401 protein-coding genes, 22 tRNA genes, 7 rRNA genes, 1 other RNA gene, 10 pseudogenes and 5 riboswitches (2 of these 446 running past the window's edge) are annotated in these 461,373 nt (G+C 40.5%); of the genes and pseudogenes, 346 read left to right on the top strand and 95 right to left on the bottom strand.

Annotated elements, in window-relative coordinates; all coding sequences use genetic code 11:
• On the top strand, nt 1-47 hold the 3' portion of the coding sequence (locus tag ACZ5B7_RS16485) for an acetoacetate--CoA ligase (protein WP_464494509.1). The gene continues 1,930 nt to the left of window position 1, outside the view; 47 of the gene's 1,977 nt are visible here — the last part of the coding sequence; its start codon lies off the left edge, out of view; its stop codon occupies nt 45-47.
• A gap of 263 nt (nt 48-310) precedes the next feature.
• Here ACZ5B7_RS16485 and ACZ5B7_RS16480 read toward each other — a convergent pair whose 3' ends face one another.
• On the bottom strand, nt 311-2,080 hold the full coding sequence (locus ACZ5B7_RS16480) for a multicopper oxidase family protein (RefSeq protein WP_464490145.1): 1,770 nt from the start codon (nt 2,078-2,080) through the stop codon (nt 311-313).
• 375 nt (nt 2,081-2,455) lie between these two features.
• Nucleotides 2,456-2,857, bottom strand: a complete 402-nt coding sequence (locus ACZ5B7_RS16475; RefSeq protein WP_464490144.1) for a hypothetical protein — start codon at nt 2,855-2,857, stop codon at nt 2,456-2,458.
• 575 nt (nt 2,858-3,432) lie between these two features.
• On the opposite strand from ACZ5B7_RS16475, the gene ACZ5B7_RS16470 reads away from it, so the two are divergent.
• On the top strand, nt 3,433-4,017 hold the full coding sequence (locus ACZ5B7_RS16470; RefSeq protein WP_464490143.1) for a hypothetical protein: 585 nt from the start codon (nt 3,433-3,435) through the stop codon (nt 4,015-4,017).
• Nucleotides 4,018-4,589: 572 nt separating this feature from the next.
• Here ACZ5B7_RS16470 and ACZ5B7_RS16465 read toward each other — a convergent pair.
• Nucleotides 4,590-5,513: an alpha/beta hydrolase gene (locus ACZ5B7_RS16465; protein WP_464490142.1), complete on the bottom strand. Its 924-nt coding sequence runs from the start codon at nt 5,511-5,513 to the stop codon at nt 4,590-4,592.
• A gap of 232 nt (nt 5,514-5,745) precedes the next feature.
• On the opposite strand from ACZ5B7_RS16465, the gene ACZ5B7_RS16460 reads away from it, so the two are divergent.
• The 15 genes and pseudogenes from ACZ5B7_RS16460 (at nt 5,746) to ACZ5B7_RS16390 (ending at nt 19,368) form a co-directional block, all read left to right on the top strand.
• Nucleotides 5,746-6,270, top strand: coding sequence for an N-acetyltransferase family protein (locus ACZ5B7_RS16460; protein ID WP_464494508.1), 525 nt, complete (start codon nt 5,746-5,748; stop codon nt 6,268-6,270).
• A 343-nt stretch (nt 6,271-6,613) separates the two neighbouring features.
• Entirely contained in the window at nt 6,614-8,677 is a 2,064-nt protein-coding gene (locus tag ACZ5B7_RS16455) for a BglG family transcription antiterminator (RefSeq protein WP_464490141.1), read from the top strand.
• 61 nt (nt 8,678-8,738) lie between these two features.
• Nucleotides 8,739-9,002 carry a phosphocarrier protein HPr gene (locus ACZ5B7_RS16450; RefSeq protein ID WP_464490140.1) on the top strand — a complete coding sequence of 88 codons (264 nt, stop codon included), beginning with the start codon at nt 8,739-8,741 and terminating at the stop codon, nt 9,000-9,002.
• Nucleotides 9,002-10,735: a phosphoenolpyruvate--protein phosphotransferase gene (gene ptsP, locus ACZ5B7_RS16445; protein ID WP_464490139.1), complete on the top strand. Its 1,734-nt coding sequence runs from the start codon at nt 9,002-9,004 to the stop codon at nt 10,733-10,735. The genes ACZ5B7_RS16450 and ptsP overlap by 1 nt, the downstream gene beginning before the upstream one ends.
• 243 nt (nt 10,736-10,978) lie before the next feature.
• Nucleotides 10,979-11,374: a VOC family protein gene (locus ACZ5B7_RS16440; protein WP_464490138.1), complete on the top strand. Its 396-nt coding sequence runs from the start codon at nt 10,979-10,981 to the stop codon at nt 11,372-11,374.
• Between the two features lie 393 nt (nt 11,375-11,767).
• Nucleotides 11,768-12,112 (top strand): PadR family transcriptional regulator, encoded by a 345-nt coding sequence (locus ACZ5B7_RS16435; RefSeq protein WP_464490137.1) that lies wholly within the window; start codon nt 11,768-11,770, stop codon nt 12,110-12,112.
• The gene (locus tag ACZ5B7_RS16430; protein ID WP_464490136.1) at nt 12,109-12,447 is read left to right on the top strand and encodes a DUF1048 domain-containing protein; all 339 of its coding nucleotides are present in this window, start codon (nt 12,109-12,111) and stop codon (nt 12,445-12,447) included. The genes ACZ5B7_RS16435 and ACZ5B7_RS16430 overlap by 4 nt, the downstream gene beginning before the upstream one ends.
• Nucleotides 12,448-12,747: 300 nt before the next feature.
• Nucleotides 12,748-12,870 (top strand): annotated as a pseudogene (locus ACZ5B7_RS16425) (ABC transporter ATP-binding protein); the annotation flags it as partial.
• Nucleotides 12,871-13,454: 584 nt separating this feature from the next.
• Nucleotides 13,455-14,453, top strand: a complete 999-nt coding sequence (locus tag ACZ5B7_RS16420; RefSeq protein WP_464490135.1) for an aldo/keto reductase — start codon at nt 13,455-13,457, stop codon at nt 14,451-14,453.
• 179 nt (nt 14,454-14,632) lie between these two features.
• Nucleotides 14,633-14,833 carry a cold-shock protein gene (locus tag ACZ5B7_RS16415; RefSeq protein WP_289989575.1) on the top strand — a complete coding sequence of 67 codons (201 nt, stop codon included), beginning with the start codon at nt 14,633-14,635 and terminating at the stop codon, nt 14,831-14,833.
• Nucleotides 14,834-15,197: 364 nt separating this feature from the next.
• Nucleotides 15,198-15,658 (top strand): annotated as a pseudogene (locus tag ACZ5B7_RS16410) (DinB family protein).
• Nucleotides 15,659-16,154: 496 nt separating this feature from the next.
• A complete protein-coding gene (locus tag ACZ5B7_RS16405; protein WP_464490134.1) occupies nt 16,155-17,186 on the top strand; it encodes a DUF3231 family protein in 1,032 nt (343 codons plus the stop codon).
• Nucleotides 17,187-17,227: 41 nt separating this feature from the next.
• On the top strand, nt 17,228-17,701 hold the full coding sequence (locus tag ACZ5B7_RS16400) for a hypothetical protein (protein WP_464490133.1): 474 nt from the start codon (nt 17,228-17,230) through the stop codon (nt 17,699-17,701).
• Between the two features lie 264 nt (nt 17,702-17,965).
• Complete coding sequence (locus ACZ5B7_RS16395; RefSeq protein ID WP_464490132.1) at nt 17,966-18,508, top strand: CBO0543 family protein; 543 nt, start codon at nt 17,966-17,968, stop codon at nt 18,506-18,508.
• A 374-nt stretch (nt 18,509-18,882) separates the two neighbouring features.
• Complete coding sequence (locus ACZ5B7_RS16390; protein ID WP_464490131.1) at nt 18,883-19,368, top strand: hypothetical protein; 486 nt, start codon at nt 18,883-18,885, stop codon at nt 19,366-19,368.
• A 363-nt stretch (nt 19,369-19,731) separates the two neighbouring features.
• Here ACZ5B7_RS16390 and ACZ5B7_RS16385 read toward each other — a convergent pair whose 3' ends face one another.
• The 4 genes from ACZ5B7_RS16385 to ACZ5B7_RS16370 form a co-directional block, all read right to left on the bottom strand.
• Nucleotides 19,732-20,862 carry a Ger(x)C family spore germination protein gene (locus ACZ5B7_RS16385; RefSeq protein WP_464490130.1) on the bottom strand — a complete coding sequence of 377 codons (1,131 nt, stop codon included), beginning with the start codon at nt 20,860-20,862 and terminating at the stop codon, nt 19,732-19,734.
• Nucleotides 20,863-20,875: 13 nt separating this feature from the next.
• On the bottom strand, nt 20,876-21,961 hold the full coding sequence (locus tag ACZ5B7_RS16380) for a GerAB/ArcD/ProY family transporter (RefSeq protein ID WP_464490129.1): 1,086 nt from the start codon (nt 21,959-21,961) through the stop codon (nt 20,876-20,878).
• An 8-nt stretch (nt 21,962-21,969) separates the two neighbouring features.
• Nucleotides 21,970-23,463: a spore germination protein gene (locus ACZ5B7_RS16375; protein WP_464490128.1), complete on the bottom strand. Its 1,494-nt coding sequence runs from the start codon at nt 23,461-23,463 to the stop codon at nt 21,970-21,972.
• A gap of 625 nt (nt 23,464-24,088) precedes the next feature.
• Nucleotides 24,089-25,324, bottom strand: a complete 1,236-nt coding sequence (locus ACZ5B7_RS16370; protein ID WP_464490127.1) for an IS110 family RNA-guided transposase — start codon at nt 25,322-25,324, stop codon at nt 24,089-24,091.
• A gap of 409 nt (nt 25,325-25,733) precedes the next feature.
• On the opposite strand from ACZ5B7_RS16370, the gene ACZ5B7_RS16365 reads away from it, so the two are divergent.
• The 3 genes from ACZ5B7_RS16365 to ACZ5B7_RS16355 all read left to right on the top strand — a co-directional run bounded on the left by ACZ5B7_RS16365 (nt 25,734) and on the right by ACZ5B7_RS16355 (nt 27,740).
• Complete coding sequence (locus ACZ5B7_RS16365) at nt 25,734-26,516, top strand: hypothetical protein (RefSeq protein WP_464490126.1); 783 nt, start codon at nt 25,734-25,736, stop codon at nt 26,514-26,516.
• On the top strand, nt 26,517-26,990 hold the full coding sequence (locus ACZ5B7_RS16360; RefSeq protein WP_215006635.1) for a hypothetical protein: 474 nt from the start codon (nt 26,517-26,519) through the stop codon (nt 26,988-26,990). It begins immediately after the preceding gene.
• Nucleotides 26,991-27,314: 324 nt separating this feature from the next.
• Nucleotides 27,315-27,740, top strand: a complete 426-nt coding sequence (locus tag ACZ5B7_RS16355) for a MaoC family dehydratase (protein ID WP_027323056.1) — start codon at nt 27,315-27,317, stop codon at nt 27,738-27,740.
• Nucleotides 27,741-28,027: 287 nt separating this feature from the next.
• Here the strand turns inward: ACZ5B7_RS16355 and ACZ5B7_RS16350 are convergent, their stop codons facing one another.
• Nucleotides 28,028-29,251: an IS110 family RNA-guided transposase gene (locus ACZ5B7_RS16350; RefSeq protein WP_464490125.1), complete on the bottom strand. Its 1,224-nt coding sequence runs from the start codon at nt 29,249-29,251 to the stop codon at nt 28,028-28,030.
• A 417-nt stretch (nt 29,252-29,668) separates the two neighbouring features.
• Between ACZ5B7_RS16350 and ACZ5B7_RS16345 the strand changes: the two genes are divergently transcribed.
• The 10 genes and pseudogenes from ACZ5B7_RS16345 to ACZ5B7_RS16300 all read left to right on the top strand — a co-directional run bounded on the left by ACZ5B7_RS16345 (nt 29,669) and on the right by ACZ5B7_RS16300 (nt 39,973).
• Complete coding sequence (locus ACZ5B7_RS16345) at nt 29,669-31,984, top strand: xanthine dehydrogenase family protein molybdopterin-binding subunit (RefSeq protein ID WP_464490124.1); 2,316 nt, start codon at nt 29,669-29,671, stop codon at nt 31,982-31,984.
• Between the two features lie 516 nt (nt 31,985-32,500).
• Nucleotides 32,501-32,827 carry an antibiotic biosynthesis monooxygenase family protein gene (locus ACZ5B7_RS16340; RefSeq protein ID WP_464490123.1) on the top strand — a complete coding sequence of 109 codons (327 nt, stop codon included), beginning with the start codon at nt 32,501-32,503 and terminating at the stop codon, nt 32,825-32,827.
• 405 nt (nt 32,828-33,232) lie between these two features.
• Nucleotides 33,233-33,439 (top strand): hypothetical protein, encoded by a 207-nt coding sequence (locus ACZ5B7_RS16335; RefSeq protein ID WP_464490122.1) that lies wholly within the window; start codon nt 33,233-33,235, stop codon nt 33,437-33,439.
• A gap of 323 nt (nt 33,440-33,762) precedes the next feature.
• Nucleotides 33,763-34,221 (top strand): nucleotidyltransferase domain-containing protein, encoded by a 459-nt coding sequence (locus tag ACZ5B7_RS16330; protein ID WP_464490121.1) that lies wholly within the window; start codon nt 33,763-33,765, stop codon nt 34,219-34,221.
• 389 nt (nt 34,222-34,610) lie between these two features.
• Nucleotides 34,611-34,808: a hypothetical protein gene (locus ACZ5B7_RS16325; protein ID WP_464490120.1), complete on the top strand. Its 198-nt coding sequence runs from the start codon at nt 34,611-34,613 to the stop codon at nt 34,806-34,808.
• Nucleotides 34,802-35,635, top strand: coding sequence for a hypothetical protein (locus tag ACZ5B7_RS16320; RefSeq protein WP_464490119.1), 834 nt, complete (start codon nt 34,802-34,804; stop codon nt 35,633-35,635). The genes ACZ5B7_RS16325 and ACZ5B7_RS16320 overlap by 7 nt, the downstream gene beginning before the upstream one ends.
• Nucleotides 35,636-35,720: 85 nt before the next feature.
• Nucleotides 35,721-37,397, top strand: coding sequence for a hypothetical protein (locus ACZ5B7_RS16315; protein ID WP_464490118.1), 1,677 nt, complete (start codon nt 35,721-35,723; stop codon nt 37,395-37,397).
• 575 nt (nt 37,398-37,972) lie between these two features.
• Nucleotides 37,973-38,773 (top strand): polysaccharide deacetylase family protein, encoded by an 801-nt coding sequence (locus ACZ5B7_RS16310; protein WP_464490117.1) that lies wholly within the window; start codon nt 37,973-37,975, stop codon nt 38,771-38,773.
• Nucleotides 38,774-39,012: 239 nt separating this feature from the next.
• Nucleotides 39,013-39,357, top strand: a complete 345-nt coding sequence (locus ACZ5B7_RS16305; RefSeq protein ID WP_464490116.1) for a n-acetylglutamate synthase — start codon at nt 39,013-39,015, stop codon at nt 39,355-39,357.
• Nucleotides 39,358-39,534: 177 nt separating this feature from the next.
• Nucleotides 39,535-39,973: pseudogene (locus tag ACZ5B7_RS16300) on the top strand (N-acetyltransferase family protein).
• Nucleotides 39,974-40,393: 420 nt separating this feature from the next.
• Here ACZ5B7_RS16300 and ACZ5B7_RS16295 read toward each other — a convergent pair.
• The gene (locus tag ACZ5B7_RS16295; protein WP_464490115.1) at nt 40,394-40,876 is read right to left on the bottom strand and encodes a sigma-70 family RNA polymerase sigma factor; all 483 of its coding nucleotides are present in this window, start codon (nt 40,874-40,876) and stop codon (nt 40,394-40,396) included.
• Between the two features lie 803 nt (nt 40,877-41,679).
• On the opposite strand from ACZ5B7_RS16295, the gene ACZ5B7_RS16290 reads away from it, so the two are divergent.
• A complete protein-coding gene (locus ACZ5B7_RS16290; protein WP_464490114.1) occupies nt 41,680-42,168 on the top strand; it encodes a hypothetical protein in 489 nt (162 codons plus the stop codon).
• A 182-nt stretch (nt 42,169-42,350) separates the two neighbouring features.
• Here ACZ5B7_RS16290 and ACZ5B7_RS16285 read toward each other — a convergent pair whose 3' ends face one another.
• Nucleotides 42,351-42,974, bottom strand: coding sequence for a hypothetical protein (locus tag ACZ5B7_RS16285; RefSeq protein WP_464490113.1), 624 nt, complete (start codon nt 42,972-42,974; stop codon nt 42,351-42,353).
• A 540-nt stretch (nt 42,975-43,514) separates the two neighbouring features.
• Between ACZ5B7_RS16285 and ACZ5B7_RS16280 the strand changes: the two genes are divergently transcribed.
• Nucleotides 43,515-43,676 carry a hypothetical protein gene (locus tag ACZ5B7_RS16280; RefSeq protein ID WP_464490112.1) on the top strand — a complete coding sequence of 54 codons (162 nt, stop codon included), beginning with the start codon at nt 43,515-43,517 and terminating at the stop codon, nt 43,674-43,676.
• Between the two features lie 206 nt (nt 43,677-43,882).
• Here ACZ5B7_RS16280 and ACZ5B7_RS16275 read toward each other — a convergent pair whose 3' ends face one another.
• Nucleotides 43,883-44,116 carry a hypothetical protein gene (locus ACZ5B7_RS16275; protein WP_464494507.1) on the bottom strand — a complete coding sequence of 78 codons (234 nt, stop codon included), beginning with the start codon at nt 44,114-44,116 and terminating at the stop codon, nt 43,883-43,885.
• 140 nt (nt 44,117-44,256) lie between these two features.
• Nucleotides 44,257-44,341, top strand: a riboswitch (cyclic di-GMP riboswitch).
• A 35-nt stretch (nt 44,342-44,376) separates the two neighbouring features.
• Between ACZ5B7_RS16275 and ACZ5B7_RS16270 the strand changes: the two genes are divergently transcribed.
• Together ACZ5B7_RS16270 and ACZ5B7_RS16265 are read left to right on the top strand one after the other, a co-directional pair.
• Nucleotides 44,377-44,517, top strand: coding sequence for a hypothetical protein (locus tag ACZ5B7_RS16270; protein ID WP_464490111.1), 141 nt, complete (start codon nt 44,377-44,379; stop codon nt 44,515-44,517).
• A 416-nt stretch (nt 44,518-44,933) separates the two neighbouring features.
• Nucleotides 44,934-45,878, top strand: coding sequence for an aldo/keto reductase family protein (locus tag ACZ5B7_RS16265; RefSeq protein WP_464490110.1), 945 nt, complete (start codon nt 44,934-44,936; stop codon nt 45,876-45,878).
• A gap of 304 nt (nt 45,879-46,182) precedes the next feature.
• Here the strand turns inward: ACZ5B7_RS16265 and ACZ5B7_RS16260 are convergent, their stop codons facing one another.
• Nucleotides 46,183-47,172, bottom strand: coding sequence for an aromatic acid exporter family protein (locus ACZ5B7_RS16260; protein ID WP_464490109.1), 990 nt, complete (start codon nt 47,170-47,172; stop codon nt 46,183-46,185).
• Between the two features lie 379 nt (nt 47,173-47,551).
• Between ACZ5B7_RS16260 and ACZ5B7_RS16255 the strand changes: the two genes are divergently transcribed.
• The 3 genes from ACZ5B7_RS16255 to ACZ5B7_RS16245 all read left to right on the top strand — a co-directional run bounded on the left by ACZ5B7_RS16255 (nt 47,552) and on the right by ACZ5B7_RS16245 (nt 49,824).
• On the top strand, nt 47,552-47,746 hold the full coding sequence (locus ACZ5B7_RS16255; protein ID WP_464490108.1) for a hypothetical protein: 195 nt from the start codon (nt 47,552-47,554) through the stop codon (nt 47,744-47,746).
• Nucleotides 47,747-47,850: 104 nt separating this feature from the next.
• Nucleotides 47,851-49,281, top strand: coding sequence for a MocR-like pyridoxine biosynthesis transcription factor PdxR (pdxR, locus tag ACZ5B7_RS16250; RefSeq protein WP_464490107.1), 1,431 nt, complete (start codon nt 47,851-47,853; stop codon nt 49,279-49,281).
• A gap of 99 nt (nt 49,282-49,380) precedes the next feature.
• Complete coding sequence (locus ACZ5B7_RS16245) at nt 49,381-49,824, top strand: YfmQ family protein (protein WP_464490106.1); 444 nt, start codon at nt 49,381-49,383, stop codon at nt 49,822-49,824.
• 269 nt (nt 49,825-50,093) lie between these two features.
• Here the strand turns inward: ACZ5B7_RS16245 and ACZ5B7_RS16240 are convergent, their stop codons facing one another.
• Nucleotides 50,094-51,287 (bottom strand): benzoate/H(+) symporter BenE family transporter, encoded by a 1,194-nt coding sequence (locus ACZ5B7_RS16240; RefSeq protein ID WP_464494506.1) that lies wholly within the window; start codon nt 51,285-51,287, stop codon nt 50,094-50,096.
• Between the two features lie 428 nt (nt 51,288-51,715).
• Here ACZ5B7_RS16240 and ACZ5B7_RS16235 point away from each other — a divergent pair, with 428 nt between their 5' ends.
• The 4 genes from ACZ5B7_RS16235 to ACZ5B7_RS16220 all read left to right on the top strand — a co-directional run bounded on the left by ACZ5B7_RS16235 (nt 51,716) and on the right by ACZ5B7_RS16220 (nt 56,110).
• Nucleotides 51,716-51,985 carry a hypothetical protein gene (locus tag ACZ5B7_RS16235; protein WP_464490105.1) on the top strand — a complete coding sequence of 90 codons (270 nt, stop codon included), beginning with the start codon at nt 51,716-51,718 and terminating at the stop codon, nt 51,983-51,985.
• Nucleotides 51,986-52,083: 98 nt separating this feature from the next.
• Nucleotides 52,084-53,382, top strand: coding sequence for an aminotransferase class I/II-fold pyridoxal phosphate-dependent enzyme (locus ACZ5B7_RS16230; RefSeq protein WP_464490104.1), 1,299 nt, complete (start codon nt 52,084-52,086; stop codon nt 53,380-53,382).
• A 127-nt stretch (nt 53,383-53,509) separates the two neighbouring features.
• Nucleotides 53,510-54,988, top strand: a complete 1,479-nt coding sequence (locus ACZ5B7_RS16225; RefSeq protein ID WP_464490103.1) for an aminotransferase class I/II-fold pyridoxal phosphate-dependent enzyme — start codon at nt 53,510-53,512, stop codon at nt 54,986-54,988.
• Nucleotides 54,989-55,057: 69 nt separating this feature from the next.
• A complete protein-coding gene (locus ACZ5B7_RS16220; protein WP_464490102.1) occupies nt 55,058-56,110 on the top strand; it encodes an acyl-CoA dehydrogenase family protein in 1,053 nt (350 codons plus the stop codon).
• Between the two features lie 115 nt (nt 56,111-56,225).
• On the opposite strand, the gene trmL is transcribed toward ACZ5B7_RS16220, so the two are convergent.
• The gene (gene trmL / locus ACZ5B7_RS16215; RefSeq protein WP_464490101.1) at nt 56,226-56,696 is read right to left on the bottom strand and encodes a tRNA (uridine(34)/cytosine(34)/5-carboxymethylaminomethyluridine(34)-2'-O)-methyltransferase TrmL; all 471 of its coding nucleotides are present in this window, start codon (nt 56,694-56,696) and stop codon (nt 56,226-56,228) included.
• Between the two features lie 310 nt (nt 56,697-57,006).
• On the opposite strand from trmL, the gene ACZ5B7_RS16210 reads away from it, so the two are divergent.
• The 7 genes from ACZ5B7_RS16210 (at nt 57,007) to ACZ5B7_RS16180 (ending at nt 63,147) form a co-directional block, all read left to right on the top strand.
• Entirely contained in the window at nt 57,007-57,996 is a 990-nt protein-coding gene (locus ACZ5B7_RS16210; protein ID WP_464490100.1) for a LacI family DNA-binding transcriptional regulator, read from the top strand.
• Nucleotides 57,989-58,867 carry a ribokinase gene (rbsK, locus tag ACZ5B7_RS16205; RefSeq protein ID WP_464490099.1) on the top strand — a complete coding sequence of 293 codons (879 nt, stop codon included), beginning with the start codon at nt 57,989-57,991 and terminating at the stop codon, nt 58,865-58,867. The genes ACZ5B7_RS16210 and rbsK overlap by 8 nt, the downstream gene beginning before the upstream one ends.
• Entirely contained in the window at nt 58,868-59,263 is a 396-nt protein-coding gene (rbsD, locus tag ACZ5B7_RS16200) for a D-ribose pyranase (RefSeq protein WP_464490098.1), read from the top strand. It abuts the gene before it with no gap.
• A gap of 18 nt (nt 59,264-59,281) precedes the next feature.
• Entirely contained in the window at nt 59,282-60,763 is a 1,482-nt protein-coding gene (locus tag ACZ5B7_RS16195; protein WP_464490097.1) for a sugar ABC transporter ATP-binding protein, read from the top strand.
• Between the two features lies 1 nt (nt 60,764).
• Nucleotides 60,765-61,736 (top strand): ribose ABC transporter permease RbsC, encoded by a 972-nt coding sequence (gene rbsC / locus ACZ5B7_RS16190; RefSeq protein WP_464490096.1) that lies wholly within the window; start codon nt 60,765-60,767, stop codon nt 61,734-61,736.
• A 14-nt stretch (nt 61,737-61,750) separates the two neighbouring features.
• Nucleotides 61,751-62,668: a ribose ABC transporter substrate-binding protein RbsB gene (gene rbsB, locus ACZ5B7_RS16185; RefSeq protein ID WP_464490095.1), complete on the top strand. Its 918-nt coding sequence runs from the start codon at nt 61,751-61,753 to the stop codon at nt 62,666-62,668.
• Nucleotides 62,669-62,910: 242 nt separating this feature from the next.
• A complete protein-coding gene (locus ACZ5B7_RS16180; RefSeq protein WP_464490094.1) occupies nt 62,911-63,147 on the top strand; it encodes a hypothetical protein in 237 nt (78 codons plus the stop codon).
• 174 nt (nt 63,148-63,321) lie between these two features.
• Here ACZ5B7_RS16180 and ACZ5B7_RS16175 read toward each other — a convergent pair whose 3' ends face one another.
• Entirely contained in the window at nt 63,322-63,480 is a 159-nt protein-coding gene (locus ACZ5B7_RS16175; RefSeq protein ID WP_464490093.1) for a hypothetical protein, read from the bottom strand.
• A 312-nt stretch (nt 63,481-63,792) separates the two neighbouring features.
• Between ACZ5B7_RS16175 and ACZ5B7_RS16170 the strand changes: the two genes are divergently transcribed.
• The 3 genes from ACZ5B7_RS16170 to ACZ5B7_RS16160 all read left to right on the top strand — a co-directional run bounded on the left by ACZ5B7_RS16170 (nt 63,793) and on the right by ACZ5B7_RS16160 (nt 66,006).
• The gene (locus tag ACZ5B7_RS16170) at nt 63,793-64,362 is read left to right on the top strand and encodes a dihydrofolate reductase family protein (RefSeq protein ID WP_464490092.1); all 570 of its coding nucleotides are present in this window, start codon (nt 63,793-63,795) and stop codon (nt 64,360-64,362) included.
• A gap of 359 nt (nt 64,363-64,721) precedes the next feature.
• On the top strand, nt 64,722-65,168 hold the full coding sequence (locus ACZ5B7_RS16165) for a MarR family winged helix-turn-helix transcriptional regulator (protein WP_464490091.1): 447 nt from the start codon (nt 64,722-64,724) through the stop codon (nt 65,166-65,168).
• 103 nt (nt 65,169-65,271) lie between these two features.
• On the top strand, nt 65,272-66,006 hold the full coding sequence (locus tag ACZ5B7_RS16160) for a glucose 1-dehydrogenase (RefSeq protein ID WP_464490090.1): 735 nt from the start codon (nt 65,272-65,274) through the stop codon (nt 66,004-66,006).
• A 109-nt stretch (nt 66,007-66,115) separates the two neighbouring features.
• Here the strand turns inward: ACZ5B7_RS16160 and ACZ5B7_RS16155 are convergent.
• The 4 genes and pseudogenes from ACZ5B7_RS16155 to ACZ5B7_RS16140 all read right to left on the bottom strand — a co-directional run.
• Nucleotides 66,116-66,229 (bottom strand): annotated as a pseudogene (locus tag ACZ5B7_RS16155) (GNAT family N-acetyltransferase); the annotation flags it as partial.
• Nucleotides 66,230-66,511: 282 nt separating this feature from the next.
• Nucleotides 66,512-66,634: an anti-repressor SinI family protein gene (locus ACZ5B7_RS16150; protein WP_464490089.1), complete on the bottom strand. Its 123-nt coding sequence runs from the start codon at nt 66,632-66,634 to the stop codon at nt 66,512-66,514.
• A 224-nt stretch (nt 66,635-66,858) separates the two neighbouring features.
• On the bottom strand, nt 66,859-66,996 hold the full coding sequence (locus ACZ5B7_RS16145) for an anti-repressor SinI family protein (RefSeq protein ID WP_464490088.1): 138 nt from the start codon (nt 66,994-66,996) through the stop codon (nt 66,859-66,861).
• Between the two features lie 239 nt (nt 66,997-67,235).
• Nucleotides 67,236-67,460 carry a hypothetical protein gene (locus tag ACZ5B7_RS16140; protein WP_464490087.1) on the bottom strand — a complete coding sequence of 75 codons (225 nt, stop codon included), beginning with the start codon at nt 67,458-67,460 and terminating at the stop codon, nt 67,236-67,238.
• Nucleotides 67,461-67,637: 177 nt separating this feature from the next.
• Between ACZ5B7_RS16140 and ACZ5B7_RS16135 the strand changes: the two genes are divergently transcribed.
• Nucleotides 67,638-67,820, top strand: coding sequence for a DUF2187 family protein (locus ACZ5B7_RS16135; RefSeq protein WP_464490086.1), 183 nt, complete (start codon nt 67,638-67,640; stop codon nt 67,818-67,820).
• 291 nt (nt 67,821-68,111) lie between these two features.
• The gene (locus tag ACZ5B7_RS16130; protein ID WP_464490085.1) at nt 68,112-69,074 is read left to right on the top strand and encodes an aldo/keto reductase; all 963 of its coding nucleotides are present in this window, start codon (nt 68,112-68,114) and stop codon (nt 69,072-69,074) included.
• A 114-nt stretch (nt 69,075-69,188) separates the two neighbouring features.
• On the opposite strand, the gene ACZ5B7_RS16125 is transcribed toward ACZ5B7_RS16130, so the two are convergent.
• Entirely contained in the window at nt 69,189-70,313 is a 1,125-nt protein-coding gene (locus tag ACZ5B7_RS16125) for an NADH:flavin oxidoreductase (RefSeq protein WP_464490084.1), read from the bottom strand.
• A gap of 223 nt (nt 70,314-70,536) precedes the next feature.
• Here ACZ5B7_RS16125 and ACZ5B7_RS16120 point away from each other — a divergent pair, with 223 nt between their 5' ends.
• Nucleotides 70,537-71,811, top strand: coding sequence for an IS110 family RNA-guided transposase (locus tag ACZ5B7_RS16120; protein WP_464490083.1), 1,275 nt, complete (start codon nt 70,537-70,539; stop codon nt 71,809-71,811).
• 861 nt (nt 71,812-72,672) lie between these two features.
• On the opposite strand, the pseudogene ACZ5B7_RS16115 reads toward ACZ5B7_RS16120, so the two are convergent.
• A pseudogene (locus tag ACZ5B7_RS16115) lies at nt 72,673-73,563 on the bottom strand (LysR family transcriptional regulator).
• A gap of 132 nt (nt 73,564-73,695) precedes the next feature.
• On the opposite strand from ACZ5B7_RS16115, the gene ACZ5B7_RS16110 reads away from it, so the two are divergent.
• The 4 genes and pseudogenes from ACZ5B7_RS16110 to ACZ5B7_RS16095 all read left to right on the top strand — a co-directional run bounded on the left by ACZ5B7_RS16110 (nt 73,696) and on the right by ACZ5B7_RS16095 (nt 76,531).
• Nucleotides 73,696-74,139, top strand: coding sequence for a lipocalin-like domain-containing protein (locus ACZ5B7_RS16110; protein ID WP_464490082.1), 444 nt, complete (start codon nt 73,696-73,698; stop codon nt 74,137-74,139).
• A 53-nt stretch (nt 74,140-74,192) separates the two neighbouring features.
• A pseudogene (locus ACZ5B7_RS16105) lies at nt 74,193-74,953 on the top strand (3-hydroxybutyrate dehydrogenase).
• Between the two features lie 364 nt (nt 74,954-75,317).
• Nucleotides 75,318-75,632, top strand: coding sequence for an ester cyclase (locus ACZ5B7_RS16100; RefSeq protein ID WP_464490081.1), 315 nt, complete (start codon nt 75,318-75,320; stop codon nt 75,630-75,632).
• Between the two features lie 209 nt (nt 75,633-75,841).
• The gene (locus tag ACZ5B7_RS16095; RefSeq protein WP_464490080.1) at nt 75,842-76,531 is read left to right on the top strand and encodes an aspartate/glutamate racemase family protein; all 690 of its coding nucleotides are present in this window, start codon (nt 75,842-75,844) and stop codon (nt 76,529-76,531) included.
• Nucleotides 76,532-76,605: 74 nt separating this feature from the next.
• On the opposite strand, the gene ACZ5B7_RS16090 is transcribed toward ACZ5B7_RS16095, so the two are convergent.
• On the bottom strand, nt 76,606-77,538 hold the full coding sequence (locus ACZ5B7_RS16090) for a DsbA family protein (protein ID WP_464490079.1): 933 nt from the start codon (nt 77,536-77,538) through the stop codon (nt 76,606-76,608).
• A gap of 175 nt (nt 77,539-77,713) precedes the next feature.
• Here ACZ5B7_RS16090 and ACZ5B7_RS16085 point away from each other — a divergent pair, with 175 nt between their 5' ends.
• Entirely contained in the window at nt 77,714-78,283 is a 570-nt protein-coding gene (locus tag ACZ5B7_RS16085; RefSeq protein ID WP_464490078.1) for a TetR/AcrR family transcriptional regulator, read from the top strand.
• A gap of 82 nt (nt 78,284-78,365) precedes the next feature.
• On the opposite strand, the gene ACZ5B7_RS16080 is transcribed toward ACZ5B7_RS16085, so the two are convergent.
• Nucleotides 78,366-79,178, bottom strand: coding sequence for an IclR family transcriptional regulator (locus ACZ5B7_RS16080; RefSeq protein WP_464490077.1), 813 nt, complete (start codon nt 79,176-79,178; stop codon nt 78,366-78,368).
• A gap of 450 nt (nt 79,179-79,628) precedes the next feature.
• Between ACZ5B7_RS16080 and ACZ5B7_RS16075 the strand changes: the two genes are divergently transcribed.
• The 3 genes from ACZ5B7_RS16075 to ACZ5B7_RS16065 are packed head-to-tail and all read left to right on the top strand — an operon-like array spanning nt 79,629 to nt 83,284.
• Nucleotides 79,629-80,777: an acyl-CoA dehydrogenase family protein gene (locus tag ACZ5B7_RS16075; protein WP_423798050.1), complete on the top strand. Its 1,149-nt coding sequence runs from the start codon at nt 79,629-79,631 to the stop codon at nt 80,775-80,777.
• Nucleotides 80,778-80,800: 23 nt separating this feature from the next.
• Nucleotides 80,801-82,078, top strand: coding sequence for an MFS transporter (locus ACZ5B7_RS16070; protein ID WP_464490076.1), 1,278 nt, complete (start codon nt 80,801-80,803; stop codon nt 82,076-82,078).
• 21 nt (nt 82,079-82,099) lie between these two features.
• Complete coding sequence (locus ACZ5B7_RS16065; protein WP_464490075.1) at nt 82,100-83,284, top strand: thiolase family protein; 1,185 nt, start codon at nt 82,100-82,102, stop codon at nt 83,282-83,284.
• A 309-nt stretch (nt 83,285-83,593) separates the two neighbouring features.
• On the opposite strand, the gene ACZ5B7_RS16060 is transcribed toward ACZ5B7_RS16065, so the two are convergent.
• Nucleotides 83,594-83,980 carry an ABC transporter ATP-binding protein gene (locus ACZ5B7_RS16060; protein ID WP_423802629.1) on the bottom strand — a complete coding sequence of 129 codons (387 nt, stop codon included), beginning with the start codon at nt 83,978-83,980 and terminating at the stop codon, nt 83,594-83,596.
• 248 nt (nt 83,981-84,228) lie between these two features.
• Here ACZ5B7_RS16060 and ACZ5B7_RS16055 point away from each other — a divergent pair, with 248 nt between their 5' ends.
• On the top strand, nt 84,229-86,136 hold the full coding sequence (locus ACZ5B7_RS16055; protein ID WP_464490074.1) for a 3'-5' exonuclease: 1,908 nt from the start codon (nt 84,229-84,231) through the stop codon (nt 86,134-86,136).
• A gap of 117 nt (nt 86,137-86,253) precedes the next feature.
• Here ACZ5B7_RS16055 and cls read toward each other — a convergent pair whose 3' ends face one another.
• A complete protein-coding gene (gene cls / locus ACZ5B7_RS16050; protein WP_464490073.1) occupies nt 86,254-87,708 on the bottom strand; it encodes a cardiolipin synthase in 1,455 nt (484 codons plus the stop codon).
• 138 nt (nt 87,709-87,846) lie between these two features.
• Nucleotides 87,847-88,104 (bottom strand): hypothetical protein, encoded by a 258-nt coding sequence (locus ACZ5B7_RS16045; RefSeq protein ID WP_464490072.1) that lies wholly within the window; start codon nt 88,102-88,104, stop codon nt 87,847-87,849.
• 153 nt (nt 88,105-88,257) lie between these two features.
• Between ACZ5B7_RS16045 and ACZ5B7_RS16040 the strand changes: the two genes are divergently transcribed.
• The 6 genes from ACZ5B7_RS16040 to ACZ5B7_RS16015 all read left to right on the top strand — a co-directional run bounded on the left by ACZ5B7_RS16040 (nt 88,258) and on the right by ACZ5B7_RS16015 (nt 99,033).
• Nucleotides 88,258-88,749 (top strand): GNAT family N-acetyltransferase, encoded by a 492-nt coding sequence (locus tag ACZ5B7_RS16040; protein ID WP_464490071.1) that lies wholly within the window; start codon nt 88,258-88,260, stop codon nt 88,747-88,749.
• A gap of 118 nt (nt 88,750-88,867) precedes the next feature.
• The gene (locus tag ACZ5B7_RS16035; protein WP_464490070.1) at nt 88,868-90,046 is read left to right on the top strand and encodes a macrolide family glycosyltransferase; all 1,179 of its coding nucleotides are present in this window, start codon (nt 88,868-88,870) and stop codon (nt 90,044-90,046) included.
• A gap of 89 nt (nt 90,047-90,135) precedes the next feature.
• Nucleotides 90,136-92,439: an RNA polymerase recycling motor HelD gene (gene helD, locus ACZ5B7_RS16030; RefSeq protein WP_464490069.1), complete on the top strand. Its 2,304-nt coding sequence runs from the start codon at nt 90,136-90,138 to the stop codon at nt 92,437-92,439.
• 642 nt (nt 92,440-93,081) lie between these two features.
• On the top strand, nt 93,082-94,107 hold the full coding sequence (locus tag ACZ5B7_RS16025) for an alpha/beta hydrolase (protein ID WP_464490068.1): 1,026 nt from the start codon (nt 93,082-93,084) through the stop codon (nt 94,105-94,107).
• Between the two features lie 51 nt (nt 94,108-94,158).
• Nucleotides 94,159-94,623, top strand: coding sequence for a DinB family protein (locus ACZ5B7_RS16020; RefSeq protein ID WP_464490067.1), 465 nt, complete (start codon nt 94,159-94,161; stop codon nt 94,621-94,623).
• 288 nt (nt 94,624-94,911) lie between these two features.
• Nucleotides 94,912-99,033 carry a tetratricopeptide repeat protein gene (locus ACZ5B7_RS16015; RefSeq protein WP_464490066.1) on the top strand — a complete coding sequence of 1,374 codons (4,122 nt, stop codon included), beginning with the start codon at nt 94,912-94,914 and terminating at the stop codon, nt 99,031-99,033.
• A 612-nt stretch (nt 99,034-99,645) separates the two neighbouring features.
• Here ACZ5B7_RS16015 and ACZ5B7_RS16010 read toward each other — a convergent pair.
• Nucleotides 99,646-100,530 carry a LysR substrate-binding domain-containing protein gene (locus tag ACZ5B7_RS16010; protein ID WP_464490065.1) on the bottom strand — a complete coding sequence of 295 codons (885 nt, stop codon included), beginning with the start codon at nt 100,528-100,530 and terminating at the stop codon, nt 99,646-99,648.
• A 168-nt stretch (nt 100,531-100,698) separates the two neighbouring features.
• Between ACZ5B7_RS16010 and ACZ5B7_RS16005 the strand changes: the two genes are divergently transcribed.
• The 8 genes from ACZ5B7_RS16005 to ACZ5B7_RS15970 all read left to right on the top strand — a co-directional run bounded on the left by ACZ5B7_RS16005 (nt 100,699) and on the right by ACZ5B7_RS15970 (nt 110,754).
• Nucleotides 100,699-102,237: an acyl-CoA carboxylase subunit beta gene (locus tag ACZ5B7_RS16005; RefSeq protein ID WP_464490063.1), complete on the top strand. Its 1,539-nt coding sequence runs from the start codon at nt 100,699-100,701 to the stop codon at nt 102,235-102,237.
• A gap of 20 nt (nt 102,238-102,257) precedes the next feature.
• A complete protein-coding gene (locus ACZ5B7_RS16000) occupies nt 102,258-103,970 on the top strand; it encodes an AMP-binding protein (RefSeq protein WP_464490062.1) in 1,713 nt (570 codons plus the stop codon).
• Between the two features lie 366 nt (nt 103,971-104,336).
• Entirely contained in the window at nt 104,337-104,783 is a 447-nt protein-coding gene (locus tag ACZ5B7_RS15995; protein ID WP_464490061.1) for a hypothetical protein, read from the top strand.
• A gap of 2 nt (nt 104,784-104,785) precedes the next feature.
• A complete protein-coding gene (locus ACZ5B7_RS15990) occupies nt 104,786-105,010 on the top strand; it encodes a helix-turn-helix transcriptional regulator (protein ID WP_464490060.1) in 225 nt (74 codons plus the stop codon).
• Nucleotides 105,011-105,070: 60 nt separating this feature from the next.
• Nucleotides 105,071-105,814, top strand: coding sequence for a DUF4386 domain-containing protein (locus ACZ5B7_RS15985; protein ID WP_464490059.1), 744 nt, complete (start codon nt 105,071-105,073; stop codon nt 105,812-105,814).
• Between the two features lie 27 nt (nt 105,815-105,841).
• Complete coding sequence (locus tag ACZ5B7_RS15980; RefSeq protein WP_464490058.1) at nt 105,842-106,810, top strand: NAD(P)-dependent alcohol dehydrogenase; 969 nt, start codon at nt 105,842-105,844, stop codon at nt 106,808-106,810.
• A 181-nt stretch (nt 106,811-106,991) separates the two neighbouring features.
• Nucleotides 106,992-108,665, top strand: coding sequence for a thiamine pyrophosphate-binding protein (locus ACZ5B7_RS15975; RefSeq protein ID WP_464490057.1), 1,674 nt, complete (start codon nt 106,992-106,994; stop codon nt 108,663-108,665).
• A gap of 214 nt (nt 108,666-108,879) precedes the next feature.
• Nucleotides 108,880-110,754: an alkyl/aryl-sulfatase gene (locus ACZ5B7_RS15970; protein WP_464490056.1), complete on the top strand. Its 1,875-nt coding sequence runs from the start codon at nt 108,880-108,882 to the stop codon at nt 110,752-110,754.
• 72 nt (nt 110,755-110,826) lie between these two features.
• Here the strand turns inward: ACZ5B7_RS15970 and ACZ5B7_RS15965 are convergent, their stop codons facing one another.
• Nucleotides 110,827-111,453, bottom strand: a complete 627-nt coding sequence (locus ACZ5B7_RS15965; protein WP_464490055.1) for a DUF2238 domain-containing protein — start codon at nt 111,451-111,453, stop codon at nt 110,827-110,829.
• A gap of 70 nt (nt 111,454-111,523) precedes the next feature.
• Nucleotides 111,524-111,802 (bottom strand): hypothetical protein, encoded by a 279-nt coding sequence (locus ACZ5B7_RS15960; protein WP_464490054.1) that lies wholly within the window; start codon nt 111,800-111,802, stop codon nt 111,524-111,526.
• 191 nt (nt 111,803-111,993) lie between these two features.
• Here ACZ5B7_RS15960 and ACZ5B7_RS15955 point away from each other — a divergent pair, with 191 nt between their 5' ends.
• Nucleotides 111,994-112,263, top strand: a complete 270-nt coding sequence (locus ACZ5B7_RS15955) for a hypothetical protein (protein WP_464490053.1) — start codon at nt 111,994-111,996, stop codon at nt 112,261-112,263.
• A gap of 118 nt (nt 112,264-112,381) precedes the next feature.
• On the opposite strand, the gene ACZ5B7_RS15950 is transcribed toward ACZ5B7_RS15955, so the two are convergent.
• A complete protein-coding gene (locus ACZ5B7_RS15950; protein WP_464490052.1) occupies nt 112,382-112,693 on the bottom strand; it encodes a hypothetical protein in 312 nt (103 codons plus the stop codon).
• Between the two features lie 185 nt (nt 112,694-112,878).
• Here ACZ5B7_RS15950 and ACZ5B7_RS15945 point away from each other — a divergent pair, with 185 nt between their 5' ends.
• From ACZ5B7_RS15945 to ACZ5B7_RS15865, 17 genes are all read left to right on the top strand, one after another.
• The gene (locus tag ACZ5B7_RS15945) at nt 112,879-113,382 is read left to right on the top strand and encodes a VOC family protein (protein ID WP_464490051.1); all 504 of its coding nucleotides are present in this window, start codon (nt 112,879-112,881) and stop codon (nt 113,380-113,382) included.
• A gap of 179 nt (nt 113,383-113,561) precedes the next feature.
• The gene (locus tag ACZ5B7_RS15940; RefSeq protein ID WP_464490050.1) at nt 113,562-114,206 is read left to right on the top strand and encodes a TetR/AcrR family transcriptional regulator; all 645 of its coding nucleotides are present in this window, start codon (nt 113,562-113,564) and stop codon (nt 114,204-114,206) included.
• Nucleotides 114,207-114,409: 203 nt separating this feature from the next.
• Nucleotides 114,410-115,330 (top strand): NAD(P)H-dependent flavin oxidoreductase, encoded by a 921-nt coding sequence (locus ACZ5B7_RS15935; RefSeq protein ID WP_464490049.1) that lies wholly within the window; start codon nt 114,410-114,412, stop codon nt 115,328-115,330.
• Nucleotides 115,331-115,391: 61 nt separating this feature from the next.
• Entirely contained in the window at nt 115,392-116,987 is a 1,596-nt protein-coding gene (locus ACZ5B7_RS15930) for an acyl-CoA carboxylase subunit beta (RefSeq protein ID WP_464490048.1), read from the top strand.
• 141 nt (nt 116,988-117,128) lie between these two features.
• On the top strand, nt 117,129-118,682 hold the full coding sequence (locus tag ACZ5B7_RS15925; RefSeq protein WP_464490047.1) for a class I adenylate-forming enzyme family protein: 1,554 nt from the start codon (nt 117,129-117,131) through the stop codon (nt 118,680-118,682).
• A gap of 33 nt (nt 118,683-118,715) precedes the next feature.
• Nucleotides 118,716-118,946 carry a hypothetical protein gene (locus ACZ5B7_RS15920; RefSeq protein WP_464490046.1) on the top strand — a complete coding sequence of 77 codons (231 nt, stop codon included), beginning with the start codon at nt 118,716-118,718 and terminating at the stop codon, nt 118,944-118,946.
• An 11-nt stretch (nt 118,947-118,957) separates the two neighbouring features.
• Nucleotides 118,958-120,448, top strand: a complete 1,491-nt coding sequence (locus tag ACZ5B7_RS15915; protein ID WP_464490045.1) for a sodium:solute symporter family protein — start codon at nt 118,958-118,960, stop codon at nt 120,446-120,448.
• Nucleotides 120,449-120,537: 89 nt separating this feature from the next.
• Nucleotides 120,538-120,996 (top strand): hypothetical protein, encoded by a 459-nt coding sequence (locus ACZ5B7_RS15910; RefSeq protein WP_464490044.1) that lies wholly within the window; start codon nt 120,538-120,540, stop codon nt 120,994-120,996.
• A 25-nt stretch (nt 120,997-121,021) separates the two neighbouring features.
• Nucleotides 121,022-122,578: a class I adenylate-forming enzyme family protein gene (locus ACZ5B7_RS15905; RefSeq protein WP_464490043.1), complete on the top strand. Its 1,557-nt coding sequence runs from the start codon at nt 121,022-121,024 to the stop codon at nt 122,576-122,578.
• Between the two features lie 40 nt (nt 122,579-122,618).
• Entirely contained in the window at nt 122,619-124,175 is a 1,557-nt protein-coding gene (locus tag ACZ5B7_RS15900) for a long-chain-fatty-acid--CoA ligase (RefSeq protein WP_464490042.1), read from the top strand.
• 40 nt (nt 124,176-124,215) lie between these two features.
• The gene (locus ACZ5B7_RS15895) at nt 124,216-125,385 is read left to right on the top strand and encodes a CaiB/BaiF CoA transferase family protein (RefSeq protein ID WP_464490041.1); all 1,170 of its coding nucleotides are present in this window, start codon (nt 124,216-124,218) and stop codon (nt 125,383-125,385) included.
• Nucleotides 125,386-125,577: 192 nt separating this feature from the next.
• Nucleotides 125,578-126,750, top strand: a complete 1,173-nt coding sequence (locus ACZ5B7_RS15890) for a DUF2515 family protein (protein ID WP_464490040.1) — start codon at nt 125,578-125,580, stop codon at nt 126,748-126,750.
• Nucleotides 126,751-126,791: 41 nt separating this feature from the next.
• Complete coding sequence (locus tag ACZ5B7_RS15885) at nt 126,792-130,286, top strand: DUF6603 domain-containing protein (RefSeq protein ID WP_464490039.1); 3,495 nt, start codon at nt 126,792-126,794, stop codon at nt 130,284-130,286.
• Entirely contained in the window at nt 130,283-133,018 is a 2,736-nt protein-coding gene (locus ACZ5B7_RS15880) for a hypothetical protein (RefSeq protein WP_464490038.1), read from the top strand. Before ACZ5B7_RS15885 ends, ACZ5B7_RS15880 begins: the two co-directional genes overlap by 4 nt.
• A gap of 112 nt (nt 133,019-133,130) precedes the next feature.
• The gene (locus ACZ5B7_RS15875) at nt 133,131-138,962 is read left to right on the top strand and encodes an FG-GAP repeat domain-containing protein (protein WP_464490037.1); all 5,832 of its coding nucleotides are present in this window, start codon (nt 133,131-133,133) and stop codon (nt 138,960-138,962) included.
• A 36-nt stretch (nt 138,963-138,998) separates the two neighbouring features.
• Nucleotides 138,999-140,819: a hypothetical protein gene (locus tag ACZ5B7_RS15870; protein WP_464490036.1), complete on the top strand. Its 1,821-nt coding sequence runs from the start codon at nt 138,999-139,001 to the stop codon at nt 140,817-140,819.
• A 252-nt stretch (nt 140,820-141,071) separates the two neighbouring features.
• Nucleotides 141,072-141,836 carry an SDR family NAD(P)-dependent oxidoreductase gene (locus ACZ5B7_RS15865; RefSeq protein ID WP_464490035.1) on the top strand — a complete coding sequence of 255 codons (765 nt, stop codon included), beginning with the start codon at nt 141,072-141,074 and terminating at the stop codon, nt 141,834-141,836.
• A 215-nt stretch (nt 141,837-142,051) separates the two neighbouring features.
• Here ACZ5B7_RS15865 and ACZ5B7_RS15860 read toward each other — a convergent pair whose 3' ends face one another.
• A complete protein-coding gene (locus tag ACZ5B7_RS15860; protein WP_464490034.1) occupies nt 142,052-142,975 on the bottom strand; it encodes a LysR family transcriptional regulator in 924 nt (307 codons plus the stop codon).
• A gap of 152 nt (nt 142,976-143,127) precedes the next feature.
• Here ACZ5B7_RS15860 and ACZ5B7_RS15855 point away from each other — a divergent pair, with 152 nt between their 5' ends.
• From ACZ5B7_RS15855 to ACZ5B7_RS15750, 22 genes are all read left to right on the top strand, one after another.
• Nucleotides 143,128-144,693: a class I adenylate-forming enzyme family protein gene (locus ACZ5B7_RS15855; RefSeq protein ID WP_464490033.1), complete on the top strand. Its 1,566-nt coding sequence runs from the start codon at nt 143,128-143,130 to the stop codon at nt 144,691-144,693.
• A gap of 20 nt (nt 144,694-144,713) precedes the next feature.
• Nucleotides 144,714-145,496, top strand: a complete 783-nt coding sequence (locus tag ACZ5B7_RS15850; protein WP_464490032.1) for an enoyl-CoA hydratase/isomerase family protein — start codon at nt 144,714-144,716, stop codon at nt 145,494-145,496.
• A gap of 37 nt (nt 145,497-145,533) precedes the next feature.
• Nucleotides 145,534-146,190, top strand: coding sequence for a carboxymuconolactone decarboxylase family protein (locus tag ACZ5B7_RS15845; protein WP_464490031.1), 657 nt, complete (start codon nt 145,534-145,536; stop codon nt 146,188-146,190).
• A 72-nt stretch (nt 146,191-146,262) separates the two neighbouring features.
• Nucleotides 146,263-147,345 carry a TRAP transporter substrate-binding protein DctP gene (gene dctP / locus ACZ5B7_RS15840; protein ID WP_464490030.1) on the top strand — a complete coding sequence of 361 codons (1,083 nt, stop codon included), beginning with the start codon at nt 146,263-146,265 and terminating at the stop codon, nt 147,343-147,345.
• A 126-nt stretch (nt 147,346-147,471) separates the two neighbouring features.
• Entirely contained in the window at nt 147,472-147,939 is a 468-nt protein-coding gene (locus ACZ5B7_RS15835) for a TRAP transporter small permease (RefSeq protein WP_464490029.1), read from the top strand.
• 11 nt (nt 147,940-147,950) lie between these two features.
• Nucleotides 147,951-149,261 (top strand): TRAP transporter large permease, encoded by a 1,311-nt coding sequence (locus tag ACZ5B7_RS15830; protein WP_464490028.1) that lies wholly within the window; start codon nt 147,951-147,953, stop codon nt 149,259-149,261.
• A 406-nt stretch (nt 149,262-149,667) separates the two neighbouring features.
• Complete coding sequence (gene ortA / locus ACZ5B7_RS15825; RefSeq protein ID WP_464490027.1) at nt 149,668-149,967, top strand: 2-amino-4-oxopentanoate thiolase subunit OrtA; 300 nt, start codon at nt 149,668-149,670, stop codon at nt 149,965-149,967.
• Nucleotides 149,968-150,016: 49 nt separating this feature from the next.
• Nucleotides 150,017-151,432 (top strand): 2-amino-4-oxopentanoate thiolase subunit OrtB, encoded by a 1,416-nt coding sequence (gene ortB / locus ACZ5B7_RS15820; protein WP_464490026.1) that lies wholly within the window; start codon nt 150,017-150,019, stop codon nt 151,430-151,432.
• Nucleotides 151,433-151,456: 24 nt separating this feature from the next.
• A complete protein-coding gene (locus ACZ5B7_RS15815) occupies nt 151,457-152,788 on the top strand; it encodes an aminotransferase class III-fold pyridoxal phosphate-dependent enzyme (protein ID WP_464494505.1) in 1,332 nt (443 codons plus the stop codon).
• 177 nt (nt 152,789-152,965) lie between these two features.
• A complete protein-coding gene (locus tag ACZ5B7_RS15810; RefSeq protein WP_464490025.1) occupies nt 152,966-153,685 on the top strand; it encodes a GntR family transcriptional regulator in 720 nt (239 codons plus the stop codon).
• A 198-nt stretch (nt 153,686-153,883) separates the two neighbouring features.
• Complete coding sequence (locus ACZ5B7_RS15805; RefSeq protein ID WP_464490024.1) at nt 153,884-154,990, top strand: ABC transporter substrate-binding protein; 1,107 nt, start codon at nt 153,884-153,886, stop codon at nt 154,988-154,990.
• 14 nt (nt 154,991-155,004) lie between these two features.
• Complete coding sequence (locus ACZ5B7_RS15800; protein WP_464490023.1) at nt 155,005-156,066, top strand: ABC transporter ATP-binding protein; 1,062 nt, start codon at nt 155,005-155,007, stop codon at nt 156,064-156,066.
• 15 nt (nt 156,067-156,081) lie between these two features.
• Nucleotides 156,082-157,002, top strand: coding sequence for an ABC transporter permease (locus tag ACZ5B7_RS15795; RefSeq protein WP_464490022.1), 921 nt, complete (start codon nt 156,082-156,084; stop codon nt 157,000-157,002).
• Nucleotides 156,999-157,802, top strand: a complete 804-nt coding sequence (locus tag ACZ5B7_RS15790; RefSeq protein ID WP_464490021.1) for an ABC transporter permease — start codon at nt 156,999-157,001, stop codon at nt 157,800-157,802. Before ACZ5B7_RS15795 ends, ACZ5B7_RS15790 begins: the two co-directional genes overlap by 4 nt.
• 12 nt (nt 157,803-157,814) lie before the next feature.
• Nucleotides 157,815-158,138 (top strand): (2Fe-2S)-binding protein, encoded by a 324-nt coding sequence (locus ACZ5B7_RS15785; RefSeq protein ID WP_464490020.1) that lies wholly within the window; start codon nt 157,815-157,817, stop codon nt 158,136-158,138.
• The gene (locus ACZ5B7_RS15780) at nt 158,128-159,216 is read left to right on the top strand and encodes an NAD(P)/FAD-dependent oxidoreductase (RefSeq protein ID WP_464490019.1); all 1,089 of its coding nucleotides are present in this window, start codon (nt 158,128-158,130) and stop codon (nt 159,214-159,216) included. The genes ACZ5B7_RS15785 and ACZ5B7_RS15780 overlap by 11 nt, the downstream gene beginning before the upstream one ends.
• Nucleotides 159,217-159,241: 25 nt before the next feature.
• Nucleotides 159,242-159,580 carry a (2Fe-2S)-binding protein gene (locus ACZ5B7_RS15775; RefSeq protein ID WP_464490018.1) on the top strand — a complete coding sequence of 113 codons (339 nt, stop codon included), beginning with the start codon at nt 159,242-159,244 and terminating at the stop codon, nt 159,578-159,580.
• Complete coding sequence (locus tag ACZ5B7_RS15770; RefSeq protein WP_464490017.1) at nt 159,581-160,666, top strand: NAD(P)/FAD-dependent oxidoreductase; 1,086 nt, start codon at nt 159,581-159,583, stop codon at nt 160,664-160,666. It begins immediately after the preceding gene.
• 33 nt (nt 160,667-160,699) lie between these two features.
• Complete coding sequence (locus ACZ5B7_RS15765; protein WP_464490016.1) at nt 160,700-161,035, top strand: DUF1904 family protein; 336 nt, start codon at nt 160,700-160,702, stop codon at nt 161,033-161,035.
• A gap of 70 nt (nt 161,036-161,105) precedes the next feature.
• Nucleotides 161,106-161,966 (top strand): D-amino-acid transaminase, encoded by an 861-nt coding sequence (gene dat, locus ACZ5B7_RS15760; RefSeq protein WP_464490015.1) that lies wholly within the window; start codon nt 161,106-161,108, stop codon nt 161,964-161,966.
• A complete protein-coding gene (locus tag ACZ5B7_RS15755) occupies nt 161,967-163,103 on the top strand; it encodes an NAD(P)/FAD-dependent oxidoreductase (RefSeq protein ID WP_464490014.1) in 1,137 nt (378 codons plus the stop codon). It begins immediately after the preceding gene.
• A 17-nt stretch (nt 163,104-163,120) separates the two neighbouring features.
• Nucleotides 163,121-163,378 carry a fumarylacetoacetate hydrolase family protein gene (locus ACZ5B7_RS15750; RefSeq protein WP_464490013.1) on the top strand — a complete coding sequence of 86 codons (258 nt, stop codon included), beginning with the start codon at nt 163,121-163,123 and terminating at the stop codon, nt 163,376-163,378.
• A 396-nt stretch (nt 163,379-163,774) separates the two neighbouring features.
• Here ACZ5B7_RS15750 and ACZ5B7_RS15745 read toward each other — a convergent pair whose 3' ends face one another.
• A complete protein-coding gene (locus tag ACZ5B7_RS15745; protein ID WP_464490012.1) occupies nt 163,775-164,215 on the bottom strand; it encodes a GNAT family N-acetyltransferase in 441 nt (146 codons plus the stop codon).
• A gap of 335 nt (nt 164,216-164,550) precedes the next feature.
• Here ACZ5B7_RS15745 and ACZ5B7_RS15740 point away from each other — a divergent pair, with 335 nt between their 5' ends.
• Nucleotides 164,551-165,477 carry an alpha/beta hydrolase family protein gene (locus tag ACZ5B7_RS15740; RefSeq protein WP_464490011.1) on the top strand — a complete coding sequence of 309 codons (927 nt, stop codon included), beginning with the start codon at nt 164,551-164,553 and terminating at the stop codon, nt 165,475-165,477.
• A gap of 565 nt (nt 165,478-166,042) precedes the next feature.
• On the opposite strand, the gene ACZ5B7_RS15735 is transcribed toward ACZ5B7_RS15740, so the two are convergent.
• A complete protein-coding gene (locus ACZ5B7_RS15735; protein WP_464490010.1) occupies nt 166,043-166,222 on the bottom strand; it encodes a small, acid-soluble spore protein, H family in 180 nt (59 codons plus the stop codon).
• Nucleotides 166,223-166,480: 258 nt separating this feature from the next.
• Here ACZ5B7_RS15735 and ACZ5B7_RS15730 point away from each other — a divergent pair, with 258 nt between their 5' ends.
• Nucleotides 166,481-168,043, top strand: a complete 1,563-nt coding sequence (locus ACZ5B7_RS15730; RefSeq protein ID WP_464490009.1) for an ATP-binding protein — start codon at nt 166,481-166,483, stop codon at nt 168,041-168,043.
• Between the two features lie 32 nt (nt 168,044-168,075).
• Here ACZ5B7_RS15730 and ACZ5B7_RS15725 read toward each other — a convergent pair whose 3' ends face one another.
• The gene (locus ACZ5B7_RS15725) at nt 168,076-168,840 is read right to left on the bottom strand and encodes a DUF3891 family protein (protein ID WP_464490008.1); all 765 of its coding nucleotides are present in this window, start codon (nt 168,838-168,840) and stop codon (nt 168,076-168,078) included.
• Nucleotides 168,841-168,967: 127 nt separating this feature from the next.
• Between ACZ5B7_RS15725 and ACZ5B7_RS15720 the strand changes: the two genes are divergently transcribed.
• Nucleotides 168,968-169,693, top strand: a complete 726-nt coding sequence (locus tag ACZ5B7_RS15720; protein ID WP_464490007.1) for a hypothetical protein — start codon at nt 168,968-168,970, stop codon at nt 169,691-169,693.
• Between the two features lie 40 nt (nt 169,694-169,733).
• Here the strand turns inward: ACZ5B7_RS15720 and ACZ5B7_RS15715 are convergent, their stop codons facing one another.
• Both ACZ5B7_RS15715 and ACZ5B7_RS15710 read right to left on the bottom strand, forming a co-directional pair.
• On the bottom strand, nt 169,734-170,537 hold the full coding sequence (locus tag ACZ5B7_RS15715) for a metallophosphoesterase (protein ID WP_464490006.1): 804 nt from the start codon (nt 170,535-170,537) through the stop codon (nt 169,734-169,736).
• Between the two features lie 127 nt (nt 170,538-170,664).
• Complete coding sequence (locus tag ACZ5B7_RS15710; RefSeq protein ID WP_464490005.1) at nt 170,665-171,468, bottom strand: alpha/beta hydrolase; 804 nt, start codon at nt 171,466-171,468, stop codon at nt 170,665-170,667.
• 198 nt (nt 171,469-171,666) lie between these two features.
• Between ACZ5B7_RS15710 and ACZ5B7_RS15705 the strand changes: the two genes are divergently transcribed.
• The gene (locus ACZ5B7_RS15705) at nt 171,667-172,077 is read left to right on the top strand and encodes a hypothetical protein (protein ID WP_464490004.1); all 411 of its coding nucleotides are present in this window, start codon (nt 171,667-171,669) and stop codon (nt 172,075-172,077) included.
• A 152-nt stretch (nt 172,078-172,229) separates the two neighbouring features.
• On the opposite strand, the gene ACZ5B7_RS15700 is transcribed toward ACZ5B7_RS15705, so the two are convergent.
• Entirely contained in the window at nt 172,230-172,535 is a 306-nt protein-coding gene (locus ACZ5B7_RS15700; RefSeq protein ID WP_213145988.1) for a DUF4257 domain-containing protein, read from the bottom strand.
• 182 nt (nt 172,536-172,717) lie between these two features.
• On the opposite strand from ACZ5B7_RS15700, the pseudogene ACZ5B7_RS15695 reads away from it, so the two are divergent.
• Together ACZ5B7_RS15695 and ACZ5B7_RS15690 are read left to right on the top strand one after the other, a co-directional pair.
• Nucleotides 172,718-173,095, top strand: a pseudogene (locus ACZ5B7_RS15695) (2-hydroxycarboxylate transporter family protein); the annotation flags it as partial.
• A gap of 213 nt (nt 173,096-173,308) precedes the next feature.
• Nucleotides 173,309-175,012, top strand: a complete 1,704-nt coding sequence (locus ACZ5B7_RS15690) for an NAD-dependent malic enzyme (protein ID WP_464490003.1) — start codon at nt 173,309-173,311, stop codon at nt 175,010-175,012.
• A gap of 160 nt (nt 175,013-175,172) precedes the next feature.
• On the opposite strand, the gene ACZ5B7_RS15685 is transcribed toward ACZ5B7_RS15690, so the two are convergent.
• A complete protein-coding gene (locus tag ACZ5B7_RS15685; RefSeq protein ID WP_464490002.1) occupies nt 175,173-175,952 on the bottom strand; it encodes an alpha/beta fold hydrolase in 780 nt (259 codons plus the stop codon).
• Nucleotides 175,953-176,309: 357 nt separating this feature from the next.
• Here ACZ5B7_RS15685 and ACZ5B7_RS15680 point away from each other — a divergent pair.
• The 4 genes and pseudogenes from ACZ5B7_RS15680 to ACZ5B7_RS15665 form a co-directional block, all read left to right on the top strand.
• Nucleotides 176,310-176,984 (top strand): annotated as a pseudogene (locus tag ACZ5B7_RS15680) (flavin-containing monooxygenase); the annotation flags it as partial.
• Nucleotides 176,985-178,076: 1,092 nt separating this feature from the next.
• Nucleotides 178,077-178,952 (top strand): alpha/beta hydrolase, encoded by an 876-nt coding sequence (locus ACZ5B7_RS15675; protein ID WP_464494504.1) that lies wholly within the window; start codon nt 178,077-178,079, stop codon nt 178,950-178,952.
• A 341-nt stretch (nt 178,953-179,293) separates the two neighbouring features.
• Nucleotides 179,294-180,517: a metallophosphoesterase family protein gene (locus ACZ5B7_RS15670; protein WP_464490001.1), complete on the top strand. Its 1,224-nt coding sequence runs from the start codon at nt 179,294-179,296 to the stop codon at nt 180,515-180,517.
• Nucleotides 180,518-180,651: 134 nt separating this feature from the next.
• A riboswitch (cyclic di-GMP riboswitch) is annotated at nt 180,652-180,739 on the top strand.
• Nucleotides 180,740-180,767: 28 nt separating this feature from the next.
• On the top strand, nt 180,768-180,983 hold the full coding sequence (locus ACZ5B7_RS15665; RefSeq protein ID WP_423797994.1) for a hypothetical protein: 216 nt from the start codon (nt 180,768-180,770) through the stop codon (nt 180,981-180,983).
• Nucleotides 180,984-181,052: 69 nt separating this feature from the next.
• On the opposite strand, the gene ACZ5B7_RS15660 is transcribed toward ACZ5B7_RS15665, so the two are convergent.
• Both ACZ5B7_RS15660 and ACZ5B7_RS15655 read right to left on the bottom strand, forming a co-directional pair.
• Nucleotides 181,053-181,919, bottom strand: coding sequence for a TIGR03943 family putative permease subunit (locus ACZ5B7_RS15660; protein WP_464490000.1), 867 nt, complete (start codon nt 181,917-181,919; stop codon nt 181,053-181,055).
• Nucleotides 181,920-181,935: 16 nt separating this feature from the next.
• Nucleotides 181,936-182,829 (bottom strand): permease, encoded by an 894-nt coding sequence (locus ACZ5B7_RS15655; protein ID WP_423802625.1) that lies wholly within the window; start codon nt 182,827-182,829, stop codon nt 181,936-181,938.
• Nucleotides 182,830-183,032: 203 nt separating this feature from the next.
• On the opposite strand from ACZ5B7_RS15655, the gene ACZ5B7_RS15650 reads away from it, so the two are divergent.
• The 7 genes from ACZ5B7_RS15650 (at nt 183,033) to ACZ5B7_RS15620 (ending at nt 193,996) form a co-directional block, all read left to right on the top strand.
• Nucleotides 183,033-184,214 carry a methyltransferase domain-containing protein gene (locus ACZ5B7_RS15650; protein ID WP_464489999.1) on the top strand — a complete coding sequence of 394 codons (1,182 nt, stop codon included), beginning with the start codon at nt 183,033-183,035 and terminating at the stop codon, nt 184,212-184,214.
• A gap of 32 nt (nt 184,215-184,246) precedes the next feature.
• On the top strand, nt 184,247-185,026 hold the full coding sequence (locus ACZ5B7_RS15645; protein WP_464489998.1) for a hypothetical protein: 780 nt from the start codon (nt 184,247-184,249) through the stop codon (nt 185,024-185,026).
• Nucleotides 185,027-185,200: 174 nt separating this feature from the next.
• A riboswitch (glycine riboswitch) is annotated at nt 185,201-185,301 on the top strand.
• A gap of 2 nt (nt 185,302-185,303) precedes the next feature.
• A riboswitch (glycine riboswitch) is annotated at nt 185,304-185,364 on the top strand.
• A gap of 169 nt (nt 185,365-185,533) precedes the next feature.
• Nucleotides 185,534-186,922, top strand: coding sequence for an amino acid permease (locus tag ACZ5B7_RS15640; RefSeq protein ID WP_464489997.1), 1,389 nt, complete (start codon nt 185,534-185,536; stop codon nt 186,920-186,922).
• Between the two features lie 496 nt (nt 186,923-187,418).
• Nucleotides 187,419-188,968, top strand: a 16S ribosomal RNA gene (locus tag ACZ5B7_RS15635).
• A gap of 202 nt (nt 188,969-189,170) precedes the next feature.
• Nucleotides 189,171-192,109 (top strand): 23S ribosomal RNA (locus ACZ5B7_RS15630).
• 237 nt (nt 192,110-192,346) lie between these two features.
• Nucleotides 192,347-192,463 (top strand): 5S ribosomal RNA (rrf, locus tag ACZ5B7_RS15625).
• Together the 16S, 23S and 5S rRNA genes form the textbook arrangement of a ribosomal RNA operon.
• Before the next feature lie 264 nt (nt 192,464-192,727).
• Nucleotides 192,728-193,996: an MFS transporter gene (locus ACZ5B7_RS15620; RefSeq protein ID WP_464489996.1), complete on the top strand. Its 1,269-nt coding sequence runs from the start codon at nt 192,728-192,730 to the stop codon at nt 193,994-193,996.
• Between the two features lie 398 nt (nt 193,997-194,394).
• Here ACZ5B7_RS15620 and ACZ5B7_RS15615 read toward each other — a convergent pair whose 3' ends face one another.
• Nucleotides 194,395-194,652 (bottom strand): HPr family phosphocarrier protein, encoded by a 258-nt coding sequence (locus tag ACZ5B7_RS15615; protein WP_464489995.1) that lies wholly within the window; start codon nt 194,650-194,652, stop codon nt 194,395-194,397.
• A gap of 173 nt (nt 194,653-194,825) precedes the next feature.
• Between ACZ5B7_RS15615 and ACZ5B7_RS15610 the strand changes: the two genes are divergently transcribed.
• Nucleotides 194,826-195,485: a DUF429 domain-containing protein gene (locus tag ACZ5B7_RS15610; protein WP_464489994.1), complete on the top strand. Its 660-nt coding sequence runs from the start codon at nt 194,826-194,828 to the stop codon at nt 195,483-195,485.
• A 73-nt stretch (nt 195,486-195,558) separates the two neighbouring features.
• Here the strand turns inward: ACZ5B7_RS15610 and ACZ5B7_RS15605 are convergent, their stop codons facing one another.
• On the bottom strand, nt 195,559-196,179 hold the full coding sequence (locus ACZ5B7_RS15605) for a DUF3298 and DUF4163 domain-containing protein (protein WP_464489993.1): 621 nt from the start codon (nt 196,177-196,179) through the stop codon (nt 195,559-195,561).
• Between the two features lie 147 nt (nt 196,180-196,326).
• Here ACZ5B7_RS15605 and ACZ5B7_RS15600 point away from each other — a divergent pair, with 147 nt between their 5' ends.
• The 7 genes from ACZ5B7_RS15600 to ffs all read left to right on the top strand — a co-directional run bounded on the left by ACZ5B7_RS15600 (nt 196,327) and on the right by ffs (nt 199,471).
• Nucleotides 196,327-196,656, top strand: coding sequence for a DUF1904 family protein (locus ACZ5B7_RS15600; protein WP_464489992.1), 330 nt, complete (start codon nt 196,327-196,329; stop codon nt 196,654-196,656).
• A gap of 52 nt (nt 196,657-196,708) precedes the next feature.
• Nucleotides 196,709-197,872 carry a YecA family protein gene (locus tag ACZ5B7_RS15595; RefSeq protein ID WP_464489991.1) on the top strand — a complete coding sequence of 388 codons (1,164 nt, stop codon included), beginning with the start codon at nt 196,709-196,711 and terminating at the stop codon, nt 197,870-197,872.
• Between the two features lie 167 nt (nt 197,873-198,039).
• A complete protein-coding gene (locus tag ACZ5B7_RS15590; protein WP_464489990.1) occupies nt 198,040-198,867 on the top strand; it encodes an alpha/beta fold hydrolase in 828 nt (275 codons plus the stop codon).
• 214 nt (nt 198,868-199,081) lie between these two features.
• Nucleotides 199,082-199,172, top strand: a tRNA-Ser gene (locus ACZ5B7_RS15585).
• Nucleotides 199,173-199,220: 48 nt separating this feature from the next.
• A tRNA-Leu gene (locus ACZ5B7_RS15580) sits at nt 199,221-199,305 on the top strand.
• A gap of 10 nt (nt 199,306-199,315) precedes the next feature.
• Nucleotides 199,316-199,387: transfer RNA gene (locus ACZ5B7_RS15575), tRNA-Asn, on the top strand.
• Nucleotides 199,387-199,471: signal recognition particle sRNA small type (gene ffs, locus ACZ5B7_RS15570), an RNA gene on the top strand. The genes ACZ5B7_RS15575 and ffs overlap by 1 nt, the downstream gene beginning before the upstream one ends.
• 31 nt (nt 199,472-199,502) lie before the next feature.
• On the opposite strand, the gene ACZ5B7_RS15565 is transcribed toward ffs, so the two are convergent.
• The 3 genes from ACZ5B7_RS15565 to ACZ5B7_RS15555 form a co-directional block, all read right to left on the bottom strand.
• Nucleotides 199,503-200,081 (bottom strand): MerR family transcriptional regulator, encoded by a 579-nt coding sequence (locus tag ACZ5B7_RS15565; protein WP_464489989.1) that lies wholly within the window; start codon nt 200,079-200,081, stop codon nt 199,503-199,505.
• Between the two features lie 374 nt (nt 200,082-200,455).
• Complete coding sequence (locus tag ACZ5B7_RS15560; RefSeq protein WP_464489988.1) at nt 200,456-201,145, bottom strand: cell wall hydrolase; 690 nt, start codon at nt 201,143-201,145, stop codon at nt 200,456-200,458.
• Nucleotides 201,146-201,479: 334 nt separating this feature from the next.
• Nucleotides 201,480-203,309, bottom strand: coding sequence for a glycosyl hydrolase family 28 protein (locus ACZ5B7_RS15555; RefSeq protein ID WP_464489987.1), 1,830 nt, complete (start codon nt 203,307-203,309; stop codon nt 201,480-201,482).
• A 494-nt stretch (nt 203,310-203,803) separates the two neighbouring features.
• Here ACZ5B7_RS15555 and ACZ5B7_RS15550 point away from each other — a divergent pair, with 494 nt between their 5' ends.
• The 8 genes from ACZ5B7_RS15550 (at nt 203,804) to ACZ5B7_RS15515 (ending at nt 209,604) form a co-directional block, all read left to right on the top strand.
• A complete protein-coding gene (locus ACZ5B7_RS15550; protein WP_464489986.1) occupies nt 203,804-204,568 on the top strand; it encodes an NAD-dependent protein deacylase in 765 nt (254 codons plus the stop codon).
• 34 nt (nt 204,569-204,602) lie between these two features.
• Nucleotides 204,603-205,373, top strand: coding sequence for a TatD family hydrolase (locus tag ACZ5B7_RS15545; protein ID WP_464489985.1), 771 nt, complete (start codon nt 204,603-204,605; stop codon nt 205,371-205,373).
• A gap of 198 nt (nt 205,374-205,571) precedes the next feature.
• Complete coding sequence (gene spxA, locus ACZ5B7_RS15540; RefSeq protein WP_213146009.1) at nt 205,572-205,970, top strand: transcriptional regulator SpxA; 399 nt, start codon at nt 205,572-205,574, stop codon at nt 205,968-205,970.
• Between the two features lie 17 nt (nt 205,971-205,987).
• Nucleotides 205,988-206,122 carry a BA3454 family stress response protein gene (locus ACZ5B7_RS15535; protein WP_378581904.1) on the top strand — a complete coding sequence of 45 codons (135 nt, stop codon included), beginning with the start codon at nt 205,988-205,990 and terminating at the stop codon, nt 206,120-206,122.
• Nucleotides 206,123-206,224: 102 nt separating this feature from the next.
• On the top strand, nt 206,225-206,650 hold the full coding sequence (locus ACZ5B7_RS15530) for an Rrf2 family transcriptional regulator (RefSeq protein WP_464489984.1): 426 nt from the start codon (nt 206,225-206,227) through the stop codon (nt 206,648-206,650).
• Nucleotides 206,651-206,762: 112 nt separating this feature from the next.
• The gene (locus ACZ5B7_RS15525; protein ID WP_464489983.1) at nt 206,763-207,095 is read left to right on the top strand and encodes an IDEAL domain-containing protein; all 333 of its coding nucleotides are present in this window, start codon (nt 206,763-206,765) and stop codon (nt 207,093-207,095) included.
• A 223-nt stretch (nt 207,096-207,318) separates the two neighbouring features.
• The gene (locus ACZ5B7_RS15520) at nt 207,319-208,353 is read left to right on the top strand and encodes an ROK family transcriptional regulator (RefSeq protein ID WP_464489982.1); all 1,035 of its coding nucleotides are present in this window, start codon (nt 207,319-207,321) and stop codon (nt 208,351-208,353) included.
• 33 nt (nt 208,354-208,386) lie between these two features.
• The gene (locus ACZ5B7_RS15515) at nt 208,387-209,604 is read left to right on the top strand and encodes an MFS transporter (protein ID WP_464489981.1); all 1,218 of its coding nucleotides are present in this window, start codon (nt 208,387-208,389) and stop codon (nt 209,602-209,604) included.
• A gap of 89 nt (nt 209,605-209,693) precedes the next feature.
• Here ACZ5B7_RS15515 and ACZ5B7_RS15510 read toward each other — a convergent pair whose 3' ends face one another.
• Nucleotides 209,694-211,355, bottom strand: a complete 1,662-nt coding sequence (locus ACZ5B7_RS15510; protein WP_464489980.1) for a long-chain fatty acid--CoA ligase — start codon at nt 211,353-211,355, stop codon at nt 209,694-209,696.
• Between the two features lie 380 nt (nt 211,356-211,735).
• Between ACZ5B7_RS15510 and ACZ5B7_RS15505 the strand changes: the two genes are divergently transcribed.
• Complete coding sequence (locus ACZ5B7_RS15505; RefSeq protein ID WP_464489979.1) at nt 211,736-212,680, top strand: phosphotriesterase family protein; 945 nt, start codon at nt 211,736-211,738, stop codon at nt 212,678-212,680.
• 284 nt (nt 212,681-212,964) lie between these two features.
• Here the strand turns inward: ACZ5B7_RS15505 and ACZ5B7_RS15500 are convergent, their stop codons facing one another.
• Entirely contained in the window at nt 212,965-214,227 is a 1,263-nt protein-coding gene (locus tag ACZ5B7_RS15500; RefSeq protein ID WP_464489978.1) for a multidrug effflux MFS transporter, read from the bottom strand.
• Nucleotides 214,228-215,071: 844 nt separating this feature from the next.
• Nucleotides 215,072-216,199, bottom strand: coding sequence for a 5-methyltetrahydropteroyltriglutamate--homocysteine S-methyltransferase (locus ACZ5B7_RS15495; protein WP_464489977.1), 1,128 nt, complete (start codon nt 216,197-216,199; stop codon nt 215,072-215,074).
• A gap of 80 nt (nt 216,200-216,279) precedes the next feature.
• Nucleotides 216,280-216,378: riboswitch (SAM riboswitch) on the bottom strand.
• Nucleotides 216,379-216,590: 212 nt separating this feature from the next.
• On the opposite strand from ACZ5B7_RS15495, the gene ACZ5B7_RS15490 reads away from it, so the two are divergent.
• The 5 genes from ACZ5B7_RS15490 (at nt 216,591) to ACZ5B7_RS15470 (ending at nt 220,566) form a co-directional block, all read left to right on the top strand.
• Complete coding sequence (locus ACZ5B7_RS15490; RefSeq protein WP_378581897.1) at nt 216,591-217,208, top strand: peroxiredoxin; 618 nt, start codon at nt 216,591-216,593, stop codon at nt 217,206-217,208.
• Nucleotides 217,209-217,429: 221 nt separating this feature from the next.
• Entirely contained in the window at nt 217,430-217,633 is a 204-nt protein-coding gene (locus ACZ5B7_RS15485) for a hypothetical protein (protein ID WP_423797967.1), read from the top strand.
• Between the two features lie 154 nt (nt 217,634-217,787).
• Entirely contained in the window at nt 217,788-218,747 is a 960-nt protein-coding gene (locus ACZ5B7_RS15480) for an aldolase catalytic domain-containing protein (RefSeq protein ID WP_423797966.1), read from the top strand.
• 135 nt (nt 218,748-218,882) lie between these two features.
• Nucleotides 218,883-219,077: an SE1832 family protein gene (locus ACZ5B7_RS15475; RefSeq protein ID WP_213146023.1), complete on the top strand. Its 195-nt coding sequence runs from the start codon at nt 218,883-218,885 to the stop codon at nt 219,075-219,077.
• A 127-nt stretch (nt 219,078-219,204) separates the two neighbouring features.
• Entirely contained in the window at nt 219,205-220,566 is a 1,362-nt protein-coding gene (locus tag ACZ5B7_RS15470) for an IS1182 family transposase (RefSeq protein ID WP_464489976.1), read from the top strand.
• A gap of 164 nt (nt 220,567-220,730) precedes the next feature.
• Here ACZ5B7_RS15470 and ACZ5B7_RS15465 read toward each other — a convergent pair whose 3' ends face one another.
• On the bottom strand, nt 220,731-221,726 hold the full coding sequence (locus tag ACZ5B7_RS15465; protein ID WP_464489975.1) for an LLM class flavin-dependent oxidoreductase: 996 nt from the start codon (nt 221,724-221,726) through the stop codon (nt 220,731-220,733).
• Between the two features lie 18 nt (nt 221,727-221,744).
• Nucleotides 221,745-222,029 (bottom strand): DUF3219 family protein, encoded by a 285-nt coding sequence (locus ACZ5B7_RS15460; protein WP_464489974.1) that lies wholly within the window; start codon nt 222,027-222,029, stop codon nt 221,745-221,747.
• Nucleotides 222,030-222,570: 541 nt separating this feature from the next.
• Here ACZ5B7_RS15460 and ACZ5B7_RS15455 point away from each other — a divergent pair.
• From ACZ5B7_RS15455 to ACZ5B7_RS15330, 26 genes are all read left to right on the top strand, one after another.
• Nucleotides 222,571-224,120: ribosomal RNA gene (locus ACZ5B7_RS15455) — 16S ribosomal RNA — on the top strand.
• A 206-nt stretch (nt 224,121-224,326) separates the two neighbouring features.
• Nucleotides 224,327-227,265: ribosomal RNA gene (locus tag ACZ5B7_RS15450) — 23S ribosomal RNA — on the top strand.
• Between the two features lie 237 nt (nt 227,266-227,502).
• Nucleotides 227,503-227,619 (top strand): 5S ribosomal RNA (rrf, locus tag ACZ5B7_RS15445).
• A gap of 121 nt (nt 227,620-227,740) precedes the next feature.
• Nucleotides 227,741-227,831 (top strand) — tRNA-Ser (locus tag ACZ5B7_RS15440).
• 20 nt (nt 227,832-227,851) lie between these two features.
• Nucleotides 227,852-227,926 (top strand) — tRNA-Glu (locus tag ACZ5B7_RS15435).
• A 7-nt stretch (nt 227,927-227,933) separates the two neighbouring features.
• Nucleotides 227,934-228,009 (top strand) — tRNA-Val (locus ACZ5B7_RS15430).
• Between the two features lie 5 nt (nt 228,010-228,014).
• Nucleotides 228,015-228,090, top strand: a tRNA-Thr gene (locus ACZ5B7_RS15425).
• Between the two features lie 21 nt (nt 228,091-228,111).
• A tRNA-Leu gene (locus ACZ5B7_RS15420) sits at nt 228,112-228,196 on the top strand.
• Between the two features lie 56 nt (nt 228,197-228,252).
• Nucleotides 228,253-228,329: transfer RNA gene (locus ACZ5B7_RS15415), tRNA-Arg, on the top strand.
• A 15-nt stretch (nt 228,330-228,344) separates the two neighbouring features.
• A tRNA-Pro gene (locus ACZ5B7_RS15410) sits at nt 228,345-228,421 on the top strand.
• 16 nt (nt 228,422-228,437) lie between these two features.
• Nucleotides 228,438-228,513 (top strand) — tRNA-Ala (locus ACZ5B7_RS15405).
• A gap of 22 nt (nt 228,514-228,535) precedes the next feature.
• A tRNA-Met gene (locus ACZ5B7_RS15400) sits at nt 228,536-228,612 on the top strand.
• A 12-nt stretch (nt 228,613-228,624) separates the two neighbouring features.
• A tRNA-Ser gene (locus ACZ5B7_RS15395) sits at nt 228,625-228,717 on the top strand.
• A gap of 259 nt (nt 228,718-228,976) precedes the next feature.
• Nucleotides 228,977-229,050 (top strand) — tRNA-Met (locus ACZ5B7_RS15390).
• A 3-nt stretch (nt 229,051-229,053) separates the two neighbouring features.
• A tRNA-Asp gene (locus ACZ5B7_RS15385) sits at nt 229,054-229,130 on the top strand.
• A gap of 7 nt (nt 229,131-229,137) precedes the next feature.
• Nucleotides 229,138-229,210, top strand: a tRNA-Phe gene (locus ACZ5B7_RS15380).
• 22 nt (nt 229,211-229,232) lie between these two features.
• A tRNA-His gene (locus tag ACZ5B7_RS15375) sits at nt 229,233-229,308 on the top strand.
• A 6-nt stretch (nt 229,309-229,314) separates the two neighbouring features.
• Nucleotides 229,315-229,388 (top strand) — tRNA-Gly (locus ACZ5B7_RS15370).
• Nucleotides 229,389-229,392: 4 nt separating this feature from the next.
• Nucleotides 229,393-229,467, top strand: a tRNA-Gln gene (locus tag ACZ5B7_RS15365).
• 4 nt (nt 229,468-229,471) lie between these two features.
• Nucleotides 229,472-229,546, top strand: a tRNA-Gly gene (locus ACZ5B7_RS15360).
• A gap of 7 nt (nt 229,547-229,553) precedes the next feature.
• A tRNA-Cys gene (locus tag ACZ5B7_RS15355) sits at nt 229,554-229,627 on the top strand.
• Between the two features lie 6 nt (nt 229,628-229,633).
• Nucleotides 229,634-229,715 (top strand) — tRNA-Leu (locus ACZ5B7_RS15350).
• Between the two features lie 188 nt (nt 229,716-229,903).
• A complete protein-coding gene (locus ACZ5B7_RS15345; RefSeq protein ID WP_464489973.1) occupies nt 229,904-230,890 on the top strand; it encodes a tyrosine-type recombinase/integrase in 987 nt (328 codons plus the stop codon).
• 354 nt (nt 230,891-231,244) lie between these two features.
• On the top strand, nt 231,245-231,373 hold the full coding sequence (locus ACZ5B7_RS15340) for a hypothetical protein (protein WP_464489972.1): 129 nt from the start codon (nt 231,245-231,247) through the stop codon (nt 231,371-231,373).
• A 126-nt stretch (nt 231,374-231,499) separates the two neighbouring features.
• Nucleotides 231,500-232,129 carry a helix-turn-helix domain-containing protein gene (locus tag ACZ5B7_RS15335; RefSeq protein WP_464489971.1) on the top strand — a complete coding sequence of 210 codons (630 nt, stop codon included), beginning with the start codon at nt 231,500-231,502 and terminating at the stop codon, nt 232,127-232,129.
• Nucleotides 232,130-232,443: 314 nt separating this feature from the next.
• Entirely contained in the window at nt 232,444-233,106 is a 663-nt protein-coding gene (locus ACZ5B7_RS15330; RefSeq protein WP_464489970.1) for a hypothetical protein, read from the top strand.
• A gap of 226 nt (nt 233,107-233,332) precedes the next feature.
• Here ACZ5B7_RS15330 and ACZ5B7_RS15325 read toward each other — a convergent pair whose 3' ends face one another.
• Nucleotides 233,333-233,896, bottom strand: a complete 564-nt coding sequence (locus tag ACZ5B7_RS15325; protein WP_464489969.1) for a recombinase family protein — start codon at nt 233,894-233,896, stop codon at nt 233,333-233,335.
• Nucleotides 233,897-234,753: 857 nt separating this feature from the next.
• On the opposite strand from ACZ5B7_RS15325, the gene ACZ5B7_RS15320 reads away from it, so the two are divergent.
• The 4 genes from ACZ5B7_RS15320 (at nt 234,754) to ACZ5B7_RS15305 (ending at nt 238,065) form a co-directional block, all read left to right on the top strand.
• Nucleotides 234,754-235,200, top strand: coding sequence for a hypothetical protein (locus tag ACZ5B7_RS15320; RefSeq protein ID WP_464489968.1), 447 nt, complete (start codon nt 234,754-234,756; stop codon nt 235,198-235,200).
• Nucleotides 235,201-235,431: 231 nt separating this feature from the next.
• A complete protein-coding gene (locus tag ACZ5B7_RS15315) occupies nt 235,432-236,238 on the top strand; it encodes a hypothetical protein (protein WP_464489967.1) in 807 nt (268 codons plus the stop codon).
• 329 nt (nt 236,239-236,567) lie between these two features.
• Nucleotides 236,568-237,185, top strand: coding sequence for a hypothetical protein (locus ACZ5B7_RS15310; RefSeq protein WP_464489966.1), 618 nt, complete (start codon nt 236,568-236,570; stop codon nt 237,183-237,185).
• 157 nt (nt 237,186-237,342) lie between these two features.
• On the top strand, nt 237,343-238,065 hold the full coding sequence (locus ACZ5B7_RS15305) for a BA5345 family protein (RefSeq protein WP_464489965.1): 723 nt from the start codon (nt 237,343-237,345) through the stop codon (nt 238,063-238,065).
• A gap of 112 nt (nt 238,066-238,177) precedes the next feature.
• On the opposite strand, the gene ACZ5B7_RS15300 is transcribed toward ACZ5B7_RS15305, so the two are convergent.
• Entirely contained in the window at nt 238,178-238,687 is a 510-nt protein-coding gene (locus tag ACZ5B7_RS15300; protein WP_464489964.1) for a hypothetical protein, read from the bottom strand.
• A gap of 120 nt (nt 238,688-238,807) precedes the next feature.
• Between ACZ5B7_RS15300 and ACZ5B7_RS15295 the strand changes: the two genes are divergently transcribed.
• Genes ACZ5B7_RS15295 through ACZ5B7_RS15285 form a run of 3 tightly spaced genes read left to right on the top strand, consistent with a single transcriptional unit; the run spans nt 238,808 to nt 241,592 of the window.
• On the top strand, nt 238,808-239,569 hold the full coding sequence (locus tag ACZ5B7_RS15295; protein WP_464489963.1) for an HNH endonuclease: 762 nt from the start codon (nt 238,808-238,810) through the stop codon (nt 239,567-239,569).
• Nucleotides 239,566-240,534, top strand: a complete 969-nt coding sequence (locus ACZ5B7_RS15290) for a hypothetical protein (RefSeq protein WP_464489962.1) — start codon at nt 239,566-239,568, stop codon at nt 240,532-240,534. Before ACZ5B7_RS15295 ends, ACZ5B7_RS15290 begins: the two co-directional genes overlap by 4 nt.
• Nucleotides 240,535-240,581: 47 nt before the next feature.
• Nucleotides 240,582-241,592 (top strand): hypothetical protein, encoded by a 1,011-nt coding sequence (locus ACZ5B7_RS15285; protein WP_464489961.1) that lies wholly within the window; start codon nt 240,582-240,584, stop codon nt 241,590-241,592.
• A gap of 52 nt (nt 241,593-241,644) precedes the next feature.
• Here the strand turns inward: ACZ5B7_RS15285 and ACZ5B7_RS15280 are convergent, their stop codons facing one another.
• Nucleotides 241,645-241,878, bottom strand: a complete 234-nt coding sequence (locus tag ACZ5B7_RS15280) for an HNH endonuclease (RefSeq protein ID WP_464494503.1) — start codon at nt 241,876-241,878, stop codon at nt 241,645-241,647.
• 94 nt (nt 241,879-241,972) lie between these two features.
• Between ACZ5B7_RS15280 and ACZ5B7_RS15275 the strand changes: the two genes are divergently transcribed.
• Nucleotides 241,973-242,242 (top strand): hypothetical protein, encoded by a 270-nt coding sequence (locus ACZ5B7_RS15275; protein ID WP_464489960.1) that lies wholly within the window; start codon nt 241,973-241,975, stop codon nt 242,240-242,242.
• A 50-nt stretch (nt 242,243-242,292) separates the two neighbouring features.
• The gene (locus ACZ5B7_RS15270) at nt 242,293-242,769 is read left to right on the top strand and encodes a hypothetical protein (RefSeq protein ID WP_464489959.1); all 477 of its coding nucleotides are present in this window, start codon (nt 242,293-242,295) and stop codon (nt 242,767-242,769) included.
• A gap of 463 nt (nt 242,770-243,232) precedes the next feature.
• On the opposite strand, the gene ACZ5B7_RS15265 is transcribed toward ACZ5B7_RS15270, so the two are convergent.
• Genes ACZ5B7_RS15265 through ACZ5B7_RS15250 form a run of 4 tightly spaced genes read right to left on the bottom strand, consistent with a single transcriptional unit; the run spans nt 243,233 to nt 244,625 of the window.
• Complete coding sequence (locus ACZ5B7_RS15265; protein WP_464489958.1) at nt 243,233-243,616, bottom strand: HTH domain-containing protein; 384 nt, start codon at nt 243,614-243,616, stop codon at nt 243,233-243,235.
• A gap of 52 nt (nt 243,617-243,668) precedes the next feature.
• Nucleotides 243,669-243,998: a hypothetical protein gene (locus ACZ5B7_RS15260; RefSeq protein WP_464489957.1), complete on the bottom strand. Its 330-nt coding sequence runs from the start codon at nt 243,996-243,998 to the stop codon at nt 243,669-243,671.
• Between the two features lie 3 nt (nt 243,999-244,001).
• Nucleotides 244,002-244,340, bottom strand: a complete 339-nt coding sequence (locus ACZ5B7_RS15255) for a hypothetical protein (RefSeq protein WP_464489956.1) — start codon at nt 244,338-244,340, stop codon at nt 244,002-244,004.
• Nucleotides 244,341-244,358: 18 nt separating this feature from the next.
• The gene (locus tag ACZ5B7_RS15250; RefSeq protein ID WP_464489955.1) at nt 244,359-244,625 is read right to left on the bottom strand and encodes a helix-turn-helix domain-containing protein; all 267 of its coding nucleotides are present in this window, start codon (nt 244,623-244,625) and stop codon (nt 244,359-244,361) included.
• A gap of 241 nt (nt 244,626-244,866) precedes the next feature.
• Between ACZ5B7_RS15250 and ACZ5B7_RS15245 the strand changes: the two genes are divergently transcribed.
• From ACZ5B7_RS15245 to ACZ5B7_RS15165, 17 genes are all read left to right on the top strand, one after another.
• Nucleotides 244,867-245,163 carry a hypothetical protein gene (locus ACZ5B7_RS15245; protein WP_464489954.1) on the top strand — a complete coding sequence of 99 codons (297 nt, stop codon included), beginning with the start codon at nt 244,867-244,869 and terminating at the stop codon, nt 245,161-245,163.
• A 245-nt stretch (nt 245,164-245,408) separates the two neighbouring features.
• Nucleotides 245,409-245,525 (top strand): 5S ribosomal RNA (gene rrf, locus ACZ5B7_RS15240).
• A 213-nt stretch (nt 245,526-245,738) separates the two neighbouring features.
• Complete coding sequence (locus ACZ5B7_RS15235) at nt 245,739-246,428, top strand: FadR/GntR family transcriptional regulator (RefSeq protein ID WP_464489953.1); 690 nt, start codon at nt 245,739-245,741, stop codon at nt 246,426-246,428.
• Between the two features lie 85 nt (nt 246,429-246,513).
• Nucleotides 246,514-247,824, top strand: coding sequence for an FAD-binding oxidoreductase (locus tag ACZ5B7_RS15230; protein ID WP_464489952.1), 1,311 nt, complete (start codon nt 246,514-246,516; stop codon nt 247,822-247,824).
• Nucleotides 247,825-247,826: 2 nt separating this feature from the next.
• Entirely contained in the window at nt 247,827-249,179 is a 1,353-nt protein-coding gene (locus ACZ5B7_RS15225) for a (Fe-S)-binding protein (RefSeq protein WP_423797961.1), read from the top strand.
• Nucleotides 249,179-250,645 (top strand): FAD-linked oxidase C-terminal domain-containing protein, encoded by a 1,467-nt coding sequence (locus tag ACZ5B7_RS15220; RefSeq protein WP_464489951.1) that lies wholly within the window; start codon nt 249,179-249,181, stop codon nt 250,643-250,645. The genes ACZ5B7_RS15225 and ACZ5B7_RS15220 overlap by 1 nt, the downstream gene beginning before the upstream one ends.
• 86 nt (nt 250,646-250,731) lie before the next feature.
• Nucleotides 250,732-252,912 carry a malate synthase G gene (locus ACZ5B7_RS15215; RefSeq protein WP_464489950.1) on the top strand — a complete coding sequence of 727 codons (2,181 nt, stop codon included), beginning with the start codon at nt 250,732-250,734 and terminating at the stop codon, nt 252,910-252,912.
• A 165-nt stretch (nt 252,913-253,077) separates the two neighbouring features.
• Nucleotides 253,078-254,280 (top strand): NADP-dependent malic enzyme, encoded by a 1,203-nt coding sequence (ystJ, locus tag ACZ5B7_RS15210; protein WP_464489949.1) that lies wholly within the window; start codon nt 253,078-253,080, stop codon nt 254,278-254,280.
• A gap of 14 nt (nt 254,281-254,294) precedes the next feature.
• Complete coding sequence (locus ACZ5B7_RS15205; protein WP_464489948.1) at nt 254,295-255,074, top strand: fumarylacetoacetate hydrolase family protein; 780 nt, start codon at nt 254,295-254,297, stop codon at nt 255,072-255,074.
• A 75-nt stretch (nt 255,075-255,149) separates the two neighbouring features.
• Nucleotides 255,150-255,926: an IclR family transcriptional regulator gene (locus tag ACZ5B7_RS15200; protein WP_464489947.1), complete on the top strand. Its 777-nt coding sequence runs from the start codon at nt 255,150-255,152 to the stop codon at nt 255,924-255,926.
• A 390-nt stretch (nt 255,927-256,316) separates the two neighbouring features.
• Nucleotides 256,317-258,011, top strand: a complete 1,695-nt coding sequence (locus ACZ5B7_RS15195) for an L-lactate permease (RefSeq protein WP_464489946.1) — start codon at nt 256,317-256,319, stop codon at nt 258,009-258,011.
• A 357-nt stretch (nt 258,012-258,368) separates the two neighbouring features.
• A complete protein-coding gene (locus ACZ5B7_RS15190) occupies nt 258,369-261,092 on the top strand; it encodes a response regulator (RefSeq protein WP_464489945.1) in 2,724 nt (907 codons plus the stop codon).
• 17 nt (nt 261,093-261,109) lie between these two features.
• Nucleotides 261,110-261,955 carry a CheR family methyltransferase gene (locus ACZ5B7_RS15185; protein ID WP_464489944.1) on the top strand — a complete coding sequence of 282 codons (846 nt, stop codon included), beginning with the start codon at nt 261,110-261,112 and terminating at the stop codon, nt 261,953-261,955.
• Entirely contained in the window at nt 261,924-263,900 is a 1,977-nt protein-coding gene (locus ACZ5B7_RS15180; RefSeq protein WP_464489943.1) for a PAS domain S-box protein, read from the top strand. Before ACZ5B7_RS15185 ends, ACZ5B7_RS15180 begins: the two co-directional genes overlap by 32 nt.
• A 90-nt stretch (nt 263,901-263,990) precedes the next feature.
• On the top strand, nt 263,991-264,908 hold the full coding sequence (locus tag ACZ5B7_RS15175) for a VOC family protein (protein WP_464489942.1): 918 nt from the start codon (nt 263,991-263,993) through the stop codon (nt 264,906-264,908).
• Nucleotides 264,909-265,089: 181 nt separating this feature from the next.
• Complete coding sequence (locus ACZ5B7_RS15170; protein WP_464489941.1) at nt 265,090-266,214, top strand: NADH-dependent flavin oxidoreductase; 1,125 nt, start codon at nt 265,090-265,092, stop codon at nt 266,212-266,214.
• A gap of 147 nt (nt 266,215-266,361) precedes the next feature.
• A complete protein-coding gene (locus ACZ5B7_RS15165; protein ID WP_464489940.1) occupies nt 266,362-266,832 on the top strand; it encodes a ParB N-terminal domain-containing protein in 471 nt (156 codons plus the stop codon).
• A gap of 64 nt (nt 266,833-266,896) precedes the next feature.
• Here the strand turns inward: ACZ5B7_RS15165 and ACZ5B7_RS15160 are convergent, their stop codons facing one another.
• On the bottom strand, nt 266,897-267,355 hold the full coding sequence (locus tag ACZ5B7_RS15160) for a low molecular weight protein-tyrosine-phosphatase (RefSeq protein WP_464489939.1): 459 nt from the start codon (nt 267,353-267,355) through the stop codon (nt 266,897-266,899).
• A 385-nt stretch (nt 267,356-267,740) separates the two neighbouring features.
• Between ACZ5B7_RS15160 and ACZ5B7_RS15155 the strand changes: the two genes are divergently transcribed.
• Nucleotides 267,741-268,535, top strand: a complete 795-nt coding sequence (locus ACZ5B7_RS15155; RefSeq protein WP_464489938.1) for a hypothetical protein — start codon at nt 267,741-267,743, stop codon at nt 268,533-268,535.
• Nucleotides 268,536-268,570: 35 nt separating this feature from the next.
• On the opposite strand, the gene ACZ5B7_RS15150 is transcribed toward ACZ5B7_RS15155, so the two are convergent.
• Nucleotides 268,571-269,167: a TetR/AcrR family transcriptional regulator gene (locus ACZ5B7_RS15150; RefSeq protein WP_464489937.1), complete on the bottom strand. Its 597-nt coding sequence runs from the start codon at nt 269,165-269,167 to the stop codon at nt 268,571-268,573.
• Between the two features lie 299 nt (nt 269,168-269,466).
• On the opposite strand from ACZ5B7_RS15150, the gene menE reads away from it, so the two are divergent.
• The 10 genes from menE to budC all read left to right on the top strand — a co-directional run bounded on the left by menE (nt 269,467) and on the right by budC (nt 279,662).
• Nucleotides 269,467-271,017, top strand: coding sequence for an o-succinylbenzoate--CoA ligase (gene menE, locus ACZ5B7_RS15145; protein WP_464489936.1), 1,551 nt, complete (start codon nt 269,467-269,469; stop codon nt 271,015-271,017).
• A 92-nt stretch (nt 271,018-271,109) separates the two neighbouring features.
• A complete protein-coding gene (locus tag ACZ5B7_RS15140; RefSeq protein ID WP_464489935.1) occupies nt 271,110-272,129 on the top strand; it encodes a zinc-binding dehydrogenase in 1,020 nt (339 codons plus the stop codon).
• 19 nt (nt 272,130-272,148) lie between these two features.
• The gene (locus ACZ5B7_RS15135) at nt 272,149-273,294 is read left to right on the top strand and encodes an acyl-CoA dehydrogenase family protein (protein ID WP_464489934.1); all 1,146 of its coding nucleotides are present in this window, start codon (nt 272,149-272,151) and stop codon (nt 273,292-273,294) included.
• 90 nt (nt 273,295-273,384) lie between these two features.
• On the top strand, nt 273,385-274,563 hold the full coding sequence (locus ACZ5B7_RS15130; RefSeq protein WP_464489933.1) for an ABC transporter substrate-binding protein: 1,179 nt from the start codon (nt 273,385-273,387) through the stop codon (nt 274,561-274,563).
• A gap of 56 nt (nt 274,564-274,619) precedes the next feature.
• The gene (locus ACZ5B7_RS15125) at nt 274,620-275,489 is read left to right on the top strand and encodes a branched-chain amino acid ABC transporter permease (RefSeq protein ID WP_464489932.1); all 870 of its coding nucleotides are present in this window, start codon (nt 274,620-274,622) and stop codon (nt 275,487-275,489) included.
• Nucleotides 275,486-276,496, top strand: a complete 1,011-nt coding sequence (locus ACZ5B7_RS15120) for a branched-chain amino acid ABC transporter permease (protein WP_378582601.1) — start codon at nt 275,486-275,488, stop codon at nt 276,494-276,496. The genes ACZ5B7_RS15125 and ACZ5B7_RS15120 overlap by 4 nt, the downstream gene beginning before the upstream one ends.
• Nucleotides 276,483-277,208: an ABC transporter ATP-binding protein gene (locus tag ACZ5B7_RS15115; RefSeq protein ID WP_464494502.1), complete on the top strand. Its 726-nt coding sequence runs from the start codon at nt 276,483-276,485 to the stop codon at nt 277,206-277,208. Before ACZ5B7_RS15120 ends, ACZ5B7_RS15115 begins: the two co-directional genes overlap by 14 nt.
• Nucleotides 277,201-277,908 (top strand): ABC transporter ATP-binding protein, encoded by a 708-nt coding sequence (locus ACZ5B7_RS15110; RefSeq protein WP_423797931.1) that lies wholly within the window; start codon nt 277,201-277,203, stop codon nt 277,906-277,908. The genes ACZ5B7_RS15115 and ACZ5B7_RS15110 overlap by 8 nt, the downstream gene beginning before the upstream one ends.
• A gap of 21 nt (nt 277,909-277,929) precedes the next feature.
• Nucleotides 277,930-278,742, top strand: coding sequence for an enoyl-CoA hydratase (locus ACZ5B7_RS15105; RefSeq protein WP_464489931.1), 813 nt, complete (start codon nt 277,930-277,932; stop codon nt 278,740-278,742).
• A gap of 182 nt (nt 278,743-278,924) precedes the next feature.
• The gene (gene budC / locus ACZ5B7_RS15100) at nt 278,925-279,662 is read left to right on the top strand and encodes a meso-2,3-butanediol dehydrogenase (protein WP_464494404.1); all 738 of its coding nucleotides are present in this window, start codon (nt 278,925-278,927) and stop codon (nt 279,660-279,662) included.
• A gap of 242 nt (nt 279,663-279,904) precedes the next feature.
• On the opposite strand, the gene ACZ5B7_RS15095 is transcribed toward budC, so the two are convergent.
• A complete protein-coding gene (locus ACZ5B7_RS15095; protein ID WP_464494403.1) occupies nt 279,905-280,666 on the bottom strand; it encodes an SDR family NAD(P)-dependent oxidoreductase in 762 nt (253 codons plus the stop codon).
• A 443-nt stretch (nt 280,667-281,109) separates the two neighbouring features.
• Between ACZ5B7_RS15095 and ACZ5B7_RS15090 the strand changes: the two genes are divergently transcribed.
• From ACZ5B7_RS15090 to ACZ5B7_RS14960, 27 genes are all read left to right on the top strand, one after another.
• The gene (locus ACZ5B7_RS15090; RefSeq protein ID WP_464494402.1) at nt 281,110-282,165 is read left to right on the top strand and encodes a zinc-dependent alcohol dehydrogenase; all 1,056 of its coding nucleotides are present in this window, start codon (nt 281,110-281,112) and stop codon (nt 282,163-282,165) included.
• 95 nt (nt 282,166-282,260) lie between these two features.
• Nucleotides 282,261-282,998, top strand: a complete 738-nt coding sequence (locus tag ACZ5B7_RS15085) for an SDR family oxidoreductase (RefSeq protein ID WP_464494401.1) — start codon at nt 282,261-282,263, stop codon at nt 282,996-282,998.
• 92 nt (nt 282,999-283,090) lie between these two features.
• Complete coding sequence (locus tag ACZ5B7_RS15080; RefSeq protein ID WP_464494400.1) at nt 283,091-284,446, top strand: MFS transporter; 1,356 nt, start codon at nt 283,091-283,093, stop codon at nt 284,444-284,446.
• A gap of 254 nt (nt 284,447-284,700) precedes the next feature.
• The gene (locus ACZ5B7_RS15075) at nt 284,701-285,462 is read left to right on the top strand and encodes an SDR family NAD(P)-dependent oxidoreductase (RefSeq protein ID WP_464494399.1); all 762 of its coding nucleotides are present in this window, start codon (nt 284,701-284,703) and stop codon (nt 285,460-285,462) included.
• Nucleotides 285,463-285,680: 218 nt separating this feature from the next.
• A complete protein-coding gene (locus ACZ5B7_RS15070) occupies nt 285,681-286,322 on the top strand; it encodes an MBL fold metallo-hydrolase (RefSeq protein WP_464494398.1) in 642 nt (213 codons plus the stop codon).
• 103 nt (nt 286,323-286,425) lie between these two features.
• Entirely contained in the window at nt 286,426-287,430 is a 1,005-nt protein-coding gene (locus tag ACZ5B7_RS15065) for a thiamine pyrophosphate-dependent dehydrogenase E1 component subunit alpha (protein ID WP_464494397.1), read from the top strand.
• Nucleotides 287,431-287,445: 15 nt separating this feature from the next.
• Nucleotides 287,446-288,441, top strand: a complete 996-nt coding sequence (locus ACZ5B7_RS15060; RefSeq protein ID WP_464494396.1) for an alpha-ketoacid dehydrogenase subunit beta — start codon at nt 287,446-287,448, stop codon at nt 288,439-288,441.
• Between the two features lie 116 nt (nt 288,442-288,557).
• Nucleotides 288,558-289,724, top strand: coding sequence for a dihydrolipoamide acetyltransferase family protein (locus ACZ5B7_RS15055; protein WP_464494395.1), 1,167 nt, complete (start codon nt 288,558-288,560; stop codon nt 289,722-289,724).
• 25 nt (nt 289,725-289,749) lie between these two features.
• Nucleotides 289,750-290,520 carry an SDR family NAD(P)-dependent oxidoreductase gene (locus ACZ5B7_RS15050; RefSeq protein ID WP_464494394.1) on the top strand — a complete coding sequence of 257 codons (771 nt, stop codon included), beginning with the start codon at nt 289,750-289,752 and terminating at the stop codon, nt 290,518-290,520.
• A gap of 107 nt (nt 290,521-290,627) precedes the next feature.
• Nucleotides 290,628-292,610 (top strand): sigma-54-dependent Fis family transcriptional regulator, encoded by a 1,983-nt coding sequence (locus tag ACZ5B7_RS15045; protein WP_464494393.1) that lies wholly within the window; start codon nt 290,628-290,630, stop codon nt 292,608-292,610.
• 214 nt (nt 292,611-292,824) lie between these two features.
• Nucleotides 292,825-294,039 (top strand): acyl-CoA dehydrogenase family protein, encoded by a 1,215-nt coding sequence (locus ACZ5B7_RS15040; protein WP_464494392.1) that lies wholly within the window; start codon nt 292,825-292,827, stop codon nt 294,037-294,039.
• The gene (locus ACZ5B7_RS15035) at nt 294,014-295,066 is read left to right on the top strand and encodes a phosphotransferase family protein (RefSeq protein ID WP_464494391.1); all 1,053 of its coding nucleotides are present in this window, start codon (nt 294,014-294,016) and stop codon (nt 295,064-295,066) included. Before ACZ5B7_RS15040 ends, ACZ5B7_RS15035 begins: the two co-directional genes overlap by 26 nt.
• 179 nt (nt 295,067-295,245) lie before the next feature.
• Nucleotides 295,246-296,388 (top strand): acyl-CoA dehydrogenase family protein, encoded by a 1,143-nt coding sequence (locus ACZ5B7_RS15030; protein WP_464494390.1) that lies wholly within the window; start codon nt 295,246-295,248, stop codon nt 296,386-296,388.
• A gap of 189 nt (nt 296,389-296,577) precedes the next feature.
• Entirely contained in the window at nt 296,578-298,137 is a 1,560-nt protein-coding gene (locus ACZ5B7_RS15025) for a class I adenylate-forming enzyme family protein (protein WP_464494389.1), read from the top strand.
• Between the two features lie 3 nt (nt 298,138-298,140).
• Nucleotides 298,141-299,079, top strand: a complete 939-nt coding sequence (locus tag ACZ5B7_RS15020; RefSeq protein ID WP_464494388.1) for an MBL fold metallo-hydrolase — start codon at nt 298,141-298,143, stop codon at nt 299,077-299,079.
• Between the two features lie 138 nt (nt 299,080-299,217).
• Nucleotides 299,218-299,859 (top strand): DUF421 domain-containing protein, encoded by a 642-nt coding sequence (locus ACZ5B7_RS15015; RefSeq protein ID WP_464494387.1) that lies wholly within the window; start codon nt 299,218-299,220, stop codon nt 299,857-299,859.
• 155 nt (nt 299,860-300,014) lie between these two features.
• Entirely contained in the window at nt 300,015-301,679 is a 1,665-nt protein-coding gene (locus ACZ5B7_RS15010; protein ID WP_464494386.1) for a sigma-54 interaction domain-containing protein, read from the top strand.
• Nucleotides 301,680-301,905: 226 nt separating this feature from the next.
• Nucleotides 301,906-303,054, top strand: coding sequence for an acyl-CoA dehydrogenase family protein (locus ACZ5B7_RS15005; protein WP_213139862.1), 1,149 nt, complete (start codon nt 301,906-301,908; stop codon nt 303,052-303,054).
• A gap of 14 nt (nt 303,055-303,068) precedes the next feature.
• Entirely contained in the window at nt 303,069-303,839 is a 771-nt protein-coding gene (locus ACZ5B7_RS15000; protein WP_213139863.1) for an SDR family oxidoreductase, read from the top strand.
• A gap of 247 nt (nt 303,840-304,086) precedes the next feature.
• A complete protein-coding gene (locus ACZ5B7_RS14995; RefSeq protein WP_464494385.1) occupies nt 304,087-305,706 on the top strand; it encodes a long-chain-fatty-acid--CoA ligase in 1,620 nt (539 codons plus the stop codon).
• Nucleotides 305,703-306,581, top strand: coding sequence for a 3-hydroxyacyl-CoA dehydrogenase family protein (locus ACZ5B7_RS14990; RefSeq protein WP_464494384.1), 879 nt, complete (start codon nt 305,703-305,705; stop codon nt 306,579-306,581). Before ACZ5B7_RS14995 ends, ACZ5B7_RS14990 begins: the two co-directional genes overlap by 4 nt.
• Before the next feature lie 16 nt (nt 306,582-306,597).
• Nucleotides 306,598-307,371: an electron transfer flavoprotein subunit beta/FixA family protein gene (locus tag ACZ5B7_RS14985; protein WP_464494383.1), complete on the top strand. Its 774-nt coding sequence runs from the start codon at nt 306,598-306,600 to the stop codon at nt 307,369-307,371.
• Between the two features lie 13 nt (nt 307,372-307,384).
• The gene (locus ACZ5B7_RS14980) at nt 307,385-308,362 is read left to right on the top strand and encodes an electron transfer flavoprotein subunit alpha/FixB family protein (protein WP_464494382.1); all 978 of its coding nucleotides are present in this window, start codon (nt 307,385-307,387) and stop codon (nt 308,360-308,362) included.
• 71 nt (nt 308,363-308,433) lie between these two features.
• Nucleotides 308,434-309,279, top strand: a complete 846-nt coding sequence (locus tag ACZ5B7_RS14975; RefSeq protein WP_464494381.1) for a 3-hydroxyacyl-CoA dehydrogenase family protein — start codon at nt 308,434-308,436, stop codon at nt 309,277-309,279.
• A 15-nt stretch (nt 309,280-309,294) separates the two neighbouring features.
• Complete coding sequence (locus tag ACZ5B7_RS14970; protein ID WP_464494380.1) at nt 309,295-310,077, top strand: enoyl-CoA hydratase/isomerase family protein; 783 nt, start codon at nt 309,295-309,297, stop codon at nt 310,075-310,077.
• Between the two features lie 149 nt (nt 310,078-310,226).
• Entirely contained in the window at nt 310,227-311,000 is a 774-nt protein-coding gene (locus ACZ5B7_RS14965) for a hydroxypyruvate isomerase family protein (RefSeq protein ID WP_464494379.1), read from the top strand.
• A 2-nt stretch (nt 311,001-311,002) separates the two neighbouring features.
• The gene (locus ACZ5B7_RS14960) at nt 311,003-311,896 is read left to right on the top strand and encodes an NAD(P)-dependent oxidoreductase (RefSeq protein WP_464494378.1); all 894 of its coding nucleotides are present in this window, start codon (nt 311,003-311,005) and stop codon (nt 311,894-311,896) included.
• A gap of 855 nt (nt 311,897-312,751) precedes the next feature.
• Here ACZ5B7_RS14960 and ACZ5B7_RS14955 read toward each other — a convergent pair.
• On the bottom strand, nt 312,752-313,180 hold the full coding sequence (locus tag ACZ5B7_RS14955; protein WP_464494377.1) for a PH domain-containing protein: 429 nt from the start codon (nt 313,178-313,180) through the stop codon (nt 312,752-312,754).
• A gap of 139 nt (nt 313,181-313,319) precedes the next feature.
• Nucleotides 313,320-314,147: a GNAT family N-acetyltransferase gene (locus tag ACZ5B7_RS14950; RefSeq protein ID WP_464494376.1), complete on the bottom strand. Its 828-nt coding sequence runs from the start codon at nt 314,145-314,147 to the stop codon at nt 313,320-313,322.
• Nucleotides 314,148-314,288: 141 nt separating this feature from the next.
• Between ACZ5B7_RS14950 and ACZ5B7_RS14945 the strand changes: the two genes are divergently transcribed.
• The 6 genes from ACZ5B7_RS14945 (at nt 314,289) to ACZ5B7_RS14920 (ending at nt 320,722) form a co-directional block, all read left to right on the top strand.
• Nucleotides 314,289-315,737 (top strand): sigma-54 interaction domain-containing protein, encoded by a 1,449-nt coding sequence (locus ACZ5B7_RS14945; protein WP_464494375.1) that lies wholly within the window; start codon nt 314,289-314,291, stop codon nt 315,735-315,737.
• A gap of 179 nt (nt 315,738-315,916) precedes the next feature.
• Nucleotides 315,917-317,482 carry an AMP-binding protein gene (locus ACZ5B7_RS14940; protein WP_464494374.1) on the top strand — a complete coding sequence of 522 codons (1,566 nt, stop codon included), beginning with the start codon at nt 315,917-315,919 and terminating at the stop codon, nt 317,480-317,482.
• Between the two features lies 1 nt (nt 317,483).
• Nucleotides 317,484-318,866: a short-chain fatty acid transporter gene (locus ACZ5B7_RS14935; protein ID WP_464494373.1), complete on the top strand. Its 1,383-nt coding sequence runs from the start codon at nt 317,484-317,486 to the stop codon at nt 318,864-318,866.
• Nucleotides 318,867-318,993: 127 nt separating this feature from the next.
• Nucleotides 318,994-319,353, top strand: a complete 360-nt coding sequence (locus ACZ5B7_RS14930; protein WP_464494372.1) for a hypothetical protein — start codon at nt 318,994-318,996, stop codon at nt 319,351-319,353.
• A gap of 104 nt (nt 319,354-319,457) precedes the next feature.
• Nucleotides 319,458-319,664 (top strand): hypothetical protein, encoded by a 207-nt coding sequence (locus tag ACZ5B7_RS14925; RefSeq protein WP_213139876.1) that lies wholly within the window; start codon nt 319,458-319,460, stop codon nt 319,662-319,664.
• 107 nt (nt 319,665-319,771) lie between these two features.
• Complete coding sequence (locus ACZ5B7_RS14920) at nt 319,772-320,722, top strand: ribose-phosphate diphosphokinase (protein ID WP_423802540.1); 951 nt, start codon at nt 319,772-319,774, stop codon at nt 320,720-320,722.
• A 131-nt stretch (nt 320,723-320,853) separates the two neighbouring features.
• On the opposite strand, the gene ACZ5B7_RS14915 is transcribed toward ACZ5B7_RS14920, so the two are convergent.
• From ACZ5B7_RS14915 to ACZ5B7_RS14900, 4 genes are read right to left on the bottom strand one after another with little or no spacing between them, the layout of a single operon-like run.
• Nucleotides 320,854-321,081 carry a hypothetical protein gene (locus tag ACZ5B7_RS14915; RefSeq protein WP_423802539.1) on the bottom strand — a complete coding sequence of 76 codons (228 nt, stop codon included), beginning with the start codon at nt 321,079-321,081 and terminating at the stop codon, nt 320,854-320,856.
• Between the two features lie 29 nt (nt 321,082-321,110).
• Nucleotides 321,111-322,277: a Ger(x)C family spore germination protein gene (locus tag ACZ5B7_RS14910; protein WP_464494371.1), complete on the bottom strand. Its 1,167-nt coding sequence runs from the start codon at nt 322,275-322,277 to the stop codon at nt 321,111-321,113.
• Nucleotides 322,255-323,382 carry a GerAB/ArcD/ProY family transporter gene (locus ACZ5B7_RS14905; RefSeq protein ID WP_464494370.1) on the bottom strand — a complete coding sequence of 376 codons (1,128 nt, stop codon included), beginning with the start codon at nt 323,380-323,382 and terminating at the stop codon, nt 322,255-322,257. Before ACZ5B7_RS14905 ends, ACZ5B7_RS14910 begins: the two co-directional genes overlap by 23 nt.
• Nucleotides 323,383-323,395: 13 nt before the next feature.
• Nucleotides 323,396-324,970: a spore germination protein gene (locus tag ACZ5B7_RS14900; RefSeq protein ID WP_464494369.1), complete on the bottom strand. Its 1,575-nt coding sequence runs from the start codon at nt 324,968-324,970 to the stop codon at nt 323,396-323,398.
• Nucleotides 324,971-325,468: 498 nt separating this feature from the next.
• On the opposite strand from ACZ5B7_RS14900, the gene sstT reads away from it, so the two are divergent.
• The gene (sstT, locus tag ACZ5B7_RS14895; RefSeq protein WP_464494368.1) at nt 325,469-326,707 is read left to right on the top strand and encodes a serine/threonine transporter SstT; all 1,239 of its coding nucleotides are present in this window, start codon (nt 325,469-325,471) and stop codon (nt 326,705-326,707) included.
• A gap of 117 nt (nt 326,708-326,824) precedes the next feature.
• Nucleotides 326,825-327,301, top strand: a complete 477-nt coding sequence (locus ACZ5B7_RS14890) for a hypothetical protein (protein ID WP_464494367.1) — start codon at nt 326,825-326,827, stop codon at nt 327,299-327,301.
• A 69-nt stretch (nt 327,302-327,370) separates the two neighbouring features.
• On the opposite strand, the gene ACZ5B7_RS14885 is transcribed toward ACZ5B7_RS14890, so the two are convergent.
• A complete protein-coding gene (locus ACZ5B7_RS14885; protein ID WP_464494366.1) occupies nt 327,371-328,567 on the bottom strand; it encodes a CynX/NimT family MFS transporter in 1,197 nt (398 codons plus the stop codon).
• A gap of 253 nt (nt 328,568-328,820) precedes the next feature.
• Here ACZ5B7_RS14885 and ACZ5B7_RS14880 point away from each other — a divergent pair.
• The 3 genes and pseudogenes from ACZ5B7_RS14880 to glnA all read left to right on the top strand — a co-directional run.
• A pseudogene (locus tag ACZ5B7_RS14880) lies at nt 328,821-328,997 on the top strand (S8 family serine peptidase); the annotation flags it as partial.
• A gap of 112 nt (nt 328,998-329,109) precedes the next feature.
• The gene (locus ACZ5B7_RS14875; RefSeq protein ID WP_464494365.1) at nt 329,110-329,610 is read left to right on the top strand and encodes a hypothetical protein; all 501 of its coding nucleotides are present in this window, start codon (nt 329,110-329,112) and stop codon (nt 329,608-329,610) included.
• Nucleotides 329,611-329,870: 260 nt separating this feature from the next.
• The gene (gene glnA, locus ACZ5B7_RS14870; protein WP_464494364.1) at nt 329,871-331,232 is read left to right on the top strand and encodes a type I glutamate--ammonia ligase; all 1,362 of its coding nucleotides are present in this window, start codon (nt 329,871-329,873) and stop codon (nt 331,230-331,232) included.
• A gap of 115 nt (nt 331,233-331,347) precedes the next feature.
• On the opposite strand, the gene ACZ5B7_RS14865 is transcribed toward glnA, so the two are convergent.
• Nucleotides 331,348-331,869 carry a UGSC family (seleno)protein gene (locus ACZ5B7_RS14865; RefSeq protein WP_464494363.1) on the bottom strand — a complete coding sequence of 174 codons (522 nt, stop codon included), beginning with the start codon at nt 331,867-331,869 and terminating at the stop codon, nt 331,348-331,350.
• Nucleotides 331,870-331,938: 69 nt separating this feature from the next.
• On the bottom strand, nt 331,939-332,976 hold the full coding sequence (locus ACZ5B7_RS14860; protein WP_464494362.1) for a hypothetical protein: 1,038 nt from the start codon (nt 332,974-332,976) through the stop codon (nt 331,939-331,941).
• Nucleotides 332,977-333,220: 244 nt separating this feature from the next.
• On the opposite strand from ACZ5B7_RS14860, the gene ACZ5B7_RS14855 reads away from it, so the two are divergent.
• The gene (locus ACZ5B7_RS14855) at nt 333,221-333,958 is read left to right on the top strand and encodes a TerC family protein (protein ID WP_423802524.1); all 738 of its coding nucleotides are present in this window, start codon (nt 333,221-333,223) and stop codon (nt 333,956-333,958) included.
• 126 nt (nt 333,959-334,084) lie between these two features.
• Here the strand turns inward: ACZ5B7_RS14855 and ACZ5B7_RS14850 are convergent, their stop codons facing one another.
• On the bottom strand, nt 334,085-334,864 hold the full coding sequence (locus tag ACZ5B7_RS14850; RefSeq protein ID WP_464494361.1) for an alpha/beta fold hydrolase: 780 nt from the start codon (nt 334,862-334,864) through the stop codon (nt 334,085-334,087).
• Between the two features lie 298 nt (nt 334,865-335,162).
• Between ACZ5B7_RS14850 and ACZ5B7_RS14845 the strand changes: the two genes are divergently transcribed.
• The 6 genes from ACZ5B7_RS14845 (at nt 335,163) to ACZ5B7_RS14820 (ending at nt 342,872) form a co-directional block, all read left to right on the top strand.
• A complete protein-coding gene (locus tag ACZ5B7_RS14845; protein ID WP_464494360.1) occupies nt 335,163-335,510 on the top strand; it encodes a globin domain-containing protein in 348 nt (115 codons plus the stop codon).
• A gap of 133 nt (nt 335,511-335,643) precedes the next feature.
• A complete protein-coding gene (locus ACZ5B7_RS14840) occupies nt 335,644-337,059 on the top strand; it encodes an amidase (protein ID WP_464494359.1) in 1,416 nt (471 codons plus the stop codon).
• Nucleotides 337,060-337,276: 217 nt separating this feature from the next.
• On the top strand, nt 337,277-339,004 hold the full coding sequence (locus ACZ5B7_RS14835; protein WP_464494358.1) for a CocE/NonD family hydrolase: 1,728 nt from the start codon (nt 337,277-337,279) through the stop codon (nt 339,002-339,004).
• A gap of 90 nt (nt 339,005-339,094) precedes the next feature.
• Entirely contained in the window at nt 339,095-340,114 is a 1,020-nt protein-coding gene (locus ACZ5B7_RS14830) for a zinc-dependent alcohol dehydrogenase (RefSeq protein WP_464494357.1), read from the top strand.
• Between the two features lie 22 nt (nt 340,115-340,136).
• Nucleotides 340,137-341,114 (top strand): NAD(P)H-quinone oxidoreductase, encoded by a 978-nt coding sequence (locus ACZ5B7_RS14825; RefSeq protein WP_464494356.1) that lies wholly within the window; start codon nt 340,137-340,139, stop codon nt 341,112-341,114.
• Between the two features lie 15 nt (nt 341,115-341,129).
• Nucleotides 341,130-342,872, top strand: a complete 1,743-nt coding sequence (locus tag ACZ5B7_RS14820) for an acetolactate synthase catalytic subunit (protein WP_464494355.1) — start codon at nt 341,130-341,132, stop codon at nt 342,870-342,872.
• Between the two features lie 105 nt (nt 342,873-342,977).
• Here ACZ5B7_RS14820 and ACZ5B7_RS14815 read toward each other — a convergent pair whose 3' ends face one another.
• Nucleotides 342,978-343,775, bottom strand: a complete 798-nt coding sequence (locus ACZ5B7_RS14815) for a Cof-type HAD-IIB family hydrolase (protein ID WP_464494354.1) — start codon at nt 343,773-343,775, stop codon at nt 342,978-342,980.
• Nucleotides 343,776-343,914: 139 nt separating this feature from the next.
• Here ACZ5B7_RS14815 and ACZ5B7_RS14810 point away from each other — a divergent pair, with 139 nt between their 5' ends.
• The 5 genes from ACZ5B7_RS14810 to ACZ5B7_RS14790 all read left to right on the top strand — a co-directional run bounded on the left by ACZ5B7_RS14810 (nt 343,915) and on the right by ACZ5B7_RS14790 (nt 347,755).
• Nucleotides 343,915-345,114, top strand: a complete 1,200-nt coding sequence (locus tag ACZ5B7_RS14810) for a CaiB/BaiF CoA transferase family protein (RefSeq protein WP_464494353.1) — start codon at nt 343,915-343,917, stop codon at nt 345,112-345,114.
• A gap of 215 nt (nt 345,115-345,329) precedes the next feature.
• A complete protein-coding gene (locus ACZ5B7_RS14805) occupies nt 345,330-345,482 on the top strand; it encodes a hypothetical protein (protein ID WP_464494352.1) in 153 nt (50 codons plus the stop codon).
• Between the two features lie 15 nt (nt 345,483-345,497).
• The gene (locus ACZ5B7_RS14800) at nt 345,498-345,818 is read left to right on the top strand and encodes a carboxymuconolactone decarboxylase family protein (protein WP_464494351.1); all 321 of its coding nucleotides are present in this window, start codon (nt 345,498-345,500) and stop codon (nt 345,816-345,818) included.
• A gap of 16 nt (nt 345,819-345,834) precedes the next feature.
• On the top strand, nt 345,835-346,779 hold the full coding sequence (locus ACZ5B7_RS14795) for a phosphotriesterase family protein (RefSeq protein ID WP_464494350.1): 945 nt from the start codon (nt 345,835-345,837) through the stop codon (nt 346,777-346,779).
• A gap of 40 nt (nt 346,780-346,819) precedes the next feature.
• Complete coding sequence (locus ACZ5B7_RS14790) at nt 346,820-347,755, top strand: aldo/keto reductase (protein WP_464494349.1); 936 nt, start codon at nt 346,820-346,822, stop codon at nt 347,753-347,755.
• A 58-nt stretch (nt 347,756-347,813) separates the two neighbouring features.
• On the opposite strand, the gene ACZ5B7_RS14785 is transcribed toward ACZ5B7_RS14790, so the two are convergent.
• Entirely contained in the window at nt 347,814-348,806 is a 993-nt protein-coding gene (locus tag ACZ5B7_RS14785; protein ID WP_464494348.1) for an NADPH:quinone oxidoreductase family protein, read from the bottom strand.
• A 202-nt stretch (nt 348,807-349,008) separates the two neighbouring features.
• On the opposite strand from ACZ5B7_RS14785, the gene ACZ5B7_RS14780 reads away from it, so the two are divergent.
• The 7 genes from ACZ5B7_RS14780 to ACZ5B7_RS14750 all read left to right on the top strand — a co-directional run bounded on the left by ACZ5B7_RS14780 (nt 349,009) and on the right by ACZ5B7_RS14750 (nt 355,815).
• Entirely contained in the window at nt 349,009-349,839 is an 831-nt protein-coding gene (locus ACZ5B7_RS14780; RefSeq protein WP_464494347.1) for an LPXTG cell wall anchor domain-containing protein, read from the top strand.
• A gap of 57 nt (nt 349,840-349,896) precedes the next feature.
• Entirely contained in the window at nt 349,897-350,556 is a 660-nt protein-coding gene (locus tag ACZ5B7_RS14775; RefSeq protein WP_464494346.1) for a class D sortase, read from the top strand.
• Nucleotides 350,557-350,664: 108 nt separating this feature from the next.
• Nucleotides 350,665-351,225, top strand: a complete 561-nt coding sequence (locus tag ACZ5B7_RS14770) for a class I SAM-dependent methyltransferase (RefSeq protein ID WP_464494345.1) — start codon at nt 350,665-350,667, stop codon at nt 351,223-351,225.
• A gap of 78 nt (nt 351,226-351,303) precedes the next feature.
• Nucleotides 351,304-352,569: an MFS transporter gene (locus ACZ5B7_RS14765; protein WP_464494501.1), complete on the top strand. Its 1,266-nt coding sequence runs from the start codon at nt 351,304-351,306 to the stop codon at nt 352,567-352,569.
• A gap of 160 nt (nt 352,570-352,729) precedes the next feature.
• Nucleotides 352,730-353,200 (top strand): CoxG family protein, encoded by a 471-nt coding sequence (locus tag ACZ5B7_RS14760; RefSeq protein ID WP_464494344.1) that lies wholly within the window; start codon nt 352,730-352,732, stop codon nt 353,198-353,200.
• Nucleotides 353,201-353,413: 213 nt separating this feature from the next.
• Complete coding sequence (locus tag ACZ5B7_RS14755; RefSeq protein ID WP_464494343.1) at nt 353,414-354,601, top strand: amidohydrolase; 1,188 nt, start codon at nt 353,414-353,416, stop codon at nt 354,599-354,601.
• Nucleotides 354,602-354,627: 26 nt separating this feature from the next.
• Complete coding sequence (locus tag ACZ5B7_RS14750) at nt 354,628-355,815, top strand: M20 metallopeptidase family protein (protein ID WP_464494342.1); 1,188 nt, start codon at nt 354,628-354,630, stop codon at nt 355,813-355,815.
• 63 nt (nt 355,816-355,878) lie between these two features.
• Here the strand turns inward: ACZ5B7_RS14750 and ACZ5B7_RS14745 are convergent, their stop codons facing one another.
• On the bottom strand, nt 355,879-357,648 hold the full coding sequence (locus tag ACZ5B7_RS14745) for a sensor histidine kinase (protein WP_464494341.1): 1,770 nt from the start codon (nt 357,646-357,648) through the stop codon (nt 355,879-355,881).
• 13 nt (nt 357,649-357,661) lie between these two features.
• The gene (locus ACZ5B7_RS14740) at nt 357,662-358,399 is read right to left on the bottom strand and encodes a response regulator transcription factor (protein WP_464494340.1); all 738 of its coding nucleotides are present in this window, start codon (nt 358,397-358,399) and stop codon (nt 357,662-357,664) included.
• A 216-nt stretch (nt 358,400-358,615) separates the two neighbouring features.
• On the opposite strand from ACZ5B7_RS14740, the gene ACZ5B7_RS14735 reads away from it, so the two are divergent.
• The 20 genes from ACZ5B7_RS14735 (at nt 358,616) to ACZ5B7_RS14640 (ending at nt 379,076) form a co-directional block, all read left to right on the top strand.
• Complete coding sequence (locus ACZ5B7_RS14735; RefSeq protein ID WP_464494339.1) at nt 358,616-359,632, top strand: ABC transporter ATP-binding protein; 1,017 nt, start codon at nt 358,616-358,618, stop codon at nt 359,630-359,632.
• Complete coding sequence (locus ACZ5B7_RS14730; protein WP_464494338.1) at nt 359,629-360,621, top strand: ABC transporter ATP-binding protein; 993 nt, start codon at nt 359,629-359,631, stop codon at nt 360,619-360,621. Before ACZ5B7_RS14735 ends, ACZ5B7_RS14730 begins: the two co-directional genes overlap by 4 nt.
• A gap of 28 nt (nt 360,622-360,649) precedes the next feature.
• The gene (locus ACZ5B7_RS14725) at nt 360,650-361,600 is read left to right on the top strand and encodes an ABC transporter permease (protein ID WP_423802501.1); all 951 of its coding nucleotides are present in this window, start codon (nt 360,650-360,652) and stop codon (nt 361,598-361,600) included.
• Between the two features lie 17 nt (nt 361,601-361,617).
• A complete protein-coding gene (gene opp4C / locus ACZ5B7_RS14720) occupies nt 361,618-362,532 on the top strand; it encodes an oligopeptide ABC transporter permease (RefSeq protein ID WP_423802500.1) in 915 nt (304 codons plus the stop codon).
• Between the two features lie 127 nt (nt 362,533-362,659).
• Nucleotides 362,660-364,291, top strand: a complete 1,632-nt coding sequence (locus tag ACZ5B7_RS14715; RefSeq protein WP_464494337.1) for an ABC transporter substrate-binding protein — start codon at nt 362,660-362,662, stop codon at nt 364,289-364,291.
• A gap of 125 nt (nt 364,292-364,416) precedes the next feature.
• Nucleotides 364,417-365,736 carry a DUF2254 domain-containing protein gene (locus ACZ5B7_RS14710; protein ID WP_464494336.1) on the top strand — a complete coding sequence of 440 codons (1,320 nt, stop codon included), beginning with the start codon at nt 364,417-364,419 and terminating at the stop codon, nt 365,734-365,736.
• A 223-nt stretch (nt 365,737-365,959) separates the two neighbouring features.
• Nucleotides 365,960-366,718: a 3-oxoacyl-ACP reductase FabG gene (gene fabG, locus ACZ5B7_RS14705; RefSeq protein ID WP_464494335.1), complete on the top strand. Its 759-nt coding sequence runs from the start codon at nt 365,960-365,962 to the stop codon at nt 366,716-366,718.
• A 79-nt stretch (nt 366,719-366,797) separates the two neighbouring features.
• Nucleotides 366,798-367,574 carry a DeoR/GlpR family DNA-binding transcription regulator gene (locus tag ACZ5B7_RS14700; RefSeq protein WP_464494334.1) on the top strand — a complete coding sequence of 259 codons (777 nt, stop codon included), beginning with the start codon at nt 366,798-366,800 and terminating at the stop codon, nt 367,572-367,574.
• A gap of 77 nt (nt 367,575-367,651) precedes the next feature.
• Nucleotides 367,652-368,914 (top strand): class-III pyridoxal-phosphate-dependent aminotransferase, encoded by a 1,263-nt coding sequence (locus tag ACZ5B7_RS14695; RefSeq protein ID WP_464494333.1) that lies wholly within the window; start codon nt 367,652-367,654, stop codon nt 368,912-368,914.
• Nucleotides 368,915-368,936: 22 nt separating this feature from the next.
• Nucleotides 368,937-369,950, top strand: a complete 1,014-nt coding sequence (locus tag ACZ5B7_RS14690; protein ID WP_464494332.1) for a phosphotransferase enzyme family protein — start codon at nt 368,937-368,939, stop codon at nt 369,948-369,950.
• Between the two features lie 31 nt (nt 369,951-369,981).
• A complete protein-coding gene (locus tag ACZ5B7_RS14685) occupies nt 369,982-370,398 on the top strand; it encodes a hypothetical protein (RefSeq protein WP_464494331.1) in 417 nt (138 codons plus the stop codon).
• 23 nt (nt 370,399-370,421) lie between these two features.
• A complete protein-coding gene (locus ACZ5B7_RS14680) occupies nt 370,422-371,939 on the top strand; it encodes an aldehyde dehydrogenase family protein (protein ID WP_464494330.1) in 1,518 nt (505 codons plus the stop codon).
• 21 nt (nt 371,940-371,960) lie between these two features.
• Nucleotides 371,961-372,245, top strand: a complete 285-nt coding sequence (locus tag ACZ5B7_RS14675) for a BMC domain-containing protein (RefSeq protein ID WP_213115508.1) — start codon at nt 371,961-371,963, stop codon at nt 372,243-372,245.
• Nucleotides 372,246-372,283: 38 nt separating this feature from the next.
• Complete coding sequence (locus ACZ5B7_RS14670) at nt 372,284-372,946, top strand: phosphate propanoyltransferase (RefSeq protein WP_464494329.1); 663 nt, start codon at nt 372,284-372,286, stop codon at nt 372,944-372,946.
• A 1-nt stretch (nt 372,947) separates the two neighbouring features.
• Nucleotides 372,948-373,235, top strand: coding sequence for a BMC domain-containing protein (locus tag ACZ5B7_RS14665; RefSeq protein WP_464494328.1), 288 nt, complete (start codon nt 372,948-372,950; stop codon nt 373,233-373,235).
• Between the two features lie 67 nt (nt 373,236-373,302).
• A complete protein-coding gene (gene mdh / locus ACZ5B7_RS14660; RefSeq protein ID WP_464494327.1) occupies nt 373,303-374,241 on the top strand; it encodes a malate dehydrogenase in 939 nt (312 codons plus the stop codon).
• Nucleotides 374,242-374,394: 153 nt separating this feature from the next.
• Nucleotides 374,395-375,996, top strand: coding sequence for an APC family permease (locus ACZ5B7_RS14655; protein ID WP_464494326.1), 1,602 nt, complete (start codon nt 374,395-374,397; stop codon nt 375,994-375,996).
• A 37-nt stretch (nt 375,997-376,033) separates the two neighbouring features.
• The gene (locus tag ACZ5B7_RS14650) at nt 376,034-376,966 is read left to right on the top strand and encodes a metallophosphoesterase family protein (RefSeq protein ID WP_464494325.1); all 933 of its coding nucleotides are present in this window, start codon (nt 376,034-376,036) and stop codon (nt 376,964-376,966) included.
• Between the two features lie 22 nt (nt 376,967-376,988).
• Nucleotides 376,989-377,888, top strand: coding sequence for an acetamidase/formamidase family protein (locus tag ACZ5B7_RS14645; protein ID WP_464494324.1), 900 nt, complete (start codon nt 376,989-376,991; stop codon nt 377,886-377,888).
• 87 nt (nt 377,889-377,975) lie between these two features.
• Nucleotides 377,976-379,076: a DmpA family aminopeptidase gene (locus ACZ5B7_RS14640; protein WP_464494323.1), complete on the top strand. Its 1,101-nt coding sequence runs from the start codon at nt 377,976-377,978 to the stop codon at nt 379,074-379,076.
• Nucleotides 379,077-379,124: 48 nt separating this feature from the next.
• Here the strand turns inward: ACZ5B7_RS14640 and pabB are convergent, their stop codons facing one another.
• Both pabB and ACZ5B7_RS14630 read right to left on the bottom strand, forming a co-directional pair.
• On the bottom strand, nt 379,125-380,867 hold the full coding sequence (gene pabB, locus ACZ5B7_RS14635) for an aminodeoxychorismate synthase component I (RefSeq protein WP_464494322.1): 1,743 nt from the start codon (nt 380,865-380,867) through the stop codon (nt 379,125-379,127).
• The gene (locus ACZ5B7_RS14630; protein ID WP_464494321.1) at nt 380,857-381,438 is read right to left on the bottom strand and encodes an anthranilate synthase component II; all 582 of its coding nucleotides are present in this window, start codon (nt 381,436-381,438) and stop codon (nt 380,857-380,859) included. The genes pabB and ACZ5B7_RS14630 overlap by 11 nt, the downstream gene beginning before the upstream one ends.
• An 844-nt stretch (nt 381,439-382,282) precedes the next feature.
• On the opposite strand from ACZ5B7_RS14630, the gene ACZ5B7_RS14625 reads away from it, so the two are divergent.
• Complete coding sequence (locus tag ACZ5B7_RS14625) at nt 382,283-382,822, top strand: NADPH-dependent FMN reductase (RefSeq protein WP_464494320.1); 540 nt, start codon at nt 382,283-382,285, stop codon at nt 382,820-382,822.
• A gap of 47 nt (nt 382,823-382,869) precedes the next feature.
• On the opposite strand, the gene ACZ5B7_RS14620 is transcribed toward ACZ5B7_RS14625, so the two are convergent.
• The 3 genes from ACZ5B7_RS14620 to ACZ5B7_RS14610 form a co-directional block, all read right to left on the bottom strand.
• Complete coding sequence (locus ACZ5B7_RS14620) at nt 382,870-384,006, bottom strand: SLC13 family permease (RefSeq protein WP_464494500.1); 1,137 nt, start codon at nt 384,004-384,006, stop codon at nt 382,870-382,872.
• A 142-nt stretch (nt 384,007-384,148) separates the two neighbouring features.
• A complete protein-coding gene (locus ACZ5B7_RS14615) occupies nt 384,149-385,492 on the bottom strand; it encodes a TldD/PmbA family protein (RefSeq protein ID WP_464494319.1) in 1,344 nt (447 codons plus the stop codon).
• Between the two features lie 3 nt (nt 385,493-385,495).
• Entirely contained in the window at nt 385,496-386,884 is a 1,389-nt protein-coding gene (locus ACZ5B7_RS14610) for a TldD/PmbA family protein (RefSeq protein ID WP_464494318.1), read from the bottom strand.
• Nucleotides 386,885-387,205: 321 nt separating this feature from the next.
• Here ACZ5B7_RS14610 and ACZ5B7_RS14605 point away from each other — a divergent pair, with 321 nt between their 5' ends.
• The 6 genes from ACZ5B7_RS14605 (at nt 387,206) to ACZ5B7_RS14580 (ending at nt 395,279) form a co-directional block, all read left to right on the top strand.
• Nucleotides 387,206-387,886 (top strand): GntR family transcriptional regulator, encoded by a 681-nt coding sequence (locus ACZ5B7_RS14605; RefSeq protein WP_464494317.1) that lies wholly within the window; start codon nt 387,206-387,208, stop codon nt 387,884-387,886.
• Nucleotides 387,887-388,035: 149 nt separating this feature from the next.
• Complete coding sequence (gene hydA / locus ACZ5B7_RS14600; protein ID WP_464494316.1) at nt 388,036-389,481, top strand: dihydropyrimidinase; 1,446 nt, start codon at nt 388,036-388,038, stop codon at nt 389,479-389,481.
• Nucleotides 389,482-389,624: 143 nt separating this feature from the next.
• Complete coding sequence (locus tag ACZ5B7_RS14595; protein ID WP_423802476.1) at nt 389,625-390,959, top strand: MFS transporter; 1,335 nt, start codon at nt 389,625-389,627, stop codon at nt 390,957-390,959.
• A 20-nt stretch (nt 390,960-390,979) separates the two neighbouring features.
• Nucleotides 390,980-391,720 carry a maleate cis-trans isomerase family protein gene (locus ACZ5B7_RS14590; RefSeq protein ID WP_378581810.1) on the top strand — a complete coding sequence of 247 codons (741 nt, stop codon included), beginning with the start codon at nt 390,980-390,982 and terminating at the stop codon, nt 391,718-391,720.
• Nucleotides 391,721-391,973: 253 nt separating this feature from the next.
• Nucleotides 391,974-392,879 carry a fumarylacetoacetate hydrolase family protein gene (locus tag ACZ5B7_RS14585; RefSeq protein WP_464494315.1) on the top strand — a complete coding sequence of 302 codons (906 nt, stop codon included), beginning with the start codon at nt 391,974-391,976 and terminating at the stop codon, nt 392,877-392,879.
• A gap of 222 nt (nt 392,880-393,101) precedes the next feature.
• Nucleotides 393,102-395,279, top strand: a complete 2,178-nt coding sequence (locus ACZ5B7_RS14580; protein ID WP_464494314.1) for a malate synthase G — start codon at nt 393,102-393,104, stop codon at nt 395,277-395,279.
• Nucleotides 395,280-395,355: 76 nt separating this feature from the next.
• On the opposite strand, the gene ACZ5B7_RS14575 is transcribed toward ACZ5B7_RS14580, so the two are convergent.
• Both ACZ5B7_RS14575 and ACZ5B7_RS14570 read right to left on the bottom strand, forming a co-directional pair.
• The gene (locus ACZ5B7_RS14575; protein ID WP_026576247.1) at nt 395,356-395,550 is read right to left on the bottom strand and encodes an alpha/beta-type small acid-soluble spore protein; all 195 of its coding nucleotides are present in this window, start codon (nt 395,548-395,550) and stop codon (nt 395,356-395,358) included.
• Between the two features lie 175 nt (nt 395,551-395,725).
• Nucleotides 395,726-396,502 carry an acetoacetate decarboxylase gene (locus ACZ5B7_RS14570; RefSeq protein WP_464494313.1) on the bottom strand — a complete coding sequence of 259 codons (777 nt, stop codon included), beginning with the start codon at nt 396,500-396,502 and terminating at the stop codon, nt 395,726-395,728.
• 399 nt (nt 396,503-396,901) lie between these two features.
• On the opposite strand from ACZ5B7_RS14570, the gene ACZ5B7_RS14565 reads away from it, so the two are divergent.
• A complete protein-coding gene (locus tag ACZ5B7_RS14565) occupies nt 396,902-397,588 on the top strand; it encodes a CoA transferase subunit A (RefSeq protein WP_464494312.1) in 687 nt (228 codons plus the stop codon).
• A gap of 1 nt (nt 397,589) precedes the next feature.
• On the top strand, nt 397,590-398,291 hold the full coding sequence (locus tag ACZ5B7_RS14560) for a 3-oxoacid CoA-transferase subunit B (RefSeq protein WP_464494311.1): 702 nt from the start codon (nt 397,590-397,592) through the stop codon (nt 398,289-398,291).
• Nucleotides 398,292-398,849: 558 nt separating this feature from the next.
• Here ACZ5B7_RS14560 and ACZ5B7_RS14555 read toward each other — a convergent pair.
• Nucleotides 398,850-399,974: a CAP domain-containing protein gene (locus ACZ5B7_RS14555; RefSeq protein WP_464494310.1), complete on the bottom strand. Its 1,125-nt coding sequence runs from the start codon at nt 399,972-399,974 to the stop codon at nt 398,850-398,852.
• A gap of 159 nt (nt 399,975-400,133) precedes the next feature.
• On the opposite strand from ACZ5B7_RS14555, the gene ACZ5B7_RS14550 reads away from it, so the two are divergent.
• From ACZ5B7_RS14550 to clpP, 5 genes are all read left to right on the top strand, one after another.
• A complete protein-coding gene (locus ACZ5B7_RS14550; protein WP_464494309.1) occupies nt 400,134-400,703 on the top strand; it encodes a YitT family protein in 570 nt (189 codons plus the stop codon).
• A 141-nt stretch (nt 400,704-400,844) separates the two neighbouring features.
• Nucleotides 400,845-401,549 carry a purine-nucleoside phosphorylase gene (gene deoD, locus ACZ5B7_RS14545; RefSeq protein WP_464494499.1) on the top strand — a complete coding sequence of 235 codons (705 nt, stop codon included), beginning with the start codon at nt 400,845-400,847 and terminating at the stop codon, nt 401,547-401,549.
• Between the two features lie 103 nt (nt 401,550-401,652).
• The gene (locus ACZ5B7_RS14540) at nt 401,653-401,799 is read left to right on the top strand and encodes a hypothetical protein (protein ID WP_464494308.1); all 147 of its coding nucleotides are present in this window, start codon (nt 401,653-401,655) and stop codon (nt 401,797-401,799) included.
• Nucleotides 401,800-401,954: 155 nt separating this feature from the next.
• The gene (locus tag ACZ5B7_RS14535; protein ID WP_464494498.1) at nt 401,955-402,635 is read left to right on the top strand and encodes a sigma factor-like helix-turn-helix DNA-binding protein; all 681 of its coding nucleotides are present in this window, start codon (nt 401,955-401,957) and stop codon (nt 402,633-402,635) included.
• A 28-nt stretch (nt 402,636-402,663) separates the two neighbouring features.
• A complete protein-coding gene (gene clpP, locus ACZ5B7_RS14530; protein WP_464494307.1) occupies nt 402,664-403,248 on the top strand; it encodes an ATP-dependent Clp endopeptidase proteolytic subunit ClpP in 585 nt (194 codons plus the stop codon).
• 802 nt (nt 403,249-404,050) lie between these two features.
• Here the strand turns inward: clpP and ACZ5B7_RS14525 are convergent.
• The gene (locus ACZ5B7_RS14525; RefSeq protein ID WP_464490083.1) at nt 404,051-405,325 is read right to left on the bottom strand and encodes an IS110 family RNA-guided transposase; all 1,275 of its coding nucleotides are present in this window, start codon (nt 405,323-405,325) and stop codon (nt 404,051-404,053) included.
• A 366-nt stretch (nt 405,326-405,691) separates the two neighbouring features.
• Nucleotides 405,692-406,087 (bottom strand): DUF2243 domain-containing protein, encoded by a 396-nt coding sequence (locus ACZ5B7_RS14520; protein WP_423802464.1) that lies wholly within the window; start codon nt 406,085-406,087, stop codon nt 405,692-405,694.
• A 166-nt stretch (nt 406,088-406,253) separates the two neighbouring features.
• On the opposite strand from ACZ5B7_RS14520, the gene ACZ5B7_RS14515 reads away from it, so the two are divergent.
• Nucleotides 406,254-406,757 (top strand): DinB family protein, encoded by a 504-nt coding sequence (locus tag ACZ5B7_RS14515; RefSeq protein WP_213139961.1) that lies wholly within the window; start codon nt 406,254-406,256, stop codon nt 406,755-406,757.
• 121 nt (nt 406,758-406,878) lie between these two features.
• Nucleotides 406,879-407,553, top strand: coding sequence for an NUDIX hydrolase (locus tag ACZ5B7_RS14510; protein ID WP_464494306.1), 675 nt, complete (start codon nt 406,879-406,881; stop codon nt 407,551-407,553).
• Here ACZ5B7_RS14510 and ACZ5B7_RS14505 read toward each other — a convergent pair.
• Nucleotides 407,530-408,375, bottom strand: coding sequence for an MBL fold metallo-hydrolase (locus ACZ5B7_RS14505; RefSeq protein WP_464494305.1), 846 nt, complete (start codon nt 408,373-408,375; stop codon nt 407,530-407,532). The genes ACZ5B7_RS14510 and ACZ5B7_RS14505 overlap by 24 nt on opposite strands.
• Before the next feature lie 102 nt (nt 408,376-408,477).
• Entirely contained in the window at nt 408,478-409,365 is an 888-nt protein-coding gene (locus ACZ5B7_RS14500; protein WP_464494304.1) for a LysR family transcriptional regulator, read from the bottom strand.
• 236 nt (nt 409,366-409,601) lie between these two features.
• On the opposite strand from ACZ5B7_RS14500, the gene ACZ5B7_RS14495 reads away from it, so the two are divergent.
• A complete protein-coding gene (locus ACZ5B7_RS14495) occupies nt 409,602-411,407 on the top strand; it encodes an assimilatory sulfite reductase (NADPH) flavoprotein subunit (protein WP_464494303.1) in 1,806 nt (601 codons plus the stop codon).
• A gap of 27 nt (nt 411,408-411,434) precedes the next feature.
• A complete protein-coding gene (gene cysI, locus ACZ5B7_RS14490) occupies nt 411,435-413,153 on the top strand; it encodes an assimilatory sulfite reductase (NADPH) hemoprotein subunit (protein ID WP_464494302.1) in 1,719 nt (572 codons plus the stop codon).
• A gap of 31 nt (nt 413,154-413,184) precedes the next feature.
• Here the strand turns inward: cysI and ACZ5B7_RS14485 are convergent, their stop codons facing one another.
• The gene (locus ACZ5B7_RS14485) at nt 413,185-414,084 is read right to left on the bottom strand and encodes a DMT family transporter (protein WP_464494301.1); all 900 of its coding nucleotides are present in this window, start codon (nt 414,082-414,084) and stop codon (nt 413,185-413,187) included.
• Nucleotides 414,085-414,323: 239 nt separating this feature from the next.
• On the opposite strand from ACZ5B7_RS14485, the gene ACZ5B7_RS14480 reads away from it, so the two are divergent.
• From ACZ5B7_RS14480 to ACZ5B7_RS14470, 3 genes are all read left to right on the top strand, one after another.
• A complete protein-coding gene (locus tag ACZ5B7_RS14480; RefSeq protein WP_464494300.1) occupies nt 414,324-415,514 on the top strand; it encodes an aminotransferase-like domain-containing protein in 1,191 nt (396 codons plus the stop codon).
• Between the two features lie 169 nt (nt 415,515-415,683).
• Nucleotides 415,684-416,454 (top strand): cyclase family protein, encoded by a 771-nt coding sequence (locus tag ACZ5B7_RS14475; protein WP_464494299.1) that lies wholly within the window; start codon nt 415,684-415,686, stop codon nt 416,452-416,454.
• Between the two features lie 14 nt (nt 416,455-416,468).
• Nucleotides 416,469-417,374 carry a fumarylacetoacetate hydrolase family protein gene (locus ACZ5B7_RS14470; RefSeq protein ID WP_464494298.1) on the top strand — a complete coding sequence of 302 codons (906 nt, stop codon included), beginning with the start codon at nt 416,469-416,471 and terminating at the stop codon, nt 417,372-417,374.
• A gap of 102 nt (nt 417,375-417,476) precedes the next feature.
• Here the strand turns inward: ACZ5B7_RS14470 and ACZ5B7_RS14465 are convergent, their stop codons facing one another.
• Both ACZ5B7_RS14465 and ACZ5B7_RS14460 read right to left on the bottom strand, forming a co-directional pair.
• On the bottom strand, nt 417,477-418,280 hold the full coding sequence (locus ACZ5B7_RS14465; protein WP_464494297.1) for a cytochrome c oxidase assembly protein: 804 nt from the start codon (nt 418,278-418,280) through the stop codon (nt 417,477-417,479).
• Entirely contained in the window at nt 418,267-418,770 is a 504-nt protein-coding gene (locus ACZ5B7_RS14460; protein ID WP_464494296.1) for a DUF2243 domain-containing protein, read from the bottom strand. Before ACZ5B7_RS14460 ends, ACZ5B7_RS14465 begins: the two co-directional genes overlap by 14 nt.
• Before the next feature lie 193 nt (nt 418,771-418,963).
• Here ACZ5B7_RS14460 and ACZ5B7_RS14455 point away from each other — a divergent pair, with 193 nt between their 5' ends.
• From ACZ5B7_RS14455 to ACZ5B7_RS14445, 3 genes are all read left to right on the top strand, one after another.
• Nucleotides 418,964-419,971, top strand: coding sequence for a TAXI family TRAP transporter solute-binding subunit (locus tag ACZ5B7_RS14455; RefSeq protein ID WP_464494295.1), 1,008 nt, complete (start codon nt 418,964-418,966; stop codon nt 419,969-419,971).
• Between the two features lie 79 nt (nt 419,972-420,050).
• Nucleotides 420,051-420,584 (top strand): DUF1850 domain-containing protein, encoded by a 534-nt coding sequence (locus ACZ5B7_RS14450; RefSeq protein WP_464494294.1) that lies wholly within the window; start codon nt 420,051-420,053, stop codon nt 420,582-420,584.
• On the top strand, nt 420,571-422,526 hold the full coding sequence (locus tag ACZ5B7_RS14445; protein WP_464494293.1) for a TRAP transporter permease: 1,956 nt from the start codon (nt 420,571-420,573) through the stop codon (nt 422,524-422,526). The genes ACZ5B7_RS14450 and ACZ5B7_RS14445 overlap by 14 nt, the downstream gene beginning before the upstream one ends.
• A gap of 67 nt (nt 422,527-422,593) precedes the next feature.
• Here the strand turns inward: ACZ5B7_RS14445 and ACZ5B7_RS14440 are convergent, their stop codons facing one another.
• On the bottom strand, nt 422,594-424,174 hold the full coding sequence (locus ACZ5B7_RS14440; protein WP_464494292.1) for an acetolactate synthase large subunit: 1,581 nt from the start codon (nt 424,172-424,174) through the stop codon (nt 422,594-422,596).
• Between the two features lie 149 nt (nt 424,175-424,323).
• On the opposite strand from ACZ5B7_RS14440, the gene ACZ5B7_RS14435 reads away from it, so the two are divergent.
• The 10 genes from ACZ5B7_RS14435 (at nt 424,324) to ACZ5B7_RS14390 (ending at nt 435,493) form a co-directional block, all read left to right on the top strand.
• Complete coding sequence (locus tag ACZ5B7_RS14435) at nt 424,324-424,977, top strand: PIG-L deacetylase family protein (RefSeq protein ID WP_464494291.1); 654 nt, start codon at nt 424,324-424,326, stop codon at nt 424,975-424,977.
• Complete coding sequence (locus tag ACZ5B7_RS14430; RefSeq protein ID WP_464494290.1) at nt 424,977-426,272, top strand: glycosyltransferase family 4 protein; 1,296 nt, start codon at nt 424,977-424,979, stop codon at nt 426,270-426,272. The genes ACZ5B7_RS14435 and ACZ5B7_RS14430 overlap by 1 nt, the downstream gene beginning before the upstream one ends.
• Nucleotides 426,273-426,286: 14 nt before the next feature.
• Nucleotides 426,287-427,465, top strand: coding sequence for a carboxylate--amine ligase (locus tag ACZ5B7_RS14425; RefSeq protein ID WP_464494289.1), 1,179 nt, complete (start codon nt 426,287-426,289; stop codon nt 427,463-427,465).
• A gap of 31 nt (nt 427,466-427,496) precedes the next feature.
• Entirely contained in the window at nt 427,497-428,564 is a 1,068-nt protein-coding gene (locus tag ACZ5B7_RS14420) for a phosphotransferase (RefSeq protein ID WP_464494288.1), read from the top strand.
• Nucleotides 428,565-428,648: 84 nt separating this feature from the next.
• Entirely contained in the window at nt 428,649-429,587 is a 939-nt protein-coding gene (locus ACZ5B7_RS14415; RefSeq protein WP_464494287.1) for an NAD-dependent epimerase/dehydratase family protein, read from the top strand.
• 93 nt (nt 429,588-429,680) lie between these two features.
• Nucleotides 429,681-430,130: a hypothetical protein gene (locus ACZ5B7_RS14410; RefSeq protein ID WP_464494286.1), complete on the top strand. Its 450-nt coding sequence runs from the start codon at nt 429,681-429,683 to the stop codon at nt 430,128-430,130.
• A gap of 96 nt (nt 430,131-430,226) precedes the next feature.
• A complete protein-coding gene (locus tag ACZ5B7_RS14405; RefSeq protein WP_464494285.1) occupies nt 430,227-431,213 on the top strand; it encodes a proline dehydrogenase family protein in 987 nt (328 codons plus the stop codon).
• A 157-nt stretch (nt 431,214-431,370) separates the two neighbouring features.
• Nucleotides 431,371-432,300 (top strand): thermonuclease family protein, encoded by a 930-nt coding sequence (locus ACZ5B7_RS14400; RefSeq protein ID WP_464494284.1) that lies wholly within the window; start codon nt 431,371-431,373, stop codon nt 432,298-432,300.
• Nucleotides 432,301-432,599: 299 nt separating this feature from the next.
• Nucleotides 432,600-433,595, top strand: coding sequence for a VanW family protein (locus tag ACZ5B7_RS14395; RefSeq protein ID WP_464494283.1), 996 nt, complete (start codon nt 432,600-432,602; stop codon nt 433,593-433,595).
• Between the two features lie 146 nt (nt 433,596-433,741).
• Nucleotides 433,742-435,493: a bifunctional metallophosphatase/5'-nucleotidase gene (locus tag ACZ5B7_RS14390; RefSeq protein WP_464494282.1), complete on the top strand. Its 1,752-nt coding sequence runs from the start codon at nt 433,742-433,744 to the stop codon at nt 435,491-435,493.
• Between the two features lie 80 nt (nt 435,494-435,573).
• Here the strand turns inward: ACZ5B7_RS14390 and ACZ5B7_RS14385 are convergent, their stop codons facing one another.
• Nucleotides 435,574-436,716 carry an acyl-CoA dehydrogenase family protein gene (locus ACZ5B7_RS14385; RefSeq protein WP_464494281.1) on the bottom strand — a complete coding sequence of 381 codons (1,143 nt, stop codon included), beginning with the start codon at nt 436,714-436,716 and terminating at the stop codon, nt 435,574-435,576.
• A gap of 148 nt (nt 436,717-436,864) precedes the next feature.
• Between ACZ5B7_RS14385 and ACZ5B7_RS14380 the strand changes: the two genes are divergently transcribed.
• The gene (locus ACZ5B7_RS14380) at nt 436,865-437,929 is read left to right on the top strand and encodes a tellurite resistance/C4-dicarboxylate transporter family protein (protein ID WP_464494280.1); all 1,065 of its coding nucleotides are present in this window, start codon (nt 436,865-436,867) and stop codon (nt 437,927-437,929) included.
• A gap of 1,164 nt (nt 437,930-439,093) precedes the next feature.
• Here the strand turns inward: ACZ5B7_RS14380 and pepF are convergent.
• Entirely contained in the window at nt 439,094-440,911 is a 1,818-nt protein-coding gene (gene pepF, locus ACZ5B7_RS14375; protein WP_464494279.1) for an oligoendopeptidase F, read from the bottom strand.
• Nucleotides 440,912-441,158: 247 nt separating this feature from the next.
• Between pepF and ACZ5B7_RS14370 the strand changes: the two genes are divergently transcribed.
• The 4 genes from ACZ5B7_RS14370 (at nt 441,159) to ACZ5B7_RS14355 (ending at nt 444,068) form a co-directional block, all read left to right on the top strand.
• Complete coding sequence (locus tag ACZ5B7_RS14370; RefSeq protein WP_464494278.1) at nt 441,159-441,536, top strand: CidA/LrgA family protein; 378 nt, start codon at nt 441,159-441,161, stop codon at nt 441,534-441,536.
• On the top strand, nt 441,520-442,209 hold the full coding sequence (locus tag ACZ5B7_RS14365) for an LrgB family protein (RefSeq protein WP_464494277.1): 690 nt from the start codon (nt 441,520-441,522) through the stop codon (nt 442,207-442,209). The genes ACZ5B7_RS14370 and ACZ5B7_RS14365 overlap by 17 nt, the downstream gene beginning before the upstream one ends.
• A 209-nt stretch (nt 442,210-442,418) precedes the next feature.
• On the top strand, nt 442,419-443,570 hold the full coding sequence (locus ACZ5B7_RS14360) for a lactate 2-monooxygenase (RefSeq protein WP_464494276.1): 1,152 nt from the start codon (nt 442,419-442,421) through the stop codon (nt 443,568-443,570).
• A gap of 12 nt (nt 443,571-443,582) precedes the next feature.
• Complete coding sequence (locus tag ACZ5B7_RS14355) at nt 443,583-444,068, top strand: PaaI family thioesterase (RefSeq protein ID WP_423802434.1); 486 nt, start codon at nt 443,583-443,585, stop codon at nt 444,066-444,068.
• Between the two features lie 57 nt (nt 444,069-444,125).
• Here the strand turns inward: ACZ5B7_RS14355 and ACZ5B7_RS14350 are convergent, their stop codons facing one another.
• Nucleotides 444,126-445,028 (bottom strand): TetR/AcrR family transcriptional regulator, encoded by a 903-nt coding sequence (locus ACZ5B7_RS14350; protein WP_464494275.1) that lies wholly within the window; start codon nt 445,026-445,028, stop codon nt 444,126-444,128.
• A gap of 184 nt (nt 445,029-445,212) precedes the next feature.
• Between ACZ5B7_RS14350 and ACZ5B7_RS14345 the strand changes: the two genes are divergently transcribed.
• The 11 genes and pseudogenes from ACZ5B7_RS14345 to ACZ5B7_RS14295 all read left to right on the top strand — a co-directional run bounded on the left by ACZ5B7_RS14345 (nt 445,213) and on the right by ACZ5B7_RS14295 (nt 459,588).
• Nucleotides 445,213-446,793, top strand: a complete 1,581-nt coding sequence (locus tag ACZ5B7_RS14345; RefSeq protein WP_464494274.1) for a DHA2 family efflux MFS transporter permease subunit — start codon at nt 445,213-445,215, stop codon at nt 446,791-446,793.
• Nucleotides 446,794-446,889: 96 nt separating this feature from the next.
• Complete coding sequence (locus ACZ5B7_RS14340; RefSeq protein WP_464494273.1) at nt 446,890-447,657, top strand: cobalamin-binding protein; 768 nt, start codon at nt 446,890-446,892, stop codon at nt 447,655-447,657.
• A gap of 51 nt (nt 447,658-447,708) precedes the next feature.
• Entirely contained in the window at nt 447,709-448,530 is an 822-nt protein-coding gene (locus ACZ5B7_RS14335; protein ID WP_464494272.1) for a uroporphyrinogen-III synthase, read from the top strand.
• Nucleotides 448,531-448,906: 376 nt separating this feature from the next.
• Nucleotides 448,907-450,274: an NAD(P)-dependent oxidoreductase gene (locus tag ACZ5B7_RS14330; RefSeq protein ID WP_464494271.1), complete on the top strand. Its 1,368-nt coding sequence runs from the start codon at nt 448,907-448,909 to the stop codon at nt 450,272-450,274.
• A 44-nt stretch (nt 450,275-450,318) separates the two neighbouring features.
• Nucleotides 450,319-451,605: pseudogene (preA, locus tag ACZ5B7_RS14325) on the top strand (NAD-dependent dihydropyrimidine dehydrogenase subunit PreA).
• A gap of 22 nt (nt 451,606-451,627) precedes the next feature.
• Nucleotides 451,628-453,046, top strand: coding sequence for a dihydropyrimidinase (gene hydA / locus ACZ5B7_RS14320; RefSeq protein ID WP_464494270.1), 1,419 nt, complete (start codon nt 451,628-451,630; stop codon nt 453,044-453,046).
• A gap of 135 nt (nt 453,047-453,181) precedes the next feature.
• Nucleotides 453,182-454,657 carry an NCS1 family transporter gene (locus ACZ5B7_RS14315; RefSeq protein WP_464494269.1) on the top strand — a complete coding sequence of 492 codons (1,476 nt, stop codon included), beginning with the start codon at nt 453,182-453,184 and terminating at the stop codon, nt 454,655-454,657.
• Between the two features lie 12 nt (nt 454,658-454,669).
• A complete protein-coding gene (locus ACZ5B7_RS14310; RefSeq protein WP_464494268.1) occupies nt 454,670-454,888 on the top strand; it encodes a hypothetical protein in 219 nt (72 codons plus the stop codon).
• A gap of 76 nt (nt 454,889-454,964) precedes the next feature.
• Nucleotides 454,965-456,581, top strand: a complete 1,617-nt coding sequence (locus tag ACZ5B7_RS14305; RefSeq protein WP_464494267.1) for a PucR family transcriptional regulator — start codon at nt 454,965-454,967, stop codon at nt 456,579-456,581.
• A gap of 150 nt (nt 456,582-456,731) precedes the next feature.
• The gene (locus tag ACZ5B7_RS14300) at nt 456,732-458,198 is read left to right on the top strand and encodes a CoA-acylating methylmalonate-semialdehyde dehydrogenase (protein WP_464494266.1); all 1,467 of its coding nucleotides are present in this window, start codon (nt 456,732-456,734) and stop codon (nt 458,196-458,198) included.
• Between the two features lie 34 nt (nt 458,199-458,232).
• Nucleotides 458,233-459,588, top strand: coding sequence for an aminotransferase (locus ACZ5B7_RS14295; protein WP_464494265.1), 1,356 nt, complete (start codon nt 458,233-458,235; stop codon nt 459,586-459,588).
• 42 nt (nt 459,589-459,630) lie between these two features.
• On the opposite strand, the gene ACZ5B7_RS14290 is transcribed toward ACZ5B7_RS14295, so the two are convergent.
• Together ACZ5B7_RS14290 and ACZ5B7_RS14285 are read right to left on the bottom strand one after the other, a co-directional pair.
• The gene (locus ACZ5B7_RS14290) at nt 459,631-460,068 is read right to left on the bottom strand and encodes an Rrf2 family transcriptional regulator (RefSeq protein WP_423802422.1); all 438 of its coding nucleotides are present in this window, start codon (nt 460,066-460,068) and stop codon (nt 459,631-459,633) included.
• A gap of 92 nt (nt 460,069-460,160) precedes the next feature.
• Nucleotides 460,161-461,373, bottom strand: partial view of a helix-turn-helix domain-containing protein gene (locus ACZ5B7_RS14285; RefSeq protein ID WP_464494264.1) — the 3' portion only. Its footprint extends 746 nt past the window's final position; 1,213 of the gene's 1,959 nt are visible here — the last part of the coding sequence; the start codon falls outside the window, past its right edge — the gene reads right to left on this strand; it ends in the stop codon at nt 460,161-460,163.

The following is a 461,373-nucleotide window of genomic DNA, read 5'->3' as shown; positions in this document are numbered from 1 at the left end:
CGTTGGATTACTTTGTTGAATTTAAAAGATTGTTAGAGTCTAGGTAATGATGCACGGGGACGGTTCTTCTGCCTCAAAAACTTAGGCAAGGGGTACCGTCTTGTTTTTTAGTTTCATCTGGTAAAAACCTAGATTCTTTTATACAAATAAAAACTATAAAAATTTTTAGCCACTTATTGTGAATTATAAAGAGGGGTCTGGTCGGCAAATTAGAGGGGCAGTACTCCTGTAATCAAGAAATATGAAAAGACTAGCGATTTTTAAGCTAGTCTTTCTTTCTCCTATTTCCTTAATATTATGAACGGTGGTGCTATGAACTGGATTCATCATAGGAACTCGATTCATCATGTGAACTTGACTCATCATGGTCTTCTTTACATCCACAATGTTCGTATTCCTCTCGACAGCATTGAGTAAACGAATCATCCGGACACATTTCTGGAATCGGAATGCACGGGTCGAAATTCGGATTTTGGAGTACTTCATACGGACGCATCATTTCGTGATCCTCGTGTTCAAGGATATGACAATGCCAAGGATAGATTCCAGTAAATGGTCCGAAGCGGGCAATAATACGAGTGACTTCATTAGGATTGGCACGAACGGTATCTTTCCAACCTCTTTCATTAGGGTCTGGCTCACGTGCCGGACCTATAATCGTGACATTTCCATTTTCATCAACTTCAATGGGTTCACGATTCAGAATCTGGAATTGGACAAGATGCAAGTGAATGGGATGAGTATCACCCGTCAGGTTGTACAGCTCCCATACTTCTACAGTACCATTATAAGGGGTTTCAGTAATCGGTAATTCATCCCACTCCATACCGTTCAGTAAAAGTTTCAAGCGGGCAGGAAATTCTGGATCATCAATTTCCATTAAGAAGTTCTGTCTAACCGTCACACCATTTGGTTCGAGTCTTTCTAAGCAGCTTAGTTTTTTAGGGATTTGACTTTTATCTGATTTTGAGCTTTTTTTACGAACACGAAATTCCATAATTTGCGGAAGGGGAGGGGCATCAGGGGAGCCATTAGGGAATGGTGCTGGTGCGTCGTTTGTCAGGATGATTTTTTGACCTTTATGTTTTGAGAAATCGACAATCACATCTGCACGTTCCGCTGGAGCAAGTAAAAGCCCCGTGGCATTGGAAACTTTAACAGGTTTCTTTAGAAATCCGCCATCTGTTCCTATTTGAATAAAATCTTGGCCGGAGCTTAGCCGTAATCGGTAAAACCGGGCATTAGAGCCATTCAGGATACGGAAACGGTATTTTCGCGGTTCGACTTCAAGATAGGGCCATACTTTTCCATTAACTAAAGCGGTATTACCGAAAAACTCAGGAACGACAGATGGATTGGGCAATGCTCTTTCATCAAATGGTGGAGGTGGCTCCGGGGCTGGGAAAAACGGTGGAGGCGGCTGTTGTGCTGGAGGCGGTTGATGGCCTGGCTGTGATGGATAGAATAATTCACCATTAGGATAGAATGACCGATCTTGTATCACTAACGGAATTTCATATTGTCCCCGAGGGAGATTCAGTTTCTCCTCTTTCTGATCCCGAATCAAATAAAAGCCGGCAAGCCCTGCATAAACATTTAATCTGGTAATTCCAACTGCATGGTCGTGATACCAGAGTGTTGTGGGACGCTGACAATTAGGATAGTAGTAAACTTCATGCAAGAATTTAGTACCAAAATTCTTGAAATTTCGCGTAAACCAGGCTTCTGGATATCCGTCGTTTTCCGGTCGTACACGTCCTCCGTGTAAATGTACAACTGTTCTAACAGAGGGTTCGTTGGGTTCTGCGCCATGAACCGTTCTATCCACGGGCAGAAGATGTTCAAAAGGCAAATCGTTTTCCCACTTAACAAAAATAGGCTGATTCCTGAGAACTTCAAATGTAGGACCAGGGTACATTCCGTTATACCCCCAAACTGTAGTAGGCGGTAAGTCTCTGTGCAACTTTTGTCTAACTTGCTTCATCGTTACCTCATAGTAGGGGATCCCGTCTCGATGACCAACAGGTTGTATCACAGAAGGCAGAGGCAAAGCATCAACAAACTTCTTTAAAAACGACAATATTTAGCTGCTCCTTTCAAAAAACAGATTCATTGTTTATCCTATGCATGTCCAATAAATCTGTTTGGATATTCGTATATCTTTAAACAGCTTATTTGATGATGAGGCATGGGGACGGTTCTTTTGCTTCACTTTTTGTCTGCTTGTACGAGTGGAAGGTTGGTTGATTAATAACATGAGTCAGCTTTTAGATCATGAGAACCGTCCCCATGCACCAGAAAATTGTTGGAATGGATATTAACTGGGTTTAACTGTAACCATTCTGTCGTTTAACCGAAAAAAATAATCCACCCTTTAGGTGGATTATTTCGACTCTACTACTAACAACTCTTTAATTAAATTTCCTGGTGTGTTTGAAATATTTATTAGGTATCATCATACCGTCGTTAAAACTGCTGCCTGTTCATAACAACCTGAATGCTCATTCCAAATAAAATAACCATCTCTCAATTCTACACTAGATGGGTAGGGAACATCGTTGTTATCATTTTGAGCTTTGTTTTTCACTTCCAGGTTTAGAAATTCCATCAATTCTGCTTGACTTATCAATCGGCATACATGATGTAGGGCAATCGATTGTTCATTTGCTAACCTATATTCTTTTACAATCGCAGTCTTGAAAGGGGCATTAAAATGTAACATGATCTTTAGATCGCTAAAATAAAGAACACCGAATATACTTTTCAGTTTTAGTGAGCCAACATTAAATTCTCTTTCAGATACCCAATCTTTACAACCAGTTAACGGATTATAAATAAAATAAAGTTTTTCATACATGCTATATTCTCCATTCCTAAGATACAGGATTTTAAATGGGTTTAATGGATTTCATGATTAACTAAAATCCCCACTCCAAAACAATCGACTTATGTTTCTTCAAACCATTATTTTTGGTTTAATCAAACCTTTAGGCTATTAATCTATTGTTCTAAGGTATTATATTTTGTAGAAACCATGTGCAGCATAGGTGACTAATTCAACTATATTAAACATAATCGCTTTTCTCATTATTCTAATTGTCAACCAAGTTCACTAATAATATTTTAAATCGAATAGAACAATATGTCAACTTAGTTGACATTGTTGGCTGGGTTTTATAAATCTTACCATCGATGAATGTTTTAAGTGGCCAAATAATAAGTATATGAAGATAAGGTGTGTTTAAAAGCAAACCTCATAAATTTCTTACTTAAATTCAGTTTATGTCGTTTGATGTCTGCGTTATAATTAAATGTAGGCTGTCATAATTTTTGTAAGATTGTCAGAAATGCTAATACATATTTGTAAAAAAAGAGCCTAACCTTAGGCTTATACATTTAACAAAAATAAACTACTTTGAGGAGATGACGGCATTGTCAATAGAGGTGCTATCGAAAAACACAGCGGACATTTTTGGTGCGATTATTAGGGAGCCCAATTGGGATAAAGTGGAGTTGCAAGAAGGGATTAGGAAGATTTTTTTACAAGCAAGAGACAGTGTGGGTTCTCCTGAAGAGTACCTGGAGTCACTATTGGTAAATGTTACCCTTCAATATGCATATACCAATACTGCCGTATCTTTCTTAATGGAGTGTATTGAAGATGAGAAGTTTCTCTCTCATGAAAGCTTCCAATCGACTTTGGCGAATGTTCCTAATCAAGTGAAAGAATCTAATTTCATCGCCGAAAACATGCCTAGGTTTAAGGAGTTAGTATATCAAGGCTCAACCATTGAAGAGCAAGTACCACATGCCGAAAGTGTTTATTTCCAAACTAAGCTAGTAAACGATTTATTAATTGGATTTATCGGGATCTTCCTGGAACCAAATAATAGAAATTATATGGAGAATTACTTGGAATATTCTTCTCAAGTAGTCGTGGATGCCGTTATGAACTATTGCCAAGCTTATTCTAATCATATTATAGAAGAGATAAACTTGATGAACTCGACTCAATAGAAAGCTCCTGGTCCTGGTAATCTATCCAAGTGGGGAAAAGCGATCCGTTTTTCTCCATTTATTTTATTTAGGGACTTATAGGGCAAGCCCTTTATCGTACAATTCCTTAAATATTGGGGGAAGACGTTTATTTGAATGTTGTTCCTAAAAAGCAGTATTGGATTTAATTTACGATGGATGAACTTCCGAATCCAGATCTCAGTGTCATCTGTGATAAAAGCGGCTTTACAGAATCCAGCCACATATAATGTTTTCTCATCAGGTTGTTTGAAGACAACGCCACACGTGAATTCATAGGCGGAGAATTTCCTGCTAATGTATATAAGGGAGGCTTTAGATGCGGATATAAACGGTGATATTCCGATTAACTGCTCTAAATAAGACAAAATCCTAAGATTTGGATAAAATAAACGGAAAAACGCCCCTTATTTTTAAAGAAATATGGGTATTTCCCAATTTAACCGGAATTTTACCGTTTATTTTTCATTTTAATGTTTTCGACAGTTAACAGAACCCGTTTTAAGTGGATAACATAATTGAATAAATATTTTTAAGTTGTGGGGTTATTTTTACTAAGACCTTAAGTACCTTTCAAGGAACTGGACAACACGGCGCGTATACTCTTTTTTATTCATAGGATAAGAATGAATGTGTTGACCTTCCTCCGTCAGCCATAATTCTTTATAGTTACCAGATGAGACTGAATGGAATAAACTTTTACTTTCGGTATAAGGAATGGCTTTATCTGTTTTACTGTGAATGAATAAGAAAGATTTTCCCTTAGCGTTCTTTACATGATTGATTGGGGAAACCTCATTAGGGTCAATTTTAAGGAGTTTTCGCATGGAGTGATAAATAATTGATGTAAAGGGCTTCTTCGGTAATTTGGACCAATAAGAAAGATTTTCTTTTAAAAACGGTTCTAAATCACTAAAGGGACTATCGGCAATGATGGCAGACACTGCAGAATGTTCGCATCCGGCAATAAGTGCAGTGGAAGCACCCATACTCCAGCCAAGAAGAGCGATGTGTTTCTGATTTTTTTTCTGAATGGCATAATCAATGGCCGCATATAAATCGTGATTTTCAAAGAATCCTAACCCCGTCGTTCTTCCTTTTGATTTACCGGCATTTCGAAAATCAAACATCAATACATTATATCCTTGTTCCGAAAGAACTCTTGCAAGCTTGAGTCCTTCAATCCTTTCCATGGAACGTTCATTCATATAACCGTGTGCAGTAATGACTGTTTTTTTGCTTTGCTTTGAAGTTGAAGGAATCCACCAGCCAGCTAGCTTAACTTTGTCTTTTCTGCTGTGAAATTCGATTTCCTCGAAAACCATACCGTAATCCTTCGGGTTTTTCGTAGTTTTTGCAGGGAAGGGGTGGGTTAGATACAAGCCGATGCTAAGAGGGGGGAGAAAAAATAAAAACGGTGCTGCCAATAACGGTCGCCAGAGGGATTTACTTTTTTTTTCCTTTCTCTCCTCATCCATTCTAACTCCTCCTGTCCATTTTAAGTAATCGGTACTTTATCATATGCCGATGATCAAAAAACGGAAAATCCAAAATTGTTATATTGTGATTTTGGGGATGAAGTTGTTTGCGAAAAAACTTATAAAAGGAGGTAGCTGCGGCACCTCCTTTCTTATTGAACAATGGGTCAGGCTAGCTCAAAAAGGAAGCAGGAGTAAATGGTATAATGTGGTATATGGAGGAGATGAACAAATGGATAACGGGTTTATTAAAATTAGGAAAGCAGATTTAACCGATACGAAAGGAATAGCTAAAGTACACGTCGACAGTTGGAAAACAACATATGCCAATATTGTTCCAGACGAATACTTAAATAATTTAACATATGAAAGTCGGGAACAGATATGGATAAACAATATTCCCAATGGCGGTGTATATGTAGCAGAAAATAATGAAGGGAAAATTGTCGGTTTTTCTTCTGGAGGTAAAGAAAGAAGTGGTAAATATAATGGATTTGATGGGGAGTTATATGCAATTTATATTTTAAAAGAGTATCAAGGACAAGGTATTGGAAAAGCACTTGTTAAACCAATCATAGATGAAATTAAAGGAATGGGTTTAAACTCAATGCTTGTTCTTGTTTTAAAAGACAATAATTCTCGTCTATTTTATGAAGCACTTGGCGGTAAAAAAATTGATGCTGTTGAAGTTCTGATTGCAGGGAAGAAACTTTCCGAACTAGTGGATGGTTGGGAAAATATTGGGGAGATATTTTAATTTTTTTGTTGAACTAAATTGGCCGATATATACTATTATACCCACCTCTCCAAGTAAAGTCCTATCGTTACAAAAAAGGTATAATTCTCTCAGATATTGAGGAATTATACCTTTTTTGCTTAGGGGGGACTTTATCAGTGCACTAGTTTATTGTTTCTACTTTTCCCCGGGTAAAACAAGGACTCTTTTTGACAAATTTTTTTGTATCTTCCATATTAAAATAAGTATTTGTCTTAAATGAGGTTCAGCACAATTTTGTAAGTTGAGCCGTACATCATTTGTTCCCAATCGGTAAACCAAATGAAAGCGGTTGATATTATGATGTTAATAGGAGGACATGCCAATGATGATTGATAAACGTCCTTCGCTTTTATTAGATTATCTTTTAAAAGTGAAGAGTGTCAACATGACTCAGATTATGGATGCAACGCAATTAACGAAACGTCAAATATCCTATGATTTGGATAAAGTGAATCAATGGCTAAAGGAGAAAGACCTCCCCATCATCCAATTCAAAGGTGTTCATTATATTGTAGTGCCTGAGACTGTAGTGGAATATTTTCGCGATCAGGAAATAAATCATCATGAGCGGAATTTTGTTTTTTCCGAAGAAGAACGCTTGGCGGTTATCTACCTTTATATCTTTATGCGAAATGATACTATTTCATCTTTTCATTTAACGCAGCTTTTACAAGTCAGTAAGAACACGGTTATTTCCGATATTAAAAAGGCAAATAAAATGATTGGCTCTTTTTTGGTGGAAATACGCTATTCCCGAAAGTATGGCTATCATCTGGTTGGAACAGAGTTCGATAAAAGAGCACTTGCCATGCACTACATATCCCGCCTGATCCAGGTCCCTTACTTTGAAGAACTGCTGGATTATCTATTAAAGGAAGAAACTAAAAAAATTGGTTTTCGAGAAGTTTTAACCATTCTTAAACAAATTGAAAAGCAGTTTTCTCTTAATTTTGTAGAAGAACGTTTACATCAATTAGCCAATTTTTTGATTTTTTATTATTACCGGCTGCAGAAAAAAAAGTTTGTCCAATTTCACGTGGATGAAGTTGCCCTATTAATAAAAGATCCGATGCATGAAGTGGCTTTAACGTTAAGTCAATTTCTCCATCTCGAGAATGAGGAAGCGGAGTTATGTTTCTTAACGGTCCAATTTCTTGGTTTATCTTTTGGGAAAAGTTCTGCCCCCAAGCGTGAACAGGATTTATTATTTAAACTTTGCGAACAGCTTGTATTTGATTTTGAGACCAAGGCTTGCATTGTTTTTGAAAAAAAGGATGAAGTGGTCCATACGTTGTACCAGCATTTTAAGCCAGCCTTTTTTCGTATGAAGTATCGGATTCCCGTTGAAAATCCACTGCTTCATCAAATTAAGAATGAGCATAAAGAGCTATACATGCTTGTAAAGGAAATACTGCATCCGATTGGAACCTTATTGAAAATCACCATCCCTGAGGAGGAAATAGGTTTTATCACAATCCACTTTGGAGCTTTGTTAGAAAGACCAAAACAGGAGATGCCGGAAAAGAAGAAAGCCATCGTTGTTTGTCCAAGCGGGATTAGTTCGTCATTAATGGTAAAACACCAGCTGGAATCACTTTTCTCAGAGATTGAAGTTGAAAAAACCTTATCATTGCGAGAATTTCAGGAAGGACAATTTGACCATTATGATTTAGTTTTTTCGACAGTAAAGCTAGAGACAAAACTACCTTGTTTTTATGTGAAGCCAATCATGACACCAAATGAAAAGCATCATTTAGTCAAAGAAGTTTATCACTTGCTGTTTGGTACTCAATATCACGATATTTCCTTGAAAGAACTGATTCAAACCATTGGAAAGTTCACTACAATTTACGATGAAGAAGGCTTAAAAAAGGAATTAAGTCGCTTCATATTTTATAAAAAAGAAAATGTTTATAAAGGGAAACAGCAATCATTAGAAGATTTATTGCAAGCTGAAACCATCCAGGTAATGGAAGAGGTTGTTGATTGGAAAGAGGCAATAAAAGCAGTGGCAAATCCTCTTCTGATAAACGGGACAATTGAAACATCCTATGTTGATGCGATGATTGAAAATATTGATACAGTAGGTCCATATGTCGTCATTGGTCCGGAGGTAGCAATCCCGCATGCTCGTCCGGAAAAGGGAGTTAATCGGATTGGGATGAGTTTTTTACAGCTTAAAAAGCCAGTTTACTTTTTAAACAACAATGATTATCCGGTTCGATTGCTGTTTTGCATTGCAGCAACTGATAATACGACCCATCTTAAAGCGCTGTCGCAATTGACAGAACTGCTCAATGAACCGAAAAACCTTGAAATGTTAAAAGAATTAGAGTCGATTGACGACATCACATCATTCTTTAGCCAAAACTCCACAATTGACTGAACAGTCGTTCCTGAGAAATAAGCTAAAGAGTAATTTAAAACTAGAGGAGCTTGATTTTATTATGGTAAGCAAAACGTTCACAATTATAGATGAAACAGGGATCCATGCACGCCCAGCAACAATACTAGTATCAGCAGCAAGCAAATTTAATGCTGAGATCACATTAGAATACAACGGCAAATCAGTAAACCTAAAATCAATTATGGGTGTTATGTCTTTAGGTATTCCAAAAGGTGCAACAATCAAGGTATCGGCTGAAGGTTCTGATGAAAATGAAGCACTTAGTTTATTAGAAGAAACTCTAAAAAGTGGAGGTCTCGTATAATGATAACGGAAGAAGTTTTAACAAAAGAGATTTCAGGCATTGCGGCATCAAGCGGGATTGCGATTGCAAAAGCCTTCCGCTTAGAAAATCCAGACTTGAAAGTAGAGAAAAACGCGATAACAGATGTTAATCTTGAAATAAAACGCCTTGAACAGGCGCTTGAGTTGTCAAAGGGAGAACTCCAGAAAATCAAAGAGCATACCTCTTTGAATCTCGGTGACGATAAGGCTGAAATTTTTGAAGCACACTTGCTAGTTTTAAATGACCCGGAACTTATTAATCAAATCAAAGATAAAATACAAAATGAACATGTTAATGCAGAGTTTGCTTTACAAGAAGTGGTTAACATGTTCGTATCGATGTTTGAAGCATTAGATAATGAATATATGAAAGAACGGGCTGCTGACATTCGCGATGTGGCCAAGCGGATATTGTCACATCTTTTAGGGGTAACAATACCTAATCCAAGCTTGATTTCTGAAGAAGTTATTATGATTGCAGAGGATTTGACACCTTCTGATACTGCTCAATTAAACCGTCAGTATGTTAAAGGTTTTACAACCAATATCGGCGGCCGTACTTCTCATTCGGCTATAATGGCTCGATCCATGGAAATTCCAGCTGTTGTTGGAACCAAAACGGTCATGGAAGACATTAAAAATGGCGATGTTGTTATTCTTGATGGATTAGATGGAAAGGTCATTGTCAATCCAACTGAAAGGGTCATCAAAGAATATAACGGGAAAAAGGCCGCTTACGAAGCACAAAAGGCAGAGTGGGCCAAGCTGGTCAACGAGCCGACCATCACAAAAGATGGCGAGCATGTTGAACTCGCTGCCAATATCGGAAAACCAGAGGATCTTACCGGAGTTCTCGAAAATGGAGGCGAAGGGGTCGGCTTATACCGGACGGAGTTTTTATATATGGGTCGCACTCAGCTTCCAACAGAAGAGGAGCAATTTGCTGCGTTTAAAACGGTATTAGAAGGAATGGAAGGAAAGCCTGTCGTGATTCGCACCCTTGATATCGGCGGCGATAAAGAACTGCCGTATTTAGAACTGCCAAAAGAAATGAATCCGTTCCTTGGATTTAGGGCGATTCGCTTATGCTTAGAAATGCAGGATATGTTCCGAACACAGCTTCGAGCCTTGCTTCGAGCAAGCATTTATGGAAATTTAAAAATCATGTTTCCGATGATTGCTACACTTGATGAGTTCCGGTCGGCAAAGGTACTTCTAGAAGAAGAGAAGCAAAAGCTTTTGGCTGAAGGCCAGCAGGTAGCGGGAAAAATCGAGCTTGGCATCATGGTGGAAATTCCTTCTACTGCTGTTTTGGCTGATCAGTTTGCTAAGGAAGTGGATTTTTTCAGCATAGGTACAAATGATTTAATTCAATATACAATGGCTGCTGATCGTATGAACCAACGTGTTTCCTATCTCTATCAACCTTACAGTCCGTCCATCTTAAGATTGGTTAAAATGGTCATCGATGCTGCTCATGCTGAAGGTAAATGGGCAGGTATGTGCGGTGAAATGGCAGGGGACGAAACAGCCATTCCACTTCTCTTAGGCCTTGGACTCGATGAGTTCTCCATGAGTGCAACATCGATCCTGAAAGCACGTTCGCAAATTCTTCGTCTTTCTAAAGCAGAAATGAAAAACTTAGCAGAAAAAGCCTTGCAAATGAGAACTACAAATGAAGTAATCGAAGCCGTAAAGGAATTTATTAAATAGGGACGACATAAAAAATGGTTTTTAACGAGGACGGTTTTATTTTTTTAAAAAATAAAACTGTCCTCATTAACTATTTTTCATTATTTCTAGTAAAAACATGATGATACATATCGATGACACAAGGGTCATGAACTTGCAGATATTGTTATTGACTTGCTATTAAACCAATCTCGATGCTTTTGTTCAATTATAAAATCAACTATAATATAATCTAGTACATATAATTAGGGGGGGTGGATAAAAATGGAAAATGTAACACCATTTTTAATGTTTCAAGAAGGCAACGCAGAAGAAGCGATGAATTTTTATACATCTATCATTGAGGATTCTCAAATTACAAACATTGTTAGATACGGGGCTAATGAAGCAGGTCCAGAAGGCACCGTCATGCAGGCTACTTTTACCTTAAAAGGCCAAGAATTTATGTGTATTGACAGTTTTGTCAAACATCAATTCTCTTTTACACCTTCTTTCTCAATCTTTCTTACTTGTAATACTGAAGAAGAGCTTGAATTTCTTTATGAGAAACTCCTTGAAGGTGGACAAGCACTTATGCCTTTAAACAATTATGGTTTCAGTAAAAAGTTTGGTTGGGTAAATGACCGTTTCGGCGTTTCGTGGCAAATAAATCTTCCTTAGTGAAACTTTGTAATTAATTAAATAAACCGGTTCTTTCGTTGAAAATTCCCCAATTACCAATAGGCCGAAAAATATGCAAGTCTTTATTCATTTCTTGCATATTTTCGGCTTTTTTTCATTCTAAAATATTAAAATATTGATCGTCTGGTTGGCCGGGAATTATTTTCAAATTATTTACATCTTCTTGAGAATAATCAAGTACCTGGCTGAAGTTTAAGCTGAAAAATTTTAAAAACACCTTTGAAGCCGTAAAAACGGGCTTTTTTTGCGAAAAAGTTTTATTGACAAATGGCGCTATTCGGTAATACTATATACCAGTAATCAGTATCACGATATACCTGTGTTACAGAGTACTGAAAAAAATATAATTAAAATATACATGGAGGTAAAAAATTGGAAAATATCACAGAAATGCTGAAAGGGGTGCTTGAGGGTTGTGTTCTTGAAATCATCAGCCGTGGCGAAACTTACGGCTATGAAATCACGCAACAGCTGCGAAAACTTGGCTTCACTGATGTAGTTGAAGGTACAGTTTATACGATTACAATAAGGCTCGAGAAAAACAATCTGGTGGACATCGAGAAAAAGCCTTCCACTATGGGACCGCCGAGAAAATTTTACACACTCAACGCAGCAGGTCAAGAGCAGCTTAAAATTTTTTGGGAAAAATGGGATTTTGTCTCAAGTAAAATTAACGAACTTAAAACTAAAATAAAATTAAAAGGAGAAGGTATATGAGTATTTTTGAAAAAATAATCGGAAGTCTGGATGAGAAGCGGGAATGGAAGGCGATGGAGGAGCGTGCGCAGGCACTTCCAAGTGAGTACAGCAACGCTTACAATGCTATTAAAAAATATTTATGGACCTCTTGTGGTCTCACCGACTGGAAGGACAGCAGCCGTATCTTTGGCGGCATTCTCGACCTCTTCGAGGAAGGTGCAGCGGAAGGCAAGAAAGTCACTGACCTCACGGGCAAAGACGTTGCCGCTTTCTGCGACGAGCTAGTAAAGGACGCGAAAACTTGGAGAGATAAGTATCGCACGAAGTTGAACGATTCGATTGATCGTGGCTAAAGGCGAAATCCTAGTGGATTTTCGCCTAACACCAACACTAAAGACGTAAACCATCACTGAGGACGACGTGGCTTCCTTTGCCGACGACCTATTGGCAAACGTTAAAACCTATGTCGACAAGTCTCGAGAAGATTTGAATCAGTGTATCATGAAAGCGATTAGGAATAAAGTAAATTCAATAGATAATTCCTACTGAATAGCTGGTACAAATGTAATGTGTCGCATGCTTTATTCAGTTATATTTTTAACCAAGTAGTAAGTAATACAGATTATTGGTCAGACTGAGTAGTGAAGGCTTGAGCATTAACAGGGCAGTTTGCAGCTTTTTACGGCATGCTCAAAGGGCGGGAAAACATGATGATGAACGCGAAGTTGCAAGGAGTTTCCAATCCCGCCCAAGCTGCCAACAATCTGCTTGCAAGAAGTCCCGGTTTAAACTTTTTCCCACAACCCACCACAACTACCAACCCGCCAATCATCCTGCCAACCTACCACTGTCCATGTGAAATATTGTACTTAACCTAACAGGTGCGTTAATTGAATAATAAAATAAATAAAGGACCACACATATTAGACATATCTAAAATGTGTGGTCCTTTTATTAACAACCCTTTTGACTCCTAACCTAAATATAATCATGGCTCTATAAATATATGGACGATCGAGATGGTGATGGCTTAGTAGGTGAATAAATGGGCTTATGCGGCGATTTCTTTTCATCTTATTGAATTAACGGGCAGTTTAGTTGAAGAGTGGTGTTTAACTTGTGTTCTACAATCTGGCCCAATTGGAAAGGTTTGTACTTAAACCAACGTGTGCAGTTTTAACTAACAATAAGTATCATAAAATAAAGGAATTTTGATTTTAGTAAAGAAAGAATTTATTAAGAAAAATGCAAGGGTGGAATAGGGTTTCGGAACGAAACTGGTTACAGATTGGTTGACTTAGAATACGGTGGGGGAAGTTCACATATATTTTTGATTGAAGATGATAGGGGGAATATACCAATGAAAAAGCGTGCAATTGGTCATAACGGTCCACTAGTTTCAGAAATTGGTCTCGGTTGTATGGGGATGTCATGGCTATATGGTAATGCTGACCGAAGGGAAAGCATTGCAACAATCCACGCGGCACTTGAGGAAGGCATTACACTCTTTGATACAGGGGATTTCTATGGCGATGGACACAATGAATTACTTCTACGTGAAGCATTTCAAGGAATCCAACGGGAAAATGCATTCATTTCAGTAAAATTCGATGGCAAGCTACATTCTCAGGGCAAGAGTCATCGAAAGAGTGATAACCACCCTCATACAGTAAAGAATTTCCTTGAGGATACACTACATCGACTAGGTGTTGAATACATCGATCTTTATCAACCAGGCACAGCCTGCATCGATCCAAACGTACCAATTGAAGAAACGGTTGGTACAATTGCCGATTTGGTAAAGAAGGGATATGTACGTTACATTGGTCTTTCTGAAGTAGGAGTGGATACAATTCGGCGCGCACACGCAGTACATTCTATAAGTTGGCTGCAAATGGAATACTCACTATTTAATCGGAGCATCGAATCAAATATTTTGCCCACTTTACGGGAATTAGGCATTTCGCTTTCGGCTTACGGTGTTCTCTCTAGAGGGTTGTTGAGCGGTACATGGTCAAAAGATCGAGAGTTAGGTACGGATGATAAGCGTCGGAAGGCTCCACGGTTTACTAGCGAAAATCTCAAAAAGAATTTAGCCCTTGTTGAGGCTCTGCGTACAATTGCTAAAGAAAAGCAAGTAACTGTTGCGCAGCTTGCTATCGCATGGGTTCTATCTCGGGGTGAAGATGTTATCCCATTGGTTGGAGCAAGAAAGAGATCACAACTTCAGGATTCCTTCGGTGCACTTGAAATGAATTTAAGTTCAGACGATCTTTTACGAATCGAAGAAGCCGTACCTCCAGAACTTGTCGCTGGTGAATACTTCCCTATACCGCGGGAAAAATGGTTTATCAACTAATGGGGTGCTTTAGTAGAATTTGGGTTCCTTGCAAACAATTTCAAAAAAATGCTATCATAAAATGGATTATTTTTGTTCGGTGTAAAGGATAGTATCAGTAATAACTTTTCGTCTTGATGATCACTGAGAGCAAGGATAGTAATACATTGTGTGTGCTAACACACTAGGAGGCAACAAACATGGAAAAAGGTAAAGTAAAATGGTTTAATGGCGAAAAAGGCTTCGGATTCATCGAACGTGAAGGTGGAGAAGACGTATTCGTTCATTTCTCAGCTATTCAAGGCGAAGGGTTCAAAACATTAGAAGAAGGTCAAGAAGTGACTTTTGATCTTGAGCAAGGTCAACGTGGAGCACAAGCCGCTAACGTTCGTAAGGCTTAATTATAACGCCAAACATGGACAGACTCTTTTTTAGATTCTGTTATTTATTTTACTTAGAAAAACAAATAACCCCACTCAAAAATGAGTAGGGTATCTGAAAACAGTAAATCAAATGGTAAACCAAGTGTAGCATATAAATTGTGGATTTCCTAATTTCTTTGAATTTATTACAAATAGAAAAACTTGAATATAAAATTCTCTTGTTAATTTAACGGGGGCAAGAGTTTAAGATCGGAGCTGTCATTTTGGCATCTTTTCTTGTTGAACTAACTGGGCAGGATAGCTCAAGAAGGAAAATATGACGGAACGAGCGAATTATATAATATAAGGGATAAAAATCCAATTATTTGAAAGGAGTAAAAAAATGAAAGAACGCCATATAATTCTCTTCAAACAGTTAGAAACTTACCGAAAAGAAATTTTAGATAGTTTAAACGGAATAAGTGCAGATGCAGCCGAAATAGTCCCGAATAAGTTTAATAATAATATTAGATGGAATATGGGACATATTTATTTGGACCAATACCTATGGATTGAGGCTTTAACAAAGGAGAAGACAGAGGTCCCAGATATTTTTCGTAATTGGTTTAGTTATGGTACAACACCAGTTCATTTCTCAGCGGAAACGCCCTCTTATATAGAACTAAAGAAATTACTGAAAGAACAACGTTCAAGTTGATGGAAAACTATGGACATCGTTTGGAAGAAGAGTATCATCCTTCTGAAATGGGGATGCGAACAATCGAACAAGTGTTAATTCGAACCATCTTCCATGAAGGAATGCATTTACAAGCTATCAATGATATTAAAAAGTGTTTACAATAATATATTTGTCTTAGCTGCCTTTGGTAGCTTTTTTTGCTTTATACTACAAACAGGGCAACAGCATTTCTACAATAATGGAAAATGAACAAGTTTGTGAAAAAATACACTTAAACAAACGAAGCAGTTTAGTTGAATAAGGTAAAAAAAAGTGAACATTTGTTAGCATTTCGGGCTAAGTTAAAATGGCGGAAAGATTGATTTGGCAATTTATAAGAATAATTAAAGCAAGAAAAAGGATGTCATTTGACATCCTTTTCGCCTATTAGTTGAAACATTATCTTTTTATATCAAGTCTTTTCCAACTATTGAACAAGAGTGAAAAGAAATGAGAAATGAAAATATATTAAGTAAGAAGTAAGATTCTGACCAAAATTTAGGTTTCTTAGCATGATGCTAAGAAGATTATGAAAAATTCATATGGATGATAACTCGTATTAATAATGAATTTCTACAAATAATACAAAATAAAGTGTTTATTTGTGGAGGGTTCAAGAACATGGTTGAAAGTAAGATAAACGAGGAAACACCGCATAGCGTAAGGCTTACTGCTCCTGAAATCGCAAACATTTGGGTACAGTATCAAAATGACACAATGGCGATATGTGTTTACAAATACATGATTAAAATTGTAGAAGACGTATCTATTCGTCCAATTTTGGAATTTTCTTTGAGAATAGCTGAAGGGCATATTACAAAAATTAAAGATTATTTCACGCAAGAGAAATTTCCCATTCCTCACGGATTCACCGAGGATGATGTAGATTTGGCGGCTCCTCGATTGTTTTCAGACGAATTGTGCTTAACTTATACCTACATAATGAGTGTCAACGGTTTGGCAGGATATGCTGCTGCTTTATCGACAAATATGCGTCGAGACATACGAGATTATTTCGTTCAATGCCAGAATGAAACAATGGAGCTTTTCAACATATCATTGGATTTACTATTAGAAAAAGGAATTGTATCGAGACCACCATTCATCAACCCTTCAGATAAATATGAGTTTATTGAAAAGAAGAAATTCATGGAAGGACTGCTTGGGGGAAAAAGACCGTTAAGCTGCATTGAGATAAGCAATGTTTTTTGGGATTTAAAAAAAATCCAATTAAGCAAATCCATCACCATAGCATTCGCACAAGCGGCAAAATCCCAAGAGGTTAAGAAATATTTATGGCGTGGTGTAGAAATCTACACCAAACATATTGAGATTTTTGAATCAATATTGTCTCAAGAGCACCTTCCTCAACCAAAATCAGAGGAATCAGAAGTCACGAACTCAACAACCGCCCCTTTTTCTGATCGCCTTATGATGTTTCATAAATCGCTTTTTGGTTCCACATCCATTGGTGTATATGGTTCAGCCATAGGTACATGCGAACGGATTGACTTGGCAATGCATTACTCAAGGCTTTTAGCTGAAATGGGCAAGTACATGGGAGATGGGTTTAACCTTATGGTTGAAAACAAATGGGCTGAACAACCACCATTGGCAGATGATAGAGAGAAATTATCAACGCAACAATTATAATGAATGGTCTTTTAAAAGTTTAATGTAAAGTTGGGAAGTGAATGATAAAAAGCAACCATAAATTTGAAATGCTTTTTTGGAGTATTGCGCTTCCTGGATTTGGACAGTTCCTTAATGGAAAGTATGTAAAAGGAATAGTACTCGTAATATTAGAGTTTGTCATAAATGTACGAGCAAATTTTAATGTTGTAATTATTTTAAGTTTTCAAGGGGAGCTTACAAAAGCTATTCAAGAAACAAATTATCAGTGGCTAATGTTTTACCCATGTTTATATTTTTTTGCGATGTGGGATGCCTGGAAAGATGCAGGAGGGGGGGAAGACCGATTCTCCTTCCTTCCGTTTGTGTTATCGGCATTTTTTGTCACGGTCGGATGTATCTACTCTTCGAATTTAAAGATATTTGGGGTATTATTAGGACCTGTTTGGCTTCCGATTTTGTGTGTAATTCCAGGAGTGATGATAGGAATAGTAGCAAAAAGAGCAATCTATCTTTTTAAAGAAAAATCGATGTAATGTGGTGCCCGTTTATACTACCTAAAATGTAAAACAGAGAATTGAGTAAGATATTGTTTTTTATTGTGCTAATGGAGTGCTTTTGTTTAAGATTTCGTCTGTCATTGTGGCAGCCTTTTTTCTTATTCAACAAAAGGGGCAGGATAGTTTAATAAGAATATTTTTTATTTTGCTCTGTTCTAACCATATTTGCAGACTACTTTTAGAATATATTTAGAATTAATGGATAAATTAACATAGTATTATGAAAACATGGAGTGTTTATTGTCGAAATATCCAACTTATGAAGATGCAAAAGAAGCAAGAGAAACTCTGAGGGATGTTTCCATTAGTCACTGGTACCATCATGACCTATTTACATGGAAATGGTGGTTTTTGGTGGGAGCAACTTTAATACCATGGATTATTTGGGTTAAACTTCGTCATAAGGATAGAACATTCGAAATTCTGAGTTATGGATTATTATGGGCAACTATTGCTTCAGTAACAGATGTAATTGGGGCGGACATGATTTTATGGGGTTATCCAGACAAGTTGTTACCAATGGTGCCTCCTCTATTTCCTGCCGATATTACAGTAATTCCAGTTTTTTTTATGATAATGTATCAGTACACAAAAACTTTAAAAGCCTACTCGGTGTTCTCCTTGGTATTATCTGGGTGTTTTTCTTATATAATAGAACCTCTATTTATAAAAGGGAAGATTTTTGCTTTACATAACTGGACACACACTTACTCATTTATTGGTTTTTTCGTACTCTCTCAAATAGTATATTTTATAATAAAAAGACTTACTCCAATAAAATAGAAATTCTTTTTCAACTATCGGGGGCTTTACTTCAACAAGGAGTAGAGCCTTTTTTCTGTTGTTCCACTAACTGGCAGAATAGTTTAAGTACAAACCTTCACAAACATACACTACGAAAGGGAAATACTTTAAAACTCCGAACATTCATTAATCCTCCACTTGACTTATCTGAAAGGAATAAAAGTTTGGGGGTACGAACCGAATCAAAGATTCGCAGGGTTCCACGATTATAACATCTCAGTATTAATAAAACGGGCATGTATAAAATTACCACTGTTAATAATTATGTATATCCCCAATTTGTATAAAGTTGGCGTTCTTGTAAAAGAATAAGGTAAAATCCGATAAAATACATCTTCTTTATAGGTGGTATTATGAAAAACCAAAAATTATTTTTAATTGCATTGCTGGTTGTTCCTTGGTTAACTGTACCCTTTCTAGGTAAGAAAGCATTTAGAAGATTTCTTCCCACTGCCATATTTATGGCTACTTTTACTAAAGCTTTAGATTTTTATGGTGAAAGGAAAAATTGGTGGAAATTTTATAGCGGTGTCGGACCTTTTAACAGCATGAACTTTATGAATTTAGGTCCATACCTTGTAACTAGTCTATGGGTGTTAAAACTAACTTTTGGGAAATTACCATTATTCATCATTTCAAATACTCTTCTCCATGTTACATTTATCTTTGGAGGATTAAAATTTGTAGAAGGCTTTAAAATATTTTCTTTAGAACAATTAACCAAATTTCAATACTTGGTATTAAGCTTTTTCAGGTGTCTGATTCTATATGCTTTTCAATATATAACGGAGCTGAATCCTCTCAAGAAATCGTTTTTTTATAAAAAGTGGATTCGATAAACCTTCAAACACGAAGGTTTTTTATTTTGCTTAGCAGTGTCATAAAAAAGATTGTGAAAAAATGTACTTAAGCGAACAGGTGCTTGAGTTTAACAACGGAGGTAGCTGCGGCACCTCCTTTTCTTATTGAACAAACTGGCAGGTTAGTTGAAGAGTGTTGTTTATAACTCGTGTTCAACAATCTGGCCCGATTGTTGAACAAGGATTGTAGTTAATGATGGTATTACATATGGTTCTTGAATTATAGTAAGATAAGTTTAATATCAACCTCGTTAAGCCTTATCATAAGTAAATGAAGTTCTTCACAGGTAAATTCGTGAAGGTAATAAACACGGAAGAATAAGACTTTCTCTACTATCTTTACTAATCAACAGCACCTGTTCGTTTTATTTCAACTTTAATACTTGATTTTAACTTTAGTGCAGAATACTTTTTTCTCAAATCTTTATCACTTAAATTGGAATATTTTCTGATGCTTTTTATTTTTCTTCCAATGCCAATTGGATCAGTATTTAATTTTCTTAACTCCTCAAGAAAATCTCCCAATTCTTTGCTTAGTTCTTCCCCAAGCAGTTGCTCCAATTTTTTTATAGATTTCTTATTGTTAAGAGTAATTGTAGGCTGTACTTCTATAGTTGAAACCGAAATGGTTGCGTTTAGCTTAACTTCATCTTCTTTAGATAATTCAATACTTCCGCGGTGCTTTATTGGGCGAATTGTAATATTAAATTTATCTCCTTTTGGCTTTTCGACTAGTTGTATTCCCTTTTTTTCTAAAACCTCTAGAGGAATGTTTAATGTTATATCTCCCAAAGAAGCCCTGCGATTGGTGAATAATTTTATGAACAAGGTTTTTGTCAAAGAAATAGAACCGACCATTTTATCATCCTTTAATAATGCCACCTTTTCAATATAGGGTGCTGCACCATTCTTATTCGATATAATAGGTAAGGTAGGATCGATGCCAATTTCATATAGAGTGGAGAAAAAATCATGCAGGTTGGAGTTTATTAACAATTCCTTCCTTTCTTGCTTATCCAATAATTGATAAATATATGACCCCATCTCAGGGTATTCTTCATAGTTATTATTTTTAATGACTTCTTCAGTATTGTTTGTAATGGCCAAAAATATTAATGATCCAATGCTGCTGTCTCGTTGCATTGTATCTAAAAAAGATGATATTCCTATCATTTCACTTATATTTTTATCAAATAGTATTGTCCTCAATTGTCCAGATGTAATGTCGTGGCTTGTTTGTTGTTCTAACCTTTGTCTTATTTGTTTGCTTGTAGTACCGACGGCAGAAATGGTTTCACTTGTTTTTTCTTCTTTACGGTCGAATTGCAACAAGCTAATAGAGCCTTTATATGTATCTTTATCAAGTAAATCATAACCAATAATAGTTGAAATCCCTTGCCTTTCTAATATTTTTTCAGGGGGCACGCATGCAGTACAGAGAAGACAACAAAATAGAATAAGCCATTTTTTCATCGTTTCAACTCCGTTAAGATTGTGAAAAAATTTTAGATTTAATGATTGAAATGAAATATAACAAGATCGGATAGATAAACCATAGGTAAAAGCCGACATGACCAACTTGATCAAAAAAAAGGTTATTGTCGACTCTTTTGGTGACAAAAAAACTCGTGATAAAAATGATTATTGAGATTACCCATATACCATGTTTTTGTTTTAAATGAAATATTTGTTTTACTCCTTTTGAAGAAATGAACAGGTATAAACATAAATTTGGAAAAATAACCAATATCCATAATGGAACGGCAATAAATTCAAACCGTTCAAGAAATGGAAAATGGACCGCGCTTATCATACTGACCACAGGCCAAATATGTATTTCTAATTCCTTTGGACTAAAAAATAATATCGAAATAACAGTTGTTATAAATACAATAAGTGTAGTAAACCAGATTGCTAATTGACTGAAAAAATGCAGCTTTTTTTTCTCCTTTATAAATGGAAAAATAAAAAATAAAGTTTCAAAACCTAACATTGTAAAACTGGTTTTAAATACTCCTTTCATTATTTGTGCTGGGGTTGCCGACATGACGGGTAAAATTCTAGTGAAGTTTATCGATCCAATTGGTTGATAAAAAACAAATACCAGCCATATAGTCATTAAGAAGGATAAGAAACATGTTCCTGCAATTACTCTGAATCCGCCAGATACGGCATAAATGGTTACTAATAATAGCACTAAAACACCTACCCATTCATCAACTCCTTCATATCCCCATGTCAGGGACAATTCAACATAAGCGATGATGATAGAGTAAAGTGCTGCAATAAAGTAAATAACCATAAAAGTATTGATGATACTGCCTATAAAGCGACCAAATACATTCTCGTGTATTTCATAAAGATTACAGTTTTCATACTTAGCAAGGATGCTAATTATCATCCAAATGATAACACTAATGAATAGTCCAGAGAGTAGAACACTGATCCAGGCATCTTGCTTAGCTTCAAGAAAAACAATTCTAGGGACGCCAAGTATGCCCATCCCGATTTGTGAAGTGTGAATGATAAAGAAAGCAAGATAGGCGTTTACAAAACTAATATTTGATTTCATTATCCACCTCAAAATTCATCTAAATCGTTTTCTGTTTTTTTAAATTTCCATCCTATCCGGAATACGTTTAATGGACGATTGACAACAGGACGTTTCTTATAAAAATGGTGTGGAAGCCGTATGAGGAAGTATTTTAAATCCTTTATCCTTAACGGGTATAGAGGTGCAAGATAAGGTCTATTTAAGGATGTCAACTTTAACAAGTGGACAACCAGTACACAGACACCGATCATAATCCCATTAAAACCCCAAACACCTGCTAGAATAATGAAAGGAAACCTGGCAATTCTTATAGCAGTCCCCATCTCATAAATTGGAGATGAAAAAGCCCCTAATGCACTAAATGCCACGATAATAATTAAAATATTGCTAGTTAAGCCAGCCTCAACAGTTGCTTGACCAATAACAATCCCTCCAACAATCCCCATTGTTTGACCTACTTTTGATGGAAGACGTGCCCCTGCCTCTCTAAGCAATTCAATTAATAATTCCATTAATATTGCTTCTAGTAACGGGGGAAAAGGAACTTGTGAACGTGATTGCCCAATGACAATTAACAATTTAGATGGTATAAGTTCAAAGTGATAAGTAAGGATTGCAACATAGAATGCTGTAAAGAGCAGTGATCCAGCCATAGCCAAAAACCGTATAAATCTTATGAAAGTACTCAAAGTCCAGCGTAAATAAATATCTTCTGTTGATTCAAAAAACGAAAAAAAGTTAGCAGGCCCAATAATAGCCACTGGGCTTCGATCTAAAAGGATACCAACCCGTCCATTTAAAATAGAATAGAGAAATCGATCGGGCAGCTCTGTCATGATAAACTGAGGAAAAAAAGAATAATGATTATCTTCAAGACACTGCGCCAAAACTGAACTGTCACTTATATCATCAGTTGTAATATTTTCAAGCTTCTGCTTAAGTGTTTTTAGTATGTCTTCATCCGTTAAATCTTTAATGTAAATAATTCTTAATTTCTTCTTAACACGTTCTCCTATTTCTAATTCATCCGTACACAAATTAGAATTATTTAGATTTTGTCTAATAATTTTAATATTAGAAGACAATGATTCTGTAAACGAAATTTTAGGGCCGTATACCAAAGATTCAGTTTCTGCTTTCTCGATGGATCTTTCAATTGGATTAGCACAATTTACTAAAAGGGCTTTACTTTCTTTTAATAAGTAAATATAAACGAATCCATTTAAAATTGAAGAAATAACTTCTTGTTCATTAAAGTCAACCTTTACTTCGTCAATAGGGATATTTTTCATTAAATAAGAATAGGTTATATCTTTTTTTGGCAGCTGTTGAATGAATTTAATAACATATTCATTAACTGTTTCAGCCTTAATTAAATTTTTCATAAAGACAACTTCCAGACAATCTCCAGCGACCTCAATTGTCCTGCAAAGTAAATCTGGTGATTGGTTGAGGATATATTTAATTTTTTTATAATTTGGGCAGTTATTTTTATTTGGATGGATTGTCAATTGAAACATATCCTTCAATAGATTTTTTTTTAATATTTGAAGTAAGAATCATTATTATACTTGTTATAACAAAGAAGTAAGGATTGAGAGTATTTTTAGGACCTTTGAATGTTTTTTTATTTTGAACAGAAAGAGATTTCATGGGGATATAAACTGTGTGAAAACAGCATTAGTAGCTGTGTATTTTAAAGTGGATGAATAAAAACCTCACTTAGATACAATACGGAGAACCGTATCATAAATAACGGTAAACTAAAAATCATTTTTGGTGATAAGGATTGTTTTTGATTCTGTATAAAACTAAATGGTGAGCGATAGTTTAAAAACGGGTGTCCAGTTTTGACGCCTATTTTTCATAATTTTGTTATTCAACAATCGGGCGCTTTTCTTGAATAAGAAGGCGTCTTTTTGTATTGTACTGGATTCTGGAACAACCCTTAATAGGGATTGGAGTTATATTAAGGTGTAGAAGAGATTGTGAAGGATTACACTTAAACAAAACCAGCTAATGGTTTGTCAACATTTTTCAATAAAAACTTAAATTACTTCATGCTATACTAATTTTGCGCATACCAAATAGCCTTCCAATATATTGTATTTGGAAAGCGTTGGGCTGTTTGGTTATTTTTTTCGGTTAGGCTAAATCCTGGAAAGTTGTTTTACTTTTTAAAAGCGCATAAATCCAATGTAAGAGTTTATTGGCACATGCTATCACAGCTACTTTAAAGGGTTTACCTTCTTCACGTTTCTTATCATAAAACTCTCGTAATCGCTTGTTACGAGGAATGATTTCATCTGTCGTTTTCTTTTTACGGCAGTCACGAATGGCACATTTCACGGCCATATACAAGGCATGTCTTAATCTACTAGAACCTCTTTTTGTAATTCGATTTTGAGTACCTTTAAAGGTACCAGATTCAAAGACACTTGGATCAATTCCGGCAAACGCAACTAGTTTTTTAGGGTGATTAAACCAATCAATTTCCCCAATTTCAGAAATAATCGTTGCCGCGATTTTTTCTCCGATTCCGGGGATGGATTGGATAATCTCATATTCTTCAATACTTTTGGCTAAAGCATCTATCTCATCTTCAAGCTTGGATAGGTGCTTTTTATATTCAAGAAGCATTTTAATATACATATTTAGACTTAGGATATGACTATGATATAAGGATTTCTGAAATGGGTTTTGAGTTGCCGCAACCTTCAATTTCCCCGCCTGACTGTTTGCCCATTGTTGCGAACGACTTTTACATAATTCTTTTATTTTCTTGGAGATTGTCTCTTCTTTAGCTGCTAAGATTTCCTCTGAAGTAGGGAATGACAGTAAAGTCAGTAAAGAAACATCAGAATACAAATCTCCAAAAACTCCACAGTATTGAGGAAACACTTGGTCCAGAACTGCCTGAAATTGTAGTTTAGTTTGTACAAGCATGCCTGTGATATTTTCATGTTGTCTTGTAAGATTACGAAGGTTTAAGAACTGGATTCCTCGCTGTTTATAAGGCTCTAAATCCTCTTTATAATACATCTCGCAGAGATGATACGCGTCAATAACATCTGTTTTTACCTTGCGTAAACTAGAACTTTTAGCCCGATACGATATGAGAGGGTTCACGATAATCAATAAGTACCCTCTGTCCTCGAAATACTGAACAACCGGTTTATGATAATGTCCAGTAGATTCCAATACTATAGGAGGCCTTTCCCCTGATACTTCTTCAACTTCTCTAATAAAATCTAGAAGACTAGCTAACCCTTCAAGAGTATGTGTTACTTTAAAGCTATTTTTAAATGGCTTCTTTTTATCCAAGAATGCTTGAACCTGACTTTCACCTTTTGCCACATCCAGACCTATGACTGGATTCATCGTTATCTCCTCCTAGAAATACAATTAACCGGTAACCCCTATTCCTCCATGTAGTTTCATAGCTTCGCTTGTTATACGAGATCATTGTCCCAACCAGCCTCAATCATGTTTCTACAAGTAGGGGGCGAACTGTTTAGTTGACGGGATCAGGTCCCACGGGTGCGACGTCCTACCCCGGCTACGGTTATCATATATCGATATAAAAAATGGTCAACCAGAAATATTTTCATTTCTAGTTGACCTTATAATACGAACGGGTGCTTTAGTTTCATAACAAATTGGGCTGTTTTCGGCAGTCCTTTTTCATTATTGTTATTAAATTTTTTGGAGAGATTAAGGAAAAAGGATTATATAACTGAATTTAACCTGTACACAGAAATTACAAACTTGGATCAAAGGAGTATTTTATATGAGTAGGGTTATGAGAAGAGAAAGTCTTCCTAGAAACGTTTTAGGAATTTTTGATACAACCATACTTCATTTAAGAAAACCTTCAATAATTGCCTGGTGGTCAGCAGCTTTCCCTGGACTTGGTCATATTCTACTAGGACATTTTTTTCGTGGTACTGGTCTAATTGTTTGGGAAATTTGTATTAATTCATATTCAAATCTAAACGCTGCTATGGTGTATTCTTTTATAGGCGATATACCATCAGCTAAAGGTATATTAAATACCAGATTATTGCTTTTATATATACCTATATATTTATTCGGTATATGGGACAGTTACCGTGGAGCAGTTGATTTGAACAAAGAGTATAAACTTAGCGAAAGTGCCAACTCTCCCATCAAGAAATATGCTATGAACGCAGCGGGTGTTAATTATCTGGATAAGAGAAATCCTATCCTAGCCCTTATTTGGGCAATTTTCATTCCAAGTCTAGGTCAATTTTATCAACAAAGAATCTTAGCAAGTTTTTTTACACTTTTTTGGGCAGTTATCTTTGTATTTTACTCGCACTTCGCTGAAGCAATAATTTATTTAATACAGGGAGATATACAAAAATCCACACAAGTATTAAATATGCAATGGTTGCTATTTATACCGTCTTTTTATTTCTTCACATTGTATCAATCTTATACAGATACTATTGAACTAAATAAATTGTTTGCAAAAGAACAAGCACGCTTTTTAGAGGAAAATTTCCAGCCTTCGAATTTCCACATTCATAAGGGAGGACTGGTGGAATAAATGCAAATTTTTGCGACCTTTGAACATACAAAGTATCTTGAGCTTGGGATAACAGAGTTACAGGAGAATGGCATAACGGATATTTTTGCAGTTCCATTAAAGAAGGTAAATGTTAGAGCTTCAATCATTGACTCCCTTAATCATTCTGACGGTCGTTCGTTTTTAGATAAGGGTTTTGCATTAGCAGTTGTATTATCAACTATTTTAGCCAGCAAGGGATTTGAATTAGAATGGGGACCTATATACTGGGGACTAATTGGTGCAGCCAGCGGCATTATTATTGGTTTAGTAATCGAAATAATATTGTATAAATGGAAGAATAAAAAAAAGCAAATTAAACTGGTACGGAATGAAAAACATGGAGAAGTTATACTAATTATTAATTGTCAGCTGAAGGATGAAAAATTAGTTTCAGATATACTCACACGGAATTTAGCGTTAGGGTTGGCGAAAGTTATTAATTCTAAAGAATAACAACAAAATTTTTTATTATCGGTGTGATGCTATAAAAAGCATCGCCCATTAAAGAAGGAGATTGTGAAGAATTGTACTTTAAAGTAACGGGTGCAAGAGTTAAACAAGAGGTTGCTACAGCAGCGTCTTGTTTTCTTATTGAACTTACGAAACAGGATAGTTAAATAAGGTATTTACAATTGCAAAGATGAAATATATATATCCCCAAAAAAGTATTCTTTTCTATTGATTTTAGAGGATTTTGAGTATTTTTTTAACTTGATGTGCATTTGATGCTACCTTAATATAAACAAGTGCAAAAGTTTCTAAATAAGAGGTGTAATTATGAAGTTTGATGAGTTTACAGTTGGACAGGTGTTTGAAACTAAGTCCTTCAAAATGACAAAAGCGGATATTATGAGATTTGCAGGAGAATTTGATCCTCAATATATGCATTTAGATGAGGAAAAAGCAAAGCAGGGGAGATTTGATGGAATCATCGCATCCGGACTACATACATTAAGCATTTCAGTAAGGCTTTGGATTGAACAAGGTATCTATGGTGATGATATCATCGCTGGAACAGGGATGAATAATTTGAAATTTATAAAACCGGTGTATCCTGGTGATGAATTGTATACCATCGCCGAGGTTATCGATAAGAAAGAGACGAAGAATGAATCGGGAATCATTACTGTATTGTTATCTACTTACAACGATAAAGAAGATAAAGTATTAGAAGTAGACCTGTCTGGATTGATTAAGCGATGATGTGTTGTAATTTGAAAATAAGTGAAATAATCTACACAAGTCAATTACAGCTTATGGGTTGAGTATTTTCGTAATTACATTTTTGGAAAGGGTCTTATTCCACTAACGGGTAGCTTTAGTTAAAGATGATGATCGCTGTAGCGGTCATTTTTTCTTGTTGAACTACCATGAAAATTAACTTCTGTAATTCACAGAAAAAGGCAATACTAAAGAGGACGCAGCTCATTCGTTTTTTTAAAAGGGGAGAGCGCCAATTTCATGGATTTATGGTAATAAGGTGGACTGGATTAAGAGATTTTAGGTTCTTCCAACGTAACGGTGTATCCTAAGCTTTCGAGTCGTCTCAGAGAATGTCGAACAATTGACTGTTGTCTCTGCTTATCAAAGTAGTCTTCGCCTAAGTCTACATACATTTCTTTTCGAGTTAATAGATAATAAGAGATACGTAACATTGCGTGAGCGACTACAATACCAGCACGTTTCTTACCCTTTCGGGATGCTGTACGCCTATACAGTGCTCCAAGATAGTTTTTGGATCCTCTGACTGAATGAGCTGCTTCGGTTAACGCCGATCTTAAATACTTATTTCCTTTTTTAGTTTTTGCTGATTTTCTTTTTCCTGCACTTTCGTTTTGCCCAGGAACTAATCCTGCCCAAGAACACATATGAGCTGCAGTGGGGAATTGTTTCTTCACATCAGTCCCAATTTCAGATAAGATTTGTTCAGCCATTCTGGTCGCTATACCTGGAATCGAATCTAATCGTGCTATATCTTCTTGATGAGAACTGACTCTGTCCGCAACTTCCTTATCAAGCATCTCGATTTGCTCAGTTAAAAAGTCGATATGACCTAAAATGGTTTTTAACATAAGGCGTTGATGTGAACTTATATAGCCTTTTAGGGCGAGTTCCAATTCTTCTTTCTTCTTTTTCATAGTGCGGCGTGCGAAGTTTGCTAGTTTTTCAGGATCCTCTTCACCGTCGGCAATGGCATCAAGCATATCTCGTGCTGAAACGCCCAACACATCTGAAACAACTGACCCCAACTTAATGTTCGCTCCTTCTAACACTTTTTGGATTCGATTATGTTGTCTGGCACGCTCTTCAATAATACTTCTACGATAGCGAACGAGTTCACGCAATTCACGTTGATTTCGGTCAGGAATATAACTGGCTTTAAGTAGTCCGTGGCGAAGAAGTTTGGCAATCCATTCTGCATCCTTCACATCTGTCTTTCGTCCTGGAACTGCCTTCATATGTTGAGCATTAACCACTAAAAACTCAATATCCTCAGCTTCTAGTAAATTCACAATAGGCTTCCAATAAACACTCGTGCTCTCCATGGCGACATGGGTACAATTATGTTGTTTAATCCAGTCAACCAACTGTAAAAGAAATACAGTTTTAGTAGAGAACGTTTGAATCTCCTTTCCTTCAGGTGTCAAAATACAGGCAGTAATATTGTCCTTATGGACATCCATACCGCATGCTCTTTCAACGACTATATCCATTGAAAACATCCTTTCTACGGCTCACAATAATATTAGAGGCTGGTGCAGCAACCAGAATAGGATTAATCTACCATGTGTGCTTCCCGTAAGGGAGCGACAGTCAGTGGTGCACCGTGGTCGTTGGAGTCAGACTAACGGATGGGCTCTAACGCACCATAGTTCATCGACCTTCCTCTCCCAGCCGTAGAATCAGTATTGACGGTTTAAAACCATTTTCATTCTCTGTGGTGAAGCGCTGATTTTTGCGCTTCATGGATGGCTAACGGGGCAGCATTCCTGTAATGAATAAGCACGATTTTTTTTTGCGGGTAACATTAAATATTTGGGTTATTTCAACGTAGTGTATTTATCTTAATTTACACGAATATTAATTTAATTGGAAAGGTTCATGAAAACCGACGGTTAGGAGGGATTGGCTTGGATGTAATTGGAAAAGGAATTATTCGTAAAGACGCTTGGGATAAAGTGACAGGAGATGCGAAATACACAGATGATTACCAATCAGTCGGGATGCTTTCTTGTACCAAGGTCATCAGTCCATATGGGCACGCTAGGATCACTGCGATTGACACGACAGAAGCACAAAAAATACCGGGAGTTAGGGCAATTATCACAGGAGACCATTTGCCACTCACAGGTGAGGCTATTCGCGACCGCCCGCCGATTGCTGTCGATAAGGTCCGTTATCACGGTGAAGTTGTTGCCTTAGTTGTTGCTGATAATCCTGCTCAGGCTAAGAAAGGCGCTGACCTTGTGAAGGTGCAATATGAATTATTACCTGTGGTAAATTCACCTACACTGGCATTCCAAAGGAATACTCCCCTCGTTCATGAAAGGTTAGGTGAATACAAAAAGGAGGAAGATTCAAGCCCGGTCCCGGGAACTAATATTGCAAACCATATAAAAATTCGCAAGGGCAATATGGAACAAGGGTGGTCTGAGAGTGAAGTAACAGTAGAAGCAAGCTATTCCTTTGCCCCATCAGATCATGCCGCAATGGAAACAAGATGTTCAACTTGTGAGATTTCACGTGATGGAACAATCAATATAATGACCTCATCTCAGGCGCCTTATATGGTCAAAACGCTAATATCTGAATACCTAGGTGAAGATATAGGGAAAATTGTTGTTCACACGCCGTTTGTTGGAGGAGGCTACGGTGGAAAAGCGCCCGTTCAGCTTGAAATACTCGCTTACTTAGCATCGAAGGCTGTTGGTGGCCGACCCGTAAAGGTTTTTAATACGCGTGAAGAAGATATCATTACATCTCCATGTCACATTGGTTTAGATGCAACAGTTAAAATTGGGGCTGACCGTAATGGGAAAATAAAAGTTATGGAAATCCTTTTTTTGTGGGATGGGGGTGCTTATTCGGACAAAGCAATTGATGTAACGAGATCTGGGGCGGTGGATTGCACAGGACCCTACAATGTGGAGAATGTATGGTGTGATTCATACTGTATGTATACCAATCATCCGTATGCCTCCCCTTACAGAGGATTTTCACATGCAGAGCTTACCTTTGTGATTGAAAGAACACTCGACTTACTCTCACAAAAACTGCAGATGGATCCGCTAGAACTTAGGTTTTTAAATGCCATTAGGCCAGGAAATACAACACCTACAAGGGTTCCTTTAAATAAAAGCAATTTAGGGGATTTACCACATTGTATTGAGAAAGTAAAACATTTAATGAAATGGGACGAAGGGCCGGTTAAAGAGATAGATGGACGTTTTGTTAGGGTAAAAGGCGTAAGCTGCAGTTGGAAAACGTCAACGATTGATGCCAACGCTCCCTCCGGTGTTACTTTAACCTTTAATCGAGATGGTAGTATCAATTTAATGTCAGGTCTTATCGAAATTGGAACTGGAACTAAGACTGTGCTTGCTCAAATTCTCGCCGAGAGACTCAAAATGGATGTCGATAAAATTCATGTCAGAATGGAAATTGATACCCAGACCATGCCAGAACATTGGAAGACTGTTGCCAGCAGGGGAACATTTATGGCAGGCAGGGCCACCTTAAATGCCGCAGAAGATGTGATTACCCAATTAAAAGAAGTGGCCTCATGTGTGCTAAGAGCACCGAAAGAAGATTTGGAAGTGGCAAATAGCCGGGTGTTTTTGAGGGATGATCCATCCATTGGTCTCGATTTTAAAGAAATTGGTTATGGATATAAGTATCCAAATGGTAACGCTATAGGTGGTCAAATCATTGGCAGAGGAAAATATATTTTACGTCATATAACATCTTTGGATCCCGAAACTGGTGCTGGAAAACCCGGTCCAGAGTGGTCTGTTGCGGCTTATGGTGTAGAGGTAGAATTTGATCGTAAAGATTATACTTATCGATTAGTTAATGCTGCTGCGGTGGTGGATGCCGGCAGGGTGTTGAATGTAAAAACAGCATTAGGCCAGGTTATGGGGGCGATGAGTATGGGGCTCGCATTCGCTGGAAGAGAAACATTTTATTTTGATGATTTAGGGAGGGTTTTAAATCCGCACCTTCGGACGTATCGTCCACTTCGATATGGGGAGAATCCTAACTACTTGGTTGATTTTGTTGAAAATCCACAGATTGATGCACCTTATGGAGCTCGTGGAATAGGAGAATTAGGTTTAATGGGAATGCCTGGGGCACTCGGGAATGCGTTGTCCTTAGCAGCTGGTGTTTCGCTTCATAATCTTCCATTAATTCCGGAATTGATTTGGAAAGCAAAGGAAAAACAATAAAGTTTATCCGATACAGTTCCATTTAAAGGTCGTCATATATGAGGACTGAGCAGGTTAGTTACAGCAAAGTAATTATAGGAATACAATTCAATTCAAATAATAGAACCAACCTGCTGTTTTAGTTTGCCTTAAAAAGCGGCGATATCGGGATCAGAAGTATGAGATTGTTTTGGGAATAGGAATCCTGTGGTGTAAGGTGACGATTGACCTTTTAATCGAAAAGCTTTTTCGATTTCAACCGCCGCACGACGTGCATTTTCTAGGGTCGCTTGTTAGTCACAATGTCGTTCATCAAGATTAAAGCCATGAAATTCGCCGCTTCTTGATCGCATTTAGCCGTAGCTTCACCAGAATACCTTTATTATAATAAAAATTTGGAAAAATACACTTAAAGGGGGCATTCCTTCACCAATGGGGTAATGCCATTTTCTTCTTTAAGTTACAAAGTTTAGTGTAATAAAATGTATAATGAAAAAGGAAGAATGTAAGAAATCAGTGAACTTGGGGGAACGAAATATGAGTGGAATTGCAAAAACTCCTGAACCACCTTATTACGCAGTAATTTTTGCATCACAGCGAACTGAGGGTGACAGAGGTTACGGAAAAATGGCTGACAAAATGGTAGAGTTAGCTTCGCAGCAGAAGGGATACTTAGGGGTAGAAAGTGCTCGTGATGGGGAGTTAGGAATTACAGTTTCATATTGGGACTCTTTAGAATCCATAAAAGATTGGAAGGAAAATTCAGCCCATAGAATGGCACAAGAAAAGGGGAAAACAGAATGGTATAAAAATTTTTCTCTTAGGGTTTGTAAGGTAGAAAGACATAAATTTTTTGAAATGTAATTAATTATTTTACATATTAGAATAAAAGTGGATTTGTTAATGTAAGGCAACCACCAATAATGGCCATCAATTCTTTTAATATGCCAGCTGGAAACAAACCATTATTCGGGATTACTGCCCAAATTTTTGGTTTGGTTGTGAAATAAAGTACTGAAGGTATCAGGGGCAAGAGTTGAAGATCGGGTATGCTGCGGCAATCCCTTTTTTGTTTGCTAAGAAGGGAACTAGAGTAGCAATATTAGTAGATTTTAATGATATAAATGAATATTAGTTTTTAACATAGTTATAAGAATTAAAACTAAAAATCCTAAACACTATTACAATTTTGATGTAGTTTTTTCCATTAATAAAAATAAAATGTAAGGTGATGATATAGAAGTATTCGAAATAAAAGGAGAGATTCTTATGACTCAAATTGATGTAAACCAACTAAATCAAGCAAAAGCAAATGTAACACTCACTCAGGAATTATTAACAAAAGCAATTGAAAAGGCAAATTCCGATCCTATACTCGCCCAGGAAGCGATTAAACAGGCATCAAACGAAATTTCATCTGCTTTAACCGCCGTAACACAAGTACAAAAGTCATCTCAAGTCCAATCGACAGAGTGATTAAATAGTAGTTACCTGATACAATTGAATAAAAAAGCTGCAAATCCCTATGACAATGTCTGGGGATTTTATTATGGGGAATAATTGTTGGTTGTCCTTGTACTAACGTGTTTAGTTGAATAAAATTTGCAAATTGTCACTACTTTAAAACAAAATAGACATAGAATTAGGCGATAAAAGATAATGATGTAGAATCTAACCAGTTCACATCCGATGAGTTTATATAATTATCGAGATTTATAAAAAGGAAATGGAATAACAAGGTTTTGAACAAGGAGAAGGGATTTTAGAATGGAACGAAAGAAAAATAAATGAAGGCAAACATGGGTGTTACTGGGACTAAGTTTGAAATAGGAAGGAAAACTCAAAAATTGGATAAAGCCGACTTACTTTTTGAAAAATTTAAGGAATGGTCAGAACGTCAAAAAAATATAAAAGGTGTAGCAGTTGTTGGTTCATATGCCAGGGGTGATTATCATTCAACATCTGATATCGATTTAGTTATTATTTCAACAAATAAAGACCCTACTATCAGTATGATTAAATCTGATTTTCATTACAGTAGTATTAAGAGTTGTTCACTTGAAGAATGGGGGATTTTGACATCCTTACGAGTTTTCTATGACAGTGGATTAGAGGTTGAATATGGTGTTGTAACAGACCAATGGAATATTGAGCCATTAGATGAAGGAACAAAAAATGTTGTTAAAAATGGTTTTAAGATTATAACTGAAAAAGAAAATACTTTTTACAGTATAAAAAAGTATTTAAATCAACTTTAAACCTTTTATCATTAAATGGATTTACTTCTATAAAATTCTTTCTTCATTTTTTCTTTTTCCTGAGGAAGTCTTTCATATTAAAACTATTAGGCTAGAATTCTTGTTAAATCAAGTATTCTAGCCTTTTGATTTTGGTGACGAGTAATTAATTACGTATTATTTTTCTAGCTTGACTGATGATGCCGTTACACCTTCCTTATAGGCAAATTCCCTGATGGATTGGCCGGAATTTAATGTCTCATGTGTACATGGATAAAGAGCTGCTCACAAGAGTTGTAAATGACTATTATGTTTATCATTCTATTAAATTGAATGAAAAATAGGTGTTGACCATATATTATTTTGGTAAAATGAGTAATGGGAAAATTGATGTAAAGCATGGAGAGAATATGATGGAAAAATTTGAATTCTTTTTATATGAACCGTATCTTTCAGAGGCGAATTTTAGCCATTTGCAAAATTGTGCAATGTCCTTTAGGGAGCAGCAATACTTTGCATCTGCCATCTGGGGTTCGGTATTTTTAGAGGGTTTTTTAGCTGAAATATTTCGGGATTTAGGCGTAGAAAAAAAGATTTTAAAATGTTAAATGACTATATTGAACATCTGCGCAACCTGAAAAAACGTGAAAAAGGCATTGATATTACCGTCCCTCAAGAGATGATTTATCGGTGTAATTTAATAAGAGAGATCAGAAACGGTCTCGTTCATGATACGGGGTACTCTAAGGATTCTCTTAAGAGTGAAGCTCAGACCATTTTAAATAGCATAACCATCCTATTGGATTTGTATCTAAAGCATTTTCCAATAAAAACTGATATTGTTAAAAATAAAAACGAAGAAGAACAAATTAAGGAAGAAGATTTAATACCTGTTTTTATCAGTACCATTAATCCTGATACAGAAATTCAAAATTATTTCATTGAGCTGTTTTATAATCGGCTAAGAAGAATTGGGATAAAGCCCGTACGAGCAGTAATGGATGATTATGATGAGAATAGACCATTGGAAAGAATTGAAGAATTTTTAAACGAATGTGAAGGTATTATTGTTATAGGTCTTGAAAGAAGTCATGCCTATTTCTTGAGAGACCGTGTCGGTGGTGTAAAGCAGGAAGATAAAATGCATACAAAGTATACATCCAGCTGGCTCCACTTGGAAGCTGCTTTAGCACATGGAATGGGTATGGATGTATTTGTAACATGCCAATCTGATATTTATAACGATGGCATATTTGACCGCCAGTGGAATAGCTACAAGGTAATAGAATTTAAATGGTCCAATAATTTTAAAGATGTTGCCTCCCTTTTAAAGATCGGATCAGATAATAAACTCAATAACACGTTTTTCCCTCGACTTGAAAAGTGGGTAAAAGCAAAACAAAAGAACAAACCAGTTAGGAGCGAACAAGCTTAGTTTGACTGTTCGTAATCAATATTTGTACTAAATCAGGCTTGAGAAAGAACGATATCAAAAATATTTTTGCATATAGGAGTTACACATGAGCTGCGAATTTGAGGCCTCCAAAATTAGAACAAAGACAATTACTGATAAAAGTAAAACCATTTTGATCATACCGTTTTCCTACGGAAAGGGTTACCAAGAAGTTAATGAAACGCTAGAGCATGACTGGATCATTGATAATGAGTACGTTGAGAGAAAAAACATATTAGAACATGTTTCAAATTTAATTGCCTCTGATCAAGAAGAAATAACGAATGGTACGATTGGAAGATATTTTGAATTAAAAAAAGAAGCAAGAAAAAAATATTATTTACCTTTGAATTCTTCTCAGAGTTTTTATTTAATGAACGAAAAAAATGAGGAGGTCACGAATTATAAAATTACGAAAGTATCCTTATATCTATTTGAAACACAGATTGGATTTTTGGTTTATGACATTAAACACAACAGTCCTGACCTTGAAAAAATTATTCTTACAAACTACTATCTCAAGCATTTAAACCACCTTTTTCGGTCTCATTTATATAATCAAGCAGAATTCTTTTCATATTTTAAGAAGAACGCAAAGCCAATCGACGAATTAACCAAGAATTTCCGAACGTTATCTGAGATTTCAGGAAACATTCTGAACGGATTACAAATTAATACCTATTTTACCAATTCGCAAAATGGCCCAGAAACAGCTATTGTCTACAACTTTATGCTATTAGATAAAATGTTTACGAGAGAGCCGGAGTGGGAGAACAAACTTAGGCTTGCGTTATACAAGCTTCGGAAGGGATATAAAGATTCCTATCAACCACCTCCATTGGAACTTGATACCGATCATAATCCTCAGATCATCCAGCTGTTTAAGAATAGTTATTGGGGTGTCTCTTTAGAGGGATTGACGAATTTGGTCTATTTAACTGACAATCAAGTAACAAATGATTTCTTCACCAGTAACTATACTGGGAATCTAGAAATATCGTATTTTTACATATATATTCTAGCTCTTCATCAAAGATATGCTTTTTTAGCTCTAAATGTTGAAGCATCAGAAATTTCTAAAGGGGAAAATGAAACAAATATTGATGATAATGCTGCAGAGACCAAAATATTAAAATTACGGAAGGACATTAACTTTCTTATTCTTCGTGGATTTTTTAAGCATGTTTCAAGTGTTACCCATCAGCAAACATTATACGAGGCTATTGCAAAAAATTTAAGTTTAGAAGAATTAAAGCTAGATCTTCACTCCGAAATGGAGGCATTAGCCTCCATTGCTGAAATGCAAGCGGCTAAACGGGAAAGAGAAAAAGAGAGAGAAGATTTAAAGTTTAAGGAAGAAGAGCGTGAAGACAGGAGAGCAAGAGAAGCACTGGAACAGAAACGTCTGGAACAAGAAAGAGAAGAGCGAAGAGCATGGGAGTTGCTAGAACAAAAACGCTTGGAACAAGAGAAGGAGGATAGAAGGGATAGAGAACGAGAAGAAGATGAGAAAAAAGAAAGAAATGCGGATCGTTTTTTGATTGTGTCGACGATTTTCGTTGTCACATCAGCTATCACCGGATCCTGGTCGATTCTTTTGGATTTTTTTGTGAGAAGCAAACTTCCACCCGTACCATTTCCTGCACCATATGCATTGGCCATTCTATCAGCCCTGTTCATAGCTCTTGGAATATTAGGATATAAATATATTCTCGATAAATGGAAATCTAATAGCCGTTCCTAAAAACATAGACATCTATGTACAAAAAGAAATCTATATGTTCTAAATAAGTTATTACTCTTTTAGCACGCAAAACGAAAAGTGCTTTTTGAGAATCGCGTTAGGGAATCACGCCCTAATTCCAGAATGGAAACAGCCGGTCATAGAGGTCTTTCAATTTCTATAAACTTATTCGTTCCCGTAGCATTACACATTTACATTACACGGATCAGGATACCTTCGGATACTCTAGAATGGCTGTTAGCCACGCTGGTAAAACTGTGACACACAAATTGGAGTACGTGGTCCTTTTCTTCCTTACAGGTAAAAAGGACACGTACTCCAATTTTCATTGACTAAATATCTGCTTTTAACAGTACAATTTTATCACGGAAAAAATATTCATTTTTCAAATGGTTGGTAATGGTTCTCCAATTGTTATAGTTGGATTTTTCCTTCATTTATTGAGGGAGTTTACTTCAATAAACACAATAGATCATACTGTGAAACAGGATCCTACAACATTTCATAATCTGACGATAAATATTTTTAATAAAGACTTGACAAAATAAGTTCATCATAAATGAGGAGCTTATCCAATGGAAAAAATTTTGTTCATTAGCGTGCTTTTATTGATTTCTTTTTTCTCCTTTCAAGTAAATTCGGATGCATCCGATAACAGTCGAGAAAAATATGAAAAAACTGGGCGTGTTATTTGGGAAGTAAACACAAAAGAAAAGTTAGTTGCCCTTACTTTCGATGATGGACCTCATCCTGTTTTCACTCCTCAAATACTTAATATATTAGCAAAACATAATGCTAAAGCTACATTTTTTGTAGCTGGGAATAAAGTAGTCAGATTTCCAGATCTTTTAAAAAGAGAAGTTAAAGAAGGACATGAAATTGCCAATCATACATTCCATCATATTTATGGGAATATAACCTCTGCAAAACTATCCTCTGAATTGGATGAAACAGATAAAATTATTAAGAAATTCACTGGTTTAAAACCGTCTCTCTATCGTCCTGTGGGGGGTTTTTATAATGATGTAATTATAAATACCGCTATAAAAAATGGAAAAGAGGTCGTATTATGGTCGTGGAATCAAGATTCTCGTGATTGGGCAGATCCTCCAGCAAGTCAAATATACAGTAATATAAAAAAAGGAGTAAAGCCAGGTAATATCATTATATTTCATGATTGGCATGGTAGTGAATATACTCAAACCTGTTCTACAACAAAAGCCTTAGAAAACATTTTGGAGTTTTTAGACAAGAACGGGTATAAATGTGTAACGGTAACTGAATTGCTCTACCGTTCAACGCAAATATTTCCAGATTCTTTTGGAATCTATCCTTCAAAGAAAGGAAAAACTTCTCACATTAGTATAATGTATTAAATATACATTTGTCGCATCGTTTTTGTGCAATAGTTCTTATTCAAGTAAAGGTGTGCAAGAGTTTAAGATCAAGCTGCCATTTTTGACGGCTTTTTTCTTGTGCTAAAGTGGCAGGGAGTTTAAGAAGGATTTTAAAAATATTTGAAGAATTCCCTTCCATATAGCTATTTTGAGAGGAGTTAATTTAAGCAGGAATAAAAAAGAATGTATTTAGGACAAGTAATAAGGGGAGAAAAAATATGATAAATTATAACAATCGTACATTTGTATCAATTGATAATACTGCTAATGGCGAAGTATCTTCAAAAACAATTTTTAGATATAAGCAAGAAGGGAAAATTATCTCAGCAACGTACAGTGGAGGAGAAATCGTCAAAGGCTTACTAATTGGTATTGTTAATGAAGATGGTTGTTTAGAGTTTAGGTATAACCATATTAATATAAAAAATGAAATTAGAGGAGGAGAATGTGTTTCAACTCCTGAAATCCTGGATAATGGCCGAATTAGGCTATTTGAGAAATGGAAATGGCTTGATGCTGAAAAATCTGAGGGAAATTCAATTATTGAGGAAGTTGAAATATAAATTCAATAGTAATTATTAAACAGACGAGGGCGATTGTTCGATAAGGTGGCAGTCGCTTTTTTTCTAACGGGGCAGGTTAACATAAGAAGAATTCAAGTTAATAATAGCCTTTAGAAGAGAAATATTGGGATATTTTTCTAAACTGAATAAAAGGAAATTAAAGGACTGATTCAATTAATGGATATTAGAAAACCTAACGATTTTGTATTTAAAAAAGGTATTATCTCTTTCTCCACAAGCTGTTTTTGATGGCACATTAGGTGAAGTAGAACCTACGAAAGAAAAAATTGACCAACTTGTTAAACCACTTTTGGAAAAGGGAAGCTATTATTTAATTGCAACAGAAAACGATAAATTAATGGGCTGGATTCTTATAGGGACTAGCAAAGACCAATTTACTGATATGATGAATGGATTTATTTACGAACTATTTGTTGTAGAAGAATTTAGAGGGAATGGGATTTCCAAACTGTTAATGAAAGCAGGTATTGACCATCTAAAACAAGATGGAAATTCAGAAATCCGTCTAAGTGCATTTGCAGGGAATCAAGCAATTAAACTGTATGAAAAATTGGGTTTTAGCATTAGGACAATTACTATGAGTTTGCAGTTATAAGAAACTAGCTTATTTCAATAACTGTGCTTTTGTTAAATATCATCAATTATTAATAAGCCGAAAAATTAATACGCTATCTATTCTGCCCGTGAGTCCAAGAGAAGTAACGAAGCCAAAAATAAAAATCCACTCCTTTCATGGGAGTGGATTAATTTCATATTAATTAGTTATTCTTTGGGATTTATTATTGCTAAAACCTAATGGTCTTCTTATTTACCATTTATTTCTATTTTTGATTCGTTAAGTCTATTTGAAAATCTATCGTGTAATAATCAGAATGGGGCTGTTTTTGGAAGTGAATGGGATTCATTGCAGTTAGCTCTGTAAAGTGCCGATGTTGATAAGAAACACTTATATTTGTTATTTCCTAAAGCGTTTATTATTGCCAAATACAAATTCGCAAACACCAAAGCTTTCGGTTCAGTCCACGATTAAATCTTTCAACCTCCCACGAGCTCCTTCCCGCCATTGCTTGACTGCTGAAACCGTTACACCTTCTTTATTAGCAATTTCCTTGACGGATAGGCCAGAACGGAGAGTGTATTGAAGCCATTTCCGTTGTTTCGGGGTAAGCATTTCCGAATATGATACCAGGAATTCATTTTCTAAGGATGGTTCTTGGTGGCAATCAACTGCCATTTCCCAGAACTCCTGCTCCGGAAAAATATTTTTTTCCTGTACTTTCGCCATTTTTCTGATTTCCATAAGCAAGCTACCTTTAATAAACGTATAAGCATAGTTAGTGAAATTCCCTTTTTCCGGGTCAAATCTCTTGCTGGCCTCCCAAAGTGCGATAAGGCCTTGCTGATAAAACTCCTCCTTATCTGTGTAAATATAAAGAGAATGGATGATCTTGTGGATCATTGGTTTATATTGTTCTGCTAACTGTTCAAAGCTTTCCAACGGTAGATCCTTTCAGGAAAGCGCGCTTTGCCTTTGTATTCCCGGGTATCTCTACCATATCGAGAATTAGCCCATTCAGCGAATCGACTCATTTCTAATTTGGAGCCGAATTACCCCCCGAAAGCTGCAAATTCTACTCTCATATTTCCAATTTGAAGCAGATTTTTGAAAGATTCGACCAATAGTATATAAATTGAGACGTGGGGACGGTTCTTGTGTGTCATTGATTGGCAGGCTGGGATTCTCGACGTGTAAGGAGTTTTTTTAAAAAAAAGTATAGAACCCTTACATGAGAAGCTAGGACTATGAGGTGATTCAATCGACATGGAAAGAAAATGTGTTGAGTTTCCTCCATTGGAAATATTCATACGCTTTAAATTTCACAGTGAAATGGGATGCAAGCGAAAAGTTTCGTACAGAGTAAATGAATGATTCTCAGAGTAACTTTTTGTCCCTTATAACGTCTTAAAATTTAGGCTCTGTTATTATTCATTGTTGATTTTCGTGTAGGTATGAAAATTCATAGGCGGAGAATTTCCGGCTAATGTATAAAGAGGAAGCATAAAAAGCAGAGATAAGCGGAGATATTCCGATTAACTGCTCTAAATAACACAAAATTCAAAGATTTAGAAGATATAGCCGGAAAAACTTCCTTTATTTTTAAGAAAATATTAGTATTTTCCAAAGTAAACGGAATTCTTCCGTTTATTTTTCAAACTCAGTAAAATCAACATTCAGTTATAACAGAGCCAAAATGTAAAGTGAAAATAGGTGAGACTAATTCAGCCATGGAGGTGGGGAAATTGAGTAAAAAAATTTCTTTTGACACATTTTTTGTATTAGTTATGGTTATTGCTGGAGTTGTTGGAAAGCAATATGATTATCTAAATCTAGCAAATAAGATAAATGTAAACGGATTAGAATTATTTATGAAAGAAAAGGAAGTTATTGAGTTATTTGGAGAAGAGGATAGTGAAGTCTCTTATTGTATGGGATGTGGACCTGATATGTACTATCAGAATTTGGGTTTATTTGCTCGGCTATCAGAGACCAAACATTATGTAAAAGATATAAAAATTACAAATCCGAATTATGACATATTAGGCATTAAACCAAATCAAAAGATAACTAAAGCTCAAAACCTTTTAGAGGATATGGGATTTAAATTAATAGATAGAGACCCTATCAGGCAATCATATCAATATCAAAAAAAGAAATTAACTTTCCAATTGATTATAGACAAACAAGAGGTTATAAAAAGCGTTCAAGTAATATCAAGTAAAAAAAGATAACAATATTATTTATTGACTAGAAATCCATGTACAAGGATTCCGGTAATGACCGCTACTATTTAATAAATGAGATGCAGCACATTTTAAAGATTTAATGCATTAGATTAAAAGGAGGAACGCAAGTGATTTTCACTTGCGTTTTTGATGTGAAATTATTGGTATTTGTGTTGTGAATTCCCTCGCTAAAGACTTGTAAAGTATCCCTGGATCGTTACAAAATTAATTTGACCACCCAAATTGAGATCGCTTCTTATTGAGAAGTTTGACTGCTGTGTAATGACAAGACCGTTTGTAAATGATAAGCTTCCTCCACCAAATCCTGAACTGCTTGATTGTGAAATACTAATAGCTACATCATTAGGAGAAGGTACATTTTGGGGTCCAAATGTTGCATAGACGGGTACATTCGAGTTAGCAGGAGCATTAAAATATTGATATTGTATATCTGTCACAATTAAAGCTTGGCCTTGGGGAACGAAAGCGGATATTACATCTAAAGGAGTAGCAGTTCCATCGGGTAATATTCTTCTAAAGAGAGAACCTGAATCAGAAGATAACATGACAAGATTCAAAATTGGCTGTGGACGTCCTAGATGGGTAGGCATAGTGACTGTACCAGATACATTTTGTGTAGCAGGGAAGTTGCTGACGTTCACGTTCGGAGTGTTTCCTACATTTACAGTACCAGAAGTTACTATAACAGGCCATGCCGAAGTACCAGGTGCCCCTTGATTCGCAGTTACTGTTTGATTTGGCGGTCCTGCTGGGGCAGCAGGATTAAAATTTATATTGAACTTATCAGCCAATCCTTTCACCTCCTTATTTTAGGATAGTACATGCTATTCTTTGATTAAGAATAATGATAGGATGCTTGTCCACTTTTCTACTAAAATGTGTTTTAATCCATATTTAATAAATTTTTTATAAGGTTCCATATAATTGAAATCTATAATTTACGGTAAAAAACAGGAATTATTACCTTAATATTTGAAATGGAAATGTTAGAAATTGAACTATCGAAGCAGGTGGGGTGAAGAAGGAGTTTGTTTAAAGACCCTGAGGGTAGATAGGTTGAGCTATGGGAGAAATAACGGGTTGTAATCATTCATATATTGTTGAATAAACGGATGCTTGAGCGAAACAAGGAGTTGTAGTTGCGGCTCCTTGTTCTTGTTCCATTAACGGGAGAGTTTAAAATGTCATTTAATTTCTTAGAATACAAGACAAACACCCAAGAACTTTTACCCAAAAACACATAAACTCTAATGTAAAAATAAATGAGAAGGATAATGTGATGATCCCAAATAATTATGCCTCAAATACAACATATGCAAGGATTGGTTTAGGTGGATCAGGTTCGGGATTTGGTTTTGCACCAGGACTTGGTTTTGGAGCTCCAGGGCTTGGTTTTGGCTATCCACACTACCATCACTACTACCCGTACCATCATCACCACTACTACCCATTCCACCACCACCACTACTACTACCCATATTAAGATTTGCTGATAAAACCGTTCAAATAATATTGAAAAGAAGTTTTGTAAAACAGGCGTGTTTCGACAATTGTTGAAACGCCTGTTTTTATTATAACCTTAGCTGGGATAGGCTCCTTAGAAATTTCTAATCATTACTCAATGTAAAAACTTATTTTGAGGTGCCAAAGGTCTTTTTTACTGTAAGTACATTGTTTCACAATCTTCATTGTAGAAGATTTAATCTTGTTCCCATCTTAGGAAAGCCCAAAATTGTAACATTTCCATTTTTAAAGGGTGTGTACGATTTAAATATTCCTCAATAACATCCTTAATTACGTGGAAATCTGCTACTACTTCAATAGAGGCGACGCTTAATATTTCTTTTTCTACCTCTGTTGGTTCACCATCAAAATAACCTTTCCAGTACAACGTTTCGTTTTCTAACTTTACCGTTGAACTGAAGCTGCCAATGAGGTAGTATTTTTTATTTCACTAAGGGGTTTCAAGAATATGTTGACACGTTGGTTCATAAAATCTAAATAAGGGGAAAATTTAGATTATACGTCAAATTTTGAAACCAATTATTATTATTACTATAAAATATATAAAATCGTACGAAAGGGCAAAATCATTGAAAAATGATGACGCAAAACTATAGGGGCTAAAGTCATTTGACTATGCTTGCCAGTTGCCGAATACAACCTCCGTACGATAACTTTGGAGGGTATAAAATGAATAAAAAAAACATGAGAAAAAATGCACCGAGAAGTAAAGAAGGTTACCTCACTGCAAAGCAACGGATGGTTGTTAAGTGGTATCAGCAAAAACGCTTAGAACAAATGCAAGAAAACTATGTATTAAAGCGGATTTGAAATGAAATTTTTGATACTTATAGCTTGGCATCAATTCCAAATTAAGTACAATAAAATATTGCTTGATGGTTGCATTGATAAAGAAATTCGAAATAAATTGTTCCAAAAGATTGAACAACATAGTATTAAATCAAATGAATTAAGAAGCATGAAATGACTTTGCCTTAAGGAGGTAAGGTCATTTTTTATTGCACAATCGGCTTTCTTGTTGTATAGATGCTGTGCAAATGCGGCAGCTTTCCTTCTTCAACTATCGGGCAGGTTGCTTGAACAATAGAAATGGATTTGGTGTATTGCAAAAAGCCAATTCTTTTTGGTTTTTTCTTTATTTTGGAACAAGTTCAAAATATTGGACATAGAGACAAAATATATAGTATTTTTATTTTGCGTCACGAAATTATTTGGGAGGGATAAACATGGAATACCGTCGTTTAGGAAAAACAGGACTAAAAGTGAGTGAAATAAGTTTAGGCAGCTGGCTTACATATGGTGGGTATGTTGAGGAACAAAATGCTACAGCTTCAATCGATAAAGCCTATGACCTTGGGATAAACTTTTTTGATACTGCCAATGTTTATATGCGCGGGGAAGCAGAAATTGTAGTCGGAAAAGCCCTAAAGAAATTCGTACGTGATTCCTATGTTTTAGCCACAAAGGTATTCTGGCCAATGGGTGATGGGCCGAACGATCGTGGGTTATCCCGAAAACATGTAATGGAACAATGTCATGCGAGTCTAAAACGCCTGAACACCGATTATGTGGATATTTATTATTGTCATCGTTTTGACCAGGAAACGCCACTCGATGAAACATTGCGGGCCTTAGATGACCTTGTACGCCAAGGAAAAGTATTATATATCGGGGTTAGTGAATGGACAGCTGAGCAAATTACAGAAGCGGTTCATCTTGCAGACAAAAAGCTACTTGACCGAATTGTTGTGAATCAGCCACAATACAGCATGCTTCAACGGTATATTGAAAAGGATGTCATCCCAGTATGTGAAAAACATGGCATTGGCCAAGTCGTTTGGTCTCCTCTTGCCCAGGGTGTTTTAACTGGTAAATATCAGAAGGGTTCTCAGGCTCCTGTAGGAAGCCGTGCATCACAAGAAAAATACAGTAATCTTTTTGGATTACTCACTGAGGAGAATCTTGATAAAGTAGAACTACTAAAAGAGGTTGCAAAAGACAATGACATGTCACTAGTTACCCTGGCACTATCGTGGATTTTACGACAACAAAATGTCTCCAGTGCTCTTGTAGGGGCAAGTCGCCCTGAACAGATGGAGGAAAATGTAAAAGCATCAGGCGTAAAGTTAAATGCTGAAACCTTCGCTCGAATTGAGGACATTTTAAGATAAGGCTCCGTTAAGAATTTATTTTTTCTTTGAAAAATTAGGAAGAAACATCGTAGAATTGATGTTTCTTCTTATTCGAATATCAATTAAATCCCTTTTCACTGTGAGTTTTTGTTCAACTAAAGGGTGCAAGAATTGAAGAAAAGCAATACATTTTTTCAGCATTGCTTTTCTTACGGCCCTTTTTAAAAATACTTCCTATACACTTAAAGAATAAATAGAAAAAAATACAGTAACCCTCCTCTGTCTATAAGGGGAGGGTCCTTCCTTAAACAACCTTCCATCATTTCCAGTTCATTTTTCGTTTTTATTTAGCGGTTAATAAGTGGTTGGAAATTACTTTCGATTCCACTTTTAAAGCTTTCTTTATCAGTAGATATTGCTCCATCTCTTTTATCAATTGAAATAATTGAGCCCTGGCCTCAAATTCCTCCCTGGTTTCCGGGAGAGGTTCATTCTTAAATTGGTCTTGTAATTCATATAAGCGAATTAACAACTGCTGTGCCGTGTTCCCTGGGTGAATGGAACTGCTTACTACTTCAAGAAAATCTGCAATCATATACCTTTGTTTGACTAACGGCTCAATGGATGTCACGATTGGTAAAACCCGCTCAATAATTTCAAATTGTTTTTCACGTATTTGAAAATAATGATAATAGTAATTTTCTGAACGTAAAAAATGATTTTCTACATTTCTAAACGCCAAACTTTTAGCTTCTTCCAGCAAGCCTGCCGTCTCCGTAATTTCATTCCCCATCCAACGGCTTTCATTTGTCCGTAAATAGGAAACCATTTCCTCAAAGATTTTGCGGAAGTTTTTCTCGATTTCTACTTGATACTGCTTTAGCTTAGAATCTAGACTAGGCATATACAAGTTGACCAGCAGGGCAGTTCCGATGCCAATCACAATAAGATAGACCTCGTTTAGAACGATTCCCGCCGTCATTTGGTGCCCTGAGTAGATATGGAGAATGATGACAGAACTAGTTACCACACCTTCCGAGACCTTGAAAAGAACAGTAACCGGTATGAAGAGTAATAGTAATAAGCCAATGACCAGTGGATGGTAGGAGATCCCTTCAAAGAATATAAAGGAAAAGCCGATGCCAAGTATACAAGCAACAAAACGGGCATACGCAGTTTTGAGGGATTTTTTCTTGGAGTTTTGTATACATAAAATCGTTATGATGCCGGCAGAAGCAAAAAAATTCAAGCCGAAAAATTGAGCAATGATGATCGCTGCAGCCGTGCCAATGGCTGTCTTTAACGTACGATAACCGATTTTATATCTTCCCATATCCTAACCTCATTTATTCTTATAGTTTTATATAAACGGAGAAACATCCAGTAAACAAAATAGGTCATAAAATTTCAACTTAACTTTTGTATTATACAGCCTTTTTTATCTTTTAGAAAACCAAACCTGGATTTATTAAAACTTTTATTGATTAAACTAACTGTTTAAAAATCACCAGTGGAAGTTTAGTTTTAAATGTAATTATGATTTCGATAAAGTGGATGGTAGAATTTATGGATAATTGGAGGGTCTCTAAACAAACTCCATATATTATAATTTTAAAAGTGATATTACTAATAATTAGACAAATAAAATAAGACTTTAGTGGTCCAACCACAATCATTAATATATCTATATTTTATTTCATAAGAGGTGTTATATGAAGATATTAATTACCTTGGTAATTGTTGTCATCCTAATCGCAATTATTTCCACATTATTTATTGCTGGAAAGGCTGACGAAAATTATAGTAGCTCGACAAAAAGAAACACAACAAATTTGACCTTAATTTATGCGATTTCTATTCCATTAATTTTAATTGCTCTTGGAATATTTATTGTGTTTTTTACCTAATAAAAATGCCTATTGTCGTATGATGATAGGTTTTTATAATGGGATATTTTTCCAAAAAAAGAATAATAAGACCACGAATAATCACTTAATAAGGAATGTTGAATATGGATTGGAAACCAGACCGTAACGCCAAAAAAGCTATCTATAAGCAGCTTGCAGAATTTATCGAAAATGGAATTGCGGATGGTACTTTTCCTCCGGATAAACCACTACCTTCCGAAAGAAAATTAGCTAAGGAACTTAATGTAAATAGAAGTACAGTGGTTGCTGCATATGACGAATTGGAGTCAAATGGACTTATTCAAAGAAATAGGGGAAGCGGGACGACAATAAGTAAAGATATTTGGGGTATTACCAAGAAGCGTATACCGAGCTGGAACAGGTATGTCGAGGCAGGCTCGTTTTTACCAAATCAACCTGTAATACAAAGGATTCGAAAAGAAGCAGTAGAACATAAGTTGATCAATCTTGCAAGCGGGGAACTGTCGGAAGATCTTTTTCCTTTGAAATTCTTACGGGAGATTACCTCAACTAGATCATTTATTGGAAGCTTAGGATACGATCATCCACAGGGGAACGAGGTATTAAGGGGTACCATTACAAAGCATGTCAAGCAGTTTCGTAAAATTGAAACAAATCCTTCATCTATTTTAATTACATCTGGAGCACAACAAGCGTTGCACTTGGTAGTTCAATGTCTGTTAAAACCAGGAGATGCTGTTGCTTTAGAGGATCCCTCTTACAATTACAATCTTCCTATATTTAAATCAGCAGGAATTAAACCGTATTATTTACCAGTAGGCAAGGATGGTATTGAACCGGATGATTTGCTGACATTATATAAAAAACACCGAATCAGAATGATATTTTTGAATCCGGCTTATCAAAACCCGACAGGGACTCTGCTTAGTGAAACTAAGAGGAAAGCTATTTTAGAAATATCTTCTGAATACGGGATTCCCGTTGTCGAGGATGATCCATATAGTTTAACTTCTTTTACAGGAGAAGAAGTCTCAACATTAAAATCGATGGATATCCACGGAAATGTATTATATATTAGCTCTTTATCAAAAATCATCGCTTCTGGGTTAAGAATTGGCTGGATTATTGGACCAAGACCGGTTATTGAAAGATTATCCGATGCGAAACAACAAATTGATTTCGGGCATGCAAGTTATACTCAATGGATTGCCAATGATTTTCTAGAATCGGAAAATTTCAATTCACATATCAAAGGATTGGTAAAGGAATTAGAGAATCGAAGGAATCAAATTGTTACCAGCCTAAATTATTTTTTAGGGGATCAAGTGGAATATTTCATCCCACAAGGAGGAATTCATCTATGGTGCAGGGTGAAAAAAGACTGTAATGAAATGCAATTGCTTGAGGAATCAATCAAAAGAGGAGTCATTTTTGTCCCAGGTTCAACAATGGGATCTAAAAAGGGATTTGTTCGTTTTACTTTTGCAAGGGAAGATGAAGAATCCATACATGAAGGAATCAAAAGGTTTGCAGCTGCGCTTAAATTCCTTTAATAACTACTACTTTGTTGAAAATTTTAAGATTCTTAATCTATTAATTCTTAAAATAAGTACTTGAGGTAAACCAGATATTTATCAAGGAGTTGATATGAAATGACATGGACGGCTGCTGTTATTATAGTGATTGGTGTAACTTTCAAATTATTAATGAGTCCCCCAAGTGCAGTTGTAGGTTGGGTTGTAAGCAAATTTGCACTACATCCACAACTTGATTCAAAAAATATTACTATAAGTTTTAATGGAAAGTACCTAGAAGAGGTGGAAAAAATTAGTTTGATTAATTATTTTAATGAGGCTAACTTTTTAAAAAAATATCCAATATTTCCAGGCAATGAGAAATTGTTTCTACATCCAGAGACTAATGTTATTCCGATTATTATAAACGTAAAAAGGAAGAAAAAAGAGGTAAATCTCTTCTTATATTGTTACAATGATCGCGTTGATGTTGTAAAGCAATGGAAGAAGAAAGTTGCTTCCTATAGTCTTAGTTCTGAGCATCTCCAAAAGTTTACTATTTCAAATAGTATAGATGTATAAAAGAAACGGATTGATATTTCTTTAAATCAATTGTATGATCGCTACCAAACACCGTTATTTATTGTGGAAAACGGTTTTTAATTTCATTTTTTTATACTTTATAAAAGGGCTGCTGAGGTAGCTCTTTTATATTGGTGACGACAGATGTGAAGTGGTTTATAGAAAAACAAATCGGACCACAACATTTTATACAGAACTAAAATGTTGTGGTCCTAGGAAATGGGATTTAATTTAGTTTTTGGTGGTCTTTATTAATACACAGTTCATACTTATGCTGTTTTGTTTACACTTTTTTCGCCTTTTTCTTCTGTAATATTTTCTATATATCGAGCAATGAATGTACCTATAAGTAAGGACCAAACCGGTGCGCTGATACTTAGAATTGTAGTGCCGGATAAACTAATAATAAAGGCAAATACAGTGCTAGTTTTTATTGAATGCTTCGAGAAAGCCTGATATAAACTATTTCCGAACACATTTAGTAAAGAAAATCCAACAATTATGGAAATAAACTCTTTCGGCAAGGTTTGAATAAATGGAACCAATTTCCAGGAGAATAATCCGTAAACTAAAAGCAGAACACCAGCTATTACAGCCCCCATATATCTTTTTTCCTTTGGTCCTGCTTCCTTATCTGAACAGATTGCCGTTGCCATACCTGCGATATTTGCAGATTGACCTCCAAAAAAGCAAGTTATTAATGAAAATAGCCCGCTAAAGGATATAATTTTATTTATAGGAGCCCGATAATCATTTTGTTCCAATGCACCAATAGCAACCGCTATATCATTACTTAGAATTAGAAGAGTAAGAGGGATAGCGATCGAAAGGAAACTAGATGTATTAAAGTCAGGAAACTGAATATTAGGCATAAACGCTGCTGAAGTACCTTCAATGCTATTTAATGGATAGAACATGTTCAAAACAATAAACCCGATAATAATTGCGGAAATAACAGGTGGAAACTTAAGTTTCCATCTCAAAAAAATTAAAAAGGTGATTAAAGAAATAAATCCAACTATAAATAGAGTGTTTATGGAAACAATAAAATTCACCATATAGTGGGTTATCATTCCTGCCAGCATTGCAGAAATAATTTCTTTAGGCACTAACTTAATAAATTTTGAGAAAAAACCAAGAAATCCAATGATGACCATTAGTAATGCTGAAATTAAATATGCCCCAATTAATTCATTAAAGGTAAACTGAGATGTCATAGTTGCTAAAAATGCTACACCTGTAAGTGTATGTCCTCCAACAATTGGTATCTTACTATACAAAGGAAAAATAATTCCGAATAACCCGCCAAAAACGTAAACTGCAAATATCCATAAAATCGACTGTGTTGTATTGAAGTTTCCGTTTGAAGATGCTTCCAATATAAGAGCAGTCGGACCTGTTATGACGAATATTCCCGCAACCATACCTGCCGAAATATTTTTATGGTTTAAGTCTTTAAAGATAATAGATTCCCCCTATTCCATATATAATCTGTGTTTTCCTCTCTTTTGGCTTATACAATATTAACCTTTTGGCATTCTGCACAAAGTAGACCCATTGTATACTAATCTAATTTTATAAAGGGTTATCACTTTTTACATCATCCAATCATCAGTTTTTATTACCATCCATTTGCATTATTACAAAAAGTTCCTATATCAGGAATGAATCTATCTTTTTTTAGAAATGGATGGTTAAAAAAGAGTATAAGTGGATGATTAAAAAAATTTTAATTCCTTTATTATTGAATTGTGTATTTAAAGTAAACAACATGTTCTATTAATATTATCGGTTATTGTGTGAATGTGTTCACAAAATTTTATCTTTACCAGTCTATTTAATTATTCAAATGTTGATAAATTCAATACTAAATAGATTGTGGGGATTGGTTATGAACGAGATCAGTCAAATAAAAAATCGTAAGGCATTGGATAACATAAAGCCTTATATACCAGGTAAACCATTATGGGAAGTGGAAAAAGAATTAGGGCTAAAAAGGGTAATAAAACTAGCATCTAATGAGAACCCTCTCGGACCATCACCTAAAGCCATTAAAGCAATCTCTGGTAGTCTTACAGAGCTTAATCGTTATCCGGATGCACATGCCATTGAGTTAAAGAAGGCGATTGCATCCTGTCTAGAACTGTCCACTGAGAATTAAATTATTACAAACGGTGCGAAGAGAATACAATATTAATAGAAGTACTTAGTTCCATACTTTAAAATTAAGGTTAGTTAACTTTAAGGAGGAGAGATAAAATGAACGAACTCGCCAAGAAGCTAAATGATGATTTAATTAAATTTAATTCCAATGTATATGATTTATTATCTAATTTGGGTAAGAAGCTATACTATCCAAAAGGTATCTTAAGTCAAAGTGCTGAAGCAAGCAAAAAGGCTAATCGTTTTAATGCAACAATAGGAATTGCTACTGAAAAGAATATGCCAATGCATTTTGAACATATACAGGAAACATTACAAGGTTATTCCCCAGAGGATATTTATCCGTACGCCCCGCCTTCCGGAAAATTAGAATTGCGTTTGGGTTGGAAGGAGAAATTACTGCGGGAAAATCCATCCCTAGAGGATAAAAGTTTTGGACTACCTATTGTAACCAATGCCTTGACCCATGGTTTGAGTCTTGCAGCGGACCTATTTGTTGATGAGAATGACACCATTATCCTGCCGGATAAATATTGGGGAAACTATCAAACTATTTTTCATGTTCGGAGGGGAGGCCATCTTAAGATATTTAAGCTTTTTGACGAATACGAAAAATTCAATGTTTCTGCGTTCAGAGAATGTTTAATGGCACAACAGGATGCAGGTAAGGCAATTGTTATCCTGAACTTTCCGAATAACCCTACAGGATACACCCCTGGAGAAGAGGAAGTTAACGGAATTATTTCAGTGGTTAAGGAAGCGGCAGAATCGGGTATTAAAGTAGCTGTTATTCTTGATGATGCCTATTTCGGGCTTTTCTACGAAGGTTCGGTAAAAGAATCTTTATTTGGGAGATTAGCTGGACTGCATCCAAAAATATTGCCTATTAAGGTAGATGGGGCAACAAAAGAAAATTATGTGTGGGGCCTAAGAGTTGGATTTATCACCTTTGCCTCTGAAAGTCCAGAAATTTTAGAGATACTGGAACAGAAAACAAAAGGTCTAATCCGCGGGACGATTTCTAGTAGTTCCCACCTATCTCAGACAATTATTTTACATTCATTGCAATCTAAAGAATTTGAAATAGAAAAACGTGAAAAGTTTGAAGTCATGAAGAAAAGAGCAACAAAGGTAAAAGAAATTGTCAACCAGGAAAGGTACAAGAGAGTTTGGAGATTTTATCCATTTAACTCTGGATATTTTATGTGTTTAAAGCTATTAAATGTTGATGCTGAAAAGCTGAGACTTCATTTGTTGGACGAATATGGAGTAGGAACCATAGCCATTAACACAACTGACTTAAGAATCGCTTTTTCTTGCGTGGAAGAAGAGAATTTAGAAGAACTTTTTGAATTGATCTATACAGGAATAAAGGAACTATTAAAAAGGGAGTAAAAAGGAATGTCTAAAGCTACAAAAACACTTGATGGGTTAGGAAAGAAAGTTTCAAAAGAACACTTTCATCATCTATTACATCTCTGTTTCACTTTACTTTACAAGATGGGAAAGGGTGAGAATAGAATTGGTAAACCAATTTGAAACCCCGTTATTTACAGCTTTAAAAAAACATGCAGAAAAAAATCCAATCCAATTCCACATTCCCGGCCATAAAAAAGGGAATGGAATGGATCCAGAGTTTAGAGAATTTATTGGTGAAAATGCACTTTCAATCGATTTAATCAACATTGGACCTCTTGATGACTTACATCTTCCAAAAGGAATCATCAAACAGTCACAAGGGTTGGCTGCAAAAGCATTCGGTGCGGATTACACTTTTTTCTCTGTTCAGGGAACCAGCGGGGCCATTATGGCCATGATTATGTCCGTTTGCGGACCGGGTGATAAAATTCTAGTACCGCGAAATGTTCACAAATCAATCATGAGTGCGATTGTTTTTTCGGGTGCAGTTCCTATTTTTATTCATCCGGAAGTAGATTCCAAGTTTGGAGTCTCTCATGGGATTACACCAGATTCCATTGAAAGTGCATTAGTTTTACACCCGGATACAAAAGCTGTTCTTGTTATCAATCCAACCTATTATGGTATCTCTGGTGATTTAAGAAGAATTGTCAACATCGCACATTCTAGAAACATTCCGGTTCTTGTAGATGAGGCCCATGGAGCGCATATTCATTTCCATAGGGAACTGCCTTTATCTGCAATGGAGGCAGGGGCTGACATGGCTGCAACAAGTGTGCATAAATTAGGCGGTTCCCTTACCCAGAGCTCCATTCTAAATTTACGTGGAAACCTTGTTTCACCGAAACGGGTACAAGCGGTTCTGAGTATGTTAACGACAACCTCGACTTCTTATTTATTACTGGCGTCATTAGATGTAGCCAGAAAATCATTAGCTACTGAAGGACAAGCACTGTTTACGGACACAATTCGAAAAGCAGAAGAAACACGTTCGAAAATCAATGAAATTCCTCATCTTTATTGTATGGGGCGTGGACTTCTGGAATCAAGTGCAGCCGTCGCGATGGATCCTACCAAGCTTTTAATATCTGTAAAAGAATTAGGGATTACAGGTTTTGATGTTGAAAAATGGCTGCGAAATCGATTTAATATTGAAGTCGAATTGTCCGATCTGTACAACATCTTATGTATTGTAACACCTGGAGACACTCAGGAAGATTTACACACACTTATAAAAGCATTAACTGTATTGTCACAGGAATACAAAGTTCAAGCGGACATGAATATAAACAGTTCGGTGTTGTTACCTGAGATTCCTTCGTTGGCTTTAACACCACGTGATGCTTTTTACGCTGAAACAGAAGTGATTCCATTTGAACAGTCTGCTGGAAGAATTATTGCAGAGTTTGTAATGGTTTACCCGCCTGGAATTCCAATTTTTATACCGGGTGAAATTATAACGGAAGATAATTTAGTATATACCAGAAAAAATATCGAAGCCGGTCTTCCTGTTCAGGGTGCAGAGGATGAACAATTAAACACACTTCGAGTTATCAAAGAATATATACCATTTAATAGTTAACAAAAAGAGAAGCAAGAGAGCATCGAATGGAGTAAATAGAAATATCCTATCAGTGTAAGGGGTGCAAATGTGATCACAAATAAAGATGAGGTAGTTTTAAAACAAATCATTAATGAATTTCTAAAACCATTTATTAGACAAATAGATGAAAATGCATATTTTCCGAAAGAATTTCTGAATGAGGTTGGTAAAGCTGGTTTTTTCCAATTAAACGGTTTACTGAAGGAACATGTCAGCTATAGAGAGATGTATTTAATTGAAGAAACGGCGAAGTATTGCATGACAACAGCTTTTACATTATGGTGTCATTTTGCCGGTCTAGCGTCTGTGAGATTGAGCAACAATCCTTTTATTAATAACAATTTGATACCATTATTAGAATCAGGAGATAAACTGGTAGGGACTGGTTTGTCCAATGCATTAAAATTTTATGCTGGGCTGGAACCTATCAGACTTAAAGCCGAAAGAGTTGATGGGGGATTTATTATAAATGGCAGTTTACCTAGCGTTTCAAATTTGAAGGACGATCACTGGTTTGTTATCTTAGCATCTCTAAATCACCAACAGCGAATAATGTCTATTTTACCTGTAAAAATTGAAGGTTTAGCGTTAGAAAGTAAAACAAATTTTGTAGGTATAAATGGTAGTGCCACTTACTCTTGTTCCTTTCATAATGTGTACGTTCCAGATAATTGGATTATCACCGAAGAAGCAGACTTATTTATACAAAAGGTTCGACCAACATTAGCACTCTACCAAATTCCTTTGGGAATAGGAGTATCTTATGCTTCTCTTAAATCAATGGAAGAGAGTTATTCCAAGGATGTAGAAGCTAATCAACATTTAGAACCGCAGCCAAAGGAATTGATTGAAGAACTACAGTGCATTCGCGAAAAAGCATATAAACATGCAGATAACTTAGATCTATCACTTATTTGGAAGGAAATATTGTTAACACGCTTAGAAATAGCTAAATTGACCTTGAAAGTGGTCCATGCCGACATGCTCTATTCCGGTGGCCAAGCTTATTTACAAGGGAGTGAACCATTTAGAAGGCTGAGAGAAGCTTACTTTTTAGTAAATCTTAGTCCAACAATCAAGCAATTAGAATCATTAAATTAGTTAGATAAAAAGTAAAATAATGTATATGACCCAGTATGGAATAGGGTGGTGAAATACGCGCAGTTTACTTTCTGTTTAGTTAATCGAAAAAATCCTCCAAATAAGGAAGATTTTTTTAATGCAATTTAGGAAATCCTTGCTGGCGCAAAGCCTCATACACTAATATCGCAGCTGTATTCGAAAGGTTCAGTGAGCGAACATGATCATTCATTGGTATCCTCAAAAAGTGATCTTTATGTGTTCTTAGTAAATCTTTTGGTAAACCCGTTGTTTCTTTTCCAAACATAAAATAATGTTCCTTTGAAACATCACTGAAGTCAAAGGAGGAATGTGCTTTTTCACCAAACGTTTCAATATAGTAAAACTCACCTTGATTTTTTGAAAAAAAGTCATCCAACGAGTCATAGTACGTTATGTTTACAGATTGCCAGAAATCTAAACCTGCTTGTTTTATCATTTTTTCATCTGTTGAAAAACCAAGTGGCCGGATTAAATGCAGGGCTGTATCCGTTGCTGCACAAGTACGTGCAATATTTGCCGTATTTGACGGTATTTCTGGTTGATATAGGACAACATGTATTGCCAAGAATGGTCACCTCTGTCTTTATTTTCCCTCCAAATTATAGCATAAAGAATGGGAGGATATGTACTTACGATAAAGGAGACAAGGGTTCAACAATACGGTCGCTTCGGCGACCTGTTGCCATATAGAGTCTTTTGGTCGCAGTTGGACTAATCAAGCTTGTTGTATATAAAAAACGGTGATGATGATAGGACTAATAATATAAATATGCCAAACAAAAAATCGAGACATTTCGACATTATTCTTGTTGCATAATAAAATATGATGTGTTAATCTTTATGTGTAATCGGTTACACATAAGAGGTGAAACTAAATGGCTACAATACGAGATGTTGCCAAAAAAGCTGGAGTATCTGTAGCGACAGTTTCCAGAGCTTTAAATGATAAGGGATATGTTCATGAAGATACTAGGAAACTAATCAATAAAGCGATTCAGGAATTAAATTATAAGCCAAATGAAGTGGCAAGGTCGTTATATAAGAAAAAATCAAGGTTAATCGGTTTATTGCTTCCGGATATTCGAAATCCATTTTTTCCTGAGTTAGCACGTGGGGTTGAAGACACGATGCAGGAGCACGGTTTTCGGCTGATCATTGGAAATGCGGATGAGAACCCAACAAAAGAACTTGATTATATCCATACATTTAAGCAAAATAATGTAATCGGTCTCATCGCAGCAACCAATCAAACTGAAACAAGCTACTATGAGAGTCTTGGCTTCCCAGTCGTCTTTCTTGATCGGACCTCCAATCAGCATCCCTCTGTGTATGCGGATGGATTAACCGGTGGAAAAATGGCGGCAAAAGAAATCATTAGAAGGGGAAGCAAGCGGATTACACTGCTTAAAGGGCCGATGGAATTGAAGACAGCCCAAGATCGATTTAAAGGGGCAATCGATGAGCTATGCAATTCCAATGTCAGTTTTAATGTCATGACCACTGCGTCATTTACTTTTGATGATGCTGAAATAACAGCAAGGGAACTATTTGATAAATTTCCTGCAACAGATGGCGTGATTGCCGGAAATGACCTTGGGGCTGCAGCCATTTTACATGAGGCATTGAGAAGAGGCATTTCCATTCCAGGTGAACTGCAAATCATCGGCTATGATGATATCCCGCTTAGCAGCTTGCTGTTCCCGCCGTTGTCGACGATTCGGCAGCCGGCGTACGATATGGGAAAAGAAGCAGCAAAACTATTAATTGCAATTATTAATAATGAGCTCATTGAGCAAAAAAATATTCAATTGCCCGTTACCTTTATTGACAGGCAAACGACTAGAAAGGTTGAGGACAATGGCTAAAATAACCGTAATCGGAAGTTCATCGATGGACTTAGTAGTGACGGCCCCCAAAAGACCGGGTAAAGGAGAAACTATTTTAGGAGAATCGTTTAAAACGGTTCCTGGCGGAAAAGGAGCCAACCAAGCTGTTGCCGCCGCCAGATTGGGTGCAAAGGTATATATGGTCGGGTGTATCGGGGACGACGCATTCGGAAAAGCAATCCTTGAAAATTTTAAGAAAAATCATGTGTTAACCAATTATGTGGAACCGGTTACAGATATGGAGAGCGGAACTGCCCACATTACCCTAGCAGAAGGTGATAACAGCATCATTGTGGTAAAGGGTGCAAATGATTATGTAACACCAGAATTTGTCGAAAAGGCCCTGGATGTCATCCGCGAATCTGATATTGTCCTTATTCAGCAGGAAATCCCTGAAGAAACAGTGGAATACGTCAGCGAAAAATGCCATGAATTCGGGGTGCGACTATTATTAAACCCAGCGCCGGCACGGCCAGTTCGAAAGGAAGTCATCGAAAAGGCAGCTTACCTTACACCGAATGAGCATGAAGCATCAGTCCTTTTTGGCAATAGAGATCTGCATGAGGCATTACTAGAATATCCAAACAAAGTATTTATCACCGAAGGAAAAAACGGTGTCCGCTTCCATAATGGTAAAACCGAGGTCCTTGTTCCTTCGTATCCGGTTGAGGCTGTTGATACAACAGGTGCTGGAGATACCTTTAACGCTGCCTTTGCTGTTGCCCTTGCAGAGGGAAAAGACTTTGAAGAAAGTATTCGATTTGCCAATCGTGCCGCCTCGCTATCGGTTACAAAGTTTGGGGCGCAGGGCGGGATGCCAACACGTGAAGAAGTAGAGGAGAGTATGTAAATGAAACGCCATGGAATATTAAACAGCCATATTACCAAAGTATTAACTGACCTTGGCCATACCGATTATATTGTCATCGCGGATGCAGGTTTACCGATTCCAGAAGGAGTTACTAGAATTGATTTAGCACTTAAACCGGGCACACCTTCCTTTCAAGAGGTTTTGGACGCAGTTGCAGACGATATGGTCATTGAAAAGTGTATTATTGCCTCTGAAATAGAAGCGGAAAATCCGCAAATAGAAAAATATTTAACAAACAAATTTTCCGAAATTGATGTGGAACGGGTTACACATGAGGATTTTAAGCAGCTAACGAAAAAGGCCAAGGCCGTCATTCGCACTGGTGAAATTACACCATATGCAAACTGTATTTTACAATCAGGTGTGTTTTTTTAATAGAATGAGGTGAAAAATATGCAAGTTTCGATGCAGAATATCCATAAAGCCTTTGGATCCAATCAAGTGTTAACGGGTGTGAATTTTGAATTGCTTGATGGAGAAGTCCACGCCTTAATGGGGGAAAATGGGGCTGGCAAATCGACGATGATGAATGTCCTGACAGGGCTTCATTCTCGTGACGAAGGCACCATCATGATTGATGGAAAAGAGACCTATTTTAAAAACCCGAAAGAAGCCGAGCAAAACGGGATTACCTTTATCCACCAGGAATTAAACATTTGGCCGGATATGACCGTATTAGAAAATTTATTTATCGGGAAAGAACTGAAGAGTCCGCTTGGCCTGCTTAGAACGAAGGAAATGAAGGCGCTTGCCAAGAAACAGTTTGACCGTCTGATGGTTACGATTCCTTTAGATCAAGAGGCTGGCAGCTGCTCTGTTGGGGAACAGCAGATGATTGAGATCGCTAAGGCGTTGATGACCGATGCCAAGGTTATTATCATGGACGAGCCAACAGCAGCGTTGACTGAAAGAGAGATCAGCAAGCTTTTTGAAATCATTTCTTCCTTGAAAAAGGAAGGGGTATCGATTGTATATATTTCACACCGGATGGAAGAAATATTTGCTATCTGTGACCGGATTACCGTCATGCGGGATGGCAAGACGGTAGTTACCAAGGCCATTCGCGATACGAATTTTGATGAGGTTGTAAAGAAAATGGTAGGCCGGGAATTAACGGACCGATTCCCTAAACGGAATTCGAAGCCGGGCGAAACCGTCCTAGAAGTAAAAGGATTAACAAAGCGCGGAGTATTCCAGGATGTGAATTTTTCGGTCCGTTCCGGAGAGATTGTTGGTGTTTCTGGTCTAATGGGAGCTGGAAGAACAGAAATCATGCGTGCCATCTTTGGACTAGATCCATTTGACAGCGGCGAGATTTGGCTGAACGGGAAAAAAATCGTGATAAAAACACCTGATCAGGCCGTAAAAGCTGGAATTGGTTTTATTACAGAAGACCGAAAAGATGAAGGCTTGATTTTGGATTTTTCCATAAAGGACAATATCGTATTGCCATCTTTATACAGCTTTGCGCCTAAAGGCATAATTAATGAAACTAGCGAAAAAGATTTTGTAAATATGCTGATCAAACGCCTGACAGTCAAAACGGAATCTGCAGAACTTGCCGTTGGGAATTTGTCAGGGGGAAATCAACAAAAAGTGGTCATCGCCAAGTGGATTGGCATTAGTCCGAAAGTGCTCATCCTAGATGAACCGACAAGAGGGGTAGACGTCGGGGCAAAAAGAGAAATCTATCAGCTAATGAATGAACTGACGGACCGCGGGGTAGCAATCGTTATGGTTTCATCAGAGTTACCGGAAGTGTTGGGAATGAGCGACCGAATCCTCGTTGTTCATGAAGGAAAAATTACTGGTGAATTGAAAAAAGATGAAGCAACTCAGGAAAATATTATGACATTGGCAACGGGAGGTCAATGAGATGAACGCAATCAATGAAACTGCTAAAGCCGGCAAGGGGAAATTCTTGAATACGGTGACACAAAAGCTTGGGCCGCTGCTCGGACTTATTATCTTATTTGTGATTGTTTCAGTACTAAACCCAAGTTTCCTAGAACCTTTAAATATATTAAATTTACTGCGCCAAGTCGCGATTAATGCGCTGATTGCTTTTGGGATGACATTTGTTATTTTAACAGGGGGCATTGATTTGTCCGTAGGGTCGATTCTTGCGCTGGGAAGTGCTTTAACGGCAGGAATGATTGTCTCTGGTCTTGACCCAATCTTAGCGATTATCATCGGCTGTTTACTCGGCGGCATCATGGGAATCGTGAATGGTCTCTTGATTACAAAAGGAAAAATGGCCCCATTCATTGCCACCTTGGCAACGATGACGGTTTTTAGAGGGTTAACACTTGTTTATACAAAAGGGAATCCAATCACAGGGCTTGGCGATAATTATTTATTCCAGTTATTTGGCCGAGGATATTTCATGGGAATACCTGTTCCAGCTGTAACGATGATTATCATGTTTGTAATATTGTATATTATTCTTCATAAAACACCATTTGGACGAAAAACATATGCAATCGGAGGCAATGAAAAGGCGGCTATTATTTCAGGTATTAAAGTGTCCAATGTTAAGGTAATGATTTACGGTCTGACTGGTTTATTGTCTGCACTGGCAGGGGCCATTTTAACATCACGGTTGAATTCCGCACAGCCAACAGCAGGTACGTCTTATGAATTGGACGCCATTGCGGCGGTCGTATTAGGCGGGACAAGCTTATCAGGCGGTAAGGGAAGAATTTTTGGAACGCTAATTGGTGCTTTAATTATTGGTACGTTAAACAACGGCCTGAATCTTTTAGGTGTATCTTCCTTCTATCAAATGGTAGTAAAAGGGATTGTTATTGCCATCGCTGTCTTACTTGACCGGAAGAAATCAGCATAAGGAGCGGATTTTTCATGAAAAAATTAGCTGTATTACTCATATCACTGTCACTATTGCTTTTGGGCGCCTGTTCGATGCAGCCTCCTGAGTGGGCAAAGCCGGCGAAAAAATCGGATTTAAAAGATATTAAGATTGGTTTGTCTGTTTCAACATTAAATAACCCATTCTTCGTTTCACTAAGGGATGGTGTTCAAAAAGAGGCAAAGGCATTAGGCGTACAAGTAAAAGTAGTCGATGCGCAGAATGACTCTGCCAAACAAATTAATGATGTTGAGGATTTAATTCAGCAGGGTGTTGACCTCTTGTTGATTAACCCAACCGATTCTGCAGCGATCTCCACAGCTGTTCAATCTGCTAACACGATCGGAATTCCGGTGGTTACGCTCGACCGTTCGGCAGAAAAAGGGAAGGTTGCCACATTAGTAGCTTCCGATAATATAAAGGGCGGGGAAATGGCCGCAGATTATATTGTCAAGAAGCTTGGCGAAAATATTCAAGTAGCTGAACTTGAAGGTGTTCCAGGTGCCTCTGCAACACGTGAAAGAGGAAAAGGTTTCCATAATATCGCAGATCAAAAATTAAAGGTAACGGCAAAACAATCTGCTGATTTCGATCGTACCAAGGGATTAACCGTTATGGAAAACCTGCTTCAAGCAAACCCTGATATTAAGGCAGTCTTTGCTCATAATGATGAAATGGCACTCGGTGCTATTGAAGCGATTAATAGTTCTGGTAAAGACATCATGGTCATTGGTTTTGATGGAAATGACGATGCCTTAAACGCGATTAAAGCAGGAAAAATGGAAGCAACCGTTGCGCAGCAGCCAGATTTAATCGGAAAGCTTGCGATTGACGCAGGTATAGATGTACTCAAAGGGAAGAAAGTTCCTAAAAATATCCCTGCTCCACTCAAACTTGTCACAAAAGAATAAACAAAATTGAGGCACGGGGTGGTTCCCGTGCCTTTGAGGCATGGGGACGGTTCTCGTGCTTCAAAGAATGCTAGAAATCTTGGGGACGGTTTGAGACCACCAATTTGGCAAAATAGTGTTGTCAAGAAACGATTATCAAGAAGGGATTTTCTGTACATACAGACAAAAATATGCAATTTTGAATAAATGTATAATGTAAGAAATGGAAAAGTTTGCTAATATATTCTGTAGAGGTGATGGGTATGAATTTAAAGAGTTTCATCATAACTTTTGGGTCGTTCGTTTTAACAACTGCCTTCCTTTACTTAATTGGTTATGTGTTTACTATTCCTATGTTCATGTTTCATTACGAATATACAAATAACGCAAATGGTTTTTTTATGACAACTGGTTCATTGCTGCCAATCATTTTCGGTTTAGTTATTAGTTTTTTTACGGAAAGGGTTTATTTATATAAACAGCGAAAAAAGCTTAGTTAATTTTGCCAAGTTTTATTTCTCAGCGGTAATGAATTATTTAAGTCCTTAAATACCAATTTTCAGTCGGCCGAAAGATAGGCAAGTTCTTACCTATCTTCGGCTTTTTACAAATAAGGGAAACCAAATGAGGAAATATGAGATAAAGTCATGGGCAATAACCAGGCATCGCCAGCATTAAACTTTATCCTCTCGCTCCGTAACTACTTTTTCCTCGCCACATCGGTTACATACAAACCAAGTTGCTATATATCCCCATCCATCAGGTCTCTTATTGTTTTCTTCATAAACATGACCTTTTAATTTACAGGTGATTTTCGCTAAAATACTCACCATAAAAACCTCCTTCAATTAAAAGTTAATTTCTTGTCTTTTTATCTCTATGCTGCAAAGCTTGTCATCGTTGTTTTAAGTTTTCATTACTATCATTACAAAGAATTATTTGATCTGTCTTAAGTTAAGGCTCGCGGGAGATAAAGGGACAGACTAGATAAAGTACATTTCACATAAGTCCTATACCTGTTAATATGAAAATACACATTAGTTATAACTTTATTGGGTCTCCACCGTTACGAGACAAATTGTCCAAGGGTAGGCCGTGGCACAAGGTTTAAAATCCGGTTGCCATTTTAAAGGGAGGAAGAACGGATGTCCATTACCACAGGATCAAGAAAAATACTATTAGATTTAGCCGTTACGTTAGATGGTTTTATTGAAGGAAAAAATGGGGAAATTGACTGGTGCATCATGGATTCTGAGATGGGGTTTGTTGATTTCTTACATCAAATTGATATTATTCTGTATGGAAGAAAAAGCTACGATTTATGGGGACAATTTACTCCAGGCACGGAAGATTCTGATGCCGATAAAGAAATTTGGGAATTAGTTCATAGCAAAGAAAAATACGTGTTTTCCAGAACGCAAAAAGGTACTGATAATAAAGCCATCTTCATCAACGATCATATTCAAGAAGAAGTCAATAAATTAAAGAATAAGCCCGGCAAAGACATCTGGTTATATGGCGGGGCAAGTCTTATTACGACTTTTATCAATTTAGGGCTTGTTGATGAATTTAGATTATCGGTTCACCCTGTTATTTTGGGAGAAGGAAAACCGTTGTTTATTGATATTAAACAGAGATTGAATTTAAAACTGGTTGATACAAGAACGTTCTCCTCTGGCGTTGTACAACTAATCTATCATTTGAATAGGAATTAATCATATTGAATATGTTGACCAGCTGGACAAATCTTTGTGGAACACATTGCTAACAAAGCTGTAATCCAGCTGGTAAACACACCGAGACGGTTCTATTGTCTCAATAATTGGTGCAAAGGTACCAAGTTGAAGGAGCATTTTTAATCAACCATCAAATCCCTAATCGCCACAAAATTACAAGATTACAATGAATTTTAGTTTACATATAAACATTTTGAATTTATAATGTTCACAGATAAACATTCTAATGTTTATTTTATGTATCCTTAGCTTCCAGATTCAAATAAATATAATACAGGTCAAACTTTCATGGATAGATGGGGGGATGATCCAAATACGTTAGCTAGAAGGAGTTTTAAATGGACAGTCATAATAATATTTTCAATCTAACACATATGATTCAACAGATTACCAATGAAAATATTGTTCGATTTACAAACGAATATTCTTACCCAATTGGTATATCAACAATTGTTGTTTTAGCCGAAATAGAAGCCAGGGGACCTTTAAAACAAATTGATTTAACAGAGTCATTGGGATATTCAAAAAGTACGATCACGAATATGGCAGAAAAACTTGTTAAGCTTGATTTGATAGAAAGAACTTACGATATAAGTGATCGAAGGACGGTCTATCTCAAAATCACAGATAAAGGAATAAATGCTTTACAAGAAGCTGAAGCGATCGGAGAAAAAATTCATTCGGAATTATTCAGTATTCTTTCTGAGGAAGAACTTTCAAACTACATTGAAATTCAAAAAAAATTATTAGCTAATATTTCAAGTAATAAAAAGTTATCATTTTAGTCTCATATCGTTATTTAAGGGCTATCAGAAGCCCTAAAAGTATTATGAACTAGACAAATAAATATACGAAGCAAAAATATAGTAATGGAAGAGGAGAATCTCTATGGCTCGTTTAAAAGAAAAAGTTGCAATTATCACTGGTGCTGCACAAGGTATGGGTGCAGCTCACGCTAGACGCTTTGTAGAAGAAGGCGCAAAAGTTGTTTTAACTGATTTAAATGAAGAAAAAGGCAGCGCGTTAGCAAGTGAATTAGGTGAAAACGCTTTGTTTTTAAAACAAAATGTTACGAGTGCGGAAGATTGGGCCAATGTTGTTGCTAAGGCTGAAGAAAAATTTGGACCAGTCAATGTTTTAGTAAACAACGCTGGTATTACAATGGCGAAATCTATACTAGAAACGACAGAGGAAGAATACCGGCGCATCGTGGATATTAACCAAGTTTCTGTATTCTTAGGAATGAAAACGGTAATTCCATCCATGCAAAAATCAGGTGGCGGCTCTATTGTAAACATATCTTCCATCAATGGTATTGTTGGCGGTGCTGTCGGCTATACAGATACAAAATTCGCTGTTCGCGGCATGACAAAAGCTGCTGCAATGGAATGTTCACACTATGGCATCCGCGTCAATTCTGTCCATCCAGGTGTAATTGCAACTCCAATGGTCGTGCAGGAAGATACAAAAGCGGCGGTAGAGGAATTCGCGAAACATATTCCTTTAAAACGAGTTGCGCAGCCAGAAGAAGTAACCAACCTTGTTCTTTACTTAGCATCTGAAGAATCAAGCTACTCAACTGGTGCAGAATTTATCGTGGATGGCGGAATAACTGCAATGTAACGCCTGTACGAACGGGAGAGTTCAATTAGATGGTTGTGCTTTTATTAAAAATATTTTTTATAGCTAAAAAGAGAAATCCACTCCTAATTCCATTGGAGTGGATTACTTTTTATTCCTTAGGATTTATTATGGCTAAAATCTGATGGTCTTCCCATTTACCATTTATTTTACCATTGCTCTTAGAAATCCCTTCTTTTTCAAAACCAGCCTTTTCTTTCACTCTAGGGAGTTTAATTGAACAAGGAATATTTAAAATAGATGAGGTGATAAAAGTGAAGGTATTGAACCTATATAGATATAGAAATCGATATTGAGCTTATAAGTTCTTTGAAAATAAACTAAGTGAAGGCATTTTTGTAAAGTAGATGGGTTTGGAATTCCTTTGCGTTTTCTATTGCGATTTTATAGAGATAACGGGCAGACCTAATAAATAGGGATAAGCTAATAAATGCCCCATTAGACCAAAATTGAGCGATGGAAGCAAAAAAAAGACCTTATTTACAGGTCAAAGGACAATCTTTAGAAAATGTCTAATTTCAACTGCAGTAATTCCTAAATTTAGAGCTTCTAAGATGAGATCTACCCATTCACTATCTAGTTCTTCTTCCGCAGAAAGTGTTGTTTCCATAAAGCCTCCTATAAAATTGGGGTATTAGCTATTAGTCGTTTTAAAGATTAAAACTTTAAAGTCTCATAAGAAAATATTAATACAAAAGCTGTATGTAAAAAATGGTAAAAAAACCAAAAATTTCGACAGCATTATGATGCGATTTTTCTAAGGTACGCTTTAATGTAATAACGCTAACACTGAACTAAATGAATAAAGTAGCGGTAAGGTAACGATAAACTCTACTAATATTTTTGGTTTTTTCTCTTCTCTTTTTCCTTTTCTAAAAAAATCTTAAAATCTTCTTTTGTAATACTAGATTTCATAGCTTCTTTTACTAACTCAATCCATTCTTTAGGAAGATCAGACTCGTTTTTTTTCATAATTAACCCTCCATTTATTGTGAATTAGAATACTACTCTCAATATAATTTTCGTGACACAACAGTTATATCCTGGGGTGCCAAAGCTAATGAAAAATAAATGAAAAATACGTAATAGAAAATTCATGTGGCTCTCATATTATGGAAATAATGTACTTAATTATGCTGCTGCAGGAATGTAGCAAGGCATTCGTTCCTCAAGTCTGGTGTTTGGGGAGATAGCCTTGCGAGGTTTTCTTCCTATTTTGTTTTAGTAAAGATTTTTCCATTATTTAACTCACACCAATCCGATAATTCGTCATAGGTTTCCTTATTCCCGTATTTTTCAACAAAAGCTTCCTTATTTTCGAATACTTCCATTTCACCATTTTCTAGTAATGTGACCATTTGATAAGGATTTAATTGAAAAACCTTGGAAACAGCTATTAATTCACCTATATGTATATTATCCGCGATATTTTCCATTATTTCCGCTCCTTTTACAGATCGAATCTAATTAAAACTTCTTAAAGTATTCTCCAAAAGTGTTTATATTATTTAGCTGCCTTACCTAAAAAGTCATACCGATGGACCAGACTTCTTTTTTAAAAAGATAATGCATTTTTTTATCTTTGCTGAAAATAATAAGTTCAGGGTGATAAAATGGCAACTGCTAAAATAGGGGACAATATTTCATTTAAGCGTGACGGGGAAAGCTATGAAGGAATTGTTAAGGTTGTAAGAGAAAATTCTGTTATTGTTGAGTACGGATACAATAAACAAAAAGACGAACCAATTACAACCATAGTCAATCATAAAAATTATAAAATTTCTAAGTCAACTTAATGAAAATTGCACTTGAATTAACATGTGCTTTTGTTAAAAATGGGATTGCTCTGCGGCTCTCCCATTTTCTTATTGTGTTAACGGTTAGTTTAGGAGTGTGTTATTATATTTACTTAACAAATCTAATTTAATATTGAAAAATACTCACTAGTAAAATTTCGTAGAGACAATATAGGTATTGGCGGGAAGCTTCATTCAGGTACGTAATATTGGAACGAGCAAATCTCTTGTGAAAACGGAAACAATAGCAAATAATTAGAACATTCAAAGCAGGGAATGGAGTGAAACGTAATGAAATTCGTAAAATTGCAAAATGAGAAAATCCCTCCGATCGCCCTTGGTACCTGGTCTTGGGGCACTGGTGCAAATGGCGGGGATGCGGTTTTTGGAAATTTTATTTCAGAAACGGACTTAAAGCCGATATTTGACGCGGCGATGGCTGCCGGATTCAATTTATGGGATACAGCGGCTGTTTATGGGATGAACGCTTCGGAGAATATTTTGGGAAGTTTCATTAAAGGCAGGGAGGATGTGCTAATCTCCACTAAATTTACTCCACGAATGGCCGGAGACAATGACAACGCAGTTGAGGAACACTTGAACGGAAGCCTAAACCGGCTCGGTGTAGATCATGCTGATATTTATTGGATACACAGCCCGGAAGATGTGCAAAGATGGACACCAAAACTTATCCCTTTAATGAAAAGTGGAAAAGTAAAACATGTGGGGGTTTCCAATCATAATCTCGACGAAATTAAATTGGCAGCCAGTATCTTGGCGGAAGCAGGACTAAAAATTTCAGCTGTCCAAAACCATTACAGCTTGCTTTACCGTTCATCGGAAGAAGCCGGTATTATTGATTACTGCAATGAAAATAATATCGTGTTCTTTTCTTATATGGTATTGGAACAAGGTGCATTGACTGACAAATACAATCCGAAAAACCCTTTGCCAAGTGGCACCAGAAGGGGCGATGCATTTAATCCAGACGTACTTGCCAAAATCGAAAGCTTAATGGAAGTAATGAGAGAAATCAGCAGCAAACATAATGCATCAACTGCACAAATTGCCACTGCTTGGTCCATTGCAAAAGGAACAGTACCGATTATTGGTGTAACGAAAATCTCTCATATTGAGGATGCTATAAAAGCGGCCGAGGTCAATTTGACTGCCCAGGAAATCTTTGAACTTGAAAAAGCGGCAAAGGAAACCGGCGTTGAGGTCAAAGGCGCGTGGGAAAAGCCAATGCATTAACATAAAAATGAGCACTCTACTTAGTTTTGAAACAAAGGGGGCCGTAACTGGCCACCCTTTGTTATATTTCTGTATTAGTTGCAGCCTGATAAAACGCACGGTTCTCGATTGTAGTTAAATCAGCTGTTTCTCTGATTCCTTCGTATAATGCACTACTTGATCAAGTTTGCCATTCTTGAGTTTTACTGCCCATTCTGGATCAGCTAGCACAGCACGGCCTACGGCCACATAGTCAAATTCGCCTGCTTTGATTTTTTCATCTATAATTCCGAGATTGTCAACAATTGTTACATTATCATTATCCTGATTGCTCAGATAGGCGCGGTTAATTCCAACAGAACCGACAGCAATCGTTGGCTTTTTAGTAATTCGTTTCGTCCAGCCTGCCAAGCCTAATGATGGATCTTCATCTTTAAATTCAGGTTCCCATATTCGTCTTGTCGAGCAGTGGAAAATATCTACGCCAGCTTCAACCAAAGGGGTGAGCAATTGTTCAAGTTCAGTAGAGTTATTCGCTAATTTAGCTTGATAATCGGTTCCTTTCCATTGTGAAAAACGTAAGACAATCGGAAAATCAGGCCCGACTGCATTCCGGCAAGCACGAACAATATCTGCCGCGAATTTTGTCCGCTCTCCTAGATCCCCGCCATACTCATCTGTCCGCTTGTTCGTTAATTCCCAAAAAAATTGATCAATTAAGTAGCCATGCGCTCCATGCAATTCAATTCCGTCAAAGCCGATACGCTTCGCATTTGCTGCAGCTTCGGCGTATGCATTAATCATTTCCGTGACTTCTTCTTTTGTTAGAGCCTTTATTTTCTCATTTCTTTGGCCTCTTAAAGTATATCCAGACGGGCTCACAGGAGGTGCGTCAATATTTGGTTCACTTCCTGCTTTCCGTGCGGCACCTACATGCCATAATTGTGGAATGATTTTGCCACCTGCTTCATGTACTTCCTTCACTACATTTGCCCAGCCATTTAAGGCGTCCTCACCATAAAAACGGGGGATATCGGGGCTCACTACTGCAGCTGGGTGGTTGATCGCTGTTCCTTCAGTTATGATGAGTCCAATCCCATTCTCTGCACGTTTGCGGTAATATTGTGCAACGTTTTCCCCTGGGATACCTTCTGGTGAAAACATTCTTGTCATTGGGGCCATCACTAACCGGCTTGCTAATATTTCATTTCCAAACTGTACAGATTGAAACAAAGTATGACCTGCGTACTTCTGATCCAAGGCTGGCACTTCCTTCTATTTATTGTTTAATCTTGTTTCCTCTATTCTACCAATTACTCTATATAAATATAAACCTATAAGTCTTATGTTTTTATAATTTTCAAAAAAAGTACTTAGCATTCCTGTAGATCGTTATTTTTCGACTTTGAAAAAAATAGAGCTCCTCAGTAAGATATGAGTATAGAGACCAATCTAACTCAAACCTTAAGGAGGAACCCCTATAATGAAGTTTAAAATGCAAAACAAACAAAATCAACTAATAGAAAGAATTTCAGTTAAACATCTAGTTGTTGGAGTTGATATTGCGCAACAATTTCACGTAGCTAGAGCTGTAAATTTCCGTGGAATTATAGTCGGAGATCCAATTACATTTAAAAATACCGAAGAAGGATTTGCTAGTTTTCTAAAATGGATTAAAAATCTTCAAAGATTAAACAACCTGGATGAAGCTATTGTTGGGATGGAGCCAACTGGACACTACTGGATCAATCTTTCAAAATGGCTTTCTAATCAAGATATTGAAGTAGTAACTGTAAACCCACATTTAGTAAAAAAGAATAAAGAAAATCGTGATAATACTCAATCAAAAAGTGATAAAAAAGATGCCTTAGTTATCGCTGATATGGTAAAGAACGGTTATTATTCTGAAGTTAGGTACACATCGGAAACATTCGAAAAACTTAGGATCCTGATGTCTAACCGTGATGTAGTAGTTAAACGCCTTGTTAGTTCTATTAATCAATTAAACCGTTGGGTAGATATTGTCTTTCCTGAATTCCGACAGGTATTTAAGGATATTACGGCTAAAGGGGCAATCACAACCCTTCGTTTATTCCCGTCCCCTATGGACTTAGAGAATATGCAGCCTCACGAGGTTATTACAGGTTGGAAATCTGTGATGAAGAGGCACCCTGGATTAAAGAAAGCCCTATTACTCCTCCAGTTGGCTAAGAAATCTGTAGGTACTAGACAGGCACTTGATGCCTATAAATTTCATTTAGAGCAGCTATTAGAGGAATATGACTTAGCCGTAAAACAACTCGAAAGAGTGGAACAACAAGTTACCGCTGCACTAAATAAAATACCTTTCGCTAAGATGTTACTTGCCATAAAGGGGATAAGTGAAATTTCTTTAGCTGGGATATTGGGTGAAGCGGGGGACTTAAGTCGTTTTACTCACGGTAATTCCCTTCTTCGCCATGCTGGATTGCATTTAGTCGAAGCAAGTTCAGGGAAATGGAAAGGTCAAATTGTCATTTCCAAGCGAGGACGCTCCAGACTAAGGCGATTCCTTTACTTAGCTACAATTAGTCTTGTAGTGAATAACCCAGAATTTCGGGCATTACATTCTCAAAATGTCAAAGTAAAAAAAATGAAGAAAATAAAATCAATTATGAAGTTAATTGGCAAGTTGGCCAGGATCTTTGTAAGTATATCTAGACGAAACGAATCATATTGTCCTGATAAAATCAAACCATTATCACCGTTGGCAGCTTAATGAAATTTCAGAAATAAAGATTATTTATCGCCCTGAAATAAATAATATTGGACACTCATATTAATCGAATGTTGGCATATTCGCAGGATTTCAAATATGTACGGAGTACCAGATTCTATTTTCGTAAGGGCACAGACCCATTTAATTAGCAAAACTGGCCTCCACCCCTTGGATAGGCATGACGAAGGAATGATAGGGCAGACGACCCGTTGAGACATGGGAGGGAAAGCCTCCAGGGGAGGCGTGGAGATGTACATTATATGGTAAAATATGGGGAACTAATTCGCTCCTCTATTTGACTATGCCTTCACGAAGCCATAATGATTTAAACTTATTTCATTTTATCGTTAACGCTAAATCAAGGGTTATGAAATCCTGCGAATAAGCGAGTATTCGAGAGAAAATCGTATTAAACTGAGGGAGTAAATAGCGCTATATCAACACAAATTATTTTTGAGTGATAGTAAAATAAGCGAAGATTTTTCCGTTAGATGTAGAATAGGGTTCATTCCGGCGTAAATAAGGGAAGGTTTTCCGCTTAAACAAAGCAAAATCCCCAATACTGAAGTTTTTTCAGTCAATAGGGGAAATTTCTTCGCCTATTTAAGTTATTTTTAATTTTATTTACTAACTAAGGGAAATTCCTACGCTTATTTACTTTAGTATCAAATGAACACAACTTACGGTTCTTTAGCCAGATAAAGAAAATTTTAAAAAAGGCTTAGAGAGACATTTTCATCTCAAAGCCTTATGGACTTTGCAATATACTATGATTTGTGTTGTGAAAATTATGTGATTTACTATGTGGTTGGGTTTGTGATTTACCGTTTAGCACCTCACAAGTAAAGCAAAAAGTTCGACTTACCGCTCTAAAGCCATTTTTAAAAACTCTATCCAAGTCCGTGTCGCATAGGATAGATAACTATCTTTTCTCCAAGCTATTCCTAAATGCCAATTTATTTGTGGTTCCATCAGAGGCAACATTTTTAATTGTAAATGCTGGTGATCCATTTCATTAAAATGGCTTTGCGGTAGTATGGTTATTCCTTGATTAAGCGATACCATTTCCATCATAAAATTCCATTGTGAGGGTTAACAGATAATAGAGGGTTCAAAGCCTAGTCTTCTGCATTCCTCTAAAATCGTATCATGGATTGTAAAACCTTCACGATAGATGATAAAGTTTTCATTAATCAAATCCTCCCACTTGATGCTTTCATTTTTAGCCAAAGGATGATTTTGATTAACTAGAATACGTAAGTCTCCTTCTAAAAAAGGGAAGAACTCAAATACATCCAGATCGATGGGGTAGGGCATTACCACCAAATCCAGCTCTCCCTGCATTAATGCTTTTTGTAGATTGGCAGCACCATCCTCCACAAATCGAACACGAATCTCAGGATATAGCTTGTGAAATTCAGCAATCATTTTAGAGAGAAGTTTCGTTCCCAGCATGGGGAAGATCCCAATCTTCACATAACCCTTCTGACTATTCTTTGTATCATCTAATTCCTGATAAAACTGTTTTACTAGTTGGTGCATTTGCTGTCCATATTGGAAAAGAAGCGCACCTGCATCTGTCAGTTCTAGTTTTCGAGTTGTACGGATTAACAGCTTTACGTCTAATTCCTCTTCTAAATCTTTAATCACATTGCTGATATTTGGCTGGGATGTATATAAAGCCTCTGCCGCTTTTGAAAAACTACCGTTCTTCACGACTTCGGAAAAGTATTGTAATTGTTTTAGCTCCATGGTTTCACCCTATTTATAATGATTTCTAATAAATTCTATAATATATATGTATTTAACTTATAAGTATAAACAACTTAAACTATACAAGTAAAGCATACTAAAAAAGACCAATTAGGAGGATTAAATTCACTAATGGAAAAAACATTAAAAGAAATAGTAATAGGGATTTGGAGCCTCGTTTCTTATGAAGTGGAAGATAAAGATGGGAACATTACATACCCAATGGGAAGTGAGTGTACAGGTTTTATTATGTACCACCCAGAAGGGGATATGTCTGCGCAAATGATGAGTCCTGGACGGCCAAAGTATGCATCGGGCGCACTTCATAAAGGGACGCAAGAAGAAATGGCTGCAGCGGCAGAAGGCTATCTTGCTTATGCTGGTCCATTTGAAGTGGATGAAGAAAATAACATTGTCACTCATCATATGTCTGTCAGTATGAATCCAACATGGCTGGGGGATACGCAGCCACGTTATGTCAAGCTGAATGGGGACCTGCTTGAAATTGCTAGCCCGCCGATAATTGTAGATGGAAAAGAGCAAAATACGAAGTTGGTTTGGAAAAAAATAAAGTAGTTATTGAAAACAAGGGGCCAAGGTAGATTTTTAAACATAGGGGGATCAACATCATGTCAAAACAAGCAGAACGAACAGTTATTGTAACTGGTGCCGCACAGGGCATCGGTTATGCGATTGCAGAATCATTCATCAATAATGGCGACTTTGTTGCGATTTTAGATTTAAATTTGGATGCTGCTGAAAACGCAGCTGCTAAATTAGGAAATGCAAAGGGATACAAGGTCGACGTTGCGAATGAAGAAATGGTTAAAAGTGTAGTAGAACAAATCATTTCAGAGCGTGGAACGATTGATGTGTTGGTTAACAATGCAGGACTGCAGCATATAGCTAAAGTGGAGGAATTCCCTTTAGAAAAATGGAATCTTTTACTCGGTGTTATTTTGACGGGGACATTTCTTATGACGAAACATGTCATTCCGACGATGAAAAAGCAACACAAGGGACGAATCATCAATATATCTTCCGCGCATGGCAGAATTCCTGACGCCTATAAATCTGCCTATGTCGCTGCAAAATTTGGGGTAGTTGATTCACCCAAACAGCAGCACTTGAAACGGCTCAGGACGGGATTACTGTCAATGCGATTATGCCTGGACCTGTGCGAACAGAATTAATTGAAAAACAATTACCTAAATTAGCAGCAGAGGATGGGACTTCTGTAGAGGAAGCCCTAAACCATCATATCTTAGGAAAACAATGGATGAAACGCCTGCTAGAACCCTCAGAAATTGGAGCCACCGCTGTTTTTCTAGCCTCAGACGGTGCCGCAGCCATTACAGGTGAGGGCATTGGTGTAACAGGTGGAATGTGATGCATGGGTGATGCATGGGGACGGTTCTCGTGCCTCATTGATTGTGGCTGATTGTGAATGATTACGCTCTGAGTATTAGGAGACTGCTTGCATGTGCCACGCGAAAGGTATGAGCTTGATATGTTTATCATCCCATAAAGAATAAATGCCAACTATCTCAAAGATAGTTGGCTTTATTCGTGATATTGGAAGTAGGTGGCGATTAATTGAACAAAAGGTAAAGATTGGATCGCCACGGCAATTTTTTTCTTGTAGGGCTATAGTGGCAGTTTAAGAAGGAAATTGTTCGATTGGTAACGAAAATAATAGTTTAACGATAAGAGGAAAATTAAGTTATGTTTAAACCTAGAAATGGAGTCAGATTATGATTAGTTCAGAGAAAAAGAAAGTAGTAGAGCGGTGGTTTTTTGAATTTTTTACAAAAGGAGATTTAAGCGTTATAGATGAAGTAACCACAGAAGATTTTATTTATCATGGGTCTAATGGTGATTCTACTCGTCAGAAGCTAAAGGACTTTATGGGGTGGTATCGCACCTGTTTTCAAGACGATCAATGGGAGTTAAACGATTTTATTGAACAAGATAATAGGCTGGTTGTTAGATATACAGGTCACAGCACGTATAAAGGTGGCTGGTTTAATATTCCTTCTACAAACCAAGGGTTAAGGAAACCGGCATAATGATCTATAATTTTGAGGGAAAAAAGGTTAAAGAGCTTTGGTGCGAGTTATCAGATGCAAATGTGCTGTATCAATTAGATGCACTTCCAAAGGGAACTCATGAAACCTTCGAAAATTAAAAGCAAAATAGGACATACCCCAGAAGCTAACGGAATGGAAAGATTTAAGAAAACAATTTATTAATTATCCATTAAATGGAGGAGAAGCAGTTGAAAACTATCGGTTTAATAGGCGGAATGAGTTGGGAGTCTTCCATAGAATATTACCGAATCATCAATGAGGAAGTTAAGCGGCAATTGGGCGGATTACATTCGGCAAAGTGCATTTTATATAGTGTTGATTTTGATGAAATCGAAAGTTACCAGGCTAGTGGAGAATGGGAATCCGCGGGGCTCGCCTTGGCTGAAGCCGCTCTGTCCTTGGAAAAAGCCGGAGCAGATTTCATTGTGATTTGCACCAATACCATGCACAAGGTCATCGATTCTATTAATGAAAAAATACATATACCGATTCTACATATAGCAGACGCAACAGTTAAACAAATACAGACTCTGAAGATTAATACGATTGGGTTACTTGGCACGAAATATACTATGGTAGAAGACTTCTACAAATCTAGAATTGAGGCAAATGGGATAGATGTATTGATCCCCGATAAAGATGAGATCGAGCGAATCAACAGTGTGATTTATGAGGAATTATGTGTAGGCACGATCAAGCAAACCTCGAAAGAATATTATAAAAAAGTGATCGAAAATTTAGTGGACAGGGGAGCCGAAGGGATTATTTTAGGATGTACAGAAATTGGATTACTGGTGAAACCAGAGGATTCTGTAGTTCCACTGTTCGATACAACAGTCATCCATGCTATTGAATCGGTAAATAAAGCGTTAGAATAAGGACGGTTCTCGTGCATCATTTCTTATGGCAAAAGTGATGCACGAGAACCGTCCCCGTGCATCTTTATTCTCCCTTATTTTGTAATAGTGGTAAAATACAGTTCTCCTAGAATTTCCTTCACTTGATAGCTTTTTGGTGAAAGTTCTTTGCCAGCAAAGCTGCTAATCTCCGATTTTTCAACATCATACATCACTTCAATTTCTTTTGAAAACAGAAGTTTCTCTTTTTCAAGCAAGGTCGAAAGAGGTGATTGTTGTTTTGGTTGTAGTTCTTCCAGATTTAGAACTTGCTGTAACCCGGAAGCATAGTTTTCCAATGAGCGGGCACCGACAATTTTTACCCCTTTATTTTCTTCATTGACGATAATAAGCGTTGGGAATCCACGAACACCGAGGTTTCGTGCCAACATGAAATCTTCATTTAATAATTGCTGTCCGGTTTGTTGTTCTGCTTCATTTACAATAGCTTTTCCATCAAGTCCAAGCTTGTTGACAATCTCTATCAAAATGTATTCATCTGAGATATTTTGATTAAAGGCGAAAAGGGCTTCTCTTGCACGTCGCAAATATTCAAAGGCCAATGCGTCGTTATGATTTTTTTGAATCACTTTAAAGACACGAGAAGGGGGATATGATGACTGAACGGGATTGTCAATCATGAGCGATCCATCAATTGGCATGCGGGAAATTTCACCAACTTCTCTCCAGTGACCAGCCACGTCCGCAGGTTTAAAGATTCCATTTGCAGGATCGATAGGTCCATCATGCCATTTTTCAAGCAACCCGCCCATAACCGTATGGAATTTAAAATGCTGTCCATACTGCTCTACAAAACGGCGAAGAACTGGTTCGAGTGCCCAGCAATGAGAGCAGATCGGGTCCGTCACATAATATACATTAACGGTTTTCTTTGGTTGATTGAAATCAATGATTTCCATATTTTCCTCTTCAACTACACCACATACACCTGATTCTAAGTCACAAATCAAGTTATTATTTTCATTCATTTCGAGATTCCTCCTTTGTTTTTGTTAAAAAAGTTGCTTACTTAGAATTGATTTCATATTTGTTGTACAATTGGATTGTAGTACATAATGAAAAACACCAATACCAATAGATAATTGGATTTATCGTATATACAACACATTTGAAAAATTGTCGAAAAAGTGGAGGTTTTTTTGAATGGATCAGGAAAAAACGGACCCCAGAATTCTTCGGACACGTAAATTAATCATGGATTCGTTTATTGAACTTTCAGGAAAAAAGGAATTCAAGGATATTACCATTAAAGATATTACAACAGAGGCCATGGTCAACCGTGCGACATTTTATTATCATTTCGAGGATAAATATGACTTATTAGAAAAGGTCCTATCAGAGGTCCTATTGATCAATTTGAATTCCAATCAGGTTGAGCAAAACGAACTAAATGAAGAAACGATTGTTAGTATTTTCGTAGCCATTACAAATTTTCAAAATTCCTTATCCAATCGCTGCCATAGAGGCTATGAAGACACCATCGCCCGCATCATAAGGGACCAATTAGAAATTATTTTTTACAAAATGTTGTTAAAAAGGCATTCAATGGACGAAAATGAAGCACTAAACAGAACAGCTGTCATGCTAAGCTGGGGAATCTACGGAGCATCTGTAGAGTGGAGAAGAAATAGAGAGGTACCACCGGAAGAATTTATCAAATCGCTTATTCCTTTTATTATGTATGGGTTTGATTTTGAGCCTATAAACCAATAGATATTACCAAAAAAAGGCCGGTTTTGTTCTGATTCCGGCCTCTCCGAAAAAAAGCAGGTAAGTTTAACAAATATGGAATTTATCATCCTTTTAAGATAGGTTCTTTTCCTCCCAGTACTTCTGTAATACTTCTTGCTGCCTTTTTAAGTTTGTCTCCACAAATAGAAACATAATCTTCGTCTAAATTTGTAGCAAAACCGAGACAGGCAATAACCATGGCAACTTGGCCGCTATAATCAAAAATGGGGGCTGCAATACCGAATACCCCTGGTGTATGTTCTTCATAACTTATTGCAAATCCCTTACTACGAACTTCTTTTAAGCTTTCCTTATACGTTTCTAAGTCTGTAATCGTCTTATCGGTAAATTGTTTCAAATTTACTTTTTTAAGAATTTCTTCCATTCTATGTTCCTCCATATAGGCCAGGTAACACTTACCGAAGGAGGCACTCGTTATTGGGAAATGCTGCCCTAATTTAACAGACACATGAACATGGTAATCTGGAACATCCAGCTCTTCCTTTGCGACGTACATTAAGCGATTATCGGAGATGGGTTCAAGTAAAACACTTGTCATCCGCGTTTCCTCACACACCCATTTAAGGTGGGGCTGAGCCAGTTTGAGGTAATCAATAAATTCCGATGCACGAGAACCTAAAATGATAAGATAGGAGCCAAGACTATACTGTTTTGAGTCTGCATCATACGAAACGAATCGATTATGATTTAATAATTTTAAGATTCTATGACATGTACTTTTGTTGATTGATAAATTTTTTGAGATTTGCGACAACGAACGTTCTTTACTCTTATATCTACTTAAATATTCCAAAATCTTAATCGCGGCCTCAAGCGCAGGGACCTCCGATTTTTCTCTTTCATTGGGTGTATCCATTACGTAAACTCCTTTTTAATAATCTCCCGTAAATCAATTATACAGGGTTAAAGGAAAAAGCAAATATGCCGTACAATTATTCCTTATGTATATTTTCAGAAAAAACAAAAAGATATAATGTGTCAAATTATAAATTGTAAACCCTTAATTGTCTAATATTTTATTTTATTAGAAAAATTAAAAATATTATTGACGAATTAATTGAATGAATAGTATTATTGTTCCAATAGTGGTACACAATTCCCTGTGTGAAATTATAATATAAATCTCTTAAAGTAGCTATTAGCCCAACCATTTAGGGAATAGAAATTTTTTTGAGATGTTTGTTCCGTATACGGAACAATTGGTTTATATGCGGAACTTATTCATCTGATTAATCCTCTCCATCGGATGAAATAGTCGAAATCATCAGGGCAAACGATTTTATTATAAGGAAGGAAAGTGAAAAAGATGGATTTTCGATTTTCAGAAGACATTCAATTTTTAAAGCAAAGCATTCGCGATTTTATTGATAGTGAAGTAGATCCATTGGCAATGGAGATAGAAGAGAATAATGAAATTCCTGAAAAAATCATGAACATGTCCAAGGAAATGGGATTGTTTGGATTGAGTATCCCGGAGGAATATGGCGGAATCGGTATTGGTATGGTGGGGAAATGTGCGATTTATGAGGAATTAGGAAGAACCCATAATGGCTATACCACTGTCATTGGTGCTCATACTGGGATTGGGTCTGTAGGGATAGTCGAAATGGGGAATGAAGAACAAAAGCGGAAGTATTTGCCGCCGATGGCAAGGGGAGAAATGATTGGTGCTTTTGCTTTAACGGAACCAAGTGCTGGCTCAAATGCAACAAATTTGAAAACAACTGCCGTAAGAAAAGGCGACAAATACATACTGAATGGGAGCAAACATTATATTACCAATGCTCCGATAGCCGATGTCTTTACCGTCATGGCTGTGACAGATCCTTCTAAAGGTGCAAAAGGCATTACGTCCTTTATTGTTGAAAAGGATTTTCCAGGCTTTACAATTGGAAAAAATGAAAAGAAAATGGGTCTCCGTGGATCCCATTCAGCCGAAATTTTCTTTGAAGATTGTGAAGTCCCAGCAGAAAATGTTCTCGGTGAAGAAGGTCAAGGTTATGTAAACGCTTTAAAAATTCTTGCCAATGGACGGGCAGGACTTGCAGCACGTAATTTAGGTTCTTGCGAAAAGCTGTTGGAAATGTCTATCCAACATGCCAATTCGCGAATCCAATTTGGTAAACCAATTTTTGAACAGCAAATCATTCAACATTATTTGGCTGATATGGCTCTTGATATCGAATCATTACGGAGCATGACTTATCGTGTGGCTTGGATGGTGGATCAAGGGATGAAGGTTATCAAAGAAGCCGCAATGGTAAAACTCCTTGGTTCTGAAGTTTATAATCGCATCGCAGATAAAGCGGTACAAATTCACGGAGGCCTTGGCTATATTGCGGAATTCCCAGTGGAACGTTTTTATCGGGATGCTAGAATAACGAAAATTTATGAAGGAACTTCCGAAATCCAGAAAAATATTATCGCGGCACAGTTGAAAAACGAATACCTTTAATCAAAGAAAAGAGGAGATTGATAATGCGTTGGTTTATTCTTCTGCTATTGTTCTTAGGGGCAGTCGTAAATTTTGCAGATAAATCCATCATTGGACTTGCAGCTGCACCTATCATGAAAGAGTTTAGTCTTAGTCCTGTGGAGTGGGGGCTGGTAGGAAGTAGTTATTACTGGCTTTATCCCGTAACAGGTATCTTTGGAGCAGCACTTGCGGATAAATATGGAACTAAAAAAATACTTGCAGTGGTCATGCTGTCGTGGACAGCTTTACAATTTGGTGTTTTGGCCATTGCAGCATTACCCCTTTTAATCATTTATCGAGTTTTGTTAGGGGCATTCGAAGGACCGTACAGTCCGATTGCCTATAACCATGCCGATAAGTGGTTCCCGCCGAAACTAAAAGGTTTTGCTAATTCCATGATCGTTGGCGGCGGTACTGTTGGGGCCATGATTGCTGCGCCAATCCTCGTTTCTTTAATTACCATTTTTGGATGGAAGATCGCATTTGCGATTCTGGGTGCAGTAAGTTTTGTCTGGTTCTTGTTGTTTCAATTCTTCACAAAAGAAAATCCAGTTGAGGTCTATAAGGAAGTACAAAAGAATAAGAAAGCGAAGATTGAGAAACTCAAATTAAAAGATTTCCTATTACTTTTGGCGTCGCCAACTGCCTTATTTACCACACTTGCCTATTTTTCAACTTATATCCTTGTTGTTTGGTTTTCGGTTTGGCTGCCTATTTATTTAGTAGAATCCATAAAAATGTCTCCGGCGCAAATGGGATATGGCGTAATGGTCATTGGGATTGTTTCTGTGGTCATTTATACAGGTATTTCCATGCTATCAGATTATTTATTTAAGAAAAATCAAAATTGGCGTTCATCTAGGGTATTCGTTGTTGGAGGCTCCATGATCGTGGGTGCATTATTGTTTGCGTCTATAATGATTTTCCAAAATCCATTCTGGGTTATTGCGGCATTGTGTATAGCAAAAGGTCTTGCCTATACCATTTTACCAATCGGGCCAACCATTATGATTAATGAAATGCGTGAACGGGGCGGATTAATGACAAGTATTTTAACATCGTCAGGTAATCTCGCTGGTATTGTTGCCCCGCTTTTAACCGGGTATATTATCAGCTTAGCTGGGGGAGATAAATTGGCTGGTTATAATTTATCTATCCTGTTTATGGCTGGTGCGGTTTTCATATTCGGCATACTGTTTGCCATTTTTGTTAAACCATCTATATTAAAAGGCACGGACAAGGATCAAGGATTGGATTATTTAGAAGCGAAATCTTCGTAATGTGTAGAGGAGAGGAAAAACATGAGTGATAATATTGTAATTGTGAGTGCTGTTCGAACACCAATTGGACGTTATGGCGGTGCATTTAAAGAAATCAGTTCAGGCCATTTGGCGAGTATTGCCATTACGGAAGCCGTTAAAAGAGCAAATATAACGCCTGAACAAGTGGAAGAGGTTATTTTTGGAGAGGTTAGACAAAGCACCGAATCCTCAAATGTAGCAAGGGTTGCAGCCCTTCGTTCAGGTATTCCTGAAACGGCCCCTGCCTTTACTGTTAATAGATTGTGTGCCTCTGGGATGCAGGCAATTGCTTCAGCTGTCCAGCAAATCAGCTCAAACCAGGCTAAAATCGTCGTTGCCGGCGGTACGGAAAATATGAGCAGGGGGCCAATCTATCTCAGAAATGCACGTTTCGGCGGGGATCGTACAATACTAGTAGATTCCAACACAGAAGCAGGGCAGCAGCCTCAAGAATTATATGGAAAAGACTTGGGAATGGGGATTACGGCTGAAAATGTAGCTGAAAGATATCAAATCTCAAGAGAAGATCAGGATGCTTTCGCAGTGGAAAGCCAAAGAAGGGCTGCAAAAGCGATAGCGGATGAAAAGTTTAAGGCAGAAATCGTGCCAGTCGAAGTGAAAGAAAGAAAAGGTACACGAATCATTGATACGGATGAGCACCCTCGTCCTGAAACAACATTGGAAAAACTTTCAAGCCTAAAGCCGGCCTTTAAGGCAAACGGAACCGTTACGGCAGGCAATGCTTGCGGTAGGAATGACGGAGCTTCTGCATTAGTTTTAATGAAAGAAAGCGAGGCTGAACGCTTAGGGTTAAAACCGCTTGCAAGGATAGTAGATTGGTCAGCTGTAGGCGTCTCCCCTGAAGTAATGGGGATTGGTCCGGTTCCGGCTGTTACGAAACTATTAGAACGGACTGGGAAAAAAGTAGAAGATATCGGTCTTTTTGAATTAAATGAAGCTTTTGCTTCTCAGGCACTGGCTGTTATTCGTGAACTAAAGCTAGATGTAAATAAAGTCAATGTGAATGGGGGCGCTATTGCTCTAGGACATCCGGTTGGAGCGACTGGTGCCCGAATTGTGACAACGCTCATTCATGAAATGATTGATCGTCAAGAAAGATACGGAATCGCCACACTTTGTGTTGGAGGCGGCCAAGGCATGGCGATTATGGTTGAAAAGGTGTAAGAAAGGTTTCTTTAGTTTGAAGCTTGATTAATTTAAGAATAAAAGCCGACTGTCCCAAATATAGGGTAGTCGGCTTTATTCATGAGTTAGAAATAACCTTCACACCTTCATCCGTTCAGGCAGATTCTGTATCGATTGCACCACTAAATCCAGCTTCGATTCAATCGATAAAGCAGATAGAGTGTCACAACGATAGGGATCATACTTCTACCAGCAATATTTTAGCCGAGATACATTGTATATTTATTGCGACATGTCTCTTAAATGATTTTCTAGTAAAAGGGATGCGCGAACCGTCCCCGTGTGGCATTATTTTTTCCTTAGTACACCCTTTTTCACCAAATTAATTAGCGTCCCTTTATTCTTATACCTTTGATAAGCAATTAACCTATTCAAATCTTTAACGGTTAATTCAGTCGGGGCTATTGCTAATTGGAATTCGTTCTTTACTTTATCGAGTATAGAAAGAGCATACTCTATTTGTTTGGCGGTTAATTTATAATCATCTTCGCCCGCCGTTTGTTTTTCGCTGACTTTTTCCGCAACGACATTTTCAATTGTCGCTGCATGCTCTTTCAGTTTTGCATTAATTAATGCCTCGACATCCGCTTGGCTGATGGTCGGTTCCTTTGGTTGAGGCGCAGTTTGTGTTGTCTTAAAAAATTTATCAAGAATTCCTTTAATCAATATCTCCACTCCACTTTCATAAGAGTTCTCATATGTATTATATTTTACTAGGATAAATCTTCCACTCTATTATGAAATAAGTCCTATCGAAATGACAATACTTTTGTTGAAACATGGGGACGGTTCTCGTGCCTCATATTCTAGCAAAAGTGAGGCATGAGAACCGTCCCTATGCATCTTTCCATGCATCTTTTATTTAGGTCAAACGCACTATTTGTAGTATAATGGAGAAAATTGCAAATTTTGGAGTGGTTGTTATGGCGATTACGATTCCTGAAACTATTCGATCATCAGCCACGACGGGAGAAAGGTTATTTTTTCGAACTTTGAAAACTTATCTTCCAGATGATTACATAGTGTACTTCGAGCCTGAGATACAAGGCAAAAGGCCTGACTTTGTGATTATTGGTCCTGACCTCGGTATCGTTGTGCTGGAAGTGAAAGATTATACAAAAAATACACTATTCCAACTTAATCACGATGAATGGCATATTGTGACGACTTCCGGCGATCAGGCGGTCATTAAAAGTCCAATGAAACAGGCCAGGGATAATATGTTCCATGTTGTGGATGTCTTGAAAAAAGATAAAAACCTTGTTCAATTGGATGGAAAATATAAATTTCAATTAAAATTCCCATATGGCCATGGTGTTGTATTTACGAGGATGTTTTCCAAGGATTTTGTACAAGAGGGGCTTTACACGGTTATTGAACCTCACCTTTGTTTGACAAGGGATGAAATTGACCCGGAGAAGGAAGGATTTTCAGAAGAGATACTAATGGAAAAGATCCTGAATATGTTTGTCGTCCCGTTTCGCCTAAGGGAACCACTTTCATTAGAGGACATTAATGCTATTCGTTATCATTTATTCCCTGAAGTCCGGATTAGTGCTGAATTTAAAGCGCCTGTCCCTTATCAAGATCAACTATTGTTATCGCTGCATGATATTAAGACAATGGATCTTCACCAAGAGAATTTGGCAAAGCAGATTGGTGATAAGAACCGCCTGATTCGCGGGGTTGCCGGGAGCGGGAAAACGATTATTTTAGCAAGCCGGGCGAAAATGTTGTCAAAACAAAACCCTAATTGGAAAATCCTAATTCTCTGTTACAATATTTCGCTGGCTAATGCCATCCAGCAAATGATTACATACATGTTGAATGAACCGGAGGATCTTTTCGATTTTGATCCAAATGTGAAGACTGTGCAAAATCAAAACATCATCGTTCGTAACTTTCATTCTTGGTTAAAGAATGATTTAAAAATCAAGGAGCAGCAGCTGCCTGAAATTATTGAAAAAATCGAGCGTAAGGAAGCGATTCTTCCAACGTATGATGCGGTTTTGATTGACGAAGGACAGGATTTTGAAGCCGACTGGCTAAGGCTAGTGAGCTTGCTCATCAACGCTGATACTCAATCACTCTTATTAGTAGAAGACAGGGCACAGACCATTTACAAACGCAAACGCTCCTACCTTCAAGACACAGGTTTGAGCTTTCAAGGACGTTCAAAGGTGTTGTCGATCAATTATCGAAACACCCAGCAGATTGTCAAGTTTGCTTGGGATTTCTACTGTGAACATTCCATGTTTAAAAATAAAGTCGTTAATCGGGAATTGGAAGGGGAAATCATTGCGCCGCAAAGCACAAAGAGGAAAGGACCGGAGCCGGGCATCTTAAAGTCGGCCAACTTCTTTAATGAAATGAGACTGGTTGCCCGCCAGATTAAGAAGTTGAATGAAGATCGAAAAGTGCCTTTTGATGAAATGTTAATCCTTTATAGGGTGAAACGAACACATCAGTATCCGATTATTGATATTATTAAGCGTTCTCTATCTGAAACTGGTTTACCGTTTTTCTGGATCACTGAAAATGATGTTTCCAAGCGTTCCTATAAAAAAGATGATGGCAAGGTTAAAATTAGCACTATTGACAGCAGTAAGGGCTTGGATTTTCGTGCGGTCTTTATTGTCAATGTGGATTCGATGCCATTTCCGCTTGAAGACGATAAAGAGAGGGAGGTCTCTCTATTGTATATTGGGATGACAAGGGCGAAGGAGTATTTGTGCTTGTCTTATTCTGCAGAATCAGAGTACACGAAATATTTAGATCAAATCCTCATGATAAGAAACAAGAAGAAAGATGGTATGGAAAGGGTCAATTGAATAATTATTCATAAGTAAGAAACACTGGGACGGTTCTTATGCCTCGTTTTCTACTGAAAATGATGCACGAGAACCGTCCCCGTGCATCACCCAGAACACACTTCTTGTCATCCTGATTCATAAAATCGGTGACAGGAGGCGGGATATGGATTCTTTGAATCGCACAAACCCGGATCGTTCCTGGTATCGTGAAAGGGTTAGTTCGGAACTATGATTGCAATCTTTTACGAATAAGTCATATAAATCATGAGCAATCTTTTCATCATAGATGAGGGCGTTGACTTCAAAGTTTAGCCTGAAGCTGCGCATATCAATGTTAGTGGTCCCAACAGAGGCTACCTCTTGGTCCACCAATATCGTTTTGGCATGTAAAAACCCATTTTCATATAACAAGATCTTCGCACCATATGACAAAAGCTCCCCAGCATAAGCCAAGTTTGCCCAGTACACAAAGGGATGGTCAGGCTTGCTGGGAATCATGATCCGAACATCTACCCCGGAAAGTAAGGCGATTTTGCATGCATCCATAAAGCTGCTATCGGGAATAAAATAGGGTGTTTGGATATAGACACTTTTTTGCGCCGACATGATCAGCTTCAAATACATATTTTTCAAATGTTCGGTCGTGGAGTTCGGGCCGCTGGCGATAATTTGGATGGCACTGTTTCCGTAATGCCGCTCCTGATTCATAGAATAGGCTTCATGGTTGATCGTTTCTTGGTTCGTTGCTTGCTTCCAATCCAGCACAAATCTTCCTTGAACATGATTGACTGCCTCCCCCAGTATTCTTAGATGAGTATCGCGCCAATTTCCGAACTTTTTAACCAGCCCCAAATATTCATTACCAATATTGAATCCGCCAATATAAGCAATCTCGCCATCAATAATACAGATCTTCCTATGGTTTCTTGTATTAATCCGGAAGTTGATTAATTTTAAAAAAGAAGGAAAAAACACTTCCACTTCGCCGCCAGACTCAATCAGTTCCTTGAAAAAGGAACGATTCATCCGCCGTGAACCCACTTCATCGTAGAGAACACGAACCCGAACCCCTTCTTTTGCTTTCTTTGTCAGTTCATCCCGTAACTTTACCGCCAAGGAATCACGCTGAATGATGTAATATTGCAGATTAATCTCGATTTTTGCATTCTGAATATCTTGAAACAACGCATCAAACTTGTCTTTTCCGTGATGAAAAATCTGTACATCATTATCGTTGGATAGTAAGGCATTCGATGACTTCATGTTCATTTTAATAAGATCGCCATACCTTTGAAGCAAAGGATTATGTAAAAAATCAGAACGAGTTAAGTGATTCATCTGCACATTTACAGCTTCATTTAAAAAACGTCTCTCTTCTTCTGAAAGTTTATAGAAATTCTTTTGCTTTAACTGGCGGCCTAAAAAGATATAGACCAAAAACCCTAGAATCGGCAGAAAAAATAAGACCAAAAGCCACGCCCAGGTTGAACTGACATCCCGTCTCTCAACAAAAATCACCACAATGGCAAATAATATATTCAAAACAGTAGTAAGTACGATCAGTATAGTATTAATATTCTGTAAGTCCATTGGTACCTCTCCAACGCCGAGTTCTTTCCTTCAATATATATAATTCTTGCAGCAAAAGCCAAGAAAATGCTAGAGGGACGGTTCCCAATGCTTATTCTTTCTTAAAAAAAAGCTGGATAAACCGTCCCCATGGTCTATTTAAAACTTCCTAGGGAACTGTTTCACAATGGCAAAGGTAATGGTGTCAGCCATTTCCAAAGCTTCCAACTCAATTTTATCAAAAACTGCAATACTGGTTTTAAAATCCCTTTGGAGTATTAATACTGCTTCCCTTTCAGTAAGGGCCAGATGTTTGAAAAACATTTCTTGGAATTCTTTTCTTGATATACATGGGGACGGTTCTTTTGCCTCATTTTCCAGTGAAAGTGATGCACGAGAACCGTCCCCGTGCATCATAAATGTAAAACTTTACTTTTGTTCTGAACAAAAACCTATTATAGTAGTAGTTGGAGATAATTAATTATTTATAAAGTGGAAGTCTTATATATTTTGTAGGGGCAAATGGGAATTAGCACCAAGAAGTTATTGGAATTTGGAGGCAAATTGAAAATGTTGAATATCCGTAATGTTAAAATGGAAGATCTAACTGAGATTACTATCATTGAAAGCCTGTGTTTTCCAATAGAAGAGGCTGCGACGAAAGAAGCATTTGAAAAGCGGATTCGTTTAATACCAGATAGTTTCTTTGTGGCTGAAAGGAAAGGTGCGATTGTAGGTTTTGTTAATGGACCCGTGATCGATACACCATTTATTACAGATGACTTATTTCGTGAAATCAAGGCTAATCCAATGACAGGCGGACATCAAAGTGTCCTTGGAATAGCAGTTACCCCGCATTTTCAAACCCGCGGTGTAGCAGCGGCGTTACTTGCGCATATTGAAGAAGCAGCGGCTGCAAAAAAACGTGAAACCATCACACTTACATGTAAAGAAGACTTAATTGGCTTCTATGAAAAATTTGGATATGTCAACATGGGGGTTTCAAAATCGGAGCTCGGCGGTGTAATCTGGTACAATATGGTTAAAATATTATCATTATGATTTAACTCTATTTAGATGGAGTGAATGAAACATGGGGACGGTTCTTTTGCCTCACTTTTGTCGATAAAGTGAGGCGCGAGAACCGTCCCCATGCCTCATTAGCTAAGGAGTGTTGATTATGGCACGTGTTTTGTTTATTAATGGTGGTTCTGAAGGACATGTTAATCCGACTCTTGGAGTTGTGCAAGAGCTTGTTTCGCGTGGAGAAGAGGTAGTATACTTTACGATAGAGGCTTTTCGAGAACGTGTTGAGAAGACGGGCGCTACCGTAAGAACGTTTGATGGTGAGAAATTTATAAAAGCTTTTATTTCAGGTGGAAGAAATTATTTACTCGAAAGAATCAACGGTCTTTTGCGTACATCAGATATCATGATTCCTAGTGTTCTTGGGCAAATCGAAGGAGAACAGTTTGATTATATCATCCACGATTCCATGTTTGGTTGTGGACGAATACTTGCACAGATCCTGAAGCTCCCGGCCGTTAACTCATGTACTTCTTTTGCACAGACAAAAGCATCATTTGATCAAATGATGGAACATCTTTCACAAAATATCCCAACCGAAATTCATGATGAGTATCAGAAACTCACAAAAAAAATAAAAGAAAAATATGATGTGAAGATCGATTCTCCTTACGAAGTTTTTTGTAACCCTGCACCACTCACAATCGTTTATACAACAAGGGAGTTTCAACCTTTTGGAGAAACATTTGACCAATCGTACAAATTTGTGGGACCATCTATCTCTCAACAATCCACGCAGGAAAACTTCGACCTTACAACGATCAAGGGAAAAAGCCTAATTTATATTTCACTCGGTACTGTCTTTAACCAAGCAATAGATTTCTATAAGCTTTGTTTTAAGGCATTTGGAAACACTGAACATACTGCTGTCATGTCGATTGGAGAAAAGGTTCAACTTTCGGATTTGGGGGACATTCCAAAAAACTTCATGGTAAAAAATTATGTTCCACAAACTGAGGTGCTAAAATACACTAAGGTTTTCATCACCCATGGCGGAATGAACAGTGTCCATGAGGGTCTCTATAACGGGGTTCCGCTCATTGTCATCCCTCAAAGCGCGGATCAGCCAATCATCGCCGGGCAAGTTACCAAACTCGGTGCCGGTATTACATTACAGATGCAAAACCTGACTGCGAATCAACTCAGTGTAGCTGTGGATCAAGTATTAAAACAACCATCATTCCAAAAAACTGCTGCAAAAATGGGAGAATCTTTTCATAAATCCGGTGGATACCACCAAGCTGTGGATGAGATTTTCAAATTTACAAATTGACGCATGGGGACGGTTCTTTTGCCTCATTTTCTAGGGAAAGTGAGGCACGAGAACCGTCCCCGTGTGTCACTTAGTGAGGTGACTATAGGATGGGTACTAAGGATCAAGTGTCTGTGAGTGGCCATAAAGATTATCAAGCAGAACTGGAGCGCTTAGAGTTTACGAAGGAATACATCCGGACCGTATTGGAAATTTCGCAGGGGAATAGAGAATTTTTCGTTGAAAATATGAGGCAATCCTTTGCTGAACTGAATTCTAAGGATAGCAGTACGAGCTATACGGATCTCCTCGCCAATGCCAGTTTTCTTGAATTAGCGGAAAGTGAATTGAAAAGATTAGAGAGTGTGATTGGCAAACCATATTTTTCACGGATTGATTTCACGAGTGACAGTACGAAAAAAGAAGAAATTTTGTACATCGGCAAGGTGTCACTGTTTGACAGGGTCACACAGCAACCTATAATTGTGGATTGGCGGTCGCCGATTGCCAATGTCTACTATGACGGCCGGCTTGGAGAGGTGTCCTATGACGCCTATGGGGAGACCCAAACAGGTTATTTATCTTTAAAGAGGCAATATGACATTGTTGAGGGATACTTAAAAGAAATCAGTGATATCGATTTAACCACACACGATGAACTTTTGCAGAAATCTTTGTCAGGTAAAGCGGACAATCGCTTAACAGAAATTGTCGCGACCATCCAAAATGAGCAAAATGAAGTGATTCGGGCATCATTGAAGCACCCCATCATTGTTCAAGGAGCGGCCGGAAGCGGGAAAACAACGATCGCACTCCATAGAATATCCTATTTTCTCTATTCCTTTGGATTTCAATTTCCTCCAGAAAAATTAATGATACTCGCGCCAAACCGACTGTTTATTGATTATATTTCTGCCGTCTTACCAGAACTCGGTGTCAACAAAATCAATCAAACCACCTATATCGATTTTATGAGAAGCTGTCTAGGCCAGAAAATAAAACTTTTTTCACCTAACTCCAAGCTGATGAAGCTCCTTGAAAATAACGGATCCAATAAATCGATGCAATGGGTTTCTAGTTATAAAGGCTCACTTGAATTTAAAGAACTAATCAATCGATATATCAACGAATTGGAAAGCAATCTTGCCCCAGAAGAGGATTTTGTGATTGAAGTTTCCGTCCTCATGAAAGGGAAAAAGCTTAAAAGACTATTTTTAAAAGAATATACGTACTTACCAATCTACAAAAGGCTTGGAAAAATAAAAAACCTTTTAGAAGATGATCTAAAAAGGAAAAAATCCATTATGTTATCAAAACTTAACAAGAAATATGAAGAAACACTGGAAAAGGTCCTTTATAACTGGAGGCAGGATCCAGAAAAAAGAAAGCAAAAAGTGGTCACCTTAATGGAGAGGAAAGAACAACGAAAAAAGAGGATCGAGCAGGAGGCAAAAGTCGCTGTAAAAAAATATATGGATGCATTTGTCATGAAAGATATTTTTACCTTGTATAAGGAACTAATGACTTCTCCAGATTTGCTTCACAAGCATTCCGCAACTCTGACTGAACAAGAATGTAAGGTTCTCAGTAAATATTGTCAGCGTATCTTTGAACGGAGTGCATACGAACTTGAGGATTTAGCCCCGCTATTTTATATGCAGGCAAAGCTAGAAGGCATCGATGAAAAACATAAAATGCGCAGTATTTTCATTGATGAGGCGCAGGATTACAGCTATTTTCAATTTGCTGCATTAAAGGAAGGCTTTGAAACAGAGTTGTTTACCATCGTGGGGGATTTGGCCCAAGGCATTCATTCCTATCGCGGCTTGAATAGCTGGACACCTGTATTAAAGGAGATTTTCCCAAATGCGAATTATCAAGCCTTGCAAAAAAGCTACCGAACAACCGTTGAAATCATGAACTTGGCAAATGATATCCTAATGTTGATTGATCAGGAATTGCCGAAGGTCGAACCTGTCATTCGTCATGGCCAAAAACCGATCTATAAAAAAATTGATCCTGTGAATCTGGAACAAGCTAGGAAGCTGCTGGAACAGGATATATCCTCACTCAAAGAGGAAGAGCTGCACTCCATTGCGATTATTGGACGTACCGATAAAGAATGCCAGAGGATACAACAACTCTTGGAAAATAGCCAGCTTCCAATTCAGTTATTAGAAGAAAAACAAGAAATGAAGAAGGGGCATATCGTGATTTTGCCATCATATTTATCAAAAGGCCTGGAGTTTGATGCCGTTTTGCTCGTCTGCTTGGAAGAACCATACTCACAAGCAGACCTGGACATCAAATTGTTGTACGTATCGATGACAAGACCGATGCATCGATTGTATCTGTATGGGAGAGACCAGGCGGACTTTTTATTAAATAGGGCGGAATCTATTCATTTTGAGTGAAGCACAGGGACGGTTCAAGACCACTGAAACATGATCCTAAGAAGCTGGAGCGCTTCTTTTCTTGGGCTCATGGGCAGAGTAGAGGCCTTATTTTTACCGGTCCGCTTCTTTTCGTGAGCTCACGGGCAAAATAGATGGCTTATTTTTATCGTTGCGTTTCTTTTCTTGGACTCACGGGCAGAATAGACCGCTTATTTTTACCGTTACACTACTTTTCTAGGGCTCACGGGCAAAATAGACCGCTTATATTTACCGTTGCGCTACTTTTCTAGGGCTCACGGGCAGAATAGATCGCTTATATTTACCGTTGCGCTACTTTTCTAGGGCTCACGGGCAGAATAGACCGCTTATATTTACCGTTGCGAAGCTTTTTTACGCTCATGGGCAAAATAAATGGCTTATTAAAAACATTTTTGCCTTCACCCCAGGCTGTTCTGTTATTCTGCCTCATTTTCACTCCAAAAATGAGGCAAGAGAACCGTCCTTGTGTCTCAAAACTGCTAGAAATATTCTGGCAGTTTTTTTTTGTTCAGGATGTCTATCTTTTATTGGAAAAAGCCGCAATCCAAATAATGTAAATTAGGTTATAATCAGCTTATAAGATTTATATTTTTTATGAATGAAAAAGGGGGGAAGATAGAAATGAAAATATTTAAAAAAAGTGATTATACGATCTCGGCGAACGGAATCAGCCAACTTGAAACCATTCCCGTTGGCGGTATAAAACAAAGCATTCTAATTCAGACGGAAAAACCAGGAAGTCCCGTCTTGCTCTTTATACATGGTGGCCCCAGTATGCCTGTTCCTGGTGTATCAAATCGAGGCACTGATTACACATTGGTCATGACCACCAAAGAATTAATTAAACATTTTACCGTGGTTTTTTGGGACCAACGCGGTACAGGAAAATCTTTTTCCAAAGAAATACCAAAAGAAACCATGAACTTGAAGCAATTTATCGATGATGCCAAAGATGTCACAGATTATTTAAGATCTCGGTTCAAGCAAGACCAACTGCATCTGGCGGCTCATTCCTGGGGAAGTGTAATCGGTTTATACCTTGCGTACAAATATCCGGAAAAATACTATTCTTATACGGGTTTTTCCCAGATTACCAACTGGGTAGAAAACGATAAGTTAAGCTATAAGTGGTTGATTCAGATGGCCACTGAGACAAACAACAAACGTGCGCTATCGGAGCTAGCTGCAGTAGGAGAACCGCCTTATACAAAAGACTTTAAACAGTGGTCTGTTATTAGAAAATGGCAATTTAAATATAATACGATGTTCTACGATGCAGGTGATAAAAAGTCTGCCACCTTTTTTTCAGGTCTAAAAATCATGCTGCGGTCGCCGGATTATTCTCTAATAGATATTTATAATTCTCTTGTGAGAGGTTTTAAGCTTTCGTATACAGATGCAATCATCCACGACATCAATTCATTTGATTTTTTCAGCGAGGTGCCATCCTTAAATTTACCGGTTATGTTTATCCATGGAAGGAAAGAAAAACATGTCATGTCTGAACTCATCACTCGATATTTCGAAGTACTTGATGCCCCCAAAGGAAAATCATTATATTGGTCTGAGAAATCCTCACATGCTTTTCACATTGATGATGCAAGAGAAAATGAGCAAAGACTTTTAAGCCATTTATTAGAGGCGTAAGGTTCATAACGTACCTACCAAGAACATTAGAGTTAAGGAGTTAAAGGAAAAATGAGAAAAGATCAAATTATCAAAGAAAAAATAAGTTTAGTAGAATGGGTTGATTCTTTAAAGGAAATTTCAAATGATCTTTGGTTTAGGCCTTTTAAAGAAGGGGCATGGGGGATTGCAGATGTCATTTCACATTTTATTTCATGGGACAAATTTTTAATAACCAATAGAGTAGCCTGTATTTATCATCATGAGGAATTTCCAGCGTTAAGTATAAATGTAGAAGCTGTAAATAAAAATGCATCACAATACGCAAGATCAGGTATTTCCAAAGAGGAACTTATTACGGAGTTTATCACTGTTCGTAAGGAACTTGTGTCCTTTTTACAAAAGATCCCAGAAGGAACATTCACCGAACCTTACCCTGGAAGAGAACACATGACAATAGGTGAGTACTTTGCAGGAATGATCGAGCATGACTTAAAACATAGAGAACAAATAGAGGAACATATTAAAAAGGAATGAAACACAGGGACGGTTCTTCTGCTTCATTTTCTAGCGAAAATGAGGCATGAGAACCGTCCCCATGCATCTTTCCATGCATCTTTTGAGGAAAATTGTTAAAATTTATGGAATTTTTTGTACCTTATCCACTTAATAAGACCTAAACAAATCATAAAATGTAATTTAAAATAGAGTTAAAAAAGAAAATATTTTAATAGATTCCAAAAATGTAACAAAGAGCAGGTACTAAAGGAATTGAGCATATTATTACTTATTTGGGATTTCAAGATTTAAAAAGGAGTAAATGCCATGCAATTATATCGGGAATTAAAAGCTATAGATAGTAACTACCCTTTTGTTTATGAGATTTATGACGGAGATCGTAAAGAAGGCCTGCCGGAATTTATCCGAGAAGTTAAGAATAAGGAAGAAATCTATATCTCTTTTGATGCTCATGCTGAGCATTCTTTAATTCATGTCATCGTACGTGAATTATACAGTTTTTACCAAGAAGAGGCACCAAACTTAATAGATAATTTAAAGAAAATAGGTTTAGGTACCACAAAAATAAGCTTGTTTCTAAGTGGAAAGCTGCTGACTGGTGGTTTTATTTACTTGATGGCTCCTTGGATAGGTTCTTTAATTACAGTCACGCAATGGACCAATAAAGATGAAGAGAAAGAAGAGAAGCACAAGCTCGCGCTGAAGGCTCTTAAGAAATTTAAGGAAGAGGAAGAACATATCAACCAATTGGATACACTCATTCTGGCTATGACCAGATTACTATTTACATTGAATTATACAAAAAAAATTTTCGTACATATAAAACATCCCGAGAACTTAAATACGATAGATCTTCAATTTTTAATTACTTATTACAGCTTATTCAAAGACCAATTTTCAAGGACTCAGATTGCTCAGGAAACGGGTTTGTTTTCTGTTTACGATAATATTGAAGCGACTAGTCCGCTAGTGACCATTTTAGAGTGGGGGAACTTAAAGCCTCGGGACAGCTTAGCGGATTCCTATTTCGATGATGACATGATAAACCCTCAATTAAAATTGTGGCGCTGGTTTTTAAGAAGATACAAAATGGTTGATGATTTATATATTAAATATATTCCTGATATGCCAAACAGTGAAGACGTCTTTGTTGGTCGGCATGAGCTGATTTCTTCATTAAAAGACACTTTTGCTATTGCCAAAGATATATCTAAACCAATGATTAGGACACTGGCCGGAAATTCTGGCATGGGGAAAAGTACAATCGCCAAGCAATTTAGGGACGAACTGCTTAGCGGGGATGCTGCAAAAATTCATTTTGTTAACACAAATTACAGTTCCGAAATGATTGGGGTAAGTAAAGGTCTAACGGAAATTCGCAATGCCATAAATAAATTAAATGTCAAAATTAATCCCACCTTTACTAGAAGAATTAAAAACGTTTTAGTCGGGAATGAAAAAGTGAAAGAAAAGGTGTCTTCTTTAAGTAGATTATTTAATGTTTCTTCTGATATGGAAAGTTTGCTCTCACCAATACTAAGTGTTAAAGGTGCCAGTTTAGGGGCTATAGGCGAAGTGATTTCCGGCGTTTCAGCAATAAAGGATTCCTTAGAGCTTAAAAACAGTTTCCAGGATACGACCTATAATATAGCTTCATTAAATATATCTAACCAGGAGAACGGAAATTCCATTCAAGAAATTATAAAGGGACTTACCCAAGATGCGTTAAAATTGCTTGAAAAGATTAAAGAAAATAATGAAACTCTTGTTTGGATTGTCGACGACTTCCAATGGATGGACGAAGAATCAGCGATGTTTTTTACCCTTTTGCTTGATAAATTGGATAATATGAGAATGCCGGTTATGTTTTTATTTTTAGAAAGACAGTCAGACAGTATCAGTAGAATAAACTCTTTTGTCCGATTAGAGCACTTTAAAAAACTGCACAAAATGCTTGAACACACCTTGATGAAAATCGAGGGATTCCAAGCAAAAGATATTGAAAAGTACTTAACGGAAATTATGAAAAATGATCAACAAAAGAATTTGACGGAAACAGTAGCAACTGCGCTTGCAGAATGGTTTCAGATTGACAAGGGAAAACAATTAGAACCTCTATTCTTAAAGGAAACCGTGAATTTGTTCCAAGATTCCTTAAATCAGCAATCTTCCCTTTTCGTTTATGATTCCGAATATAAAAGGTGGAAATGGGCTAAAAACCATCCTCAGGAGCTAGCGGCGCTCGTTCGAAAAAACTTGAATGAATGGTATGCTTCCAGTGAGCAAACCGACCGAATGGCCGAAAAATTTACTCCAATGATACAGGCGGTGTTAGAGGAAAGAATCTCACGATTAAGCAAGCATTTCCACAGCAATTTAGGAATAAAGTTGATTCATTTTCTCGAAGCAGGCGCTTTTATTGGGGAACCTATGAGTATAAAATCAGCGTTAAAATATGTAACTGGAAATGAACAGGCAGAGGTAAGTCAAAACGTATTAGATGAAATTGAATTTACATATATGATTTTAGTCCGTTTTTATTCAAAAACTAGTTTATCCTCGTTATTTTATCTATTTGCCCACTCTGTCTATAAAGAATTTTTAGAAATGAGATATTTGCTAAAACGAAAAGACTCCGAGATTAATAATGAACATGTTCAAATGTTTAAGCTTATTGACGAGGAATTAAGTGAAATGCTTGAGGAGGACTTAGAAGAGGAAATAATTGTGCCTCTATTAAAATCTGCCTTTAAGCACGGAAGCTATGCAACAGATGAAACAATGATTGAACGAACTTTGAAATTTTCTCACCAAATAATTCAATACGACTTAGGGAATTTAAAATTTGACAGCGCTCTAAATCAATGTGATTCCACTATTGAATTAAGTATGAAACACTTTGGCGATAAGAATTTACACACGATAGAAGCCTTAAACCAAAAGGCAGCTATTTACTATGAGGCAGGAGACTATAAAGAAGCAATTAAGTTATTAAAAGAAATTTATCCAGTAACAAATGGTTCTGAATGGCAGGAGCTTGATATAGCGGTTAAAAATAACCTTGGAATCAACTACCGTCATCTGGGGGATTATCCCAAGGCTATCAAATACTACAATCAGGTCTTGGAATTTAACGGGCTTGATCAAACATCAAAAATGACAATTATGAACAATCTTGCAGTAGCGTATAAAAATAGTGAAAAGTATACTGATGCTGAGCGAATGTATAAAGACTTATTAAAAATTTGCGATACTAAAGATAATACTGAATATCAAGAAATGAAAGCAGATGTTTTACATAATCTTGGCAGGTTATACGAATCAATTAGAAAGTACGATAAAGCGGCTTCTGCAACTGAAGAAGCCTTTATGAGAAATAAGGAAAAATATGGATTAGAGAATTATAAAACTGTAAAGGTAATGAATTCACTTGGCTCGATATATAAAGAGCTGGAACACCCTGAAGCGGAAAAACTTCTCTATGATTCGATGAGCCTATTTGAAAAGCTACTGCCTCCTTTGCATAAGGATATAGCTTTAGCCTATCAAAGTTATGCTTCGTACTTGTATTCCAAAAACCCGAATGATTTGCGAGCAGAGCAATATATCAGGAAGGCATTGAAAATTTTTATTTATGGTGTCGGGGAAGAAGAAAACATTTACTTTGCTCAAATGTTAGACAGTTTTGGACTTATCAGTTTAGAAACAAAAAAATATCGGAAGGCAGAAAAACTCTTATTAAAATCAATTTCCATTAAGAAAAAGATTCTTGAACCATTAAGTCCAGATCTTGGTCAAAGCATAGCAGCTTTAGGTCATTGCTATTTAGACAGTAAACAAGAGGATAAAGGACTTCCTTTGCTTTGCAGAGCATTGGAAATCATGAAGTTAGATAACTTTGAATATTATGTTGTGGGAATTACCCATACCATTATGAATTACTATTTACAATCAAACGATATTAAGGGGGTTATTTCCTTTCTAGAAAAAGAAGTGGAAGGCTGGTATCCTAAAATTCTTCCAAGTAAGAAATATATTGAATTCGTTGACATACTCATTAAGTTTTACGAGAAAGATAAAGAGTATGAAAAGGCTAAGAAGTATTTGCCATATCTCATAGAAAACACGAAGCGTCATTTTGGACCAAATAGTAAGGCACTTGCTATCTCATATAACTACAGTGGAATGCTTGAAACTTACCTTGGAAAACCCCAAAACCTGAAACTAGCAGAAAATTATTTAAATAATGCTATCAAAATAATGAAAAGTTATCATAAAATGGATAAAAAGAATTTACACACTTGTACCCAAAATATGATGAAACTGCTCTTAGTACTGAATAATCCTCAAAAAACAAATAAATTTATTAAAGAGAATAATTTGGATATGATGGATTTTATTTCGGCAAATCCTCGAAGTTTTCATTGATGGGCAATTTTTAGAAATTTGCTGTTTAGAAGAGGATGAAATCTTTTCATGGATGAGCAAGATAATGGAAGTTTTGACGGTGAATTTGGATGATGCCTGGAAGGAAATTTACGGAAGTTACTGGGGAGGAAATAATCCACCCTTGAGTGGAATACACTTGCCAGATAGCCATCCCATTAAAGAGACCATCCATTGCTGGGCCGAACATGTTACTGCATGTTCGGTCCTTTTATTATAATTAACCGATGATTTTTTTTTAAAACTATTAAATCTGTTTCAAAGATTATTGGGTCCAACATTGGAATTTTAAACCCTGCAACAATCGATTTAATGGAAATGCTGGCCAAAGCCTATCACTTTAATCAATATTGAAGGTTGAGGGAAAGGTAAATGAGACACGAGGACCGTCCGAGACCACTGAAAAAGGTAGATTAAAGACAGTTTCACTCTAAATCGAGGTAGTTTTGTCTTTAATAAGCCGGATTAAAGACATTTTACCCTCAGTCGAGACAGTTTTGTCTTTAATAAGCCGATGTTAGGCGTGTTTTTTTCAGTGATCTCGAACCGTCCCCATGCATAAGATTCCGTCGTAAGTGTAAAGAAAAGCTGCTTTTAGGTGCGATTAATTAAAAATTCCCGTGCGGTTGTAAGAAAATTATTCACAATGGACGACTTTTCATCTTTCCGCCATGCTAGTGAAGTAGCAATTGTTTTCACCGGAATTAGGTCTTTAAACACGATCCCTTGGTTAGGGTGTTCCATTGCCAATTTAGACACAATGGTGATCCCCGTGCCAGCTGCAACAAGGGTGAAAATCGTCGTTAATCCATTTACTTCTTGAACTATATTGGGACTAAAGCCAGCCTGGGTGCACAAGGAAATGATGGTATCATAATAAGGTGTGCCAATTCTTCGAGGGGGGAGAATGAAATTTTCTTCAGCCAATGCTTTAACATCTAACGGAGCTGGTTCAGATGCTAAAGGATGTGACTGGGGTAATGCCACAATAAACGGTGTTTCAATTATCGTATAGAAATTGAAAAGGTCACTGTTATAGGGAGGAAGTATGCCAATTTCAATTTCTCTCTTTTCTAGGGCTTCTCTAACACCTGTTGAACTTAATTCTGTCAGTGCCATATCCACATTTGGAAACTTTCCCCTGTAATGAAAAAGAGTTTGTAATAATAAATTATGCATACTGCCTGAATATCCAATAGACAAATGACCCGTTTCCCCATTTGCCACTCTTCGTGTAGCTGCACACGCCCGTTCAATCCTATCCAAAATTTCATAAGATTGTTTCAGAAATTCTTTGCCGCCTTCCGTCAACTCCACCTTTTGTTTTGTTCGGTCAAGTAATTTCACACCTAATTCCCCTTCGAGCTTGATGATTTGCCTGCTTAGCGGAGGTTGGGAAATGTTAAGTCTCTCAGCGGCACGGCTAAAATTAAGTTCTTCGGCAACAGCAATAAAATAGTGAAGTAGTCGAATTTCCACGTTATCCTCCTTGCAGCGTAATACCTTTAAGGTATAAGAGTGCTCATTATAGATATTAGACTAACTATTCGAAATATTCTAGTATTAAACTATAATTCCATAATTGTAAACAAACAAAATTTACTACAAAAAGCTTACACAACCAGGCTTTTTATGAGGTGAAAGTGGATGAGAGATTTTATCGAAGATCTTGAAGCAAGGAAAGAGAAAGCACGGCTATTAGGCGGCAAAGAAAAGGTAGAAAAGCACCATTCCTTGGGCTTCAACACGGCAAGGGAACGGATTGAAATGTGTGTTGATTCCAATTCTTTTATGGAGTTTGGAATGTTAAATCATTCTGATTATGACGAGTTTAAGGAAAAGAGTCCTGCAGATGGAATGGTTTCTGGCCTTGCAAAAATAGAGGGCCGGCAAGTTGTCATTCACGCTACCGACAAGACTGTCTTTGCAGGTACAGGAGCCACTGTCCAAAGTCGTAAATCACGAAAGTTGTACGAATTGGCAGTGAAACGAGGTCTTCCGATCATTTACCTAGCGGAGGGCGGGGGGCTCCGAATGCCTGATGGGATGGGATCTGATGGAATAAGTGAACATATGATGCCGATGCAGTTCCTAAAGCATGATCGTACCGTACCTGTTATGACGGCTATTTTAGGAGATAGTTATGGCAGCCCAACTTGGAAGGCGGTTACATCGGATTTTACTGTCCAATTAAAAGGAACCTGTATGGCTGTATCCGGTCCTCGTATGCTTGAGGTAGCAACAGGAGAAAAACTTACACCTGAGGAGCTAGGCGGATGGAAACTACACGCAGAAATTACGGGCCAAACGGATGTAAGTGCGGATGACGAAGAAACGTGTATGGATTTGATTAGAAAGTTTCTATCCTACATGCCTTCCCATGCGAACGAAGGGCCCCCTTTTAAAGAAACGGGTGATGATCCGTATCGATTATTAGATAGCGTAATGGATATTGTTCCTACGCAAAGAAATCGAGCCTACAATATGAAAAAACTGATTGATGTCATTGTCGATGAGGGGTCATTTTTTGAACTTAAACCCTATTTCGGAGAAGCACTCATTACAGGATTGGCCAGGCTAAACGGTATGGTTGTAGGGATAATTGCCAATCAACCGATGAAGTTTGCGGGCGCTGCGGGTCCGAATGAATGCGATAAAGCAACTGACTTTATCTGTTTATGTGACTCCTTCCATATTCCGATTATCTTTTTACATGATATCCCAGGGTTTCGAGTCGGCAGTCAAGCGGAAAAAGCAAAGATTCCAACGAAAATTATGGTATGGAATCAAGCATTAGCTCATTCCACCGTTCCGAAAATTTCTGTGATTGTACGAAAAAGTATAGGAGCAGCATATAGCAATATGTGCGGACCTGATATGGGAGCAGATTTTGTGGTGGCTTGGCCTACCGCAGAAATTAACTTCACAGGTCCAGAGGTTGGAATTAACGTTGTGTACGGTCGGCAGTTAGAAGGTGCTGATGACCTGCCAGAAGCAAGAAAAGAACTTTTAGGAAATTGGGAGTTTGATAGCTCACCTTATAAGGCTGCCGCAAAACATCTTATTGATGATGTGATTGACCCGAGAGAAACCCGAAAGTTTCTATGCCAAGCACTGGAATCCGTAATGTTAAATAAAGGGACAAAAAGTCAGAGACTGCTCGCAAACTGGCCGACAGGTTTTTAATAATAAGGGGGAATTGGAATATGGATGAAAGTCAGTACCTAAAAAATTTACAAAGACTCTGGGATAAAAACTGGCCCGGGGAAATACCAAAGGAACCAAAATATCCATTTGGTGAAATACCATTAACGGACTATCTAAGAAAACGAGCAGAAATAACGCCAGATAAAGTTTGTTTTATTTATTATGGCTTGGACATCACGTTTAAACAATTGGATGATTGGAGCAGCCGTTTCGCTGCTTACCTTATTTCTAAAGGGATAAACAAGGGGGACCGGGTAGCCGTTTTCCTGCCTAACTGTCCACAATTTATCATTGCATTTTATGGAATACTAAAAGCTCAATGCGTACATGTCCCGGTTAACCCAATGTTTAAAGAACAAGAACTGCTCTATGAATTAAATGATGCCGGTGCTGAAGTTCTAATTACGCTAGATCATTTTTACTCATTAGTACAAAAAGTCAAAGATAATACGAGCTTAAGAGAAGTGATAACGACAAGCCTGCGAGATTTTTTACCACAAAAACCAACTATACCATTGCATCGTTCCATGCCGCTTGAACCAGTTTTCTGTCCAGGCACGATTTCTTTCCTTTCAATAATAGAAAACTCAAAGTACTCTTGTTCCTTGAAGTTGAATGATAATCTAGATGATTTAGCAGCCCTAAACTATACAGGTGGAACAACGGGAATGCCTAAAGGCTGTCAACATACACAGCGAAATATGTTATATACAGCAGCTTGTATCTCCACTTATTCATATAGTATTCCATCCTTAGAAAATAGGGTTAGCTTGAGCTATTTACCCATATTTTGGATCGCGGGTGAAAATAATAGTCTCATTGCCCCTGTATTTAAGGGTGAGACGCAAGTATTACTTTATCGCTGGGATGTAAAAGCCGTGTTGGAAGCCATTCAACGATATCAGGTGAATGTATTTGGCGGTGTCTTGGACAATGTTTTAGAAGTATTGGATGACCCTGAAATTGAAAAGTATGACCTAAGTTCGATCAAAGCAACTTCCGTAAGCTCTTTTGTTAAGAAGCTGTCAATTGAATACCGTGAACGTTGGAAAAAACTAACTGGGGTTACCATAAAGGAATCCGCTTTTGGTATGACAGAAACCCATACCATGGATACGTTTACCACAGGCTTACAAACAGACGACATGGATCTTAAGACTCAGCCTGTCTTTTGCGGACTGCCAATGCCTGAAACGAAAATTAAAATTGTTGACTTTGATTCGGGGAAGCTCCTTCCATTAGGACAAGAGGGTGAAATAGTTATTCATTCGCCATCTTTACTAAAAGGGTACTGGAATAAACCAGAAGCAACAAAAAATTCGTTTACGAATGGCTGGTTCCACACGGGTGACATTGGTGTCTTGGATGAGGAAGGATTTTTGCATTACTTGGGAAGACGAAAGGAAATGTTAAAGGTCAATGGCATGAGCGTTTTTCCTCCTGAAATTGAAATCATTTTAAGCAAGATGCCAGGCATTGACGGGTGTGGAGTGGTTGGACAGGAAGATTCAGAGAAGGGACAAATCCCGATTGCGTTTGTGCAATTAAAGGACGAATTTAAAGGTACTCTTAATGAGGAGAAGATACACCAGTGGTGTAAGGAAAATATGGCTATATACAAAGTTCCGATAATCAGAATTATCGATCAACTTCCATTAACAGCTACAGGAAAAGTGAGAAAAGTAGATTTACCACACGTGGTGAGAAATTAACTCAAACCATTTGTGTACTGCAGAAGTTTGGCGATTATTCATATTAATAAAAGGACGCATACGAAAAAAATTACCGGTAATTGTCATGTTCACTTTGTACCACACGGTGATTTTGCCACACGTGTGGTTTTTTGTTTTTTCATATGTTCAAAGTGATGATACTTAAAGATTGGACTCGATAATTTAAATGACCTAAGCATTTTTAGAATGAGAGCAAAATTATAAAAGCACATGCCGGTACATTGCCCATTTTGCGATGTCCGGTTTTATTTTTGTAAATTATACTTTACTTCATGTAAAGTTTATATTACATTATGTATAACATATTTTACCAAATTTAGAAGAAAATAAAATAAGGGGGAAACCATGACCTATCAAGAAAAGAAAAGCATCGTATCGTTGAGCAGCGCCATACTCATTTTCGGAGCTTATTGCTTGTACATGTACCCACGGCACCCTGAAGGAGGGCTGGAGTCCTTGGAAACCTTTCGCTATTGGGGTTCATTCGTACTCATCCTGACTTTGCTTTCAATAGTTGCACACATCATTATCAGCATTCTTTTTAACATCATCTTTAGAATAACTACTGGCGAAAAGGAACCAGCGTTTGCGGATGAGCTGGATAAGTTAATTGACTTGAGAGCAAACAGAAATTCTTTTTTTGTCTTTATTTTCGGCTTTCTACTTGCAATGGGATCGCTGGTTATTTATCAGCCGTCACAGTTGATGTTCATGATCCTGATCATATCAGGGTTCATTTCTGATGTGACTGGATCTGTTACGAAACTTTATCACTATCGGAAAGGAGTCTAATAATGGGTAAAAATCTTGTCGGCAATCATATCAGGAGATTACGATTTGACCATAATGAAATGACTCAGCAGCAACTGGCTGACAAGGTGGGCGTTACAAGACAAACCATCGTGGCTCTCGAAAAGGGAAATTACTCCCCATCCCTAGAACTTGCTTTTCGCATTGCTCACGCCTTTAACTTACCGTTGGAAGAGGTATTCTTCTATGGGCAAGACACAAAGAAATAAAAACTATGATTGTTATACGCTTTACCGTTTTTGAATTTATTAAGAGAAGGGGATAACAAAATGAATTCAAATAAAAAAGCGGCAAAAATGGTGGGAGTACTGTTTATACTTGCGGCAGTTACGGCGGTAATTGGTCTAACCTTATATAGTCCTATCCTAAAAGGTCCTGATTACCTGATTAAAGGCTCGGAACATGCTAACCAGGTGATAACGGGAGCGCTTATGGAGCTAATACTTGTCGTTTCCGCTGTTGGTACAGCAACGATTATGTTTCCTATTTTAAGAAAGTACAATGAAACGATTGCACTCTGGCATGTTTGTTTTAGGTTTCTTGAAGCGATGATCATCACGGTTGGTGTAATAAGCGTACTGTCCCTCTTAACCTTAAGCCGGGAATATACAGCAGCGGGTGCTCCAGATATTGCCTCTTTTCATGCTTCAGGCACAGTACTAATAGCAATACATGACTGGACATTTTTGCTTGGTCCCAATTTCATGCTGGGCATTAATACGATGATGTACAGTTATATATTTTTTAAATCGAAGCTCGTACCAAGATTTATTCCCATCTTGGGTATGACAGGGGCAGCCCTTGTTTTTATCGCCGCATTGTTAGAAATGTTTGGAGTCATTCAACAAGTTTCTTTTTGGGGTGTTATACTGGCGCTGCCAGTAGCGGCTAATGAAATGATTTTAGCCGTATGGCTCATCGTTAGGGGATTCAATGAATCTTCACTTGCTGACATGTCTACAAAAATAGCATTTGGAGCTCCACTAGAGATAATGAGTTCCTCAAAAAAATAACAGACAAATGGATACGGAGGGAAAAGAATGAAAGCCATCGTTTATAACAAATATGGTTCACCCGATGTTCTTAATCTGACAGAAGTAGATAAACCTATTCCTGAGGACCATCAGGTACTGGTAAAGATTCATGCAGGATCCTTGAATTATGGTAATCTAGTGCTTTTGAAAGGAGAGCCCTTCTTAGCCCGTTTGGCCTTCGGTCTTCTAAAACCAAAATACTCCATACCCGGAGGTGACATTGCAGGCCGGGTCGAAGCAGTTGGTAAAAATGTTAAACAGTTTCAGCCAGGCCAAGAGGTATTTGGAGATCTTTCCAGAGCTGGCTGGGGTGGTTTTGCTGAATATGTATCTGTTCCTGAAAATGCATTGGCATTAAAACCAGAAAATATCACATTTGAGGAAGCTGCTGCGGTACCAATGGCGGCCGTTACTGCCTTACAGGGTCTAAGGGATAAAGGCAAGATTAAGGCGGGACAGAAGGTTTTGATAAATGGTGCCTCTGGTGGTGTTGGAACTTTTGCGGTACAGCTTGCCAAATCTTTTGGTGCAGAAGTAACAGGTGTTTGCAGTACAAGAAATTTAGAAATCCTTCGTTCCATTGGGGCAGATCATGTCATTGATTATACAAAAGAGGATTTTACCGAAAAAGGACAGAAGTATGACTTGATTCTCGGTGTGAACGGGCACCATACGATTACAGCTTATAAGCGGTCTTTAAATGCTAATGGAACTTTTGTTCACGTCGGAGGTTCGGGTTCACAGCTGTTTCAAACAATGACCTTAGGTCCTTGCTTCTCGCTCACTGGGAGGAATAAAATGTCTAGCCTATTACAAAGGCAAAACCAAAATGATTTAATTTATATAAAAGAACTCCTTGAAGCCGGAAAAGTAAAACCAGTTATTGATAAAACTTTTAAGATGAGTGAAGTGGAAGAAGCTTTCAAGTACTTTGAACAGGGGCACGCTCAAGGAAAAGTTGTCATTACAGTATGACAACTTTTAAGGAATCATAACGGATAGGATGAAGACAGGCGATACTATAAGTTGGTATCGCCTTTTCTAATCAGCCTCTAATTTTCTCTTATTTTTTTAAATATATAAAAATTTCAAAATTTTGTAGTATAATATTTTCTGAAAAGAAAAAAACTCCTAAAATGTGTAAAGGGTGAGAGAGATGCTTGCTAGAGATTTTATTTTAAAGACTTTGCAAAAATATGAAGTAGAGTATTTGTTTGGAAACCCTGGAACAACCGAACTGCCATTGGTAGACGGGCTAGTGAACTATCCGGAACTTAAATATGTTCTTTCCTTACATGAAGATGTGTGTGTTGGAATGGCTGCAGGCTATGCCCAAGCAACCGGTAAACCAGGGGTCGTTAATCTTCATGCTGCTCCCGGCTTGGCTCATGGATTAGGGAACGTCTACAACGCCTATCGTGCCGGGGTACCGCTTATTGTAACCGCCGGCCAGCAGGATACCAGACTCGCTATCCAGGAACCTGCATTATGGGGAGAAATGGTAAGCATGGCCCAAAATTACACAAAATGGAGTTGGGAAGTAAAAAATGCACAGGAATTACCAATTGTTCTGCACCGGGCCTTTAAAGTGGCTATGACAGAACCGATGGGCCCTGTTTTTCTTTCTCTTCCTTCGGATGTGCTATGGCAGGAGATTGAGGCAGAAACAATCCCACTTACCATTGTTTCCTCTAATATTAGGGGAGATCTAGAAGCAGTGCAAAATGCGGCCGATTTGATTCAGCATGCAATCAATCCTGTGTTTATGGTCGGGGATCACTTGGCCAGCTGCCAAGGGGTGAACGAAATGGTTCGGCTCGCGGAGATGATTGGTGCTCCTGTATATGTAGAGCATCAGGCCTCCAGATTAAATTTCCCTTATGGTCACCGTCAATACGCGGGAAGATGCCTGCCAAACGGTCCCTTTATCGAGAAGGCCCTTTCAGAAGCAGATGTTGTGGTTTTCGTGGGAGTCACGAGTCAAGCCCCATTGCTTTACTTTGACAAGCCGATTGTCCAAAAGGGAACCAAGGTAATCGCAATTGATAGTGGTGAATGGGAGCTTGGCAAGAACATGCACGTAGATATTGCCATTTCGGCCAACCCAAGGATCGCCATTAAGGAAATGACAGAATTAATCGAAATCCAATCAAATGTTGAGGATAAGGCCCGATTCGAAAATTTAAAAGAAAAGACTATACAGAAGAAAATACATAGTGATGAACTGCGTTTAAAGGAACTGGAAGAAACTAGAGGCCAATTTCCTTTATCCCCTGCCGAAGTCATGTATGAATTAAATAAAGCACTGCCGGAAAATGTTTTAGTTGTAGACGAATCCGTAACTTCTGGAAGATATACCCACAGTTATTTGGAACTAAACCAGCCTGGAAGCCTGATCGCATTGAAGGGCGGTGGCCTAGGATACGGTATGCCGGCCTCCCTTGGCGCACAGCTGGGGTGTCCTGATCAGAGGGTAGTCAATATAATCGGGGATGGTTCTTCCCTTTACTATATTCAATCATTATGGAATGCTGCCAAGTATCAACTCCCAGTCGTCTTTGTGATTATGAATAACCAAAGCTACATGATTCTGAAAGGCGGAATTCTTAATATCAAAGGGGAGTCCGCTAAGCACAACGTTTTCCCGGGGATGGATTTAAACGAACCGCCAGTAGATTTTGTCAGTGTTGCTAAAGGGTTTGGCATTGATTTTGTCAGAATTGAAAGGTCCGAGGAACTTCAACCGGCTTTTGAAAAAGCCTTTCAGGAGAAAAAGCCGATTTTGCTGGATGTGGCTATTGATTCAACGGTTAAGGTTTATCTTCAGTAAAACTATTATAAATGCTTGAGTTGTACCGGGCAGTTTAAGGTATGAAATAAGAAGCCGATATTCCTGTTTACTGTTGGAAAATCGGCTTATTTATTAATTAGGACGATGGTGCAATTGTGCTTTTTACCTAGTATGGCTCCCAAACTAAAACGGTACTCCGTGTAATGAGTTATAAAAGTATTTTTTAATTTTACTAACCTTGGAGGAATGTAAAATGACCTATCTTACATCAAATCAATCAAAGCCTGCTACTTCTTTTACAAAAGAGGTACAGAAAAGATTCACGGAAATCTTAAATTTTGAAGATAAACAAGATTTTATCGATGCCGATCGAGGCTTGATTGCTTCAACTGAAAATAAAATCCAAGATTTTATTGAATCTGTTGGAAGTGTGCCTGACACTGTCAACCCAAGTTTATGGAGAAACGTACAATTACAAGCAAAAGCTGGATTGTATAAAGTCGTTGATGGAATCTATCAAGTGCGTGGACTTTCCATCGCTACTACTATATTCGTAGAGGGAAAAACCGGAGTGATTGTCATAGACACTTCCAGCGGAATGCCATCTGCGAAACAAGCAATTGAATTATATTTCAGTCATCGGCCAAAAAAAACAGTGACTGCCATCATTATTAGCCAAAGCCATAGCGATCATTACGGAGGTACTAAGGCCATTCTTGAATATGCTGACAATCCTGATATCCCGATCATTGTCCCTGAGCATTTTACTAAAGAGGCGTTCAGTGAAAATGTTTTATTGGGACCCATTATGAATCGGCGTGCATGGTATCAGTTTGGTATCGGTTTGCCAGTGGGAGAGGGCGGGTTTTTATCAACCGGAATTGGATCGGTTTTCGGTACAGGCAATGCCCATCATGGTTTTGAAATGCCTAATGTTGAAATTAAAAATGAAGTGGAAACGCTTGAAGTAGATGGGATTCAGTTCACCTTTTTATTAACCCCGCATACTGAAGCACCTGCTGAAATGCATTTTTATATTGAAGATTACAAAGCTTTATTTGTTTCCGAGAATGCCAATAAAACGCTGCATCAGATTTATGCGATTAGAGGGGCGAAAACTCGGGATTCACTGGAATGGGTGAAGGCACTTGATAGTACGATAGATTTATTTGGTGAAAAAGAAATCGATGCTTTGGTGATGATTCATGCTTGGCCGGTTTGGGGGAAGGAACGAGCCTTAGAGCATTTAAAATATCAACGTGATCTATACAAATATATCCATGACCAAACCGTCCGATTAGCCAATCATGGATATACCATGGATGAGATTGCCGAATTAATTGAACTTCCGGAGTCATTAGGGCAATATTGGGGTAATCGCGGCTATTATGGTACGTTAAAACACAATTCAAAAGCCGTTTATAATTTTTACTTAGGGTATTATAGTGGACATCCCTCTGACTTAGATCCACTTACACAGGTGGAAGCGGGGAAAAAGTATGTCCAATACATGGGCGGTGCAGCCAATATATTAAAACAAGCGAAGGTAGATTTTGAGAATGGAGAATACCGTTGGGTGGCTCAAGTGGTAAGACATGTGGTCATGGCGGACCCGGAAAATGTGGAAGCAAAGGAATTATTAGCGGACGCTTTTGAACAATTAGGATACCAGACGGAGTCGGCTAATTGGCGGAATGCTTATCTTTTAGGGGCATCAGAACTAAGAAATGGAGTCCGTCAAGGGCGAGCCGCATCAAAAGAAATTTCGCGCTTAATCCTTAGGACTTCCTTTGACGAATTCTTTAAGTTGATGGCCGTTAGGTTAAATGGACCAAAAGCAGAAGGTAAGAGGATCGTCGTTAATGTAACTCTAACAGATGTAAATGAACTTTATACGATTTACTTAGAAAATTCTGTTTTGAATAAGAAGGAAAGGCTGGATGCTAATCCGGATGTTTCAATCGTAGCTGACAAGAAAACATTTTTTGAATTTTTACTTGGAGCAATAGACTTAGAACAAACCATTGCTTCAGAAAAATTAAGACTATCAGGTAACACGGACAAGCTAAAAGAATTATTAAACCTGTTGGATGACTTTAATCATACTATTAATATTGTAACTCCTTAAATGTGAAGCACGGGGACGGTTCTTCTGCATCATTTTATAGCGAAAATGAAGCACGAGAACCGTCCCCATGCATCACTTTTCTAACTCTTTTCGCAACAACCTATTATGCAGTTTGGAAAGCAATAGTAAGGATATGATGGTACCAGCTAGGGTTAATACCATATCCCATTGTGCATCCCATATATCACCTTGGTTCCCTAGAAAGTTTTTAGCTGTTTTTCCTCCCTTGCCTATAATAAAACTTATCCATTCAATGATTTCATACATCGCGGAAATGGCAAGAGAAATACTTGTCACAATCCAAAATAACCATTTCCCTTTTTTCAACGGGGTTTTCCTTAATAATATTTCTCTTATCACAATGCCAATCATGCCTTTTAAAAAATGACCAAATCGATCGTAGTGGTTTCTTTTCAAATCAAAAGTATCTTTTATCCAATTGAATAGAGGAACCTTTGAATAGGTGTAATGGCCGCCGACAAACATCAAGATCGCCATAATAGCAATAATGACGTAAGAAAAGGTAGTAAGACGAAACTTTTTGTACGTTAATAGGGCGATCATTAAAACGATGATGGCAGGAGTGGCTTCCAATGTCCATGACTTGTAGCTTGCAGGCTTGATAAGTGACCAAATTAAAACGGCTATTACAACTAGTAATAACAGAACATGAATCGTCTTGACACTTTTTCCTTTCATTTCTAATATCACTCCTATATGGTTTCCCCGCAGCCGTAAAAAGGCTGTTGAACCTATTTTTTCAACAGCCCTAAATAGTTTGATTATTTTGGTCTAAAAGGTTGGAAAGGATAACCGAGTTTTCTTGGTCGGCATCATATTGCACAACATCATCATACTCGAATAAACGAAAGCTATTGGGGAAATGTTCGCGCATGTATTTCACAAAAGCCTGCGGATCATTATTTCCTCCACTCCGAAATTCCATCATAATGGCCCGAAATTTATGCGGTGGCAATTCGGTTTGGATGTGATAAGAGTTTGTAAATCCCAATTGATCCGAACTGTATAGGTTATAGGTATAAAACATCCTAAGACCCTCTTTCTTTAGAATTAGTTATATTATTTTGCCCTAATTATTGATAGTTATCTGTGTATATTTTTGCAAATCAATTAAAAAATATAAGGGTGAAACATGGGGACGGTTCTCGTGCCTCATTTTCGAGCGTTAATGAGACATGAGAACCGTCCCCATGCATCTAAATAGAGGAGCGAGCTTAATTGAACGCTGATAACACGGAAAAATTCAGATTTAGGCTGGAGAATGATGAAGGGGAGGTGGAAGTTGAAGGTGAAATCTATGGGGAAAGCCAAATCCCATTTTTTGATGATATAAAGTTTAAAGCAGTTATTGGGCTGCTTAATTCAATTGATAAAAAGAACTTTAGTGATTCAGGGAATCATCAGGTATTTAAATATTTTGTCCAGGAAATTGAAGAGACGATTCATGAAATGAAAAAAAATGATCAATTTCAAGGAAAACTTAATTAATTCAAATTGTGGTATGGGCAAATTAATAAATCAAAACTACCTAAAAAACACTAAAATAAGAAATAAATACAGCCTAGGAAGGGGAGCGGTTCTTCCCAGGCTGTATTTATTTGTATAACTATTTTCGCATATCATGCCATTTTTGAAATTTACCATGTTCAAAGTGTCCCTTGTGTACCTGGTCAAAGTGATGCTCTGAATGAGTTGCCCTTCCGCCGCCAAAGCCAATCAAAACACCGAGTGCAAAGACACAAACAGAATAAATTATTCGATGCTTTCTTTTCTTGCGAGAATGGCTGAATTTTTCTTTTAATTCATTTCTAATTTCATTTTTAATCTCATCTTTAAGAGTTTTGATGTTTTCTTGATTCCGTTCTAAAGTTTGCTTTTGAGGTTCTTCCTGAGGTAGTTCTCGTGGTTCATCTGACATTCCTGCACACACCTCCTTTTCTCCTAATATATAGAAATCATAATTTATCATTTCTTAACAAATTGTTAAATTTTATGGAAATTTTTTTGCTCTTTTACTGGACTATAATTTGGTGTTCGGGACCTAGTAAATCTTTGATAAAATTACGGTTTGGTTTGAAGACAAAACAGAGGCAAATTTCTATATTGGCATCTGGAAATATTTGTGATATTTTTGAGCTACCGATTGTTAAAAGAGTATTTATATCAGTCATCGATTCAGTATGTTTTGGAATAAAATTAATTGTTTTTAAGAGGGAGAGAGAGATGAATATTAAGGGGCTAGATCATTTAGTTTTAACAGTTAAAGATATTGAAGTTACATGTAAATTTTACTCTTCAGTTATGGGTATGGAGGTTCAAACCTTTGGTGAAGGCAGAAAAGCACTTAAATTTGGAAATCAAAAAATAAATTTGCATCAAAGTGGGAAAGAGTTTGAGCCAAAAGCAATAAGCCCAACACCTGGCTCAGCTGATTTATGTTTTATTACGGATACTCCTATAGAACAAATAATAGAATCCCTAGAAAAGCATAGAATTACCATTATTGAGGGGCCGGTAGAACGAACTGGCGCAGTAGGACGCATTTATTCAGTATATTTCAGGGACCCGGATTTTAACCTTATTGAGGTTTCTAATTATATTAGGTAAAAATATTGAGTAGACATATTCTTATAAAGAAACACGGGGACGGTTCTTCTGCCTCATTTTCTAGCCGAAATGAGACACGAGAACCGTCCCCATGTCTCATTATTGACAATATATTAGTATGCCATTATCATTTTAGTTACTTTATAGTAACAAAATTTTGCATTTGGGAGGTAGTAAGTGTGGAATTCTTAAATGATTATATATATGACGAAAAGCCTGAAAATGTAAGTGAAAAAGTGCATCAAAATAGAATGAATCAAAAAAAAGAAATCATCAAGACTGCTTTTAGGCTTTTTGGCCAAAAAGGTTATTACAAAACAACCTTGGAGGATATCGGCCATGAGATCGGAATTACCAGAGCGGCCCTTTATCGCTATTTTTCATCGAAGGATGAACTATTATTTCAATGTCACAAAGTGGTGTATGAATTTGCCTTGAATAATCTGAAACAGCTGCAAGACATTCAAAGTCCTTCTGAACGCATGTCAAAAATGTTAGAATCTCATATTCTTAGTTATTTTCACGAAGATTTTCCCTTATCGTACCCAACTTTATTGTCGCTTTCCTCATTTCCTGAAGTATATAAAAACCAGATAAAAGAGTATAGAAAAATGGTTGAAGAACCATATTTTAAATGTTTGAAAGATTGGCGGTGTGAGAGCCCCGATCAGCTTAAAGATGTGGATGATAGGATTATCATTAATACTTTTTTCAACGCAGCAAATTCAGTGCCTAGATGGTGGGATGGAAAAAGTGACCCAACCGAAATTGCAAAAAATGTAGTAGCGATTCTGGTAGATGGAATTAAACATGTATCGAATTAATATTAAAAAATGCTTATATTCTGAAAATTCAGTTGACTTTTTGTTACTATGGAGTTACTATATTTTTGTAACTCGATAGTAATTTTTTGTGCAAAAAAGTATATTTATATGTTGTACATAACTTCATCTAAAAGGTTTCAAACTCCATGAGCTTGTAAGGATAGTTTTTAAGAAATAATACATTGAATGGAGGCATTAAATAAATGGACTATAGACCTATTTCCAACCTTAAACTCCCCGTAATTGTCGCACCGATGTTTAGAGTGTCGGGTCCTGATCTTGTCATCGCGGCTTGCCGAAGCGGTGTGATTGGATCCTTTCCAGCAATAAATCCTCGCACGACAGAAGAACTAGACCATTGGCTGACTCAAATTTCAACTGCACTTGAACATACCCATAACCCAGCGCCATATGCAGTAAATATAGTTATCCGCAGTGAAAAATTATCAGAAGAACTAGATGCTGTGAAACGTCACAAAGTTCCGATTGTGATTACGAGTGTTGGGTCTCCAGAAAAAGTTGTACCACATATTCATTCCTATGGTGGATTGGTTTTATCAGATGTTGCAACACTCCGGCATGCACAGAAAGCAGTGGAATTAGGGGTAGATGGTTTAATTTTGCTGTGTGCAGGAGCAGGAGGCAATACCGGTTGGTTAAATCCATTTGCCTTCGTTCGGGCAGTAAGGGAGTTCTTTGATGGAATCGTTGTCGTAGCAGGCTGCATTATGGATGGTACTTCCATTCGTGCAGCCGAAGCCCTAGGAGCAGACATGGTGTATATGGGAACGAGATTTATCAGTGCAAATGAGAGTATGGCAGTTGATGAGTATAAATTAAAGCTTTTGGCATCCAACATAGATGATGTAATGACGACGAAGGAAATCTCCGGCATGCCTGCGAATTTTATTCGCTCCACCATTGAAGCAGCGGGTTTAGACCCTAAAAATCTACCACCCTATGAAGAGTTTAATAAGGGAGATATTCGAAAGCAAAGATGGAAAAACATTTGGTCAGCAGGTCAAGGCGTGGGGGCAGTTAAAGAGGTCCTTCCTGCTGCACAAATAGTTGAACAGCTATATTTAGAATATACCGTTTCCGAAAAACAAAGAAAGACACTCTAATTATCTTGGATTCGACTTTATTTTTCTAATTGAAGAAAATGAAAAGGCGGGAGGATAGCAGATGAATTCAGATGTATATCAACCAATACATGTAAGTGAAAAAAAACAAGGCTATATGGATGATTTGCTTAGGGAGTTATCCGAGAAAAAGAGCTCTAAACTGGATGAGCAAAGAGTAGAGGCCGTACAAAAACAGCACTCCAAAGGAAAATTAACTGCCAGAGAAAGAATCAATCTGCTTTTGGATGAGGGCACATTTATTGAATTTGGTATGTTAGTTCAGCATAAGGGTATGGAAATGATGGAAGGAAAGGATGCCCCAGCGGATGGTGTAATTACGGGGATTGGAGAGGTTGATGGCAGAACGGCTGCCGTATGCGCCATGGATGTTACCGTATTGGGTGGGTCGATGGGGCGTAAGGGAATGCAAAAAATAGAACGTATCATTAAAATGGCTAAGGATTCAGGATATCCAGTCGTTCTTTTAATGGAAGGCGGAGGGCATCGGATACAAGAGGGATTGGATGCACTGGAATTCGCTATAGAAACTCATTTAACTGCATTTGCGGATTTAGCCCTGATGTCAGGTTGGGTTCCATTAGTTTGCGGCATTATGGGACCTGGTTTTGCAGGTCCGGCAAACTTTGCTTCTTTATGTGACTTTGTTCCAATTGTAAAAGATGGAACGATGGGAATCGCTGGCCCCAAATTAGTGAAGGCTGCAATAGGTGAAGATTTATCGAAGGAAGAACTAGGCGGAGCCGTTTTTCAAACACAGCGAACAGGGATGGCCGATTTGGTCGTGGAAAATGAAGAAGAATGTATAAGAGAGATTAGAAGATACTTAAGCTACCTTCCATCAAATGCAAGTCAAAGTCCTCCGAAAGTACCAAATCAGCAGCCGCTAAATCGAGTGAATCCTGAACTGTTATCGGTGATACCTGAATCGTTAAACAGAGGCTATGATATGAAGAAAATTCTAGATTTAATTTTTGACCAAGATAGTCTTTATGAATTAAAACCTCAATATGCCAAGAATATCATCACTGCTTTCGCCCGAATCGACGGCAGAACTGTCGGGATTATTGCGAATCAGCCTCGTTATCTGGGGGGAATTATGGACGCAGAGGCTTGTACAAAGGCAGCAAGATTTGTTAGTTTGTGTGATGCTTTCCACCTTCCCTTACTCACCTTCATAGATGTTGCAGGGTTTTTACCGGGGCAGCAATCTGAATTGGCAGGATTAGTCCGTAAGTCAGGAAAACTTCAATATGAAATTGCCCAAGTGACAGTACCAAAAATTTCGGTTGTTGTTCGAAAAGCATATGGGTTTGCCTATTTGGTTCTGGCCAATCAATCGAATTACCAGATTGCCTGGCCAACTGCGGAAATCTGTGCGATGAGTATCGAAGGTGCAGTAGAGGTCGCATATTCTCGCGAATTAGAAGGTGTAGAAAATAAAGAAGAAAAAAGACAGGAATTAATAAGTAAATTTCGATCACAAACAGGGGCAATACGAGGGGCAGAAGGTTTTGGGGTAGATGATGTTGTGAATCCACTAGATACGAGATATCTGATTGCCAAAACACTCGAACGATTGCCTCAGCAATTACCACTTCAAGTACCACCAAGAAAACACGGAATTAGTCCGATTTAGAAGGAAAATTTCATCCTGAAATATCGGAATATTCAGCAATAACAAGTATTTTCCTATTAATTCAAGGAGGTGGTTCAGAGATATCATCTTCCAGCATGTGAAACAGAATGAAGAAAACTGTTCAATAATGGAGGTAGTCCAATGAATGTAAAACATAATACGTTTACCGTAGGTGAAATTCCTCAATTTTTTGGGGAGAGATATGATACAAAGAATAAACTGGCAGTGAAGTCCAATGACGGATTCTCCATCACGTGGGGCGAGTTAAATGAGAGAAGTAATAAAATAGCTAGATTAATAACGGAAGATTTTAAGTTAAATAAAGGAGATTCCGTTATTACCTTTTTGCATAATTGTGGTCAATACCCGGAAATTATTTATGGAATTGGAAAGGCAGGGTTAATCGTTGCACCCATTAGCTTTCGTTTCGTAGCACGGGAGCTTAAATATGCTATTGATCACTCTGACGCAAGAGCTATCATTTTGTCAGAATCTTTGTACGATGTCTTTAAGGTAATAAAGGACGATATTCAAATTCCACCTGAAAATGTCCTAATCATCGGAAATGGAGAATTTGCAAACTATGAAAATATGATCAGCCAAAAGTCCGGTCAAAATGTTCAGATTACGGCTGAGGAAGACGATTATTTCTGGATGGGGCTTACTGGCGGTACAACGGGATATCCAAAGGCTGCATTAACAACACATCGAAGTATGGTTGAGCATTGGAGAAGAATTACGATTGAATTTACCGTACTGGAAGATGACTATGAATTAATTTGCGGTGCCTTTTATCATGGACTTGGATTTTTATTTGGACTTCAGCAATTAAGTGTTGGGGGTTCACTGTACATTTGCAATACGTTTAATCCTTCGTTGGTATTAGGAATTATTGAAGAAGAAAAGATTACCGCCGCTCCGATGGTTCCAACTATGTACAATGATATCCTGAATTATCCTCAGAAAAAGGATTTCGATGTGACATCGATGCGGGTACTTGTATGTGCCGGTTCGGCATTATTGACAAGGACAAAAAAAGGCACTATCGAATATTTCTCGAATGCAGGTTTATACGAATATTATGGTTCTACCGAACATGGCTTCTTCACGATCATCAAACCAAAGGATCAATTGAGGAAAAATCGATCCTGTGGACTTCCTTTTTACGGGATGCAAATAAAAATTCTCGATGAACATGGGAATCCTGTTCAGCAAGGCCAGGTAGGTGAAATATATAAGAAAGGCTTGCTCCTCGGGAAGGAATATTACAAAAATAAGGAAGCAACGGAACAGAATTATCGGGGAGATTGGGCATCCTCCGGTGATATGGGGTATCTGGATGAAGAAGGCTTCCTCTACATTGTCGATCGGAAGAAAGACATGATTATCAGCGGGGGAGTAAATATCTTTCCTACGGAAATCGAGGAAATCCTTCAATCACACCCTTCAATAAAAGAAGTTTCAGTTGTGGGTCTGCCTGATGAGAAATGGGGAGAAGTTGTAAGCGCTTTTATTGTCAAGAGTGATCAAGATGAATTGACCCAAGTAGATATAGTACGTTATTGCGATGGAAGGTTAGCGAATTATAAAAAACCAAAATACATTGAATTTGTTGATTCACTTCCTAAAAATGCAGCCGGAAAGATCTTGAGGAGAGAATTGCGAGATTTGAAATCTAAATCTGGTATTGTGTAATGATACTCAATGAATCCAAATGGAGGGATTAGTATGTGGTATAAACTTCCAGGCAAAGCGGCATTTCTATTAATCTGGTGTTTTGCAACGATTGTAGTCATTTATGGACCATGGGGTGGAGATCCAGAACCTGGTAAATTCTCTTGGGTTGCTATATCATCTGGAGCTACTTTGATTTTAACACCATTACTCGCTATTTTCTTATCTGGAGGCAGCAAGGAAAAAGAAACGATGATAGATCAAGATAAAAATCAAAATCTATAGGTGGTGTTTAAATGAAAATATTTGAAACCTTGTTAGTATGTGCATTCTTTTTGGCCTATATTTTAATTGGTGTGTATTTTAATAGGAAGGCTTTGGATAACCGTAGTGATTTTTATGTTGCTTCTGGAAATGTAAACCTGCCAATTAATACGTTAGCTACCTTTGCTGCTTTTGCTAGCGGTGGTTCGTTCTTGGGATCAATTGGAGTAGCCTATTCTTTTAGCTTAAGCTATATTTGGTCAGCCATTGTTGGGTCAGTTTCCGGCTTTATCATTGCTTCTGTATTAGTTGCCCCATATCTGAGCTCGATGAAGCTCAATAGTTTGGTAGACTTTTTCAAAGAAAGGTATAACAATTGGAAAGTTCTAAGAATTGTTGGTGGTGCAATTGTTGTAGTGGCATTCACTTTATATCTGGTATCACAGTATAAAGCGGCAGGGATTACCGCAGAGTATTTATTAGGCTGGGACTATGTTTGGACACTTTTACTTGTGACGATTATCTTTGTATTCTATACCTCGATTGGAGGTATGTGGGCCGTTACGATGACAGAAGCCATACAAGCCGTACTTATGTTTATCTTCATGATCATTCTTCCAATATTTGCAGTCATTAACTTAGGCGGACCAGCCAAGATGATTTCTAAAGCAATTGAAATTAGCCCGAATTGGTCCGCATTAGGTGTACCTCTTACCACAGCGATCGGTTTTGCTCTTGTATGGACGTTTACCGTTTCCTGTTTTCCGCACATTTCAATGAGAATTCTCGCCTCTAAATCCAGCAATGTAGCACAAAAGACGATGGGGTATACAGGCCTTCTTTACGGAATCTTTTGTTTGGTAGGCTTTATTGGGGTTAGTGCAGCAGCCCTAAACTTATTTCCGATTGGCACAGAACAGGCATTAAAAGATCCCGATTATGCTTATATTGCTGTAATGGAGCAATATTTCCCTCCCGTTCTTCAAGGTTTTGCGACTGCTGCCATCATCGCTGCGGTATTGTCAACAACTAGTGGATTATTACTGGCTATATCTGTCGCTGTAAGCAATGATATTTGGTCTTCCATCTTTCCAAATACAAAGGAAAAAACAGTACTGCGGATTGGAAAGATATCCATCTTTGTAGCAGGGATTGTCTCAGCACTGTTTGCACTAAATCCTCCTGCACTATTGGTCATTTTGTATTCACAGGCAACAGCGATGATGACATCAGGATTCTTTGGTCCTCTAGTACTTGGAATCTGGTGGAAAAAGGCTACAAGGCAAGGGGCTTTGGCAAATATGATTGTTGGAAGCGGTGGTTTCGCTGTTTTATATGCACTCAATTCGTTAAAAGTTATCACCCTCCCTACCTTTGCAGAGTTTTTAATCGCATTGCCGCTAGGTTTAATTGCCAATGTCATCGTTTCAAATGTTACCTTTAACGCGGCTTCGCGTGAATCACAGGAAATGATTCATAAAATGGATGAAGTTCATAAAAATGCACAATCTGTTGTTGGATAAATAAGAATAACCTTGATATGGAGAAATTGTTCCTTCACGTTTTTTCATATCAAGGTACTTTTTCTTTACGTAAGGAAAGGAAGGGGCGTATGGCAAAATTCAAAAGCATTTGGAAAAACTTTTTAGCTTATGACATAGAAGAGTTTAGAAAAGACATAACTCATTTTTTTGAAGTTAATAGTGTAAAAGGAAATTGGGAAGAAAATTCAGGATCCTATCTTCTTAGCAATAAAAAGGGGCTAACCTTTATAGCTAATTATTCCACTTCATTTAAATTAAGTCTAATCAAAGCGACGGCGAGTCCGGTAGAGAGATTGTTGATAAATTTTACTGGAAATAGCGATAAATTGGAGAATGTTTGTTTTATCATCATCGAAACAGTAGATAAAGAAGACTTCCGTAAGGTAAAACAATTATTATCTCAATTTTTCAATCAATTAGACAAGAAACCTTGGGATCTAAAAAGTCACCCCATGTTTCAATTTGCCTGGATATTAAGGCTGAATGTAAAAAGGCGCTGGAAAAATTTTTTGATTATAGAAAATTAATGGTTTGATTTTGGAGGGAGATTTGATGTCATTGCGACATGACCAATTGACTGTAGGGGAAATCCCATATTATTTTGCCAGCAAGTTTGATACAAAAGATAAGGTCGCGGTTAAAACGAATGAAGGTTTTGTATTGACATTCACACAACTTAATAATAGAAGTAACCAGGTTGCCAGATTGATGATCGAGGATTTTCAGCTTAAACAAGGGGATACCGTCGTCACCTTTTTAACCAATTGCGGACAATATCCAGAAATCATTTTTGGCTTGGCGAAAGCCGGAATCATTATTGCCCCGGTAAGTTTTCGGTTTGTTTCCAGGGAGCTGAAATACGCGATTGAACATTCGGACACTAAAGCCCTCATTTTATCAGAAGAATTATGGGATATATATCGTGAAATTGAACATGAGGTCCAAATTCCAAAAGATAACATACTAATCATTGGAAACGGGGCAATGGCAAACTACGAATCTAGAATAAAAAAGAAAGATGATAAGAATTTTGACGTTAATGTTCATGAAGATGATCATTTCTGGTTAGGTTTAACGGGCGGTACGACTGGTGCCCCTAAAGCAGCTTTAACAACCCACCGATCAATGATTGAACATTGGCAGAGGGTGGCTATTGAATTCACGATGCTGCCAGACGATTATTTATTAATATCCAGCCCTTTTTATCATGGTCTGGGATTTTTGTTTGGGCTTCAGCTGTTAAGTGTTGGCGGCTCCTTGTACATTACAAATACTTTTAGCCCGAAACTGATTCTTAGCATTATTGAAGAAGAAAAAATTACGGTGACGCCGGTGGTACCGACCATGCTAAGTGAGATTTTAAATGATTCTGATAAAGATAACTATGATGTTTCCTCTTTACGTGTATTGGTCTGTGGGGGAGCCGCTCTATTGACCAAGCTTAAGGAGGATACATTACAGTTTTTTCCTAAATGCGGATTATATACCATGTATAGTTCAACTGAACATGGTTTTTATACCTTGCTCAAACCAAAGGATCAGCTTAGAAAAAATAGGTCCAGCGGATTGCCATTTTACGGGGTAAACATAAAAATTCTTGATGAAAATGGAAATGAAGTGAAACAAGGTGAAGTGGGAGAGGTCTATAAAAAAGGGTTATTGTTAGGAGCGGAGTACTACAAAAATTTAGAGGAAACGAATAAGTGTTACAGAGGGGAATGGGCGTCTTCTGGTGACATGGGCTATCTTGATGAAGAAAGCTTTCTTTATATTGTCGATAGAAAGAAAGACATGATTATTAGTGGTGGAGTAAACATTTATCCCACTGAGATTGAGGAAATCATTTTGACCAACCCGTCCGTCAGGGAAGTTTGTGTGGTTGGGCTTCCGAATGAAAAATGGGGTGAAATCGTCAGCGCCTTTATTGTAGGAAAGGATGGTTCGACATTATCTTCCGAAGATATCCTTCGTCATTGTGACGGGAAAATGGGTAATTACAAAAAACCGAAATATATTAGGTTCATTAATGAACTTCCAAAAAATGCAGCGGGAAAAATCCTGCGCAGAAGTTTAAAGGATATTTACGCAGATCCAAACTTGATAGGATAAGTTTTCGTTCCCGCTCAAAACGACGATTGGAGGAATCCTAATGAATATCGGACAGACGTTACTGGTAACAAGTTCTCGTTACCCTGATAAAACTGCTTTAGTAGATACATTTCAAAATATTAAGCTATCATACAAAAATCTCAATAACAGAGTAAACAGATTAGCAAATGCGTTATTATCATTGGGAATTCAAAAAGGTGATCGAATCTCAATTCTATTGGAAAACTGTTTTCAGTACGTTGAAATCACGTATGCAGCGGCCAAACTTGGCGCTATCATGGTACCGTTAAATTACAGGCTAAACGAAAAAGAGATTAAGTTCATCATTCAGGATTGTACTCCAAAGCTATTTATTGTTGGCAATGAATATCGTGAAATTGGCCAAAATTGTTCACTTGAACAGGAAGAACTAGACTTAATCATGGTGAATGGGGACGACTGTGGCAGCCAGTTTCTACATTATGAGAGATTGATTCAAGTCGCCGCGCCTGATGAACCTCAGGAAAAAATTCAGGAAGAGGATATTTTTGGACTTATGTATACGAGTGGAACTACTGGCATGCCAAAGGGGGTTATTCACACCCATAGAAGTTTAATTGAGATAGCTGTCAGATTTATAATAGAGGCCCGTGTCGAAGAGAAGGATCATACATTAATTGTTTCTCCTCTTTTCCATCTTTCAGGATTTGGGACATTACTGCCATCCATAATTCAAGGTGCCCAAATCATCACCATGAAAAATTATGATCCGGAATTGTTTTTAAAAACCATTAGTGATTACAAAATCACCTTTTCACTGCCCGTCCCCACAATGATTACGAAAGCGCTGGAAGTGAAGGACCTACAGCGGTTCGATTATTCCAGTCTACGCTTGCTTATGTATGGTGGAGCATCCATCCCCACGCAGACATTGACCAAGGCGATGGAAGTTTTTAAATGCGATTTTTTGCAAGGGTATGGATTAACGGAAGGGACGCCTTTATTGATATTAACTCCAGAGGATCATCGGTATGCACTGGAACATCAACCAAAGCTTTTGGAGGCAGCGGGCAGGTCGGTTGTCCTTGGTCAAGTGAAAATTGTCGATGATAATGGAAATGAAGTAGGGCCTGGCCAAATGGGGGAAATTGTTGCTCAAACGCCACAACTGATGAATGGATATTGGAAGAGAGAAGAAGAAACTAATAAGACTTTAAAAGAAGGCTGGCTTTATACTGGAGATATCGGAATAAGGGACAAGGAGCATTATATATATATCATGGATCGGAAAAAAGACATGATTATAAGTGGGGGAGAGAATATATACCCCGCTGAAGTTGAAAAGGTCATTGAAAAACTACCTCAGGTGCTTGAAACCACTGTTATTGGCGTTCCGGATAGTGAATGGGGGGAATCGGTTAAAGCGTTCGTTGTTTTCAAGGAAGGTCAGCAATTGTTAGCTTCCGAAATTATTGAATATTGCAAAAACAATATCGCTAGTTATAAAAAACCATCTTCTATTGAAATCTTGCCCACTTTGCCAAGGAATGCCGGCGGAAAGGTCTTAAAGAATATTTTAAGAGAGCCTTATTGGAAAAATCGAGTAAAACAAGTATAGCGGGCAATTAATTTTACATGAAGAAGAGGTTGGTAGAAACATGCCGTTAAAATCATTACGTATTTTGGATTTAAGTCGACTGTTGCCAGGACCATATTGTTCAATGTTTTTTTCGGATTTTGGAGCTGAAGTGATAAAAGTGGAAGAACCAGATTTGGGAGACTATGTCCGGTGGTTTGAACCCAAAGTGGATGATAATAGCGCCATTTTTCATTCCCTTAACCGTAATAAGAAAGGTATTACATTAAATCTCAAATCTGAAAAAGGGAAGGAACTATTCAAGCAACTGGCAAAAACAGCAGACGTAGTGATTGAATCCTTTCGTCCAGGAGTAATGACTAAACTTGGTTTAGGTTATGAAAATCTTAAAAAGATTAATAAGAAACTAATCTATTGTGCTATTACTGGATATGGCCAGGATGGACCTTATTCTCAAATGGCCGGACATGATATTAATTATTTGAGCTATGCAGGGTTATTGGGTTTGCAAGGGGATTTTAATGGCCCGCCAAAGTTATCATCAGTTCAGATAGCGGATATTGGTGGCGGAGCGCAAATGGCCGTCATCGGCATCTTGATAGCGCTGCAGGCTAGAAACGAAACAGGTGAGGGTCAATTTGTCGATATTTCCATGTCTGACGGAGTCCTATCCTGGATGCAAACTATTTTCCCTGATTATTTCACAAATCGGATGCTTCCAGAACGTGGAAAGCTAATGACTGGTGGAGGAAAGGCTTGTTATTATATCTATGAAACGTCTGACCAACGATATTTGTCCGTAGGTGCCTTGGAAGAAAAATTTTGGAAGGTTTTCTGCCATGTAATAGGGGTTCCGCATTTAATCCCGCGTTTAAATGATAATTTTGAAGGTCAGCAGCAAATGATAGAGGAAATTGGATTAGTCATCAAGAAGAGGCCTTTATCAGAGTGGGTGTCTTTATTCGAAGGAAAGGATGCTTGTGTTTCTCCTGTATTGAATTTAGACGAAGTTTTTGAAGATCCTCAAGTTCAATACCGCCAGATGTTTATTGAGCAAAAACTGAATGCAAAACCAATCAGGAACATTGGTGTGCCAATACGATTATCGAACTCGCCAGGGCGAGTAAAAAATAATGCTCCAGGTATAGGAGAGCATAATGAAGAAGTATTTTTGGAATTAGGATATTCGAAAGAAGAAATTGCAGGTTGGAAAAACCAAGGGATTATATAACGTTTCTTTTTTGAATTTTGAATCACGGGGACGGTTCTTTTGTCTCGTTTTCTAGCAAAAACGAGGCACGAGAACCGTCCCTTTGTCTCTTAAGTTTCCAGAAAATTATAAAAATAGGAATTTATTACCTTTCGATTAATACAAAGGCACTATACAATTTGGATTAAAGAGATAGTAAGGAGGGCGGTACCTATGTCATGGCCTGGTATAGAGAAAGTAAAGGCAAAAATCCTCTCCCAGCGCTTGCTGGGGAACTTTAATAATGTTACCCGGACCTGGTATTACCTCAAGGTTTACGAGAAACATCCGGAACTAGCGTGGTCACTGCTTGCACATTTGGTTTCACGAAATGCCGGGTATCAGATGAGCGACTTGAAGCGTTTTGAGTACTGGAAGACATTCATCAACGGGGCAGCACAGCCACCTATATCAGAGCCGTTTCGGACCATTCTGAAGGAAGCGTTGGATCATCTTAGCACAGTTGAAATCCAATCCATCTTTGCCTTTCTAGAAACAGGCAATTTCCTAATTTATCATGACGTGTGCCCGCAGTTGGAAGCATATGATTGGGCCAAGCAATATCCAGATCATGCGGATGAATTGTTCGATATGCTCATCAGTCCTCCATTTGATTGCGATAAGTTTATAAGGGACAAGTGGATGGAGTTCTATCACAATGCAAAGTCTCAAGGTTGGTACCCTGAGTGGTGGTTTGAGCCTGCAGTTGAAGAGCACAGCTTCGCATTGATTATCAATGAACAAAACCAAATCGAAGACCGGTTGGTCCATGATCCTCATAACCGATATTTGGGCAAATTGGGTGCTGTGATCGGCCCACAGCGCATCATTGAATTGATAGGCAGCCTGGGCCAAACGAAACTCCTTTTCCCTGTTGCAAAATCGCTGTCAGATTCCAGCCCTGACCATCTGCTTATTTATACAGTTGATGACTTCAGTACTCTAGGATCAAGAATTGATACTGGCCGCGATTTGTTTGTTGGGTTGTTTAAGCAGACAGAACTACAACGTAATCTTATCGTGAGTTGGGCAATGTCACACCCTTTACATATGGGTACCCGAACCAATTACAACCCATTAAATTACAGCACTGACTTTTCGGCACTGTGGCCAGGGGGACAGACTTTCAGCCCGCCAGTGATCCAAACCTCTACATCTAGTCATGGATGGCCGCGATTTCCCGGAGCAACATTGCGGTATGCCCACCTGCATCTGAAACCAGTTCCGCTGCCCATTTCTGTAATGGACAGATCTGGTGCTGACGTGCTTCGCTGGCTCAGCACACCATCATCACCGAAGCCGCTTGTATCGACCCCGCTTAGTGAACAAGACGAAATTTTTCTTTAAAAAGGGATGAAGATTCTTAAAACAATATTGGGAGGTTAAACATGACCAACCCTTCATTTTTGCTCTCAATGATGGAAGAGCTGAATTTTGTATTGGATCCGCTACGACAAAGTCTGGAAAGTGCAGAGAGCTTCACACTTCTTCTCGAGAAGCACGGCTGGCAATCCGCCCCTGGTGCATTCCTAATCGAGGATGTACGTGACCTTTTTGCCGTGACACAGGATTTTGAAGATGTCCAATTGCTAATGGATCAGGTGCTGACAGGGGATGCAAACTCTCTTGTGGATATGGCTGAGGGGTTTTTTCATCTTCTTCCCGGAATTGTGTCAAAGGTGCGTGCCCTCACTGATCTGAATGTGCAGGATCTAGCTTTTCCTTTTAATCAATCGGAATTCTGGGAAGAGTTTCCCAGGGAACTTATCGAAGATTTGTTTGTCAGTTACCTACATGACTACCGACCCACTTTGTACGCACCACTCTCCTTGCTGGGAATCATTGAATCGCAAATCATTGATGTAGGCATTATCACTGGACGCATCAACTATACAAAGTCAGTCATCCAGTGGGATCGGCTTCAGCTGGCTCTTACTCGCCCCGCAGAGTTAATCCAAGCGGTTTATGGGTGGGGGACGCCGGTGTTTGACGCGGAGCGATTATTGCTGGGCCTCAAAAGATTCTTGGAGGTTTTGGGTTACCCGGCGGACCTTTATGTCCCCAATCAAGCCTTACTTGATGAGTATTATGATACTTCCAACCCCTACCGATCTGCAGTGAAGGAACTTCGCCTGCCTATACTTGGAGGTGCCGATTTTTCCAAGCAGCTGTTTGAATTTGGGTTTTCTTTCCTCCCGATCACGCCTGAGGGTAACCGGGGAGCAGCGCCTGTCGGTTTGGCTGTGGGGCCTGCTATCAGCGGCACTCTTCCCACTTTTGATTTCGGTGAACTTAGTCTTAGCCTTGTTGGGGGTTTCAGTTCGGATCAGGGGATCCGCCTCGAGGTACGCCCTGATAAGGTAAAGGCACGAGCTTCCGGTACCGGAACGCTTGGTGATGCGGAAGCTGCACTAAAGGTTAATCCGGAAAACCCGATTGTCTTGCTTGGGACGGAACAGTCCCACCGCGTTGAGCTCTCTGACTATACACTCCGCCTCTTAGCAAAAGGTTCTGAAGCGAATGCCGATTTTGCCTTTGAAATCGACGTCAAGAACGTTGATCTGATTATTAATCTTTCTAATGCCGATGGCTTTCTATCCAAAATTTTGGGCAATGATCCGCAAAGATTCAAGTTTGGAGGTTCCTTGATATGGTCTTCAAAATCGGGCCTCACCTTTGGCGGGCGTGCCGGTCTGATCCGGACCCTTCCGGTAAACCGGACGATCGGATTGGTAGAAATCCAGGACTTGCTTTATGGAATCGACGCTACTGAAAAAAGCATTGATCTAATCCTGGCAGTCAGCGGAAAGTTCACGTTGGGTCCGTTCGCGGCGAGCATTGCCGAGGTCGGAGCCAAGTTGTCCATGGTTCCTCTTCATGATGATGAGCCGCCGGGCACTTTCGGCAACCTCGATTTGCGGTTTGATTTTAAACCTCCAACCGGAATCGGACTGAAGATTGATGCCAGCATCGTGGCAGGGGGCGGTTATCTCTATTTTGACCATACAAACGAGCAGTACGCTGGCATCCTTCAGTTGGAAATCAAGGGTGGAATCTCCATTAAGGCGATTGGCCTCCTGACCACCCGTTTACCAGATGCTTCCAAGGGCTTCTCGCTGCTTGTCATCATCGCTGCGGAATTTCCGCCTATTCAGCTTGGATTCGGGTTCACCTTAAACGGACTTGGCGGGCTCTTCGGGGCGAACCGGACGATGTCGGTCGATGTATTAAGGGCAGGAATAAAGAACCGTGCGCTCGATTCCATCATGTTTCCGCGTAATCCGGTGGAAAATGCCCCCAAGATTATCAATGATCTTAAGTCAAGCTTTCCACCTGCACAAGGCCGGTTCGTGTTTGGCCCGATGGCGAAGCTTTCCTGGGGGACACCGCCTGTTCTTACAGCTGAATTGGGTATTCTTCTCGAGCTTCCCAACCCGGTACGGCTGGTGCTGCTGGGTCGGATGAAGCTCGTGCTGCCTCAGGAGGAAGCGGCCGTTGCCAAGCTTCAGATGGATGTCATGGGGGCCATTGATTTCGATAAAGGTGACGTCTCTCTTGATGCCACGCTGTTTGATTCTCGTCTTGCTGCCTTTGTGATCACCGGTGACATGGCGATGCGCTTGAACTTTGGCGCCAGTCCATCGTTTGCGCTCGCGGCAGGAGGGTTTAATCCGCGTTTCCAGCCGCCTCCAGGTTTCCCTAAGCTGAACCGGATGACAATCTCGCTAGCCGATTCGGACAATCCGCGCCTCCGGCTTGAAGCCTACATGGCCGTCACCTCCAACACATATCAAGTCGGTGCCCGGTTGGATTTGTATGCCGAAGAAGACACGTTCGCAGGACGGTTTAGTGTCCAGGCGTATCTTGGCTTTGATGCCCTGATCCAATTTGATCCATTCGGTTTCATCGTCGATATCGGAGGGGCAGCTGCCCTGAAGCGAAATGGTGACAGCCTATTCGCTGTACAGCTGGAAATGACACTTTCAGGGCCAAAGCCCATTCATGCTTTCGGAAAGGCCATGTTCGAATTTCTGGGGAAGCGTGAAATTGCCTTTGATGTAAGAATCGGAGATCCAGAACCGTCTACCGCACTGCCTCCGGTTGACGCGCTTGCCTCTTTGCAAACCGCTTTGGCGGACCAGCGTAATTGGAGCGCCCGGCTTCCAGGCGATGGCCGAATGCTCGTGACATTGAGGGAGATTCTTTCTGGGCAGGAGGTGCTGGTGCACCCGCTTGGTGAATTGTCGGTGAGCCAGAAGGTGGTCCCGCTTGGACTAGAGATTACGAAATTTGGTAATGCCAAACCTGCTGGAGGCAGACAAACCTTTACGATTACCATGATGTCTTTTGGAGATTCCGTCGTTAGCCAGTTCACCACTGTCAAGGACGCGTTTGCGCCGGCTATGTTTTTTGAAATGAGCGACACCGAGAAGCTCTCCAGACCTGCATTCGAGCAGCTTCAGTCCGGAGTACGTGCTCCGCTTCAGGATCTTTCATACGGTACGGCAATGACCGCCGATTTTGAATATGAAACAGCTGTCATCGACAAAACGGAAAAGGTAACCCGGAGTTTGGGGCGCCACACACTGGATCCAGGAACTTTCTCGATTCTCACTGAGCTTGGCTCTGCTGCGAACTCGCCAATGAACCATACCGGTGAGAGACGGTTTGCTGGGCCGTCTCGAAAAATCATGATGAAAGAGCAGATGTACAGTGTAGTCAGCGACGATGATCTGAAAGCCCCAAATGGTTCTTTATTAGCAACGGCGAGCAATATCACATATACCGAGGCAGAGGTTGCACGGATCAAATATAATACGACCAGCTCCAGCCAGAGCAGGCGAGTTCAGGTGGTCGGAAGCCATGAGGTGGTGAAATTATGACAGGATATACCTTTTTGCCATGGATGAGGGAAGGCTTGGCAAGTTCAATCCCCAAAGAAGATTCGTTGACCGGTGCGATGGAAAGCCGCGTGCAGGTGCCTGTCAGCCTGCAGGTAAACTCTACAGTGGCGGCGGAAGTTCAAGTCCTACTTTACGGGCCTGGTGATGTCACCGGATTTGACCCGCGCCAGGTACTGCGGACAGACCCTCCGCATCTTGCGCCAGGTTTTGAATCGAATTATTTTGCGTCGATCGAGTTTGACCGTCCCGATTTTCCCTGGATGTTTACACCGGCTGCCGCCAAAGCCGATCGACTGCGGCCGTGGATTGTCCTGATTGTGCTAAGCAAACAAGAAGCGAAGTTGGAAATGGGAGCTTCTCAATCTCTTCCCATTCTTACGATAAAGTCTCCGTATCAGGAAAAACTGCCGGATTTGGGCGAATCCTGGGCCTGGGCGCATACCCAAGTGAATGGTGAGGCGGCAGGGGATCAAGGGCTGAAGGGCATGTTGAAAGGAGATCCGAAGCTGAACCTTTCGCGACTCATCTGCCCGCGTTATCTGCTTCCGAGTACGTCCTATATCGCTTGCGTCGTTCCTGCGTTTGACATTGGAGTGAAAGCGGGACTAGGCGAGCAGGTAGATGAAAACGGCAGCCTTCTGCCGGCGTGGGATGTAAAAAACACTTCAGATACAACTGACCTAAGGCTTCCTGTCTACTATCATTGGGAGTTTGCGACTGGAGAATCCGGTGATTTTGAGTCCCTTGTATGGGCACTTGAGCCGCGCCGGATGGACCCCGATTTGGTTGGGGTAAGACCGATAAATGTCACTGGTCCTGGCTACAATCTTCCTTCCTGTAATGTTCCAGGTCTGGAGGGGGCGCTCCGTGTTTCTGAAGGAACCTCCCCTGGCTTGAATGGTGTACCTGAGAATTTTAGAGGAGCCCTAAAAGATTTGCTGAACAAGCCACAAACACTGACGACCATATCAGACTTGAGCGATTCCGTAATCGTTCCGCCAATTTACGGCAGGTGGCATGCAGCAAAGAAGTCTATCGATTCTACCTCTAGGCCATGGCTGGAACAGCTGAATTTGGATCCGAGATTTCGTGTTACCGCAGGTGTAGGTACCAAGATTGTTCAGGAAAAGCAGGATCAGCTAATGGCTTCAGCCTGGGAACAGATAGGCGAGATAGACCGAGCCAACCAAGCCCTCCGCCAGGCACAGCTTGGCCGTTCGGTCGGCACAGCCATTCTTAAAAGCCACTTGAACAATCTGCCCGCAGAATCGCTGTTCCAGATAACCGGAGCTGTTCATTCGCGGCTTCTTTGGGAGGAGCAAACGATCCTGGCCAAAGAACGGGGGACTACACTTACTGAGGTCCCTGCTTCCGCCGCATTCCGCAGGATTACCCGTCCGAACGGGCCTGTCGCCCGACGGGTAAACGGTGGAGGGAGTAGTCAGAAGCTAGACCTGATTAAGGGAATAAACTCGCTTAAATATAGGCTGAAGCAGCCGCTCAAGAGCCTTCGCGGCGCTGCAGTGCTAGAAGGTATTACCGACAGTCTCGGGGTAAGGCGAAGATTAGAACAGGCCAATAAAGAGGCAATGAGTAAATTGGATGCAAAAAAGACATTAGAAGGGTTTAAGGATGCTGCCATTATCACTCAAGAAGCCATCCTCCGTACAGTGGACCCGCTCCTGAGGGACCCGAAGGATCCGCCAAGATTGCCGATTGAAGAAGGCAAGAAAATTTTATTGGATAGGCTTGACCCAGAGAAGACGGTCACGAATCGGATGCAGGCGTGTATCGTCAATCCGGACCCAATGTGGCGGCCCGAGGATCCCCTCGAGCCGATCATGGCAGCGCCCGAATTTCCTGCTCCGATGTACCGAGCGTTGGCAGATGACTCACAGGACTGGCTTTTACCGGGGCTCGAGCATGTGCCCCCTAATACCCTGACTCTCTTGGAAACAAATCCTCGGTTTATCGAAGCTTTTATGGTTGGACTTAACCATGAGATGAGCCGTGAATTGCTTTGGCGGAGATATCCAACCGATCAGCGCGGTACCTATTTCCGTCAGTTCTGGGATGCAAGAGGGCGCATCCCGCGTCAAGCTTCCACGAAGGATATCCCGCTAATTCACGAGTGGGGCAAGGCGCTCGGTGACCATATGTCAAATACGACGGTCCAGGAGCAAATGGTGCTCTTGATAAGGGGGGATCTGCTTCGCCGTTATCCGAACGCCACCATTTATGCAATCAAAGGGGAGTGGATACCTGTTAACGGAAAAAAGGTACGCCAGCCGAAGTCATCTCCGTTGGTGGATGAACAAAAGTTTCCCCAATTCTCAGGTAAATTGGAACCGGATATTACTTTTCTGGGCTTTGATTTGTCTGCGAGCACAGCCCGAGGAAATGATACAACGGATCCCGGGTGGTTCTTTATCCTGCAGCAGCAGCCGACCGAGCCGCGGTTCGGTTTGGATGTGTCTCAGTCATCAACCGGAATGCCGTTGACATGGCGGGATTTATCCTGGAATGACGTCCATCTATCAGAAGGGCGTTATGTCCAGCTTTCAGGCGGATTGAAGGCTAGTTTTCAAAAGCCAGGAACGCCTGCAAACATTGAATGGAGCTCAGCTTCAAACTCTGCAGCACTGGCTTATATTACACTGCAGCGTCCATTTCGAATTGCGGTACATGCAAGTGACTTACTGCCAATTTAGAAGTACAGAATATTGCCGGGAGGAATCTGACTGTTGATTATTTCCTTTGAGACATAACAGCGGGACGCTGTAAAAATCAACCTATTCCAATGATGTATCACAGGAGGACTTTATGCCGAATAGTGAATTAACAGCCTTACGAGAAGAATTGCTTCTCGCACGAAAATCTGCGGGTGCCGCGGCAGAAGATGCAGTAAAGCTTAAGGAGCAAGTCAAGCTTGCGGAAAAGGAAGCTGCTGTGGCAAAAAAGGACGCTCAGGATAAGCAGTTCCGTCTCGATGATTTGAAAAAACAAACAAGTTTACTGCCTTCCTTGCAAACCCGCTTTCAAGCAGAGCAGGCGGAGTCAGATCGATTGGCTACAGCTGTTAAAGCTGCAAACGCAGAGCTGGCCAATAGAAGGGCGGCGGTCAACAGATTGCCCCCCATTTTTCGCCAACAAATGCTACTGCAGCTTATGGAACTGGAAAGAAAACTGAAGGAACTAGAGGCACAGGCTGCAGCGGCAGCCCAGAGAGCGGCGATTACCAAGAGGCAAATAGATGCGCTCTCGCTGCTTTTGAGGCAGATCCCTGTTGCAGAAGCAGAGGTTGAGGCAGCCCGATTGGCAGAAGCTTCAACTGCACAAAAGCTTAAACAACTCCAGCTCCAGCTTGCTGATGCAGAGGGACGCATTGCAGCTGAGAAGGCTGTCATCCAGCGCTATCATGACAAGTTGGATCAATTGCTGCGGCAATTAAAAACAGATCTGCCAATAGCATTGTTTCCTGTACGGATTGAGACACGATTTGTCACCACCGTAGACGGCACGGATTTGCTCGTCCGTATCTACCCGGATGATATCGGTCAGGACAGCCTTCGCCGCGAATTGACACAAATTGAAATAAACTGGGGTCAAGCGTTTTGGCAAAAGGCAGACGAAGCCGAGAGCGAGGAAGACACAAAGAAAGCATGGTCCGAACTTGCTCAGCGATTTGGAGTTGAGCGGGCGGCTTGGATTAAAGAGAAAACTAGACCAGACGGAAACGGTCCCGGTGAACCGGCATCCTCTGCCTGGGGAAGTGCTGCCAAAGCTGCTTTGTTGCCCGACCGATGGACAGTATTCTTGTACAAGGGAGAAGAGAAAGCGATGGTTGCACAAAGCAGTCCCATTATCGATACCATTGCCACTTCTCCATCCCCGGAATCTAACATGCAGCTTGGAAATAGCGGACTATTTCTGGACGAAGGCATTTTGTGGATGGCAGACTTTGAGCAAGCCGTAAAGATTGGCATGGCGCTGCGTATTCGCCTGAGACCGGAGCTGCTATCAGGAATTGACCGGCTCATAGTGTTGGGTGTTAAGGTTTCTTTGAATGAGAAGGAATCTGCGATCGGTTTGGTAGATCTGATGGATGCCCATCATTACACACACGGTATGGGATTCATTCCGACTGGCACCCCGACGAATAATACGGAAGAGGTTCAGTCTGGTTATGGCGAGCAGGACACCGGACATTGGAATAGTTTTGCGGCGGAATTCAACGCCTCGCTAGTGCCGAAGGCAAATGGTTCGTTAGCGGCTTCCGCTTTTGGCATTCCGGCCGCGACATTTCAGCATGTGCCTCATGCAAACGGGTCGGATCAGAAAGACGCAAAAATCATCAATCATGTGCTGTGGCCGGCTACTTGGGGATATTTTCTGTTCCAGATGATGGATGGAATTGAAATGGAAAATGAACTTGAACAGTGGAGATCCTGGTTTGCCGATTACGTCAGGGCGCGCGGGCCGCTCCCTGCACTCCGAGTAGGGAATCAACCTTATGGACTGCTTCCTGTCACCTCACTCGATCGGTACAGGCCATTATTTGAGCCGGATCTCCTTATGGTTCAAGTGCCTGAGGGGCAGTTGCAGCTATTGTATAGGATCGGATGGAATGTGACGCTGGACCGCGGCGTCAGTCACTGGTCAGATCAGTATAAGATTCCAGTTAATCTGTCTTCCAATTTTCCTCGAACGACCCTTAACAGCATTGTTAGGCCTGTATTGGCACTTACGGCAGCCGATGTGACGGGGAACGGTCTATCCGATCTTATTCTATATGCTTCTGTTCAAACAATTCTAGGACGTACTGAAGCTTATCAGATTGGCTGGCAGGTCAATGAACAGGGGATTGTCAAAAGTTGGAGCAATGCTCTGACAGTGCCGAACGGTCCAGCAGGGGACGTGGTTGCCACTGCCGTAGTATGTGCCGATCTAAATGGAACAGGCCGGCCTGATTTGTTTATCTTGCGGGTAACAGTTTCAAGAGGAATAAGGAGTGCATCATACTGTATTGGCTGGGAAATGGATCAAAGCGGGAAGCCAGCCAGTTGGAGTAACGTGATGCCAATTAAGATACCAATCAAAAGCAATAGCGTTCACATTGCTGCTGCTATCGGTGACCTTGACCAAAATGGTCGGCCGGAGCTGATTATCGTTACCGCTCCGGCCGATGGAAGCGGGCCAGCCGAATGCCTAATCGGTTGGGATTTAACGGTGAATGGGGTAGTTTCTCGTTGGACGAATCAGCAGATCATTCCAGATTGGCCTGCCGGGCAGGTACATGGTCTCAACCTCAACGTCAATAATGGCGGAGACATACCGGAAGTGACGGTCGCTTATTTGGCAGAATCAGATGGGGGCACTGTTGCTTATTTGCATCTTTTAAGCGGGTTTGACAGGGTTAATGGTTCCATAAAGGAATGGGGCCTTCATAGTCTGCCTAACGTGCCGGTCGACCAAAAAGGGGGCAGTCTTGCTTTAGCCCTTGTTGATCTTGGCAGGAGCAGCCGGGTTCATCTTGGAACAGCGAGCGGACGTGTAAACCTTCTGAGTGCACTAAGGAGCATCTGGCGGGGCGCGCTGCCTAACGTGCCATACTATGGACGTACCACAACCGGCAATAAGGATCTGGTCGAGATGCTCGGTATGGACGGTGTTTCTGAGAGTTATATTGTCCGTCCGGTTATGGGTCCTCTCTATACAAAAGAGCTCTGGAATTTTATGCAAAGGCCTCTTGATGATATCTGGTGGAAGAACCAGTTGACAACTGCCGAGGCGGGGTTAAATCTGGTTGGACTAGAGGGCATTCCGAGGCTCGTGGAAATGGTAATCGAAAACGAGGCAGCACAGCTGCAAGCAGCCCTAGTACAAGAAGGGATCCCGGGGGAAGGCGGGGTTCATCCCAATTATATCGCCGAAATAGCCGAACTCGATCCATTGACACTAAATAATTCTAAGCCTCATCGTACCTTGTTATATCTACTATTAAAGCATTCGATGCTTTGGGAGTATGCGTTCGCTGCAATAAGAGCTGGCTTCGTCAAAAAGGAGCAGATGAAGGAACCAGAGCTGATCGACATCCCTGAACGGACCACGATGACTCCGCTTCGCTGGCTTCAAAAACCGGCACCGCCTGAACCGGGCATAAAGATAGCGGACTATTTGCACAAGCTTAGCTACCAAGACCCTGCTCATCAAGATATTGCTGCCATTGTCGAGCAGCGGAAGAAACTTCAATATTTGGCAGTGCAGTCTGTAGATGTGTTGGAAGAGCTTTTGAAGGAAAGTCTCGATCTCAGTTCGCATAGGTTGGATGCCTGGATAACAGCTTGTGCATCTGAACGTCTTAGCGTGCTTCGCAGGAAAAAGCCTCAGGGCATCTATACTGGTGGTTACGGCTGGGTTGAGAACTTGCGCCCATCGCAGGGTACGGCCAGCAATGGCTTTATTCATGCTCCATCGCCGGCACATGCTGTCACAGCGGCCATCCTGCGCAGCGGTTATCTTGCCCACTCTGGCACAGGAAATGGAGATCTGCTGGCAGTAGATCTTTCTTCCGAGCGAGTTCGGCTAGCACTATGGCTTCTTGATGGCATCCGTCAAGGACAGCCAATGGGAGCACTTCTTGGCTACCGCTTTGAACGTGGATTGGAGGAGCGTTCACCAGGCCAGCTGAATAAATACATTAAGGTCTTGCGTGATCTTGCTCCTTTGACAGCTAATAAACTGATTCCCAAAACCGGGGATGTGGAGGTTACTGCTGCAACCAGTGTTGTGGACGGTCTTGCGCTGCTGCGGCGCTGGCAAAAGGGAATGGAAAACGGAAATTGGGGCATGGACACCCTTCCATTTGATGTTCCAGGAACAATCCTGCCCGCCCGCGGAACTTCCGATCATGCTGCGCTGGAGGAAGAGATTAAAAAAATCGCTGATTTAGTAGACGCTTTAAGTGATCTAGCTTTAGCAGAGAGCGTTTACCAAACTGTTCAAGGAAACCCTACTCGTGCCGCTGCCAGCCTTGAGGGGCTATCGAGAGGGGAGCTGCTGCCGCCTGAGCCGGAGGTGGTCCAAAGTGCACGCAGCGGGATTGGTGTTACGCATCGGGTAATGGTGATGTTGGGCGACGTCCATACAGACGATAAGTATCTTCAATGTTGGGATTTTGATGAGGATAGACAGATGCGCGCGAAAGCCGAGCCGGCTTTGAATGCCTGGGCGGCCAGATTATTTGGCGACCCGTCCCAGGTGATTTGCAGGGTACTATTTGAGGATCCAAAAACCGGTACATTTGAGGAAGCTATCATTACGTTGAAACAGTTGCGTTTGTCGCCGCTAGATGTTCTATATACCGCCATTCCTCAGAGGCCTGAACCGGTTTTCGGGTCTCAAGAATACAGAGCCTCTGCATCTGAGATTGAACAACGGACTCTGCTATTGGCAGAACAAATGCGTCCAGGCAGGCTTGTGACGTTATTGCTTGACCGTGACGGCAGTTGGGGAGCAGATAAACTCAGTTTCCCTGAGCTCTTCGAGATAGTTCGTTCAGCACGTACCGTTATTACCGCGGCCCGTGAACTAGAACATAGCGATTTGCTTGAACCTCGTGAAGCGGTTCGTGCAGATGTTGATCTAGCCAATGAAATTGATTTAGCCGATTTAAAGAAAAGAGCGGACCAATCTGTCACCGAATTACAGAATCGCGTGCAGCTGTTGGGAGATTTGACCACGGGTCATCCGCTATTAGTGGATTTGTATCAAGCGCTCATTCAGCTTTCCTATTGCATAGGGGAGGCAGTTCCTATATCTGCAGGTGGAACAGTTGATGAAAAGAGAAATCAGCTTCAACAGCAAGCAACATGGCTCGTAAATGACCTGTCCCAACTGGTCGATCAGTTGACAAACCTGGAGGCTGAATTCGACCGCAATAAGGCCTCGAGGGCCGAAAAGGTAGATCATGACCGGAAGCGGCTGCAAGCCATTTTTGGCGCAGACTTTCGCGTTCTTCCAAAATTAAAGCCGAAAAACACTGCCCTTCTCAAAAAATCATTCGATGACAAATTGGGGATTCAAGAGGTAACCCCATGGTTTCAACGAATCGCCAAGGTACGCAAGGAAGTTGGAAATCTGGAGATGTTGCTGCTTTATGCGGAAGCTGCTAGTGGCGGCAGGGCAGGAATCTCCTTCGATGTAGCTCAGTTACCTTATCAGCCTGGTGATAAATGGGTCGGAGAAAAGAGTGCCCAGGGTGAAAAACTTGGCGGGCAATTGTCCCTTGTCGCTCATCGCCCTGGTGGATTTAACAGAAACGATTGGGTATCAGGTTTGGTGATTGACGAGATAGTTGAAGTGTTTCCTAATAAAATGGAAACAACGGCGGTCGCCTTCCACTATGATGCTCCAGGTGCGGTTGCACCCCAGGCCGTCCTGCTTGCAGTGGCACCGGACGTGAATCGTCATTGGGATGAAAATACGCTCGAAGCCATTCTGCTAGAAACACTTGAGCTTAGCAAGCTGCGGGCTGTAGATTCAACTGCCTTGGGTGATTTAGGACAATATCTGCCGGCACTTTACTTTGCATTTAACTCCGCGAACGAGACGATTGGCATGAATCTGTATGATCTTTCTAAAGAAAAGTCTTGATTTTTTACAAAAATAAGGAAGTGAAAGGAGAATAAGATGCCTTCAATTACAACTTGGACCCGTCTCGAACCGCGTACCCGTAGTGAAGCTATACAGTCAAGTTTGCAGGCCAGAGTTTACGACCCTTTATGGATGCTGGCCCGCCAGTGGCAGTTTGGCGAATTTCAAGGTGAGGATAACGGCTCACCGGTGGCTGTTCAGTTGCAGGCCGAGCAAAGCCAGTTAAGCATGTTTTCTCCAGGAAGACCGCAACGGCTTCCCATTAAAACTGATGGACTGCCTTACGATAGTACGCTGCTGCCACTGGAGACAATGGTGGAGCGAGAGAACATTTCCGCCCCATCCTCTGATAGCTTCCGAAATCAGGTTGAATCAGGACTTCATTTTTTACGTTTGCTTGGCGATACACTGGGTATGAAATACCGAACGAAGTATCTCGATGCATATCCTATCAATCCCTTGACCCCAGAACAGCGGCAGGGAATGGATGCGGACAGCATCCGCTATCATGATGTGTTCACAAGGCGTACGATCAACGGCAGCAGGTTATACACAGATATGAAAAAAGGAATGGATACCAGTACGGGAATCCTGAAGAAGCTTCCTGCTCAGCCGCTTATCGAACCAGCAGACCAACCACAGGTGATAAAACTGGCGACAGAATGGCTTTCTTGGTATGAATCTATAGTCAGCCTGCCAGATCCATCCCAGCCTGCTGATACGTGGAAAGAGGAGAGAATGGAGTACGACTTTGCCACTGCAGCAGCGGTTTCCGCTTCACCAGGGGTTCCGAACGGCCAGCTTGTTATTGTAGCACCGGAATACCAGGGAGGACGCCTTGACTGGTATTCATTCTCCGTTGATCATCAAGCATACTTGTCCGTCCCAGGATGGTCACCATCTGTCAAAACGATCAATAAGTCAGTTCTGCCTACTCAGGTAAGCTTCCCTGGTATGCCGTCTTCCCGTTGGTGGGAATTCGAGAATGCCAATGTTAATATTGGCGCGATTGACAATCCGCCTGATGATCTCGTGCGGATGCTCATGATGGAGTTCATGTTGGTTTATAGTAACGATTTCTTTTTGATCCCGATGGATTTAGACGTTGGCTCCATTTGTCAGATTTCCTCTGTTAGAGTTTGGAATACGTTCGGTGAAGAGGTACTGATCGACCCGGTCAGCAAAACCGAATCTGCTGAGAAGCCCTGGCGCATGTTCCAGCTCTCGCAGGATACTCGCAGCAATTTGTCGGTTCCTAATGACTCTCTTAATCTATTCTTCCTACCTCCAGTGATTGGACCAAGCCTTGAGGGTTCCCCGTTGGAAGAGGTGCATCTGTTAAGGGATGAGACTGCTAACATGGCATGGGGAGTCGAGATGGTCGTTGAAAGTCCTGCAGGTCTGCCGCTTAATCGCCACGAGGATTACCAGGACGTGCTCCGCCGGAAGGAGATGCAAAAGGAGATCAAGTCTTCTGTTGTGACTGCAACTCGTTCCGGTCCGTTGGAGTATCGGGTAAGCACGGTTGTACCAGATCATTGGGTGCCATTCGTTCCAGTTCGGCCGCCAGGATCTGCTGAGGAAGCCAGAACGATTGGGCTTAAGCGCGGTACAGTCCTACATCCCGAAAATGGCCAATTAATCCAGCCAATCGGTAAGATACTTGCTGCGGATCCGCTGATCATCAAGGAGGAAGAGGTTCCACGAGAAGGAATCAAGGTAAGCAGGGCATACCAATATGTCCGATGGATAAACGGCGATCCCTACCTTTGGATTGGACGCCGCAAAACCATTGGGCATGGAGAAGGAGGAATCGGTCTTAGGTTTGATGTGGCAGAGCCAGGGGAACAGTTCTAATGGCTTCGTGTTAGGTCAGGCGGAAGGTTCTGAAGGCTTTTAGAAACGGCGGAAACCTAAATTTTTTTCAAAGTAGTAAAAAATCAAAAAAGGATATTATCATAGCCTTATGTAAAAGGGTTTCTATAACATGCGTCGAATAAAGAATAACATTAATAATAAATCTATGCAGGAACAAACCAGATTTAAAGAATCATTATTTAGAATTAGATTTTACTAGATTAATAAAAAAATCGGAAGTAGGAAATTTACATGTTATTTGATTTAACTGGAAAAGTAAGTATTGTTACAGGGGCTAGTAAAGGGATTGGTAAAAGCATAGCTGTAGGTTTAGCTGAAGCTGGCAGCCACATTGTTCTGTGCAGCCGCACAAAAGTTGAGTTGGATGAAGTTGCGAAAGAAATTGAACAAAAAGGAGTTGAGGCCTTAGTTATTCCGTGTGATGTTTCAAATCCTAATGACATTCAAAATGTAGTAGATGAGGCGGTTAAAAAATTTCATCAAATTGACGTTCTCATAAACAATGCTGGAATAACTGTGAAAAGGCCGGCAGAGGAATACGACCTAAATGATTGGAATAAGGTTATTGGTGTTAATTTAACGGGTGTATTTTTATTCGCCCAGGCAGTCGGCCGTCAAATGATTAAGCAAAAGAAAGGAACCATCATAAATGTTTCCTCCGTTGGAGGGGAAACAGCGCTTACCGGGTCAATAGCTTATTGTGCTAGTAAGGGCGGCGTGAATATGCTGACCAAAGTATTGGCGGTTGAATGGGCTCCTCATGGCATAAGGGTAAATGGGATTGCACCTGCATATATTGAAACCCCTTTGGTAAAGGCCATTAAGGATCAACGAAATGAGTTTGCCCAAAAGGTGGAGGCAAGAACACCACTAAATCGATTAGGATTGCCTGATGAATTAATAGGTTCGGCTATTTTCTTAGCCTCTGATGCTTCATCTTATATTACAGGTGAAACCTTAAAAGCTGACGGAGGTTGGACAGCTTTAGGACTATAATGCATATAGCAAAAGTACACGCCAGGGGACGGTTCTCCTGGCTTTTTTATGCTAGCAGAACCGTCCTCTTGGCTACGCCTGAATACCTTACCGATGACGGGTTTTTATGAATTTGTTAGAATTGTTAAACTATACAATAAATATAGTGTGTCCCTTTAAAAACAGTAGTTTTATTGATATGTCCCCTAGTTAATCCTAAATTGAATACCTCCAAGTTATCCCTGCTGATAGTCAAACTCCACATTTAAATTAGAATTGTTCTTGAACATTTCATCAAATACATCAAGAAAAGTGGTTACTAATGGCGAGTCCTCATTCTTTCTCCATATCAAAGAAAGGTCCATTTTTGCATTGTCATCTAAAATAGGTCTAAAAACAATGCCAGAGTTCCCATATTCGAGTGTTAAATTGGTAACAAGCGATAATCCCATCCCTGTTGAGATAAGGGTTAGAATGGTGAAAATGCCTTCTGCTTCCTGCACAACCTTAGGGCTAAACCCGGCACGATTGCAAATCGAAATGATTGTATCATAATAGCCCGGTTCGTTTTTTCGATGAGCCATGATGAAGGGTTCACTTTCCAATTCTTTCAGACTTAATGGTGATGTATCCCTTGCAAGGGGATGAGTTGAAGGTATGGCCACTACAAATGGTGCATAGCCGACTAATCTTGAATTCAATGTACTGCTTTCAATTGGCGGACAAACAAAACCGAGTTTTATCTTATTTTCGTTTAAAGAGCGAATCTGATTGGCAGAAGACAAATGTTGTAAAACTACCTCAACTTTTGGATATCTTGAACGATAGGTACGAATCAATTGTAATAGTAACTTACTTAGGATTCCTGTGTATCCGATATATAATTGACCTTTTTCACCTTGATATATTTTTCGAACATCCATACTGGTTTTTTCAATTTTATTTAAGATTTCATAAGCTTGTTCTAAAAAATACTTTCCAGCAGGTGTTAATTCAGTATGGCGTTTTGTCCGTTTAAATAATTCAACCTCTAATTCTTTCTCTAATTGTGCAATTTGCTGACTAAGGGGCGGTTGGCTTATATTTAGACGTTGAGCAGCTCTGCCAAAATGAAGTTCTTCTGCGACGGCAATAAAATAATGTAAATGTCTTAACTCCATAAAATCCTCTTTTATTTTCAGAATAATATTTTTTAAATATTAAAACGATTATAACATGTATTAGACCAGTAACTATGTAAAATGGTACCCTTTTACTAAGAATTAAATATTATTCAAATTTTCAAACAATTAAATAAAGGGGGAGGAGTAAATTGGATTTTTCCATTCAAACTGTAAACGATTTATTAAACAATTTGTTTTTAAATCATGCTGATAGAAAAGCGGTACATTTTCATTCACAATCACTCACCTATCGTGAACTACATAATCAAGCCAATAGAGTCGCTCATGGATTGATTAGGTGCGGAGTTAAAAATAACACAAGAGTGGCGCTGCTACTATCTAACACGCCAGAATATCTCGTAAGTGAATTAGGAATCTTTTTTGCTGGAGGAACAAAGGTCCCACTTAACAATATGCTCAGAGAGAATGATATTCTTTATATTTTAAACGACTCGGATTCGGAAGTTCTCATCGTTGAGGAACAATTCTTTCCAATAATCAAGAATATTCAATTGGAATTACCTAACCTTAAAACGATCATAGGAGTTGGCAGTAAGGAAAAATTACCAGATCAATTTATCTCATGGGAATCCTTTCAAGAAAAAGAATCGGAAGCTTTGTTGGAGATTTCAACAAAACCTACTGATCTATCATTAATCCTCTATACCGGTGGTACCACAGGAAAGCCAAAAGGAGTAGTGCACACACATCAGGGAACAGTTCTTACTTTTCTATCCATCATTCTTGAAACAAATATGAGAGAGGATGAAAAAATCCTATTGACCACACCACTTCCTCACGCTGCAGGACTTTATTTGTACGCTGGTTTGGTGAAAGGGGCTCAAATTTATATTGAAAGTAAATTTGATACGGAAAACGTCCTTCAACATATTGAAAAAAATAAGATTACGTTTCTAAGTGCTGTTCCAACAACACTCTATCGGTTATTTGATTTTATGGAAGACAAGGAAATTGACGTTAGTTCCATTCGAACCATTCAATATGGGACTGCACCAATAACTGCCGCCCGATTGAGGCAAGGGTTGGAGATGTTCGGCCAGGTATTTCTTCAAATTTATGGACTAACTGAAACTCAAAGTGCTGCAACTTGGCTGAAAAAGTATGACCATCGCATCGACGGCGAAGATGCAAAAATATTACAAAGCTGCGGTAAATCAACGATCTTGAGCAGAATTAAAATTGTCGATGAAAATGGGCTTGAAGTAAGTCGTGGTGTTGAAGGTGAAATCGTTGTGAAAGCGCTGACAAATATGATTGGATATCACAAATTACCTGAGAAAACAGCTGAAACATTGAAGGATGGCTGGCTGCACACAGGAGACGTTGGAGTTATGGATGAAAAGGGCTACCTTTATCTATTGGATCGGAAAAAAGATATGATCATCAGCGGTGGCATGAATGTATATTCTTCAGAGGTAGAAAATGTCATTCAAAAGCACCCAGATGTCCGTCAGGTAGCTGTTATTGGAGTTCCAGATCAGGATTGGGGAGAAGCGGTTACTGCCTTTATTATCCCTAAAAACAACAAATTTAATGTTGAAAATATAATGCAATATTGCAAAACTAATCTTTCAAAATATAAGGTGCCAAAGTCTATTCAAATTGTAGAGGAATTCCCTTTAACAAATTACGGTAAAGTTGATAAAAAAGTGTTACGTGAACCATACTGGGAATTGGCTGATAGAAGAATTTAAATTTGAAGGGGTTGGATGAATTGAAAGACTATCAAACTATATCGGTAGATTGGAGAAAACCAGTTCTAAAGGTTACTTTCAATCGACCTGATAAAGCGAATGCTATGAATAAACAAATGAACGAAGAACTTGACGACATCATTACCGAGGTTCGCAAAGATACAGATTATAAATTTATCGTATTCACTGGCAATGGTAAGACATTTTCGGCTGGTGCCGATATGAATGAGGTTTTACAAGGAATTGAGAGTAATTCTTTTAGCTCTTCCTTTATAAGGGAAGATCAAATCACAAGACATGAGTTTTTAAGAAAGTTTGATGCACTCGATCAAATTACCATTGCGGCGATAAATGGTCCCATGTATGGCGCTGGTCTAGCTCTTGCCATGGTCTGTGATTTTCGGATTATGGCAGACAATGCAACAGCCTGTCTACCTGAGGTTGAACGCGGATTATTCTTCTCTGGTGGAGGGACACCTCGATTAGTCAATCTGATCGGACCTGCAAAGGCGAAGGAATTTATTATGTTATGTGAGGCAATCGATGCATCCGAAGCTTTAAAAATTGGATTAGTAAATAAAGTAGTTCCCTTACAAGAATTAACGGCTGCAACGGAAGAATTAATAGGCAAGTTGAGCAGAAGTCCATTTTCACCGATTAGATTAACAAAGAAAATCGTGAATGCAGCAACCCCAAGATTTGAAAATCTTCTCTTTTATGAGCCGGAACTTCAAGAACAAATGATGCTATTTGGGGAAGCTCGAGAAGAAATAGATAAATTTGTTTCTAGTAAAAGAAAATAAGTAGATTTTTAATGATAACTTAAGGAGGAAATAAAAAATGAGTAATGATAGTTTATACCAAAAATCATATTTTTCACGTTTAGGAGAATTCGGTGATTTAGTTCCTGATACTTTTAAGGCATTTGTCAGATTTGATTACCTTGCTTTAAAAGGCGGACAGCTAAATTCAAAATTGAAAGAACTGATAGCTATAGCTGTTGCTCATACCACAGGATGTCCCTATTGCATTGATGTACATGTACAAAAAGCGAAATCCCAGGGAACAACAAAAGGGGAAATGGCTGAGTCTATTATGGTAGCAACTGCATTAAAAGCGGGTTCGGCGCTTGCACATGGTGTAAACGCACTAAATAGTTATGACAATTTAGATGATGAAGAGTTGTATAGGAAATCATATTTTAATAGATTAAAAGAGTTTTCCGCTCTTAATGGCGACATTTTTGCTTCATTTGTAGATTTTGATAAAAAAGCATTAAAATCCGGATTGCTCAGTGTAAAGGAAAAGGAACTAATAGCCGTTGCTGTTGCTCATACCACAGGCTGCCCATATTGTATTGATATCCATATTAAAGGAGCAAAAAGGTCGAAAGCCAGTAAGGAAGAAGTGGCTGAAGCTATTATGGTAGCAACAGCATTAAAGGCGGGTTCTGCTTTGGCACATGGTGTAAATGCATTAAATGCGTTTGATGAATAAAACTAGTTTGAAGATTTGTCATCGATTAATAATTTAATTTGCACATGTTCGAATGAAAAGGGAGGAAGCCTCGTGTCCAAAAAATTTAATATTTTGATTACCCTAATACTCATTATTTCAATTGGTTTACTGGGGTGCGGGAAGTCAGCAAATGAAGCAGGTTCAAAAGAAACCTCCGGAGATAAGAAAGTATACAAACTAAGCTTTAACGTGCAAATTCCAGCCACCCATAAATTTCATACGGATGTTGTAAAGCCTTGGGCCGATCTCGTAGAAAAAGAAACAAATGGAAGAGTCAAGATTGAAATTTATAATAGTGGGGCTCTAGGAACTTTGGCCACTGCTTATGATGATATAAAGGGTGGCGTATATGACATTGGCTATGTAAGCCCAGGGCTTCATCTCGACAGTAATCTATACCCATTAACGATTGGAGATTTACCATTTGGGATTACCGATCCAAAGGTAAAGGCAGATGTTTTGGGACAACTTAGTGACAAGTATATGAAAGATGCATTTAAGGAGTCCACTCTTTTGTCCATATCCTCTACGGACTCTTATCAGCTGTATAGTAAGGAACCAGTTAAATCCATTAAAGATGTTAAGGAACAGAAAATTATTGCTCAAGGTGCAGAAAGAATCGAAACTGTGAAAGGCTGGGGGGGCGTACCTGTGTCCCTGGGTCTTGAACAAATTTATGAGTCGTTAGAAAAGAATACCGTTAACCAAACAACTTACACATCAGTTGGTGCGGTGGGCCTTAAATTATATGAGGTAGCTCCTTATTTAACAAAAATTGACTTAGGTGCAACGACGCTCTTGTTTTTAATGAACACGGAATCTCTGAATAAACTCCCGGATGACCTTAAAAAGCAATTTGTTGAAGAATTAGGCCCTAAGTTGGGTGAAATGACTGGGGAAATGTACAAAAGTCAAGCGGATGCAGCCATTAAAGAATATGGTGAAAAAGTAAAAAGTAAGGGCGGTCAGGTAACTACATTAAGCAGTGAGGAATTAAAGGCATTTAAAAAACCTAGTGAGAAAATATGGAATCACTGGGCAGAAGAGGCAGATAAAAAGGGATACCCTGGTGATGAGATATTAAAAGAATTTGAAAAGTTAATCGAAGCAGAGGGCGTTGAACTTCCTTTTTAACTTTTAAGAAAAAACGTACCATTTTGTTGGTCTGAAACATTTAGAATAGGATCTTTTGAATAACGCAATTTTCTATTCAAAAGATCCTTCTTCTTTTCTGAATCTCTAATGAAAGAAGGTAGAGTTATGCAGTTTTTAATGAAGTTTATACAACTCATCACCAACATCAATAAATGGGTATCTTTTTTTACACTTACTTTGATGATGTTAGCAGTAACGTATTTTTCAATCTCTAGAACCTCAGGACACCCTGTTATTGGGGATATTGAGTTAGTACAGTTTACGATGGTCTTACTCATTATGGGATCACTTGCACTAACGGAACAATCTGATTCGCATATTTCAATTGGGCTCATTGTAGATAAACTTCCACCCCGTATCCAAGCTACAGTAAACTTTATTTCCCAATTACTAATGCTCTTGTTTTGTTTCCTAATTTGTTGGGTTTTTATATCAAGAATGAACTTTTTACAGGCTTCCGACCTATTAAAAATCCCATTTTTTCCTTTTAAGATTTTTATCATCATCGGTTTTAGCGGGTGGGGATTAGAAGCCCTCTTAAGGTTAATGAAATCAGTTCGAAGCTTTTCATAAGGAGTGAGAAAATGTCAGTTGAAGTGGTTGGAGTAATCGTTATTATTTCAGTTTTTATTCTAATGTTCATGCGAATCCCGATTGCTATTGCGATGGCAATTCCTGCAACTTTAGCTATCCTTTATCTAAAGGGATGGAATACCCTAATGACATCAATTGATAGTATCGTATGGTATCAGAGTTATAGTTATACTCTTTCGACGATCCCTTTATTTGTATTGATGGGGCAGTTTTTATATACAGCTGGTATAAGTGAAGAATTGTTTGATACATTTCGAAAATGGTTTGGAAAGTTTAAAGGTGGATTGGGACTAGCTACGATTGGTTCTTCGGCTATGTTTGCGGCAGCCTCCGGTTCGAGTGTGGCAAATACAGGAACAATGGGAGTCATTGCTTCCAAGGAAATGTTAAAAGCAGGGTACAGTAAAAGTTTAACCGGTGGTTCCATAGTGGCAGGCGGCGCATTGGGCATTTTAATTCCCCCAAGTACCACTTTCATCATCTATGGGATGATTACAGAACAATCCATTGGCGCGCTACTAACAGCCGGAGTTATTCCAGGTATATTGTTGACCATTTTCTTTATGCTAACTATTGTCATTAGTGTCATCGTGAAGCCTAGTTTGGTATCAAATACTGTGGATGTGAGTGTTAGCTGGAAAGAGCGATTTATTTCATTAAAGTCAAATATTAGTATAATCATAATGTTTTTAATCGTCATTGGCGGCCTGTATCTCGGATTATTTACTGCTACTGAAGCAGCAGGGGTGGGTGCTTTTGGTGCATTTATTATCGGTTTAATAAGGAAAAAACTAACATTTCATAAATTTGCTGAAGCCATTTTTAGTACGATAAAAACAACAGGATTTATGTTTGCTATTTTAATGGGCGCATTTATTTTAAACTATGTTTTGGTTATTACTCGTCTACCTATCTTATTGGCAGATTTTTTATTTGATAAAAATCTTACACCAACCATGATTTTTATTTTGATCGTTATCATGTATATCATATTGGGAGCTCTTATGGATACGTTGGCGATGATGGTAGTTACCATTCCAATACTTATGCCAGTACTGAAAATGGCAGGATTTGATTTAGTCTGGTTTGGCGTTATCATTGTCCTGGTGGTAGAAATGGCCCTAATTTCACCTCCTGTTGGGATGAATTGCTTTGTATTAAAAGGTGTGGCAGATGATTTAGAATTGGGTGATATCTTCAAGGGAGCGTTGATTTTCATGATTCCGATTCTACTTCTGATTATCTTGATATATATTTTCCCTGAAATTGCACTATTCTTGCCTAATTCGATGAAATCATAATAATAAAACTACAGCCTCAAGGTAATGACCTTGGCCTAAATGTTAATCCAATATTGCCGCCCCCTTTATAGGGCCCAGTCGATTGCTGGACCGGACATGTGGCTGCATGTTCGGTCTTTTCTAATTTATGTTTAATTTTTTCCTATGATAAAGTATGGCACCCAAAGAGCCATCGCAGAGCGATTTCGTTCTTCCATGCCTCATTTCTATATCTATTGAGGCATTAGAACCGTCCACATGCATCTCTAAATTTATTTTTCAAATAATTCAAAAAATATTGACAATAGAGGAAAAGCTTAGTAAATTATATATTAACAGTAAATATAGTATAAACTTATAAAGTTATAATATTATAAATTAAGTGAGTTGGAATTCATGAAACCGCTTTATAAGGGGAGGGTTTTAATTGAAAAAAATAAACAAAGGTACATGGGTCGAAGTTCATCGAGTATTGTTACATCCTGAGGAACGATCCAACCGGTTGCCGGAAGACTCCAAAAATGTACCTTATGAGATGAGAGCAAGGGGATTTTTACTAGAAGAAGCGGTGTTAAATGAAGAAGTAAATATTAAAACTCTTAGCGGAAGAGTGATTACTGGCAGACTAATTCAGATTGAGCCCTGTTATGAACACAGCTATGGTCCCCCAGTGTATGAATTGCTGAATATTGGTGAAGAAGAACAACGGCTGCTTTTAAAAAAATGAAAAAATGATTTCAGAATAACCCAAGTTTATTTGGAAATGAGGGGTTCCAATGCTTACCGATGTATCTTTTGAACAAATTATGAACCGTAAAAATGAAATTATGCAACGCTCCTTAAAAATAGATTATGACCAATTTAAACAAGGTTTGGTCGGCTTTGATTATGAAAAAATGATGACACAACTTGGTTATTCCTTGGAGGATGTTGCCCAGATTCAAAAAGACAACCAAGTAGGAAATACACCGTTACTTGAATTAAAGAATCTGACAAAGTTGGTCCGGAGAATTTCTCCCAAAGGTAAAGGTGCTACGATCTTAATGAAGGACGAAGCAGCAAATCCATCGGGCAGTTTTAAAGATAGACGGGCCACTTTAGCCGTTCACGAAGCGAAGAAAAAAGGTTTTTCGGGAGTGATTGCAGCAACCAGTGGAAATTATGGTGCAGCGGTTGCGAGCCAGGCAGCAAAACAAGGGCTAAAGTGCATTGTCCTTCAAGAAACCTATGATAGCCAGGGGTTGGGACAGCCTGAAATTTTAGAAAAGGGAAGAAAATGTGAAGCTCTTGGGGCGGAGGTTATCCAGTTAACGGTCGGCCCGGAGCTGTTCTATACAGCACTATTGTTACTCGATCAGACACAATACTTTAACGCATCGTTATACTCTCCGTACGCAATAGCAGGGGTTGAAACTTTAGGGTATGAAATTGGACAGCAAGTTAAGAATCAATTTGGGAGAGAACCTGCAGCAGTTTGTGTAACACATGCAGGTGGAGGAAATGTTACAGGTACAGCTCGAGGGTTAAAGAAATTTGGGAATCATCAGACCGAAATCGTAGGAGTATCTGTTGATCTTTCAGGGTTGCATATGGCTTCTGACAAGGATTTTAATCGAAAGTCATTTACTACTGGTCATACAGGTTTTAGTTTTCCTTTTTCCATTGATCCTGATCGTTCGGATGTACCAAGGAATGCTGCCCGGCCGTTACGATACTTAGATCGATTTGTGACTGTGACACAAGGCGAAGTATTTTATGCAACCGAATTATTAGCCAAACTAGAGGGACTCGAAAGGGGTCCGGCTGGAAATACCTCTTTGGCAGCGGCTTTAGTTCTTGCTCAACAATTAGATGAAGACGAAATTATTGTCGTCCAGGAGTCTGAATACACCGGAGCAGGAAAACATCCTATTGCTCAATTAAACTTTGCTAAAAAGCAGGGGATAAAGATAAAGAGAGGAGACCCGACTGAGAATATTCCGGGTTCCATTATCGCCATTCCGGAACATATTGAACAATTGAATGTGAAAAATGTTGATTTAGATAGAGTTCGAACCTCATATTTAAGAAATGTGTTAAAAGACATAGATTGTCGGAGATTGAACAATTTGGATAATGCATTTTTAGCTAAAGAGATAAATAGGGATCAAATATATATTGAAAACTACTTGAAGAGTGAGAATAATTTCTGAAAAGGAGCGGCACATGTGAATAAAATGAGCAGCGCCAATTGGTTAGAACGTGAAACGAATGTTCTATCACCAGGAATGAGACTTCCATTTTTTCCACTAGTAATAAAGGAAGCAAAAGGTGAATTTATTAGAGATCATGACAACAACGAATGGATTGATTTTTTATCCAGTGCCTGTGTCACAAACACAGGGCATGGGCATCCATATGTTATTGAGAAAATGAAAACACAGTTAGATCAATTAGTCCATTATAATCCTGCATACGCCAGCCACGAACATATTGTTTCCCTTTCAGAAGAGCTAATCCGTATAACGCCAGGATCGTTTCCAAAACGAGTGACGTTTGGTTTATCAGGAGGGGATGCCAATGATTCTGCCATTAAATTAGCGAGAAGTTATACAAAACGTTCTAAGATTATCGCCTACAGCCGCTCCTATCATGGAAACACATATGGTGCTTTAAGTATTTCGGCTGTCAGTCTCCCGATGAGAAAGAACATGGGTCCATTATTACCGGACGTTTATCATATCCCATTTCCTGATGTCTATCGATCACCACTTGATAGTGAAGAAGAAAGTAAACGTTGTATCTTGGCCATTGAGCAATTATTTGAAACAGTGTGTCCTCCTGAGGAGGTAGCAGCGATTGTTATTGAACCAATTCAAGGAGATTCAGGCGTTTTAGTTCCACCACAAAGTTATATAGACGCTTTAAAACAATTAACCTCTAAACATGGAATATTGATAGTGGTTGATGAGGTTCAAACGGGATTCGGGAGAACGGGAGAATGGTTTGCAAGTTCTCACTTTCAATTAGAGCCGGATCTACTCGTGTTAGGCAAAGCAATCGCATCAGGTATGCCGATAAGTGCAGTGGTAGGCAGAAGCGAAATTATGAATTCTGTTGAACCCCCTTCAGGAGCATTTTCACTTGCAGCGAATCCCGTTAGCTGTGTCGCTTCCTTGGCTACCATTCAAGTGATGGAGAATGAGGATCTTATCAGCCGTACAAACCTGCTTGGAGAATATGTTCAAGGGTACTTTGCTGGATTGAAAGAAAAATTTGAGATGATAGGTGATATTCGAGGGAAAGGATTGATGATTGGCGTTGATCTTGTAGAAAATAGGGATTCAAAAATTGGAAGCGGTTCAATTGCAGCAAAAGTATGTTGGCGCTGCTGGGAAAAAGGATTATTTTTAACTTTCTTTTCGGGATCCGTATTACGGATTGCCCCGCCCCTAACGATTTCGGAAGCGTCTCTAGAAAAAGGTTTGCGTATCATTGAGGAAGCCTTGGAGGATGTGCAACAAGGTCGCGTTTCGGATGCAGTCCTTGATAGAGTTAAAGGATGGTAGAGACCTGCCTGCTGACCAAACTACCTGGTTCTTTTGCTTCTATATTTGTTAAAAATATTATTTGTTAAATAATTCAAAAATTATTGACAGTATAGGAAAATCTTAGTAAATTATATATTAACAGTGAATATAGTATAAACTTATAAAATTATAATATTATAAATTAGGTGAGATGTTATGAAGCTAGATAAAAACAACCATATACCTCTATATCGTCAGGTGCAGGAAGTATTAGAAGAAAAAATCACATCGAAGCAGTGGGATATTGGATATCAGCTGCCGACTGAACAGGAATTGGCTGATCATTTTGATGTAAGTACCATTACAGTTAAACGCGCTGTAATGGAGTTGGTGAGCAAGGGGTACCTTTACCGACAAAGCGGGAAGGGGACTTTTGTAGCAGGAACTACCAATGAAATGGATATAAATAAATTGTTGTTGATAACTTCGGATGATGAAGTAGAGTTTCCACATGAATTACTAAGTTTTTCAATGGAAATTATGGGAGAGGAAGTGGCAGGCAAATTTGGATTACAGCCTGGTGCAAAAGTCTTTAAGATCAAGCGGTTAAAAATGGAAAATGATATCCCAGTTAATCTGGAATATTCCTATTTGCCTTATGATAAATGTCCTAATCTTACGGCCAATGATATCAATAATGAGCTAATTTACAACATTTTAAAGAAAAAATTTAAGATTCCATTGGGAAGGGCCCGGATGTTCGTTAAGCCGTATATTGCTACCAGCGAAATGGCGAAGAAACTTCAAATTGAAGCGGGTACACCCGTGTTTGAGTGGGAGAAGTTTACTTATACCAAGCAGGGAGAGGTAATAGAATACTCAAAGTTCTATGTGCGTCAGGATAAAGTTACCTATTATACAGAGATTAACTTTTAGTCGGTAACCCATTTTTGGATAGTAATAAAATATAATATTATAATCAAAAAGATTATAATATTATATTTTTGCCATTACTTATCTGAAAATTTAAAATATTACTCCAATTAAAAACCAAACAATCAAATTGAAGGAGGAAAGAGGCAGTTCCTTAGGTTTTGTCCACATTAAAATTATTTTTTTTGAGGAGGAGTAAGTGTGAAAAAAAGAAAAGCGTCTTTAATCCTATTCATTTGTCTAGTACTTGGAATCATGACTGCGTGCAGCAGCAAGAGCAGCCAGAGCAGCCAGACGGGAAATTCCTCATCCGAAAAATCAGGGGGCGAGGGCGATAAAACACTAGTATTGGCGGCATATGGTGGAAGCTATGAAAAAGGGCTAAAAGAAAAAGTGATTCCAAAGTTCGAAAAGGAGTTTGGAGTAAAGGTAACCTATATTACCGGAAGCTCTGTTGATACTTTGTCGAAGCTTCAGGCACAAAAGGATAAGCCGCAAATAGATGTCGCTTTCTTGGATGATGGACCGCAAGCGCAGGCTAAAGCTTTTGGATTGCTTGCTCCACTAGATGAAAGCGTTGTCACCAACTTGAAGGACGTTTACGATATCGCTAAAGATAAGGACAATATTGGAGTTGGTACCGGAATTGTAGCAACGGGCTTGGCCTATAACAAAGATACATTTAAACAAAATAAATGGGAGCCGCTTAAATCATGGAATGACCTAGCCGATCCGAAATTTAAGGGTAAATTAGTTTTACCATCCATGGCCACAACGTACGGAGTGCATATGCTTCTTATGGTTGCTGCTTCAAACGGTGGAAGTGATAGAGATATTGAACCAGGATTTGAGAAAATGAAGGAAATTGCTAAAAACGCTGTGACATTTGATAAAACGGCTGATATGTCTAACTTTTTCCTACAGGGTCAAGCTGTTGCAACCTCTTGGGCTAATGGCCGTGTGAATCTTTTAAAAGACACCGGATTCCCAATCGAGTTTGTAACTCCTGAGGAAGGCGCACCTGCTTTACTTGTAACCACTAATGTAATTAAAGGTGCACCGCACCCAGAGCTTGCTCAAAAATTTCTTAATTTTATCTTAGATGAAAAAGTACAAGTAGAAATGGCGCACGCAACATATTCTGGGCCAGTTACGAAAAACACGAAACTTGAAGGAGATATAGCTAAAAAAGTCATTTACGGTGAAGATCAAATTGCCAAGCTTGTAAAAGTGGATTGGGAATATGTCAATACAAAAAGGGCAGAGTGGACAGAACGAGCCAATAAAGAAATTGAAGTAGCCCACTAAAAGAGGTGAAAGAGATGAGCTATTTATGCCTTGAAAATGTTGTAAAGACCTTTAATAAAACAGAAGTCGTGAAAAAGATGAACCTTGAAATCAAACAGGGTGAGCTTGTTTCCTTTCTGGGGCCTTCCGGCTGCGGAAAAACGACAACCCTTAACATGATTGCCGGGTTCCTCGATGTGGACGGAGGCAAAATTGTGGTGGACGGGGAGCCTGTCCACCTGCTTCCCCCGAATAAAAGGGAAATGGGCATGGTTTTTCAAAACTATGCTCTCTTTCCCCATATGACTGTATTTGAGAATGTTGCCTACGGGCTGAAGCTTCGCAAGGTGAGTAAGGATGAAATTAAATCTCGCGTGGCAGAAGCGCTCGAGATGGTTAGACTGACTGGCTATGAAAAGCGATTTCCGAAGGAGCTTTCCGGCGGACAACAGCAGCGTGTGTCCTTAGCCAGAGCACTTGTGATCAAACCGAAAGTGTTATTGCTTGATGAGCCATTGAGCAACTTGGATGCGAAACTGCGTCAAGAAATGCGTGAAGAAATCGTGGACATTCAAAAAAAGGTTGGGATTACGACCATATTTGTTACCCATGATCAGGAAGAGGCACTTGCCATTTCAGACAGAATCGCGGTTATGTATGAAGGAAGAATCGAACAGCTTGATACACCGGTTGAGATTTATAACCACCCTCAGACTGATTTTGTTTCCAGATTTATTGGAGAAGTAAACCAGGTACAAGGCAAGGTTGTCAGGCTACTTAACGAAAAGGAAAGCTTGGTCTCGTTTTATGGGTATGAGCAGGTAGTAACAAGGAATTTAGCGGAAAATAGTGTCATTGATTTTTATATTCGCCCTGAAAAAATCCATATCTCGTTAGAACCAAACGATGGCATCAAAGTGAAGGTTGATAGGAAAATGTTTTTGGGTGCGAAAACGAGATACATCTTACAGAACAAGGAAAATAAGCATATCATTGCAGATATTCCAAATACCGTTCTAAATCCCGATCATGTTCAAGAGGGGAAAGATGTAAGTATTCAGTGGAATCCAGAGGATTTATTAGCAACCAAAAAGTGAGGTGACTTTTCTCCGATGCAGGCTGAAACCGCATATCAAGAACAGGAATTGTTATTCAAGCAGAAAAAGAAGAATTTATCGAAGAAGAGGATTGACTATTTGCTTTTATTACTTCCGACCCTTGGTATCTTTATATTTTTCTTTTTGCTTCCGTTGTTTTTCCTTTTTATCACCGGCTTTAAGACGTTTGACGCGGCAAGTGGAATAGGAAATGAGTGGACGCTCCAGAATTATATAAAATTCCTTTCCGATCCTTTTTATCTTGGGGTGTTATGGCGGACGGTAAAAATTGCATTGCTGACTACTTTAGCTGCCATTGTAATTTCATTCCCGGTTGCCTACCAAATTACGAAAGCAAACAGAAGAATCAAAAATTATTTAACTCTAATCGTTCTGTCACCGTTGTTAATCAGTATGGTAATCCGCTGCTACGGATGGGTTATCTTGTTATCCAATAACGGTGTTGTCAATAATGCGTTATTGAAGTTTGGGTGGATCGATAAGCCGTTAACGTTGCTGTATACGGAATTTAGCGTGGTAATTGGAATGGTGCACGTCCTGTTTCCCTATATGGTGTTAAGTATTATGGGGTCACTGGAAAGAATTGACCCATCTGTTATTCGAGCATCACAAAATCTGGGTGCCAGCCCGCTTCGAACATTCTTTTCTATCGTCTTGCCGCTAACGCTGCCTGGAATCTTTGCGGGTTCCGTAATGGTTTTTAGTTTAGCAATCAGTTCTTTCGTCACTCCGGCGATTCTTGGGGGACCGCAGGTAAAAGTAATGTCGTTCCTTACTTATGAACAGGTAGCTGTGATGTTGAATTGGCCTTACGGATCGGCGATTGGTTTCATATTAATCTTTATTGCAACGATTACGATTATTATTTATAGCAAACTATTAACTGCTTCCAAAAAAGGAGTGGCCATTCAATGAGGAAGGTATTGCCTAAATTTGGATTAAATTTCTTTTGTTTGCTCGTTTACATCTTCTTGGCTGCTCCAATCGTAGTTGTTTTGTTTTCATCGTTAACTAAAACAGAGTATATCGTTTTTCCTCCCAAAGGGTTGACATTAAGGTGGTATACCGAATTAGTCAATCATCCAGAATTTATGCAGTCGTTTATGCTCAGTATTGGCGTTGCCTTTGGAACGGCGATTATTTCAACCGTTATTGGAACGATGTCTTCGATAGCAGTTGTCAGGTATCAGTTCAGAGGGAAAACAGCCATTATGCAGCTAGTCGGATCTCCTCTTCTGATTCCAACCGTTGTCTTTGGGGTAGCCCTATTACAGTTTTATTCCTGGATTGGTTTGGCAACAAGCCCGGCAGCGTTAGTAATTGGCCATATTATTTTAACCATCCCGTTTGTCATGCGCTTGGTGGTCGCCAGTTTAGTAGGCTTTGACCGCACGATTGAACAAGCTGCGATGAATCTGGGAGCGGGAAGCATGAGGGTGTTTTTTCAAATTACGCTTCCCATCATTAAATCAGGTGTTATTGCTGGGGCGATTTTCGCCTTTATTACCTCCTTTGATGACTTAACCGTGGCCCTATTTATTGTCAGTACCGATGTCGTGACACTGCCTGTCCGGATTTTTACCTACATGCAATACCAGTACGACCCAATCATTACCTCCGTTTCTAGTATCGTCATACTTTTGACAGTCGTGTTAATGGTTGTCATTGAAAGGGTACTAGGGATTGGAAAAGTATTTGAGTCGAAAAATGAATAAGAAGGTGTTTTTGTGCACATTAAACAGCACCCCATCCTAGGGGAACAGCTTCAAAAACAAGTAACCATCTATTTTAATGATGAACCATACACTGCTTATGAACAACAGTCTGTTGCGGCTGCCTTGCTGGCCAATGATATAAAACAATTAGGCGTCAGCCGGAATTTAGTTCAACCACGAGGTATGTTTTGCTCGCGAGGAAGATGCTGCAGCTGTTATATGACGGTCAACGGGGAAGATCATGTGCGGACTTGTATGACCAAGGTGGAAGACGGGATGAAGATCTATCCTAATGATGGTGATCCACAAGTTAGGAGTGAATGCCATGGAGACTGATGTTCTTATTATTGGTGCAGGACCAGCAGGGCTTACGGCTGCCGTGGAAACAGCATTAAGAGGGCTGGATGTAACGATTGTGGAAGAATCACTTACAATGGGCGGACAATTAATCCAACAAACCCAGGTCCTCCATTCGTTGCCTGCTGCTTTTGAGCCCATGCGTGGCTTTGAGTTGGCTGAACATTTAAGGAAGCAAGTCAAGGACTCCTCCGTTCACTGCTTGTTGGGTCACCGAGTGATTGGCTTTTACAAGGATGGAAGTGTCGGAATATCGGATGAGGCCAATGTGTTCCCTCTGAAGGCAAAAAAGATTATCGTGGCTACTGGTGCAGCTGAAAAGGCTATCGCCTTTCCAAAATGGACGCTCCCGGGAATCATGACAATTGGAGCAGCCCAAACCTTATTGAATCGTGATTTCGTCCTACCCGGTAAACAGGCGGTCATTGTTGGGTCTAGTGACTTTACCATGGATGTTGCCCTTCAGCTTTCCGAGGTTGAAATACATGTTAAAGCAATTTTGGAAAAAAATCCCTACATCCTTGCACGTGACGTTGAAAAAGTGGAGAAGGTTCGCAAGAAAGGAATTCCAGTTCATGTCAACTCTTCTATTAAAGAGGCAAGGGGAATCGGAAGGGTTGAGGAAATTGATATTAGGCAGGGGGAACAGGTTACGACCATTCCTGTCGATACAGTTCTTCTCGATGGCGGCCGTTCTCCTATCCTTGATGTTTTTTACCAGTTGGAGTGTTCTTTTGGATACCAAAAAGAATTAGGAGGCTGGATCCCGCAATACAACCAATCTTTTCAAACAGACCGGGAGGATGTTTTTATCGCAGGAAACGCTGCCGGTGTTAGCTCACAAGGAGTATTGCTTTTAACAGGAATGATTGCAGGCATTAATGTTTGTCAATCTTTAGGAGTCATACCTAAACAGGAGGCAGATATCCAAACAACGTCTCTATGGAGAGAAATCGAAATTCTTGAGACAAAGCTTTATCTGGAGGCTTGGAAAGCTAGAAATGCGCATGTAGAAGACTATGAGCATCCGGTCCTTACAGATCAATTTATCTCTTAATTAGAAATGAATAAGAGACTAGTAGGTGAATAGATTGGATAAAACCACGATTATATGTCGATGCGAAGAAATCAGTTACGAAGAAATCGAGGATGTTATCTCGGTTGGCGCCAGAAGATTTGATGATATAAAAAGACTTACCCGCTGCGGCATGGGCCCCTGTCAGTCAAAAATTTGCTGTAGCCTGGTCGCTGAAATTATTCATGAAAAAACAGGTCTTTCTTTTCCTGAGATTCCTTTACCGCGGATGAGAATGCCGATTAGCCCCATAAAGATTGATACGCTTACGACCAATAGCACCATATTTTCCTCGGTCAAATCTGTATTGGACGAGGTGGAGTTAGAGGATGGGAAGGTGAAATAGTTGGAAACCAATTATGAAACGATCATTATCGGCGGAGGAGTCCTCGGAAGCAGTATCGCGTATCACCTTTCTGAACGTATGAAGGATAGAATTCTAGTACTGGATCAGAAATTCCCGTTATCCGGTACATCAGGTTCGACACAAGCATGGATATGGGTTCATAATAAAACTCCTTCCTGGTATGCTGAGTTTAATATGTACAGCGCCGAACTTTTTCCCTATTTATCGAAAAAAATTGGCGATGTGGAATATAAACGGACGGGCGGACTTTCTCCATTTTTCAATGAAGCTGATCGCGAAAAAGCCTTGCAGCTTGCTAAAGCCTATAAGGAAATCGGTATTAAAATCAAGGTCTTATCCCGTGAAGAAGCCTTGGAAAAAGAGCCATCACTTAATCCGAATGTTGCAGGTGCTACCTATAGTTCCATAGATGGGAACGTCAATCCTTTTCGATTAGTTGATCGGTATATGAGGGCGGCAAAGAAAAATGGTGTACACTATTCTACTTATAATAAAGTAACTGAAATTCAAAAGCTGCCTGGAGAATTCATTGTCGTTTCACAGAAAGGAACCTTTGTTTGTAAAAATTTAGTTCTCGCAGGAGGCACTTGGTCAAGAGAATTAGGTAAATTAGTTGACATCAACATTCCTGTAAACCAGGTAAGAGGGCAAATTCTCGTTACAGAACCTTTAAAGCCTTTCTTAAATTTTACAATCAGTGGTGTAAGGCAGACGTTTAATGGCGAGGTATTAATCGGCTATTCAATGGAAAAGGAAGGGTTCAACCGGGCAACTACATTGGACCTCATTCAAGAAACGGCTAACATGGCCGTTCATTATATACCGGGGTTAAGGAAGGCCAAAGTAGTTCGTGCCTTTTCCGGTATTCGAGCGATGCCGGAAGACGGTCTTCCGATTCTGGGGGAAATTCCAGGTGTTGATCATCTTTATGTGGCAGCTACTCATAGTGGAATGACACTATCGCCGCTAATTGGAACGCTAATGACCGAATTAATAGTGGAGGGGGAAACATCAATCCCGATTGACCGCTATTCTATTAGCCGGTTTGACTCATTAGTTAGATAATTTTTAAAAAGTAAAGTTCAGGAGGAATTATCAATGCCGCATTTAATCATTAGAGGTGTTTCGGTTGAGCAGGTAAAAACAATCAGTACCACACTAGTACAAGAATTGGCGGATTTATGTGCCTGTGGAACGGACAATTTCACCTTGGAACTTGTCCATTCTACTTATGTATTTGATGGCAATGAAGTGCCTGGATATCCATTGATCGAAGTAAAGTGGTTTGAACGCGGGCAGGAAATTCAAGACCAATTTGCCAGCATTGTATCCAAACAAATTCAAGCACTCGGGATTCCAGAAGCAGAGGTTGCTTTTAGTACATTTTTGGAATCTGCGTATTATTTGAATGGCAAGAGTTTTGCCTCTTCTTAACTTTAAAAATTATAAAGTTATAACATTATAATTTTTGAATGGTATTGAATTATCAAAGGAGTGGTTTAAGGTGAACTATGTTCTTGAAAATGATCAGATTGTTCCGAAAGAACATGTTAAGACAGATTTTTTAGATCGAGCCTATGTATTTGGCGACGGCGTTTATGAAGTTATTGGAGTTTATAATGGAGAGCCTTTTAAACTGGATCGACATTTAGCAAGACTGCAGGACAGCGCTGATCAAATACAACTAACCTTTCCATATAATATAGGGGTATTAAAGGAAAAATTGTTGGAACTGCAGGAAAAGAATCATTTAGTTACTGGCTTTATTTATTTGCAAATGAGCCGAGGAGCAGCACCAAGAACGCATCATTTTCCAAAACCAGAGGTATCGCCTAAACTAATTGCGCATGTAACGGAAACTACGAGACTGCCGGAAGACTTTTATACTAATGGGGTAAAAACAATGCTTGTAGAAGACGTTAGGTGGCTTAGATGTAATATAAAGAGTTTAAATTTGTTACCTAATGTTTTAGCAAAAGAAACTGCCGTTAAAAATAATTGTTTTGAGGCAATCCTGCACAGGGGAGAAACAATTACGGAAGGCAGTTCATCCAATGTATTTGTCGTAAAGGATAATAAACTTTACACACATCCGGCCAATAACTTTATATTGAATGGGATTACTAGATCAACAGTATTAGATATTTGCAAAAAAAATGATATGGAAGTAGTTGAAACGACTTTTAATAAGAAATTTTTATTAAACGTGGATGAAGCATTTCTTACAGTAACATTTTTAGGCATCATACCAATTCGTCAAGTAGACGAGAAAACGGTTGAAATAGGCAGAATTACGAAGAAAATCCAAAATGAATTATACAAACTTACGCATAAAAGCGGGGTTGGCTCAAAGGGAGTGATTTAAATGAAAGTTATTGTAATCGGAACTGGAATTGTAGGTGCAAGCGCCGCCTATCACATGGTCAAAAATAATCTGGAAGTCATCATGATTGATAAAAAACAAGAAGGGAAGGCAACAACTGCAGGGGCTGGGATTGTCTGTCCCTGGATTAGAGACATTGAAAGTGAGACTTGGTATAGCCTTGCCAGGAAAGCTTATACTTCCTATCCTGATTTAATTTCTGCCTTGCAAAAAGACGGAGAAGATGAAGTCGGCTACAAAAAAGTAGGGGCAATGCGTGTCTCGACGGACCCCGAAAAAATGGATGAGGTTGAAAAAAGATTAAAAAATAATCGGGAGCATACACCTGAGATCGGAGATATTCTTCGTTTAAATGGAGCGCAGGCACAGGAGATTTTTCCATCACTAAACAAAGATTTGGAGGCTGTGTATGTATCTGGAGGGGCAAGAGTAGATGGTGCCTTGCTACGTGATGCTCTAATTAGGGCTGCTGTGCGTAACGGGGCTGAGTTTGTAGAAGGTGAAGCAGAATTAATCTATGAAAACAGGAAAGTAAATGGTGTTACTGTTGGAAAAGAAACTATTTTTGCTGATAAAGTCCTAATAACTTCAGGGGCATGGGCTCCAGAATTATTGGAGCCATTTGGTATTCATTTAAATGTCAATCCACAGCGCGGACAAATTGCTCATATAAGATTACAAGAACAGGATACTTCTAATTGGCCAATTATTATACCGGAGTCAGGCCATTATTTGGTCCCGTTTGATGATGGCAGAATAGTAGCAGGGGCAACAAGAGAAACCGGATCAGACTTTGATTATCGATTGACTGCCGGCGGGGTGAATGAGGTACTTACAGAAGCTCTGACGGTTGCGCCTGGTTTAGAAGATGGAACATTGGAAGAGGTTCGGATCGGATTTCGACCAATGGGACCAGATTTATTACCGATTGTAGGAGCAGTAGATACACTTGAAGGAGTGGTACTTGCTACTGGCTTAGGGAAATCCGGGCTTACATTTGGACCATATGTTGGTATTTTGGCAGCTGCAATGATTCAGGATGAAGAGATTGAACTGGATCTTACACCATATCGAACCAGCCGTGCTATTGAGTTGAAAAAGAATGTCCAAGAAATATGAAATAGGGAGCTTAGTTTATGAAATTATTAAACTTTAATGTAAACGGTGAAATACGACAGCCTTCCAATACAAAACATATGATTTTTAGTTGTGCAACAATTGTAAGCTATATTTCAAAACATATGACACTGAAACCTGGGGATCTTATTTTCACTGGAACACCGGAAGGAGTTATTTTAGGTTATCCAGAGACTGAAAGGATCTGGCTAAATTCTGGGGACGAAGTGGAAGTTTCTATTAAAGGAATTGGTACATTAAAGAATGTCTTGGAATAATACTTAATAGATAGCTAAATTTTAAAGACTAGTTAGAAGTAACATAGGATAGAAAACCAACAACAAATAGAAAAAAATCAATGCCACCAGGCCAAAGGTGGCATTGATTTTTCACTATGATGCATGAGAACCGTCCCCATGCATCTACCCATGCATCTACCCATGCATCTAATATTAATTTATATTTTTCCTGAAATTGCGCTTTTCTTGCCTAATACGATGAAATCATAAAAGGAACCTTCTATAGCTGGACCGGACATGTTACTGCAGTTCGGTCCTTTTTGTTTTAATTAACCGATGATATTTTAAAGAAACTATTGAATCTGTTCAAAGATTATTGTGTCCAGCATAGGGTAGAGGGAGAGGTAAATGAGGCATGAGAACCGTCCCCATGTCTCACTTTACATATTCTAACAATATTTCTCCATGTTCCCTACGCCCAGTATCTTGAAAACCAAATGCTTGGTAAAATCGATTGGCGTGTGTATTTTCTTCTTTTACGCCAAGGATGATGGTGTTGCTGCAGTCCTCAAGATTTGCAAGAAAGTTTACAGCTTGTGATAAAGCTGCTCGGCCATATCCCTTTCCCTGAAAGGCCTTATCAATCATAAAGCGAATAATCCAATAGGTTCCATCCTCCGGGTCCTTGCCGTACATTAGAAATCCTATCATTCTATCATCTAAATAAATTCCCATCGGAACAAAGGATTGCTCAAATTTTGACTCTGCCAGCGAATATAAATTTGAGGCAATAAAGGACTGTTGGTGAGGGGCAACCTGTAATAGAATGCAAGCCTCCCAATTTTCGTTAGTTATTGGTCTCAATGAAATAGACATGTGTTTTTTATTCTCCTTTTAGTTTAAAAAATAAATTCCCAAATCTTTTAGGAAAATTATAAATTATTAGGGAAATATTGTATATATTCTTTATATAAGCACACCTTTGAGAAATGGATATAAAAAATTACATATAAAGAAATTTGGCAGCAAATCACAACTCCAGTTCGAATACCGCACATGCCGTACTAGTCATTGTTTATTTCTTCTAACAATCTAACAAATTCTTAATTTTATGGTAAAATAATCCTGTATTATGCGATAGGCCAAACTAACTATCTGTTAAAACAAAAATACCAAGTGATTAAATTGAGATAAATAGGGGTGGACATAAAATGGTTGAAGAAAAAATTGTGGTTGGTGAAGGAACAAAGTATCCGCTTAATGGAATCTTGAGTATTCCTGAAGAGAGGAATGGTAGCATTCCAGCGGTGATCTTGGTTCACGGTTCCGGTCCAAGTAATATGGACGGCAAAGTAGGAAATAATTTTATTTTTAAAGAATTTGCTGAAGGTTTGTCGGAAAGAGGAATTGCCGTCATTCGCTATGACAAGAGAACCTTCGTATACGGTAAAGAAATGAAACACGATACTGGATTGTCGGTTAAAGAAGAAACCATTGAAGATGCCATCCTTGCAGCTGACATGTTGCGAAAGGATCCGCGGATTGATCCAAACAAAATTTTTATTATCGGACATAGTATGGGCGGGATGTTAGCTCCAAGGATTGACGCGGAAGGCGGAAATTTTGCCGGGATTATCATTATGGCTGGTTCACCACGAAAATTTGAAGAAATCATGATGAAGCAAAACGATCTTGCTTTAAACTCGTTGAATAGGGTAGTGAGATTCATTGCTAAGAAGCAGGTAGCAGCTTTAGCGTCTAAGTTAAGCAACGTTTACACCTTAACCGATGAAGAGGCAAAATCTACGCCAATTTTAGGGAAACACGTCAGAGCCTATTATATCAAAGAAATGGGCGAACATCCTGCAATTCAATATCTTAAGGATTTAGATAAACCTATATTAATCATGCAAGGAGAAAAAGACGTCCAAGCAACCGTTGAAGATGATTTTGAAGGTTACAAAAAGCTATTAAATCAAAAACCGAATGTCACATTCAAACTATACCCAAACCTAAATCACCTATTTATGCCAGCTATCTATGCGAATATCCTAAAAGCCCAAAAAGAATACAAAGTTGCCCAAAAGGTAGACAGCCAAGTACTAAATGATATCTCCGATTGGATCCATTCACTTTGAGGCATGGGGACGGTTCTCATGCATCATTTTAAGGTCCTTTATGGAGTCTGCCGAATATCAGACCGACATGTTGCTGCATGTACGGTCTTTTGTTTGATATGGTAAATTATATAAGAAGGGGAGTAATCGGGTTTTATTTTATTGGGAAGATTAATTTTTTGTATGTCATCTAACTCTATTTTAACTTTTTGGGGGTGTGAGTTATTCTTGTTATTGACTTTCTAATAGATATTGCAGGCGAAATTATTGAACATTTAATCCCCAATCCCACCGCCAAGTTTGAAAAGAACATGATCCGGTTAAAAGATGAGGTTTGGTTTTCAGAGTTAGAAAAAGATTATCGATACCAATATATTATTTATAACAACCGAAAAGTGAAGCGCTTTTTAAGCAACGAAACAAATGTTAAAAAAATTACTAGTATGGACTCGGAAAGGGAGCAATTCATTCTACTAATAAAAGAAGAGCATGAAAAATTCGTGGGGCTACGTAAATAGGAAATTCTGTTCTTCCAATAAAAAGGCTGTATCGCCATTACGATACAACCTTTCACTTAACAGTCCTTTTATTTCTCCACCAAACCATCAATTGAAACAAGCCGCTTTTCATCATGCGTCCCTCTTTGGGAAACTAACGCCATACTCGAAGTGTCCTCAATGCTTTCAATCCAAACTGGAATACCATGGTACTGAACCGCTATTTCATTTTCTGCTGCCAATATTTCCTTGACCCTATTTAGATCCATTTCCATCACCTCAATGTTATTTTTCCAAAAAGTCATAACATTATAAGAAAATAAACCAAGAAAAAATAAAACAAGCAATGCCATCACCCCAAAGTGGGGGATGACACATGGGGACGGTTCTTTTGCCTCATTTTCTAGCGAAAATGAAGCATGAGAACCGTCCCTTTGCATCACCCGTCGAATTTTTTCGAAAAAGAGGAATTTAGTAAAATCTTGTCTAATATTAGGTAGTAATATTACTTTTTTATGAGGGATAAGATGAGCAAACATTACGAGTATATTGGTTCAAAGATAAAAGAATTGAGTGGGGATATTTTTCAAAGAATCGATTCACCTATTGGACAAGATAAATTCTTCAACCCCATATTTGAGGAATTGGATTACCCAAGGCATTCAGCGGAATACTTATTCTTTCATATAGGGGAGTTTTTAATTTGCCAGACTGAAGAACACAAAATGAACTTAGTAAAATTTGTGGAAGTCTTTGGTCTTCAATTAATAAAATCTAAAGCTTCTTTGGATCAATCGATCCATTTCTTGTACTTAACTCGTTGTTCAATTATCGATTTGCTAGAACAAGAATTACTTCAAGAGAGGATTCCGGTAAAAACCTACTTTGAAGTGATGAAAATAATTGAATATTTATACCAGCTTATTTCTAAAACTCTTTTGAATATTTACTCTGAGGAATTGTCAGTCATTAAAATAGCCTTGGATGAGTCGAAAGAGGATTTAAAAATGACACTTAGAGAGCATGCAGATTTAGAGAGAGCCTTAAATGAAGCGACCATATTTGCTATATCTGACCAAGAGGATAGAATCTTATACGCAAATGATAAATTTTGCAATTTATATCAATATACTAGAGAAGAATTAATAGGGAAAACACACGATATATTCTCTTCAAACTTTCATCCACCAGATTTCTTCAATGAAATATGGGACACCATTCAAAGTGGAAAGGTATGGAAGGGGGAAATTCTTAATCAAGCGAAGGATGGGAGAAAATATTGGCTAGATACAACGATCATTCCGTTTGTTGATTCAAATGGAGAGCGTTATAAACATATCTCCATTCAATATGATATTACTGAAAAAAGGAATTCAGAAGAAACGTTACGCAATACCGAGAAACTTTCGATGATTGGAGAATTGGCTGCTGGCATAGCCCACGAAATTCGAAACCCCTTAACAACCATTAGGGGATTTGTACAACTCATGAATCAAAATGGAATAGAACCTTACTACTATACGGACACCATTATTGATGAAATTGATCGTATTAATTACATTGTTAGTGAATTGATGATTTTTGCTAAGCCGCACCAGGTTCAATATAATGAATGTAATATTAATAGTATTTTAACCAGTGTGATTAAATTTCTTGAGCCGGAGGCAAACCTTAAAAATGTGGAGATTGAATTCGAACTTCCCATAGAGGATGTCATCATTTCTGGCGAAAGAAATCAATTAAAACAAGTGTTTTTGAATTTACTAAAGAATTCTATCGAAGCTATGCCTTCTGGAGGTAAGATATATATTTTGCTTGAAAGGACAACGCAAAATATAGTAATCACCATAAAGGATGAAGGTATAGGAATGGAGTCAGAACAGATTAAAAAACTCGGAGAGCCCTTTTTTACCACAAAGCAAGACGGGAATGGCTTGGGGCTGATGGTGAGCTATAAAATCATTCAAAACCATAAGGGATCAATTCATGTGAATAGCAACTTGAATCAAGGCACCACTTTTACTATTTCATTTGAAAGTCCTCAAAAAAACAAGATGAAACATGGGGACGGTTCTTTTGCCTCATTTTAGCGCAAATGAGGCATGAGAACCGTCCCCATGCATCAGAATGTGACTATTCTAATGGTTTCCGGTGTATCTGCATAAGCTTTCAGTAAACCGTTTAAGATTATTTCTTCTTTTTTAACTTCTTTAAAAGGTAAATAAACCTGTAATTGCTTGGAGAGGGGAGAATGTGAAAGTTCAACTGTTTCCAGATCAGTCCAGTGTGCGTGGATGGGCTGGTCATTTGCGAATGGAAACGCTTCCGGAAATCCATTTCGGAAAAAGGGGTGCTCATGTGCTTTTTCTACCCCAGGTTCGTTCAGGCAGATATAGAGGGAGAGGTTATCACAAAACTTAAGAATCTTGAGATGATACATGAACAGGTTTTCCATGTCAATATTTCCCTTGATTCCCAAATTATCAAATAAGTACTGGAGCCTCTTTCTTTCATCGGCAACAAATTCCTTAGCAAGTGGATCTACCTCGTTCTGCAGAAATGAAACAAAATGCAAACTGCAAAGAAGGCTGGCGTACTTGCTCATAATTTCTACTTCATCAATTCCTTTTTTATAAATAACAGTCTTTAACTTCATGGGGTGATCAATAAATGAGTATGGTTTGTCTTTTTCGTTATTCCATAAAGGCCATTCATCAGCTTCAATCCAGCCACGATCGTGTTCACTAATCGCTAGAACCACATCATCTTTCAAATCCAATCCGTAAAAATAATCATTTTTCCAAGACTGTACAAATATGCCTGATATCCTGGCGTGGTCATCCTGTTTTATCATAATAAAGCTATCTTCCCGCTCATAAATAATCATTTTCCCTCACTCCTTTCTAGAAATGCTCTTTCTTAATAAATATTTATGGGATTAGGAGAAATGCATAATTTTGTTAACGATTCGGCTATAGTTTTTATATATTTATATCCAATAGGGGGAAGTCATCATGCCAAACTTATCAGAGTTTCGACCTAGCTCAACTGGATTTAAATTCGGAAACAGCTTTCCAAATGTTCCGATAAAGAAATTTGATATTTTGGGTAGGCAGATTACAATAGGTAATGCATCTTACGGCCTTTGCGGCGGAATGGTTTTTGCAGTCATGGACTACTTTGAAGCAAAAATGCCAATCCCGTCAAATCCGGCAGCCCCTTCCGCTGGTCCGTTATTTGACTATATCGTTAACCGGCAGATTAATAGTTTAAATTTGCCCTTAGGTCTTATTAAATATTTGGTTTTGATGAATCCTGTACTCACGGACGATGAAACAATGGCTAGTAAAATAGGGGCTGCACCGCACGGAAGGTCCTGGAGTATGATTAAAAAGGAATGGCAAAGAATAAAAAATGATCTTGATCAAGAAAAGCTATCACCGCTTGGTTTGGTAAGAGTTAAATCCCTCAATCCTTTTGAGTTTGCAAAAAATCATCAAGTTCTTGCCTATGGGTATCACTTGAATGAAAACATTCTGTCCATTAATATATATGATCCGAATTACCCAAACGATGATCATGTCACGATCTCCTTAAATATTGGAAATGCCGCGTCCACAACAACCGTTGTGCATTCAAAATCTTCAGTGCCTATTTATAGTTTCTTTAGGACAGATTACAAATTTAAAAGGCCAGTGGAAGCGTCCGAATCGATAAATAAAATAAGCCGTTTTTTCTAGCTATTGAGAAAAAACGGCTTTTTCTAGTCAACTGGGAAATTCAAATCTCAATAACTTTAATCGTAGAAAAAATCTCTTCTTCCACTGTTTGGTGATGCCATTCATGTGGATAGTATCCTAATGGGTTGCAGATGATTTCAATTCCGTTATAGTGCTCATGGTATCTGGTATGGATATGACCGAAAATATACTTTTTTACGCCATACTTCAATGCCAATTCACCAAAACGTTCGCTGCCCATCATGGCATTGAAAAAGTCCCAAGATGGATCGCCCTTTAATTGTAAATATTTTTTAAAGGGAACGACATGTGTGACCATGATGATTTTTTTTCCGTGGTACTCCTTTAACCAGTTCTCGAGCTTTTCAACGTAACGGTCCGTTTCTTCGCCATCCGAACCCGGCCAATGGACATATTGCTTATCCGGCCAGGTAAAGTCGTTGAACGTGCCGATCCTAAATTGTTCTTCCGTGTACCCTTCGATTTGAAAACTATAATCGTACCAACCGCCATCACCAATTACGACCCAGTCATTATTTAATTCAACCGGGCCATTTCCAAGATTCCCGGGGAATTGAAGCAATTTTTCATTAGCGACCTTAGAATCTTCATCATAGACATCATGGTTGCCGTGCACAAATAAGAATTTAGTCTTCGGAAAATCATTTTGCAGCTTATTCAAAAGAGCAAGGCTTTTATCTGGACCCGCTGTCATATCACCACTGATCATAAACACATCGGGGTGATTGGTTTCCATCCATTTATTCAGAACAGCCATTATTTCGCTCTGAGTCCGTTTTCGATTCAAACCTTCATGAATATCTGATAAAATAGCGATTTTCATTCAAACAAACCTCCCTGCAAAAAAGTCCTAAATACAATTTCTTTAAAACCCATTCAATATCCTTTATTAAAGCAAAAAAGTGCCAGGCACCACTCATTTAAGAGTAGCTCCTGGCACTTATTAAAAATTACCACCATATCTGTGGTGCTTCCGTTTCTTGGAGAGTAGGTATTGTCTGTTCATCATTTTCCCAATTCAATTGCTCCAAAAATTGATACACATCTTCCTCGACGCGATTCCGTTCATCATCGAGTGTAATAATATGGCCCGAATTCTCATACCACTTGATTTCTTTTTTTGCAGATTGAATCCCGTTGTATATGATTTGCGGGCTTTCCATATCAATTACCTCATCATGCCGGCCTTGAACAATGCAGGTAGGTACTGTTATTTTATCCAGCTGAGAGGAAACATCCGACACTAGCCTCACTAACCCTTCGACCGCTGGCATACTGTTATCCTGAAATGAACTCAATTCGCTATTGATCTCTTGCTCTGTCTTCCCTTGTAACTCCTTGTATTGTTTGGCATAGACACGTACCATATTTGGCAGCGTTTCTTTATTTTTAAACCCCATCGGTGTACACATTGGGACAACTCCTACCAGTGGGTACTCAGTTGCCAGCTTTAAGGAAAAAACTCCCCCAAGTGATATACCCGCTGCAGCGATTTTTTCGTAGCCTTTATTTTTTAACAGCTGGTAACCCTCCAATACACTTTTCCACCAATCTTCCGGGGTGGAGTTCATAAGCTCTTCAGGCGGGGCGCTGCCATGCCCTTTATATAGGGGTGCATGGGAGGAGTAGCCTTTCTCTTCTAAAAAGCGGCCTAACATACGTACATCTGCTGTGTTGCCAGTAAAACCATGAAGAAGCAAAACAGCGCGGTCGCCGCTTTCAAACGTAAACGGTTCGGGTGCTTTTAATTGCATGTCCAAACTCCTTTTGCAGATATATGTTATGTTTGTTAGTTTTTGTCTTCCTTGGGTAATTCATTACAAAAATTAATCATTGGTGGTATTGGTTTTGTTTAATGTGAAAAAGAGTAGCGGACTAGGGAAGTTCTAAAGACACTCCTATTTCTGTTTTACATAAAATAATTTAGATTTGAGATTTGGGGGACGGTAATCATGAATGATCCAAAACAAATCCACAAAGTCAGCAAGAGCAGGAACGCTGAAAAAAGTAAAGAGATAAAAAAATTGGAAAAAGAGGTTGCCCTAGGCCTTTGGATTCAAGTAATTGGTCAGCTCATCGAATTAAAAGGTTTAACTGGGCTTTACCATTTGGAGGAAGATCAAAATAAAGTGGGAGAACAACAAATATTGACGGGTGTATGGATTAGGACTATTGGACAACTTCTGGAGGCGATATCTGTCTCAGGTCAAATAAACGAAACAGACCTCATTAAACTTCTGCAGGAGCAAAAGCTTGCCATAACAGGGGATATGCTTGTTTCAATTGGCTCCGCCTATGAAGTTATCGGAGGAATTAATGTGCTTGAAGAGGAGTCCATTAAGCCTACAATTATTGTTCCATAGAAAAAAGCCATGGGGACGGTTCTATTAGAACCTTTTTACTGTTGTTGGAGATGGTTTACAAAAAGGTAGGAGACTCGAAGTTGATTGAATTGCAAAAAACAGCACCAGTAGGTAAGACTGATGCTGTGCCGTTGAAAGCTATTCTATTGCTGTTATTGATTGTTGGATTTTGCTTTCTCTTCATTGTGCTGTCTGATAATTTTATAACTTGTAAGAGCTGCATCACCTGAAATTCCGGCAATTAGCGAGAAGAAGATATTTTCTATAAAGGAATTAGGAGCGGTATAAAAAACGAGAAGAAGCGCAGCAATGGCACCTAGGAGCATTTCCTCAAGAAACCCGAGATAAAGAAATTTTTTTGTTCGGCGCGGCATGACAATTTTGCCATGCTTCCGAACATGTCCAAGAATTCCGACTGTCCCACCAATTACTAAAGAGAAAATAATGTCATCCAACACTTGTTTCTCACTCTCCTTAAGCCTATTTTTTTGACCTAAGGTAAATCTTGGTGTATTACCATTATACTAAACTTGGAAACACAATAAAATTGGGAAAAATTCCAAATTTTTGGAGAAATGAGGCATGGGGACGGTTCTTTTGCATCATTTTCTTTAGTAAATGATGCACGAGAACCGTCCCCATGCATCAAGGCGCTTACCACATGTATAAATTTGTATCGGGAAGCCTGACTTGGCCATTGATGGTCGGCCTCGGAATGCTGTACATTCCACTTAAAGACGTGGTAAAAATCGTAACCCCTTCCTATGTAATCGTATGCATGGCTGTTGTTCTTGCGATGGTGACAACTGGTTACTTTGTCGGTAAGTTGATGAAAATGTATCCTGTCGACTCTGCCATTGTGACAGGCTGCCATAGCGGCCTAAGAGGAACGGGAGACGTTGCCATCCTTTCAGCTTCCGGCCGGATGTCCTTGATGCCTTTCGCACAAGTTTCAACAAGAATTGGCGGTGCGTCTACTGTAATTCTTGCCATCATGCTGCTAAAACTGTTAAGCTAACTTTTTTAAAAAAGGGATTACATGCAGGCGGCCATTTTTGCCTGCTTTATTTAATTACAAAAAAAGCAGAAAAGTTAAATAACCTAGTGAAAAAGAACAAAAATAACTACTATAGATAAATGAAGCATGGGGACGGTTCTTTTGCCTCATTTTCAATCGTTAATGATGCACGAGAACCGTCCCTGTGCCTCAACAAGAAAGAAGGAAATATCCATGAATGTTCCAGAGAATGTCATTATTACTTCGCTGAAAGGAAAAGAAGTTCTTTCCAATCCTTTTTTGAATAAAGGAACGGCTTTTACGAAAGAAGAAAGGGAGGATCTTGGACTCGATGGTTTGCTGCCACCTCGGGTGCTCACGCTTGAGGAACAGGTGAAAAAAGTCTATGAGCAATATTCGATGCGGACCACTAATCTGTTCAAAAACGGGGTGCTTTATGATTTATATAACCGCAATGTCGTTCTGTTTTACCGTCTGTTGAAGGAGCACTTAGCAGAGATGCTTCCAATTATCTACACTCCGACTGTAGGTGAAGCGATTGAGACATACTCCCATACCTACCGTCGACCAGGTGGTTTGTATCTTTCCATTGATGACCCAGACGGCATTGAAACAGCCTTTCATAATCTCGATCTGCCTAAAAATGGGATTGATTTAATCGTTGTTACGGATTCTGAAAGCATTCTCGGAATAGGGGACCAAGGGGTTGGCGGCATTAATATCGCCATTGGTAAACTTGCCGTCTATACAGCAGCAGCTGGTATCGATCCAAGCCGCGTTTTGCCAGTCGTCCTAGATGTTGGCACGAATAACCAGACGTTGATTTCTGATCCTATCTATATCGGAAACAAATTCGCCCGTGTCCGAGGCGAGCGTTATGGGGAGTTCATTGATTTATTTATCCAGACGGCTAGAAAGTTTTTTCCTGAAGTGCTTCTTCACTGGGAGGATCTTGGAAATGTGAACGCACGCAACATCATGGCCAAATATGGTGACAAAATTCTTACCTTCAACGATGACATCCAGGGAACAGGTGCCGTTACCCTTGCTGCGATTATGTCTGCCTTGAAAGTCACTGGCACATCCCTGAAAGATCAGCGGATTGTGATCTTCGGACCAGGTTCTGCGGGTATCGGAAATGCTGACCAACTGGTAGATGCGATGATTCTTGAAGGTCTAACTAAGGAAGAGGCCTATGACCGTTTCTGGGCAATTGATTACCGTGGGTTGTTGACTGATGAATCTGGGGACGTCTTGAATTTCCAGAAACCTTATTTGCGGAAAGCGGATGAAGTGAAGAACTGGGATCGGAATGAGGATGGCATCATTTCATTAATCGAAGTAGTCGGGAGGGTAAAACCAACCATTTTGATCGGTACTTCCGGACAAGCGAGCGCATTTACTGAAGAAATTGTAAAAGAAATGGCCAAGCATGTTGAACGGCCGATTATCATCCCAATGTCTAACCCGACTGCACTGGCGGAAGCAGTCCCAGAAAACCTGATCAAATGGACTGATGGCAAAGCGTTAATTGCAACTGGCAGCCCGTTTGATCCTGTGGTATACAATGGAGTTTCCTACGAAATTGGGCAGGCAAACAATGCATTTGTATTCCCAGGGCTTGGCCTTGGAGCTATTGTGTCAAAAGCTGAAATCATTTCAAAAGGTATGTTCACAGCTGCAGCTAATGCAGTTGCCCAAATGACAGACACTAGCACATCAGGTGCATCTCTCCTGCCACCTATTGAAAAATTGCATGCGGTATCAGTATACGTAGCAGTTGAAGTAGCCAAAGCGGCCATAAACGAAGGAATATCGAGGGCGGACATTCCGAATGTGGAGAAAGCAGTTGCCGAAGCCATGTGGGAACCTGAATATAAAGATATAAAAAGCGTGGGAATTTGGACAAGTATTTAAAAGGGTGATGCATGGGGACGGTTCTCGTGCATCATTCTTGGTGCGAGGATTTTAAGTTAACCCCTAAGATGCAATCAGACCGGACATGTGAATGCATGTTCGGTCTTTCAAATTTTGTTTGATTTTTTTCTATAGCAGTTGGCCCCATCCATTTATTCATTCATGCAGAACCAGCTGTTAAAAAGTGTAATACGACACGATTAAATTCATCTGTCCTTTCAATTTTCCCCACATGGCCCGCTTTTTTGATCGTATAAAACTTGGAGTTCGGTATTAATTTATGCATTCTTTTTTGATTGAAGGGGGGACAAATTCTGTCATTCTGACAGGAAATAATTAAAGTGGGAACGTTCATTTTTTTCAATGTTTGCCGATAATCAATTTTCAAACATTCGCTTACTCCTGGAAGCAATCCGTCAAGATGTTCGGACCAGATAGGCATGACTTTTTGAACGTTCTCTTCATTTTTATCATGCAAACATCTCGAAGTCGCTCCTGTGTGGAATTTTTCAATCGTCAAGTCACTTGTAAATTTTTTGTTTGTCCGCAGTAATAGTTTTTTTAACCACTTTGGCACATAAAACAGAGTGTTTGCAAGGATGAGAGACTTTATTTTTTCCGGACGTATCTTATAAATTTCCTGCGCAACCATTCCTCCCATTGAAAAGCCCAGGATATGCGCTTCGTTCAAGCCTAATTGATCCAATAACTCAACAATGTCTCTTGCAAACGCGTTGATGGTTATTTCTTGACTTTCTGAACACCTGGTTTTCCCAAAGCCCCGTAAATCAGGGATAATTAAATCGAAATGTTCTGCCAGCTCATGTTGAAATTTCCAGCCTTCTTTTCGTTCCCCCAACCCATGAATGAGTACTAGCGGATCGCCGCTGCCTAATCGATCATAATAGAGATTGACTCCGTTTACGGACGCGCAAAGCAAGATAATCCCTCCTGTTTTAAGTTAGTAAAGTATTATTCTTTTATTATAGAACAAAGAATCACGGGTATTGCGTTGTTTTTACTGCCATTAGGACAAAATTCAAAATATGGTGCATGGGGACGGTTCTAATGCATCACTTTTGTCGGTTCGTTCCACGGATAAGAGCAAATGGAACGAACCAAGCCGATATTTTCCCATGCTTATCCCTAATAAATAATTTACAAAAAATAGAAGAAACCAAAAGGAGTTTTAAACATCGAGAAAGAATATTATTTGGGAACGCTTACAATTAGAACACGGGGACGGTTTCTCTTCCATCATTTTGTTTAATGCCGTCAAGGGTAAGGAAAATGAGGCATGAGAACCGTCCCCATGTATCAAAGGAGGCATTTGTTGATGGCTTTGAATCAAGGTAGTGGTCAGGTGTTTGACGCTGTGGTGGTTGGGGCTGGGTTTTCTGGGTTGTATATGCTTCATCGGCTGCGGGAGGCCGGGTATTCGGTACGCGTTTATGAGGCAGCGGATGATGTTGGGGGCACCTGGTATTGGAATCGTTATCCTGGTGCACGATGTGACATCGAAAGTATTTACTACAATTATACTTTTTCAAAAGAGATTTTGGACGAGTGGACGTGGTCAGCCAGATATGCCGAGCAGCCGGAAATCTTAAGCTACATAAATTTTGTGGCAGATAAACTGGACCTAAGGCGCGACATTCAGTTCAACACAAGGATTACAGCCGCCCGCTACAATGAACAAACCCGAAACTGGGAGATCCGGATGGATGATGGCACTTTAGTCGCAGCTGAATACTTTATCACCGCATTAGGCTGTCTTTCTTCTTCTAACATCCCGAAAATTAAGGGTTTGGACAGTTTCAAAGGAGAGATGTACCACACGGGAAGATGGCCGCACAAGAAGGTGGACTTTAGCGGCAAGCGTGTCGGGGTGATCGGAACTGGTTCAAGTGGCATTCAAGCAATCCCGGTTATAGCAAAAGAGGCGGGACACCTCACTGTTTTTCAACGGACACCGCAATATAGCTGCCCGGCGCAAAACCATCCACTTGAGGCAGAGGAAATTCGGAAGACTTGGGAAAGTTATGATGTGATTAAACAGCAAATGCGTTACTCGCAGCACGGTGTACCATATGGTCCTCGGATGCGGTCTGCTCTCGAGGATAGCCCTGAAGAACGGGAACGATTATATGAAAAAGCCTGGCAGGAGGGCGGCCTATTTACACTTACCTACAATTACAATGATATAGCTTTGCTCCCAGAGTCGAATGAAACAGCCGCATCCTTTATCCGCTCCAAGATTAAGCAAATTGTTCATGACCCCGAAGTAGCACAAAAGTTAATGCCGACCTACTACTACGCTACTAAACGACCTATCATAGATACCAACTATTTTGAAACCTACAACCGAGAAAATGTCTCACTTGTTGATATTAAGGCAGCGCCAATTATGGAAATTACAGCAGATGGAATCAAGACGACAGACAACGAGTATGAATTAGATGTCCTTGTGTTTGCGACTGGTTTTGATGCCATGACAGGACCTTTATTTAAAATTGATATTCGTGGAAAAAACGATGTCTCGCTCAAGGATAAGTGGGCAGACGGCGCCGAGTTGAAGACCTATCTTGGACTAGCCACTTCCGGATTCCCGAACATGTTTATGCTAACCGGTCCGCAAAGCCCATCGGTACTAAGCAACATGATGGTTTCGATTGAGCAGCATGTGGATTGGGTTGCCGATTGCATTGATTATCTTCGTGAGCATCATTTGGAAGCATTTGAAGCCACTGAAGAGGCGGAAGTATTTTGGAGCCAGCAATGCCGCGCCATTGCCGACATGTCTCTGCTAACTAAAACAGATTCCTGGTACATGGGTGCGAATATCGACGGTAAGCCGCGCGGATTCCTTGCCTTTGCCGGAGGAGTCGGGCTATATCGATTAATTTGTGATGATGTTGCAGCAAGAGGCTATGAAGGGTTTACCTCCGTGCTAGCACGTGATAACCAAGATGATAGCAAAATAAAGGAGGGTTTTTTTAAGTCAAATATTGATCCGCAAGCGTGGTTTATTTTAAAGCAATTAGAGTCCGCCGGTGCCCCTCCTATGGAGCAGCTTACCCCTGAACAAGCTAGGATGGGTGATTTTAGTCTTTTAGCAGGTGCGCCTGAAGAGGTAGCCAAAGTAGAAAACAGGACCATTCCGGTACAGGGAGGGGAAATCCCTGTCCGCATTTACACGCCGGCGGGTGAAGGGCCATTCCCAGCATTGGTTTACTACCATGGCGGAGGCTGGGTCATCGGCAACCTGGATACTGTTGACGTGCCTTGCCGGATGTTGGCAAACAGGGCGGGTTGTGTCGTCGTTTCTGTCGATTACCGATTGGCACCTGAGAACAAATTCCCGACTGCTGCTGAGGATTCGTATGCTGCAGCTAATTGGGTGGCGGAAAATGCTGCCGAGATTCAAGTAGACGCTGAGCGTATTGCAGTAGGAGGTGACAGTGCGGGCGGAAACCTTGCAGCGGTTGTGGCCTTGATGGCTCGTGAACAGGGAGGCCCTTCATTTGCCTATCAAATGCTCATCTATCCAGTTACCAATCACGCTTATGACACGGACTCTTATCGTGATAATGCAGAGGGTTACTTTTTAACAAAAAATACAATGGTCTGGTTCTGGAATCATTATCTTCCTAATGAAGAGGATGGCCAAAATCCGTATGCTTCGCCATTATTGGCAGAGGATTTAAGCGGACTTCCGCCAGCGCTGGTGATTTCGGCAGGCTTTGATCCGTTGCGCGATGAAGGGGAAGCCTATGCGGAACGGCTGAAAGCAGCAGGTGTACCGGTGGAAGTGACGCGCTATGACGGAATGATTCACGGTTTCTTCTGGATGCCAGGTGTGCTGACGGAAGCGCATAACGCCATCAACCAGGCAGCCAATGCCTTGAAGGATGCATTTAATGCTATAAAAACTAGATAGATATATTGCAGATTTTTTAGGAGGCTAAATCAAAACTGGAAGAACATATATTTAATTAAACCATTGTAAAATTGACCTTAAAATAATCAAATGAAAACAGGGTGGTCCTATCAGTGGCTACTCTGTTTTCTATTAGCACCTGAATTTTGGTGTGATTTTTTTCGATTCTTTTTAATGGATTTTTTCATAATCATTAGGTGAATTATCTTTGTCTAGAATTCTTTACCAATTTATAATCAACAATTTACATAACCTATACAGAGAATTAAAATCTCCTTGCTATGTTAGTAATAGATATATTTTTTAAACTGTGAACTTAAAAAACTAGAGGAGGTTTTGTTATGAGTAATCTGGATTCACAAAAAGAGATGGACAGAAGGAAATTTATCAAAATCGGAGGTATAGGTACACTTGCATTAACATTAGGAGCAGCTGGCCTTCCAAAAGATTTGTTTACTGGGACAGCCTATGCCGAATTAAATGATGATATGAAGCTTCAATTTAATCCAGACGGCAAATTCAAGATTGTTCAGTTTAATGATACACAGGATGATGAAAATATTGACCGCCGTACCATACAGCTGATGGAAAAAGTCCTTGATACAGAGAAACCGGATTTTGTAGTCCTTAACGGAGACAACATCACTGGGGGCTGTGACACTCCTAGCGAAATGGAACAAGCCATCAACAATGTGGCCCAGCCGATGGAGCAAAGAGGGATTAAGTGGGCCATTACATACGGAAATCATGATGAGGATTCCACTCCAAAAAGCGGCCTAAATGAGGAAGATATGCTGGGTATTTATATGTCTTACCGATACAATATGAACACACCTGGGGTAAAAGACATTACAGGTACTGGTAACATGAATCTTCTTATCAAAAATTCAAAAGGGACGGATGCGGCGTTCAACCTCTGGCTGCTTGACAGTGGAAGATATGCTCCTCAAACGATTGCGGGTCAAGATTTTCAAGGATACCCGACATGGGATTGGCTCCGTATGAACCAAGTCAGCTGGTATTATGAGATGTCAAAAAAACTGGAACAGCAATGGGGGCATAAAGTTCCATCGCTAGTATTTATTCATATACCGCTTTGGGAGCACAGATTTATGTGGTTTGGAAGTGTTGACGGAAGAACGGACGCCCATCACGCGAAGGCCTTAATTAAACACAATATTGTGGGCGAAAGAAATGAAGAGGAATGCCCGGGGCCAATCAACAGCGGAATGTTTTCAGCCATGCTGGAAAGAGGGGATGTCAAAGGGGTCTTCTGTGGACACGACCATGTCAATACTTATATGGGTAATTATTATGGAATCTTACTTGGCTATTCCGGCAGCACAGGTTTTGGCGCATACGGCCTACCAGGGGCTGACCGAAATAGATTGCGCGGTGCCAGAGTTTTCAATTTAGATGAAAACACGAAGGACGTTCTTGTGGAAACTCATATGGTGTTTGCTAAAGATTATGGCATCGATTTGACTGCCAATGACCAAAGTACTGCGCCTGCGCCGATAGATGAAAGCAAAAAGAAAGAAAAAGTGATCAAAAGCAAATTTTAAAATGAAGCATAGGGACGGTTCTCACGCCTCAATTTCTAGCAAATATGAGGCATAAGAACCGTCCCCATGCATCTTTCTGATTTTTGGTATGTAATATTTGAAAATAATGTAATATAATTAAAATAATTAGTTTATTTAGATAAAGGCAAACCACTCGAAAGATTGGGACGCAAAGCTACAGGTCTAAGGGTTCGATGAAACTAGGATGGCTGAGCTGCCTAAAATAGTAGATATTTTAGGGGGATTTCATTTGACTACACTTGCTTATGACAACGAACTTGAAATGGATGTGGTGGAACTTAGTGATGAAAATATTATAGAGGGGTACATTACCGCTTTACTAAAAATGGCCGACAAAAATTATAAATTGTTAGAAAATGAATTGTTGAAAAGAAGGTTATTTTTGGTTGCCTTAGAACGCTACGATAGAAGAAAGGCGTTTTTCCACTCCGTCTTTTCTGACTAGAGCACAGAAGCCACTCGAAAAAGAAAGCTCCAAGGACTTTTTAAAGTGCTTGGAGCTTTCTTTTTTATATTAAAAACTATTCCTATAAACATAAGCATCTTTTGGCTGCTCAATGATTTTATAATCCGTCACTTTTAAAATAGGGATTTTCATTTTAAAAGGTTGATAATACATCGTGTCCATCGTTCCCGTTACTTCGTACCACTGATCATTTGGGATGTGGACATTTTCAGGAAATTGAATCATCATTCCGAACACACCAGAGTCAGCAATACAGTGAATAATCCCAAATCGGAATAAAAAGATTTGGTTGCCATTTAACCCCGGACCGTTATATGAAAAACCCTTCATCGTCATGGTTTTCCCAACAAATTCCCCGGAAAAATTGTAGATGACTTCCAGACCTTTTAAATAGTCCTCATCTGTTAAGGTAATATGGTCATTTCCTTTATACGATTTGAATTCCTTTTTGACTAAATCCGTAAATGCATCCTGGCCCATAAATTTACTCATGTCGGGATTTAATATTTGATGCATGCCATAACGGTCGGCCCCGTCCTCTAACGTAGGAAAACTAAATCCTTTGGCATTAACTAATTGTGAATCTAGGGTCGCTACCGGCAAAAACACACCTGTCAAAGCGGGAAGAACAATCATCGTATACGAAACCGTTCTTTTTAACTTTTTTCTAAAAGAAGGCTTTTTATGGTCATGTGAATGATCGTGATGGCATTCATGACATTCCAATTCTATCTCTGATTTTTTCTCTTTAATGTACCATCTGATTCCTTCTACAATAGTCAGGAAGAATAGGGCATAAATCATACTGTAGGAAAGAAAGGAATACTTCATATTAATATACTTCGAAATGTTTCCTGATAAATGCAAATAGAAAAACAAGTTGGTAAACAATAATAAAATCACGACGCGAAACATTTTCTTCCCTCCTCCTTTACAGTAATAGTGAACCGATAAATACGAATGCTGAAATTAACGAAACAAGCAGGATGACGAATTTTGGCTTGAACGTTCCGAACATCATCAGCAGGTTCTTGATATCAACCATTGCACCAAACACCAAGAATGTCACAATTGAACTTTGTGAAAATGTGTTTCTGAAAGACGAAGCAACAAACGCATCCGCTTCAGAACAAATTGATAAAATGAACGCCAGCGCCATCATGACAAGAACACCCGCTACTTTGGAATGTCCAAGTGCCGCTAACGTAGAAGTCGGAATAAATGTTTGCATCGCTGAAGCGATTAACGAACCCATCACCAAGTACTTCCCGACGTGGAAAAATTCATCGATGGTATGAGTGATCACGCTGACCAACTTTTGCTTCGTATTTTGTTTCGAATGGTCATGGACATGAACATGTTCATCCGCATTCAGCCTTAACTGGTTCGTCTTAACCACGAAAGAAAGAACAATCCCAACTAAAATCGAAACCACGATGGCAAACCCGGCACGATACCAAACCATCGTCCAGCTATTGCCAAAGGCGATGTACGTTGAAAAAAGAACGATCGGATTGATAATTGGTCCGGTGAGCATAAACGAAATCGCGGCGGGAAGGGCCACACCTTTTTCGACTAATCTTTTCGTAATGGGAACAATTCCGCATTCACAGCCTGGAAAAATTGCGCCTACGAAACTAGCAGTTATCACCGAAAGAATCTTATTTTTCGGCATGATGCGGACAATCATATTCTCCGAAACAAACACTTCGATCAGTGCCGCAACAAACGCGCCGATCACAATAAAAGGAATTGCTTCTATTATTATACTAATAAATATCGTGTTTAATTGTAACAATTGATTCATAGGAGATCCTCCTGTAATGAAGCCTCAGTTAAAAAACATACAAAATTATAACAGAAATAATGGCAAATGATAATGTTTTTCGTTTCCAGAAGTGGGAAATTTCTTAACCGAATTAATAAATCTTTTGAAAAAATCACAAAAACCTATTATCATAAAACTAAATGTTATTATAACCTGGTCTTAATATTAAGTAATAATTTAGGTAAACTGGAGATTATTGTATGTCAATTGAGACGAAACAAAAGAAACCTAATATTGACGACTATTTTAATTCACTCGGAATCAAAGAATGCAAAAGCAAGCTCGCCTTTTGGAAGCACGTCACTGCTGTAGATTCCGTCTTGGCGGAGGAACTGGAACCGCTTATTTCCCGCAAAAGGAAAGGGAACATATATGATGTGAAGAATCAAACCCTGCCATTTAGTTTAGCGGCAGAATCGTGGACGATGTCCTTTCACAAATCATTGCTCACCTGGGTAAGCCAGCAAAAGCAATTAAAGCCAAAGAGAATTTTGGAAATCGGGTGTGATAATGGATTGTCGGCATGCTGGTATGCACAGCTTTTTCCTGATGCGGAAATCGTCGGAGTCGACCAGTCGGAAAACGGAATCCAGTGTGCCCGGCAGTTGGCCAAGCAATTAGGGCTCTCAAACGTGAGTTTTTATCAAATCGGCTTTATGGAGCTCCTCGACCATTTTTCTAAGCATTCTTTTGATATGATTATTTCGGTACGCAGTTTTCATGAGATTATGGGACCCATTTTCATTCAAAAATATTGGTCACTGCCTGATCACCTGAAGGAAAAACCAACGTTTGGTGACAGCTGGTATTTACAAATAGTTGACTTCTTTTTAACCCCGAACGGAACTTATCTCTCTTGTGAGCGATTGGAGAGCCCGGCAGATGTCGGAAAGTGGGCAAATTTACTGAAAGAAGCCAATCTCCATGTACAATGGAGTGACAGTGAAATCATCGACTATTATGATTTTAGAACAAAAAAGCAATCTCCTGTCATCGTAGCGACAAAAAAAGAAACAAGACTTTCCACTTTGGAAGGGATGGAACACCTATATTCGAAAAATCAGCCGCTTATATTAGAGGCTGGCCAATCCTATACCACGGTGAATGCAGAGTTTGCCTTCCACCGACTAGGAGAGAAAACATTTCAATCTGGACAGTATTTGGCTGTACCCAACCACTGGTTTATGTATCGATTTGAAGTTTGGGAAACGAATGATTTTCTGCTCGTCTATTGCTATGGTAATATGGGGTATCGTCAGTTGGACATTCTTCCTGCCGGGACATACGGAGAGGCAGAGCTGCTAATCGAGCAGGCAGCCGGCCAGTTCTGTCACCTCGGACCGATTGTAAAGTACAACAGCCTGAAAGACCGTCCAGAATAAAAGCTTCATTTATAAGGAAGGGGGAGTCATGGTTGAAATCCAATGCCCTAAAAGGTTATCGGAAATTAAGAGATATCTATGAAAATAATCTGACAGTGGAATTGCTTTCAGAAGAGATCAAGACATGTGTGGCGGATGATGATGCAGTCGCTGTTAAAAAGGAAATGTTTGATTGCGATTTTGATATTTATGGGGTTAAACAGGGCGGAAAACTTATTGGATACGTAAAAAGAGAAGATATAAAAAAAGAAGGAAAAATAAGTGAGTTTGTTGAGGATTTTCATGCCGATAACCTTATTTCAGATTCCACTTCTTTGATTGATTTGCTGGATATTTTTCAGGAGAGAGAATTCACCTTTATCCTTGAAAAGAACAAAGTTACCAGGATCGTCACGGTGGCCGATTTGCAAAAGCAGCCAATAAGGATGTTGGCTTTTAGTTTCGTTTCACTTCTGGAAATGTATATCATTTCAGTGATTAAAGAATTTTATCCGGATGGCAGCTGGGCTGATAAGTTAACAGAATCAAGATTAACCAAAGCAAAAGAGCTTTTGGAAGAGCGGTTAGCAAAAAATGAAGCCCTGACTTTGGTGGACAATTTACAGTTATCCGATAAAGGCACGATCATTCGGAAAACGCCAAAATTAGTCGAGCTGCTAGGCTTTGAATCAAATAGTCAATGCAAGGAATTTTTCAGAAAAATTGAGGAATTACGAAACAATACAGCCCATTCCCAAGAAAAAATTTACCATGACTCAAAGGAATTTATCACTATACTTCTACAATTACAAAAGATACTAAACGTAGATTGATTGGGTTGAACTATAAGCCAGAGCAGAAGTGTTCAATGGAAAAAAACTCCTTATATTTGGGCAATCAATCTTATTTTTATAATAAGGAATTTTTCCTGAATTATATATATTCTGAATATTCGATTGACATTGTTTATTTGATAAACTAATATGAAATTAAATTCATATTAGCGGATGAATATTATGGGAGAGACTAAACGCATCGTTTAGCACCGAAGGAGCAAATTCCAAAAATCAGGTATCAATCTCTCAGGTAAAAGGACCATAATAGGACGCATCTCTGGAGAGAGCCCATGGGGCCGCCAAAGGAGTCAAACTCTCAGGTAAAAGGACAGAGAAAAGTAGGAGAACCCCTATTTTTCTCTGTCCTTTTTTGGTTGAGAGAGATGGGAATAAGTAAATAAAGGGGCTGGATATTTAAAAGAAAAAATGAAAGCGCTTTTTTATGCCGATTTATGAAACCTATTTTGGATATTAAAATTGCAAGCATCAGGAGGGGAAAATGATATGCAGGAACAAAAATTGGCTAGAGGATTAAAAAACAGGCACGTACAGCTAATCGCTATTGGCGGGGCTATCGGTACAGGTTTATTTCTCGGGGCGGGAAAGTCGATCCACTTAGCTGGACCATCGATTTTATTCGCTTATCTGATTACAGGCGTCATTTGCTTTTTAATCATGCGTTCATTAGGAGAACTGCTTTTAAGCAACTTGAACTATCATTCTTTCGTTGATTTTGTTCAAGATTATTTTGGTAATATGGCTGCCTTTATCACCGGATGGACCTACTGGTTTTGCTGGATTACGATTGCAATGGCGGATTTGACAGCAGTTGGAATTTATACTCAATATTGGTTTCCCCATGTGCCACAGTGGATGCCAGGATTAATTGCCCTCGTTTTTTTACTCATGATGAATCTTGCAACCGTAAAACTATTTGGTGAAATGGAATTCTGGTTTGCATTAATTAAAGTCATCGCCATCCTAGCACTCATTGTAATTGGTATTTTTATGATTTTTAAGGGCTTTTCTACAGATTCAGGACCATCGAGTTTTACGAATCTATGGAGCCATGATGGGATGTTCCCGAATGGCATAAATGGTTTTATCCTCTCATTCCAAATGGTCGTCTTTGCGTTCGTAGGCATTGAACTTGTAGGACTTACAGCTGGGGAAACAGAAGACCCGGAAAGAGTGATTCCAAAAGCAATCAATAATATCCCTATTCGTGTTATCATTTTCTACATTGGTGCCCTTTTAGTCATTATGAGCATCTATCCATGGAACGCAATCAAACCAGCCGAAAGTCCATTTGTCCAAGTATTCGTGGCAGTTGGTATCGCAGCAGCAGCAGGTATTGTCAATTTTGTTGTTCTCACATCTGCAGCTTCGGCATGTAATAGTGCCATCTTTAGTACAAGCCGTATGGTATACTCACTTGCAAAAAATAATAATGCACCAAAATCACTTTCTAATCTTACTGTACGTAAAGTACCCTCCAATGCATTGTTCTTCTCAACTGTTGTTATTTTAATTGGCGTTGCTTTAAACTATATAATGCCTGAAGGAGTATTTACACTGATCACTAGTGTTTCTACTGTATGTTTTATCTTTATATGGGGAATTACTGTTATTACCCATTTAAAATATCGTAAAACAAGACCGGATTTAGCGAAAGCAAACAAGTTTAAAATGCCGTTTTTCCCAATTGCCAACTATTTAATCCTTGCTTTCCTTACGTTCGTACTTATCGTACTTGCACTTGCAGAAGATACCCGTATTGCTTTATTTGTCACTCCAGTTTGGTTTATTTTGCTGATTGTGATTTATAAAATGCAAAAAACGAAAATAAATAAAGCGGATGAAGTGAATCGTGGGCCGGTAGTAGGAAATTAATCTGTACTATTGAAATTGTGTGGACTATTTATAGGAAAAAAAACACTAAACTCTTTCTTTTTCGAGTTTAGTGTTTTTTTCCTAACGCTTATTTATTGTCTGGAAATAATTACTTGTTGATAACAATATGAAAAAGAGATATATTATAATTCCTGTCGCCAATCAGGTGACTGAAATACAGTTGATAAGCTTTTAAATGATGATGTATTGGAAAAAACTTTCTGTTGCATCAAAATAACAATGATGTTATGATGTGAAAGTTGCTCTTAAACAGAGTGTTCTGGTCAATCTCAATTGGAAAAAATTGCTGATTGATAGATTGTTAGAAATGCGATATGATAGTCATTGTCGCTTCTGAAAAAGCGAAAGACAAAAGCATTGATAGTTCTTTGAAAACTAAACAAACAAAAACGTCAACAAACAATAATTATCATGTTTCTTCTATTAGATAGAAAACATGAGCCAACGTAACATTTTTGAGCTAATCAACTCAACTTTATTGGAGAGTTTGATCCTGGCTCAGGACGAACGCTGGCGGCGTGCCTAATACATGCAAGTCGAGCGAATCACTGGGGCGCAAGTCCCACTGGTTAGCGGCGGACGGGTGAGTAACACGTGGGCAACCTGCCTGTAAGACTGGGATAACTTCGGGAAACCGGAGCTAATACCGGATAATTTCTTCCCTCACATGAGGGAAGGTTGAAAGTCGGTTTCGGCTGACACTTACAGATGGGCCCGCGGCGCATTAGCTAGTTGGTGAGGTAACGGCTCACCAAGGCGACGATGCGTAGCCGACCTGAGAGGGTGATCGGCCACACTGGGACTGAGACACGGCCCAGACTCCTACGGGAGGCAGCAGTAGGGAATCTTCCACAATGGACGAAAGTCTGATGGAGCAACGCCGCGTGAGCGATGAAGGCCTTCGGGTCGTAAAGCTCTGTTGTCAGGGAAGAACAAGTATCGGAGTAACTGCCGGTACCTTGACGGTACCTGACCAGAAAGCCACGGCTAACTACGTGCCAGCAGCCGCGGTAATACGTAGGTGGCAAGCGTTGTCCGGAATTATTGGGCGTAAAGCGCGCGCAGGCGGTCCTTTAAGTCTGATGTGAAAGCCCACGGCTCAACCGTGGAGGGTCATTGGAAACTGGGGGACTTGAGTGCAGAAGAGGAAAGCGGAATTCCACGTGTAGCGGTGAAATGCGTAGAGATGTGGAGGAACACCAGTGGCGAAGGCGGCTTTCTGGTCTGTAACTGACGCTGAGGCGCGAAAGCGTGGGGAGCAAACAGGATTAGATACCCTGGTAGTCCACGCCGTAAACGATGAGTGCTAAGTGTTAGAGGGTTTCCGCCCTTTAGTGCTGCAGCTAACGCATTAAGCACTCCGCCTGGGGAGTACGGCCGCAAGGCTGAAACTCAAAGGAATTGACGGGGGCCCGCACAAGCGGTGGAGCATGTGGTTTAATTCGAAGCAACGCGAAGAACCTTACCAGGTCTTGACATCCTCTGACACTCCTAGAGATAGGAATTTCCCCTTCGGGGGACAGAGTGACAGGTGGTGCATGGTTGTCGTCAGCTCGTGTCGTGAGATGTTGGGTTAAGTCCCGCAACGAGCGCAACCCTTGATCTTAGTTGCCAGCATTTAGTTGGGCACTCTAAGGTGACTGCCGGTGACAAACCGGAGGAAGGTGGGGATGACGTCAAATCATCATGCCCCTTATGACCTGGGCTACACACGTGCTACAATGGATGGTACAAAGGGCAGCGAAGCCGCGAGGTGGAGCCAATCCCATAAAACCATTCTCAGTTCGGATTGCAGGCTGCAACTCGCCTGCATGAAGCCGGAATCGCTAGTAATCGCGGATCAGCATGCCGCGGTGAATACGTTCCCGGGCCTTGTACACACCGCCCGTCACACCACGAGAGTTTGTAACACCCGAAGTCGGTGGGGTAACCGCAAGGAGCCAGCCGCCTAAGGTGGGACAGATGATTGGGGTGAAGTCGTAACAAGGTAGCCGTATCGGAAGGTGCGGCTGGTTCACCTCCTTTCTAAGGATATAAGCTGGACATATGAGCCAGACAATACATGTTTGTTTGACTGTTTCTTGTTTGTTTAGTTTTGAGAGAACAATCTCTCAAAACTTTCGTTCTTTGAAAACTAGATAATCGTAAAAGAAGAAGTAACCAAGTAAGAACCAAGTAATCGCCATTTTAGTTTTTCTCTCTTATTTTTAAGAGTAAAAACCTTTTAGGTTAAGTTAGAAAGGGCGCACGGTGAATGCCTTGGCACTAGGAGCCGATGAAGGACGGGACTAACACCGATATGCTTCGGGGAGCTGTAAGTAAGCGCCGATCCGGAGATTTCCGAATGGGGAAACCCACTGTTCGTAATGGAGCAGTATCTTTACCTGAATACATAGGGTATTGAAGGCAGACCCGGGGAACTGAAACATCTAAGTACCCGGAGGAAGAGAAAGCAAACGCGATTCCCTGAGTAGCGGCGAGCGAAACGGGAACAGCCCAAACCGAAAGGCTTGCCTTTCGGGGTTGTAGGACACTCAACATGGAGTTACAAAGGAACGGGGTAGATGAAGCGGTCTGGAAAGGCCGGCCATAGAAGGTAAAAGCCCTGTAGTTGAAACTTCGTTCCCTCCTGAGTGGATCCTGAGTACGGCCGGACACGTGAAATCCGGTCGGAAGCAGGGAGGACCATCTCCCAAGGCTAAATACTCCCTAGTGACCGATAGTGAACCAGTACCGTGAGGGAAAGGTGAAAAGCACCCCGGAAGGGGAGTGAAAGAGATCCTGAAACCGTGTGCCTACAAGTAGTCAGAGCCCGTTCATGGGTGATGGCGTGCCTTTTGTAGAATGAACCGGCGAGTTACGATTGCATGCGAGGTTAAGTTGAAGAGACGGAGCCGCAGCGAAAGCGAGTCTGAATAGGGCGAATTAGTATGTAGTCGTAGACCCGAAACCAGGTGATCTACCCATGTCCAGGGTGAAGTCCAGGTAACACTGGATGGAGGCCCGAACCCACGCACGTTGAAAAGTGCGGGGATGAGGTGTGGGTAGCGGAGAAATTCCAATCGAACTTGGAGATAGCTGGTTCTCTCCGAAATAGCTTTAGGGCTAGCCTCACGTAGTTAGAGTCTTGGAGGTAGAGCACTGTTTGGACTAGGGGCCCTCATCGGGTTACCGAATTCAGACAAACTCCGAATGCCAATGACTTATCCGTGGGAGTCAGACTGCGAGTGATAAGATCCGTAGTCAAAAGGGAAACAGCCCAGACCACCAGCTAAGGTCCCAAAGTATACGTTAAGTGGAAAAGGATGTGGAGTTGCTTAGACAACCAGGATGTTGGCTTAGAAGCAGCCACCATTTAAAGAGTGCGTAATAGCTCACTGGTCGAGTGACTCTGCGCCGAAAATGTACCGGGGCTAAACGTATCACCGAAGCTGTGGGTGGACACCTTATGGTGTCCGCGGTAGGAGAGCGTTCTAAGGGCGTTGAAGCTAGACCGTAAGGACTGGTGGAGCGCTTAGAAGTGAGAATGCCGGTATGAGTAGCGAAAGATGAGTGAGAATCTCATCCACCGTATGCCTAAGGTTTCCTGAGGAAGGCTCGTCCGCTCAGGGTTAGTCGGGACCTAAGCCGAGGCCGAAAGGCGTAGGCGATGGACAACAGGTTGATATTCCTGTACCACCTCTTTATCGTTTGAGTGATGGGGGGACGCAGGAGGATAGGGTAAGCGCACTGCTGGATATGTGCGTGCAAGCAGTTAGGCTGGTGAATAGGAAAATCCGTTCACCGAACAGGCTCGAGCTGTGATGCCGAGGGAATTATAGTACCGAAGTTCCTGATTCCACACTGCCAAGAAAAGCCTCTAGCGAGATAAAAGGTGCCCGTACCGCAAACCGACACAGGTAGGCGAGGAGAGAATCCTAAGGTGAGCGAGAGAACTCTCGTTAAGGAACTCGGCAAAATGACCCCGTAACTTCGGGAGAAGGGGTGCTTTTTGGGGTGAATAGCCCCGAAGAGCCGCAGTGAATAGGCCCAGGCGACTGTTTAGCAAAAACACAGGTCTCTGCAAAGCCGCAAGGCGAAGTATAGGGGCTGACGCCTGCCCGGTGCTGGAAGGTTAAGAGGAGGGGTTAGCTGCTAAGCGAAGCTCTGAATCGAAGCCCCAGTAAACGGCGGCCGTAACTATAACGGTCCTAAGGTAGCGAAATTCCTTGTCGGGTAAGTTCCGACCCGCACGAAAGGCGTAACGATCTGGGCACTGTCTCAACGAGAGACTCGGTGAAATTATAGTACCTGTGAAGATGCAGGTTACCCGCGACAGGACGGAAAGACCCCATGGAGCTTTACTGTAGCCTGATATTGAATTTTGGTACAGCTTGTACAGGATAGGTAGGAGCCTGAGAAACCGGAGCGCCAGCTTCGGTGGAGGCGTCGGTGGGATACTACCCTGGCTGTATTGAAATTCTAACCCGCACCCCTCATCGGGGTGGGAGACAGTGTCAGGTGGGCAGTTTGACTGGGGCGGTCGCCTCCTAAAGTGTAACGGAGGCGCCCAAAGGTTCCCTCAGAATGGTTGGAAATCATTCGCAGAGTGTAAAGGCACAAGGGAGCTTGACTGCGAGACCTACAAGTCGAGCAGGGACGAAAGTCGGGCTTAGTGATCCGGTGGTTCCGCATGGAAGGGCCATCGCTCAACGGATAAAAGCTACCCTGGGGATAACAGGCTTATCTCCCCCAAGAGTCCACATCGACGGGGAGGTTTGGCACCTCGATGTCGGCTCATCGCATCCTGGGGCTGTAGTCGGTCCCAAGGGTTGGGCTGTTCGCCCATTAAAGCGGTACGCGAGCTGGGTTCAGAACGTCGTGAGACAGTTCGGTCCCTATCCGTCGTGGGCGCAGGAAATTTGAGAGGAGCTGTCCTTAGTACGAGAGGACCGGGATGGACGCACCGCTGGTGTACCAGTTGTCTTGCCAAAGGCATCGCTGGGTAGCTATGTGCGGACGGGATAAATGCTGAAAGCATCTAAGCATGAAGCCCCCCTCGAGATGAGATTTCCCATAGCGTCAAGCTAGTAAGATCCCTGAAAGATGATCAGGTTGATAGGTCAGAGGTGGAAGCGCGGTGACGTGTGGAGCTGACTGATACTAATCGATCGAGGACTTAACCAAAATCGAAAAGCGGAGGCGGCCGGTTAGCAACGTATGGCCTGGAGAGCTTTGACTGAGATAAAGGAAACACGATGAGCGAAGCGAATCGATGTTGACTTATCGTAGGGAAAAGACCGAAGGACACTAGTTGCTGGACGCTGGAGCTAGACAATCATCAATGTAAAATGGCAACTCGTTCTTATAATACTTCTTCTGCATTATCTAGTTTTGAGGGAATGAACCCCCTAATTCAATAGGTCCGGTAGCAATGGCGAGAAGGTCACACCCGTTCCCATCCCGAACACGGAAGTTAAGCTTCTCAGCGCCGATGGTAGTTGGGACGCAAGTCCCTGTGAGAGTAGGACGCTGCCGGGCAAGCAAAAAAGACAAGCTAAAAATGTTTGTCTTTTTTTATTTGCCCAAAATTTACTCGCTTTAATAGCGTAGAAAATAACATTTAGTGGTTGAGTATGGTTCCTGGTTTTGTAATTTTCGGAATTATTAATTATAATATTTAATTAAAGGGATTTGACATAGAAAAACAATGCCTGTGTAACGTGTGGGACAACTGACGTTTTTAGGTATAGGAGGAAGGATGTTGGATGAAGTTGAGGTACGATTGTAAAGCAGGTGTACAACATGAATAAAGATAAACAACTCTATTTTGGCTGGTATATTGTCATTGCCGCGTCCATTATCGGTTTGCTTACAACAGGTATGAGGATGGGAATCGGGCCGTTTATCCATCCAATCATGGAAGATTTAAAATTGTCGCGAACTGAAATTTCCCTCGTCGTTTCTGTAGGAATGCTTGTTTATGGGATTGGAATGGTGTTAGCAGGTATTCTATTAAAAACTTTTAATACCCGTATTGTTTTGTTGATTGGGCTGGCCATTGTATGTATTTCTACTATATGGACGGTTTATTCCAAAGGGATGCTTTCCTTTTTCCTCTCCTTTGGTGTGTTCCTTTCGATTGGGCTTTCTTTTTTAAGCAATATCACCTTATCGCCGATTGTTAGTAAATGGTTTGTCCGCCAAAGAGGGAAGGTCCTTTTTTATTTGACGACCGGAGGAATGGCGGGTATTGCCATTTTGACTCCCGTTGAAACATGGATGATTGGCCTTGTTGGGTGGAAGAATACACTTTTATTTTTTGGAGTAATTTTTGTTTGTATTATTCTGCCTTCTGCGATCTTTATCATGCGGGAAGATGTTCCGGAAGAGGCTGATAGTCCGGGCAATGCCAGCGGAATCACTAGACAGGAAGCTCCGGCAACCGTCACATTGAAGGATGCTTTAAAGACAACAACCTATTGGAAAATTGTTTTTGTGCTATTTGCTTGTGGATTTGGGATGAATCTATTAGGATCGCACGGGGTTCCTATGTTGATGGATCATCATTTTGGGCCAATGACTGCTTCCTTTGGGGTAGGTTTGATTGGAATTGTCGCGATCTTCGGAACATTGTTTTTGGGACAGCTCGCGGACCGTTTTCCGAGAAGAAATATTTTATTTTTAGTATTTTTTGTCCGTGGACTTGGATTTTTTGGTCTTGTTTTATCAGCCCACACTTGGCAGCTCTTTCTTGTTTCCATTATCGGAGGGTTGGTGTGGGCTGGCTCAGTTGCCATGGCCACAGCAATATTAGGTGATTTATATGGAGTTAGGCTACTAGGAATTTTAAATGGGTTAGCATTTTTTGTCGGGCATCAAATAGGAGCCGCAATCGGTTCTTTCCTAGGCGGATGGGGGTACGAAGTGTTTGGAACGCATCTATTTTCGTTCAGTGCTGCGGGTATCCTTGCGCTTCTAGCCAGCTTGGCATCGATAACTTTACCTCAAAGTCTATCGTTCTCCAAGCCAATCAAGCTTGGAGAAAAGCATAACATAACGACTGGACAATGAGAGTGGTTAACTGGAGTTAACTAAACACATTGACGACCAAATAAGGTTGTCTTTTTGTTTTTAGCTCTGTTATTATTCATTGTTGATTTTCGGTTTGGTATGAGAATTCATAGGCGGAGAATTTCCGGCTAATGTATATAGAGGAAGCTTAAGAGGCTGATATAAGCGGAGATATTCCGATTAACTGCTCTAAATAAGACAAAATCCAAAGATTTGGATCATATAAGCGGAAAAACTCCCCATATTTTTAAAGAAATATCGGTATTTCCCAATTTAAACGGAATTTCTCCGTTTGTTTTTCAAGCACAGTGAAATCAACATTCAGTTATAACAGAGCCTTGATTTTAAAAACGTGAGTTGAAGCGGAGGCATGGGGGAAGAAGAATAGTCCCCATGTGTCAGCTAAACGATTCAAGCTTTTTCAATAAGTGTTCTAGTGCTTCCTTTTCATCATGACCAGAGGTTTCTATGGTTACTTGTTGTTTGTTTCCTAAAATGAGTGTCGTTACACCAAGCAATGATTTCAAATTCACCTTTCGGCCTTTCTGAGTAAGAAAAATTTCGGAATGAAATCGTGAAGCTTCCTGAACTAATTGAGTAATAGGTTTTAGGCCTAGAACATCCTTATTATTAAGCTCAACAGTTTGTTGCATCATAAAAACTCTCCTTTCTAAACTTAATTATTCTTGCCAAAAGAATAATCGCTTCTTTATAAAACTATGGTGATTTACCCCTTATTATTAAGGATTTTAATTGAATACTGGCCTTATTGTCATAAAATTTGTAAGAAGATTTGCCATAATATTTATAGAAAGTGATGGAGCATTTAATGAAAATCATTGGGATTGATTTATCAGGACCGAGCAATCGTAAAGATACTGTCTTGGCTGTATTTGAAAAACAAGCTGGTGCTTTAAAATTTATCAAACAATTAAGTAATATTGGTGATCTGGAAATATTAAATGAAGTTATGCATCAAAGTCAGAATGATGAAGTGGTAATCGGAATCGACGCTCCTTTATCATATCAGGATGGCGGCGGGGACCGGCCGGGTGATAAGGATCTAAGGCAGTACATCGTGTCCTTAGGGATGAAATCCGGTTCCATTATGCCGCCGACTTTTAATCGAATGGTTTATCTTACCTTAAGAGGGATTAAGCTTAGCAGGGAAATCGGAAATTTGAAAACTGAGAATCCCATTTCGATGGTGGAAGTGCACCCGGGTGCCGTTATTGGTTCTCGAATTTCTCAGAGTAATCTTGAGTATGTTCTGAGTTATAAGCAGGATTTGACTGCGAGGACATTCATAAGAAAATGGTTTAAGGAGCAAAAATTGACCGATCTGCCGGTTTGTATAGAGGAAGAAAGTCATTCCATTGATGCCTGCGCTGCGGCATTAGGCGCATGGCATTGGCGGGATAAGCAGTTTCGTCCTAAGTGGATTTTACCTGCAAATCTACCGCTGCATCCGTATGATTATTGTTGTTGATAAACATAACAGATATTGTTCCAACACTGGCCGGCTATAGCAGCTTCGACTGTAATCAGCCGCTTTATTGGTATTAATTATTTTCTGCCATCCGTCCAAGCGGGCCGCTATCATCTAAAATATCCTGAAGCTCATATACCGATATTGGAAACATTGGAAATCCAAAAGCATATGGGGTAATGTCATAAAGCTGGAAGTAGATGACGAGTGCTTTGTCAGCGATGTAAAAGTCCTGATTAGGCTTTATGCTGGTGAAATCACCAAGAAGGAAAATATCCCGTTTTTTGACTTGCTCTTGAATAAGGGTTGTGAGCCTTTTGATATAATTACTTCCAGGTTTGAACAGGTCCTTGAGTTGTACCAGTGTTTCTTTTTGAAGGTCGAAGGTTAAGGATTTAATATAGGTCATTCCATGGGCAGCATGTTCATGATAAGTATAATTGGAGAGGTTAAGGCTCAATACATTGCGCTGGTTGTTTTTCAATTCAAAAGTTCCTAGCATTTCACTGACAGTGGAGGGCATATCCCCAACCTGAGTGTCAATTAGCTTTTGGGTTTGTTGCACAATGCCCTGATTGATGGATCTTTCCAGCCGTTGGTTGCGGTGGTTAACCACTTGTGGATAAATAACCTCCTTTTTGGGACCGCTCCTATATATATACGGTTTGACATCTACGGGTAATATAATTGGCATTTCTCTCCGCCCTTTTTCACTTATCTTATTCGTGAGCGGATGGCAGGTGCGCTTAGAAAAAATCAAATAGGTTCATCGAGGATTTTTTTATGGTAAAATATCGGAAAGATCTTCCGGATATTAACTTTTTTATGGAGGGAATTAAAAGTGCCGCAATTAATTTTTAAAGGAGTAAGTGTAGAGCAAGTCAAAAAAATTAGTACACCTTTGGTAGAGGAATTAGCTGAACTTTGTGAGTGTGAAACAGATAATTTCACTTTTGAAATTGTGGATTCGATTTTTGTTTTTAATGGAGAAGAAGTGCCAGGGTTTCCATTTATTGAAGTGAAGTGGTTCGATCGGGGCCAAAAAGTTCAAGATGAATTTGCTGCCATCACAACCGAGCATTTACATAGTCTGGGAATTCTAGATGTAGAAATCGCCTTTAGAGTGTTTTCTGAGTCAGATTATTATTTAAATGGGAAAAGCTTTGCGTAATTTTCATTTACCAAGTTGTTAGAAAAAAAAACAAACTCAGATGGAGTTTAGCATGACATTTTTAGAAAAAATAAAACCATATTTAACTAGTGACGATATTTTAATTCAGGAAACGGTCGTTTACGCGTTGCACGATTATCCATATGTCCCTGAAGAGTGGACGGTGCAATTACTGCGAGAAGCTTTTCGAAACAAGGAAAAGCAATCCTCGATTTTAATCTATCTAGATAATCAGAGAATTAATGAGGAAGCTGTCAAGCTCTTGATTGAAATTATTCCAACCATGGACAAGTCCATTCTACATTTAGCGATAAACTTACTTTTGAACATTGAACCGGAGCTTGCTCTTAGATTTAGGGAATCCTTGGAAAGATATATTCCCAAGGATATGTGGGCCATATATGAGTTAACTGCAAATGGGACGGAAGAAGCAGTGTATATGGAATATGGAAGCATCTTAAGTGATCTTGACCATGCAAATCCATATCAGAACGATTTATACCTAAAGGGCAAAATATTAGCTGCCTGTATAGTGGAAAACGGCTGGGTGACGGAACAGGAAATCGACATTATAATTCGCGAGGAATTGGAAGAACAATGGTTTTCTTATCATGGAATTCTAACGATTTATATGATTGGCTTGTTAAAAATAGAAAAATATATACCGATGCTGGCAAGCATGTTGGGACGAGATGAAGATGTTTTGCTGGAAGAGGTCTCTGCTGCTTTAATTCAGTTTCAATCAGATGATGTGGTGAAGGAAGTCGCGCCGTATTTATATAGAGAAGATTCGGTTATTTTTGCAGCCTCCGTTGTAGAAAATATTAAAACAGACTTCGCCATTCAGGTCTTAAGAGAGGCCTACGATGCGGCTGAAGAAATTGGTGATCAAGATATCCTTATCGAATCCATTTGTCATCATTTCTCTAGAGAGGCACTGCCCGAAATTAGCCGCCATATGAAAAACGAGTATACTTCAAACATAGTGGATATTGAGCAGACGGTTTATAGTTACTATTCTATTTTGGGGGAGCACCATCCTGAATTGGAATTTTGGAGAAAAGCTGCCCTTGAAAGAGAAATGGACTTTAGAAATGCCGGCAGGGAAGGGACGTTAGGTAAACCCGTACCCGTTCGGAATGAAACGAAAGTTGGCCGAAACGATCCCTGTCCATGCGGAAGCGGGAAAAAATATAAAAAATGCTGTGGGAAATAGATCTGTTGTAATCACATGGAGAGCCAATTATATCTTTGAAGAGAAGGATGTCTAATAAAGTTGAGGCATCCTTCTTTTTTAAATGGAAAAGAAAGGATTTTACCTCTTTTTGTCGAATTATTGTGAGAATATAAAATCCTTACATTAGAAACAATTGGAGGTCCAGAATGAATACGAAAAAAACACTAACCATAAATGATCAAAAGATTTCCTATATTGATGAAGGTGCCAAAACTGCCCCGCCAGTTTTGCTTATTCATGGAGTCCCTGAGTCCAGCATGCTTTGGAAACACATAATCCCTGAAATTGCTGCATTAGGTTTTCGGGCGATTGCGCCGGACCTTCCGGGGTTTGGTCAGAGTGACCGTTTTCCATACGAGTCTACTTGGGAAAACTATGTTACGTTTATCAATGATTTCATGGAAGCTCTAGAATTAGAAAAGATCCATCTTATGGTCCACGACTGGGGTGGTATGATCGGTTTAAGATGGGCGTGTGACAATCCGGATAAAGTGCAAAGCTTGATTATAACCGACACCGTTTTGTTGCCTGGATATACGTGGCACCCACTTGCCCAAAAATGGAGAACGCCTGGTTATGGTGAAAAAGTAATGGAGGCCATGGCCAATAGGGATTCATGGATGGCGGGTATGAAAAAGGAGATTCCGTCTGTAGAAGAAGGGATCTTGGAAGACTTTTTCGCCATTTTTGAGACGGCTGAGAAAAGGAATGTCATTTTAGAATTATACCGTTCTGCCAATCAACAATTAACGGAACCGTATTTGAATCTTTCTGCTATAAAGTCCCCTGTTACGATTCTTTGGGGTGAACATGATCCTTACATTTCAACCGATTTTGCTTATCAGACGCGTGACCAGCAATTCCCGCACGCAGCGGTACATATAATTCCTGGTGCGGGGCATTTTATTCATGTTCAGGTTCCGGAAAAGGTGATTCCACTTGTAAGAGAACATTTTCTAGCTGCTATAGAATAACCAATTTTACAGTGGCCATTTTGCGGGGTCATGAGGACAGGGCAAGTGAATATTTGAGATAATTGTTCTTATGTTGGGGCTTGAGGACTCCCAGAGTGAATTTTACTAGACAAACGTCCTCACACCAGTGGAGCTTGCTGTTTTAGATTGCCAAAATTTACAGCTAGCTCCCAATTTCAAAAGATGTTATATTTGTTTTGTAAGTTACTACTACAGAGAAGTACTCAAGAGGCTGAAGAGGCGCCCCTGCTAAGGGTGTAGGTCGGGTAACCGGCGCGAGGGTTCAAATCCCTTCTTCTCTGCCATAAAAATCTTGCAGGTTTAGCACAAATGGTATAATATATTAACAACATGCGGGTGTGGCGGAATTGGCAGACGCACCAGACTTAGGATCTGGCGCCTTCGGGCGTGGGGGTTCGACTCCCTTCACCCGCACCAGAATTATTATTCCGCAGTAGCTCAGTGGTAGAGCTATCGGCTGTTAACCGATCGGTCGTAGGTTCGAGTCCTACCTGCGGAGTCATAGTCCAACAAGGACACTAAGAAAGGGTCAGGGCGGGAACGCAGCAGCCATCATTAGTGAAATTGTGTGGGCTATTACATACGGACAGAAATAAAAAAGCTAAACCCTATTATTAATTGGGTTTAGCTTTTTTCCATGTAAACCAATTCCACCATTTTTTTTGTTTGGCAGCCGCAATTTGCAATCTCGTTTCTTCTTCTATGCTTCTAATACGTTCATTCTCCAGTTTATCTAAATGTTCTACATGCTTTAGAATTTTACTAATCTTTTCTTCTTGATATGCTTCCCGTACAGCCTTTTCCTTCAAGAGCTTGATTAAATCCAAGTTTATTTGCTCTAAATGCTCCAGTCGTACCATTAATTCACCATGGTTGCAATTATGCTCAACAACAACGTGGTCGCTAGTATTCTGTATGGGTTCAAATTCCGTAACCGGGTCCGTGTTATCTTCTTCAGAAACCCATTTCAATACCTCCTCAGCAGACTGTTCCATTGTCATACCCTCATGCTTGCTGAATTCAATTAATTTGCGGAATGTATGAACATCCTTCTCAAAATAGACTCTATGTCCTCGATTATTTCGATGAACATGATACCCATGCCCTTCGAGGAGAGTAGCGTACTTCCTTAAAGTACTGGCATCTATTTCAAACAATTTCTGTACATCACTAGGTGAATATATTTCCGTCATTCATTTCACCTCTATTAAATACATTTTTAAATTATACTTTAATAGCCCGATGTTATTTTATAAATAGGTTAAAAGCGAATGAAATTAGCCATCCCAGTGCAAGAAAAACTGATAGATATGTACCTAAACCAACTAAAATTTCTGCCATGATTCCTACTCCTTTATTTCGGGCATTGGTTTCAATTTCTTCAATACAATGTCATTATAGCAGGGGATTTTTTAAAATTTGTCGAAACTAGGGAGGTTAATCAATTTGTAAAAAGACTGTTAACTTTTTTTAATAATAGTTGGGTATAAAACAGGTATTATGATGTGAAAAATCCACCATAAAGTTTATTAACGATTAGGTGGATTCAACGACTAGCATTTTTATCTTATTTTGCGAATACATGATGGCCAATTGTCCTCACGACTGAACGAGTACGAATCCATTTATCCGTGGCAATGGCTGGGTTATAAAAATAAATCGAATCACTCAACCGATCTTTTCTCGTCAATGCCTCTTCGACTGCTCTTCTGGACTCATCTGATGCTGGCTTCCTAATCTCGCCATTTTGAACAGGAGAAAAGGCATAGGCATGTCCAACTACCTGATTAATAACGCCTGTCACCGTCTTAGGGAAACGTGGTGATTCCACTCGATTTAATACAACGGTGGCAACGGCTACTTTTCCTTGATAAGGTTCACCTTTTGCTTCGGCCTCTACTAATCTGGCAAATAAGTCTTTTTCGTTATTGGAAATGGAAATGGCCGGTGTTTCCGGTGCTTTTTCAGGTGGCATCTGCCTCGTAATCCCAATTTCCGGTTTTGTTGAGTGAAGGGCTACTTCTACTTGTATTTCCGGCTTTTGCTTGATTTCTTCTGTATTAATCTGATTGTAATTGCTAGGTTTGTCTTGCTGACCATTCTCAGCAATACCACCATATTTTTGCTCAAGGTTTATGGAGCTATTTTCTGTTACGACTCGATCTTCGGAAATAGCCTCGGCACTTTTACTTATTCCAATAAATGAACTTGCTGCTACACAAACTACAATTAATGTTTTTATGTAAGTTTTTTTCATGTGTGCTACCTCCTGAATTTTTGCTTTATATTACTCTACCATTGGATGGTATTTAATTTACAGAACGATAGCGTTACATTTCTTTTTAGTTTGATGAACAAAATGTCAGAAAATAATCAATTGTGACATGATGCCTAGTTTGGTGTCACAATCCAACCAATATTACGAAACATAGGAATATCTATCCAAAAACTATAAGATTCTATACATATACAAGTGGTTATAAACAGGCGGAATGAATTATTCGAAAAAGATAGAAGGGGGGGAGAGAGAGCTGTATCATCAAAAAAAAGCATCAGTAGTTTCTACTGATGCTAGTTTTTTTACATATTCCTTAATTTTTTGGTGGTGTTACTGGCCATTCGGTATCTGGAAGTGTTTCTCCATCAACTGTGAGATTTTGGTATATGCTGTTAGGCTGGAACATAATACCGTTATTGATGTTGACATTTTTCATTGTAATGTTTCTTACATATTGGAAATACAATGGTTTGTCAGCATGCACGGTGACGTTCTCCAATGTTAGGCCATCAACAGGGCTTTCATATAGCCCCTGGAAGAAGGAAGCTTCTTGTGCACCTTCAGCGGTAATATTTTTGATCGTTATATTTTTAATGTAAGGAGTTGTTTCATCGATTACACCAGTGAATGGCAGTGGAGTGCCGTTAGATGTATAGTTAGAGTTAATATTAAATACATCGCCTGCAATATCTTTCATCATGATGTTATCAAATGTTAGATTTTCAATGGTACCGCCACGTCCGCGAAGAGTTTTCATACGAATACCAATGTCGGTTCCATCGAAAATGTCATCTCTTGCTACAACATTTTTAACGCCGCCAGACATTTCACTACCGATTGTAACGCCGCCATGACCATGCTTCATAATGTTGTTGCGGATTTCGATGTTTTGGCTTGGTTTGCCAATTTGACGACCTTCAGCATCTTTACCAGATTTAATCGCGATCGCATCATCACCAACATTAAATGTTGAACCAAAAATCTTTAATCCATCAACGGAGTCTGGGTCAACGCCATCTGTGTTTGGTGCATCAACTGGGACAGCTGGATTTTCAACGTGTACACTATCAATGACCACATTGTTGCTGTATAACGGCTGGATTGTCCAAGATGGTGAATTCTGAATCTTTAGACCTTGAAGAAGGACATTTTCTGAATCCTTGAATTGAACCAATCTTGGGCGAGCAGTTTGAGTTGCAGGATTGGTCGCTTTTGGATTATCCCACCACAATCCCATATTAAAATAAACAGTTTGCTTACCCTCTGCGTTCGGATCATATTTACCATTGTTATAGTCATATGTTCCATCAAGGGTTACTTTTTTGTAAGGATAACCGAATTCATCGGTTCCATTCGAATCCATAGCCTTGATTGGACCTGCATTTCCATCAACTGTACCTTCGCCGATGACTTTAAGATTTTTAGCACCTTGTGATGCAATCAAGCTTTGGTAGGAGTGGAATGTAGTTCCTTCCCATCGGTCTTGGATCACTGGGTAGTCATCTTTGTCGCGACTTCCAAGAAGCGTTGCATCTTTTTGAATCTCAAATGTCATATTGCTTTTTAAACTTAGCGGAGCAGAATAATAGGTTCCTGCAGGGAGGATAACAACACTATTAGGACTTGCGGAAGCTGCATCAATCGCTGCTTGAATGGCTGCGGTATCTTTTGTTACACCGTCACCCTTTGCGCCAAAATCCTTAACATTAAATACTTCGCCTAATACATCGGTTTTAATATTAACGTGAGCGCTTTCGTTTGAATGATTACCTGCCGCATCTTTTGCCACAACTTTGAAACTATACATCTTATTCGGCTTTAAGTCTTTTACGGTAAAGTTTGACATAGCAATTCCATATTCATTTGGTGTTGAACTTCCAGCGAATTTACCATTTACATAGACATCATAAGCTGCGATTCCAGTATTGTCAGTAGACCTATCCCAAATTAGACTTACAGATTTATAGGTTGTTGCATACGCATAAACATTGATAGGGGCTGTTGGTGCATGTTTGTCAACTGAAACTTGAGCATTTGAATTTGCGGGTGTTGTTGCTGCAAATGCACCAAATGGGGCAATCGCGGAACAGCCTAGAGCAAGGCCTAGTGCTCCAGTTAGATAGGTTTTTTTACCGAATTTCATAGATTATACCCTCCTAATTTTTAGTAGTTTGAATGAAACTGCTTACAATTTTAGGTGTTACAAATTCTTTATTTGCTGGGTATTACCGTTCGAAAAAATAAAAACGTTTTCATTCTTTGGTATCCAAAATTTTTAGTTTCCCTGCACCATCCTTTTTTCTTATTTTAACGTTAACATTTCATAACAAGAGGTAATAATAATAGTTTTTAAAATTCCTATAGCAATAAATGTTAACGTTAACATTTATTGCTGGTATTTATTTTACTATTCTGATTAGATTTAAAAAAGTGACCAAATTACTATCTGTGAAAAGTGTTGAAAATAGATAAATAGTCTCGTTTTTCTTCTTTGTTAGTTCGTTTTATAGGGAATTTGATGGATTATTGTTTTTATTTTCAGATAATTGGAAAGGAAGAGATGAAAACTTTGTATTATAATGATAATAATTATAGGAACAACCTTTAATGAACTTCTGAAAGTGAGGTTTATCTGGAATGGAAAGTAACATAGAAACCTGCACCAACCTTCTTAGGGAAGCCCGAAACATTGTTGTCCTGAGCGGCGCGGGCATAAGCACGGAATCAGGTATTAAGGATTTTCGCTCCAAAACCGGCGTTTACCAACTTGCCCCAGAATATATCCTGTCACTTGATTATTTTTACAAAAACCCGAAAGATTTTTATCAGTTTGCTTTTGAAAATCTATATCATCCGGATGCCATCCCAAACAAAGGCCACGAAATACTGGCAAAATGGGAGGGACAAGGCAATGTTCAGCATATTATTACTCAAAACATCGATGGCCTTCACCAGAAAGCCGGCAGCGAAAACGTCATTGAGTTTCACGGAACAATGAAAACCGCATCTTGTTTAAATTGTGGAAAAATCTATCCTTCCTCGGAAATGGAATCTCGTTTTGAGACAATGGAGGATTTTTTTGTATGCAGCGATTGCGAAACAAAGAGTGAAAAAGACCGCTATATCAAGCCTGATGTTGTTTTGTTCGGAGATACAGGTGAATGGTTTACAGTAGAAGGATTTAATGCTGTCATCCAACTTATTGATCAGGCAGATGCCATTTTGGTATTGGGCACAAGTCTTCAAGTGATGCCTTTTTCAACCTTTCCACAGTACAGGAGAAAGGGCGTACCGCTGATTATTATCAATAAAGGCGGAACACCTTATGATCGTGGAGAGGGAGCATATGTCATTCATGATTCGATTGGAAAAACATTGTCCCTAATTGAAGAAAGTTTATGATGAGCCAAATCCTTTCCAGGAAGTGTGATAACGAATGAAATTGATTGATGCCCACCTCCATTTAGATAAATATAAAAATAAAGAAATTGACTCTATTCTTGTTGGAACAGAATGGCTTGAGGCAGTCGTGGCCGTGTCATTTGATCTTGAATCATGCAAGCGAAACCTTCAATTATCAAAAAAGTATCAAAAAGTAAAGCCCACATTTGGTTTTCATCCCGAGCAAGATCTGCCAAGCGAAGCTGACATTAGCAGCCTGATTGACTGGATGACGCTGCATCGGGCGGAAATGATTGCTGTCGGAGAGGTAGGGCTGCCGTACTATTTATGGCAGGAGCAAAAGGTATCCAGTCTACAGTTTGGCCAATATATTGAACTCCTTGAGATGTTCGTGAAGCTGGCCAAAAAATGGGAAAAACCGATTGTTTTGCATGCCGTTTATGATGATGCACCAATTGTTTGTGATCTTTTAGAAAAACATTCAGTCGAAAAGGCACATTTTCATTGGTTCAAAGGGGACGATAAAACGATAACGAGAATGATTGAAAATGGTTATTTTATTTCCGTTACACCCGAGATTGTCTATAAGGAAAAAATTCAAAAGATAGCCCAGATTTACCCGTTAGCGCAAATGATGGTCGAAACAGACGGCCCATGGCCATTCGAAGGTCCATTTTCAGGCAAAATGACTCACCCCGACATGATGAAGGAATCCATCTCCATGTTGGCAAAAATAAAAAAACAATCGGAAACAGAAATATCGGAACGAGTTTTAGAAAACACAAAAGAATTTTACAGTATTTAGAGGCATGGGGACGGTTCTCGTGCCTCAAAAATGAATGAAGCATAAGAAGATTAGCCCTGCATCTTAAAAAAAATGATGCATAAGAACCGTCCCCATGCATCATAATATGGTTGACAAAATCAACTGTAAATATTAATATTACAGTATAAACTGTAAGGATTTTTATTACATTTTTTTATTAAAGGAGTGATTAGTGGTATGGTGACATTGTTTACGACACCGAGTTGTACTTCTTGCCGTAAAGCAAAGGCTTGGTTTGATGAGCATCAGATTGAATATAAAGAAAGAAACGTATTGGCTCAGCCGCTTTCCGTAGATGAAATTAAGTCGATTCTTCGTTTGACTGAAGAGGGGACCAGCGAAATCATTTCAACTAATTCAAAGACATTCCAGGAGTTAAATATAGATCTTGATACGCTTCCGCTCAATGAATTCTATAAATTAATAATTGAAAACCCGAAAATGCTGCGTCGGCCAATTATATTGGATGAAAAACGATTACAGGTTGGATATAACGAGGAAGAAATTCGCAGCTTTCTGCCGCGCAGGGTTCGTTCATTTTTGAGCATGGAATTGCAAAAAGCGGCAAATCAATAGAATGGAGGAAGAATAAGATGATTGAAGTTTTCGTAACAGTTCATTATAAAGATAGAAATTATCATACCAATGTTATTGTGGAAAAAGAAATGAAATGGGACAGAATTAAAAAGTTAGCAGAAGAACAAGTTAAAAAACAGTGGAATGTTTAAATTTGACAAGCTAATCTGTAACGTTTACTATTACAGTACAATAATTTATTTAATATAAGACATAGAAATAGAAAGATTAGCATTTTTTGAGGAGGCCAGGTTATGAACAGCGATTTCACACTTGCCATACACAGTCTAACATATCTCGCACTACAGCCTGACCGAATGTCAACAAGTGAAGCCATTTCAGAAAGTGCCGGTGTCCACCCGGTTCGGATTCGTAAAGTCCTAAGTTTGTTGAAAAAAAATGGATTTATAAAATCAAAAGAGGGAATTGGCGGCGGATTTATTTTTGCACTGGAATTAAGTGAAGTTACTCTCTGGGATATTTATAAAATTACCTCCGAAGGTGCTTTGCAGCCTAAGTGTCCAGATTCCAATGAAAAGTGTATAGTGGGTGCGAATATGCATACAGTCCTGTTTAAAATATTCTTGGGTGCTGAAGAATATCTTGGTGAATATTTAAAGGACTATACTATAAAGGAAGTTGTCGATCTAATTAATCAATGCAAAGGCTGTGATTGTTGATTTCCCCAAGACTTCTTTTTATTTTAAATGTAACAAAAAATATTACAGATTACGTATCCTATATGGCTGCAACTTCATACAATAACACTAAATAATTTGGAGGTGACCAGTTATGGTACCGAACAATCGTTCTAGTTTAAAAACAGGTGATTGGATTAAGGGAACTTCATGGGATGGTGAATTAATCCTTGGTTTTATAGAATCAATGGATATTCTAGAAGGAGTGGTTAAAGTAACGGTCATTAGAAGTGACAATACGGAGACCATTGGAAAAACCATTCCGATTTTAAGCAAACAGGTAAAGAAATTGCCTGTCTCAACAGCCACAAATAAGGAGCAAACTAGATTCCTAATAGACCTGGCATTGTCTACAGGTGATGAAGAGTGGTTTATGGAGCTGTCTGCCAAGTTAAACGAAATGAAACAGCTTGTAAGCAGTGAATAATGATTCAAAACTAGATTCTTATAATAAAATAACATCCGTTTATTAATAAAAACCTTCTCATTTATATTCCGAGAAGGTTTTTTCAATTTGTTAAGGGACAATATTAGCAAAACCTGCACTTATAAATTCCATTGTTTTCAAAAATCTTATATGATATAGTATCCATAACTTATTAAACAACTTTATAAAGTATTTTAAAAAGTAATCTTAGGTGGTGAATTCAATGAATGAATTATTAGCTACTCCGAAATCTATGAAGAAGATCATCCTTCGCGGCATTCGTTCAACTCTTTTGGAGCTTGGTAGTGCAACAAAACTAGAGCTCAGCGATAAATTAGAAATTAGTATCCCGACAATAAGTAAGTTCTTAGCACAGATGGAGAAGGATAGGGAAATTATTTTAGCCGGTTTAGATGATTCTAGTGGTGGGAGAAGAGCAAAAAGATATACATACAACCCTGAGTATATGTTAGGTCTGGCCATATTTTTAGAGCAATCAGAGACTAATTATACAATTTTCAATTGTTTAGGAGAAGTAAAGGAACAAGGAAAAGCACCGAGTGTATTAAAAGATGATGGTTTAAATTTATTGACTGAGTGCATTGAAAACATTATTACTAAATATCCCAAAATCAGTTCTATGGCAATTGGCGTTCCTGGTTCGGTTGATCGTGGACGAATTTTTTACATTCCAGGGTATGAGCAGTTTCAAAATTTTGATTTAAAAGGGTACTATGAAGAACATTTTTCTATTCCTGTTGTAGTAGAGAACGATATGAATGCTGCTGTTCTCGGTTATCACAATACTAGAGGATTGAAGTCCAAGCAATCGCTTATCTATTTGTATTCTGGCCAAAATGGCCCAGGGGCAGGAATTATGATCAATGGAGATGTGGTGCGGGGAAGTACTTTTTTTTCAGGAGAGGTTTCATTCGTTCCGCTGTATGATGACCGAAATTTCGGACAAGCACTGGCAAGTGGCAGTGGGGAAAAGAAACTACCATTCTATGAGAATGAAAAGATTGATGCGGTATGCAGATTAATGGCATCATTTGTAGCTATTATTAACCCCCATACCGTCATTTTTTGCGGTGATGAAATGGAAAAAGAAATAATAAACAAAGTCGCCATCGGGAGCTCAAAATATTTCCCGTCAGAACATCTCCCAGAGCTCACCATAGGTGATTGGAAGCAAGATTATTTATCTGGATTACAGAGTCTTGGACTTGATCTCATGATGAATGGGACAAACAATTAAAGTTCATTTGAACACAATAAAAGAGGTTTAAACATGATAACATTCCTTTTAATTATCATTTATTTGGCTTTTATTAGCTTAGGTTTACCTGACTCATTGTTAGGGGCAGCGTGGCCAGTCATGCAATTAGATTTAGGGGCACGTCTTGATACAGCTGGATTCCTTTTTATGACAATTGCGGGCGGTACGATTATCTCAAGTTTAGTTAGCGGAAAGGTACTGAAACGGTTCGGGACTGGAAAAGTCACATTTGTCAGTGTCTTCATGACAGCTTGTGCTTTGCTGGGTTTTCATTTTGCACCATCTGTTGTTTGGATAGTGGTATGTGCCATACCACTTGGATTAGGGGCAGGAGCTGTTGATGCAGGATTAAACGATTATGTGGCAACACATTATAAAGCACACCATATGAGCTGGCTCCATTGTTTTTGGGGAGTCGGAGCCACTCTTGGCCCAATCATAATGGCTCAGTCAATTTCGGTTCAAAATTCTTGGAGAAACGGATATTTCACTATTTCTGCTATTCAGTTTGCGTTAGTGATCATCCTTTTCCTTACATTGCCTTTATGGAATAAAGTGACAAAAAACAGCAATATTGCAGTAAATGAAAATTACGAAGATACATCTTTTGATGAAGATGGTAAGGATATAAAACCTTTACAAATTAAAGGAGTGAAATTGGCTCTTGCATCCTTTTTGTTTTATTGTGGTGTTGAAGCATCAGTGGGTCTTTGGGGAAGCAGTTACTTGGTAAATGTCAAAGGGATAAGTGCGGCCACTGCTGCCCAATGGGTTTCCCTCTATTACGCAGGAATAACGATTGGTAGATTAATAACAGGCTTTATTACCTTTAAGATTAGTAATCTCACTCTTATTCGGATAGGTCAAATCATCGCATTAGTCGGTGCTGTATTTCTTTTCCTGCCATTGTCAACGAATTTTTCGCTAGTGGGTTTTATATTGATTGGATTGGGATTGGCGCCGATCTTTCCGTGTATGTTACATGAAACACCAACACGTTTTGGGAAGACGCATTCCCAGACGATTATGGGATATCAAATGGCAGTTGCTTATACAGGCAGTACCTTTGTGCCGCCGTTTCTAGGTTTCATAGCATCTCAATCAACAATAGGGATCTTCCCAATTTGCATTGTTATTTTTGTGGCAGTCATGCTTTTTAGTTCAGAAAAATTAAATTCATTACTGAAAGTGAAGGACTTAATAAAAAGGAAAGAAACCAGTTCAATATAACAAGAAAATGACGTATGCCAAATTTTGATCATACGTCATTTCTTATGTCGTTTAGAAAGTAAGCAAATGAAAACGTAATCCTAAACTTATTACACTTTTTCCTCTTCCAGCTCCTGCAGCTTTCTCCACAGGATTTTCCCGCTACCTGACATCGGCAGTTCATCTAAAAACTGAACAATCCTCGGAACTTTATAGGCTGCCATGTGCTCTTTGGACCATGCGATAATTTCCTCTTCCGAAGTTCCTTTTCCTTGTGAGTTCAGCACGATAAACGCCTTTACGGTCTCACCGCGTCTTGGGTCGGGAACACCAATGACACAGGCATTCTGAACAGATGGGTGTTTATACAAAGTATTTTCCACTTCCGCAGGCCAAACTTTGAAACCGGAGGCATTGATCATCCGTTTGACACGGTCGACTAGGAAGAAATAGCCTTCTTCATCATAGCGGCCGATGTCGCCCGTTCTGAAAAATTCCTTCCCTTCAATCGTTACAAAGGAATTCTTGGTTTCCTCAGGTCTGTTCCAGTAGCCTTTTAAGACTTGGGGACCATTGACAATGATTTCCCCCTGTACATTTGGACCCTGCTCCTTTAACGAGACCGGATCAATCACCCTAGCATCCACATCAAACTGCGGCACTCCCAAGCACTGCATCTTCGGCCGGTCGACTGGATTTTGATGCGTTTGTGAAATGGTCTCTGTTAGCCCGTAGCCTTCTACATAGCGAAGCCCTGTCAGCTCTAAAAGCTTTTGGCCGACTGCTTCAGGAAGGGGAGCACCGCCGCCGCTAATCATCTTCAGGGAATCGATTGAATAGTCTTTGAGATTTGGGTGCGCCAATAAATCAACGACCATCGTTGAAATGTTCGTCCATCTTGTGCACCGATAGCGATCGATCAATTTTAAGGCAACATCCCGGTCCCAGCGCGTCATCATCACCATCGTGGAACCAAGATAAATCGGTCCATTCATGTTATGCTGCAGTCCGGTCACATGGAAAAGGGGAAGCGTTGACAAACCAATATCAGCAGGTGTTGACTGCGACCATACAATTCCACCTAGAAGAGTAGATTGCAAGGTTTTATGTGTGTGCATGCAGCCTTTTGGTTTGCCGGTCGTTCCCGAAGTATAAGGGAGGCAGCATAACTCATCGCATGTTGCCTTACTAGGATCAGCTTCTAAGCCTGCTGTTAATGCTTCATTCCAATCAATAATCGCTAATGATTCAAATCTTTCTTTTGGAGCAGCCACGGAAGGAGGGACCGTGTAGTCCAAATCAGTTTGGGCATAGTCCGAATAGGCTGCAACAACAATCTGCTTAAGAGGAGTGAATTTAAAACACGGCTCAATTTCCGGAATTAATTCTTGCCCCACAATCGCCACTTTGGCATCACAATCTGATAAATAAAACGCCACTTCATCCTTCACATTCATTGGATTAATTGGCACTACGACAGCGTCCGCCCGTAATATCGCGTAAAAGGCGATAATATACTGTGGTGAATTTTGCATGTACAGCATTACGCGGTCGCCTTTTGCTACACCAAGCTCTTTCTGCAGATATCCTGCTAGTTTATTAACTTCTGCGTGTAGTTGTTTATAGGTGATTTCTGTTCCGTAAAAAATAATTGCCGTCTTATTCGGATAACGCTTTGTCGTCATTTCCAGATTGTCGTAAATGGTTGATTCAGGGATCGGTAAAGTTTTCGGCAGCCGTTCTGGCCAGAATTCAAAATGACGTGTAAACATTGAACAAATCACCACCAAATAGATTTTTTTAAAACTTCCGTTGAAATCGGTTACAACTATAATAATAATACATTAATAACAGAATATTCTAGTAATTGGGTTAATTTTTTTCACAGAAAAATAATAAGCTACAAGAATTCAAGATTAGTAACGATTCTGGAATTTTTTACAAAAACATAATTGACTTTACAGGAAGAAGCTTGGTAATATATCTATCAGATAATTCATAATCTTTTAAAAGTTACCAAAAGAGATTAGTACCAGATGCATTTTTTTATGCATAAATTTGAAAGCGTTAACATTCTTTGTGCTACAGCCTTAGGTTATGGATTATTTTTTTAAAAAAATTTCAATGGACCGAAGGTGAAAGGGGAGTAATAATGACAATTATTAATTCTGTTACAGGACAAGTTGAATCTTCTGAACTGGGTTTAACGTTAATCCATGAGCACATGCGTATTTGCTCTGAGTCTGTATTCGTGCAATTTCCCCATTTGTATGATGAGGAGAAAGACTTCGCTAGAGCAGTGGTACAAGTGAACAAAGCAAAAGCACTCGGTGTGAAAACCATCTGTGATCCAACCGTCATGGAACTTGGCCGTGATATCCGCTTTATTGAGAGAGTCTCCCGCGAAACGGGTGTTCAAATTATCGCCGCAACAGGAATCTACTCCTATCACTATATCCCACCACATTTCCAAAACCGCGACATCGACTATATGGCAGATTTGTTTGTCCGCGATATTGAAGTCGGAATTCAGAACACATCCATTAAAGCAGGGTTCTTAAAATGTGCCACGGACGCACAAGGGGTCACCCCTGATGTTGAGAAGGTTATCCGCGCCGTTGCCCGTGCTCAAAAGCGGACAGGTGTACCGATTATGACACATTCTCATCCAGGAACAGGCACCGGCTTAAACCAAATTGATATCCTTCTTGAAGAGGGAGTGGATCCAAAGCGGATTCTGATCGGGCATACCGGAGATACCGATAACATGGAGTACATATTGAAGGTACTCGACCATGGAGTATTCATCGGCATGGACCGTTATGGCTTAACCGCTGAGTGTACAACTGAAAATAGAAACACAACCGTTATCGAACTGGCGAAGCAAGGCTATGCAGACCGCATGTTTTTATCACAAGATCACTGCTGCTCGATGGATTGGTATCCTGAAGGACTAATTGAACATGTGCTCCCGAAATGGACGATGACTTTTGTGCTTGAAGAAATTATCCCAGAATTAAAAGCGAGTGGAGTAACGGAAGAACAAATTAACCTAATGATGGTCGATAATGCCCGCCGCTGGTTTGAAGGAAAATAGAAAAAGAACACCTTCCATACAAAATGGAAGGTGTTCTTTTTTAAAAATATGAGGCGAAATTCAATAGAAAGGCCGTCGGAAAGTATGAAAATACCTCTTTTTAGAGGAATTTCCAAGTTCTATTTGGGAATTCAGCACATTTATTAGCGAAACTAACCCTTTTATTTGTGATTTTACGAACTTTTGTGAATCCAGCGCTTTTATTTGCGATTTTACAAGTTTTATTTGCGATTTTACAAGTTTTATTTGCGAAATCAACTCTCTTATTCGCGATTTTACAATTTTTAATTGCGAATCTTATTTTCCAACTCTTTTCGGTTTCTCTTTACTAGAATCCAATACAATAACACCGCTCCACAACCGGCACATAAAATCACTACGCCCATCGGAATGGCCGTCTGCCCGCCGCCTATACCAACGAGGGGAGCGACAAATCCACCAAAGGTAAAGGAAGTAACACCCAGCAAGGCAGAAGCACTTCCCGCATTTTTTCCTTGTGTTTGCATAGCTAAGGAGAATCCTGCTGTATTTACCATTCCTACACTGGATACAACGAAAAACAATGGAATCAAAACCAAAATTAGCTTTGCCTGTAAAAATAAAAGAAGCAGTAAAATGATTCCGCCTGTTGCGGACATTCCCAATCCGAATTGGAACAGTTTAGCTTCAGGGATTCTCCCTGCCAACCTGCCTGTTGTTTGACTCATGATCATAATCCCGATCGCGTTGATCGCAAAGATCATGCTAAACATTTGCGGGGAGGCACCGTAAATATCCTGTACGACAAAGGGAGAACCTGAAATGTACGCGAACATGCCTGCAAAGACTAAGCCCTGCGCTAAAGCATATCCCATAAAGCTTCGATCCATGATTAGTTTTAAAAAAGGTCTAAATGTATTCTTCATGCCCCCAGCCGAACGCTTTTCTTTAGGCAGCGTTTCAGGCAAACCAAAAAGAATGACAAAAAACATTACGATTCCAATGATACTTAAAACAATAAAGACACCTTGCCATGGAAATGCCTTAAGCAGCTGCGCACCAATAATCGGAGCGAGGATTGGGGCCAGCCCGTTCACCAATGCAAGAAGTGCAAAAAACTTGGTTAATTCAGTTCCTGAATATAAATCTCTGACAATCGCCCTTGAAATGACAATTCCTGCTGATCCAGCAAAGCCCTGAATGAGCCGCAATATAATTAATCCCCAAATGGAAGGGCTAAGTACGCATAAAAGGGACACGATAAAGTAAATCATTAAGCCGACTAAAAGTGGTTTTCGGCGACCGGTTACATCACTGATAGGTCCAGTGAGCAGCTGCCCAGATGCTAAACCGATCACGAAAAGCGACAGGCTGAGTTGAACAGATGATGCGTTTGTATGGAAATCTTTTGCGATATTTGGCAGGGCCGGTAAATACATATCAATGGATAAAGGTCCAAATGCTGCAAGTGAACCGAGAACAATCGCCATCCATACTCGTTTAGAACGAGAAAGCACTGCTTGATGATCCTCTGCCTTTTGTATGAAATCCCCCATATAGTAAGTCATTCCTCCAGTTATGTAAATCCAATCTAGTTACCTCAGATTTTATCATTCTATGTTAACAGATTATTCAATATTTGGGAAATCTTTAAAGTAGGAACATAGATATAAATTTAAAAAACAGAAATATCGAGAGTTCATTCCGAGAAGATTGTTGCATTTTATTTTAAAAACTGCTTCAAGAAGGAAAAAATAGCTTATTGTTTGTATGATCGCCTGTTCTGGAAATAATATAATTAGGCGACTAAAAAATAGTATGGGTGACTAAAACCGAAAAAAAATTTGTTAGTACGGTAACCAATAAAGGGTATGGGTGACCGAAACTGAAAAAAAATACGTTGGTACGGTAACCAATAAAGGAGATGGGTGACCGAAACCGAAAAAAATACGTTGGTACGGTAACCAATAAAGGGTATGGGTGACCGAAACTGAAAAAAATACGTTGGTACGGTAACCAATAAAGGAGATGGGTGACCGAAACCGAAAAAAATACGTTGGTACGGTACCAATAAAGGGTATGGGTGACCGAAACTGAAAAAAATACGTTGGTACGGTAACCAATAAAGGGTATGGGTGACCGAAACCGAAAAAAATACGTTGGTACGGTAACCAATAAAGGGTATGGGTGACCGAAACCGAAAAAAATATGATGGTACGGTAACCAATAAAGGGTATGGGTGACCGAAACCGAAAAAGATATGTTCGCAAGGGCAACCAATAGGCACCGAGGTGTTTGGGTAAATTTCCAAATTCAGATGGAATCTTAGAGACACATTGTTTACAAAAACAGCCAATCGAAAAAAAGGCCGCCTTCCATCATACAAATGGAAGGCGGCCTTTCCTAGTGGGTTTAAATGGTTCCCCAAACATCCTTAGCTATAGCCACTACATGTTTAATCTTATTCCACTGCTCTTCTTCCGTTAAAATATTTCCTTCTTCTGTGCTGGCAAAGCCGCATTGAGGGCTTACTGCCAGGTTTTCTAATGGAATAAATTGACTTGCTTCTTTAATTCTTGCCTTAATAGATTCTGGATCCTCGAGTTCTGGGAATTTAGAAGTGAATAATCCTAGTACAACGGTTAGGTTAGGACGCTTGAAGCCTTTTAAAGGTTCGAAGTCACCAGAACGCTGATCATCATACTCTAGGAATAGCCCGTCCACATTTAGCTCAGCGAAAATGGCATCGGAAATTTGATCGTACCCGCCGCTTGTGATGTAGGTGGATCTGAAGTTGCCGCGGCAAATATGCATGGTAATGGTCAAATCTTCCGGCTTATCGGCAATGGTTTCATTGATTGCACTTACTCTTGTTTTGATGATTTCATGTACATCCAAGCCAACTTTTTCAACCACTGCATTGATTCGCTCTTCTGAAACAAAATCAATCCAAGATGTGTCGTCTAATTGCAAGTAACGGCAGCCAGCATCATAGAAAGCCTGGATGGCTTTTTGATAAGCCGCTACGGTATCTTTATAAAGTTGTTCGCTGTTGCCATTGTAATACTCATCGCCTTGAATTCTCGTAAATAACATATTCGGGCTTGGAATGGAGAACTTCGCCACTTGGCTGCCATCTCCATATTTTTCAACTGCCTGCTTTAAAAACTTGAAATGCTCTAGCATATAATGATCATTAAAGTCCACTTTGCCCACTACTTTAATGGCGTTGTTTCTTGTTTGGGCGCCTTTGAAGTTACTGATATATTCATTTTCAAAAAATGCTACACCTTCCAAACCAGCCAAGAAATCCAGATGCCACCATGAACGTCTAAACTCACCATCTGTAATGGATTTTAAGCCTGCTCCAATTTGGTTTTGAACCAATTTCTCAATTTCTTGATCCTCAACCGCCTTCAGGGCATCTGCATCAATTTCCCCATTAGCAAAAGCCTTTCTAGCTTCTTTAACCGGTTCTGTTCGAAGAAAGCTGCCGACATGGTCAGCTTTGAATGGAGTTTTTACTAGTGTTGCTGTCATTAATTATTCCTTCTTTCTCGGTGTAATAAAAAACCCTCTTCTCAAAAATAAGAAGAGGGTAATAGCTATTACTAAATCTCTTCTTATCTTCAAGCACTCGCTTCTGGAATTGGCACAGTACGAACGTGTCTGCTGCCGAGGCTTCAAAGGGCCAGTCCCTCCACCTCTCTTGATAAGAATATTCGAAAATATTTAATTAACAGTAAAGATACACCTGTTCTGATTTTCTGTCAACAAAAATCTACAACACTATTGTTGTGGTTAAATGGAAAAGCTATCCAAAATAGGCTCAATGGGACAAATACCTAAACATATATTATTTGTGGTAACGGTATCAAAAAATGAACTGCAGCAAGGAATTAAGATTCAGGTGATGATCTGAGGTGAAAAAATGGAATTTAACAGGCGAGAGGGTCATTTTGATGGGTCTTTGCAGCCATTTTGTGCACAGACAACGGATATGGCGCCCCTATTTGAAGCAGAAGCTTATGATCATGCAGAAAAGAAAATAAAAAAGCTTCGTCTAGAAAGCTATCGTGGAAGCTGGGTTATTTTATTTTTTTATGCAAGTGATTTTACCTTTGTTTGACCGACAGAATTGGCAGCGGTCGCTGCTATTAAGGATCAACTAAAGACACTTAATACAAATGTCCTTGCTATCAGCACGGACAGTGTATATGCCCATAAAGTATTCGCTGAGGTATCTCCCAATGCCTCTCAGGTATCATTTCCACTTCTTAGTGACCGAACACACCAAATCAGTAAAGCATACAGAGTCCTAAATGAAAAAGTTGGGGCAGCCTTAAGAGCAACCGTCATTATCGATCCAGATGGAATAATTGTATCCAAATTGGTATACCCATTAGAAGTTGGCCGAAATGTTTACGAAATACTAAGGATCATACAAGGGGTACAATACGGAAGAAGCACCGGAGAAGGAGTCCCAGCTAACTGGGTTCCCGGTAACCCAGGAATCATTAGAGACCCAAAGTATATCGGAAGAATTTGATGCATGGGGAGGCATGGGGACGGTTCTCATGCCTCATTTAGGCTTTTAAGATCCTCTACATACATCATTGATTCCTTAATTATGTCGTAATTTGTCGAAAAGTTAATAAAAATGTACGCGTTTTCACCTGATATGATAGTTTCTATACAAATATTCTAAATATTCATCCCTTTGTGACTACCCAGGAAAAATGGATAGATTGGTCTGTCAGGAGGTATAAAATGTGCCAGGAACACAGAAATAAAAATGTAGAAGTAAATTTTGAAATACCAGAAAACATAATCCAAAGTTTTAGAGATGCTGTTGAAAAAAATGGAAAGTCAATGAATGACGTGCTTAGGTTATATATGCAAAAATACATTTGGAAACAAAGTGAATTACAAAGAAATAGACAAATGCGACGTCAAAGTATTGGAGCCAAGTGATAAAATGATAGTAGTATTAATATAGAAATACTTTAACAATTTTATCATATATTTTTAGAACGGCTGACATGTAAGTTTGACACCTTTAAATGATTCATGGTATATATATTCAAATTATGACGAATGAGCATAACCACAGGGGGAATTTAAAATTATGGAACATCGCAGCAAAATTTTAGATTGTACGATCCGTGATGGAGGTTTAGTAAACAATTGGGATTTCAGTATCGAATTTGTCCAGGACTTGTATAATGGACTAAGTGCGGCTGGCGTTGAATATATGGAGATTGGCTATAAAAACTCCGCTAAGCTGCTGAACGCAACTGAGCCTAATCCATGGAGATTTTTAGATGATCATTTTCTGAAAGAAATCATTCCTGAGAAAAAATTCACGAAGCTATCTGCATTAGTAGATATTGGCCGTGTCGATCCCAACGATATCCTGCCTCGCGAGCAAAGTGTGTTGGATATGATTCGGGTAGCCTGCTATATCCGTGAAGTGGACAAGGGCCTGGAGCTTGTCCAAATGTTCCATGATTTAGGATATGAGACATCTCTCAATATTATGGCTTTATCTAGTGTGCCTGAACAGAAGCTTATTGAAGCCATGGAAATGGTCAAAGAAAGTCCAGTCGATGTTGTGTATATCGTTGACTCTTTTGGAAGCTTAGATCCGGCTGATATTGCACATCAAGTGAAAAAGTTTCAAGCGATGCTTCCTAACAAGCAGCTTGGTATTCATACGCATAACAATTTGCAGTTAGCATTTGCTAATACCTTGACAGCACATCAAAATGGAGTTACCTTCCTAGATTCATCTGTTTACGGCATGGGACGGGCGGCAGGGAACTGCAATACAGAGCTTCTTGTCAGCTACATAAAAAAACCAAGCTATGAACTTAAACCGTTACTTGGTGTAATCGAAAAGCATATGTTAGAAATGAGAGAAAAGTGGGAATGGGGCTATATCATTCCTTATATGATCTCTGGTGTCCTTAATGAGCATCCACGGGTGGCAATGGCTTATCGAAATAGTGACGAGCGTGACCAATTCGTTGACTTCTATGACAAGGTAACAACACCTGAAGCAACTTTAGCTACAACTTCAAGGTAGTTTATTACATGTACAGCCGCCTGCGGGCGGTTCTTTTTTTGGGGATGAAAGCAAATGGGCAGAATAGTAGCGAAAACACATCGGATTTGTAATCATAGAAAGAAGATTTAAGACTTATGGAGAGTGAAACCAATAATGGATAAAAAACAGATTGAGTATAAAATTTTAGAGTTGAAAGACGAATACTTACAACTGCAACATAATCTTGAAAAATTAGAGTATGTAAAAGGAAACATAGCCCCGTTGGAAAAACGACTATCTGAAATTGAAGAGGAATTGAATTCTCTTAATCAATTATTACGAAAAATAGCGGGGCAAACACAAAAATAGTAACTTAAGTTCAAGAGACCATCGAAATGATGGTCTCTCAGACTGTCGACAAATTCGAAAAACTTCGGGTTTGCCGGCAGTCTTTTTTGTATAATTAAGGTATTGAGATTTTTAAGGGGTGAATGAAATGCTAACTAAAAATACACAGATGAATCGTGACCAAATAGAAATGATAGCTTTAGAACAACTTGTACCTGTGAACCATCTGGTTCGTAAGATGGAAGCTGCTATCGACTTTTCTTTTATCTATTCACTTGTTCAAGATATGTATTCATCTGAACGAGGACGTCCGAGTATTGATCCTGTTGTATTGATTAAGATGGCTTTCATCCAATATACCTTCGGTATTCGCTCAATGCGTCAAACAATAACTGAAATCGAAACGAATATGGCATATCGCTGGTTTCTGGGCTTTGGTTTTTATGATAAGGTACCTCACTTCTCGACGTTTGGTAAAAACTACGAGCGCCGCTTTAAAGATACAGATTTATTTGAACAGATTTTTTATCGTATTTTGAAGGAAGCCTCAGACAAGAAATTGATTAGTAGCGAGCACGTATTTATTGATTCTACACATGTTAAGGCAAGCGCTAATAAGCATAAATTTGAGAAAAAAGTAGTTCGGAAAGAATCAAAAGCTTATGAAGCACGTCTACAAGACGAGATTAATAAAGACCGCGAAGATCATGGAAAAAAGCCATTTCCTCCAGATAAATTTGATAAAGAGGAAAATAAAGAAATCAAGGAAAGTACTACTGATCCGGAAAGTGGTTATTACGTGAAAGATGAGCGAACAAAACAGTTTGCTTACTCATTCCACGCTACTTCTGATCAAAATGGTTTTGTTTTAGGTGCAATTGTAACTCCAGGTAATATCCATGATAGTGTCATTTTTGAACCACTCCTTGAAAAGGTAATTGAAAAGCATGGAAAACCTGAAGCTGTTGCTGCTGACGCCGGATATAAAACACCTGCTATTGCTCAATACTTATTTGAAAATGATATGATCCCAGCTTTACCTTATACTCGCCCACGTACGAAGGAGGGTTATTTAAGAAAGCATGAATATGTATATGATGAATACTACGATTGTTATATCTGTCCGCAAGGACAAGTATTAAAATATGCAACCACGACGAAGGAAGGTTACCGTCAATACTTCTCTAATCCGATTGAGTGTAAAAATTGCCCATTACTTTCACAGTGCACGCAGAGTAAGGAACATAAAAAGCTAATTCAGCGTTATGTGTGGGAGAACTATTTAGAAGAAGCCGATCATCTTCGTCACACACAAGAAAATAAAATCATTTATGCAAGACGGAAAGAAACGATTGAGCGTGTCTTTGCGGATGCAAAAGAGAAGCATGGTATGCGTTGGACAACCTTAAGGGGCCTAAAAAAATTGTCCATGCAGGCGATGCTTACTTTTGCTGCCATGAATTTAAAAAAGATGGCCAACTGGACATGGAAAGGTCCAGAAATGGCGTAATAATAGGCATAGAATAGGCATAAATTTTGCTCTTACGAGCAAAAATCCGACAAAAAGGCATCCGAATGGGATCATTCGAATGCCTTTTGTCTACAAGCAAAGAGACCATCGAAATGATGGTCTCTTTGCTTGTATCAAAGTTTTAATAGATGCGTATTAAATAGTTATAAAACCACTTTTTCAGCGATGAGTTTATAGGATTCAATGCGATCCTTCGGAGAATATGTAATCGTTAAAATCATAATTTCATCCGCATTATATGAAGCTTGTAACTGCTCAAGTTTCTTTTTTACCTCCAGTGGATTGCCAATGATCATTCTCTTTTTCATCGCTGCTAATTTTTCTAGTTCTTTTTCATTGAGTTTGTATTGCTTGGCTTCCTGGATAGAGGGCACAAATTGGCCTTCGCCTTTTTCCTTCTGTAATGCCCAGATTAGATTACTTAATGCGATTTCTTCAGCTTTTTCGGCCGTATCCGCACAAACCACTGAAACAGTTAACAATACCTGAGGGGATTGCCCGTGTTTGTTAGCTTGAAAGGCATCAAGATATTGTTGGATGATGTCTGCTCCGTCTTTGTCGCTCATGAACTGGCCGAATGCATATGCCAAGCCATGTTCAGCAGCAAGCTGGGCACTTTTTTTACTTGTACCAAGAATCCACGGCATCGGCGGTATTTCCGGCAGGGGAGAGGCCTTTACTTTTGAAAACTCGTGATCTTTAGGAAAATCATTTTTTAAAAAGTGAAGCAGTTCTTTTACTAAGTCAGGCATTTTCCAAACCTGTTGTAAAAAATTATCGGATAAAGCATTCGTTGCTTCCGCTGACCCGCCAGGTGCACGCCCAATGCCGATATCAATCCGATTTGGATATAGGGTAGCCAGCATATTATAAACCTCGGCCACTTTATATGGTTTATAATGCGGTAATAATACAGCCCCAGAACCGAGGCGAATCCGTTTGGTGTTGGCGCCAATATAACTGATCATCACTTCAGGTGCCGAGCAGGCCAGACCTGGCAAATCATGATGTTCGGAAATCCAATACCGTGTGTAACCTAACTCATCTCCCGCTTGGGCTAGCTTCAACGATTCATCCAATGCCTCTTTTGCTGTTTGGGTGGAGGAGATGGGAGATAAATCTAATATGCTTAATTTCACTGCACCATGCCTTCTTTCTTAATTCTTCACTTCGAGCAAAGTCAATGTAAAAATTCCTACTTGCCCTTTTTCATATAAGTTCGTGACAGAAGTGGAATATTGTTGAATGGTACCTTTAAACGCTAAACCAGTTTCAGGAACTTTTACATCAAAGGATCCTTCATACAGCAACACTGCAGTGTCGTGATATTCCTCACTCGTCACTTTAAATTCAATAACAATTTTATGTAAACCGTTCTCAAGCTCTTGTTTATATTTGTCTACACGAATGGAAGTATTATTTAAGATGATTTCATTAACCAATGACACCACACCTTTTTGTTATTATGAAAAAATAATAGCACTGGGCCAATAGGGGAGCAAATGAATTGGACTGTCAGTTTAAAAATAACAATAGTCTTCTTATATAACATAAGCCCATTTCATTTCTAAATTTCTTAGCACATACATCGTTCATTATTTGGTAAAAATTTCAGGTTGTAGATAAATGAAAATCGCGATATATTATAAATCCGTCACTTACACGAGTGACAGAAAACATGATACATTTTTAGATAGTTTCAAGAAATTAAAAACTTTTTCTTGCGATGTTAAAATGTATGTGTTAAAATAATAAATGTCGCTTTTGAAACAAATCATTAACTTCGTAAATTGGAAGAAAATGATGGTTGATAGATTAGGAGAAATGCGATATAATTTAATCCTTGTCGCTTAAACAAGTGACAAAGATAGTTCTTTGAAAACTAAACAAACAAAAACGTCAACAAACAATAATGATCGTGTTTCTTCTATATAAATGAAGAACATGAGCCAACGTAACATTTTTGAGCTAATCAACTCAACTTTATTGGAGAGTTTGATCCTGGCTCAGGACGAACGCTGGCGGCGTGCCTAATACATGCAAGTCGAGCGAATCACTGGGGCGCAAGTCCCGCTGGTTAGCGGCGGACGGGTGAGTAACACGTGGGCAACCTGCCTGTAAGACTGGGATAACTTCGGGAAACCGGAGCTAATACCGGATAATTTCTTCCCTCACATGAGGGAAGGTTGAAAGTCGGTTTCGGCTGACACTTACAGATGGGCCCGCGGCGCATTAGCTAGTTGGTGAGGTAACGGCTCACCAAGGCGACGATGCGTAGCCGACCTGAGAGGGTGATCGGCCACACTGGGACTGAGACACGGCCCAGACTCCTACGGGAGGCAGCAGTAGGGAATCTTCCACAATGGACGAAAGTCTGATGGAGCAACACCGCGTGAGCGATGAAGGCCTTCGGGTCGTAAAGCTCTGTTGTCAGGGAAGAACAAGTATCGGAGTAACTGCCGGTACCTTGACGGTACCTGACCAGAAAGCCACGGCTAACTACGTGCCAGCAGCCGCGGTAATACGTAGGTGGCAAGCGTTGTCCGGAATTATTGGGCGTAAAGCGCGCGCAGGCGGTCCTTTAAGTCTGATGTGAAAGCCCACGGCTCAACCGTGGAGGGTCATTGGAAACTGGGGGACTTGAGTGCAGAAGAGGAAAGCGGAATTCCACGTGTAGCGGTGAAATGCGTAGAGATGTGGAGGAACACCAGTGGCGAAGGCGGCTTTCTGGTCTGTAACTGACGCTGAGGCGCGAAAGCGTGGGGAGCAAACAGGATTAGATACCCTGGTAGTCCACGCCGTAAACGATGAGTGCTAAGTGTTAGAGGGTTTCCGCCCTTTAGTGCTGCAGCTAACGCATTAAGCACTCCGCCTGGGGAGTACGGCCGCAAGGCTGAAACTCAAAGGAATTGACGGGGGCCCGCACAAGCGGTGGAGCATGTGGTTTAATTCGAAGCAACGCGAAGAACCTTACCAGGTCTTGACATCCTCTGACACTCCTAGAGATAGGAATTTCCCCTTCGGGGGACAGAGTGACAGGTGGTGCATGGTTGTCGTCAGCTCGTGTCGTGAGATGTTGGGTTAAGTCCCGCAACGAGCGCAACCCTTGATCTTAGTTGCCAGCATTTAGTTGGGCACTCTAAGGTGACTGCCGGTGACAAACCGGAGGAAGGTGGGGATGACGTCAAATCATCATGCCCCTTATGACCTGGGCTACACACGTGCTACAATGGATGGTACAAAGGGCAGCGAAGCCGCGAGGTGGAGCCAATCCCATAAAACCATTCTCAGTTCGGATTGCAGGCTGCAACTCGCCTGCATGAAGCCGGAATCGCTAGTAATCGCGGATCAGCATGCCGCGGTGAATACGTTCCCGGGCCTTGTACACACCGCCCGTCACACCACGAGAGTTTGTAACACCCGAAGTCGGTGGGGTAACCGCAAGGAGCCAGCCGCCTAAGGTGGGACAGATGATTGGGGTGAAGTCGTAACAAGGTAGCCGTATCGGAAGGTGCGGCTGGATCACCTCCTTTCTAAGGATATAAGCTGGACATATGAGCCAGACAATACATGTTTGTTTGATTGTTTCTTGTTTGTTTAGTTTTGAGGGAATTATCTCTCAAAACTTTTTGTTCCTTGAAAACTAGATAATCGTAAAAGAAGAAGTAACCAAGTAAGAACCGAGTAATCGCCATTTTAGTTTTTCTCTCTTATTTTTAAGAGTAAGTAAAACCTTTTAGGTTAAGTTAGAAAGGGCGCACGGTGAATGCCTTGGCACTAGGAGCCGATGAAGGACGGGACTAACACCGATATGCTTCGGGGAGCTGTAAGTAAGCGCAGATCCGGAGATTTCCGAATGGGGAAACCCACTGTTCGTAATGGAACAGTATCTTTACCTGAATACATAGGGTATTGAAGGCAGACCCGGGGAACTGAAACATCTAAGTACCCGGAGGAAGAGAAAGCAAACGCGATTCCCTGAGTAGCGGCGAGCGAAACGGGAACAGCCCAAACCGAAAGGCTTGCCTTTCGGGGTTGTAGGACACTCAACATGGAGTTACAAAGGAACGGGGTAGATGAAGCGGTCTGGAAAGGCCGGCCATAGAAGGTAAAAGCCCTGTAGTTGAAACTTCGTTCCCTCCTGAGTGGATCCTGAGTACGGCCGGACACGTGAAATCCGGTCGGAAGCAGGGAGGACCATCTCCCAAGGCTAAATACTCCCTAGTGACCGATAGTGAACCAGTACCGTGAGGGAAAGGTGAAAAGCACCCCGGAAGGGGAGTGAAAGAGATCCTGAAACCGTGTGCCTACAAGTAGTCAGAGCCCGTTCATGGGTGATGGCGTGCCTTTTGTAGAATGAACCGGCGAGTTACGATTGCATGCGAGGTTAAGTTGAAGAGACGGAGCCGCAGCGAAAGCGAGTCTGAATAGGGCGAATTAGTATGTAGTCGTAGACCCGAAACCAGGTGATCTACCCATGTCCAGGGTGAAGTCCAGGTAACACTGGATGGAGGCCCGAACCCACGCACGTTGAAAAGTGCGGGGATGAGGTGTGGGTAGCGGAGAAATTCCAATCGAACTTGGAGATAGCTGGTTCTCTCCGAAATAGCTTTAGGGCTAGCCTCACGTAGTTAGAGTCTTGGAGGTAGAGCACTGTTTGGACTAGGGGCCCTCATCGGGTTACCGAATTCAGACAAACTCCGAATGCCAATGACTTATCCGTGGGAGTCAGACTGCGAGTGATAAGATCCGTAGTCAAAAGGGAAACAGCCCAGACCACCAGCTAAGGTCCCAAAGTATACGTTAAGTGGAAAAGGATGTGGAGTTGCTTAGACAACCAGGATGTTGGCTTAGAAGCAGCCACCATTTAAAGAGTGCGTAATAGCTCACTGGTCGAGTGACTCTGCGCCGAAAATGTACCGGGGCTAAACGTATCACCGAAGCTGTGGGTGGACACCTTATGGTGTCCGCGGTAGGAGAGCGTTCTAAGGGCGTTGAAGCTAGACCGTAAGGACTGGTGGAGCGCTTAGAAGTGAGAATGCCGGTATGAGTAGCGAAAGATGAGTGAGAATCTCATCCACCGTATGCCTAAGGTTTCCTGAGGAAGGCTCGTCCGCTCAGGGTTAGTCGGGACCTAAGCCGAGGCCGAAAGGCGTAGGCGATGGACAACAGGTTGATATTCCTGTACCACCTCTTTATCGTTTGAGTGATGGGGGGACGCAGGAGGATAGGGTAAGCGCACTGCTGGATATGTGCGTGCAAGCAGTTAGGCTGGTGAATAGGAAAATCCGTTCACCGAACAGGCTCGAGCTGTGATGCCGAGGGAATTATAGTACCGAAGTTCCTGATTCCACACTGCCAAGAAAAGCCTCTAGCGAGATAAAAGGTGCCCGTACCGCAAACCGACACAGGTAGGCGAGGAGAGAATCCTAAGGTGAGCGAGAGAACTCTCGTTAAGGAACTCGGCAAAATGACCCCGTAACTTCGGGAGAAGGGGTGCTTTTTGGGGTGAATAGCCCCGAAGAGCCGCAGTGAATAGGCCCAGGCGACTGTTTAGCAAAAACACAGGTCTCTGCAAAGCCGCAAGGCGAAGTATAGGGGCTGACGCCTGCCCGGTGCTGGAAGGTTAAGAGGAGGGGTTAGCTGCTAAGCGAAGCTCTGAATCGAAGCCCCAGTAAACGGCGGCCGTAACTATAACGGTCCTAAGGTAGCGAAATTCCTTGTCGGGTAAGTTCCGACCCGCACGAAAGGCGTAACGATCTGGGCACTGTCTCAACGAGAGACTCGGTGAAATTATAGTACCTGTGAAGATGCAGGTTACCCGCGACAGGACGGAAAGACCCCATGGAGCTTTACTGTAGCCTGATATTGAATTTTGGTACAGCTTGTACAGGATAGGTAGGAGCCTGAGAAACCGGAGCGCCAGCTTCGGTGGAGGCGTCGGTGGGATACTACCCTGGCTGTATTGAAATTCTAACCCGCACCCCTGATCGGGGTGGGAGACAGTGTCAGGTGGGCAGTTTGACTGGGGCGGTCGCCTCCTAAAGTGTAACGGAGGCGCCCAAAGGTTCCCTCAGAATGGTTGGAAATCATTCGCAGAGTGTAAAGGCACAAGGGAGCTTGACTGCGAGACCTACAAGTCGAGCAGGGACGAAAGTCGGGCTTAGTGATCCGGTGGTTCCGCATGGAAGGGCCATCGCTCAACGGATAAAAGCTACCCTGGGGATAACAGGCTTATCTCCCCCAAGAGTCCACATCGACGGGGAGGTTTGGCACCTCGATGTCGGCTCATCGCATCCTGGGGCTGTAGTCGGTCCCAAGGGTTGGGCTGTTCGCCCATTAAAGCGGTACGCGAGCTGGGTTCAGAACGTCGTGAGACAGTTCGGTCCCTATCCGTCGTGGGCGCAGGAAATTTGAGAGGAGCTGTCCTTAGTACGAGAGGACCGGGATGGACGCACCGCTGGTGTACCAGTTGTCTTGCCAAAGGCATCGCTGGGTAGCTATGTGCGGACGGGATAAGTGCTGAAAGCATCTAAGCATGAAGCCCCCCTCGAGATGAGATTTCCCATAGCGTCAAGCTAGTAAGATCCCTGAAAGATGATCAGGTTGATAGGTCAGAGGTGGAAGCGCGGTGACGTGTGGAGCTGACTGATACTAATCGATCGAGGACTTAACCAAAATCGAAAAGCGGAAGCGGCCGGTTAGCAACGTATGGCCTGGAGGGCTTTGACTGAGATAAAGGAAACACGATGAGCGAAGCGAATCGATGTTGACTTATCGTAGGGAAAAGACCGAAGGACATTAGTTGCTGGACGCTGGAGCTAGACAATCATCAATGTAAAATGGCAACTCGTTCTTATAAAACTTCTTCTGAGTTATCTAGTTTTGAGGGAATGAAACCTCTGATTCAATAGGTCCGGTAGCAATGGCGAGAAGGTCACACCCGTTCCCATCCCGAACACGGAAGTTAAGCTTCTCAGCGCCGATGGTAGTTGGGGCGAAAGCCCCTGTGAGAGTAGGACGCTGCCGGGCTAAGACAGAAATTTTACTTTCTCGTCTTTTTTCTTCCCCTATAATGAATTTGGAAGAAATTAGTCATTGTTATAAAAGTAGAGATGTGCGAAGATATTCACTGTCGCTTCTTTCATATTATGGAGAGCTGTCCGAGTGGCCGAAGGAGCACGATTGGAAATCGTGTATACGTTAACCGCGTATCAAGGGTTCAAATCCCTTGCTCTCCGCCATAATAAAAATTTTTCTAAATGGCCCCTTGGTCAAGCGGTTAAGACACCGCCCTTTCACGGCGGTAACACGGGTTCGAATCCCGTAGGGGTCACCACATAAATGGAGGATTAGCTCAGCTGGGAGAGCATCTGCCTTACAAGCAGAGGGTCGGCGGTTCGATCCCGTCATCCTCCACCATATATGCCGGCTTAGCTCAATTGGTAGAGCAACTGACTTGTAATCAGTAGGTTGAGGGTTCAAGTCCTTTAGCCGGCACCACTTCAAATAATTACTACTTTTGCGGGTGTGGCGGAATTGGCAGACGCACCAGACTTAGGATCTGGCGCCTTCGGGCGTGGGGGTTCGACTCCCTTCACCCGCACCATTTATTTGCGGAAGTAGTTCAGTGGTAGGCTCCAATTTTTCAAATTAACAAATAATGCGCCCGTAGCTCAATTGGATAGAGCGTCTGACTACGGATCAGAAGGTTATGGGTTCGACTCCTGTCGGGCGCGCCATCAAATTTTATAATTCGGGAAGTAGCTCAGCTTGGTAGAGCACTTGGTTTGGGACCAAGGGGTCGCAGGTTCGAATCCTGTCTTCCCGACCATTCTTTAAAAACTTATGGGGCCTTAGCTCAGCTGGGAGAGCGCCTGCTTTGCACGCAGGAGGTCAGCGGTTCGATCCCGCTAGGCTCCACCATTGAATATTATAAATGAATGTTGGCGGTGTAGCTCAGCTGGCTAGAGCGTACGGTTCATACCCGTAAGGTCGGGGGTTCGATCCCCTCCGCCGCTACCAAATATGTTTTACGGAGGAATACCCAAGTCCGGCTGAAGGGATCGGTCTTGAAAACCGACAGGTGGGTTAAACCGCGCGGGGGTTCGAATCCCTCTTCCTCCGCCATAAGACTGTTATTTATTTTAGAGTGTATCAATTGAACTCTTTTTTGAATATACTTTTGAAGATTGATACAGTCAGACGTAAGCTTTATGTATATCGTTTCTAAATATTTCTTATTATCGCGGGGTGGAGCAACGAGCGTTGCTTCTGTGAATAGTCTGCGAGTTGTATCAATCGAGCTGCTGCTTGAGTAAGCTTTCTGAGATTGATACAGTCCTACGTTAGCTTTTAGCATGGCGTAAACTTAATACTTTTTTATTATCGCGGGGTGGAGCAGTCCGGTAGCTCGTCGGGCTCATAACCCGAAGGTCACAGGTTCAAATCCTGTCCCCGCAATTCGGTCTGGTAGTTCAGTTGGTTAGAATGCCTGCCTGTCACGCAGGAGGTCGCGGGTTCGAGTCCCGTCCAGACCGCCACTAAAGTGGCTCAGTAGCTCAGTCGGTAGAGCAAAGGACTGAAAATCCTTGTGTCGGCGGTTCGATTCCGTCCTGAGCCACCTTTATTTTAAAAACATCACGGCGGTTGTGGCGAAGTGGTTAACGCATCGGATTGTGGTTCCGACATTCGTGGGTTCGATTCCCATCAGCCGCCCCATCTATTGCGGGTGTAGTTTAGTGGTAAAACCACAGCCTTCCAAGCTGTTGTTGTGGGTTCGATTCCCATCACCCGCTCCATTATTGGGCTATAGCCAAGCGGTAAGGCAACGGACTTTGACTCCGTCATTCGTAGGTTCAAATCCTGCTAGCCCAGCCAATATGCGGAAGTAGTTCAGTGGTAGAACACCACCTTGCCAAGGTGGGGGTCGCGGGTTCGAATCCCGTCTTCCGCTCCAAAAATATGGCGGCATAGCCAAGTGGTAAGGCACAGGTCTGCAACACCTTTACCACCGGTTCGAATCCGGTTGCCGCCTCCATATTATGCCGGTGTGGCGGAATTGGCAGACGCGCACGACTCAAAATCGTGTTCCGTAAGGAGTGTCGGTTCGACCCCGACCACCGGTATCTTGTTTATTACTTTTTCTTATCGTCAATTACAGAAGAATTAAGTAATATCAGCGTTAATTAAACGTCTCTACAGTTATTGTAGGGGCGTTTTTTCATTGTTTTTTTCTTTATTTTTCACACGACAAAATATATTAAAATCGTGTGCATACAGTCGTGTGCATAGATAGGGAAAGGATTGTTTAATCATGGCAAGAAGGAAAAATGTTTTAGATGAAAGTGAACTGGCAATTATTGAGAAAAAGAGTAAATCCTATGTTGAATCGTTTAAGGAAGCTATTGAATTTTTTGTTAAGGATTGCGAATTAAGAAACCTCCGACCATTCACTATTAAATATTATTTAAATGAATTTCAGGCATTTCTTAATACATTAACGGAACAGGAAATTGATGTTACTGTTTTAAAGCCGTATAAACTTACTGAGGAACATATAAAGGAAAATGTCATTCTCTTTATGCGGAATCAAAAGGGGCTTAAGGTAGTAACTATAAATACTCGTTTAAGGGCATTACGGGCGTTTTATAACTTTCTTTACAAGTCTAAACATATTCCAAAAAACCCAATGGAGAATATCAAGTTACTAAAGGATAGGAAAACTATCATAGCGACCTTTTCAAAAGAACAGCTAAATACATTATTCAAGCAGCCTGATTTAAAAACCTTTACTGGTGTTCGTGACTATACCATTATGATGTTAATGCTTGAAACTGGAATTCGTGTAAATGAGTTAGTAGGCGTGTCGTTAGCTGATATACGTTGGGAAGATAACCTTTTATGTATCCGCAACGCTAAGAGTTATAGGGAACGTTTAGTGCCTATTCAGAAGGTTATGAAAGACCAGCTAAAGAAATATATTGCTATTCGTGGTTATGTGGAAAGTGACGCTTTATTTGTCACTGTAGACGGTACAAGATTTACTAGAAGGGGAGTTCAGCAAAGGATTACCACTTATGGAAGCATGGCAAAACTAAAGGACGTTCGCTGCAGTTGTCATACGTTTAGACATACTTTCGCTAAGTTGAGTGTCCAGCAGGGTGCCAATATCTTCGAATTACAAGCAATTCTAGGTCATTCAAGTATGGAAATAGTAAAGACATATGTAAATCTTTTCGGTAATGATGTTCGGGATCGACATAAAGAATTTTCACCTTTAAAGGTACTTAAAACAAAATAAATGCTAAAGAAACTGTTTGGGAATAACCCTAGCAGTTTTTTTTTTTCATTTTGTACCTAATTAATATGAATTATTGATGTATTTGATTAAAAATTATTAAAACAAACTACTATTGAATTTAAGTTTAGTTAAATTAATTAAAGGTAATTTAAATTAAGGCAAGTTAGAATCTCTTAAGTTATTTAAATTGAAGAATGTAAATATTTAACTTTATGATTTTAATAAATTTCCGAATTTACTTTTGGTTAATAGGCAAAGTTAATAATCAAAACAGGGGGATAGTAAAAATAAAAAATTGGTCGGAGGGTATCTATGCACAAAATTACATTAGAATTAGATGACGAGTTACTTAGAATGTTAAACGAAATAAATGATCATTACGAAAAGGAAACCAGAATTAAGGTTCCATTAGAACATTTGATTAAGGAATTAATTATCGCACACTACTATATAGAAATTGAATTGAAAAAAGGTACTGATTAGTGGTGCAGAGTCTATTCCAAGATTTCTTTTTTGTCCGGCAGCGTTGTCCTAATTCGTTTCCCTTTTGCTAGTACTTGTTTAGGGGGTAAATATTACCCCATTAAACTACAAAAGGGAGAATAAAGAATGGAAAACAATCAGCAGAAAAGAAAAATCAAACAGACAGTAAACATTATGGGGACCAATAAACGGTATAAAGGGAATGTAGTAGACAACTTTGAACCAGTCAGGGTTGACTTACTAACCAATTACTTAAAGACGGGTATAATTTCTAGTAATGACTTAACCGTTTATCTATACTTACTGAAAAAGGATAACCCTGATTATCACTATGCTTTTCCAAGTATAAAGGTTATTGCCTTAGATACTGGACTAGGTGAAAAGACGGTTAAAAACAGTATAAAGAATTTAGTAAATGCTGGGTTAGTTCGTAAGGATAAATATCCTAATCACCCAAATAAGAATATTTACTTTATCGATCTACCATTAGATGAACAGGCATTGAAAAAACAAGTGCCTGAATTGTTTTCCGAATATGAAAAGCGAAAACAAGATTTACAAAAAGAGGCTACAGCTGATATGGAACGGCTAAACAATCATATCAAACAAAAGGCAGTAACTAAGCCAAAGAATCAAATAGCCCCAAAAAATACCACTGAACTGGACAACTATAAGCAGTTAGAGGAACAGGCAGAAAGAGAGATGTTAGAAAAATTGAATAGAATGAATGTTAAAGTCACAAAGGTCTGTGATTAACATGGGGTAATTTTTACACTTTCATAAGGCATTTTTTACACTTACATGGGGCATATTTTACACTTACATGGGGTAAATATGATACGTTAAATAAACTAATATAAACAAACAAATAATATATAAACAAAGATAAATATATATTTCTATCCTAAAAGAAATTCTAAGATAAAAGATTACTGTCAATGAATAAAGAAGTAAAAGAGGAAAGAGTGTATAAACGTGTAAATATTGCCCTATGCCCTCCCCCCTGTATGTCCATTATTTTCTAATTATGGTACTATAAAGCTATAATGACTTATAGGGGGTAGTACATATTGAGTAAAAAAGAAAAAGTAAAAAAACCATTTTATAAAAAATGGTGGGTGTGGGTTGTTGCTATTATAGTTGTTTTTGCAATTGCTGGCGGTGGAGAAGATGACACAAAAGAAACCTCAGGTAAAGTAAAAGAAGAAACTAATCAATCAAAAGAGAAAAAGGAAGAAGCCTCAAAAACTAAAACTGAGGAGACTGTAGCAACTCAAAAGGCAGTAGATCAAGAATCGTTTAAAGCCTATGCTGAGAATATTAAAGGTTCACCATTTGTTAAAACCATTTCTGTAACAGATAATAAAGGACTTATAGAGTATTACAGTTCTTATGATGAATTTAAACAAGCGAAACCTGATAGTCAATTAAAAGAAGCGGATTACAAAGGCTATTTTGAATCAGGAGACGCTATCGAAAAGATTCTAGTAAGTGAAAATGTTAGGCTTTTACGCCAATTCCCTGATTTAACAGCTACTTCAATGGTTTTGCCTTATAGTGGTAAAGTATACTCTATTAATTTAGACCGTAAAGCAGTTAATGACTACTTAGGATTTAAGGTTGAGGACTTAAAAGTAGATGACGGTTCATGGAATGATAAATTTAATAATCCTATCGTCTATGATGATGGAAAACGAAAAGAATTTTTCAATAAGTTTGTACAGGTAAAATAACGAAACACAATTCAACAAGCGGAAGTTAAGTGAATCTTAATTTCTGCTTTTTTGTGATTTGTTCACACGGTGGATAGGCTATTCTTGGACGTTTTTAATTAAAATGCAGGGAAGGGGCTGTGATAAATAGTGATTTTAAAATCTTTTTTTTCGGCACAAAGCTAGGTACGGCAAGGGCTGGACCGGTGTTAAAGTTTTTTCAAATCACAAAAAAGGCTGATTTTACTCAGCCCTGGCTTGCATCTATTTTCTTTTTAGCCCTAATTAGGGTACTTTTTGAAATTCCTGTCATGTTCTCTACTTCTTTATATGAATGAGTCTCTAACAGCCCTAAAGCGTGTTCTACTTGCTTTTTAGTGAATTTATTCGGTCTGCCCTCTCGGAAGTCCTCACGCTGTTTAGCGATTGCCTTTCCTTCCTGAGTACGTTCTACGATCATATCTCTCTCGAATTCAGCAAATGAAAAGAAAATATTTCTAATTAGTTTACTAGCTGGTGTATTATCTAATATTCCGATATTGAGAATATGAACCCTTACACCCTTCTTAATTAACTCGCAGACTAATTCACTGCCCTGTGTCATTGACCGTGCGAATCTGTCCAGCTTGGTAACTACCAGTGTGTCACCCTCTTTTAAGATTGATAGTAACTCTTGGAACTGTGGGCGGTCAGCCTTAGTCCCTGTGAACTTCTCAGAATAGATTTTATCACAGGCCTCTCTTTCTAATGCCTGTAGCTGTGCCTCTAAATCTTGGTGAACAGTACTTACTCTAGCGTATCCATATTTCATTATGTATGACCCCTTTTTGGCATCTTATTTATGACACTAAGTTGTGACGCCGTATGATACATTGATAATACAGGACATGGTAAATGGTGTCAATACTTAAAAGATATGGCACCGGCGTTTTTTGGAAAAGTGATTCAGTTACCAAAGTTCACCAAATGTACAAACACTAATAAACAAGAACATGATATATTAAAATCGGATTGATAATATAGGATTTTTCCTATGTTGTTTTGGAGTGTTAGGTGTCCCAAGACCCTAACCTCCTTTTTTTATGGGCTTTTTTTAGAAGTGAATCAGCAGCGTGACAAGTTTTTTTAATAAGAGGCTATCCTACAGCGTTTTAAAGAGGGGTTTACTGAGGATTAATTAAGGGGGTAATTACACCTACTATGCCTTATCCTGTGCCCTTTTCAGGGGCTGTATAGAAGGTATAGGGGTAAGACTAACCAAGGGATAAGAACACTGGTGTATAGGATAACAAGGGCATATAGCACCAGCTGTACTAAGGGGAACAGTCACAGCCATGTGTGATACTATCAGATACCATGGGAGACAGTACGACAGCAGGGGAATAGTACCTATAGTGGTGCAGTAGCTGTACATAACAATCAGTATATATCAAGCAATATCCCTATGCTATACCCCTTGTCACTGCCTCCCTCGATCTCAACTTTTTTTGACCAATGGCAAGGGTACCTATGGGGGGCTAGGGGGGTGTCAGCTGTGGTCTTAGCTTCACTATTTATTTGCAACGGTTTGAAAACCTGAAATGGAAAAAACTAACAAAAATAAGGATATTATTTCTTTCTAAATGAAAAAACGGTAAAATATAGTAAAAAAGTCGTGAGGTGTATCTTATGGATGCTATTCAAACCGAGATGAAAGAGTGGATAGCTAATTTATGCGGAAACGATTACGAAAGTGAACAGAAAATAAGGGGTTTAATTCTCCAAAGTAAAGATGTAGTAAGGGAAATAAATAAAGCATACAATGACAGGAATGTCATAAGAATCCAAAAATTGATAAAGGATTATCTTTTAGAAAAAAACATAATTGTACGAACTTGTAAGAAATGTAGTAAAAAGAATGTTGTTAATAGCAGTAAACTAAAAGAAACAAAATGTGAACATTGTAATAAATTACTGTTAGAATCAAAAAGTGTAGAAATTGTAAAGGTGGAAAATAACGAATCTGGACAAGAGAATAGAAGGAAATGTATCTATTGCGATAATCCTGTTTCTCCTATACCAAATAGTTTTACCTGCAATTCGTGTAGAAATGTAACTTTTAATCTTTATGGATAGAAACAGGGTTTAGTAATTCTCTAAGGGCTATTACAAGTAAAATAGCTAAATGAAAATATTAGTCATTTCACCAAGGCTGCACCAAGATATTATGAATAACAATTTATCGAATGTCTAAAAAATTCTTACAGCGGATTTCAAAAAAACTCACATTTTCTATCTATTATTTTATTAATTTAAATCCAACGGCTAAAATAATATGTATAAAATATGGTCCAAGGAGATGCCGAAATGAATACAATTTACATAAACATCATTGATTCTTATTGGAGAATGGATGAAGTAACCTTTTTTGAAACTGGTCGTAAACTTCGATTCTATGTTGCTATTGAAATTGATTCAGATATTCAGGAATTCGTAGATAAACTAAATCGAGTAATTATGGAACATAAACATGATGGTCTTATTACTGAGATTAACTCATTTGGAGATACTCATTATTTGGATGAAATTCTTCTTTTAGGAGAAGAAGAAGAAGAAGAGGAATATAGCATTGATTACATTCTTAATTTTCTAAATACGTTCCCAAGCGGAAAGACTAAATCGAGTGAAAATGCAATTGTAAACTATGATAAGTTAATTTATTCTCAATATGGTGATAAGGAAGATGTAATTAAGTTTCTTGAAGATGAAGGAATTGAATTTAAAGTAATATCCCAAACACAACGTACTTACGAAAGAGGGGCAAGTGATTTTTGGGAAGGACTATTAATCGCTATAGTTCAAAGTGCTACGTGGGATTCACTAAAGTTTTTAGGGGGAAAGCTAAAACATAAATTTAGTAATTCCCACCGTGTTCTTGAAGTTGCTAATTTAGATGCTAAACAGTTACAAAAAAACCTAGCTGAATTAGTGGCTGGTAATGAACAAGATTTGATATTAATTTCCTTTACTGAAACCGCAACGGATGAAGAAAAATACAATGTTGAATTTAGAAACCAATCTGAAAAATTTAAGGTCAAGGCCAATAAAAGTGGTGAGATTTTAGAATTTAAAAGAAGCAATTTAAGAACGGTAACTACAGCTTACAATTATTAAAATAATAATCTTATTAATAATTGTATGGATTGGTCTATTTTTTTGGGGGTTTACTTTAAGAATATAAGGAAGGGCAGGGGTTATTTTAACCCTGCCTTTTTTGTTATTGGATTTTATTGATCATAAAATGATTTTTGATAAACACTTCAAGATTCTTCGAACGTTAATCATGTTTATACAATTTGCATCGTTTTAATTGTTTAATAGTGTAATCTCGTGGAACTCCGTGTAAACTCGTGAAATATACGAGATTAGTATAATTACCCTAGCAAGGGGGATATTAGGGATAGGATGGCCATCCTAAAATGTATTTTAGGAGTGAAAATGGTATGAACAAAGAAACAAAAGAAATGAAAGGCTTTTCTAATGAGGAAACAAATTTAATATTAATGTACTACGCAAAATTTGACGAAACAAAGACTAAAAGGGACATGTTAACAAAATTGATTAAACAGAATGATAAAGAATTTTTGTATTGGAATATTTGGAGAGATGGACGATTACTAAAAGTTAATTCAGGGACTGTAGGGGATATGGGAGAAACAAAAGCTGTACAGTTGCCAAAGTTACTAATATCACCAACAAAACAAATGGCTAAATTACTGAATGAAAAGATTAAGGAGGGTTTTAGTTTTTTAGATAAAGACGACCTAACTGATCTTAAAGTAACATATAGCTATAAACAAAAAGACCTTGAGGCAACTCTTAAGAAAAGACTTAATGTTCAAAATATAATTGATGACCGTTTATTTTGGACTGGTAATGGCTATTGTGATGGTGGAGGAATGGGGATCGGATTTGCTGATATCTTTAATTATGTAATAGATGTAGAAATGGGTGTTAAAGAAATTATTAAGGTATTAAAAAATGAAAGATTGCTTGAGGGTACGGAGATTTCGTACTATAATTCAACAAACAACAAATATATTACTTTGTATCCAATTTGATAATAATTCAAAAACTTTTAGAGTATTGAGTGATTCCTCAATACTCTTTTTTATGTTAATACAACCAACTTTTTGGATAATTAACACGTATTTTGTCGCATGGCATGGTAAAATGTGGTCAAATAACATTTAAATTCTAAAGCAATGGAGGAAAATAATGAACTCGGAGTTTCAAATTTTGCGGTGGGGTATTCCTGGATGGGTATTTTTCATGACAGTTTTTATTTTTAAATTAACTCTTGTTCAGTATAATGTAGTTTCATTGCTAAATTCATTTACGAATCCAGCAGTAGTAGCTGGTTTTGCAGCCTTTTTTGCAGCCTTAGGAGTGCCACTAGGTTATATATTGTATCAAGTTTATTATGGGTTAAAATGGAAGACTATTAAAACGGAAAAAATCGCTTTAGCAATAAAAGGTATTCCAGATATAGACTCACTACTAAGTAAGAAAAGTGGACTGGAACTATGGTATACAATTGAAGGGCATTTTGATTCTCTTATGAGTGTCGAAACTTACGGGAAGAAAATATCTTACAAAGATTTAGTTAGAAGGTATAATTCCTTTAGTAATAGGACTTCTAGGATTCACGGATTAGGTGCTTCATCTCTGGCTATGTTCAGTGGTTTTATTATTTTTCTTGTTACAACAGAAAATCGTGCTGCACTCCTCGATAACAATATATTTTTATTAACCTTAGTTTCCTTTATAGTATGCCTTGGTGCAGTCTGGTTTAATTACCAAGAACAAAATAAATATAGCTTTGTTCAAATAAATAAGATTATGCTAGACATTATAAATACAGAATTGGAGAAGAAGGATAGCGATAGTGAAGATGAGGATGAAGTGGACGAAGGCGGCCAAAACGATGTAAAGCAATAACTTTATGTTCTTTTTGGGGGTAAACAAGGAATCATTGGTATATCAGCAAATGAATCATTAAATAGTGCATAGAGGCGAAAAGACGTCTAAAAGATTTTAGGCGTCTATTTTACTAATATCCAATAATTAAAATTCCGGTTAGTGGGAGTTTTAGCCTTTGACTAGCATATAAGGTGTCTAAGAAGGTTTCAACTTTTTCAAAGTCATGTTGGTTAGTTTTATATATGTTCCTGACAGCTATAATGAGGTATTGAGTATCAATCGTCATACATGCTTGGAATAAGTCCTTTAAGAATTGATAGTTATCAACTGCCCTTCCGGCTTCGACTTCTAAAACTGTTTTCGTATTATAATTATAAGCATCTGCTTCAAATGATTTTTCTAGTTTACCATTTCGTCCAAAAAGAACTGGAATAGAAATTTTATCCTCTGCCTTTTTACTTTTTTCAACAGTAAACCCTATTTTTTCAAGGCCATTACATAAAATTTTTAATACCTCATTACTATGTAATTTATTTTTTGGTGATTCGATTTTTTCCTTATGTAATTCAAATACGTTTACAATCTCGGCTAGGTGGCCAGGTATTATATCTGATTTAGGATAGTATTGCCAATTTATCATAAGTTCTCCATTTCAATTCAATGTGAAATTTTTAAGTTTATACAAAGAATCAATCACTGTTAACTTTATTTTACAATTTATATAATTATTTTGAAAAGATATTTATAGGGGCTGATATTATTGAATAAACAAAACGATGAAAAAAAGAAAAGAAATCCGCCGTGGAAACGCGATGAATTGATCTTAGCACTTGACCTTTATTTCAGTGGTGATAACCCCACAAAGTTGACTAGTGACAATAAGGATGTAATAAAACTTAGTGAAATACTTAACCTCTTACCTATTCATGAAGATAAACCTAATGAAGAGAAATTTAGAAATCCAAATGGGGTCTCTATGAAGATTTCAAACTTTTTGCGTTTTGACCCTGATTATAAAGGTAAGGGGCTTCAAAGGGGTTCAAAGCTTGAAGAAGAAGTGTGGAATGAATTTTATAATGATAGAGAAAGGTTAAAAGATATTTCACAGAGTATAATAGCAAGCGTTACTTATAATAAAGAGGAAGTATCGGTCCCTATCAATCAAGATGAAGAAGAAGAGTTCCCTGAGGGTAAAGTTCTTTACAGAATCCATAAACAGCGTGAACGTAATGGCAGCGTCGTAAAAAAGAAAAAGCAAATGGCAGAAGAAAACAACGAATTACATTGTGAGGTATGTGGATTTGATTTTTATAAAATCTATGGTGAACTTGGTAGTGGATATATTGAGTGTCACCATACTATCCCGGTATCGGAATATAAGGAAGATACTAAGACAAAACTGAATGATTTAATTTTAGTATGTTCTAATTGTCACAGGATGTTACATCGAAAAAGACCATGGTTAAGTAAGGAACAATTGACAACTTTACTAAAAAAAATAGTGGAGAGGGATATTAAATGAAGTTTTATTTTGTAGCAAGTATATATAATCTAAAAGTTCAAAGGGTACTAAATAAAGGTCTTGAAGTTATTGAAGGAATTAGACTTTCAAACAGCAAAGAGAGGTTAAATACTTTTATTGATGATTTTTTTATGACACTAGCTGGTAAACTCGAAGTTGATGAATTATATGATAAACCATTTTTATATTATCAGGGGGATATGGAACAACATGATATAGATATTGACAATGGGGAAGCGAGATTAGACATTTTAGATTATTATCTTAGAATGGCACAAACATTTTCAAATTTTTTGTGGTTAACAAAAGATAATAGTGTGACAGTTCAACAAGGATTTTTATATATAAAAAACTCCGATGGGACACCTCATTCAATGACATCTAATATGAGAACCCCTATTTTCTTTAATTCAAAGGGTAAAAATGAACAGATAATTTTTACATATGAAGAATTAAAGGGGTTAGCTGAATCAATAAAAGGCTTAAACCATGAACATATGATAAAAGAACCAGATGAAATGTCAATGGTAGTAAATACTGTATCAAATAGAATTGAACGGTTTAATTATTTTCTACAATCAACTAGAACACAAACACATTTACCAAGTAAGATTGGTATGTACTGTACATTACTAGAGACTCTTTTATCCACTGATAAAGATGAAATCACTCATAAAATTGCCGAAAGAATGGCAAGGATATTAGGTGAAACTTATGAGGAACGGTTAGAAATATTTACTTTTATTAAAAATGCATATGCAGTAAGGTCATCAACAGTGCATGGTGATAAATTGAATAAAAAATTCAGAGATATTGAAAAATTAGAAGAAATGTCAAGCAAATTTGATGATTATTTAAGATCCCTTTATGTTTATATACTGAGTGAAGAAAAAGTAAGTCAGCTTTATAGAGATGATAATAACGAAAAATTAAATGAATGGTTTAAGGAGTTAATTTTAAAATAATAAATGACTAATGTCTTAACAATCATAAAGGTAAATGTGGAGGGAATATGAGTATTGAATTAAGTTTATTAGTAGATGAATATATTGATAAAGGCCATATAGAACAAATTATTTTTAACTTAGGGTTCAAGAAACATGAAGTCTATGGTGATTACTTTTGGTTTAACGCTGATTATGTTTCAACAAGAGGGTGCTGGTTTGATTTCAGATATGATGAAGAGGTTTTTTTAGATGATGAACCTGAGGTAAATAAGGTATTTAAAACGGTGCTTACCACAAAGACTTATGCAAGTAGAAGTTACGGAGATATTGAAATGCAAATGGAAGTACTGAGAAAGATACAGGAAAAATACGGAGGCGAAATATTTGATCCTGATGAACGTGAATTTGGATTTTTTGAAAATGACTGGCCCAACTTATCAAGAACTGAAATTGCTTGTGGTCTAGCATATTTGCATTTTAAAGAAAATCTACATAAGGCTAAGTCATTGATTGAAAATGTAGACTTAAAGGAAGTAAAAGAAAATATTAAAAATGGTTTTCCGATAACTAATAAACAGTTATTACGAAACAACACTTTATTACCGTTTTTTGTCTCAGTTTTTGAAACGTTTTTAAAACTATTTTTTATGAGATATATAGAGACAAATGATGAAGCTGTAAATAAAATTTTTAGCAAGAAAGAAAAATTACCATACTCTACTGTTAAGGATTTACTTTCGGGGGAAAAAACAATAATAGATATTGAGATTGAAGAGTACTCATTTCAAAACTTTAAATCAGCTAATAGAGGTTATAAACAGTATTTAAATTTTGACTTATATGATGTATTAAGTAAAAAGATTAAATACAACGAAAATGAAGAGACAATAGTTAGTGTGCTACAAGATATGATAGAAATGAGACATGAGATAATACATGAGGCTAGATTAGAATATGAACTAGATAAAACAAAAATGGATAAATATTATTACTTTCTAGAAAAATTTGGTGAAATTTTTATAGCTGACTTTATGAAGAAACATAAACTACGATTGATGATAGATGATGAACTTTAAAATGAGGTATCCTAATGGACTTTATTATTTTCATACAATACCTAGGTTAAAATTATTTTTCTGGTTGAATTAATTTTTCATAAATAATTCTCTTTAATTCTTCAATTCTGTAAGCTGGTATTCTTTTATGTAGCATAGTATGGCAATTAGGACAAATTGGACGCAAGTCTTCAATGGGGTTTACTTTGTATTTCTCTCCAATTTGATGTAATTCTAAAAGGTGATGGACGTGGATAAAGTCTTTTCCAATTTCTACATAAATGCCCCTAAAACTAAACTCACACATAACCAAAGGGAGTCCTCTACCAACAAGAACACCCTTTTTAGTTTTATTTAATAAGGTGAAATATTGACCAAAATTAAATCTATTAGGATAATAAATGCAGAATAAGAAATTTATAGAAATAGAGGGGGGGAGGGACATTTTGAAATGCGTTAAATGTGGTGGTTTTGATTCAATGACTCAATTTTATTATGTTGATCGTAACGGAGAATATTTTAATGAATCAGAACACGAAGCCTTTAGAGTTCTTCATCCATATGCAAAGGTCACCTTTAAAAAAGTAATCCTTTGTGGCTTGTGTGCTTTTGAAATTGAACGCACAGCTAAGATTAAGGAATTTCCGTTTTTAATTAATTGGAATAAATGAAGGGATTAATCAGTTTTTGTCGAATGTTATCAAAGAAGGAGTGGATAACTATGGAAGAAATATTGTTAAATGACGTTGTAGTTTATGGGGAAATTGTACCTGAGGAAAACAATGAATTTAGATTATCCTTTGAGGTACGAGGTGGCAATAACTACCATTTGTTCAGTAATTTAATTGCCCAAAAGATTTTAGACCTTAAGATTCCATCACGAGAAATGGAATTTAAAATCAAACGACTAACCTCATCCTCGACTTATAATGGCCTATTAAATGAGGAAACACTTGTTAAGTTTTCGTTTACATATAGAGAATATAATCCTGATGAAGAAAATGAATGGAATGAAGATAAAGGGTTTGGAATTGTTAATATTATGAACTGGGCACGGACTAGGGCAATAGCTGAATTATTGGAGGAAAAAGGACTACTCTCTTTGCAAGAATATGAGGATAAAATAAATATTGTTTTTGAACGTGACAAAGAAGAAATGGTGAAATTCATTTCTGAAGGATTTGAAAAAGAGGATTAGTATGTAAACTCTAATTAATTATAGGGATAATACGACAAATTGAATCAAAATAGGTATTATCCCTCATAGAGTCCATTTTAATAGATTTTAACGTTGATTTAGTAAAGGCTGCAGAGGCTTATATTGTCGTTCTTTTGCTGTTGTATTTCCTGTGAGTGCTTTTCCTTGCTGAGTGCTTACAAGATTCACTACAGTATTTATTCGCAGGGGAACTAGGTTTAAATTGATTATCACAGTACTTACATGACTTAAAACTGTAGACGGTATTTCTCTCATTTTCCCCTGCTTCAGTACCTAGCACGTATTTATTAAAGTAATTACATTCAGCCTCTTCACAGGGGAATTTATGTCCTCTGTATTTAAAAGCCGCCACCAGTGGGCAGGGAATATCCCTTACTAAACAAAGTCCATTGACATAGTTAGCACATTTCGACTTTACTAATTGCTTACTACTAGTGCCCATTTAGATAGTCCCCTTTAATTTATTCAAATGGTACCGGACAGTATCCCTAGTGACACCTAAAGTTTTTGCGATCTCATAGGTCGAAACTTTTTCGTTATGGAGTCTTAGCATAGTCATTTTCATTTCATTAGTAACCTTAGATTGTTTACGGTGAAACTTGCCTTTGTTCTGTGCCTCAGGGTCTACACAGTAATGGCTTTGTTTCTTTAGGTTAAGCATGAACCCTGGGCGGCCCCAAAATGCCGAATTGCATACTAAACAGTAATGTCTTATTGTAGCTTTGCCGTTAATAAAACGGTCAATGGGAACTATCTTGCCCCCGAATTTACGGTTTAACATTCTTTGATAATAACGGTTCTCTTTAACGTACTTTAATTGAATCATTGTTAATCCTCCAAAAAAAATAGCCCTATCCATAAAGGCAAAGGCTGTTTAGTCAAAATTGTACTGTCACATTTAAATTAGGTTCTTTACCGTCTACAATTAGGGTGTATCTGACGTACTCAGTAAACTTTGCAAATAAAATACCATGGTGAGGGTCAGGGATAGGAAAAGTACCAATCTCCCTAAACTGGCTACCGTCCTTGGATTCCTCAAATTTAATTGACAGCTTAAGATCATCAGTTAAGCCCTCTACATCAACTCTCACATTACACACATAGTCAACAGGCAAATGAATGGTTTTACTGTTGCGATTCGCAGTTACATTAGTTTCCTTGTACTCTTTGCGAATGTCCCTCATAACGTTAAAGATATGGTTCAACATAGATTAATAACCTCGTAGTCCAGCCCTGGCACGTTCCGCAGCTTGCTTTGCCTGTTTCTCAATAAATTCCTGCCGGTTCTTTTCTGCCTCTGCGTCTTTCCGCTTATTTTCCTCCAGCATACGTTTGTAAGCATCAGCTACACCGTTTTCCTCTGCCTCAGCCCTATTCGGCTGCACATAAAGATTTAGCCCATTATCCATAGGAATAATGTTTTCCTTGCGTCTCATTTCATCAACTGCCAAGCCGTAAGCCATTCTCATGCTTACAGGAAGTTTATTAATTCTATCTTGTGTCTCTTGGTCACCATTAGCCAAAGCACGTACTATTTTTTCGTTTAACAAATTCATTACCACCTTTTATTAAGATCGTTTTTTCAATGCAACAAGTTCACGTATTGTAGCTAATTCTTGCCCTGTCATTCTTAGCTGTTTACAGCCCTCACGGACAATAGCCTCATAATGGTCTGTGAACTTTAACTGTCCGTTTTCAAGTCTTGAAATTGTTCCTGGGTCAATGCCAATAACCTCACTAAATTCTTTTAATGTGAGGTTTCTTGTATGTCTAATTAGCCTTATCATTCTATAATCAAGTTCCTGATTGTATGGGAGTCTTGTTTTATTTTCCAACCTGTTCACCCCTTTTTGTGTGGTTTACGGGAAGTACAAACTCCCTTATACCTTTGCTTATGGCAGGGGGGCTAGAACAGGGTAAGAAATACATTTTATTTGAATTAAAACATTAAAAAATACTGTTAAAGCAAGGGATTGAAAATCAAAATTAAATACTAGAGAAGTCAATGTCCTAAAACCTCAATCGGCTGCAAGTACATTATCGATACTACAAAAATAAACTCGGAGGTAGAGGAAAATGACATTAGAAGAATTGTTTGAAAAAGAATTTGGTGGAGACAAGATTGTTTTTGAGGAAGACAATAATAAAAAATGCTTGACAATAGATGGGGAAGAAATTAAAAATCAAGACCCTATAGATTTTGAGAAGGAATTGGAAGAAATTAAAGAACTATTACTAGATACAGAGGTGCAAATGAAGGGTATAGAGGAAATGTTGGAGGATATTGACTCTCAGCTTAAATCTTTAGATAAAAATATGATTGAGTTTGAAAATAATGTTTTACCAAGATTAGCTGGATTTAAAATGCACTAGGACACTTGTGACTAGTAAAAAATATTAGTTGCGGTAGTTCATAAACAATACTATAATCTTAATTGTTAACTAATCGTGTGAATAGGTGAAAAGGCAACATACTACAATTACTGTAGAATTACTTAATATCACTGGTAATTTACGATAATTTATAAAGTAATCAGGAACTAACCGACTCAAAATCGTGTTCCGTAAGGAGTGTCGGTTCGACCCCGACCACCGGTATTATTCCCAAATAAAACATGTCTGGTAGCAATGGCGAGAAGGTCACACCCGTTCCCATCCCGAACACGGAAGTTAAGCTTCTCAGCGCCAATGGTAGTTGGGGCAAAAGCCCCTGTGAGAGTAGGACGCCGCCGGGCAAAAAAAAGACAACCATTTTCTGGTTGTCTTTTTTTGTTAGCAATTCATATATAAATGATGCATGAGAACCGTCCCCATGCATCATTACTGAATTTTATAAAAAAATAATTTATTCAGAAAATTAATTGAACTTTTTTGTTAAAGATGGTTTAATATAGGTAATCGTTGTAACTTGTCAGATATGTGATATCTGAAAGGAAGGGGGGAGATGTTTGCATATCCAAAAGATCTCGACTAAGAAAGTGTCCGATTCTGTTGCTGAGCAAATCGAGGAGATGATTAGATCCGGTACGTTTCAGGTGGGAGAAAAGCTTCCTTCGGTCAGGGAACTATGTGAAATGTTTGGTGTTGGCCGTTCCGCAGTCCGTGATGCTATTACGACCTTAAAAGGAAAAGGTATTGTCGATGTAAAGCAAGGAGAAGGAACTTATATTTTGGAATTTGACTCAACGAGACTCTTCAACAATCATTTGCTGCTTACCCAACCAAGAGATATCAGTCAACTTTATCAAGTTAGAAAGATCTTAGAACCAGGAATTGCTGAGCTTGCCGCTATACATAGAAAAGAAGAAGATTTGCAGTTAATGGCAGAAATCTTCGCCAACCCAACGATGAATGGGTGGGATTCAGATTATCTGTTACATACAGCCATTGCCAAGGCGGCAGGAAATGAAATCATTATTCAACTTTTAGAATTTATCTCAACAACAATGAAGAACGCCATGATTGATTTTCACCACTATATTAAGAAAAACCCAACCACTGCTAAGATGATGGAAATACAACATTTTAAAATCTATGAATCCATTAAGCTAGGAAAACCTGAGAATGCGAAACAGATGATGATGGAACACTTGGATTACGTCGAGAAAGAGCTTTTGAACAGTCTTGTCTTACAGTAGGCTAAGCAGGCCGACAAAGTGATTTCATTTTTTTAAGAAATAGCAGAAACTGAGTTGCTTATTGCGCAACTAGGAGGTGTTGGTAGTGATTACCACAGAACTTTTAACAGAGTTACAGGCCATTTTATCAACAGAGCGAGTCATCGAAGGAGATAAAAACCATCCGCTGGGAAATAGCGGCACAGTCAAGGTGTTTCCGCAAACAGAAGAAGAAATAGCAAGCATTCTTAAATTTGCCAATGATAATGGTAAAAAGGTAAACGTAGAAGGCAATGGAACCAAAAAGGGATTTGGCGGTTTAACCGAATCAGCCGATATTTTACTTTCGTTATCAAACTATAAGGGTATTGTAGAACATGTCGTCGGCGATATGACGTTAACAGTTAAGGCCGGTACCAATTTCAAGGAATTGCAGGAGTATTTGGCACAGTTTAAGCAAAAAATTTCACTCGATCCTTATTGCCCAGAATCTGCAACAATTGGGGGGATTATCGCAGCGAATGATAGCGGTCCCAAAAGATTGGGTTATGGCTCTTCAAGAGATGTTGTCATTGGGCTAAGAATCGTTTATCCAGATGGTAAAGTGATTCGTTCAGGCGGAAGAGTGGTCAAAAACGTCGCCGGTTATGATATGAATAAATTGTTTATCGGTTCGATGGGTACGCTCGGTGTGATATCAGAAGTAACCGTAAAGCTTCGACCGCTCCCTAAATATGAAAGTTTGAATTTAGTATTATTCCCACAAGGAAATATGGAAGAAATCAGGGCGTTTGCTACCAAGCTTCTAGATTCTACGATGGAACCCGTAACGCTGGAATTGCTTAGTCCAGCATTGTCAGAAAGATTGATTGGCCATGACTGTTACACAATCGCGGTTAGTCTTGAGGATGTTGAAACATCGGTACGCTATCAAGAGAGCTTTATCCAAAGCATTCAGCCGGCCCATTCAGAATTGAAAGTTCTTTCTCAACAAGAAGCACAGTCTTTTTGGAACAAATTTTACTCACTTTCACCAAACTCCTCCACAGATTCAACACAGGCTTCTTTGAAAATTGGTGTCATTAACATGGATGTATCGCACGTCGTAAAAGAAAGTCATCTCCTTAATGATTCTCACAACTTAGATGTCGAAGCGCATGGCGGATTAGGCCATGGCTTATGTCAAATTAACCTTAGCGGTTCAAAGGATGATATCATTTCAGCCATTCAGCAAACAAGAGAATTGTCCACAAAACTTGGCGGGTACACCGTCATTAATCATTTACCTTTTGCCTTAAGACCGGAAGTTGACACCTGGGGTAAAAAGCCATCACATTTCTTCCTATTAGAAGGGATCAAATCCAAGGTTGACCCAAATAGAGTTCTTAATCCTAAACGATTTGTGGGAGGGATTTAATGATGAGTCTTATAGAAGCAGATTTAAAGAAAGACCCAGCATGCACAACTAGTTTAAGTAATTATCTGGCGAAGGATCACCCAGATGAAAGCAAATGGGCAGATTGTGTACATTGTGGTATGTGTTTGGAATCATGCCCAACTTATGAAATTACTGGTCAGGAGCAACATTCTCCGCGCGGCCGCGTCCATTTGATTAAATCGGTGGCGGAAGGACGGCTCACTGTCAATGAACAGTTTATGGATCCTGTTTTCGCTTGTCTTGACTGCCGTGCTTGTACAACTGCCTGTCCAGCGGATGTGGAAGTCGGCGGATTGATTGAAGAGGCCCGCGGCCAGATTCGCCAAGCAATGCCGTTAACAGGCGTTAAAGGTGCGGTAAGCAAGGTGTTCCTGCAGGGATTATTCCCGCATCAAAATCGCCTCAATAAACTTGGAAGCCTGCTGCGATTCTATCAAAAGAGCGGTATGCAAAAGGTTGTAAGAAAGTCAAAGCTGATTAATATCATGCCGCAGCATCTTGTCGATATGGAAGCGATCATGCCCGAGGTGAAAGAGCCTGTTCGAAAAAAATACAAAGATGTCAATGTCATTAAGTCCAAAGGGGAAACAAAGCGCGAGGTGGCATTCTTAACAGGCTGTGTGATGGACGTGATGTTCAGTGATATTAATGAAGCAACGATTAACGTTTTAACCCGTAACGGGAATGATGTAACGATTCCAAAGAACCAAACCTGCTGCGGAGCACTGCATGTCCATGCGGGGGACCGTGATATGGGAAGAAAGCTGGCAAAACAAAATATCGAGGCATTTAAGGATTCTGATAAGGTGATTGTCAATGCAGCTGGCTGTGGCTGTGCCTTAAAGGAATATCCTGAGTTATTCCAGGATGATCCTGAATGGCATGAAAAGGCGGAAGAGTTTTCTGCGAAGGTAGAGGACATTTCGAAACACCTTTATGATACAGGCTACGAAATACCAAAAGCAGAATTAAAAACTCGGATTACTTATCACGATGCCTGCCATTTGGCGCATGGACAGGGGATCCGTCAAGAACCGCGCGATCTGTTGATCAATATTCCTGGAGTGGAAATGGTTCATATGCCAAATTCGGACCGTTGCTGCGGCAGTGCGGGAATCTACAATATTACGAATCCGGAAATGGCTTCTGCCGTCCTTGAGAACAAAATGCAAAATGTCCCTGATGATGTCGAAATGATCTCGATGGGGAACCCAGGATGTATGCTCCAGATGGCAATGGGTGTACAAAAGCATGGCAGAAATCAAAAAATTGTCCACACAGTTCAGCTGCTCGATTGGGCTTACCAAAAAGAAGACGGCAAGGGGGAACTCTAATGGCGGTCAAGGGAATCAAATCAACCGATCGGCATATTTTAAATCTTGCAAGGATCGTAGGAGACGCCCGGTCGATTATTTACAATAAGGAAGATCTCATCGCATATGACTGTGATGGCTTCACATTACACAGGCATTTGCCCAAAGCCGTTGTATTCCCGAATAACACTGAGGAAGTGGCTGCCCTAGTGAAATATTGCGCAGAAAATCAACTGCCATTCCTCGCACGTGGGGCAGGAACAGGCTTAAGTGGCGGCGCCATCCCTTTAAATGGTGAGGTCATTATTAGCTTAGTTCGAATGAAAAAGCTGTTAAGTGTTGACTTCGAGAATCGCCGCGCTGTGGTTCAACCAGGCTTCGTCAATTTAAAGCTGACGAACTCCATTTCTGATAAGGGCTACTATTATGCGCCAGATCCATCCAGTCAGTATTGCTGTACAATCGGTGGAAATGTTGCGGAAAATGCCGGAGGTGCTCACTGTTTAAAATATGGGGTAACAACCAACCATATCCTTGGTCTCGAAGTTGTTTTACCAAACGGTGAGATTGTTGAAATTGGAGCCAACGGCATTCCTGATGAGCCGGGCTATGATCTACTCGGGCTATTAACAGGGTCTGAAGGAACATTAGGGATTGTTACCAAAATAACAGTCCGTATCCTAAAAAACCCTGAATCAAAGAAAACGGTGCTGGCTTATTTTGATAAAGTGGAAGACGGCTCACAGGCTGTTTCCGATATTGTTTCTGCAGGGATTGTCCCAGCCGCTCTAGAAATGATGGACAAAACAGCGATTGAAGGGGTTGAGGCAGCCGCCTTCCCAGTCGGGCATCCTAAGGATATCGAAGCCGTGCTTCTGATTGAAGTAGATGGTATTGAAGCTGGTTTGGATGAGCAAATTAATCAAATTCTTGACGTCTGCAAAAAAAGGAACGTACGTGAGGTCAGAGCAGCAAAGGATGAGGCGGAACGCGGCAGATGGTGGGCGAACCGGAAAACAGGTTTCGGTGCTATGGGCGCGATCTCTCCTGATTATTTAGTACAGGATGGCGTTATCCCTCGCAGCAAACTGCCGGAAGTTCTAAATAGAATTAACAAAATTAGTGAAGAATCCGGACTCCGGATTGCGAATATTTTTCATGCGGGAGATGGAAACTTGCACCCGTTAGTTCTTTTTGATGCCAGAATTCCTGGACAAAGTGAAAAGGCTTTGGTAGCCGGAAGTGCCTGTTTGCAGGCTTGTGCAGATGTGGGCGGTACTATCACCGGTGAACACGGCGTCGGAATTGAGAAAAGAGAAGAAATGCGCTTCGTCTTCACTGATGAAGAAATTATCGCGCAAACGGATGTTCGAGAGGTCTTCAATCCTGATAATCTATTAAATGCCGGCAAACTATTCCCGATGCCGGGGCGATGCGTGGAAATTAAGAGGGATCTAAAAGAAAAGGAAACTGCTATTACATCCTAATTTTAACGGCATGGAAGTTCCCATTCAATCCATTAACATATTTTTCGAAACTATTACTTTTACCAAATCAAGGGAGGAACATCATCATGACTAATTATGTAAAAAAGGGAAATCTACAAGTGGCCCAGGAACTCTATGAATTTATTAACTCGGAAGCACTTCCGGAAAGCGGATTGACTGCCGATCAGTTTTGGTCCGGTTTTGAAGCGTTAATCAGCGACTTAACGCCTAAAAACAAGGAGCTGCTGGCAATTCGTGATGATATTCAAAACAAACTGAACACATGGTATCGCGAAAATAATGAAAACTTTGATTTCGAAGCATATAAGTCATTTTTAACCGAAATTGGCTACCTTGAACCGGAGGTAGAAGATTTTGAGATTACAACTGAAAATGTGGACGATGAAATCGCTGTTCAAGCCGGACCGCAGTTAGTTGTACCAGTTAATAATGCCCGCTATGCCATTAATGCTGCCAACGCCCGTTGGGGAAGCCTTTATGATGCACTTTATGGAACGGATGCGATCAGCGAAGAAGCTGGTGCCAGCCGTGAGGGAGGTTACAATCCTGTACGCGGTGCAAAGGTCATCGAATTTGCAAGGAATTTTCTTGACCAAGCGGCTTCATTACAAGGAGCATCGCATAAGGACGCTGTTTCCTATACCGTAGCAGATGGTAAACTACAGGTTGCATTAAATAATGGAACAACGACGGGGTTACAAGATGAAACAAAGTTTGTCGGCTATCAGGGAACGCAGGAAAATCCATCCGCCATTCTTTTAAAAAATAATGGACTTCATTTTGAAATTCAAATCGACCGAAATCATCCGATAGGCAGTACGGATGCGGCTGGCGTGAAGGATGTGATCCTTGAATCGGCGATCACGACCATTATGGACTGCGAAGATTCTGTAGCGGCCGTAGATGCTGAAGACAAAGTGCTCGTCTATCGCAACTGGTTAGGCCTTATGAAAGGTACACTTTCAGCTACTTTTGAAAAAGGCAATAAAACGATGACACGGACACTCAATCCAGATCGCAGCTACCTGTCTCCGGCCGAAGAGGAAATCACTTTAAATGGACGTTCCTTGTTATTTGTCCGCAATGTCGGACATTTAATGACTAATAGTGCCATTCTTGACGCAAATGGTGAGGAAATTCAGGAAGGTATTTTGGATGCCGTTCTAACTAGCCTTATTGCCAAACATACACTCTTAGGCAATGGTCCATTCCAAAACACGGAGAAGGGTTCAGTCTACATTGTAAAGCCAAAAATGCATGGTTCAGAAGAGGTTGCTTTTGCCAATCAGCTATTTGACCGCGTCGAAGATTTGCTTGGACTTGAGCGCAATACGTTAAAAATCGGTGTTATGGATGAAGAACGCAGAACCACTTTGAACTTGAAGGCATGCATCAAACAGGTAAAAGACCGGATTGTGTTTATTAATACCGGGTTCCTTGACAGAACAGGCGATGAAATTCATTCTTCCATGGAAGCTGGTCCAATGGTTCGTAAAAATGATATGAAAGCATCCAAATGGCTCCAGGGCTATGAACAATCCAATGTGATTGCCGGGCTTTCAAGCGGATTCATGGGCCGTGCACAGGTCGGCAAAGGCATGTGGGCTATGCCGGATTTAATGGCGGAAATGCTAAAGCAAAAAATTGGTCATGTAAAAACGGGAGCCACTACAGCTTGGGTGCCATCTCCAACTGCTGCGACATTGCATGCACTGCATTACCATGAAGTAGATGTAAAAGAAGTACAGAATGAAATGCTTCATCAAACTGGAGACTTCCAAGATGATATCTTACAAGTTCCTGTTGCAAAGAACCCATCCTGGACTCCTGAAGAAATCCAGGCAGAGCTTGACAACAACTGCCAAACTCTTTTAGGCTATGTTGTCCGCTGGGTAGATCAGGGGGTTGGCTGTTCAAAAGTACTAGATATCAATGACGTGGGGTTAATGGAAGACAGAGCTACATTGCGAATTTCCAGCCAGCATTTGGCAAACTGGCTTCACCATGGTATTTGTACGAAAGAGCAAATTCTTGAAACATTGCAGCGCATGGCCAAGGTTGTTGATAAGCAAAATGCAGGAGATCAGATGTATCACAACATGGCTCCGAACTATGACGACTCCGTTGCCTTCCAGGCTGCTTGCGACTTGATTTTTGAAGGCTATGACCAGCCAAATGGCTATACCGAGCCAATCCTGCATCGCAGACGGATTGAAGCAAAGGCTAAGTTCGCAGTGAAACAATAATCGATTTGAATAGATGAATTTCGGGGCATTCTTGTAATGAGAATGCCTTGGAAAAAATTCAACAGTTTAAATTATTCGTTGAAATGAGAGACTGCACCGAGCCTAAGACCGCCATTTTCAACATTACTCATATTTTTTGAAAAAATAAATGGAGGTTATGAGGCTATGCAAAACCTAAGGGAGACTTCGCTGGAACTTCACAAGCAGTCAAAAGGGAAAATAAATATCGATGTTAAGGTTCCGGTTGAAAATGCATATGATTTAAGTTTGGCTTATTCACCGGGGGTGGCAGAGCCTTGTAAAGAGATCTATGAAAACCCAGAAAAAATCTATGACTATACGATTAAAGGAAATCTTGTAGCGGTCGTATCGGATGGATCAGCCGTACTTGGCCTTGGGAATATTGGTCCAGCAGCGGCAATGCCCGTTATGGAAGGTAAAGCCGCATTATTTAAGGCTTTCGCTGATGTGGATGCATTTCCAATCTGCTTGAATACGAATGATACGGAGCAAATTATCCAAACGGTAAAATTACTGGAACCAACATTTGGCGGCATCAATTTGGAGGACATCGCTGCACCGAATTGTTTCATTATAGAAGAAAGACTTAAAAAAGAAATGAACATCCCTGTTTTTCATGATGATCAGCATGGAACGGCAATTGTCACGGCAGCTGGATTAATTAACGCTTTAAAGGTAGTTGGCAAACGTCTTGAAGATACGAGAGTAGTAGTCAATGGCGCAGGTGCGGCGGGCATTGCCATTACAAAATTGCTGCTGAGAATGGGAGTATGTGACATCATTTTGTGTGACACAAAAGGCGCTATCTATGAGGGACGCCTAACAGGAATGAATTCGATGAAAGACTCGATTGCTATGCTGACCAATAAGAGCCATATTCATGGAGATTTAAAAGAAGTGATTAAAGGGGTAGATGTGTTCATCGGTGTATCTGCTGCTGGAGCAGTCACACAAGAGATGGTCATGTCCATGAACGAGGATGCGATTATTTTTGCCATGGCAAACCCAATCCCTGAAATCATGCCAGAAGAGGCAATGGAAGCTGGAGCGGCAGTGGTAGGGACAGGACGCTCTGATTTGCCGAATCAGGTGAATAATGTTCTAGCATTCCCTGGTATTTTTAAAGGGGCGCTGAAGGTCCTTGCTTCTGAAATAAATGAAGAAATGAAGCTGGCTGCAGTATATGCCATTGCCAACTTAATCACGCAGGAAGAACTTTCCCGCGAATATGTGATTCCACATCCTTTTGATAAAAGAGTTACAGAAGCAGTAACCGCAGCAGTTGCGGAGGCTGCCATTAAAACAGGAGTCGCACGAAAGAAAATGGAGCAAGAAAAAACTATTTGAGAGGAAGTATCACAATGAAATTCACTAGATTTACACAAGGTTCAACTGTTTATACAGGTGTGATAAAAGATAGCAACATCCAGGAAATTAAAGGTGATATGTTTGGAGAATGGGAGTTTACGGGGAACAGTTTCTCTGTAGCTGACGTAAAATTGCTGGCGCCGCTTGAACCAAACCACATCATAGGAATTGGCGCAAACTATGTTTCTAAGCTTGAAAACCTGCCTTCCGAGCTTCCGGAAATTCCAGTTTTCTTCTTTAAACCAACCTCATCCGTTATTGGTCCCGAGGATGAAATTATCATTCCAGAGGGAATTGAACAGGTAAAGTTCGAATCTGAGTTAGCCATTGTCATTGGTAAAGAGGCTAAAAACGTTCCTGAATCAGAGGTGTTGGATTATGTATTCGGCTATACGGTTGGAAACGACGTAACAGCCCCTCAATTTTTCCATCAGGACGGGCATTGGACAATTGGCAAGTCTTTTGATACCTTCACACCGCTCGGGCCTGTGATCGAAACAGAACTGGACCCATTTGCTGTAAAGGTTGAAGCAAACCTGAACGGTGTGGAGAAACAAAATAGTGCTACGGAATTAATGATTATTCCGATCCGAAAAATGGTATCTTATTTGACAAAAGTGATGACTCTTAAGCCGGGAGATGTGATTTTGACAGGCAGTCCACTTGGAGCTGAGCTGGTTGGTGCCGGAGATACAATTGAATGTGAAATTAAAGAAATTGGGACATTGCGTAATACATTTGTATTGGCAAAAGAATCCGTTAAATCTAATTAAATCCCTAGCAATGGCCGGTAAAAGATTTATGCTTTCATGTAACCTATTAGGGACAGTATTTTGAGGTGAGCGATTATGGATAGAGAGAATATGGTCAAATCTGTAAGCAGGGCGTTGGATATTATTCATTTGGTGAGTTTAAAAAAGGGCGGATTAGGTGTGACAGAGATTGCTAAACAAATAGATATCAACAAAAGCTCTGTTTACCGCATCCTATCAACATTTGTCCAGTATGGTTATATCGAGCAAGATGAAGTTACCGGCCGCTATAAACTGGGTTATAAATTCTTGGATATCAGTTCAAAGCTGCTTGAATCCATTGATCTAAGGGCTGAGGCAAAGCCATTCTTAAAACAATTGGAAAGCGAAAGCAATGAAGTTATCCACCTTGTTGTTTATGATCAAGGGGAAGTCGTTTATATCGAGAAATTAGAAGGTACTGAAACGTTACGAATGCATTCCAAAGTAGGAAAAAGGGCTCCCATGCATTGTACATCCGTTGGTAAAGCCATCCTTGCTTTTCAACCTACTGATGTTGTCCTGGATATTCTTGAGCGAAAAGGCATGCCGATGCACACAGATAAAACCATTACCAATAAAGAAGAGTTTCTCCGGGAACTGGCGAACGTAAAACGGAAGGGTTATGCACTTGATTTAGAAGAAAATGAATATGGAATTACATGCATTGCTGTACCGATCTTTGACTATACGGGCAAAGTTGTTGCGGCAGCCAGCCTCTCTGGACCAACAATACGAATGACGGATGATCGATTAAAACGACTTGAAGCACGAATGCTGCACATAGCAAAACAAATATCAACACGACTGGGTTTTGAAAATAGAGTTAGCTAAGAATATTTGACTAGTATAAATGATATACTGGTCAAATATATTTTTGGATTTTTTTAATTATAATTTTCTAAAAATTGTTGTAATTCAGATAAAAATCCGTATAATAAAAGAGTGATCGAAATGTGTTATATAACATTTGAATTATTGTTGTATAACATGTTTCGTCCTTAGCAACAAATTTAAAGGTTGTTTCTTATTACGAAACGAAAAGGGGTGAAAGTTTAAAAAAAATTTAAAAGTATGAAATCACAGCGTTTCGCAGTCACTTACATATTAATCAGTCATCATAGAAATCTTTTGATTTATCCATCAGAACTATTCATTTCTAGGTCTGAAAAGGTATAAGACCGATACATGAAAATTTTAATTTTTTTATGATGGGGGATTACTATGACATTTACACAAAATTTTACGGCGGTGGGAGATAGTCTCGCCTTATCCGCTTTGGTAGCTCTTATACCAATTTTATATTTTTTCTGGGCTTTAGCCATAAAACGCATGAAAGGCTATTTAGCTGGTTTATCAACACTACTAATTGCTTTAATACTTGCAGTAGTTGCATTTAAAATGCCTGCCGGTATGGCGGTCATGTCTGCCACGCAGGGTGCCGTATATGGAATATTGCCTATAGGCTGGATCATTATCACATCTGTATTCCTCTACAAATTAACCGTCAAGACTGGCCAATTCGATATTATCCGCCATTCAGTCGTTTCACTTACCGAGGACAGACGACTTCAAGCGCTTTTGGTAGCGTTCTCATTTGGAGCATTCCTTGAAGGAGCTGCCGGTTTTGGCGCTCCGGTTGCCATCTCGGCAGCGCTTCTTGTGGGTCTTGGATTTAATCCTCTTTACGCTGCTGGCCTGTGTTTAATAGCCAATACAGCGCCTGTTGCCTTTGGTGCAATCGGAACTCCCATCATTGCCGTCGAAGGACCAACTGGGATATCAGCATTGGAAATTTCCAAAATGGTCGGACGTCAGTTGCCGTTCTTATCATTATTTGTTCCGTTTTATTTAGTTGTTATTATGGCAGGGTTTAAGAAAGCATTGGAAATCTTACCGGCCATTTTCATCACAGGGTTCACTTTTGCAGTAACTCAATACTTAAGCTCCAACTTCCTTGGTCCAGAACTTCCCGATATTTTATCTGCATTAGTGTCATTATTTGCCCTAGCAATCTTCTTGAAATTTTGGAAACCAAAAACTATTTTCCGCTTTTCATCTGAGCAAGAACTGGCTGCATCCGTTGCTGCCAAAGCATCTAATAGTCAGCAAGTAAAATACTCAGGTGGGCAAATTTTTAAAGCTTGGTCACCATTCCTTGTATTGACTGCATTTATTACGATTTGGGGAATCCCAACAGTCAAATTGGCTTTGACAGGTCATTATGAAGGAACAAATGCTATTTTGAAAGCGGTAAATGCTCTTGGGCATGCGTTAACACTGATGCCTGAAGTTCCATTATTAAACAACCAAGTCATTAATTCTGCCGGTGCTCCTGTTGCAGCCATTTATAAGCTGGAAATCTTGGGTGCAGCTGGCACATCAGTCATTATTGCGGCCATTGTCACCAAGTTTATCGTTAAAATTTCTTGGAGAGAATGGGTTGCAACCTTTGGGGAAACTCTCAGTGAACTAAAGTTCCCTATCATTACAATCGCTTCAGTTGTAGGGTATGCCTATGTAACTAACTCATCAGGGATGAGTACGACATTAGGAATGACGCTCGCAAAAACAGGTTCCCTATTTGCCTTTTTCTCTCCAGTCCTTGGATGGTTAGGCGTGTTTATCACTGGATCAGATACATCATCGAACCTTTTGTTTGGTGCAATGCAAAAGGTGACAGCACTGAACCTTGGTATGGATCCGGTATTAGCAGTCGCTGCAAACTCTTCGGGTGGGGTTACTGGAAAAATGATATCACCACAATCGATTGCTGTAGCTTGTGCAGCTGTAGGCCTGGCAGGAAAAGAGGCCGACTTGTTCCGCTTTACGGTTAAACACAGTATTGTTTTGGTCTTTATTGTCTGTATTATGACATTCCTGCAAAATAGCAGTGTATTAGGTTGGATGGTTCCATAAAATAGAATCCAATCCGTTTCGGTTAAGGTCAGCCAAATTTTAGGCTGGCCTTTTTGTGATACCTGGTGAAGGTACAGTGCCTTGGGCGGTGTGTTTTTTAATTTGCTAGAAAAAGGGAAAAAGGGGATTGGATAACCTAAAATTGGTAGGATTTGAACTAGTTATTGGAAGATTTGCGGTTGGCTTTTATCGACAAGTTTCTAAACAGAATGCCATCTCTATTTGTCATAAAAATTATTTTTCGAGCTTTGTCGAAAAAACAAATTTTCTTAAAAAATTTTTGTTAAAATAATTTGAATAAGTCTGATTTTTATTCTAGTTAGTTTCAATAGGTTAATTGTAAACTAGAGTATATAAATGAAATGGTTTTTAGCATTAAACAACACTTGGCAGAGCGGTGAAAAAATAATTATGAAATTTAAAACAAAATTGTATTTAGGGTTTGGCTTATTGATTTTCCTGTTTATTGTTTTTTTATTATTCTTAATGATGCTGATGAATCAGTTGAACACGAATATGAAGAATGCCGTTGACAACTACGAACTGGCAAAGACTGCCTACAAGATTCAAGATTCCCTCAATTGGTATCGCAGTGATTCCAAGGGCATTTTGGCGAATCCGCCGGCTGACCTGTTAAAAGAATTTCAAGACCATAAGGAACAAAGTTACTTGAATGCCAATCAAGCGATTGAGAGTCTCCGTAAGCTCGACAAACGCGAAAAATCTCAGAAAGCCATCGCTGAATTACAAACATTAAGTATTCAACTCCGTGCCATGGAGGCCAAGACCAATAAGTTAATGGAACAAAACAAGGACGAAGAAGCAAGGAACCTATTTTGGTATGATACGTGGGATGTCATTGATAAAATGACAAGTGATGCCACTTATTTACAGACCATTCAGGAGGATGGAGTTCAAAGTGAATTTGAACTGTCGAACGATACCACCTCCACCGCCTACAAATTCATATTTGGCTATGCTGTCGCCGTTCTCATCTTGGGCGGAGCGATCACATTCTTAATCCTAAGGAGTATGTCTAAAAATTTAAATGATGTCATGTCCGTTTTCACAAACGCCGCCTTTGGCAAGGGGGACCATCTGCCGCGGATCAAGGTGAAAACAAAGGATGAAATCGGACAAATCTCAATCGCTTATAATGAAATGGCCCAAGTGCTTGAGAAACATCATAAACAAGAAAAAGAATTAAAAAATGCAGCTGAGGAACAAAGCTGGTTAAATACGAAGATTGCGGAAATTGCCACGATGTACCCCGGCATTAACAACCTCAATGAATTAGCTCAGCTTTTTATTACAAGGTTGGCACCTATTGTCGGGGCAAGCTACGGGCTTATTTATATGAGGGAAGACAGCGTATTTCGAAGGTATGGGTCATATGCCGGCCAGGAGGAGCCTGTTGGGCGGGAAAGTTTCTCTGTGGGTGAAGGGCTAGTCGGTCAATGTGCGCTTGATAGAAGGCCGATATTGCTTGAAGACATACCCGAGAATTATATCAAAATTTCATCCGGCACTGGCGAAGCGTCCCCAAACAGCATCCTTGTCATTCCTGCTGAATATCAGGGAGAAGTGCTTGCTGTCATTGAACTCGCTTCATTTAAACCATTCGCTCGGCTTGAACAGGTACTCCTTGAGGAAGTCGTCAGCCATCTTGGTATCAACATTAAGAGTATCCAAAGGCATATGCGGGTGGAAGAATTGCTCCAGGAATCACAAACCCTAACCGAAGAGCTGCAAAGTCAGTCCGAAGAGCTGCAATTGCAGCAGGAAGAATTACGGACCGTCAATGAACAGCTTGAAGAACAGTTCAAAAGCTCAGAGAAAAAAACGCATGAACTTGAAAAAATTAAAAATATGCTCGAGGAGAAGGCTCAGCAATTAATGATGAGTTCCCAATATAAATCCGAGTTTCTTGCCAATATGTCACACGAGCTGCGGACACCGTTGAACAGCTTGTTGATTCTGGCACAAATGCTTTCAGAAAACAGCGCTCAAAACCTAACCCAAAAGCAGGTTGAATATGCAAAAACAATCCTTTCCTCTGGTCATGACCTGCTGCGGTTAATCAATGATGTCCTTGATATCTCTAAAATTGAGGCTGGTAAGATGGAGATTTACCTAGAGAAAACAGAGATTCAAGAAATAAAGGCATCACTCGAGTTACAATTTTTCCCGCTCGCACGGCAAAAGGGACTCGACTTTTCGATTCAGCTTGACCGTTTTTTACCGGGTCTAATCCATACCGACCCACAGCGGCTCCAGCAAATTCTTATCAATTTGCTATCAAATGCCTTCAAATTTACAGAAAAGGGCCGGATTTTGCTGCAGATTGAGAAAGCAAAGCAAACTGTTTTTTCAGAGGAAAAGGGAAATAATCAAGTCGAAACCATGATTGCTTTTTCAGTGAGGGATACAGGGATTGGCATTTCACTAGAGAATCAGAAGTTAATTTTTGAGGCCTTTCAACAAGCCGATGGAACGACAAGCCGCAAATATGGCGGCACTGGCCTGGGGCTATCGATCAGCCGCGAACTGGCTCAGCTTTTAGGCGGCTATCTGACAGTTGACAGCAAAATCGGCGAAGGCAGCACGTTTACATTATACATTCCTGGTTTGGCATATGAACCAGCACGGCTTGAGGCGGCCGTCACGGTTGAAGAATCAAAGCCGGCTAGTTTTACCGGGGAATCTCTTGAAGGGAAAAAAATCCTGATTGTCGACGATGATATGCGCAATATTTTTGCTTTAACAACCGCACTTGAAAGCTATTTTGTTGAAGTAGTTTTTGCGGAAAATGGCAGAGAAGGCATCGATGTCCTGCAAAAAAATCCGGATATTGACCTCGTGTTGATGGACATTATGATGCCGGAAATGGATGGGTTTGAAGCGATTCGCGCTATCCGCCAGATGCCTGAATACATGAATCTTCCTATCATTGCCCTGACCGCAAAGGCAATGAAAAGTGATCGAAAAAAATGCATCGAAGCCGGGGCATCTGATTATATCAGCAAACCCGTGCATATAGAGCAGCTTATTTCCATTATGCGAGTTTGGCTATATCGATAAGAAAGGTTTAATTATAAATGGAAAAATTAATATCATTCGACAAGAGTGAAATTGAAAAGATTGAAATGAACCTGCTGCTAGAGGGGATTTATCGATTATATGGGGTCGATTTCCGTAATTATTCTGCCCCGTTTGTAAAGCGGCGAATTGAACATCGGATTCGGACAGAGAAGCTCTCAGGAATCTCTGACCTCCAGCAAAAGATTCTCTACGACCCGCTGTTGATGCGTCGCTTCTTTAACGATTTTTCAATAAATGTGACGGAAATGTTCCGGGACCCTTCGTTTTTTCTAGCATTTCGGACAAAGATTGTTCCGCTCTTGCGCAATTTTCCCGCAATTCGGATTTGGCATGTCGGCTGCGCGACTGGTGAAGAGGTCCTTTCGATGGCGATTCTCCTGCATGAGGAAGGCCTTTATAAAAAAACTAGACTTTATGCCACCGATATTAGCGAGGGGGCCCTGGACCAGGCCAGAAAAGCGATGATGCCCTTGAACAAAATGAAAAATTATACGAAAAACTACCTTGAGGCAGGCGGGACAAGTGCTTTTTCCGAATATTATGTTGCCCGGGAGTCATGCGCCGCATTCCATTCTTTTCTTACTGAAAATGTAGTATTTGCGCAGCATAATTTAGCCACCGACCAATCGTTTAATGAATTTCATGTCATCATTTGCCGGAATGTCATGATCTATTTTAATAAATCGCTGCAAAATCGTGTGCTGCACCTGCTGCATGAAAGTCTGTCTTCATCCGGATTCCTTGGTTTGGGAAGTAAGGAGGGAATCCAGTTTACCGATATCGCAAATTATTATGAGGAAGTCGATTCTGATGAGAAACTCTACCGTAAAATCCATTCATAATATCCACCCTGTGGATCCAATCAATATTTTAATGGTCGATGACCGCCCGGAAAACCTGCTCGCTTTAGAGGCCGTTTTAGCATCGCCCCATTATCGTTTAGTGAAGGCAGGCTCGGGTGAGGAAGCGTTGAAATGTGTGCTGAGGCAGAATTTTGCCGTCATTTTGCTGGATGTGCAAATGCCAGGATTGAACGGTTTTGAAACGGCAAAATTGATTAAGGCGCGGGAAAAATCAAAGTTTGTTCCCATTATTTTTATCACGGCTATCAGTCAAACGACCGAGCATGTCCTAAAGGGATATAATTTAGGGGCAGTTGATTATATTTTTAAACCGTTTCATCCGGAGACATTAAAGTTAAAGGTGCAGGAGTTTGTCAAAATCCATCAAAATCAGGGTCGTAAGGAAATCGAGCGGCAGCAAGAGCTTCTTCATGTAAACGCAAAGCTGAACAAGACGACCCTTGATTTGCAAAAAAAAGAAGAATTGGCCCGGGTGATTGAAGAAACACTGATTGACACGATTATTACGTTTGACCAGGAAGGGTCGATAATCTCGGTCAATCCTGCAGCCCAAAAATTATTTGGCTATTCGATGGGGGAGTTTTTGGGACTTAAAATGGAGGACCTTTTTGTAAAAATGTGGGATCGAAATGGACCCTCCATCGGGAAATTGCTTGAGGCTGTTGCCAAGCATAAAAACGAAAATCACTTTCCTGTCGAGCTGCAAATCGGTGAGGCGGTTATCCATAATGAGCATTTCTACGTTTGTTCGCTGCGCGATATTACCGAGCGGAAGCAGCAATACGAGCTGCTCGAGAAGCTGGTGGAAGAGAGGACGAATGAACTTGTCATTGCCAACGAAAAGCTGAGTAAAGAAATAGAGGTACGGATGCAATTTGAAGAAGAGCTACGGAAGGAAATTGAAGTCCGAAAACAATTTGCCGAAGACTTGCGCTTGTCGAAGGAACATTTTTATAAAATTTTTCAATCAAGCCCTTGCTTAATTGAAATTCGTTCGATGACAGACGGCAGATACCTGGACGTGAATGCAAGCTGGCTCAAATTTACTGGTTATTCTGCTGAGGAAGTCATCGACCGGCAGCAGGAGTTTTTACCCGTCAGTTACAAGGACTCCCCGCAAAATGAAAAGATTCAATACCAAACAAAATCAGGTGAGAAGCGGCAGGGCTTGTTGGCAACGGAAATTATTGAAGTGAATGGGGAAAGCTGCATTCTCAGTGTAATTACTGATGTAACCGAGCTTGAACAATTGGGAGCGAAAATTGCGCGCCTCGATCGCCTCAATTTAATTGGCGAAATGGCGGCGGGAATTGCCCATGAAATTAGGAATCCGATGACCACCGTCAAAGGGTTTTTGGAGCTTTCAAAAAAAAGCATCGACAATCTATCCGTTCAATATATTGATTTAATGCTGTCCGAATTGGACCGGGCCAATTCAATTATTTCCGAATTTCTTAATTTAGCGAAAAACAAGCAATCGTATAAAAAATCTCAGTGGTTGAATCCGATTATTGAGGGGCTTTATCCTTTAATCAAAGCCGAAGCGCTGCTGACGGATAAAACGGTCTCCTTGCTGTTATCGGAAGTCCCGCGGCTTTATCTTGATGAAAAAGAAATTAGCCAACTGATTCTTAATCTTTCCCTGAATGGGCTCGAGTCGATGGCAGCCGGCGGGGAATTGACAATTAAAACTTATCTTGACGGGCAGGATGTAGTGCTGGAAATCCAAGACCAAGGCTCCGGTATCGAACCTGAACTGATTGATATGATTGGGACGCCGTTTTTCACTACCAAAGATTCCGGGACTGGCTTGGGCCTGCCCATCTGCTATAGTGTCGCCGAGCGTCATGAAGCCGTTATCGATCTGCAAACAAGCACTGAAGGAACTACCTTTTATGTCCGTTTTCGGGAAAGGGATTTCTAGAAAAAAAACACATATTTTTTGTTTGTCAATAAAATTTCGAGGCAAAAGAACCATCCCCATGCATCCGAAAGAGATAAAGGAGGAAAAGCTTTGACAAAAACAAATCAAAAAATCGTTCCGCATTTATGGTATGACAAGGAGGCAAAAGAAGCAGCCGAGTTTTACGTTAACATATTCCCTGACTCGAAAATTACAGATGTGACAACCATTCACGACACACCCTCAGGCGATTCTGACATAGTCTCATTTGAGCTATGGGGGCAGAAGTTCGCGGCTATCAGCGCAGGACCTTTTTTCAAGATCAATCCGTCGATATCTTTTATGGTAAACTTTGACCCATCACGAGATAAAGACGCGAGAGAAAAAATAGATGAAGTTTGGAACACATTATCCGATGGGGGCACAGCGTTAATGCCGCTTGATAAGTATCCGTTCAGTGAAAGGTATGGTTGGATTCAGGATAAGTTTGGTTTGACATGGCAGTTAATCCTAACCAATCCAGAAGGTGAAGAGCGTCCTCCATTAATTCCATCACTTTTGTTTGTCGGTGATCAATGTGGTAACGCGGAAGAGGCGATAAATTTTTATTTATCAATATTTAAGAATGCGAAGCAGGGACTGATCGCCCGCTATCCTAAAGGAATGGAACCTGATAAAGAAGGAACAGTCATGTTCAGTGAATTCATGCTTGAAGATCAGTGGTTTACCGCAATGGATAGTGCCCACGAGCATAAATTCAGTTTTAACGAGGCAATCTCATTTATGGTTTACTGCGACACACAAGAAGAGATTGATTACTACTGGGAGAAGCTCTCTAAGGTTCCTGAAGCGGAGCAATGCGGCTGGCTGAAAGACCAGTATGGTATATCTTGGCAAGTCGTGCCTAGTGAGATGGACGAAATGATGAGCAAAAGTACACCTGATCAACTTGCACGCGTAACGAAAGCATTTCTAAAAATGAAGAAATTTGATCTTGAGGAATTGCGTAAAGCATACAAGGGATCTTGAGAATAGTGCCTAAGTGATATAAAAAAAATGAAGTAGAATTCGGTATGTTGGTTCGATCCCGACCACCGATATAAATAATATAGCAGTATTATAATGATACACGAGAACCGTCCCCATGCATCACTTGCCTTTGTTAGGGAAAAGTATGGATGAAAAGAATTTCATTTTGGGGGATCTTGCATTGAATTCTAAATTTAAAGCTTTGTTTGAGTCGTTTGCTTTACCATGTGGTGTTGAATTGAAAAACCGGATAGTGATGGCACCGATGACTAATTTTTCATCGAACGAAGATGGGACGGTTTCGGATTCAGAAGTAAAATATTATGCAAGGCGGTCTGGCGGTGTAGGAATGGTGGTCACTGCTTGTACATATGTTACTGCAAATGGTAAGGGGTTTAATGGAGAATTTGGCGCTGATTCTGATGAATTAATCCCCAGTTTACGACAACTGGCCATAGGTATTAAAGAGCAGGGTGCTAAAGCTGTATTGCAAATTTTCCATGGCGGGAGGCAAGTTCCTCCTCAATTAGTGCCAAATGGTGATGTTGTTAGTGCTAGTGCCATTCCGTCTGAAGGGGCAGGGAAGCCTGTTCCTAGAGAACTGCCGGAAGAAGAAATTGAAGCGATTATTAAAGCTTTTGGGGAAACAACCAGAAGGGCCATTGAAGCAGGCTATGATGGTGTTGAAATCCACGGGGCAAACGGCTATCTTATTCAGCAATTCTTTTCTCCGCATTCCAATCGCCGGGATGATCGATGGGGCGGCAGCATTGAAAAGAGATTGACCTTTCCACTGGCAATTGTCGATGAAGTGAAAAGGGTTGTTGCCGAAAATACAAATGAACCTTTCATTGTCGGCTACCGCTTTTCACCAGAAGAACCAGAAACACCTGGGATTACGATGGCAGATACTTTGGTGCTAATCGATGCGCTGGCGGATAAAAACCTTGATTACCTTCATGTTTCATTAAATGATTTCTGGTCAAAGCCAAAAAGAGGCGTGGACGATTCCCGGGCACGAATCGAAATTATACAGGAACGCGTTGGAAGTAAGGTACCTGTAATCGGTGTTGGCTCACTTTATTCTGCAGACGATGTCCTCAGGGCAAAGGAGACGGGGATACCACTTATTGCAATGGGTCGGGAATTAATCATTGATCCAGATTGGGTTCAAAAGGTGGCAGAAGGCAAGGAAGATGAAATTGCAACTAAAATTGACAAAGGAAAGCAGCAGGAATTAATGGTTCCAGACCCATTGTGGCAGGCTATCATCCATACTCCGGGCTGGTTTCCGGGAATTGAATAAAAATAGATAAAGTAAAATGATGCATGGGGACGGTTCTCATGCATCATTTATTTTATGAATGAGGCACAAGAACCGTCCCCATGCTTCTTCTTAGCCCGGTTTATGCATATAATGAGTGGGAATGGACTCATCATTAAACAGGAGGGGATGATGATGAAATTTACGGTTCAATATATTCCGCTTGATAAAATCAAGCCGGACTTTTCGACGAAGATGACGGAGCACATGAAGAGGCTGCAGAGATTTATGTGGGATTGTATGTTTGTGTTGGTGGTAAGAAAAAGCAGGAAAGACGGCAGCTATATCATTGTCAGTGGCCAGGAGCGCTTCGAAAGCCTCAAGAAACATACAAAAAGTATTTACGCGCCGTGTATTGTAGACAAAAGCACTTCCTCTGATATTAAATCGTGGTTTCATCGTTTGCTTAAAAAGCAGCCCCTGGATGATTTTCCTTTCACGCCAAAAAGCTGGTCGATTGTCCGTTTCTTTCTAAAACAAGAACCTCGTTTCAAACACCTAACCCGATCCCAACAAATAAGAGTCCTAATATTGGCTGTAAAGTACAAAAAAACCGTAGTTTACTCAATGAGAACCATGGTAGATGAAATCTTAAAATGATGCATGGGGACGGTTCTCTTGCCTCAATTTTCTTCAAGTGAGGCACAAGAACCGTCCCCACGCTTCACTTTTCCGCAAGGATTTTCTCAAGTAACGCCCGGCATCCTTCTGTTACAAGCTGGTAAGTTTCTTGGAAATCACCTGTGTAGTAAGGGTCCGGGACATCTTTTCTGTGATTAGTTAAGTCGAGTAGACGGATGATTTTGGGATGATTCGGGTTTCCGGTAATTTCGTTAATGTTTCTTGTGTTGGCTTCATCCATGCCGATGATGTAGTCGAATTTTTCAAAGTCGTCTTTTGTTAATTGACGTCCGACAAGGCCCTCCGAGGAAATGTTATATTTCTTTAAGATTCCCAAGGTTCCTTTATGCGGTGGAGAACCAATATGCCATGAACTGGTTGCAGCGGAATCCACAGCAATTTGACCGGACAGATTTTCTTTTTTCAGTAAGTCGCGAAACACAGCCTCAGCCATCGGCGACCGGCAAATGTTCCCCAGACAGACGAATAATACATTGATCATGTTATGAACTCCTTTAGTTAAGACTAGTGGGTCGAAAGGTAATACCGTACCGACAATTCTAAGAATATTATACTTTAGGATTATTGAAAAGCGGAGTGTATATGTTCCCGGAAACAATGCCGAAAAACACCTGCGATAAAAGAGTGAATTAGAGCCACTAGTAAATACTCCTCAAAAACTCTCATAACCAATAAACTACTTGATATAGTGCTTCTTGCATTTCCAATAATGAGGCATAAGAACTGTCCCCATGCCTCATTTAATAGTCTTATTGAGCCATTCACATTCTTTTTTTCCTCCTTTAATATTAAATAGGAAACTATTAAAATATATGGCCATTTGTGTCATTTTCTGTCACCTCAGTTGTTTTTGGAGGAGGATTCTTGTGAATACTGATCAAGCTTTTGAGTTGTTAAAGAGTGCTGGAGTTCCGGATGAGCTTAGCATTCAGACGGTTAGACGGTGGATGCGGGAGCGAAAAATAAGGTTTGAAGGGAAGCAAAGGCTCTCCAAAACAGAGTACATACTGGAAGATACGGATCAAGCCTTTGACCTATTAAAGGATGCAGGTGTTGCTGCAAATATCGGTATTCAACTAGTCAAACGCTGGTATAATGAAGGGAAGATTCATAGACTAGGGAATGTTGACCAAATCAAGGAATACATATCTACCCAGCCCAAATTGCCAGCTTTTGAAGACAAGCCTTCCGATTTGACGATTCGTGAGCTAAAAGTAAAACTTAAAGCACAGGATGAGCAAATCAAAGGGATACAGGAGCTTCATCAAACGTCTTTAAAAGCGATGATCCAGCAACGGGACAAGCTAAATAAAGAAATAGCCAGCCTTCAGCACGAAAAATCGGAATTGCAAATGGAGACAAGAAAAGTGTTAAAGGAAAATATTGACCTTCGTAAGGAGTTGTTAAGACTAAAAGAAGAGCTCTCGAAACAAGGTAAAGGAGAGGATGAAAAGGTTCAATTCCAATCCGGCCCACCATCTAATCCGCAAGATTATCGTCGAAAACTGGGGCTATCCAAAACAGCAGGTCCAAAAGAAGTCATGGTCGGTTTTAAAAAATTATTAATAGAAACGCATCCAGACCATGGCGGCAGCGCTAAGGCCTTCCATTACGTGAAAACAGACTATGATCAATTTAAAAGCAGAATGAAAGGAAACTAAAACTTGGAGAATAACCCGTTACTTTAAAAAGCGGGTTATTTTTTGATGACTATCTTTAGTAGATATTCCGCGAAAGCGCTTGCAATTTCTTCATCGGTTTTTGAACCGTCTTGGACATACCATTGCTGTATCCAATTTAACGCTCCAAGAATGATCAGCCGCACCATTTTAACATCCACTAGAGGGTCGAATACCTTTTGGGCAATGCCTTCATTTATTATACTATCAAAATATTTTGAATAATTTCTCCTTAGCTCTAAAACGTTGTTCAACTTCTCATTAGAGAAATTTTGGTTTGGTTTATCCATAATCATAAACATTGATTTCTCACTTGTAACGAGCAAAATATGGGCACGAATCGCGTTTTGTAATTTCTCGATAGGATTCGAGTCACTAGTTATGACTTCCTCAATTCTTTTCAAACTCATTTCCATAATCATTTGGTGGCAATGATAAAGAAGGTCATCTTTATTTTTAAAATAATTGTACATTGAACCCTTTGTTAGGAGAAGTTTTGCCGCAATTTCTTCCATTGTTGCCCCATGGTAACCTTTCTCAGCAAGAACAGAAGCGGCAGATCGCAAGATTTCCTGTTTCCTCTTGGCAATTTTTTGTGCTCTAAGAGAAGCCATGTAAAACCTCCTTTTAATTCTTGTTACTTTTCCTTTTGGAGTTTTATAGTAAACTATCAGTTATTTTGATGTTTTTTTAAATATATGTTAAATTTTCTGAAAAATCAACCTGAAATTTAAAAATGTAGGAAAAAGTGTTAAATTGTCTTATGTTATGAATAGTTTTTCATAGGTTTAAAATTATCCTATGAAAAATATTAAATTTATATATTGATTTTTCAGAATCTTTGAAATAAAATAAAAAGGTAAACAGTAGGTCAAAAAGTAAATAGTAATTCAGTTGAGATTGGAGTGAAAACATGCTGGAGTATGTCAGAGCAAAACAGTTATTGGTAGATGAAATGCTCAACCGGTCCGCTCGCAGGTTTCCAAATAAAACCGCTATCGTAGATGATAACAAAAGGATTACGTATGTCACTCTGCTAAAACGCGTCAATCAATTAGCAGGCTGGTTTCAGTCGAAGGGAATTAACAAGGGAGAAAAAGTAGCGCTCTTGTTGTACAACTCCATCGAAATCACTGAATGCTTAATAGCTTTAGGCAAAATTGGTGCAGTTGCTGTTCCTGTCAATTTTCGGCTTCAGCAGCTTGAATTTGAATATATTCTCCAAAACTCCGATGCGAAAATGCTGATTGCCCACCAGGATTTTGTTGACATCATTGGAAAAATGAGAGTCAATCTCCCATTGCTGGAAGAAGTGATCGTTGTTGACCAGCAAGAAGCTAAACACCATTCCTATTTTTCGTATGATGACATTTTTGAAACCGCTTTTATTCCTAGTTTGGAAGAATTGAAGGACGATGATGATTTTCTTATCGTATATACCTCAGGAACAACAGGAAAACCAAAAGGTGCTGTCCTCACTCACAAAAATGTCTTTATGAATTCCGTCAATATGTGCCTTGAGTGCAGTTTAACAAAGGACGAAGTACAAGTCATTTCAACCCCCTTGTTTCATATAGGCGGCATATCTGCCTTGACAATGCTATTGCTAGTTGGTGGAACGACCATTTTTCTACGTAAATTTGACCCCGAACATCTTTTGCAAATCTTTGAAAAAGAAAAAGTAACATATTCTTTTATGGTGCCATCGATGTGGAACATACTCCTAGAACTTCCTTCATTCAAAAATTACAATGTGACAAGCATTCAAAAAATATGCTGTGGTGCCGCCACAACACCGTTAGAGCTAAAGAAAAAATTATTGAAGCATTTTCCAAATGCAGGTGTCTTCGATACATTTGGGCATACAGAAATGGCAGCGAGCACATCCACTTTAAAAGCAAGCGATTCGATTCAGAAAACCGGCTCTGTCGGCCTTCCATATTCCAATGTAGAAGTAAGAGTAGTAGATGAAAACATGAATGACTGCGCTCATGGTGAGGTAGGTGAGATTGTATACCGCGGACCAACCACGATGAAAGAGTATTATAAGAACCCTGAGGCTACCGAGGAAACGGTAAAAGGCGGCTGGCTCCATAGCGGGGATTTGGTAAAGCTGGATGATGAAGGATATATCACCGTTGTTGATCGGAAGAAAGATATGATCATCAGCGGCGGCGAAAATATCTATCCAAAGGAAATTGAAGAGGTGTTATATACTCATCCCGATATTCTTGAGGCGGCTGTGGTGGGAATCCCGGATGAAAAATGGGGTGAAACCGTAAAGGCATACATAGTCCTGCGGAATGGGAAAAGCATTACAGCGCAGCAGGTGATTGACTATTGCACGGATAAAATTGCCCGCTATAAAAGGCCGCATTATGTTGAATTTTTAGAGGAACTGCCGAGAAATGGCTCGGGGAAAATTCTCAAAACAAAGCTGAGAGATTATAACTTAAAAGTGTAAGAGAGTGGAGTGGATGGGGACATGGATCAAGTCTATACCCCACTGAAGGGCAGTAATTTGCATGAGAGTTTAAAAGAGTAAAGGAGGAACATATGAAAGCCGTTATTTTAAGAGACCTTGGCGGACCGGAGCAATATCGAATCGAAGATGTTGACATCCCCAGTCCCGGTGAGAATGAGGTTTTAGTACGTGTTAGAGCAGCGGCTTTTAATCGCCGTGACATATTTATTCGAAAAGGCGAATATCCGGGAATCCGTCTTCCATCGATTCCAGGGGCGGATGGGGCAGGTGAGATTGCTGCTGTCGGCAAAGGGGTGAAAGACCTCGCTATCGGAAATAAGGTGGTCATCAATCCGGCATTAAATTGGGGTGATGATGAAAGAATCTATACAAAAGACTTTTCGATTGTCGGAGTCCCTACAGATGGCACTTTTGCTGAGTATATCAAGGTTCCAAGGGAAAATGTTTTTCCTAAACCTGAATATCTCTCGTGGGAAGAAGCTGCAGCCTTGCCATTAGGAGGGCTTACTGCGTATCGTGCATTGTTTACTAAAGGCAAGGTACAAAAGGGTGAAGCTGTTTTAATTCCGGGTATTGGAGGTGGTGTCGCGACATTCCTGCTGCAGATGGCATCTGTCTTGGGTGCCAAGGTGTTTGTTACCTCCAGCAGTGAAGACAAAATTCAAAAAGCAATTTCTTTAGGAGCAACAGCGGGAGTCAATTACAGAGACCCAAATTGGGAAAAGCAATTAAGAAAATGGCTGCCGGAGGGCGCTGATCTGATCATTGACAGCGTGGGCGGTGAAAATTTTGCAAAGCTATTGAATATTGCCAAGCACGGTAGCCGGATTGTTACCTTTGGGGCCACTGCTGGACTTGTTCCACAGCTTGTAATGCCAAAATTATTCTTAAAACAAATCGATATTTTGGGGACCACAATGGGTTCACCAACTGAATTTCAGAAGATGCTTTCCTTCTATGATGAACACAAAATAAAGCCGGTCATTGACTCTGTTTATTCCTTTGCGGATATTCAGGAAGCGCAAACCCGAATGGAAAAAGGGTTAAACTTCGGCAAAGTTGTGGTTACCATACAAAAGCAAGAATCGTAAACGATGGAGGTAAAAACAGATGGCAAGGGCATTCCTCAAGGAAGAGCACGAAATATTTAGACGTTCCCTAAGGAAGTTTTTAGAAAAGCAAGCCATTCCTTTCTATGAACAATGGGAACATGAGAAATTGGTTCCACGGTCCTTCTGGAAGAAGATGGGGGAAAATGGCTTCCTCGCTCCATGGGTTGATGAAAAATATGGCGGTGTGAATGCTGACTTTGGATATTCCGTTGTCATTAACGAAGAACTAGAAAAGGTTGGTAGCGGCTTGGTTGGCATCAATAACCATAATGATATTGTCGTTCCTTATATTAATAGTTTTGGTAACGAAGAACAAAAGGAAAAGTGGCTTCCGGGCTGTTTATCAGGGGAATTCATAACCGCTATTGCGATGACCGAACCAGGCTCAGGCTCTGATCTTGCAGGAATCAAAACTACGGCTAGAAGAGAAGGAGATTACTATATTGTAAACGGTGCCAAAACATTTATTACCAGCGGCATCCATGCCGATCTAGTCGTTCTTGTCTGCAAGACAGATCCGAAAGCGGAACCTGCGTACAAAGGTGTCAGCCTGTTGGTGGTTGAGTCAGGTACCCCAGGTTTTATTAAAGCCAAGCAGCTCAGTAAAGTAGGGCAGCATTGTTCCGATACGGCTGAGCTCGTCTTTGAGGATGCAAAAGTACCAGCGGTCAATCTATTGGGAGAGGAAGGGAAAGGTTTCTATTATTTAATGGAAAAGCTGCAGCAGGAAAGGCTCCTTGTGGCAGTTGGGGCTGTGGCTGTCGCGGAACGAATGTTCGATATAACGAAGGATTATGTGAAACAAAGGACTGCGTTTGGAAAATCTATCAGCCAATTCCAAAATACCCAATTCAAAATGGCGGAAATGGCGACGGAAATCCAGATTGCCCGCGTCTTTGTCGATGATCTTGTGGCCAATCATATCGAGAAAAACGATGTTGTGACACAGGTGTCAATGGCGAAGTGGTGGGTAACAGATCTAGCCAAAAGGATTGCTACTCAATGCATGCAGTTCCACGGCGGCTATGGATACATGGAAGAATATGAGATTGCCAGAAGGTTCAGGGATATTCAGGCTACCTCCATTTATGCAGGAACCAACGAGATTATGAAAAGCATCATTGCGAAAAGGCTTGAATTGTAAGCAACGCAAAAAATAACTGAAAATTTTATTTTTCCAGAGGAGTAAAGGTTTATACCAATCAAATTTTGACCCTAGGAGGGCGTGGTGTTTATGAAAAAAGTAAAGTTGGGCCTAGTAATTTTCGTACTTTCCGTTTTTGCTGCTTTGGCAGGGTGCAGTAAAGGATCAGAAGAGACATCCGGCAAATCGGGCGGTTCTGGAGGAACTGTAGAAATTGGCGTTGTGCTGGCCACCTCCGGACCAATTGCGCAAACCGGAACGTGGGTTTTGGACGGACATAAAGCAGCTGAGAAAGAAATCAATGACAACGGCGGTTTTAAGGTTGGCGACAAAACCTATAAAGTGAAAATCGTTCAATATGACTCCGAGGGAAGAGCTGAATCAGCAACAGCCGCAACAGAAAAGCTGATTAATCAGGACAAAGTGCCTGTCATTCTAGGAACCTCGATTAGTTCCGAGACAGCCGCCATGATTCCAATTGCCCAACGTGCTAAGACACCTCTTATCACTTTTGTTGCCGCTAGTGACATCTTAACAGCTCAAGGAGCCAGCTTCTTCTCACAAGCAGCACCGGCAAACAAAAACTATGTGGAAGCCGGTACAAAAACGATGAAAGACATGGGAATGAAAAATATTGCTTTTATCTATGTTGATGATGCCTGGGGTCAATCATATGGAAAGCTATACCCACCTGCAATGGAAGAAAAAGGTCTTAAAATTGTCGCAACGGAAAAGTTTGCGCCGGAACAAAAAGAATTTATGACCATGTTAAATAAAGTCAAAGCAAAAAATCCTGACGGTGTCGTACTAGCTGCCGAAACCGAATTAGCTGTTCCGTTATTAAAGCAACTGCATGAAGTGATGCCTGATGTGAAAATTATGGAGTCAGGCGGAAGTATACCAGAAGAATTGATTAAATTGGCTCCAGATGCCGTAGACGGCTTGGTTACCTTAAGCCGTGCCGGCGCCATAACACCTGAAATCACAAAATTCCAAGAGCTATTTGCTAAATCCAATAGTTACAAAGCAAACTCCTTCAACTATTCGGGTTATGATGGCATCCACTTTATTGTTGATGCGATGCAGAGAGCGGGAACTGTATCAGATAAGGAAAAAATCAACAAAGCTATCCGTGATGCAAAGTATAAGGGACTCATTGGAACTTACAGCTTCAATGAGAAAGGTGAAAACAGCCTAGTAGGAAATCGGGCAATCATCAAAGACGGTAAAGTGATTTACCAAACAGTAAATGAACCGCTACCGAAATAATTATATAGGGGGCAGAGATCTTGGTCTCTGCCTCTATTTTTAAAAGGGGGTTAATCATGGGAGATCAAATAATTCAATCTATACTGGATGGACTAGTGAGTGGCAGCATTTATGGATTAATGGCGATTGGCTTTACCCTTGTATTTGGCATTATGCATGTTATTAACCTTGCACATGGCGAATTGTATATGCTGGGTGCTTTTACTACGTTTATTATGGTGGGTGTCTATCAGATTAACTTCTTTGTAGCGATTCTTGGGGCCATGTTAATTGTCGGCGGTCTTGGGTTTTTGATTGAGCGCTATATTTTCCGGCCGCTCAGAAATACGGCTATGTTAAATACTTTATTAGCTTCCATTGGGTTATCCATCTTTATCAGCAATCTAGTTTTGAAGATTGCAGGGACAGGAATGAGAAGCATCCCGACGCCTTTTTCTGATAAGAGTTTTACATTCATCGGTGCTTCTATTTCCACCCATCGTTTAATGGTGTTGTTGCTGACGGCATTATTAGTGGCGGTTCTATTTTGGGTCATTAAATTTACGAAGTTTGGAAGGTCACTAAGGGCAACATCACAGGATCAGGATGCATCGGCCCTGATGGGGGTCAACATAAACCTTACATACGGCCTGGTGTTTGCGATTAGTGCCGGTATGGCGGCGATAGCGGGCGGATTAATTGGTTCTCTTTATGTCGTTGACCCGACGATGGGGTTAGGGCCTGGCTTGAAAGCTTTTATTATTGTTATTCTTGGCGGCATGGGGAGTGTCGTGGGTGCGATTGTCGGTGCCTTCGTTATGGGGTACGCCGAAACGTTTACCTCTCTATTCTGGGCTGCTTCCTACCAAGATTTAGTTGGATATATTCTGTTAATTTTGGTTCTTTTACTAAAACCTAATGGCTTGTTTGGGGGGGCGAAAAGATGATCAATAATCGAATGAAAATGGGAACGATTATCGCGGTCTTGGTTGTTCTCTCCGTCTTGCCGTTCCTATTAGACTCGTATTTAATCCATATTCTCAATCAAATTGGTATTTGGGTCATCTTAACTGCCAGCCTTAACCTGATGGTCGGGTATACCGGCCAGCTCTCGTTTGCCCATGTTGGTTTGTTTGCAGTTGGCGCTTACACAAGTGCCATCTTGACAACTTCAGCAGGCTTTTCGTTTTGGGCTTCCTTCCCCATTGCAGCAATCGTTGCGGGGGTGTTGGGGTTTATAATTGGGCTTCCGGTACTGCGCTTTAAAACCCACTTTTTTGCCATCGTTACCTTGGGTTTTGGCGAGATTATCCGCTTAACCATCTATAATTGGCGAGATTTAACCGGCGGACCAAATGGTATTTATAACATTCCGTTTCCAACTAATATTCTCGGGCTTGATTTTGCCCTCCGTGAACACTTTTATTACTTAATATTAATCAGTGCGGTTTTGGTAGTCTTGTTTGTGAAGCTGTTAATTGGCTCGAGAACGGGTAAAGCCATGATCGCCATCCGCGAGAATGAAAACTTTGCGTTGTTTGTCGGGATTAATACTTGGAAAGTAAAGATTTTTGCTTTTACGTTAAGTGCCGCGCTCGCTGGATTTGCGGGCAGTCTTTATGCATCCTATAACTCCTATATATCCCCGTATTCCTTTACCGTTTCAGAGTCTGTCAGTATACTTCTGATGGTCATTATCGGGGGGATGGGAACCATCATCGGACCGATTTTAGGCACAACCTTTCTTATCTTTCTGCCTGAGCTGTTACGCAGTGTATCGGAATGGCGGATGGTGATTTACGGAGGATTGCTTGTTTTAACGATTATGTTTATGCGTGACGGTATTCTTGGTCTCCTTAAGAGTTTATTCCGGAAAAAGAAACACCATAGCGAAAAAAATCTTCTGTCGACAGGAAAGGAGGAGGCAGCCATTGCTGGAAGTGAAAGGAATTAGCCGATTCTTTAAAGGGTTAGTGGCACTTGACAATGTTTCGTTTACGGTTGAGCAAGGGGATATTTTGGGGATTATCGGTCCAAACGGGGCCGGAAAGAGTACGCTTTTTAACTGTATCACCTGCTTTTTCCCGCCTTCACAAGGAGAAGTCTATTTAGAAGGAAAGAAGATTACAGGATTAAATCCTTTTCAAATTACAGAATTGGGTTTAACAAGAACCTTTCAGCATACGCAGGTTTTTCCTAAATTGTCTGTCTATGAAAATATCACAACTGGACAGTACGTAATGAGGAGAAAAGACCCATCAAGAACGAAACGCCAGCTGGAACAAAAGGCATTCGAGATTATGGAGTTCGTCGGTGTCAGCGAATATAAAGATACCACTGCTGAAAACTTGAGTCTGGGCTATCAAACCCGGCTCGCCATTGGCATTGCTTTGGCAACAGAACCAAAGCTGTTTCTCCTCGATGAACCTGCCGCCGGGATGAATCCAGAGGAAACGAAGCAATTGGTGCATTTACTGAGAGAAATCCGGACCAAATTAGGTGTGACCATTATTTTGATTGAACACGATATGAAAGCCGTCATGGGCTTGTGCGACAAAATTGTCGTATTGGAGTATGGCAAGAAAATTGCTGAAGGAACACCACAGGAAATCCAGGAGAATCCTCGTGTGATTGAAGCCTATTTAGGGAGTGAGGCACTTGCTTAAAATCGAGAATCTTCAAGTCCATTATGATAAAGTACAAGTCATCCATGATGTCTCGCTGGAGGTCAATGAGGGCGAAATCGTGACCCTCATCGGCTCAAATGGTGCGGGGAAGACCACGTTATTACGAACCATTTCGGGTATTAAAAGGGCTTCTGGAGGGTCGATTACTTTTATGGGAGAGCCGATCCATCAGATGACCTCCCATAAAATTGTGGAGATGGGAATTGGGCATGTTCCGGAAGGACGACATGTTTTCCCTGACATGTCTGTCTATGAAAACCTGCAGATGGGTGCCTTCCGCCGCAAGGATTCACAGGCTGCTATCAAAAAGGATTTAGAACACATCTTTGACCTTTTTCCCCGGCTGAAGGAACGAAGCCAGCAAATGGCGGGAACGATGAGCGGCGGGGAACAGCAAATGCTGGCAATAGGCCGGGCGATTATGGCAAAGCCTAAGTTGTTTTTGTTTGATGAACCATCGTTAGGCATAGCCCCCATCATTGTTGCCGAAATTTTCAAGATGATTAAAAGGATGAACGAAGAAGGCTCCACCATTCTATTAGTGGAACAAAATGCCAATGCCGCGTTAAAGATTTCCGACCGGGCTTATATTCTTGAAACAGGCAGAATCGGCCTCGAAGGCCAGTCATCTGACTTATTAAATGATGATCGTGTCAGAAAAATTTATCTTGGATTTTAATATGAAATGGAGGTGCAGGTTGTGGCTTATGAAACGATTTTATATAAAGAATCGCCTGGAGAAGGAATTGCTTGGGTGACCATGAACCGTCCGCAAAAACGAAATGCAATCAATAAAAAGATGATTGTCGAGATGGGTCAAGCCTTTCGCCAAGCAGAGAATAACGATGACATTCGAGTCATCATCTTTAATGGGGAAGGTCCTTGTTTTTCGGCTGGACATGATTTGTCAGTCGAGGAGCAATATCCGAATACTTCTGAGCAACGGATTCAATGGGAGCGGAAGTATTACTTTGATGAAATCATGTATTTGCGGAATATCCGTAAACCATTAATCTCTCAGGTTCATAGTTATTGTATCGCCGCAGGGCTGGTATTGGCGTTAATGGCCGATATTGTCATCGTTTCAGAGGATGCCGTGTTTAATGATCCTGTTGTCAGAATGGGTGCCAATAGTCAGGAAGTCATGATCCTGCCATGGGTGGTTGGTGAGAAAAAAGCCAAAGAATTGCTTTTTACAGGTGATAGTTTAACCGCTCAGGAAGCTTTTCGGCTTGGAATGGTCAATAAAGTAGTTCCGCGAGAGGGGCTGGATGATTCGGTTTATGAAATGGCCAAAAGAGTGGCCCTCATGCCGCCGATGGCTGTATCACTTGTGAAGGAGTCAATTAACAATACCCTTGATAATATGGGCTACACCAACTCGATGAAGATGCACTTTGCCTCCCATTTGTTAAGCCACTCTACCGAAGAAGCCAGATATGGAATGGGAAATCATAAACGCGGGGATTTGAGGAAACTTTTCGATGAACGAGATAAAAGTTTTAAATCATGACTTAGTTAAAAGCATTGGTGATTTTTAACCAATTGGAAATAACTTAATTAACTCCAAAGATATAATTAACCTTTGGAGTTTTTTTTCGTATTTCATAGCTTACATAAAGTATTCATTTTAGGAATTATTATTATAGATCAAAGTCTATATTAAGAGAAAATAGAGGGGTGTTGCAAAGAAAAATGAAGCTTAATAATAGAGTGGCAATTGTTACAGGCGGCGCTAGCGGAATTGGAAAATATACGGTTAGCGAAATGGTGAAAGAAGGTGCAAAGGTTATAATTGCCGATCTAGATAGAGAGAAAGGCAATCAACTTTCTCAAAAACTGCATCAAACTAACGTTATTTATTCTTATTGTGATGTAACGGATGAAACGCAAATAGAACAATTAATCAATTTAGCAGTTTCTAAATTTGGGAGAATCGATATTTTGTTTAATAATGCAGGTCTAGGGACTGCTAGCCCTGTTACGGATTTAGCTCTAGAGGATTGGCATAAGGTGCTGGGAGTCAATCTAGATAGTGTTTTTTTAACAGCAAAGCATACCATACCAGTAATGAAAAGAACAGGTGGAGGCAGTATCGTCAATAATGCCTCAATTTTGGGGCATGTAGGGCAACTCAATGCCGCTGCCTATTCTGCATCAAAAGGGGCAGTTGTAAATCTTACGAAAACATTGGCTATCGAGTACGCAGCGGAGAATATTCGAGTAAATACTGTCTGTCCTGGTTATATCGAAACTCCATTCATCTCTCATTTTGATGAACAAAAGAGAGATCAATTAATTTCACTTCATCCGATGGGCAGATTCGGCAGGCCTCATGAAATCGCAAAGGCTGTTGTCTTTTTAGCCTCTGATGATGCAAGTTTTATTACCGGTACCAGTTTGGTCGTTGATGGCGGTTATACTGCTAGATAATATTTTAGATTAATATACAGTTAAGTTATCAACTCAATATTGTATGGAAAATTATTAGTGGCTCTGGAAAATTTCCAGAGCCTTTTTTAGTCATTCATATGGGATATTTGGTCACACCGTCTATCTGTGAATTATTCAGCTAACTAAAAAGCCTTTAAAATGGCTAGTTAATAAAAACGAAGGGAAGATCGTATCATGCACCATGTTACAGATAAATAGCGGTAACGATTTATCCAAAGAAGTTACTTCGCGGTTGCACCGCCATCAATAGCTATTTCAGCACCAGTAATATAACATGCATCGTCAGAAGCTAAAAATAATACCAAATTTGCTACTTCTTCAGGTTGTGCAGCACGGCCTAGTGGAATACTTTGTAATGCTGCTTTTGTTAATTCAGGATTATCTGTCACAACCGAAACCATTGGTGTATCGATAAAACCAGGGTGAACAGAATTAACACGAACATTATCTGGACCTAATTCTACAGCAGCATCCTTGGTTAATAAACGAATGGCACCTTTTGATGCAGTATAATGAATACCAGCTGCACCACCGACAAGACCAGCCATGGAAGAAATGTTCACAATTGATCCTCCGCCATTTTTTCTTAATTCTGGAATCACTGATTTAATTCCCAAGAATTGACTTGTTGCATTTACTGTCATAAATTTATTCCAACCGGCTAAATCAACATCATCTATTAAAGCAAAACCAGCAGCACCGCCAATACCAGCATTATTGACAAGGACGTCAAGTTTTCCATATGTATTGACGGCTTTATTCACTACTTCTTGCCATTGTTCTTCTTTTGTTACATCATGATTAACAGCAACTGCTTCTCCGCCGTTATCTTGAATTTCCTTTACCACTTTTTCCAATAATTCGATTTGAATATCTGTTGCGACTACTTTTGCGCCTTCCCTTGCAAATAAACGCGCTTCTGCTGCTCCCTGACCGCTTGCAGCACCTGTAATTATTGCTACTTTACCTAATAAACGACTCATAGAAATCCCCCATTTTTCAGACTTTTCAAAAAATTATATCGCTTTCATTCTAGCAAAAAAGGAAAAATTAGTCACCTATTTATTTGAAAATTTGTTCAAAGAGTCTAGTAAACATTTGGAAAAACGGATATTTCTGTCAACAACGCCGAGTATCCAACACAAAAATTTGCTCTGGCTTTAGTAAGAACTGCATGAATTTTTTTTGCAAAGACAAGAAAATTTGCAAAAAAATTCTCAAAAAAGGAAAAAGAAAAATACTTTCTTGACTAAAAACCTCGTCTATTCCACATGTTGTGTTTGGCATGAAAGTTGCATCGGGTATAACGAAGTACAAATCAGTCCTAATCGATTGAAAACGCTTACCCTAAGGGGGTGGTCGGATTACATAAAAATTCTATCCGGAGATTCGTAGTTTTTTATTATGTGTAAAGGAGTGTTTTCCAATGGGAAAAATGAAGGCAGCAGTTTATTATGGTCCAAGAGACATTCGAGTTGAAAATGTTGATATTCCAGAAGTTGGGCCAAATGATATTTTGCTCAAGGTAAATGCTTGCGGAATTTGTGGGTCGGATGTTCATAGTTATGGTTCGGGAATGTATATTGAAAAAGGCCAAATCATGGGGCACGAATTTTCAGGTGAAGTAGTCAAGGTTGGTGCCCTTGTAAAAGATATCGAAGTGGGTGAAAGAGGAACAGGGTTTCATTCAGGGGTATGCGGCACCTGTTTTTGGTGCAAAAGAAACGAATTTACACTGTGCCCCAATTTATTTAAGGCATCTACAGGCTACGGTCTCCAGGGAGCGTTTGCGGAATATCTGGTGATCCAAAATGCTATGAATGGAATAAGTTTTCATAAAATCCCTGATCACCTCGATCCTATTACGGCTGCGACAATAGAGCCGGTTTCTGTTGCGGCCTATACGGTAGATCTTTGTCAACCCAAGAAAGGGGATAAGGTTGCCGTTCTTGGTGCAGGGCTAATTGGCAACGCGTGTATGCAAGTGTTTAAATCCTATGAAGTAGCTAAAGTTGCTGTTAGTGAGGTATCAGAAATTAGATTGGATATGGCAAAAACATCAGGCGCTGATGTTGTCATTAACGCAACAAAGGAAAATGTTTTAAATAGAATCAAGGAATTATATGGTGCAGGTCCCTACCATTTTAACGAGGGGGCGATGACGGATATTGTGGTTGAAGCATCTGGGGCACCTTCGGCTGTTGAAGATAGCTTTGAACTTGTCCGAAGCGGCGGTGTCATTGCGTTTGTCGGTCTTCCTGAAAAAAAGGCACTCCTTGACACGACAAAAATTGTCCACAAAGCACCGAAAATTCTCGGCTGCTTGGGAGGCGATTTCCATCGATCGATCGAGTTATTAACAAATCAACAAGTGCAAACCAAGCATTTAATTACCCATGTTTTCCCGATTGATCACGCAAAAGAAGCTTTTGAAACCCAAATGAATCCACATGCTTCAGTAAAGGTCATGATTGAATTTTAATAGGTTTTCCTTAACCGGCGACTGGCTTTTTATAGATTCCAGTGCCTGATAGTTTGGTATTGATTTTACCAAAATCTACAACAAGGGGTTTTGTGATGAATGTATTAATCCTAGGGGGCAGTAAAGGAATCGGAAGAGCTACAGCCTTGCAATTTAGCTCAGAAGGAAATCAAATATTTGTGAATTACGCCCATGATGATGCAGCAGCAGTAGCAACAGCCTCGGAAATTACGGAAAGGGGAGCGGAAGCGCACATAATCAAGGCCGATGTCGGCGACCCATTGGCGATTAAAGAGATGCTGGGACAGATTAAAAGCAAGACTAATAGACTGGACTTGATTGTTCATTGTGCAGTGGCCATTATCCCTGGCGAAGGATTATCCCTTTCCTGGGAACAGTGGCAACGGGCAATTGCAGTTAGTAATCTTTCTCTGATCGAAACCATTCGCGAAGCTATGCCATTGCTGCATTATGGTTCTTCGGTTATTGCCCTTTCAAGCCGTGGTTCCGACCATGTAGGACCATATTATGCCGCTATGGGCTCAACGAAGGCGTTTACCGAGGCAATCGTTCGTTATCTTGTCCTCGAACTGGCTCCAAAGGGTATCCGGATTAATGTTGTTTCCCCGGGAACATTGGATACTGAGGCACTAAGGCAAGTTATTCCGGAAAAAGTTGAAGAGTATCTGGAATATGAAAGAACGATAAACCCTAGTGGGCGCGGTCTTCAATTTGAGGACGTGACTCAGGTCATTGCCTTTTTGGCAAGTCCGGGCGCTCAGATGATCCAAGGCAGAGTCATCCCGATTGATGGGGGCCGGGGATTGCTATAATTCTATAAAATTCTATATGGTAACTTATACCATCATGCTAAGTTAAGTCAGACTTTTATATATTCACCCAAATTTGATGGAGGTGCAAGTGTATGAAGTATGCTGCTGCAGCAGAACTAGAAGTGACGAAAAAAAGGTTTATCGTTTTAGCCATTGTGTTTGCGATTAATTTCGTAGTTTGGATGGATGAAAGCGTCTTTGCAGTCTTGACCCCGCTTTGGAGCGGATCACTTAAATTGACTCCGGAACAAATTGGTTCAGCTTCTGCGGCTTACCTACTAGGCTATTTTCCTGTATTGTTTATTGCTGGTATTTTGTCAGACCGGATAGGAGCTAAAAAGATGCTGCTCATCTGTCTCATCGGAGTATCGGTATTGAGTGCATCAATGGCGTTTGTAGACTCCTATTCTACGCTTTACCTTCGAAACCTTGTTTTTGGAGTATTTTTTGGCTTTTTATGGGCACCATGCAATAAAATGATGGCCATGTGGCTGCCGGGCAGGGAAAGAGCGCGTTACGCTGCCATTTGGATGAGCTTTACGATGGCATCCGGGGCAATCGGAGCTATCGTAGCACTGCCTATTTCAGATGCGATCGGCTGGGAAAAAGTGTTTTTGCTTGTTTCTGTCTTAGCCATTCCATTAATTTTCTTCCTTATTTTTAAAACTACTGATCGTCCCGAAGATTTTAAAGGCATTTCAAAAGAAGAGGTAGCTTATATTTATTCGGATCAGCCTTCAGTTGAAGAACAAAATGCCGAAAAATTTCAATGGTCTCATTTAAGGGATTTGTTTAAACAACGAACTGTTTGGACGATGGCGATTGCTACAGGTTTAGGTACAACACCGACATGGTTGATTGGCACTTGGGGGTCTTATACGTTATTAAATGAGTTTAAAGTTACGCCAGCTACCGCTTCGATGCTGATCTTTTTCGTCACATTTATCCCCATTATATTTGGCTTTGTCAACGGACCAATCATCAATAAGTTCTTTGGCGGAAAATGCCGTCCGGCTTTGGCCTTTGGTCCATTGGTAAGTGGATTAGCCTTTTTTTCCGCTGCCTTACTCAGTCCGAATTATATCGTCTGGGCGATCCTGATTTCCGGGTTTGGATTTTTCTGTAATCCATTCTTTTGGGGGACAGTTAACGCCTATTGGGCGGGGATTGCAAAACCTGAATACTCCGGTACTCTAAATGGATTATCAGCGGCTTTACAGGTCGCATTTGGTTATATTCTTGTAAGTATGAGCGGCAAATGGATCAACCCTTCGGTTAGTGGCCCCGCAGCCCTAAATAAGATCTGGATCATTGGTGGATGTGTCTTTTTAGCCACCATTGTATTGGTCTATCTATCGAAGGAAATTAGCGTCAATGCAACAACAGATGCAAACTCTTCAAATAGTGGCCCCAAACAGGAAGATAAACCAGCGCCTACAATTATCTGAAGAATATGAATATTAGGAATTGGAAAATTGTAAGTTTATGAGACTTCAAGATAAGCATCATAATACACCATATAATAGTGACCCTGAATAATTTGGGGTCACTTTTTTTATGCGAATTGTTATTAAATAATTCCTATCTTTAAGAAAAGAATTAGTTATATTTCCTATTAAAGGTTATTTTTTCAACGACAATAATCTTGGCACAAAAATTGCGAAAAAAGGATTAGAAACTTAAATTTTAGGGAGGAATGAAAATGGCCGATCCATTTTGTCTTGAAAATAAAACAGCCATCATAACCGGTGGAAACAGAGGCCTGGGAAAAACCATCGCGCTTGCCTTGGCAAAAAGAGGAGCAGATATCGTAATTGTCAGCCGAAACGAAGAAAAAAACAAACAGGTTGAAGATGAGATAAAAAATATCGGAAGAAGAGCGATGAGTTTTGCCGTTGACCTGACAAATATTGAAGCAATAAAGCAAATAGCCGGGAAGACTGCGGATGCATTTGGAAAAATTGATATTCTAGTCAATAATGCAGGAACATCACATACAAAATTTGCTCTTGATGTTACTGAAGAAGAGTGGGACAGAGTAATGGATTTAAATGTTAAATCGTTATTTTTCTGTACGCAGGCTGTCGGAAAAATAATGAAGGAGCAAGGCCACGGGAAGATTCTCAATGTTTCTTCCGTCGTTGGAGCAGTGGGGGATGTGGGAATATGTGCATATACAGCGAGCAAAGCTGCAGTGATCAACCTGACCAGATCTCTTGCTCTTGAATGGGCAAGATATGGGATTCAAGTAAATGCGATTGGACCGGCTTATATCGAGACTGATATGAATTATGAAGAGCTTAGTAATGAGAAGGTTCGTAACAAGATTATTAATAAAACACCGATGAAACGGTTGGGATATCCGGAAGAGTTGGAAGGTGCCGCTGTCTTGCTTGCATCGGATGCCAGTAGTTTTATCACAGGTCAAACTATTTTCGTTGATGGCGGGTGGCTGGCTCAATAATTTTGCCAAACAAAGGGAAATTCGATTTTCTCAAGAATAATAAATATAACGGGAAAATTCCTAATGATAAGAAAAATAGCAGATTAATTTCTCAAATAATTGTGATATTTACGTGATTTGTTGGTTGGCACGAAACTTGCATCTATTTTTAATATAAAAAATGCACTTCATCTATTAAAACGCTTTCACGTTTTGCTTATTGGAGGAGGGATCTTCTCATGGAACCTTTAAAAATACACTGTTTTACTTCAGGAAAACTGCAAACCAACAGTTACGTCATTTCAGATCTTGAAGATACCTTTTGTATTGTCATCGATCCGGGGGAAAATCCCGATGAAATGATAGAATTTATCGGCAGCAGGAAAATTGAATACATCCTTTTAACTCACAGCCATTATGATCATATCTCTGGTTTAAACATCCTTAAAAAAATTACAGATGCTTCTGTCATTGTCCATGGCTCGGAAGCGGAATGGCTGTTGAATCCAAGTTTAAACCTTTCCAGTAAGGATCATTCCGTAATAGTTTGTGAGTGGCCCGACATTTTACTTAATGGCGGTGAGACCATCCATTGTCATTCTTTTTCTATCAATGCAATCCACACACCTGGCCATACTCCAGGAAGTGTATGTTATCTCATAAACGGCAGTTATTTGTTTACTGGAGATACATTGCTGGCCGGGGCAGCAGGACCATCAAATCTCCCATACGGCAACCGTGAACTGCTGAAAGCATCTATTGCACAAAGGCTGTTTAGTCTAGCAAATGATATTGTCATATATCCGGGGCATGGAGGCAAGTCATCGATTGGTTTTGAGAAGAGTCATCCAGTGCTGCCGCATATCAAACACATCATTTAAAAAAAGGTACTGAAAGGGGGTGTTTCCACAGTTTCGGGGCGTCTTAATTCTATAGATATTCTTAAACATGATTTCGTTTAATTTTAAGAAGGAGTGAATAAAAGTGGCTGAAATCTATCAAAAAGACATTGATTTAAAGAATTACAGCAAAGAAGAGTTAATTGGGTATTATCGTGAAATGGTGAAAATCAGGAAATTTGATGAAAATTTAATTCGCTTAATGATGGAAGGAAAGGTTTCCGGCTTTTACCATTCTGGAATTGGTTCTGAAAGCGTTTCAGTAGGCTCGATTACTAATATTCTTCGGGACGAAGATTATATTTATTATAATCATCGCGGTTGTAATCAAAAGATTGCTAAAGGCGTGCCGCTTTCGAAAATCTATGGAGACTTTTTAGGAACTGTGGAAGGAACTACCCGGGGACTGGGAGCTGGGATTGTACATAGTGCCGACCCATCACGGGGGGTATTGGGGCAATGCGGGACGATAGGTTCCCAGTTTAATATTGCTGTAGGAACCGCCTATTCTGCAAAACTTCAAGATACCGACCGCGTAACCATTGTTTATTTCGGCGATGGGGCAGCATCTAGAGAACCGCTGCATGGATCTTTAAACTGGGCGGGCCTTTACAAATTACCAGTTATCTATATTTGTGAAAATAACGGATATGCCATCTCCTCTACCACAGAGGAAACACATTCCATAAGGGAACATATTGCAGATTGGGCATGGGGATATGGTATTCCAAACTGTGTTGTCGATGGGAATGATGTTTTGTTGATGCATGAATGCGTTCAAGAAGCAGTGGAAAGGGCTAAACGCGGTGAAGGTCCGACCTTTATCGAGGCAAAAACCTTCCGCCACCGCGGCCATTTTGAAGGAGACACTTACGATTATGTCGATCCGGAAGTGTTGAAATATTGGAAAGAACAGAAAGACCCGATCAAGAATTTCAAAAAACAATTAATTGAAAACGAAATTTGCACAGAAAATGAGCTATTAAATGTGGAAGAGCAGCTTGATCGGGAAATCCTGGAAGCTATCAAAAAAGCGGATGAAGCACCGCTTCCAAACCCAGAAAGAATCTATGAAGGATTATTTGCCTAAGGAGGAGGGGTAACTGTGAGTACATCTGTAAAAGTAAAAACAATCACTATGCGTGAAGCCATTGTCGAAGCATTGCACGAGGAAATGGAACGTGACGAAAAAACGGTATTGTTTGGTGAAGATGTTGGCAAATTCGGTGGTATTAATGCGATTACCAGAGGGTTATATGAAAAATTCGGAGGAAAAAGGGTTTTCGATACTCCGATTGCCGAAACGACCATTGTCGGTGCCGCACTGGGTATGGCGATCACCGGATTGCGCCCTATTCCTGAATTACAATTTGGAGATTTTGTCGGCATCGCTTTTGATGAAGTATTTAACAAACTGGGAAAATGGCGTTTTATGCACGGAGGCCAAATGGAGGTTCCGGTTACCCTAAGGCTGCCTGTAGGAATCGCAGGCGGAGCCGGTCCTGAGCACTCCCAAAGCCCGCAGGCACTGTTCATGCATGCACCTGGTGTGAAAATAGCTATCCCTTCCACGCCATATGACGCAAAGGGAATGTTAAAATCAGCGATTCGTGACAATAATGCCGTCCTATTCTTCGAACATAAGATGCTCTATGCTGTTAAGGGAGAAGTTCCAGAGGAAGAGTATTTAATTCCGCTCGGCAAGGCTGACGTGAAACGGGAGGGCAAAGATGTGACAATCATTGCAACGGCCCTTCAGGTTCAGACCTCATTGAAGGCAGCAGAGAAACTGGCAAAGCTTGGTGTAGAGGCTGAGGTTGTCGACCCTCGTACGCTCGCTCCACTAGATATGGAAACGATTTTAAGTTCTGTTCGCAAAACGGGCCGGGTTCTAATTGTTCATGAAGAACCGAAAACGGGTGGCTGCGGCGCAGAAATTGCCGCTCAAATATCCGAACAAGCGCTGTTTGACCTTCAAGCACCTATCAAACGCCTTGGCAGCCCTGATGTGCCAATCGCTCAAAGTATTTATTTGGAGCAGTTCTACATTCCTAGTGAAGAGCAGATCATCGATGCCGTAAAGGAATTAATGGAATACTAGTATCAATGAGAAACGGTGTTTCCACCCTATTAAATATCGGAAACACCGTTTACTCATAGATTACTATCGACTGCAAATAGAAGTTATTTACTGACATATTTTGGGAGCGTGAAAAAATGATAGAGATTAAAATGCCTCGTCTAGGTGTAACCATGCAAAACGGAACTGTCTCCGAATGGCTGGTGGAAGAAGGAAACTTCGTCGAAAAAGGCGATTTACTATTTGAGTTGGAAACAGAAAAATCAATGCTTCAAATTGAGGCACAAGAGTCCGGATTCTTGAAGAAAATTGTTGTTCCGTCAGGAAAAGAAGTTCCTGTGAATACCGTTATTGCTGTTATTGGCAACGAAAACGAAAAAATTGATTTATCTCTTTATTGTGAAGAAGACAAAGCAAAAGCGGAAACAGCAGCTGCAGTTAAATTGGAAACGAAAGAGGAAACAAGAAGGGCAGAGGGACCTAGTGGGACGAATGCTGGGAAAGTTTCGCCAAGGGCCAGAAGACTTGCTAAAGAGCTCGGAGTATCCATTGAGAATGTAGTTGGAACGGGCAAAGATGGAATCATTACGGAAGTTGACATTCGCAGTTTCGCAAAGTCCGAAAATACAGATATGGTAAAAGAAAGAATTGCTTTAAATAATGTGAAAAGGGCAATGGCTGAAAACATGCTAAACAGTTGGAGAAACATCCCGCAATTTACACAAATGGTCTCCGTCAATATGGAGAACGCCCTAAAAGTGAAGAAAGAGCTTGGCAATGTTTCAATTAATGACATTCTGATCAAATCAGTTGGCAATGCTTTAAAGGATAATTCTATGGTTAATAGCCGCTTTGAGGACCAGCAAATTATTGTATTTAAAGATATCAATATTTCTGTAGCTGTTACCAGTAAAAATGGCTTGGTTGTCCCAGTTGTAAAAAATGTTGAAACCAAATCGGTTTTTGAAATTTCCCAAGAGATTCGCAGTTTGGCAGAGAAGGCTGAAAATAACAAATTAACTGTTGATGATTTTGCAAATGGAACAATTACTGTCTCGAATCTGGGCAGCCTAGGTATTGAAAACGGCACGCCAATCATTAATCCACCGCAATCCTCGTTGGTTTTTGCCGGAGCCATCAAAAAGACTCCTGTTGTCAATGAAGATGGCGACATCGTCGTTGCACCAATCATGACCCTTTCGATTAGCTATGACCATCGGTTTATTGATGGCGTTACCGGAGCCCAATTTACAAATGATGTGAAACATGCACTGGAAAAGCTAGAAATCTCAGATTTATTTTAAAGAAAAATGCCGGGAGGAATCGTTTATGAGATTAAGAGATAGGGTTGCCATTATCACAGGATCCGGAAGCGGACAAGGCAGAGCGGCTGCTAAAATATTTGCCAGAGAAGGCGCTGCTGTCGTTATTGCCGAGTGGAACGAAGAAAATGGCAAACAGGTGGAAAATGAGATTTTGGCTGACGGCGGGCAGGCCATGTTCATAAAAACCGATGTATCCAATGAAGAAAATATTGTTGCACTTGTTGATGAAGTCATGAATCGCTATGGAAAAATTGACGTTGTTTTCAACAATGCCGGCATCGGTTTTTCAGCCAATTCCAAGTATAAAATGGCGTCATTGATTGATACTCCACAAACTGATTGGAACAATATATTAGGGATCAATTTAAACGGTGTTTATTTGTTGTCCAAACATGTTCTGCCTATCATGATCAAGCAAAATGGCGGAAGCATTATCAATAATGCCTCATTGAATGGAATTGCTGGTGTAACGGGAGCAGATGCCTACACCGCGGCCAAAGGGGGAGTTGTCGCGTTAACCCGGGTGATGGCGGTTGATTATGGAAAATATAATATTCGCGTAAATTGCATATGTCCTGGAGCGATTGATACGCCTATGATTGCGGAAGTTCTAAGTATCCCTGAATTTGCCGAAAAATTCGCGGCTGGATGTCCATTAAGGAGAGTAGGTAAACCCGAGGAAATCGCTAATGCCGCCCTCTTCCTTGCATCGGATGAATCCAGCTACGTGACCGGACTCATAATGCCTGTTGATGGCGGAGTATATGCGCTGTAAAATTCAGCGAAAAACTGTAATAAAATTATTAAAAAATTTCGGGGGATTTTTCTCGTGGACTGTCGAATAGTATTAAGTGGAAATCATTGATCGGGATGTGATTGGAATTGGATCATATTTACACATTGAATGACAGTTTTCGAAACTATGCAGCGCCCCGAACGGAAAAAACATTAAAAAATATTTGGACGAATTACTTCATTAAGAAGAAAGAGATTGGAGCAATTCGTCCTGTTATTTTAAGTTCGTGGAAGCGCTCGCAAAAACATCGAGCAAACCCATTTGCTAACGAAGCCCCGGTTTGCGACCTGGCGACATTAAAGAAAATTCAACAAGAAAACAAGAATATTTTGACACTGATTCGTCCCTTTATGGATGATTTATTTGAAATGGTTAAAGGGACTGACAGTTTAATTGCGTTTGCAAATAGGGATGGAATCGTCCTCGATTTATGTGGTGACAGTGAAATCGCCATGAATGCGGCATCCATCAACTTCACGGTTGGGGTTAATATGAAAGAAGAGTCAATTGGGACAAATGCAATTGGGACAGCTTTGGCTACTGAAAAACCTATTCAGGTAATTGGCGCCGAGCATTATTGTGCCGTTTGGCATAGTGCCCATTGTTCAAGTGCCCCGATTATCGACCCCTTTACGAACGAACTGATTGGTGTCATTACGTTAATAGGCTATATCCGCACTGCCAATCCCCATTCTCTTGGACTCGTTAAAACTGCCGCAGATACCATTGTGAAATTAATTGAACAGCAAGGCATTATAAAAGAAAAATACATGATGAGCAATTACTTCAGTGCGGCACTTGACTCAATATCAGACGGCATTCTCATTGTCAATCGCTTTGGGGACATTATTCAGGCAAATAAGATTGCCTCTCACTTATTGAAAATACCATTATTGGACGCTGTCAAATGCAGGCTTAGTGACATTGAACATTTACAGCCTTTTTCGAAATACCTATCCGAAACGATCGATGGCAATGAAGTTATTTTTCAGGATGAACTATGCATTCCCCATGATCAAAAGCATACGTTGATTTTTACAATGAGAAGAATTGATGATGGGAAAGAACATATCGGCTGTATTATCATTCTTAAAAAGAAAGTAAACAAGGAAACCAATAAACTAAAGGCAAAATACTTTTTCTCTTCACTTATTGGTGAGGCACCCCTGTTTAAGCAGGCGATTAAACTGGCGGAAAAGGCGGCCTCTACGGATAAAAGCATCTTGATAACTGGTGAAAGCGGAACAGGTAAAGAGCTTTTTGCTCAGGCGATCCATAATGAGAGCATGCGGCAAAACGAACCATTTCTTGCCATAAATTGTGCGGCCATTCCAAAAGACCTTATAGCAAGTGAATTATTTGGATATGTAGAAGGTGCTTTCACAAATGCCGCGAAGGGAGGCAGGAAGGGGAAATTTGAAGCTGCGAATGGCGGAACGATTTTTCTTGACGAAATAGGGGATATGCCGCTGGAATTACAAGCTCATTTATTAAGGGTGTTGGAGGAAAAGGAAATTACCCCGGTCGGTTCCCATCTATCAAAGCCTATTGATGTTCGTATTATTGCTGCGACCAATAAGGATTTGGTTGAATTGGTTAAGGAAAACAAATTTCGCCTTGATTTGTTTTATCGTCTAAACGTTATTTACATTCAAATACCTCCTTTAAAAAAACGGAAACAAGATATTGAATTGTTTATCAGGCATTTTCTTCCCAATAAAAAGATAAGCAACGATGTTCTGAAATATTTTTTTGAGTACGATTGGCCGGGCAATTTAAGGGAATTCAAAAATGTAATGGAGCAAATCGAAATTTTTTGTGATGAAATGATGGTAACCGAGGAGTATATTCCTGCTTATGTTCGTACGGCCATCCAAAGTGAAAAGGAAGAGTTGAATTTATATCAATCACTGGCAAATGAAACCAGGAAAGACACCTTAATTTCTACTTTGAAAAATAGTGGAAGTGTCTCCCAAGCAGCCACAAAACTGGGAGTATCAGCAAGCACATTATATCGTTGGGCCAGTGAATATCAAATCAATATTAAGGAGTTTATTAAATCGAGTTGAGTATGGTTGTTTGAACCTGAAGCATGTATATCCCCGTTTTAGCTCCACAAGAAATGACAGAAAACCTGCAAATTAAACACCGAGAAATCAAGTGGCGCCAAAATAAGAAAAAAGCATACTAATTTTATTTACAAAATAATACCTTGGCAAAAGAGAGCCATTATTGGTTCTCTTTTGCCTTACTAAATATTTTTTAAAAAGGGAGTGATCAAAAGTGTTTCATTTTACAGAAAGTGAAGAACAACGAAGAATGCTCGATAAGGCTACGGAAATTATGGATAAATATGTATTTCCTAATGAGAAGTACATGGTTCCACATCGTGGGCTGCCGGATGAAATCTTAAAGCCCTTGCAGCAAATAGTAAAAGATAACGGATTATGGGCCGCCCACTTACCGAAGGAATACGGCGGAATGGGAATGGGGTTCGTCTCTTTAGGTTTGCTTTCTGAGGTGATTGGCCAAAGTCCAATTGGACCGTATATCTTTGGTTCAATGGCCCCAGATGCAGGTAACGGTGAAATTCTAGTTCATGCGGCAACAGAAGAACAAAAGAAAAAATATTTAAGGCCGCTCGCAAACTACGATATCCGCTCCTGCTTTGCCATGACAGAGCCGGAAGTTTCTGGTTCTGACCCGAGAACATTACAAGGCACGGCTGTAAAAGATGGTGATGAGTGGGTCATAAACGCCCATAAATGGTACACAACAGGAGCAGAGGGGGCTGCTTTTGCCATTGCTATGGTGGTGACGGATCCCGCTGCAGACCCATACAACAGAACAAGTTTGTTCATTGTTGATACCGATAATCCGGGCTTTGAAATTGTTCGCGAGGTTCCTGTTTTAGGTGACCATTATGTCGGGGGACACTGTGAAGTCCGTTTTTCAAACTGCCGGATTCCGGAGAAAAACATGCTCGGGAGACGCGGCGAAGGCTTTAAGTTGGCCCAGCTGCGCTTAGGTCCCGGCCGGATTACCCATGCCATGCGTTGGATAGGGGTTGCCCGCCGCTCACTAAATGAAATGATCGCTTATTCTTTAACGAAAAAAGACGGTAATAAGACTCTCGCAGACTCGCAAATTATCCAAAATTACATCGCCGATTCAGAAGCAGAAATACAAGCCTCAAGACTCCTTACATTGCATGCAGCTTGGAAAATGGACCAGGGCGATGAAGCCCGCAAAGAAGTATCCCTTATCAAGTTTTACGGAGCCCAAGTACTGAACAATGTGATTGACCGTGCCATTCAAACGCTTGGAATGTACGGTTTAACCCCAAATACACCGCTCGAAGGCCTGTACCGTGAAGCAAGGGCCGCCCGCATTTATGATGGTGCCGACGAGGTCCACCGAATGGTCGTAGCGAGACACGTATTAAAAGAGTATCAAGCAAAGGAGAGGTTGAATGAGCCAGCAGCAGTTCCAAAATAAAGTAACTGAAGTGAATTGGTCAAAGGTTGAAGAGTATCTTAAGCAGGAAATCCCTGTACTAAGTGACGAACCCATTCAGGTCAAAGCGTTTTCTGCTGGGTACTCCAACTTAACTTACTTTATCAAAATAGGAGATTGGCAGGCAGTATTAAGAAGACCACCGTTTGGCGCCATCCCTCCTAAAGCTCATGATATGAAAAGAGAATTTATCATCCTTCAGAAACTAAATCGCGTTTTTCCATTAGCACCTAAACCCTTTCTTTATTGTGAGGATTCAAGGATTATGGAGCGGCACTTTTATGTGATGGAGAAAAAAGAAGGTGTCGTGATTGATGATTCAATTCCTGATGAGTTTCAAACCCAAGAAAATACCGGCTTACTAGTTTCTAATGCCGTTGTGGATACCCTGGCACAGTTGCATGCCGTAGATTATGAAGCAGCCGATCTGCAAGATTTCGGATATCCGGATGGGTACTTAAGCCGGCAGGTGCATGGCTGGATTAAACGATTCCATAACTCGAAAACAGATGATATTCCTTCCGTTGAAAAATTAGAGAAGTGGTTAATTGACAATATCCCATCTTCACCCGCACCATCTATCGTTCATAATGATTTTAAATTAAATAATATGATGTTTTCAGCCAGCAACCCAGGAGAAGTCGTCGGCGTCTTTGATTGGGAATTAAGTACAATAGGTGATCCATTAACAGATCTAGCCTCCGCAATTGCCTACTGGGCGGAACCTGGTGAGGAGGATAGCGGATTGACGTCCGTTACAGCCAATCCCGGTTTTCTCTCGAGAGGAGAAATGTTAGAACGATATGCGAAGAAAAGTGGCCGTGACGTATCCCAAATTGATTATTATCTAACGTTTGCTTTTTATAAAATCGCCGTCATCCTTCAGCAACTTTATTACCGCTGGAAAATTGGTGAAGCACCTGATGAACGCTTTGGCAAACTAGATACGGGCATTAAAAACCTGCTGAAAAAAGCGGCAAAAGCACAGCGGAAGGAACTTTTGCGATAAAAAGCTTTACTTATGCTAAAAAAAAGCTTCTCTATTAGCGGATTTTAGCCGTCTATTAGCTAATTTCCAACTTTTATTAGCGAATTTAGCAGTTTTATTAGCGAATTACCCCCGTTTATTAGCGATTTGGATTGCCACCGATTATTTAGGAGTTAGCCTTTTACAAAGGAGTGAAACACATGCCCAACACAATTGTAGATATTGAGCTCGAAATACTAAAAAAGACTGTCCAGTCCTTTATCAAAAACCATGTTCTGCCCGCAGAACATGCGCCTGAAAAGTATGTAAAAGAGCTTTCCGAAGAAGTTGTCGCCCGTCTCAAAACTGAGGCCAAAAAGGCGGGATTACAGGCATTGCATGCCAAACAGGAATGGGGCGGGACAGGATTGTCTTTATCAGCAAGAGCTGTTTTGCTTGAGGAAGCAGCTAAGCACAGGCTGGGACTCTACCATCCTGCCGGTGATGCATTTGGCGGAGACTTCCCAAGTTTTTTGGACAAATGTTCACAGGAGCAGATTGATAAATATATAAAGCCTGCCATCAGCCTGGGCAAGGGATGTTTTGTTGCTGTATGGGAGGAACAAGAAGATAACCATCTTGACAGTTTGACCACGACAGCGATAAAGGACGGAACGGAGTGGATCATTAATGGCCATAAGGCATTCATTCAAAACATGGCCCAATCTTCCTTTGGAGTCATTCTTGTCAACTGTCAATTAGAAAATGGTGATTATCAGCCAGCCTTATTTTTACTGGAGACCAATCAACTTAGTGTTAAGGAAACCGTGCTGATTGATGTTCAATTAACTCATAGTATTGTATTGGAAAATATCCGCGTCAACGATTGTCAACGAGTCGGGGCAATAGGGGAGGGCATAGCTCTCGTTCAGCACTGGCTTGCAGAGGCACAGGTATTGCTTGGTGCAAAAAGTATTGGCGTAGCTACCAAAGCGCTTGAATTTGGGAAACAATATGCAATGTTACGAATAACTAGAGGGAAACCGCTCTCTGAATTTCCAACCATCCGAACCATGCTGGCAAAATCATATTTGAATTTGCAGGCTGCAAGATTAATGGTAAGCGATGCAGCCAAAAAAATAGAATCAAAGGAACAGAACTGGCAGCTCGCAGCCCAAATGGCAAAACTGCAGGCCACCGAAACTGCTTCAAAAGTCATCGATGATATTGTGCAAATACACGGCGGTTCAGGGTTCGCCGGTGACCTGCCAATCGAGCGATGGTACAAGGAAATTCGGATAGCAAGGGTAAACCTACAAAAAGCTGAAACTATCATGGAAAATATTGCCGATATAATACTTTAGAGTTAAAGAAAATTCTCTTAAGGGGTCTGACCTGTCAAGTTTTGGGATTACAAACTTAGCGGGATCCGGCCCTTTTTGAAAATTATTTTTTTGAAAATTACAATAAATGGAGGGATTTTCGATTATAAATGGAATTTTAATATAGTAACCTTTTAATTTTAAACATTATGTCAGTTAAGGAGCGATATCATGATAGATTTCATTCGATCAAGACAGTTGTTAGTGGACCAAATGCTTGAGCGGTCAACAAGAAGGTTTCCCAATAAGATTGCCTTAGTGAGCAATGAGGTGCGGGTAACTTACGAAGAACTACATAATCGTGTCAACGTCCTGGCTGGATGGCTCCAATTCAAAGGTATTCAAAAGGGTGACAAGGTTGCCTTGTTACTATTCAATCGAATCGAGTATGCAGAGTGTTTGTATGCTTTAGCCAAAATAGGGGCTGTCGCTGTTCCGATTAACTTCCGTTTACAACCGGCTGAAATTGAGTATATTCTCACAAACTCTGAAGCAAAAATGATTGTTGTTGACAACAAACTTGTTTCTACGATAGAAGTTATTAAAAACCATCTTCCGAACCTTGAAGAAATGGTTGTGGTTGATGATAACAGCCTACATAATGATTCCCATTATCCCTATAATCAGATTTTTACCAATCCATATACTCCTAGTTTGGTAGAGCATGAAGATGATGATGATTTCTTAATTTGCTATACATCCGGGACAACTGGCAAACCGAAGGGCGCTGTCCTATCTCATAAAAATGTTTATATGAATGCTATGAACTACTCTCTTGAATTTGGCCTTACAAAGGATGAGGTCCAGTTAATTACGACACCGATGTTCCATATCGGCGGGATTTCTGCCTTCTCCATGGTGGTTCTCATGGGAGGAAGGTCTATTTTTCATGATAAATTTGATCCGGAACGCGTATTGGAAACCTTTGACGCTGAGAAAATTACATACAGCTTCATGGTCCCTTCCATGTGGAATATGTTATTGGAACATCCGAGATTTGAAGAATTTGATGTTTCAAGTTTGCGGGTTCTTTGTACTGCCGCTGCTTCCACACCATTAGAATTGAAAAAACGGCTCATGAAGCATTTCCCAAATGCAGGAGTCTTTGATACTTACGGCCAGACAGAAACTTCACCAGGAACCACGACCTTAAAACCAACCGATTCCTTAAATAAATCTGGCTCGGTGGGATTGTCTTTTACCAATGTCGAGATTCGGGTTGTTGATGAGCGGATGCTCGATGTAGAACCGGGACAGGTTGGCGAAATTATCTTCAGAGGTCCGACCGTTATGAAGGGCTATTATAAAAATCCTGAGGCGACGGCGGAAGCGTTTCGAGGAGGCTGGCTTCACAGCGGCGATTTGGCCGTGACAGATGAAGAAGGGTATATTTCCGTTGTTGACCGCAAAAAGGACATGATTATCAGCGGCGGCGAGAATATTTATCCAAAAGAAATTGAAGAGGTATTATATACCCACCCTAATATTCTTGAAGCAGCAGTCATTGGTGTCCCGGACCCTAAATGGGGAGAAACGGTAAAAGCCTTGATTGTCCTGCGCAATGGGAAAAGTTTAACAGAACAAGAGGTTATCAACTATTGTTCAGGTGCATTAGCAAGCTACAAAAAACCGCGCTATGTAGAATTTTTGGAAGAATTGCCACGGAATGCGGCAGGAAAAATTCTAAAAACTGTTTTAAGAGAATTAGAAAGTACCAGGAAGGAGTCGTAAATTTTGCTTACAGAAATAGGAGTCACACAAGTAACCGTCCCGCTTCCTTTTCGTTTAAATCACGTGAATTGTTTTTTAGCCGAGGGAGCAAATGGATGGGTCATCATCGATGCAGGTTTAAATACAGAGGTTTCAAGGGATATCTGGCGGCCCATTATTGAAAAACATGATGTACAAGATATCATCATTACCCATTATCATCCTGACCATTTTGGCTATGCAGGGACTTTGCAGCAATTAACTAACGCTGAGGTTTGGATGACCGAAGTGGATGCAAAGACAGGACTAGACTGCTGGGAGCCGGAATCGATCGCTGAAATGAAGCAGCATTATGATACCTTTGGCTTTCCCGATGATTTATCCGCGGTACTAACATCAGATGAGAATAGTTTTAATGCTAAGGTAAAACCTTATCCTACAGTAAACCATCACCTCATAGAGGGAATGAAAATCCCTTTCGGTAACTATGAATATGAAGTGATATTTACACCGGGACACTCAGATGGGTTAGTAAGCCTTTTTAACAAGGAAAATAGCATTCTTTTTTCAACAGACCATATTTTGCCGAGAATTTCACCTAATATCTCTTATTGGTTCCGCGGCATCCGCAATCCATTAGAAGCGTTCTTTCAATCTCTTGAAAAAATAAAAGTATTGGATGCTGATTTCGTCATCCCTTCCCATGGCAAACCTTTTCGTGGAGCCAACCAGAGAATCGATGAATTATTGGCCCATCATCAGGAGCGGTTGGAAAAAGTCTGTGAGGTGCTGAAACAACCAAGGACTATCTACGAAGTAAACGGGCATTTGTTTCAAAATCTAAACATCCACGAAACACGCTTTGCCGTTGGTGAAACATTAGCACACTTGGAATACCTTTATTTCAATAATCAATGTTATAAAAATTTGCAGAACGGTACGTGGTATTACGAGATTAAATAAATGTCAAAAAAAATAACCTTACAGCAGCGGCCTTGATAAAGGCTGCTTTTATTATGATATTTTGTGGCGTTGCTAGGATTTTAAATGAAGAATTGGGAAAAATACCTATAATTCTTTCTCAACCGAAGGGTGTTTTTTATGGAATGGAGTTATTTATGGAAAGCGGTCTTGATTGTGATAGCGGGGACCATCCTGTTGAGAATTGCAGGCAGGAAAACCATATCTCAAATGACCTTAGCGGAAACGGTTGTTATGATTGCAATTGGAACTCTTCTTGCTCAACCTGTTGCGGGTAGGGATTTAAGGACCACCTTTATGGTTGGTGCTGTCTTTGTCGCGACACTGTTGGTAATGGAATTTGTCCAAATGAAATCTGACAAAATTGAAAAAGCGATCACAGGAAAGGCAAAGGTGGTAATCGACAACGGCAATTTAAATGAAACCAATTTGCGAAAACTGCGATTATCGGTAGACCAACTTGAAATGAAACTCCGACAAAAAAGTGTAACCAAAATAAGTGACGTAAAATGGGCAACACTCGAGCCGAATGGTCAATTAGGCCTTGAGTTAAAGGAGGAAGCCCAGCCTGTTACAAAAAAAGACTTCGAAGAGTTTAAACAAACAATCGTTAACTTGATCCCTAGTAATACGCAGCTTTCGCATATTAATGAAATTTTGAAGTTGTTAAACAATAAGGTGCAGCCCGAATCCCAAGAGGACATTTTTGCTGAGGTCAAGAACCAGGAACATACATCTCCACCGCCAAAGTATTTACAATAATTAGAGCGCCAGGCACTACTCTTAGAGGGTAGTGCCTGATTATATTTGAAGATATCTTTGCGTTATTATATTATAAAATTAATAATACTCAGTAGAGAATGAATATTTTTAGAATTTTGAACAGTTCCTTTTAAAACTATTGTTGGAGTGATTCCATGACCGCTGTCCTCATCGATAAAATTCCATTTCCGTTTTTTACAGCAGCATCTGACGGTTCCATCCTATATAGCAATGAAATAATTCAACAGCATATTCCGTTTTCTGGGAATAATATCAATGAGGTCTTTGATACTTGGCTTGAACTAAGGGGAGGCCAGTTAATCCATGCATCAACGGGTGATAAAGATTGGATTTTTATCAAAAGTATATTCCCTAATTCTGAGAAAATAGGCTATATCGGAACTTTTTCTACAGAATTGACTTCATTAATCGCGGAATTAAAGGAAGCCAGGAAAATCAACCGAGAGCTTAATGCCGTTATCGAGAATATGTATGACGGGATTTATATTACCAATAAAGAAGGCATTACCGTTAAAACAAATTCAGCGATTGAAAGGCTGACCGGGATTCCAAAGGAATATTATATTGGCAAAAAAGTCGATGATTTGATGAAAAGGGGTATTTTAAAAAACTCCGTTACCCACCAGGTCCTTGAGAAAAAGCGAAGCGTGTCTTTAGTCCAGCAAAATTTCAAAGGCAGGGAAGTGCTGTTAACCGGCAGCCCTGTTCTTGATGAAAATGGTGAAATTGAAAGTATTGTCACCAATATCCGCGACCTATCGGAGCTAAATGACCTACAGGCCGCACTGACAAAGGCAAATCAGTTGAATCATAGTTATAAAGAAGAAATTGAGCGTCTGAAAGGCAAATCATTTACAAAAAGTGGCGTGGTCATCCGGAGTGAGCAGCTGCAGAAAATTTATGAGACAGCAGAGCGCATCGCCAATGTCGATGCGACCGTGCTTATTCTTGGTGAAACAGGAACAGGGAAAGATGTTCTGGCCCGCTATATATTTGACAATTGTGAACGAAGCCGGAGAGGTCAAATGATTAAAATCAATTGTGGTGCCATTCCCCCGGATTTGCTCGAATCGGAATTGTTTGGCTATGAGGCCGGTGCCTTCACTGGAGCGAGTAGCAAAGGAAAGCCGGGTATGTTTGAGCTTGCCAATGATGGCGTCCTTTTCCTTGATGAAGTGGGGGAGCTTCCGCTTCACTTACAGGTTAAACTCTTACGGGTCATCCAGGAGCGAGAAGTGCAGCGGATCGGCGGAACGGTCCCTAAGAAAGTGGATGTTCGCACCATTGCTGCCACGAACAGAAATTTAAAGGAAATGGTAGCGGACGGGAAGTTTCGCGAGGACTTATTTTATCGTTTGAATGTGATTCCCATTTCCATTCCACCGCTCAGCGATCGGAAGGCCGATATTCTGCCGCTCGTCGATTATTTCCTGGAGGTAATGAATAGCAAATATTCCTTGGACAAACAACTCTCCTCGGGTCTCAAAGAGTTCTTCTATAATTATGACTGGCCGGGGAACGTCCGCGAATTGTCCAATTTGATTGAGAGAATGTGCCTTGTTACAGAAGAATCAACCTTAACCGTTGATCATTTGCCAGTCGATTATCGAAAAACGGGAATGCAGGACATTCCGATCAATGAGATGATGACTTTGAAGCAGGCAACTGAAATAGCGGAAGAGAAGCTACTTAAACTGGCACTGAAAAAATATCGGACGACCTATGAATTAGCGGAAGCACTAGATAGCAGCCAGCCAACCATCGTAAGGAAATTAAAGAAATACAACTTGAAATTTTGATTGACCAAACCACCTTCAAAGGTGGTTTTTATTTTTGATTCATTAATGATTTTTTAATTCAAAAATGAATCACAGGAATTAACCATACTTTTGCCGTTTCTTTAATTCAAAAATGAATCATTCGAATTATAGAAAAGTTCGAAATACTTATTTTTTAAGCGTTTCCAATGTTGGCACGGTTCTTGCATCTATTTTAAGCAGAAACAAAAAAGAGGAGGAAATACATATGTTAGTGACACTTCCGCAAGAAATTGAACAAATGAAACAAATGGTACGTAACTTCGTTGAAAAAGAAGTTGAACCTTACGCTCAGATCATCGAGGACGAGGATCGCATTCCGCAGCACCTGATTGACCAGGCAAAAGACTTAGGATTATTCGGCATCAGCATTCCTGAAGAATACGGCGGCATCGGGCTAAATACGGTTGGCAAAGCTGTTGTTCTTGAACAGCTTGGCCGCACGCATAACGGTTTCGTCAGCTTAATCAGTGCCCATACTGGAATCGGTTCTACTGGGCTTGTAAAGCTAGCCTCTGATTACCTGAAGCAAAAATACCTTCCAGACATGGCCGCAGGCAAAAAAATTGCCGCCTTCGCACTTTCTGAACCAGGTGCCGGCTCAGATGCAACTAATCTAGCGACACGTGCAGAAAAAGTGGGCAACAACTGGATTCTAAATGGGACAAAGCATTTCATTACCAATGCACCGGTTGCCGATGTGTTTACCGTATTTGCCTTAACAGATCCTGAAAAAGGTGCCAAGGGCGGCATTACGGCGTTCCTCGTTGAAAAGAATTTCCCTGGCTTCACCGTCGGCAAGAAGGATAAAAAAATGGGCTTACGTGGTTCCTATACTGCCCAGTTAATTTTTGAAGACTGTGTGGTTCCTGAAGAAAATGTGATCGGCGAAGTCGGCATGGGCTACATGTCAGCGTTAAAAATCTTGGGCGAAGGCCGCGTGGGCTTGGCCGCACGGTCCGTCGGTTCATGTGACAAATTAATTGAGCTTTCTGCTTCCTATTCTAAGCAAAGAGTCCAATTTAAAAAACCAATTGCGGCAAATCAAGCGATTCAATGGATGCTGGCCGATATGGCAACTGAAACAGAGGCGGCAAGAGCCCTTACCTTAAAAGCAGCAATGATGATTGATGAAGGAAAAGTAGTCATCAAGGAAGCATCGATGGCGAAATTATTCGCTTCCGAAGTGTTTAACCGAGTGGCTGATAAAGCCGTTCAAATCCATGGCGGTATGGGGTATGTATCTGATTATCCGGTTGAGCGCTTCTACCGTGACGCCAGGATTACCAAGATCTATGAAGGAACAAACGAAATCCAGCGCCTGATTATTGCAAGAAGAATCTTAGAAGAGAATTAAGATGGGGGACGGACATGCAAAAAGAACTGTTTAATATCGAAAATAAGGTTGCTTTTATTACAGGCGGAGGCAGAGGGCTTGGCCGGCAAATCGCTGAGGCATATGCTTCCTCCGGTTGCCACATCGCCGTTTGTTCGCGGCATTTAGACCAGTGTGAGGAAACGGCACAGTATTTATCTGAAACGTTTGGTGTGAAAGCGAAAGGGTATTCCTGCAATATTCAAAATGAAAACGACGTCAACGAGCTGGTAAGCCAGATTCTCTCTGATTTCGGACAAATTGACATTCTTGTTAACAACAGCGGCGCCACCTGGGGAGCACCGGTTGAAGAAATGCCTTTGGAAGCCTGGGAAAAAGTCATGAACGTTAACCTGACCGGGATGTTTCTAGTGACAAAAGCAGTCGGCAAACAGATGATTGAACGAAAATCCGGCAAGATTATCAACATTGGTTCAGTGGCGGGCATCAAGGCGGAACCGCCTGAAGTGCTAAATGCCATTGGCTACAGCACTAGCAAAGCGGCCGTTCATCATTTTACAAAAGACCTTGCTAGAAAATGGGCCCGTCATCAAATTTATGTCAATGCCATTGCACCGGGATTCTTCCCATCCAAAATGACGAAACATGTGCTAGCAGAACGCGGAGAGGAAATTAAAAAGCACAATCCGCTTGGCAGAATTGGCGATGACCACGCTCTAATGGGAGCCGCGCTTTACTTTGCCAGCCCGGCGAGTGACTTTGTGACTGGGCAGGTTTTGGCTGTGGATGGTGGAAGTACGCTTTAGGGCTCGTCTCTGCCTTGAAGGCATCTTGGGAGAGAAAATCGGGTTTATCCGAGAGTAAGTGGAGCTTATGCGAGAGTATTTCTTGCCTATCCGAGAGTAAAGGCGTCTTGCGAGAGAAAATTGGGTTTATCCGAGAGTAAACCAGGCCTAAGCGATAGTATTTCCTATCTATCCGAGAGAAAAACCAATTTATCCGTGAGTAGTGCCCGAAACCATATTTAATAAAACGCTTTAAAAAGGAGGTGCGATGTACTTGCAAAATTTAAAGAACCGGCCCTGGTATCAATTTTACAAGCAGGATGAGAGTATTGAAATTCCGGAAATTCCGCTTTACCGTATGCTGGAAGAATCCGTCCAAAAATATAGCGATAAAACTGCCATTATTTTCGAGGATGAACATGTCACTTTTCAGGAACTGAAGGATCAGGTCGACAGGCTGGCAGGCGCTTGGCGGGAGCTGGGCTTCCAAAAAGGCGAGCGGATTGGCTTAATGCTCGCCAATCATCCAGATTATATTATTTGTTATTATGCTGCACAAGCACTCGGACTAACGGTGGTCCAAATCAATCCATTGTATACGCCACGAGAGCTATTGCAAATCGTTAATGACTCGCAGGTCTCCTATATTGTAGGGGATCCAAAGTCAAGAAAAACCATTCTCGATGTAAACGAACTCTATCCGTTTCGGTACATTATTGGCTCACAATTTGAAGATTTGCACTCAGAAGAGTGTAAAACACTGGATTTGCTGATTCCATTTTCAGAACCAATCAATGCACCTGTGGAAATAGACGTCAGGGAAGATATTGCGGTCATTCAATATACCGGGGGCACCTCCGGGAAAATGAAAGGGGCCATGCTCACCCATTACAACCTGGTTGCCAATGTGGTTCAAAGTCTTCATATGTATGGGGAGAACATGGTCCGCGGTGAGGAGACCATTCTCGCTGCAACCCCTTTGTATCACGTGTACGCCATGACAAGTGCTATGAATCTCGGAATCCATATTGGGGCCAAAATTTTGTTGTTCAGAAAATTTGAAATCAATCATGTTCTGGAAAAAATTGAACAATATCAACCTACATTTTTTCCAGGTGTACCAAAAATGTATATTTCTTTCGTGAACCACCCGGCAATCAAAGATTATCGCTTGAACTGCTTGAAATTTTGTTCATCCGGTTCTGCCCCGCTGCCGGTAGAAGTGCTCAAAGGCTTTGAGGGGCTAACAGGTGCAAAAATTTCGGAAGGATTCGGACTGTCGGAAGCATCGCCTACCACACACCGAAATCCGCCATTTGGAATCCGGAAGGTTGGAAGCATTGGGATTCCCCTGCTTGGCACAGATTGCATGATTGTAGATGAACAGAACAACGAAGTGGGTCCGAAAAGTATCGGGGAACTGCTAATCAAAGGCCCGCAGATTATGAAAGGCTACTGGAATAACCAAGAAGAGACTCATGCAGCACTGCAGGACGGATGGCTTCATACCGGAGACCTCGCGATGATGGATGATGACGGTTATTTTTACATCGTCGGCCGAAAAAAAGAAATGATCATTGTTGGCGGATTCAATATCTATCCACAAGAGGTGGAGGGTGTCCTATATGAACACCCGGATATCGAGGAAGCAGCCGTAGTCGGTATTCCCCACGAAATGCACGGGGAAATCGTCAAAGCATTTATCGTCCCAAAAATCGGGAGGGAAATCGATCACGATGAATTAAAGGGATACTGCTATTCAAAGTTAACACCATACAAGGTTCCAAAAATGTTCGAAGTGCGCGAGGCCCTGCCGAGAAATACCGTAGGGAAACTTTTAAAAAGGCTCCTAGTCAAAGAGGAGCTTGAGAAAGGAGAAAAAGAATGACAACAAACATTCAAAAAGTTGGTGTCGTTGGCGCCGGCACCATGGGCGCCCAAATTGCCATGGTGTGTGCGCTCGGCGGTTATAGCGTCACGCTGCAGGATGTAAGTCCAGAAAGCCTTGAAAAAGGAAAACAAATCCTTGATGAACAAATGCAAAAAAGGGTGGCAAAAGGAAGACTGACAGCAGAAACCGTTGAAGCTGCTTTCAATCGAATCAAGTTCACCTCGTCCTTGGAAGAATTAAGCGATGCTGACATTGTTATCGAAGCGATTGTTGAAAAATTGGAGATTAAAAGAGAGCTATTTTCAAAGCTTGATAAAATCACACCGGCCCACGCGATTCTGGCCACTAACAGCTCAACCATCGTTAGTTCGAAAATTGCGGATGCAACCGAACGCCCGGATCAAGTGTGTAATGTCCATTTCTTCAATCCTGCCCTTGTGATGGAGCTTGTCGAGGTCGTCCGCGGGCCGCACACTTCTGCTGAAACGGCCGAAACGGCGATGGAGTTTGTGAAATCCATCAATAAGCTTCCAGTCCTGCTCAACAAAGAAATATCCGGTTTTGTCGCCAACAGAATTTTAGGAAAGTTGATGGACGAAGCGTTGTTCCTTCTCGAAAATGGGATTGCAAGCCACGAGGACATCGACCTAGTTGTCAAAAAAGCGCTCAACCATCCCATTGGCCCATTTGCCCTGATGGATTTAACCGGACTCGATGTCAATTACCTCGTCCGCATGCAGCGTTACCAGGAGAGCGGCGACGAGCGGGACAAACCTTCAAAGATTGTCCAAGAAAAAGTTGAAAAAGGCGAGTTAGGAAGAAAGACAGGTAAAGGGTTTTATACGTATGATGCCGCACCGGCAAAAGTTTAAATAGGAGGGTTATAAAATGAATATTTATGTGTTGTTAAAAAGAACGTTTGATACTGAAGAAAAAATTGTCGTTTCAAAAGGAGCCATCCAAGAGGACGGTGCTGAATTTATTATCAATCCATATGATGAGTACGGTGTAGAAGAAGCGATCCAAATCCGCGACAATCAAGGCGGGGAAGTAACCGTCGTGTCCGTTGGCGGGGAAGATGCAGAAAAGCAGCTGCGTACCGCGCTGGCAATGGGAGCAGATAAGGCAGTCCTAATCAATACAGAGGACGACCTTGAAGCAGGCGACGAATTTACGACTGCAAAAATTTTGGCTGAATACCTTAAGGATAAAGATGTGGATCTGATTTTTGCAGGAAACGTCGCGATTGACGGAGGAAGCGGACAAGTCGGACCACGTGTCGCCGACCTCTTAGATATCCCTTATGTCACCACCATTACAAAAATCGAAGTAGACGGCCAGAACGTAAACATCGTTAGAGATGTGGAAGGAAGCTCTGAAACGATTGAAACATCACTGCCGCTTTTGGTAACCGCACAACAAGGCTTAAATGAACCGCGCTATCCATCTTTGCCAGGAATCATGAAAGCGAAGAAAAAGCCGCTCGAAGAATTAGAGCTAGATGACCTTGATTTAGAGGAAGACGATGTTGAAGCAAAAACGAAAACAATCGAAATTTACCTGCCTCCGAAAAAAGAAGCCGGCCGCGTTCTTGAAGGAGAGCTTCAAGATCAAGTAAAAGAACTCGTAAATCTGCTTCATTCAGAAGCAAAGGTAATTTAAGGAGGGAAATGACATGACTAGAAAAGTTATTGTACTTGGAGAAATCCGTGATGGGGAACTAAGAAATGTATCATTTGAAGGGATTGCCGCAGCAAAAACTGTTGCCGAAGGTGGAGAAGTAGTTGCTGTCCTGCTTGGTGAATCGGTTGGAAATCTGGCACAAGAGTTGATTCAGTATGGTGCTGACCGGACTGTCGTGGTGGAAAACCCTAAGCTTGCCAGCTACACGCCAGATGGCTTTTCCCAGGCAATCCTTGCTGTTGTGGAGCAGGAACAGCCTGAAGCGATTATCTTTGGCCACACAGCACTTGGTAAAGACTTATCACCTAAGGTTGCCAGCAAGCTTGGTTCCGGGTTGATTTCCGATGCTGTGGCGATTGAAGCAGCAGGGGGAAATGTTGTTTTTACCCGACCAATCTATTCCGGTAAAGCATTTGAAAAGAAAATTGTCACGGACGGCCTAATTTTTGCCTCCATCCGACCAAATAATATTGCACCGCTTGAAAAAGATGCATCCCGCACTGGTGAGGTGTCCTCTGTTTCTGTGGAAATCAAAGATTTGCGTACTATTATTCGCGAAGTAGCGAAAAAGGCAATCCAAGGTGTTGACCTAACAGAAGCAAAAGTGATCATTTCCGGTGGACGCGGCGTGAAAAGTGAAGAAGGCTTCAAGCCGCTTCAAGAGCTTGCAGATGTACTTGGCGGCGCGGTTGGCGCTTCACGCGGTGCGTGTGATGCGGAGTACTGCGATTATTCCCTGCAGATTGGACAAACAGGTAAGGTTGTGACGCCTGATCTTTATATCGCTTGCGGAATTTCTGGGGCCATCCAGCACCTTGCGGGAATGTCCAACTCCAAAGTGGTCGTTGCTATCAATAAGGATCCGGAGGCCAATATTTTTAAAGTGGCCGATTACGGAATTGTCGGAGATTTATTTGAAGTGGTGCCAATGCTTACCGAAGAAATTAAAAATTTGCTTGTAAAAGCTTAGGTTTAGGAGATTAACAGAAAAGCAGCCCCCTTCTTAAGGAGGGCTCTTTCTGCATGAAAGGGGAAAGTAGCATGGAAATAGTTAGTGTTATCGGTTCCGGCACGATGGGACGTGGAATTGCTTATACAAGTGCAGCGGCGGGTTTTATAACCTATGTCCAAGATATCAGTGAAACTGCCCTAGGAACCTGCCGATCCTACATCGAAAAGCAATTTAATCGTGCTGTTGAAAAAGGCGAACTTGATAGAGAAACGGCAGATGCTGCCATAAACAGAATCCGCTATACCACCCAGCTTGAAGAAGCTGCGAAGGATGCCGATATAGTCATTGAAGCTGTTTTGGAAATCATGGATTTAAAAATAGAAATCTTTAAGCAGCTGGATAAAATCGTTAAGCCTTCTGTGATTTTGGCTACCAATACATCGACGATGAGCCCAACGGAAATTGCGGCGCAAACATCGAGACCGGAACGCTGTCTTGCTCTTCATTTCTTCAACCCAGTACCGAGAATGAAGCTGATTGAAGTGGTTTGTGGACTGGAAACTTCCGAGGAGACGATCGAAAAAAGCTTTGAATTTGGAAAAGCGCTCGGAAAGGAATGTGTCAAAATCAATGAGTTCCCCGGCTTTGCCACCAGCCGGATGAACTGCCTGATTGGGAATGAAGCCATGAATATGGTCATGGAAGGTGTGGGGACGGTCGAGGACATCGATAAGGCTATTAAACTGGGACTCAACCATCCAATGGGTCCGCTTCAACTCGCCGACCTTGTTGGTCTTGATACAAGGCTCCGCAATATGGAATATCTCCATAAAACACTTGGAGAGAAATACCGTCCATGTCCTATTCTCGTAAAATATGTAAAAGCAGGCCGGCTGGGGAAAAAAAGCGGTAAAGGGTTTTATAACTATAATTAATAGGGGGAGTTATTGATGCAAAACTATCAAAATCTTGAAATTAATCGAAAAGGGCGCCTTGCCTATATCGTCATTAATCGTCCTGAGCTTCGCAATGCTTTGAACTTTGAGACTTTGCAGGAGATTGCTGCCGCGCTTAATGAGTTAAGGGGAGACGATTCAGTCGGCGTTGTTGTTTTTACCGGAAAAGGTGAAAAATCCTTCGCTGCCGGAGCGGATATTAGCCAGTTAAAAAAGAAGACTGCTCTTGATGTTTTCAAACCGGGCGGGATGCAAGAGGTATATGACCTCATTGAAATGTATGATAAACCAACCATTGCGATGGTAAACGGCTTTGCCTTAGGCGGGGGCTGCGAGCTTGCGCTTGCTTGTGATATTAGGGTTGCGTCCGCGAATGCCAAGTTTGGCCTGCCGGAACTGAATCTTGCTATCATTCCTTCTGCTGGCGGGACCCAGCGCCTGGCTCGCGTGGTTGGCAAAGGGAAAGCGCTTGAGATGATTCTAACTGGAAAAATGATTGACGGGGAAGAAGCGTACCGGATTGGATTAGTATCTGAAGTAGTAGCACCTGAAGATCTGGTAGCAAAAACCGAGGAAGTAGCCGATAAAATCCTTGCAAAAGGACCGCTTGCTGTTAAGTTGGCAAAGCTTGCCGTTTTAACCGGATTTGAAACAGACCAAAGAACAGGCCTGCTTATTGAAAAACTTGCCCAAGCTGTCCTGTTTTCTACAGAAGACAAAAACGAAGGTACATCTGCCTTTTTAGAAAAAAGAAAGCCGGAATTCGCATCTAAATAAAGTAATAAGTGCCTGGTATCATCCGATTTATGACGGTACCAGGCATTTTGTTTGTCGATTTTTTGAAAAAATGCAAAAGGAAAAATTAAAATTATAGTCGAATCTTTTACTTAGTGCTTTTCTAAAAATTTTTATTGATGGAGTTTAAGATGAACAAATTTGCAGTTAACCTTACAACTATTTTTACTGAAGTTCCTTTTTTGGAACGATTTAAGAAAGCCCGGGAGAGTGGATTTTCCTATGTGGAGTGTCAATTTCCTTATGCTTATTCGATAGAAGAGATTCAGATGGAACTTGTCCGGAATGAATTATCGATGGTGCTCTTGAATTTGCCGCCAGGTAATTGGTCAAAGGGTGACCGTGGCCTTGCGGTAGACCCTAATCGGGTGGATGAATTTAGAAGTTCAGTTATGGAAGGAATAAAGTATGCCACAGCCATGAACGTTCCGAGAATTCACTGTATGGCCGGTATCGTTTCCGAAGATGATAAGAAAATCGCTAATGAAGTCTTTCTTAAGAACCTTTTCTTTGCCGGAACGGAAATGGCGAAGCATGGCATCACAGTTTTAATAGAACCGATTAACCAAAACGATATGCCGGATTATTTTTTGAGTGATATTCATCAGGCAAAGGACATTCTCGATACGTTGAGGCTGCCGAATGTGAAGCTTCAATTTGATTTTTACCATATTCAAAGAATCCATGGGAATCCGCTCACACTTTTTCAACAATATGCAGACGTGGTGGGCCATATTCAAATTGCCGATGTTCCGGGGCGGAATCAGCCTGGCATAGGGGAAATGGATTATCAAAGTATTTTTCAATATTTACATGATACATATGAAGGGTATATTGGGCTGGAATATATCCCTTTAGGGAAAAGCCAAGATAGCTTCGAATGGCTTAGGGGAGGAGGAAAATAAACATGAAAATAGGATTTGTTGGGATTGGAGTAATGGGTTCAAGGATGGTAAAAAGGCTCTTGCATCACGGGTATCAAGTAAGTATCTATAACCGGACGAAGGAAAAAGTAAAAGCGTTGGTGGAGCATGGGGCAGGACAAGAAGAAGCTATCTCATCGCTGGCACAAAGCAGTGATGTTATTTGCACCTGTTTATCTATGCCAGGGGACGTTCTAGAAGTGTATCAAGGAAACGGTGGAATCCTTGAAAATGCCCGGCCCGGTACCATTTGTATCGATTTTACTTCTGTCGGTGCAGATACGAGCAAGACCATCCACGCTCGCGCCAATGAAAAAGGATTAAGTTATCTCGACTGCCCGGTAAGCGGCGGGCCAGAGGGTGCGGAAAGTGGATCTTTGACGATAATGGTGGGGGGCGAACAGGCTGCGTTTGAAAAAGTTTTTCCGATACTAGGCGTTGTCGGGGGAACAATTGAACATCTCGGTCAATCAGGTGCTGGCAGCATTGCCAAACTCATGAACCAATATCTTGTTGCGGTTCATTCCTTGGCAGTTTCTGAAGTGATGGTAACCGGGTCTAAATTTGGCCTTGCCCCAGAGCAACTTTACAAAATTCTCTCTGCGAGCTATGGGGACAGTCGAATTTTGCGGAGACATATGAAGGAGTATGTATTCGACCGCAAATTTGAGCCTGGCGGCGCCGTGAAATATGTTCACAAAGATGTCCGCTTGGCCAATCAGCTATTACAAGAGGCAGGGTTGAGGGAATTTACGGGTCAATTGGCAGAGGAGGCCTATCGCTTGTCAACCGAGCAAGGTTTAGGCGATTTGGATATGTCGGCGGTTATTCTGCCGTTGGAGGAACAATGCGGGGTCGTGGTGAAGAAAAACAGTTAGTGTAATGAACGTAGTAAAACAGAAATTAGTTTGGTAGTATTTTACCCGTTGGGATGCCCGGATAGTTTTGACGGTAAAAATATTAGGTTCTATATTACCGTGTGATGGCTGGAAACCTGTGAGATGTAAAAATATTGGTTCTATTTTACCCACGTGATACCCGTAAACTCGGGAACGGCAAAATTAAGGGATCCTATTTTACCCGAGTGAGCCCCGGAAATCTTTGGACGGTAAAAATAGAGGTTCTATTTTACCCATTTGATACCCGTAAACTCGGGAACGGTAAAAATAGAGGTTCTATTTTACCCTCGTGGTGCTCGGAAACTAGCGAAGGGTAAAAATAAAGAATCCTATTTTACCCGCGTGATGCCAGGAAACCTGTGAACGGTAAAAATAGAGGTCTTATTTTACCCGTGTGGTACCCGAAAACTCGGGAACGGTAAAAATAAGGGATGCTATTTTACCCGTGTGATGCCAGGAAACCTGTAAAACGATAAAAATAGGGTGCTTATTTTACCCGCGTGGTGCCCGGAAACTCACGAACGGTAAAAATAAGGGATCCTATTTTACGGGCGTGGTACCCGGAAACCGATGAACGGTAAAAATAGAGGTCTTATTTTACCCGTGTAGTTCCCGTAAACTATCGAGCGGTAAAAATAAGGGATTTTATTTTACCCTCGTGAGTCCCAGAAACCTGTGGAGGGTTAAAATAGAGGCCCTATTTGCCCGAACAGGTGTCTGGTAACCCACGAATGGTAAAAATAGTCCTCCTATATTATCCGTGTGTTTTTAGAAACGATAATATCAGTCAAAAAATGTGCCAGATACCACCATTTAGTGAACATCTGGCACTTACTACGACTTTATTATCTTTGCGTGCGGACAGTGTTTTGCGAGAACGTCCATAAACTCGTCCCTGTCCTTGGGTGAAATGAGAACAGTATCATATTGACCGTAGGTAATCTCAAGTCTTTTTAAAGACAACGCCGGGCTAGATAAGGGATTCATGGTTTTCTTGACGGATTTTATGGAATAAAACGGAATAATTTTCTTAAACGGCCCATACCTAACAATTAACTTTTTATCATCAATAACATAGTAAGTAGTGAGCCACAGCCACAATATAAAAATGGATAATAGAATCGGGACTAGGAGCGCAACTATTGTTTCTCCAACATTCGGAGTGTCTTCAAAAACCGCCAATCCACTGCTTCCAATTGCAAATATCATGCCCCCGAAAACAATAACTGTTAGCCACCAATCCTTCTTTGATGAATATTTCATAATATCACCACCAAAAAGGTTCTTTATATTTAATACGATTAACTTTATAAAAAGGTTTCCTAATAAAATGATAAACCTGCAATGAATAATTCATTAAAAACAGCCAGGATACCTAAACATAACCTGGCTGTTTGTGATTCTAATTCTGATATAGATAATAATCCTGCGAATGATAACTCCTAAATCCGCAAGATTCATAGAGCTTCAGGGCATGGGCATTTTGGGCCTCAACCTCCAGAAAAATAGGCAAGCCCTTTTCATGTTCCGTTTTGACGACGTTTGACAAGGCCCTGCGGCCAATCCCTTTCCCCTGCAGTTCAGGGAAAACTGCGAAACCATAGATCCATGCTTCGCCATTAGAATCGGAAACTCGCATTTTTCCAGCTGTTTTTCCATCTGCCTCAATAATCAGCCTTTGATCGCTATTACTTTCTGAGAGTGTCTGTTGAAATTCCCGTGCTTCTTTTTCACTAAATCCAAAGCAAGAGATTTCCAACTGTATTTCTGCTTCCCAATCTTCCTTAGAAAAAGATGGTCTCACCGTTACAGAAGGATCGTCGGATAATTCGGTGAACTGCCATTTCATCTGATACTCCGCCACTGCAAAGGTACACGGAATATTTTTTAAAAATTCCTTTGCTGATTGAGAGTCTGTTGGAGCATTTAATAAAATTGTGCTCGCACCGTGTTTCTTTGCCTCGATAAGTCCCATTTCCAGCAGTTCCGAAAAAATCCCTCTTCTTCGGTAATCGGGGTGCACCATCCCGCAAAGCTCCACTTTATTTCCAAACCCATAGCTTCCTAAAAAACCAACAAGCTTGCCGTCTTCGTAACGAAAGAAATCTTCCTGCCGGTTTGCGCTACGGTTTTCGAGCATATCATCATTAAGCTTTAGGTGGAAACCACCTTCTTTTTCACAAGTCTCTTGTAGAGCTTTAATTTCCTTTAATTGTTCCTGTTTTAACATCTTTGTCACCTCAGTTCATAATCCACTATATTTATTCTTGTTCAAGTTGAAGTATTCCTTCTTCAAGGACAAGTTTCCACTATTAAGTGATGAAAAAAGTAATCAGATAATTTATAATAAACTGACAAGGGGTGGAAATAGATGAATAATTTGGGAACAAATCTTCAAGAACAAATTCACAAACTTACTGACGAATTAAACCGTACCAGCAAATTGGCCAAGATTTTTGAAGATTTTATCGACTCCAGCTACGATCCAATTTTTATTACCGATAAAAACGGATATGGTTTTAAAATGAACAAGGCTTATACAAGAGTCACGGGTGCCACAAAAGAACAGCTAATTGGAAAACATATGAACGATTTAAAAGAGAATGGCATCATTTCCGATTCCATCTCCATGCATGTTTTAGAAAAAAAAGAAAGACTCACGATGGTCCAAAAAGTAAATGGGAAAGAACTCTTGGTTACAGGTAACCCCATCTTTGATGAGAATGGGGAAATTTTGTATGTTGTCACCAACCTAAGGGACATTTCCTCTTTAAATCAATTGAAGATCGAACTAAAACAGACCAAGGCGCTTGCGGACCAGTATTTGCAAGAATTAGAGTTCTATCAAAAAAAGGAACATATCATCTCACACCAAGGCATTATCGCCAACAGTGACAAAATGTTAAAAGTCATCGATTTAGTGGAAAAAATTGCCCCGGTTCATTCGACGGTTTTACTGCTTGGGGAATCAGGGGTCGGGAAGGAAATAATCGCTAATTTAATTCAAAAATTAAGCTCCCGTGCCAATCAACCTTTCATCAAAGTGAATTGTGCCGCCATTCCCAAGGATTTGCTTGAATCTGAGTTATTTGGCTATGAAAAAGGGGCTTTTACAGGTGCTGACAGCAGGGGCAGGGCAGGACTATTTGAACAGGCCGACAAAGGCACCATTTTCCTTGATGAAATTGGGGAAATGCCGCTCCATCTTCAGGTCAAGCTTTTAAGGGTCATTCAAGAATTAGAAGTCAGACGGATTGGCGGAGGTCAACCGAAGAAAATTGATATTCGGATTATCTCAGCTACCAATAAAGACCTGGAATCAATGGTAGTCAGAGGGGAGTTTCGCCAAGACTTATACTACCGCTTAAATGTTGTTCCTATTAAAATCCCTTCCTTACGCGAACGGAAAGAGGACATCCCGCTCCTCGCTTTTTATTTTTTAAAGAAATTGAACCAAAAATATAACATGAATAAGCAATTGTCGGATGCGGCTATTACCCAAATGAAGACCTATTCCTGGCCGGGGAACATTCGCGAGATGCAGAATTTGATAGAACGGCTTGTGGTAACTGTCGAGTCAGAAATGATAGATACCCGCCATTTTTCTTTCAATCATCAGTATTTGTCCCAATCCTTAACAACTGAAAAGACATTAAAAGAAGTTGTCCAAGACCTTGAAAGAACGATGATCATGGAAGCGATGGTTCAATACCGTTCCACCAGGAAAGCGGCAAAGGCCCTCGGTATCAGCCAATCGACATTAGTGAAAAAAATGCAGAGGCTTGGATTTCAGCAAACCGATTACGTTCTTCATCAGTGATTCTGAATAGAATCACTTTTATTGTGCTTTTAGACTATAAAAATAACAATTTTGTGAACATGACAATGTTTGTGGTTTTGGCATGGAAATTGCATATTAGATAAACGTGCAGAACTATTAAAAATAATAGGGAGGAATTCATTAAAAATGAAACGATGGTTGGCAGGAGGGAACAACCCATGACAGATATTATCGGAAATAGAACAATTCCAAAGCTTTTAGAAGAAATGACTGCTCTTTTTCCCAAAAAGACCTTTATCGTATTTGAAGACAAGGATGAACAGACACTTTCTCGTACATATGAAGAATTTAGCAGCCGGGTCAGAAGGCTTGCATCTGCTTTACATGCTTACGGTATTAGAAAAGGTGATAAAGTCCTGCTGCACCTGCCTAACAGCATGGACTTTATGATTTCCTGGTTCGCCATTACATCCATTGGCGCAGTTATGGTGCCAACTAATATTCTTTCCACAGTAGATGAAATTGCCTACCTATTGGAACATTCGGAAACAAGGCTTGTCATTACCGAAGATGAATATGTAGAAAAGTTTACTAGTTTCCAACCTCAATTAAATGGTTTGATTTTGTCAAGAAGCAAGGGCAGCCAAGAGTATGGGGTAAGTCTTGATGAAGTTATCATGCAGCACGAACCAATGAAGGCCTTTCCTAAGCTCTCAAGTGATGATATTGCAGCGATATTGTATACATCAGGGACGACATCCAAGCCAAAAGGGGTTCTAATCACTCACGCCAACTATGTGTTTGTCGGAGAAATCATGTCGAGGTCGTTAAGGTTAACTCCTGAAGACCGAGTGATGATTGTACTGCCGATTTTCCATGGAAACGGTCAATATTATTTGTCGATGCCAGCCCTCACGGTAGGCGCAAGTATTGCGATAACAGAAGCCTTCAGTGCTTCCAGATATTTCAAGCAGGCGAAACGTCTCGAGGCCACGGTCGGTTCCTTGTTTGCCGCACCAATCAAAATGATTTTGAAAAAAGAATATGATTCGGAAGACGCCAATAATAACCTGCGTTTAATTGTTTTTGCCCAATCAGTTACGAGCGAACAGCTGCGAACCTTTGAGGAAAGGTACCAGGTTCCATTATGCCAGTTGTATGGCATGACCGAAACCGTCGGAACGCCGCTGATCAATCCAATAAATGGCGTACGTGATAATTTAAGTATCGGCCGTCCGAATATTGCCTATAACGTCAAACTGGTGGATGAAAATGGCTGTGAAGTAGAGGACGGTGAAGAAGGGCAAATTGTCGTTTCCGGTATTCCGGGCAGAACGATTATGAAGGGGTATTTTAACAATGAGACAGCCACAAACGAGACATTGCAGGATGGCTGGCTTTATACAGGGGATATGGCCCGTAAGGATCCGGATGCGGATTTTTTCTATTTTGTTGACCGGAAGAAGGATATGATCAAACGGGCTGGAGAGAATGTGGCAGCAAGTGAAGTCGAGTCTGTTTTGAATCAGCATCATGCTGTATTTGAAAGCGCTGTCACTGGAATGCCGGACGAAATGAGGGACGAATCCATTCACGCCTTCGTCATCTTGAAGGACGGCTATGATACTCCTCCACAGGAATTAATCGATTTCTGTACGAATAAACTAGCCAAATTTAAGGTTCCGGAATCCATTCAGATTTTAACCGAGTTTCCGAGAACGTCTGTTGGAAAAATTCAAAAGCATTTATTGAAGAATTATATCTTAGAAAAAGGGAGGAAATGAAATGAAAACGAATCTGCAAAATGAATCACCAAAATCTTCGTTAAATAACCAAAATAATATTGTAGCAAAGGTTGGACTTTTCTTTGCTAAGATTGCCGAAAGATGGCTGCCGGATGCCTTCGTTTTTGCTGTGTTGCTGACGGTGATTACGTTTCTTGGCGGAATGTTCATCACGGATAAATCACCGGTGGACATGGCCATTTATTGGGGAGACGGCTTTTGGGGACTGTTAACCTTTACCGCGCAAATTATTACTACGTTCATCATGAGTTACGCTTTAGCTTTAACAAAACCAGTTTCTAAAACACTTGAATCAATCGCCGGAATTTGTAAAACACCAACTTCTGCTATTTTACTAGTGACCTTTACGTCGCTTTTTGCCTCACTAATCAGCTGGGCATTTGGACTTGTGGTCGCCGGCATTATCGCGAAGCTAGTGGCGAAAAAGGTACGGGATGTGGATTACCGAGTCCTAGTTGCCGCTGGATATTCAGGATTTGTCATCTGGGAGGGCGGCCTTTCTTCCTCACCGGCTTTGTTCGTAGCGACAAAAGATCATGTTTTTCAAGATAAAATTGGCATCATTCCAACATCTGAGACGCTTTTCTCACCTTTAAATTTGGCCATCGTCATCATCACCTTCTTCACTTTGCCATTCATCATGAAACTAGTCCATCCAAAAAGAAAAGAAGACCGCTTTATTATTGATCAAAAACTGTTGGAAGACAAAATTGAAGTGGATACAAAAGATTCTGAGACCAATTACCTCAATGATAAATTAGAAAAAAGCAGACTTATCACCGTTTTCGGAGGGCTTTTAGGATTATCTTACTTAATCAATCACTTTGTGAAAAATGGATTTTCACTGGATTTAAATACGGTCAACCTCATCTTCTTAACGTTTGCTCTTTTATTATATGGAAACGTCCGCGACCTTGGAAAAGGGATTTTGAAGGCGTCCGGCAGCGTCGGCCAATTTGCCTTACAATACCCGTTCTACGCAGGGATCATGGGGATGATGGGTGCTTCAGGCTTGGCGTTATGGATTTCCGATTTATTCACGGATATTTCTACAAGCAATACATTGCCGTTATTTACATTTTGGGCGGCGGGATTACTCAATATGTTTATTCCTTCTGGAGGCGGCCAATGGGCCGTTCAGGCACCAATGATTATTCCGGCTGCTCTTGAAATGGGGGTAGAACCGGCAAAAGTGGTGATGGCCGTTGCTTGGGGCGATGCCTGGACCAACATGATTCAGCCATTCTGGGCCATCCCGCTTTTAGCTATCGCAGGCCTCAAAATCCGCGACATCATGGGCTTCACCGTTATCACACTTGTTTATACGGGAATCATTATCTCAGTTTGTATGTATATTTTTTAAAAAGTAAAGTAAGTGCCGGGCATCATTCATTGACAGGTGCCTGGCACTTTTCGTTTTGTAATATAATAAAAGTTCTAAACATACACTTTTCCTAGGAAAACATTATGTTTTCAGGGGTGATGGAAACATGCAATTCGAAATGCAAAAAGCGATCATGCTCGCTGAAAATATAAATAACTTTATTAAATTTGTCCATAAGACCCACGCAAATAAAAATAGTGTTTATGTAAATGTGGATAAGGTGTATCAAATGAAACTAATCATGGAGGAGTTTCAGTATCAAATCATCGCAGATGAACTTATTAGGATAAATCGATTTTCCTGGGATGGAAAATACACTTATTATTTAGTGAATCGGTTTCAAGAAGGGCACGACATTATTGAAGAGTATGTAAAAAATAACTACGATGATTTATTTATTTTCTCGGGAAGACTCTATACGCTAAAAAATCTCGTCTTATCATTCAGCAAAAAGAAACGTTATTAACAGTTATTCTTAATAATTTCAAAAATTGAATGGCTTTTCAAAAGGATTTTCACCCTCCAACATCGAATAATGAATAGTAACAACATAAGTTAGGAGTGGGGGAAATGAAAATTAAGGTCGTCATGGATTCTGGGAAGGAATATGTCATTAGCGAAAAGGATTATTCATTAAAAGACTTCACTCGAACGTTTTATACTGATTCAGCAAATGGTGAAAAAACCTTGCATAACACGCTGGTATATTTAGACAGAGACGAGAAAATTGTCATCAATCCAACACGGATTTCCTCTGTGGAGGTAATTGAAAAATAACAATGGGTGCATCCTTTCGAGGGTGCTTTTTTATTTTTAAGCAAAATTTTATCCTTGTCCCAATTGAATGTTATAATAATAGAAAAAGTATTTTTGGAGGAAACAAGGTGCCTTATCAATTAAATAAAGACTTCAAAATGTTTACCTTAAATTCAAACCGCAAGCTGGCAGAAGAAATGGCTGAACTTTTAGGCTGTACGTTAGGCCGAAGCTCCGTGAAGCAATTTAGCGATGGTGAAATTCAAATTAGCATAGAAGAAAGTGTTCGCGGAAGTGAAGTCTTCTTAGTCCAATCTACTTCACATCCAACAAATGTACATATTATGGAGCTTCTTATCATGATTGATGCCTTGAAACGAGCTTCTGCAAAAGTGATTAACATTGTTGTGCCATATTACAGCTATGCCCGCCAAGACAGGAAAGCAAGATCGCGGGAACCGATTACAGCAAAACTTGTCGCGAATCTTTTGGTTTCAGCTGGTGCCAGCAGGATTATTACGATGGATTTCCATTCCCCGCAGGTACAAGGTTTTTTTGATATACCTGTAGAACATTTAACCGGGATTCCGATTCTTTCTAAGTATTTTGAAGAAAAAGGATTAGAAGATATCGTTGTGGTTGCACCGCATAACGGCGGGGTGGTCAGAGCAAGAAAAATGGCCAGCCTGTTAAATGCCCCGATTGCCTTGATTGACCGGCGCCGCCCTGAGCACGATACATCTGATATTATGAACATTATTGGAAACATTCAAGGAAAGAATGCAATTATTGTGGATGATCTCATTGATACAGCAGGGACCATTACAACCGGAGCAAATGCCATGATGGAAAAAGGGGCAAAGGCTGTCTATGCCTGCAGCACACACCCGCTACTTTCTGGACCGGCTGTCAGCAGAATCGAATCATCCTCGATTAAAGAATTGGTGGTTACCAATACGATTTCCATTCCAGAAGAAAAGAGGAGCGGTAAAATGACAATATTATCCGTCGCTCCACTGCTTGTCGAAGCCATCGACCGTGTTCATAATAAAAAAGCCGTCAGTCCTTTATTTGAATAAGGTTTTACGAAACAATCCACCCTTGGCATATGGCTAGGGTGGATTGCTCATTTCTGGGGCTTATAAAAGAGTTACTGTCGGAACGGACCCTCTAGCTGTCGGATAACCCATTTCAACTGTCACAAAAGGTTTTATTTTTCGATCAGCTTTCCAAATGGCTTGTAAATCCAGTCAATCAATTGAGTGGGGCCAGGCATTTCTGGATATAAAATAAGTAAAACGGCGAGAAGCAATCCAAGACAGGTTAGCGAGAGGAACGCTGCTTTTTCCTTTTTTTGCTGCTTTTTCAGTTTTGGCCATTGATAAAGAAACATGATGATGGCAATGAAAATGCTAACAATCACCAGACCCCATTTCATGATTTCACCTCTTTTTTTCTGCAATTGTGTTAAGAAGTTAGGCCCTGCCTGCGAATATGGCATTCTGTATCGAATTTTAATTCCACATCGGGAAAGATTTCATCCCATCGGTACTTTTCTTTATTCCATATATTTGGGTATTTACGATGGAAGGCTTCAGCATATCCAAAGATATCTGCTTTCATCTCCTCTTGCACTTGATTCCTTGCCTTCTTAATTCTTTTTTCAATCTCTCTCGCTAACAGCGGTTCAAGAGATTTTGCTACAACTGGATTCGATACATCTAAATTTGTTTCATTTTGGACGATATCACTGGCGGATACTGATTTAAGGGTCATTGTCCATTTGCCATTCTGTATTTTTGGTATAAGCTTTGCTTGTGCTTGCAGGACATTTACTGAAATATAACCGTCCGTTTTGGGCGGCTTAATCGTGATTACTCCTAACAGGATCTCATTTCTTAGCCAAAGCACCCCTCTTGTAACGGAATCGTCAATAATTCCAATCATTTTATCCCTTTTGAAAATCGCGGTTCCGGTACTATAAGCAATCGTCCGATTAGGATTTTTCTTACTTTCGGGGGGAAGGATTGTAATCCACGGAAGAGCACAATCACCTGAATCACCAACCAGCATTTGTGCCAATTTTTTGGTGGTAATGTTCAACCCCAATTTATGCTGGCTTAATTCCTTTAAAACCTCAGACAAATCCCGTTCGAGAGGGGGCATAAGTTTTAATACCTTTTTCGCCTTTTGGCTGCTGACAAAAATTTGCCCGCGTTCCCGAAGCGTTGGATGTCGCATGATAAAGTCAATGTGTTTGGCAATACCCTGTTTAGCAAGCTCCTCATGAAAAATAAATACATCAGTGTGGCCCCAAAAGATTTTCCGCGGCAGTTTCTCTTGAAGTTTGGCCATCGCATCAGCAACGGTTTTCCCCGCTGCCGATCTTACCAGTGTTTCACTCGCTCCGCTGTTGCTGCTCTCCATCGTTTGGGTGTTGCTGCCGCCTCCTTTCGGTATAAAGACAAGAACAGTTAGCTCAATCTTATCATCTGCAAATTTGTCAAAACCAGCAGCCGTAATTAAGGCCAAATCATTTACTTCGTTCCGGTCCCAGCACCCAGAAAGTAGAATGACTAAACAAATTAGGAGAAAATAGAGCAGCCCTTTTTCACTGATTGACCGGAGTTTCATTCTGTTTATTTCCTTTCCGCTGCCCGAGCTTTTTTCGAATGGAGGCAGTTATCAGTAGGATAACAGGAATCACAACTTGTATGGATAAAATATAAACAGCCCCTGATGTTGCTAGAAAATGGGATAATTCCTGAAGGTCTCGTGCTGCCCAAAGCCCCTGTAAGAGAATTAAGAAACCAATCGGCAGTGCGATTGGGCGGTAATCTGAGAGCTTAAGCCATTGCGCAGTACCAAGAGTAAGTGCATAATAAAAGACCGTTATTTTGATAAATGTCCCGGCAATCCAAATCGCCATAACAATCGATTCCAAATGTTCCAAGAAATCAGCGATACTAATGTAACGGGCTGCCACCATCACAGGGTAGGTAAGGGAAGCGGTCAAATTTCCAAATAATAAGAGAGTCATGATGTTGGTAAGAACCATTAGAAACAAGACAATGAATACCGCTATCAATCCCCATTTAAACCCTTTTTTCTGATTTGTCACATACGGCAATAAAAAAGAGACCAGGATGAACTCACTGTACCAGCTTTGCGGGACAATTGCCCCCATTAATGAAGGCATAATCCCTTTTTCCATAATGGGAAACAGATTTTTCACTTCCAAATCTTTTATGAGCAGAATGAAAAGCAAGATGTAGAGAAGAACCACGACGGGAACGATGATTTCGGAGGCTCTACCCATTACTTCCAGGCCGCCAAGAACTGCAAACGAACAAACAACTACCATGGTTCCGATTATAACGCCCATTGGGGTATGGAACAGGGCCGCCCCAGAGACAAACTCGCCGTATTCCCGCACGATAATCCCTGTTATGTGCAAATAAAAAAATAGAAAAATGCCCCCAATCAATTTTCCAAGTATTTTTCCTAGAGCATGTTCGCTATATTCGATAATGGTTTTTCCTGGAAAAAGCTTATTCAATTGATACGATAAAAAAACAACGAAAAAACCTGTTCCGGACGCCCATATTGGGGACAGCCATAAATCATGATGGGCATGTTTGGCTGTGATCGACGGCACCAACAGAAGCACAGTTGCGATTATGGTCGGGATCATTAGCAAGGCCATTTGAACTGGCGAAATTTTACCTTGTTCCAGCATGGTGAGTCAGCTCCTATTCCTTTCCTTTTAGAGGAGAAGGCTTTTGTCCATTTGGCTGGCGGACCTTATTATAATCATCCGTCCAATGGGGCCGCTTCTTAAAAGACCACCAGGGCGCCCTGAGGATGGAGTCCTTTAACTCTGAATTTCTAATTGGCGCCAAGGGCTGCAGATAGGGAACTCCAAAAGAACGAAGTGTACACATATGAACAATGATCGTAAGAAGTCCGAGCATGATGCCAACTAATCCCAATGTACCAGCCAGAAACATGATGGGGAACCGGAGAATCCTAAGGACAATCGATGCACTGTAACGCGGGATTAAGAAGGAAGCAATCCCAGTAATCGCCACTGCCATGACCATTGGTGCTGAAACCAAACCCGCCGAGACAGCCGCTTGACCAATGACGAGGGCACCGACAATGCTAACCGCTGAACCAATGTTCTTAGGCAAGCGGATGCCGGCCTCTCGAAGTGCCTCGAATGAAACTTCCATGAGTAATGCTTCTACGAGTGCCGGGAAAGGGATTTGTTCCCGCGATTTTGCAACGCTGATTAACAGGGTAGTGGGAATCATTTCCTGATGGTATGTCAGGATGGCAACGTAAACGGAAGGCAGCAACAAGGCCACCAGCAAAAAGACATAACGCAGCCAGCGAATCAATGTTCCAATAATAAACCCCTCATAATAATCCTCTGGTGACTGCAGCAGGGAGTAAAAGGTCGTTGGTGCAATCAGGACGAAGGGAGTCCCATCCGTTAAGATAACCACATTTCCTTCCAGTAAGCTCGCAGCTGCAATATCCGGCCGTTCTGTATCTAACATCAACGGAAAGGGAGAGTATGGATGATCCTTAATAAACTCCTCGATATATCCGCTCTCCAGAATGCCGTCAATATCAATCCGATTTAAACGGTTTTGAACCTCTTCGATTAGCGTTTGATCGGCAATACCTTCAATGTACATGATGACGACTTGTGTTTGGCTATAGCGTCCTATTTGAAGGGATTTCATTTTCAATTTAGGACTTCTGATTTTCCTGCGCAGGAGGACAATATTTGTGCTTAACGTTTCAATAAAGCCATCTCTCGGACCGCGGACGACAGTTTCTGTAGTCGGCTCTTGAAGAGAGCGTTTTTCCCATTGAGGAATTCCGGCCGAAATTCCATTTGATTGATGATCTATTAAAATAATGGGATTTCCTGATGAAACCTCATTAACCACATCGTCATAGGTTTGTATTTCTTTAATGTTAGAAACCGTTAAGGTCCTTTCAATCAGGGCATGGATATCCGGTTCTTTTTCTAGTTCTAAACTCATTAACGGTGTTAAAAGGTTATTATCGATTTCTTCGACGTTTGACATGCCATCAACATAAATAAGAACAGCTTTTGATTCATTCCCGAGTATAAAATACCGGAACTTTATATCGGCACAATCCGTATAGATCGATTCCAATTTTTGGACATTATCGTCTAAATGGATAGATAATCGATCCTTACTCAAAAGCGTTTGTTGTTCATCTAGAACCATTTGACTTTTCTCATTTATAATTTGTGATAATAATTTCCTTTTACGGAATTTCATGTCCCATTTCCCCTGTATATTTAAGTGTCATGATAATATTCCACATTTTCTCAATGTTAGTATGATTTGGTGTCCCGGGTTTTATGCAGACAGGCCAGGCGTATGATGACTTCTAAGGGATCCACACTGGGAAGGGAAAGAAAGGAAAATCTAGTCATTCGAACATAAAAGATAGCTGAGTAACCCACCCTATTGTTGTCTATCAGGTTGGGTTTTGTTTTCTAAAAGCTAACGTCTTAAGGGAACTGTTAATATTATTATACAATTCGCTAATTGCAGAGATTATGATATTATTGAATAAATAATATTTAGAAAAGGGAATAAACTTGATAGATCCCTAAGAATTTATATTTATAGGAATTTTTAAAATATTCTATATATAAACACTTGAAAATAATACTATTGTGAGATATCTAAATATTCTTTATAATAGTGTTAGGCAATAGGGTTTGGTGAAGATGTTTTTTACGTAAGATATAAAAACTAGGGGGAGTTTATTTGAAAAATCTATTGAAAAAGTGGAATCAAGTAAGTCTAGTAAAACAAATCATTGTTGGTTTGATTATTGGTATTATACTAGCTTTAACGGTTCCTGCAGTAGCAAAGCCGCTAGTCATTTTAGGTTCATTATTTGTCGGTGCTTTAAAAGCCATTGCACCTGTATTGGTACTATTCCTGGTTATGTCGGCCATCGCTCAGCATAAGAGCGGTCAACAGACAAATATGAAATCCATTCTCGTCCTATATCTCTTAGGAACATTTCTAGCTGGATTAATCGCCGTTATTGTAAGTTATATTTTCCCAGTAAATCTAACTCTTGCAAAGGGCGCCGAGGATATGACAGCTCCTGGCGGTGTTGTGGAGGTTCTCAAAACCTTACTTCTGAACATTGTTGATAACCCGGTCAAAGCGATTTTTAATGCGAACTACATTGGAATCCTGGCCTGGGCAGTCGTACTTGGCATTGCATTGAAAAATGCTCCTGACACAACAAAAACAATGATTTCTAATTTTTCTGATGCGGTATCGAAAATGGTGACTTGGGTTATCAAGCTGGCACCGCTAGGAATCATGGGTCTTGTTATCGACTCGATAACGACTAATGGGATCGATTCTTTGCTAAGCTATGGAAAATTACTTGTCGTCTTACTAGGCTGTATGTTTTTTGTGGCCCTTGTAGTAAATCCACTTGTTGTATTCGCTGCGACACGTCAGAACCCGTATCCACTTGTATTTACGTGCTTAAGGGAAAGTGGAATTACCGCCTTCTTTACACGTAGTTCGGCTGCCAATATTCCAGTCAATATGAAATTATGTGAAAAACTAGGTTTGGATAAGGATACTTACTCTGTTTCTATTCCATTAGGAGCAACCATCAATATGGCTGGTGCTGCTGTAACAATTTCCGTCTTGACATTGGCTGCAGTTCACACGCTGGGTATTCATGTAGACATCCCGACAGCGATCATCCTAAGCGTTCTGTCGGCAGTATGTGCTTGCGGTGCTTCGGGGGTTGCGGGCGGATCCTTATTATTGATTCCGCTGGCATGTTCCCTATTTGGAATCCCAAATGACGTGGCAATGCAAGTTGTAGGCGTAGGTTTTATCATCGGTGTTTTACAGGATTCCTGTGAAACAGCATTGAACTCCTCAACAGACGTATTGTTCACGGCTACTGCTGAACACCGTAAGAACCGTTTAGAAGGTAAGAAATCTTTCATCCGAAAATCTGCATAAGGCTGTAAGCCCTCTATCTGGGATAGAGGGCTTTTTTAATTAAGTTGGTGATTTAAATGCAAAATATTATAATGTAGGTTAAAATGATATTTTATAGATAGAAATTTGGAGGATATTATGCTAACTTTTGAAGAAAAACTGGCTGTAATCGAATCATTTCCCGAACTTGAGAAGGTAAATGTTTCACTAGGACGAGTAAATTTCCAATATAACGAAAGTGTTTATGAAAAGAAAAATGTGGTGTACCATCTCCATCCAAATGGAAATGGATTCGTATATGCCGGCCGCATATCCCAATATCATACCGATGCTAAAGGGATGGTTAATATACGAGACTTCTCGGAGGAAGAGTTAAAAAAACTGATTAGAGAATCCATTAATAGCTTGTCTGCTGTTGAAAAGCCTATCGAAGAAGAAGCGATTGTTGGGGATAACGATAAGGAACGATGGGTCAATGAGGAGAATCAAGTTCTGTTATTAGTGAACGAGGATGAAACCTGGAATATTTATTTCGGACTCAATCTCGAAGAAACTTTCGGTACACGGGAAGAGGCGGAAATATTTTTAGTTGAAGAAGGCTTTAGAAGAAGATAGTTTTTCTAAAATGAAGAAAAAATGCCGGTTACTCTCATTTACAAAGGAGTACCGGCATTTTTTTAGTTTTTAACTAATTTTTTTCAATGGTTCACGAAAGACATATTGATTTCTTCCCGCACCAATACCTGCAACGGTTAACATGACATTTATAATTGCTAAAACGAATAACGGAATCGTCCATGACTGGGTCTGGTCGAAAAGGAAACCGATCAAACTAGGACCGATTGCTGCCAGCAGATAGCCGATTGATTGAGACATGCCCGATAAACTCGCTGCCTCTCTGGCATTGGTTGTTCGCAGACCGATAAAGGTGAGGGCTAAACTAAAGCTTGCGCTCTGGGCAACTCCAATGCAAATAACGGATGCTATTAATAATATATTATTGCTGGTATAGATAAGGGCAAATAACCCTGCCAGGTGAAGCAGCCCTAAAAAGAGAACGATCCCTCTTTGTTGTACAAAACGTTCGGCTATGACAGGTGTTGCGAAGGTAGCCGGAAGCCCCGCCAATTGCATGATGGAGAGGATCCATCCTGCTAAAGTTAAGCTCATCCCATGACTTTCTAAAATAGCAGGAAGCCAGGCGATTGTACAATAAAACAAAAATGATTGCAGCCCTATAAAAAGGGTAACCTGCCATGCCAACAGGGAAGACCATAGGCCTTTATTTCCGGATGCAGTGCTCTTGATTGGTTTACCTACGCTATTTTCACGCAGCAGCGGGAACCAAATAATCATAGAAATAACGGCTAATACAGCCCAAAAACCGAGTGCATATTTCCAGCCTAATGACATGCCTTGGGCAAGCGAAACACTAATTCCTGACCCCAGTGCGGCGAAGGTGCTCAGTGAAGTCGTATAGGTACTTGTCATGATGCCGACCTTTTGAGGAAATTTCAGCTTTACTATACTCGGCAGGAGGACGTTCCCAACGGAAATGCCAATTCCAATCAAAAAGGTACCAAGAAAAACGGTCGGGATATAGCCCAAAGACCGTACGATGATTCCGATAAATAAGACAAAAAGACCCAAAAATATCGTCCGTTCATTGCCAAAGGAGCGGCTGATCCTTGGGGCAAGTAAAGAAATGACGGCAAATGCCAGTAAGGGAAGGGTAGTAATAAAACCTGCTGTCCCATTTGAAATGCCTAGGTCTGAACGAATAAATCCTATTAGCGGGCCCACAGATGTTAGTGCTGGCCGCAAATTAAATGCTACAAAAATGATCCCAATGACAAGAAGGGTTTTATTTATTTTTTTCATTCTGTTCCTCCGTGTTGAAAAGAAAAAATCTTCCTTTTATTCATAACCATAATGATATCATTTTATAGGGAAAGAATGTATTTTTTAACAATTATATCGATTGAAAAATGCTAAGAACTAAGATGTTTAAATTAAAAATCATAATTATGTTATGTAAACCCCCTGCTTTACAAGACTCTAAAAATTTTCCCAACTCCCAAAGATGTAAAATTTAAAACATTATGATTTAGTTGGAAATGGAGAGCAGTGTAAAGCTCCACATGTTTCAGGGTTAGCAGCGAAAATTTGGTCCTCCAATTTATCCTGGACCAACACTCAGCTCCGCGCAGAACTGCAAAGAAGAGCTAAACTATACGACATTAAAGGCGGTTACGGTGCAGCTACAGGCGATGACTACGCATCAGGATTTGGATTTGCCAGGGTAAAATAGTTAAAGGATTCTGTTCCCCTACCGATTGAACAACTAATAGGTTATGATATAAAATTAAGTTAATAGTTAAAAATAATAGGAATGTTTGAGACAGCTGCATGGGGGAACAGATATGGTTGTTGTAAAATCGGTAAAAATTGATGGAGAGAGTATCCATATTTTTAATAGTGCCATCTATATTTTTGAATCAAGTTCCGGTTTCAGCTTGCAATTGGATCTCATTGTGAGTGAAGTGACGGTGAAAAAATATAGAAAGTTTGAAAACCTGATTATGGAAATAGAATTAGAGGACGGTCGCATCCTTCAGACCATTATGCATGCGAAAATTCTCCCAGGAGGCTTGCCACAGCTAAATTTATTTTCTGAACTTGATGACCTAAATGAATATGAGGATTTCGATAAAATCAACGAAAACGATTCATGGTTTCCTAATATTGAAGAGGGCATCACATTGGAAGAAATAAGAAAAGTGGAAATGCCATTGGAAGAGGTCAGTTTAAAATTAAAACTGCCCATAAACCAGATAGAATGGCTTAAAGCCCAAAAAAAGAGCGGTTTGAATGAAATGTTTAAGGAAGTAATTAATGATATTATGAAAAAACAAAACCTATAAGGTAACGAACATGCTGTTAAAGCCGACATTCTAGGTAGGAATGTCGGCTTTTTTAGTTTATCATACATAATTATGTATATTTATAAATAAAAAACATCTTATAAATTGATAGTAACCTATTATCCATTATCATACTATGAAAACGCTTTCTGAAAAACTAGCATAAATATTCAAAAAAATATGCAGAAAGTACTTGTCTAATGATAGACTTTTAAATATAATGTAAGAAAATATAACATGAATTGGAGAGGTAATGTGACATGACTGAAACACTTATTTCAAATGCAGCTGTAAATTCTACTCTAGAACAAATTAAAAACACAATTAAAGAAAAAAGTGTTGAGCTACTTCACTTACAATTCGTAGACATTGAAGGAATCCTAAAGCACGTTACCGTAACAACGGAGCAGCTGGAAGATGTAGTAGAAGGAAAAATGATGTTTGATGGATCCTCCATTAAAGGTTTTTCCCCAATAAATAAATCCGACCTTTATTTGCAGCCAGACCTAAATACGTTTGCGGTCCTTCCTTGGACAGTGGAAGCGGGATATTCTGAAGCGCGTTTCCTATGCTCTGTTAAGAACCCTGATGGAACATTATTCGAAGGAGACACAAGAAACGTTTTGAAGAAAACAGTGGAACGTGCTGCTGACCAAGGCTATACCATTTCGGTGGGTCCTGAATTGGAATTCTTCCTTTTTAAAACAGATGAAAATGGTTACCCAACTCAGGAGCTCGGCGATAAAGCTGGCTATTTCGAGCCATCTCCATATGATTTAGGTGAACGTGTTCGCCTAGAAATCTACCGTGCGTTGAAGGCAATGGGCTTTACGATTGAAGCCTCTCACCATGAAGTTGCAGAAGGGCAGCATGAAATTAACTTTAAATATGCAGATGTCCTTACTGCTGCGGACTTGGCGACTACTTATAAGTGGGTTGTTAAGACAGTTGCGAAGAAATTTGGTTTGCATGCTACCTTTATGCCAAAGCCGGTTTTCGGTATCAATGGTTCCGGAATGCACGTCAATATGTCATTCTTTGAGGGAAGCGAAAATGCATTCTTCGATCCTTCTGATGAATTACAATTATCGAAAAAAGCCTATCAATTTATTGCAGGTGTATTAGAAAATGTAAAGAACTTTACTGCCATCACGAACCCGCTAGTAAACTCTTACAAGCGTTTGGTTCCTGGCTATGAGGCACCGTGCTATATTGCATGGTCCACATCAAATCGTTCAGCCCTTATTCGTATTCCTGCCAAAAGAGGTCTTGCTACTCGTGTAGAATTACGCTGTCCAGATCCATCATCCAACCCATATTTAACGTTTGCGGTTATTGCTTCGGCAGGCCTGGATGGAATTGAAAAAGAATTAGAAGCGCCGGCGCAAATTCAAGAGGATATTTTCCACATGAATGAAGAAGAAAGAGCATTTCGCGGCATCGACAATCTTCCTGGAAGCTTAGCAGAAGCTTTAAAAGAATTAGAGGCTGGAGAAATTGCTTCTCAAACATTGGGAGAGCACGTTTACACAGAATATGTTTCCCTGAAAAAAGGAGAATGGGACAGCTATCGTACTGCCGTTCACTCTTGGGAAATCGCAAACTATCATTCTAAGTTCTAAAAATTATCGTTGATAATGTAGCATAAATTAAAGCCAGGAATAATCCTGGCTTTTTGATTTGGATTCAAGTCGATGAGGTGAAGGCTAAAGAGTGGTATCTCATGGATTTTTTTAACTATTTAAGTATACCTTCAACGTCACCCACAATCTGTTCTACCCATTGATGAAGAACCTCTTTTTCCGTCGCCGCAATAGGGTGCGGGATGGTAACAAAAGGGTAATCAGGTATTCCGTGTGCGATGGCCATCGCTTTACTTGAAGAAATAAAGGGTTTGGTGCTAATGACGGCTGTGGGGACGCCATGTCTTTCCATTATAATCCCATCGAGCAAACTGCCCGAGCTGCAGGACCCTCAATCTCCAACTCCGGAGATGATAAAGTCACATTTCTCGGCAAGCATGCTAGCCTCTGCATCGGTGAGACCATGTGAAAAAGATAATTTTTTATGGTGGATGACATCCTTCAGATTATATTTTTGCTGAAGACGTTCCGCCAGAAAACGAATGACGGTGTCTGAATTCTTCTTTCCGTTATCGACTAACCCGATGACACTGCCTTCTAAAGATTTCTCTCTTTTCGCCATTCGCAATTCTTTTAAACTAGGACCAGAGGTAGGATTAAACACAATTAAACTCAAATCGCAGCCATCCTTTCTATTGAAAAGTAATTATGAAAACCAATCACCGATTGGTTAAGAGCACTCATGTCAGGTGAATCCTGTTGCGGCTTTAATCGACTTTGTGACGGCTTTAGACTGTTTGTAGCTAAACCATCCCGGCATACAAGCGGAAAATCTTCCCGCTTCCCCGCCGGCTACCATTAAAAGGATTTGTTCCGGGGAAGGAATAGCGTGTTTGAATTTATGCTCATCTCCATCATCAATGGGTGCATCGATGATTCCACCATGTTTCATATCACGGATTGACCTTTTTGCATTCTCGTAGAGAAATTGCTGAACACTTTCCTTAGACCAGCCTTCCTTTTGCAGGTGATGGTAATGTTCAGGGCAAAGGACAACCGCCATTTCCGTTTCACTCGCCATATTCATGGTACCTAAAGCACTCATCCGGTCCGACATCGTTCTGAGAATTCCAACGCTGTTAAGGGAACCATGATTTTGAATTTGATTTGGACCTTCACAGGCAAACACAGTAACTGTGCTGTCATTTTCTTTAAATCCTCTTTGAACATGAAGAGGTGTCCAATCAGTCTTCTTTTCAGCAAAACAAAAGCTGTATTTGGCTGAGGTGCCAAGAGTCGAGCGGTCGAATTCTGGAGAACCGCCGGCATTGATCATCAACAAGCGAATCGCCCGTCCAATCGTGGCGTTTGCTCGATTCCCGGGGCCAAAGGCATTAGCACCAGAATTTAACCCAATTTGCTCGACAATGGGACCATTTACGGCAATCATGATGGCAGCACCATGAGTACTGGCACTTGGTCCGTGCAGTCCAAATTCAGGTTCACAGATGGCTTGTACCGCTGCCATGACGACCGGGAAATATCCTGGCAAACAACCTGCCATGACCGCATTTATGGCTACTATTTCAGCTGTAAAAACTCTTCCTCTTTCAGGAATGGCACCAACGATGGTGTCCGGTTCCATATTGACACTTTGCAACATTTCATAGATTCGCTCTTCCGTCGGCGGAACAATTGGCAGACCATCCGTCCAGCCTTTTTGAAAAAAATGCTCAATTGCCGCTAGACCATCCTTCACTTCCATTTTTTCAGCCCGAAGCATATCCAACAACCACCCCTTTCAGTCTTTTATAATGTATTCTGAAAAACTATCAGATATCCTGCTTTTTATAGGAAAGAAAGGTACAGTAAAAGGAACTTTGTGGACTTTATATATTTTTAGTTCATATATCGCAAAGCAGTTCATAAATTTAGAGAGAAGGGATGGACTGTTGATTTTAAAGTGGACAAACCTATGACCTGTAGATAAAAAGCAGAAAATTCCAGCTTAAGGAAAAGGAGTAAACATGCTGATGGAATTCCTTCAAGAAATTATCCACAATTATAGTACATTTTTTTCATTAAAGGCTTTTGAATCTGTAGCTTTTGATCATGCCAGCTGGGGCATTATTGGTTCATTGATCATTCTTGAAGGATTATTATCTGCGGACAATGCTTTGGTGTTGGCAGTAATGGTGAAGCATCTGCCAAAGGAACAGAGAAAGAAGGCATTATTTTATGGAATATTCGGCGCCTATTTTTTTCGATTATTGGTCATTGGCATAGGTGTTTCCTTAATTCATATTGCATGGATCAAGATTGTCTGCGGCCACTATTTGCTGTTTATTGTCCTGCAGAACTTATTTTTGAAAAAAGAAGAAGAGGATGAGGTTCGGCCTAAAAGAATGGGCTTCTGGAGGACCGTGTTAACGGTGGAGTTAATGGACATTGCCTTTAGCTTTGATAGCATTGTTGCCGCTTTTGGTGTTTCAAATGAAGAATGGGTCTTGTTCATGGGCGGAATATTGGGAATCTTAATGATGCGGGGAGTCGCCCAGTTATTCCTAAAATTGATTAATAAAGTACCGGAATTTGAAACAACCTCTTTTATATTAATCGCCATAATCGGAGTAAAAATGATTATCTCTTCATTTGGAATTCATTTTGATGAAATCATATTCTTCAGCGTTTTAATCACCACCTTCTTCGGAACCTTTATCGTCCATTTGGTCAGGAAAAACTCTGGAAACGAACCTACTATCTAAGCTGGCGATATGGAAGAGTATTGAATGCAATAGGCTTTGGAAGAAATAAAATTGGTAGTATATAAAGAAAGCCCCTCTTGGCTGAGAGGGGCTTTTAATATGGAATTAGTAATAATGGGGGGGAGGCTAACTTGCGGTATTAAGTTTATTTAAAAAGTTACGAAGTTCTTTGTTAAAGGCATCTTTTGCCTCAAGCTTGGCAACATGACCAGTATTTCTGAATATAACAAACTCGGAGTGGGCAATTTGCTTATGCATTAAGTACTGTATCCAAACTGGAGTGACAGAATCATATTGTCCGCCGATTATAAGGGTAGGTACAGTTATGTTTGAAAGTAATCTTAAATAATTCACTTTCAAACATGCTTCCGCCGATTGGATATAGAATTCTTTATTTGGCTGATAATATCGGAAAAACTTTTCGAAGTTTTCCTTTGACCAAGAATATAAACAAGTCTTGGCGGCAGTTTCTTTCATACCTTCCAACGATTTATTCTTTACCAGAGCACGACGGTATTTTAAAAATAATTCCCCAAACTGTTTTGGGGCATAATGGAATGTACTTACTAGCAGCAAGGAGCGGCACATTTCTGGTGCCAGACGATAGATTTCCTGTGCCACCATTCCGCCCATTGATAAACCGCAAATGTGTGCGCTTTCAATTCCAAGGCTTTTTAATAATGCGATCACATCGTAGGCAAAGTTATAAATGGATATTTCACCGGGAAAATGATACTCACCATGTCCACGTAAATCCGGAATAATTAAGTCAAACTGATCAGCTAATTCGAATTGATCAGACCAACCTTCCTTCACTTCACCAAGTCCGTGAATGAAAACTAATGGCTCACCGGCACCGAGACGTAAATAAGGAATTTCGGAGCAACTTTTTTGTACCTCACTCAAAGTTCATTCCTCCTAAGGGTTTGGATAAAACCTTTATTTCCTATATTTTTATGGTTGAAATCTTTATAATGTTTGGGTTTAATTTATTATATCATCATGTTTAATCTTTTAACACACATAAATGTAAATTACACATAGGTATTTTTTAAGGGATACGGCACAAAGGTCCATGCAAGCAGGTAAAGGGGGCATGGTGTGCAAATCATTTATATTGTGATTCATGTCACAGTTTCTCCTTTCGGTTTACACTATAATGGTAGTAGAAATTACTGCTATTATAGTGAAAAGAGGTATTGTCATGTATCAAATATTAGATCAGGAAAAAGTCAACGAGTTCGTGGACCGTTTTTATGATAGGTTGATGAAGGATGATTACTATATCAACATGTTTAAAGAAAGAAACGTGGACATTGAACAGTTAAAGAATCGTCAACGCACATTTATCAATCGATTGGTGTCTGAAGAAACAACTCACGATCATGAGAATCAGGTTAAGGATCGGCATCCCTTCCAAATCGCTCCAGAACGGGCGGAAATGTGGTTTAATAATATGAAGGAAACCATAAATGAAATGGATTGGGATTCTGCCTCAAAAGGGCGTTTAATCGAAAAAGTAGAATTTCTATTGAATAAGATAGTGAAATAAAAGATAAGCGCAAGGAACTAGGTTTCGAGAGTTCCTTGCGCTTTTTTTAAACAAATATTCAGAAAATAATTAAAATTGACGTTGAATTCAAGTATAATAGAAAGGAAGACTAACCCAAAAAGGAGTGAATGGCGTGTCCATTACAGATTTAACCGCAACTGAGTTAGGAAAGTTAATCAAACAAAAGGAACTGTCACCAGTCGATGTTGTCCAAGGATTTTTGAACCGGATCGAAACTCATAACTCCAAATGGAATGCATATGTGACCATCAATGAGCAGGCTCTTGAAGAAGCAAAGAATGCCGAAGAATCAGTGATGAAGGGTGAAAACCTGGGCAAACTTCATGGAATTCCGATTGCCATTAAGGATTTAACCCCGACAAAAGGAATTTTAACTACATATGGATCTCCACTTTTTAAAGATTATGTTCCGGATTACGACCCTATTTTTTTACAAAGAATTAAGGCGGAGGGCGGGATCGTCCTAGGAAAAACAAATACACCGGAATTCGGCCATAAAGGGGTTACAGATAACCCGCTGTTTGGGGTGACGAAAAACCCATGGGATGACAGGTTGACTCCAGGGGGATCAAGCGGCGGTTCTGCTGCAGCTGTGGCAGCTAAACTCGCACCGTTCGCCGAAGGAAGTGATGGAGGCGGATCCATCCGCATTCCGGCAGCACTGACAGGTATTTTTGGGTTAAAGCCAACCTTTGGTCTGGTTCCTCACGAGGATCGTCTCAATTTATTTGGTTCCGAACATCCGTATTTACATAATGGACCAATGGCAAGGACTGCGGAAGATGCTGCGTTGCTGCTTTCGGTTATGGCCGGCTATGATGTGAATAATCCAAATTCTATTCCGGATTCAGGAGAGGATTTCACGGACCTTAACAGGGATTTGAAGGGCCTAAAGATTGCCTATACCCGTAACTTCGGTCTGTATGAAATTTCGGATGATGTTGCCGAAGTTATCGACAAAGCGGTTGGGCATTATGCTGATCTTGGCTGTGAAGTGGAAGAGATTGACCTGGATCTAGGATTAAGCTTAAAGGAACTAGCTCGTGCCTTCTCCGGAATGTGGTGCGTGAAATTTGCTGCCAGCTACGGCGAATATTTCGATAACGATCCCGCAAGCTTCTCGGATGGAATGGCCAAAATGATCGCAATCGGAAGAAAACTTAGTGCGATTGATTATAAAGCGATTGAACTTAAACGAACGATTGTATGGAAAAAAATCCAAGATGTATTAAACAATTATGATTTGTTACTTTCACCTGTTTTGGCAACAACAGCCTTTGAACACCACTTACCGGGTCCGTCCTTGATTAACGGAAAAAGTGTAAACCCTTCCACAGATTGGATGCTTACACAAATTTATAATTTAACAGGACACCCTGCGGCCTCATTGCCAATTGGGTTGACAAGCAGCGGCTTGCCTGTCGGATTGCAAGTGGCAGGAAACAGATTTGCAGATAAGCTTGTCTTGCAGGCTTGTCATGCATATGAAAAAGCATTTCAAACTTATTTGGAACCAGTGAGTGTATAAGGTTAATATTCTCCGGGGGAAATGGCGTTAAGCGCAAGTAAATTGAGGTTATCCGAGAGTAAAATCAGGTTATCCGCGAGCAAACGTGGTGAACGAGAGTAAAGTCAGCTTATGCGAGAGTAAACTGAGGTTATCCGAGAGTAAATTCGGCTCATACGCGAGTAAAATCAAGCTATCCGCGAATAAAGCATTGCGACCATAAAGAGGAGGGATTTTGTTGAGTAAAATCATTCACGAAAAGAATGTCCCAGCTGTTATGAGAGATGGCACCACCTTGTATGCTGAGGTTTTTCGTCCCGATGGAGAAGGAAAATATCCTGTTCTATTACAACGAACCCCTTATAACAAGGAATTTCTTCCCCTGACCACGATGGTATTGGATCCAATCGTTGCCGCCCATAAAGGGTATGTCGTCATCATTCAAGATGTGCGCGGCCGCTTTGAATCAGAGGGCGCTCCTTTTTATATTTATAAAAATGAATATAACGACGGCTACGATTCGGTAGAGTGGGCGGCCTCCTTGCCATACTCGGATGGAAATGTCGGCATGTATGGCCTGTCATATATGGGGATGACTCAATTCCAGGCGGCCTGCATGCAGCCGCCTAGTTTAAAAGCGATTTTTCCCATCACATGGGGAACCGATGTATATATGTATCGCGGCGGTGCGCTGGAACTTGGTTTACTGGTCTCTTGGAGTATGTCGACGATTGGCCCGAATGCAGTTGTAAAGGCTAAACAAGGAAAAGCGGACTTTTTAAAAGAATTTATGACACTTCTCGATTCCATTGACCATATAGAAGAGGCTGCGTATTCGCAATTGCCCATCCGAGACAGTGAATGGCTCAAACTAGGGGAGGGCTACGCCGCGTTCGTTCACGATATTTTGAATCATGATCTAAGAGATGAATACCATCAGGAAATCAGTGTTAGAGAAAAGTCAGATAACATTGATGTGCCTATTTTCGGCATTGCAGGCTGGTATGATCTCCTTCTAGGGCAGGATCTCGAGCACTATGAAAAATTAAAAGAAAAAAAGAATACGAAGCTCATGATTGGCCCTTGGGCTCACGCAGGTTTTGCCCCAATCGTAGGGGATCTCAATTTTGGCATGAGCACATCCAGCCTGCTGCTTGAATTAAAAACCGATTTAACCAGTCTGCAAATAAAATGGTTCGACCATTGGTTAAAGGGAATCGAAAACGGTGTCACGGAAGAGCCGCCAGTCAAACTATTTGTTATGGGCGAAAATAAATGGCGCAGTGAGCAGGAATGGCCGCTGAAACGAACCGTTTATACACCTTACTATTTCCAAAGTAATGGCAAGGCCAATACGAAAGATGGCGATGGTACTCTATCCGCAACTCCGCCGCTGGAGGAAACAAACGATAGTTATGTTTATGACCCAGCCAATCCAGTACCTACGCTTGGCGGTAACCTGTTAATGCCGGCGAATTATCTTCGCGGACCAATTGACCAGCAGCATTTGGAAGCGCGCGAAGATATTTTAGTCTATACGAGTGAGGTTTTAGAGGAAGACATTGAGGTAACCGGTCCGGTAAAAGTGGTCTTATATGGATCAAGCTCCGCGGTAGACACTGACTTTACCGCTAAACTGGTCGATGTCCATCCAGACGGGAAAGCGTTTAACATCGCAGATGGCATTATCCGAGCCAAATACAGAGAGAAAAATCAGCCGCCTTCCCTCATCACGCCAAATGAAGTGTACCGCTATGAAATTGATTTACTGTCAACCAGTAATTTATTTAAAAAAGGGCACCAGCTGAGAGTGGAGATTTCGAGCAGCAATTTCCCGCGTTTTGACCGGAATACGAACACGGGTGAATCTGGAATTGATAGCAAGGAGTTCATAACCGCTTCCCAAAAAGTATTTCATAGTGAAGAATATCCATCCCATATCCTGCTGCCGGTTATTCCTAGGTAGGTTTGTTAATTTGATAGAAACACAGAATATCAGGTGAAAAAGCCCTCAGCTGAGGGTTTTTTCATTAAAAGTAACGGGGGGATATTCGAAATGGAATGCGTTGTGTTAAAGGATGGACAGGTTTCCTTAGAGGATATCGCCATTCCGGAAATTGGAGAATACCAAATATTAGCCAAAGTAAAGCGGGCAGGTATTTGCGGAACAGATTTAAAGCTATATACAGGAAATTATCACCATGATCCTAAAGCACCGCCAGTTGTTCTGGGCCACGAATTTATCGGAGAAGTGGTCGCAGTGGGGGCAAAGGTCACTAAAGCAGTGATCGGGGACCGGATTGTGGCCCATCCTACATACAGCAGCTGTCAAGAATGTACCTACTGCAGCAGTGGAGAATTTAATCTGTGCTCTCATCGTAAGCGGATTGGTTTCGATTATCATGGAGTCTTTGCCCAGTGTGTAAAACTTCATGAACAGCAGGTTTATATTGTCCCTGATACGATTTCAGATGATGCGGGTGCGTTAATTGAACCGCTGTCTGTAGCGGTAAGAGGTGTGTATAAGGCTGATATTACACCAACAGATACTGTTTTAATTATTGGACCGGGCACCATCGGACTATTTACGGCTCTTGTAGCAAAACAATTTGGGGCAACAGTGTTAGTTTGTGGGACGCCAGCAGATGCAGACCGCCTCGAAATCGCTTCGCAAATGGGCGTGGATACCACAGTCATGTCCGAGGATTTGCCAAGTCTGTTAATAGAGAAAAATATGAACATTGGTATCGTTTTCGAATGCTCCGGGAATGAAAACGGTATTAATTTAGGACTTTCCGTCCTGCGTCCAAAAGGACAATTTATCCAGATAGGTACATCCTCGAAACTAACAAATGTATCTTTTATGGACATCGCTTATAAAGAACTAAAAGTGACTGGCAGTATCGCTGCCATTAAAGAAGATTGGCATACAGCCATCAAATTAATGGAAAAATTGCAGACCAAAGCCCTCTTAATTGTAAAAAAACACTTGGAACTTAAGGATTTTAAAGAAGGTTTTGAGGAATGCCTAAACAATGGCGGCCCGAAAGTTTTATTTACCCCCAGAGAAACTTAAATGAAAGAGAGGCAATGATTAGATGAAAGCTGTTCTAGTAAACGAAAAAAATCATGATCTATATATCGGAGAAGTAAATGACCCGATTCTAAGCGAGGGTGACCTACTTGTAAAAGTGAAAGCAACAGCCATAAACCGGGCCGATTTGCTGCAGAGAAAAGGGTTATATCCGCCACCTCCTGGTGAATCAACCATTATTGGTTTGGAGATGGCTGGTGTGGTTGAAAAAGTTGGCCATGGTGTATCAGACTGGAATGAAGGTGACCGGGTTTATGCCCTATTGCCGGGCGGCGGCTATGCAGAGAAGGTGGTCATTCCGGCAGATATGGGGATGAGAATACCGGACGAGATGACGTTTGAAGAAGCTGCTGCAATTCCAGAAGCCTTTCTGACAGCCTACTTAAACATGGTTGTATTAGGAAATTTAAAAGCGGGAGAAAATGTGCTGATTCATGCCGGAGCGAGCGGTGTTGGAACAGCAGCCATCCAGATTGCAAGGGAGTTAGGTGCAATCAGTATCGTGACGGCAGGCTCTGCTGAAAAATTAGACCGCTGTCTATCTCTCGGTGCGAACTATACCGTCAATTATAAGGAAGAAGATTTTTCAGAAAAAGTCCGTGAAATCACGAATGGAAAAGGTGTCCAGCTAATCCTGGACTTCATTGGGGCTTCTTATTGGGAGGCTAATATAAAGTCAATTGGCATCGATGGCAGATGGATATTAATCGGGACCCTGGGCGGACAAGCATTGACCTCAGCGCATTTAGGCCCATTCCTTCAGAAGAGGATCCAATTTATCGGGTCAACGCTTAGGTCCAGGACCAAAGCATTTAAAATTGATTTAACCCGTCAGTTTGAAGAATTTTCGAGAGGAAAATTTAGTGCAGGAAAACTGGCTCCGATTATCGATCAAGTTTTTGATTGGAAAGATGTATCTTCAGCTCATCAGTATATGGCGGAAAATCGAAATACCGGAAAGATTGTTTTAAAGGTAGAGTGAGGAGGGGAATTGTGAATGTCCAATGTTACAGAAACACAAAAGGAAACTGAGATTTCGACTAAGGAATTAACGAATGCGGAGAGATTTGCTTTAGCATTAAAACGCAATGGTGTTAAGTTTATTTTTGGGCAAAGTAATCCACAAACGATTATGCTTGCCTGTTCCGATCTTGGAATTAAACAAATCGGATTCAGGCAGGAAAATGCTGGCTCCTATATGGCGCAAGCGTACGCGATGTGTTCTGGCACAGTAGCGGTTGTAGCGGCACAGAATGGACCCGCTGCCACATTGTTGGTTCCTGGGCTGGCAGAATGCCTAAAGGCCTCCCATCCGGTAGTGGCCCTCGTTGATGAGGTGCCGATTTCTGAGGAGGAAAAAAACTCCTTTCAGGAGCTTGATCATGTAAAGCTTTTCTCAGGTGTAGCCAAATGGGTGAAAAAAGTTCCAGCAGAAGCTAGAATCGAAGATTACGTGGACATGGCTTTTACCGCTGCAGCGAGCGGGCGGCCTGGACCTGCCGTTTTGCTTATTCCAAAAGATATTTCCTTCGATACGAAGAAAAACCCTGTACAAATAGAAAGAAAGGCTTGCCTGTCTGCTTACCCTTTGGACCGGACTATTGCAGACCCCTCCCGAATCGAAGTGGCTGCTGAACTGCTCGCAAATGCAGAACGTCCATTTATTTATGCAGGCGGTGGTGTCATTTCATCGGGGGCTATCGACGAACTTCGCCAAATTCAAGAAGAATGTTCAATCCCTGTCGCGACAACGACGATGGGAAAAGGCTCAGTTGATGAAGAACATCCGTTAACCATCGGACCGATTGGTTACTACATGGGTAAAGGCGGCGCCACAAAATTCTTAAGGCCAGTGGTTGAAGAGGCCGATGTCATTTTATTGGTGGGAAATCGCACTAACCAAAATGGAACCGATTCTTGGAAATTATTTTCTAAAGACGCACGATTTATTCACATCGATATTGACCCATTGGAAATCGGCCGCAACTATGAATCTTTAAGGTTAGCAGGAGATGCAAAATTAACATTGGAAGCATTGAGAAACGCCCTTTTGCGCAAGAATCTCGAAAAAAGAGATAAACAGCGTCCTAGTCTGGTAGAAGCAATTGCCAAAGCAAGAAAAGCTCATACCGAAGAAGCAGAAAAAATCCAAAACACAGACCAATCGCCGATTAGAGTGGAAAGATTTTTAGCCGAACTTGAAAAACAATTAACAGATGATCATATTATTGTGGCGGATGCAAGCTTCTCGTCTGTTTGGCTTGCCAATTATATCAAGGCAAAAGGAAGTCGGAAATTTATTTTTCCACGGGGAATTGCAGGTCTTGGCTGGGGGCTTCCGATGGCAATGGGTGCAAAGGTAGCACAACCAAATCAAAAGGTCTTTTGTTTATCAGGAGATGGCGGCTTTGCTCATGTTTGGAGTGAACTGGAAACATGTAAACGGCACGGAATAGATGTGGTGCTTGCCGTCATAAACAATGAAGTTCTCGCCTATCAAAAATGGGCTGAGCATGCCCGCTGGGGAAGAAATACATCTGCTTGTGACCTGACTGCCGTTGACCATGCCAAAGTGGCGGAAGCATGCGGCGTAAAAGGTATTAGAGTGAGTTCTCCAGAAAAAATTGAAGAAACTTTGAAGGAGGCCTTTGCAACAGAAGGATCAGTGGTTATTGATTTAATAGCAGATCCTGCTTCTTTTCCGCCTCTTCCTTTTTTGAGCGTATTAAATAATATTTAACTAACAAAAAGCTCGCCCTAAAGTTTTGATCAAGAAAATAAGGAGGGGCGTAAAAAGCACGCCCCGAATTTGTTTAGTTTTTGCCATGATGCCTTAGAAGAAATGCTAGATATTTAATAAGTGCCGGACTGCATAGGCAAATCCATCTTCATCATTTGTCTTAGAGATTAAATCTGCTTCCTTTTGAACATATAAGGGGGCATTGGCCATTGCGACGGAAGTAGTTGCTGCTTTAAATTGAGAGATATCATTCCCACCATCACCAAACGCAAAAATTTCATCAAACTGGATATTCATTAATTGTTGGTATCGTCGCAGTGCTTCTCCTTTATTTGCCTCAATAGAGGTAATTTCGACTACGTGAACGTAAGAAGAGGCCATGGAGACTGCAAATTTCCCCTCGATTGCTTGTTTGACTTGGTCAATTTTTTCGAGTTGGTTCCCGGGTGCGACGACCATAATCTTGTAAATTTTAAGATCATCCTGATCTAGAATTTGATCGTAATCATAATGCTGGAAAATCTTCACGATTTCTTCAGGATCTTTATCTTGAAGCGCTGGATATCGACATGGAAAACCACCTTTATTGGTATAAACCATAATCCACATGCCAATTTCTTTTAAAATTTGCATTAGTTCTTTATAGATGGAAACCGATAAAGATGCTTCGTATAGAACATCTCTTTTTTCAGAGTATAGAACAGTCCCATTAATAGTAAAAATGGGAGCTGCAATTTTTTGCACATGATCATATTTAATCACATCATCAAAAGCTCGGCCTGTGTTAAAGATAATCTGATGCCCTTGTTCCCGTAATTCCTTTAGTACCTTGAAACTTTCATCTGATATTTCATGTTTTGAGTTTAATAACGTTCCATCTAGATCGATCGAAAAACATTTCATTTGATATTTCCTCTCTTTTTTTTATGGTTACTATGTTCAATATACCATTTATATAAAACAATTTTTAAAAAAGCAAACATATAAGTGTTGGAAAGTCGCTATTGCCACTAATAAAAAAATATTAAAAGAGGTGACCGCTTTGTCAATTCTATCGGGAATTCGGGTTTTAGATTTTACGCATTACATTTCAGGACCATACAGCAGTCAAATCCTTAGCGACCATGGTGCCGATGTTATAAAAATAGAGCGGATAGAAGGAGAAGTGGGAAGGATGGCAGGCCCTTTCCATGAGGAAACAAGCCTATATTTTGCTGCGCAAAATCGTAATAAACGCGGACTTTCGATCGACTTGAAATCCGATCATGGCAGAGAAATCATTCATAGGCTTGTGAAAACAGCGGACATTTTAATTACTAACTATGGTGCTGGGGTGCCTGAGCGTTTAGGAATAGACTATCAAACTATTTCGGAAATTAACCCCAAAATAAGCATGGTCCATATTACAGGTTTTGGCTTAACAGGGCCTTATAGAGAATATGGAGCATACGATGGAACCATTCAAGCTATGAGTGGATTAGCAGGGCTTACCGGACATTTAGACGGACCTCCTACCAATGTCGGTTTTTATATTGCCGATCATCTTTCCGGTTTACAAGCGGCTATGGGTGCGATGCTGGCATTATTGCATAAAGAACGAACTGGAAGAGGAAAATATGTTGATGTAAGCATGCTTGATGGAATGATTTCCTTGCTTGGTTACCATTTTTCTGAAGTTATGTTAAAGGGAATAGAGCCCCGACGAATAGGCAATCGTGACCCTCTTGCATTTTGTAATACGTATCCGACAAAGGATGGTTATATATTTATTGCACCTGCTGCTCAGCATATGTGGGAAAAGCTTTGCAGAATTATAGGCAAAAATGAATGGCTGAATAGCGATTCTCCCTTTAATAGCAAGGAGGGACGAATGGAGAATCGGGATGTATTGGAAAAGATGGTTTCAGAGTGGACCATCCAGTATACAAAAGAGGAAGTATTTCAGCTTCTTCAAAACGCTGGAATTGCTTCTGGCCCGGTTAACACATTAATGGACATCATTAACGATCCGCAAATAAAGGATAGGAATATGGTCAGGAAAATGAATATGGGTGATCAGGCTGACGCTGTATTTGTTACCGGAGTTCCTATTAAAATCAATGATACCAATGCTCAGAATTTTTCACCTCCACCAGAAATAGGCGAACATACCGATGAAATATTGTTGGAATTAGGTTATTCCATGGAGGAAATAGAAAGCTATTTGACGCTTGGAGTTATTAGCTTGCTAAAAAATAGATAGTTAGAATAAAATTTTCGACTAGTGAGGAACAATAATTACAAGCCGGGAATTACCCTGGCTTTGCAATTATTGTCGGAAAATTATAAACTATCAATAAAGTAGAAATAGAGAGTAGGTAGATAATGGAACGTATTGATTTGATAGAGTATGACCATGCAGGTCCCGAAGTCAAGGATTCTTTAGATTTCATTCAGTATGCGTCCGGGGGACACGTGATGAATGTTTTCAAGGTGCTAGCCAATCAGCCTAAGGTATTAGAGGGTATCTCAGATCTTATTTTTGGTGTGTACCGGTCCGGTGAGGTGGATATTCAGCTCACCGAACTTGCTTATCTTTATACCTCTACTTTATACAAGTGTCATTACTGAGTACCGACCCATATTATGCTCGGTCGGGGCATTGGACTATCTAAAGAAAAAGTGGAACACCTCCGTCACTGGAGGGAAAGTACTGTTTATACCGATATAGAACGGCTTGTACTTGAATATACGGAGAGGCTGGCTACGGAGGTTCGAATTGAAGATGAATTATATGACAGACTCAGAGAACACTTTACCCCAAGGCAAATACTCGTCCTTTGTACTACTGTTGGGGTAGCAGGGATGATCAATCGTATTCATGGTACCTTCAAAACGGAATTGGAAGAATTCACTTCATCAAGACCAAAAGTACAAGAGAGTTTGGATAAATTGCTTGAAAAATAAAGAAGGAGACTAGGCTATGACATTAATAAATTCTGTAACAGGAACAGTTGATTCTACTGAACTTGGCATTACGCTAATACATGAACATATGCGAGTCCGCTCAGAAGCTGTGTTTGTACAATTTCCCCATTTATATGACGAGGAAAAGGAATTTGCCAAAGCGGTAGAACAGGTAAATAAAGTGAAGGAACTTGGTGTTAAAACCATTTGCGACCCAACGGTGATGGAACTTGGCCGGGATATCCGCTTTATTGAGAGAGTGGCCCGAGAAACGGGAGTGCAAATTATCGCGGCAACAGGAATTTATTCTTATCATTACATACCGCCTCACTTCCAAAATCGCAGCATTGACTATATGGCAGAGTTATTTGTTAGAGATATTGAAGTTGGAATTCAAAATACATCGATCAAGGCCGGGTTTTTAAAATGTGCGACAGACGCACAAGGGGTTACCAAGGATGTCGAAAAAGTCATCCGTGCTGTGGCGCGGGCCCATAAAATGACCGGTGTACCGATTATGACTCATTCCCATCCGGCAAGCGGAACGGGCTTAAACCAGCTTGATATTCTTCAAGAAGAGGGAGTCGATCCTAAACGGATATTGATTGGCCATACCGGAGATACCGACAATCAGGAATACATCCTGCAGGTACTGGAGCGGGGGCCATTTATTGGAATGGACCGTTATGGCATAACAAGAGTGTGTTCAAACGAATCGAGAAACGAAACAGTGATAGCGCTGGCAAAACTGGGCTATGCAGACCGCATGTTCCTGTCACAGGATTATTGTTGTTCGTATGATTGGTATCCTGACGGAACATCCGCGAAAGCATTCCCGAGTTGGAGCATGAGTTTTGTGTTAGAAGAAGTGATTCCGGAATTGAAGAAAAACGGTGTAACCGAAGAGCAGGTTACCAATATGATGGTTGATAACGCTCGTCGTTGGTTTGAAGGAAATTAGGAAACTTACAAAATAGTATAAACAAGGAGATGAATGGTACGTGGTTAAGCAAATTCGAATTGGAAAGACAGATTTATATGTGAATCCTATAGGTTTAGGTACCAATGCTGTTGGCGGACATAATCTATTTCCCAACCTGGAAGAGGAAGCAGGAAGAAATTTAGTACGGGCTGGATTAGAACAGGGAATTAACTTTTTGGATACTGCGTTTATCTATGGTCCAAAGCGTTCTGAAGAAATCGTCGGGGAAGTGGTCAAGGAAAGGGGAAATCGTTCAGAGATTGTCATTGCCACAAAAGCCGCCCATAAATTTGTTGGGGGTGAAGTGGTGCTCGATAATTCCCCAAGCTTTTTAAAGCAGGCAGTAGAAGAGAGCCTAACGCGCCTGCAAACGGATTACATAGATTTATTTTATATCCATTTCCCTGATCAAGATACACCTAAGGATGAAGCGGTCGGGGCCTTGAAGCAGCTAAAAGATGAGGGGAAGATCAGGGCGATTGGGGTCTCTAATTTTTCCCTCGAGCAGTTGAAGGAAGCGAATAAAGACGGCTATGTCGACGTCTATCAAGGGGGCTATAACTTATTAAGCAGAGAAGCAGAGAAAGAATTATTCCCATACACGATTGAACATGATATTTCTTTTGTTCCTTTCTACCCGCTTGCCTCCGGGTTTTTGACGGGAAAATATAATATTAATACAGTGATTAGTGAAAAGAATCAAAAACGGCCGCAATTCCAGAAAGAAGTGTATGAGCAAAACTTAGCTAAAATTGAGAAGGTACGGGAAATAGCCGAAGCAAAAGGGGTAGAGGTTGCTCATGTTGTGCTCGCTTGGTATTTAACTCGTGACGGGATTGATGTCATTATACCGGGGGCAAAGAATGCTGACCAAGTACTTCATAATTTAAAAACGCTAGATGTAGAGCTTTCACCACAAGAGATTCAAAGCATTGACCAGATATTCCAATTATAAATCAGAAAAAGGACCCCTTGGAAACTTAATTCCGATGGGTCCTTCAATTTTTTAAAGCTTAAATTCTTACTACGAATCTCCCTTTTGCCTGCCCTTTCAAAATGATAGGCAGGGTTTCAGGCAGGTCGTCTAGCGAAATTTCAACTGCAATGGAATCCAATAGCGTGGACGGCTTTAAGTCTGTGGCCATTCGATTCCACAGCTTTTTGCGTACTTCCATTGGGCAATAGACCGAATCGATCCCCAGCAGGTTTACACCGCGCAAAATAAAAGGAAACACGCTAGTTGGGACGTTTCCGCCTCCAGTTAATCCACTTACAGCTACCGATCCGCCATAGTGAATTTTACTTAATACAGACGCTAAGGATTCACCGCCAACGGGATCAACCGCACCAGCCCAAAGCTGCTTATCCAATACTTTGACTTTTCCATTATAAACCTCTTCACGGGAAATCACTTCAGACGCACCAAGGTTATGTAAATAATCATGTTCAGCAGCTTTTCCAGTACTTGCAACCACCTCGTAGCCCCGTTTAGATAGCATCGAGACAGCAATACTTCCAACACCGCCAGTTGCTCCAGTTACCAAAACCTTTCCCTTTTCAGGAGTAACCCCGTTTTCTTCCAGCCTTTGCACAGAAAGGGCAGCGGTAAAGCCAGCCGTTCCCAAAACCATCGCTTCTTTCAGAGAAAGATTTTCCGGGAGCGGAACAACCCAATTGCCGGGAATCCGTGCATACTCACTGAAGCCTCCATAATGGGAAACCCCAATCTCATAGCTGGTCGCGATAACTTTATCACCTTCTTGGAAGCGCGGGTCCTGAGACGAGACAACAACTCCCGCTAAATCAATACCTGGGATAAACGGATATGACCTGACTATTTTGCCATCTGCGATGCTGGCGAGTCCATCCTTATAATTAATGCTGGAATAAGCAACCTTGATTAGTACTTCCGCTTCAGGAAGGATATCAAAAGAAACTTCTTTAACCTCAACCGAAAAATCGGTCTCCGTCTTATCAACCACTAATGCTTTAAACAATTCACTCAAATTTATTCCCCTCCCTTTTTTACTATTGAAGCCATTTTACATGGAAAAGCCTTTTTTGTAAAACAAATTCAGATTTATCAAAAAATTAATTAAGTTTCTTTACAAAAAGAAATAGGAAAAAGGAATCGTACTTATTGAGGAAAATGTTGAATAGGATAGAACTGCATTCAACTTGTTTTTCAATTAGGAAAGAGGTGGCGCATTGCAGACGGTTAGCCTAAAAAGGATGTTGTTAATGGCATCCATGTATGCACTAATTTTCCTACTAATCATTCCCTCTTCTTATGTTGCCGCAAACGGTCAAGGGAATGGAAATGAAAACGGGAACAATAATGGGGGACAGCAGGGAGGGGATAACGGCAATCCTAATAACGGGAACCAGGGCGACCAGGATCAAAAGGGTAATAAGAGTACGGAAATTCATTTTCATTTAAAAAATGACTGTAAGGAAGACGTAGTAGATGTTTACGTCCTTTGGAAAGGCGTTTGGACTAAGATGGAAGCACCAGGGAATTCCCCGAATTTTAAATTAAAAGATAATGCTGAATACGTAACGGATGATATCACTGCCTTCAAGCTGATAATAAAGGACCGGGAACCTGTCATCATTCCTGTAAGCGACGTAAGAGTCGGTGTCGAAGCAAACGGTACCATCAATTATTGGCAGGAAAAATGTTATCCACCACCACCACCGCCTCCGCCAGGTGACGATGACGATGATCATGGAAATCCAGGGGATAATCCTGGAGATAAGCCAGGAGACAATCCGGGAGATAAGCCGGGAGACAATCCAGGAGATTCAGATAATCCAAATCAACCAGGGTCAAATCCGGGAGGTACGGATAATAATACCCCGCCTCCACAAAATCAAGGAAATCAGAATCCTCCGGCACAAGAAACTATAAAACAAACCACAACAACTGGGGTTCTTCCAAAAACAGGAGAGTCAAGCCCATTTGGCTATTATTTACTCGGACTACTCGTTACCGCTTCCGGTGTGTATTTATTAAGACGAAAAAAGCTAAACAACTAGAATCATAGCTTTGAGGGAGATTAAAATCTCTCTCAATTTTTTTATTGAGGTGCATATATGAAAAAGTTAACTGCTGTCCTTTTAATTCTTTTAGGCATTATGATTATATTTTATCCAAAAATTACAGAGGTTTTTCATAACCATGAACAAAATTTACTGTTAAAGAAATGGGATCAAAAAAAGCATAGAAACAAAAACTCTCTGGAAAATAATTATCAAAGTCTAAATAAGGCATTTGATGAAAGCTTCGAAAGGGAGCCTAAACCTGAGCAAGGAACAATCCAGGAGCCTGCCCTGATAAATAAAAATTTCGAAATGGACGGCATGACTGGTATTATAAAAATACCAAAGATAGACCTAACTCTGCCCATATTAGAAGGAGCAAGTCAAGCAAATTTAAAACTTGGTGCTAGCCATTTGGACGGTACGGCCCTGCCCGGTGAAATCGGAAACGCCGCCATCGCAGCCCATCGCAGCAGAACATATGGAAGGATGTTTAACCGCTTGAATGAACTAAAGCCTGGCGATGAAATTGTGGTAGAGGACAAAAAACAAGCCTATACCTATGATATTTACAATGTTTTAATTGTGGAACCTGATGATTTATCTGTTTTAAATCCCAATGGTCAAGACCGAATCTTGACATTGATCACCTGCGACCCCATCACCACAGGAACCCACCGCCTGATTATCCACGCCAAATTAAAAGGGGCCTGATTCTTTTTTGCGCTATTCAGGCCTCATTTTTCATTTTGCCCCCTTTTTAGTGGGCTTTTTGTATGGTAGAATTTAGGCATTTATACAAGATGGATGTGGGGTTATAAAATGGATATGAAATCTAAATGGAACGCCAAATATAAAGATCGTTTGACTGAGTTAAAGGAGCCTGTTCCAAATCCCCGATTGAAAGATCTTTCAGTACATCTTCACGGCGGGAATGCCCTAGACCTTGCCTGCGGTCTAGGTGGAAACAGTATTTTTCTTGCCCAATTAAACTATCATGTAGAGGCTCTTGATATATCAGAGATTGCCATCCACTTTCTTCAGGAACAAGCTGTCAAACAGCATCTCAATATTAATCCGCGCGTATGTGATTTAACGGATGTCACGCAGCTTAAGAAGGAGCACAGCGCAACCGACCTTATTGTGATTACCTACTACCTAGACCGATCCCTCTTTCCATTTGTCAAAAGCATGGTAAAAAGGAACGGATTTTTCTTTATGGAAACCTATTTTCAGACACCCAAGACAGAATACCAAACGATATCCGATCAATATAAATTGAAGCCAAAAGAGCTTTTAGACGAATTCAGTGAATGGAAAGTGCTCTTTTTTAAAGAGAACGACCAAGAAGGACGGCAAACGGTATTTTGTCAAAAGGTTTAGCTATTTAAAAAATATAAGGGGGGTGAAAAGGTGATTGACCCAAAAGTTGATGATAACGCCAAAGTTTTAGAAATTCCAATGGATGGAATACATCTTTACATCGATTCGCCCGAAAGGCAAAAACGGTTATATAAGCGGACTTTGGGGATAGCGGTCATTTCCCAGATGCTCGGTGGCGCAGGACTTGCAGCTGGTGTAACGGTTGGGGCACTGCTAGCCAAAAATATGCTGGGAACCGACCGGTTTGCCGGACTGCCAGTTGCATTGTTGACTCTTGGTTCCGCAGGTGCAGCACTTCTGATAGGAAGACTGTCGCAGCGATACGGCCGCCGTTTTGGACTGGCAGTGGGTTTTTTGGCCGGAGGTATCGGCGCGATTGGAGTGGTGACGGCAGCTGTCATCAATTCTATTATCCTGCTGTTTGCATCACTATTAATCTATGGTGCAGGAACCGCAGCTAACCTGCAAACCCGTTATGCAGGTACCGATCTCGCCAGTCCTTCAAAGCGGGCAACCGCTATCAGCATCACCATGTTAGCGACGACTTTTGGGGCTGTTGCCGGGCCGAATCTTGTTGATGTAATGGGACGATTTGCATTGTCGATCGGTGTTCCACCTTTGGCCGGCCCGTTTATTTTAGGGGCTACTGCTTTTCTTTTGGCCGGTTCCGTGTTGTTGATATTCCTGCACCCAGATCCTCTCAAGGTTGCAAAGCTTTTGTCGGAAGTTAATAGCAGCAACGGAGAATTTTCTTCAAAACTACCCACCGGCGCATCTCTCAAGAAGAAACGCGAACTCGTAGTCGGTGCTGCCCTGATGGTCCTAACACAGTTAGTGATGGTTGCCATCATGACCATGACACCTGTCCATATGAGAAACCATGGACATGATCTGAGTGATATCGGATTAATTATCAGTATTCATATTGGCGCCATGTATCTTCCATCTTTGGTGACCGGAATGATTGCTGACAAAATTGGCCGTACGGCAATGTCAATTTTAGCGGGTGCCACCTTGCTTATGGCAGGTCTTCTTGCCGCTTTTGCACCAGCTGATTCAATGCTCGTCCTAATGATTGCACTTGCCCTGCTGGGGCTTGGATGGAACTTTGGTTTGATTAGCGGTACAGCGATTATTATCGATGCTACTCACATTTCCACACGTGCTAAGACACAGGGTACAATTGATGTTTTGGTTGCTCTTGCCGGTGCATCTGGCGGAGCCATTTCCGGAATGGTCGTTGCCCAGTCAAGCTACACCATACTCTCGCTGGCGGGAGGCATTTTATCTTTGCTGCTTATCCCTGTTGTCGTTTGGTCCAGGAGAAAACAACCGAATGAATAGCATAAAAGTTCCAGGCCTATATTGGCTTGGAATTTTTTCCTGTTTGGAAAATTTTCATGAATAGCTGAGACACCACAATTCTTCTTTAACATGACTGGTAACCAATGAATACAATGATTGACATAGAGTTCTAATACTGATGCCCAACGGGGGGATAAGGTTGAAGATTGAGTACAATCATGCCTTTGGTTTGCCGAGAAATTTAGTATGGAAATGGCTGAAAGATGAAACAGTCCTAAAAAACTCGATTTCTAACTGCAAGTCGTTTGTTGAAACCTCAAGTGGTGTCTACCGAGGTGAAACTGAAATCCGGATTGGTCCAATCAACGATGTATTTACAATAGACATACGACGTTTGGAAGAGAAAAGTCCATCATTTTACCGCCTGAAAATAAACGCAAAAAGCAAACTTGGAAATATTCAGGCGCAGTCTGATTTATTTCTAAGAGATTGGCAAGGGGCTTGCAAGTTAACTATTAAAGCGGATGTCGTGATAACAGGGACTATGGAAGTGACTCCTGATCGGTTACTAAATGGAGCAGCAATCAAAGTGATCGAAAACCTATTCCAAAACCTGGAGAAGGAAATTAAAAAGGCTGTCTATCAGGCCAGAAAGAAATTTCGAACTTGAGTTCCCATTGATTTAATAACAGCATCCAAGCTTGAAATAAGCCTGGATGTTTTCTTGTTAAAATGATATATAAAGTGGAAGAAAAAGGTTTCTTAGATTCAGAAAATACTCTTATATTGACTGTTATTAGAATATTCTATATTTTTGTTGTATTTCAGTGTACTTTTTCTCTAAAATTATCTTGAATAAAAGAATTTTAGGGAGGCTTAATTTATGGTCGAGAAAACGCTGGATCTTCAGAAATTAGTTGAAGCTGTTGAAAAAGAGGTTGTGGAGTGGCGCAGGCATCTCCATGAAAATCCTGAACTTTCATTTCAAGAGGTAGAAACATCCAAGTACGTATTTGAGAAGCTGGAGTCCTTTGGCAATATTGAGTTATCCCGTCCAACGCCCACAAGTGTGTTAGGTAGGATTATCGGCGCAAAGCCTGGTAAAGTTGTTGCTTTACGTGCTGACATGGACGCGCTTCCAATTCAAGAAGAAACCGGGCTGCCATTTGCCTCCAAAAATGACGGTGTGATGCATGCCTGCGGTCATGATGGACATACTGCCATGCTTTTAGGAGCGGCAAAGGTTCTGTCCCAATTAAAGGATGAAATAGAAGGGGAAATCCGCTTTTTCTTCCAGCATGCTGAGGAATTGTTCCCTGGCGGCGCTTCAGAAATGGTAAAGGCCGGCGTTACAGAAGGGATTGATGGAGTCATCGGCGTTCACCTTGGTTCGCAAATTCCTTCCGGGAAATTTACTGTTTGTTATGGACCAGTTACTGCAGCGACTGATGCATTTGATATTGATATCCAGGGCAAGGGCGGACATGGTTCCGCACCAAATGCAACGATTGATCCAATTGCTATAGGTGTTCAAATTATTAACGGAATCAACCAAATTATTTCACGGAAAGTGGATGCAGCCCAGCGCGCTGTCATTTCTGTTACCAAATTCAATGGCGGAACAGCCAATAATATTATTCCTGACCGTGTAAGCCTAGGCGGGACTGTCCGTACGTTTGATCCGGAAGTACGTAAACAAATTCCTGTCTGGATTGAAAAAATTGCAAAAGGAATCACTGAAGCCCATGACGCTTCCTATGAACTCAATTATATGCTGGGATACTCACCTGTCATAAATGAGGAAAATATCACCAAATTGGTGGAAGAAACCATTGTAGACACATTCGGAGAAAGCAATCGAATTATTGCGAATGGGATTATGGGAGGGGAGGATTTCTCGGCATTTTCAGCGGAAGCTCCTGGATGTTTTGTTTTTCTAGGTGCTGGAAGTGAGAACCCAGCCGAAAATTATCCGCATCATCATCCAAAATTTGATGTGAAGGAAGAGGCATTAATAAAAGGTGTCCATTATTTCGTCCGCTCGGCCTTCAAATTTTTAGGTGAGAAATAAAAGTACCCTAATGTGGAGGAGATTTTGTGATTGAAAGAGTAGTAGATATCCAGAAACTAATAGAGGCAGTTGAAGAAGAAGTAGTCAAATGGCGCAGACATTTTCACGAAAACCCGGAGCTTTCTTTCCAAGAGTTTGAAACCTCTAATTACGTTTATGAAAAACTGCAATCGTTTGGCAATATTGAAGTTTCCAGGGTCACACCAACCAGTGTCATGGGACGCTTATTTGGCAGCCAGCCTGGCAAAGTATTGGGGCTGCGGGCAGATATGGATGCCCTGCCAATCATTGAAGAGACTGGATTGCCATTTGCTTCCAAAACCCAAGGTGTGATGCATGCCTGCGGTCATGACGGACATACTGCGATGCTCCTTGGCGCGGCCAAAGTTCTATCTCAATTACAGGACGAAATCAAAGGGGAAGTTCGCTTCTTCTTCCAGCATGCAGAAGAACTAAATCCTGGCGGTGCCCAGGAAATGGTAAAGGCGGGGGCAGCAGATGGCCTTGAAGGTGTGATCGGACTTCACCTTGGTTCACAAGGTCCGTTGGGCAAATTCTCGCTCTGTTACGGACATGTGACTGCGGCGTGTGATGATTTTGATATTGTCATTCAAGGTAAAGGCGGGCATGGTTCGGCACCGGAGGAAACTGTTGACCCGATTGCCATTGGTGTTCAGTTGGTAAATGGAATCAATCAGTTTATCTCCAGAAAAGTCGATGCCAGCCATCGGGCAGTTATTACGGTTGCCCAGTTTCACGGGGGAACGGCCAACAATATCATTCCAGACAAAGTGACCTTAGGAGGTACTGTCCGAACGTTTGACCCGGAAGTTCGCAAGCAGATTCCAATCTGGATGGAGAAATTAACAAAGGGACTCACCGAAGCACATGGTGCAACTTATCAATTAAACTATGACTTTGGCTACAGTCCAACTATCAATGAAGAACAAATTACCTCTATGGTTGAAAAAGTTATTATTGAAACCTTTGGTGAGGACCATTTTGTCAGAGGTACAGCATTGATGGGTAGTGAAGATTTCTCGGCATTTGCAGAGGTAGCACCGGGATGCTTCGCATTTTTGGGGGCGGGAAGCCACAACCCTGCCGAAAATTATCCGCACCATCATCCAAAATTTGATGTAAAAGAAGAAGCGTTGATTCTTGGCGTCCAGTATTTTGTCAGAAGTGCATTGCAGTACCTAAATGAAAATTAAGATGTGAAAGGGGCCTGAACCCAGGTACGTTAATGGTTAACGCACCGGTGCCAGGCCCCTTATTTATTTGATAGGGATTTGGATTGAAATGCTTGTTCCCCAATCGAGTTTACTGCGGATGGCCAGACCATAGTTGTCCCCGTAGGTTAGTTGCAAGCGTTTATGGGTATTATAAAGGCCGATGTGATCGTTTGCTGTATAATTTGATTTCAGCTTTGAACAGATTTCCCCTAGCCTAGCCTTGCCGATTCCCTTACCATTATCAATGACCGATACATAAAGGTGTGAAGGAAACACTCTTATTTTCACTTTAATCGAAAGGGTTCTTCCCAAGCCCGGCAGGCCATGTTGCAGTGAATTCTCAATCAAAGGCTGTAGGAACAGTTTAACAACATAATAGTTTTCAACACCCTCATCACATTCCCAATGGAACTCAAATTGATCCTTATGCCTAATTTTCTGAATCTCAACATAGCTTTTCGTATGTTTGATTTCATCCTTTAAAACAACTAAGCTATCCTTTGCATTTAAGGAATAGCGGAGGATATTCCCGAGATGATCAATCATTTGGTTAATCTCGTTTGGCCGCTTGGTAAGACTAATCACCTTCCAATTAATCGTTTCTAGTGTATTGTACAAAAAATGCGGATTTAATTGGGATTGGTGCACGGATAACTCCAGCGCCTGCATTTTATACTTTCTCTCCGACAGGAGCACCTTCATATAGGATTGCTCCATAAAATTGGTCAAAATCTTATGAATGATTAGGCTGTGAACATCCTTTACGTCGTTTGGCAAATGGGGGAGAGGTTCACCCTTTTCGGCATTATTTAAGATATTGACAATCGAATCAATTTCGGCAAAATTCTTTTTCGTTAGAAAATAAGCGATAATCCCCCCCACAATAACCGACGAAAGCAGGAGAACTAAAGTAAGCAAGCTTAATTGGTATGGCAGCTTATAAAGAGAACTCCGCGGGATGGTCGAAAAAAACACCCAGCCATATTTTTTTGAGTCCAACTTAAAAACAGTAGAAGGGTCATTTCCAATTTTCAATGTGGTAATTTCATTAGACGAGGAAATCATTTCCTTCGTTTCGAATGACGTTAAATGGACTGGATGATTTTCAAACAGAACTTGGTTATTTTTATCCAAGACTATAATATTTTGACCGCTCATTTTATGCAAGCTGTTTAAATGATCCTTTACATAATCAGTGTTTACATTCAGAACAATGTACCCCAGTTTGCCATTTGCAAGAGTAAAGCTCCGATATAAGGAAATGACCTCAATCTTTTGGTCAGGGAAATCCTCAAGCTTTCGAATCACTGTTCTTCTTTCTGTCCAAATGGTTTCGCCCCTTTTTACCTTATCGAGCCCTTTATACCAAGAGGTGTCATCAAAATGCCCAAGATCCACCAAACCGCCTGTAGTTGATGTTAAAAATCGTTTTTTATCATTTTCAATATAAATATAAATCGAATCAATGTACGGATGAGCAATAGCGGGAGAGTCGATGGTATTTTTTAACGACGCCAGTTTAACAAAATCCTCAGGATCCAGCCATTGTTTCTCGAGCATGTTTTGCAGGTCCAGAAATTCTTTGGCGCTAGCGGCAATGGTTAAGTTAATAGAATTTAGCTCATCGAAAATCATTTCCACGTTCATTTGGATTTGATTTAATAGATTCAAGTTTTCTTGATTTATCTTTTCCTTCAGATATAAATGAATTAACGAAATCGCAAGTGTTCCTAGAATTAACACCGGGATTAGCATTGGAATTAGCAGCTTGCTTAAATTTTTAATAAAAAAGGAACGTTTTAAAGAATCCATTAAGAAGCCGCCCTTAATTTAGCCGATATTCCTTTGGGCTGACCCCAAAATATTTTCGGAACGCACGTGTGAAATTCTTGGCATTGCTATATCCGACCATTTCACTTACCTCATAGGCCTTGTACTTCATTTCTTTAATTAATTTTGCTGCTTCTTCCATTTTGACTTGAAAAAGAAAATCAGAGAAATTGACATCTGTTTTTTGTTTAAAATATTTGCTTACATAATGGGGATTCATATAAACGACTTGGGCAGCCTCATCTAATGTGGCATTTTTAAAATTGTTTTTTACATAATCTTTAATTTTATTAATAATCGGATCATCATCATCGTTTTTTAGTTTTGCGGAAACCGTTTGGGTGGAGGCAGGCATTCTTTGGTCTAGTTCTTTTTTAATTTGCGAAAACGCTTCCGTTATTTCTGAAAAATTTGTGGGTTTTAAAATATAATTTTTGACCCCGTACTTAATGGCAGACTGGGCATAGTGGAACTCCTGGTAACCGCTTAAAAAAACAGTCAAGACAGGGGAGTTCTGCTCATGCATCTCCTTTATGACCTCAATGCCAGTCATGATGGGCATTTGAATATCGCAAAGCAAAACGTCAGCATTTCCCTCTGATACTAGGTCCAGGGCTTCTTTCCCATTTGCTGCTTCCCCAATTACTTCGAACCCAAGTTCATTCCACGGAAAATAGTTTACTAGGCCGTGCCGAATTTCATATTCATCATCTGCAATCACCAGTTGGTACATTTGGCACCCCCTAAAACATTATTTTAATATTCAAAATATACTACACTTTGACACATTCAACAAGCGTAAGCCTATCATTGTTTGTCAAGTAATGATACGAAATGTCAATTCAGGTCCCTTTTTTTCATACTACTATTTTTAATAAAATAATATTAATCGAATGGAATGTTCCGAAAATTTTTAAAATTGATAGTTTTTAGAAAGAGGGGTGAAGGAATGAAACCTTTACTGGAAGTAGACCATGTCCAAATTGCATTTGAAACAGACAAAGAAGAAGTGATTTCAGTAGAAGAGGTGAGTTTTTCAGTCAACCCTGGAGAAACCATTGGCATTGTTGGGGAGTCCGGTTGCGGAAAAAGTGTCACCTCCTTATCGATAATGGGTTTGCTCGGAAAAAACGGAAAAGTAAAAAAGGGCCAAATTCTTTTCGGAGAAGAAGACCTGACAAAAGTATCCAATCAGCGTTTAAGAGATATCAGGGGAAATGAGATATCGATGATCTTTCAGGAACCCATGACCTCATTAAATCCTGTTTTCACCATTGGAAACCAAATGATTGAAGGAATCAAGCTTCACTTAAAGATGAATCCAAAGGCTGCAAAAGAATACGCCATTGAAATGTTAAAAAAGGTTGGAATTCCAAGGGCGAATGAGATTATGAAGGAATACCCGCATGCATTGTCAGGCGGAATGCGGCAGCGGGTGATGATTGCGATGGCGCTTGCGTGCAAGCCGAAGCTGTTAATTGCGGATGAACCGACAACTGCCCTGGATGTAACAATTCAGGCACAAATTCTCCAGTTGATGAAAACCTTGCAAAAGGATTCTAATACAGCCATTATGCTGATTACTCATGATCTTGGGGTGATTGCGGAAACGGCCGACCGAGTTATTGTCATGTATGCCGGTCAGGTTGTCGAGGAAGCAGATGTTTTTACGCTATTTAAAGAGCCAAAGCATCCTTATACCCAAGGATTAATGGCCTCCATTCCACATTTGGAATATGAAAGTGAACAACGCCTTGCTTCAATCCCTGGTTCAGTGCCAAGCATTAAGCATATGCCGGCAGGCTGCCGGTTCCATACCCGCTGCCCATATGCTACGGAACGGTGCGAGCAGGAACAGCCTAGACTTAAAGATGTTCAAGCAGGGCATAAAGTAAGGTGCTGGTTAACCGAGGAAGACGGTTTAAGGACAATCGCCGATCAACCAAAGGAGGAAATATTCACATGACCACCATGATTGAAAAAGAAACGACTCCTTTACTAAAAGTAGAAAAATTAAAAACCTATTACCCTATTAAAAGGGGTGTTTTTTCGAAAACGGTTGGTCACGTGAAGGCGGTAGATGGGGTCGACTTTTATATTAACGAAGGTGAAACACTCGGATTGGTAGGAGAGTCGGGCTGCGGGAAATCAACCATTGGGAAAACGCTTGTAAGGCTGGAAAATGCCTCAGAGGGTAAGGTATATTTTCAGGACAAAGAAATCACCTCTGCTAACAGAGATACGATGAAAGGTCTGCGCCGGGATTTACAAATTATTTTCCAAGACCCATATTCATCTCTGAATCCTAGAAAAAGAATCAAAGATCTCCTCGAAGAACCGATGAGAATTCATCAAGTAGTTGAAAAGGAAAAAATCCATAAACGGGTGGACGAGCTTTTGGAACTGGTCGGGTTGCCGAACAGTTATAAAAACCGCTACCCTCACGAATTTTCCGGCGGCCAGCGGCAGCGGATCGGAATTGCCAGAGCGTTGTCGCTGAATCCAAAACTGATCATTTGCGATGAGCCGGTATCTGCTTTGGATGTATCCATTCAGGCACAAATCCTGAATTTATTGAAGGATCTGCAAAAAGAATTCAACCTTACTTATTTGTTTATTGCCCATGGCTTAGGAGCTGTAAAGTATATCAGCGACCGGATTGCAGTGATGTACTTAGGGAGAATTGTCGAGGTTGCAAAAACGGAAGAAATTTTCAAAAATCCGCAGCATCCTTATACAAAAGCATTGTTAAGCTCTTATCCGATACCAAACCCTGAATTAAGGTCAAAAGAAAGAATCATTATTGCTGGCGATGTACCAAGTCCGGCCAATCCGCCGAGCGGCTGCAGTTTTCATACACGTTGCCCGATTGCAACGGCAATTTGCCGGGAGCAAAGACCTGTTCTTAAGGGGAACGAACATAGCGTTGCTTGCTTTGCAGTTAACGATGCATAAATTCTAGTTTTTGAAAGAGGGTGAAAATATGGTTCCCTATATTATTCGCAGGCTTTTAATTGCCATCCCTGTTTTATTTGGGGTTATGGTTGTCAACTTTATCATTATTAATATGGCACCGGGAAACCCGGTTGATATGTACGTCGACCCCAATTCTTCTCCTGAACTGTTGGCGATGAGGAAGGAACAGCTTGGCTTAAATGATCCGCTTTACATTCAGTTTTTCCATTGGCTCGGTAACCTCGTACAAGGCAATTTGGGTTACTCTTTTTCGACTTATGAACCGGTAAAAGAGATGATTTTTGAAAGGCTTGGCCCGACATTTGAATTAATGGGACTAGCCCTTATAGTCGGGTTAATCATCGCTCTGCCGATCGGTATTTTAAGTGCAGTCAAACAATATAGCAAACTTGACTATTTGGCGACAGGGACTTCTTTTTTCGGAATTTCCATCCCGCATTTTTTCCTAGGATTGGGCCTCATTTATATCTTTGCTGTACAATTGCAGGTCCTGCCGGCTGGGGGCATGTCGACTCTCGGCAGTGAGGACAATTTCTTGGATAAGGTGCAGCATTTAATTCTTCCGGTGATCGTGCTCGCAGTCGGAATTTCTGGACAATATGTCCGCTATGTCAGGGCAAGTCTTTTGGAGGTGCTGGGCCAGGATTATTTACGGACGGCGAGAGCAAAGGGGTTAAAGGAATTTGTTGTTACCAATAAACATGCTTTAAAAAATGCCTTGATTCCGATTATTACGATCATTGGCATGGAGATTCCTTTCTTACTTGGCGGAGCGGTTATCACCGAACAGATATTTCAGTGGCCAGGAATGGGGCAGCTGACCATTCAGTCCATCATGTCAAGAGATTATCCAACACTAATGGCTCTTAATCTATTGACGGCATTTATGGTGCTGTTTGCCAATCTATTAACAGATATTGTCTATTCGTTTGTTGACCCGCGCATTAAGTATAAATAGGGAAGGAGGAACATGGTATGCCAATGCTTGAAACAAATATTAAAAAGGATGTAAAACCTCCCATTTCCCATACAGAGATTGGCGGAGAGGAAACGCCTTTACAACTAATAATTAAACGTTTTATGAAGCATCGCTTGGCCGTAGCAGGCAGTATTTTGATGTTGTTAATCATCCTGATTGCGATTTTTGCACCAGCTATTGCACCCAAGGACCCGTATCAGGTTTATGACGAATTTTCTGCACCGCCATCTGCTGAGCACTGGTTAGGAACCGACCAAGTCGGACGGGATCTTTTTACACGCCTCATCTATGCATCAAGAGTTTCGATGGCAGTCGGACTAGGGGCAGTTCTTATTTACACCGTCATTGGAACCATCCTAGGTGCGGTTTCCGGCTATTTTGGCGGATGGGTCGATATTGTGTTAATGCGATTGACAGACGTCTTCATGTCATTCCCTGGATTGATGTTAATTCTTGTAGTGGTCAGTATTTTAGGGCCTAGCCTATTTAATATCATCTGGATTTTGGGACTCCTCGGCTGGCCGGCCGTTGCCAGATTGGTTCGCGGAACGGTACTTTCGCTGAAACATGTTGATTATGTCAAATCGGGTGTTGTGCTTGGGTTAAGTACACCAAGGATTTTATTCCAGCATATTTTACCGAATGCGATTGCTCCTATACTTGTACAGGCTACATTTGGCATAGCAGCAGCCATTATCGTAGAAGCTTCCCTAAGCTTCCTCGGAATGGGTGTACAGCCGCCAACGGCGAGCTGGGGGAACATGCTGACAGATGCCCAATCTATCACAGTATTAACCGATCAGCCATGGCTATGGGTTCCTCCGGGGGTAATGATTGTCATTGTCGTATTAGCGATCAATTTTATCGGTGATGGCCTGCGGGACGCTTTAGATCCGAAAACATTGAAGTAACATTGAGGTATTTAGCGCATTAACGCAGTGGGGGCCAACTCCTCATCACATTAAAGCGTTAAACGATTGGGGGCCATGCCCCCAATAATATATAGCAATCCAATATAAAACGAAAAGAGGGACGGGAATGAAGAAGCTGAAAGGAAAATTTTTAACGCTTTTATCGATTGCTTTGTTATTATTTTTAAGTGCATGTTCAGGTTCTAATAATGCATCAAGCACACCGAAGGAAAATGGGAAGGGCGGCGGCTCAGCACAATATGGTGATACCATTGTTGTAGGTGTTTCAAACGCAATCGGTGCAATCAATCCGATTAATACCCGTGACTTGGGTGCCATTACATTGGCAAATATTCTATTTGATCCTTTCTTTGAACCAGATGAAAACATGCAATTTCAAAATAAGTTAGCTGAAAGCTTTGAAACAAAAGATAACCAAGCGTTTACGATTAAAATTAATTCAAAGGCAAATTGGACAGATGGGAAGCCTGTTACGTCTGAGGATGTTAAATTTACGTTTGATCTGCTGGCCAATCCTGCCGTTCAAAGTTCCGGCTTGAAAACTCTTAACGTTATTGATGGTCTGGATGAAAATGGCCAGCTGCCAAAAGGAGAAAAGTCTGTTAAGGGGATTGAAGTAGTTGATGACAAAACCTTTGTCATTCACACGAAAAAGCCGACTGACCCAAACTATCTTAAAGGGAGCTTAATCAATTTCCGAGCTGTTCCAAGTCATATCTTAAAGGATAAGGATCCGGCAACGCTTCATCAAGATCCATTTATGTTAAAGCCAACCGTTTCCAATGGTGCCTATTCGCTTGTTAACTTCAGCGGGGAATCAAGTGTAGAACTTAAGGCAAATCCAAATTACTATCGAGGTGCACCAAAAACTGCAAAGCTGTTCTTTAAGGTAGTTCCACAAGCAAACATTACAGCACAGCTGCAAACAGGCGAAATTCATATCAACTACCCATCCACAGGTGCAATTGCGATTCAAGATATTGAAAAAGTGAAAAATATGGCGAATGTCACAACAAATGATCCAAAGGGCTATGATTGGCAGGAAATCTACATGAATACAAAAACCTTTGATCAGAAGATGCGCCAAGCGATTGCTTATGCGATTAACCGTCCGCAACTTGTTGAGAAGTTATTAAAAGGAAAAGCAGAAATCATTGATGGACCATACACAAAGATCCATCCATATTTTGATAAAAACATTAAGAATTACCAATATGATCCAGAGAAAGCTAAGAAGCTCATTGCAGAATCAGGCTGGGATAAGAGCAGGCCAATTCGAGTCAATGTTCCAATCGGCAACCAGGTTCGTGAGCAATCCGCTGTTATTATTGCAGAAAATTTAAAAGCAGTAGGGTTAAACGTTCAGGTTCAAAAGTACGACTTCCCAACTCATATGCAAAAAGGTGCTAAGCATGACTTTGATATTATGTTCCTAGGAATCCCGTACCAAATTGATCCGGATGTAAGTACATTCTATGCTTCTGGTGCAACCTATAATTTTGCTGATTATAGCAATCCTGAGCTTGATAATTTGTTAACACAAGGTAAATCAGAACCAGATCCAGAAAAGCGCAGAGTGATTTATGACAAAGTCCAAGAAATCCTGCATGAAGATCTGCCAACACTTTCACTTTATTCAGACTTCCTAATGGGAGCCGTAAATAAGAAAGTTAAAGTAGGACAACCAAAGCAATTCGGTATGTTTTATAATGTAAATGAATGGCAAATTGAAAAATAACTACAAAAAAACCAGCGGGGGGTAGTTCCCCGCTGGTTTTCTGCGTTTTTACACATTTTATGATGCCAAGCTTTTGGCAAGACTAGTTAAAAAAACTTGTTTTTTAGAAGTAGAGGTAAACACGTATGAAGCTATTAACTCTATGGAGACATATTCGTGGCAGTTTCTGGTATTTACCAGCCCTTTATAGCTTGGTTGCTTTTATATTGGCCATTCTGACGATTCGCTTTGACTTTTTTTTATCGGCCCGTCCTGATATTTTGAAATATGTGCCAAATCTTTTGCTTTCCGATAAGGGATTAGCTCAAACGGTGCTAGGTTCCATTTCCTCGGCACTTCTAACAATGACAACTATTACGTTCTCCTCGATATTAGTTGTTCTGACTACGTTTTTGTCCAACTTCTCACCGCGGACATTGCAAAATTTTATTACCGACCATAGCACGCAGCGTGTATTGGGAAGCTTTGTTGGTGGTTTTGTATATTCTGTCATTCTACTTTTGTTGTTAAGAGAAACAGAGGAAAAGACCACATTCCTGTCACCTTCATTCGCTATACTTGTAACCATAATCTGCTTAGCCGCTTTCATCTTTTTTGTCCATCATACCTCCAATTGGATCCAAGTCGGTCATTTAATTTTTAGAATTTCTTCTGAAACCAAAAAGGTCGTTGAGGAAAAATACTCGATAAACGAAACAGTGGAGGATAAAAGGGAAGAATACGATTTTGAATCTCACGAAAAACATGATCCTATTCTGATAAAAGCCCCGGAAACTGGATATATTGAAGTTATTAATGAAGCTGCCTTATTGGAAGTGGCAGTGCGAAATAATGGTATTATTCGAATCGAAAAAAAACAGGCTGATTTCGTTAACCAGGGTTCACCTTTGTTTTCGGTCTGGAACATGGCAGATGAGGGGCTCGAAAATGAACTGTCCACTTATTTTTCTATCGGTCCCACTCGGTCCCCCTACCATAATGTTGAATTTGGCTTAAAAAAGTTAGTTGAAATCGCTTTACGTGCGATTTCGCCTGCCGTGAATGATCCAAATACAGCTGTTAATTGTATTGAACAGATTGGCAGTATTTTGGAAGGGCTAGGCCAAAAACAACTGCCGAAACCCTTAAAATACGATAAACAAGGCAACTTAAGGCTTATTACTAAGCAGCTTCTTTTTTCAGATTATTTATACTTAAGCTTTTATCAAATACGTCACTATGGCCAAGAAGATATCTCAATCATCCGTGCCATTCTAAAAGCATTAACGGTTATCGCTGAAACCAACGATTCTACTATTAAAAATACTGTATGGGAATTTACCGCCTATATTTTGGAGGGTATTCAAGCTAAAAAATTAATTTCCCTTGATCGCCGCTACCTAAATGACTTGCTTCTTATACTAGCTAAGGCATGTAAACGACAGCATGAATTCAAAGTTCTTTAAATATTTATCCAAATGCCAAAAGCCCAGTCAATGGGCTTTTTTTAATAGAGACAACTATTTTGTATAAACTGAATATTCTGTTCTAGGCTATCATACATATTTACTATCTTGAAATCCACAACATCTCACAGTACATCCCACAACTTCATGCAAATTGGATATTGGAAACTTGTTGTTTTTTAAAAAAGCCCATTCACATTTAAATAGTAGAGGAGCTGTTAAGATGTATAGTACATTGCAGGGTAAGACAGTTATCGTTACGGGTGGCAGTAAAGGAATTGGGAAAGGGATTGCCCGCGTGTTTGCCAAGCACGGTGCCAATGTTGCGGTTGTCGCAAGAAATTTGGAGGCCGCCGAAGCATGTGCAGCAGAATTAGACAGCAAAAATGCAAAAGTTGTGGCATTCCAAGGCGATGTCCAAAATCGTGACTCGATGAAGGCTGTAGTGAAAGAGGTCCATGAAACATTTGGCGGTATTGATGTTTTGTGTGCCAATGCCGGGATTTTTCCATCTGCCTCGCTGGAGACGATGACAAATGAAGATTGGGATACTGTCATGAATACCAACGCGAAGGGCACATTCCACGCTGTACAAGCGTGCATCCCATATCTCAAGCAAGCTGAATACGGACGAATTGTCATTACCTCGTCGATTACTGGTCCTGTTACCGGCTATCCGGGTTGGTCTCATTATGCGGCTAGTAAAGCGGCGCAATTGGGGTTCATGCGAACAGCCGCCTTAGAGCTGGCTGGCGAACAAATTACCGTGAATGCTGTGCTGCCAGGGAATGTCTTAACAGAAGGACTCGAAGGTCTAGGTGATGACTACCTAGAAGAAATGGCTTCGGCCATCCCAATGAAAAAGCTTGGCACCGTTGAAGACATTGGCTATGCAGCCCTGTTCTTGGCCACTAAAGAAGCAGGCTTTATCACTGGACAATCGATTATAGTCGATGGCGGACAAATATTACCTGAAAATTAATTACGAGTTATTTTTTGAAAAACTAACACCTTTACTAGAATAAAGGTTCCAATTCTGTGCTTAGTAGGTGGTACTAGATATGTCTTTATCCTATGAAGAACGAAAAACAACCATTATGGAATCTTTAGAAAAGGAAGAAAAGGTCCAGGTGCGCGTCTTGGCCAACCTTCTCCATGTTTCCGATGAAACGATTCGCCGCGACCTAGACCGGCTTGAAAAGGAAGGATATTTGAAAAAAGTATATGGTGGTGCCATCAAAAATAAGATTCATAGCTGGGAACTGCCTTTCGATGAAAAAACAACGATTAACCAAAAAGAGAAACAAGCCATTTGTAAGGCGGCTGCAGACCTAGTGGAAGACGGTGACATCATTATGATTGGCAACGGAACGACTCCGCTCGACATGATTCCGTTCCTTGCAGATAAGCAGGATATTACTCTGATTACCCATTCTGTTCCAGTCATGCTTGCGGCTATGGACAGTTTTAAGGGCCGAGTCATTTTTATTGGCGGCGAAATTGAAAGAAACCAGAAATATATGAGCGGTCCGCTGTCCGAACGGATGCTTGAAATGCTTCGTGCCGATAAAGCCTTTGTTTGTGCAGGAGGGGTTTCCATTGCCAACGGAATTACCGATTATGATATCAGCGGATCAAGCATCTCCCGAAAAATGATGGAGCGGGCAGAGGAGGTCATAGTTCTCGCCGACCATTCCAAGTTCGGAAAAACGACCTTTGCTTATATGTGCTCGATTTCAGACGCATCCAAGATTATCACAGACCAAAGCTGCCCCAACGAGTGGAAGAAAACAGTAGCGGCCCGTGGCGTTGAATTAATTGTGGCTGATGAGATATAGAGAAATCCTAAATTTCAAAAATTAAAGATGTGATAACCATCATAACTAAACGCTTTGAGAGATAAGGAGAAACGAATATGATTGAATTTGGCAGTAAAAAAGCAATCCTTGACCGCTCTATTAAATGGTGGAACCCGGGAAAAACCAGCCAATGGCAAAAAGACGGCATTGATTTGGTGATGGGGAAACGGGAAGGATATTACTTTTATGATATGGAAGGCAAGAAATTAATGGATGTCCATTTAAATGGAGGAACTTATAATCTCGGTCACCGCAATCCAGAAATTATTGCCACTTTGAAAGAAGCATTGGATGAATTTGATATTGGTAATCACCACTTTCCGGCCATGACGCGTGCACGCCTTTCGGAAAAACTCTCACAATGTACACCTGACAGCCTTCATTATTCCATTTTATCTGCTGGAGGAAGCGAGGCTATTGATGTAGCCTTGAAATGTGCACGCTATGCAACGAAACGGAAGAAAATTGTTTCGATTATAAATGGCTATCACGGTCACACAGGCCTCGCCGTCTCTTTGGGAAATGAACGGTATTCCAGAATGTTTCTAAGTGAGGGTGACCCATCGGAATTTATTCATGTTCCCTTCAATGATTTGGATGCCATGGAACGGGCACTCGGAAATGAAGATGTCGCCTGTGTCATTATCGAAACCATCCCTGCAACCTATGGGTTCCCGCTGCCGGAAAGAGGCTATCTATCCGCTGTAAAAAGGTTGTGTGAAAGATTCGGGACTTTATATATCGCCGATGAAGTGCAAACTGGTTTAATGCGGACTGGTAAGCTTTGGGGTATTGAACATTATGGGGTCGAACCGGATATTCTCGTGACCTCTAAAGGCTTTAGCGGCGGAATTTATCCGATTGCCGCAACCGTCGTCAGCAAACAAGCCGGGAATTGGATGAATGAAGATGGCTTTGCTCATATCTCGACGTTCGGGGGATCAGAATTAGGCTGTATTGTTGCCATGAAGGTTCTTGAAATTTCGCAGCGTAAAGAGGTTCAGCAAAACGTTGATTTTGTGGCCCGATACTTGCGGACAGGATTAGAAACCATCAAGAAGCAGCATCCAAACTTTTTTGTCGGTATCCGCCAACTGGGCGTGGTGATGGGGCTTGAGTTTAATCATCCGCAAGGCGCCATTTATGTCATGCAGGAACTTTATAAAAATGGCGTGTGGGCTATTTACTCGATGCTCGATAATAGGGTACTGCAATTTAAACCTGGTTTGCTTTGCGATAAAGAATATTGTGATGAGTTACTGTCAAAATGCGAGGCAAGCATCAAACAAGCAGATAAATCGGTTTTCAGCTACAGTTAACAATTCGAAAGGAGTAATGAATATGGGCAGCTCCTCAATTGATCCTTTGCAGGAATCCATGGAAAAATTTAATCAAATTGCTAAATCCGCTATTCCTTTTTATCCCTTTTTATCGCAATCTTCTATTCAACTATTAAACTATTCCGAAAATGCTACTTACCTAATTACAGACACTACTACAACGGAAAAATATATTCTGCGTGTGGGACGCCCCGGGTATCACACAAAAATAGAAGTGGAAAGTGAACTGGAGTGGTTAAGGTCGATTGACCAGCATTCGTCTATCCAGGTCTCCTTGCCGGTATCTGGGGGAAATGGGGAATATATTCAAGTCGTTAACTATGATAACACGGACTACCACTGTACACTTTTCACATTTTTGGAGGGCGAGGCACCTAATGAAGATAATCAGCAGGAGCTGATCAGCCAATTTGAAATGCTTGGTGCGATTACAGCCCAGCTGCATGAACACAGTATTGCCAATTGGGAACAACTCCTTCATGTCCGAAGGCTTACTTGGGATTACGATACCATTCTTGGCCAATCTCCAAAGTGGGGCAGATGGCAGGATGGACTGGCGATAACGCCAGAGCGGGCAGAACTGTTCACAAAGGTGTCCGAGAAAATAAAAACGAGATTGGAGCGCTTTGGCAAAGCCCCAACCCGTTACGGCCTCATCCATTCTGATTTACGACTTGCAAATCTTTTAGTTGAAAGGGATCAAATCAAAGTAATTGATTTTGATGATTGTGGTTTTGGCTGGTATTTATATGATCTTGCAACATCCTTAAGCTTTATTGAACATAAGCCATATGTCCCGGAACTCATTGCTTCATGGTTAAAAGGCTATCGAAGTGTCCGCCCGCTTTCGGAGGAAGAAGAACAAGAAATCCCTTCTTTTATACTGATGCGGCGGCTTCAGTTGATTGCCTGGGTTGGCAGCCGGGATAATGAGACAACACGAGAATTGGGGAATGGCTTTACAGAAGATACCGATGAATTAGCAGAAAAGTATTTACGAGATGGAAAAATATAAGAAACCTGTTGCAGTTTTAGGTGGTGATACAATGGATGCCGAATTGGTCGAAAAGATTACCAGATTAGTACTTTCGAAGCTGGAAGAATACGCGGGTCCGTCCCAATCCAACGGTTGGAACACAAGTCCTCATGAAGAAAACAACTGCCCGGAATATCCGCCGTTGTCAGATTATGATTTTAAAAAATGGAAAGAAATTTCTTCAGTTATAGGTTTTTCTAAGGAAAAAACTCACCTCGCTCCCCTGTCAGAGGAGGAAATCAACATCTGGAAGAATATTTCCGCTTCAATTGGCTTTAACAGGAGACCACAGGCAGATGCAGGCGGGCAGTCTGATTATCCTCCACTAACAAAAGAGGAATTATCGAGCTGGAAACGTTTAGGGAATAAGACTGCAAGTTTGGAAGAGGGACAAGGGCAGGTGAAATTTTTCCCGCATCATGATTAACAAGATAGATGAAGGGAGGGAGAATGTTTTTGCAAATGGATACAGATTTGAATTCTATTCAAGAAATGAAGGAAGCTGTCAGCAGGGCAAAGGAAGCGCAAGCAAGGTTTCAGGAATTTTCCCAGGAACAGGTCGACCGCATCGTCAAGCAAACCGCACAAGCAGCCTATCAAGCTTCTGAAAGACTAGCGCAAATGGCTGTTGAGGAAACAGGAATGGGTGTGGTTGAACATAAAAAAATTAAAAACGACTTAGGCTCACTGGGAGTCTATGAATCTATCAAGGATGAAAAAACGGTAGGTATCATCAGAACAGACAAAAAAGAAAAAATCACGGAAATCGCCTACCCGTTCGGTGTTATTGCCGGGATCATCCCAACGACGAACCCAACCTCGACGGCATTTTTTAAAACACTTATTTCATTAAAATCGCAAAATGCGATTGTCGTCAGCCCGCATCCTTCGGCGGTAAAGTGTACGGTGGAGGCGCTTCGGGTATGCCGAGATGCCGCCACTGAGGCAGGCGCACCTGAAGGGTTAATCGGCTGGATCAGCAGACCGACAATGCCGGCAACGACGGAACTGATGCACCATCAAGATATCCAATTAATCCTGGCAACAGGCGGCGGCGGGCTGGTCCGAGCTGCATACAGTTCTGGAAAACCTGCCTACGGTGTCGGACCAGGGAATGTTCCGGTTTATATTGATCGTTCCGCGAATATCAACAAAGCAGTCAAGATGATTGTTGACAGCAAAACGTTTGATAATGGCACGATTTGTGCGACCGAGCAGGCGATTGTCGTCCACAAAAACGTGAAAGAAATGACGATAAGAGAATTAAAAAACAATGGTGCCTACTTTTTAACTGGCTCAGAAAAATCATTGGTCGAAAACGTGATTTCTCCAACACGGGGAAAATTGAATCCAGCGATTGTTGGAAGGTCTGCGGTAAAAATTGCCGCCATGGCCGGCCTAACAGTACCAAGTGGGACACGATTGTTAATTGCCGAGGAAGAATCAATTGGGAAGGAAATCCCTTTTTCAATTGAAAAACTTGCTCCGATTTTTGCCCTATATACAGCTACGGATGTGGAAGAGGCGAAAAGAATCTGTCAGGAATTGTTGAATATTGGCGGAAGGGGCCATAGCCTCGCCCTTCATACCAATGATGAGAATGTTGCCAAAATGTTTGGCCTTGAAATGCCCGTCTCTAGAATTTTAGTAAACACACTGGCATCGATTGGCGCTGCAGGTGCAACGACAGGATTGACCGCCTCGCTTACACTAGGGTGCGGGTCATACGGCGGCAACATTACGGGAGACAACATCACGGCAAGGCATTTGATTAATATTAAACGAATCGCTTACGGAATAAAGGATGTACCCATTCCAAAGCCTGCACAATCGATTGAAAAAATCGGCAGCAGTGAGAAAATCGTCGAACAGGTCTTGGAAAAAGCAAGCAAGAACCGGATGGAAATAGACAAAGAGATGATTACCCAGTTAGTTAAGAGTGTAATAGAACAATATCAAAAGTCTTAGTACTTTTAGGAGGAATATGGTATGGCGATAAATGGTGCTCTTGGCATGATTGAAACTAGAGGTTTGGTAGCTTCATTGGAAGCGGCCGATGCGATGGTAAAAGCAGCGAACGTAAATCTTGTAGGGAAGGTCCATGTTGGCGGCGGAATTGTGACTGTGTTAGTAACGGGTGATGTCGGCGCGGTTAAAGCCGCGACAGAAGCAGGCAGTGAAGCGGCACAGCGGGTGGGCGAACTTCTCTCAGTTCATGTCATTCCAAGGCCGCATACTGAATTGCAGCTCGTATTACCGAAGATTGAGGGATAGACCTTTAATTCCAGAGATGAAAAAATGAGGTTAAGAGGATGAAGGAAGAACTAACAAAACGGATTGTTGAGGAAGTAATAAGGCGGCTGCAGCAGAGTCCTCATGATGAGGCCTGTATTCCTATTGGTGTATCGGCACGGCATTGTCATTTAAAGGAAAAGGATTTAGAATTCCTTTTTGGCAAGGGTTATCAGTTAACCAAAAAGGCTGATTTGTCGCAACCCGGGCAATTCGCTGCAAATGAAACGGTCATCATTGCCGGACCGAAGGGGAGCATTGAAAGAGTTCGGGTTCTTGGGCCATTACGGAAGGAAACACAGGTAGAGGTAAGTCAAACCGACGCGATTAAACTTGGTTTGAAGCCGCCCATCCGAGAATCAGGAGACTTAGAGGGATCTTCGCCGGTAACCATTATCGGCCCGAATGGCAGTCTATTTTTAGAAAAAGGATTAATCATCGCCCAAGCACATATCCATATGCCGCCAGAGCAGGCACTCCAATTTAGTGTGGCGGACGGGGAATATGTTGCCGTGGAAGTTGGTCATCTAATTCGGCCGATCAGATATGAAAGGGTGCAGATTCGAGTTTCACCTAAGTATATTTTGGAAATGCATATCGATACCGATGAAGCGAATGCCGGGTTGATTGTAAGCGGGCAGACAGGAAAACTGGTGAAAAAAGACGTGGAAGAGGTGAGGTGAGTTGGCAAAAGCTTTAGGAATGATTGAAACTAGAGGACTGGCTACCTCCATCGAAGCATTAGATGTGATGGTAAAAACCTCATTTGTCCAGCTTGTCAAACAAAATATGGTCGACCCAGCTCTCGTTACGATCCTAGTAGAAGGGGATGTCAGTGCCGTAAAGGCAGCGGTCGAAGCAGGGGCGGATATGGCCAGAAAAAAAGGTTCTTTAATTGCATTTCATGTCATTCCACATCCTGATGAAAGCCTGCCGCAGTTATTTATGGAGAAGTCTAACGTTAAAAAATAAGAGAAGATTGAAGACAATTCAGAGAAAAAATCTTAAACGTTCTAGATGCAAGAAAGGAGGATGAATTATGTCCTTCAAACGAATAAAGTTTGCCGTCATCGGGGCAGGCCATACCGGGACGACAATCGCTCTGATGCTCGCCCAAAGGGAGTTGGGGGACATTGTCCTGTTGGATATTCCTTCGCAGGAAAATCCGACAAAGGGGAAGGCATTAGATTTACTCCAAGCGGGCCCCGTCCAGAAATATAATTCTATCATAAAAGGCAGCTCCAACTATGAAGATATTAAGGACGCAGACTTGGTCATTATTACTGCAGGAGTCGCCCGTAAGCCCGGGAAGAGCAGGGAAGACTTGGTCTCAATAAATACAAAAATTATTAAGGAAGTATCTGAACATATCGCCTACTATTCTCCCAATAGTTATGTGTTAGTCCTTAGCAATCCGGTTGATGCGATGACCTATGTTTGCTACAAAACGACTAGATTCCCTAAAAACAGGGTGATTGGGCAGTCGGGGGTCCTTGATACGGCTAGGTTTAATACCTTTGTTGCTCAAGAATTAAATGTGTCGATAGAAGATATATCTAGCTTTGTCTTGGGCGGGCACGGCGATACAATGGTGCCGTTGGTCAGGTTTTCGTATGCTGGCGGGATTCCATTGGAAAGGATCCTTTCTAAGGAGAAGATTATTAAAATCGTGGAACGGACGCGCAACGGCGGCGGTGAGATTGTTCAACTTTTAGGTCAGGGCAGTGCCTATTATGCCCCCGCCGCTTCAATCGTAGAAATGGCTGAGGCGATCGTAAAGGACAAAAAGAGAATTCTCCCTTCGATTGCCTATTTAGAAGGGGAATATGGGTATCAGGACATATATTTGGGGGTCCCTGCAGTTCTTGGCGGGAATGGCATTGAGAGTATTATAGAATTGCCGCTCACACCTGAGGAAAAAGAGGGGCTCGATGTTTCTGCTCAAGCCGTAAAATCCTTGCTGAGTTTGTTAGATTAATTTTTTAGATTACTTTTCACAATATTGTTAATTATCTAGAGGGGGTGACTGCCAGAAGGAGCCTCTTTTCGTAGAGAAAGCAAATTGTCTTTGGTGTAGAATGTCTCGTCACTGTGATTTTTCTTTTATTTTTAAAGAAAGAAGGGTGAAAAGATGTCTAAAGCAGGTCTCGCATTATTTGAACAAAAGTCAACAGGTGGAATTGCCCGGCAGATCAGCCCAATTGACACGATGATTTATTCCGCTGCCAACCCAGGTTTAATGTTCGCACTTGTGTATATTATGTGGGCACCATTTTTATATCCGGGTGCCCATATGGTTTGGGCGATTTTGACGGTGGCGCAGATGTTTATTATTGCAGGCCTTTATTGGCTGCTATCGGTCTCAATGCCGCGCTCCGGCGGAGAATATATTTATATAAGTAGGATTCTGCATCCATCGCTTGGACTGATGGCAAGTTTTATGATAACGTTTACATCCATTTCTTGGACTGGAATTCTGTTAAATTGGATTATCAAATGGTCGATCGTTGAATTCTTCTATTCAATAGCACTCATTAACGGAAATGACGCAACATGGCTGGGGCTGGCGGAGTTTTTCAACAGCAATATCATGCATGCGATTATCGGTACCGCCCTGTTGGCGTTCATCTACTTTATCTATTATAAAGGGACAAAGTGGATGGTTAGGCTGGCCTATTTAACGCTCGGTGCAACGCTGGTAGGGGCGGTTGTTTTTATCATTGCAAACCTAATTACCGGGCAGGGAACGTTTGCGGCTAATTTTACTGAGCTGACAGGCTTGGCCTATGGCGATGTCATTAAATTAGCTGAAGCAGATGGCTACACAACAAAGTTCCTTTTTGGAGCAACAGTCATGGCCGGTTCCACTTACATTATTCTAAACACCCTTGGCTCCACCTTTGGGGCAAACCTCGCTGGCGAAGTCCGTAATGTGCAAAAATCTCAGCTTCTGGCCTTATTTGGTTCACTGGCTATTTTAATGGTTGTTTGGGCGATTTTCTATGCGATGTCTTATATTAACTTCGGCGATATCTGGTCCAATAGCTTGTATTATCTGTACAATGCCGGCCATGAGGCCTATCCTTTCAAGGGCTATGATCCATTTATCACGATCATGATTGGAATTATGACGAAGAGCCCTGTATTTGTCTTTTTGATTGCTATCTGTTTCGCGGTGGCCACCTTTGGCTCAGCGGCTGGTCTTGGCTTCGGCCCTTCGCGTAATATTGTCGCTTGGTCGTTTGACCGCTTGATTCCTAGCAAATTTATGGAACTCAACAAGAAAACGAATTCACCAACCTACGCGTTAAGAACGGTCATCATCGGTGCCTGGTTTTTCTTAATGCTCGATATTTTCATGCCTTCTTGGACGGCCAATATCGCATATACGATATTCACTTGGTTCTTAGCTTGGATTTTCCTTGGGATTTCCGGAATTGTTTTCTCCACCCGCAAGAAGATTTTGTTTAACTCCTCACCGCCGATTGTAAAATCAAAATTTTTAGGAATCCATTTAATTACCATTCTTGGCTGGTTAACCCTGGCAATCAGTGTTTCGATTTGTTACTATCTTCTGATTCCGTTTTTGAGAGGCGATTTGCCATTTACAATGATTGTGGTTTCGCTCTGCTTAATGTTAATCCCAATTATCGTCTATTTCGTGATGAAGCGGTCCCATGCGAAGAAGGGTATCGATATCGATATTCAGTTCCAAGAGATACCTTCGGATTAAGTAAACCATTTTTAAAAAATGTAGTGGGGTGAGCTAAGTGAAAATTTTTTATGCAGCAGACCTGCATGGCGGTGAAACAGCCTTCCGAAAATTCACTAATGCCGGGAAATTTTATAAAGCTGACTTAGTTATTTTTGGAGGGGATTTAACCGGGAAAATGGTTGTTCCGATTGTGGAAAAAAACGGCGTTTATACTTGCCGGTATTACGGCTCAACCGTTAAAGTGAAAAAAGAGAGGGAATTGCCAGACCTGGAGCGAAATCTTAGGGATGCCGGATTCTATCCCTTCTTAGTTTCAGAGGATGAATTAAATCGTTTAAACGAAAATGACGCCGAGCTGATCATCAAAGAGAAGCAGATTGAAGTCCTGCAGGAGTGGATTCGGTTAGCAGATGAGCGATTTTCGGCGGCAGGAATTCCCTGCATCTTGATTCCTGGAAGTGTCGATGATTTTTATTTAGATGAACTGATCAACGCGGGAAGTTTTGTCGCAAACGGTGATGGAAAAATTATTGAAGTAAATGGGTTTGAGATTCTCTCTGTGGGTGGCGGAAAGCCTAGTGTGTTTAAGTACCCGCGTGAATTTAGCGAGGAAGAGCTGGCAGAGAAAATCGAACAATTGGCCGCGCAGGTGAAGGACATGAATCGCTGCATTTTTAATATTCATATCCCTCCTTATGATACTGACTTAGATCAAGGGACATTATATGATGATGAGTTAAAGCCTGTACTTGATGGGGATTCCCTGGCAACCGGTCCAGCAGGAAGCAAAGCGGTGCGCGAGGCGATTGAAAAATATCAGCCGCTCCTATCTTTGCACGGGAATGTTCATGAAAGCCGCGGTGTGACGACATTAGGGAAAACCATATGCATTAACGCCGGAACAGACTATGACCAAGGCCTGCTAAGGGGGGCGTTGGTGAATGTCGGTGCTGATGGACAGGTGTCCTATACACTGACAGCGGGGTAATTTTTTTGAGGGAGTTGTAACCATGGAAATCATTCGCAAGGAACAAGGCGTACTGACGATGTCACCGAACAATAAGCCTGTTAAAAAAGTTCAGGCTGGCAGCACGGTGGTGTTCGAAACGTATGACTGCTTTAGCAATCAAATCCAGCGGGAGGATCAGCTGTTCAGCTCGGTCGGCTGGGACCAGATCAACCCCGCCACAGGACCTTTGTATGTAGAAGGGGCGGAGCCGGGGGATATTCTAAAAGTAGAGATATTGGATATAAAAATAGACCAAAAAGGTGTCATGACGACGACACCAAAGCTTGGTGTTTTACGGGATTATGTGTCGGGCGAAACGACAAAAGTTATTCCAATTCGGAAAGGGAAAGCTATTTTCAATGATAAAATTCATATTCCTATTAAACCGATGATTGGTGTTATCGGTACCGCTCCTAGCGGGGAGGAAATTCCGACTGGTACACCAGGCGAACATGGCGGCAATATGGATTGCAAGCAGATCATAAAGGGCTCTACTCTTTATTTACAGGTAAATGTTCCAGGTGCCCTTCTTTCAATGGGAGACCTGCATGCCGTGATGGCTGATGGAGAAATTGTCATTTGCGGATTGGAAATACCTGGAGAAGTAACCGTCAAGGTCGATGTTCTAAAAGGAGAATCGTATCCATTGCCGATGCTTGTCAGCGAAGAAAAGCTAATCACAATTGCATCTGCTGAAACTTTAGATGAGGCGGCCCAACAAGCCACAATCAATATGCATCAATTTCTTGTCCAGCAGCTTGAATTTGATACCGATGAAGCCGGAATGCTATTATCCCTTGTGGGTGACTTGCGAATCTGCCAGATAGTGGATCCGCTCATGACAGCACGGATGGAACTCCCACAATGGATCCTAGATAAATACGAATACAAAATAAAGTAAGAACAAGTTGAGAGGGCCGCTTCACTCTGTAAATCTTGATGGAGTGGGTTGAGCCCTCTTTTGTTCGCAATAAGGAGGAGTTGTAATTTGGGTAAAAAGCGTGCCCGTGATCTCGGTTTGCCATTCCCTGGTATGACAGGAGAAAATAATGCCTTAACCGATGTACCGGGGGTAGAAATTGGTTTTACGACCATTATTGAAGGGGAAGGGCCGGTTCAAATCGGTAAAGGGCCCATCCGTACTGGAGTGACGGCCATCCTGCCAAGAGGAAAAAAGAATACGATGCAGCCAATTTGGGCCGGATTTTACAGTTTAAATGGAAATGGCGAGATGACAGGGGTACATTGGGTGAACGATGCCGGCTACTTTCTTAGCCCCATCTGCATCACCAATACTCACTCGGTAGGAATGGCTCATCATGCCGCCACAAAATGGATGATAAACCATTATGGTGAACAGTTCAGTAATGAACATTTATGGTCAATGCCTGTCATTGCCGAAACCTATGATGGCGTCCTTAATGACATAAACGGTCAGCATATTTCTGAAGAGCATGTGCTTTCGGCGATTAATAATGCAAAAACGGGTCCCGTTGCTGAAGGGAATGTTGGCGGTGGAACGGGAATGATTTGCTACGAGTTTAAAGGCGGGACAGGCACATCATCTCGTGTTGTTACCATCGATGGCCAGACGCATCATATAGGAGTTCTAGTCCAAGCCAATTTTGGATTGCGTGAGTGGCTTACCATTTTAGGTGTACCGGTCGGAAAACATATGATGAAGGAAAAACTTTTAGATAAAGAGCAGGGCTCCATCATTGTCATTATTGGGACTGATATCCCGATGCTTCCACACCAGTTGAAGCGGGTCGCAAAACGTGCAGCTATTGGCATTGGGAGAAGCGGCAGTCCAGGGGGGAATAGCTCAGGTGATATATTTTTAGCATTTTCCACAGCTAATGAAATGGAGATTCCCCAATCAGCACCGGAAAAACTGAAAATGGAGTTTGTAAATGACGAAGTATTTGACCCTATTTATGAAGCCGTATGCCAAGCGGTTGATGAATCTGTCGTGAATGCCCTAATTGCAGCGGAAACGATGACGACCGTTAAACCTTATGGACAAAAGGTGGAAGCGATTGACCAGCAGGAGCTATTGCGGATAATGAAGGACTATAATAGAGTCTAACCAATAAGAAAAAGCAGCGGACGGCATGACCTTCGCTGCTTTAATACTTTATAAAAATTGTACTTCCAGCCATTTTCTTACACTATTGATAAACCAGACCTTTGTGCTTTTTTTAAGGTCAGCAGTGGTTAAAATCTTTTCATGGATTTCACCATTTTTTAGTAGTTCATTTCGATAAGTTCCTGCCAGTAAGCCGCAATTTACAGGAGGAGTATAAAACATTCCGTCCATTTCCATAACAATATTTCCATTCGTAAACTCCGTCAGGTCACCATCTCCATTCCAAAGGAGGACATCAAAAGCTTCAACAGGCTTCCTATTTTGGAATTGGGTATAGATATCGCGATTGGTTGTTTTATGGTATAGGAAAAGATGATCCCGGTTTACTGGTTTATCAGCAAGGACTGCCTTCACAACTGGCCCCATTTGGTTAATAGGATTACCATCAATTATAATCCGCCCGCTCTTATCCAATAGAAGCCGAACCTTCCATTGACCAGTATTATGCCAAATAACAAAATCATCCAAAGCCTTTTGGACGCCATCCCAATCAAACTGGAAATCGAAGTATTCCGCTGAATTTTTCAGACGGGTAAGGTGCTCATCCAACAGAAAATAGCTTCCATCCTCTAATAACAAGCTTTCCAGCAATTGAAACTCCGGACTATCCGCTTCAAGCAGACTTGCTTTAGTGAGAATTTCTTCATATTCACCCGCAGAGGTAGAATCCCATGTGATCCCGCCGCCAACCCCGTAGGTAGCTTCCCCTGTAAGATGATCAATCAAAACGGTTCGAATCGGTACATTAAAAACAGCTTCCTTGTTCGGGGTGAAATATCCAATCGCACCGCAATAAACATCACGCGGTTCCGTTTCCAAGTCGGAAATGATTTTCATCGTGCTAATCTTCGGTGCGCCAGTTATAGACCCGCATGGAAAAAGGGCCTTAAATATATCAACAAGTTTGATATGATCAGCCACCTCTGCCGTTATCGTTGAGGTCATTTGATGTACGGTCGGATAATGTTCAATTTCAAAAAGCTTTGGAACTGAAACCGTGCCAGGTTCAGCGGTCATCCCTAAATCATTTCGTAATAGGTCCACAATCATCAGGTTCTCGGCCCGGTTTTTTTCCGAATCGAAAAGCCAGTTCGAATTTGCTTTATCTTCCTCCAATGTTTTTCCTCTTTTTATCGTACCTTTCATCGGCCGGGTGGTGATATCGCTGCCATTCCAGTGAAAAAACAATTCAGGAGAGGCAGATAAAATACTATGTTCACCTGTATTAATGTACGCACAGTAATTCGAAGACTGGGCTTTTTTGAGTTTTCCATAAAAAGCAAGGTCGTCTCCTTGAAAGTGAGAGTTTAACCGAATGGTATAGTTGGTCTGGTATGTATCACCGCATTCAATGGATTGCTTAATGAAATCAATCGCTTGATAATACTTATCCATCGTAACTGATGCTGCCCACTCCGTATGGGTATAGGAGCCGGTACTGTTGAACTGCTCATTCAAAGGCTCTTGAAATATACCAAACCAAAGCAGGGGGAAGGTACCGCCATCCGCCACTTTGAAAGCCGAATCAAAGGCTGGCGCACTTTCATATGAAAGAAACCCCGCTGCATAATAACCGTTGTCCACCCAATCTTGCAGACGTTGAAAGCATGGTAATACTTCCTCAATTGTACGAGCCGTAATTACTTCAATAGGATTTTGAAAAGTATAAGGCTTAATGTTCCCGGATAAATCGGCAAATTCGAAGACTAATAGAGGTGCTCTATGTTTCATTTATCTTTTCCTTTATAAAAAAATTTCGTAGCATGTCCATTCCGTTTTCTGTCAAAATGGATTCAGGATGGAATTGAACGCCTTCCACTTTATATTCCTTATGGCGAAGGGCCATAATTTCCCCGTCCTCACTTCTGGCGCTAATCTCCACGCAGGAAGGGAGGGAGGACTCTTCGACTATTAATGAATGATATCGTGTGACTTGAAACGGTGAAGGCAGTCCCGTGAAGACACCATGCTTGTCATGCCTGATGGAAGAAATTTTTCCATGCATTGGCTTCGACGCTTTGATAATGTTTCCACCAAATGCTTGGGCAATAATTTGCTGACCAAGGCAGACACCCAATATAGGAATTTCCTGATGAAATCTTTTCACAACCTCTAAACAAATACCTGCTGTATCAGGATTTCCAGGTCCAGGAGAGATCAGAATCGAATCCGGCTGCATATTCTCTATCGATTTCAAGGTCAGCTGGTCATTTCGAATCACCACTACTTCCTCTCCGATATTCCGTATATATTGAACTAAATTGAACGTGAACGAATCATAGTTGTCGATAATTAAAATCACTGTACTGACTGTCACCACCTAGATTTAAATAATAGCTCTTTACTGAAAAATTGTTGCTTTGTCATATAAACACTGCTTCAAGAAGGACCGAGTTACTTATAGGTACTAATAGACGAGAAAAATCCGTCGGTTCGGTAACCAATAAAGAGTATGGGTGACCCTAACCAAGAAAAATCCGTTGGTTCGGTAACCAATAAAGGGTATGGGTGACCCTAACCAAGAAAAATGCGTCCGTTCAGTAACCAATAAAGGGTATGGGTGACCCTAATCAAGAAAAATCCGTCGGTTCGGTAACCAATAAAGAGTATGGGTGATCCTAACCAAGAAAAATCCGTCGGTTCGGTAACCAATAGAGGGTATGGGTGACCCTAACCAAGAAAAATGCGTCCGTTCAGTAACCAAATAGGGTATGGGTGACCCTACCCGAAAAAAATGCGTCCGGTTGGTAACCAATAAAGGAAGGGTGACCCAAACCAAAAAATGCGTCCACTAGGTACCCAAAGCTTTAGAGAAATTACCAACTTGGGAAGCAATCTTAAAGGCACAACGGTTGTGAAAACAGCCTGATAAAAAAATAAAATTCAAATACTAGTATACATTCACATAGAGGAATTAGTAAACTTGTCCTGTTTTTTCAGTTTAACTTTAAGTGATATTTTTCCAAAAAGTGAAAGTTTTTCTTTTAAAATAAAGGTGTTTTCAAATATTAAAATGAGCAATTGGTCCTATTAGTCCCCGAAAAGTGGATTTTGCTGTTAGGCACCTTTGTTGAAAGTTAAATTTTTTATACCTATAATCTTTTAAGTAAACGGTTTTTATTATTACATAAAGAGGTGTGACAAAAATGAAATTAGTAGCAATCGTGGGAAGTTTACGGAAAGATTCTTATAATAGGGGTTTGGTAGAAACGATTAAGGAGAGGTTTGTTCAAAAATTCGAATTAGAGATTCTTGAAATCGGACAACTTCCGCATTATAACCAAGATGATGAATTTAACCCTTCTGAGCTTGTATTGGAATTCAAGAGAAAGGTTAAAGAAGCTGACGGTGTTATTATTATTACGCCTGAATTCAACTGGTCGATTCCTGGCGTGTTAAAAAATGCGCTTGATTGGTTGTCTCGGGTCGATAAAGTATTGATTGGAAAACCGGTTATGACCGGCGGTGCAACTATGGGCATAGCAGGAACATTGCGGGCCCAACTGCATATACGTGAAATCTTAGCATCACTTCAGGCAAAGCTATTGCCGCCGGCAGGAAACGAAATCCTGATCAGCCAGGCACATACGAAATTTGATGAAGAAACAGGCCTTTTGAAAGAAGAAGCAACGTTGAAATTCGTCGATGATGTCGTCGAAAGATTCGTCGCTTTCGTTAAAGAATAAACTCATTTCAACTGTAAAACGCCGGGAGCTAGGCTCCCGGCGCTGGTTCATACACCAATTAAATACTGTATAAGGATAATTGCTGCTAGAAACGAAAAATTATACATGCTGAATTTTATTAAGTATTTCTTATTTTCCTCCGGAAACTCCCTAATGAATAGTTTATAGGAAATGACGCTTGCCAGTGAAGCAATAATGGTGCCAAGTCCCCCAATGTTGACGCCCATTAATAACGGCTGCCAATCTGGCGTAAATTTTGCCAGCAGGAGGGAGGCAGGGACATTGCTGATCAATTGGCTTAAAAGAATCGACGTAAAGAAAACAGAATGTGAACTGTCGAGACGTTCATTTGCAAACGTGTTTACGATGCTGGTATTCGATATATTTCCGATGAAAACAAAAAAGCAAATAAACGTAAACAGCAGGGTATAATCTATTTTCCTCAATAAATGAATATCTAGCAAACAAACTGCCGCTAACGTCAGGAATAAGGCAAGTTTGTCACTAACCACACCAAAGATAGAGGCAATGATGAAGGCGAAGACTACTCCCCAAACAACCACTTTTTTTCTTCCATCTAAAGTAGAAGACGGAAACACCAAAGTTAATTCTTTCCCCTTTAGTCTTATCAAAAGAATTCCAAGTAAAACAATTCCCAAAAAAGCTAATAGAAAAACCGTCCCGAAAAACTGCAAAGGTTTTATTCCGTAATAAGTAAAGATGAACAGGTTCTGCGGATTTCCCATTGGTGTCAAACTGCTGCCTAGATTAGCCGCGATCGTTTGCAGGATTATCGTTTCCATCATGTTGATCTTCATCTTTTTGCTTATAATCAGTGTTAACGGTACAAATGTTATTAAGGCAACGTCGTTGGTGACGAACATTGAGCTAAAGAAGCATAAGAAAACGAGAATCGCGGATACTTTTTTGCTTGAATGGCATTTATTCAAGATTGAAATCGCGAATTTATCTAATAGTTTCAATTCCTCGAAGGCCTTAATGACGAGCATAAGGTTAAATAAACTTATGATAACCTTGAGGTTTATATATTCAAGCTTTGGAGGATGCAGAAAGCAGCTTGCCAATGCTAATATAAGTGAAACCGTGAATACGATGTCTTTTTTTAAAAAAGAAACGGGCAAACTTAGTCTTTTCTGTTTTCGAACAACAACCAATTCTTTCACAATGATCACCAAAAAGGTTAGGATTTTTTCAACAATGATAACATTATGATTAAATTCGATTCCTGTCAATTAAATTTTATAGCTTAAAAGCAACGGGGGCTGACCCCCAAGGTGAGAGACAGCCCCCTATAAAAACACCACTTTATTCTACTGTAACGGATAAGGACTTAATAAGTAGTGACGGCGAACCAACTGGTGAGAGCGGGAAGGTTAGGTCGGATCCTACTTTTTCCACATCAGTCAAAAGCTGATAGAAATTCCCCGCAATCGTCATAAGATTAACTGGAAATTGGATCTTTCCGTCCTTTACATAAAACCCATTCGCAGCAACCGAGAAGTCACCGGATATTTGGTTCGCACCTGAATGTAAGCCGGATAAACCGGTAATCAACACGCCTTCGCCCACCGTAGAGACTAACTCTTCCAAAGATGATGCTGAAGGAACAATATAAAGATTGGAAGGCCCAACCTTAACGGCACCTTTATAGGAATCTTTTTGGGCATGACCGGTTGTGGCTGTTTGGTCCTTTTTAGCTGTTTTTAGATTATGGAGGAAGGAATGCAACACACCTGATTCCACCAAGGTAAGTTTCTTCGTTGCTACTCCCTCACTGTCAAAATTCCTGCTGCCAAGGCCATCTTCAAGGAATGGATCATCGACGATTGTCACCATCGAACTCGCTATTTGCTTACCCAGTTTATCTTTAAGAGAAGATAACCCCGCTTGAGTGTTTTCCGCCGAAAAATTGTCGGCAAAAGTAGCTAGCAGGCTGGCGGCCGCATCGTTACGTAACAGGACAGGGTAATCCTTGCTCGTAATATTTCGCGAACCCAACTGTGATAAGGCTTCCTCAGCTGCTCTTGTAGCAATCTCTTTGGCATCCAGACTTTGAAAGTCCTTTGTTACTTTAAATTCAAAGGATGTCTTGGTTTCCTCTCCATCTTTCACAATCGCTTCCACCATGACATACAAATAATTAGCCTGATCACTCAAGGACAGTCCTTTATTATTGGAAAGGCTTTTGGTTACCGATGTCGTACGTATCAAACAATAATCTGTCGCCACAATCCTCGGGTCCATTGCTAGCAATTCACGTTCCACATCTTTGATAAATTGAATTTTTTCCGGAATGGTTACTTCATTTAAGACTGCGGAATAAAAATTCCGGTTCTCATAAAAGCTGCTGCCCGCAAATATTTCTTCCACATCCTCGTCATTCATGAACTCAGCATTTTCTTTTGCATTTTTTAATAGGAAGGGGATAGAGGCATCATCTAATTTTTCCGTATAGGCGTAGCCCATTTTCCCGTCAATGATACCACGGAAAGAAACACCGCCGTCTTCCGCGATTTCGTATTGGTCAATTTCGCCTTTAAAAATTTGGCAGCCAAAAACTTCTTTCATTTCATAATAAACCTCAACATCTGTAAAACCAGTTGAGGCGGCTTCTTTAAAAAGTTTTACCTGAAAATTCTGTATATTCATTGTTTATTCCCCCTTTGTCCCGCCAACGGTGATTTCACTTACCCGAATCATTGGCTGGCCGACGTTTACCGGGATACTGCCGCTCAAGGAACCGCACATTCCCGCACCATGCCCGAGATTGTTCCCGACCATATCGACAAGCTGTAAGGTTTTCGGGCCGTTCCCAATTAAAGTAGCCCCCTTTAATGGCTTTCCGATTTTTCCGTTTTTTACCTCGTATGCTTCCATGATGGCAAAGTTGTAATCGCCTGTTGCTGGGTTGACCTGGCCGCCGCCCATGTACTTGACATATATTCCATTCTCAGTCGCTGCGATGATTTCTCCCGGTCTTGATTTGCCTGGGGCGATATACGTATTGGTCATTCTTGAGGTAGGGGCAAAGCGGAAGGACTGCCTTCTGCCGGAACCGGTAGATTCCATTCCCATCCGGCGTGAATTAAATTTATCAATTAAATAGCCTGTTAAAATCCCATTTTTGATTAACACATTTTTTCGTGCCTTTTCACCCTCATCGTCGATGTTAATGGATCCCCATTCATTTGAAATTGTGCCATCATCAATGTACGTAACGATTTCCGGAGCAACTCTTTCCCCGATGCGATTAGCGAATACAGAATTGTTTTTCGCGACAGCAGTGGCCTCTAAGCCATGTCCGCAGGCCTCATGAAAAATGACCCCGCCGAACTCATTATCAATAATCACCGGAAATTTGCCGCTCGGGCATGGGCTAGCATCGAGCATGGTTACGGCAATCCTGGCTGCTTCATTTGCATAAAGATCGAGATTTAAGTTTTCGATAAATTCAAAGCCGCTATGGGCACCCGGTCCGTAAAAACCAGTTTCCATTTTATTTCCGCTTACAGCAACGGCTTGTATCGCCAGTCTTGAGCGAACTCGTTTGTCTTCGATATATTTTCCTTCAGAATTGGCAATAAGCACATTCTGCTCCTCATCCATTAAACGGACGGTTACCTGAGAAATACTAGAGTGATAGCTTTTAGCCGTATCTGAAGCATTTTTCATGACGGCAATTTTTCTAGATTTCACTACCTCTTGCGGCAGCAATTGGATCGGATGGAGTGTACTATACGACTCTCGAACAAATGGGGCAGGGGAGATGACACTATTTCCTTTAATGGCTTGTGCCGCATTTTTCGCAGCCTTCACCAGACCGTCCTTACTGAAATCGGTGGTATACGCATAAACACTTTGCAATCCCTTAAATACACGGATTCCAACCCCAAAATCACGTCCGGAGAGAGCGGTTTCAATTTTACTGCTTCTAAGGGTGATATTATTGGTAAACCGATCCTCTACGAAAATCTCAGAAAAATCGCCGCCAGTGGATAAAGCTGCTGTCAATACGTCTTCAATTAATGATTGACTTAGCATGATGACCTCCTATGTATTTTATTTTTCTACGTTATTATCAAACTACAATGTAATAGTCGGAAGAGGATATGTCTTGGTTTCGCATTTAAGAATGTTTTTTTATCGACAATTATTTCAATTTTTTTGTCGACAAAAATCTGTTTACAAAACTAATGGAATTTTGGGAAAATTTTAATAATAGTTATTGGATTTACCAATTAAAAGTGATACTATATTTTTGTGGATTATAACAGTTTGATTAACGAATAAACTATGTTTAGTTAAGTTTGATAGTTTTATGAATTTCAAGGTGTCGACAGACTACAGTAGGTGGTGAATAAAATGGATTCTTTTTCTATCGAAAAACCAGTCCGATATTACGATCAAGTCTATAACACGCTTAGAGAAATGATTGTTCAAGGGGACTTAAAACCTGGTGATAGTATATATGAAGCAAGAATTGCCAGAGATCTAAATATTAGCAGAAGTCCTGTCAGGGAAGCTGTCCGCGCTTTAGAAAAAGAAGGGTTATTAGCCATTGATGAAAAGTCAAGAATCACTGTCTATAAACCAACTTTGAAGGATATCGTGGATATTTACGAGTGCCGGATGGTCTTAGAGTCCTTGGCTGCTAGATTGACAACTAGGCTTGCTACAGCGCAGGAACTGCAGAACATCGAAAAAACAGTCATTGATTCTAAGCAATATTTGGATGCTGAAGGGGAACGGAACAGACAGGCCTTGATTGCCGAAAATGGCCGTTTTCACGAATTAATCATTAAATACAGTCAAAATAGGAGATTAAAGAAACAGCTGAGAGACCTACATTCATTAAGTCACTACTTCAGGACCCTAAACTTCCAAGGTGAGAATAGGGAATGGATTGTGTATAACGAACATCAGGATATTTTAGTGCAAATGAAAAGAAGGGATGAAGACAAGGCTGCTTTTATGATGAACAAACATCTTGAAACTGACTTGGAGCATCTGAAGGAGATATTCTCTAAATACACTAAAGAATAGAAAAAAATGAAGGTCATCAAATGGATAAATGCCTCATATTTTAAACTGTCGACAGACTACAGCTGATTTAGAATCTTATTGCTTTTAGCAACAGAAGATTTTATACAGAACCTTGCCGATTTAAACTGTCGACAGGCGACATATAATAAATGTTTATAAAAAATCCACACGAAAGGATTGAAGACAAGTTGAAAACCATTATTCAAAATGGAACAATTGTTACCGCAACTGACATTTATAAGGCAGATATCCTTATTGAGAACGGGGTGATTTCCGGAATTTCTAACCATTATGCTGAAGCCCCGGATGCCAAGGTTATTGATGCTAGCGGGCAATATGTTTTTCCTGGAGGAATAGATGTACATACACATCTTGCTTGGCCATTCCAAAGCACTGGAACGGCTGACGATTTTGTAAGCGGAACCAGAGCGGCAGCGGCAGGCGGGATTACCAGCATTATTAATTTTACCAATCCTAAAAAAGGCCAGACACTCTTTGATAATTTACAAGAATGGAAGAAAAAGGGGGAATCGTCGCTAATCGACTACAGTTTTCATTCCATTATTAGCGAATACAACGATCATGTTCTCGAGGAACTCCCAATCCTCGCAGATAAAGAAGGTGTTACTTCTATCAAACTATTTATGGCCTACAAGGGCGAGCTGATGGTGAATGACCGTGAAATGTATAAAATTTTGAAAAAAGCGGGGGAAGCAGGGATTATCACAAATGTCCATGCGGAAAACGGCGATATTATTGATGAATTAATTGCGGAGTCTCTTGCAAAAGGAAATACCGAACCAATCTATCATGCCTACACAAGACCACCGATTACTGAATCAGAGGCAACCGGAAGAGCGCTTGCCATCGCAGAAGCAGCCAAGGCTCCTATTTACATCGTCCATGTTAGCTGTGCTGATGCACTTCAAAAAGTAGCAGAGGCAAAAAAACGCGGGGTGCAAGTAACCGCGGAAACATGCCCTCATTACCTTGTTCTTGATGAAAGCTATTTAGAACTGCCAGATTTTGAAAGTGGAAAATATGTCTGTTCTCCGCCTCTTCGTGAAAAATGGAACCAGGAGCATCTTTGGAAGGGGATTGCCTCTGGTTTAATTTCAACGGTGGGGTCGGACCATTGTCCATTCCTTTTTGAAGGACAGAAGACTTTGGGAAGAGAAAATTTTGCAAAGATTCCTAACGGTGTACCTGGACTCGAGGATATTTTCTCCATCGTTTATCACTATGGGGTTAATGAGGGAAGAATATCACTCCAAAAATTTGTTGAGGTCATCTCCACTGGACCGGCCAAAACATTTGGCCTCTATCCGAAAAAAGGAAGTATAGGAATTGGTTTCGATGCTGATCTTGTTCTGTTCAATCCGAATGTTTCAAGAGTCATTACCCATAAAAAACAATATCAAAATGTTGATTACAACCTTTATGAAGGCACCGAAGTCAAGGGAACCATTACTCGGGTGCTGTCTCGTGGCGAGGAAATTGTCCGCGACGGATATGTCATTGGGGAACAAGGCCGTGGAAAGTTTCTGTTCAGAAATAAGGTTTCAAAAGTTCAGTCAACAATATCAGCGATATAAAACTTATTAATTAACCCCCTAAGATGTGTTATCGAATATGAAAGGAGGTGAGGGCTGGCAAGTAATTCGATAATCGCAAAACACATCGTACATTGGTTTCGTTTTTTTGGAAAAACAATGAAATCTATTAAAGGGGGATTTTTATGCAAGGTGGAACTGGTCTTAAAGTTTCAAAAAATCCAAATGCGGCACTCGCTGCAAAACCAACGAATGTGCGTTGGCGCGTATTTATTATGCTTTTAGCCCTTGTTACAATCAACTATGTGGACCGCGCAGTTCTATCGATTGCCATGCCGGCAATTCAAAAGGACCTAGCGCTAGACCCTGCGATCGTCGGAGTCATCTTAAGTTCATTCTTCTGGGGCTATGCCCTCATGCAAATTCCATCTGGCTGGCTGTCTGACAAAATCCGTCCTGATAAAGTCGTGTTCGGGGCAGCACTTGGCTGGGGTATTGTCCAAACATTAACAGGTTTCATCAATGGACCGAAAATGCTGATGACACTCCGTGTGTTATTGGGCATAACGGAAGCACCTGTAATGCCAGGATCATCAAAATTACAGGCGATTTGGCTGAGCAAAAGCGAACGGGGCCGCGGCGCTACCATCATTGATAGTGGTGCACCACTGGGAACAGCTGTAGGCGGACCGATTATTGTTGCCTTTATGGCCTGGTTTGGCGGCTGGCGCGGCGCATTGATTGGCGCCGGTATTTTGACCATCGTGGTTGCCTATCTTGTCTGGAGGGTTATCAAAGGCGGACCGAATGCCAACCCAAAAGTCAATGAAGCAGAGCGCGAATATATCAGAAAAGCACTTGAAGAAGAATATGAAGAACATAAGCGTAATGCCACTGGTTTAAAAATCGGCCCAAAGGACTACTTGACCGCAAGAAATTTCTGGTGCATGTGCCTTGGCTGGTTTTCGTTCAATACTGTTTTCTATGGGCTGATGACATGGGGGCCATCATATCTGGCACAAACACAAAACCTAGACATTAAAGCGATTGGCGGATCGATTTTAATCATTTTTGGTGCCGGGTTTATTGGTGAGATTATTGGCGGATTGATTACGGATAAATGGCGTGAAAAGGGCGGCAATGACAATACCGTTATGCGAACCATGCTGTCTATCGCCGGTATTATGACTGCGATCTCAATTTTCCTTTTATCTAAGTCCACTTCCGTAACCATGGCCATTACGACACTTTCCTTTGCACTATTCTTCCTGCGCTGGGGAGGTTTATATTGGAGTGTACCTGCAGCCATTTCACAGCGCGAGCATGTCGGAACTGTCGGCGGATGTATGAACTTTGCCGGGAATATTGCTGGTGTCATCACACCTATTTATGTAGGTATTATTGTATCAACAACAGGTTCCTATTTCTTAGCCCTTATGGTGTTCGTCTTTGCCGGAATTCTCTTGGCAACCGTATCTAGCTTAATTAACTACAATAAGAAAATTGGCTCAGTCAATTAATGAAGGAGGAAAAAGTAATTATGTCAGAACCAAAGAAAATCGGAATGCTTACACCGTCATCCAATACGGTTTTAGAGCCTATCTGCTCAAGAATGTTATACAATGTACCGGAAGTTACCTGCCATTATGGACGTTTTGAGGTAACAAAAATCTCACTGGAACAGGATGCTCTCAGCCAATTTAATTTTGAACCGATGCTGCAAGCAGCTGAACTGTTGGCCCATGCAGAAGTAGATGTGATTGCCTGGAACGGTACATCTGGCGGATGGCTAGGCTTTGATATGGATTATAAGCTTTGTGAAGAAATTACAAAAAGAACGGGTATCCCGGCTACAACTTCCATGCTGTCACAGGTGAGAGCATTTAAAGAACATAATATTAAATCAATCCACATGGTTACACCATATATCCCGGAAATCAATAAATTAATTGTTGAACAATATAAAAAGCATTGTAATGTAGAGACGGTTAATGTTTCTGGACTTGCCCAAACTGTCAACCGTTCTTTCAGTCAAGTTTCACAGGAAAGAATTGAGGAGCAGATTAAGGAAGTGTGCGTGACACCTGCAGATGCTCTAAGCGTGGTGTGTACAAACTTCCCTGCGGTTGGAAAAGTAGAATACTATGAGGAAAAGTATGAAATCCCAATGTATGACACGATCAACGTGCTAATCTGGGAGTGTTTAAAAATGGTCAATGTCGATCCTGCCAAAGTAAAGGGTTGGGGAAAACTGTTTTCAAGGGTAACAGTAAACAACTAATACTTTTTCATGGGCATTTCAACCTGGCGGGGTTGGAATGCTCTTTTTTTTTTAGAAGCAATTGGGTGCTGCATGGTGTTTTTTCGTCTTCACTGACGACTCCATACATTTTACGGGACAGAAGATTGGCTGACCCAACCCCGATGTATACCATTTTCAATGACAGAACCAATATAAATTATACAACAATAAGGAACGCTTGAAAATTTTTTGGAAAATAAATTCTATTTTTTACAAAAACGGAGGGAAAGCAATGATCTCGTTAAATTTTTATAAAGAAGAACAGCTGTGCCTGGGTATTAAAACAGAAAGAGGAATCTTGGACGTAGAGGCAGCCGTTAATAAACTCCCCCATATTCAATCTGCGCCGAAAACAACGGCTGAACTAATTGCTTTTGGGCCAAAAAAGCTTCGAGAGTTATTAGATTTGTCTAACATGGAGGATTCGCTATTCTTAGAAGAGGAGTCATTGACCTTCGGCCCTTGTGTTACTGAACCGCAAAAAATCATTGGCGTTGGTCTTAATTACAAGGATCATGCAGCAGAGTGCGGGCTCCCATTACCACCTGTCCCAATTATCTTCAGCAAATTTAATACAGCCATCCGGTCCCACGGTGAAGACATCTTGTTGCAAAAAAATACAAAGCAAGTGGATTATGAAGGTGAAATAGCGATTATTATTGGTAAAAAGGCCAAAAATGTGAAGAAGGAAGAAGCCCTTTCCGTTATCTATGGATATTGTATTACCAATGATTTAACGGCCCGCGACCTTCAAAAGGTAACCGGACAGTGGCTGTTAGGCAAATCCTGTGACGGATTTTGCCCGCTTGGTCCGTATCTTGTCAGTAAAGAAGAAGTTGAAAATCCCAATAATTTAAGGATTATTACAAAGCTTAATGGAGAGGTTTGTCAGGATTCCAACACTTCCAATATGATTTTTCCATGTGAGGAACTTATAAGCTATATTTCTGACCATTTTACTCTTCATCCGGGGGACGTCATTTTAACAGGTACACCAGCGGGAGTCATTCTCGGTAAACCTGAAGAACAGCAGGTTTGGCTAAAGGATAGCGATGAAATCTCAATTGAGATAGACAAATTGGGCACATTGAAGAATAAGTTTAAATCTGAAGGATATAGCAGTTCCATAGTAGAATAATAATTATGAAGAAATTGAATTGTTGGAAAATTAATAAATAAATATTGAATATACTATCTGAAAATGCTAATCTTTAATTGTGTAATATAACAGTTTTTATAATTATAGACTGTATTAATAAAGGTTTTCTGTAAATGGTTAATTTCAAATTTATGGTTGTTAATCCAAACATTTATAGTTTAGGATTTTAAATAACTACTAGTTTTAAGGAGGAATTATAGTATGTCCAACTATGTTAAGGCGGGAAATCTACAGGTTGCTGGTATCCTTTATCGATTTATCAATGATGAGGCACTTCCGGGAACCAATCTTGAAGCTGCTGCATTTTGGTCCAATTTTGAAAAAATTATCGAAGAACTGGCACCAAAAAATCGTGAATTACTTGCCAAGCGGGATGTAATCCAAGACAAAATCAATAAATGGCATAAGGAAAACAAAGACTTTGATGCCGAAAGCTACAAACAATTTTTAAAAGAAATTGGCTACATAGAGCCTGAAGTGGAAGATTTTCAGGTCACAACAGAAAACGTTGATGAAGAAGTGGCACTTAAAGCAGGCCCTCAGCTAGTGGTGCCGGTGGATAATGCCAGATACGCCCTTAATGCGGCAAATGCCCGATGGGGAAGCCTGTATGATGCGCTGTACGGAACAGATGCAATTAGCGAAGACGGCGGAGCTACACGTGAAGGAAGTTATAATCCTGTTCGTGGTGAAAAGGTTATTACATTCGCAAGAGAATTCCTTGACAAGTGCGTTCCTTTGAATGGCGGAAGCCACAAAGATGCTGTTCAATATGCAGTTGAATCAGGGAAATTGGCTGTAGCTTTAAGCAATGGAACTACTGTTGGCCTTCAAGATGAAGCTAAATTTGCGGGCTATCAAGGAAACTCTGTTGCGCCATACGCAATCCTTTTGAAAAATAATGGCCTTTATTTTGAAATTCAAGTGGACCGGAGCCATCCGGTCGGTAAAACTGATAAAGCAGGAGTCAAAGATATCCTGTTAGAATCAGCTTTAACCACCATAATGGATTGTGAGGATTCGGTAGCGGCGGTTGATGCAGAAGACAAGGTTGGCGTTTACCGAAACTGGCTTGGGTTGATGAAAGGTGATTTAACAGCAAGTTTTGAAAAGGGTGATAAGACACTCACTCGCAAATTAAACCCTGACAGAGAATATACTTCGCCAGATGGAAAAATTATCTCACTTAAGGGTCGTTCCCTAATGTTTGTAAGGAACGTGGGCCACTTAATGACCAACAATGCAATCTTGGATAAGGACGGCAATGAAGTGCCTGAAGGCATCATAGATGCAGTAGTGACAAGTTTGCTTGCCAAGCATACATTGCTAGGGAACGGAACTTATCAAAATTCCAGCAAAGGTTCCATTTATATTGTAAAGCCCAAGATGCATGGATCCGCAGAGGTAGCATTCGCAAATGAGATTTTTGAGCGTGTAGAAGAAATTCTCGGCCTTAAAAAGAATACCTTAAAAATTGGTGTAATGGACGAAGAGCGCCGCACATCTTTAAACTTAAAGAATTGTATTCATGCGGTAAAAGAAAGAATCGTCTTCATTAATACAGGCTTCCTGGACAGAACAGGTGACGAAATGCATACTTCGATGGAAATCGGTCCGATGATTCGTAAAAATGAGATGAAGTCATCGCTATGGTTGCAAAGCTATGAAAAGTCAAATGTCTATAATGGCTTAGCTACAGGACTGCAAGGTTGCGCGCAAATCGGTAAAGGAATGTGGGCAATGCCAGATTTAATGGCAGAAATGCTGAAACAAAAAATCGGTCATCCGAAAGCAGGCGCCAATACGGCATGGGTTCCGTCGCCAACAGCTGCCACCCTTCATGTGCTGCATTATCACCAAGTAGACGTTACAAGTGTTCAGGAACAATTAAAAAATGAGATTAAAGATTTGCGAGACGATATTTTAGAAATTCCTGTGTCTCCGAGCCGTAATTGGACTGCTGAAGAAATCCAGCAGGAGCTCGACAACAACGCTCAAGGCATCCTGGGATATGTTGTCCGCTGGATTGACCAAGGGGTTGGATGCTCCAAGGTTCCGGATATTAACAATATAGGTTTAATGGAAGACCGTGCGACGCTAAGGATTTCCAGTCAACATATTGCCAACTGGCTTCATCATGGAATTTGTACGAAAGAGCAAGTAGTAGAGACACTTAAGCGGATGGCAAAAGTGGTTGATGCCCAAAATGCTGGTGATGCCAACTACCGTCCGATGGCGCCTGACTATGAGGATTCAGTTGCCTTCCAGGCAGCCTGTGACCTTGTTTTCGAAGGATACGACCAGCCAAACGGTTATACCGAACCAATCCTTCACCGCCGCCGCCTGGAATTAAAAGCAAAATTATCCGTAAAAAATTAATCAGCGGGTGATATCACCTGGTTAAAAAATGAAAAAAGCTGCCCAACGAGGCAGCTTTTTTCGTTGAAATCACAGGTTATTGGCCTTGTTGATTTCGCAGGGATTGTTCAGCATAAGCAACGAGACGTTTGGTCATTTCGCCGCCGACTGAACCATTCGCTCGTGCGGTCGTATCAGCACCAAGCTGCACTCCAAACTCGTTGGCGATTTCTTCCTTCATTTGATCCAGAACATTGCCTGCACCAGGAACCAATAGTTTGTTTCTAGCCATGATACATCACTCCCGACGAAGTTTTTGAGCAATAAAAATATTGCTCGTATATAATGTATCCAATTTGAAAAAGCTAATTCGTGGTGCAAGACGCTTCATACCGTAAAAAGGCCTGACCCTATTCTTTACTGTAGTAAAGTCTTGGGGACAGGCTCCGTTTCTTCTTTTTTATTGTTTATTTTTGGCTGACTAATTCTTTTTGTGTTAGTGATCCCTCTGTGGCAAGGTAGTCATGAACCACTTCTGTACGAGGAAGGCTTAGATCCGTAAGAATATGGGAAGCAGAGACGATTTCTAGCACAGGAAAGTCCGCCAGCGGTGCAAGAGCATGAGCAAATAGCTGCAGGCGGGCAGGGGAAGTCCATGCGCCTTTGATTGTAATGTCCTTAATCTCTCCTCGCACCAACTCACAAATACGAGGCTTTCCATTCTGTCCCCGAATAAGCTTTAGCATATAGTACGGCTTACAAATTTCTTCACGAGCTGCTTCCAAATCGATCTGCTGGTGCTTATAACCCATAGTAGCGGTTGCAACTCGTAATGTTCCATAGTCTAAAGTACCTACCAATGTGTCAGAATCTATGTATAAACTAGGTTTACCCAATTTCTTAGGATACGCCCCAACTTCACGGCCTGCCGCAATTGCAGGATGATTATCCACATACATGCAGTGTACATAGTCACCTTTTTCGCCATTATAATTAACCTGGATAACTTGACCGCACTCCGTGTAAGAGCCCAGACCGGTCACATCCGGCATCCGGATGACCTCAAACTTCACAAGCGGCTCATCGATTTCAAGCGGTTCAGGTACTACCTTTCTTAAAGCCTCGATGTCAGTACGATAGACGATGTTTAAGTATTCGCGATTATTAAATCGATATGGCCCGCGTGGGAAAGCAGGTGCATCCAGCGGCGTGGAGATTTGTTTTGCAACTTCTTCTAATTTCATTTCAAACATCCTTTCAATAGTTTAATAATATGTAAATTATTTAAATAATAAAAACCTATTAAAAAATAAAAATTGAATAACAATACAGTTATTATTGTACATGCTATTATGGCTTTGTCAACAAAATAAGCAGACTAGTCAAAATTTTTAGATTTTTGTCGAAAAAGCACGAAAATATTGTTATGACAATGTTTTGTAATGATTGTATTATTATATTGACACTCTTCAAAGTTAAGTTTTTTTGGAATAACGCGAAAAAAATATTATTCTCAAAAGAAAAAAATATTATTGAAATATCAATTGACAGAAAATTACCTTTTGTCTTATTATTTAACATGATAACATACCAACCGGTTAGTATGAAAGTGAAAAACAGTAAATTCATAAGGAGAATGCAGGATGAACGATACGATTGAACAGATTCAAACGAAGGTGCAATTCTTATCAGCAGACGAGGCTATCGGGAAGATACCCGAAGGTTCCAGTATTATGGTAGGGGGATTCGGTTTCCCTGGTATGCCGCGTCATCTTTCAAGGGCGTTAGTTAGACGGGAAGAGCTAAGTGATCTCACCCTAATTACTAATAGTCTTGGAAGTGTGTCTATTCTAAATGATTTGTTTGAGCAAAATCGCATCAAAAAAGTAGTTGGGAGTTTCTTTTCCACAAATAAGGAACTTGTGAAAGCGAATCGTGAGGGAAGTGTTGAAATCGAGTTATTGCCGCAAGGGACATTTACAGAAGCGATTCGTCTAGGCGGAGCAGGGATTCCAGCATTTTTCACCCCAACAGCTGCGGGAACAGATCTGGCCCGTGGGAAGGAAACACGTACATATAACGGACGCGAGCATGTCCTTGAACAATCACTGACTGCTGATGTGGCAATTATCCGTGCCCATAAGGCTGATAAAGCGGGTAATCTTGTCTATAAAAAGACAGCGCAAAACTTTAACCCAGCCATGGCAACTGCAGCCAAATTAACGATTGTAGAAGTAGACGAAATTGTGGAAATTGGTGAGTTGGATCCGGATAAGATTGTTACACCATTTATCTTTGTTGATATTGTTGTAAAAAGGGAGGAAGTGTAAGATGAGCTACTCTGTTAAGCATTATATAGCATGGCGTTGTGCACAGGAATTATCTTTAGGTTGTGTAAATCTTGGAATTGGAATCCCAACCCTGGTGGCAGATTATTTGCCAAAGGGAGTTGTTACCCTGCATTCTGAAAACGGCATCTTGGGTGCCGGACCAGAACCCGGACCTGATTTTGTTGTTGATCCGGAAAACATGGATTTGGTGAATGCTTCAGGTGTTCAGCCAATTACAGCACTGCCGCATGCTTCCTATTTTGATAGTTCATTATCATTTTGTATCATGCGCGGCGGCCATCTTGATGCTACTGTTATTGGAGCACTGCAGGTTTCCGAAACAGGTGATATTGCTAGTTGGGCAGTACCAGGAAAGGATGTTCTTGGTGTAGGAGGAGCAATGGACCTCGTTGTTGGAGCAAAACGAGTCATTGCCGCGATGACGCACCTATCACCTAAAGGAGAACCGAAAATCCTTCCGGAGTGTACCTATCCTTTAACTGCAAAAAATCGCGTCGACACTATCGTTACGGAGTATGCTGTCTTTAAATTCCGGGAAGGGAAGCTTTATCTGGTAGAAATGGTGGATGAACTTACTTTCGAACAATTGAAGGAAATGACACCTGCTTCCTACGAAATTGCGGGGGATTTCAAATGGGTCAATCGGAATTCCGTTACAGAAGAGCAGCTTGTATTAAAATAGAAATTGCTATCTGAAACGATATCATATTAATAAAATATGAACCTTCAAAGGTTCCTCAGATTGCCGAGAAAGGGTATTTTTCTCGGCAATTTTTCATTTTGTTTAAATCATTAATGATTGTCCCTGCTAACTGGCCTGATGATATTTACGCTCCAGTCACCTTTTTTTTCCTCGAGGAGGTCCAAGTTGTAAAATGGGATGAAGTGTCCGAACTATTGCTACTTTCGGACAAATCGCTTGAAAAAGAGATAAAGTGTCCGAACCAGTGCTATCTTCGGACAAAATCACTTAATAAAGGGAAGGAAGTGTCCGAACCAGTGCTATCTTCGGACAAACCCACTTGAAAAAGAGGAGGAAGTGTCCGAACCCGTACAATCTTCGGACAAAATCACTTGAAAAAGAGGAGGAAGTGTCCGAACCCGGGTTATACGGACGTTCACCCAATCAAGAAAAACAAAAGGCTATCAAAGTTTTTTCGATAGCCTGAAACCCTTTTGGATTCCTTTTTTTATGGTGCCTACTGCTGTCCAAAATGTAATGCTGGGATGGGTATACTGGCTATTTTGCATAAAAGTTTTCTGTATAGTATGGGTGTGACTCGTTATTAAATGCGACCCCTACACCAAGATATCGATATCCTTCACGCAAAATATTTTCCCGATGGCCGAGCGAGTTCATCAGCCCTTCATGCGCAAAAATACTGCTAAACTGTCCGTAGGCAAGATTTTCTCCGGCCAAACGAAAAATAATATCATCTTCTTTCATTCGATCAAACGGGGATTGTCCTTTAAGATTGGTATGGTCAAAATAGTTATTAACAGCCATATCCGAGCTGTGCTTTCGTGCTGTTTCTCTCACGTGCTCATCCCATGTCAGGACAGGAAGCTGATGATTCACTCGAGCAGCATTGGTTAAATCAAACATCTGGTACTCAAAACCCTCTTTTAATTCAGGACTTGCTTTCGTGTAAAAATCAGTTTTCTCATCCTCAATGTCTTTTCTGATTATCTGCATCGCAGTTACCGTATTGCCCTCGTGTTTATCATAAAAAATAGTCACATACGCATTATCCTGCAAATATACATCATAATCCCTGTCTTCCTCAAATTGATAGACATACCGTCCTTTTTGAATTTGCTTTAGAGGATTGCCCAAGATTGTATGAACCTCGTCCTTTGAGCTTCCGCGCTTAATCCCATTTGCAGAAGAGATTAAATCCTGGTCCGTATATACTCCTGAAGCTTTATTGTTTCCATCGTACATCACCATTAAAAAATTATGGTAATTAGTGTGGTAGGCGTTCCAATCGCTCCCATACTCATTAAGGGAAGATCGTTTGGCTGCTCCTACATTCATTTCAATTTGTTCCTTAGTCTGGCCTAATTCAATATTTGATATAGAAAAGAGTTGTTTGTCAGGTGTTTGCAGCTCAATTTTTTCAATCGGTTCTTCTTTTTTTGGTGTCTTTGGAAGTTCTTCCAAGTTTACGTTTAACTGTTTCAGCAGCTGTTCAACTTGGGCAAATATTTGACCAATCGCTGACATGATTTCCGGAATATTTACCTCTGATTGGATCTTATCAATTGCTTGCACCTTATCGGTCTGGGCAAATTTTTGTTCAATTAGCGGGGCTGAATAATTAAATAAAAATAATAATGAAATAATAGCTAATATTCGAGTCAAATTTTTCCACCTCCATAACTAATTTCATTTTCGCCAATCCTACTGTTATCTATAAGTGTCTCTATGGGTTTAGTTACTATTTTAACAGAAAATGTTGCAAATTCGCTTATTCTTAATTTTTTGATGCCTTCATATCATAAAATAAAAAGGTTGGACAAGGTGATTACTATTTTTGAGAAATTTTTTGCTACGATGGTTGGAAGTCTGCTGCTTGGTATCGGGGTTAACGGGTTCTTTATTCCTAACCATTTAATCGATGGCGGGATTTTGGGAATCGCTCTCATTATTTATTATTTTTTTAAATTCCAAACTGGGTTATCAATGATTGTATTAAGTCTCCCAATATGTATACTGGCATTGCTAAAAGAAAAAGCATATTTTTTAAGCAGCATTCAAGGGCTGCTTGTCTCATCATTATTTATTGATTTGCTTGCACCGCTTCGAGACGAATTTTCCGTTTCAAGTTTGACCGGTGCGCTGGTTGGAGGAATCATCATTGGAATCGGTGTGGGACTTATGCTCCGTCATAAAACCAGCACAGGGGGTACGGATTTACTTGCCAAACTTATATCGAGACGCTTTTCAATCAATCTGGCACTAACCATTATTTTCATAGATGGACTGATTGTTTTGGCAGGATTCACCGTACTGGATGTTCATCACTTTCTTTATTCATGTTTGGCTATTGTAACTGTAGGGATTATCACATCCTTAATTGAAGGTTATTAACTTTGTGTTAATTGATTAATGTAAAAATAGAGAATTATTTCTATTAATGGTATCTTTTAATAATATTGAATCAAAAAAGGCAAAAAGCGAGAACTTAATAAAAATTAGCTTTAGCACAAAGGAGAAAACATCATGAACGAGATGAAAGAAACACCGCATATCAAACCGAATGGTGTGGAAATTGCAGAAACCATCCTTTTACCGGGTGACCCATTACGGGCAAAGTTTATTATGGAGACGTATTTAGAAGATGCTCAGCAATTCAATTCCGTTCGGAATATGTTCGGATATACCGGAACGTATAAAGGGAAGAAAATTTCCGTCATGGGGACTGGAATGGGAATGCCAAGCATGAGCCTTTATTCCTGGGAACTGATACATATTTTTGGGGTAAAAAATTTAATAAGGATTGGAACCTGCGGAGCCATTCAGGATCATATGAATTTGTATGATCTTGTACTGGCGATGGGCGCCTCAACCGACTCTCGTTATGTCCACCAATACAATTTACCCGGTGAATTTGCCAATATTGCATCTTTTGAATTATTGGACAAAGCAAAGAAAGCGGCAGATCAAAAAGGGCTCCCAGTACATGTTGGAAATATCCTGACCAGTGATATTTTCTACAATGCTGACCCAACCGCACTGGAAAAGTGGCAGAAGATGGGGATTCTCTCAGTGGAGATGGAGACGGCCGGACTTTATCTGAACGCTGCCTATGCAGGGGTAAATGCCCTTACGATCCTAACAGTAAGCGACCATATTCTTCGCCGCGAACAAACAACCCCAGAGGAAAGACAATCTGCCTTTACAAACATGATGGAGGTTGCGCTGGAGTTGGCATAAATAAATATTGTGGAAATCCATAATTATATTATGTTAACTCGATTCCTTCATAGTGTAATAAATTTTTCCATAATGAAGCACTCTAAAAGTGGAGGTGAAATTTATGGAAAAAGATAATACCCAAATTTCCGAAAACCAAGCAAAAGATACAGATAATGAAGCTATAATGAATAGAGTAAATCAAACCTTCGATAAGATTTCTCAAGATGTTAAAGAGATGATTAATGAAAATAACAACCAATTGTCATAAAAAACGCCATAGATGGCGTTTTTTTGTGTATGTCGTGTTAATACATTCATTATTGAATATGATAAATTAAATTTATAAAAGAATTTTCCAACCCCGTATCTTTTCGTCTCCCAATAAACGTTTATAGTGTAGAGAGTGCAAAAGGAGTGAAAACCATGTTACACAAGCTTAACCCGAAAGTCGATGAACAAGCGGATTTATACTGGCAGGAGCAGTATCCAAAACTAAAGCAGTATTGTCACTTTCTTACTCAAAACATGTGGGATGGGGACGATGTTGCACAAGAAACATATCTAAAAGCATTAAGGTATGAAAATCAACAGCAAAGCGTAACGCCAGCCCTGTTAAATAAAATTGCTTATAACCACTGGGTGGACGTCATTCGCAAAAGAAAAAAAGAAAGCCTTCAAGAGGATACTGAAATTGCCGGCGCTTGCCAAAACGCTAATCGAGATGAACTATTCAATACGGTTGAGATGCTCATCAACCATTTCACACCAAAGCAGTCGATTATTTTTTTATTAAAAGAGGCGTTTCAATATCAGATAAAGGAAATTGCTGAAATTTTAAATACATCCGAGATGGCGGTAAAGGCTAGTTTGCATCGTTCTAAAAACCGTTTGGAAAAGTTAAATGAAGAAGGTCATTTACTAACGATTGAACCACATTGGAATGATGCTGAACGTGAGCAATTATCCGAGCTTTTTTATGAAGCTTTGAAAACAGAAGATCCAACGACCCTTATAGAAGAAATTCACGCTATCATCTCTGAAATTCCAAAAGCAATTACTACAAAAAAATTATCTCCTTCCAGCACTCTCTGCATGGCTGCTTAGCCAAATTGCTTATAAGGAGACGGTAATTATGAGTACAATTCCATACGTAATTGAAAACACGAATCGCGGCGAACGATCCTATGATATATACTCGCGCTTGTTAAAGGATAGAATTATCATTATTGGCGATGAAATCAATGACCATGTGGCCAACAGCGTGGTAGCACAGCTTTTATTTTTAGCAGCAGATAACCCAGAGAAAGAAATTTCCCTTTATATTAACTCTCCGGGAGGATCAACATCAGCTGGATTCGCCATCTTTGATACAATGCAATATATTCAGGCGGATGTCCGCACCATCTGCACCGGAATGGCGGCATCGTTTGGAGCCATGCTGCTCCTGGCTGGTACAAAAGGGAAACGATTTGCCCTGCCAAACAGTGAAATTATGATTCATCAGCCGTTGGGAGGGGCTAGAGGGCAGGCAACGGAAATTGAAATTTCCGCTCGCCGCATTTTAAAACTACGGGAGCACATCAATCAAATTATTGCAGAGCGAACCGGCCAGCCGATTGAAAAAGTAGCGAAGGATACAGACCGCGATTTCTTCATGAGCGCAGAAGAAGCTAAAGAGTATGGGATCATAGATGAGATTTTATATCCGAAGCGTTAACAAAAACCGCCTGGACTACAAATTAACTCGTTTACTTTAGAGGTGCAAACGTTTTAAAACACATAGGAAAACGCACTTGAATTCCCAATATAATTCACAGTGCGTTTTTTATTGATTAATCAAAATTTCGGCAGCCTTTTGTTGCTTATTTTGTCCTAATTCACATTGTAAATCACTCGGTATGAAATAATTATTGTAGGGTGGGTGAGTTATTTGCGAAATAAGCGGAATTTTTTCGGTTAGACTGCAGAATAGACTCGGTTCGTTGTATATAAGCGGAGTTTTTCCGATTAAGTAAAGAAAAATTACCCATTTTCACGTTTTTCGAGCCAATAGTCGGAATCTTTCCGCTTATTTAAGCCATTTTCAGTGCTATTTCCTCCCTCAGTTTAATACGATTTTCTCTCGAATACTCGCTTATTCGCAGGATTTCATAACCCTTGATTTAGCGTTAACGATAAAATGAAATAAGTTTAAATCATTATGGCTTCGTGAAGGCATAGTCAAATAGAGGAGCGAATTAGTTCCCCATATTTTACCATATAATGTACATCTCCACGCCTCCCCTGGAGGCTTTCCCTCCCATGTCTCAACGGGTCGTCTGCCCTATCATTCCTTCGTCATGCCTATCCAAGGGGTGGAGGCCAGTTTTGCTAATTAAATGGGTCTGTGCCCTTACGAAAATAGAATCTGGTACTCCGTACATATTTGAAATCCTGCGAATATGCCAACATTCGATTAATATGAGTGTCCAATATTATTTATTTCAGGGCGATAAATAATCTTTATTTCTGAAATTTCATTAAGCTGCCAACGGTGATAATGGTTTGATTTTATCAGGACAATATGATTCGTTTCGTCTAGATATACTTACAAAGATCCTGGCCAACTTGCCAATTAACTTCATAATTGATTTTATTTTCTTCATTTTTTTTACTTTGACATTTTGAGAATGTAATGCCCGAAATTCTGGGTTATTCACTACAAGACTAATTGTAGCTAAGTAAAGGAATCGCCTTAGTCTGGAGCGTCCTCGCTTGGAAATGACAATTTGACCTTTCCATTTCCCTGAACTTGCTTCGACTAAATGCAATCCAGCATGGCGAAGAAGGGAATTACCGTGAGTAAAACGACTTAAGTCCCCCGCTTCACCCAATATCCCAGCTAAAGAAATTTCACTTATCCCCTTTATGGCAAGTAACATCTTAGCGAAAGGTATTTTATTTAGTGCAGCGGTAACTTGTTGTTCCACTCTTTCGAGTTGTTTTACGGCTAAGTCATATTCCTCTAATAGCTGCTCTAAATGAAATTTATAGGCATCAAGTGCCTGTCTAGTACCTACAGATTTCTTAGCCAACTGGAGGAGTAATAGGGCTTTCTTTAATCCAGGGTGCCTCTTCATCACAGATTTCCAACCTGTAATAACCTCGTGAGGCTGCATATTCTCTAAGTCCATAGGGGACGGGAATAAACGAAGGGTTGTGATTGCCCCTTTAGCCGTAATATCCTTAAATACCTGTCGGAATTCAGGAAAGACAATATCTACCCAACGGTTTAATTGATTAATAGAACTAACAAGGCGTTTAACTACTACATCACGGTTAGACATCAGGATCCTAAGTTTTTCGAATGTTTCCGATGTGTACCTAACTTCAGAATAATAACCGTTCTTTACCATATCAGCGATAACTAAGGCATCTTTTTTATCACTTTTTGATTGAGTATTATCACGATTTTCTTTATTCTTTTTTACTAAATGTGGGTTTACAGTTACTACTTCAATATCTTGATTAGAAAGCCATTTTGAAAGATTGATCCAGTAGTGTCCAGTTGGCTCCATCCCAACAATAGCTTCATCCAGGTTGTTTAATCTTTGAAGATTTTTAATCCATTTTAGAAAACTAGCAAATCCTTCTTCGGTATTTTTAAATGTAATTGGATCTCCGACTATAATTCCACGGAAATTTACAGCTCTAGCTACGTGAAATTGTTGCGCAATATCAACTCCAACAACTAGATGTTTAACTGAAATTCTTTCTATTAGTTGATTTTGTTTGTTTTGCATTTTAAACTTCATTATAGGGGTTCCTCCTTAAGGTTTGAGTTAGATTGGTCTCTATACTCATATCTTACTGAGGAGCTCTATTTTTTTCAAAGTCGAAAAATAACGATCTACAGGAATGCTAATTAATAGAAATTTCTCCGCTTATTAATCAAACTCGCTTTAGCGTCTAATGACTTATACAACATAAGGGGGAGTAAGTGAAAAAAGATAATACAAAAAAGGCTTAGAGATGAAAAAATATCTCTAAGCCTTTTTGACTGTGAAAATATCCTTTGATTTATGTTGTAAAATTTATGTGATTTGCTATCTGATTAGGTCTGTGAATTAGCGTTTTGCACCCCACAAGTAAACCCGTTAACGTCAAATCCAGGCGGTTTTTTATGAAAATGGCATACCATTATGGTTGCTGACTTCAGCAGACCGTTCTTTTTTGATTCCAAACCACACAAAAAAGGATCCAAAGACAACAAACAGCGGCTCCAGCCAATTGGCTTCCGGCCCATTGGTAATTCGATGAAGCTGGAAAATCCAATGAAAGACAACAATATCAAAGCTCAAGAACAAACCAGCGGCGACGGTAAACCCGTTAAAGAATGAACGTGAAAAGAAGCGGTAAAAGACAGCCATCAAGATCAAAAGTACAAGCAATCCTAAAAAGACGGCGCCAATCCGCTGCGCTTGCGTTTCAGCCTTCAAACCCATCGCTAAGGCATCAATTAAATGAAAGAAAAAATCTGTAACAAAGAAAGCCGCAATCGCACCAAGTATCCTCATGATAAATCCCCTTTATTGCAAAATTGAAAACCACTTTAAAAATTATAAGCGATAATAAAAGCTACGTTAATCATTTTTTGCAGATGAAATACCATACATGAACGTCCACATTTTGGTAATAATGATATAGGTAGAAAATCATGACCAACAAAACGGAGGAATTATCATGTATACATCAATCCAAGAATTCGTGCAGGAATGGAACCAAGAGGCGGGGTCTACACAAAAAATCATGGATGCGTTGACTGACGGTTCCCTTCAGCAAATGGTGTCAGCGGATGATCGTTCGCTCGGGAGAATTGCCTGGCATGTCGTCGCCAGTACACCGGGAATGTTAAAGGAATTCGGTATCAATGTAGCCCAGGTTGAAAATGAAGGAACAGTCCCAACTTCAGCCAAAACTATCGCTGATGCATTTCGCAAGGTAAGTGCCGACACCGTGGAAGCAGTCCAGCAGCAGTGGACCGATGACTCTTTAAAAGATATGAAAGATGTTTTTGGGATGACGATGCCAAAGGCAGTTACCCTAAATCTTCTCATCAAGCATGTCATCCATCACCGCGGCCAGATGACCGTGCTAATGCGTCAAGCCGGACTTCAGGTACCTGGTGTATATGGTCCTGCCAGAGAAGAATGGGGCCAAATGGGAATGGAAGCACCAGCCATATAATCGCTTTTCGAGCACACTAAAAAATAGTGTGCTCTTTCTTATGGAAAAAGGAAGGGAAATTTGCTCGGTTGGTTGAATATAGATGTAATTAAACTATAAATAACAGAAAGGTGGTAGAAATATGGAGGTTACACCAAGACCTGCATCCACAGTCGTGTTATTGGATCATCTCGATAGAGTTTACTTGACACAAAGACCGAAAACGATGAAATTTATGGGAGGTATTTATGTATTCCCCGGGGGAGCGGTAGATGATAGCGATGCCATCCATGATGATGAGTATATAAAAAACGAAAAGCGGGATGAATCAATAAGCCAGTCTTACTATATCGCCGCGGCACGTGAATTATTTGAGGAAGCAGGCATTCTTCTTTGTCAAACAGTCGACGGTACCCCAGTTCTTTTGGAAGAAGATACCGCCCTGGAATACCGCCGTCTGTTAATTAAAGGAGAAATTTCTTTTTTACACATGTTAAAAAAGGAAGCGCTTTATCTGAATCTAGAATACTTAACTTATTTTGGCCGAATTGTCACACCTAGTCAGAGCAAAATTCGCTTTGATACAAAATTCTTCCTGGCCAGGCTGCCCGAGGGTCAAACGCCAATACCGGATGAAAATGAAATTGATGATTCTTTATGGATTAATCCCAAAGAAGCTCTAACTCGATATGAAGAGGAAACAATTCCATTAGCACCGCCAACGATTCATACATTGAAAACGATTGTTCATTATGTAAAGAGCGGTCAGCTTTCGATGCCGGAGTTTAATCGATCAGACTACAAGATTGTTTTTTAACATATAGGCTTCTTCATGCTGTGCGACGGATTCCTCGTTTATCAATTTGATTAAATGTGCCTCAGTTGTTCTTTTTGCCACTTCAAACACACTAGGATGAATGGAATCTTGATAAATCAAATTCGTTAAATCGACAGAAGTTAAACACCGATGTTCTTTGAGCAAGTCCTTAATTTGGTTTTCACGATACAATCTTCGGTTCAACACAAACTCAATGTGCTCATACGGCGTTGTAACCCATTCCCCATGGCCAGGACCGATTTTACTGATCTTTAACTGTTGCAGGCGATGGAGGGTTTTAAAATAATCACCCATGTCACCATCCGGAGGGCCAATCCAGGATGTTCCTTCCGCGACGATATTATCCCCTGCGAGGAGAATTTGCTTAGAAGGAATATACAGGTTCAACTGGCCAGCCGTATGGCCAGGGGCATGAAGAATATGTACTTCCTCACCCGCAACACGGAGAACGTCCAAATCATTTAAAAAAGAAATATTGCTCCAAGGCGAAATGACTGATTGAGTTTCCTCTTTTTCAAGGTGATGACAATACACAACCGGATTCCAGTCGATAAGCTGACAAACACCAGGAGCATGGTCAGGATGGGAGTGTGTAAGAATAATCGTTTTTGGGACAGCGATTTCATTTTCAACAAGGGCATTTTCTATTACACTTCGCGTTTCCGGTTGGTCATATCCGGCGTCAACCAAGATACTTTCCTCCCCATTCCCAATCAAATAGCAGTTGGTTGTCATATGGGGAAGCAAAGTAGGGGTCGGAACGGGCACACGTATTATCTTAAAATCGTTTACTTTTTTCATAAAAATACATCCTTTCATCCTTTTTCGGCAGATTTCTATTTATTTTTCTTACATATTCATCGTGTTAATGAAAAAATCCTGCTAAAAAGATGGGAAAGAATATTAACTGAGCCATTTATTGTTTAGGGCATAGATAAACGTCTTCACATTTCGCTTTTCTTCCATGATAGGCGAGTATATATATGAAAGAGTTCGATTAAAAGTTTGATTTTTTATATGAATAATAGATAGCAGCCCTTGCTTGACCTCCCTGTCAATGATACTGCCGGACAGAAGTGACAGCCCCATTCCGTTAATGAGCGTTTCTTTTATTCCTTGGCTGCTGCTGATGGTTAAAAAGGATTTGACCTTCAAACCATTGGAACGAATAACATGATTTAAATACTCACGGGTTCCCGAACCATTTTCCCGTGTTACCCATGTTTGATTCTGCAGGTCAGACATGGTAACTCCTTTTTTTCGAGCGAGTTCATGATTGTTTGACGAAACCACGAAAAGCTCGTCTTCCATAAACGGATGGACTGATAATTCCTTTTCGTTGGTGTGACCCTCAATTAATCCAATATCCACTTTATACAGTTTTACTGATTGTGCAATTTCCTCTGTGTTGCCGATCACTACATGAAGATCCAATTCCGGATAATCTTTCTGCAGGTCAATCAGTAAAGCCGGGAGGATGTATTCCCCAATCGTAAAACTGGCCCCGATGATTAATTCACCTTTTATTGAATCTTGGTGTTCAAGAATGTCCTGCCGAGTTTGTTCATAAATGGTAATCATTTGTTTGGCTCGTTCGTAAAGTATCTCACCCGTCGGAGTGATTTGCAGGAATTTGGGAGAGCGCAGAAATAATTTTGTTTGAAATTCTTTCTCAAGATTTTTGATATGTAAACTCACACTAGGCTGTGACATTAGCAGCAGCTCTGCCGTTTTTGTAAAATTTTTCACCTCTGCAAGGGTGACGAACGTTTTTAATTCTTCGTAATGCATATGAATCCCGCCTTATTATTAAAAAAACTAATAGTTTCGATAATTAATATTTATTTTACTAATGTTTAGATATTAGGTAAAGTGAATATGACATATCGCAAGCATAGTTTTTCTATAATTCCTACTTGACTTATAGGAATAGTAAAACTATTATAATAGTAATCAATTTTTCAATGAAAATGATGTCTTAAAGCAATTTCAAAAATGGCTTATTTTCCTTAGGGGAGTGATATTTTTTGCAACTTCAGGTATTGAACAGTCCATTTACTGAGGAGCAGGCAGAGCTCCTAAATCGTCTTCTGCCAAGCTTAACGGAATCGCAAAAAGTTTGGTTAAGCGGGTACTTTGCTGCCTCTGCGAATTCAATTGTATTGGGAGCACCGGCAGGGCAACCTGTACAATCCCAAAGCGTATCCAAAGAGGTGACGATTCTTTATGGATCGCAAACTGGAAATTCCAAGGGTCTGACGAAAAAAGCAAGTCAGGCACTTGAGGGGATCGGTTTTAAAGCAACCGTTTCGTCGATGAGTGATTTTAAACCAAACAATTTAAAAAAGGTTCAAAACCTGCTCATTATTGCTAGTACACATGGTGAGGGTGAGCCGCCTGATAACGCAAAATCCTTCCATGAGTTTTTGTTTGGAAAACGGGCGCCAAAGCTTGACGGTCTGCAATTTTCCGTTTTGGCACTTGGAGACAGCTCATACGAGTTTTTCTGTCAAACCGGAAAAGATTTTGACAAACGTTTGGAAGAGCTTGGCGGCACTAGACTTTATCCACGCTTTGACTGTGATGTTGACTTTGATGAGCCGGCAGGTGAATGGCTGCAAGGTGTTCTTGGCAGCTTGAATGATGCTCAGAGTGGAAGTGCAGCATCAGCCCCTGTTCCTGTAGGAACAATTCAAACTGCTGAGTCTGTGTACTCAAGAACAAATCCGTTCCGTGCGGAGGTCCTTGAAAATATTAATTTAAACGGCCGCGGTTCGAAAAAAGAAACTCGTCACCTTGAATTATCGCTTGAAGGATCAGGTCTCAGCTTTGAACCGGGTGACAGCCTAGGGATTTATCCAGAGAACGATCCTGCGCTAGTTGAACGGTTGCTTCAGGAATTATCATGGAGTTCGGATGAAGTTGTTACCGTGAAACAAGGGGATGCCCGTCCACTTAAAGATGTGCTTACGTCATATTATGAAATTACCGTGTTGACAAAACCATTGCTTGAAAAAATCGCTCAGATTTCAACAAATGTTGAGTTGAAGGAGCTTGTAGCAGCAGGAAATGAAGATAAATTAAAGGCTTATATCGAGTCCAGAGATTTACTAGATTTAGTCCAAGATTTTGGTGCATGGGGAGAATCGGCTCAAGAGTTTGTATCCGTATTACGTAAAATTCCAGCCCGGCTATATTCCATTGCCAGCAGCCTAACAGCTAATCCGGATGAAGTTCATTTGACTATTGGCGCCGTCCGCTATGAGGCACATGGCCGCGAACGGAAGGGTGTCTGCTCAATTTTAACAGCGGAGCGTCTTGAAGCAGGAGATACCTTGCCTATTTTCATCCAGCATAATGAAAACTTTAAACTGCCTGTTAACCAGGATGCGCCGATTATTATGGTTGGGCCGGGAACAGGGGCTGCGCCATTCCGATCATTCATGCAGGAGCGTGAAGAAAACGGTGCGGAAGGTAAAGCTTGGATGTTCTTTGGCGATCAGCATTTCGTGACCGATTTCCTTTATCAGCTTGAATGGCAAAAATGGCTGAAGGACGGCGTACTCACAAAGATGGATGTAGCGTTTTCTCGCGACCAGGCTGAAAAGGTATATGTGCAGCAGCGCATGTTAGAGCAAAGCAAGGAAATGTTCCAATGGCTTGAGGAAGGTGCTTACTTCTATATTTGTGGTGATGAAAAGCACATGGCACATGATGTCCATAACACTTTAATTGAAATTATTGAAAAAGAAGGCAATATGAGCCGTGAGAAAGCGGAAGAGTATGTAGCCGAAATGCAGCAGCAAAAACGCTATCAGCGTGACGTATATTGATTTGGTTTTGAAAGGAGTCTTTTCAACATGGTGAACTCAATTTTAAAAGCACCGGATGGTAAGCCAAGTGATGTGGAGCGTATTAAAGTAGAAAGCGACTATTTACGCGGCACGCTGAAGGAAGTAATGCAGGACCGGTTGAGCTCAGGTATTCCTGATGATGACAACCGTTTGATGAAGCATCACGGCAGTTATTTACAGGATGACCGCGATCTTCGGAATGAGCGGCAAAAACAGAAACTAGAACCAGCATATCAATTTATGCTCCGTGTCCGTGCACCAGGCGGTGTGGTAACACCGGAACAATGGCTGGTATTGGATGGGCTTGCCGATAAGAACGCCAACGGCACCATCAAACTGACTACTCGTCAATCGTTCCAATTTCATGGCATTTTAAAATGGAACATGAAAAATACGATTCAAGAGATTCATAATTCGCTATTGACGACGCTTGCTGCCTGCGGCGACGTTAACAGAAACGTAATGTGCAACCCGAACCCTTATCAATCGGAGATTCATTCCGAAGTATATGAATGGGCGAAGTATTTGAGCGATTATTTATTGCCGCGTACAAGAGCCTATCATGAAATTTGGCTGGATGAGGAGAAGGTAGCTGGAACTCCAGATGTGGAAGAAGTGGAGCCATTGTATGGCCCAACTTACCTTCCGCGTAAGTTCAAGATTGGGATTGCTGTACCGCCGTCTAATGATATCGATGTCTTTTCCCAAGACCTTGGCTTAATTGCGATTGTTGAAGACGGCAAGCTTACTGGCTTCAACGTAGCAATTGGCGGCGGCATGGGAAGCACACATGGCGACAAAGCGACCTATCCACAGGTTGCGAAAGTCATCGGATTCGTTACTCCTGACAAAATCGTGGAGCTAGCTGAAAAGACCATTTCGATTCAGCGCGATTACGGAAACCGCTCTGCCCGAAAGAATGCCCGTTTCAAGTATACGATTGACCGCCTTGGATTAGATACCGTTAAGGCAGAATTAGAAAACCGCCTAGGCTGGAGCTTGGATGAGGCAAAGCCATACCACTTTGACCATAATGGTGACCGCTACGGCTGGGTGAAAGGCGTTGGCGGCAAGTGGCATTTTACCTTGTTTGTTGAAAATGGACGGGTGAAAGATTATGAAGATTACAAGCTGAAAACAGGCTTAAAGGAACTAGCCAAAATTCATACTGGTGATTTCCGTTTAACACCTAATCAGAATCTTGTGATTGCCAATGTTTCAAGTCAGAAAAAGAAAAAGATTTCCGAATTAATGGAGCAATATGGCTTAACGGATGGTAAGCACCATTCGGCACTGCGCCGTAATTCAATGGCGTGTGTTGCGCTCCCAACATGCGGGTTGGCATTTGCTGAAAGTGAACGCTACCTGCCACAGCTAATTGAAAAGATTGAAGAGATTGTAGATGAGAACGGGCTGCGTGATGAGGAAATTACAATACGCATGACTGGCTGTCCGAATGGTTGTGCCCGCCCGGCGCTGTCAGAAATCGCGCTGATAGGGAAAGCGGTCGGAAAGTACAATTTGTATCTTGGGGGCGCTTTTGACGGCAGCCGTATGAACAAAATGTACCGTGAAAACATTGGTGAAGCAGAAATTCTAAATGAATTGAGCGTCCTTCTTGGCCGTTATGCGAAGGAACGAAATGAAGGAGAGCACTTCGGAGACTACGTTATCCGTGCTGAAATCATTAAAGCCGTTACAGACGGAACTAATTTCCACGACTAATAAATAAGAAGGGGCATGAAGCCGCTGTGCATTAGGCAGTGCGGGTCATGCCCCTTTTCTTACTTTTATTTGGAGTTTGATAGGTTGCAAGAACAGCACCTATAATGGTTATGATGCCTCCTAGCAGGGTTGCCAACGACACGCTCTCTCCTAATAACAATACACCAAATACAACGGTCCAAACGGGCAGCAAATTGATAAATGGCGCCGCTAGTGCCGGTCCAACCATTTCTACTCCTGCGCTCCAGGAGAAGAAGGCAACAACAGAAGCCAACGTGCTAACGTAGACGACTGCAAGCCAGGCGGAACCGGTCATATGGATCATTCCCGTATCGACGGTGCCTATGCAGCTTAACGCGCTCCATAGGGTGCCATAAAAGGATGCGCCGGCCGTCATGGTTAACGGATCCATACTTTTCCCGTAGCGTTTCAAAAGAACGGTATACATTCCCCATGCCAAGCAGGATAACAGAATCTCAATTTCTCCGATTAGGGAGCTGTGGGATGCCCCGCCTTGTTTTCCCTGAATTAAAATCATCACACCAATCACTGAAATGACAGCACCAATCCACGATTTAGCATGAATCTTATCCTTTAAAACAAACGGTGTAAACAGCAAGATGGCAATCGGAATCCCTGCAGATATCATTCCAGCTTGAGAAGCACTTAAGGATCTTAATCCTAAGTAATTTAAGGTTGAAAAAGCAAAGACCCCAAAAAACCCAAGAATCAAAAATTCCTTCCATTTTTTTAGGATAGGGAAATCCTTTTTATTAAAGGCAAGTATTCCCCAAAGAAGGATCGTTGATATACCCCATCGAATCGTGTTTAGCAGCGTTGCCGGCAGAGCCGGTGCCAGAAAACGTCCGCATATGTAATTACCTCCCCAAAGAATGGTGGCTAAGATTAACAGTGCAACACCTTTTTTCATGTAAATTACCCTTTCTAGTTAGTCTGAAACATTCTGTTTATACTATTAAATTATAATACTACTTTAAAATTATTTAGGAAAGCGAATGGTTTCAATTTTTCAAAACATTTTGAAATAAATTCTTGCATCTAAGGATTTTATATTATACTATTTAAAATAATATCAATTTTTAATTATATGCTTTAGTAAAATAGCATTAAATTGAACTATTTATTTTTCAAAAAAGGAAGCGACTAACATTGAATTATCCATTTGCATCTCGTACTCAAAGCTTTGAATCATCAGCTGTCAGGGATATCCTAAAGGTAACGCAGCAGGCTCATGTCATTTCATTTGCCGGAGGTCTGCCTGCCGAGGACATTTTCCCAGTGGAAGCGGTAAGAACTGCCTATGATAAGGTTTTTACCTCAGGAAACAACGCCTTACAATACGGTTTAACTGAAGGCTTTATCCCGCTTCGTGAAATGATTCAAACTAAAATGGAGCGAAAGGGAATTACATCTTCCCCTGAAAATATATTGGTTACAACGGGATCTCAGCAGGTCATTGATTTGTTCTCAAGAATCATGCTAAGCGAAGGGGATGTTGTTCTCACCGAGGACCCTACATATCTATCAGCCTTGCAAGTGTTCCACTCATACGGGGCGGAGGTAATTGCTGTCCATAGTGATCAGGAGGGAATGGACCCTGAGGATTTAAAGGTTAAACTGGAACAATACCAGCCTAAATTTGTTTATGTCATTCCAACTTTCTCCAATCCTGACGGCAAGGTTTGGAGCGCGGAAAGACGCCAGCATTTACTAGATCTTTGCTATCAATATAATATTCTGATATTAGAAGACGATCCATACGGGGATATTCAATTCCATGACGACGAGTATTACCAGCCGCTGGCATCACTTGATGAGAAACGTACCCATGTCGTTTATACGAGTACCTTCTCGAAATCCGTTGTTCCTGCACTGCGCACAGGCTGGGTAACCGGTCCGATCGAAATCATTCAAATGATGGCGAAAGCCAAGCAAATGAACGATTTGCATTCGAGCAGTCTAGACCAGCAGGCACTATATTATCTGCTGCGCGATTTTGACTTGGATTCCCATATCCAAACAATCCGCCGCGAGTATTATCTTCGAATGACGATTATGCGGGATTACCTTGCAAAGCTCGGCACTGACTTATTCAAATGTGCTGAACCGAAAGGCGGCATGTTTATGTGGGTGGAAGCCAATGAAGAGATTAATACCACCGCATTGCTGCATCAGGCAGTTGAAAAGGGTGTAGCCTTCGTGCCAGGAGCTCCATTCTATGTAGGTCAGCCAAAGTATAACACCTTCCGCCTAAACTTCAGCCATTCTTCACCTGAACGGATTCAGGAGGGTATGGACCGGTTGGTAAGTGTCCTGCTGAAGCCGGCACATTCTAAATAAATTTAAATTGAAAAAAGTGTTAAGGATTAATTTCCTTAACACTTTTTTTTGATGAGTCAATACATACTCATTGGTAAATTTCGACAACATTTTTAACCTATATTTGTTATGATTTCAGTCGTAAACGGAAAATGTCCAACCTATACCTTTACGGAAAAGGGGTAAATAAATGAACCGCAGCCAATTGCGTATTATTGATTTAAGTGTTCCATTGGATATTCGAGCGAAGGAGCCTTTCCCGCCTGAAATCATCTATGAATCGCACGAACAGGGGGCCGAGCAGGCCGCCAAAATCCTAGGATTAAAGGGCAGTGATTTTCCGGACAGCGCTGCCTGGGCGGTAGAAACGGTCACGCTGACAACACATACCGGAACACATGTTGACGCGCCGTGGCATTATGCGGCCAAAACAGCAGGAGAACCATCAAGAACAATCGACGAACTGCCTCTCGAATGGTTCTATGGAAATGGTGTTCTCTTTGACTTTAGAGAAAAACAGCCGGGCTATAAAATCCAAATAGAAGATTTAGAAAAACAATTGCAAGAAATGAACTATCAGCTGAAACCTTATGACATTGTCTTGATAAGAACAGATGCCGATAAAAAATACTTCGAAGAAAACTATGCAGCAATGCATGCAGGCGTTTCGGCGGATGCAACACGCTGGTTCATTCAAAAAGGAATAAAAGTCATGGGAACAGACGGCTGGGGCTGGGACATTCCGCTTTATCATCAGGCTGCCGATTATAAGCAAAATCCGCGTGATGGCGTCCTGTGGGCGGCCCATTTTGTCGGCAAGGAAGCAGAATACTGCCAAATTGAAAAACTGGCAAACTTGGAATTACTGCCAAAACGATTCGGCTTCAAAGTAGCGGTTTTCCCTGTCAAAATAACAGGTGCCAGCGCAGGCTGGGCGAGACCAGTTGCCATTTTTGAATAAAGGAGACAATAGGAATGAAATTTATAACATTTATTGATGCAAACGGCCGCCAAAAAGCCGGCTGGATTAAGGATGAGAACGTTTATGATATGAATCTCGTCAGCAACGGTGAGCTGCCTGATAATCTGTTAGAGTTAATTAAGAACTATTTTGGATATTTGCCAATGTTGAAGAGTTTGGAGGGCATTGCGGAGCCCTCTGCTCAGTTAAACGAAGTTTCACTAACAGCTCCACTGCCAAATCCGCCAAGTATAAGGGATTTTATGGCTTTTGAATTGCATGTGTTGAATGCCAGGAAACTAACAGGCCGTAAGGTACCCGAAGAATGGTATGAACTACCTGCCTTTTATTTTACCAACCATTTAGTTTTGTCGGGCCACAATGAAAAAATAGAACGTCCTCCCGGCTGTTTCGCGTTGGATTATGAATTGGAGCTGGGCTGCATCATTGGCAAGGAAGGGAAGAACATCAAGGCAGAGGAAGCTGAAGACTATATTTTCGGCTACACCATATTTAACGATTGGTCGGCCCGTGATCTGCAGCAGAAAGAGATGAAAATCGGGCTAGGGCCGGCGAAGGGTAAGGACTTTGCGACCACCATCGGACCTGTCATCGTCACGAAGGATGAGCTTGAAAAATATCGATTCGGCCGCGGCTTTGATTTAACGATGACAGCCAAAGTAAATGGAGAACTGCTATCAAAAGGAAATGCTAAAGATCTCTATTACTCATTTGGACAAATGATCGAAAGGGCATCGGCTGGAGTCACGCTCTACCCTGGAGATATCCTTGGATCCGGCACTGTCGGAACGGGCTGCCTCCTCGAGCTTGGACCAGAGGTTCACCGATGGTTAGAGCCCGGCGATTCCGTAGAGCTAGAAATCACCGGCATCGGTAAATTGAAGAACCAAATCATTTAATTCTTATTAGAGACATATCCAATTTTTCAAAGTGTTTTGCTTTCTGAAGCCGCCGTCACACGAGGGCGGCTTTCTTTGGCTAATAAGAAATTATAAGTGCAACTACGCCTCTGTCTTCGCCCTTAGGGGCTTGCCAATCGGCGAGTTTTCTTTATACCACTGATAGCAAAAAATAACGACAATAATAAGATCAATTGCATCGCCTCCATAGTACATTAACATACCCCCTAACTCAGCCTGCTCTGCAGATACTCCTGCAGGAGGATGGGCATAGATGTACTTGGAAAGGATTCCGTGTCCGGCAAACGCCGTTACCATCACAATTCCACGGTATATAAAGCTTCTTCGATGCGGTATTGGATCAAAATAAACAAGCGCGGAGGTAAATACATATCCTCCAAGAAAGACATGTAAATGGACTGCCACGTAAACAAGGGGGTGTTCATGCATAGTCATATAAAGGTCACTTGTATAAAGAACCCAAAGTCCTCCCACGTTTATCAGAGATGCAACAACCGGATCACTAAGAAACAGAAAATACCTCTTTTTTAAAAAGGTAACAAGTCTCCGCGCAGCATTCACGTTTAATGTTCGTAAAATTATTGTCATCGGAGCCGCTAATACCATTAATAAGGGAGCCAGCATCCCCAAAAGCAGGTGGCTGAGCATATGTGCTGTAAAATCCTGATGGGCCCGCATAGCTAAGGGTCCGCTAACCGCGGCAACAGCACAACATATAGCAAAAACAAAGAAAAATGTCCGGTTCAACGGCCATGTTTTTTTACGAAATTTTAATAGGGAAACTGCTAACAGATACAAAAACAATACCAGCACGAGCGGCAATAAAAGGACAACCTGTAAAAATGTATCGTCCAAATAATGAGTAACATGATTATTGGATTGCATTTTCTGTCATTTCTCCTGAAGGCAAAGATTTTCTCCGTGCCCGGCGTAGAAGAATGAAGCCTGCGATTATAATCATTATTGCCAGAACGTTCCATACGATGTCATAGGGCAATATTTCAACGTTATAGCGAATCTGGTGAAGCTTCAACAGTTTGTGCTGTACGATGCCATCATATAGATTAAATAAACCTGCACCGAGGCACATACCTGCTAACCATCTTGTTGTCTCCCATGCGTTCCGGCGGCGCAGATCTGCCACCATAAACAATGCCCCTACAGTCGAAATCCAACTAAACGCATGAAAAAGTCCATCAGAAACCAGACCAATTCCAGTAGTGGATTTGTCATAGAAGTGATGCCAGTGGAGAAGCTGATGAAAAAAAGTCTCATCTATAAATGCCACCAATCCAATACCAAACAGGAAGCCCGACCAGACATTTCGAGTAGAATAAACTTCTTGCTTATTTTTTTGTTTTATCGTTCGAGCCATATTACCAACCTCGTTTAATTAACTGTTATTTATAACAGTCCATTTTTTTCTATTATTACTTTATCCGAAATAGAATAGCCATAATCAAGAATTAGGACTAAAGAACTAATTTAACCATAAATGACAAGTTTCCTCCTTCTACTTAATAAAGATAGTTACGACAGACAGAAAATTTTTAAAGGGGGATCTACAATTGAAAAAGAAAACGTTTCTTCTCTCTATGATTTTTGTTGTGGTCATGTCTATGATTCTGGCAGCATGCGGTTCCAGCACGAAGGAGGAGGAAGAGACCACAACCGGGACAAGCGGCGGTGAAAAATCAGAAGAAAAGCCAAAATTCATCAGTATTTTGACCGGTGGAACAGGCGGGACCTATTATCCACTGGGCGGTTCTTTTGCCAAGATTATTAAGGATGCCACAGGAATAGAAGCAAACGTTGAGACTTCAGGAGCTTCCGCAGAAAATATGAACACCTTAAAAAATGGTGACGGAGAAATTGCTTTCACCCAGACCGATATTGCGGCTTATGCTGTTGAAGGTAAGCTGATGTTCAAGGAAAAGGTCGGAAATATTAAGGCTATTGCCACCCTCTATCCGGAAACCATTCAAATTGTCACGACTAAGAAATCAGGTATCAAATCCATAGCAGATTTGAAGGGGAAAAAAGTTTCTGTGGGAGCACCAGGTTCCGGAACAGCAGCAAATGCAGAGCAAATTCTCGAAGTCCATGGCCTTAGCTTCAATGATATTCAAAAGCAGGACCTTTCCTTTGATGAATCTACCCAAGGAATTCAGGACGGGACAATTGATGCAGCATTCGTAACGGCAGGTACGCCAACCGGAGCTGTAGAGAGCCTATCCGCGACAGAAAACGTGGTGATTGTCCCGATTGCCCAGGATAAAATCGACACGCTGATTAAAAAGTATCCATACTATATCAAGGATGAAGTCCCATCCGGAACTTATGGGCTTAGTTCTGTGGTTTCTACTGTAGCTGTCCAGGCCATGCTTGTAGCAAGAAGTGATCTGTCAGAGCAAGTCGTATACGATATCACGAAAGCCATTTTTGAAAATCTCGATAAAGTGACCCATGCCAAAGGGAAGCTCATTAAAGTGGAGAATGCCCTAAATGGGGTAGGGATTGATGTCCATCCGGGAGCAAAAAAATACTTTGATGAGAAAGGCGTCAAGGCCCAATAAAACTATCTTGTTCACAATTATTGACCGGCTCTGGCATACGCTAGCCGGTCTCGTTTTCTTCATTATTTAAGGAGGAAAAATGAAAATTAATAAAATAGCACAAATATTCATCGTGCTAGCTACTTGCTTATCTATCGCTATGCTTGTAATAGCACTCATTCCACTCCGGCAGGCGCTTGTGTTCACACCGGTTCATTCAAGTGCCAAAGCCGCTTTTATTCTAGTAAACAATGAATCCACCTTTCAAATTAAGTACACCCATTCGATCCACCTGTCTGACGTAGTGGAAAGCTACAAAATCACCGCTGATCAGCAAATTCAGCAATATGAATTAGAGTATGAGGATACATCAATCGGAATGCCGGCAAATGCCGATAAGGGAGAACGTTTTGAACAGCTCAACGGAAAGTATTACATCAAGAACATGAAACGAATTTTCCCATCCTTTTATTTGCGAATCGGACAGGTCCGGGCCAATCACCGCGTCATTTTTAATCATAAGGAATATCCTTTAGCGCATACCATTAAACCGGGAACAGTCGTTAATGTAGAAATACGGAAACTGAATATATTTCAAATTTGGAAAGGAGTGAACATCCTTGAGTACTTATGAAGAAGCACTGTCTGAAGAACAACAGCAGGAGCTTTTAGAAAAATACGACCCGGAAGCAGGAGCAAGAAAGCTGAAGGGCAGGATTGGCTGGATTGTGTTTGCCATTCTGTTGGCCTTTTCTTTATTTCATCTCTATACAGGAATTTTCGGAGTGTTAACTGCCCAACTGCAGAGGTCTATTCATTTAGGTTTTGCATTAGCGCTTATTTTTTTACTTTTTCCGGCCAGTAAGAAAAAACGTGGGAAAGAGCATAAGGTTGCTTGGTACGATTATATTTTAGCTGCCATTTCAGTCGTTGTTGGCGCTTATTGGCCGCTCATGATCAATGACTTGGTGTTACGGGCTGGTATGCTTACTGATCTAGACTTTTATGTAGGTTTAGCAGCAATTGTATTGGTGTTGGAAGCAACCCGCAGAGCGGTTGGTCTGCCCATCGCGATTATTGCGATAGTTTTTTTGGTGTACGCACTTTTCGGTCCTTACATGCCCAGCTTTTTAGCGCACCGCGGCTTGGAACTGGACCGACTCGTGCAAACGATGTTTTTTACAACAGAAGGCATATTGGGAACACCGATTGCAGTGTCTGCTACCTACATCTTTTTGTTCTTATTATTTGGTTCTTTTTTAATTAAAACAGGAGTGGGCGAATACTTTAACGATTTGTCGATTGCGATTGCGGGACGAAGTGTCGGCGGGCCGGCCAAGGTGGCGGTTTTCTCAAGTGCCTTGCAGGGAACAATCAGCGGTAGTTCTGTCGCCAATGTAGTAACGTCTGGGGCCTTTACAATCCCGATGATGAAAAACCTTGGTTATAAAAAGGAATTTGCCGGGGCAGTTGAGGCAGCCTCATCAACCGGGGGACAGTTGATGCCGCCGGTAATGGGGGCAGCGGCCTTCCTCATGGTCGAGTTTATCGGAAACGGGATTTCTTACTGGGACATTGCTAAAGCTGCGGCGATCCCAGCTGTCCTGTATTTTACCGGAATTTGGATTATGACTCATTTCGAAGCTAAGAAAATCGGCCTTCGCGGGTTGACAAAGGAAGAGATGCCAAACCGGAAAGAAGTATTCAGCAAGCTTTATTTATTGCTTCCTATTGTTGCCATCGTTCTGTTGTTGATGTCCGGGATGAGTGTAATCCGCGCGGCTCTTTGGTCAATCGTTATTACCGTGGTGGTAAGTGCGATTAAAAAAGAAACCAGAATCGGTTTTAAAGGAATCATCGACGCGTTGGCAGATGGTGCGAGGTCGGCCCTCGGAGTGGCCGCCGCTACAGCAGCCGCCGGTATCATTGTTGGGGTGGTGACGAAGACGGGGCTGGGCTTGAAAATGGCGAATGGCTTGCTCGATTTATCCGGTGGATATTTGTTGCCGACTTTATTTTTGACAATGATCGCTTCTCTGATATTGGGCATGGGTTCTCCAACGACGGCCAACTATGTCATCACCTCCACGATTGCCGCACCAGCCATCATTTTATTAGGGGTCCCAGATTTATCAGCCCATTTATTCGTGTTTTATTTCGGGATTGTCGCCGATATCACACCGCCAGTGGCCTTAGCTGCGATGTCTGCAGCGGCTATATCGGGAGGTGAACCATTCCGGACAGGGGTGGAGTCAACTAAACTGGCGATCAGTGCATTTATCATCCCGTATATGTTTGTGCTTTCACCGGAATTGCTAATGATTAATACAACCTGGACTTATGTGATTTGGGTGGTCTTTACGGCGTTTATCGGGATGATTGCCATCAGTGCAGGTGTAATTGGTTTTTGGATGAGAAAAATGCACTGGTTAGAACGAATTGTCGCCTTGATTGCCGGTTTATGCTTAATTTATCCGGAAAAAATAAGCGACATTGTCGGGCTGGTGGCGTTCGCGCTTTTATTCGGCCTACAGGTAATGCATAAACGAGGAAATGCTGAGAAAACAAGTGCCTAAACATAAGGCGGTTCCACCAAAAAAATCTAAGGTGGAGCCGCCTTTTTATATCCCGTCATGGGTTACTTCAGATGGAAACATCAATCAATACGATTTCCTCTGAGGCAAGTGCCTCTTTAAAAACTTTTTCAAAATACGACAACGTTTCGATCCGGAAACCTTTAATGCCGAAGCTATCGGCCAAATGGACAAAATCAGGATTCCCGAAGGTAAGGCCGTAGTTTTCTCCAAACATTTTGTTCATAGTTTGGACTTCAAGCTTAAGCATTGAGTCGTTTAAGACAATGATGATAAAAGAAAGGCCTAAACGCTTGGCGGTTTCGATTTCGGAAATATTCATTAAAGCTCCGCCGTCTCCGGTAATACAAATAACCTGGTCGGAAGGGGAGGCAAGCTTCGCGCCAATGGAACCCGGGATGGCAATCCCCATTGAAGCCAGCCCATTTGAGATTATCGTTCTATTCGGCTTTTTAGGCTGATAGGTTCGGGCAATTGCAACTTTATGGGCCCCTACATCGGAAATCACAATTGCGTTTTCGTTGGTGCATTTTTCAACTATATGAAGAATGTTTTCGATCGTTAAATTCGAATCGGTTTGCTCTGTTTGATAAGCTGTTTTTATTTTTTCCTGAAGGCCGCCTGATGGGGCCCATGTTTTGTGCGGAAGCTTTTGCTGCACAAGCATTTCAAGTGTTTTCTTGATATTTCCGGCCAATTCAGCTTGGACTGGGTAATACTCATTTACTTCTGCCGGAACTGTATCAATATGGACAACCGGCAGCTTTTTCGGATTCCAGTCCTTTGGCAATTTTTCAACAAAATCAAACCCTATGACAATGAGGAGGTCTGCCTCTTCTAGCCCAGATAAAACTTCGTCCTGCTCATTAAAGCCAAATGTAAAATATTGCTGAGGGTGATCTTTTGGCAGCACCCCTTTGGCCATAAAACTATGTGTGACTGGGGCATCGAGGGCCTCGATAAAGGAGAGCAGTGCGTCCCCAGCATCCTGACGGATGACCCCGTTTCCGACAATGACAAATGGCTTAAGATGATTTTCAATAAGGCGGACGGCATATTTTATCGCCACCATATCAGGAACCATATCTGGAATCGGCGGCACCGGCAGAGGTTTGTTTGGGATCATCTGCGCTGCCAGATTTTCCGGGAGGGTGACCACTACAGAGCCGGGTTTTTCTAATTTTGCCGTTCTAAAAGCTTTTCGGATTGCAGTTGGAAGGGATTGGGACTCCAGAATTTGCGTGCTCCATTTTGTGACCGGTTCAAACAATTTGACGATGTCGACAAATTGATGGGATTCCGGATGCTGCCTATTCAAGCCCGCCTGGCCGACAATGGCCACGACCGGTGAATGGTCGAGCTGGGCACTGGCAATACCAGTTATTAGATTGGCGGCACCGGGTCCAAGAGTGGACGTACAAACACCAGGTTTATTAGCTAACCTCCCATAAACATCTGCCATAAAAGCGGCACTTTGTTCGTGCCGGACATTTACAAACTGGATCTGCTCCGATTTTGACAAGGATTCCGCAAAATCCAGCGTTTCCTTTCCGACGATTCCAAAAATATATTCCACACCTTCGTTCTCCAGGCATTGTACAAGCACATCCGTTACTTTCAAATCATTCATCTCCCCAAAATTTTTTCATACTCTAGTTTTTACCAAATAATGTCCAAAAAATCTGCCCGTTTTCATTGTTCCTGAACGGGTGTCCCTGTCCCTGATACGCTTTTTACATATAATTACAAGAAAGCATTTTTATAAGGTGAGGTGGAACAGTGAATCAGACAGTTCTCGTGGTTGCAGCACATCCCGATGACGAAATCCTCGGAATCGGCGGAACGATAAAAAAATTAATTAATCACGGCTATAAGGTTGTAACCGTTGTTGCTGCAAAAGGGAGGAAGGAAGAGGAGAATCATATCAAGCCCTTTATGCAAAAAGCAAATGAACAACTAGGGGTGGAAGAAACCGTTTTTTTAGAAATGCCGAACCTGTTATTAGAAATGATGCCCTTGCACGAACTTAATAAGGAAGTGGAAAAACTAATCGCCCAATATGACCCATGCATGATTTTTACCCATCATTATGGTGACCTAAACCGAGATCATCAGGTTTTGTTTCAAGCGGTCCTTACGGCAGCCCGGCCGCTGCCCGGCAGGCGACCGATAGAGATTCTCTGCTTCGAAACAGTTTCCTCGAGTGAATGGAGTCAGCACACAAATGACAAGGAATTTAAACCTAATTATTTTGTTGATATTTCCGATACCATTCATGATAAAATCAGTGCCCTAAAGCATTATGATGTAGAAATGCGCCCTTATCCTCATCCACGTTCTTATGAGGGAGTCACTTATTTGGCTCGAGTCCGCGGGATGACGGTCGGTGTCGAATATGCCGAAGCATTTGAAATCATCAGGAGGGTTTGGTAGTGACTAAAGAACAAAAAAATGAACCACCCTCCACACAAATCTTATTCCCGCAGCTCATCACTCAAATGGACAAATATTATGGATTAACAGAACAACTGGAGGATAATGGAAAAAGGTGTCAAACACCTTCTTCCATAAGTTCTCAAAATGATAAATTGCGTATTTTAATGACAACTTTTTGGGAATATCCGTTTGTGGGGGGCTTGCAAAATTATATTGAGGCTTTGAAGAGCGGGCTTGAGGAATTGGGGCACCAGGTCGATGTTTTGAGCCCGAATCAATTTCCAAGGGATGAAGTGAAAAAGCTTCGGTCTGAGATTACTGAGAATGCAAAACAATTTTTCATTAACCGTTATGGGAGTTATAATCAAAAAATTTTAAGAAATTATTGTGATTTATCTGTTTTTGAAGCTTTGGCAAAAAGTGTGGATTTAAAAGAATACGATATTATTCATTCGCAAGACCGGTTTACTGCACTGGTGATGGCAAAATTAAATCAGAAATATAACAAACCACTATTATTCACTCCGCATGGTTTTATGACCCAGCGCCGCTTAAAGTTCAATCTAATTGAAAAGGGATCGTTAGAGGAATTCTACTTTTCTGAAATTGATAGACAAGCCGTAATAAACGCCAGTCATATCGTCATCTTGTGCGAAGTATTCAGGCCTCTTTTGCAAAATCTAGGAGCAGAAGATGAAAAGATGACGACCGTTTATACCGGTATCCAATTTGAAAGAGTGAAAGCGGCGAAACAGCGGGACAGCGTCGTGATTACCTGCGTTTCCCGTCTTCGCCCGCGCAAGGGCCATAAATATTTATTCGAGGCACTTGCCCTTCTTAAGAAAAAACTAGGAAATGTAGAAGTCCGTATTGTCGGTGACGGGGAGATGCGGGAGGAACTCGAGAAGCAGGTTCAGGACCTTCAACTGAAAAATGTTATATTTTTGGGGAAGAGAACCGATATTCCGGATCTTTTAAGCGAATCTGACATCTTTGTGTTACCAACGACAAGTGATACTTTGCCGATTTCAGTCATTGAAGCGATGTTTGCCAAGCAAGCCATTTTAACAACTGATTGCGGCGGCATTCCTGAGATCATCCGTGATGAATATTCCGGACTGATAGCAGAGCCCGCCAATTCTAAACAGCTCGCCAAAAAACTACTTAGGCTCGTAAAGAAACAGACCTTAAGGAAAAAATTGGCGAGGCAGGCACGGAACTATGCGAAAAAACAATTAACTGTGAATTCTATGGCTCTAAAAATAGCTGGAATCTATCAATCTTTATTATGAAAGGAGGGAAACGTGTGCATCACGATATCCCTGCCGTTGTACTTGATATGAGTGCCACCGGAATCGGTATCGTCAGAAGCCTGGCCCAAAAAGGAATTAAGGTTTACGCGTTTGACACTTTAGGAAAATACAAAATTGGCAAAACGCGGCATGCCGTTTGTGGCGCCTGTCCGAATCCGGTGACGGAGGAAGAGGAGCTGCTATATTTTCTCTGCCAAGTTGGACTTAACTTTTCTCAGAAAGCGGTCATGTTAGCAGGCTCAGATGATTATGTTCATTTTATTTCAAAAAATAGATACGTTTTATCGCAATACTATCGTTTTTTATTGCCAGAGCACTCTCTGATCGAAGCCGTCCTCGATAAACGTCTCACCTATGAATTAGCCGTTAAATTCGGAGTTCCCTGTCCAAAGACTTTTATCGTAAACGATGAGCAGCAGCTAGAACAAATTATCGGGCAGCTGATCTTCCCCTGTATTTTAAAGCCTGTTCATTCCTCTCATTTTCGCTCTAATATCGACCACAAGCTTTATAAAAAAGCCATCTTGATTGAAGATGCCGCTCAGCTACAAGAGGAATATCTTTTTTATCGTCAATTTGGAGAGCTAATGATTCAAGAAGCCATACCAGGTGAAGAGAATGCTATTTTCTCCGTTAAAACCTTTTTTGATAAGAAGATGGATTTAAAGGGTCTGTGGATGAATCAAAAGCTCCATCAATTTCCGCCGCACTTTGGCTCTTCGGCATTGGTCGTCAGCAAAAGGGAGGAGGAAGTCATCGAGCTTGCTGTACCCTTTCTAAAGTCAATTGAAATGAAAGGATTGGCCATTGCTGAGTTTAAGAAGGATCCTAGAGACGGAAAGTTTAAATTCATCGAAATTAACCCAAGAATCGGCTTGACTCAAGGCTTATCGATAGCTTGTGGGGTTGATTTAGCCTATTTATATTATTTATCACTTACGAATCAAGATCCGGAGCCGGTCGTAGTGCAGAAGGATGGAATCAAATGGGTTTACTTTGTTCGTGATTTCTTGTCCTTCCGGCAAAAGAAAAAACTTGGCGAGATGACATTTTTCGAGTGGCTGAAGGGTCTTTCCGGGAAAAAAGTCGAGGCGCTGTTCAAGTGGGACGACCCGCTTCCGTTCTTTCGCAGCTTTGTCTCGCATCTTCGAAATTTATGGGGTAGGCACTAAAAAATTTACCAAAAAAGGGGTGATTTTTCCTTTGACCAGTAAGGAAGAAATTCTCAGCCAATGGCAGCACTATCGCTGGGAAGAAAAGTTTGCGGGCGTTCTTCAAAAACCCGTCACCTTAAGTGAAATAGAATGTTTGAAGAATTCACGGGATAAAACAAGCGTTTGGAAACTAACCTTAAATTCGGGATCAAAAACCGTTCCGGTCATCCTGAAAATTTTTCAGCAACCGCTAAAAGAAAACCACCTGGTAGAAATGAATATGTATCGTAAAGCCTATCCTGTCTTTCAGGAAATGATGCCGAAAATGATTTGGCTCGAGTCTGATGTAAAGGACGGTGAATTCTGGCTGTTCACTGAATGTTTGGAGCCCATTCGGGGTCAGATTAAGCTGAGACCTTATCACCTGGAACGGATGATTCCAACGGTGGCAAAATTTCATGCCCTTACTTTCAAAAGCCCTCTTTCGGATAAGCAGGCGACGTTATTTGATTCTTGGCTTCCCCGTTATGAGTCTAAGGAGTTGACTGCGGAGAGAATCGAGCATATTGAAAAAACAAAGGAATACCTGGATTTAGCCATGAAAGATCCAGATTTAAGAAAAGTGGTAGAGCCCGCTTATGATATTATTAAAGTCATTTTGGGAAGAGGGCCATTATTTTTCCCTGAAGTGATTGAAGCGGGTCAGTGCCTCATCCACGGTGATCTTCATATTCACAATATTTGCTGTCAAGACACGAGTGATGAACATAATTGGCCTGTTCAATTAATTGATTGGGAGTCTGCCAAATACGCACCTTGCTGGTATGATCTTGTTGTACTTGTTGAACTGCTTATTGATTTCCGCGCCGATTGGCATAAGAAGGAAGAGGACATTCGCAGCCGCTGTGTAGACATTTACAACAAGGAAATGGCAAAGTACGGAATTGTCTTTCAAGAAGATCCTGTTAAGCTTTTAAAAATGACTTATTTGCAAAGGGTTTTGGAAAAAAGATTGCTTAATCATTTACGAAGGGTGTTAAACGGAGAAAAGAGCCTCCTTTTAAAAAGATACCTTGAGAAAATCGTGGTTTGGGGTAAGGAGCTCGATTTATATTAGGTTTGTTATTGAAAATAAGGGGGATCATTTTCTGATGAGAAAGAAGCAAGACAGTCTCGCTGAACTGGATGGCAGTGAGTATAAATGAAAGTACTGGTAACAGGTGGAGCGGGGTTTATCGGCTCTCATGTTGTGCAAAATTTAGTAAAGTCCGGCCATGATCCGGTTGTGGCCGATAATTTATGTACAGGTAGTCTTGAGTTTGTGGAAAAGGATGTCCCCTTTTATAAGGTAGATATAACCACGCCGCAGATCGAGACAGTTTTTGCAAAGGAACGTCCGGATGCAGTTATTCATCTAGCGGCACAGGTGGATGTGGCCTATTCAATTCAAGATCCGGCGGGGGATTCCAGGCAAAATATCCTCGGAACGATTCAGCTTTTGGCCAATAGCCAGCGATTTGATGTGAAGAAGTTTATTTTTTCCTCTAGCTGTGCTGTTTACGGGAAACAGGATGATGTAAGTATAGAGGAGACATTCCCTGTTCAGCCTTTATCCTATTATGGAATCTCCAAATATTCCTCGGAAATGTATATCAAAGCCTTTAACAGTTTGCATCAACTTCCCTATACGATATTGAGATATGCCAATGTGTACGGACCCCGGCAAAGCACAAAAGGGGAAGGCGGGGTCATTTCGATTTTTGCGCAAAAGGTTCTTCAGGGAATTCCTCCCTTTATTTATGGCGACGGGGAGCAGACAAGAGATTTCGTCTTCGTGAAAGATGTTGCCGAGGCTAATGTGCTTTCGCTTAACAGTGGTACGAATGAAACCTTTAATATTGGCTGCAATACAAAAACTAGCATCAATGAACTCTATCAATCTATCTCCAAGCTTACCTCTAAAAAAATCCAACCAATCTTCTCGCAAGCCCGCAGTGGAGATATCCTCCACAGCTGCCTTAACAACTTCAAAGCAAAGTCACTTTTGGGCTGGGAGCCAAAATATGAACTTCATAGCGGTCTAACCGAAACACTAAATTATTACTTGAACACAAATGAAAAAGGTTCATTTGGTGCCTGAACATCGCCTCCTAAAATGGGGGCTTTTATTTTTTAAAAATAAGTGCAACACTATAGGCAAACAGACTTAAGCTATTTGAGGGCAGGGATGAAAATGATTTTTACGAGCATCATAATCATTATCTTATTAGTATATTTTTTAATTGTACGACCGCTAACCAGCCGAAACCGTCCACAAATCATGGAGCCTCCACACAGAAATTACTACGGACGGCAGGATAATTACCCTTCTGGGGGCGGAGGTTTTGGTCGGTTTGGAACCTTCGCAGGGGGCATGGCGGCAGGCGCTTTATTGACCTATCTTTTTGAGCAAGGCAGAATTGGCTTTGATCAATTTCAAACCATGCAGCATCTTCAAGACCATGAAATCATGCAGCAGTTGATGGACCAAAATATTATCCAAGAAGATGAAATTGAACGACTCCAGGAAGAGCTAGGGGATGACACTAACCAGGATTACGATTATGACAATGCGGACAACGATGACCAGCAGGATGATTATGACCAAGGAGATTATGACAGCGGTGACGATAATTGGGTATAAGCTAGATTCATTTTGAATTTTCGCAAAATAAGTTTTATTGGAAGCGTATGCTATAATATTTTTGTAAATTGAATACAACAGTAAAAGGGAGCAGTCATGATGTTAAAAGATATATTTATGAGTCTATCGCAAAATCAATTCCTTAATAGTACTGCCAAAAAGTACGGCTTGAAGATGGGAGCACAAAGTGTTGTTGCGGGAACAAATATTGAGGAAGCAATAAAGAGTATTAAGGACCTCAACGCCAACGGAATCTCCTGTACTGTTGATAATTTGGGAGAGTTTGTATTCAAAGAAGAAGAGGCAGCAGCTGCTAAGGAACAGATTCTTAAAGTTATCGAAGCAATACATAGTAATAATGCCGACGCACATATCTCTTTAAAACCGACTCAACTTGGGTTAGATATTGATTATAGTCTTTGCTTAAATAATGTCAGAGAGATTGTCGACAAGGCAAATCAATATAACATGTTTGTCAATATCGACATGGAGGATTTCAAGCATCTTCAGCCAACGTTTGATCTATTAGATGATCTTTCTTTAGAGTATGATAATGTCGGTACCGTTATCCAGGCTTACTTCCATCAGGCAATGGATTATCTTGAAAAATATAAAAACTATCGGATTCGCCTTGTAAAAGGAGCCTATAAAGAGCCAGCAGAGATTGCCTATCAGGACAAAAAGGATATTGATGCCAACTATATCAAGTTGATTGAATGGCACCTATTAAACGGCAAATTTACATCAATTGCCACTCATGACCATCGAATTATCAATCATGTGAAGGAATTTGTTAAACTGAACAATATTCCTAACGATAAATTTGAATTCCAAATGCTGTATGGTTTTAGAAAAGAGCTACAGTTAAAGTTGGCAAAAGAAGGCTATAATTTCTGTACGTATGTCCCATTTGGCAACGACTGGTACGGCTATTTCATGCGTCGTCTTGCAGAAAGACCGCAGAATTTAAATCTTGTGGCCAAGCAAGTATTCAATAAGAAAACAAACACGATTCTTGGTGTTGCGGCTGGAGCTTTTATTTTAGGACGTGTGACAAGAGGCAATAACAATAAACGTAAATAATGAACTACAAACTCTCATTTTCAGGAATGAGAGTTTTTTTAGCTAATACACGCATTTACATGGTAAATATAAGTAAATCCAAAGAAATTTTTCATGAAAAATGATATAGTAAACTAGTTGAATAGTTCGGTTTGTTTTTAAAAAGGAGAGAAAAGCTTTGGAAAGATTTAAGTGGAACCCTGGTTGGGTAATTGTCATTTCCGTCATCACTTCATTACTGTTGGGAGCATGTTCTAACGATCCTACATCTAAGGAAACGAACAAAACAAAAGTAGATACGGTTTCAAAGGAAACAACAGAAAAGAAGGCTGATGTTGAAGTAAAAGAGTCGGCGCAACCAGCAGAAGCCGGGAATAATAGCGATCCTGTTACTGAGCCCAAGCAAAGTCAAGAGGAGCTTGCCAAAAGTCTAGGCTTAGAACTTGTTACTGTCGGCAGGGTTGTAGATGGTGATACGATTGTCACTTCAGACGGAAGAAAAGTTCGCTTTGTTGGGGTTAACACTCCGGAATCGACGACTAGACATGAAGTTTACGGTAAAGAAGCCAGCAATTATACGAAATCGAAGCTTGAGGGAAAACAGGTTTGGCTGCAAAAGGATGTATCCTCAACCGACCGCTATGGACGCTATTTACGGATTATCTGGATGGGAGTACCGACAAATGATATGGATGAAGCGGAAATCCGCAGCAAAATGTATAACGCTGATTTGGTCTTAAATGGCTATGCGGAACCCTCCACATATCCTCCGGATGTGAAATACAGTGAGTTTTTTGTAAAATTTGCGCGGGAAGCACGGGAAGCGAATAAGGGTCTTTGGTCATATGGCGCAGATGGAACGACGAAGGGGGATCTGGACGGAAGTTCTACTTCAAAAAGCAGCGGTTCCTATTCAACAGGGAGCAGCACGTCTACAGGTTCTACTTCGAGCGGAACTGATGCAAGCACATCAGCAGGGACTAATTCTGAGATTTTCCAAAATTGCACTGAATTGAGGAAGGTGTATCCAAACGGTGTTCCTGCCGGCCATCCAGCTTATCAAGCGAAAATGGATCGAGATAAAGATAATTATGCGTGTGAGCAATAAGGCGGCAGGGCGGTTATTTTTCCCGGTCAGTTCTAAAAAGTCATCTTTTGATGGCTTTTTTTGTTTTTAAGTCAGACAAACGGACAAAATTCGACATTGCCTTTGTTTTATAATAATAAAGGACTGGATAATAATCCCTGTTTTCTCATTACATATTTTGTCGGTTAATAAGGTCATTTGAAGCAGATTGGGAAATACCTAGTCATGTTGACATGTATTCCGGAATAGGATAGTTCAGTAGGTCTCAAATATGGCGTTGATAAGACAGCTAGATCAAGGATAAGAGGAGAAGTTGCGTAATGGGAAAGTGGAAGTGGGTCGTGCCAATTTGTTTAATTGGTAGTTTTCTAGGATTGGCCGGCTGTGCTGAAAAAATGGTCAAAGAGAACACTGGCCCAAAGGTGACAGAACCGGCCAAACCGCCTGCTAAAACAGGAGAAGAAAAACCTCAGAAGGAAGAACCAAAACCAATTATAGTCAATGTTATTGATCCAAATACTAAGGAAACTATTAGAACGTTTACGCCAAAGGAAATAGGCTTTGAAATAAATAAAGAAGCCTATCAAAAAGAACTTGAAAAATGGGCGAAGGATTTGGCAAGAGGAACTGAAGCGAAACCGGGATATGATCAGAAGATGGTTCTCGATAAAATCGATGCCAATGGTCAATTAATTAAAGGTAAACCGCGGATTATCCTTGAAGAATCTGAATTGGTGGAAAAAATAATGGCGGCATCTGTTGCAGGCGGGGAAGTGGATCTGCCAATTTATGTGACAGAAAGCGGCTACAAGCCTGAAGATATTGCTGGTTTGGGAGAAGTAGTATTGGCATCGTACTCGACATACTTTGATAGTAGCGTGGCGGGGCGCTCCAAGAATATCGAGCTATCAGGAGAAGCCATTGATAATGTGATTGTTGGTACTGGAGATGTTTTTTCCTTTAATACAACTGTCGGGCCAAGTGATGCTGCTCATGGCTATCAGCCCGCAAAGGAAATCGTCAATAAGAAGCTGGTCGATGGAATTGGCGGCGGTATCTGCCAAACGTCTTCAACATTGTTTAATGCCATTGACAAAGTAGGTGTGCAATATATTGAATGGAATCACCATTCACTTTCGGTTGGCTATGTCCCTCCTGGCCGTGATGCCACTGTCTCCTACGGTGGTAAAGACTTTCAATTTCAAAACACTACAGGTGTGCCATTATTAATCAAAACCCTTTACGGTAAAGGAAAATTAACCATTGAAATAAGAACATCCGCAGCCTATCAAACCCTTTATGCACAGGGACATTAGGTGTTTGTGGTGTCATACATCTATATCCTTATTGGATAAAGATATATGACACCACTTTTTTATTTGGTTAATTTTTAAATGCATATTCCTTCTATACGGAGAGAAAAATAGCTTTGGTTTGTTAGAAAAATATAGGAGGAAATGGAATGAAATGGATAAATAAGATGTTCGTTTTTGTTATTGTTCTTTCCTTGATGGGCTGGGCGGGAAACTTACAGGTCTCCGCTCAAGGGACGGAGGGTCACCAGCATCATGAACTAATTTCTGAAACACATAGTGTTGAGACAGTGAGACAGAATCAAGGAGGAAACGGCGACCAAGGTTTGTCTGAAAAGTATCATGGACATATTTCAGACCGTCCGGAAACAAAGCAGAAAAAAACGAAGCCGCCTGCGCCGAGTCAGCGCTATATTCCCATTCAGCTTTTGGGAATCAATGATTTGCATGGCCAGTTAAACGTAACCCGTAAGGTAAACGGGAAACCTGTCGGACGGGCTGATTATTTAGCGGCATATTTAAAGCAGCGTACAGCAGAAAACAAAAACACCCTGCTTGTCCAGGCAGGTGATATGGTCGGAGCAAGCCCGCCCGTTTCCGCGCTTTTGCAGGATGAACCGACAATAGAGTTTTTAAACCGAATGGGATTTGATATTGGAACGGTTGGAAACCACGAATTTGATGAAGGAGTAAATGAACTGCTTCGGCTTATCCATGGCGGCTCCCATCCGAAAACAGGCAATTTCGCAGGATCCCAATTCCCTTGGGTGGTCGCCAATGTCATTAATAAAGAAACAGGCAAAACGATCTTGCCGCCTTACCAAGTAATGAAAGTAAACGGAATGCCAATCGGCTTTATCGGAGTTGTCACAACGGAAACTCCAACCATTGTGGTACCAAGCGGTGTAGCAGGTTTGCAATTTACGGATGAGGTTGAAGCTATTAATAAAAACGTTGCAGAATTGAAAAAGCAAGGTGTCAAAGCCATCGTTGTTTTAGCCCATAATCCGGGTACTTCCGGTCCAAATGGAGAAAACCCAACGGGCCAGCTGGTCGATATCGCCAATCGTGTTGATGACGAAGTGGATGTGATTTTTGGCGGACATAACCATGCCTATATGAATGCCACAATCGATAATAAGTTAATAGTTCAAGCCTACTCTTATGGAACGGCTTTTTCTGATGTCGATATCGAGATTGATCCTAAGACAAAGGATATTGTCACAAAAAGAGGTGAAATTGTGACAACATTCCAGGAGGGAATTGACCCAGATCCTGATATAAAACAAATGATTGAAGGATATGAATCAAAAATTGAACCAATTGTAAACCGTGTTGTTGGTTCCACGTCCGAACCATTAACAGCCAAGCAAAACGAAAATGGTGAATCGGTTCTCGGCGACTTCATTGCCGATGCCCAAAGACAGGCCCTAGGAACGCAAATGGCATTTATGAATCCAGGCGGGATTCGCGCAGATTTTGATCCAGGGGATATCACATGGGGCGAAGTGTATACGGTTCAGCCATTTAATAATGATATGGTGAAAATGGTAATGACAGGTCAGCAAATTCGCAATTTGCTTAACCAGCAGTGGACAGACTCGAAAATGACCATGCTGCAGATTTCCGGGATAACCTATACTTGGGATTCCACGAAACCTGTAGGCCAACGGGTAGGAATTATCAAGCTTGCCGATGGAACGGAACTTGACCCTAATGCTTCCTATACGGTAGCGGCCAACGTCTTCCTTTCTGGCGGGGGAGACGGTTTCACAGAATTCACTAGGGCAACCAATAAAGAGATTGGTCCGGTCGATTTAGATGTTCTGGTGAATTACATTCAGGCTCAGCCAAAACCATTCACCTACAGCAACCAAAATAGGATTCAGAAGGTTAAATAATTAATCGAAGCTTTGCAATAAAAAAGGGCGCTGATTTAGAAAATCAAAGCCCTTTTTTCTATTGACTCTAAAAACCATTCTTAAACCCCAAGAACCATTTTACTTAAATTTGATCTCATCACGTCATTATTGCCAAAATGGATCGTCAATGCACGGGCATCCCGGTAATATTGTTCGAACGGATATTCTTTGGAATAGCCATACATACCGTGTAATTGAATAGCGCTATCAATGATTTTTAATGCCTTTTCCGTGGTATTGATTTTGGCCTGAAACACGGTTGGAATCGGTCCTGGTTTACTTGTATCCTTGTCACGGGCAGCTTGGTATAAAAGGCTTCGGGCTGCTTGAAGCTCAATCAGCATATCAGCAAAGCGCATCTGAACTGCACCCATTTCTCCTAGTTTTTGCCCGAGGATTTGACGCTCCTTGAGATAAGTCTTTGTTTCATCAACGGCAGCCTGGGCTAATCCTAAAGCGATGGCTCCCGCCCCTAAAGCAGCCAATCCGCCTGCCACACCCATTACCTGAAGACCGGATCCAATTGATCCTAGCAGGGCATCACCTGAGAGGCGGCAATTTTCGAAAATTAATTCTCCTGTTGGGAGGGCGAGCATCCCAAGTTTATCCTCCAATTTTCCGAAGGTAAATCCAGGTGTGCCTTTTTCGACTAAAAACATACTTAATCCAGGTTGGCCTGATTCGTTTACCGTTTTCGCCATCACCAAATAAACATCTGCTGAGCCTGCACCACTGATAAAGGTTTTTGTTCCATTTAAAATATAAGAATCCCCGCTTTTAACAGCAGATGTTTGAATTGTAAATGGGTTCGAACCCCCACCTGATTCTGTTCCAGCAAGGGCGCAAATCCATTCTCCCCGTGCCAGCGGCTTTAAGTATTTTTCCTTTTGTGCGGGAGAACCAATAGCAAGAATGGCTAATGAAGCAGCCAGATGTGTGTTGAATAGGAATGCTGTGGAAGGGCAAGCCCTGCCGATGGATTCCATCGTAATAAGGAAACTGTATGTATCTGCACCTGCTCCTTCAAAAACCGGCGGCAGCATTAATCCCATCAACCCTTGTTTTGAAAGAAAGGAGAAAATTTCAGCTGGAAAAGCTCCATTTTGATAAAATTGTTTAGATAAAGGTGCTATTTTTTCAACTGCCAAATCCTTCACCATTTTTTGGAGTTGAGTTTGTTCATCAGAAAGCAATAAATTCATATCTCTAAAACCCCTTTCGGTATCCTGAATTTTCAATCTATTGCCAGTATATAGAAGGGACCGCTATTGTTCTATGAGCTGTATCACAGAGGTCAAAAAAATGTTATTGTTATAGTAGGGATATTTTTGCATCATAGGAGTGGGTAAGATGATAAATTTTATCAAGCAAACAGCGAAAACGCTTTTTCCCGGGTATTTTGCTGTGGTAATGGCTACCGGCGCATTATCGATCGCCGCCTTTTTGCTTGGAATGAAACTAATCTCGATAGCTTTGTTATATGTTAATGTGGTGGCGTATATTATTCTGTGGTTCTTAACATTGATCCGGTTATTTAAATATTTTCCTAGTCTTAGAGCAGACATCTCCAGTCATACAAAAGGACCCGGTTTTTTTACCTTAGTCGCAGGGACCAGCGTCCTCGGAAGCCAGCTTATTATCGTTGAGAAGAATTATTCAATCGCGGTCTTTTTATGGTACCTTTCCATATTTTTGTGGATTTTGGTCATGTATACATTTTTCGCAGCCGTAACCATACGAAATGATAAACCTTCTTTGGCAGATGGGATTAACGGCGGTTGGTTAATTGCGGTTGTGGGGACACAGTCTATTTCTATTCTCGGCACCTTGCTTTCCCCGCATTTAGTGGCAGGGAGGGATATGGTTTTATTTTTTACTCTATGCATGTACTTTTTGGGATGTATGCTATACATAAACATTATAACTCTCATATTTTATCGATTTACTTTTATAGAATTGAAATTCTCTGCTATGACACCGCCTTATTGGATTAATATGGGGGCAGTTGCTATAACAACCTTGGCAGGTGCTACATTGATTCTCAATTCACAAAATTGGTCATTTCTCGTTGAAATAACGCCATTTATTAAGGGATTTACCCTATTCTTTTGGATTACCGGTACTTGGTGGATACCGCTCTTATTCATTTTGATGGTATGGAAGCATTTATATCATCGGGAACCAATAAACTATGACCCGCAATTCTGGGGAATGGCCTTTCCGCTTGCCATGTACACGCTTAGCACATTTCAACTTTCGAAAGCCCTAAAGGTGCCATTTTTAACCGTTATTCCGGACATTATGGTCTATATCGCGATGGGGGCATGGGTGACCGTTTTTATTGGACTTATTCATCATTTGTATCGCCACATTAAAACCAATCATAACAATACGGGTGTTGGGCATGGTGCCTAACACCCTATGGAACTCATAACACCCGAAGGTCCGAAGGAATAGAGCCCCGGGCGTTATGAAGAGCTCATAACTCCCGAATGCCCGAAGGAATCAGAGCTCCGGTCGTTATGAAGAGCTCATAACTCCCGATCGCTCGAAGAAATCAGAGCTCCGGGCGTTATGAAGAGCTCATAACTCCCGAACGTACGAAGAAATCAGAACTCCGGGCGTTATGAAGGCACTTATAACTCCCGATCGACCGATGGAATCAGAGCCCCGGGCGTTATGAAGGGATCATAACTCCCGAAGGCCCGAAGAAATCAGAGCCCCGGGCGTTATGAAGAGCTCATAACTCCCGAACGCACGAAGAAATCAGAACTCCGGGCGTTATGAAGAGCTCATAACTCCCGAACGCACGAAGAAATCAGAGCTCCGGTCGTTATGAAGAGCTCATAACTCCCGAACGCACGAAAGAATCAGAGCTCCGGTCGTTATGAAGGCACTTATAACTCCCGATCGACCGATGGAATCAGAGCCCCGGGCGTTATGAAGAGCTCATAACTCCCGAACGCACGAAGAAATCAGAACTCCCGAACGCACGAAGAAATCAGAACTCCGGGCGTTATGAAGAGCTCATAACGCCCGAAGGCACGAAGAAATCAGAGATCCGGGCGTTATGAAGAGCTCATAACTCCCGAACGCACGAAAGAATCAGAGCTCCGGTCGTTATGAAGGCACTTATAACTCCCGATCGACCGAAGGAATCAGAGCCCCGGGCGTTATAAAGGGATCATAACTCTCGATCGACCGTAAAAATTAGAGCTCCGGTCGTTATGAAGAGCTCATAACTCCCGAAGGCACGAAAGAATCAGAGATCCGGGCGTTATGAAGGCACTTATAACTCCCGATCGACCGATGGAATCAGAGCCCCGGGCGTTATAAAGGGATCATAACTCTCGATCGACCGTAAAAATTAGAGCTCCGGTCGTTATGAAGAGCTCATAACTCCCGAAGGCACGAAAGAATCAGAGATCCGGGCGTTATAAAAGATTCATAACATCCAACGGCTGAAAAAATGGGAACTCCAGTGGTTATGAAATTCAATCATTTACATAAAAGGCAAAATGTCCGCCTCAGGTGGACATTTTGCCTTTTGCCTTTTTGCGGTGCTAAAACCCAATCCTTTTATTCGTAAGACCGTTCCAGTTCCTCGATTAGTGAGCCAACATAAGCTACCGCTTTCTTGATTGGTTCCGGGCTAGACATGTCGATACCAGCGTGTTTAATCAGCTCTAATGGTTTCATGGTTCCGCCAGCGCGAAGGACTTCGAGCCATCTGTCAACTGCAGGCTGTCCTTCTTCCTGGATAATCTGGGCCATGGCCGTGGAAACAGTCAGACCCGCGGAGTAAGTGTACGGATATAAGCCCATATAATAGTGCGGCTGGCGCATCCAGGTCAGGCGGGCACCTTCATCAATCACCACCGTGTCTCCCCAGAACTCGGAAAGAACTGTGCCAGTTACTTCTGTTAATGTTTTCGCAGTCAATGCTTTGCCTTTTTCGGCCAAGGCATACACTCTACGTTGATACTCAGCCTCGAGCAGGTGAGTGACAAAATTATGATAGTAAGTTCCTAATAACTGTAAAATAACCCAGCGGCGCATCTGCTTATCATCTTTGTACTTAGCCAATAAATGATCCCCCAGCAACATTTCATTCATCGTTGAAGGAGCCTCAACAAAGTACATCGAAGGACGGACATTCATGATTCGTTGATTCTTATTCGCCAAATAGAAATGTCCCGCATGGCCGAACTCATGGGCAAGGGTAAAACAGCCGCGCATGTTATCCTGCCAAGTAATCAGGATATATGGATGTGCCCCGTAAGGACTTGAACAGAAGGCCCCGGTTGATTTGCCTATATTGTCCGCACGGTCGACCCATCTTTCATTAAAACCTTTTTCAATTACTTCACAGTATTCAGGTCCCAGGTCTTTCAAAGATTCCAAGATTACCTGGCTGGCTTCTTCAAAGGTGGTACTTGGATTGAAATCCGGATCGAGCGGTGCTTTCAAATCACAGAAAAGCATTTCATCAAGACCCAAGACTTTCTTCTTCAAAAGTGCAAATCTGCGCATGTGCGGAGCCAATTCTTTAAAAATGATATCAATCTGATTGTTATACATTTCAAGCGAAACCTGCTGAGGCTCTAGGAGCATGTGAGTGACAGATTCATAATTGCGTAAGCGGGCAAGTGTAACTTGCTTTTTCACCTCTGTCGAATAAGTAGCTGCCATTGTATTCGTGTACTGTTTAAGCGTCGAAACAAAAGACTTATAGGCTTTACGACGAACACTTATATCTTCCGAAAACTCATAGCGGCTTTCAAAAAGGGCAAAAGAGACTGGCAGTTCCTTTCCGTTTGAATCTTGAATTGTTGCAAAGTCCATATCTGCCAATTTTGTCATTTGATAGATTTGATAGGGGGCACCATGAACATCTCCAAGTGCAGCAAGCGCTTCTTCGGTTTCTGGTGAAAGCCGATGCTTTTTCGTTTCTAAAAGCTCATTTAAACTTTTCCAGAATGGTTCCAAACTAGGCTCTTCTTGAAAAAACTTTTCAAGGGTTCCTTCTTCAAAATCAAGGATTTCCGAATTGATAAACGATAGGGCAGCAATACTCTTTGTCCGTAATAAAGCAAATTTTGCGGAATTGGCTTGGTTTTCCGAATCTGACCCGTCAGCCGATTGCTTTAAGTTCACATATGTCCAAGCTTTGATAATCCGCATCGAATGCTGCTCCTGTGCTGACAGGCAATCCAGCAAGGCTTTAGAACTTGTATGTAAAGTACCCTTAAACTGATCGAAGAAGGCAATCTCTTTATCTATTATGTCTAACTCTGCTTCCCATGCCTCTAAGGATGGGAATAAATCACTGAGATTCCAAGTGAAATCCTCGGGTACTTCGGACCTGCTCAGCCGTTTTTCGATTGTTTTATCCATACATGTATTCCCCCTAAAATATTTAGCTTCCCTAAATTTTATCATATGATTTACCTTAAAATTTAATCAACTTTATTTTATAGAAAAAGTTAGGATATCTCACAAACATCAGCTCTGATTTAAATTTCAGTGTTAGAAAACCTTACAAATTTGCAGAATGTTCCTTCACTATATGCCATACTAGCATTATTAAAACGATTCCTGCTCGTTAAACGATAAAAATGAGCTGACAGGAGGGTGGGAACCGATGGTTAATTATTTTGTTCAATTCATCACAATCCTTTTGATTTATCTGATTGGAAATGGATTGGTGCGCTGGCTTGATCTTCCTGTTCCTGGGAGCATAGTCGGAATGGCCCTTTTATTTCTCGGTTTGACCTTAAAGGTCTGTAAACTTAAATGGGTCGAAGCTATCGCACAGCTCCATATCAAACATATTACACTTCTTTTTATTCCTTTTGCTGTCGGGGTGTGGCACTATACTGGTATCTTTCGGATCGAAGGATTAAAACTGACTGCAATACTCGCAGCCAGCAGCATCGCAGTATTGCTTGTTACGGCGGGAATGGCAGAGTTTTTCGAAATCAAAACAAAGAGGGGGAGGCAAAATGGAAAAAATGATTGAAAGCATCCTTTTATGTACCGCTGTCACGGTAATTAGCTACCTAATCGGATTGAAAGTTTTTAAGAGATATCAAAAGCAGTGGTTAAACCCTTTATATACCGTTACAGTTTTCATCATTTCGATGATTTCGTTGTTCCACTTAAATATGAAGGATTATACTTCTGGTTCTGGGGTGTTCTCCCTGCTTTTGGGAACAGCCACTGTTTCATTGGCTATTCCTTTATACAAACATATCAAGCTAATAAAAAAATACTTTTTGGTCATTCTATGGTCAGTCCTGTCAGGTACAATAACGGGTGTGGCGACGGTTGTGTTTTTGACCAAGTTGCTCCATGTAAATAGGGAAATAATGATTACCCTCATTCCAAAATCAGTTACTGCACCCATTGCACTTTCTATTTCGCAATCGGTTGGAGCAAGCTCTTCACTAACCTTGATGTTTGTTCTGTTTTCCGGTATTTTATCCCTTACTATTGGACCTTCTATGTTAAAGTACGCGCGTATCAAAAGTGGAATTGCCAGAGGCTTGGCATTGGGAACTTCTGCGCAGGCAATTGGGGCCAAGAGGGCATTTGAGTGGGGAGAACTCGAAGGTGCAATGGGAAGCATTGCTATGATTACCGCTGCCATCATTATGTCTGTATTCGCTCCTTTAATCCTTTATATTTACTGAACAAGATTGACATTTTGTAAATTAAAAGAAGGAAGATACTCAACTTCCTTCTTTTTCTATTTCTATTAATAACAAAAATGTTTTTATAATATTTCGTCAACTCGTTGACCAAGCTATTTTTCCAATGATATCATGACATTGTAAACGTTTTCGATAAACATTATTTTAAAAAAGCATTTAATTAAAAATTCATAGGGGAGGAAGTAAAAATGAGTTTCGGTAATCACGTCCAATTCAAGGTTTATCAGCAGTACGAGAAAAATATCATTCCGGTATCTTACGAAGAGCTAGAGGCAAAGGCGAAGGAAAAGCTAGAAAATAAGCCCTATTATTATGTAGCTGCTTCAGCGGGTGCCGAAATCACGGCGAAGCAGAATAACAAGGCATTTGAAAAATGGCAAATTGTCCCTAGAATGCTTTGCGATACATCTTCTAGAGATTTAAGCATTGAGCTATTCGGCAAAAAATTGGCTTACCCAGTTTTGTTGGCACCAGTTGGGGTTCAGTCTATTGTCCACTCTGAAGGTGAACTCGCAACAGCAAGGGCAGCGGCGGCCATGGATGTTCCATTCATTGCAAGTACAGCCTCTACATACAGTTTGGAAAAAATAGCTGGTGAGATGGGAATAACTCCCCGCTGGTATCAATTATATTGGAGTAAAGATAGGGAAATTGCAGCGAGTATGGTGAAAAGGGCGGAAGCTGCTGGTTATGATGCGATCGTCATCACCTTGGATACACCGATGATGGCATGGCGTGAAAAGGATATTGAGAATGCCTATCTGCCTTTCTTGGAAGCACAAGGAATTGGCAATTATTTAGAAGACCCAGTTTTCTGTTCTCGATTAGAAAAATCACCACAAGAGGATTTGCAAGCGGCTATCATGCTGTGGGCAAGGGTTTTCGGCAATCCGACTTTAACTTGGGAGGACTTGGAATTCATTAAAGCGCAAACCTCCTTACCAATTCTACTGAAAGGAATATTACACCCTGAAGATGCAAGGCTTGCAGTAGAACATGGAGTAGATGGAATCATCGTCAGCAATCACGGCGGACGGCAGGTCGACGGTGCCATTGCGGCAATCGAGGCGTTACCGGAAATAGTCGATGCTGTACAGGGAGAAATTCCTGTCCTGATGGATAGCGGGATTCGAAGAGGATCCGATATTTTAAAGGCATTGGCTATAGGAGCAAAGGCAGTTTTGGTCGGACGTCCATATATGTACGGTTTGGCTCTAGCGGGTCAAGACGGGGTTAAACAAGTTTTAAGAAACCTAATCGCCGATTTTGACTTAACACTTGCTTTATCCGGTAAACGCTCTGTGACTGAATTAAATAGAGATTTGTTAAAAAGTGTTTAGGGGGTAAGCAAAATGGAGGAATTAGTGATAAACGCAATTCAGGATGAATATCCGGATGATTTTGCCTGGTGTTATGGCTGCGGCCGCTTAAATGAAGCAGGTCATCACTTTCGGACCGGCTGGGACGGGGAAAAAACCGTTACCACCTATACCCCAAAACCTGAACATCTAGCGCTGCCGGGTTTTGTTTATGGAGGGCTTGTTGCATCCTTAATTGATTGTCATGGTACGGGTTCAGCAGCTCTTGTCCTGCACCGGAAAAATGGCCATGAACCGGGGGAAGGGGCTGAACCGCCTCGTTTTGTCACGGCATCCTTAAATGTCAATTTTATGAAGCCAACTCCACATGGCATACCATTAAAAGCGGTGGGCATAGTGGAGGAGATTCACCCTAAGAAATTTAAGGTGACAACCGAAGTTTTTGCAGATGAAACTCTATGTGCAAAAGGTGAAGTTGTTGCAGTTGTCATGCCTAGCACATTTGTGCAAAAGGGGTAATAAATAAAAAAAGCAGTACCTTTACTCAAACTAGGTAAAAGGACTGCTTTTTTCTATTTATTTATCAGTTTTATCGAGACTGTTAAAAAAAGCTTCAACAATACTTTCCATTTTCTTGAGGTCTTCCTTCAATATGGCCCCTATTTGTGCATTTAAAGAAAAAAGGGCGCTTTCAATTAGGAATTTACGAGGCTTTTTTGTATCGAGCAGCTCTTCTTCAATAAAATCCAATAGGCTAATAGAGGCAGATTGCTCATTTTGGCCCAATTTGTTTTTGAGGGTAAAAATGGCATGATGAATCCTCTTTTGAAAATCATGCTGATTTTTTTTACAATCAGGGAACCAGGATTCCAAAGTCAGCGGACTAATTAATTGCTCATCCTGTACCGCCACTTCATTCACCATATTTACTAACCGATTAACTGTATAGCGTACTACATGGTTGAGATTGGCATTTGAATCATGGGTCAATAGCGAAAACTTTAAGTTCTCTCTAAGCATTCCCATAAACATAATGGCACAATCTAATAAATAGTCTTTCTTTTTTTCGCCAAAAAGATCAATTAACCGCAGGTAAACCCAATGTATGTTCTTTACTTTTCCCCGTTCAATAAATTGCTTTAGGTCGGCATCATTAGAAACCAACACCTCTTCAAAAAGGGTGATTAACTTATTTTTTCGATTCGTCTTTAATTGAAGCTCAATCTGCTTAATAAAGATTTCAATATCTGAACGGTCTTGGCCAATTAATAGTTCATTTCGTAAAGTCGCTAATTCAGAAAAAACAGTTTTAAAAATAGCAATTAATAATTCATTTTTGGAGGAAAAGTAATTATAAAAGGTCCCTTTGGATATGCCACTGTAATCCAATATATCCTGAATCGATGTTGACTGAAACCCTTTATCAATAAATAGCTGATGGGCCATTTTGACAACATGCTTTTTTCGATCATTCATCATTTATCACCTTGATTTTTTTTTGTACCGAGGGTATAAAATCATAGTACCTGAATTTTTGCTAGTTTACAAACCAATAAAACACATAGATTTTTTTATTGCAAAAATTGAACAGCGCGTATATTATTATGTAAGTATGAAACAGGGGTATAAAAAAATGAACAACTAGTTTATAGGGGGAAATAGAATGGATCAAACCATAAATAAGTCCGGCCAGCCGCCATATGGCATTATAGCGGTGTTAATGGTCGGTGCTTTTATAGCGTTTTTAAATAATACATTATTAAATATTGCTTTGCCTTCAATTATGAAGGACTTGGACGTGGAAGCATCAACTGTGCAGTGGCTGACCACCGGCTTTATGCTCGTAAACGGAATTTTAATTCCATCCACCGCTTATTTAATTCAAAAATATTCAGTTCGACGATTGTTCTTATCGGCAATGCTATTATTTTTAGCTGGGACAATTCTCGCAGGTACTGCTCACGTTTTTCCTATATTATTAGGCGGACGGATGCTGCAGGCTTCGGGTTCTGCCATTTTAATGCCGCTCTTGATGAATGTTATGTTAGTAAGCTTCCCAGTTGAAAAAAGGGGAACGGCAATGGGCGTGTTCGGCCTCATCTTAATGTCTGCACCAGCCATTGGGCCTACCCTTTCAGGCTGGATTATTGAACATTATGATTGGAGAATGCTCTTCCACTTTATTACACCAATAGCCTTCGTAGTTGTATTAATCGGCTTTTTCTTACTGAAGGATAAAAAAGAAAAAGTAAATATGCGTATTGATTTAATTTCACTTGCGTTATCTAGTCTTGGCTTTGGCGGAATCCTATATGGATTTAGTTCCGCTGGAAAGCGAAATACTTCAGGAGATACAGGCGGCAGTACATGGGGCCAAGGCGGCTGGGATGACCCGATTGTCTATGGCTCAATTATTATTGGGGTCGTCTGCTTGATCGTGTTTATTGTACGACAATTAAGACAAGAAAATCCTTTACTGAATTTCCGTGTATATAAATACCCAATGTTTGCTTTATCTTCTGCCATCGCGATGATTGTCAATATGGCATTGTTTTCCGGGATGATTTTGCTTCCTATTTACGTTCAGACCATTCGTGGAATTTCTCCTATGGATGCTGGTCTATTGCTGCTTCCAGGAGCGATATTGATGTCCATCATGTCACCAATTACAGGTAAACTGTTTGATAAGTTTGGCGGCCGTATCTTGGCTCTTACAGGCTTAACTATTTTGACCGTAACAACTTATATGTTTAGTAAGCTTGAGCTGCATACTTCCTATACCCACTTGATTATTTTATATTCTGTGCGGATGTTTGGAATGTCGATGGTCATGATGCCGGTATCCACGAATGGCTTGAACCAATTGCCAGCCCGCTTCTATCCACATGGAACAGCGATGAACAATACCTTAAACCAGGTGGCTGGTGCGATTGGGACTGCCTTGTTAGTAACGGTTATGACCAACAGGACTACTGCAAAGGCAGAGGAACTTGGGGCTGCTGCGCAGGCAGCCATGAAAAACGCTACCCAGTCTCCAACACCGGAAGTTATCGCGCAAATGAAACAAGAAATTATGATGAAGGCCATGTTAGATGGAATTAATTACTCCTTCATCTTTGCGACTGCGATCTCTGCGGTTGCACTCGTTCTCGCCTTCTTTATTAAACGAGCAAAACAGGCAGAAGATTCAGGTGAAACAAAGCCAATGGGGGCCAAAGCAACAACAAAATTAGCGGGAAATTAATCTGCACCAAATAAACTTTTTACCAGGTATTCCTTTCGGATGCCTGGTTTTTATATATAATGAAAAAAAGACTTGTTTCGAAGGGGAGAAGATGCTTTGCGAGTAATTTCATTATGTCCGAGTAATACCGAATTGATAGAGTACCTAGGCTTAACAAATTTGTTAGTGGGTGTTGACGATTTTTCTGACTGGCCGGCAGCCGTTTCAGATCTGCCTAAATTAGGTCCTGATTTATCAATAAATATGGACTTAGTTGAAAAGCTGCAGCCAGATATGGTTCTCGCTTCACTTAGTGTACCCGGTATGGAGAAAAATGTAGAGGCCCTAAAGGAGCGCGGGATTCCTCATATTGTTTTAAACCCGCAATCATTAAACGATATTGAGCAGGACCTAATTCTAACCGCTGAAATTCTTGGGATGCCAGAACGGGGGACAACTGCAGCTAAGGAATTCCGTAATAGGCTGGAAGGCATTAAATCCTTAGCCGCCAAAGTAACGAACCGTCCGACATTATATTGGGAATGGTGGCCAAAGCCGATTTTTACACCTGGAAAAATTAATTGGCTAACTGAAATATCGGAGGCAGCAGGTGCTAAAAACGTCTTCGGGGATGTGGAATTGGCGAGCGTCCAAACCGATTGGGAAGATGTGTTAAACCGGAAGCCTGATTTTATATGTCTCGCCTGGGTAGGAGTCCGTAGGGAGAAGGTTCAAAAAAATGTAGTCAAGAAGCGGCCAGGTTTTGAACGATTAAACTATTTGACAGATGATCGAATTCTCATCCTTGAGGAGGAACTATACTGCCGTCCATCACCAAGACTATTAGAAGGATTGGAAAAATTATACAATCTGATACATACATAAGAAGGGGTTAAGTCTGAAATTACGTTTTGTGCCTTGAGCGAAGTGAAAGGAATGGGTATAAATATGAACGAAAAAGGGTTGAGAGGGAAGAAGATTATTATTTGCGGATCAAGAAAAATCGAAGAGATTAGTACGATCATTGATAAACAAGGCGGAATTCCAATCGTACGGCCCCTCCAAGGGACAGTTTTTTTAGCTGAAAAAGAAGTGGAGTCTGACCTAGTTAAATTTGTAAAAAACGGGGCTGATTGGGTAATCCTTACGACCGGAATTGGAACTGAAACACTCGTTAGCTTAGCGGCAAAGCTCGGTTTGGAGGAGCTTTTCTTAAAAAGACTGCGTGAGGCTAAGGTGGCGGTAAGAGGCTATAAAACGATATCGGCGCTAAAAAAATTAGCAGTACAACCTGTTGCCACAGCAGAGGATGGTACTACGAAGGGATTAGCTCTAGCACTTGAGTCCTATGATTTCTCCAACAAAAAAATTATGATACAGCTGCACGGAGAATTGGCACCGACGTTAACGTCGTTTTTTGAAAGCCGAGGCGGGTCGGTCCAAAAAATCCTCCCTTATCAGCATATCGCGCCTGAGCAGGAGATGGTTGAAAAATTGTCTCAAGAATTAATGACTACTGAATGTGATGCTGTATGTTTTACCACGGCAACACAGGTTCACTCGCTTTTTAATTATGCACGGGAGCATAATATTTTTGATCTTATAGTATATTCCTTGAATAAAAACGTAGTGGCTGCAGCAGTGGGAAAAGTTACCGCTGAAGCCTTAAAAGAAGAAGGTGTAAACCGTCTCGTCGTTCCGGAAAATGAAAGAATGGGCGCAATGATTATCGAACTTGGTAAGTATTTCAACGCTTAACAGTATAAAAGTGTTCCTTTTGGAGCACTTTTTTCGTTTTGAAAAAATTGTCGATAAAAAAGTTTGTAAGGATAATTGACAATACGCCATTTTTTTACATTTTTCTCAGGTGAATTGTGTTAAATTGAAAAGGTATTCAGAAAAGAGTACAGCTAATAATATTTGTGTATTTAATAGGATTCTTTTTACATAGTGATTAATGAATAGGGAGAACTATTTAACAGGATGTAAGGTGTAATGCCGATTTACAAACTGTAAAATAAATGGAGTATGCAGAGTTTTTGTAAAATATATATTGAAAAAGGGGGTTAAAAAAACTATATATTAAAGCGCTTTCATTAATGTTGTTTAATGAACAAAAAGGGAGGGCTTTTATTTGGCAATCGAAAAAACACAACGAATTTCCTTAACGAATCTTGAAAAAAACTTTCAAGAGGTTGAGCCGGGACTTACGAATCAAGAAGCGATAGATGAAGCTAATCGCTGCCTCTACTGTTATGATGCCCCATGTATCAAAGCCTGTCCAACGGGCATCAATATTCCTGCCTTTATTAAAAAAATTGCCTCTGGAAACTTGCTGGGATCTGCAAAGACGATTATGTCTGCTAACCCGGTAGGAGCAAGCTGCGCAAGGGTATGCCCGACAGAGGAACTCTGCGAAGGAGCTTGTGTACTGAATCACTCCACTAAACCAATCATGATTGGCAATCTGCAGCGTTATGCGACAGATTGGGCCATCCACAATAACCAAACTCTATTTGAAAAAGGTAAATCAAACGGAAAGAAAATAGCGATCATCGGGGCTGGACCGGCCGGATTATCGGCAGCACGTGAGCTTGCACGGCTGGGCTACAAAGTGACAATTTTTGAAGCTGCCAACAAGGCTGGCGGTTTAAATACCTATGGTATTGTCTCGTTTCGGTTGCCGCAGCGTATTTCTTTTTGGGAAGTCGAGCAGGTGGAAAAATTAAACGTTACGATCCGAACCAATACGATGGTAGGAATAGACATTACGGTTGAAGAATTAATGGAAGGGTTTGACCAGATTGTCCTTGCAGCTGGAATGGGACATGTGCCAGGACTAGGCATTTCAGGCGAGGAGCTGGATGGGGTTTATGATGCCATTGAGTTTGTCAAAGCAACCAAGGGTGGCGAACTGTCAAATGAATTTGTGGGTAAGCGTGTGGTTGTAATTGGTGCTGGGAATACAGCCATAGATGGTGCGACTTGTTCCATTCGGCTAGGGGCTGAAAACGTGAAGATCCTCTATCGAAGAACCATAGATGAAATGACAGCCTACGATTTTGAATATGAGTTTGCCAAGCAGGATGGTGTCGAGTTTCGCTGGCTGACTGCACCGCAAAGGATTATTGGAAACGAGAACGGCAGGGTGACAGGAATTGAGTGTTTAAAGATGAAGCTCGGTGAACCTGAGGCGGATGGACGGCGCCGTCCTGTAGCGGTTGTCGGGTCAGAACATGTGATTCCGGTTGATGTTGTGGTGAAAGCTATCGGACAAACAAGACATCTCTCCTTAATTGAGCAGTTTGGATTGGAGCACGACGGAGGTGTGGTTAAGGTTGACCCGGTTACATTGCAGACATCAAATCCAGACATATTTGCCTGCGGCGATGTGATTTTTGGCAAAGGACAAGGGGAAGCCATGGTTGTGACGGCTGCCCAGCAAGGAAAAGAAGTGGCCTATGCCATTCACAAACAATTTACAACGGTGGGAACTACTTGACTCGAGTCTATTAATCTCATGAAAACTTTAAAGGGGGAATTTTGATGGCTGATTTACGGATTAACCTCGCAGGGATCCATTCGCCAAATCCATTTTGGCTGGCGTCTGCACCACCAACAAATTCAGGCTATCAGGTTCAAAGGGCCTTTGAAGCGGGGTGGGGAGGGGCCGTCTGGAAAACGCTCGGGGATCCCATTCTGAATACAAGCTCCCGCTTTGCTGCCATCAGCTTTAACGGCCAGCGGGTCGCAGGCTTTAACAATATTGAATTGATTACTGACCGTCCGCTCGATGTAAATTTAAAGGAAATCTATGAAACGAAAAAGAAGTTCCCAAACCATGCCATCATCGCCTCTCTGATGGTCGAGCCGAGGCAGGAAAAATGGCATGAAATTGTTAAACGTGTGGAGGCTGTCGGGGTCGATGGACTTGAGCTAAACTTCGGATGTCCGCACGGCATGGCAGAGCGGGGTATGGGTTCGGCCTCTGGTCAGGTGCCGGCCCTTGTAGAAAAACAAACCTTTTGGGTAAAAGAAGTGGCAAAAACACCTGTTATCGTCAAGCTAACTCCGAATATTACCGATATTACAGCAACTGCGGAAGCGGCTTGTAACGGCGGTGCCGATGCTATTAGTATGATTAACACGATAAACAGCCTTATGGGCGTGGACCTTGATACTTGGAATACGATCCCGCATGTCGCCGGGAAGGGTGCCCATGGCGGTTATTGCGGTCCTGCCGTAAAGCCAATTGCCTTAAATATGGTGGCAGAGTGCGCCAGACATCCACAAATCAATGTCCCGATTTCCGGAATCGGCGGCATCTCCAACTGGCGGGATGCGGTTGAATTTATGCTGATGGGGGCAACCGGAGTCCAAATCTGTACCGCCGCAATGCATCACGGCTTCCGGATTGTCGAGGATATGATTGAGGGGCTGAATCATTACCTGGACGGCAAGGGAATCGCTGCTGTTTCCGACATTATCGGCAAATCAGTGCCGAAATACTCAGATTGGGGAAATCTTGATCTGAACTATAATATCGTGGCGAAAATCAATACGGATGTTTGCATTAACTGTAACAAATGTTATATAGCCTGTGAGGATACATCGCACCAATGTATTGAAATGCTTTCTGATGCATCAGGAAAAAGCTATCTGAAGGTGCGGTAAGAGGATTGTGTCGGCTGCAACTTATGCGCAATTGTCTGTCCCGTAGATGGGGCAATTGATATGATTGAAGTCCCAAATGAAATGCCGCCTATGTCTTGGAATGAACGTCAGGCTGCTATTAACACAGCCATAACTTGCAAAGTGGATACAACTAAATGATAGATTAGGAGGGGCTAAACCTATGAAAAAAATCGTTAAAAACGGAACGATTGTTACAGCAGCAGATACGTTTAAAGGAGAAATATTAATTGAAGACGGCAAAATTACACAAATTGGCGCCAATCTTTCGGCTGTTGGAGGAGAAGTGATTGACGCAAAAGGCTGCCTCGTCTTCCCCGGAGGAATTGATCCACACACCCATCTAGACATGCCATTTGGCGGTACTGTAACGAGGGATGATTTTGAATCGGGCACGATTGCCGCTGCCTTCGGTGGCACAACCTCTATCATCGATTTTTGTCTGACCAATAAAGGTGAACCGTTAAAAAATGCGATTCAAACCTGGCATAACAAATCCAAGGATAAAGCGGTCATTGATTATAGCTTCCATCTCATGATTAGCGAAATCAATGATCAAGTACTTAATGAATTGACTCAAGTTATAAATGAGGAAGGAATCACCTCCTTTAAAGTGTTTATGGCGTATAAAAACGTCTTCCAAGCGGATGATGAGACCTTATTTAAGACGCTAGTGACGGCAAAGGACCTAGGCGCGCTGGTCATGGTCCATGCCGAGAACGGGGATGTTATTGATTACTTAACGAAAAAAGCCCTCGCGGAAGGGAACACGGATCCGATTTATCATGCCTTAACAAGACCGCCGGAGTTAGAGGGTGAAGCGACTGGCCGCGCTGCCCGATTTACCGGTCTGGCCAATTCTCAATTATACGTCGTTCATGTTTCCTGTGCGGATGCGGTTGAAAAAATAGCCGAAGCAAGAGCAAAAGGATATGAGGTGTGGGGGGAGACCTGCCCGCAATATCTAGTTCTTGATCAAAGCTATTTGGAAAAACCAAATTTTGAAGGTGCGAAATACGTGTGGTCGCCGCCGCTCCGTGAAAAATGGAATCAGGATGTCCTTTGGAATGCGTTAAAAAGCGGCCAGCTGCAAACATTGGGCTCCGACCAATGTTCATTTGATTTCAAAGGCCAAAAGGACCTGGGACGTGACGATTTTACGAAGATTCCAAATGGCGGACCGATGATAGAAGATCGTCTTACCATTTTATTCTCGGAGGGGGTGAAAAAGGGAAGAATCAGTCTGAATCAGTTTGTTGACATTACCTCGACACGGATTGCCAAGCTTTTTGGCCTTTTCCCGAAAAAGGGAACGATTTCCATTGGTGCTGATGCCGACCTTGTCATCTTTGACCCGAACATCGAGCGGGTGCTTTCAGCGGAAACCCATCATATGGCCGTGGACTACAATGCCTTCGAAGGAATGAAAGTCACCGGAGAGCCAGTTTCTGTTCTAGTTCGCGGCGAATACGTGGTCCGCGACAAGCAGTTCGTCGGCAAGCCAGGCTCTGGTCAATACTTAAAAAGGGAGAAATATAGTTCAACTTCACCGGTAAATCAGAATGAAACACTATCAATCTAGCATACCTATTTTATTCTTGAACCACTCCTGCAATTGCTCGGGCGTGCTCGAGTGATTGCCCCATTAATGAATTATTCATGTCGGTTGTTTTCATTAAATTTTTTTATAAAAATTTAACCGAATTGGAGTGTTCATATGAAAAAAAGCCATTTAAAATCACCCGATTTATTGCCCATCCAGCAAAAGGACCGGAAAATCACCAATTTAGGCTACTCCTTTATGTGGGTGGGGATGGTCGTCGTTCTTGCCACCTTCGCCATTGGCGGAGCGGGGGTCATGTCCCTATCGCTGCCTTGGGTTATTCTTGCAACAATTATCGGAAGCCTTGCCATTGGTTTCTTTATATCTTTGATCGCGGACATTGGGATTGAACATGGGTTATCTTTTCCGGTCTATATGAGGGCGCCGTTCGGAACGATCGGAACGCATATTCCTTCGATTACCCGGGGTGTAACGGCGTCAATGTGGTTTGGGATTAACACCTATTTTGGGGCAACGGCAATGAACGGTATTTTAAATATTTTATTTGGCTTTGATAACTGGTTTATTTGCTTCCTGATTTTTGCGGTTGTTCAGTTGGTCAACACTGCTTTGGGGATTAAATCGATTGAGAGATTTGCGGATTTGGCCGCTCCGATTATTCTTATAATCTCGCTCTGGATGTACGTGTCGTTATCAGACCAGGCTGCTGCAGCCGGAAGGGACGTTTGGAGCTGGGTGGAATCACCTGTTACTGGCGGTGCTGCTTTTACGGCGTTTTTGGTCGTTATTTTTTCCAACATGGGCTTTTGGGCGACATTAAGTGCTGATATTCCAACGATATCTCGGTTTATTAAGGCACCTGCCAACGAAAAGAACTGGTTTAAGCGGAATAAAGGCTCGTTGATTGGTAACCTTGTGGCGATGCCATTAACACAGACTTTTATGATTATTATTGGTGCAGTTTCATATATTGCGGTACTAAATTATGATCCTGTGGTGGCTCTGCAGAAGGCTGCCGGCGGCTTCATTCTTGCCATTTTACTATTAATGATTGTGTTGGCTCAATGGTCAACCAATACAGCAGCCAATGTTGTTCCTGCTGCGACCATTTTTTCAAACGTAGGCGGTCCTAAGTTTCCATTTTGGGCCGGTGTCATTACAGCTGGCATCGTCGGAACGGTCGTTCAGCCGTGGGAGCTGTTTGGTGTTATTATCCCGATTCTTTTATTTGTAGGGGGAATCCTTTCTGCCATCGTTGGTATTTTATTTGCTGATTACTATCTGATTCGAAAAAGAAGGGTCAATGTTCCTGAACTATATGAAGATAATGGGCAATTTAAATACCTTGGCGGAGTAAACGCTGCCGGATTTATTGCTTGGATTATTGGGGCAGCAGCTTCTTACTTTGTCCCGGAATATGGCTTTCTCGTTGGCTTTCTTGTAGGTGCAGCCGTTTATTATGTACTGGCTAAATATTGGTGGTTTAAACTTTACAGCCAGGCTGAGATTGAAGAGCCAAGTGATGAAAAATATTTAGGAATTTCAGTAGGGCGTGACTGGGTTATTGAAGAGGAACGCATCTATGAACCGGCTGCTGAAGAACTTCCGGAAAATCTCGATTTATATTAGAGGAGGCGGGACATGTCTGAGCATCAACAATTTCTTGCGGAAAGGGACAAAATAGACTTTTTCATCCAAAAGGGATATCGAATACATTCTGTAAATGAGCATTTGGATGGGGCTACTGTTGAATTTGTACATCCAAACGGAAACGTTAAAGAAGCTTTGTTGATAAGCAATGCAAATGCGCGAAAATATTTTTCCAGCCTTTTAATCAAACAGAACTCAATGGGCAAATAATGGTTTCGGAAAAGGATTGACTGCAAGCCAGTCCTTTTCCGAAATTCAGCTGACATTTTTAGGGGAGAACTGCGGAATGAAAGAACAATTCCAGCTTAAAGTGTTAGATATTTTAACTAGAAAGCACTTTGACAATACAAGTGTCATTGCCGGACAGGAGGGGCTGACCCGGTTTGTCAAATGGGTGCATGTAGTCGAAGTAACAAGTATTCGGAATCTCTTAAAAGGTCAAGAACTGATTTTATCAACGGGTGTTGCTTGGAAGGATAAGCCCAGTCTGTTTATTTCCATGGTGAAAGAGTTTATTGAAAACCAGGCAGCAGGATTGTGTATTGAAATGGAAACTTATATTTCAGAAATTCCCAAAGAAGTCATTGCAATTGCCAATGAACACCAATTCCCGATAATTATTTTTCAAGAGGAGGTTCCGTTTGTTGAAATCACCCAGGACATTCATTCAGTGATTATCAGCCAGCAGTACCAAAAAATTTCCGATTTAGAAAATTATTCGCAAAGCCTAAATAAACGGCTTCTAACCATCGAAACATATGAGGACATTTTGCAATTTATTTTTTCAGCATTGGATGTTCAAATTATTTTTCGCTTAAAAAATCAAGAATATGAATTTGTTCCGATTATCTCCTCTGCAGAACAAGTCAATATTCTCGAGCAGTTGCTAAGTACCAATGAACAAGGAAGCGACCGCATCGCTTCTGTACCTGTATTCTTATTCGGGCAAGAATATGCGGAATTAGCGATCTATTCTGCAGATATCCCAATCAGTGAATACGATTTATTGATTCTGGACCGAACCGCAACAGCTTTAGCCCAGCATTTATTAAGGGATTTATATGTGGAGGAAAAGAAGAGGGCAGAAGAATTCGAATGGCTGCACGGCTGGCTTGAAGGTGAGCATTCACTCGAAGATATTCAGGAATACCTCGTTGAAAATGGGTTGACAGTAAAAACAAATGAAGCGGTAGTGGTCATTTCGAAGCTTTTCCCGGTAAAAGAAAAATCTAGTCATGACGTAACCTATCTAAAGCTATTATTTCGCTCGGTTTTTGAACAAAACGGCTTTACTGTTTTTATCGTTGAAAAAAGGAATGAGCTTATCTTTATTCTCATCAATAACCGTGCCAAGAGGAATTTGAAGGATCGGGTTAAAAATTCGATTGACTCTATCCGAAATTCCGAATTTTTCCGTAAACAAACATCAGCGCGGTTTACTGCCGCTGCTGGAAAGTTTTCGGATTCATTATGCGAGGTACATAAAAGTTATCAAACTGCCAAGGAAACACTGCGAATTCAAAAAAATATGTCACAGCAGCAAATCTATCATTTTTATGAAGATTTGCATTTATACAGACTAATTTCGCAGCTGAGCAAGCAGACAGATTTACAGGAATTGGCCTCGGAGTATCTTGAGCCAGTTATTCAATACGATCAAAAATATAATGCGAAACTGTTGGAAACCTTGAAGGCTTATTTAGAATGTAACGGTTCGAAACAGGAAACCGCCAATAAGCTGTATATTGTCAGGCAGACCCTTTATCACCGTCTGCAAAAGTTGGAAAACCTTCTTGGCGAGGATTTTATGGAGCGTGAGAAGAGGGTGGCAATTGAATTTATGCTGCTCGTTCATGATTATCTAGCAGCATCACAGCCCAATAAAATTAATCAGGTACGCTAGGGATAACATGATCCGAGTCTTTATAGACATTTAAAGATGTCACAATGTCGATGAATTGCTCTTTGTCGTTTTACGAATTGTCTAATGAATGCTTTTTAAGGATAAGAGATAATAGTTTATAAGCTATATATAAAAGAAGGAGGATGAAGGATGAGCGTGACAAAAAATGATACTGCGGTTTTAAAGAATTTTATTAATGGGGAATGGGTGATTTCGGCAAGCGGACAGACGCTGGATGTACCGAATCCTGCCACAAATGAACTTTTAATCAAGGTGCCTGTTTCATCCAAGGAAGATGTTAATCTGGCAGTGGCTGCCGCAAAGAAAGCGTTTAGGACATGGAAGAATGTCCCGGTCCCGAAAAGAGCCCGTGTTTTCTATAAGTATCACCATCTATTAACAGAAAACCATGAAGAATTAGCCCGCTTAATTGTTCAGGAAAATGGCAAGGCTTACAAGGAAGCTTACGGGGAGGTGCAGCGCGGAATCGAGTGTGTCGAGTTTGCATGCGGAGCACCGACATTAATGATGGGTGAGACGTTGTCTGGTATCGCTGAAGACATTGATTCAGAAATGTTCCGCTATCCGTTGGGTGTTGTCGGGGGAATCACGCCTTTTAACTTTCCAATGATGGTGCCGTTATGGATGTTTCCGCTCGCCATCGCCTGCGGTAATACCTTTGTGTTAAAGCCTTCTGAACGGACGCCAATTCTAGCAAATAGATTAGCAGAGTTGTTTGCGGAGGCGGGGGCACCGAAGGGTGTTTTGAATGTCGTGCATGGAGCGCATGATGTCGTAAACGGTTTGATTGAGCATAAGGACGTAGCCGCCATTTCGTTTGTCGGTTCACAGCCAGTGGCAAAGTACGTTTATGAGCGGGCTGCTAGGGAAGGCAAACGGGTTCAAGCCTTATCCGGTGCGAAAAACCATCATATTGTCATGCCGGATGCGGATATAGAAAAGGCTGTTCAACATGTAATGAGTGCAACCTTTGGCAGCGCCGGACAGCGCTGTATGGCCTGCAGTGCAGTCGTTGTCGTGGGAGATAACGAAGCGTTTGTCGCAGCATTAAAGAGGGAAGCTGACAAGTTAAATATCGGCAGCGGCATGGATGAGGAAGTGTTATTAACCCCGGTCATTCGCAAGGAACACCGTGATAAGGCCCTTGGCTATATTGAAAAAGGCATAGAAGAGGGAGCGGAGTTAATTAGGGATGGCCGAAAGGAAATGAGTGACCTTCCAAATGGCAACTTCCTAGGCCCAACCATCTTTGACCATGTTACTCCAGAGATGACCATTGCGAAGGATGAAATTTTTGCACCGGTTTTGAGCTTGCTGCGTGCCCAGAATTTGGATGAAGGCTTGGATTTTATTCGCAGGTCCCGTTATGGAAATGGAGCCACCATTTATACAAATAACGCTAAAGCGATCCGGAAGTTCCGCGAAGAGGCAGAGGCGGGAATGCTCGGAATCAATGTAGGGGTCCCAGCCACAATGGCCTTTTTCCCGTTTTCAGGCTGGAAGGATTCCTTCTATGGCGATCTTCACGTTAACGGAAAAGACGGACTCAATTTCTACACCCGGAAGAAAATGATCACATCACGATTTGACGCATAAGTATAAATAACTGTTAGAATTGGAGGGAAGTGTGATGGTTCAAACGGACCGTTCGCAGGAATCGTTGGTGAAGAATGATGATAAATATGTTTGGCATGCGATGCGTCCATACAGTCCGGATGCGACGATTGTTGTTGAGAAGGCGGAAGGTTCTTGGATTACAGATGTAGATGGGAAGCGTTATTTGGATGCGATGTCCGGCCTCTGGTGTGTAAATATTGGCTACGGACGAACGGAACTGGCTGATGCCGCTTATGAGCAATTAAAGGAAATGGCCTATTTTCCCCTTACACAAAGCCATGTTCCGGCAATAAAGCTGGCAGAGAAGTTAAACGAAATGCTTGGTGATGATTATGTAATATTCTTCTCAAACAGCGGTTCTGAAGCAAATGAAACTGCTTTTAAAATCGTGCGCCAATACCACCAGCAAAAGGGCGATCACAATCGCTATAAGATTGTCGCCAGGTACCGTGGTTACCATGGAAATTCCTTTGGGGCGCTTGCTGCCACGGGCCAGGCGCAAAGGAAATATAAGTATGAACCGCTTGCATCAGGCTTTATCCATGTATCTCCGCCGGATTCTTACCGCGATGATACGAATGTGTCCGATCCAATGAAATTATCCTCCGTTCAAGAGATTGATAAAACGATGACCTGGGAGTTAAGTGAAACGATTGCTGCGATGATCATGGAGCCAATCATTACGGGAGGCGGCATTCTTGTCCCGCCGGATGGATACATGAAAGCAGCCCAGGAGGTATGCAAAAAACACGGGGCGCTTCTCATTGTCGATGAGGTCATTTGCGGATTTGGCCGTACCGGCAAGTCGTTCGGATTTATGAACTATGGGGTCAAACCTGACATAATAACGATGGCAAAAGGGATAACAAGTGCGTATCTGCCACTATCAGCAACCGCTGTACGCAAGGATATATATGAAGCGTTTAAAGGAACCGAGGAATACGACTATTTCCGTCATGTCAACACATTTGGAGGAAATCCGGCAGCCTGCGCGTTAGCTTTGAAAAACCTCGAAATTATGGAAAAAGAAAAGCTTTTTGACAGGTCCCGGGATCTAGGAGAACAAGTGTTAAATGATTTAAATGACCTTCTCAAAGACCACCCGTACGTCGGCAACGTCCGTGGTAAGGGCCTTTTAATTGGTATCGAGTTAGTAAAGGATAAGGGCACAAAAGAGCCCCTTGACGTCAGCCTTGTTAACCAGGTAATCGCCGGCTGCAAGGAAAAAGGCATTATCATTGGTAAAAACGGAGCAACAGTAGCCGGATATAACAATGTTCTTACCCTTGCCCCGCCATTAAGTATTGAACAAAAGGATTTGAACTTTTTAGTAAAAACGCTGGGAGAGGCACTTGATAAGATTAAATAGGTGAAAAAAGAGCACTCGTGAATGTTCACAAAGTGCTCTTTTTTATTGAGATTGCTTTTCCTTCTCCAAAATTCCTTTTACAACATCCTCAATCGTCACATTAGCCAGAACTTTTTCCATGGCCAATTGCGCTGTTGAGAAAAGGGGCCCGATTGTATCTTGAATATTTCTCCCGACCATGCAGGCCGGATTTGGCTCCTCATGGATGCTAAATAACTCATTATCTGATACAACATTAACTGCCTTATAAACATCCAATAATGTTATTTCCGATAACCCCTTAGCCAATCCTGCGCCGGCGATACCGGGCCTGACATGGACCAAACCGGCGTTCTTCAGCATCCCCATGATTTTTCGAATCACAACAGGATTTGTGTTAACGCTTCTAGCAATAAATTCAGAAGTGTTGATTTCATCTTTATTAACTTCCAACAAGGATAATATATGAATTCCTACAGAAAAACGACTACTGATGGACATACCCTTCGCCTTCCTTTTTCTTCATTCCAATCATCTATCATTCAGTATAACACAATGATAATGATTGCATTGGGAAACAATCTAGCGGACATTTAAAAAAATGACTCCTTTAAATGACAGGCAAGCTGAATTTTCAATCTGTTTTCCGGTTCCTCAAGAGAAACATTTAACAGATCCTCAATTTTTTTCAGCCGTTGATACAAAGTATTGATGTGAACATGAAGGAGCTCGGCCGTTTTCACCGCCGATTGATTCGTTTGAACATAAGTGATTAATGTTTTTTCCAATTCATTATTTCTCAGTTTATTGGAATTTAGAGGCCCAAAGATTTCTTCTAAAAACCTTTCGATTTCCTCTTTGGATTGATTTAAAAAGAGGCGGTTAATGCCGATATCCGAAAATTCCATTAATCCGGAACGGTGTCTGGAGCTTAAATAGGCAATGGCCCTTGCTGCTTCATTATGGGTTTTATAGACAGATTCTACACCCGAATACACTCCGCCAACTCCTGCCCTTAGTGCCACACCTTCATTTTGTTCCCACTCTTTTAATATTTCTTTAATATTATTCAGGACTCTCGGAAAAGCATCTATAGTTTTAAACGTTAATAGAAGCATTACTTTGTTGCTATTTCCGAAAACGATCTTATCTATCCCGGAGAGCTTGGATTTGATCCTTGAAACTAATCGGTGAATACTTGTTTGCAAAACATGATGGTCAATAAAATTGGTTAGTTCGATGATCGTTGTGCAAAGGTAATTATTTAAATTAATTCCAATATCAAGTCCTTGTTTATAGAGAAGACGCGGCGCCTCTTTTCTTAATAGATTTTGATAAAAATCACTTGTTTTTTTAAAGTAGAATTCTGTAAGGGATTGCCGCTTTGCCAATTCTAGTGCCAATACGGATCCGCCACGTTCTATAATCATGTGTTCGAGCTGAGTTATTGAGCGCTTTGCAGAAACAATTAGGCAGCCGGTACAGGTAATGTCAGTAAAAATTGGATAGATAAAAAAAGATTTCTCATCATGGTCATAAAGATCCACATAAATAGGATAGTTTTTTGCGCCGATAATCTGTGCTAATTCCTCCATACTGAAGGTTAAAATAGCTCTGCCGGGGAAATATTCGTTCTTTAAAAGATCGACAAAAATTAAAGACATTCCCAGCATTCCGGTCAACTCTTTAACAATCACATCAATACCTTTATTTTGGATGGATAACTGTGTCAGTGTGGCATGCACTTCATTCTGTTTAATGAGGACTTGATTTTTCCTGTTTATTTCCGTAAATAGGCGGGCATTC

The organism is Neobacillus sp. S1115 (genome assembly GCF_055385565.1).
The sequence above is the reverse complement of the archived record's forward strand: the minus strand, read 5'-3'. Positions and strand labels throughout refer to the sequence as shown.

Bases quoted from the DNA above. Each gene is read 5' to 3' on its own strand.
- helD (WP_464490069.1), top strand. From the start codon at position 90,136: ATGGGTACTAAGGATCAAGTGTCTGTGAGTGGCCATAAAGATTATCAA.
- ACZ5B7_RS14360 (WP_464494276.1), top strand. From the start codon at position 442,419: ATGAGTTTCGGTAATCACGTCCAATTCAAGGTTTATCAGCAGTACGAG.
- ptsP (WP_464490139.1), top strand. From the start codon at position 9,002: ATGATAACGGAAGAAGTTTTAACAAAAGAGATTTCAGGCATTGCGGCA.
- ACZ5B7_RS16270 (WP_464490111.1), top strand. From the start codon at position 44,377: ATGAATAAAAAAAACATGAGAAAAAATGCACCGAGAAGTAAAGAAGGT.
- ACZ5B7_RS14395 (WP_464494283.1), top strand. From the start codon at position 432,600: ATGGGAAAGTGGAAGTGGGTCGTGCCAATTTGTTTAATTGGTAGTTTT.
- ACZ5B7_RS15670 (WP_464490001.1), top strand. From the start codon at position 179,294: ATGAGTAATCTGGATTCACAAAAAGAGATGGACAGAAGGAAATTTATC.
- ACZ5B7_RS14300 (WP_464494266.1), top strand. From the start codon at position 456,732: ATGAGCGTGACAAAAAATGATACTGCGGTTTTAAAGAATTTTATTAAT.
- ACZ5B7_RS14350 (WP_464494275.1), bottom strand. From the start codon at position 445,028: ATGATGAATGATCGAAAAAAGCATGTTGTCAAAATGGCCCATCAGCTA.
- ACZ5B7_RS15140 (WP_464489935.1), top strand. From the start codon at position 271,110: ATGAAAGCCGTTATTTTAAGAGACCTTGGCGGACCGGAGCAATATCGA.
- ACZ5B7_RS15690 (WP_464490003.1), top strand. From the start codon at position 173,309: ATGAATGTTCCAGAGAATGTCATTATTACTTCGCTGAAAGGAAAAGAA.
- ACZ5B7_RS16005 (WP_464490063.1), top strand. From the start codon at position 100,699: ATGAGAGATTTTATCGAAGATCTTGAAGCAAGGAAAGAGAAAGCACGG.
- ACZ5B7_RS15130 (WP_464489933.1), top strand. From the start codon at position 273,385: ATGAAAAAAGTAAAGTTGGGCCTAGTAATTTTCGTACTTTCCGTTTTT.
- ACZ5B7_RS14335 (WP_464494272.1), top strand. From the start codon at position 447,709: ATGGGTATAAATATGAACGAAAAAGGGTTGAGAGGGAAGAAGATTATT.
- ACZ5B7_RS16110 (WP_464490082.1), top strand. From the start codon at position 73,696: ATGGAAAAAACATTAAAAGAAATAGTAATAGGGATTTGGAGCCTCGTT.
- ACZ5B7_RS15160 (WP_464489939.1), bottom strand. From the start codon at position 267,355: ATGATCAATGTATTATTCGTCTGTCTGGGGAACATTTGCCGGTCGCCG.
- ACZ5B7_RS14770 (WP_464494345.1), top strand. From the start codon at position 350,665: ATGGATATGAAATCTAAATGGAACGCCAAATATAAAGATCGTTTGACT.
- ACZ5B7_RS14910 (WP_464494371.1), bottom strand. From the start codon at position 322,277: ATGAAACTCCGGTCAATCAGTGAAAAAGGGCTGCTCTATTTTCTCCTA.
- ACZ5B7_RS14970 (WP_464494380.1), top strand. From the start codon at position 309,295: ATGCAAAACTATCAAAATCTTGAAATTAATCGAAAAGGGCGCCTTGCC.
- ACZ5B7_RS14570 (WP_464494313.1), bottom strand. From the start codon at position 396,502: ATGAAATTAGAAGAAGTTGCAAAACAAATCTCCACGCCGCTGGATGCA.
- ACZ5B7_RS15660 (WP_464490000.1), bottom strand. From the start codon at position 181,919: ATGTTTCGCGTCGTGATTTTATTATTGTTTACCAACTTGTTTTTCTAT.
- ACZ5B7_RS15950 (WP_464490052.1), bottom strand. From the start codon at position 112,693: ATGTCAGATGAACCACGAGAACTACCTCAGGAAGAACCTCAAAAGCAA.
- ACZ5B7_RS15875 (WP_464490037.1), top strand. From the start codon at position 133,131: ATGCCGAATAGTGAATTAACAGCCTTACGAGAAGAATTGCTTCTCGCA.
- ACZ5B7_RS15735 (WP_464490010.1), bottom strand. From the start codon at position 166,222: ATGGATCTAAATAGGGTCAAGGAAATATTGGCAGCAGAAAATGAAATA.
- hydA (WP_464494316.1), top strand. From the start codon at position 388,036: ATGTTTATAAAAAATCCACACGAAAGGATTGAAGACAAGTTGAAAACC.
- ACZ5B7_RS14575 (WP_026576247.1), bottom strand. From the start codon at position 395,550: ATGGCTAGAAACAAACTATTGGTTCCTGGTGCAGGCAATGTTCTGGAT.
- ACZ5B7_RS15650 (WP_464489999.1), top strand. From the start codon at position 183,033: ATGTCAATTGAGACGAAACAAAAGAAACCTAATATTGACGACTATTTT.
- ACZ5B7_RS15565 (WP_464489989.1), bottom strand. From the start codon at position 200,081: ATGACGGAAATATATTCACCTAGTGATGTACAGAAATTGTTTGAAATA.
- ACZ5B7_RS15800 (WP_464490023.1), top strand. From the start codon at position 155,005: ATGAGCTATTTATGCCTTGAAAATGTTGTAAAGACCTTTAATAAAACA.
- ACZ5B7_RS15750 (WP_464490013.1), top strand. From the start codon at position 163,121: ATGAAATTATTAAACTTTAATGTAAACGGTGAAATACGACAGCCTTCC.
- ACZ5B7_RS14680 (WP_464494330.1), top strand. From the start codon at position 370,422: ATGTTTTTGCAAATGGATACAGATTTGAATTCTATTCAAGAAATGAAG.
- ACZ5B7_RS14860 (WP_464494362.1), bottom strand. From the start codon at position 332,976: ATGCTTCGGGCTGAAAAAATGGAAGTGAAGGATGGTCTAGCGGCAATT.
- ACZ5B7_RS16145 (WP_464490088.1), bottom strand. From the start codon at position 66,996: ATGAAAAAAAACGAGTCTGATCTTCCTAAAGAATGGATTGAGTTAGTA.
- ACZ5B7_RS14855 (WP_423802524.1), top strand. From the start codon at position 333,221: ATGCTGATGGAATTCCTTCAAGAAATTATCCACAATTATAGTACATTT.
- ACZ5B7_RS14560 (WP_464494311.1), top strand. From the start codon at position 397,590: ATGAGCTACTCTGTTAAGCATTATATAGCATGGCGTTGTGCACAGGAA.
- ACZ5B7_RS15720 (WP_464490007.1), top strand. From the start codon at position 168,968: ATGCCAAACTTATCAGAGTTTCGACCTAGCTCAACTGGATTTAAATTC.
- ACZ5B7_RS14725 (WP_423802501.1), top strand. From the start codon at position 360,650: ATGGTTCCCTATATTATTCGCAGGCTTTTAATTGCCATCCCTGTTTTA.
- ACZ5B7_RS16355 (WP_027323056.1), top strand. From the start codon at position 27,315: ATGAAGTTTGATGAGTTTACAGTTGGACAGGTGTTTGAAACTAAGTCC.
- ACZ5B7_RS15880 (WP_464490038.1), top strand. From the start codon at position 130,283: ATGACAGGATATACCTTTTTGCCATGGATGAGGGAAGGCTTGGCAAGT.
- ACZ5B7_RS15495 (WP_464489977.1), bottom strand. From the start codon at position 216,199: ATGACAGCAACACTAGTAAAAACTCCATTCAAAGCTGACCATGTCGGC.
- ACZ5B7_RS15860 (WP_464490034.1), bottom strand. From the start codon at position 142,975: ATGGAGTTAAGACATTTACATTATTTTATTGCCGTCGCAGAAGAACTT.
- ACZ5B7_RS14830 (WP_464494357.1), top strand. From the start codon at position 339,095: ATGGAATGCGTTGTGTTAAAGGATGGACAGGTTTCCTTAGAGGATATC.
- ACZ5B7_RS15930 (WP_464490048.1), top strand. From the start codon at position 115,392: ATGAATTCAGATGTATATCAACCAATACATGTAAGTGAAAAAAAACAA.
- ACZ5B7_RS16455 (WP_464490141.1), top strand. From the start codon at position 6,614: ATGATGATTGATAAACGTCCTTCGCTTTTATTAGATTATCTTTTAAAA.
- ACZ5B7_RS14645 (WP_464494324.1), top strand. From the start codon at position 376,989: ATGGAAATCATTCGCAAGGAACAAGGCGTACTGACGATGTCACCGAAC.
- ACZ5B7_RS14670 (WP_464494329.1), top strand. From the start codon at position 372,284: ATGAAGGAAGAACTAACAAAACGGATTGTTGAGGAAGTAATAAGGCGG.
- ACZ5B7_RS14815 (WP_464494354.1), bottom strand. From the start codon at position 343,775: ATGAAATGTTTTTCGATCGATCTAGATGGAACGTTATTAAACTCAAAA.
- ACZ5B7_RS15790 (WP_464490021.1), top strand. From the start codon at position 156,999: ATGAGGAAGGTATTGCCTAAATTTGGATTAAATTTCTTTTGTTTGCTC.
- ACZ5B7_RS15280 (WP_464494503.1), bottom strand. From the start codon at position 241,878: ATGTGTGAGTTTAGTTTTAGGGGCATTTATGTAGAAATTGGAAAAGAC.
- ACZ5B7_RS16305 (WP_464490116.1), top strand. From the start codon at position 39,013: ATGATAAATTATAACAATCGTACATTTGTATCAATTGATAATACTGCT.
- rbsC (WP_464490096.1), top strand. From the start codon at position 60,765: ATGAACGCAATCAATGAAACTGCTAAAGCCGGCAAGGGGAAATTCTTG.
- ACZ5B7_RS15010 (WP_464494386.1), top strand. From the start codon at position 300,015: ATGACCGCTGTCCTCATCGATAAAATTCCATTTCCGTTTTTTACAGCA.
- ACZ5B7_RS14915 (WP_423802539.1), bottom strand. From the start codon at position 321,081: ATGAAATGGGGTCTGGTGATTGTTAGCATTTTCATTGCCATCATCATG.
- ACZ5B7_RS15190 (WP_464489945.1), top strand. From the start codon at position 258,369: ATGAAATGGTTTTTAGCATTAAACAACACTTGGCAGAGCGGTGAAAAA.
- ACZ5B7_RS15215 (WP_464489950.1), top strand. From the start codon at position 250,732: ATGACTAATTATGTAAAAAAGGGAAATCTACAAGTGGCCCAGGAACTC.
- ACZ5B7_RS14315 (WP_464494269.1), top strand. From the start codon at position 453,182: ATGAAAAAAAGCCATTTAAAATCACCCGATTTATTGCCCATCCAGCAA.
- ACZ5B7_RS14735 (WP_464494339.1), top strand. From the start codon at position 358,616: ATGAAACCTTTACTGGAAGTAGACCATGTCCAAATTGCATTTGAAACA.
- ACZ5B7_RS15990 (WP_464490060.1), top strand. From the start codon at position 104,786: ATGGGTAAAAATCTTGTCGGCAATCATATCAGGAGATTACGATTTGAC.
- ACZ5B7_RS15000 (WP_213139863.1), top strand. From the start codon at position 303,069: ATGCAAAAAGAACTGTTTAATATCGAAAATAAGGTTGCTTTTATTACA.
- ACZ5B7_RS14965 (WP_464494379.1), top strand. From the start codon at position 310,227: ATGAACAAATTTGCAGTTAACCTTACAACTATTTTTACTGAAGTTCCT.
- ACZ5B7_RS16230 (WP_464490104.1), top strand. From the start codon at position 52,084: ATGAACGAACTCGCCAAGAAGCTAAATGATGATTTAATTAAATTTAAT.
- ACZ5B7_RS14465 (WP_464494297.1), bottom strand. From the start codon at position 418,280: ATGCAATCCAATAATCATGTTACTCATTATTTGGACGATACATTTTTA.
- ACZ5B7_RS16085 (WP_464490078.1), top strand. From the start codon at position 77,714: ATGGATCAGGAAAAAACGGACCCCAGAATTCTTCGGACACGTAAATTA.
- ACZ5B7_RS15120 (WP_378582601.1), top strand. From the start codon at position 275,486: ATGATCAATAATCGAATGAAAATGGGAACGATTATCGCGGTCTTGGTT.
- rbsD (WP_464490098.1), top strand. From the start codon at position 58,868: ATGAAACGCCATGGAATATTAAACAGCCATATTACCAAAGTATTAACT.
- ACZ5B7_RS15525 (WP_464489983.1), top strand. From the start codon at position 206,763: ATGGTACCGAACAATCGTTCTAGTTTAAAAACAGGTGATTGGATTAAG.
- ACZ5B7_RS14540 (WP_464494308.1), top strand. From the start codon at position 401,653: ATGGAAAAAGATAATACCCAAATTTCCGAAAACCAAGCAAAAGATACA.
- ACZ5B7_RS16390 (WP_464490131.1), top strand. From the start codon at position 18,883: ATGAAAAACCAAAAATTATTTTTAATTGCATTGCTGGTTGTTCCTTGG.
- ACZ5B7_RS14580 (WP_464494314.1), top strand. From the start codon at position 393,102: ATGTCCAACTATGTTAAGGCGGGAAATCTACAGGTTGCTGGTATCCTT.
- ACZ5B7_RS15765 (WP_464490016.1), top strand. From the start codon at position 160,700: ATGCCGCATTTAATCATTAGAGGTGTTTCGGTTGAGCAGGTAAAAACA.
- ACZ5B7_RS15480 (WP_423797966.1), top strand. From the start codon at position 217,788: ATGGAACATCGCAGCAAAATTTTAGATTGTACGATCCGTGATGGAGGT.
- ACZ5B7_RS15925 (WP_464490047.1), top strand. From the start codon at position 117,129: ATGAATGTAAAACATAATACGTTTACCGTAGGTGAAATTCCTCAATTT.
- ACZ5B7_RS15135 (WP_464489934.1), top strand. From the start codon at position 272,149: ATGGCAAGGGCATTCCTCAAGGAAGAGCACGAAATATTTAGACGTTCC.
- ACZ5B7_RS15835 (WP_464490029.1), top strand. From the start codon at position 147,472: ATGCAGTTTTTAATGAAGTTTATACAACTCATCACCAACATCAATAAA.
- ACZ5B7_RS15510 (WP_464489980.1), bottom strand. From the start codon at position 211,355: ATGTTTACACGTCATTTTGAATTCTGGCCAGAACGGCTGCCGAAAACT.
- ACZ5B7_RS14875 (WP_464494365.1), top strand. From the start codon at position 329,110: ATGGTTGTTGTAAAATCGGTAAAAATTGATGGAGAGAGTATCCATATT.
- ACZ5B7_RS16405 (WP_464490134.1), top strand. From the start codon at position 16,155: ATGGTTGAAAGTAAGATAAACGAGGAAACACCGCATAGCGTAAGGCTT.
- ACZ5B7_RS15470 (WP_464489976.1), top strand. From the start codon at position 219,205: ATGCTAACTAAAAATACACAGATGAATCGTGACCAAATAGAAATGATA.
- ACZ5B7_RS15080 (WP_464494400.1), top strand. From the start codon at position 283,091: ATGAAGTATGCTGCTGCAGCAGAACTAGAAGTGACGAAAAAAAGGTTT.
- ACZ5B7_RS15815 (WP_464494505.1), top strand. From the start codon at position 151,457: ATGAGCAGCGCCAATTGGTTAGAACGTGAAACGAATGTTCTATCACCA.
- ACZ5B7_RS14585 (WP_464494315.1), top strand. From the start codon at position 391,974: ATGATCTCGTTAAATTTTTATAAAGAAGAACAGCTGTGCCTGGGTATT.
- ACZ5B7_RS15960 (WP_464490054.1), bottom strand. From the start codon at position 111,802: ATGTTTTATACCTATAACCTATACAGTTCGGATCAATTGGGATTTACA.
- ACZ5B7_RS15970 (WP_464490056.1), top strand. From the start codon at position 108,880: ATGACCTATCTTACATCAAATCAATCAAAGCCTGCTACTTCTTTTACA.
- ACZ5B7_RS16065 (WP_464490075.1), top strand. From the start codon at position 82,100: ATGAGTGATAATATTGTAATTGTGAGTGCTGTTCGAACACCAATTGGA.
- ACZ5B7_RS16180 (WP_464490094.1), top strand. From the start codon at position 62,911: ATGAATTTAAAGAGTTTCATCATAACTTTTGGGTCGTTCGTTTTAACA.
- ACZ5B7_RS15830 (WP_464490028.1), top strand. From the start codon at position 147,951: ATGTCAGTTGAAGTGGTTGGAGTAATCGTTATTATTTCAGTTTTTATT.
- ACZ5B7_RS14290 (WP_423802422.1), bottom strand. From the start codon at position 460,068: ATGTCCATCAGTAGTCGTTTTTCTGTAGGAATTCATATATTATCCTTG.
- ACZ5B7_RS16265 (WP_464490110.1), top strand. From the start codon at position 44,934: ATGGAATACCGTCGTTTAGGAAAAACAGGACTAAAAGTGAGTGAAATA.
- ACZ5B7_RS16325 (WP_464490120.1), top strand. From the start codon at position 34,611: ATGATGGAAAAATTTGAATTCTTTTTATATGAACCGTATCTTTCAGAG.
- ACZ5B7_RS14485 (WP_464494301.1), bottom strand. From the start codon at position 414,084: ATGAAAAAAGGTGTTGCACTGTTAATCTTAGCCACCATTCTTTGGGGA.
- ACZ5B7_RS14805 (WP_464494352.1), top strand. From the start codon at position 345,330: ATGAATGTTTTCAAGGTGCTAGCCAATCAGCCTAAGGTATTAGAGGGT.
- ACZ5B7_RS15885 (WP_464490039.1), top strand. From the start codon at position 126,792: ATGACCAACCCTTCATTTTTGCTCTCAATGATGGAAGAGCTGAATTTT.
- ACZ5B7_RS15675 (WP_464494504.1), top strand. From the start codon at position 178,077: ATGGAGCAGCTTACCCCTGAACAAGCTAGGATGGGTGATTTTAGTCTT.
- spxA (WP_213146009.1), top strand. From the start codon at position 205,572: ATGGTGACATTGTTTACGACACCGAGTTGTACTTCTTGCCGTAAAGCA.
- ACZ5B7_RS15245 (WP_464489954.1), top strand. From the start codon at position 244,867: ATGACATTAGAAGAATTGTTTGAAAAAGAATTTGGTGGAGACAAGATT.
- ACZ5B7_RS14745 (WP_464494341.1), bottom strand. From the start codon at position 357,648: ATGGATTCTTTAAAACGTTCCTTTTTTATTAAAAATTTAAGCAAGCTG.
- ACZ5B7_RS15980 (WP_464490058.1), top strand. From the start codon at position 105,842: ATGAAAGCCATCGTTTATAACAAATATGGTTCACCCGATGTTCTTAAT.
- ACZ5B7_RS15730 (WP_464490009.1), top strand. From the start codon at position 166,481: ATGAGCAAACATTACGAGTATATTGGTTCAAAGATAAAAGAATTGAGT.
- ACZ5B7_RS14975 (WP_464494381.1), top strand. From the start codon at position 308,434: ATGGAAATAGTTAGTGTTATCGGTTCCGGCACGATGGGACGTGGAATT.
- ACZ5B7_RS14520 (WP_423802464.1), bottom strand. From the start codon at position 406,087: ATGAGGATACTTGGTGCGATTGCGGCTTTCTTTGTTACAGATTTTTTC.
- ACZ5B7_RS14410 (WP_464494286.1), top strand. From the start codon at position 429,681: ATGATTTTTACGAGCATCATAATCATTATCTTATTAGTATATTTTTTA.
- ACZ5B7_RS14590 (WP_378581810.1), top strand. From the start codon at position 390,980: ATGTCAGAACCAAAGAAAATCGGAATGCTTACACCGTCATCCAATACG.
- ACZ5B7_RS15590 (WP_464489990.1), top strand. From the start codon at position 198,040: ATGAATACGAAAAAAACACTAACCATAAATGATCAAAAGATTTCCTAT.
- ACZ5B7_RS14695 (WP_464494333.1), top strand. From the start codon at position 367,652: ATGATTGAATTTGGCAGTAAAAAAGCAATCCTTGACCGCTCTATTAAA.
- ACZ5B7_RS14935 (WP_464494373.1), top strand. From the start codon at position 317,484: ATGAAAACGAATCTGCAAAATGAATCACCAAAATCTTCGTTAAATAAC.
- rbsK (WP_464490099.1), top strand. From the start codon at position 57,989: ATGGCTAAAATAACCGTAATCGGAAGTTCATCGATGGACTTAGTAGTG.
- ACZ5B7_RS15780 (WP_464490019.1), top strand. From the start codon at position 158,128: ATGGAGACTGATGTTCTTATTATTGGTGCAGGACCAGCAGGGCTTACG.
- ACZ5B7_RS15895 (WP_464490041.1), top strand. From the start codon at position 124,216: ATGCCGTTAAAATCATTACGTATTTTGGATTTAAGTCGACTGTTGCCA.
- ACZ5B7_RS14310 (WP_464494268.1), top strand. From the start codon at position 454,670: ATGTCTGAGCATCAACAATTTCTTGCGGAAAGGGACAAAATAGACTTT.
- ACZ5B7_RS16020 (WP_464490067.1), top strand. From the start codon at position 94,159: ATGAGAAAAGATCAAATTATCAAAGAAAAAATAAGTTTAGTAGAATGG.
- ACZ5B7_RS14905 (WP_464494370.1), bottom strand. From the start codon at position 323,382: ATGCTGGAACAAGGTAAAATTTCGCCAGTTCAAATGGCCTTGCTAATG.
- ACZ5B7_RS14945 (WP_464494375.1), top strand. From the start codon at position 314,289: ATGAATAATTTGGGAACAAATCTTCAAGAACAAATTCACAAACTTACT.
- ACZ5B7_RS16100 (WP_464490081.1), top strand. From the start codon at position 75,318: ATGATTAGTTCAGAGAAAAAGAAAGTAGTAGAGCGGTGGTTTTTTGAA.
- ACZ5B7_RS14380 (WP_464494280.1), top strand. From the start codon at position 436,865: ATGATAAATTTTATCAAGCAAACAGCGAAAACGCTTTTTCCCGGGTAT.
- ACZ5B7_RS16460 (WP_464494508.1), top strand. From the start codon at position 5,746: ATGGATAACGGGTTTATTAAAATTAGGAAAGCAGATTTAACCGATACG.
- cysI (WP_464494302.1), top strand. From the start codon at position 411,435: ATGGTGAACTCAATTTTAAAAGCACCGGATGGTAAGCCAAGTGATGTG.
- mdh (WP_464494327.1), top strand. From the start codon at position 373,303: ATGTCCTTCAAACGAATAAAGTTTGCCGTCATCGGGGCAGGCCATACC.
- ACZ5B7_RS16370 (WP_464490127.1), bottom strand. From the start codon at position 25,324: ATGAATCCAGTCATAGGTCTGGATGTGGCAAAAGGTGAAAGTCAGGTT.
- ACZ5B7_RS14685 (WP_464494331.1), top strand. From the start codon at position 369,982: ATGGATGCCGAATTGGTCGAAAAGATTACCAGATTAGTACTTTCGAAG.
- ACZ5B7_RS14475 (WP_464494299.1), top strand. From the start codon at position 415,684: ATGAACCGCAGCCAATTGCGTATTATTGATTTAAGTGTTCCATTGGAT.
- ACZ5B7_RS15275 (WP_464489960.1), top strand. From the start codon at position 241,973: ATGCAGAATAAGAAATTTATAGAAATAGAGGGGGGGAGGGACATTTTG.
- ACZ5B7_RS14775 (WP_464494346.1), top strand. From the start codon at position 349,897: ATGAAAAAGTTAACTGCTGTCCTTTTAATTCTTTTAGGCATTATGATT.
- pepF (WP_464494279.1), bottom strand. From the start codon at position 440,911: ATGGATAAAACAATCGAAAAACGGCTGAGCAGGTCCGAAGTACCCGAG.
- ACZ5B7_RS15185 (WP_464489944.1), top strand. From the start codon at position 261,110: ATGGAAAAATTAATATCATTCGACAAGAGTGAAATTGAAAAGATTGAA.
- ACZ5B7_RS15125 (WP_464489932.1), top strand. From the start codon at position 274,620: ATGGGAGATCAAATAATTCAATCTATACTGGATGGACTAGTGAGTGGC.
- ACZ5B7_RS15535 (WP_378581904.1), top strand. From the start codon at position 205,988: ATGATTGAAGTTTTCGTAACAGTTCATTATAAAGATAGAAATTATCAT.
- ACZ5B7_RS15715 (WP_464490006.1), bottom strand. From the start codon at position 170,537: ATGAAAATCGCTATTTTATCAGATATTCATGAAGGTTTGAATCGAAAA.
- ACZ5B7_RS14995 (WP_464494385.1), top strand. From the start codon at position 304,087: ATGTACTTGCAAAATTTAAAGAACCGGCCCTGGTATCAATTTTACAAG.
- ortB (WP_464490026.1), top strand. From the start codon at position 150,017: ATGCTTACCGATGTATCTTTTGAACAAATTATGAACCGTAAAAATGAA.
- ACZ5B7_RS16415 (WP_289989575.1), top strand. From the start codon at position 14,633: ATGGAAAAAGGTAAAGTAAAATGGTTTAATGGCGAAAAAGGCTTCGGA.
- ACZ5B7_RS15605 (WP_464489993.1), bottom strand. From the start codon at position 196,179: ATGCCAATTATATTACCCGTAGATGTCAAACCGTATATATATAGGAGC.
- glnA (WP_464494364.1), top strand. From the start codon at position 329,871: ATGACTGAAACACTTATTTCAAATGCAGCTGTAAATTCTACTCTAGAA.
- ACZ5B7_RS14370 (WP_464494278.1), top strand. From the start codon at position 441,159: ATGGTTAATTATTTTGTTCAATTCATCACAATCCTTTTGATTTATCTG.
- ACZ5B7_RS15975 (WP_464490057.1), top strand. From the start codon at position 106,992: ATGCTTGCTAGAGATTTTATTTTAAAGACTTTGCAAAAATATGAAGTA.
- ACZ5B7_RS16350 (WP_464490125.1), bottom strand. From the start codon at position 29,251: ATGGATATAGTCGTTGAAAGAGCATGCGGTATGGATGTCCATAAGGAC.
- ACZ5B7_RS14500 (WP_464494304.1), bottom strand. From the start codon at position 409,365: ATGCATTACGAAGAATTAAAAACGTTCGTCACCCTTGCAGAGGTGAAA.
- fabG (WP_464494335.1), top strand. From the start codon at position 365,960: ATGTATAGTACATTGCAGGGTAAGACAGTTATCGTTACGGGTGGCAGT.
- ACZ5B7_RS15905 (WP_464490043.1), top strand. From the start codon at position 121,022: ATGTCATTGCGACATGACCAATTGACTGTAGGGGAAATCCCATATTAT.
- ACZ5B7_RS16315 (WP_464490118.1), top strand. From the start codon at position 35,721: ATGAGCTGCGAATTTGAGGCCTCCAAAATTAGAACAAAGACAATTACT.
- ACZ5B7_RS14385 (WP_464494281.1), bottom strand. From the start codon at position 436,716: ATGAATTTATTGCTTTCTGATGAACAAACTCAACTCCAAAAAATGGTG.
- ACZ5B7_RS14605 (WP_464494317.1), top strand. From the start codon at position 387,206: ATGGATTCTTTTTCTATCGAAAAACCAGTCCGATATTACGATCAAGTC.
- ACZ5B7_RS16175 (WP_464490093.1), bottom strand. From the start codon at position 63,480: ATGGTGAGTATTTTAGCGAAAATCACCTGTAAATTAAAAGGTCATGTT.
- ACZ5B7_RS15865 (WP_464490035.1), top strand. From the start codon at position 141,072: ATGTTATTTGATTTAACTGGAAAAGTAAGTATTGTTACAGGGGCTAGT.
- ACZ5B7_RS15505 (WP_464489979.1), top strand. From the start codon at position 211,736: ATGACAATTATTAATTCTGTTACAGGACAAGTTGAATCTTCTGAACTG.
- ACZ5B7_RS16040 (WP_464490071.1), top strand. From the start codon at position 88,258: ATGTTGAATATCCGTAATGTTAAAATGGAAGATCTAACTGAGATTACT.
- ACZ5B7_RS16420 (WP_464490135.1), top strand. From the start codon at position 13,455: ATGAAAAAGCGTGCAATTGGTCATAACGGTCCACTAGTTTCAGAAATT.
- pdxR (WP_464490107.1), top strand. From the start codon at position 47,851: ATGGATTGGAAACCAGACCGTAACGCCAAAAAAGCTATCTATAAGCAG.
- ACZ5B7_RS14925 (WP_213139876.1), top strand. From the start codon at position 319,458: ATGAAAATTAAGGTCGTCATGGATTCTGGGAAGGAATATGTCATTAGC.
- ACZ5B7_RS15085 (WP_464494401.1), top strand. From the start codon at position 282,261: ATGAATGTATTAATCCTAGGGGGCAGTAAAGGAATCGGAAGAGCTACA.
- ACZ5B7_RS16075 (WP_423798050.1), top strand. From the start codon at position 79,629: ATGGATTTTCGATTTTCAGAAGACATTCAATTTTTAAAGCAAAGCATT.
- ACZ5B7_RS16070 (WP_464490076.1), top strand. From the start codon at position 80,801: ATGCGTTGGTTTATTCTTCTGCTATTGTTCTTAGGGGCAGTCGTAAAT.
- ACZ5B7_RS14505 (WP_464494305.1), bottom strand. From the start codon at position 408,375: ATGAAAAAAGTAAACGATTTTAAGATAATACGTGTGCCCGTTCCGACC.
- ACZ5B7_RS15595 (WP_464489991.1), top strand. From the start codon at position 196,709: ATGACATTTTTAGAAAAAATAAAACCATATTTAACTAGTGACGATATT.
- ACZ5B7_RS14890 (WP_464494367.1), top strand. From the start codon at position 326,825: ATGCTAACTTTTGAAGAAAAACTGGCTGTAATCGAATCATTTCCCGAA.
- ACZ5B7_RS16475 (WP_464490144.1), bottom strand. From the start codon at position 2,857: ATGTATGAAAAACTTTATTTTATTTATAATCCGTTAACTGGTTGTAAA.
- ACZ5B7_RS14625 (WP_464494320.1), top strand. From the start codon at position 382,283: ATGAAATTAGTAGCAATCGTGGGAAGTTTACGGAAAGATTCTTATAAT.
- ACZ5B7_RS15620 (WP_464489996.1), top strand. From the start codon at position 192,728: ATGAATAAAGATAAACAACTCTATTTTGGCTGGTATATTGTCATTGCC.
- ACZ5B7_RS15005 (WP_213139862.1), top strand. From the start codon at position 301,906: ATGTTAGTGACACTTCCGCAAGAAATTGAACAAATGAAACAAATGGTA.
- ACZ5B7_RS14515 (WP_213139961.1), top strand. From the start codon at position 406,254: ATGTATACATCAATCCAAGAATTCGTGCAGGAATGGAACCAAGAGGCG.
- ACZ5B7_RS14715 (WP_464494337.1), top strand. From the start codon at position 362,660: ATGAAGAAGCTGAAAGGAAAATTTTTAACGCTTTTATCGATTGCTTTG.
- cls (WP_464490073.1), bottom strand. From the start codon at position 87,708: ATGGACTTACAGAATATTAATACTATACTGATCGTACTTACTACTGTT.
- ACZ5B7_RS15995 (WP_464490061.1), top strand. From the start codon at position 104,337: ATGACCTATCAAGAAAAGAAAAGCATCGTATCGTTGAGCAGCGCCATA.
- ACZ5B7_RS15305 (WP_464489965.1), top strand. From the start codon at position 237,343: ATGAACTCGGAGTTTCAAATTTTGCGGTGGGGTATTCCTGGATGGGTA.
- ACZ5B7_RS14510 (WP_464494306.1), top strand. From the start codon at position 406,879: ATGGAGGTTACACCAAGACCTGCATCCACAGTCGTGTTATTGGATCAT.
- ACZ5B7_RS15070 (WP_464494398.1), top strand. From the start codon at position 285,681: ATGGAACCTTTAAAAATACACTGTTTTACTTCAGGAAAACTGCAAACC.
- ACZ5B7_RS15195 (WP_464489946.1), top strand. From the start codon at position 256,317: ATGACATTTACACAAAATTTTACGGCGGTGGGAGATAGTCTCGCCTTA.
- ACZ5B7_RS15710 (WP_464490005.1), bottom strand. From the start codon at position 171,468: ATGCAATTAAAAGCACCCGAACCGTTTACGTTTGAAAGCGGCGACCGC.
- ACZ5B7_RS14885 (WP_464494366.1), bottom strand. From the start codon at position 328,567: ATGAAAAAAATAAATAAAACCCTTCTTGTCATTGGGATCATTTTTGTA.
- ACZ5B7_RS16365 (WP_464490126.1), top strand. From the start codon at position 25,734: ATGAGTAGGGTTATGAGAAGAGAAAGTCTTCCTAGAAACGTTTTAGGA.
- ACZ5B7_RS16140 (WP_464490087.1), bottom strand. From the start codon at position 67,460: ATGGAAAATATCGCGGATAATATACATATAGGTGAATTAATAGCTGTT.
- ACZ5B7_RS15270 (WP_464489959.1), top strand. From the start codon at position 242,293: ATGGAAGAAATATTGTTAAATGACGTTGTAGTTTATGGGGAAATTGTA.
- ACZ5B7_RS16150 (WP_464490089.1), bottom strand. From the start codon at position 66,634: ATGGAAACAACACTTTCTGCGGAAGAAGAACTAGATAGTGAATGGGTA.
- menE (WP_464489936.1), top strand. From the start codon at position 269,467: ATGCTGGAGTATGTCAGAGCAAAACAGTTATTGGTAGATGAAATGCTC.
- ACZ5B7_RS14825 (WP_464494356.1), top strand. From the start codon at position 340,137: ATGAAAGCTGTTCTAGTAAACGAAAAAAATCATGATCTATATATCGGA.
- ACZ5B7_RS16260 (WP_464490109.1), bottom strand. From the start codon at position 47,172: ATGGGAAGATATAAAATCGGTTATCGTACGTTAAAGACAGCCATTGGC.
- ACZ5B7_RS15725 (WP_464490008.1), bottom strand. From the start codon at position 168,840: ATGATTATTTATGAGCGGGAAGATAGCTTTATTATGATAAAACAGGAT.
- ACZ5B7_RS14595 (WP_423802476.1), top strand. From the start codon at position 389,625: ATGCAAGGTGGAACTGGTCTTAAAGTTTCAAAAAATCCAAATGCGGCA.
- ACZ5B7_RS14655 (WP_464494326.1), top strand. From the start codon at position 374,395: ATGTCTAAAGCAGGTCTCGCATTATTTGAACAAAAGTCAACAGGTGGA.
- ACZ5B7_RS15015 (WP_464494387.1), top strand. From the start codon at position 299,218: ATGGAATGGAGTTATTTATGGAAAGCGGTCTTGATTGTGATAGCGGGG.
- ACZ5B7_RS16000 (WP_464490062.1), top strand. From the start codon at position 102,258: ATGGATGAAAGTCAGTACCTAAAAAATTTACAAAGACTCTGGGATAAA.
- ACZ5B7_RS15795 (WP_464490022.1), top strand. From the start codon at position 156,082: ATGCAGGCTGAAACCGCATATCAAGAACAGGAATTGTTATTCAAGCAG.
- ACZ5B7_RS15035 (WP_464494391.1), top strand. From the start codon at position 294,014: ATGAGCCAGCAGCAGTTCCAAAATAAAGTAACTGAAGTGAATTGGTCA.
- ACZ5B7_RS15335 (WP_464489971.1), top strand. From the start codon at position 231,500: ATGGAAAACAATCAGCAGAAAAGAAAAATCAAACAGACAGTAAACATT.
- ACZ5B7_RS16255 (WP_464490108.1), top strand. From the start codon at position 47,552: ATGAAGATATTAATTACCTTGGTAATTGTTGTCATCCTAATCGCAATT.
- ACZ5B7_RS15705 (WP_464490004.1), top strand. From the start codon at position 171,667: ATGAATGATCCAAAACAAATCCACAAAGTCAGCAAGAGCAGGAACGCT.
- ACZ5B7_RS16450 (WP_464490140.1), top strand. From the start codon at position 8,739: ATGGTAAGCAAAACGTTCACAATTATAGATGAAACAGGGATCCATGCA.
- ACZ5B7_RS15345 (WP_464489973.1), top strand. From the start codon at position 229,904: ATGGCAAGAAGGAAAAATGTTTTAGATGAAAGTGAACTGGCAATTATT.
- ACZ5B7_RS15340 (WP_464489972.1), top strand. From the start codon at position 231,245: ATGTTAAACGAAATAAATGATCATTACGAAAAGGAAACCAGAATTAAG.
- ACZ5B7_RS16015 (WP_464490066.1), top strand. From the start codon at position 94,912: ATGCAATTATATCGGGAATTAAAAGCTATAGATAGTAACTACCCTTTT.
- ACZ5B7_RS15515 (WP_464489981.1), top strand. From the start codon at position 208,387: ATGATAACATTCCTTTTAATTATCATTTATTTGGCTTTTATTAGCTTA.
- ACZ5B7_RS16235 (WP_464490105.1), top strand. From the start codon at position 51,716: ATGAACGAGATCAGTCAAATAAAAAATCGTAAGGCATTGGATAACATA.
- ACZ5B7_RS15310 (WP_464489966.1), top strand. From the start codon at position 236,568: ATGAACAAAGAAACAAAAGAAATGAAAGGCTTTTCTAATGAGGAAACA.
- ACZ5B7_RS15520 (WP_464489982.1), top strand. From the start codon at position 207,319: ATGAATGAATTATTAGCTACTCCGAAATCTATGAAGAAGATCATCCTT.
- ACZ5B7_RS14940 (WP_464494374.1), top strand. From the start codon at position 315,917: ATGACAGATATTATCGGAAATAGAACAATTCCAAAGCTTTTAGAAGAA.
- ACZ5B7_RS14415 (WP_464494287.1), top strand. From the start codon at position 428,649: ATGAAAGTACTGGTAACAGGTGGAGCGGGGTTTATCGGCTCTCATGTT.
- ACZ5B7_RS16025 (WP_464490068.1), top strand. From the start codon at position 93,082: ATGAAAATATTTAAAAAAAGTGATTATACGATCTCGGCGAACGGAATC.
- ACZ5B7_RS15745 (WP_464490012.1), bottom strand. From the start codon at position 164,215: ATGTCTATTTCATTGAGACCAATAACTAACGAAAATTGGGAGGCTTGC.
- ACZ5B7_RS15985 (WP_464490059.1), top strand. From the start codon at position 105,071: ATGAATTCAAATAAAAAAGCGGCAAAAATGGTGGGAGTACTGTTTATA.
- ACZ5B7_RS14820 (WP_464494355.1), top strand. From the start codon at position 341,130: ATGTCCAATGTTACAGAAACACAAAAGGAAACTGAGATTTCGACTAAG.
- ACZ5B7_RS15095 (WP_464494403.1), bottom strand. From the start codon at position 280,666: ATGAGTCGTTTATTAGGTAAAGTAGCAATAATTACAGGTGCTGCAAGC.
- rbsB (WP_464490095.1), top strand. From the start codon at position 61,751: ATGAAAAAATTAGCTGTATTACTCATATCACTGTCACTATTGCTTTTG.
- ACZ5B7_RS15755 (WP_464490014.1), top strand. From the start codon at position 161,967: ATGAAAGTTATTGTAATCGGAACTGGAATTGTAGGTGCAAGCGCCGCC.
- ACZ5B7_RS16330 (WP_464490121.1), top strand. From the start codon at position 33,763: ATGGGTGTTACTGGGACTAAGTTTGAAATAGGAAGGAAAACTCAAAAA.
- ACZ5B7_RS14390 (WP_464494282.1), top strand. From the start codon at position 433,742: ATGAAATGGATAAATAAGATGTTCGTTTTTGTTATTGTTCTTTCCTTG.
- ACZ5B7_RS15475 (WP_213146023.1), top strand. From the start codon at position 218,883: ATGGATAAAAAACAGATTGAGTATAAAATTTTAGAGTTGAAAGACGAA.
- ACZ5B7_RS15915 (WP_464490045.1), top strand. From the start codon at position 118,958: ATGAAAATATTTGAAACCTTGTTAGTATGTGCATTCTTTTTGGCCTAT.
- ACZ5B7_RS15910 (WP_464490044.1), top strand. From the start codon at position 120,538: ATGGCAAAATTCAAAAGCATTTGGAAAAACTTTTTAGCTTATGACATA.
- ACZ5B7_RS15265 (WP_464489958.1), bottom strand. From the start codon at position 243,616: ATGATTCAATTAAAGTACGTTAAAGAGAACCGTTATTATCAAAGAATG.
- ACZ5B7_RS14295 (WP_464494265.1), top strand. From the start codon at position 458,233: ATGGTTCAAACGGACCGTTCGCAGGAATCGTTGGTGAAGAATGATGAT.
- ACZ5B7_RS14440 (WP_464494292.1), bottom strand. From the start codon at position 424,174: ATGAATGATTTGAAAGTAACGGATGTGCTTGTACAATGCCTGGAGAAC.
- ACZ5B7_RS16430 (WP_464490136.1), top strand. From the start codon at position 12,109: ATGAGTATTTTTGAAAAAATAATCGGAAGTCTGGATGAGAAGCGGGAA.
- ACZ5B7_RS14960 (WP_464494378.1), top strand. From the start codon at position 311,003: ATGAAAATAGGATTTGTTGGGATTGGAGTAATGGGTTCAAGGATGGTA.
- ACZ5B7_RS16310 (WP_464490117.1), top strand. From the start codon at position 37,973: ATGGAAAAAATTTTGTTCATTAGCGTGCTTTTATTGATTTCTTTTTTC.
- ACZ5B7_RS15555 (WP_464489987.1), bottom strand. From the start codon at position 203,309: ATGAAATTCGGTAAAAAAACCTATCTAACTGGAGCACTAGGCCTTGCT.
- ACZ5B7_RS16055 (WP_464490074.1), top strand. From the start codon at position 84,229: ATGGCGATTACGATTCCTGAAACTATTCGATCATCAGCCACGACGGGA.
- ACZ5B7_RS15055 (WP_464494395.1), top strand. From the start codon at position 288,558: ATGATAGAGATTAAAATGCCTCGTCTAGGTGTAACCATGCAAAACGGA.
- ACZ5B7_RS14730 (WP_464494338.1), top strand. From the start codon at position 359,629: ATGACCACCATGATTGAAAAAGAAACGACTCCTTTACTAAAAGTAGAA.
- ACZ5B7_RS14950 (WP_464494376.1), bottom strand. From the start codon at position 314,147: ATGTTAAAACAGGAACAATTAAAGGAAATTAAAGCTCTACAAGAGACT.
- ACZ5B7_RS15320 (WP_464489968.1), top strand. From the start codon at position 234,754: ATGGATGCTATTCAAACCGAGATGAAAGAGTGGATAGCTAATTTATGC.
- ACZ5B7_RS14900 (WP_464494369.1), bottom strand. From the start codon at position 324,970: ATGAAATTCCGTAAAAGGAAATTATTATCACAAATTATAAATGAGAAA.
- ACZ5B7_RS15205 (WP_464489948.1), top strand. From the start codon at position 254,295: ATGAAATTCACTAGATTTACACAAGGTTCAACTGTTTATACAGGTGTG.
- ACZ5B7_RS14345 (WP_464494274.1), top strand. From the start codon at position 445,213: ATGGATCAAACCATAAATAAGTCCGGCCAGCCGCCATATGGCATTATA.
- ACZ5B7_RS14930 (WP_464494372.1), top strand. From the start codon at position 318,994: ATGCAATTCGAAATGCAAAAAGCGATCATGCTCGCTGAAAATATAAAT.
- ACZ5B7_RS14795 (WP_464494350.1), top strand. From the start codon at position 345,835: ATGACATTAATAAATTCTGTAACAGGAACAGTTGATTCTACTGAACTT.
- ACZ5B7_RS15290 (WP_464489962.1), top strand. From the start codon at position 239,566: ATGAAGTTTTATTTTGTAGCAAGTATATATAATCTAAAAGTTCAAAGG.
- pabB (WP_464494322.1), bottom strand. From the start codon at position 380,867: ATGAAACATAGAGCACCTCTATTAGTCTTCGAATTTGCCGATTTATCC.
- ACZ5B7_RS15180 (WP_464489943.1), top strand. From the start codon at position 261,924: ATGAGAAACTCTACCGTAAAATCCATTCATAATATCCACCCTGTGGAT.
- ACZ5B7_RS14610 (WP_464494318.1), bottom strand. From the start codon at position 386,884: ATGCTAAGTCAATCATTAATTGAAGACGTATTGACAGCAGCTTTATCC.
- ACZ5B7_RS16465 (WP_464490142.1), bottom strand. From the start codon at position 5,513: ATGGATGAGGAGAGAAAGGAAAAAAAAAGTAAATCCCTCTGGCGACCG.
- ACZ5B7_RS15200 (WP_464489947.1), top strand. From the start codon at position 255,150: ATGGATAGAGAGAATATGGTCAAATCTGTAAGCAGGGCGTTGGATATT.
- ACZ5B7_RS14765 (WP_464494501.1), top strand. From the start codon at position 351,304: ATGGATGGAATACATCTTTACATCGATTCGCCCGAAAGGCAAAAACGG.
- ACZ5B7_RS14800 (WP_464494351.1), top strand. From the start codon at position 345,498: ATGCTCGGTCGGGGCATTGGACTATCTAAAGAAAAAGTGGAACACCTC.
- ACZ5B7_RS15845 (WP_464490031.1), top strand. From the start codon at position 145,534: ATGAGTAATGATAGTTTATACCAAAAATCATATTTTTCACGTTTAGGA.
- ACZ5B7_RS16375 (WP_464490128.1), bottom strand. From the start codon at position 23,463: ATGTTTCAATTGACAATCCATCCAAATAAAAATAACTGCCCAAATTAT.
- ACZ5B7_RS16210 (WP_464490100.1), top strand. From the start codon at position 57,007: ATGGCTACAATACGAGATGTTGCCAAAAAAGCTGGAGTATCTGTAGCG.
- ACZ5B7_RS16130 (WP_464490085.1), top strand. From the start codon at position 68,112: ATGAAATTCGTAAAATTGCAAAATGAGAAAATCCCTCCGATCGCCCTT.
- ACZ5B7_RS15810 (WP_464490025.1), top strand. From the start codon at position 152,966: ATGAAGCTAGATAAAAACAACCATATACCTCTATATCGTCAGGTGCAG.
- ACZ5B7_RS14740 (WP_464494340.1), bottom strand. From the start codon at position 358,399: ATGTACCAACTGGTGATTGCAGATGATGAATATGAAATTCGGCACGGC.
- ACZ5B7_RS15050 (WP_464494394.1), top strand. From the start codon at position 289,750: ATGAGATTAAGAGATAGGGTTGCCATTATCACAGGATCCGGAAGCGGA.
- ACZ5B7_RS15150 (WP_464489937.1), bottom strand. From the start codon at position 269,167: ATGGCTTCTCTTAGAGCACAAAAAATTGCCAAGAGGAAACAGGAAATC.
- ACZ5B7_RS16090 (WP_464490079.1), bottom strand. From the start codon at position 77,538: ATGAATGAAAATAATAACTTGATTTGTGACTTAGAATCAGGTGTATGT.
- ACZ5B7_RS14405 (WP_464494285.1), top strand. From the start codon at position 430,227: ATGATGTTAAAAGATATATTTATGAGTCTATCGCAAAATCAATTCCTT.
- ACZ5B7_RS16440 (WP_464490138.1), top strand. From the start codon at position 10,979: ATGGAAAATGTAACACCATTTTTAATGTTTCAAGAAGGCAACGCAGAA.
- ACZ5B7_RS14955 (WP_464494377.1), bottom strand. From the start codon at position 313,180: ATGAAATATTCATCAAAGAAGGATTGGTGGCTAACAGTTATTGTTTTC.
- ACZ5B7_RS14980 (WP_464494382.1), top strand. From the start codon at position 307,385: ATGACTAGAAAAGTTATTGTACTTGGAGAAATCCGTGATGGGGAACTA.
- ACZ5B7_RS15225 (WP_423797961.1), top strand. From the start codon at position 247,827: ATGAGTCTTATAGAAGCAGATTTAAAGAAAGACCCAGCATGCACAACT.
- ACZ5B7_RS16380 (WP_464490129.1), bottom strand. From the start codon at position 21,961: ATGAAATCAAATATTAGTTTTGTAAACGCCTATCTTGCTTTCTTTATC.
- ACZ5B7_RS14565 (WP_464494312.1), top strand. From the start codon at position 396,902: ATGAACGATACGATTGAACAGATTCAAACGAAGGTGCAATTCTTATCA.
- ACZ5B7_RS14690 (WP_464494332.1), top strand. From the start codon at position 368,937: ATGGGCAGCTCCTCAATTGATCCTTTGCAGGAATCCATGGAAAAATTT.
- hydA (WP_464494270.1), top strand. From the start codon at position 451,628: ATGAAAAAAATCGTTAAAAACGGAACGATTGTTACAGCAGCAGATACG.
- ACZ5B7_RS14450 (WP_464494294.1), top strand. From the start codon at position 420,051: ATGAAAATTAATAAAATAGCACAAATATTCATCGTGCTAGCTACTTGC.
- ACZ5B7_RS14355 (WP_423802434.1), top strand. From the start codon at position 443,583: ATGGAGGAATTAGTGATAAACGCAATTCAGGATGAATATCCGGATGAT.
- ACZ5B7_RS14535 (WP_464494498.1), top strand. From the start codon at position 401,955: ATGTTACACAAGCTTAACCCGAAAGTCGATGAACAAGCGGATTTATAC.
- ACZ5B7_RS15500 (WP_464489978.1), bottom strand. From the start codon at position 214,227: ATGACTTACTATATGGGGGATTTCATACAAAAGGCAGAGGATCATCAA.
- ACZ5B7_RS16165 (WP_464490091.1), top strand. From the start codon at position 64,722: ATGGACAGTCATAATAATATTTTCAATCTAACACATATGATTCAACAG.
- ACZ5B7_RS16340 (WP_464490123.1), top strand. From the start codon at position 32,501: ATGAGTGGAATTGCAAAAACTCCTGAACCACCTTATTACGCAGTAATT.
- ACZ5B7_RS14460 (WP_464494296.1), bottom strand. From the start codon at position 418,770: ATGGCTCGAACGATAAAACAAAAAAATAAGCAAGAAGTTTATTCTACT.
- ACZ5B7_RS16035 (WP_464490070.1), top strand. From the start codon at position 88,868: ATGGCACGTGTTTTGTTTATTAATGGTGGTTCTGAAGGACATGTTAAT.
- ACZ5B7_RS16160 (WP_464490090.1), top strand. From the start codon at position 65,272: ATGGCTCGTTTAAAAGAAAAAGTTGCAATTATCACTGGTGCTGCACAA.
- ACZ5B7_RS14305 (WP_464494267.1), top strand. From the start codon at position 454,965: ATGAAAGAACAATTCCAGCTTAAAGTGTTAGATATTTTAACTAGAAAG.
- ACZ5B7_RS15220 (WP_464489951.1), top strand. From the start codon at position 249,179: ATGGCGGTCAAGGGAATCAAATCAACCGATCGGCATATTTTAAATCTT.
- ACZ5B7_RS15920 (WP_464490046.1), top strand. From the start codon at position 118,716: ATGTGGTATAAACTTCCAGGCAAAGCGGCATTTCTATTAATCTGGTGT.
- ACZ5B7_RS15315 (WP_464489967.1), top strand. From the start codon at position 235,432: ATGAATACAATTTACATAAACATCATTGATTCTTATTGGAGAATGGAT.
- ACZ5B7_RS15090 (WP_464494402.1), top strand. From the start codon at position 281,110: ATGGGAAAAATGAAGGCAGCAGTTTATTATGGTCCAAGAGACATTCGA.
- ACZ5B7_RS14710 (WP_464494336.1), top strand. From the start codon at position 364,417: ATGAAGCTATTAACTCTATGGAGACATATTCGTGGCAGTTTCTGGTAT.
- ACZ5B7_RS15165 (WP_464489940.1), top strand. From the start codon at position 266,362: ATGATGATGAAATTTACGGTTCAATATATTCCGCTTGATAAAATCAAG.
- ACZ5B7_RS14615 (WP_464494319.1), bottom strand. From the start codon at position 385,492: ATGAATATACAGAATTTTCAGGTAAAACTTTTTAAAGAAGCCGCCTCA.
- ACZ5B7_RS16080 (WP_464490077.1), bottom strand. From the start codon at position 79,178: ATGGATACACCCAATGAAAGAGAAAAATCGGAGGTCCCTGCGCTTGAG.
- ACZ5B7_RS16320 (WP_464490119.1), top strand. From the start codon at position 34,802: ATGTTAAATGACTATATTGAACATCTGCGCAACCTGAAAAAACGTGAA.
- ACZ5B7_RS15890 (WP_464490040.1), top strand. From the start codon at position 125,578: ATGTCATGGCCTGGTATAGAGAAAGTAAAGGCAAAAATCCTCTCCCAG.
- ACZ5B7_RS16170 (WP_464490092.1), top strand. From the start codon at position 63,793: ATGTCCATTACCACAGGATCAAGAAAAATACTATTAGATTTAGCCGTT.
- ACZ5B7_RS15485 (WP_423797967.1), top strand. From the start codon at position 217,430: ATGTGCCAGGAACACAGAAATAAAAATGTAGAAGTAAATTTTGAAATA.
- ACZ5B7_RS15610 (WP_464489994.1), top strand. From the start codon at position 194,826: ATGAAAATCATTGGGATTGATTTATCAGGACCGAGCAATCGTAAAGAT.
- ACZ5B7_RS14990 (WP_464494384.1), top strand. From the start codon at position 305,703: ATGACAACAAACATTCAAAAAGTTGGTGTCGTTGGCGCCGGCACCATG.
- budC (WP_464494404.1), top strand. From the start codon at position 278,925: ATGAAGCTTAATAATAGAGTGGCAATTGTTACAGGCGGCGCTAGCGGA.
- ACZ5B7_RS15285 (WP_464489961.1), top strand. From the start codon at position 240,582: ATGAGTATTGAATTAAGTTTATTAGTAGATGAATATATTGATAAAGGC.
- ACZ5B7_RS15075 (WP_464494399.1), top strand. From the start codon at position 284,701: ATGGCCGATCCATTTTGTCTTGAAAATAAAACAGCCATCATAACCGGT.
- ACZ5B7_RS15560 (WP_464489988.1), bottom strand. From the start codon at position 201,145: ATGAAAAAAACTTACATAAAAACATTAATTGTAGTTTGTGTAGCAGCA.
- ACZ5B7_RS16335 (WP_464490122.1), top strand. From the start codon at position 33,233: ATGACTCAAATTGATGTAAACCAACTAAATCAAGCAAAAGCAAATGTA.
- deoD (WP_464494499.1), top strand. From the start codon at position 400,845: ATGAAAGAAACACCGCATATCAAACCGAATGGTGTGGAAATTGCAGAA.
- ACZ5B7_RS15025 (WP_464494389.1), top strand. From the start codon at position 296,578: ATGATAGATTTCATTCGATCAAGACAGTTGTTAGTGGACCAAATGCTT.
- ACZ5B7_RS15260 (WP_464489957.1), bottom strand. From the start codon at position 243,998: ATGTTGAACCATATCTTTAACGTTATGAGGGACATTCGCAAAGAGTAC.
- ACZ5B7_RS16135 (WP_464490086.1), top strand. From the start codon at position 67,638: ATGGCAACTGCTAAAATAGGGGACAATATTTCATTTAAGCGTGACGGG.
- ACZ5B7_RS14365 (WP_464494277.1), top strand. From the start codon at position 441,520: ATGGAAAAAATGATTGAAAGCATCCTTTTATGTACCGCTGTCACGGTA.
- ACZ5B7_RS15300 (WP_464489964.1), bottom strand. From the start codon at position 238,687: ATGATAAATTGGCAATACTATCCTAAATCAGATATAATACCTGGCCAC.
- ACZ5B7_RS15545 (WP_464489985.1), top strand. From the start codon at position 204,603: ATGAAATTGATTGATGCCCACCTCCATTTAGATAAATATAAAAATAAA.
- ACZ5B7_RS15870 (WP_464490036.1), top strand. From the start codon at position 138,999: ATGCCTTCAATTACAACTTGGACCCGTCTCGAACCGCGTACCCGTAGT.
- ACZ5B7_RS16385 (WP_464490130.1), bottom strand. From the start codon at position 20,862: ATGAAAAAATGGCTTATTCTATTTTGTTGTCTTCTCTGTACTGCATGC.
- ACZ5B7_RS14470 (WP_464494298.1), top strand. From the start codon at position 416,469: ATGAAATTTATAACATTTATTGATGCAAACGGCCGCCAAAAAGCCGGC.
- ACZ5B7_RS14845 (WP_464494360.1), top strand. From the start codon at position 335,163: ATGTATCAAATATTAGATCAGGAAAAAGTCAACGAGTTCGTGGACCGT.
- clpP (WP_464494307.1), top strand. From the start codon at position 402,664: ATGAGTACAATTCCATACGTAATTGAAAACACGAATCGCGGCGAACGA.
- ACZ5B7_RS15030 (WP_464494390.1), top strand. From the start codon at position 295,246: ATGCCCAACACAATTGTAGATATTGAGCTCGAAATACTAAAAAAGACT.
- ACZ5B7_RS15615 (WP_464489995.1), bottom strand. From the start codon at position 194,652: ATGATGCAACAAACTGTTGAGCTTAATAATAAGGATGTTCTAGGCCTA.
- ACZ5B7_RS15965 (WP_464490055.1), bottom strand. From the start codon at position 111,453: ATGAAAGGAAAAAGTGTCAAGACGATTCATGTTCTGTTATTACTAGTT.
- ystJ (WP_464489949.1), top strand. From the start codon at position 253,078: ATGCAAAACCTAAGGGAGACTTCGCTGGAACTTCACAAGCAGTCAAAA.
- ACZ5B7_RS16195 (WP_464490097.1), top strand. From the start codon at position 59,282: ATGCAAGTTTCGATGCAGAATATCCATAAAGCCTTTGGATCCAATCAA.
- ACZ5B7_RS14755 (WP_464494343.1), top strand. From the start codon at position 353,414: ATGGTCGAGAAAACGCTGGATCTTCAGAAATTAGTTGAAGCTGTTGAA.
- ACZ5B7_RS15550 (WP_464489986.1), top strand. From the start codon at position 203,804: ATGGAAAGTAACATAGAAACCTGCACCAACCTTCTTAGGGAAGCCCGA.
- ACZ5B7_RS15900 (WP_464490042.1), top strand. From the start codon at position 122,619: ATGAATATCGGACAGACGTTACTGGTAACAAGTTCTCGTTACCCTGAT.
- ACZ5B7_RS14700 (WP_464494334.1), top strand. From the start codon at position 366,798: ATGTCTTTATCCTATGAAGAACGAAAAACAACCATTATGGAATCTTTA.
- ACZ5B7_RS15640 (WP_464489997.1), top strand. From the start codon at position 185,534: ATGCAGGAACAAAAATTGGCTAGAGGATTAAAAAACAGGCACGTACAG.
- ACZ5B7_RS15740 (WP_464490011.1), top strand. From the start codon at position 164,551: ATGGTTGAAGAAAAAATTGTGGTTGGTGAAGGAACAAAGTATCCGCTT.
- ACZ5B7_RS15935 (WP_464490049.1), top strand. From the start codon at position 114,410: ATGGACTATAGACCTATTTCCAACCTTAAACTCCCCGTAATTGTCGCA.
- ACZ5B7_RS14985 (WP_464494383.1), top strand. From the start codon at position 306,598: ATGAATATTTATGTGTTGTTAAAAAGAACGTTTGATACTGAAGAAAAA.
- ACZ5B7_RS15530 (WP_464489984.1), top strand. From the start codon at position 206,225: ATGAACAGCGATTTCACACTTGCCATACACAGTCTAACATATCTCGCA.
- opp4C (WP_423802500.1), top strand. From the start codon at position 361,618: ATGCCAATGCTTGAAACAAATATTAAAAAGGATGTAAAACCTCCCATT.
- ACZ5B7_RS16045 (WP_464490072.1), bottom strand. From the start codon at position 88,104: ATGATGCACGGGGACGGTTCTCGTGCATCACTTTCACTGGAAAATGAG.
- ACZ5B7_RS16120 (WP_464490083.1), top strand. From the start codon at position 70,537: ATGAAGTTTAAAATGCAAAACAAACAAAATCAACTAATAGAAAGAATT.
- ACZ5B7_RS14675 (WP_213115508.1), top strand. From the start codon at position 371,961: ATGGCGATAAATGGTGCTCTTGGCATGATTGAAACTAGAGGTTTGGTA.
- ACZ5B7_RS15325 (WP_464489969.1), bottom strand. From the start codon at position 233,896: ATGAAATATGGATACGCTAGAGTAAGTACTGTTCACCAAGATTTAGAG.
- ACZ5B7_RS16360 (WP_215006635.1), top strand. From the start codon at position 26,517: ATGCAAATTTTTGCGACCTTTGAACATACAAAGTATCTTGAGCTTGGG.
- ACZ5B7_RS16400 (WP_464490133.1), top strand. From the start codon at position 17,228: ATGATAAAAAGCAACCATAAATTTGAAATGCTTTTTTGGAGTATTGCG.
- ACZ5B7_RS14525 (WP_464490083.1), bottom strand. From the start codon at position 405,325: ATGAAGTTTAAAATGCAAAACAAACAAAATCAACTAATAGAAAGAATT.
- ACZ5B7_RS16245 (WP_464490106.1), top strand. From the start codon at position 49,381: ATGACATGGACGGCTGCTGTTATTATAGTGATTGGTGTAACTTTCAAA.